Below are 457583 nucleotides of genomic sequence, written 5' to 3' on the forward strand. Positions count from 1 at the left end.
GGTCCGGCCGGTGGCCGTGGCGGGTGCCGGTGCGGGGCCGTGCCGTGCGGGCCGGTCGTGAGGTGCCGCGGTTCCCGGCAGGGGCCGGGGCCGGGCTGTACGGACGGTGTCCGGCCGCCGGGCCCGCACGGTCGTGGAGGATCTCCGCCACGCGGACCGGCGTGCGCGCGCTACACGGACGGTGCCGAACCCAGCGCCCGTCCGCCGGCTCCCGCCGGCCGCGCGGCCAGCCGGGGCAGTGCGTACGGCAGGCTGCCGTACCAGAGCCGGGCCGTCGCGTAGCCGAAGCCGAGGCAGACCACTCCGCCCACCGCGTCCAGCCAGAAGTGGTTGGCCGTGGCGACGATCACCACCAGGGTGACCACCGGATACAGCAGCCCCAGCACCCGCGCCCACGGCACCGACGCCAGCGCGCACACGGTCAGCCCGCACCACAGCGACCAGCCGATGTGCATCGACGGCATCGCCGCGTACTGGTTCGACATGTGCTTGAGGTCGCCGGAGGCCATCGAGCCCCAGGTGTGGTGTGCCATCACGGTGTCCACGAAGTGCCCGCCGCGCATCAACCGAGGCGGCGCGAGCGGAAACAGATAGTAACCGAGCAGTGCCACACCCGTGGTCGTGAACAGCACCAGCCGGGTCGCCGCGTACCGGCCGGGATGCCACCGGTACAGCCACACCAGCACTCCGAGCGTGATGACGAAGTGCAGCGTGGCGTAGTAGTAGTTCATTCCGATGATGAGCCAAGTCACCGAGTCGGCCGCGTGGTTGATCGTCTGCTCCACGCCGACGCCGAGCGCGTGCTCGGCCCGCCAGATCCAGTCCGCGTTGCGCAGCGCCGCCGTCCGCTGTTCCGGGACGGCGTTGCGCACCAGCGAGTACGTCCAGTAACTCACCGCGACCAGAAGGATCTCGAACCACAGCCGGGGCCGGCGACGGCGACGTGGCCGGCCGGCCGGACCCTGCCCGTTCTCGCCCGTGACGGCCCGCGGAGCGGCCACCTTCTCGCGACCGTCCGGCTCTGTCACGGTCGAGTCACTCATGGTCACAGAGTCTGCCAGAAAAGGATTCCCCGGCCGATCATCCCAAGGTTGGGTCCGCGGCGCACCTTCTGGGGCGTCCGCGGCGCCGCTACGAGGCGCGCGGCGCCGAGGCGGTCGAGCCGCGCACCACCAGCTCCGGCATGAACACGAACTCGCTGTGCGGCGCCGGGGTCCCGCCGATCTCCTCCAGCAGCGTGCGCACCGCCGCCTGCCCCATCGCCGGGACCGGCTTGCGGACCGTCGTCAGCGGCGGGTCGGTGAAGGCGATCAGCGGGGAGTCGTCGAAGCCGACCACGGACACGTCCCGGGGCACTTCGAGGCCCCGCTGCCGCGCCGTGCGTATCGCGCCCAGCGCCATCATGTCGCTGGCGCAGACCACCGCCGTGCAGCCCCGCTCGATCAGCGCCGCAGCCGCGGCCTGGCCGCCCTCCAGTGTGTACAGCGAGTGCTGGACCAGCTCGCTCTCCACGGTCTGCGCGGCGAGCCCCAACTGGTCCTGCATCGACCGGACGAAGCCCTCGATCTTGCGCTGCACGGGCACGAACCGCTTGGGCCCGAGGGCGAGCCCGATCCGGGTGTGCCCGAGCGAGACGAGGTGCGTCACCGCGAGCGTCATCGCCGCCCGGTCGTCGGGGGAGATGAACGGCGCCTGCACCTGCGGCGAGAACCCGTCCACCAGCACGAACGGCACGCCCTGCGCCCGCAGCCGCTCGTAGCGCTGCATGTCGGCGGTGGTGTCGGCGTGCAGCCCGGAGACGTAGATGATCCCGGCGACCCCGCGGTCCACCAGCATCTCGGTCAGCTCGTCCTCGGTCGACCCGCCGGGGGTCTGCGTGGCGAGCACCGGGGTGTAGCCCTGGCGGGTCAGCGCCTGGCCGATGACCTGGGCCAGGGCCGGGAATATCGGATTCTCCAGCTCCGGCGTGATCAGCCCGACCAGGCCCTCGCTGCGCTGGCGCAGCCGGACCGGGCGCTCGTAGCCCAGGACGTCCAGGGCGGCGAGCACGGATTGGCGGGTGGTGGCGGCGACGCCCGGTTTTCCGTTGAGGACCCGGCTGACGGTCGCTTCGCTCACCCCCGCCTGCGCAGCGATGTCGGCAAGCCGTGTGGTCACGCCACTGGACTGTACCGGTCGACCCCGCCCTTGCACACCGGCCGGACGCCGGGCGCGGACGGCCGGACGGCCCGCCGTGGGTTGCTGCCTCATCGCGGCTCCCTCGAGTCATGGTGGCAAGAGCTTGCAGAGTCTTGCACAAGTGCCCGTCGGCCGACGAACGGTTACGACCGGGTAACCATCGTGTTCCCTTGCACTTTTTTTCTGCAAGGTCTTTCGCAGCGCTTACATCGCTGTTACGTTCCCTGTCGCCCGGCCGCGGCAACGGCGCAGTCGGCAAGTCGCAGGGAGCGGGCGGGACCGTCCCCTGTACCACTCGGGCTTAACCCTCAAGGAGAACTCATGCGGCGTGGCATAGCGGCCTCCGCGCTGGTGGCGTCCCTCGCCCTGACGGCGACGGCGTGCGGCGGGAGCGACAGCGGGAAGTCGGACGGCCCGGTCACCATCACCTGGTGGGACACCTCCAACGCCACCAATGAGGCGCCGACGTACCAGGCCCTGGTCAAGCAGTTCGAGGCCGCGCACAAGGACGTCAAGGTCAAGTACGTCAACGTGCCCTTCGACCAGGCCCAGAACAAGTTCGACACCGCGGCCGGCGCCACCGGCGCCCCGGACGTGCTGCGCTCCGAGGTCGGCTGGACCCCGGCCTTCGCCAAGAAGGGCTTCTTCCTGCCGCTGGACGGCACCGAGGCCCTCGCCGACCAGGCCAAGTTCCAGCCCAGCCTGATCAAGCAGGCCCAGTACGACGGCAAGACCTACGGCGTGCCGCTGGTCACCGACACCCTCGCGCTGGTCTACAACAAGGCCCTCTTCCGGAAGGCCGGCATCACCGAGGCGCCCAAGACCTGGGACGAGCTGAAGGCCGACGCCGCGAAGATCAAGGACAAGGCCGGCGTCGACGGCTACTGGGGCTCCACCCAGGCCTACTACGCCCAGCCGTTCCTCTACGGCGAGGGCACCGACACCGTCGACGTCGCCGCCAAGAAGATCACCGTGAACTCGGCCGCCGCCAAGAAGGGCTACGGCACCTGGCAGAGCCTGTTCTCCGGCAAGGGCCTGCACAAGGCCGACACCACCGCCGACGCCTACGCCCACATCCAGGACGCGTTCGTCAACGGCAAGGTCGCCGCGATCATCCAGGGCCCCTGGGAGATCACCAACTTCTACAAGGGCTCGGCGTTCAAGGACAAGAACAACCTCGGCATCGCCACCGTCCCGGCCGGCTCCGCCGGCAAGGCGGGTGCCCCGACCGGCGGCCACAACCTGTCGGTCTACGCCGGCTCGGACAAGGCCCACCAGGAAGCGGCCCTGGAGTTCGTGAAGTTCATGACCTCCGCCGAGGCCCAGTCGACCGTGGCCCTGAAGAACTCCACCCTGCCCACCCGCTCCGACGCCTACACCGCGACGGTCAAGGCCGACCCGGGCATCGCCGGCTACCAGGGCGTCCTGGCCGCCGCCCAGCCCCGCCCGGCGCTGCCCGAGTACAGCTCCCTGTGGGTCCCGCTCGACACCGAGCTGGCCAAGGTCGGCGGCGGCAAGGAGTCGCTGGACAAGGGCCTGGGCAACGCCGAGCTGGCCATCTCCAAGCTGGTGGACGGCTTCGCCAAGTGAGCCCGCGTGGCCGCCGGGCCCTCCCGCCGTGAAGGAGGGAGAGGCCCGGCGGCCACCGCCCCGCGCCCAGCCCATCCCCTTGATCCTTTGAAGGTGTCGAACCATGACAGTCGCCATCGACCGCGCCACCGGCAAGCGCCGCGGTGACCGCGCGCCTCGTCCCGGGCTGGGGCAGCGCGTCCGCAACGGCCTCCAGAAGTACTGGTACGCCTACGCGATGATCGCTCCGGTGGTCGTCGTCCTCGGCGTCCTCGTCGGCTACCCGCTGGCGCGCGGTTTCTATCTGACCCTGACCGACGCCAACAGCCTCAATTCGGCGCGGACGATCGGCGTCAACCACATCGACGCCACCTATAAGTTCGTCGGCCTGGACAACTACCAGGACATCCTGTTCGGCCCGACGGCCTACGACCGGTTCTGGTCGCACTTCCTGTGGACCGTCTTCTGGACGGCCGCCTGCGTCGCCCTGCACTACTGCCTCGGGCTCGGCCTCGCGCTCATGCTCCACCAGAAGCTGCGCGGCCGTACCGTCTACCGGCTGCTGCTCGTCCTGCCCTGGGCCGTGCCGACCTTCGTCACCGTCTTCTCCTGGCGGATCATGCTCGCCGACTCCGGCGCGCTCAACCAGCTCCTCGGCAGCCTCCACCTGCCCCAGCCGGAGTGGCTGGAGGACACCTTCTGGCAGCGGTTCGCCGCGATCATGGTGAACACCTGGTGCGGTGTGCCGTTCATGATGCTCTCGCTGCTCGGCGGGCTGCAGTCCATCGACTCCACGCTCTACGAGGCCGCCGAGATGGACGGCGCGAGCGCCTGGCAGCGCTTCCGCCACGTCACCCTGCCCGGGCTGCGCGCGGTCAGCTCCACCGTGGTCCTGCTCGGCGTCATCTGGACCTTCAACCAGTTCGTCATCATCTTCCTGCTGTTCGGCAAGAACTCCGCCCCGGACGCCCAGATCCTCGTCACCTGGGCCTACCAGCTGGGCTTCGGCCAGCAGCCGCGCGACTTCGCCCAGTCCGCCGCCTACGGCGTGCTGCTGCTGTCGATCCTCACCGTCTTCACCTCCTTCTACTTCCGCTGGCTGAAGCGCAATGACCAGCTCGCCGTCTGACGCCGCAGGAGCCGCCGCCATGAGCACCACGACCCCGGACACCACCGAGACCGCGCCGGTCCCCGCCGCCGCGCCCGTCCGCCGCACCCGCCGGCGCGGCGAGCGCGGACCGCTCGGCACCGCCCTGCTGCACGGCGGCCTCGTCCTGGCCAGCCTGATCGCCCTCGCCCCGGTGGCCTGGCTGTGCTATCTGTCCCTCGGCCCGGACAAGGACGACTACCTCCACCCGGGCGGGATCGCGGGCAAGCTGACCTTCTCCAACTACGACTTCGTGCTCCGGCACACCGGCTTCTTCGACTGGTTCCGGTCGACGATGATCGTGGCCCTCGGCACCACCGTCATCGGTGTCCTCGTCGCCGCCACCACCGGCTACGCGGTCTCCCGGATGCGGTTTCCCGGCTACAAGCAGCTGATGTGGGTCCTGCTGCTCACCCAGGCCTTCCCGATCGCCATCCTGATCGTGCCGATGTACGAGATCTTCAGCGAACTCGGCCTCATCGACACCTACTGGGCGCTGATCGCCGTCAACTGCTCCACCGCCGTGCCGTACAGCGCCTGGCTGCTCAAGGGGTACTTCGACACCATCCCCTTCGAGATCGACGAGGCCGGACGCGTGGACGGGCTCACCCCCTTCGGCACCTTCTTCCGGCTGATCCTGCCGCTGGCCCGCCCGGGCCTGGCCGTCGCCGCGTTCTACACCTTCATCACCGCCGTCGGCGAGGTCGCCTTCGCGACGACCTTCCTGCTGGACGACTCCAAGTACACCTTCGCCGTCGGCCTGCAGACCTTCGTCAGCGAGCACGACGCGCAGTGGAACTACATGGCCGCCACCGCGGTGCTGATCGCGATACCGGTGACGGTGTTCTTCTACCTGGTGCAGAGGAACCTGGTCACCGGCCTCACCGCCGGCGGCACCAAGGGCTGACGCCCTCCACCGGACCCCACCACGCCCCCGTCACGTATCAAGGACGTCATGAGCCAGCAGCACTCCGCCGCACCGGCCCGCCGCCTCGTCACCGTCGCCGACCGCCGCGACTGGTGGCGGGACGCGGTCATCTACCAGGTCTACCCGCGCAGTTTCGCCGACGGCAACGGCGACGGCATGGGCGACCTGGCGGGCGTACGCTCCCGCCTGCCGTACCTGCGCGACCTCGGCGTCGACGCGGTGTGGCTCAGCCCCTTCTACGCCTCCCCGCAGGCCGACGCCGGCTACGACGTCGCCGACTACCGCGAGGTCGACCCGATGTTCGGCTCTCTGCTGGACGCCGACGCGCTGATCCGCGACGCCCACGCGCACGGCCTGCGCGTCATCGTGGACCTGGTCCCCAACCACTCCTCCGACCAGCACGAGTGGTTCAAGCGCGCCCTGGCCGAGGGCCCCGGCTCCCCGCTGCGCGAGCGCTACCACTTCCGCCCCGGCAAGGGAGAGAACGGCGAACTTCCGCCCAACGACTGGGAGTCCATCTTCGGCGGCCCGGCCTGGACGCGGGTGCCGGACGGCGAGTGGTACCTGCACCTGTTCGCTCCCGAGCAGCCCGACTTCAACTGGGAGCACCCGGCCGTCGGCGACGAGTTCCGCTCCATCCTGCGCTTCTGGCTGGACATGGGCGTGGACGGCTTCCGCATCGACGTCGCGCACGGCCTGGTCAAGGCCGAGGGCCTGCCCGACCTCGGCTCGCACGACCAGGTCAGACTGCTGGGCAACGACGTCATGCCGTTCTTCGACCAGGACGGCGTGCACGCCGTCTACCGCCAGTGGCGCCGCATCCTGGACGAGTACTCGGGCGAACGCATCTTCGTCGCCGAGGCGTGGACCCCGACCGTCGAGCGCACCGCCAACTACGTCCGCCCCGACGAACTCCACCAGGCGTTCAACTTCCAGTACCTGGCGACCGCCTGGGACGCGGAGGAGCTGCGGACGGTCATCGACCGCACGCTGGACGCGATGCGTCCGGTCGGCGCCCCGGCCACCTGGGTGCTGTCCAACCACGACGTCACCCGGCACGCCACCCGCTTCGCCAACCCGCCCGGCCTCGGCACCCAGATCCGCTCGGCCGGCGACCGCGAGCTGGGCCTGCGCCGCGCCCGCGCCGCCACCCTGCTGATGCTCGCCCTGCCCGGCTCGGCCTACCTCTACCAAGGCGAGGAACTGGGCCTTCCGGACGTCGTGGACCTGCCCGACGAGGTGCGCCAGGACCCGGCGTACTTCCGGGGCGCCGGTCAGGACGGCTTCCGCGACGGCTGCCGGGTGCCGATCCCGTGGACCCGTACGGGCTCCTCCTACGGCTTCGGCGGCGGCGGCAGCTGGCTGCCCCAGCCGCCGGCCTGGGCCGAGCTGAGCGTGGAGGCGCAGACCGGCGCGCCCGGCTCCACGCTGGAGCTGTACCGGGCGGCGCTGCGGACCCGCCGCGCGCACCCGGACCTGGGCGCGGGCGAGTCCGTGGAGTGGCTGCGCGCCCCCGAGGGCGTCCTCGCCTTCCGGCGCGGCGGGTTCGTGTGCGCGGCCAACACCACCGGAAAGTCCGTGACGGTCCCGTCCCACGGCCGTGTCCTGCTCTCCAGCGGCGAGGTGACCGAGGCGGACGGTGAGACGAAGGTCCCCGCCGACACCACCGTCTGGTGGACCACCGCCGACTGACACCCCGTCCGGAAGTTCTTGCATCAACCTCACCACGGCCCGCCGCCTTCCGTGCGGCGGGCCCCTGGCCTCCGCGTCACGCAAGCTTGCTGAAAGATTGCAGCAAGCGTCCGGCCGTCCCTGTCGCCTTCACCGTCGAAGGACTCCGCATGGCACGCAGCACGCTCCCCACGGCGGTCGCCCTCACCGCCGCCGCCTTGTTCGGCATGACCCCGGCCAGCGCCGAGGCCGCTCCGCCCGGCACCAAGGACGTCACCGCCGTCCTCTTCGAGTGGAACTACGCCTCCGTGGCCAAGGAGTGCACCACCGCGCTCGGCCCCGCCGGCTACGGATACGTCCAGGTCTCCCCGCCCGCCGAGCACATACAGGGCGCGCAGTGGTGGACGTCGTACCAGCCGGTGTCGTACCGGATCGCCGGCCGGCTCGGCGACCGCGCGGCGTTCCGGAACATGGTGGACACCTGCCACGCGGCCGGCGTGAAGGTCGTCGCCGACGCCGTCGTCAACCACATGGCGGCGGGTTCGGGCACCGGCACCGGCGGCTCGCCGTACACCAAGTACGACTACCCGGGCCTGTACTCCTCCTACGACGTCGACGACTGCACCGCCCAGGTGTCCGACTACTCCGACCGCTGGAACGTCCAGCACTGCGAACTCGTCGGCCTGGCCGACCTCGACACCGGCGAGGAGTACGTCCGCAAGACGATCGCCGGCTATCTGAACGACCTGCTGAGCCTCGGCGTGGACGGCTTCCGGATCGACGCGGCCAAGCACATCCCCGCCGCCGACCTGGCGAACGTCAAGAGCCGGCTGACCGACCCGTCCGTGTACTGGAAGCAGGAGGTCGTCCACGGCGCCGGCGAGGCCGTCCAGTCCGCCGAGTACACCGGCAACGGAGACGTCCAGGAGTTCCGCTACGCCTACGACCTCAAGCGCGTCTTCACCGGCGAGAAGCTCGCGTACCTGAAGAACTACGGCGAGGGCTGGGGCTATCTGAACAGCTCCGTCGCGGGCGTCTTCGTGGACAACCACGACACCGAACGCAACGGCAGCACGCTCAACTACAAGAGCGGCGCGAACTACACTTTGGCCAACGTCTTCATGCTGGCCTGGCCCTACGGCGCCCCCGACGTCAACTCCGGCTACGAGTGGTCGGACGCCGACGCCGGACCGCCGAACGGCGGCCGGGTCGACGCCTGCTGGCAGAACGGCTGGAAGTGCCAGCACGCCTGGCCGGAGATCAGGTCCATGGTGGCCTTCCGCAACGCGACCCGGGGCCAGGCGGTCACGAACTGGTGGGACAACGGCGGCAACTGGATCGCCTTCGGCCGCGGCACCAAGGGCTACGTGGCGATCAACCACGAGCAGAGCGGCATGACCCGCACCTACCAGACCTCCCTGCCCGCCGGTACGTACTGCGACGTCCAGCACAACACCCCGGTGACCGTGAACTCCAGCGGACAGTTCACCGCCACCCTGGGCCCGGACACCGCCCTGGCCCTGTACGCCGGCAAGCCGAGCTGCTGAGGAGTCACCCGCCGCGGTACCGAGACGGCCGCGCCGGCCGGGCGCCGTACCCGGCGGTGCGCGAGGACTAGGGTGAGGCCGTTGCCGTAGAACGGGAGTGCGCATGCCGCAGATCACAGTCGACTACTCCGACCTCATGGAGGACGCCTTCGATCGCGAGGGCTTCGCGCGGGCACTGCACGAGGCCGCCGTGGAGATCGCGGCGGCGAGGCCGGGAGGCTGCAAGACGCAGTTCCGGCCGAGCGCGCTCACGGCGTTCGGGTACGAGGAGCCCGGGGCGCGCGGGCACGCCGTCGTGCACGTGACGCTGGGGCTGCTCGCCGGACGCACCGACGAGACGAAGGCACGGCTGACGGAAGCGGCCCTGGAACTGCTCCGCAAGCACGTGACGGGCGGGGCGTTCACCCTGCACGCCTCCGCCGAGGTCCGGGACCTCGACCCGTCCTACCGCGGGTTCGAGAGCTAGGGCCTGTCTGACCATTCCCGTCTGCCGCGCGACGCCGTGCACGCACTCTCGCCGCACCGGCCCCGGACCCGAGTACGTCCGGTACGAGGGCCTGGAGCCGGCACGCCGAGAGCACGCACCTGACGCCGCGCGGCCGCCCTTTCGGGCGACGACGCGAACGGTCGGACAGGCCCTGGCCCGCTCAGGACCCGAGGGCGATGAGCCGGCCGGCCAGCTCCGCGAAGGGGCCGTCGGCCGGCTCGTCCTTCACCATGGAGCGCAGCAGCTCGGCCATGTCCGCGTCGTGGGCGGCGCTGACGGCGGCCAGCGCGGCGAAGTCGTGCACGAGCTGGACCTCCAGCTCGGCACGCGGCACCCGCCGGCCCTCCAGCCAGATCAGGGCCGTGGACTCCGCGAGCGAGATCCAGGAGCGGACCACCAGCTCCAGCCGCGGGGACGCCTCGGTCACGCCCAGGTGCGACAGGATCTGGTCATAGGCGGCCTGCCGTACGGAGTCGATGAGCGCGTTGGTCGCCGACGAGCCGACCGCCGGGCCGCCGCGCAGCAGCGCCGAGAAACCGGGGCCGTGCTCGTCCACGAAGTCGAAGTACCGCCCCATCACCCGCAGCAGCCGGGCGCCGAGCGGGCCCTCGCGCGGCTCGTCGAAGCGGCTCGCCAGATCATCCGACGCCCGCTTCAACGCGGCCTCGTACAGGCTGAGTTTGCCCGGGAAGTAGTGGTACACCAGTGGGCGCGAGATGCCCGCCGCCGTGGCTATCTCGTCGATGGAGACCTCGTCGGGCGAGCGTCGGCTGAACAGCTCCAGGGCGACGCCGATCAGCTGCTGCCGACGTTCCTCGACGCCCATCCTGCGGCGAACCCCGGTACTCATACGAACACCTTACCGAGCGGATTCGGCCGCCGGAGATCACATGTCGAGCACCAGCCGGCCGCTTCTGGCCCGGGACACGCAGATCAGCATCGAGTCGTGCCGTTCGGCGTCCGTCAGCAGCTCGTCCCGGTGCTCGACCTCGCCCTCCAGCACCGTCTGCCGACAGGTGCCGCAGAAGCCCTGCTCGCAGGAGTAGGCGGTGCCGGGCAGCTCCCGGCGTACGGCGGCCAGCACGCTGGAGCCGGCCGGGACCGCCACCGTCCGCCCGCTGCGGCGCAGTTCCACCTCGAACCCGCTGTCGCCGCCGGCCCCGGTGTGCGGCGCGAACCGCTCCAGGTGCAGGGTGGCGGCCGGAGGCAGTGCTTCGGCGACGGCCGCCATCAGGCCCTCGGGACCGCAGCAGTACACCGCCGTGCCCTCGGCCGTGTCCGCGAACAGCGCGGCCAGGTCCGGCCGGCCGTCCTCGTCCTCGGCGACGACCGTCAGCCGGTCGCCGGCGAGCCTCGCCACCTCCTCCAGGAACGGCATCGAGGCCCGTGTCCGCCCGCCGTACAGCAGCCGCCACTCGGCGCCGTCCGGCAGGGCCCGCAGCATGGGCAGGACCGGGGTGATGCCGATGCCGCCGGCGACGAAGACGTAGGCGGGCGCGGTGACCAGGGGAAAACGATTCCTGGGCCCCCGTACCTCCAGCTCCATGCCCTCGGCGAGCCGCTCGTGCACCTCGCGGGAACCGCCACGGCCGTCCGCCACGAGCCGGGCGGCGAGGGTGTAGGCGGAGGTGTCCCCCGGGTCCCCGCACAGCGAGTACTGCCGGACGAGCCCCGACGGCAGCACCAGGTCGACATGCGCGCCCGGCTCCCAGCGCGGCAGGTCGCGGCCCTCCAGACGCAGCCGTACGACCCCGTCGGCGACGGTCTCGTGCGCGGTGAGCAGCAGCCGCAGGGACCGCCGGCGAGGCCGGCCGGAGACGGGCGGGTCCAGGGCGGGCAGCGGCCACAGCGGCGAGACCCGCACCCGGCGGCGCAGGGCCCGCCGGGTGAGCAGGGCGGCGGCCGTGGCGCCCGCGACGATCGCGGCGGTGCGCGGCCCCGGCGTCACGCGGTCCTCCGCTCGGCCGCCCGGGCCGCGGGAGAGGCGGCCAGGTAGGCGAGGGCCTGCTCGGTGTCGCCTTCCTGCGAGGGGTGATAGGCGCGGCTCAGATAGCGGGGTATGGAGCGCAGCATGTCCCCGGTCCCGGGCAGCAGGCCCCGCCGGCCCCGGTCGTGGAAGTCCTTGAAGCCGGCCTTGCCGTCGGTGAGGAGCGGATCGTTCTCCATGAAGAACCGCGTCCCGCGCTGCCACAGGAACACCAGCGCCGTGAAGGCGGCGGCCCAGGTCCGGACCCGCCGGCGGTAGCTTCCGTCGAGGTGCGTGAACAGCTCGAAGGCGACCGAGCGGTGCTCCACCTCCTCCGCGCCGTGCCAGCGCAGCAGGTCCAGCATGGTCGGGTCGGCGCCGCGCCGGTCCAGCTCCCCGGCGTTCAGCACCCAGTTCCCGAGGAACGCCGTGTAGTGCTCGATGGCCGCGATCAGCGCGACCCGCTCCAGCAGCCACCACCGGCGCGGCCGGCCCGGCGGCAGGGTCCGGTCGCCGAGCAGCTTCTCGAAGAACCAGTCGACCTGCGCGGTGTACGGCGTCGGGTCGAGCCCCAGCTCCCGCAGGCGCGGCAGCACCCCGTCGTGCGCCTCGGAGTGCACGGCCTCCTGCCCGATGAAGCCGATCACGTCCTCGCGGAGCCGGTCGTCCCGGATCAGCGGCAGCGCCTGCTGGTACACCCGCACGAACCAGCGCTCCCCGGCGGGCAGCAGCAGGTGCAGCACATTGATGGTGTGCGTGGTGAAGGGATCTCCCGGCACCCAGTGCAGCGGTGTGCCGTCCCAGGAGAAGGACACGTCGCGTGCCTTGAGCGGCACCCGGGCCTGCGTATTAGACATGGCGTCAATGTACTGACGGGTAGCGCGGCTGAGAACCCCCCGCACCCCACTTGTCGACGCCGCCGCCGGCTAGCGCAGGCCGCTGATCTCCCGTCCGTCCGCCGACACGCCCTTCAGCTCGGCCCGCGCCCCCTGCTCGGCCCGCGCCACCAGCAGCGGTCCCGGCCCGGACGCGGTGACCCCGCCCGTCGCCTCGATCGACGCCGTGTCCTTGCCGCCCGCCGCCAGCAGGTACCAGTGCCCGCCCGCCGACTTCCACAGCACCCCGGCCAGCACCCGAGGATCACGCGGCCCGCAGGCCGGGACGTCCGTGCCCTTGGCGACGACGGCCCCGGCCGCCCCGCCCGGCGCCCGGAACTGGGCCAGCGCCGCCGTACCGTCGCCGCGCCAGGTCTCCGCCCGGGTGCACACCCAGGTACCGGCCCCACTGCCGTCGGGCAGCGGCTGCTCGGCGTACGCCCAGGCGTTCACGCTGCGGACGCCCGCCGCGCGCTCGGCCGCCAGCGAGCAGGCGAACGGCGCCCAGGTGCGCAGCCCCCGCGCACCGGACGCGTCCCCGGCCGCGCCGGGCCGGCCGGCCGTGAGCCGGGCCGGGACCAGTTCGCCGAGGTCGGTGCCCAGGTGTGTGCCGGAGGCGTCGGTCAGCTGGAGCACGGTCCACGAGGCGCAGTCGCCGGGCTGGACGACGGGGCTGGCCAGCGGCTCGGTCACGCCGTCGGCGAGGCCGAGCGGGATGGCGGCGGCGTCCGGCTTCGTCAGGTCCCGCCGCGCCGCCTTCGTCACCCAGGGAGCGGTCAGATAGCGGACGTTGCCGTCGGAGCGGCCCAGCACCAGCGCGCTCGCCCCGGGGCCCGTCGCGCCGTCGACCCGGGCGAAGTCCAGGGCCGCGCCCTGGGTGCCCTCCTTCGGCTCGGCGTAGCGGGCGACGCGCAGGCCGTCGTAGAGGAGCACCACCCGGGCGGCGTCGACCTCGCCCGCGTACAGCAGCTGCGGCGGGCCGGCCGGGCCGCCGGTCGGGGTGCCGGGAGTCGCCGAGACCCGGACGCTCCGGCCGGGGCGGGCCCACACGGCCAGGGCGCGGCGCAGCAGGTCCCGGTCGCCGGTGAGCGGGCCGCGCGCGGGCCACACGGAGAAGTCGGTGCGGTCCGCGGTCCGCCAGGCGGTCGGGGAGACGCGGGTCAGCCTGCCGGGGTCGAGGGCGGCCTCGGCGGCGGGGTTCCCGGCGTACGCGGGCGCGGCGGCGCCGTCGGGGCCCCAGCCGCCGCCCGGCAGGACCACCAGCGCGCCGCACACCGCGAGCGCGGCGGCGGCGGCGAGGGCGGCCTTGGCGTGCTGGCGGCGGCGCACCAGATCGGTGGGCCGGACCTGGAGCGTGCACGGGTCGAACTCGGGAGAGGAGAGCAGCCCCGGGTGCGCGGGCACTCCGTTGGCCGAGGCCAGCGCGCCGCCCGGGTCGGACACGCCGGCCGCCTTCAGCAGCTCGCGGACGTCCGCGTCGGGCAACTGCTCCAGCCCGCGCAGCACATAGGCGGCACGGGCCGGGGCGGACAGGGTGGCGAGCCGCTGGTCCAGGGCGAGCGCGTCGGCGCCGCCGGAGCGCGGGAACAGCTTCAGTCCCCACACCTGCGGCAGCGGGGCGAGGCGGGGCAGGCCCTTGCGGGGACGGGCCGCCGTCAGGGCCGCGCGCAGCACCCGCTCGCGCAGATACGCGTACTCGGGGTCGTCCCCCCGGCCCGCGCCCTGGGCCGGGATCAGGGACGGCTTCGTGCGGCCCCGGGGCAGGGCGCGCTGGGCGAGGGCGTGTGCGGTCAGCACGCGGCGGCCGCGGCCGAGGCCCGGGGGCAGCAGGAGATAGGCGAGCCGGACCAGCCGGGGGTAGTGCTCGACGAACGCGGCCTCGGCCTGCTCGGCGTCGACCGGGCCGGTACCGGCGGTTGGGGCGTGGCGCTGGGAGACATCCTGTGACTGCACGTCCGGAAGAACGAGCGAGCCGGAGGTCGGTCACCGCCGGGCGGCCGGTTCAGGCCTCCGCGTCGACCAGAGCGCGCGCGTAGTTGGCCATCGACCGCTGGTAGCGCGGCAGATGCGGGGCGAGCGCGCCGAGCACCAGGGACAGTCCCTCGCGGTCGCGGCCGAGACCGGACAGGCACAGGGCGAGTGTCGCCCGGACCGCGTCGTCCAACTCGTCGGACGGCGCGTTCAGTTCGGGAGTGAGCAGTTCGACGCCCGCCTCCGGGTGCCCGGTGTTCCGCAGCGAGCTGGACAGCTGGATCTTGGCCCGGCGGCCCTTGTAGCCGGCCAGGCCGCGGGCCAGCGCCTCCCGGTACAGCGGCACCGCCTTGTCGGAGTGCCCGGTCGAGTCCCAGGCGCACGCCTGCTCGAAGGGGCCGAGCGGGCTGTCGTCGGGCAGCTCGGCGACGAGGTCGTCGATCAGCGCGCGGAACTCGTGCGCGCGCTTTTCCGGATAGTCGTCGAAGGTGGCCCAGGCGGCGGTCACGCGGTCTTCCCAGTCTTGGTTCACCGCGCCACCTTCGCACGCGCGTGCCCCTCCGGTCACCGGATTTGAGCGCACCGGGCCCGGGAGCCGTATCCGAAGGGGCCGGGGCCTGCCCGGCACACCAGGACCGGAGGGACAGATGAGGGTGACGCGATGTGCGCCCGTCGTGGCGGTGCTGCTCGCGCTGGCGGGCTGCGGCTCGGACGGGGACACCGGCCGGCCGCCGCCCACCGCGACCGGCAGCCTGGAGCAGCTGGCCGCCGAGGTGCGGTGCGCGCCGGACGTGCAGACCGACGCCGACGAGATCCGCCAGGCCATCTGCCGCACCGGAAAAGGGCGGTTCGTCCTCGCCACGTTCGCCACCGACCGGGGCCAGCGCGAGTGGATCGACGACGCGAAGGACTACGGCGGCCACTACCTGGTCGGCCGCAAGTGGGTGGCCGTCGGCGACGACGGGGTGGTCAGGGCGTTGCGCGGCACGCTCGGCGGTGAGCTGGAGGCGGGCGCCGACCATCACGCGCACGGCGGCTGACGCGGCGCCGGGCAGGACGGAGGCCGGTGACGGTGGGGGTCGTCACCGGCCTTCGGTCAGCCGCCCGCGCCGGGGGTCACGCGCAGTTCTGACCGCGGTTGAGGCAGTCGGCGATTTTGCCGGCCAGCCCGTTCCGGGTGACGCTGATGAAGTCGTCGTGGTCCGTGGCCGGCTTGTGCAGCTGCTCGGGGAAGCCGTCCACCGCGTAGGCGTTCCGCACCTGGCCGTTGCGGATCACCGGTGGGGTGACGGCGTAGACGAGCCGCATGGTCAGCTGCGGGATCGCCTTGAAGCCGTTCGGGCAGACACCGCTGGCCGGGTCGGCGAAGGCCACGTGCGCGCGGTGGTTGGCGCTGTCGGTGTTCTGCCCGTCCCAGCAGCTCTGGAAGGCGAAGGAGCGCACCACCTTGCTGCCCTGCGGGCAGATCGGGTACTGCTCGGTGAGCTGCACCTTGTTCTCGAAGCCGGTGCAGCTCCAGTGCGCGTTGGCGTTGGCGAGGCCGTTGGTGGTGGTCTTGGCGTCACCGGTGATGATGCGCAGGAACCGGGGCATCGCGACGACCTTGGCCGCCGGGCTGCCCACGTACGTGATGTCGGCCTGGACCGGGGTCAGGATCCGGCCGGCGTTGCCCTCCTTGCCGCCGCCGTCGGCGTTCTGGTCGAAGTCCCGGGTGCCGTCCTGGACGCGGACCACCGGCCAGTAGTACGAGGACAGGTCGTCGCGGTTGCGGCAGCTGGTGCCGCCCTGGAGGAACGTCTGGTTGCTGGAGAAGGCGTTGACCTTCTGGTTGCCGACGTAGTCGTGCAGGTGGTGCGCGCCGTTGGTGACACCGGGCGCCACGATCACGTTGTCGGTGTTGTGGTTCTTGTTGGCGTTCACCCCGCAGCGGGTGGTGAACGTGCCGGTCGAGGCGTTGCCGGTCCGGCGGGGCCTGCCCTGGACGTTCGGCGCGACCTTGGTGATGTCCACGAAGTCGGCCGCGACGGGACCGTTGCCGGCCTGCCCGCCGATGCCGCCTCCCTGCTGACCGCCGTTCTGCTGCCCGCCGCCGTTCTGCTGCGCGCCGCCCGCGGTGGTCTGGTCGGCGCTGCGGGCCGTGCAGGAGGCGAGCTGCCTCAGCGCGTCGTCGAAGGAACCGCCGGCCCGCTGGATGCCGATCCGGATGCGGTCGATCGTCGCCGCCCGCTTCTCGCCGAGGGGCCCGACGATCGCGTTCCGCACGAAGCCGGGGTCCTTCGCCTGCGCGTCGCGGGTCGAGGCGAGCCGGGCGTACGCCTCGGTGATCTGCCGGTCCAGAGCGGCCAGTTCCGTCGCCACGCCCTGCCGGGCCGCGTTCGGCACGTTCGTCAGCTTCTGGCCGACGTCCGGGCAGGAGACGGTCACCACCTGCGCGGTCGCGGCCTTGGTCCGGCTGCCTCCCCACGTCCGGTGCTCCGACTCGTGCGCCGAGGCGTGGAAGTTGGCCCAGAGCAACCCGCCCCCGCCGAGCGCTAGGGCCGCCGATACGGCTATGGCCTTGACGGCCGGCGGCGTACGGCGTTTTCGTGTGTTGCGTCCCATGGAACTCCTCTGACTTCCTTGTGGGGCGGCATCGAGGCGCCCGACAGGAGTGAAGCGGCGCCCATCCATACGGACGCCGCCCCCAAGGTGTTCACTGCTCCCGCGCATTCACCCGTGGATGGGCGGAGCCGGCGGGTCAGCGGTCGCGGTCCAGATGGGCGAGCACCGCGAGGACGCGCCGGTTGTCGTCGTCGGAGACCTCCAGGCCGAGCTTGGCGAAGATGTTGGAGGTGTGCTTGGCGATCGCGCGTTCCGTCACCACCAGGTGCGCCGCGATGCCCGCGTTGGACCGGCCCTGGGCCATCAGCTCCAGCACCTCCCGCTCGCGCGGGGTGAGCCGGGCGAGCGGCCGGCCGGCGGCGGAGCGCCGGGTCAGCAACTGCCGGATCACCTGCGGGTCCATGGCCGTACCGCCCGCCGCCACCCGTCGTACGGCGTCCACGAACTGCGCCGCGTCGAACACCCGGTCCTTCAGCAGGTAACCGATCCCGCCGTCGCCGTCGGCGAGCAGCTCGCGCGCGTACAGCTGCTCCACGTGCTGGGAGAGCACCAGCACCGGCAGTCCGGGCCGGGCCCGGCGGGCGGCGAGCGCGCACTGCAGGCCCTCGTCGGTGTGCGTGGGCGGCAGGCGTACGTCCACCACGGCCACGTCCGGCGTCAACTCCTCCAAGGCCCTGGAGAGTTCCGGGCCGGACTCGACGGCCGCGGCGATCTCGAAGCCGTGCGCCTCGAGCATCCGCACCAGCCCGTCGCGCAGCAGGAACAGGTCTTCGGCTAGGACAACACGCACGGGATCTCCATGGTCACCATGGTGGGACCGCCCGCGGGGCTGCTGACGGCCAGGACTCCGTCGAATGTACCGAGCCGGCGCTCGATGCCCGCGAGCCCCGAGCCGGCCCGGACCACGGCCCCGCCCCGGCCGTCGTCGGTGACCATGAGCCGCAGCCGGCCGTCGGTGTGGTGCACATCGACGTGGACCCGGTCGGCGCCGGAGTGCTTGACGGCGTTGGTGAGGACCTCGTTGACCGCGAAGTAGGCGGCCGACTCCACCGGCGCCTCCGCCCGGCCGGACAGCTCCACGCTCACCTCGGCCGGCAGCGGCAGCCGCAGCGCCAACGCCCGTACCGCGTCGCCGAGTCCGCGCTCGGCGAGGACCGGCGGATGGATGCCGCGGACCAGGTCGCGCAGCTCCTCCAGGGCCTCGGCGGAGTTCCGGCGGGCCTGCGCGATCAGCTTCTTCGCCGCCGCCGGGTCCCGCTCGATCAGCGTCTCGACGGTCCCGAGGTCCATGCCCATGGCCACCAGCCGGGCCTGGGCGCCGTCGTGCAGGTCCCGTTCGATCCGGCGCAGCTCGGCGGCCGAGGTGTCCACCGCGTCCCGCCGGGTCTCGGTCAGCACCCGCACCCGCTCGGTGAGATCGCCGCGGCCACCGCCGAGGGCGGCCCGGGTGAGCCGGAAGTGCGCGGTGAGCAGCCCCGGGGTGAAACGGTGGGCGACCACCAGCAGCGCGGCGGCGAGGACGGCGGCGAGCAGCGCGGTCGCCTGCCCGGTGACCGGTACGAAGGCGTACCAGTAGGTGTCGCCCGGACCCTGTACGTACGCCCGCCACAGTCCGGCCGCCACCAGGAATCCCTGCACCGGGAAGAACAGCAGCACGGCCGGGAGCAGCGCGGTGACCAGGCCGGCGGTCATGTCGGTCAGCAGCCACCGGACATCCCGCCAGGTCTGCGGGTCCCCGAGCATGGTGACCGTGCGCGTCCACGGGCCCGCTCCCGGCGGAACGGGCCGGTAGACCACCAGGATCACCACCCCGCCCCACTCCGCGGCGAGCCCGCGCCGCGCCTCGGCGTACCTGCGTACCGCGCCGAGCACCGGGGGCACCAGGAACAGGCCGAGGCCGAGCGGGAGGAGTTCGAGGGATATGACGGTGAGGGCGAAGCACAGCACCGTCACCGGCGGCATCGCCAGGGCCAGCACCAGGCCCCGCACGGCGGCCAGCACTGCCTGCCGGGTGCGGCTGCGGAAGTCGTCCCGCTGGACGTCGGTGTTCATGGCGCCAGTCTGGCCGACCCCGCCGGGCCGGTCACGGGGCCGGACCCCACGTCAGGGGGTGGTGCCAGGTACACCCCCGGCCAGGCCCAGCACCTTCGCCTCCACCCGGGGGTCCAGGCCCGGGCGGCCGCGGTCCGAACGCCGCGGCCCGGTGCCGCCGAGCCCGCTCAGCCAGCGCCAGGTGTCCGCGACGGTCTCCTCCACCGGCCGGCACACCAGCCCGGTCGCCACCGCCCGTGACACGTCCGCGCGGTGCACGGCGTCGTGCATCTCGCCGCCCGGCGGCACCCACACCGGCAGCTCGGTCCACGGCTCGATCCCGGCGGCCAGGATCGCCTCCGGCTCGGTCCAGCGCAGCTCCGCGTCCGCGCCGGTCGCGGACACGCAGGCCCGGAGCAGCTCGCCCATGGTGGTGTGACCGGGCGGGCTCACCAGGTTGTACGGCCCGCCGAGCCCGCGCTCCAGCGCGCCGAGCAGCCAGCCGGCGAGGTCGCGGGCGTCGATGTACTGCAGGGGCAGCTCGCGCGGGCCGGGGGCCAGGACCGGGCCGCCGCGCGCGATCCGGGTCAGCCACCAGGGCAGCCGGCCCACGTTCTCGTACGGGCCGAGGATCAGCCCGGCCCGCACCAGCAGCGAGTCCGCCGCGCCGAAGGCGTCGACGGCGGCCAGTTCACCGCCGCGCTTGTCCGTCGCGTAGTCCCGCGCCCCGGCGTCGGCGGCGCCGTCGACCAGCGGGGCGTCCTCCGCCGCGCCGGGCGGCCAGGGCCAGACGTACACCGACCGGCTGGAGACGTACGCGTACCGCCCGGCCCGGCCGCGCAGCAGCCGGGCCGCCTCGCGCACGGCGCGCGGGGCGGCCGACCAGGTGTCCACCACGGCGTCCCAGCCGTCGCCCGGCCCGGCGGCACGGAGCGCGGCGAGACCGTCGGGCGCGGTGCGGTCACCGTGCAACGACCGTACTCCGGCCGGAGGTTGGTGCCGTCCGCGGTGGAAGACGGTCACCTCCCAGCCGCGTCCGAGCGCGGCCTCCGCCACGGCGCGTCCCACGAACTCCGTACCGCCCAGCACCAGAAGTCTCATGCCGGTGATCCTGCCCGGTCCGGGCCCGTGGGAGCGCGCGGCTCTGCCGAGGGCAGAAGGGTCAGCGGGCGGTCGGCGGGGTGTACTTGTAGCCGACCCGGCGCACGGTCTGGATGGCCTGGCGGTGGCCCTCGCCCAGCTTGCGGCGCAGCCGGGCGATGTGCACGTCCACGGTGCGGCCGTCGCCGACATGGCCGTAGCCCCACACCGTGGTGACCAGCTGGTCGCGGGTGTGCACCCGGTGCGGATGCGCCACCAGGTGCGCCAGCAGCTCGAACTCCAGGTAGGTCAGGTCCAGTTCGCGGCCGTCGACGCTGGCGGTGCGTCGCACGGGGTCGATCCGCACCAGCGGCTCGGTGCCGGGGTCCGCCTCGGCGCGCGCGGTCTCCGGCTCCGGCTGGCCGGGGACGGCGACCGGGAGGAACGGGGGCCGCTGGTCGGCGGGGACCAGCACCAGGTAGCCGACCATCGGCGGCTGGCCCGGCAGGGTGGGCAGGGTGTGCTGCGGCGCGGGCAGCCAGGTGGCGCCCGGCGGCAGGAAGTCCGCCACGTCGACCACCTCGTCCCGGTCGACGGCGCGCAGCCGGTGCCGGGTGCCGTTCGGGGCTGGAGCGGGGAGGGTGGCGGTGGAGAGGGAACGGGTGGTCGCCATGAGAGGTCAGCTCTTTCGCGCGAGGAGGTCGTCGGGAGATGCGGCGGACCCGATTCGTGGTCGGGCGTCACCGGCGGACGTACGTCGTTTCGCGCTGGCCGAAGGCCGGGGGTACGGCTTTAGAGGGCCCGCGCGTTCATCGCGGGGCGACACACACGGTCGAAGTCGTGGTGCTGACGGGAAGGCCAGAACGGCTGGAGGTCATAGCGACCCGTCGCGGTGATCTGCTGGATGCTGGCCATGCTCCCATTGAAGCAGAGCCGCGCCGCGGGCAGGAGTCTCCTCTCACAGCTTGGACGTTTCCTTGGTGCGCAATTGACGCGGAAACACCCTCGGAATCCGGCTTTCCGCGCTGGTCGGAGGGGTGGTGACGGGCCGGGGGCGGCCGGTGCGCCGTCTCACTCACCGGACAGCGGCGCCGGGCCGTGCGCGTGTGCCGGCGTTCCCGGCCGGTCTCCTCCGTGCCGGCGCACGGCATGCGGCGGGGGCGCCCGCCGTGATGGCGGGCGCCCCCGGGTGACGCGGGACGGATCAGACCTGGCCGGCCTTCTCCAGCGCGGCGCAGCAGGTGTCCACCAGCAGGCGGGTCACCACGTACGGGTCGACGTTGGCGTTCGGACGGCGGTCCTCGATGTAGCCCTTGCCGTCCTTCTCGACCTGCCACGGGATGCGCACCGAGGCACCCCGGTCGGAGACGCCGTAGGAGAACTCGTCCCAGGGGGCGGTCTCGTGCAGGCCGGTCAGGCGCTCGTCGATGCCGGCGCCGTAGTTCTTGACGTGGTCCAGCGGCTTGGAGCCCTCGCCGAGCGACTCGCAGGCGGTGATGATGGCGTCGTAGCCCTCGCGCATGGCCTTGGTGGAGAAGTTGGTGTGCGCGCCCGCGCCGTTCCAGTCGCCCTTGACCGGCTTGGGGTCCAGGGTCGCGGAGACACCGAAGTCCTCGGCGGTGCGGTACAGCAGCCAGCGGGCCACCCACAGCTGGTCGGAGACCTCCAGCGGGGCCAGCGGGCCGACCTGGAACTCCCACTGGCCGGGCATGACCTCGGCGTTGATGCCGGAGATGCCGAGGCCCGCCTTCAGGCAGTTGTCGAGGTGGGCCTCGACGACGTCCCGGCCGAAGATCTCGTCGGCGCCGACACCGCAGTAGTAGCCGCCCTGCGGCGCCGGGAAGCCGCCCTCGGGGAAGCCGAGCGGACGGGAGCCGTCGAAGAAGGTGTACTCCTGCTCGATGCCGAAGATGGGCTCCTGCGCGGCGAAGCGCTCGGCCACCTCGGCCAGCGCGGCCCGGGTGTTGGACGGGTGCGGGGTCAGGTCGGTGTCCAGCACCTCGCACAGCACCAGGATGTCGTCGCCGCCGCGGATCGGGTCCGGGCAGGTGAAGACCGGCTTGAGCACGCAGTCCGAGGAGTGGCCGGCGGCCTGGTTGGTGGAGGAGCCGTCGAAGCCCCACAGCGGCAGCGCGTCGAGACCGGCCGGGGCACCCGTGATGACCTTCGTCTTGGAACGGAGCTTGGCCGTCGGCGCGGTGCCGTCGATCCAGATGTACTCAGCCTTGAAGGTCACGGGGCCACATCCTTCGTGGGTGGGTCGGGCGTACCCGGCTGCGCGGGTGCCGCGGCGCTGCGGCACTGAGGCGCCGCTCGAACTGCGGGCAGCCTGTCAACAGGCCGTTTCCCGGCCATTGCCCGGATGTGAACCCCGTGTTACCTGATGCCTGTGTGCCGCGGCTCACGCGGTGAGGCGGAGCGGGCCCGGCCGCCCGGGTTGCGTACGACCGCGGGCCGCCGTGTACGGCGTCCCGGGCGCGACCGCGCCTTCCCGGCGGCCCTGGCGCGAGGCGGTGGTCAGCGCTTGGTGTGCGAGAGGGCCTCGCGTACGGCCTCCTCGCTGCGCGCCACCAGCGCCGTTCCGTCGTCCGCCGTGATGATCGGCCGCTGGATGAGCTTGGGGTGTCCGGCGAGCGCGGCGATCCAGCGGTCCCGGGCGCCCGCGTCGCGCGGCCACTCCTTGAGCCCCAGCTCCTTGGCCGCCGCCTCCTGGGTGCGCGTGATGTCCCACGGTTCGAGGCCCAGCCGGTCCAGTACGGCCCTGATCTCGTCCTCGCTCGGCACGTCCTCCAGATACCGCCGCACGGTGTACTCCGCCCCCTCGGCGTCGAGCAGGGTGAGCGCGCTACGGCACTTCGAGCAGGCGGGATTGATCCAGATCTCCATGGGCGACACGGTACGCGGTACCCGCTCTGTTCGAATTTCCGGCGTCCCGGCAGCCACGTCCCCACCATCCGTGACGCGGCGCCAACTTCCTGTGTGAGCTGCGGATTCCTTCACTTCGCGACCGGTCGATTGTCAGTGGCCGCCGGTAGAATTGAAGCAGTGTTCGAGACCGGGCGCCGGGGCCGCCGGCGACCGGTCTGACCGCGACAGGAGGATGCCTGTGCCCGCTGCCGCCCTCAAGCCGAAGCCGTTGCCGACCCAGTCCACCGCTCAGCACCCCGTGCTGTTCGACTCGCCCTACGCGCCGGAGGCGAAGCGACCGCTGCCGGCCGGACGGCCGCGCGAGTGGTACGTCACCCACAACCGGCGCCTGAAGGCCATGCGCCTCGCCATAGCCCTGCTCGACTCCGGGGTCTACCTGCCGGACCAGGCCCGCAACGAGACGATCCGCGGCACGGCCGAGCGGATCGGCATGCGTCCGCCCTCCGACACCACGTGCCACATGGTGCGGACGCTGATGCGTTACTCGCGGTGAGCCGCGCGCCGGGCGCCCTCGCGTCGGTGCGGGGCGCCCGGCACCTTCAGCGAAGGGGCGCTTCCGGGTACCCGTCCAGGCCCGCCAGCAGCCGTGTCACCAACTCCCACCGGTCTCCGGCGTGGTCGCGGAACCACAGGCCCAGGATGTGATCGGCGTCCGGGAGATCGAGGCGGGAGAACCGCGCGCGCTCCGACAGCGCCCGCTGTACGGCCTCCGTGACCACCCGCGGGACGACCGTGTCGTTGCCCGGCACCGCCAGCACCGCCCGGCCCGTGTACGAACGGAACACCTCCAGGGCGCGGGAGTCCCGCCAGCCGTCCGGCGTGCGGATCAGCTCCGAGAAGCGGCCGTCGCCGTGGCCGAACGGCACGTCCCAGGCGTTTGGCGCGTAGACGGCGGGCGCGCACAGACCCACGGCCGCGACCCGGCGCCCGTAGTGCTCCATGAGGTCCGCGACCGTCTGCCCGCTCATGCTGAAACCGATCACGATCAGCGGGTCGCCCGCCGGCGCGTGCGCGTCGAGCACCGCCACCGCCTGCTCGTACCGGCGGCGCAGGCTCAGCTCCGCGAGCGCGCCGGTGCTGTCGCCGTGCCCGGAGAAGTCGAAGGCGAGGGCGCGGCAGCCCTGGCCGGCGAAGTCGGCGAGGAACGGCAGCAGCCGTTCCTTGCTGCCGTTGCCCGCGCCGTGCAGCAGGACCGCCGTGGCCCGTCCGGCCGGACCGGCGACCGCCCCGCTGAGCCGTTCACCGTCGTACGCGTAAGCGAAAGTGGGGAGTTGGTCCATGCGGGCCATTTACTCACGGCGCCCTTCCGCGCCCGCGGGAGCCCCTCGGCGACCACCGCGGGGCGCGTGGAAAACGGGATGCGCCGGTGATCGTGCCCTCCCTAGGCTGTACGTACGGAGACGAACCAGACACGCTCCGCATCCCCTGCCGACTCACCCACGGAGGTCCGTCATGCGTGGCATTCTCGCGACCGGGACCGTCGTCCTGGTGATCCTCGGAATCGGAGACCATCTCTGGTGGCTCGCCGCCGTGGCGCTGCTGTACCTGTACGCGACGCACGGACGCGGCTCTCCGGGCGCGGCCCCGCCCGCGCCCGGCCCCGGTACGCCCGACAGCTACCGGGCGTACCGGGAGGGCCGGGACCGCCAGGCCCGCTGGGAGCGGCGCTACCGCCGGGAGCGGCCCTTCGAGGCCCGCCGGCAGGAGCGGGAGAAGGCGCGGTGAGCGGGGCCGCCGCCGGCCGTCACAGGCCGGGGGCGGCCCACACCGGGAACCAGCGGCCCAGGTCCGGCTCGACGGGCAGATCACCGTCGAGGGCCGCCTTCAGCCGCAGCTCCAGCGCGGTGTCCCGCCGCTCGGCGGCACCGGGCAGCGGGGCGAACGGATAGAAGGTGCCGCGCTTGTAGAGGTACACGAGCGCCAGCCGCCGCCCGGAGCCGTCCGTGAAGGAGACCAGCGAGCACAGCAGCTGCGGTCCGAAGCCGGCCGCCTCCAGCGAGCCGTTCACCGCGTGCAGGTCGGCCACGAGCTGCGGCAGCTGATCGGGGGAGCGGCGGGAGACCAGCCAGGAGTAGCCGTAGGCGTCCCGCAGCGGTTCCACCGGCGGGCCGGTGCGGTCGCTGTCCGCGTCCAGCAGTGCCCGTACCTCCGCGCAGAGCCGCTCGAAGGCCGCGCCCTCCACGGTGGCGAAGCATACCGCTCCGCTTCCCGTCGGCCCGAAACCGGCCGCCGCCTCCAGCGTCACCGCCGCCGACGGCAGCGCGAACAGCCGGTCGAGATCGGGCGCGACCGGCCGGGAGCGGCCCAGCAGAACGTCCAGCAACCGCACGCTCAGCCCCCTCCCACCCACCACCCACACCGACCCGGACCGGCTTCCCGCGTCCGGCGGGCCTGCCGTGTCCGGTCGGTTTCCCGCGTCCGGTGGGCCTGCCGTGTCCGGTCGGTTTCCCGCGTCCGGTGGGCCTGCCGTGTCCGGTCGGTTTCCCGCGTCCGGTGGGCCTGCTGTGTCCGGTCGGTTTCCCGCGTTCGGTGGGCCTGCTGTGTCCGGTCGGCCTGCCGCATCCGAGTGACCTGCTGTGTCCGGCCGGCGGCCCCTGTCGGGTGAGCGGCCCGTGTCCACTCGGCTTTCCGCGCCGGGGCGACCTCCCGCGTCCGGTGGGCCTGCCGTGTCCGGCCGACGGCCGTCGGGTTGGCGGCTCGTGTCCAGTCGGCCTTCCGCGTCTGGTCTGCCTTCCGCGTCCGGTTGGCGGCCGGCGTCGGGTCGACCTGGGTCCGGTCGGCGGCTTGTGTTCGCTCGTCCTTCCGCGTCCGGTCGGCCTGCCGCATCCGAGTGACCTGCCGTGTCCGGCCGGCGGCCCCTGTCGGGTGAGCGGCCCGTGTCCACTCGGCCTTCCGCGCCGGGGCGACCTCCCGCGTCCGGTCGGCCTGCCGCGTCCGGCGGCCCTGCCGTGTCCGGTGGGCCTGCCGCATCCGAGTGACCTGCCGTGTCCGGCCGGCGGCCCCTGTCGGGTGAGCGGCCCGTGTCCAGTCGGCCTTCCGCGCCGGGGCGACCTCCCGCGTCCGGTCGGCCTCCCCTGTCCGGTCCGCCTCCCGTGTCCGGCCGGCGGCCCGCGTCAGGCCGGCCGGACCCGTCTGTTCGGCCTCGGCCCGCCAGCGGGTTCCGCCTGGCCGGGTCTCGTTCGTCCGGTCGGCTTCCGCCCGTGGTCGGCTCGTTCTCATCGGTCAGCCCGCCTTGCCCGGGGCGGCCGTCTCGCCCAGCTCCACCGAGATGCGGCCCAGCTGATCCAGCCGCTGCCGCAGGGTGGGGTGGGTGGAGAAGAAGCGCTCGATGCCGGGCTCCCGGCCGGTCGCCGGGGTGAAGTAGAACGCGTTGAACGCCTGCGCCGTCCGCAGGTCCTTCGTCGGGATCCGCGCGATCTCGCCGGAGACCTTGGTGAGCGCCGCCGCCAGCGCCGAGGGCCGGCCGGTCAGCAGTGCCGCCGCGCGGTCGGCCGCCAGCTCGCGGTACCGGGACAGCGCCCGGATCAGCACGAAGCTGATCGCGTACACGGCCGCCGAGACGCCGATGACGGCGGCGAGGACGACGGCCGTGTTCTGGTCCCGTCGGCCCCCGCCGAAGATCTGCGAGTAGAGGGCGAACCGGACGACCAGGCCCGCGACCACGCCGAGGAAGGACGCCACCGTGATCACGGCGACGTCCTTGTGCGCGACGTGCGACAGCTCGTGCGCGAGCACGCCCTCCAGCTCGGCGGGCTCCAGCCGGCGGAGCAGTCCCGTGGTCACGCAGACCACGGCGTGATCCGGACCGCGCCCGGTCGCGAACGCGTTCGGCATGTCCATCCCGGACACCGCGACCACGGGCCTCGGCAGGTCCGCGATCGCGCACAGCCGGTCGACGACGGCGTGCAGCTCGGGATACTCCTCGCGGGTCACGGGCCGGCCGCGCATCGCGAACAGCGCGATCCGGTCGGAGAACCAGAACTGGGCCACGAACAGCGCCCCGACCAGGACGGCGACCAGCACCCAGGACCTCAGCAGCACGATCAGCGCCGCGACGAAGCCCACGTACAGCAGACCGAGCAGGAACAGCGTCAGGCCCATGCGCACGGTCAGCCGCCGATCACTTCGGAACCGGCTCCGCATCTCGCCTCACCCCGCAGTCAGGCACTCGCCCCGCCTGTCCAGTGTGCACCCGCCGCTGCCCGGTGGGCAGAGGGATCAGTAGGGGGAGCGCACCTGCGCGTACCCCAGCAGCACGATCACCGCGGCCACGCAGCCGAGCACCACGGCCGTCGACACCCACGACGACCGGCGCGGGCCCACCGGGTCCGGGTCCGCCCGGAAGGGCGCCGGCTCCGGCGGGTTCTCCTTCCAGCGGGCCGCGAGCATCCGGGCCCGGGCGGAGGGCTCCTTGTGCTCGGCCGAGTTCGCCCACGCGTGATCGAACTCGTGCTCCCAGTCGTCCTGTTCCGCCATCCCCGTACAACCTCTCTCGTCCGACACTCCGGAGGCATGATCCTCCGACAATAGGAAGTCTGGGAAGCCGGAAAGGTTGCACAGTCCGCGCAAGGCCGAGGCCCCGGCGCTCGCGGGGAGCGCCGGGGCCTCGGCTGTGGTGCGCGGGTCGATCACACGTCGAAGTAGAGCTCGAACTCGTGCGGGTGCGGGCGGAGCTGGAGGGGAGCGATCTCGTTGGTGCGCTTGAAGTCGATCCACGTCTCGATCAGGTCGGACGTGAACACGTCGCCCTGGAGGAGGAACTCGTGGTCGGCCTCCAGCGCGTCGAGGACGGCGTTCAGCGAGGTCGGGACCTGGGCGACGTTCGCGTGCTCCTCGGGAGCCAGCTCGTACAGGTCCTTGTCGATCGGCTCGGCCGGCTCGATCTTGTTCTTGATGCCGTCCAGGCCCGCGAGGAGCAGGGCCGAGAAGGCGAGGTAGGGGTTGCCGGAGGAGTCGGGCGCGCGGAACTCGACGCGCTTGGCCTTCGGGTTGGAGCCCGTGATCGGGATACGCATCGCGGCCGAGCGGTTGCGCTGCGAGTACACCAGGTTGATCGGCGCCTCGAAGCCCGGCACCAGACGGTGGTACGAGTTCACCGTCGGGTTGGTGAAGGCCAGCAGCGACGGAGCGTGCTTGAGGATGCCGCCGATGTAGTAGCGGGCCATGTCCGACAGGCCCGCGTAGCCCGCCTCGTCGTAGAACAGCGGGTCGCCGTTGCTCCACAGCGACTGGTGCACGTGCATGCCCGAGCCGTTGTCACCGAAGATCGGCTTCGGCATGAAGGTCGCGGTCTTGCCGTTGCGCCACGCCACGTTCTTCACGATGTACTTGAAGAGCTGGAGGTCGTCGGCGGCGGCCAGCAGCGTGTTGAACTTGTAGTTGATCTCCGCCTGGCCGGCGGTGCCCACCTCGTGGTGCTGGCGCTCGACCTTCAGGCCCTGCTTGTCCAGCTCCAGGGAGATCTCGGCGCGCAGGTCGGCGAAGTGGTCGACCGGCGGGACCGGGAAGTAACCGCCCTTGTAGCGGACCTTGTAACCGCGGTTGTTCTCCAGCGCGCCCGTGTTCCAGGCGCCGGCCTCGGAGTCGATGTGGTAGAAGGACTCGTTCGCCGAGGTGGCGAAGCGCACGCTGTCGAAGACGTAGAACTCGGCCTCGGGGCCGAAGTACGCGGTGTCGGCGATGCCCGTCGACGCCAGGTACGCCTCCGCCTTCTTCGCCACGTTGCGCGGGTCACGGGAGTACTGCTCGCCCGTGATCGGGTCGTGGATGAAGAAGTTGATGTTGAGGGTCTTGTCCCGGCGGAACGGGTCGACACGGGCCGTGGACAGATCGGCACGCAGAGCCATGTCGGACTCGTGGATGGCCTGGAAACCGCGGATCGACGATCCGTCGAAGGCCAGCTCCTCGTCCGGGTCGAACGCCTCAACGGGCACCGTGAAGTGCTGCATGACGCCCGGCAGGTCGCAGAAGCGGACGTCGACGAACTTGACGTCCTCGTCCGCGATGAACTTCTTGGCCTCGTCGGCGTTCTGGAACATCCAGCTCCTCCTACTCCCGACCGTCCTCGCCGGGGTGGTAGATCGTTCGTGCGGCCAGTGCGGTGGCACACGCTGGTCTCGACCCTAGGGATGGGTGATTTCTCAGGCGTGACCCGTTTGTTTCGCAGAAGTTAACCGGCCACATGTCCACCGTAGCCCCCGCACACCCCTGCGCGTAGTGTCCGAAACCGGGCGCAGTACCGTGGACGGGTGGACAACAGGCAGGCAATCGGATCGTGGCTCTCCGGCCCGCGCGCGGCCATGGAAGAGGCGGGCGCCGACTTCGGCTACCGGGGCGAGCAGCTCGGTCTGCCCGAGGACGGGCCGAACTCGATCGCACGGCCCGGACGGCGGCTCGGCGCGCTCGCCGTGGACTGGGCGCTGTGCGTCCTGATCGCATACGGCCTGATCACGCACGGCAACGGGGCGGTCACGAGCAACTGGGCGCTGGGCGTCTTCTTCGTGCTGAGCGCGCTCACCGTCGGCACGGTCGGCTGCACGCCCGGCAAGCGGCTCTTCGGCATCCGGGTCGTGGCCCTGAGCACCGGCACGGTCAGCCCGGGCCGAGCCCTGCTGCGCACGGCCCTGCTGTGCCTCGCGATCCCCGCGCTGGTCTGGGACCGCGACGGCCGCGGCCTGCACGACCGCCTCGCCCGGACGGTCGAAGTCCGCATCTGACGCGCGTGAGACCCGCCCGCGGCCAGGAAGGCCACCCGTGCCACGCGGCGCGGGCGACCTCCGGCGTCCCGTCTTCCATGCCTCACCCCCGCCGCAGCACCGCTCTCAGCGCCCGCCGCAGTTCCGCCTCCGGGTCCCGCGCGGCGCCGGCCGCGCGCCAGGCCACGAATCCGTCCGGGCGGACCAGGACCGCTCCGTCGGCCGTCGTGCCGTGCAGGGACGCCCAGTCGGTGCCGCCGCCGGGGCCCTCGCCGTCGTAGGCGAGGTCGGCGTCCGGGCCGGTGCCGATGCGGTACGCCCGCAGGCGTACGCCGTCCGCGTCCGCGACGCGCCGCGCGGCGGACTGCCAGGCCGCGCCGGCGGCCGAGCCGGCGTCGCTGAGGAGGACGAGCGAGCGTTCGTAGAGGTCGATCGTGGAGAGCCGCCGGTCCGCCCGGCGCAGCCACAGGTGCGGGGCCCGGCTGCCGGGGTCCGCGGTCAGCCGCACTTCGTCGGGTACGACCGGCTGGGCCGGGTCGGCGTCCAGGACGGCGCCCGCCGGATAGCGGTAGGCGAGGACCACCGGGAGGATGCCGCTGCGCGGACCGCCGCCGACGCCCGGGGTCGGGGCGAAACCGGGGTGGCTGTGCTCCACGGAGCGGGCCGAGGCGCGGGCGCTGGTGGCCAGCGCGACCGGCCGGCGCTCGGTGTCGTAGGTCTCCAGCAGGCCGGGGCCGGCCCAGCCGTCGAGCACGGCGGCCAGCTTCCAGGCCAGGTTGTGCGCGTCCTGGATGCCGGTGTTGGAGCCGAACGCGCCGGTCGGTGACATTTCGTGGGCCGAGTCCCCGGCGAGCAGCACCCGGCCGGCCGTGTACCGCTCGGCCACCCGTTCCGCCGCGCGCCAGGACGCCTTCCCGGTGATCTCGATGTCCAGGTCGGGCACCCCGACGGCCAGCCGGATGTGCCGCTGGAGCCGTTCCTCGGTGAACTCCTCCAGCCGCTCGCCGTGCTCCGGGTGCCAGGGCGCGTGGAAGACCCAGTGCTCCTTGTTGTCGACGGGCAGCAGCGCGCCGTCGGCCTCGGGGTTGGTGAGGTAGCAGCAGATGAAGTGCCGGTCGCCGACGGTCTCGGCCAGCAGCTTGGACCGGAAGGTGATGCTGACGTTGGCGAACAGGTCGCCGGGTCCGCTCTGCCCGATGCCGAGCCGGTGCCGCACCGGGCTGCGCGGGCCGTCGCAGGCCACCAGGTAGTCCGCGCGGACCCGGTACAGCTCGTCGCTGTCACGGTCCCGGACGAACGCCGTCACTCCTTCGGGGTCCTGGGAGAAGGACTCCAGCTCGTGGTGGTAGCGCAGGTCGCCGCCGAGCGCCCGGGCCCCCTTCAGCAGCACCGGCTCCAGGTCGTTCTGGCTGCACAGGCACCAGGTGGTGGGGCTGAACCTCGCGAGCCCGCCGCCCGGGTCGATGTGCCGGAACAGCCACTCGCCGGCGTCACCCACCAGGGTGGGGGTCTGCAGGATGCCGTGGTTGTCCGCGAGCAGCGAGGCCGCCGCCTTGATGTCCGGTTCGATGCCGGCCACCCGGAACAGCTCCATCGTGCGCAGGTTGTTGCCGCGGCCACGCGGGTGGATCGAGGTCCCGGAATGCCGCTCGACGAGCATGTGCGGTACGCCGAGACGGCCCAGGAACAGGGAGAGGGACAGGCCCACCAGGGAGCCGCCCACGACGAGGACGGGCACCCGGTGATCGGCTTTCTGCTGCATCAGGGCTCCAGAGGCAGGGTTCGGGATGCGGGGGCGCATTGGTGTTTGTGTGCCCTGTGGGACGGCTTTCGCGTGCGCAATCACCCGCGTGGTTCACGCGAGTCGCGCGACGCGGGGGAAGCGGCACAGGATCAAGAAGCGCTGACGTCGCGTCATTCGGCCGCCGGCGTCCGCCTCTGCCCCCGTGAAGGAGATGTGCGCAGCATGACCACCTTGTCGGAAAAGCCCTCGGCCCCGTCGACGCGCCAGGTGTCGAAGCGGGTCTCCCAGTCGGTGTTCGACGGCTCCCGCCTGCGGGTCGTCCTCCTCGTGGACGTCCACGACGGCGCCCAGCAGCAGTTCCTGGAGGCCTACGAACAGCTGTGCAACCAGGTGGCGCAGGTTCCCGGCCACGTCAGCGACCAGCTGTGCCAGTCCATCGAGAACCCCTCCCAATGGCTCATCACCAGCGAATGGGAGAGCGCCCCGCCGTTCCTCACCTGGGTCAACAGCGAGGAGCACGTGCGGATGGTGGAGCCGCTGCACAGCTGCGTCCGGGACACCCGGTCGCTGCGTTTCCACGTCGTCCGCGAGACCGGGGGAGGGGCCGGCGCCTCCGCCGCGCGCCGCCGCCTGCAGTCCTCCCCGCGGATCGGCGACGGCGTGATCCGGCACGCGCTCACCTTCACGGTCCGGCCCGGCAGCGAGCAGGAGGTGAAGCGGATCCTGGCGGGCTACGCCTCGCCCCGGGCCCGGGTCGACGAGACCACCCGGCTGTGCCGCACCTCCCTGTTCATGCACGGCAACCGGGTGGTGCGGGCCATCGAGGTGCGCGGCGACCTGCTCGCGGCGCTGCGCCATGTCGCCCGGCAGCCCGAGGTGCGGGCCGTGGAGGAGGCCATCAACCCCTATCTGGAGCAGGAGCGGGACCTGGACGACCAGGAGTCCGCGCGGGTGTTCTTCACCCGGGCGGCGCTGCCCGCCGTGCACCACGTCACCGCGGAGGAGCTGACCGAGGGCGAGCGGCTGGCCCGGTACTACCCGGCCCGGCCGGGCGACGGCATGCGGCTGGCGGAGCTGCTCGCCCAGCAGGACGAGGCGGCGGCGGACGACCCGGACAGCCCCGTCCTGCGCAGCACGATCTTCCAGCGCGACGACGTCGTGGTGCGGCTGCTCGACGTACGCCCCGGCCTCGGCGCCCGGGCCGCCTCGCCGGAGCCCGGGCACCCGGCCGCGCTGGAGGCCCTGCTGGACGGCGAGCCCGTCGCCATGGACCTCGTCACCGACCGCCGTTCGCCCGACGCCTGACCCCCGCAGGCCGGCCCAACCAACGGAGGAACACCGTGATCACACCCCTTCCGAAGATCGTGGACCTGAGCGAGATCGAGCCCAACACCCGGCGCGGCGGTGATCTGCGCGCCATGCTCACCCCCACGACGGTGGGCGCCACCAGCGGTTTCATGGGCGTGGCCATCGTCCGGCCCGGCGACCGCATCGGCGAGCACTACCACCCCTACTCCGAGGAGTTCGTCTACGTCCTGTGCGGGCAGCTGGAGGTGGACCTGGACGGCGAACCGCACCCGCTGCGGCCCGAGCAGGGCCTGATGATCCCGATCAACATGCGCCACCGGTTCCGCAACGTCGGCAACGTGGAGGCGCGGCTCGTCTTCCACCTGGGCCCGCTCGCCCCGCGGCCGGCCCTCGGCCACGTCGACACCGAGGAGACGGCCCGGCCCGTGGCCGCCGTCGCCGAGCCCGCCGGCCGGGAACAGGTCCGCTCATGACCCGGCGCGTGGCGGTCACCGGCATAGGCGTCGTCGCTCCGGGCGGGATCGGCGTACCGGCGTTCTGGGACCTGCTGGCCGAAGGCCGTACCGCGACGCGGGGCATCACGTTCTTCGACCCGACCGGGCTCAGGTCCCGGATCGCCGCCGAGTGCGACTTCGACCCGGCCGCGTACGGCCTGGACGCCGAGCAGGTCCAGGGGGCGGACCGGTACATACAGTTCGCGCTGGTCGCCGGCGAGGAGGCGGTCCGCGACTCCGGTCTCGACCTCGCCCGCGAGGACCCCTGGCGGGTCGGTGTCTCCCTGGGCACCGCCGTCGGCGGCACCACCCGCCTGGAGCACGATTACGTCCTGGTCAGCCATCGCGGGCAGCGCTGGGACGTCGACCACACCGAGGCCGAGCCGCAGCTGCACCGGGCGTTCTCCCCGAGCACCGTGGCCTCCGCCGTGGCGGAACGTTTCGGCGCACGGGGTCCGGTGCAGACCGTCTCCACCGGCTGCACCTCCGGCCTGGACGCCGTCGGCTACGCCTTCCACACCGTCCAGGAGGGCCGCGCCGACATATGCGTCGCCGGGGCCTCGGACTCCCCGATATCCCCGATCACCATGGCCTGCTTCGACGCGATCAAGGCCACCAGCCCGAACAACGACGACCCGGCGCACGCCTCCCGGCCCTTCGACAACAACCGTGACGGCTTCGTCATGGGCGAGGGCGGCGCGGTGCTCGTCCTGGAGGAGCTGGAACACGCCCGGGCCCGCGGTGCCCATGTGTACTGCGAGTTCGGCGGCTACGCCACCTTCGGCAACGCCTACCACATGACCGGCCTGACCAAGGAGGGCCTGGAGATGGCGCGGGCCATCGAGTCCGCCCTCGGCCAGGCGCGGCTCGACCCCACGGCGATCGACTACGTCAACGCGCACGGCTCCGGCACCCGGCAGAACGACCGCCACGAGACGGCGGCCGTGAAGCGGGCGCTCGGCCACCACGCCTACGACACCCCGATGAGCTCCATCAAATCCATGGTGGGGCACTCCCTCGGGGCGATCGGCGCCATCGAACTGGTCGCCTGTGTGCTGGCCCTCGCCAAGCAGGTCGTACCGCCGACCGCGAACTACGAGATCCCCGACCCGGAGTGCGACCTGGACTACGTCCCGCGTGTCGCCCGCGAACGGAAGCTGAGCAGCGTGCTGTCCGTGGGCAGCGGGTTCGGCGGATTCCAGTCCGCGGTGATCCTGACCCGGCCGAGGGAGTGAGGACACACGATGAGCGAACCGAAGGACCGGCAGGCGGCCATCACCGGCATCGGAGTGGTCGCGCCCAACGGCACCAGCACCGACACCTTCTGGAAGGCGACCCAGGAGGGCCTCAGCGTCCTCGACCGGGTCACCCGCGAGGGCTGCGAGCACCTTCCCCTGAAGGTGGCCGGTGAGGTCCGCGCCTTCGACCCGGCGGCCACCATCGAGGAGCGTTTCCTCGTCCAGACCGACCGGTTCACGCACTACGCCATGGCCGCGGCCGACTTCGCGCTGGACGACGCCCGGCTCGGACCGTCCGGCATCCCGGACGCGCCGTACTCGATCGGCGTGGTCACCGCCGCCGGATCCGGCGGCGGCGAGTTCGGCCAGCGCGAACTGCAGCGACTGTGGGGCAAGGGCAGCCGGTTCGTCGGGCCGTACCAGTCCATCGCCTGGTTCTACGCCGCGAGCACCGGCCAGGTCTCCATCCGCCGCGGCTTCAAGGGGCCGTGCTCGGTCGTCGCCTCCGACGAGGCCGGCGGCCTGGACGCCCTCGCCCACGCGGCCCGGGCGGTGCGCCGCGGCACCGACGTGATCGTGGCCGGCTCCACCGAGGCGCCGCTCGCGCCGTACTCGATGGTCTGCCAGCTCGGCTACGCGGAGCTGAGCCGCGAGACCGACCCCGCCCGGGCCTACCGGCCCTTCACCGACGGGGCGTGCGGATTCGTGCCGGCCGAGGGCGGCGCCATGCTCGTCGTCGAGGCGGCGGACACCGCCCGGGCCCGCGGCGCCGACGTCCGGGCCGTCGTCGCGGGCCACGGGGCCACCTTCACCGGAGCCTCCCGCTGGGCGGACTCCCGCGACGGACTCGCGCACGCCATCCGGCGGGCCCTGACGGAGGCCGGCTCGGCCCCCGAGGAGATCGACGTCGTCTTCGCCGACGCCCTCGGAGTACCGGAGGCCGACCGGGCCGAGGCGCTGGCGATCGTCGACGCCCTCGGCGCCCACGGCACCCGGGTCCCGGTGACCGCCCCCAAGACCGGGTTCGGCCGCGGCTACTGCGCGGCCCCGGTGCTGGACACCGCCGCGGCCGTGCTGGCAATGGAGTACGGCCTGATCCCGCCGACGCCGAACGTCTTCGACGTCTGCCACGACCTCGACCTCGTGACGGGCCGCGCCCGGCCCGCCGCACCGCGCACGGCACTGGTGCTCAGCCGCGGACTCATGGGGTCGAACTCGGCGCTGGTGCTGCGAGCCGGCACCAGGCAGTGAGCACAGCAAAGGAGGAAAGCGCATGCCGCAGATCACCGTGGAAGAACTCGCCGCGCTGATGAAGAAGGCCGCCGGGGTCACCGTCAGCCCGGAACAGCTGACCGAGAAGCCGGACACCGGTTTCGACGTCCTCGGAGTCGACTCGCTCGGCCTGCTCGGCATCGTCGGCGAGCTGGAGAACACCCACGGCACCCCGATGCCGGTCGACGCCGAACGCTGCAAGACGCCTCAGCAGTTCCTCAACCTCGTCAACACGACCCTGATGGCAGGAGCCTGACATGGCAGGACACACCCAGAACGAGATCACCATCGCCGCCCCGCTGGACCTGGTCTGGGACATGACCAACGACCTGGAGCGCTGGCCGCAGCTGTTCAGCGAGTACGCGTCGGTGGAGGTCCTCAAGCGGGAGGGCGCGAAGACCACGTTCCGGCTCACCATGCACCCGGACGAGAACGGCACCGTGTGGAGCTGGGTCTCCGAGCGGGAGCCGGACCGCGACTCCCTCACCGTCACGGCCCGCCGCGTGGAGACCGGCCCCTTCGCCCACATGCACATCCACTGGAGCTACGAGGAGGTCCCGGCCGGCACCCGGATGGTGTGGGTCCAGGACTTCGCGATGAAGCCGGACGCGCCGGTCGACGACGACTGGATGACCGACAACATCAACAAGAACTCCAAGGTCCAGCTGGCCCTCATCCGGGACAAGATCGAGAAGGCGGCGGCCGGACAGCGGCCCGCCCCGGCGCTGGCCGACTGAGCCGGACGACAGGAGACGACCGTGCACCAGGCCCTGATCGTCGCCCGGATGGCCCCGGGCTCCGCCCCGGACATCGCCAAGGTGTTCGCGGAGTCCGACCGCGGAGAGCTGCCGCACCTCGTCGGGGTGGTCCGGCGCAGCCTCTTCCAGTTCGGTGATGTGTACATGCACCTCATCGAGTCCGAACGCGAGCCCGGACCGGCCATCGCCAAGGTGACCTCGCACCCCGAGTTCAAGGAGGTCAGCGAGCGGCTGTCGGCGTACGTCAGCGCGTACGACCCCGAGACCTGGCGGTCCCCGAAGGACGCCATGGCCCAGCGCTTCTACGTCTGGCAGCGCGACACCGGAGTCTGACACCCTCGTCCGGAGCACCGGTGCCGGGCCCGCGTCCGACGCGGACCCGGCACCGGTGTGCCGTGGGGGAGTGCGCTCACGCGGGAACCGTGCAATCGAACGCGTGCAGGAAGGGGTTGACCGGCGCGATGCCGTCGACCTCCAGGCCCGCCGCCCGCAGCCGGCCGGTCATGCCGGCGGTGGTGTGCTTGGCCCCGCCGACGTTGAGCAGCAGCAGCAGGTCCATGGCGGTGCTGAACCGCATGGACGGCGTGTCGTCCACCAGGTTCTCGATCACGACGACCCGGGTGCCGGGGCCGCCGGCCTCGACCACGTTGCGCAGCAGCCGGGTGGTGGACTCGTCGTCCCACTCCAGGATGTTCTTGATGATGTAGACGTCGGCCTTGACCGGGACGGCCTCGCGGATGTCGCCCGGCACGATCCGCGTCCGGCCGGCCAGGTCGCCGCCCTCGCGCAGCCGCGGCAGGGCGTTGTCCACCACGCGCGGCAGGTCCAGCAGGTAGCCGCGCATGGCCGGGTACTTGTCGAGCAGGCTGGCCACCACGTGACCCTGGCCGCCGCCGAGGTCGGCGACCGAGGCGCTGCCGGACAGGTCGAGCAGCGCGGCGACCTCCCGGGCCGACTGCTCGCTGGAGCGGGTCATGGCCCGGTTGAAGACGTCGGCGGACTCCGGGGCGTCCTCGTTGAGGTACGCGAAGAACTCCTTGCCGTACAGGTCCTCCACGACGTTCCGGCCGGTGCGCACCGCCCGGTCCAGCCGGGGCCAGGCGTCCCAGGTCCAGGGCTCGGTGCACCACAGCGCGATGGCCCGCAGGCTGTTCGGGTCGTCCTCGCGCAGCAGCCGGGACATCTCGGTGTGGGCGAAGGTGCCGTCGGGCCGCTCGGCGAAGACGCCGTAGCAGGACAGTGCGCGCAGCAGCCGGCGCAGCGGCCCGGGCTCGGTGTGCACGGCCGCCGCCAGGCCCTGCACGGTCATCGGGGCGTCACCGAGGGCGTCGGCGACGCCGAGCCGGGCGGCGGCGCGGACGGCGGCGGCGCAGGCCGCCCCGAACACGAGTTCGCGCAGCCGCATCGACGGCGGCGGGGTCGGGGGTGCCCCGGGCTCCGGCGCGGTGGAGAGCGCGGGGGATGGTGCGGTCATGGGCCGCCTTCCTTCCTTGCGTGGGTCGGGTACGGCTGTCCGGTCAGCACAGGCCCGCGGGCCTGGAGGCGCGGCAGGTGTTGTGGTCGAAGGCGTTGCGGCTCTTCGCGGCCTCCTGGTTGACCAGGTCCGCCGGGGAGTTGGCCGACAGGTGGTTGCCGGTGATGCGGTTCTGCTCGCTGGCGGCGCCGACGAAGCTCTTGAACAGGACGATGCCGCCCGACAGCGGGGACTTGCCGGAGTGGCCGGTGACGGTGTTGCCGGAGATCAGGGCCTTCTCGGTGCCGGTGAGCACGATGCCGGAGCCCTGGAGGTAGGGCAGCCGGGCGGTCTTCGGGCAGTACTTGTTGTTCCGCTCGACCAGGTTGGCGCGCACGGTCAGCGCGCCCGCCCGGGGCTTGTTCTCGTCGCCCACGACGAACACACCGGCGCAGTTGCCGGTGACGTGGTTGCGCCGGACGGTGAGGTTGCGCAGCCGACGGACGGTGAGACCGATCCGGTTGCCCTCCAGCCGCGTGTGTTCGACCACCGTGCCCTTGCTGTCCTTGGCGCCCTGCTCGGCCTTGACGCTGTTGGCGAGGAACAGGCCGGCGTCGCCGTTGCGCCGGGCGGCGTCATGCCGGAAGACGCCCCGGGTGGAGTGCTCCTGGGCGATGCCCCACTGGCCGTTGTCGTCGGCGCTCACTCCGGTCACGGTCAGCCGGTCGGTGCCCATGGACCACAGGCCGACCTTGGCGAAGCCGGTCACCTGGAGATCGGCGACGGTGACGTCCCGCAGGGCCCTGTTCTTGCCGCCGACCACGCAGATGCCGTTGCCGGCCCCGGAACAGGTGGGGACGGCGCCCTTCGCGGGCGCCGCGGCCCTGGCCCCCGCGGGCGGCCGGATGACGGTGAGCGGGCCCATGCCCCGCAGGGTCAGCGCGGCGGTCCGCACGGTGACGCTCTCGTGGTAGGTGCCGGCCAGTACCAGCACGGTGTCGCCGGGCCGGGCGGCGTTCACCGCCTTCTGGATGGACTCGCCCGGATGCACCACGAGGGTTTGGTGGGCCGCCGACGCCGGAGCGGCGCCGGCGAACGCACCGACGAGGGCCGTGGCGCATGCGAGGTACGTAATATGGCGTTTTGTCACATTCCGAAGGCTAGGAGCCGATGAGCTGATTACCCGCCGGATGCTCCGTTCGGTGGCGTGTCAACGACAGACCCCGCACCCTCGGGGGGTGCGGGGCCTCGTCGATGGCGTACGGGGTGCGGTCAGCGTCCCCGGGGTCCGCCCTTGGGCAGCTTCATGCCCTTGGGCATGGGGCCCTTCGGCAGCGGCATGTTGCTCATCAGGTCGCCGAGCGCGCGCAGCCGGTCGTTGGTGGCGGTCACCTGGGGACCGGTCAGCACCCGCGGGAACTTCAGCAGGGTCGTGCGCAGCTTCTTCAGCTCGACCTGGCCCTCGCCGGTGCCCACGATCACGTCGTGCACCGGCACGTCCGCGACGATGCGGTTCATCTTCTTCTTCTCGGCGGCCAGCAGGCTCTTCACCCGGTTCGGGTTGCCCTCGGCGACCAGCACGATGCCGGCCTTGCCGACGGCCCGGTGCACCACGTCCTGGCTGCGGTTCATCGCCACCGCCGGAGTCGTCGTCCAGCCCCGGCCGATGTTGTCCAGCACGGCCGCGGCGGCGCCCGGCTGGCCCTCCATCTGGCCGAAGGCGGCTCGCTCGGCGCGGCGGCCGAACACGATGGCCATCGCCAGCAGGGCGATCAGCAGACCGAAGATGCCCAGGTAGACCGGGTGCCCGAGCAGGAAGCCGATCACGAGGAAGACACCGAGGACGCCGATGCCGACGGCCGCGAGTACAAGACCGATCTTCTTGTCGACCTTGCGGGTCATCTGGTACGTCAGGGCGATCTGCTTCAGTCGCCCGGCATTCGCGGCGTCCGCCGCGGTTTCCTTCCTCGCCATGCCACGAAGTCTACGTGCCCCCGGGAGTGCCGACGACGGCAGTGCCCGGCGGGCCCGCGTCGGGGCCGGGGGCGGGGCGTCAGGAGCGGCCGGCGGCCTGCTCCAGGAACCGCTGGGCCTCGACCCGGTCCTGGGCACGGCGGCGGTCCTCCAGGACGGAGGTCCAGGCGTTGCGGCGGGCGGTGCGCTGGCCGCCGCTCAGCAGCAGGGACTCGACGCGGCGGAGCGCGTCGGTGAAGGACGGGATGGCGGTGGCACGCACGGGTGCTGCCTGCATGAGCGGGATCCCCCCTCGAAGCGGTGGAGATAGGGGCATGACACCAAGGGTCACTGTCTGGTGTTACCAGGACGTGACCGACCGGTCAAACAGTCGTGAACCCCTCGGAGCGGGCGCCGGAACGCCGACGCGGCCCCGCCGCCGCCCTCATCAGCGAGGACGGCCGGGACCGCGTCGACTCGGCCGTTACCGGTCGGTAGCGATGTGTGCGGCGATTCACACGCGCGGGCTCACACCGCGGGTCTCACACCGCCTGGGCGGCGATGAACGCACCCCGCTTCTCGACGGCCATCTGGTACAGCCGTCCGGCGCGGTAGGAGGAGCGCACCAGCGGGCCGGACATCACACCGGAGAAGCCGATCTGCTCGGCCTCCTCCTTCAGCTCCACGAACTCCTGCGGCTTCACCCAGCGCTCCACCGGGTGGTGCCGGACGGACGGGCGCAGGTACTGGGTGATGGTGACCAGCTCGCAGCCCGCCTCGTGCAGCTGCCTCAGCGCCTCGCCGACCTCCTCGCGGGTCTCGCCCATGCCGAGGATCAGGTTCGACTTGGTGACCAGGCCGAAGTCACGGGCCTCGGTGATGACCTTCAGGGAGCGCTCGTAGCGGAAGCCGGGGCGGATCCGCTTGAAGATCCGGGGGACCGTCTCGACGTTGTGCGCGAAGACCTCGGGGCGGGAGTCGAACACCTCGGCCAGCTGCTCGGGGACGGCGTTGAAGTCCGGGGCGAGCAGCTCCACCTTCGTCCGGCCGTCCGCGCGGTCCGCCGTCTGGGCGTGGATCTGGCGCACGGTCTCGGCGTACAGCCAGGCGCCGCCGTCCGGCAGGTCGTCGCGGGCGACGCCGGTGATGGTGGCGTAGTTGAGGTCCATCGTGACCACGGACTCGCCCACGCGGCGCGGCTCGTCGCGGTCGAGCGCCTCGGGCTTGCCGGTGTCGATCTGGCAGAAGTCGCAGCGCCGGGTGCACTGGTCGCCGCCGATGAGGAAGGTCGCCTCGCGGTCCTCCCAGCACTCGTAGATGTTCGGGCAGCCGGCTTCCTGGCACACCGTGTGCAGGCCCTCGCTCTTCACGAGGTTCTGCATCTTCGTGTATTCGGGGCCCATTTTCGCCCGGGTCTTGATCCACTCGGGCTTGCGCTCGATGGGGGTCTGGCTGTTGCGGACCTCCAGGCGCAGCATCTTGCGTCCGTCCGGTGAGACTGCGGACACGTCGGCTCCCTGTGACTTCGATTCTTCGGCGTACACCAGGGTACGCCCGTGCTCATTGCGCCCTGCCGGTGAGACCAACCTCGCGACCACAGGGCACATTCCCGGCGCCGGTGATCAGGCGGAAGCCTTCTCGATCTCCCGGGGCTTGAGGTCCGCGTTCTCCAGGACGTCCCCGAGGTGCCTCTCCACGACCGGCACGACCTCCTCGATGGTGACGTCCCGGCCCAGCTCGCCCGCGAGGGAGGCCACGCCCGCGTCGCGGATGCCGCACGGGATGATCCGGTCGAACCACTTCATGTCCGGGTTCACGTTGAACGAGAAGCCGTGCATCGTGACGCCCTTGGCCACCCGGATGCCGATCTGCGCGATCTTGCGGTCCTCGCGCCGCTGGCCCGCGTTGGAGGGCGCGTACTCGGGGCCGTTGAGCCGGGGGTCGAACTCCTCGTCGGTCAGGCGCGGGTCGAAGTCCAGGGAGAGGCCCCCGAGCGCGGGCCGCCGCTCGACCGGGTCGCCGAGCACCCATACGCCGCTGCGGCCCTCGACCCGGGTGGTCTCCAGGCCGAACTCGGCGCAGGTGCGGATGAGCGCCTCCTCCAGCCGCCGCACGTGCGCGACCACGTCCACCGGGCGGGGCAGCTTCTGGATCGGGTAGCCCACCAGCTGGCCCGGGCCGTGCCAGGTGATCTTGCCGCCGCGGTCCACGTCGATGACCGGGGTGCCGTCCAGCGGGCGCTCGCTGTCCTCGGTGCGCCGGCCGGCCGTGTACACCGGGGGGTGTTCCAGGAGGATCACGGTGTCGGGGACCTCGTCGGCGAACCGGGCCGCGTGGATCCGGCGCTGCTCGTCCCAGGCCTCCTGGTAGTCGACGGCATCGGCACCGAATCCCCTGCGGACGAACCGCAACTCACTCACGGCAAGCGCCTCCCTCGGCGATGGGTGTGTCAGGCATGTATCGCGCCCACGCCACTGTACGTCCGACCCCCACAGGTCAGCTGTGCGGGCGTTCCTCACACGAACGGATGAATGAGCGGCGAAGTGTGTGATCGTCTGCTCACTCTCCGCTACATTCGCGCCGTTCGTGAGCCATAAGGGCTGCTCAAAGGCAATCCGGGCACGTCGACAGGCCCGGAAGGCAGGAGACCGCACCGCAGATGACGGACCGACCCGCGCAGCGCACCCCCAACCGCCAGCTCGCCGCGCTCATCGCAGAAGCGGGGTTCTCCAACGCGGGTCTGGCCCGTCGCGTCGATCAGCTCGGTCTGGAACACGGGCTGGACCTCAGATACGACAAGACGTCGGTCACCCGCTGGCTGCGCGGACAGCAGCCGCGCGGGACGACCCCGGCCCTGATCGCCGAGGTGTTCACCCGCCGGCTGGGCCGCCGGCTCACCGCCCAGGATCTCGGCCTGGACTCCTGTGCGCCGGTGTACGCCGGGCTGGAGTTCGCGGCCACCCCGGAGGAGGCCGTCGACATCGTCAGCGGCCTGTGGCGCAAGGACTCCGGCAGCCACGCCGAGCTGCGCAAGATCGCCTTCACCCCGGCAGGCCTGGTCGTGCCCAGCCGCGACTGGCTGATCGGCAAGCCCGACGACCGGGTGGCCCGCGAGCCGGGGCCCCGGGTGCCGCCGCAGGGCCGTCCCGGCGTGGCCAGGCCGCCGCTCCCGCTCGGGGCGGCGGCCGTGGCCCGGGCCCGCGCCGAACGCGCTCCCGGCCACCGGGTCACCGCCGGCGACATCGGCGCGCTGCGCTCGGTCGGCGAGCTGTTCCGCACCCTGGACGACCGGTTCGGCGGCGGCCACGCCCGGCAGGCACTCGTGCGCTACCTGGAACACGAGTGCGAGCCGATGCTCCGCGGCAGCTACGGCGAGCAGACCGGCCGCCGGCTGTTCGGCGCCGCCGCCGACCTGACCCGGCTCGCGGGCTGGACGTCGTACGACATCGCCGCGCACGGACTCGCCCAGCGCTACTTCGTGCAGGCCCTGCGGCTCGCCCAGGCCGCCGGCGACCGGGCCTACGGCTCCTACGTCCTGGTCACCATGAGCCGCCAGGCCGTCTACCTCGGCCACGGCAGGGAGGCCGTGCAGCTGACCCGGGTCGCCCAGCAGGGCGTGGGCAGCGGTGCTCCGCCCGTCGTCCAGGCGCTGCTGCACGCCTCCGAGGCGCGGGCGCACGCCGTCCTGGGCGAGATCCGGGCGTGCACCGCGGCGCAGATCCGGGCCGAGCGCGCGCTGGAGGCGGCCCGGCCCGGGGACGAGGTGCCGTACTGGGCCCGGTTCTTCGACGAGGCACAGCTCGCCGACGAGTTCGGGCACTGCCACCGCGACCTCCAGCAGTACCGTGCCGCCGCGCAGCACGCCGAGCGCGCGCTCCAGCTGCGGGCGCCGGTCCACGCCCGCAGCCGGCTGTTCTGCCGGGTCGTCCTCGCCACCGCGCGGCTCGGCCTCGGCGAACTCGACCAGGCGTGCGTGCTGGCGGCGGAGGCCGCCGGGCAGGCGGCGGAGATGCGGTCCGCTCGCGCGGTGGAGTACGTGAAGGACTTCGAACGCCGGCTGGAGCCGTACCGGGACGCGGCGCCGGTGCGCAGCTACCGGGAGAAGGTCGCGGCGCTGGGCTAGGGCCTGTCTGACCATTCCCGTCTGCCGCGCTTCGGGCGACGACGCGAATGGTCGGACAGGCCCTGGGGCCCGTCGCGTCTCACGCCGCCCTCGGCAGCGTCGGGGCCGGGTCCGCGCGGTGCATCGGGCCCGCCGCGCCCAGGTCCGCCAGGATGGCCGACGTCGCCCGGCGGGCGGAGCGCAGTGCGCCCTGCACGGTGCTGGTGTCGCGGTGGTCGCCGCAGACGTACAGGCCCGCCAGGAGGCGTACCGGACGGCGCGGGTCGTGCGGCGGACGCATGGCCGGGACCGCCTCGGGGGTGTGGTGCACGGCCAGCGTCTCCCAGCGGCGCGTGGAGGTGCCGTAGAGGCGGGAGAGGTGGATGCGGACGGCGGTGTCGACGCCCTCCGGCGGCGGGCCCAGCACGGTCGAGGAGATCAGCACCCGGCCGGCCGGGGCCCGGCCCGGGTCCACGGTGCTGAGCACCGCCGTGTGCGCCACCGGCCCGCCCCGGTCCGCGTCCAGCAGCAGCGAGGCGCCGGTCGCGAACGCCTCCGCGGGCTCGTCCGTGGTGTGGTGGACCACGGTCACCGGATGGAAGTCCGGCACCCGGAGCCCGGGCAGCAGCTCCGCCGCGGCCAGCGCGTCGGTGGCCAGCAGCACCGCCCGGCAGCGGATCTCGCCGTGCTCGGCGGTGGTCACCGAGGTCGTGGACACCGAGGTCACCCGCACCCCGGTGTGCACCGTGCCCGGCGGCAGCGTCCGGGCCAGCATCTGCGGCACCGTCTCCGCGCCGCCCTCCGGCACGCACAGCCGGCCGCTCGCGAAGGTGCGCAGCGCCAGGTCGGCGTACCGGCTGGACGTGGTCAGCTCCGGGTCGCACAGCAGCGCGGCCAGCAGCGGGCGCAGGAAGCCGTCGATGGTGCGCGCCGGCACCCCGCGCCGGGCCAGCGCCTGGGCGGCGGGCAGCTCGGGACGGGCGAGGACGCGCTCGACGGGGTCGCCGCGAGCCGGCCGAGCGCGGCGCCCAGCCGGGCCTGGTCCACCGCGCCGCCCACCGGCGCCGCGCCGACGCGGCCGGGCGTGACCGTCGTACCCCGGCCGGTCGCGGCCCGGGCCGCGGTGGCCCGGGCCGCCGTGGCCCTGGGCGGGCCGGCGAAGGCGCGCACCGCGTGGAGTGCGCCCCGTGCGCCCCGCGCGCTCCCGCCGACCGCCGGCGTGCCCGCGCGCTGGAGGCAGCCGTCGCGGTGCAGCAGCACGCCCGGCGCGAAGCGGCGCACGGCCAGCCCGGCCAGGCCCGGGGTCAGCCGCAGTTCGGGACAGGACGTGGACAGCAGCTGTCCGACGCGGTCGAGCCGGAAGCCGTCGACCTTCTCCGTCGACATGCGGCCGCCGACGTACGGGGCGGCCTCCAGGACCGTGGTGGTGACTCCGGCGCTGGTCAGCCGGTGGGCGGCGGAGAGGCCGGCGACGCCGGCCCCCACGATGACGACGTCCGCCTGGTACGCGGGCTCAAGCACGAGGCCCCTCCTGTGGTTACGCGGCCGGCGGAGGAGTCATGCCTCCGACTGGCGCCACGGATACCCGAGTTCGGATCGAGGTTAGGGCCGTGATCGGTCAGGAGGAGTCGCGCATCAACAGGGCACGGTCGCATGGAGGTCGCATACGGTCACTTTTGTGTGCCCTTGTTGTCAACCGGCTCACTACGCCGCGCGGATCGCGTCCTCGATGCCCGGGAACGCGAACCGGAAGCCCGACTCCAGCAGCCGCGTGGGCACCACCCGCTGACTGCCCAGCACATCCCCGGCCATCTCCCCGAGCACCGCCCGCAGCACGCCGGCGGGCACCGCGCACACCGCCGGCCGGCGCAGCACCCGGCCCATCGCCGCCGTGATCTCCCGGTTCGTCAGCGGCTGCGGGGCCGTCAGGTCGAACGGGCCGGACAGGTCCTCGCGGTCGATCAGATGCCGGATCGCGGCCACCTCGTCGTGCAGCGCGATGTACGACCAGTACTGCCGCCCGTCACCCAGCCGCCCGCCGAGACCCGCCCGGAACAGCGGGAACAGCCGCCCCCAGGCACCGCCGCCGCGGGCCACCACCAGACCGGTGCGCAGGAACACCGTCCGCACCCCGGCCTCCTCGGCGGGCGCCGCGGCCCCCTCCCACTCCACGCACAGCCGGGCCAGGAAGCCGTCTCCCGCGGGCGCGTCCTCGTCCACCACCCGCTCGCCGGTGTCGCCGTAGAAGCCGATCGCGCTGCCGTTCAGGAAGGCCCGGGGCGGTTTCGGCAGCGAGGCCACCGCCTCGGCGAGCGCGGCCGTGCCCAGCACCCGGCTGTCCCGCAGCACCCGCTTGTACTCCGGGGTCCAGCGCCGGTCGCCCACGCCGGCCGCCGCCAGATTGACCACCACCTCGCACCCGGCCAGCCCGGCCGCGTCGACCCGGCCCCGCTCCGGGTCCCAGCGGACCTCGTCCGGGCCCCGGGGCGCCCGGCGCACCAGCCGCACCACCTCGTGTCCGTCCGCGGTCAGGGACCGCACCAGAGCGCCGCCGATGAGACCGGACGCGCCGGCCACCGCGATACGTGAACGTTCCATGGCCCCCAGCATGACCCCACCCGGCCCCCGGAAACCCGCTGGACGCCCGGACCGCGCGTCGTAGGGTGATCGTCATGCCCGAGCCCTCCATACGCACCGCCCAGGCCGGCGACGAGGACGAACTCGCCGTCCTCGACCGGGCCACCTGGTCCACCCTGCACGCCGTCATGCCCCGCCCGCGGCCGCCGTACCCGCCCTTCTTCGACGACCGGCACCGCCCGGAGGACTTCCTCGTCGCCGAGGACGCCGAGGACGCCGGGGACGCCGAGAACGCCCAGAACGGGGACGCCCGGGCCGGCGGACGCCTCCTCGGCTACATCCGCCTCGCCCACCCCACTCCGCTCGCCGCCAACGCGCACGTCCTGCAGATCCAGGGGTTCGCCGTCGCCGAGGAGGCGCGCGGCCGGGGCGTCGGGCGGGCGCTGATCCGGGCCGCCGCGGACCGCGCGCGCGAACGCGGCGCCCGGCGCCTGACCCTGCGCGTGCTCGGGCACAACACTCCGGCCCGGGCGCTGTACGAGTCGGAGGGGTTCGCCGTGGAGGGCGTGCTGCCCGAGGAGTTCCTCGTCGACGGCCGCTACGTCGACGACGTGTGCATGGGCCGGTTCCTGTGACCCCGGGGCGCTAGGCGGCGACCAAGTCGCCCGTGTCCACCGGTGCCGTCGCCGTGGCCGCGCGCCGGGCGTCGCCCGTCACCTCGGCCGCCGTCAGCGCGTACCCCGTCCCGTCGTCCGAGGCGGACCGGGCGAAGACCATCCCGAGCACCCGGCCGTCCGGGGCCAGCAGCGGGGCGCCGGAGTCGCCCGGCCGGACCGTGGCCCGCAGCGTGTAGACCTCCCGGGTGACCGTGTGCTCGCTGTAGATGTCAGCGCCGATCGCCCGCACCCGGCTCGTGACCGTCGCCGCCCGCAGGTCCAGGCCCCCGTTCTGCGGATAGCCCGCCACCACCGCCGGGTCCCCGCGCCCGGCGTCCGGCGCGAACCGCAGCGCCGGGGCGCGCAGCCCGGGCACGTACAGCACCGCCACGTCCCGGCCCGGGTCGAAGAACACCACGCGGGCCGGGTACGACCGTCCGGTGCCGCCGACCCGTACGCCCGGGCGGTCGATGCCGGCCACCACGTGCGCGTTGGTCAGCACCCGCCGGGAGGCGAACACGAACCCGGTGCCCTCCCGGCCCTCGGCGCCCGCGGCCCCCTCGATCTTCACCGTGCTGTGCCGGGCCGCGTTCGACGCGGCCGGGCTGACGTCGTCGCCCGGCGGCCGGGCCACCCCGGCCGCCGGCCGGCTCCCGAACGGGTCGGACACCCGCGGCAGACCCGCCTCCACCAGCGCGGCCGTGGCCCGCGAGAACCAGGCCGGCGCGGTCCCGGGCATCCGCTGCTGCACCGCGCCCAGCAGCGCCGAGTCCCGGACCGCCGCCGACAGCGCCGGCGCGGGCGCCACGCTCAGCACACTCGCCGCCACCCAGGCCACCACCAGCACCGCGCCCCCGCTCGCCGCCGCGCCTCCGACGCCGTCCACGACCCGCAGCGGGCCCCGGTCCATCCGCGCGCGCAGCCGCCGCGCCGCCCGGCCCGCCAGCGCGCGCCCCAGCAGCGCCGGCCCCAGCACCGTCGCCGCCGCGAGCCCCGTCGCCGCCGTCGAACCCCGCGCCACCTGGCCCGCCGCCCACGGCAGCAGCCACACCCCGACGGCCGCGCCGCCCACGAACCCGGCCAGCGAGACACACCCGGCCACCAGCCCGCGCCGGTATCCCGACAGGGCGAAGCAGACGGTCACCACAGCGAGCAGCAGATCCAGCCGGTTCACGGGAACAGCCTTTCTCCAGGCCCCCGGATCCCCCTGCCGGGACGAGCGTTCCGCCAGGTGGCAGAGCGCGCGTCGCGGCTACGGCCCGGCGGCTTGACAGTGGCGTCATGCGTGTCCTGCGAAGAGCCCCGCGGGCCCCGGCACGGCCGGCCGCGGGGACCCCCTGTCCCGCGCGGCGGACACCCGGTGCGCTGCTGGTGCTGCTCGGCTGCCTGCCCGGGCTGCTCGCCGTCGGCGCGCTGGTCCTGTGCGCCCGAGGCGGCGAGGACGCCGCCGTCTCCCGCCCCGACCGTCCCGCCGCCGGTGCCCGGCCGCCCGTCGGACACCGGGCCGTCCGGCCGCGCATCGTGCCGCGCTCCGGCTGGCTGGACCGCGTCACCGGGCACGCCCAGCCGCCGCCGCGCTACGACGACAAGGTGGTCGCCGTCTTCCTGCACCACACCGACTCGCCCAACGGCTACGCCTGCGCCGACACGCCGCGCATCATCCGCGGCCTGTACGCGGGCCAGACCGGCGCCCGGCACTGGGACGACATCGGCTACAACTTCCTCGTCGACCGCTGCGGCACCATCTACGAGGGCCGCGCCGGAGGCATCGACCGGGCCGTCACCGGCGCCCACACCCAGGGCTTCAACCACCGCACCGCCGGCATCGCCGCGCTCGGCACCTTCACCGCCGGCGTGCCCGTGCCCCGCGCCATGACCGACGCCATCGCCGCCCTCGCGGCCTGGAAGCTCGGCCTCGCCGACATCGACCCGCGCGGCCGGGCCCGGCTGGTCTCCAGCAGCGGCCAGAGCCGCTACGGGACGGGCGCCACCGCCACCCTGCCCGCCCTCGCCGGCCACGACGCCGGATTCCGCACCAGCTGCCCCGGCGCGGCCCTCACCGCCCGCCTCCCGGCCATCCGGGAGCGGGCCGCCCTGCTCCAGGGCCGCCCGGCCACCACCGCCCACCGCCCGCACCTCACCCCGCGGCCCCGCACGTCCCACAGCCCGCCCGTTCCCCGTCCCACGGCCGTCTCCGGCACCGGCACGGGCACACGCCGGGCCGAGCCGACCGGAGCCGGGAAGCACGGGAAACGCCCCTGACGACAGGCGGCCCGGCCGGGCACGTGCCCTGCAGCCGTGCTCGGCCCCCGTGGCACCGGTAGCGGCGCGCGTCGGGCCACGTACGGCCCCGCACGACGTGGCCGTCATGTCCGCAGCCGTTCCCACAGCCGGGGGAAGCGCTCGGCGAGCACCCGGTCGTCCTCCAGGTCCGGCGGTGTGCCCTCCGGCTCGGCCGGCGGCGGGGCGAGGCCCAGGTCGGGCGCGACCGTGCCGGTCAGCTGCTCGTACGCCTCGTCCGCCGCGTAGCCCAGCTCCTCGCCGTCGCCGTCGATCTCCTCGTCGAACTCGCCCAGCAGCCCGGCCAGCGCGTCCGGGTCGTGCAGGGCCCCCTCGAAGACCTCCCGGCCCTGCCCGATCAGCCAGCACCGGAAGAAGTCGAACGCGTCGTCGCTGCACCCGTCCAGCAGCAGCCAGGCGGCTCCCCACAGGTCCCAGCGGTAGGCGCGGTTGTAGCGGGCCTCGAAGTGGCGGGCGAAGTCCAGGACCCGTTCCGGGTCCAGCGCGAGAAGCCGCTCCACGAGCAGGTCGGCCTGGTCCTCGGGGTCACCCCCGGCGGCCTCCCGGGTGGAGTCGATCAGCTCCCAGAACTCCGTCTCGTCCATCACGCCACCAGCATCGGGCCTGACCCGGTGGCACGCACCCGGAGTACGGCGGACTCGCTCAGCCGTCCCCGGCGTGGTACAGGGCGGCGGCGCGGGCCGCGTCCGCGGCGAACCGTTCGCGCAGCGCGGCCGGCGCCAGCACCTCGGCCTCCGGGCCGAGCGCGGTCAGCTGCTCGTACGCGACCTCCTCCGACTCCACCGGCAGCGTCACCGTCACCCGGCCCGCCGCGTCCGGCGCTCCCGGCTCCGCGAGGGCCGTCCGCGCGGCGAGCGGATCGACGGCGTGCGGCAGCCGGCGCACTCCCTCCGGGGAGAGCCGTACGACGACCTCGGCGCGCAGGATCGAGCGGGCGAACCGCTCGGCCTGCTCCGCCCAGAAACCGGGCAGATCGAACCCCGGATCGCGGTCGAAGCGTTCGTCCAGCGCGTCCACGGCGGTGAACCGGTCGATCCGGTACGTCCGGAAGGAACCGCCGCCGGCGACCCGCGCGCACAGGTACCAGACGCCGGCCTTCAGCACGAGCCCGTACGGCTCCAGCCGCCGCTCCACCGTGTCCTGGCCGCGCCGGTACCGGGCGAGGACCCGGCCGTCGTCCCACACCGCCTCGGCGAGCACCGGCAGCGGCGCGGGCGTCACCGGCTCCCGGAACCAGGCGGGCGCGTCCAGGTGGAAGCGCTGCGCGGCGGTGTCCGGGGCGTCCCGCAGCGAGGGCAGCAGGGCCGCCGACACCTTCAGCCGGGCCGCCGAGGCGGCGTCCTGGAGCCCCATCTCCCGCAGCGCCCCCGGCACCCCGCTCAGGAACAGCGCCTCGGCCTCGCCGCGGGCCAGCCCGGTCAGCCGCGTCCGGTACCCGCCGACCAGCCGGTACCCTCCGGCCCGCCCCCGGTCCGCGTACACCGGCACGCCCGCCTCCGACAGCGCCTGGGCGTCCCGCGTCACGGTCCGCTCCGACACCTCCAGCTCCCGGGCCAGTTCGGCGGCGGTCATGACCGGCCGTGACTGGAGGAGCAGAACCATCTTGATGAGCCGGGCCGCACGCATGCGCTCATGATGCCGAACGGCACCGACAGCGCGGGCCGCGCGGTAAAGACAAGCGCGGCGGACGGCAGGGCGCCCGCACCCCTCGCGGGGGCGCGCCCTGCCGTCCGCCGCGCCGGCGCTCGGCCGCGACGGTCCGGCCCGGCGGTGCCGGACCGTACCGTCACCGGCCGCCGGCCCTCTTACAGGCCGTACTTCTCCCGGGCCTCCTTGACGGCCGTCGCCTTGACCTCGCCGCGGCGGGCGAGCTGGGCGAGGGCGGCCACGACGATCGACTCGGCGTCGACGCCGAAGTGACGGCGGGCGGCCTCACGGGTGTCCGACAGACCGAAGCCGTCGGCGCCCAGCGAGGACCAGTCCTGCTCGACCCACTGCGCGATCTGGTCCGGTACCTGGCGCATGTAGTCCGACACCGCGAGGACCGGGCCCTCGGCGCCCTGGAGGGCCTGGCGGACGTACGGCACGCGGTCCTCGCCGCGCAGCAGCGCCGCGTCGGCCTCCAGCGCGTCCCGGCGCAGCTCGGTCCAGGAGGTCGCCGACCACACGTCCGCGGCCACGCCCCACTCCTCGGCCAGCAGCTTCTGCGCCTGCAGGGCCCAGTGGATCGCCGTACCCGAGCCCAGCAGCTGGATGCGCGGGGCGCCCGCCGCGACGGCGATGCCCGCCGACTCCGCCGTGTTGAAGCGGTACAGGCCCTTGACGATGGCCTCGTCGATGCCGAGGCCCTGCGGCTTGGCCGGCTGCGGCAGCGGCTCGTTGTAGACCGTCAGGTAGTAGAAGACGTTCTGGTCCTCGCCCGGCTTGGCCTCGCCGTACATCCGGCGCAGACCCTCACGGACGATCACCGCGATCTCGTAGGCGAACGCGGGGTCGTACGTCAGCGCGGCCGGGTTGGTCGCGGCGATCACCGGCGAGTGGCCGTCGGCGTGCTGCAGGCCCTCGCCCGTCAGGGTGGTGCGGCCCGCCGTCGCGCCGATGAGGAAGCCGCGGCCGAGCTGGTCGCCGAGCTGCCACATCTGGTCGGCCGTGCGCTGCCAGCCGAACATCGAGTAGAAGATGTAGAACGGGATCATCGCCTCGCCGTGCGTCGCGTACGACGTCGAAGCGGCGATGAAGTCGGCCATCGAACCGGCCTCGGTGATCCCCTCGTTGAGGATCTGGCCGTTCTCGGCCTCCTTGTAGTACATCAGCTGGTCGCGGTCGACCGGCTCGTACGTCTGGCCCTTGGGCGAGTAGATGCCGAGCGACGGGAAGAGGCTCTCCATGCCGAAGGTGCGCGCCTCGTCCGGGACGATCGGCACCCAGCGCTTGCCCGTCTCCTTGTCGCGGACCAGGTCCTTGATCAGGCGGACGAAGGCCATGGTGGTGGCCACGTTCTGGGAGCCGGAGCCCTTGTCGAAGGAGGCGAACGCCTTCTCGGCCGGGGCCGGCAGCGCGGGCAGGACGTGGGTGCGGCGGGCCGGGGCCGGGCCGCCGAGGGCCGCGCGGCGCTCCTGGAGGTAGCGCACCTCGGGGGCGTCGGCACCCGGGTGGCCGTAGGGCACCACGCCGTCGACGAAGTCGCTGTCCTTGATCGGCAGGCCGAGCCGGTCGCGCATCGCCTTGAACTCGTCCACCGTCAGCTTCTTCATCTGGTGGTTGGCGTTCTTCGACGCGAAGCCCTCGCCGAGGGTGTGGCCCTTGACCGTCTGGGCCAGGATCACGGTCGGCGCGCCCTTGTGCTCGACGGCGGCCTTGTAGGCGGCGTAGACCTTGCTCGCCTCGTGACCGCCGCGCGAGAGGTGGAAGCACTCGAGGATCTTGTCGTCGCTCAGCAGCTTGGCCATCTCGGCCAGCGCCGGGTCCGCGCCGAAGAAGTCCTGGCGGATGTAGGCGGCGTCGCGGGTCTGGTACGTCTGGACCTGCGCGTCCGGCACCTCGCGCAGCCGGCGGACCAGCGCGCCCGTGGTGTCGAGGGCGAACAGCTCGTCCCAGGCCGAACCCCACAGCGTCTTGACGACGTTCCAGCCGGCGCCGCGGAACTGGGCCTCCAGCTCCTGCACGATCTTGAAGTTGGCGCGGACCGGGCCGTCCAGGCGCTGGAGGTTGCAGTTGATGACGAAGGTGAGGTTGTCCAGCTCCTCACGGGCGGCCAGCGCGAGGGCGGCCGTCGACTCCGGCTCGTCCATCTCGCCGTCGCCGAGGAAGGCCCAGACGTGGGACGCGGAGACGTCCTTGATGCCGCGGTTGGTCAGGTAGCGGTTGAACCGCGCCTGGTAGATCGCCGACAGCGGGCCGAGGCCCATGGAGACCGTCGGGAACTCCCACAGCCAGGGCAGCCGGCGCGGGTGCGGGTAGGAGGGCAGGCCGTTGCCGCCGGCCTCCTGGCGGAAGTTGTCGAGGTGCGCCTCGTTCAGGCGGCCGTCGAGGAAGGCGCGGGCGTAGATGCCCGGGGAGGCGTGGCCCTGGATGTACAGCTGGTCGCCGGAACCGTCGCCCTCCTTGCCCTTGAAGAAGTGGTTGAAGCCGGTCTCGTACAGCCAGGCGGCGGAGGCGAAGGTCGCGATGTGGCCGCCGACGCCGTGCTTGCTGCCACGGGTCACCATGGCCGCCGCGTTCCAGCGGTTCCACGCGGTGATCCGGGCCTCCATCTCCGGGTCACCGGGCAGGGCCGGCTCCGCGGAGGTGGGGATGGTGTTGACGTAGTCCGTCTCGAGGAGCTTCGGCAGCGCGATGCCGCCCGCCTCGGCGCGCTCCAGCGTGCGGCGCATCAGGTACGCGGCGCGGTGCGGTCCGGCTTCCCTGGCCACGGCGTCCAGGGAGGCCTGCCATTCGGCGGTCTCCTCCGGGTCGCGGTCCGGGAGCTGGTCGAGCGCGCTCGGCTGGATGGCGTTGGGGTCGGTCATGTCGCCGCCTTCCTCAGTCGAAGGGGGTTCCCTCATCGTCAAGGGTTCGGGGGTGCCCTAGGTCTTTGGCAGGACAGGGCAGCGGACTTCGGTGGAAGTCCGTCGGCGACTGTAACCCTCTGATCGATGATCGATCAAAGGGTAGAGGGAGAAAAAGCCCCGATTCCGGGAAAGTAGGCACCCGGTGCCTTGGAAATGGGCACCCGGTGCCGCTTTTTGCAGGGGTTTTCGCAGGTGAGCGTGGGTGTGCTCGGCTGGGTCAGGCGCGCGGCGCGCAGCCCAGCACATGCGCCTTCACCAGTTCCGCGATCCGCGGATCACGGCGCTTGAACGCCTGCACCAGCTCCTCGTGCTCCTCCGCGTACGACTGCTGGACGGTGCCCAGCCAGCGGATCGACAGCGCCGTGAAGACCTCGATGCCCAGCCCTTCCCACGTGTGCAGCAGCACCGAGTTGTGCGCGGCGCGCACCAGCTCCCGGTGGAAGCCGACCGTGTGCCGCACCTGGGCCGTGCCGTCCGCCTCCCGGTCGGCCTCGTACAGGGCCGTGACGTGCGGTTCCAGCGCCGAGCAGTCCTCCGCGAGGCGCTCCGCCGCCAGCTCGGCGGCGATCGCCTCCAGCCCCGCCCGGACCGGGTAGCTCTCCTCCAGGTCGGCGGCGGACAGATTGCGGACGCGTACGCCCTTGTTCGGCGCCGACTCGATCAGCCGCAGCGACTCCAGCTCGCGCAGGGCCTCCCGCACCGGGGTCTGGCTGACCTCCAGTTCGGTCGCGATCCGCCGCTCCACGATCCGCTCGCCCGGCTGCCAGCGCCCGCTGACGATTCCCTCCACGATGTGCTCGCGGATCTGCTCGCGCAGCGAGTGGACGACGGGCGCGGTCATGACGGCTCCTTAGGGAGGGGCCGTCCTGCGGCCCCCGGGGGCTTTGACGTTTAGACAATACGGCTGGTTCGCGCCACGGGAAGGGCGTGCGGCGGCGCTTTGGCGCAGGTGAGACGAGCCTTACACGCTCCGCACCCGGACAAACACGAACACCCCGCCCGAAGAAAACTCCGGACGGGGTGTCGCATGGCCGTACTGCCGGTCAGGGCGTCAGAGGCCCAGCTCGACCTCGAACTCGCCCGCCTCCAGGATCGCCTTGACCGCCGTCAGGTAACGGGCCGCGTCGGCGCCGTCGACCAGGCGGTGGTCGTAGGAGAGGGTCAGGTAGGTCATGTCGCGGACGCCGATGACCGTGCCCTCCTCGGTCTCGATGACGGCCGGACGCTTGACCGTGGCACCGATGCCGAGGATCGCGACCTGGCCCGGCGGCACGATGATCGTGTCGAACAGCGCGCCGCGCGAACCGGTGTTGGAGATGGTGAAGGACGCGCCGGACAGCTCGTCCGGGGTGATCTTGTTGGCGCGGACCTTGCCCGCCAGCTCCGCCGTGGCCTTGGCGATGCCCGCGATGTTCAGGTCGCCGGCGTGCTTGATGACCGGGGTCATCAGGCCCTTCTCGGAGTCCACCGCGATACCGATGTTCTCGGTGTCGAAGTAGGTGATGGTCCCCTCGGCCTCGTTGATCTTGGCGTTGATGACCGGGTGGGCCTTCAGCGCCTGCGCGGCGGCCTTGACGAAGAACGGCATCGGGGAGAGCTTGACGCCCTCGCGGGCCGCGAAGGAGTCCTTCGCCCGGGCACGCAGCTTCATCAGACGGGTGACGTCGACCTCGACGACCGACGACAGCTGCGCCTGCTCGTGCAGCGCCTTGACCATGTTGTCGCCGATGACCTTGCGGATGCGGGGCATCTTGACGGTCTGGCCGCGCAGCGGGGAGACCTCCAGCGCCGGGGCCTTCTTCGCGGCGGCGGCCGGGGCGGCCGCGGCGGGAGCCGGGGCGGCGGTGGCGGCCTTCGCGGCCTCGGCGGCGGCGAGGACGTCCTGCTTGCGGATCCGGCCGCCGACGCCGGTGCCCTTGACGGTGGCCAGGTCGATGCCGTTCTCGGCGGCGAGCTTGCGCACCAGCGGGGTCACGTACGCGCCCTCGTCGGTCGCCTGGGTGGCGGTCGGCGAGGTCGGCGCGGTGGCCGGGGTGACCGGAGCCGGAGCCGGAGCCGGAGCCGGAGCGGCAGCGGCGGGCGCGGCCGGAGCGGCGGGCGCCGGGGCCGGGGCAGCGGCCGGGGCCGGGGCGGGCGCCGGAGCGGCGGCCGGAGCCGGAGCCGGAGCGGGCGCGGGAGCCGGGGCCGGAGCGGGCGCCGGGGCGGCCGGGGCGGCCTCGGCGGCGGGGGCCGGAGCGGCGCCCGGGGCACCGATGACGGCGAGCTTGGCGCCGACCTCGGCCGTCTCGTCCTCGCCGACCACGATCTCCAGCAGCACACCGGAGGCGGGGGCGGGGATCTCGGTGTCGACCTTGTCCGTGGAGACCTCGAGCAGCGGCTCGTCGGCCTCGACGGTCTCGCCGACCGACTTCAGCCAGCGGGTCACGGTGCCCTCGGTGACGGACTCGCCCAGCGCGGGCAGGACCACGTCGGTGCCCTCGGCGCCACCGGCCGGGGCGGCCTCGGCGGCGGGGGCCGGGGCAGCGGCCGGGGCCTCGGCGGCAGGGGTGGGGGCCGGCTCGGCGGCGGGGGCCTCGGCGGCCGGGGCGGCCTCGGCGGCCGGGGCCTCGGCGGCGGCGGGCGCACCCGAGCCGTCGTCGATGAGGGCCAGCTCGGCGCCGACCTCGACCGTCTCGTCCTCGGCCACCTTGATGGAGGCCAGGATGCCCGAGGCGGGGGCGGGGATCTCGGTGTCGACCTTGTCCGTCGAGACCTCGAGCAGCGGCTCGTCGGCCTCGACGCGCTCGCCCTCGGCCTTCAGCCAGCGGGTGACAGTGCCCTCGGTGACGCTCTCGCCGAGCGCCGGAAGGGTTACGGAAACCGCCATGGTTTCGGTTGCTCCTAACGAATTGCGGAAGTCTGTGGTCGTCGCGCCCGAAGACGGAAGGCGTCAGTCGTGCATGTGGAGGGGCTTGCCGGCCAGGGCCAGGTGGGCCTCGCCGAGCGCCTCGTTCTGCGTCGGGTGGGCGTGGATGAGCTGGGCCACCTCGGACGGCAGCGCCTCCCAGTTGTAGATCAGCTGCGCCTCGCCGACCTGCTCGCCCATGCGGTCGCCCACCATGTGGACGCCGACCACGGCACCGTCCTTGACCTGGACGAGCTTGATCTCGCCCGCGGTCTTCAGGATCCGGCTCTTGCCGTTGCCGCCGAGCGGGAACTTGATGGAGACGACCTTGTCCGCGCCGTAGACCTCCTTGGCCTTGGCCTCCGTGATGCCGACGGAGGCGACCTCCGGGTGGCAGTACGTCACCCGCGGAACACCGTCGTAGTCGATCGGAACGACCTTCAGGCCGGCCAGGCGCTCCGCCACCAGGATGCCCTCGGCGAAGCCGACGTGCGCGAGCTGGAGGGTCGGGACGAGGTCGCCGACGGCGGAGATGGTCGGGACGTTGGTGCGCATGTACTCGTCGACGAGGACGTAGCCGCGGTCCATCGCGACGCCCTGCTCCTCGTAACCGAGGCCCTGGGAGACCGGGCCGCGGCCGACGGCGACGAGCAGCAGCTCGGCCTCGAACTCCTTGCCGTCCGCCAGGGTGACCTTCACACCGTCCTGGGTGTACTCGGCCTTCTGGAAGAACGTGCCCAGGTTGAACTTGATGCCGCGCTTGCGGAAGGCGCGCTCGAGAAGCTTGGAGGAGTTCTCGTCCTCGACCGGGACGAGGTGCTTGAGGCCCTCGATGACCGTGACGTCGGCACCGAAGGACTTCCACGCCGAGGCGAACTCGACGCCGATGACACCGCCGCCGAGGATGATGGCGGACTTCGGCACGCGGTCCAGGACCAGGGCGTGGTCGGAGGAGATGATCCGGTTGCCGTCGATCTCCAGGCCCGGCAGGGACTTCGGCACGGAACCGGTCGCCAGCAGGATGTGGCGGCCCTGGACGCGCTGGCCGTTCACGTCGACGGAGGTGGGGGAGGAGAGCCGGCCCTCACCCTCGATGTACGTCACCTTGCGCGAGGAGATCAGACCCTGCAGACCCTTGTACAGGCCCGAGATGACCTCGTCCTTGTACTTGTGGACGGCCGGGACGTCGATGCCCTCGAAGGAGGCCTTGACGCCGAACTGCTCGCTCTCGCGGGCCTGGTCGGCGATCTCGCCCGCGTGGAGCAGGGCCTTGGTGGGGATGCAACCCTTGTGCAGGCAGGTGCCGCCGACCTTGTCCTTCTCGATCAGGGCGACGTCCAGGCCCAGCTGAGCCCCGCGCAGGGCCGCGGCGTAACCACCGCTACCACCGCCGAGGATCACTAGGTCGAAAACGGTGCTGGCGTCGTTCGCCACGTCACGTCCTCCATGCATGTGCGCCGTACGCCGGTCGGCGATGACCGGCAGGCGGCTGGTGTCCGGCCGCTTGATGCTTCGGCCCTTCGGTGGGGGCCCTGTCCTGCCGGGCTCCATCTTTGCACTTGTCGGACGGGATCGAGACGCCGGGCCGGTGTGTGAGACGTCCCACGTTCACCGGCGCCGAAGCGGCGCGGGGCCGTGTCCGGGGTGCGGCTCCGCCGCGCGGGCGCGGCCGGCCTCCACGCGGCGGAGCCGCCGGACGACGGATCGGCCCGGCCTCTCAGGCGGTCGTCAGCCCAGGTCACCCTCGGCCGTCAGCTCCGCCAGCCGGACCAGCGTCCGCACCGCGGACCCCGTGCCGCCCTTCGGGGTGTACCCGAACGGCCCGCCCTCGTTGAACGCCGGCCCGGCGATGTCCAGGTGCGCCCAGGTGATGCCCTCGCCCACGAACTCGCGCAGGAACAGGCCGGCCACCAGCCCGCCGCCCCAGCGCTCGCCCATGTTCGCGATGTCGGCCACCTGCGAGTCCATGCCCTTGCGCAGGTGCTCCGGCAGCGGCATCGGCCAGGCCGGCTCGCCGACCTCCTCGGCCGCCTCGTACACCGCGGAGCGGAACGCGTCGTCGTTGGCCATGACACCGAACGTCCGGCTGCCCAGCGCCAGCATCATCGCGCCGGTCAGCGTGGCGACGTCCACGATCGCGTCCGGGTTCTCCTGCGAGGCCGCCCACAGCGCGTCGGCGAGCACCAGCCGGCCCTCGGCGTCGGTGTTGAGCACCTCGACCGTCTTGCCGTTGTACATGCGCAGCACGTCGCCCGGGCGGACGGCGGAGCCGGACGGCATGTTCTCGGCCAGCGCCAGCCAGCCGGTGACGTCGACCTCCAGGCCGAGCCGGGCGGCGGCGACGACCGCGGCGAACACGGCGGCGGCGCCGCTCATGTCGCACTTCATCGTCTCGTTGTGCCCGGCCGGCTTCAGCGAGATGCCGCCCGAGTCGTAGGTGATGCCCTTGCCGACGAAGGCCAGGTGCTTGTCCGCCTTCGGGTGCTTGTACGACAGCTTCACCAGGCGCGGGGTGGCCGCCGAGCCGCCGCCGACGCCGAGGATGCCGCCGTAGCCGCCCTTGGCCAGGGCCTTGTCGTCGAGCACCTGCACCTTGATGCCGTGCTCCTTGGCCGCGCTCTGCGTGAGGGCGGCGAAGGCGGCGGGGGTGAGGTCGTTCGGCGGCATGTTGATCAGGTCGCGGGCGCGGTTCAGCTCCTCGCAGACCGCGACGGCGCGGGCCAGCGCGCCCTTGTGGGCGGCGTCGCGCGGCTTGCCGCCGAGCAGCGCGGCCTCGGCCAGCGGCGCCTTGCCGTTCTTGGCCCTGGCGTTCTTCGCGTCCTGGGCGCCGCCCTTGTAGGCGTCGAAGGAGTAGGCGCCGAGCAGGACGCCCTCGCCGATGGCGCCGAGCGCGCCGGGGCCGTCGACGGGCAGCGCGAACGCGGCCTTCCTGGACCCGGTCAGCGCGCGGGCGGCCACACCGGCGGCCTTGCGCAGCGCCTCGGCGTCGTAGCCGGCGTCGTCGCCCGCGGGCTCGGCGCCCAGGCCCACCGCCACCAGGAGCGGGGCCTTGAAGCCGGCCGGCGCGGGCAGCTTCGTCAGCTCGCCCTCGGCACCCGAGGCGCCGAGGGTCTCCAGGACGCCGGCCAGCTTGCCGTCGTACGCCTTGTCCACGGCCTCGGCGCCCGGCGCGACGACGGGCCCCTGGGCGCCCTTGGCGACACCGATCACGATCGCGTCGGCCCGCAGGCCGGGCGCCGCGGCGGTGCTGAGAGTCAGAGCAGTCACGGTGGTGAGTTCTCGCTTCCGATGTGAAGTTGCAGTGGCCGAAATGGGGTGGGTCGACCGGGCCCGAGAGCCGACCCTAGGTCCAGGCCTGGGTACAGGTGGCAACCGGGGCCTTCACCCTGTCGGCGAACACCCGGGACGAGACTACGCGCGTGGGTGTGTTCGCTCATTCCTTCGGATGTTCACCCGCGTGTGCCGCCGTGTCCACGGAGCGCTCCACGGACGGTTCCACGGCACGGCCCCGCGGCGGCTAGCGGCCGAGCGAGAACACGACGAGCGCGGTCGTCGCCGCCGTCTCCGCGAGCGCGCCGAACACGTCCCCGGTCACTCCGCCGAACCGGCGCACGCACCGCCGCAGCAGCGCTTCGGCGACCGCGACACCGGCGGCCACCGCGAGGGCGGTGCGCACGCCGTCGTACCCGCCGAGGCAGGCGCCCGCCGCCCCGGCCGCCACCGTCACGCCGGCCGCGGCGGCGGCGCGGCGGCCCGCGGCACCACCCCGGCCACCACCGCCCCGAGCCCCTCCGGCCGGGCGGCCGGCACCCCGGCGCGGGCGGCCAGGGTGAGCGCCAGCCGGGCCGCGACCGCCGACACCACGGCGGCGAGCGCGCCGCGCGCCCAGGAACCGCCGTAGAGCTGGGCCAGCACCGCCACCTGGGCCAGCAGCACCAGGACGAGGCCGAGCACTCCGAACGGCCCGATGTCCGACTGCTTCATGATCCGCAGCGCGTCCTCGGCGGGCTTGCCGCTGCCCAGCCCGTCGGCGGTGTCGGCCAGCCCGTCCAGGTGCAGCCCGCGGGTCAGCGCGGCGGGTACGGCGACCGAGGCGACGGCGGCGAGCAGCGGACCGGCGCCCAGGCGGAGCAGCAGCAGCCCGAGCCCGGCCGCGGCGGCGCCGACGACCAGCCCGGCCACCGGGGCGCACAGCATCCCGCCGCGCGCCGCCGCCCGGTCCCAGCGGCGCACCCGCACGGGCAGCACGGTGAGCGTCCCGAAGGCGAACCGCAGCCCGTCGGCGACGGAGGGCGGAGCGGGCGACGACGGAGAGGACGAGGAGGACGTGACCACCGCCGCAGGCTACCGACGCCCCGGCGCCGCGACGGCACCCGGGGGCCGGAGGGCCGGTGGCGGCCATGGAGGGCCGGGCCGGCGGGGGTTGTGTGTTCGAAGGGGCGTTCCGGGGCCTGTGGTGTTCCGGAGAGCACCGGGACGTGCGGGGCGGGGCAGGGAGCCGGCCGGTGGGGGTCAGGGACGGGCCGGGGGCGTGGTCGGGGGGTGTGCGGGCCAGGCGGGCGGCCAGCGAGGGGCGGCCGGGCGGTCCCGCAGCGCGGCCAGCAGGCACAGCAGGCCCACCACGGTGAGCGCGGCCAGGTGCTCCTTGCCCGCCAGGTTCTCCTTCAGCAGCACCTCGACGACCATCGCCAGGGTCACCGCGCCCGCCGTCGCGTAGGCGCCGTACCGCCAGCCCACGTACACCGCGAGTCCCACGACCGCCGCCGACGGGCCGGTGTCCACCACCTGCGCGTCGGTCCACGGCAGCCCGAACGGGGCGTGCGCGCCCAGGGTGACGCCGAGGCGCGCGTACAGGGTCCCGGCGAGCGTGGCGGCATACGCGATGGCCAGCGTCCGCCACCGGCCCAGGCACAGCTCGGCGATCCCGAACACCAGCAGGATCTGCGCCAGCGCACCCCACACCGGCAGGTCCGGCGCGGGCACGAACAGCGACAGCGGGGTGCGCAGCAGGGCCGCCCACAGCGGGTCGCCGGCCCGTACGGCACCCAGGTCCTGCACGAGCGGGTACCCCCACGGACGGTTCTGCGCGTACTGGAGGAACGCCGTCAGGCCCACCGCGGCCGTGGTCAGCGGCAGCGCCGGCGGCCGCCGCCGGCGCAGCGGAGCGCGCACGGCGGCGTACAGCGGGCCCCACTCGGCCCGGGCCCAGCGGGCGGGCGTTCCCTTCACGTGTCCCTCATCCCCGTACGGTCATCGGTGGGTGCGCGGCTGCCCGCGGCGCAGCCACCCGGTCGGTCCCGGGACCGCCAGGAACCCTTCCGCGCGGGCCGAGGCGAGGCCGATGCGCGGCAGGTCCGCGCTCTTCTCGAAGAGCAGGAAGCGCGGTTCCCAGGCGGGCCGGTACTTGGCGTTGGCGCGGTACAGCGACTCGATCTGCCACCAGCGGGAGAAGAAGCCGAGCAGTGACCGCCACAACCTCAGCACCGGTCCGGCCCCGAGGCGCGCGCCACGTTCGAAGACCGAGCGGAACATGGCGAAGTTGAGCGAGACCTGAGTGATCCCGATCTCGCGGGCGCGCCGCAGCAGCTCGATGACCATGAACTCCACCAGCCCGTTGTCGCAGTCCCGGTCCCGCCGCATCAGGTCCAGCGACAGCCCGTGCGGGCCCCACGGCACGAAGGACAGCAGCGCCCGCAGCCGTCCCCCGGCATCCGTGCACTCCAGCATCACGCACCGGCCGTCCCGGGGGTCTCCAAGCCGGCCCAGCGCCATGCTGAAGCCGCGCTCGGCCGCGCCGTCCCGCCAGTCCTCGGCGCGCTCGACGAGGTAGGCCATCTCGGGCGCCGGGATGTCCTCGTGGCGCCGGACGCGCACCCGGTACCCGGCCCGCCGCACCCGGTTGCACGCCTGCCGTACGGTGCGCATGGCCCGTCCCTCCAGCGTGAACCCGGCGACCTCCACGACCGCCTCGTCCCCCAGTTCCAGCGCGTCCAGGCCGTGCCGGGCGTAGACCGTCCCGGCCTCCTCGCTCGCGCCCATCACCGCCGGGATCCAGCCGTGCGCCCGCGCCTCGGCCAGCCACGGCACGATCGCCCCCGGCCACGCCTCCGGGTCGCCGAGCGGATCCCCGGACGCCAGGCTCACGCCGCCGACGACGCGGTAGGCGACGGCGGCCTTCCCGGTCGGCGACCACACCACGCTCTTCTCCCGGCGCAGCGCGAAGTAGCCGAGCGAGTCCCGCTCACCGTGCCGCTCCAGCAGTTCCCGCAGCCGTTTCTCGTCGTCCTCGGTGAGCGGGTCGACGGCCCGCCGGGAGCGGAAGGCGGCGTACAGCACGGCGAGCAGCAGCGCGGTGCTGAGCACGTTGACGGCCACGTTCGCCCAGTTGGGCGGGTCGATGCCGGGGAAGCGGGACTCCTCGGCCGCCACCGACACCAGCCGCAGGGTGCCGTAGTACCAGTGCTCCGGGAACGCCGGCCGGGCCGCGTCCGGCGCCTGGTCGGTGACCGTCACCAGCAGCCCGGCCAGCAGGCTCGCGGCCAGGCCGCCGCCGACGGCGACGGTCGCCGCCAGCCGCGGGTTGGACCGGTCGCCCGTGGCGTAGAACTCCCGGCGGCCGATGAGCAGCGCGGCCACGAAGGCGGCCGTCAGCGCCAGGGAGACCCAGTTCTGCGCGTGGCGCCGGGTCTCCGGGAAGGTCATGGCGCACACGAGCAGGGCCAGGAAGAGCCCGCTCAGCACCAGGTTCAGGATCCACGCGGCCCGCTTGCGGCGGCGCATGGTGACGGCCAGGAAGGCGGCGAAGACACCGGAGGCGAAGCCGGCCGTCAGCAGGTACGGCGTGAAGAAGTCGTCCTGGTTGTGCCGGCGCACGTCCTGGCCGAGCGAGACCCACACCGCGCCGAGGACGTTGACGAACGCGACGGTCCGCAGATACCAGACGGCGAACGCGGCGGCCCGCCGGGAAGCCCCGGCGGCCCACCGCACCCTCACTCGCCGTGTCACGGCAATTCGGGCATCCTCCATAACGGAGGATCATATGGGTGCGATCAGAGTAAATCGCACTTTTCACGCCATTCGCGGCATCAGTCCAGGAGCTGGTCCTTCTCCGCCGGCTCCTTCTCCGCCGGTCCCTCCTGCGCCGGTTCCTTCTCCGCCGGCTCCTTCTCGGGAAGCTCCGCGGCCAGCGCGGCGGCGGCCCGGACCAGCGGCAGCGCCAGCAGGGCGCCCACGCCCTCGCCGACCTTCACGCCCTGCTCCAGCAGCGGCTCCAGGGCCATCCGGTCCAGCGCCTTCGCCTGTCCCGGCTCGCCGCTGTCGTGCCCGGCCAGCCACCAGTCCGGCGCCCGGAAGGCGACCCGCTGGGCGACCAGCGCGCACGCGGCGGCCACGACCCCGTCGAGAATCACCGGCAGCCTGCGCACCGCGCACTGCAACAGGAACCCGGTCATCGCCGCGAGGTCCGCGCCGCCCACGGCCGCCAGCAGCCGGAGCTGGTCCCCGAGCACCGGCCGGGCCCGCCGGAGCCCGTCCCGGATCGCCGCGCACTTGCGCATCCACGCCAGGTCGTCGATGGCGAGTCCGCCGCGCCCGGTCACCACGGACGCGTCGGTGCCGCACAGCGCGGCGATCAGCACCGCCGCCGGCGTGGTCCCGCCCACGCTGACATCGCCGAGCACCACCAGATCGGTCCCCGAGTCGGCCTCCTCGTCGGCGACCGCGACCCCGGCCCGCAGCGCGGCCTCGGCTTCCTCCAGGGTGAGCGCGTCCTCGACGTCGATGCGGCCGCTGCCGCGCCGCACCCGGTGCCGTACGACATCCGGCGGGAAGGCGTCCGGCGGGCAGTCCACCGCCATGTCCACGACCCGCACCGGCACCTCCAGCCGGCGGGCGAGCACCGACACCGGGCTCGCGCCCTCCAGCACCGCCCGCACCAACTGCTCCGCGCCGCCCGCGGGCCGCGCGGAGACGCCCAGTCCGGCGACGCCGTGGTCGCCGGCGAAGAGCACCACCCGCGGTTGTCCGACCGGCCGCACCGGCACCTCGCCCCGCGCGGCGGCCAGCCACTCGCCCAGCTCGTCCAGGCGGCCCAGGGCCCCGGGCGGCACGATCCGGCGCTCCCGGAGGGCCTCGGCGTCACGGCGTACGCCCCCGTCCGGGCGCTCGATCAGATCGGTGAAGTCGTCCAGATTAAGGCTGCTCATTCGCCGAACAGTACCGCCCGCGCGCGAACGCGCCGGCGCCACATCGCCACCACACCACCACGATGTCTTTGCACCTCGGATCGGCATCCCATACGTTCCGCTTTGCCGCGGAATGTCGCACAGGGAGCCGCCCATGCCGACCTCGCCCCTCACCCCGCAGTTCACCACCCCGCACGACCCCTTCCAGGAACCCCGCCGCGAGGACTGCCCCTGGTGCGGCTCCCGGCGGCTGCGCACCCGGCTGCGCGCGCCCGACCCGCTGCGCCACCGGGGCGGCACGTTCACCCTCGACGCGTGCGGGGACTGCGGCCACGCCTTCCAGAACCCCCGGCTGAGCGCGGAGGGACTCGCCTTCTTCCACCGGGACTCCTACGAAAGACAGCTGGAGGAGTTCGCCGGCCGCATCCTGTCCGCCCGCGCGGTACGGCGCCGGCACCGGGCCGCCGCGTGGCGCCTGTCGCGGCTCGGCGAGCCGGAGAGCTGGCTGGACGTCGGCACCGGGCACGCCCGCTTCCCCGAGGCGGCGAAGGAGTTCTTCCCGTACACCAGCTTCGACGGACTCGACCCCACCGCCCGGGTCGAGCAGGCGCTGCTGGAAGGCCGGGTGGAGGAGGCGCACCGGGGCTATCTGACGACCCCCGGGATGGCGGCCCGGCTGCGCGCCCGCTACGACGTCGTCACGATGTTCCACCATCTGGAGCACGCCCCCGACCCGCGCGCCGAACTCCGCGCCGCGCTCACCGTGCTGCGGCCCGGCGGCCACCTGGTCGTCGAGGTCCCGGACCCGGCGTGCGTCTTCGCCGCGTTGCTGGGCCGGTGGTGGCTTCCCTACGGGCAGCCGCGCCGTCTGCACCTGGTGCCGCGGGCCAACCTGTGCGCGGAGCTGACCGGGCTGGGCTGCGCGGTCCTCGTCGTGGACCGCGGGGCCGCGCACATCCCCTACGACCTCTCGGCGGCCCTCGCCCTGTCCCTGGCCCACGCCCATCCGGCGCTCCACCTGGCCGCCACGCCGGCGCTGGCGCTGGCTTCGGCCCTGGACCACGCGGGCGCCCCGCTGTTGCGGCGGACCCGGTTCTCCAACGGGTACCGGGTGGTGGCACGCAAAGGCACGGGCGGGCGGAAGGGCACGGGCTAGTTCCGGTCCGTCGCCGGCCGCGGGTGCGCGGTGGCCGCCCGCGCCGGTCCCCGCGCCCCTTGCGGGCCGCCCCCGCTCACCCCCGTCACCCGCGCAGCACCAGCGCCTGTCCCGCCACCACCAGCACCACCTGTTCGCACTCGTTCGCGAACGCCGCGTTCAGGCGGCCCAGTTCGTCGCGGTAGCGGCGGCCGGAGGCGGTGGCGGGGACGATGCCCGAGCCGACCTCGTTGGAGACCGCGACCACCGTGCGCCGGGTGGAGCGCACCGCGTCGGTCAGCTCCCGCACCCGCTCCCGCAGCGACTTCTCACCTCCGCCCGCCCACTCCGCGTCGTCCCAGGCCCCCACGGAGTCCATCGCGTCCGCCAGCCACAGCGACAGACAGTCGACCAGCACCGGCGGCCCGTCGTCCGCGAGCAGCGGCACCAGGTCGGTCGTCTCCGCCGTACGCCACGACCCCGGCCGCCGCTCCCGGTGCGCGGCCACCCGCGCCGCCCACTCGCCGTCCCCGCCGCGCGTGCCGCCCGTCGCCACGTACAGCACGCCCGGGAACGCCTCCAGCCGCCGCTCCGCCTCCACCGACTTGCCCGAGCGGGCCCCGCCCAGCACCAGCGTCCGGCGCGGCACGTCCGGCACCTCCTCGTACGCCCCGACCACCAGCGTCGTACCGTCCGGCACCGCCCGCGCCCCGGCCGCCGCGAGCCGGCGCCGCAACTCCGCGCCGGCCGGCACTCCGTGGTCGAGGTGGACGGCGACGACGTCCGTCGTGGGGCCCGCCGAGCCGACCGCCCGGAGCCGGGCCAGCGCGTCCGGCCGGTTCACGACGTCCGCGAGGACCATGTCGTAGGACTGCGCGCCGGCCTGTTCCAGGCCGGCCGGCGCCCCGCCCGGCGGCAGGTACAGCAGCCGCTGCCCGTCCGGCCCGGTCACCGCGTACCCGGTGCCGCCCGCGTCCATCGCCACCGCCCGCACCCGATGCCCCGTCAGCAGCGCCAACTCCCGTCCGTCCGGCACCCGGCCGGGCTGCGGCAGCCCGGCCGGCACCTCCACCGCCGGGCCGTCGTGCGGATGCGACAGCAGCACCTGCCGTACGCCGCCCAGCGAATGCCCGGCGCGCGCGGCCGCGAACGCCGCGCCCGGCGTGAGGTCGAGCAGCAGCGCGCCGTCCACGAGCACCGCGGTCGCGGCCCGCGCGTCCGGCCCGAGCGCGGTCGCGCAGACGGCGCAGGAGCAGTCGGGCCGAGGCAGTCCCGCGGGGGCGCCGGTACCGAGCAGAGTGATGTTCACGGACCGATTTTCGCCTGTCCCGGTGGGTCTTGCGCTTCCGGCTAGGCTGCCAGCAGGTGTTGGATCAAAGGAGGCCTGTATGACGGCATGGACGTGGCGGTTCGAGAAGGCCGACGGGACGGAGGTCCAGCCCGCCGTCCGGCCCGAGGAGTTCACCACGCAGGGCGATGCCGAGTCCTGGGTCGGCGAGAACTGGAAGGCCTTGCTGGAGGGCGGGGCCGACCAGGTGCGGCTGTTCGAGGAGGGCACCGAGATCTACGGGCCGATGAGCCTGCGCGCCGACGCCTGACCGGACCGGCGCCCGCGGTGGGGAGAGGGCCTCCTCTCCTCACTGCTCGCCCAGCGTCACCTGGACCGTGTGCTCGTCGCCGTCGCGGAGGAAGGTCACCGGTGTCCGCCGGCCCGGCCGGGCCGCGGCCAGCGCCTCGGCGAGCGAGGTGATGCCGGTGATCCGGCGGCCGTCCAGCCTGGTGATGATGTCACCGGGCCCGAGGCCCGCCTTGTCGGCCGCGCCGCCCGCGCGGGCGCTGACCACCGCCACCCCGACCGGCTGGTAGCGGTCGTCGACGACGGTCCGCGCGGTGATGTCGAGGGCCGCCCGCCCGGAGTCGACGACCTTGCCCTCCTTGACGATCTGGTCGGCGACCGTCTTCACCATCGACGCCGGGATGGCGAACCCGATACCCGGCGCCGCGCCGCCGCCGAGGCTCTGGTCGACCGCGGCCAGCGTCGGGATGCCGATCACCCGCCCCTCCAGGTCGACCAGCGCGCCACCGCTGTTGCCGGGGTTGATCGCGGCCGAGGTCTGCACCATGTTCGCGATGGTCGCGCCCGTGCCGCCGCCCGAGTCGCCCTCGCTGACGGTCCGCCCGGTCGCCGAGACGATGCCCTGGGTCACGCTGGACGACAGTCCCAGCGGCGACCCCATGGCCAGCACGATCTGGCCCACCGCCACCTTCTCGGAGTCCCCGAGGACCGCCGGTTTCAGCCCGTCCGGCACCCGGTCCAGCCGGATCACGGCGAGGTCCTGCTCGGGATAGGAGTAGACCAGGCTCGCGGTGAGCGGCTCCTCGTTGTTGGCCGTGGTCACCTGGAACGTCTTCTCCGAGCCGACCACGTGCGCGTTGGTGACGATGTGCCCGTTGCCGTCGTACACCACTCCCGAGCCCAGGTCCCGGCTCGCCTGGATCTGCACGACCGACGGCAGCACCTCCTTGATGACCCGCAGGTACTGGCTCTGCAGGTCGCCCGCCGCCAGCGGCACGGCCGCCCCGGTGTCCGCCGGGCTGTCCCGTCCGGCCGGGACGGCGGGGGTGGTGCAGCCGGCGGCGAGGGCCGCGCAGCACACCAGCGCGGCGGCGCAGGCGGCCGTACGGGCCCGCGCGCGGATACGGGAAGCGTCCATGCCCCGAGTCTCACCGCACGGTGATCAGCCGTCCCGCGCGGTTGCCCCGAACGGGCTCAGCCGCGTACCCCGCACAGATGCAGCAGCGCCGCCACCCCGCGGTAGGGGTCCGTGCGCCCGGCCCGCTCCTCCACCGCGAGCAGCGTCGGAAGGTCCTGCGGGAGGGCCGCGTTGTGCGCCGCCGTGTCCGTGAACACCCGCACGCCGTACCAGGCCTGCAACGGGGCGGCGATCCCGGCGAGCGTGGCGGTCAGCGCGGACAGCCGGTCGGCGCGCACGTCCAGGTCCAGCCGGTTGCGGTAGGTGGTGGTGTCGAAGGCGGCCAGGGCGGCCGCCCAGTCACCGCCGAGGCCCGGCCGCATGGCGAGCGCGTCGCCGTTGCGGACCAGCAGGGAGAGGAGGCCGCCCGGGGCGAGCATCCGGGCCAGACCCGCCACCAGCGGGTCGGGGTCCTCCACGTACATCAGTACGGCGTGGCACAGCACCACGTCGAAGCCGCCCGGCAGGAAGTGCACCCCGGTGTCCCGGCCGTCGCCCTGCACCAGCCGCACCCGCTGCCGGATGCCCTCCGGCTCCCGGGCCAGCGCCGCGCGGGCGGCGGCGATCATCCTGGGGTCCCGTTCGACGCCGGTCACCTCGTGGCCGAGCCGGGCCAGCCGCAGCGCCTGCGCGCCCTGGCCCATCCCCACGTCGAGCACCCGCAGCCGCCGCCCGACCGGGAACCGCCCGGCTATCTGCTCGTCCAGCTGCCGGGTCACCAGCTCCTGGGAGACGAGGTCGCGCAGCCCGCCCAGCTCGTGCGGCCGGGCCGGGGAGGGGCCCCCGGTGAACGCGTCGGCGTTCAGGGCCGCTCTCCGCGCTTGACCCGGGGCTTGGGCAGGCGGAGCCGGCGCATCTGGAGGGACCGCATCAGCGCGTAGGCGACCGCGCCACGGGTGTTCTCGTCCGGGAAGCGCTCGGCGAGCCGCTTCCTCAGACGGAAGCCGCTGACCGCCGCGTCCAGCACGATCAGCACGATCACGATCAGCCACAGCAGCAGCGCGATGCTCTGGATCGCGCCGATCCGCACCACGCTCAGCACCAGGATGACCACGGCGAGCGGCAGGAAGAACTCCGCCACGTTGAACCGCGAGTCGACCCAGTCCCGGGCGAACCGGCGGACCGGGCCCTTGTCACGGGCGGGCAGATAGCGCTCGTCCCCGTTGGCGAGCGCCTGGCGCTGCCGTTCCAGGGCCTGCCGCCGTTCCTCGCGCTGGCGCTTCGCGGCCTCCTTGCGGTTCGTCGGCGTATGGGCGACGCTGCGGCGCTGGGTACGGGCCTCACTGCGCTTGGGAGTGGGCCTGCCCTTCGGGGCCTGCGGGTCACGGGGCTGCTTGGAGTCGGTCAGCGCCGCCTTGGCGGCGGGGGCCTTCTCTTCCTTGGCACGGCTACGGAACACAAATCCCAAGGGTAAGGGCTGTACCGGCATGGACCCCAGCCCGGCGGGGAACGATCCGGCAACGCCGGACGTCTGAAGGGGACGGAGGGGGACGCGGGGAGGGGATCACCTACTCCTTGCGCCGGAGCGGAGCTGTCCGCAGTCGTCCTCGGGGATGAGCGCATCACCCGGCGAACAGTGCGGTAATGGAGAGACAGGGCCCGTACTGTGGGTCTTGTCGCAGGATCGGTGAGCTGGAGTCCGTCAGAAGGGGGCGCGCGAAGCCCATGAGCGGTGTCATGAAGCGTATGGGGATGCTCTTCCGCGCGAAGGCGAACAAGGCCCTGGACCGGGCCGAGGACCCGCGCGAAACCCTCGATTACTCCTACCAGAAGCAGCTGGAGCTGCTGCAGAAGGTGCGGCGCGGCGTCGCCGACGTGGCGACCAGCCGCAAGCGCCTGGAGCTGCAGCTGGGCCAGCTCCGGCAGCAGTCCTCGAAGCTGGAGGAGCAGGGCCGCAAGGCGCTCGCGCTCGGCCGGGAGGACCTGGCCCGCGAGGCGCTGTCCCGCAAGGCCGCGCTCCAGGAGCAGGTCGGCGACCTCCAGTCGCAGCACGCCACCCTCCAGGGCGAGGAGGAGAAACTCACTCTCGCGGCCCAGCGCCTCCAGGCCAAGGTGGACGCCTTCCGCACGCGGAAGGAGACCATCAAGGCCACCTACACCGCCGCCCAGGCCCAGACCCGCATCGGCGAGGCGTTCTCCGGCATCTCCGAGGAGATGGGCGACGTCGGCCTCGCCATCCAGCGCGCCGAGGACAAGACCGCCCAGATGCAGGCCCGGGCCGGCGCCATCGACGAGCTGCTCGCCTCCGGCGCCCTGGACGACCCCTCCGGCATGCACAAGGACGACATCCAGGCCGAGCTGGACCGGCTCTCCGGTGGTACGGATGTAGAGCTGGAACTGCAGCGCATGAAGGCCGAGCTGGCCGGAGGCTCCCCGCAGCAGGCCATCGAGGGCGGCACCGGTCAGGGGCAGTCCCAGCAGCAGCCGCAGGACACCCCGCGTTTCGACAAGCAGTAGCCGGGCGCCGGGGCCCGAGCCGAGGAGGCCGACGTGATCGTACGGATCATGGGGGAGGGCCAGGTGAGGGTGGACGACGCCCACCTCGCCGAGCTGAACGGGCTGGACGACGAACTGCTCGACGAGATGGAGGGCGGCGACGCCGAGGGCTTCCGCCGCACGCTCGTCGCGCTGCTGGACGCCGTCCGCCGGTTGGGCACCCCGCTGCCGGACGCGGCGCTGGAGCCGTCCGACCTGATCCTGCCGTCGGACGACGCCACCCTGGAGGAGGTCCGCGCCCTGCTCGGCGACGACGGCCTCATCCCGGGCTGACCGCGGTCAGCTCACGGTGAACCACGTGGTGCGCGACTTCTGCCACTCCGGGTGGGCGAGGTCCTTCGCCTCGGTGCCGTCGCCGTACAGATCGGCGGCCCCGTCGTCCGTGATCAGCTGCACCCGCGCCCCGGCCGTGGCCGGATCGGGCACGGACACCACGGACTCCCAGCCGCCCGCGTCCGCCGTCGGCAGGTCCAGCACCTTCACCGGCTGGTGCCCGGCGGTCCCGTCCCAGGAGTACAGGGCGTAGGGGGCGCTGTTGTCCTCGGCGGCCCAGGACCCGGCGAGGATCAGATACCGGCCCGCCTCGTCGCGGCGCAGATCCCGGACCGACAGCCCGCCGAGGTCCAGCTCGACCGGCGTCCCGAACACCGCCTTGCCGCCGCGGGCCACCTGGTCCATGTTCGTCACCGGCACCAGCAGCGCCTTCCCGCCCGCCCGCGGCGGCACCAGCGGAGCGCGGAAGCCGACGTAGGCGGTGGTGGCGGAGCCCGGAGCGAACTCCAGACCCTCCACGTTGAAGCCGTCGGCCCGCTTCGGTTCCCGCCCGTCGGCGGTGGCGGCGGCGAAGCCGTACCGGTCGCCGTTCGCCTCGTCCCAGGCCACCAGGTCGTCGCGGAGCCGGTGCCCGGCGGTGCCGAACGTCAGCCGGGTGGCGGCGCCCGACCCGGACACGGTCGTGGTGAACACGGTGTTCCGGTCCGGCTTGTACTCGCCGTCCTTGTTGTTGCCCAGCGAACCCGTCCAGTAGACGGTGTTCCCGACCCGGGCCGCGCCCTCGATGTCGACCTCCTTGTCCGCGTCCAGCGCGCCGCCGAGGTCCCAGGTGCGCACCGGCGCGCCGGAGGCCGTGCCGTCGTACAGGCGCAGCGTGTTGTCCTCGTCGTTGGCGACGACGACGTACCCGCCGCCCACGTCCACGTCCACGGCCGCCGAGGCGTCCGCGGCGCCGGTGAGATAGCGGGCGTCGGCGCTGTGCCCGACCGCCGGTGAGGCCGCGTAGTGCAGGGTCGCGGTGGCCGTCCTGCCGCCGAGACCGGTCACCTTCAGCGTGAGGTCGGTGTAGCCCCGGGCGTGCGCGGTGACGGCGACGGCACGGCTGCCACCGGTGCCGGTGACCCGGACGTCGGCGGCGGCGGCCACGGTGCCCTCGCTGCTCCTGGTCGCGGTGACCGTCAGGGCGGAGGCGTCGGCGCCGCTCTGGGCGACGGTCACGGTGACGGTGGGATCGCCGGTGGCGCCGACGGCGCCGGACAGATACGCGGCCGACAGCTTGATCGTGGGCGTGCCGTAGGTGACGGCGTGCGCGGGCGCGGCGGCCGCGGCCAGCAGGGCGAGCGCGGCGGCGGACCAGAGTGGTGAGCGTGGGCGCACGGAAGACCTTTCCTCGACGGGCGGTGTCGAGGGGAAAGGCTGAGCGGGCCGGGCCAACGGGACCCGACGGCCGGCGGTCGGCCGGCCGACGGCACGCCCAACAGCGCGAGCCGCGCGCCCGGGTCGCCAGGACTTGTACCGCGTCCGCGGGTACTGGGCGTATTCGTCCCTGGCGAGGTACCCGCCGCCGTCGGCGTCGGCCTCCGCGAACTCCGGCGGGGCCCCGGGCAGGGGCACCTCCTCGGCCTGCTGCCGCGCCGGCCACCCGAACGGGGGACCCGGGGGTTTCCGGGCCGGGGCCGCGGTGCCGGAAGGGCGCCGTACTGTTCCTGCGTGAGCACTCTCGAACGCGCCCGGTGCGGCCTGAAGGCCCACCCCCTCGCCCTGGACGCCGCCCTGGCCGCGGGCGTCCTGGTGTGCATGGTCGCCGGCTCCTTCGCGGTGCCGAGGGACGGGCACGGCGTGACCTGGGGCGTGCACACCCCGGACACCCTGAGCCTGCTCCTCATGCTGATCGGCGCCGTGGCGCTGGTCCCGCGCCGCCGCCGGCCGCGCGCCGTCCTCGCCGTCACCGGCACGGTCTCCGTGGTCGAGTGCGTCACCGGCGACCCGCGCGCCCCGGTCGCGATGTCCGCCGTCGTCGCCCTGTACACCGTCGCCGCGACCACCGACCGCCCGACCACCTGGCGCCTCGGCCTGCTCACCATGACCGTGCTGACGGGCGCCGCCATGCTCGCCGGCCCGCTGCCCTGGTACGCCCAGGAGAACCTGGGCGTCCTCGCCTGGACCGGCATCGGCGCCACCGCCGGGGACGCCGTGCGCAGCCGCCGCGCCGTCGTGCAGGCCATCCGGGACCGCGCCGAACGCGCCGAACGCACCCGGGAGGAGGAGGCCCGCCGCCGGGTCGCCGAGGAGCGGCTGCGCATCGCCCGCGACCTGCACGACGTCGTCGCCCATCACATCGCCCTGGTGAACGTGCAGGCCGGCGTCGCCGCACACGTCATGGACAAGCGGCCCGACCAGGCCAAGGAAGCCCTGGCGCACGTGCGTGAGGCGGGCCGCAGCGCGCTGAACGAGCTGCGCGCCACCGTCGGACTGCTGCGCCAGTCCGACGACCCCGAGGCCCCCACCGAGCCCGCGCCCGGCCTCGGCCGGCTGGCGGAGCTGGCGGCCACCTTCCGCAGCGCCGGCCTGCCGGTGGAGGTCGCCTGCGCCGACCGGCCCGGCGAGCTGCCCGCCGCCGTGGACCTGGCCGCCTACCGGATCGTGCAGGAGGCGCTGACCAACGTGCGCAAGCACGCGGGCCCCGCGGCCCGGGCCGAGGTGAGCGTCGTGCGCGTCGGACCCCACCTGGAGGTCACCGTGCTGGACGACGGCGCGGGCGCCGTCCCGGGTACGCCCGGGGACGGCGGCGGGCACGGGCTGCTCGGCATGCGCGAGCGCGTCACCGCCCTCGGTGGCACCCTGGCCACCGGACCCCGCTACGGCGGCGGCTTCCGCGTCCATGCGATCCTTCCGGTCCACCCGACGACCGCCCAGGGGGAGCCCGTATGACCATCCGTGTCCTGCTCGCCGACGACCAGGCACTGCTGCGCAGCGCGTTCCGGGTGCTGGTCGACTCCGAGCCCGGCATGGAGGTGGTGGGCGAGGCATCCGACGGCGCGGAGGCGGTCCGGCTGGCCCGCGAGCACGTCCCCGACGTCGTCCTGATGGACATCCGGATGCCCGGCACCGACGGCCTCGCCGCCACCCGGCAGATCGGCGCCGACCCGGCGCTGGCCCAGGTCCGCGTGGTCATCCTGACCACTTTCGAGGTGGACGACTACGTGGTCCAGGCGCTGCGCGCCGGCGCGTCCGGCTTCCTCGGCAAGGGCAGCGAGCCGGAGGAACTGCTGACCGCCATCCGGGTCGCGGCCGGCGGGGAGGCCCTGCTCTCCCCGGCCGCCACCAAGGGCCTGATCGCCCGCTTCCTCGCCCAGGGCGACACCGGCCCGGGCCCCGACCCGGCCCGCGCCGAGCGGCTCGCCACCCTCACCGGACGGGAGCGGGAAGTCCTCGTCCAGGTCGCCGGCGGCCATCCCAACGACGAGATCGCCGAGCGCCTCGCGGTCAGCCCGCTGACGGTGAAGACGCACGTCAACCGGGCCATGGCCAAGCTGGGCGCGCGGGACCGGGCACAGCTCGTCGTCATCGCGTACGAGTCGGGACTGGTACGTCCGAGGACGGACTGATCTCCACCCGGGTGTACTGCGCGCGGAGTAGGGGCCCGGCGGGGAACGGGACCTGGGACCTACGGAACGGCCGTCCGGGATGGCCCAGGGTGGTGGAGACTCCTGCCGCTCCCGGATGAGAGAACCTGATCCATGTCCTGGCTGTCCCGCTTCAGCCTCGCGCAACGGGCCCTCGTCGGGCTCGTGTCGCTCGTCGCGCTCGCCTTCGGGCTGATCGCGATACCCCAGATCAAACAGCAGCTGCTGCCCACCATGGAACTGCCCATGGTGTCGGTGATCGCGCCGTACCAGGGCGCCTCGCCCGACGTGGTCGAGAAGCAGGTCGTCGAGCCCATCGAGGACAACCTCCAGGGCGTCGACGGCGTCACCGGCGTCACCTCCACCGCGAGCGAGGGCAACGCCGTGATCATGGCGTCCTTCGACTACGGCAACGACACCGAGCGGATCGTCGGCGACGTCCAGCAGGCCGTGAACCGGGCCCGCCACCAGCTCCCGGACGACGTCGACCCCCAGGTCGTCTCCGGGTCCACCGACGACATGCCGACCGTGGTCCTCGCCGTCACCTCCGACAAGGACCAGCAGGCGCTCGCGGACCAGCTCGACACCACGGTCGTACCGGTCCTGAAGGACATCGACGGCGTCGGCCGCGTGCAGATCACGGGCGTCCGCGACCGCCAGGTCACCGTCACCCCCGACGACGCGAAGCTCGCGCGCGCCGGTCTCACCGCCCCCGCCCTGGGCCAGGCCCTCCAGGCGGGCGGCGCGACCGTCCCGGCCGGCTCCTTCGACGAGGACGGCGCCAACCGCACCGTCCAGGTCGGCGGCGGCTTCACCTCGCTCAAGCAGATCGAGGACCTGATGGTCACCGGCGAGGGCGCGAAGCCGGTCCGCCTCGGCGACCTGGCCACCGTCGAGGAGCGGCCGGCCCCGGCCGACTCCCTCACCCGCACCGACGGCCGGCCCAGCCTCGCCGTCAACGTCACGATGGACCACGACGGCAGCGCGGTCTCCATCTCGAACGCGGTCAAGGACAAGCTGCCCGGCCTGCGCGCGGACCTCGGCTCCGGCGCGCGGCTCACAGTCGTCAGCGACCAGGGACCGGCCGTGTCCAAGTCCATCAAGGGCCTGACCACCGAGGGCGCGCTCGGCCTGCTCTTCGCGGTCCTGGTGATCCTCCTCTTCCTGGCGTCGGTCCGCTCGACGCTGGTCACCGCGGTCTCCATCCCGCTGTCCGTGGTCCTCGCCCTGCTCGTGCTGTGGACGCGCGGCCTGTCGCTGAACATGCTCACCCTCGGCGCCCTGACCATCGCCGTCGGCCGGGTCGTCGACGACTCGATCGTGGTCCTGGAGAACATCAAGCGGCACCTCGGCTACGGCGAGGAACGCAAGGAGGCCATCCTCGCCGCGGTGCGCGAGGTGGCCGGCGCGGTCACCTCCTCCACCCTCACCACGGTCGCCGTGTTCCTGCCGATCGGCCTGGTCGGCGGCATGGTGGGCGCTCTGTTCGGCTCGTTCAGCATCACCGTGACGGCGGCCCTGCTGGCCTCCCTGCTGGTGTCGCTGACGGTCGTGCCGGTGCTGTCGTACTGGTTCCTGCGCGCCCCCAAGGGCACCCCCGAGGACGCCGCCGAGGCCCGCCGCGGGGCCGAGGAGAAGGAGGCGAACAGCCGCCTCCAGCGCGCCTACGTCCCCGTGCTGCGGTTCGCGACCCGGCGCCGGCTGACCAGCGTGCTCATCGCGGTCGCCGTCCTGGCCGTCACCTTCGGCATGTCCGGCCTGCTGAAGACCAACTTCTTCGACCAGGGCGAGCAGGAGGTCCTCACGATCAAGCAGAAGCTGAAGCCCGGCACCAGCCTCGCGGCCACCGACGCCGGGGCCCGGCGGGTGGAGAAGCTGCTGGCGTCCACCGAGGGAGTGAAGGACTACCAGGTCACCGTCGGCTCCTCCGGCTTCATGGCGGCCTTCGGCGGCGGCACCGACACCAACCAGGCGTCGTACCAGGTGATGCTGGAGGACTCCGCGTCCTACGACGAGGTGCGGCAGCACCTGGAGGACGGGCTGAAGAAGCTCGACGGCGTCGGTTCGACCACCGTGTCGGCCGGTGACGGCTTCGGCAGCCAGGACCTGAGCGTGGTGGTCAAGGCGTCCGACCCGAAGGCGCTGCGGACGGCGGCGGAGCGGGTCCGCGCCACGGTCGCCGGCCTCGACGACGTCACCGACGTCACCAGCGACCTCGCGCAGAGCGTGCCGCGGATCTCGGTGCGGGCCGGCGCCAAGGCGGCGGCGGCCGGGTTCGACGACCAGAAGCTCGGCGCGGCGGTGGCGCAGGCGGTGCGCGGGACGACGGCCGGCAAGGCGGTCCTGGACGACACCGAGCGGGACATCGTCGTACGGTCCGCCAAGCCCGCGACCACGCTGGCCGAGCTGAGGAACCTGCGCCTCGGCCCGGTGCGGCTCGGCGACATCGCCACGGTGGAGCAGGTGGCCGGCCCGGTGTCCATGACCCGCATCGACGGGCAGCGCGCGGCCACCGTCACCGCCCGGCCGACCGGCGACAACACGGGCGCGATCAGCGGCAGGCTCCAGTCGAGGATCAAGGCGCTGAAGCTTCCGGCGGGCGCCACGGCCGAGATCGGCGGTGTCTCCTCCGACCAGGACGACGCGTTCAAGAACCTGGGCCTGGCCATGCTGGCGGCCATCGCGATCGTGTTCATGCTGCTGGTCGCGACGTTCCGCTCGCTCGTCCAGCCGCTGATCCTGCTGGTCTCCATCCCCTTCGCGGCGACCGGCGCGATCGGCCTGCTGGTGGCCACCGGCACCCCGATGGGCGTGCCCGCGATGATCGGCATGCTGATGCTGATCGGCATCGTGGTGACCAACGCGATCGTGCTGATCGACCTGATCAACCAGTACCGGGCACAGGGCTACGGCGTGGTGGAAGCCGTGGTCGAGGGCGGCCGGCACCGGCTCCGTCCGATCCTGATGACGGCGCTGGCGACGATCTTCGCCCTGCTCCCGATGGCCCTCGGCGTCACCGGCGAAGGCGGCGTCATCGCCCAGCCGCTCGCCGTGGTCGTCATCGGCGGCCTGATCACCTCCACCCTGCTGACGCTCCTGCTGGTACCGACGCTCTACGCGATGCTGGAACTGCGCAAGGAGCGCCGCGCGAGGAAGCGGGCGGCGAAGCGGGAGCCGAGCGCCGAACCGGCGCCGGAACCGGCTCGCGGCTGACCGCGAAGGAAGGGGGCCGCACCACCGGGTGCGGCCCCCTTCCCATGCCGGAGCGGCCGGAAACTACGGCAGCGCCAGCATCCGCTCCAGCGCGAGCTTGGCGAACGCCTCCGTCTCCTTGTCGACCTCGATCCGGTTGACCAGGTTGCCCTCGGCCAGGGACTCCAGCGTCCAGACCAGGTGGGGCAGGTCGATGCGGTTCATGGTCGAGCAGAAGCAGACCGTGCGGTCGAGGAAGACGATCTCCTTGCCCTCGGGCGCGAAACGGTTCGCCAGCCGGCGCACGAGGTTCAGCTCGGTGCCGATGGCCCACTTGGAACCGGCCGGGGCGGCTTCCAGGGCCTTGATGATGTACTCGGTCGAGCCGACGTAGTCCGCCGCCGCCACGACCTCGTGCCGGCACTCCGGGTGCACCAGGACGTTCACGCCGGGGATGCGGGCGCGCACGTCGTTCACCGACTCCAGGCTGAAGCGGCCGTGCACGGAGCAGTGGCCGCGCCACAGGATCATCTTCGCGGCCCGCAGCTCGTCCGGGGTGAGGCCGCCGTTCGGCTTGTGCGGGTTGTAGACCACGCAGTCGTCCAGGGACATCCCCATGTCCCGGACGGCGGTGTTGCGGCCCAGGTGCTGGTCCGGCAGGAAGAGGACCTTCTCGCCCTGCTCGAACGCCCAGTCCAAGGCCCGCTTGGCGTTGGAGGAGGTGCAGATGGTGCCGCCGTGCTTGCCGGTGAACGCCTTGATGTCGGCGGAGGAGTTCATGTACGAGACGGGCACGACCTGCTCGGCGATCCCGGCCTCGGTCAGCACGTCCCAGCACTCGGCGACCTGCTCGGCCGTCGCCATGTCGGCCATGGAGCAGCCGGCGGCCAGGTCGGGCAGGACCACCTTCTGGTCCTCGGACGTCAGGATGTCCGCCGACTCGGCCATGAAGTGCACACCGCAGAAGACGATGTACTCGGCCTCCGGGCGCGCGGCGGCGTCCCGGGCCAGCTTGAAGGAGTCGCCCGTGACATCGGCGAACTGGATGACCTCGTCACGCTGGTAGTGGTGGCCGAGCACGAAGACCTTGTCGCCGAGCTTCTCCTTGGCCGCGCGGGCGCGCTCGACCAGGTCGGGGTCGGACGGCGACGGCAGGTCACCGGGACACTCGACGCCCCGCTCGCTCTTCGGGTCGGCCTCACGGCCGAGCAGCAGCAGGGCGAGCGGACTCGGCTGCACGTCGAGCTCCGGGGTCTGGGCGGTGGTCACGACACGCACCCTTTCTACTTTTCGTCTAACTGACGCTATCTATCATAACTGGTTCACGTCACTTTGACGACGGCGATAACGTCGATGTGACGTGAATCCCGTCGGGCCCTCTCTCCGGGCCGCTGTCCCCTCGACGGGCCGTGTGCGAGCATGAGGAAGCAACACGAAAACGCGACCACGCGAATGCCCGGCCCGGAATGAATCCGCGGAAGCGCCGGTTGCACTGGTCGGCAAGCAGTCTCCGTACAACCCGGGAGAGATGTAGATGTCCGTATCGGACGAGACCACCACCGTCACCGACGGCATCATCCTGACCGACGCCGCCGCGGCCAAGGTCAAGGCCCTGCTCGACCAGGAAGGCCGCGACGACCTCGCGCTGCGTGTCGCCGTCCAGCCCGGCGGCTGCTCCGGCCTGCGCTACCAGCTCTTCTTCGACGAGCGTTCGCTCGACGGCGACGTCGTGAAGGACTTCGGCGGGGTCAAGGTCGTCACGGACCGGATGAGCGCTCCGTACCTGGGCGGTGCCACCGTCGACTTCGTGGACACGATCGAGAAGCAGGGCTTCACGATCGACAACCCGAACGCGACCGGCTCCTGCGCCTGCGGCGACTCCTTCAGCTGAGTCGATCACCGGACGGTGAAGGCGGCGGTCCCCGCGAAGGGGGCCGCCGCCTTCGTCCGTCCCGGCCGGACCGCCGTCCGTCGTCCGCAGGTTCAGCGCGGCCGCGGCGGCGCGTCCGGCCGCGGCGCGCCCGGCTTCGCCTCCGGTACCGCCCGGCCGTCCGCGCCGGTCACCGTCCGCCCGTCCAGCGGCGCGTGGAGCGTCACGGTCTTCGCGTACTCCTTGGCGACCAGCACGCACACCCGGTCCGGCCACGGCGTCTCGGTGACGGTCACCGCCACCCGGTCGCCGCTCTCCCGCGCCGTCACCCGGTAGTCGGCGCACACCCCGCCGGAGAAGCCCACGCGCAGCGTCCGCCCGTCGGCCGTGTACCAGCGCACCGGCACGCTCGGACTCGTCCCGCCCGTCCCGGACGGCGCCGGCACGGGAGAGGCGGACCCGGCCCCGGACGCCGTCGCCAGGTACGCCGGGTCGACCGCCGGATACGTCACCGTGAACGCCTCGCCTCCGGCGGATGCCCGCGCCCGGAACAGCCAGGACGGCACCAGCGTCCGCCGCCCGCCCACGGAGTGCGCGGCCAGCCCGAACACCGCCTCGTCCACCGTCACCGTCCCCCGCGCCCCCGCGGACGTCCCGCACGGCCGCTCCAGCCGGTCCTTCGGCGGCACCGGACTCGCGCACCCGCCGATCCCCATCCGGTGGCCGCTCCCGGCCTTCCCGTTCAGCAGCTCCAGCGTCCGCGCCGCGCCCAGCACCGGATACGTCTCGCCCTTCACCGGCGCGGCCGACAGCCCGTGGCCGCCGGTCGGTTCGCCTCCGCGGCCGACGCTCACGCCGGTCGTCCAGCCGTAGGTGGGCAGTCCGCCCACCACCGGATCGGCGGTCACCATCCGCCGGGCGCCCACGACCCGGCTCGCGTCGGTCTTCGCGGCGCCCAGCCCGGCCGCCTCCAGCACCGGCGCCGCCGCCTTCCGCGCGTCGGCCGCGCTCACCGGATCACCGGCCGCAGCGCCCGGGTCCGGGGAGCAGACGGTCACCTTGCGGCAGTTGTCGGTGCCGGGCGCGTACCGGCTGTACGACCAGTCGCCCGGCGCGTCCCGGCGCACCGTCAGGACCGGCCCGAGACCGTCCCGGCCGCCGACCCGCCAGAACCGTCCCTCGGCCACCGGCGTCCCTTCCATGCCGAGCGCCTCCGCCAGCCGGGCCACCCGCTCCCGGCCGGCCCCCGCCCCCGGCGCGTACACCGGCGCCGCGCCGGGCCCGTCCGGCAGCTCGCCGGCGGCCACGTACCGGGTGCCGTACGGGTCCGGTTCGCCGGGCGCGATACCGCCGGTGCCGGTACCGGTGCCGGTCCAGTCGTCCAGGGGGAGCGGCGGGGGAGTGCGGTGCTCGGCGGGCGCCGCCGCGTCGTCCGTACGGCCGCCCGGGCCGCCGCCGGCCGCGAGGCAGGCCGCGCCGCCGCCGGCGAGCAGCACGGCGGCGGTGGCGAGACCGGCGGCGAGGGCGGTGGGACGGCGCCGCCTCCGCCGCGTCCCGCGCTCCTCCGGGCCGCCGGAGTGTTCAGGGTGCTCGGTGTTCACCGCGTCGCTCCTCGCTCGTCGTGCCCCGCGTTCCCTGCGCGGGGGACGGCGATGGGACGCGGGAGGGCGGCGCGCGGTTCCCGGGGACGCGGCCCGGTCAGTCGCCGTAGTCCGACATCGCGTCCAGCAGCCGGGCGGACCGCGCCGGGACGGACACCCCGTGGATGCGGGACGGGGACACCGGACGGGACGCGGCCCGCTGCGGGGCCGCCCAGTGCGGAGCCATCCGGGCGCAGTCGCCCCACAGGGGAGCGAGGCCGCCGCCGGGCTCGGCCGGGGCGGAGGAGGTGACCTCGAGGTTCGTCATGACCGCACCGTACGCACGGCGCGGGCCGCGAAGAAAGATCTACTATCGGGTAGTTTCGTCAGCTTCAGCGACGGCGGCCGAGCGGGTAGCGTGAACTGTCAACCCAGCCTCCCGCAGGAGAATCCCCGTCGTGCGCATCGCAGTCACCGGCTCCATCGCCACCGACCACCTCATGACCTTCCCCGGCCGCTTCGCCGACCAGTTCGTCGCGGACCGGCTGCACACGGTTTCGCTCTCCTTCCTGGTCGACAACCTCGACGTCCGCCGCGGAGGCGTCGCCGCCAACATCGCCTTCGGCATGGGCCAGCTCGGCACCCGGCCCGTCCTGGTCGGCGCCGCCGGCTTCGACTTCGACGAGTACCGTGCCTGGCTCGACCGCCACGGCGTGGACACCGAGTCGGTCCGCATCTCCGAGACCCTGCACACCGCCCGCTTCGTGTGCACCACCGACGCCGACCACAACCAGATCGGCTCCTTCTACACCGGCGCGATGAGCGAGGCCCGCCTCATCGAGCTGAAGACCGTCGCGGACCGCGTGGGCGGCCTGGACCTGGTCCTCATCGGCGCCGACGACCCCGAGGCGATGCTCCGCCACACCGAGGAGTGCCGCTCCCGGAACATCCCGTTCGCCGCCGACTTCTCCCAGCAGATCGCCCGGATGGAGGGCGAGGAGATCCGGATACTGCTGGACGGCGCGACCTACCTCTTCTCCAACGAGTACGAGAAGGGGCTCATCGAGTCCAAGACCGGCTGGAGCGATGCGGAGATCCTCTCCAGGGTCGGCCACCGGGTCACCACGCTCGGCTCGCGGGGCGTGCGCATCGAGCGGACCGGCGAGGACCCGATCGAGGTCGGCTGCCCGGAGGAGGACCGCAAGGCCGACCCCACGGGCGTCGGCGACGCCTTCCGCGCCGGGTTCCTGTCCGGGCTGGCCTGGGGCGTCTCGCTGGAGCGCGCGGCGCAGATCGGGTGCATGCTCGCCACGCTGGTCATCGAGACCGTGGGCACGCAGGAGTACCAGCTGCGGCGCACGCACTTCATGGAGCGGTTCGTGAAGGCGTACGGCGACGAGGCCGGCGAGGAGGTCCGGGCCCACCTGAGCTGAGGGCCGGCCGGGCGGGGTCTCAGCTCACCCGGCGGACCAGGTACGCCGTGCCCTGTTCCGCCGGCTCCTCGCCCACGTACTGCTGTCCCCGCATCTCGCACCACGCCGGGATGTCCAGCCGGGCCGCCTCGTCGTCCGAGAGGACCCGGACGAGGCCGCCCACCGGGACCTCGCCGAACACCTTCGCCAGTTCGATGACCGGGATCGGGCAGCGCTTGCCGAGCGAGTCGACGACCAGCTCCTCGGCCCGGACGGCCGTCACCGGGACCGGTGCGCCCAGCTTCTCCCGGACGCCCGCCACCGCCTGCGGCAGCACCCGGAGGAACCGCTCCACGTCCTCCTCGGCCGTCCCCGCCGGCAGGGACACCCGGACGTTGCCCTCGCTCAGCACGCCCATCGCCTTCAGCACATGGCTCGGCGTCAGCGTGCCGGACGTGCACGAGGAGCCGGAGGAGACCGAGAAGCCGGCCCGGTCCAGCTCGTGCAGCAGGGCCTCGCCGTCGACGTAGAGGCAGGAGAAGGTCACGATCCCGGGCAGCCGGCGCCCGGCGTCGCCGACCACCTCCACGTCCGGCACCAGCTCCGGCACCCGGTCCCGGATCCGCCGCGTCAGCTCCCCGAGCCGTGCCGCCTCCCGGTCCGCCTCGGCCCGCACCGCGCGCAGCGAGGCCACGGCCGCCACGACGGCCGGGATGTTCTCGAAACCGGGCGCCCGGCCCGACTCCCGCTCGTCCACCGGCCCTTGGGCGGCGTACCGCACGCCCTTGCGCACGACGAGCAGTCCCACGCCCGACGGCCCGCCCCACTTGTGCGCGCTGGCCGCCAGCAGCGACCAGTCGCCCTCCACCGGCCCCCACCCCAGCGACTGGGCGGCGTCCACCAGCAGCGGCACCCCGGCGGCCCGGCACACCTCGGCCACCTCGGCGACCGGCTGCACGGTGCCCACCTCGTGGTTGGCCGACTGCAGGCACGCCAGCGCGGTGTCCGCCCGGAGCGCCCGCGCGTACCCCGAAGGGTCGACGGCTCCCGTCCGGCTGACGGCCACCCGGGTGACGTCCCCGCCCTCCGCCTCGCACACTTCCGCCGAATGGAGGACGCAGGAGTGTTCGACGGCAGACACGATCAGGTGGCGCCCCACCCGTCGCCGCCCGGCCAACGCCCCCGCGATCCCCATGTGTACGGCCCGGGTCCCGGACGGGGTGAAGACCACCTCGTCGGCCCGGCAGCCCACGGCCTCCGCGGCCGCCTCCCGGGCCGCGTCCAGCAGCATCCGCGCCTTGCGCCCCTCCCGGTACAGCCGTGCGGGATCGGCCCATCCCTCATCCAAAGAGGCCAACAGCGCCTGACGGGCCACGGGATGGAGGGGAGTGGCGGAAGCAGCGTCAAAGTAGGCCATACGGCAACGCTAAACCGCCGGTCGGCCCGGTGTCTCCAAGGGGTGCGCCGCCGGGCGCGACCAGCCACAACGCACCCGCAGCCGCCAATCAAGCGAACCACCCCACCCAGTAGGCACCCCTCCTCGCGAACCCTCGGAGAGGGTGGGCTAGGGTTTGGTCCGCATAAACATCCAAACCCCTGCCCGACGCAGGGCGGCGACCGACCAGCGAGAAGGCCGCAGCCAACCGCGCGGGCGAGACTCTCGGGAAGGCGCTACGTGAGTCCCAACGGCTCCGACCGCTCGCCGCGGCGCCCGATGCGGCGGAAGCTGCTGCAGGCACTGACCGCGGGCCTGGTCCTGGCGACCGCAACCGGTTGCACATACAAGGACTTCCCCCGCCTTGGCATGCCCACCCCGACCACGGAAGAGGCTCCGCGGATCCTCTCCTTGTGGCAGGGCTCCTGGGCTGCCGCGCTCGCCGTCGGCGTGCTGGTGTGGGGCCTGATCCTGTGGAGTGCTTTCTTCCACCGGCGCAGCCGCACCAAGGTCGAGGTTCCTCCGCAGACCCGGTACAACATGCCGATCGAGGCCCTGTACACCGTGGTCCCGATCATCATCATCTCGGTGCTCTTCTACTTCACGGCCCGGGACGAGTCGAAGCTCCTGGACACCTCCAAGAAGCCCGACGTCACGGTCAACGTGGTCGGCTTCCAGTGGAGCTGGGGCTTCAACTACGTCGAGAACGTCCCCGGTTCCACCGGTGACGCCAAGACCGACAAGAACCTGGACGCCATCCCGGACCGGTTCAAGGACCAGTTCCCGGCGAACGCCGGCGGTGTCTACGACGTCGGTACGCCCGGCACGCGGAACCCGCAGACGAAGAACCCCGGTCCGACGCTCTGGCTCCCCAAGGGCAAGACGGTCCGCTTCGTCCTGACCTCGCGTGACGTCATCCACTCCTTCTGGGTGGTGCCGTTCCTCATGAAGCAGGACGTCATCCCGGGCCACACCAACGCCTTCCAGGTGACCCCCAACAAGGAGGGCACCTTCCTCGGCAAGTGTGCCGAGCTCTGCGGCGTCGACCACTCCCGGATGCTGTTCAACGTGAAGGTCGTCTCCCCCGAGCGGTACGAGCAGCACCTCAAGGACCTCGCCAAGAAGGGGCAGACCGGTTACATTCCCGCCGGCATCGCGCAGACGAGCCACGAGAAGAACCGGGAGACGAACAACCTGTGAGCATCCTCAACGAACCCCAGGGTGCCGCGGCAGCTGAAGGCTCGTACGCCGACGAGCTGCCGGTCAGGCGCAAGCAACCCGGCAATGTCGTGGTGAAGTGGCTGACGACCACCGACCACAAGACGATCGGCACGCTGTATCTGGCGACGTCGTTCGCGTTCTTCCTGATCGGCGGCGTGATGGCGCTCATCATGCGCGCCGAGCTGGCCCGGCCGGGCCTGCAGATCATGTCGAACGAGCAGTTCAACCAGGCGTTCACGATGCACGGCACGATCATGCTGCTGATGTTCGCGACGCCGCTGTTCGCCGGTTTCGCGAACTGGATCATGCCGCTGCAGATCGGCGCGCCCGACGTGGCGTTCCCGCGGCTGAACATGTTCGCCTACTGGCTCTACCTGTTCGGCTCGCTCATCGCGGTGGCCGGCTTCCTCACCCCGCAGGGCGCGGCCGACTTCGGCTGGTTCGCCTACTCCCCGCTGTCGGACGCGGTCCGCTCGCCGGGCGTCGGCGCCGACATGTGGATCATGGGTCTGGCCTTCTCCGGCTTCGGCACGATCCTCGGCTCGGTCAACTTCATCACCACGATCATCTGCATGCGCGCTCCGGGCATGACCATGTTCCGCATGCCGATCTTCGTGTGGAACGTGCTGCTGACCGGTGTCCTGGTCCTGCTGGCCTTCCCGGTGCTGGCCGCCGCGCTGTTCGCCCTGGAGGCGGACCGCAAGTTCGGCGCCCATGTCTTCGACGCGGCCAACGGCGGCGCGCTGCTGTGGCAACACCTCTTCTGGTTCTTCGGACACCCAGAGGTGTACATCATCGCCTTGCCGTTCTTCGGCATCATCTCCGAGGTCATCCCGGTGTTCTCCCGTAAGCCGATGTTCGGCTACATGGGCCTGATCGCCGCGACGATCGCGATCGCCGGTCTGTCCGTGACCGTGTGGGCCCACCACATGTACGTCACCGGCGGTGTGCTGCTGCCGTTCTTCTCCTTCATGACGTTCCTGATCGCCGTACCGACCGGTGTGAAGTTCTTCAACTGGATCGGCACGATGTGGAAGGGCTCGCTGTCCTTCGAGACACCGATGCTCTGGGCGACCGGCTTCCTGATCACCTTCACGTTCGGTGGTCTGACCGGTGTCATCCTCGCCTCGCCGCCGATGGACTTCCACGTCTCCGACTCGTACTTCGTGGTGGCCCACTTCCACTACGTGGTCTTCGGCACGGTCGTCTTCGCCATGTTCTCCGGCTTCCACTTCTGGTGGCCGAAGTGGACCGGCAAGATGCTGGACGAGCGCCTCGGCAAGATCACCTTCTGGACGCTGTTCATCGGCTTCCACGGCACCTTCCTGGTCCAGCACTGGCTGGGCGCCGAGGGCATGCCGCGCCGGTACGCCGACTACCTGAACGCCGACGGCTTCACCGCGCTGAACACGGTGTCGACCATCAGCTCCTTCCTGCTCGGCCTGTCGATCCTGCCGTTCCTCTACAACGTCTGGAAGACCGCCAAGTACGGCAAGAAGGTCGAGGTCGACGACCCGTGGGGCTACGGCCGCTCGCTGGAGTGGGCGACGTCCTGCCCGCCGCCCCGGCACAACTTCGTCACCCTGCCGCGGATCCGCAGCGAATCCCCGGCGTTCGACCTGCACCACCCCGAGATCGCCGCGCTCGAGCAGCTTGAGCACGCCGGTCACGGCACCGCCGTCGCGGGCAGCAAGGAGGCCGGCAAGTGAAGATCCAGGGTCGGATGTTCATCTGGCTGAGCGTCTTCATCCTGATCATGGCCATCGTGTATGGCGTGTGGTCGAAGGAGCCGGCCGGTACCACGGCACTCTTCCTGGCCTTCGGCCTGTCCGTCATGATCGGCTTCTACCTGGGCTTCACCGCCCGGCGGGTCGACGCGGGCGCCCAGGACGACAAGGAGGCCGACGTCGCGGACGACGCGGGCGAGCTGGGCTTCTTCAGCCCGCACAGCTGGCAGCCGCTCATGCTGGGCTTCGGCGGCGCGATCGCCTTCCTCAGCATCGCGGTCGGCTGGTGGCTGATCTACTTCTCCGCGCCGTTCATCCTGATCGGCCTGTTCGGCTGGGTGTTCGAGTACTACCACGGTGAGAACCGCACCCAGTAGGGCGCGCCGAAGCACCGGGAGCCCGGACCTTCCTGACGGAGGGTCCGGGCTCCGCTCGTTTGCCGGAGCATCGTTCGCTCGGATGAGTGACTCACCATGCCGGTAGTCTCTTTATCTCATAGCGTGATCATATGAACCACACTGCGCGGACCCGTACCGTCGTCGGCTGCACCCTGCTGGTGACCGCCCTCGGTGCGGGCGTCACCGCTTGCGGTTCGGACGGCAACCCCCTGTCGGCCAGGCCGTACGACGCAGCGGACCTGATCTCCTTCAACGGCCCCGCCGAAGCGGGCGGGCGGGCCGACCCCGACAAGCCCCTGGAGGTCACCGCCAACAGCGGTGACGGCCGGATCACGGACGTCACCGCCCGGGACTCCACAGGGCGCTATGTGACGGGCGAACTCGCCGCCGACGGCAGCCGCTGGCACAGCACCTCCCCGCTGGCCGCGGACGCCCACTACACGGTCACCGTGAGCACCGAGGACGACGACGGCGCGCCCGGCCGCAAGGTCCTCTCCTTCGACACCAGCAAGCCCGCCGGCAAGAAGCGCCTGGGCGTCGTCCTCGGGCCGGGCAGCGGCACCTACGGCGTCGGACAGCCCATCACGGCCCAGCTCGACCAGGGGATCAAGGACAAGGCGCAGCGCGCCGTCGTGGAGCGGGCCCTGAGAGTGGAGTCCGTGCCGGCCGTGCCGGGCTCCTGGTACTGGGTGAACGACAAGGAACTCCACTACCGTCCCAAGGACTACTGGCCGGCCCACACCACCGTCCGGGTGCGCAGCAACCTCAACGGCGTCCGGATCGGCGACCGGCTGTGGGGCGGGACGTCCACACCGCTGAAGATCACCACGGGGGACCGGGTCGAGGTCGTCACGGACGCCGCCGAGCACCAGCTGACGTACTACAAGAACGGCCAGCCAGTCGAGCAGATCCCGGTCACCACCGGCAAGCCCGGCTTCGAGACCCGCAACGGCGTCAAGGTCGTCCTGGAGAAGCAGTACTTCGTACGGATGCGCGGCACCACCGTCGGCATCGCCGAGGGCACCTCGGACTCCTACGACCTGCCGGTGTACTACGCCACCCGGGTCACCTGGTCGGGCGAGTACGTCCACGCCGCGCCCTGGTCCGTCGGCTCCCAGGGCTACGCGAACGTCAGCCACGGCTGCACGGGGATGAGCACGTCCAACGCCGAGTGGCTCTTCGACAACATCCGCGAGGGCGACATCGTCAGGGTCGTCAACTCCGAGGGCCAGACCATGGAGCCCTTCGGCAACGGCTTCGGCGACTGGAACGTCGACTGGAAGAAATGGCGCACGGGCAGTGCCCTCACCGACAAGACCCCGGACGGCCCCGCCCCGGCAGAGGCGGTACGCCTCCAGCCGAGAGCGGTGTAGCGGCGCCCCGGAAGGGGCGCGGGAGCGTGTCGGAGGTGCGGCTGCCGCCGCGTGGGCGCGGGAAGACCCCGCCGGCCCGCACCCGCGCACGATCCCCGCGCCCCGGGCCGGCCGGCGCCCACGGCCCGTCCTACGCGCCCACAAGCCTCTTCTGCCGCAGCAGGGAGGCCAGCGCGGAGGCGAACTCCACCGGGTCCACCGGCAGCGTCACAGCCGCGTCCGCACGGCTCCACGTGGCCAGCCACGCGTCCTGCGGCCGTCCCATGAGCAACAGCACCGGCGGGCAGCCGAACACCTCGTCCTTGATCTGCCGGCACATGCCCATGCCGCCCATCGGCACGGCCTCGCCGTCCAGCACGCAGACGTCGATGCCGCCCTTGTCCAGCTCCCGCAGCACCGCGTCCGGAGTCGCGCACTCCACGAACTCCACCAGGGGGACGTCCGGAGCGGGCCGGCGTCCGGCGGCCAGCCGTACTTGTTCGCGAGTGGTGGAGTCGTCGCTATAGACCAGCACCGTGGCGGTCGGCTGCATTGTTCCTCCGGGACGTCGGCGTCGTACGGACGGGACGGGCAGGGCCGTCTGGGCGGATGCTACTCCCCCGAACACCACGTCAGCACCGGTTCGGCGGGCGGCAACACTCCGAACGGCACCCCCCGGAGTGAGCGCGAGATAAGCGACCGACATAATGTCGGTCGTGGCGACAGCAACGACAGTAGAAACAGGGCACGCGCACCCGTCGGTCAACCGGCCGAACCTCACCAGCGTCGGAACCATCATCTGGCTGAGTTCCGAGCTGATGTTCTTCGCGGCCCTCTTCGCGATGTACTTCACCCTCCGGTCGGTGACCGGACCGGACCACTGGAAGGAGATGGCGCACGCGCTGAACGTGCCCTTCTCCGCGACGAACACCACGATCCTGGTGCTCTCCTCCCTCACCTGCCAGCTCGGTGTGTTCGCCGCCGAGCGCGGCGACGTGAAGAAGCTCCGTGGCTGGTTCATCCTCACCTTCATCATGGGTGCGATCTTCATCGGCGGTCAGATCTACGAGTACACCGAGCTGGTGAAGAAGGACGGCATCTCGCTGTCCTCGGACCCGTACGGCTCGGTGTTCTACCTGACCACCGGCTTCCACGGCCTGCACGTGACGGGCGGCCTCATCGCCTTCCTGCTGGTCCTCGGCCGTACCTACATGGCCAAGAGGTTCACTCACGAGCAGGCGACCGCCGCCATCGTCGTGTCCTACTACTGGCACTTCGTCGATGTCGTCTGGATCGGCCTCTTCGCCACGATCTACCTGATCAAGTAGCCGGGATCGTTCCGGCACATCCAGAAGCACCGACGCAGAAGATCCTGACACCGGGGTAATCCGTGAAAAAGCTCTCCGCACGACGACGCCATCCGCTGGCGGCGGTCGTCGTCCTACTCCTCGCGCTGGCGGCCACTGGGGGGCTGTACGCCGCGTTCGCACCCGCGGGCAAGGCGCAGGCCGATGAATCCTCCCAGTCCCTGACCATCAAGGAGGGCAAGAAGCTCTACGAGGTCGGCTGCGCCAGCTGCCACGGCACCGGTGGCCAGGGCTCATCCGACGGCCCGAGCCTCGTCGGCGTCGGCGCCGCGGCCGTCGACTTCCAGGTCGGCACCGGCCGTATGCCCGCCGCGACCTCGCAGGGCGCCCAGGTCCCGCGCAAGAAGCCCATCTACACGCAGGCCCAGATCGACCAGCTCGCCGCGTACGTCGCGTCGCTGGGCGCCGGCCCGAGCGTGCCCACCAAGCAGCAGTACGGCCCCGACGGCGCGGACATCGCCAAGGGCGGCGAGCTGTTCCGCACCAACTGCGCGCAGTGCCACAACTTCACCGGCAAGGGCGGTGCCCTGACCAGGGGCAAGTTCGCCCCGACGCTGGAGGGTGTCGCTCCGAAGCACATCTACGAGGCCATGCAGACCGGCCCGCAGAACATGCCGTCCTTCCCCGACACCACGATGTCGGAGAAGAACAAGAAGGACATCATCGCGTACCTGAACGCGGTCAACGGTGACAAGACGGAGAACCCGGGTGGTCTGGAGCTGGGCGGCCTCGGGCCGGTCAGCGAGGGCCTGTTCGGCTGGATCTTCGGCCTCGGCACGCTGATCGCGGTCGCCGTCTGGGTCGCCGCTCGGACCGCAAAGGCCAAGAAGTCATGAGTAGCCAAGACATTCCTGAAGAGAACCTGCCCGCTGAGCAGGACCACGCACACGGCGCGGTAGCGACCGCGGACGAGGAGAACCCGTTCGCGGACCCGGGTCTGCCGCCCCACGAGCACCGGATCCAGGACATCGACGAGCGGGCCGCGAAGCGGTCCGAGCGCGCGGTGGCGTTCCTGTTCACGGTGTCGATGCTGGCCACCATCGGCTTCATCGTCGCCTACCTGGCGATCCCGAACGACAAGTCGATCTTCGTCTTCCCGATCGGGCACCTGAGCGCGATGAACTTCGCGCTCGGCCTGACGCTGGGTGTGGCGCTGTTCTGCATCGGCGCGGGCGCGGTCCACTGGGCCCGCACGCTGATGTCGGACGTGGAGGTCGCCGACGACCGGCATCCGATCGAGGCGTCGCCGGAGGTCCGGGCGAAGGTCCACGCGGACTTCCGCCAGGGTGCCGCGGAGTCCGGCTTCGGCCGCCGCAAGCTGGTCCGCAACACCATGTTCGGCGCGATGGCGCTGGTGCCGCTCTCCGGCGTGATGCTGCTCGGCGGTCTGGGTCCGGCGCCGAAGACGAAGCTGCGGCACACGATGTGGGCCAAGGGCAAGCGCCTGGTCAACATGAACACCAACCAGCCGCTGCGTCCCGAGGACGTGGCCGTCGGCTCGCTGACCTTCGCCATGCCCGACGGTATGTCGGAGCACGACGAGGACTTCCAGAACGAGATTGCCAAGGCGGCCCTGATGATCGTCCGGCTCCAGCCGGCCGACATCAAGGACAAGCGCGAACTCGACTGGTCGCACCAGGGCATCGTCGCCTACTCGAAGATCTGCACCCACGTGGGCTGCCCGATCTCGCTGTACGAGCAGCAGACGCACCACGTGCTGTGCCCGTGCCACCAGTCCACCTTCGACCTCACCGACGGCGCCCGAGTGATCTTCGGCCCCGCCGGCCACGCTCTGCCGCAGCTGCGGATCGGCGTGGACAGTGAGGGTTACCTCCAGGCGCTCGGCGACTTCGAGGAGCCCGTCGGTCCTGCTTTCTGGGAGCGCGGATGAGTACTGCACCGAACGAAACGCCTTCATCCGCCGCCGCGGCGGGCCGCTCTCGCGGGAAGGCACCGGCCGGCGAGCGCGTCGCCGACTGGGCCGACGGCCGGCTCGGGATCTACTCCCTGGCCAAGGCCAACATGCGCAAAATCTTCCCCGACCACTGGTCGTTCATGCTGGGCGAAGTGTGCATGTACAGCTTCATCATCATCATCCTGACGGGTGTCTATCTGACGCTGTTCTTCCACCCGTCGATGAACGAGGTGGAGTACCACGGCAGCTACGTCCCGCTCCAGGGACAGCTGATGTCCGAGGCGTTCAACTCGACCCTGCACATCTCCTTCGACGTGCGCGGTGGTCTGCTCATCCGGCAGATCCACCACTGGGGCGCGGTGGTCTTCCTCGCCGGCATGTTCGTGCACATGATGCGCGTGTTCTTCACCGGCGCGTTCCGCAAGCCGCGTGAGGTCAACTGGCTGTTCGGCTTCCTGCTGTTCGTCCTCGGCATGTTCACCGGCTTCACCGGCTACTCGCTCCCGGACGACCTGCTCTCCGGCACCGGTGTCCGCATCGCCGAGGGTCTCGTGCTGTCGATGCCGATCGTCGGCACGTACATCTCGTTCTTCCTCTTCGGCGGCGAGTTCCCCGGTCACGACTTCGTGGCCCGGTTCTACTCGATCCACATCCTGCTGCTGCCGGGCATCATGCTGGGCCTGATGGTGGCCCACCTGATCCTGGTCTTCTACCACAAGCACACGCAGTTCGCGGGTCCCGGCAAGACCGAGAAGAACGTCGTCGGCATGCCGCTGCTGCCGGTCTACATGGCCAAGGCCGGAGGCTTCTTCTTCCTGGTCTTCGGTGTCCTCGCGATGCTGGCCGCGGTCGCGCAGATCAACCCGATCTGGGCGATGGGCCCCTACCGTCCGGACCAGGTGTCCACCGGCGCCCAGCCCGACTGGTACATGGGCTTCTCCGAGGGCTTCGTGCGAGTGATGCCGGGCTGGGAGATCAACGTCGCGGGCCACACGCTGGTCCTCGGTGTGCTCATCCCGCTGATCGTCTTCGGTCTGATGCTGGTCTCGATCGCGGTCTACCCGTTCATCGAGTCCTGGATCACCGGCGACAAGCGCGAGCACCACATCCTGGACCGTCCGCGCAACGCCCCGACGCGTACCGCTCTCGGCGTCGCCTGGCTGATGTTCTTCGCGGTGGCCATGCTGGGCGGCGGCAACGACCTGTGGGCGACGCACTTCCACCTGTCGGTCAACGCCGTCACCTACTTCGTCCGGGTCTTCCTGTTCGCCGGTCCGGTCCTCGCGTACATCGTCACCAAGCGGATCTGCCTCGGCCTCCAGCGCCGGGACCGCGAAAAGGTGCTGCACGGCCGCGAGACCGGCATCATCAAGCGGCTGCCGCACGGTGAGTTCATCGAGGTGCACGAGCCGCTCAGCCAGGAGCAGCTGCACACGCTCACCGCGCACGAGCAGTACGCCCCGGCCGAGATCGGCCCGGCGGTCGACGAGAACGGCGTCGAGCGCAAGCTGCCGGCCTCGCAGAAGCTGCGGGCCAAGCTGTCGCACGCCTACTACGGCGAGAACGCCCAGATCCCGAAGCCGAGGGTCGAGGAGTACAAGGAGATCACGAGCGGCCACGGCCACCACTGATCTGCCGTTACTGAACGCCACGAAGGCGGCCCCGCGGACCCGGTCCGCGGGGCCGCTCTTTTGTGTACGCGATGTGTCCGGGGTTATCTACCCGTTATCCAGCTGTCGCTGGATCGACGCTATGATCACACTGTCGTGATCTTGAGCCGGGGCCAGAAGCCCGCACGGGCCGCCCACGGCGTGATAATGGGGGAGACACTGATGGCAGATCCTGCCGAGCCCGAATTCTTCTTCGATCCGACCGATCCCGGTTTCCGTCGGAACCCCTACCCGGTCTACGCGAAGCTCCGCGACGAGCACCCCGTCCTGGCGGGCCCGCTCAACTCCTGGGTGGTCAGCCGCTACGAGGACGTCGAGGCCCTGCTGCGCGACCGCCGGCTCGGCAAGGACCTCGGAGGTACCCAGTTCTTCGCCCAGGTGGCCGGCGGTCCCGACGAGGAGCCGCCGCCGTTCCTGGGGCTCGGCCTGGACGGCTGGGACGCCAACCTCTTCCGGCTGCTGGACCCGCCGGACCACACCAAGCTGCGCAACCTCGTCGCCGCGCCGTTCACCCCCTCCGCGGTGGAGGCGCTGATCAAGTCGGTCACCGCGGTCGTGGACGACCTGCTGGCGGACCTGCCCGAGCGGTTCGACGTCATGGAGGTGCTGGCCTCCCAGCTGCCCGTGCGCGTGCTCGGCGACATGATGGGCATCAACCGCGAGGACCAGAAGCTCCTCGCCGCCTGGTCGACGGAGATCGCGCACATCCTGGAGCTGGGCGCCGCGCCGTCGGAGGACGTGGCGATCGCCTGCCAGCGCGCGGTGGCGCAGTGCACCGAGTACTTCGTCAAGGTGCTCCAGGAGCGCGAGGGCGGCGACGGCACCGACCTGATCACCGAGCTGACCCGGGCCGGCGAGACCATCGAGGGCCTGACGATCCACCAGATCGCCGCGGTGTGCGTGCTGCTCATCGTGCCGGGCCTGGACACCTTCGCCAACCTCATCGGCAACGCCGCGGTCATCCTGGCCGAGCACCCGGACGTGCTGGAGCGGCTCGCCGCCGACTCCTCCCTCGCGGACGACGTGCTGGACGAGGTGCTGCGCCTGGAGCCGCCCACGCACGCCTCCTGGCGTGTGGTCAACGAGCCGATCACCCTGCACGGCCGGACCATGGAGGCCGGTGCCGTGGTGCTGCTGATGCTGGCCGCGGCCAACCGGGACGAGCGGACCTTCGAGAACCCCGACACCCTGGCCCTCGGCGCGCACGGCCGCAAGCACCTGTCGTTCGGCCGCGGTATCCACTACTGCCTCGGCGACAACCTCTCCCGGCTGATGGCCAAGGAGGCGCTGATCGGGCTCGCCAAGCGCTGCGCCTCGATCAAGCCGGACGACGACGAGGTGGTGCTGAAGCCCGGCCTGTGGCTGCGCGGCCCGGCCCGGCTCCCCGTCACCACGACTCCCAGGGTTGGCTGACTGATGACCACGGAAACCTCCGGCAGTGCCGCGACGGAGCCGATCCTGCTCGAACTCGTCGACGAGGAGGGCCGCACGATCGGCGTCGCCGAGAAGCTCTCGGCGCACCAGGCGCCCGGTCATCTGCACCGCGCCTTCTCGGTCTTCCTGTTCGACACCGAGGGCCGCATGCTGCTCCAGCAGCGAGCCCTGACCAAATACCACTCGCCGGGCGTGTGGTCCAACACCTGCTGCGGTCATCCGTACCCGGACGAGCCCGCGCAGGAGGCGGCGGCCCGCCGGGTCGGCGAGGAGCTGGGCCTGCACGGCATCCCGCTCCAGCCGGCCGGCACCGTCACCTACGAGCACCCGGACGAGATCTCCGGCCTGGTCGAGAAGGAGTACAACCACCTCTTCGTCGGCCTGGTGCGGGACACCCCGCGACCGGACCCGTCCGAGATCCACGACTACCGGTTCGTGACCCCCGAGGAGCTGGCCGCGCTGCGCGCCGGGACCAGCTTCTCGGCCTGGTTCCCCACCGTCCTGGACGCGGCCCTGCCGGGCGTACGGCGTGTCGCGCCGGGCGGCGGCTGGTGAGCTGAACCCCGGCACACGAAAGAGCCGCTGCCGACGGGAGACCGTCGGCAGCGGCTCTTTCGCTGTCCGGTGTGCGGGCCTAGGCCAGAGCGCGCAGCACGCTGTCGTTGGCGTCGGTGTCGCCGACGGTGAGGCGGACGCCCTCGCCGGCGTAGACGCGGGCGTGGACGCCCTCGCCCTCCAGAGCGGCACGGATGTCCTCGGCCCGCTCCGGTTCGTCCAGCCACAGGAAGTTGGTGTGGCTCGGCAGCACCTTCCAGCCCCCGCGGGCCAGCCCGCCGGCAAGCCGCTCGCGCTCGCCGACGATGAGGGCGATCCGCTCCTCCAGTTCCGGCTGGGCGCGCAGGGAGGTCTCCACCGCGACCGCCGAGAGCGTGCTCAGGGCGTACGGAAGCTGGTACCGGCCGATCCTCGCGGCCCACTGAGGCGACGTCACGCCGTACCCGACGCGCATGTTGGCCAGCCCCCAGGCCTTGGAGAACGTGCGCAGCACCAGCAGGTTCGGGAACTCCCGCACCCAGCGCAGCGAGTCCGTACGGCCGGACGGGGCGACGAACTCGATGTACGCCTCGTCCAGGACCACCAGGACGTGCTCGGGGACCCGGCCGATGAACTCCTTCAGGTCATCCCCGGGGACCAGCTGGCCGGTCGGGTTGTGCGGGTTGCACACGATGACCGCGTCCGCGTCCTGGACCGCCTTCTCCAGGGCGTCGAGGTCCTGGTGCCCGCCCGGGAGCAGCGGCACCTCCAGGGCGCGGGCCCCGACCATGTCGGCGAGCAGGGGATAGGCGTCGAAGTTGCGCCACCCGTATGCCAGCCCCCCGCCGGCGGACACACTGGCCTGCAGCGCCTGGAGCGCCACGCCGACGGAACCCGCGCCGAGGACGACCTGCTCACCGGGCAGTCCCAGCCAGTCGGCGACGATCCCGCGCAGCCGCTCGGGATAGAACTCCGGGTACCGGTTGACCGCACCGGCGTGCCTGGCGATCTCGGCGGCGACGGAGTCGAGCGGCGGCAGCGGGTGTTCGTTGAGGGTGAGCCGATGCGGCTGGGGCATCAGCCGACGCCCACCGACGTGAGCAGGTCGCGCGCGTCCTGGAGCGTGGACTCGACGCCGAGTTCGTTGCCGTTCAGCGTCGGGGTGCCGAACTGCCGCTCCAGGGCCACGATGAATTCGACGACGCCCATCGAGTCCACGCCGGCGTCTTTGAACGACGCGCCCTCGAAAAGGCGGTCGGTGGACTGCGGGAACCGCTCGTCGAGCAGCGCCTTCAGGTTCTGGTCGATGGTGTTCATGATTCTCTTCTCTGTGGAGGGTGCCGTCAGTCGGCGATCACCGTGAGGCCGCCGGGCCAGGTGAGGAGCGCCGAGCCCCAGGTCAGACCGCCGCCGAAGCCGGTGAGGACCACCGACTCGCCCGCCCGCAGCCGCCCGTCGGCCGCACCCGCGGCGAGCGCGAGCGGGATGGAGGCGGCCACGGTGTTGCCGACCTGTTCGATGTTCTTCACGACGCGCTCGGCGGGCAGCCCGAGTTCCCGGGCGCAGGTGTCGAGGATCCTGACGTTCGCCTGGTGCGGGACCAGGTGGGCGACGTCCTCGGGGGCCAGCGCGGCGGCGTCCAGGACCTTGCGCACCGATCCGGTCATGTACCGCACGGCCCGGGTGAAGACCTGCGGGCCGTCCATGTGGAAGTACGCGTCGCCCGGTGCGGCCCCGGCACCGCTCAGCCGCTGCTCGGAGCCTCCGCCCGGCACCGTGATGAGGTCCACGCCCTCGCCGTCGCTGCCCAGGTCGAAGCCGAGGAGGGCTCCCTGCTCGGTCCGGTCGCCGGCGCGCAGCACGACCGCGCCGGCGCCGTCACCGAAGATCACCCGGGTGGTGCGGTCGCTCGGATCGAGGATGGTGGAGAAGGTGTCCGCGCCGACCACCAGGACGCTGTCCGCCATCTGTCCGGCGATCAGCCCCGCCGCGGTGGCCAGCGCGTACACGAAGCCCGTGCACACCGCGGCCACGTCGAAGGCGCCGGTCCCGGACAGCCCGAGCGCGGAGGCGACCACCGGGGCGGTCGCGGGGCAGGGACGGTCCGGGGTGCTCGTGGCGACGATGACGACGTCGACGCGGTCGGTGCCGGCCGACTTCAGCGCCCGGCGCGCCGCCTCGGTGGCGAGGTGCCCGGTGCTCATGCCCGGCGACGCGATGTGCCGCCGGGCGATGCCGGTGCGGGTCCGGATCCACTCGTCGGAGGTGTCCAGCTCCGAGGAGAGCATGTCGTTGGTGACCACCTGCGGCGGGAGCCAGGTGCCCAGGCCGCTCAGGATCGCCCCGCGGGTCATGCCTCGGTGCCCCGGTACGGCGGCCGGATGCGGTAACCGGCGCGGGTGGCCTGCTGGTTGGCCTTGCGGGCCCGGACGATGGCCTTGGCGGTGCGCGGGATCATCCGGCCCGAGACGAAGTCGAGGCCGCGCCGCGGGCTCTTGAAGAACGCGTAGTCGTCCTTGATCAGCTCCGGGAACATGGAGTCGTGCGTCTGGATGTCGGTCTCCATGAAGATCCGCGCCGTCGGGTGCAGCGTCTGCGGCCAGGAGCGGCCGGCGTCCAGGTGCCCCCGGGCGATGTCGATCTCGAACTGGATCAGCTCGCGCAGGGAGTCGCTGATGTAACCGCTGCCGATCTGGCGGTCGAGGTCCGCCCGGGTCAGGTTGAAGCGGGCGAGGTGGTCCAGCGGGAGGTACAGCCGGCCGAGGTCCAGGTCCTCACGGACGTCCCAGATGAAGTCCAGCAGCTGGAAGGCCGTGATGGTGTGCCGGCACAGCTCCTCGGCGTCCTCGCTCAGCGGCTCGAAGATCTGGTTGATCCAGATCGCGGGCAGCAGCGTGACCGTCTCCAGGAAGTCGTCCAGCTCCTCCTCGTTCGCGTACTCGTACGTCGTCAGGGCCTTGCGGTGGCCGTCGACGAACTCGGGCACGCGCAGGTAGGGCAGGTCCCAGGTGCGCAGGGTGTGGACCAGGGCGCGGGCCAGCGCGGCGTCCGTCTGCTCCGACAGCGACAGCGGCTGGTCGCTTCGCAGCTCCTCGCCCTTGGCGATGGCCAGGTAGGTGCGCTGCCACTCGTCCAGCCGGCGGGCCCGGACGTCGACGCTGAGGTTGATGTCGTCGGCCAGGTCGTCGATGTAGCAGACGAACGAGAAGAAGGTGTCGAAGTAGGGCCGCTTGGCCGGGTGCATCATGTAGCGGCCGAGGAAGCGGCCCCGGCCGATCTTGCGGAACAGCTGGGAGCTCGCGATGTAGTCGGCGCGCAGCCCGGAGTCCGTGATACCTGCGAGGTCCAGCTCTTGCACTGTCATGTGATTTCTTTCCGATGGGGTCCGCGCGTCCCCGCCGGCCCGCACGGCCGCGTGCGGCGGCGGGAGGTGTCGCGGGAACGCGCGGACGAAGGCGTACGGAGGGCGACGCGTCAGAGAGCGCTGCCGGTCATCTCGTACGAGACGGCGGCCTGTCGCTGCCTGGGCACCGACACGGTGGGGGCGTCGGCGGGCAGGAAGGAGGCGAAGGGCGGCTCCTCCTCCACGGTGAGCCGGAGTTCCAGGACCCCGGGCAGGTGCGCGTGGCGCCGGTACTCGTCCAGCTGCCGGGCCAGCTCGGCGGCGGTCCCGGCGCTCCCGACCCACAGCCGGTCCGGGCCGCCGAGACCGCGCGCCACCGTGCACACGTCGACGGGCGTGTAGTCCACGGCGGTGATCCGGGAGTCGAAGAACCGCTGCTGGCGCGTGGCGCACATGCCGTGCATGCCGTTGTTGAAGACGACGTAGAGGATGGGCAGCCCCAGCTCCACGGCGGTGTGCGCCTCCAGGCCGCTCATCAGGAACGCGCCGTCACCGCAGAACACCACGGTCCGGGTGCCCTCCGGCGAGCCCAGCTGCGCGCCGACCGCGGCACCGACGCTGTAGCCCATGCCGCCCATGCCCAGCGCGATGGTGGAGGAGGAGCCGGCCGGGACGCTCCCGTAGTGCATGGAGGCGACGGCGCAGTTGCCGGCGTCGTACAGCAGGTGCCCGTCGCGGGGCAGGTGGTCCTGGAGCAGCCGGACGGCCTCGCTCTGCAGCAGCGCGTCCTCGTCCGTCCGTCCGGTGCGGCCCGGGACGGGGACGGCGGGCCGGGCCACGAAGCGGGTCAGCTCGTAGCCGGTGACCGGCGGGGCCGTGAAGGGCCGCTCGGCGCGCAGCCGTTCCAGCAGCCGGAACACCTCGCCGATGTCCCCGCGGACCGTGGTGTCGGCGAGGCGGGAGCGCTCGATCTCACCGAGGTCGATGTTGACCGCGCCGGTGCGCGCCGGGTCCCAGTCGCCCAGCGCCCGCCGGGTCATCATGGCCAGTCCCGTGCCGACCAGGACCACGAAGTCCGACTTGGCCACGTACTCGGCCGCCGAGGGATGGCCGCCCTCGCCGACGACGCCCAGGTACAGGTCGCTGTCGTTCGGGAACTCGCCGCGCGCGCCCATGGTGGTCACCACCGGGATGCCGGTCCGCTCGGCGAAGACGCGCACCGCCTCCGGGTCGCAGGAACGGCGGTTGCCGTGACCGACCAGCAGCACCGGGGAACCGGCCTCGCGCAGCCGGGCGAAGAGGGCGGAGACGTCCTCCTCGGGCAGCGGTTCGGGCTCGATGAAGGCCCCGAGGTGGTCCGGCCAGTCGGCCGGGAGGTCGCCGACCTCGAGTTCGTAGGCGTCCCGGGGGAGCAGCAGGGCCACCGGGCCCTTGCGCCCGCTCAGGCAGGTGGTGATGGCGTCGCGCAGCAGGTCCCAGAAGCCCTCCGCGCCGGTGACCCGGACGGCCTTCTTGGTGATGGCCCGCAGCATCGCCAGACCGTCCACGGTCCGGCCGATTCCCGAGGCGTCCTGGAAGGAGCCCCGGCCGTCCAGTGCGGCCGGCGGCTGCCCGACCAGCGCGAGGACCGGCACCGACTCGGCGTGCGACTCCGCCAGCCCGGCCACCAGGTTCATCATCCCGCCGCCGGAGGTCGAACAGCACACCCCCAGCGTGCGGTGCACCCGGGCGCGGGCGTCCGCCATGAACGCCGCCCCGTCCTCCCGCTTCGCCAGCACCGACGTCAGACGGCCCTGACCGAGCCTTTCGATCGCATCGTGGACGTGCTCGATGTTCGCGCCACTGACTCCGAATACGTACCTGGTGTCCAGATCGCGCAGAACCGTGACCAAGGCATCGGCCAGCCGCATTAATCCCCCATGTGTGGCGTGTGCTTCGTCGTGGAGCTGAAGGGGGCGGCCGAGGCCGCCCCGCAGCGGGCTCAGGCCTTGTCGGCGCCGAAGCGGTGCTCCAGGATCCGCTTGAGGTTGCCCATCTCGATGCTGTGGCCGGCGTGGAAGACGGGCCAGATGTCACCGACCCAGACGCGGTCGGTGCGCGCCCGGCCCTCGGCGATGTAGTCCGGGACGTTCTCCGTCGCGCGGTCGTAGTACGGGTGCTTGCAGTTGGTCCACAGCACCACGGTGCCCGGCTTGTCGAGCACCTTCGACGAGTCGATGATGGTCATGTAGTAGCGCATCCACAGCTCGTGGCCCTGGTCCCAGGCGCACGGGTAGACCACGAGACCGTGCTCGGGGCCCTTCTGCGCCTCGGCGCGGATGTAGATGTCCGTGTTCGGCTGGATCATCTCGTCCGCGCGGTACAGACCGCCGCCGAGGTGCTTCATGTTGCGGATGCTGTACGTCCACTCCTCCAGGGAGCGGGCGTTGGCGGCGTACTCGAAGACGATGTCGTAGGGGACGTTGATGTGCTCGGCGAGGGAACAGTACTGACCGAAGATCTCGCTGTGGTCGTACGTCTCCTTCGTCCGGCTCTCCATGAGCTTCATCATGTCGTCCATGCCGGTGTTCTCGTTCCACACCAGGTCCAGGCCCTCGAGGTCGGACCGGTCCAGGACGTAGTTCTGAGCAAGACCGGACTCGTCGGGAACGCGCGCGGACATAGTTCTCCTCATGCAGTGGGTAAGGGAATGAACGAAAGGAAAGGAAAGGGAAGGAAGGAGGGGGAACGGGCAGGCGGGGGTGCCCGGGAAGGTCAGTTCCAGCGCCAGACCATGGAACCGACGAGTTCTCCGCCGTGCGAGAAGGTCGCGAACGCGATGAGATCGCCGGGCGAGATCATCTTCTTGTCGAGGGCGTCGGCGAAAGTCACCGGAAGAGTGCCCTGGAACATGTTGCCGTAGGTGCCGAGCGTGTCGTGCGCCCGGGAATCGTCGAATCCGCAGCGCTTGCGCCACTCGGCGACGTATTTCTCGTTCGGCTGGTGGGTGATCAGGAAGGCGATGTCCTTGTTCTCCACACCGGCCTTCTCCAGCGCGATGTCGACCGCCTGGGGAAGCTGCTCCATGGTGATGGTGTACAGACGCGCCAGCATGGACTGGTCGAACTTCACGGTGAGCGCACCGGAGCCCGCCGACCAGTAGGGGATCTCCATGCCGTCGACGGTGTCCGGCTCCACCTTGAGCGCTCCCCAGTTCTCCCCGAAGGCCTGCTCGTGGATGGAGAGGATGGTGGGCTCGCCGCCGGCCGTGACGAGGGTGGCGGACGCGCCGTCACCGAGCACCCGGGACTCGGGGGCCTGCTGGAACTCCTCGAGCCGGGAGACGAAGTTGGTGACCGTGACCACCGCGACCGTGCGGTACTGGCCCGAGTCGATGAAGGCCCGGGCGGTGTTGATGGAGGAGATCCAGGAGCAGCAGCCGTTGTCGACCTGCAGTACGGCCGCCTTGGTGGCGCCGACCGCGTACTGGATGGCCGTGCCGACACCGGGCGAGAAGGCGTCGTTCAGCTGGGAGGCGCAGATGATGAGATCAACGTCCTCGGCCTGTACGCCGTTTCGCTCCAGCAGCTTCTCAAGTGCCTTCGTGCCCAGCTGGGCTGACGTGTAGTCGGGCCAGGCGAAGCGCCGCTCGTGCACGCCCGCGAAGAACGCGTGGTCGCCGAGATCGCCGCCCTCGCTTGACAGCTCGCTGTTCCGGACCACCCGCTCCGGCATGAAATTAACCACGTCGACAATGCGAGTTTGTGACACGAATTTTTCCCCGTCTTTGTACTGATGCTGCCCGCGGAAATGCCGATCGGACATACGTCGGGGCCCCGAGAGAACAATGAAAGCTCGTTGACCGGCCCCGCTTCCCCCGTCGTGTGCGCAGGCGACGGAGGGGAATTCCCTTGCGCAGTGAGAACGAAAATCACCTTATGATCACGACGATAACGGAACGATACCGGCAAGGTAACCAGATGATAACGTTCGGTCAGCTGTTTGGCCGAATCCCGCCATATCGCAGCGAGTTGATGATCCGTCGGGTTGCGCGGTACGGCCGATTTACCGCAGTGGGCGGCTAAACGTGAGCTATCTAACGCCGATTCGCCGTTGGCCGGATTACGGGGTGGCGGAACGGGGGTCGGCCGGGCGGCGCCGGACCCGGTCGCAGGGCGGTTCGCGCGGCCCGCGCGGACCTGGCGGAGGACGGCCGGACGGGCGGTTCCGGCCCTCGTGTTCGAAACACCCCCGGCCGGAGTAATGGCCCGGCTATCCGGACAATCTGCGTAGTACGGTGTGAATACACCAAACCACGGCGGTCTGGAGCACTATGGGAAACCGGGACATGCCGGAAGGGCGCCCGCCTGCCGAGCAGCCCGCCGGCGCGGGTGTGCACGGTGCCGTCTTGGTGGCCGACGAGGAGAATCCGTTCGCGGACCCCGGACTGCCCCCGCACGAGCACCGGATCCAGGACATCGACGAGCGGGCCGCGAAGCGGTCCGAGCGCGCGGTGGCGCTGCTGTTCACGGTGTCGATGCTGGCCACCATCGGCTTCATCGTCGCCTACCTGGTCATCCCGAACGACAAGTCGATCTTCGTCTTCCCGATCGGGCACCTGAGCGCGATGAACTTCGCGCTCGGCCTGACGCTGGGCGTGGCGCTGTTCTGCATCGGCGCGGGCGCGGTCCACTGGGCCCGCACGCTGATGTCGGACGTGGAGATCGCCGACGACCGGCATCCGATCGAGGCGTCGCCGGAGGTCCGGGCGAAGGTCCACGCGGACTTCCGCCAGGGTGCCGCGGAGTCCGGCTTCGGCCGCCGCAAGCTGATCCGCACCACCATGTTCGGCGCGATGGCGCTGGTGCCGCTCTCCGGCGTGATGCTGCTCGGCGGACTCGGACCGGCACCGGGCACCACGCTGCGCCACACCCTGTGGGCCAAGGGCAAGCGGCTGGTCGACATGAACACCGACCAGCCGCTGCGTCCCGAGGACGTGGTCGTCGGCTCGCTGACCTTCGCCAAGCCCGACGGCCTGGCGGAACGCGCCGAGGACTTCCAGGACGAGATCGCCAAGGCGGCCCTGATGATCGTCCGGCTCCAGCCGGCCGACATCAAGGACAAGCGCGAACTCGACTGGTCGCACCAGGGCATCGTCGCCTACTCGAAGATCTGCACCCACGTGGGCTGCCCGATCTCGCTGTACGAACAGCAGACGCACCACGTGCTGTGCCCCTGCCACCAGTCCACCTTCGACCTCACCGACGGCGCCCGAGTGATCTTCGGCCCCGCCGGCCACGCCCTGCCGCAATTGCGCATCGGCGTGGACAGTGAGGGTTACCTCCAGGCGCTCGGCGACTTCGAGGAGCCCGTCGGTCCTGCTTTCTGGGAGCGCGGATGAGTACTGCACCGACCGAAAACCCTCGCCCCGGCGCGGCCGGCCGTCCTCGCGGGACGGCACCGGCCGGCGAGCGCCTGGCCGACTGGGCCGACGGGCGGCTGGGGCTCTACACCCTGGCCAAGGCCAACCTGCGCAAGATCTTCCCCGACCACTGGTCGTTCATGCTGGGCGAGATCTGCCTCTACTCCTTTCTGATCATCATCCTGACGGGTGTCTTCCTGACGCTGTTCTTCCATCCGTCGATGAACGAGGTGACGTACCACGGCAGCTACGTCCCGCTCCAGGGACAGCTGATGTCCGAGGCGTTCAGCTCGACCCTGCACCTCTCCTTCGACGTGCGCGGCGGCCTGCTCATGCGGCAGATCCACCACTGGGGCGCGGTCGTGTTCATCGCCGGGATGTTCGTGCACATGATGCGCGTGTTCTTCTCCGGCGCGTTCCGCAAGCCGCGTGAACTGAACTGGCTGTTCGGCTTCCTGCTGCTCGTCCTCGGCATGTTCACCGGCTTCACCGGCTACTCGCTCCCGGACGACCTGCTCTCCGGCACCGGTGTCCGCTTCATGGAGGGCGCGATCCTGTCCGTGCCGATCGTCGGCACGTACCTGTCGTTCTTCCTCTTCGGCGGCCAGTTCCCCGGCCACGAGTTCGTGGCCCGCTTCTACACCATCCACATCCTGCTGCTGCCGGGCATCATGCTGGGACTCGTGGTGGCCCACCTGATCCTGGTCTTCTACCACAAGCACACCCAGTTCACGGGCCCCGGCAAGACCGAGAAGAACGTCGTCGGCATGCCGCTGATGCCCGTCTACATGGCCAAGGCCGGAGGCTTCTTCTTCCTGGTCTTCGGCGTCCTCGCGGCCCTCGCCGCCGTCGCGCAGATCAACCCGATCTGGGCGATCGGCCCCTACCGTGCGGACCAGGTGTCCACCGGCGCCCAGCCCGACTGGTACATGGGCATGGCCGAGGGACTGATCCGCGCCATGCCGGGCTGGGAGATCCGCTTCTGGGGCCACACCCTCGTCATGGGCGTGTTCGTCCCGCTGGTCGTGTTCGGCCTGATGCTCGCGGCCATCGCGGTCTACCCGTTCGTCGAGGCGTGGATCACCGGGGACAGGCGCGAGCACCACATCCTGGACCGCCCGCGCAACGCGGCCACCCGCACCGCGTTCGGCGTCGCCTGGCTCACCGTGTACTTCGTGATGCTGATCGGCGGCGGCAACGACATCTTCGCCACCCACTTCCACCTGTCGATCAACGCCGTCACCTGGTTCGTCCGGATCGCCTACTTCGTCGGCCCGGTCATCGCCTTCCTCGTCACCAAGCGGATCTGCCTGGGTCTCCAGCGCCGGGACCGCGACAAGGTGCTGCACGGCCGCGAGACCGGCATCGTCAAGCGGCTCCCGCACGGCGAGTACATCGAGGTGCACGAACCGCTCAGCCAGGAGCAGCTGCACACGCTCACCTCGCACAAGCAGTACACGCCGGCCGAGATCGGCCCGACCGTCGACGAGAACGGCGTCGAGCGCAAGGTGCCGGCCTCGGAGAAGCTGCGCGTGAAACTGTCCCACGCCTACTACGGCGAGGAGAGCCAGATCCCCAAGCCGACCGTCGACGAGTACAAGGAGATCGCGAGCGGCCACGGCCACCACTGATCCCCGTCACGCCGAGGGGCCCCGTCCGGGTCGCGGACGGGGCCCCTCGGCGTGCGTCCGGCTGGATAGGGTGGGGACGACGAGCAGGCATCTGGACAAGGAGCGGCTGATGAGCGCTGTGACCCCCGCTGGAGGCGACACCGCGGCGGGCCGCTCCTGGCCCGTCCTGCTGAACGGTCTGCTGGAGGGCCGGGACCTGGCGGCCGACGACACCGCCTGGGCGATGGACAAGATCATGCGCGGTGAGGCGACCGACGCGCAGATCGCCGGGTTCGCCGTCGCGCTGCGCGCGAAGGGGCAGACGGTCGAGGAGATCACCGGCCTGGTCCGCACGATGTACCGGCACGCGAACGTGATCGAGGTGCCCGGCCGCACCGTCGACATCGTCGGCACCGGCGGCGACGGGGCCAAGACGGTGAACATCTCCACGATGGCCTCGCTCGTCGTCGCCGGCACGGGCGCGAAGGTCGTCAAACACGGCAACCGGGCCGCGTCCTCGGCGTCCGGCTCCTCCGACGTGCTGGAGAAGCTCGGCGTCAACCTCGACCTGACGCCCCGCCGGGTGGCCGAGGTCGCGGAGGAGGCCGGCATCACCTTCTGCTTCGCCGTGAAGTTCCATCCGGCGCTGCGCCATGTCGGTGCCGCGCGCGGGCAGTTGGGCATCCGCACGGTGTTCAACCTGCTCGGTCCGCTGACCAACCCGGCGCAGGTGCGGGCCCAGGCGGTCGGCGTGGCCGTCGCCCGCGAGGCCCCGATCGTCGCGGGCGTGCTCGCCGAACGCGGCAACTCCTCGCTGGTCTTCCGCGGCGACGACGGGCTGGACGAGCTGACCACGACGGCCACGTCCCGGGTCTGGGTGGTGCGCGACGGCAAGGCCGCCGAGGAGCCCTTCGACCCCCGGGACGTCGGCATCGACCTGGTCCCGGTGGAGGCCCTGCGCGGCGGCGACCCGGAGTACAACGCCCAGGTCGCGCGCAGGCTGCTGGACGGCGAGCGGGGCGCCGTACGGGACGCCGTGCTGCTGAACTCCGCGGCGGCGCTGGTGGCCCTGGACCCGACGGACGAGCCGCTCGCCGACCAGATCCGCGCGGGGCTCGTGAAGGCCGCCGAGTCCGTCGACTCCGGCGCGGCGGGCCGCGTGCTGGAGCGCTGGGTGGCGGCCAGCAACGCCTGACCCGGCGCGGCCGGGGACCGTCCCGCGATCCGGACACCGGGTTGCGGGACGGCGATCACTTCACGTACGTTCCTGTACCAGGTCATGAGTGACAGTCATGAGGCCCCGGCCGACTGTCCGGCAACCCTCCGTCCGTGGCGGGGTGCCCCGGGTGAAGACCAGGCCGTGGACAGCAAGGTCCACGGCAAGCGCGGATCCCTCGCACCACCAGGGATCCTGGTCGTCGAGGAGTCTTCCGTGAGCAAGCGAATGCGTTAGGGCCGCAGAGCCCCGCCTCCGCACACCCTTTTCCCTGCTTGTTTCCCTTCCTCGTATTCCTTCACGGGAGTCCGCCATGTCTGTCTCCACCGCTGCCGCCGACCAGTCGCTTTGCACCCCTCTGCCCGTTCTGGGGCGAGATGTCACCGTCCCGCTGGTCACCGGCGGAGAAGTCACCTACGCGGCCCTGGACTACGCGGCCAGCGCCCCCGCCCTCCAGCGCGTCTGGGACGACGTCGCCGCCTACGCCCCGTACTACGGCAGCGTCCACCGCGGGGCCGGCTACCTCTCCCAGCTCTCCACCGACCTGTTCGAGAACGCCCGCGGGACCGTCGCCGAGTTCCTCGACTGCCGGGCCGGCGACCAGGTGGTCTTCACCCGCTCCACCACCGACTCCCTGAACCTGCTGGCCCGGGTGGTCCCGGCCGGCTGCCAGGTCTTCGTCTTCGAGACCGAGCACCACGCCTCCCTGCTGCCCTGGCAGCACGCCGAGGTCACCTACCTCGACGCCCCGCGCACCCCCGGCCAGGCCGTGCAGATCCTGGAGCGGGCCCTCGCCGACCGCGACCCGTACGGCCCCGCCCTGGTCTGCGTCACCGGCGCCTCCAACGTCACCGGCGAGCTGTGGCCGGTGCGCGAACTGGCCGCCGCCGCGCACGCGCACGGCGCCCGGATCGTCCTGGACGCCGCCCAGCTCGCCCCGCACCACCCGGTGTCCGTCGCGGACCTCGACGTCGACTGGATCGCCTTCTCCGGCCACAAGCTGTACGCCCCCTTCGGCTCCGGCGTCCTCGCCGGCCGCGCCGACTGGCTCCGGGCGGCCGAGCCGTACCTCGCGGGCGGCGGCGCCAGCCGCCGGGTGACCCGGCGCGAGGACGGCGGGGTGGACGTCGAGTGGCACGAGAGCGCGGCCCGCCACGAGGCCGGCTCCCCGAACGTCATCGGCGCCTACGCCATCGCCTCCGCCTGCAAGGCCCTCGCCGAGGCCGGCTGGGACACCCTCGTCGCCCGCGAGCGGCACCTGATCGACAAGGTCCGCGCGGGCCTGGCCGAGGTTCCCGAGGTGCGGGTGCTGTCCCTGTTCGGCGACGACGCCCCGCGTGTCGGCGTCCTCTCCTTCGTCGTCCAGGGCTGGAACAGCTCCCACTTCGCCGCCGCGCTCTCCGCCGAGTACGGCATCGGCGTCCGCGACGGCCTCTTCTGCGCCCACCCGCTGGTGCGCACCCTGCTCGGCACCGACCCGGGGACCCAGGGCGAGTGCGGCGCACCGGAGGCGGCGCCCGGCGAGAAGTCCCTCAACGCCATCCGCGTCAGCTTCGGCGCGGGCACTCCCGACGAGCACGTGGAGCGCTTCGTGAACGCCGTCAGGGAACTGGTCCGGGACGGCGCGAAGTGGCGGTACCGCACGGAGGAGGGCCGCTGCGTGCCGGCGGTCTGAGAAGCCCTCCGAAGGAGCACGGGGCCGTACCGGTGAGCGCGGGGCCGTACCGGTACGGCCCCGTCGGCATGGCCGTGCCGGGACCTAGCTGTCCAGGCCGATCGCGAACGCGGCTTCCAGGTCGTGCTGGGAGTAGGTGCGGAACGCCACGTGCGTGTCCGTGGCCTGCACGCCGGGGATCTTGCTGATGCGGCCGGGGATGACCTCGGCGAGGTCCTCGTGCCGGGCGACCCGGACCATGGCGATCAGGTCGTAGGTGCCGGTGACCGAGAAGACCTCGCTCACGCTGTCCAGCGCGGCGATCCGCTCCGCGATCTCGGGGATCCGGTCCACGCTGGTCTTGATCAGAACGATCGCGGTGATCACGGTTGTCTCTCTCCCTCGGTGACCGGAGCCGGTGCGTCCTTCACTCTAGTGGTACGCCCGTAGCGCACCCACGCGTAGCCGAAGCCGAGGCCGAAGCCCACCAGGTGGGCGAGGTAGGCCACCCCCGGCCCGTCGGAGGCGCGCCCGGCCGCCAGCCACTGCAGGGCCGCCCAGCAGGGCAGCACCACCCAGGCCGGGAAGCGCAGCGGCAGGAAGAACAGGAACGGCAGCAGACTGGTCACCCGTGCGCGGGGGAACAGGTACAGAAAGGCTCCGAGGACCGCAGAGACCGCTCCGGAGGCGCCGACCAGCGACTGCCCGGAGGCGGCGTTGGCCACCGCGTAGCCGAGCAGGGCGCCGCAGCCGCAGCCGACGTAGAAGAGAGCGAACTCCACCCGGCCCATCCGTTCCTCGGTCATCGCTCCGAAGACGAAGAGGAAGAGCATGTTGCCGAGCAGGTGCACCCAGCTGCCGTGCACGAACAGCGCGGTGGCCGGGGTCAGCGCGGCCCCGGCCGGCCCGTCGAACAGCTCGGCCGGGACCACGCCCCAGCGCCGGAAGTACGCCCGCTGCGCGGCGAGCAGGGCGTCCCCCGTGCCGTACCCCGGCACCAGCCCGGAGGCCGGGCCGAGGACGAAGAGCACACAGCACAGGGCGATGAGGGCGTACGTCACCGGCGCCGAGGTGTCCCGGACCGCCCTGAAGGTCCTGCCGGCCGCCGTGCTCCTGGAGCTGATCATGACTACAGAGCATGACGTAACGGGACGCAACCCGACAGACCGCCTCGCCGCCGTGAACGGACGGGCGGCGAGCGCCCGGCAGGCCGTAGGGTTACGAGCCACACGCGTCGGGGAGCGGCGCGGACCGACCCGAGAAGGAAGCGAACCAGCGCGATGACGGTTCCCCTGCCGACCGCCACGACCCGGTGGCGCTGCGCCCTCTGCGGCAACCTCACCCGTTTCGACGTGACCCGCTCGTCGAAGGTCGTCGAGTACGTTCACCTCGATCTGGCCGGCGAGCCGACGGTGGAGGAGCGCGAGGTGGTCAGTGAGACCATCGAGTCGGTGCGCTGTCGCTGGTGCAACGCGGTGGACCAGGTGGAACTCGTGGACAGGCCGGGCGCCGGCTCCTGAGCGGAGCGGCCCCCGGAGAGGCTTCTTCCGGTATTGGGGTGTGTGACGGATGGTGGAGACCGCAGGCGGGGGGCCGGGCGACGGCACCGCCGAGGTGCTTGACCGTCCGCTGCCCGACGGCGTGCGCCGGCGGGTCGTGCAGATCGTCTCGGACGGCTTCGGCGGACTGACCCTGGCGGAGCTGCCCGCCCAGCTGAGGCAGTACGCCCGCTTCGCCCCGAATCGCCGGGCCAAGTTCGCCGGGAACGCGATGGCGGCGGCGCTGGAGACCGACGCGCTGTTCCGGCAGCGGATCGGCGAGCGGTTCCGTGAGGCCCAGTCGGAACTGGCCGCGGCCCTCGACTCCGGCTCCCCGCCCCCCGCCGCCGACCCGCTCGACGTGGCGGCGGCGGCCTATGTGCTGCGCCCGGCGGGCTGGGTGAAGCTGGTCACGGCGGCCGGCGAGGAGGCGCAGCGCGCGGACGCCGAGCGGGCCGACGAGGAGAACCGGGCCGAGCTGGAGCGGCTGCGCGCGGAGCTGGCGCAGGCCCGCGACCACACCCGCGCCGAGACCGAACGGCTGCGCGCGGAGCTGGAGACGGCCCGCAGGGAGGCGGAGTCGCTGCACCGCAAGCTGCGGGCCGCGCTCAGCGACGTCAAGCGGGGCGAGGCCGCGCTGCGCAAGGCGTACGGCGAGGTCGACGCCGCGCGCGCCGAGGCGCAGGCGCAGGTGTCGGCGGCGGAGAGCGAGTCCCGGCGGCTCAAGGGCCGCCTGGGCGAGGCCGAGGCGGCGCTGGAGGCCACCCGCCGGGCGGCCCGGGAGGGCCGGAGCGTGGAGGACATGCGGGTGCGGCTGCTGCTCGACACCCTGCTGGACGCCACCCAGGGGCTCAGGCGCGAGCTGGCCCTGCCGCCGGTCTCGGTGCGCCCGGCCGAGACGGTCGACGCGGTGGAGCCGGGCCGGATGACCCCGAAGGACATCGCGGCGCGCGCCCTGTCGGAGAACGACCCGGCCATTCTCGACCAGTTGCTGGCGCTGCCGCAGGTGCATCTGGTCGTCGACGGCTACAACGTGACCAAGACCGGTTATCCCCAGATGCCGCTGGAGAAGCAGCGGCTCAGGCTGCTGGGCCAGCTCTCGGCGCTCGCCGCGCAGACCGGGGCCGAGGTCACCTGTGTCTTCGACGGCGCCGAACTGGCCGCGCCGGTGCTGCTCGCGCCGCCGCGCGGGGTGCGGGTGCTGTTCTCCAAGCCGGGTGTCACCGCCGACGAGCTGATCCGGCAGCTGGTGCGCGCGGAGCCGCCGGGGCGTCCGGTCATCGTCGCCTCCACCGACCGGGAGGTCGCCGACGGGATCGCCAAGGCGGGAGCCCGGCCGGTCGCTTCCGCGGTGCTCCTGAAGCGGCTGTCCTGAACGCCCAACGGACGTAGCCGTTGCCCGAATTGGCGGCATTGTCAGGCGACGTAGGGTCAACCCGATCTCACTACCCGTGAGTTATGTGCAAAGAATGCACGGCCTGACGCGTTTTTTTGCTGTGAGGATTTGAACTGATCACAACTGGGTCACTAGGGTCTGGCTCGAACCTCCGAACGGGTGATCACTCTCAAGAAGGAGTTCTCCCTCCGTGGCGTCCCACCGTCGACCCAAGCAGCCGAGTCGCACCCGCGTGACCGTGCTGACCACCGCAGCCGCCGCTGCCGTCGCGCTCAGCGCGAACGCCGCCAACGCCGCCCCCAGCGAGAAGCTGAGCAAGGACGAGGTGAAGGCGAAGGTCGACAAGCTCTACGAGCAGGCCGAGCAGGCGACCGAGAAGTACAACGGCGCCAAGGAGAAGCAGCAGAAGCTGCAGAAGGAAATCTCCACCATCCAGGACAACGTCGCCCGCGGCCAGGAGGAGCTCAACAAGCTGCGCGACGGCCTCGGTTCGCTGGCCACCGCCCAGTACCGCTCCGGCGGCATCGACGCCTCGGTCCAGCTGTTCCTGTCCTCCGACCCGGACGACTACCTCGACAAGGCGTCCACGCTGGACCAGTTGAGCAGCCAGCAGGTCGACGCGCTGAAGAAGATCCAGGACAAGCAGCGCGAACTGGCCCAGGAGCGGGCCGAGGCCACCGAGAAGCTCAAGGACCTCTCCGCCACCCGCACCGAACTGGGCAACAAGAAGAAGGAAGTCCAGGGCAAGCTCGGCGAGGCCCAGCGGCTGCTGAACACCCTGACCGCCAAGGAGAAGCAGCAGCTCGCCGAGGAGGAGCAGAAGCGCGCCAAGGCAGGGCAGGAGCGCGCCAACCGCTCCACCGGCAGCGAGCGTCCCGACCTCGGCGACGCCCCGCCCGCCTCCGGCCGGGCCCAGGCGGCCTTCTCCGCCGCCCAGACCAGGCTCGGCTCGCCGTACGTCTACGGCGCCACCGGCCCGTCCTCCTTCGACTGCTCGGGCCTGACCTCCTGGGCCTACGCCCAGGCCGGCGTCTCCATCCCGCGCACCTCCGAGGCCCAGTCCCAGATCGGCACGAGGATCACCTCGGTCAACGATCTGAAGGTCGGCGACCTGGTCTTCTTCTTCAACGACCTGCACCACGTCGGCCTGTACGCGGGCAACGGCCAGGTCCTGCACGCCCCGCGCACCGGCACGGTCGTGCGGTACGAGTCCATGAGCACCATCGGCGGCCCGTTCATGTGGGGCGTCCGCGTCTGACATCCCGCGGCACACGGACACGGTGGCGCCCGAACGGGCGAATCACCGGAACCGGAACTGACCCCGTGCCCCGCCGCTGACCTGCGTCAGCGGCGGGGCGTCAGCATGTCTTGACGCCGAGGTCTTTGGTCCGGGCCCCCGCGCGCGGCTACTGTCTGCCGCGTTTCCCCGCCGCCGGGGCCTCCCCGTCCCCGGCGTCGGGGAGACGGTCCGACGTCCGCCAGCCAAAGGACTGCCGTGGGGTCCCATCGCCGCCTTGCCCTGTCCGGATTCGACCGGGGTGCCGCCGCCCTGTGCGTGCTGTCGGCCGCGCTCGGCGCCGTACCGGCACACGCCGCGCCCGGGGCCGGTGACCGCGCCGAGGTGGACCGGCTGTACGCGGAGGCCGAGAAGGCGACCCAGGCCTACGACAAGGCCGAGGAGCGCGCCGGTGAGCTGCGCCGGCGGCTCGGCGCCACCCAGGACCACCTGGCCCGGCAGCAGCAGCGCGTCAACGACCTGCGCGAACAGCTCGGTTCGCTGGCCGGCGCCCAGTACCGGTCCGGCGGCATCGACCCGGCCGTCGCCCTGCTGTTCTCCGCCGAGCCCGAGGAGTACCTGGAGAAGGCGGCCACGCTCGACCGCATCGGCGCCCGGCAGGCCGGACGCCTCACGGAGCTGCGGGCCGTGCTGCGCGAACTCGCCCAGGAGCGCGCGGAGGCCGCCGGGACCCTCGCCGAACTGGAGCGCAGCCGCCGGGCCGTGGCCGCCCACAAGCGGACCGTGGAACGCAAGCTCGCCCGGGCCCGGCAGCTGCTCAAGGCCATGCCCGCCCGGGAACGCGCCGCCTACGACCGGGCCTCCCGCGGCACCCGCGCGGACCTGCCCGTCCCGGCCGCCGCCGCCGACGGCCGGGCCGCCGCCGCCCTGGCCGCCGCCCGCACCGCCCTCGGCCGCCCCTATGTGTGGGGCGCCAACGGCCCCGCCGGCTTCGACTGTTCGGGCCTGACGCAGTGGGCGTACGCGCACGCCGGCATCCAGCTGCCGCGCACCTCCCAGGAGCAGCGCTTCGCCGGCCGCCGGGTCCCGCTCTCCCAGGCCCGCCCCGGCGACCTGGTCGTCTACCGCTCCGACGCCAGCCACGTGGCGCTGTACGCGGGCCACGGCCAGGTCATCCACGCCCCCTATCCCGGCGCTCCGGTGCGCTACGACCCGGTCGGCATGATGCCGGTCTCCTCGGTCACCCGGCCCTGACCGCGCCGCGCGCCGTACGATCGGCGAATGGCTGGTCGCGGGCGGACGTGGAGCATCGGAGCCGTAGGGCTCGCTCTGCTGCTGCCGCTCACCGGGTGCGACGGGCAGCGGACGGGCGATCCGGTGCGCACCGAGGTGCAGCGGATGCTCGACCGGCGCTCGGCCGCCGTGCTCGGTCACGACGAGCGGGCGTACGGCGAGACGGGCACCCGCAACCAGTACACCCGGCTGCGCGCCCTGCCGCTGGCCTCCTTCGGCTACCGGGTCACCGCCGTGCGCCGCACCGCCTCCGGCGCCACCGCCGACGCCGAACTGAGCTACCGCATCGCCGGTTACGACAAGGCCCCGGTCGACGCCCGCCGCACCCTCAGCCTGGGCCGCACCGCCGACGGCCACTGGTACGTCACCGCGGAACGGCCCGCCCGCCAGGCCGGGCAGGAGTTGTGGGACCAGGGCACGGTGAGCGCCGTGGCGGGCGGCCACAGCCTGGTGCTCGGCACCGCCGACCCGGCCGCCCTGTCCGGCTTCGCCCGGCTCGCCGACCGGGCGGTCCCGGCCGTCTCCGGGGCGTGGGGCACGCGCTGGAGCCGCCGGGTCGTCGTCCTCGTCCCGAAGTCGCTGGCGGGCATGGCGGCCCTCCTCGGCGCGCCGGCCGATGACTACCGGGGCATCGCGGCGGTCACCACGGGCGAGGCGGGCGGCTCGGGCCGGGCGCCGGCGGACCGGGTGGTGATCAACCCGGAGGCGTACGCGCTGCTCGGCGACGCCGGCCGGCAGATCGTCCTCACCCATGAGACGGCCCACGTGGCCACCCGGGCGGACACCACGGCCGCCACCCCGCTGTGGCTGTCGGAGGGCTACGCCGACTGGATCGGCTACCTCGGCACCGGCCGCGCTCCGGCCGAGGCCGCTCCCGAACTCGCCCGGGCCGTCCGGGAGGGCGAGACGCCCGAGGCGCTGCCCACCGACAAGGACTTCGGCTTCACCAGCGACCCCGTGAAGCTGGCACGGGCCTACGAGAGCGGCTGGCTGGCCTGCCGGATGATCGCCGAGAAGTGGGGCGCGGCCCGGCTCGGCGCCTTCTACCGGGCCGTCGGCGCCCACGGCGAACGGACGGGCGCGGTCGAGGAGGCGCTGCGCACGGTGCTCGGCACGACGGCGCGGGATTTCACCGCCGACTGGCACGCCTACGTCACGTCCCGCCTCCGCTGACAGAGCCGGTCCGGTGGCCGCCGTTCCGTTCGCCGTCCCTGTCGCCGGGCCGGGCCCCGGGTCAGGAGGAGACCCGGGCCCGCGTGGTGCGGGCCGGCCGAGGCGGGAACGGGGCGGCCGGTCCGGGCGGGACGGTCGCGCGCCACAGCCGGCGGGCGGCGGTGAGCGTGGCCGCGACCAGCAGGCCGTTGCGCAGCACCAGCAGCGTGACACCGTAGCCGTCGCTCAGCACCACGTGCGAGAAGCCGAGCGGGAACTCCAGGACCGTCAGGAACGACGCCGCTACGACCATCAGCGCGGGCGGCCCCATCCGGGTCGCCCGGTGCGTCAGGCAGACGGCGGCCAGGCCCACCAGCCACACCAGGTACTGCGGGCTGATCACCCGGCTGGTCACCGTGAACAGCAGCACCGCCGTCAGGGCCGCGTCGGCGAGGGCGGGCCCCTCCAGGCGCCTCGCGCGCAGCCGCCACAGCAGCAGCCAGCCGAACGCGGCCCCGGTCAGCGCCAGCGCGGCCGTGCTCACCACGTTCACCCACGGGCCCAGGAACTCGATCGAGCCGTAGTTCAGCAGCACCTCGCCCCGCCAGCCGAAGTGCCGGGCCACATGGAAGACCAGGGCGCCCAGCGACTCCACCTCGGTGCCCCGGTCCCGCTGGAAGGTCAGGAACGCGAAGGCGCCCGGCATCGACACCGTGAACAGCAGCGCGACGCCCGCCCCGGTCACCGCCGCCGACACCCACGCCCGCCGCCCGGCGGCGCCGACCAGCAGCAGCGCCGGCCACACCTTCACCAGCGCCCCGAGCGCCGCCAGCGCGCCCAGCGCCCGCGGGTGCCGGGCCCCCGCCAGCAGCGCCGCCACGGCCACCGCGGTCACCATCAGGTCGTAGCGCGCGTACACCGTCGGCCCGAGCAGCGGTACGCCCGCCACCCACACCCACGCCCCGCGCGCGGACCGGCCGGACCGCCGGCCCGCGTACAGCAGCAGCGCCAGCACCACGGCGTCGCACAGGCACGCCAGCACGAAGAAGGCGTGCGCGTACGACAGGAAGGGCAGGGCGGCGGGGGAGAGGATCGCGAGGGCGGCGGCGGGCGGGTACTGCCAGGTCACGTCGTCCAGCGGAAACGTTCCTTGGCGCAGCACCTCGTACCAGCCGCGGTAGATCACCGACACGTCCGAGGTGACGTCCGGGCCCGGGAAGACGTACACCCGGAACACGAACAGCAGCAGCGCCGCGCGGCCGGCGCCCCAGACCGCGAGCGGCCACCACGGGGACCGTCCGGCACCCTTCGTCTCCACGTGATCCCCTGCCGTTCGAATCCGTTTCGAGCGACCATGATGTCCCGGGAGCCGGTGCGCGTGCCACAGACTCGGCCGCGTCCGGCCGGGGACGGCCCGTTCGGTAGGGTCGGCGGCGATGCGAAAGACCCTGATCGTCACCAACGACTTCCCGCCCCGGCCGGGCGGCATCCAGGCCTTCCTGCACAACATGGCCCTGCGCCTGGACCCGGACCGGCTGGTCGTCTACGCCTCCACCTGGAAGCGCGGCCGGGAGGGCGCGGAGGCCACCGCCGCCTTCGACGCCGAGCAGCCCTTCACCGTCGTCCGCGACCGCGCCACCATGCTGCTGCCGACCCCGGGGGCCACCCGGCGGGCGGCCGGGCTGCTGCGCGAGCACGGCTGCACCGCGGTGTGGTTCGGCGCGGCGGCCCCGCTCGGCCTCATGGCGCCCGCGCTGCGCGGGGCCGGCGCCGAGCGGCTGGTGGCCACCACCCACGGACACGAGGCCGGCTGGGCCCAGCTGCCCGCCGCCCGGCGGCTGCTGCGCCGGATCGGACAGTCCACGGACACGCTCACCTACCTCGGCGAGTACACCCGCTCCCGGATCGCCGCCGCCCTCACCCCGGATGCCGCCGCGCGGATGGTGCGACTGCCGCCGGGGGTCGACGAGAAGACCTTCCATCCCGGCTCCGGCGGCGACGAGGTCCGCGCGCGGCTCGGCCTCGCCGACCGGCCGGTCGTGGTCTGCGTCTCCCGGCTGGTGCCGCGCAAGGGGCAGGACACCCTGATCCGGGCCATGCCGCGGATCCTCGCCGCCGAACCGGACACCGCCTTGCTGATCGTCGGCGGCGGTCCCTACGAACGGGACCTGCGCCGCCTCGCCGAGGAGACCGGCGTGGCCGGCTCGGTCCGCTTCACCGGCGCCGTGCCCTGGTCGGAGCTGCCCGCGCACTACGGCGCCGGCGACGTGTTCGCCATGCCCTGCCGCACCCGGCGCGGCGGCCTGGACGTGGAGGGCCTCGGCATCGTCTACCTGGAGGCCTCCGCGACCGGACTGCCGGTCGTCGCGGGCGACTCGGGCGGCGCGCCCGACGCGGTCCTGGACGGCGAGACCGGCTGGGTGGTCAGGGGCGGCGAGCCCGCCGAGACCGCCGACCGCGTCGTGACCCTCCTCCAGGACCCCGGGCTGCGACGGCGGATGGGCGAGCGGGGCCGCCGGTGGGTGGAGGAGAAGTGGCGCTGGGACCTGCTGGCGGAGAACTTGAGGACACTGCTGGAGTGAAGCGCTCCGCGCGCCTCACTTGGCGTAGATCGCCTCGATCTCGGCCGCGTAGTCCTTCGCCACCACGTTCCGCTTCAGCTTCAGCGACGGCGTCAGGTGCCCCGACTCCTCCGAGAACTGGGCGGACAGCACCCGGAACTTGCGCACCGACTCCGCCTTGGACACCGCGGCGTTGCCGTCGTCCACGGCCGCCTGGATCGCCGCGAGCAGGTCCGGGTCGTCCTTCAGGGACGCCGCCGTGGAGCCCGCCGGCTTGCCGTGCTCGGCGGCCCAACGGCCCAGGAACTCCTCGTCGACGGTGACCAGCGCGCCCACGAACGGCCGCCCGTCGCCCACCACCATGCACTCCGCGACCAGCGCGTGCGCCCGGATCCGGTCCTCGATCACGGCCGGCGCCACGTTCTTGCCGCCCGCCGTGACGATGATCTCCTTCTTCCGGCCGGTGATCCGCAGATAGCCGTCCTCGTCCAGGGTGCCGATGTCACCGGTGTGGAACCAGCCGTCGGCCAGCGCCTCCGCCGTGGCGCCCGGGTTGTTCCAGTACTCCTTGAACAGGTGCTCGCCGTGCAGCAGCACCTCGCCGTCGTCCGCGATCCGCACCACCGAGCCGGGCAGCGGCTGCCCGACCGTGCCGATCTTCTGCCGGTCCCACGGGTTGAACGCGGTCGCCGCACAGGACTCGGTCAGGCCGTACCCCTCCAGCACCGTGAAGCCGATGCCCCGGAAGAAGTGGCCGAGCCGCTCGCCGAGCGGGGCCCCGCCGGAGATGGCGTACTCGCCCCGGCCGCCGAGGACCGCGCGCAGCTTGCCGTAGACCAGCTTGTCGAAGAGCTTGTGCCGGAGCTTCAGGCCGAGCGACGGTCCGGAGGCGGTGTCCAGCGCCTTGCTGTAGGCGATCGCGGTGTCCGCCGCCCTGTCGAAGATCTTCCCCTTGCCGTCCGCCTGCGCCTTGGCGCGCGCCGCGTTGTACACCTTCTCGAAGACCCGCGGCACACCGAGGATCAGCGTAGGCCGGAACGCGGCGAGTTCGTCGGTGAGGTTCTTGATGTCCGGGACGCAGCCGAGCTTGATCGGCGCCATCATCGGCGCCACCTGCACCAGCCGCCCGAAGACATGGGCGAGGGGCAGGAAGAGCAGCACGGAGCACTCGCCGGTGCGGAACAGCGGACGCAGCCGCTCCACCACGTTCCCGCACTCGGCGAAGAAGCTGCGGTGGGTCAGCACACAGCCCTTCGGCCGCCCGGTGGTGCCGCTCGTGTACACGATGGTCGCCGGGTCGTCGGCCCGGGCGAGCGAGCCGCGCTCCTCCACCGTCTCGTCGGACACGCCCTGTCCGAGCCGGCCCAGCTCCGCCACGCCCCCGGCCTCGATCTGCCAGACGTGCTTCAGCGCGGGCAGCGACTCGCGCACCGACTCCACGGCCGCCGCGTGATTGTCCAGCTCCACCACGCAGGCCGTCGCGCCCGAGTCGGACAGGATCCAGCGCACCTGCTCCGGGGAACTCGTCTCGTACACCGGCACGGTGACGGCGCCCGCGCTCCAGATCGCGAAGTCCAGCAGCGTCCACTCGTAGCGGGTCCGGGACATCAGGCCCACCCGGTCGCCCGGCTGCACCCCGGCGGCGATCAGACCCTTGGCGGCGGTGCGCACCTCGGCCAGGAACTCCCGTGCGGTCACGTCCTGCCAGACACCGTCCGACTTGCGGGCGATGACGGCGACGTCGGGGTGCTGCGCGGCGTTTCTGCGAACGATATCGGTCAGATTTCCGTCCGCGGGGACCTCGTACAAAGCCGGAAGGCTGAACTCGCGCAAGACTGCTGCTCCTCATAGGGCGCCGGCGCCACGACATTGTGCGATGCGACGGTGCGGTCCAAGGCTCGGGCAGGTGCTCGGGTACTTCGGTGGCTGAAAACCTGAGCACGACTGGACTGCCCGGACGTTACCCGCCGGTATGGCGTCTACGACAGGGGGTCCCGGCGAGATGTTCGCTGCGTCACACACGCGGGCGTTCCTTCGCGCACAGTAGTCCACGGCCCAACCGACCGGCGAGTAACCGCAGGCCGGACCGGCACTGTTCACGTACACCCCACACGCCTACCCTTGATCACCATGGCTTCCACACGCACCGGCAACCGGCGGACCCGGGTCCATGTGGTCAGCGATGTGCACGGCAACGCCCGTGACCTGGCCCGGGCCGGTGACGGCGCCGACGCCCTCGTCTGCCTGGGCGACCTCGTCCTCTTCCTCGACTACGCCGACCACTCGCGCGGCATCTTCCCCGACCTGTTCGGCAAGGAGAACGCCGACCGCATCGTCGAGCTGCGCACCGCCCGCCGGTTCGCCGAGGCCCGCGCGTTCGGCGCCCGGCTGTGGGCCGGCATCGGCACCGACCGGGCCGCCGCCATCGAGAAGGCGGTGCGCCGGCAGTACGACGAGCTGTTCGCCGCGTTCCCCACCCCGACGTACGCCACCTACGGCAATGTCGACATGCCGCAGCTCTGGCAGGAGTACGCCCGGCCCGGCACCACGGTCCTCGACGGCCAGCGGGTGGAGATCGGCGGGTGGACCTTCGGCTTCGTCGGCGGCGGCCTGCGCACCCCGATGCGCACTCCGTACGAGATCGACGACGAGGAGTACGCGGCGAAGATCGAGGCCGTCGGCGAGGTCGACGTGCTGTGCACCCACATCCCGCCGGAGGTGCCCGAACTGGTCTACGACACCGTGGCCCGCCGCTTCGAACGGGGCAGCCGGGCCCTGCTGGACGCCATCCGCCGCACCCGGCCCCGGTACGCGCTTTTCGGCCATGTGCACCAGCCGCTCGCGCGCCGGATGCGGATCGGCGCCACCGAGTGCGTGAACGTGGGGCACTTCGCCGGCTCCGGCACCCCCTGGGTGCTTCAGTGGTGAGGCACGTCAGGTGGGGTGAAGGCGGCAGGTCGGCGGCGCGGTAGCCTTCACGCTGCACACACGTGCGCGGCCCGGCGCACAGACGACCTCTCCCACACGGCGCGCATCCGGAGGAGCCACGGCGATGGCGGAACACACCAGTTCGAGCATCACGATCGAGGCGGCTCCCGCCGACGTCATGGCGGTGATCGCCGACTTCGCGCGCTACCCGGACTGGACCGGCGAGGTGAAGGAGGCCGAGGTCCTCTCCGCCGACGAGCACGGCCGCGCCGAGCAGGTCCGCCTCGTCATGGACGCCGGCGCCATCAAGGACGACCAGACCCTCGCCTACACCTGGCACGGCGGCCACGAGGTCTCCTGGAGCCTGGTGAAGTCCCAGATGCTCCGCTCCCTGGACGGCTCCTACCTGCTGAAGCCGGCCGGCGCGAACGCCACCGAGGTCACCTACCGGCTCACCGTCGACGTCAAGATCCCCATGCTGGGCATGATCAAGCGCAAGGCGGAGAAGGTCGTCATCGACCGCGCGCTGGCGGGCCTGAAGGAGCGGGTCGAGTCGCTGGGGAAGTAGCCTCCCGGAGTCCCGGCGAAGGAGCCTTGCCGAGTTCCCGGGAAGGGCGCCGCACCGGCCCGCCCGCGCGCACGGCGGTACGGTTCAGCCTCATGCGCACCCTCCTGATCACGGGCCCGGGCGGCAGCGGCCGGACCACCGTCGCCGCGGCCACCGCGCTCGCCTCCGCCCGTGCGGGCCACCGCACCCTCCTGCTGAGCGCCGACCGCACCGACACCCCGGGCGCGGCACTGGGCACCCCGACGGGACCGGCCCCGGTCGAGGCCGCGCCGCGCCTGACCGTCTGGCGTCCGGACGCCACGGAGGGCTTCCGGCGGGACCTCACCGCCTTCCAGACCCGCGCCGAGAGCGTCCTCGACCTGCTCGGTGCCGCCCGCCTCGACGCCGAGGAGGTCACCCCGCTGCCCGGCGCCGAGGAACTGTCCTTCCTGCGCGCCCTGCGGGACGCGGCCCTCTCCGACCGCCACGACCTGCTCGTCGTCGACCTCCCGCCGCTCCCGCGCGCCCTTGCCCTGCTCGGCCTGCCCGAGGAGCTGCGCCGCTATCTGCGCCGCCTGCTGCCGCCCGAACGGCAGGCCGCCCGCGCCCTGCGCCCGGTCCTCGGCCGGCTGGCCGGCGTCCCCATGCCCGCCGAGTGGCTGTACGAGACGGCGGCCCGCTGGGACGTCGAACTGGCCGCCGTCGAAGCCGTCCTCGCCGACCGGGACACCGCCGTCCGCCTGGTCGCCGAGCCCGGCCCGGCCGGCGCCGACGCCCTGCGCACCGCCTCCCTCGGCCTCGCCCTGCGCGGCCTGGGCACCGAGGCACTGATCGCCAACCGCGTCCTGCCCGAGACCGCCTCCGGCGACTGGCTCTGCGGGCTGATCGCCCAGCAGCACAAGACGCTCGCCGAGTGGCGGGAGCCCTACGACGTCCACCTCGTCCCGCACCTCGGCCGCGACCCGCAGGGCGGCGACGACCTCGCCGCGCTCGCCGTGCCCGCCGTCGATCCGGCGTCCGCACCGGTCGAGTGGCCCGTCACCGACCGGATCGCCGAGGACGGCGTGCTCGTCTGGCACCTGCCGCTGCCCGGCGCGATACGGGACGAACTCGACCTCGTCCGGCGCGGCGACGAACTCCTGATCACCACGGGCCCCTTCCGCCGGATCGTTCCGCTGCCCTCCGCGCTGCGCCGCTGCACCGTCGCCGGCGCCGGACTGCGGGACGGCGAGCTGCGCATCCGGTTCGCCCCGGACCCCGGCCTGTGGCCCGCCGGCGGACGGTGAACAGGGCACGGCCGTTCGGGTAACGTCGTAAAGGCGAACCGTAGTCAGGAGTCCGCCATGAGCGAAGAGCGCCCCGCATCCCAGCCGCCGCCGGAGCGGGCGACCGACGCCGACGCCTGGGCCACGGCCTGTGCCGAGGACCTCGCCGCCGAGCAGGCCCGCCGCCGCACCGAGCACGGCCCGCCCCCGGGCTCGGCCGCCGAGGAGCTGAAGAAGCTGGTCGACGCGGTCGCCGACAAGCTCTCCGGCCTGCAGGCGCCGCTGCTCGGCGGCCTCGCCGGACCGGCCGCCCAGCAGGCCGTGCGCCAGGTCGTCCAGCAGGCCAAGGCCGCCGTGGAACCCGTCATAGAGCGCAACCCCGATGTCTTCGATCACCTCGCCGCGGCCGGCGGGGAACTGCTCGCCGCCTACCGCTCCGCCGTCCAGGGCCAGGAGCGGCGCTGGACCGCGCGCACGTCCGACCCCGCGTCCGACCGGCCGGACCGGGACGACGGCGGCGCGGGCGCCGGCCCGGGGGAGCGCATCGACCTGGACTGACGCCCTGCCCCGGCGGGGCCTCGGGTACGGTTGGCCGTAGCGGGGCTCGACCGAAACTGAGGGATTCATGGGACTCACCATCGGCGTCGACATCGGCGGCACGAAGATCGCGGCCGGCGTGGTCGACGAGGAAGGCAACATCCTCTCGACCTTCAAGGTGCCGACCCCCACCACACCCGAGGCCATCGTGGACGCCATCGCCTCGGCGGTGGAGGGCGCGCGGGCCGGGCACGAGATCGTCGGCGTGGGCATCGGCGCGGCCGGTTACGTCAACCGCCAGCGCTCCACGGTGTACTTCGCGCCGAACATCGACTGGCGCAACGAACCGCTCAAGGAAAAGGTCGAGGCCCGCACGGACCTGCCGGTCGTGGTCGAGAACGACGCCAACGCCGCCGCCTGGGGCGAGTACAGGTTCGGCGCGGGCAAGGGCCACCGCAACGTCATCTGCATCACGCTCGGCACCGGCCTCGGCGGCGGCATCATCATCGGCAACAAGCTGCGCCGCGGCCACTTCGGCGTGGCCGCGGAATTCGGCCACATCCGGATGGTCCCGGACGGCCTGCTGTGCGGCTGCGGCTCGCAGGGCTGCTGGGAGCAGTACGCCTCCGGCCGCGCCCTGGTCCGCTACGCCAAGCAGCGCGCCAACGCCACCCCCGAGCGCGCCGAGGTCCTCCTCGCGCTCGGCGACGGCACTCCCGACGGCATCGAGGGCAAGCACATCTCCATGGCCGCCCGGCAGGGCTGCCCGGTCGCCGTCGACTCCTACCGCGAGCTGGCCCGCTGGGCCGGCGCCGGCCTCGCCGACCTGGCCTCGCTCTTCGACCCGTCCGCGTTCATCGTCGGCGGCGGCCTCTCCGACGAGGGCGACCTGGTCCTCGACCCGATCCGCAAGTCGTACAAGCGCTGGCTGGTGGGCGGCAACTGGCGCCCGGTGGCCGACGTGATCGCCGCCCAGCTCGGCAACAAGGCCGGCATGGTGGGCGCGGCGGACCTGGCCCGGGAGCCCGACCCCGTCATGTGACGAACCGCCCACGCCGAGGGGCGCGGGGAGCGGTGCGACCAGCCACGACACCGGTGGTCGCCCGCTCGCCGCGCCCCTCCGCCGTGGGCGTACATTGATCCACATGGCGCTGCTCCCCAACTCCGCAACAGAGCCCGACGGTTCGGCCACCCTCCGCGTCCTGAGTTACAACATCCGCTCGATGCGCGATGACACCACCGCGCTCGCCCGGGTGATCACCGCCTGCGCCCCCGACCTCGTCCTCCTCCAGGAGGCGCCCCGCTTCTTCCGCTGGCGCAAGAAGCTGGCGCGGCTCGCGGCGGCCTCCGGCCAGGTCGTCCTCACCGGGGGCGCCACGGCCGCGGGCCCGGCCGTCCTGTGCGGACTGCGCGCCACCGTCGAGCGCACGGAGGACCTGCTGCTGCCCCTCACACCGGGCCTGCACCGGCGCGGCTTCGCCACGGCGGTGGTCCGCTTCGGCGCCGCCCGCCTCGGGGTGCTCAGCTGCCATCTGTCCCTCCAGCAGGACGAGCGCTACGAGCAGGGCGGGATGCTCCTGGACCGGCTCGCCGCCCTGGGCGTGGAGCACGCCGTCGCCGGCGGCGACCTGAACGAAGGACCCGACGGCCGCACCTTCCGCCGCCTGGCCGCCGGCCTCCGGGACTGCCGTACGGCCGCGCCCTGGGGCGGCGAGTTCACCTCCACCCCCGCCGACCCGCACCAGCGCATCGACGCGATCTTCGCGACCAAGGGCATCGAGGTGCTGGGCTGCGGGGTGCCCCTGGACCAGCCGGGCGTGCGCGAGGCGGACCTGCGGGCGGCCTCGGACCACCTCCCGGTGCTGGCCGCCCTCCGCGTCCCGGCGGCGTAGGCCCTCAGACGACCGCCCCGCGGCCGGGGTCGTCGTCCTCCTCGTCGTCCGTCCGCATCCGCGCCACCAGCGTCACGAAGCCGCCGAGGAAGCCGCCGATGCCGAGGGTCGTCAGCCACCAGGTCATCTGCCAGCCGAGCAGCACCGCCAGCAGCAGCAGGACGGGCCCGCCGAGCACACCCAGCCAGGCGAACCGGGCGGTGGTGTCGGCGGTCGGCAGCGGCGGCGGTTCCGGCGGGACGAAGTGGCCCTCGTCGTCCTCGTCGAAGTCGTCGTCGGACGGCTCGGCCACCGCGTAGTCGCGCGGGCCGACCCGCGGGCCGACGCCGGGCGCGAAGGACACCGAGGCGCCCAGCGGACGCGGAGGCGGCTCCTCGCCCCCGGCGTCCTTGCCGGTGTCCGGCGCGGCGTTCTTCTCCAGCAGCGCCAGGTCCTCCACCGGCTTGAACGGCCGGGCGCCGGGCGGGTCCGGCGGCTCGTCGCCGTACCCGGCGACGATGGCCCGCCAGGCGGCGTCCTCGTCGAACGGCACTTCCTGCCGGTCCGGCTCGCGGACCTCCTGGCCGTCGCGGGCCTCGCGGGCCTCGCGGGCCTCCTGGCCCTCGCGGTCCTCACGGCCGTCACGGTCGGAGTCGTGCTCAGCCAACTGCGGCCGTCCCTTCCTTGCCGACACCGGGTGCGAGCCGGCCGATGAAGTCGAGGCTCTCCTCGAAGATCCGGTCCGCGTCCACGTCCAACGTCGCCACGTGGTAGCTGTGTTCCAGCACGATCTCCGTGACGTCCCGCGACGACACCCGGCTGAGCACCCGCGCCGAGTCGGCCGCCGGTACGACATGGTCCTCGGCGCTGCGCAGCAGCAGCAGCGGCTGGGTGACCTGGGGCAGCTCGGCGTCCACCCGGCGCAGCAGGTGCCGCAGCGAGTGCGCCGCGTGCAGCGGCACCCGGTCGTAGCCCAGCTCCGCCGCGTCCCGCTTGGCGATGTCGCTGGCGATGCCCTTCGTCGAGCGCACCAGGTGCCGGGCCACCGGAAGGGCGTACGCCGACAGGCCGTGCACCTTGTTCGCCGGGTTCACCACCACCGCGCCCGCGACCCGCGCGCCGTGCCGGGCCGCGAGCCGCAGGGCCAGCGCCCCGCCCATCGACAGCCCCGCCACGAACACCCGGGAGCAGCGGGCGGAGAGCACGCGCAGCTCGCGGTCCACCTCCGCGTACCAGTCCTGCCAGGTGGTGAGCTGCATGTCGGTCCAGCGGGTGCCGTGGCCGGGCAGCAGCGGCAGGGACACGGACAGGCCACGGGCCGCGTGGTGCTCCGCCCAGGGGCGCAGCGACTGGGGCGAGCCGGTGAAGCCATGACAGAACAGAACGCCCACCTCACCGCCCTCGTGGCGGTACGGCTCGGCTCCGGGGAGAACTGGCATGTGCTTCACCGTACGCGACCGCACGGACACCGACCAGGGTCGTCGGGCTCATTGACGGTACTCCGGGTTAAGGTCTTGCCGACGGAAACAGGAGGCACACGGGTGTTGTACGGCACGATGAAGGTCGCCATCGGCGGGCCGCTCAAGGTCGCCTTCAGGCCCTGGGTGGAGGGTCTGGAGAACATCCCGGCCACCGGTCCCGCCATCCTGGCGAGCAACCACCTGTCCTTCTCGGACTCGTTCTTCCTGCCGGCGGTGCTGGACCGCAAGGTCACGTTCATCGCCAAGGCCGAGTACTTCACCACCCCGGGTGTGAAGGGACGGCTCACCGCGGCCTTCTTCAAGGGCGTGGGCCAGCTCCCGGTGGACCGCTCCGGGGCGCGCGGCGCCGGTGAGGCGGCCGTCCGCAGCGGCATCGAGGTGCTGGAGCGCGGCGAGCTGTTCGGCATCTATCCGGAGGGCACCCGCTCGCCCGACGGGCGGCTGTACCGGGGCAAGCCCGGCGGCCTCGCCCGGGTGGCGCTGGCCACCGGCGCGCCCGTCATCCCGGTCGCCATGATCGACACGGAGAAGATCCAGCCGCCCGGCCAGGTCGTGCCGAAGCTGATGCGGCCCGGCATCCGGATCGGCAAGCCGCTGGACTTCGGCCGCTACCAGGGCATGGAGCACGACCGGTTCGTGCTGCGCGCCCTGACCGACGAGGTCATGTACGAGATCATGAAGCTGTCCGGCCAGGAGTACGTCGACATGTACGCCACCGCCGCCAAACGGCAGATAGCCGACGCGGCCAAGGCCGCGAAGGCGGCGAAGGAGGCGGAGAAGGCGGGGAAGAGGCAGGCCGAGCAGTAGCCGGGGGAATCGGGGGGTTTCGGGGGCATGCCCAAGCGGGAACGCGTCATGCGGATGTCGGTCGAGCTGCCGCTCTGGCGGGCACTCGCCGGCTACCGCGTCCTGACCATGCTGTACGCCATCGGTCTGTGCGCCACCGCGTACGACCAGTTCGCGCGGCCCTGGATCGCGGTGGCCTACTACGCCGTCCTGGTCGTGTGGACCCTCGCGACCCTGCCCCGGGTGTCCGGCGCGGCGCGCTGCACCGGGCGCTTCCTGGCCGCCGACCTGGCCATCGCCCTCGCCGGCATCCTGCTCACCCCGTTCGCCGACAGCCACCAGCGGATCGCGGGCGGCGGCCCCACGCTGCCGTCGATCTGGACCGCCGGCGCGGTGCTGGCCTTCGCCGTCAAGGGCGGCTGGCGCTGGGCGGCCCTCGCCTCCACGGCCGTGGCCGCCGTGAACCTGGTCGAGCGCGGCCGCCCCGCCCGGGACACCGTGCACAACGTGATCCTGGTCTGGGTGGCGGCCATCGCCATCGGCTACGTCGTGGAGGTGGCCCGCGCCTCCGAGCGCACCCTCGCCCGCGCGCTGGAGATCGAGGCCGCCACCCGGGAGCGGGAGCGGCTGGCCCGGGACATCCACGACGGCGTGCTCCAGGTGCTGGCCATGGTGAAGCGCCGGGGCGCGGCCCTGGGCGGCGAGGCGGCCGAGCTGGGCCGGCTGGCCGGGGAGCAGGAGGTGGCCCTGCGCACGCTGGTGTCGGGCGGCCTGGTCCCGGTCTCCCGGGTCTCGGAGGACCTGGCGGAGGGCGCCGTCGTGCGCGCGGTGGAGGAACCGGACGACGACGGCCCGCTCGATCTGCGCGCCCTGTTCGCGCCGTACGCGGGCGCCCGGGTCAGCCTGGCCGAGCCCGGCGCACCGGTGCCGCTGCCGCCCGGCGCGGCCCGCGAGGTGGCCGCCGCGGTCGGGGCCGCCCTGGACAACGTACGGGCGCACGCCGGCGACGGGGCCCGGGCCTGGATCCTGGTGGAGGACGAGCCGGACGAGATCGTCGTCACCGTCCGGGACGACGGCCCCGGCATCCCCGAGGGCCGGCTCGCGCAGGCCGAGGGCGAGGGCCGGCTCGGGGTGGCCCTGTCGATCCGGGGCCGGCTGCGCGACCTCGGCGGCGGCGCCCGGATCTACTCCGTGCCCGGGCAGGGCACGGAGGTCGAACTGAAGGTACCCAAGGGCGCCGTGCGGGCGCGGGGACAGAAGGCGGAACGGTGATGACGCAGCGGCAGGACCCGATCAAGGTCATGGTGGTCGACGACCACCCCATGTGGCGGGACGCGGTCGCCCGGGACCTTTCCGAGTCCGGTTTCGAGGTGGTCGCCACCGCCGGCGACGGCGAACAGGCGGTCCGCCGCGCCAGGGCCGCCGCCCCGGACGTGCTGGTGCTGGACCTCAACCTGCCGGCGAAGCCCGGCGTCCAGGTGTGCAAGGAACTGGTCGGCCACAACCCGGCGTTGCGGGTCCTGGTGCTGTCGGCGAGCGGCGAGCACGCGGACGTGCTGGAGGCCGTGAAGTCCGGTGCGACCGGCTATCTGCTGAAGTCCGCCTCCACCGAGGAGCTGCTGGACGCGGTGCGCCGCACCGCCGTCGGCGACCCGGTGTTCACCCCGGGCCTGGCCGGGCTGGTTCTCGGCGAGTACCGGCGGCTGGCCGCCGAGCCCGCGCCCGCCGCCGACGCCGGCCGGCCGGGCGCGCCCCGGCTGACCGACCGCGAGACGGAGGTGCTGCGGCTGGTGGCGAAGGGCCTGAGCTACAAGCAGATCGCCGAACGCCTCGTCATCTCCCACCGCACGGTGCAGAACCACGTCCAGAACACCCTCGGCAAGCTCCAGCTGCACAACCGCGTGGAGCTGGTCCGGTACGCCATAGAGCGCGGACTCGACGGGGAATAGGGCGCACGGGGCGTATCCGCCGTACGCCCCGGAATCACCCTTCTCGCCTATCCCGGTGTGACCTGAATCACCATTAACGTGACCAGGCGTCAGGTAACCGCGGTGAAGGGACATTTCCATGCGGGTCGCAGTACTGACCGGAGGCGGCGACTGCCCCGGGCTCAATGCCGTCATCCGGGGCATCGTCCGCAAGGGCGCGCAGGAGTACGGCCATGACTTCGTCGGCTTCCGGGACGGCTGGCGCGGTCCCCTGGAGAACGACACCGTCCGTCTCGACATCCCCGCCGTGCGCGGCATCCTGCCCCGCGGCGGGACCATCCTCGGCTCCTCCCGGACCAATCCGCTCAAGGTGCGCGACGGCATCCGCAGGATCAAGGACAATCTGGCCAAGCAGGAGATCCAGGCGCTCGTCGCGATCGGCGGCGAGGACACCCTCGGGGTCGCGGCACGGCTGTACGACGAGTACGGCGTGCCCTGCGTCGGCGTGCCGAAGACCATCGACAACGACCTGTCCGCCACCGACTACACCTTCGGCTTCGACACCGCCGTCAACATCGCCACCGAGGCCATCGACCGGCTGCACACCACCGCCGAGTCCCACATGCGGGTGCTGGTGGTGGAGGTGATGGGCCGGCACGCCGGCTGGATCGCGCTGCACTCGGGCCTCGCCGGCGGCGCCAACGTCATCCTCATCCCCGAGCAGCGCTTCGACGTCGACCAGGTCTGCGACTGGGTGACCTCCCGGTTCCAGGCGTCCTACGCGCCGATCGTCGTCATCGCCGAGGGCGCCATGCCGAAGGACGGCGAGGTGGTGCTCAAGGACGACTCGCGGGACTCCTTCGGGCACGTCCGGCTGTCCGGCGTGGGCGAGTGGCTGGGCAGGGAGATCGAGAAGCGCACCGGCAAGGAGGCGCGCACCACGGTCCTCGGGCACGTCCAGCGCGGCGGCACGCCCAGCGCCTTCGACCGCTGGCTCGCCACCCGCTTCGGCCTGCACGCCATCGACTGCGTGCACGAGGGGGACTTCGGACGCATGGTCGCCCTGCGCGGCACCGACATCGTCCGCGTCCCCCTCACCGAGGCCACGGCCCGGCTGAAGACCGTCGACCCGGAGCTGTACCAGGAGGCCGGCGTCTTCTTCGGCTGACGGCCGCCGGCCGGACCACCCGGGCTACACGGTCGTGCGGCGCAGGCCGCCCACCAGCTCCCGCACGACCGCGGCCCCGTTCAGCGTCAGCACCGACTCCGGGTGGAACTGCACTCCGGCGAAGCCCGGCCCGCGCAGGGCGTGCACCTCGCCGTCGGCCGCCCGGCTCACCTCCACGCCGCGCGCGGCCAGCTCCCGGGCCGCCTCCTCGTCGCAGCGCGCGACGAAGCTGTTGTAGAAGCCGACGGTCTCGCTCCGCCCGAACAGGTCGATCACCGTCTGCGCCCCCTGGTACGGCACCCGCTTGCGCACGATGTCCAGGCCCAGCTCCGCCGCGATCAGCTCGTGCCCGAGACAGACGCCGAGCACTCCGTGCCGGTGGACCCCGACGATCTCGGCGACGAGGTCCCGCAGGAACCGCATTTTGCGGTCGGCGGGGTCGCGCGGGTCACCGGGGCCGGGACCGAGGACGACCGGGCCCTCGTGGCCGAGCACCGCCGCCCGCAGTCCGGCCTCGTCCCAGCGCCGGACCGTCACGTCGAGCCCGTCCGAGCGCAGGACGTGCGCCAGCATCGCGGTGAAGGTGTCCTCGCCGTCCACCACGAGGGCGTGGCCCGTGAGCACGTCCGCGTGCTCCTGCATCCGCAGCCAGAACGGCGCGAGCCCGGCCCGCCGCCCGTCCAGCGCGGCCCGCACCCGCGCGTCGTCGGCCAGCCGGGGCCGCTCCCGCTCCGCGTGCGGCCGGGCCGGCCACACGCCGAGGGCCGCCAGCACGCCCGCCGCCTTCGCGTGCGTCTCGGCGACCTCGCCGGCCGGGTCGGACCCGCGCACCAGCGTCGCCCCGACCGGCACCCGCAGCCGGCCGTCGGCGCCGATGTCGGCGGTACGGATCAGGATGGGCGAGTCGAGCGTCTGCGCGCCCCCGGCGTCCCGCCCGAGCAGGGCCAGCGCACCCGCGTAGTACCCGCGCCCGCCGGGCTCGTAGCGCTCGATGACCCGGCAGGCGTTCTGCACCGGCGACCCGGTCACCGTCGCCGCGAACATGGTCTGGCGCAGCACCTCCCGCGCGTCCAGCGAGGACTTCCCGCGCAGCTCGTACTCGGTGTGCGCGAGGTGTGCCATCTCCTTCAGGCGCGGGCCGACGACGACCCCGCCCATGTCGCCGACGGTGCACATCATCTTCAGTTCCTCGTCGACGACCATGGACAGCTCCTCGGTCTCCTTGGCGTCGCCGAGGAACGTCAGCAGATCCTCCGGGGTGGGGCCGCCGGCCGGATAGCGGTACGTCCCGCTGATCGGGTTCATGACGACCGTCCCGCCGTTCATCCGCACGTGCACCTCGGGGCTCGCGCCCACCAGCGTCCGCTCCCCGGTGTGCACGACGAACGTCCAGTACGCCCCGCGCTCGCCCGCCAGCAGCCGCCGGAACAGCGCGAGCGCGTCCGCGCGCCCGAAGCCGGGGATCCTCCCCTCGAAGGTGCGCCGGATCACGAAGTTCGCGCCCTCGCCCCGGCCGATCTCGTCGCGCAGCACCCGGCCGACGATCTCGCCGTACTCCTCGTCGGCCACGTCGAAGCCGCCGCCCTCGACCCGCACCTCGTGCGCGGGCAGCCCGGCGAGGGCCTCGTCCAGCTCCAGCGTGTGCGTCTCCTCGGGGGTGAGCACCAGCAGCGGGGTGCCGTCGTCGCGGACGTCGAAGCCGCGCTCGGCCAGCTGCCGGAACGGCACCAGGGCGAGCCCTTCGTCCGGCAGGCCGGCCAGCCGGTCCCGCCGGGTCACCGGGCCGATCAGCACCTCCACCAGCCGCTCGTCGCGGCCCGGGGTGCGGCGGCGGAGCAGGGCGAAGGGGCGGTCGTCGTGCAGGAGCCGAGCCAGGTCCATGGGTTCCTCGTTCCGTTGCTGTGTCGGTGAGGAACGGCCCCGGATACGCCGAAGGCCGCCCCTCGGGCGGCCTTCGCGAAGTCGTCGTACGCGCGCGAATCAGTGGGCCGCCGGAGAAGCGGTCCACCACCAGTTCTGGATCGACGGCGCGAACATGCCGGGAACCCTACCGCACCCACCGGCCGTCCACCGTGCCGTCACGCCGTCTCACCCTTCGAGCCAGGAGGAAAATCCCTTGGCGCGACCCCGTAATGTTTACGGGGTGACCGTGAACGCTAAGACCAGCCCGAGCGCTGGCAACACCTGGCGAGACCTGCCCGCGGCGCAGCAGCCCGAGTACCCCGACCCCGAGGCTCTGCGCGCAGTGATCGCGGACCTCGAGTCGTATCCGCCGCTCGTCTTCGCGGGCGAGTGCGACCAGCTGCGCGCCCGCATGGCGGCCGTCGCCAAGGGAGAGGCGTTCCTCCTCCAGGGCGGCGACTGCGCCGAGGCGTTCGACGGGGTGTCCGCCGACCAGATCCGCAACAAGCTGAAGACGCTGCTCCAGATGGGCGCCGTCCTGACCTACGCGGCCTCCGTGCCGGTGGTGAAGGTGGGCCGCATCGCCGGGCAGTACTCCAAGCCGCGCTCCAAGCCGACCGAGACCCGTGACGGGGTGACGCTGCCGACCTACCGGGGCGACTCCGTCAACGGCTTCGACTTCACCGAGGCCAGCCGCGTCCCGGACCCGGAGCGGCTGAAGCGCATGTACCACGCGTCGGCGTCCACGCTGAACCTGGTACGCGCCTTCACCACCGGCGGCTACGCCGACCTGCGCCAGGTGCACGCCTGGAACCAGGACTTCGTGCGCACCTCGCCGTCGGGCCAGCGCTACGAGCAGCTAGCGCGCGAGATCGACAACGCGCTGCACTTCATGCGGGCCTGCGGCGCGGACCCGGAGGAGTTCAAGACCGTCGAGTTCTACTCCTCGCACGAGGCGCTGCTGCTGGACTACGAGTCCGCGCTCACCCGCGTCGACTCGCGCACCGGGCAGCTGTACGACGTCTCGGCGCACATGGTGTGGATCGGCGAGCGCACCCGGCAGCTGGACCACGCGCACATCGAGTTCGCCTCGCGGATCCGCAACCCGATCGGCATCAAGCTCGGCCCCACCACCACGGCCGAGGAGGCGCTGCGGTACATCGAGCGCCTCGACCCCGAGCGGGAGCCGGGCCGGCTGACCTTCATCGTCCGGATGGGCGCCGACAAGATCCGCGACAAGCTCCCCGAGCTGGTCGAGAAGGTCACGGCGTCCGGCGCGACGGTGGCCTGGGTGACCGACCCGATGCACGGCAACACCTTCGAGGCGGCCTCCGGGCACAAGACCCGCCGCTTCGACGACGTGCTCGACGAGGTCAAGGGCTTCTTCGAGGTCCACAAGGCGCTCGGCACCCACCCGGGCGGCATCCATGTGGAGCTGACCGGCGACGACGTCACCGAGTGCGTGGGCGGCGGCGACGAGATCTTCGTGGACGACCTGCACCAGCGCTACGAGACGGCCTGCGACCCCCGGCTGAACCGCAGCCAGTCGCTGGACCTGGCGTTCCTCGTGGCGGAGATGTACCGGGACCAGTGACCGGCGGCCGATGAGCCATCCTGGGGCGCGGATCACACCGGATCCGCGCCCCACCCGCTTTTCCGGGCGCCGGGGCATGGGTAAGGTTAGGTTTGCCTCACCGGAACGGGGAGAGCACCGAACAGCGAACCCCTCGGGGAGGTGAACCCGCGTGTACGTCTGCAGTTGCTTCGGCATCACCGAGGACCAGGTCAAGCAGCACGCGGAGAACGGCGCCTGCACCCCGCGCCAGATCGCCTCCGCCTGCAAGGCCGGCACCGACTGCGGCGGCTGCGTCCGGCGCATCCAGGCCCTGCTCGGCCGCGGTGCCTGCCCGCGCCGGGAGCTGATCGAGCAGCACGCCCCGGCCCTCGCGCGACTGGACGACGCGGCCTAACCGGCCGTGCCCGGGCCGGAGGAGTCCGGCTGGCTCTGCTCGACGACGGTCGACAGATAGAGCGCCTCGCCCAGCTTGTCCACCAGCTCCAGCTGGGTGTCCAGGTAGTCGATGTGGTGCTCCTCGTCGGCGAGGATCGCCTCGAAGACGTTGGCCGACGTGATGTCGTCCTTCTCCCGCATCAGCTGCACGCCCCGGCGCAGCCGGTCGATGGCCTCGATCTCGACCTGCCGGTCGGCCTGGAACATCTCGGTCACCGTCTGTCCGACCCGCACGTGGAACAGCCGCTGGTAGTTGGGCAGCCCGTCGAGGAGCAGGATGCGGTCGGTGAGGATCTCGGCGTGCCGCATCTCGTCGAACGACTCGGCCCGGGTGTACCGGGCGAGCTTGGTCCAGCCCTTGTGGTCCTGGAGCTTGGCGTGCAGGAAGTACTGGTTGATCGCGGTCAGCTCGGCGGTCAGCTGTTCGTTCAGTAGTTCGATGACCTCGGGGTCGCCTTGCATGCTGTGGACTCCTTCCGGGTGGGCCGGGCCGATAGGGCCGCATGATTGCACCGGCGAGGAAGATCGTCCAGTAAGTGCGTACTTAGTAAGTTCGCACTGAGTTGTAGGCAATTGTCCCATTCAGGGGTGGGTGGTCAGGGCAGTGCCCGGGGTCTGTCAGGATGGATACATGGGTCATCCGGTGGAGCGAGAGTCTGGGGCAGCGGCAGGGTCCGAGCTTCCGCCGGGTCAGCGGCTCCAGCGGGGCTGGCCGGTCACGCACTACGGGCCCGTGCCGAAGTTCCGGCCCGAACGCTGGGAGTTCCGGGTCTTCGGTGCCACCGCCGACGGCGGCAAGCACACCTGGACCCACGAGGAGTTCACGGCCCTGCCGTACACCACCGTGGTGGCCGATCTGCACTGCGTGACGAAGTACAGCATGCTCGGCGCGGAGTGGGGCGGGGTCCCGGCGAGCGCCGTCCTCGGCCTCGCGCCGCCGGCGCCGGACGTCACCCATGTGATGGTCTGGGCGGAGTACGGCTTCAGCTCGAACCTGCGCCTCGCGGACTTCTGCTCCGAGCGGACCATCTTCGCCACCCACAAGGACGGCGAGCTGCTCACCGCCGAGCACGGCTTCCCGGTCCGCCTGATCGTTCCCCATCTGTACGCCTGGAAGGGCCCGAAGTGGGTCCGGGGCGTGGAGTACATGACCGCCGACCGCCGCGGCTTCTGGGAGGAGCGCGGCTACCACAACATCGGCGACCCCTGGAAGGAGCAGCGCTACTCCTACCAGGAAGAGCCCGGGGACGGCCCCGAGCTCTGAGTCCTGGTGTCCGCGCGGCTCAGTGGTGGTACTGGTGCACCACCGCGTGGCCCTTGCCCCGGCCGATCGTCCACTTGTTGACCGGCGTGGTCACCACGAAGGCGATCACCAGCGAGACGGCGAGCGAGACCCAGAACAGCGCGTCGCCCAGCATGGCGTCCATCGCCGACGGCCAGACCAGGATCACCCCGTTGTCGATCAGCTCCATCACCGCGATGGACAGCGTGTCCGCCGCCAGCGCCACCCGGAAGGCCGTACGGAGGTCGACACCGGCCCGCAGTACCCCGCGCAGGGTGAGCGAGTAGCCGAAGAAGAAGGCCAGCACGATCGCGAGCAGCATGGTCGGCAGATTGCCCCAGCCGAGTGCCGTGCCGAGGATCATGCCCAGCACCTCGCCGACGGCGCACCCGGTCAGGCAGTGCAGGGTGGCCTGGGCGGCCGTGGACCAGGTGGCGGCGGGAGCGTGGTGGTGCCCGTGCTCGCCGTGGTGGTGTCCGTGTCCGGCGTGCTCGCCGTGCCGGTGTTCGTGTCCGGCCTGTGCCTCGTGCCGCATGACTGCCCCCATGTCAGGTAGTGGTTCCCGCACTCGGCAGGAATCATATACCCCCCAGGGGTATTCCGTCAGTCGTGGCGAAGTTTCTTCAGCCGCTCCACGTCCGCCGCGTGCCCCTCCTTGCCGCCCGGTGTCTCGATGACCAGCGGAACGCCCTCCGTCGCCGGGTGGGTCATGAGCGCCCGGAAGGGGTCCTCGCCGATGTGGCCGGCGCCGATGTTCGCGTGCCGGTCCTTGTGCGCGCCCACCACGTCCTTGGAGTCGTTGGCGTGGATCAGCTTCAGCCGGCCGGCGCCGACGGTCTCCACCAGCAGGTCCAGCGTCCGGTGCATCCCGCTCGGCCCGGTCAGGTCGTGCCCGGCGGCGAAGACGTGGCAGGTGTCCAGGCACACGCCGAGCTTCGGGTGGGAGTCCAGGGCCTCGAAGTACGGCCCGAGGTCCCAGGTGCGCGAGCACAGCGAGGCGCCCTGCCCGGCCGTCGACTCCAGCAGCAGGAAGGGATCGTCGTCGTGGGTCAGCTCGTCCAGCAGCGGCAGCAGGTGCTCGCGCACCTGCTTCAGCGCCACCTCCCGGGCCCGGCCGCCGGTCGCGCTGCCGGTGTGCACCACCACACCGAGCGCGCCGATCTCCCGCCCGCGCCGCAGCGAGTGCCGCAGCGACTCCACCGACCGCTCCACGGTCGCCTCGGTGTGCGAGCCGAAGTTGATCAGGTACGGCGCGTGCACATAGGCCGGGATCGACTCCTCGGCGCACGCCTGCCGGAACGCCTCGTCCTGCCGCGGATTGCCGGCGGGCGTGGCCCAGCCGCGCGGGTTGGCGACGAAGACCTGCACGGTCTCCGCCTTCAGGTCGCGGGCGTAGGACAGCCCGACGGAGTGCAGGCCGCCGGCCACGGGGACATGGCTGCCGACGGGGTTGCGGGGGAGGGGGGACTGAACGGGACTCACCCGTTCAGGGTGTCACGTCCGTCCCCGCCCCCGGACCGCGCTCCGCGGTGAGACCGGTCACCGGATGGTGATCTTGATGGTGGAGCCCTTGGGCGCCGTGTCGCCGCCGTCCACCGACTGCTTCTTCACGGTGTCGCCGAACAGCCCGAGCAGCCCGCGGTCCTCGTCCACGTCGAAGCCCGCGTCCTCCAGCGCCTCGTGGGCGTCGTCCACGCTGTCGCCGACCACGTCCGGGACCTCGACCATCTCCGGCCCCTTGGACAGCGTCAGCGTCACCGTGTCGCCCTCGGCGGCCTCGCCGCCCTCGTCCGGGCTCTGCGCGGCGACGGTGTCCTCGTCGAACTCGGAGGAGTGGATCCGCTCGGCGGCGACCCTCACCTTCAGCCCGGCGTCCGCCAGCTCCTCCCGCGCGCTGTCCAGGTCGTCGCCGGTGACGTCCGGCACGTCGACCGGGCCGCCCTTGCTGACGGTCAGCGCGATGGCCGAGCCCGCGTGCCGCTTCGTGCCCGCGTCCGGCGTCGTACGGACCACCGACCCTCTCGGCACGTCCTCGCTGAACTCGCGGGTGACCATGCCCGGCTCCAGGCCGTCCGCCTTCAGCCGCGCCCGCGCCTTCGCCAGGGACTGCCCCTCCACGTTCGGCACGTTCACCGTCTCCGGGCCGAGCGACACGGTCAGCGTGACCTTGCCGTGGTCCCGTATCCGGGCGCCGGGCGCCGGGTCGGAGCCGATCACCGTGCCCCGGTCGACGGTGTCGCTGTAGGCCCGCTTGACCTGGCCGACGTCCAGCCCGGCCGACTCCAGCCGGTCCCGGGCCTGCGCCTCGGTCTTCGCCAGCAGCGGCGGCACCTCGGTGAACTGGCCCGAGTTGATGTACCAGACCCCGGCGCCCACGCCGAGCACCAGCAGCACGGCCACGACCAGCGCCAGCACCGTGCGCGGGGGCCGCGCCAGGCGCCGGCGGGGCGGCACGGGCGGGGCCTGCAGCCGGGCGGTGAGGCCGGCGCCGTCCGCGCCGGGGCCCGCGGAGGCGTCCTCGTCGGCCGGCCGGGGCCGCGGCACGGTCAGCGCGCGCGGGATCACGCTCGTACGGTCCTCGGCGTTGTCGTGCCCGGCGGTCAGCGCCTGCGGCGGCAGCGCGTCCAGCTGCTCGTCGGTCAGCGTCAGCCGGGCCGCGCGCGTCAGGGCGAGCAGCGCCACCGCGTCCTCGGGGCGCGGCTCCGGGGTGCGCGCGGTGGCCGACGCCACCAGCTCGTCCAGCGCGCCGGGCAGGCCCGGCACCAGCGCGGAGGGCGGGGGCACGTCGGCGTGCAGGTGCTGGTAGAGCACCTGGGCCGGGGACTGTCCGGAGAACGGCTTCGCGCCGGTCAGCATCTCGTACAGGACCACCCCGCACGCGTACACGTCGACGCGCGGGTCGGTGGTGCCGTTCTCGATCTGCTCGGGCGCGAGGTAGGAGACGGTGCCGAGCACGGCGCCCGTCGTGCTGGTCACCGTGTCCACGGAGCGCACCAGCCCGAAGTCGGCCACCTTGACCCGGCCGTCGTCGCCGATCAGCACGTTCTCCGGCTTCATGTCCCGGTGCACGAACCCGGCCCGGTGCGCGGCGCCGAGCGCGGCGAGTACCGGCTCCAGGATGTCCAGCGCGGCCCGCGGCTGCACGGCCCCGCGCTCGCGCAGCACGTCCCGCAGGGTGCAGCCGGCGATGTACTCCATCGCCAGATAGACGTACGACCCGTCGGTGCCCTGGTCGAAGACCTGCACCACGTTCGGGTGGTCCAGCCGGGCGACCGACTTGGCCTCCCGGATGAACCGCTCGACGAAGGCCCCGTCGGCCGCGAGCGCCGGGTGCATCACCTTCAGCGCGAGCACACGGTCCAGGCGGGTGTCCAGGGCCCGGTAGACCGTGGCCATCCCGCCCGCCGCGATCCGCGCGTCGACGCGGTACCGGCCGTCGAGCACCTGCCCGACGAGGGGGTCCTGAAGGGTCGTATCCACGCAGGCGAGTCTACGAGGACCGACCGGCGGACCCGCCCGCCCGTCGCGGACCGCACCGGTACTGAAGCCGACCTGTGACGCGACACACGCGAGCGACGGGGGTCGCGGCACCGGTCAGAACGCGGGGCGCTCCGGGTCCAGCACCGCCAGGCCCTGCGTCGGGGAGGACGCCTCGGCGAGATACCTGCGCGGGATCCGCCCCGCCAGCCGGGCCAGCCGGCCCCCCTCCACGGCGTGCCGCATCGCCGCCGCCATCAGCTCCGGCTCCTGCGCCCGGGTCACCGCCGACGCCAGCATCACCCCCGCACACCCCAGCTCCATCGCCAGCGCCGCGTCGGACGCCGTCCCGGCCCCCGCGTCCAGGATCACCGGCACGCTCGCGTGCTCCACGATCAGCTGGAAGTTGTGCGGGTTGCGGATCCCGAGCCCCGACCCGATCGGCGAGCCCAGCGGCATGACGGCCGCGCACCCCACGTCCTGGAGCCGGCGCGCGAGCACCGGGTCGTCGTTGGTGTACGGCAGCACCGTGAACCCGTCGTCGACCAGCGTCTCCGCCGCCTCCAGCGTCTCCACCGGGTCCGGCAGCAGGGTCCGCTCGTCGGCGATGACCTCCAGCTTGACCAGGTTCGTGCCCAGCGCCTCCCGGGCCAGCCGCGCGGTCAGCACCGCCTCCCCGGCGGTGAAGCAGCCCGCCGTGTTCGGCAGCACCCGGATGCCGAGCTTCTCCAGCACCGACAGCACCGAGCCGTGCACGGAAGCGTCCACCCGGCGCATCGCGACGGTCGTCAGCTCCGTACCGGAGGCGACCAGCGCGCGTTCCAGCACCTCCAGGCTGGGTGCCCCGCCCGTGCCCATGATCAGCCGGGAGGAGAGGGTCAGGTCCCCGAGGACCAGCGCGTCGTCGGCCATGGCTCAGCCTCCCTGTACGGCGGTGAGGACCTCGACGCGGTCGCCCTCGGCGAGCGCGGTCGTCGCCCACCGGGTGCGCGGGACGACGGTCTCGTTGACGGCGGCGGCCACCCCGCGCGGCGCCTCCGTGAGGGTGCCGACCAGCGCGTCCAGCGCGGTGCCGGGAGCGACGCGGCGGGGTTCGCCGTTGACGGAGATGGTGACGGAGTTGCTCATACGGGCTGCTCCAGCTGTTCCGTGGGTGCGGCGCCGAAGCGCCGGGGAGTGAACGGACGTGCCTCTTCCGGAAGCTCGCCGGTGACCAGGGTGTGCGCCAGTACGTCCCCGGTGACCGGAGTGAGCAGCACCCCGTTGCGGTAGTGCCCGGTGGCCAGCAGCAGTCCGGCCAGGGCGGACGGGCCGAGCAGCGGCGCGTTGTCCGGGGAGCCGGGGCGCAGTCCGGCCCGGGTCTCGGTGAGCGGCAGCTCGGTGATGCCGGGCACCAGCTCGTGGGCGTCGCGCAGCAGCTCGTACACGCCGCCGGCGGTGACCGTGGTGTCCCAGCCCAGCTCCTCGCTGGTGGCGCCGACGACCAGCTCGCCGTTCTCCCGGGGCACCAGGTAGACCTGGCCGCCGCGCACCACGGCCCGCACGGTCCGGCTCAGGAACGGTGCGTACCGGGGCGGCACGGTCAGCCGCAGCACCTGCCCCTTGACCGGCCGCACCGGAGGCAGCGCCTCGGCCGGCACGCCCGCGAGGCAGCCGCTCAGGCTGCCCGCCGCGAGCACCACCTGCCCCGCGTGGAGCGCGGTCCCGTCGGCCGTGGTGACTCCGGCGGCCCGGTCCCCGGCCACGTCCAGGCGCTCGGCCCGGACGCGGTGGAACGCCACACCGGACCGCTCGCAGGCGACGACCAGGGCCGCGGCCAGCCGGCGCGGATCGATCTGGTGGTCGCCGTCGACCCGCAGCCCGCCGCGCACCCCCGGCGCGAGCATCGGCTCCAGACGCCGGCACTCCCGCCCGGTCAGCCACTCCGACTCCAGGCCGTGGCGCTGCTGGAGGGCGTGCAGTTCGCGCAGGTGGGCGCGGTCGTCGGCGTCCAGCGCGACGGCGAGGGTGCCGCAGCGGCGGTAGCCGAGGTCGTGGCCGGTCAGCTCGGTCAGCTCGGCCGCGAACTGCGGATAGCGGTGCGCGGACGCCAGGTTCAGGCCGAGCAGGGTCTCCTCGCCGTAGTGCAGCTCGGTGACCGCGGCCAGCATCCCGGCCGCCACCCGGGCGGCCCCGCCCCCGGGTCCGGGGTCCACGACGGCCGTGGCGAGCCCGCGCTGCGCGGCACGCCAGGCCGTGACCAGGCCGATGATCCCGCCCCCGATGACGAGGACGTCGGACGTACGTGACGACATGGGCGGTAAGCCCCTCCCTTCGCCGGCATGACCCGGATCAGGTTCGTACGGTCGGAGGCCGCGAGCCTCCCTCTCAGCCCGGTCGTCCGGGCTCCCGCGAGTGCTTGTACGGTGGCCACCCTAGCCCGCCGTCCTCCTCACCCGTAAGGGAGCCCCGTTTCATGGCCCGTTCGCTCGACGGACTGTTCTTCGCCCCCGTGTCGGACCAGGCCCCGGGCCAGGTGGGCACCCGCACCCGGTTCGCCTACCACGAGAAGGACGGCGAGATCTGGGCCGACTACGCGGGCGGCGATGTCGTGCGCGGCCATCTGGTCGGCACCCGTGAGGGGGACCGGCTGGACTTCCGGTACGTGCAGCTCAGGACCGACGGGACGACCGCCTCCGGGCACTGCGTGTCCATGGTCGAGGAACTGGCGGACGGGCGGCTGCGGCTGGCGGAGACCTGGGAGTGGGAGTCCGCGCCGGGCCGTGGCACCAGCGTTGTGGAGCAGGTCACCGAGCACACCCGCTGACTGACGTTCCGTCATGTGTCTAAGGTGATCGCGTGAGCGAGCAGACACCGCACGAGGGCACGGCACAGGAGCGGCGCGTGGTCGTCGTCGGCGCGGGCATGGCCGGGGTGCAGACCGCGGTCGCCCTGCGGGAACAGGGCTTCAAGGGCCCGGTGACCGTCATCGGCGCCGAACCGCACCAGCCGTACGACCGGCCGCCGCTGTCGAAGGCGGTGCTGCTCGGCACGGCCGAGGGCTCCGCCTTCGACGTGGACTTCGAGTCCCTCGGCGTCGAACTGCGGCTCGGCTGCGAGGTGCGCGCCCTCAGGCCCGCCGCGCGCGAGCTGGACACCGAGCACGGCGTGGTGACCTACGACGTGTTGGTCCTCGCCACCGGCGCCGAACCGGTCACGCTGCCCGGCGCCGAGGGCGTGCCCGGCGTGCACCTGCTGCGCACCCTCGACGACGCCGCACGGCTGCGCCCCGTGCTCGCCCGGCAGCACGACATCGTGGTCGTGGGCGCCGGCTGGATCGGCGCCGAGTTCGCCACCGCCGCCCGCGAGGCCGGCTGCGCGGTCACCGTCGTGGAGGCCGCCGACCACCCGCTGGCCGGCGCCCTGCCCGCCGAGGTCACCGCGCCCATGGCCGGCTGGTACGCCGACGCGGGCATCGCGCTGCGCACCCGCGCGCGCGTGGACCGCGTCGAGCCCGGCGCGGTGCTGCTCGCCGACGGCACCCGGCTGCCCGCGGGCGCCGTCGTCGTCGGCATCGGCGCCCGCCCCGCCACCGCCTGGCTGGCCGGCTCCGGCGTCGGGCTGGGCGCGCACGGCGAGGTTCTCGCCGACGACCGGCTGCGCACCTCGGTACCGGATGTGTACGCCGTCGGCGACTGCGCGTCCTTCCCCTCGGCCCGCTACGGCGAACGGCTCCTGGTGCACCACTGGGACAACGCCCTGCAGGGCCCGCGCACGGTCGCCGCGGACATCCTCGGCGAGACCCCGGCGGTCTACGACCCGGTGCCCTACTTCTGGTCGGAGCAGTTCGGCCGGTTCGTGCAGTACGCCGGCCACCACACCGCGGCCGACCGCCCGGTGTGGCGCGGCGACCCGGCGGGCCCGTCCTGGACGGTGTGCTGGCTCGGCGAGGGCCGCCTGGTCGCCCTGCTGGCCGTGGGCCGCCCGCGCGACCTGGCCCAGGGCCGCCGCCTGATCGAGGCGGGCCGGATCATGGACGCCGAGGCGCTGGCGGACCCGTCCCGGCCGCTGAAGAACGCCACCGCCGACTGACGGCGTCACGGGGTCGCGGGGGCCCGACCAGCCACGACGGCGCCGCGGACGGCCGACGACCTTTCGCGACCGCACCCGCCGAGCGCCTACCCTAGGTGCTGTGACCGAGATTGACGCAAAGATCGATGCTCTCGTCCCCGCCTGGCTCACCCTCCCCGACATCGCCGAGATGCTCGGCGTCGAGGTGACGCGCGTCCGGCAGCTGGTCAAGGAGGGCCAGCTCATCGCCGTACGCCGGGGTGAGAACAGGGCGCTGCACGTGCCCGCCGCCTTCATCGACGGGGACAAGGTGGTCAAGGGCCTGTCCGGGACGCTGACGCTCCTGCGGGACGACGGCTTCACGGTCGAAGAGATGATCGAGTGGCTCTTCACCCCCGACCCGTCCCTGCCCGGCACTCCCGCGCAGGCCCTGAGCGAGAATCGCGGCACGGAGGTGAAGCGCCGCGCCCAGGCGCTCGCCGTCTGAGCGACCCGCACCCGGCGCGGTGTGCGGGCCGCCCGCCCGCACACCGCCACCGGCGGCCGACCGTGCCCGGACACCGGCCCGGGGCCGCCAGACCGGACACCGGCCCGGGCGCCACGCCGGACACCGGCACGGGGCGCCATGCCGAACGCCGGCACCAGGCACACCACGCCGAACACCGGCGCCTGGCACAGCGCCGTATACCGGCGCACCAAGCACCACGCCGCACACCGGCACCACCAAGCACCACGCCGTAAGCCGACGGCACCAGGCACCACGCCGCACACCGCCGGCGCCGAGCACCACGCCGTACGCCCGCGGCGCCGAGCACCACGCCGCGCACCGCACCGCACCGCCGAAAACCGCCACGGACACCGACCACGGGGGGACCCACGCATGTCCGACACCGCCCGCGCCGCGCTCGCCGACGCCCGCCTGTACCTCTGCACGGACGCCCGCAAGCGCCAGGGCGACCTGCCCGAGTTCCTGGACGCGGTGCTGGCCGGCGGCGTCGACATCGTGCAGCTGCGCGACAAGGGCATGGAGGCCGCCGAGGAACTGGAGCACCTGGCGGTCTTCGCCGACGCTTGCGCCCGGCACGGCAAGCTGCTCGCGGTCAACGACCGGGCCGACGTCGCCCACGCGGCCCGCGCCGGGGTGCTGCACCTCGGCCAGGGCGACCTGCCGGTCCCCGCGGCCCGCGCGATCCTCGGCGACGGGGTGCTGATCGGCCGCTCCACGCACGCCGAGGACGAGGCCGCCGCGGCCGCCGTCCAGGACGGCGTGGACTACTTCTGCACCGGCCCGTGCTGGCCCACCCCCACCAAGCCCGGCCGCCACGCCCCGGGCCTCGGCCTGGTCCGCTACGCGGCGGGCCTGCGCACCGACCGCCCCTGGTTCGCCATCGGCGGCATCGACCTGGGCAACCTGGACCAGGTGCTGGACGCCGGCGCCCGCCGGGTGGTCGTGGTCCGCGCGATCACCGGGGCGGACGACCCCGGCGCGGCGGCGGCGGAGTTCGCCGGGCGGCTGCGGCAGGCGTAGCACCCCGGCGGACCGCCGACGTCCGGGATCATGTCCAAGGGATGGACAGCGGCCCGACAATTCGGGCAATTTCCGAGGTCCGGTTGGGGGACCGTCCGCCCCTGGCTAACCTGCCCGTATGGCCCTCGGAACCCCGTCCACCAGGACTGATCGCGCACGCACCGTGAGCGATATGCTCGCCGCCGGCAAGACGACGTACTCGTTCGAGTTCTCCGCGCCGAAGACTCCCAAGGGTGAGCGGAACTTGTGGAGCGCGCTCCGGCGGGTCGAGGCGGTCGCTCCCGACTTCGTCTCCGTGACCTACGGCGCCGGCGGCTCCACCCGCGCGGGCACGGTCAAGGAGACCCAGCAGATCGTCGCCGACACGACGCTGACCCCGGTCGCCCACCTCACCGCGGTCGACCACTCCATCGCCGAGCTGCGCAACATCATCGGCCAGTACGCGGACGCCGGGATCCGCAACATGCTCGCCGTGCGCGGCGACCCGCCCGGCGACCCGATGGGCGAGTGGGTGCCGCACCCCCGGGGCCTGACCTACGCCGCCGAACTCGTCCGGCTCATCAAGGAGTCGGGCGACTTCTGCGTGGGCGTCGCCGCGTTCCCGGAGATGCACCCGCGCTCGGCGGACTGGGACACCGACGTGGCGCGCTTCGTGGACAAGTGCCGCGCGGGCGCCGACTACGCCATCACACAGATGTTCTTCCAGCCCGAGTCCTACCTCCGGCTGCGCGACCGCGTGGTGGCCGCCGGGTGTGACACACCGGTCATCCCGGAGATCCTGCCGGTCACGAGCGTGAAAATGCTGGAGCGGCTGCCGAAGCTCAGTAACGCCTTTGTCCCGGACGCCCTGAAAGAGCGGATCCTGACGGCGAAGGACGATCCGGCGGCGGTACGCTCCATCGGTATCGAGTTCGCCACGGAGTTCTGCGCTCGGCTGCTGGCCGAGGGAGTGCCCGGACTGCACTTCATCACGCTGAACAACTCCACGGCGACCCTGGAGATCTACGAGAACCTGGGCCTGCACCACCCCCCGCGGGCCTAGACCGGCCGCACCGCGATAGGACACACTGCGTAGCGGTCACGGGGAGTAGCGGGCACTGGGAGAGGGGCGTACATGGGCTGGACGGTCCTCTACATCGCGTTCGGCGGCGTCGCGCTGTGGTTGCTGGGCGAGGTGCTGCTGCAGTACAAGGCGCGGCTGCGCTGGCGGCTCCTGGCCTTCGCCGGCTTCCTCGGCGTCGTGATCGGTGTGCTGTTGCCCTCCGTGATCGTGATCGCGCTGGGCGCGATCGCCTTCGCGGTCGGCCAGACCTTCGTCACGCTGTCGTTCCGCCGCGGCTTCGCCTCCGGCTGGGCGGTCCGCCGGCCCGGCCCGCAGGCCGGCGGCGCCAGCAAGCGCCGTCGCGGCCGCGCCGACCGCAAGGACCCGGCCCCCGCGTCCCCCGGAGTCCCCGACACGTCCGGCATCGCCCCGGAGCCCTACGACTCCGCCCAGGCGCCCGGCGGCTTCGACGACGACTACGACCGCGACGACGTCTTCACCCCGGCCGCCACCCGTCCGGCCGAGCCCACCGCCGCCGAGTCCACCGCCGTCCACGCACCCCAGTCCGCCGGGAACACCGGCGGCTACGGCGCCTACGACGACCCCGCCTACCCGGCCCCCGACCCGCAGGCCCCCGTCTACTACCCCGGCTACGGCCAGCAGGACTACGGCTACGACCCCGCGGCCGGACAGCAGGGGTACGCCAACTACTCCGACCCCTACATCGGCAGCCGGCCCTACGCCTCCTACGACCAGGGCTACACCGAGCAGTACGGACAGCAGCCGGGCTACGCCCAGGACCCGTACGCCCCCGCCGGTCACGCCGAGACCCCGCCCGGCGGGGTGTGGGTGCCGCAGCAGCGCAGCGACGACAGCCACGGCGGCGAACTCCCGCCGGAGCAGCCGTACCCGCGGCAGCCGGACGGGGCCGGCTACGACGAGCAGTACCGCTTCTGAGCCGCCCGGCCGGGCGTCACTGGGAGCCGCGGAACCGCGGCCCCTCCACGATCAGCCCGGCCACCAGGGCGCCCGACATGCCGGCGTGCGCCAGTCCGCCGCCCGGGTGGGCCCAGCCGCCGGCCCGGTACAGCCCCGGCAGCCGCGTGGTGTTCGCCGGATGCAGGAAGCGTCCCCGGCCGGCGGCGAGCGCGGGCGCGGGCACGGACCCGGCGCGGGCGCCCGTCTCCTCCTCGGTGGCGCCCGGCGTCCGCACCTCGTGCCACAGCAGCCGGTCCCGCAGGCCCGGTATCGCCCGCCCGGCGGCCTCCAGCAGCAGGTCCGTGTACCGGGCGACCACGCGCGCGTCGTCCCAGGCGGCCCGCGTCGGCACCACGGCGGACAGCACCGCCGACTCGTGCCCGTCGTCCGGCCGCAGCGCCGGATCGCCGGGACGCAGCACGGTCACCGTCGGCGACGGCGGTTCGTCACCGCCCGGCGAGGCCAGGAAGTCCCACTCCCGCTCCGGGTCCGCCGGATGCACGACCGTGCGGTGCGCGGCACCGGACTCCGGGGCGCCGCGCAGGGCGAGCAGCACGGTGAACCGGCCGGGCGGCGCGGCCTCGGGATCGGCCCGCACCTCGTCCTCGCCGTCCAGCGGACGGTCCGTCAGTGCCCGCAGCCGCGCCGGATGGACGTCGGCCACGACATGGTCCGCCTCCGCCACCGCGCCTCCGGCCAGCTCCACGCCCGCCGCCCGGCCGTCCTTCTCCACGATCCGGGTGACCTCGGCGCCGAAGACGAACTCCACCCGCCGCTTCAGGCACCGCTCGTACACCGCGCGCGCCAGCTCCCGGATGCCGCCGCGCACATACCAGGTGCCGAAGGCGTGCTCCATGTACGCCAGCACCGCCGCGCTCGCCGGAGCGGTCCGCGGGTCCAGGCCGTGGGCGAGCGCATGACTGGTCAGCAGGGCCGACAGACGCTCGTCCCGCAGCTCCCAGGCGCCGACCTCGGCCAGTGTCGCGGCCCGGCGCGTGCGCAGCAGCCGCTTGTGCGGCACCGCCGGATACGGCTCCTTCTCGGCCAGCACCCGCCAGTTCGGCCACAGCGGCTCTTCCAGCAGCGGCCGGCGGGTGCGGTCCCACGCCTCGCGGGCCCGCACCAGGAACTCGCCCCAGCGCTCGCCCGCGCCCGCTCCCAGCGCCTCGTCCAGGGCCGCGACGACCCCCGCGCGCGTGGCGTTGGCCAGCGCCACCTCGCTGCCGTCCGCGAAGACGTGCCGCGACGACGGGTCGACCTGGACCAGCTCGACGCAGTCCTCCAGCGGCTCCTTGCCGGTCTTCACGAACAGGTCGCGGTAGACCGCGGGCAGCGTGAGCAGTCCCGGGCCCGTGTCGAAGCCGAAGCCGTCCCGCTCGAACCGGCGCACCGCACCGCCGTACGTCTCCGTACGCTCGTACACCACCACCCGGTGGCCCGCGACGGCCAGCCGGGCGGCGGCCGCCATCGCGCCCGTCCCGGCGCCGATCACCGCAATCCGTGCCATGCCCGCGACTTTATCGACCGCCACCGACAATCCGGCCGCCGGGCGGCCCCGGCGCAGGTCAGCGGGGTCGTGAGGAGGCCCGTCGCGCCTCGCGCCCACGGGCCCGGCGGCGCAGGAAACGACGGATGCGCGAGAACAGGAACACCAGCGCCAGCAGCCCGCCGGCCAGCAGGACGCCGGCGATCACCGCGGCCGCCACCGGATGGAACACCGCGAACGCCAGCACGCCCCCGGCCCCGAGGTCCTCGGCCACGCTCAGCACGATGTTGCTGAACGGCTCGGGCGAGGCGTTGACCGCCATCCGCGTCCCCGCCTTGACGGCATGGCTGGCCAGCGCGGTGGAGCCGCCGAGCAGCCCGGCCGCCACGTCGGACACCGACCCGCTCTGCCCGGCGAGCAGCGCCCCCACCCAGGCCCCGGCGAGCGGACGGACCACCGTGTGCACGGAGTCCCACAGCGAGTCCACGTACGGGATCTTGTCGGCGACGGCCTCGCACAGGAACAGCACGCCCGCGACGATCAGCACCTCCGGGCGCTGCAATGTCTGCGGCACGTCCGCGCCGATCCCCGTCACGCCGAACAGGCCGAGCAGCAGCACCACCGCGTAGGCGTTGACACCGCTGGCCCAGCCGCTGGTGAAGACCAGAGGGAGTACGGACACGGAGGCGATCGTAGCCAGTCGGCGGGCCGGCGGCCTGGGCACGCGGGCGGAGGTCTGAGTACACGTACTCAGACCGCCGGATGAGTACCCGTGCGGATGGGGCGCCGGCCGCCGGGACGGGAGAGTGGAGGCACGGCAGGGGGACGGCCCGGCACCGCCGACACGGGGCGGCGGAGCGGGGCCCGGACCGTCGCCGCTCCTTCCGCCGATCCGTCGGCGGAAGCGAGACGGGGGCCTCGGGGGACGATCGCCACGGGGGCCGGACAGGGGGAGCCCGTACGGGGGAGTACGGGGGGATCACGGGGGAGACGGGAAGGCGCCGGACCGGCAACGGTCCGGCGCCTTCTCTTTCCGCCCTCCTCGGCCCCGCGGCATCCGCTGGGAACCGGATGCCTCAGATCCGGCCGCTGACCCGCCCCTGGAGCAGCCGGGACAGGGCCGCGTGGACGTCGTCAAGGGACCGCTCCGGCTGGAAGGACTTCCAGTCCAGCGCGGCCACCAGCACCATGCCGACCAGCGCCGCCGCCGTCAGCGGCACATCGATCTCGTCGCTGAACTCGCCGGCCGCCACGCCCTCGCGCAGCACCCCCTCCACCACCGCGACCGCCTGCTGCCGCACCACCATCAAGGTGGACTGCCAGGCCCGGTTGGTGCGCCACAGCTCCGCCACGTACAGCTGGGTGAAGGCCGGATAGCGGTCGATGAAGACCAGTCCCGCGCGGACCATCGCGTCCAGCGCGTCCACCTTGCCGCCCCCGGCGCGCGCCGTCCCCTCGGCGGCCTCCTTCAAGGACGCGGTGAGCAGGCCGACACCGTGCCGCAGCAGTTCCTCGAAGAGCACGGACTTGCTGGCGAAGTTGTAGTAGACCGTGCCCTTGGCGACCCCGGCCCGCTCGGCGATCTCGTCCACCGTGGTCGCGGAGAAGCCCTGCTCGGCGATGAGCGTGACGGCCGCCTCGTAGAGCTTCTGCCGGGTGGCCTCGCGGCGCGTGCTCCCGCCGGCCCTAACGCTGGTGCTTTCCATGGCCCCGATTCTCACAGGTGCCCTCGCCCGGCGGTGAAAGCCCAGCTCGGAACGGATTGTCAGTGGCATAGCTCACGATGGGTACATACGGCATTCGTGCCGTCACCCAGACGACAGGAGGTTCGTCATGGCCCACTCGTCCGCAGCCGCCGCCCGCCGGCGCCGCGCCACCGGCCCTGCCCCCTCACTGACCGGCCCGGCGAGCGACGTGCACCCCGTGCTCCGCCGGGCCACGGCCCCGCCCGCCGCTCTCGACCTGCTCGCCAAGGCCCGGGCCGGACTGGAGGAGGCCACGCTCCTGGACACCCCGAACGAGCGGTACGCCACGGCCCACCTCGCCGCCCTGCGCACCGCCGCCGCCGTGCTCGCGGCCCGCGGCCGGCCCGAGACCTCCCCGCGCCGCCGGGCCCGCATCCGCAGCGCCTGGGAGGTGCTGCCCGAGATCGCGCCGGAGCTGACCGAGTGGAGCGCGCTGTTCGCCTCCGGCGCCGCGCGCCGCGCCCGCGCCGAGGCGGGCATCCGGGGCGCGGCCGGCCGGCGGGACGCCGACGACCTGATACGCGACGTGGCGATGTTCCTGCGCATCGTCGAGCGGATGCTCCACCTCCATCCGGTCCTGCCCCAGCCCCGCCAGGACGCCGACGCACCAGGGCGGACGCCGACGCGATGACCTGCCGCGGGGCCGGAGGCAATAGGGTGGAGTCGCCTGAAGCCCGCAGACCCGCCGAGGAGTCAACTGCCGTGTCGGACCCGTCGCGCCCCCGCGCCTCCCTGCGTACCGCCGTGGTCTGGGACGTCCTGCGGGACGCCCTCGACCGCCGGGTCAAGGCCACGGGCCGGGACTCGCTGGACGTCCTCGACACTGGGGGCGGCAGCGGGAACTTCGCCGTGCCCCTCGCCCGCCTCGGCCACCGGGTCACCGTGGTCGACCCCAGCCCCAACGCCCTCTTCGCCCTGGAGCGCCGCGCCGCCGAGGCCGGCGTCGCCGACCGGGTCCGGGGCGTCCAGGGCGACGTGCACGGCCTGTTCGACGTGGTCGAGCGCGGCGGTCACGACGCCGTCCTGTGCCACGGCGTCCTGGAGTACGTGGACGACCCGGCCGAGGGCGTCCGCAACGCCGTCGCCGCGCTGCGCCCCGAGGGCGTCCTCAGCCTGCTCGCCGCCGGCCTCGGCGGCGCCGTGCTCGCCCGCGCCCTCGCCGGCCACTTCTCCGAGGCCCACCAGGCGCTCCAGGACCCCGACGGCCGCTGGGGCGGCGGCGACCCGATGCCCCGCCGGTTCACCGCCGAGCAGCTCACGGCGCTGGTCGAGGGCGCCGGCCTGCGGGTCGGCGCGGTGCACGGCGTGCGCGTCTTCGCCGACCTGGTGCCCGGCGTCCTGGTGGACACCGAGCCCGGTGCCGTGGACGCGCTGCTGAGGCTGGAGGCCGCGGCGGCCGAACTGCCCGCGTTCCACTCCGTCGCCACGCAGCTCCATGTGCTCGGCGAGACGCCGGGTGCCGCCGGAAGCTGAGTGCCATGGGGGCCTCGAGCGTCCTGAGCGCACCATCGGGAACAGCCGCTGATCAGCGCCTCGGCCGCGCATGGAGTACACCACAGGCCCCCCGATCGAGCGGTTTGCGCCGTATGATCGAGGTACACCGCTCGGCATGACGAGTCGGCCGCCGGGGAATGGAAGCCTCAGCGAGCCGGACGGCCATGACGGAATCCGGTTGGCCAATTGGCGTAGAGGGGCGGGTTTCACGGGGGCGATTCCCTGCCTATCCTGAAGGGACCCCCCGGGTCGCCCCGGCGACTGCACGATGAGGAGGACTCCGTGCCGCTCTCAGAGCACGAGCAGCGCATGCTCGAGCAGATGGAGCGAGCGTTGTACGCCGAAGATCCCAAGTTCGCGTCGGCGCTTGAGGGAAGTGGGCTGCGGACGTACACCCGTCGGCGGGTCTACCAGGCGGTCGCGGGTTTTCTCATCGGTATCGCGCTCCTCATGACCGGAATGGTCATGCAGCTGATCTGGGTCAGCGTGGTGGGTTTCCTCGTCATGTTGGGCTGCGCCGTGCTGGCCGTCACCGGCTGGCGCAAGACCCCGAAACCGGGCGAGCAGCCGCCGGCCGCCGGCCGTCGGCAGGTGCGGCCCAGACGCTCCATGATGGACCGCATCGAGCAGCGCTGGCAGCGCCGCCGGGACGAACAGGGCCGCTGACCCGGCAGACACACGTGAGGGGCGGCCACCGCGAGGTGGCCGCCCCTCAGCCGTGTCCTCGGCCCGCGGGCTCAGCTCTGCTGCCCGGACGGCCGGCGCAGCGCCGGCCGGGCCGCCACGGCCCGCGCCCGCAGCGCCGAGCAGCGGGCCGTCACCGCCCACCACGCCCGGACCGACGAGCGGGGCAGGAACAGTGCCCGCAGCCGCCTCCCGGCGCCCCCCACGCCGCCCAGCGCCTCGATCACCCGGCGCACGTCCTGCGCCGTGCCCGCCGCCGGCCGCGGCCGGGGCGCGTACAGCGCCTGTTCCACCGCGTCCGCCACCCGGTGCACCGCGGCCCCGGCCGCCGGGTCCAGCCGCCCGAGCCGGACGATCCGCTCGGCGGCCTTGCGCGGGGTCAGCGACTCGTCCGGCGTGACGCCGTGGTCCCAGGCGCTGTCCGCCAGCTCCTGCCAGGCGGCCAGGATGTGCGCCGCCGTGCCCTGCGCGGTCCGGGCATGCCCGCCCAGCCGCAGCGCGCGCATCCGCTGCCGCCACAGCAGCGGCGCCAGCAGCACCGCCAGGACCACCAGCGAACCCACCCCGATCAGCAGCCACGCCCACCAGTCCGTGCCGTCGTGGCCGTGGTGCGCGGCCACCGCCGCGGACGGGCTGTCGCAGGCCTCGAGCCGGCGCAGCCCGCCGGCGCAGCTCTCGCTCGGCGAGGCCGGCACCGACGGCGCCGAGGACGCGCCCCTGGACGGCAGCGCCTCCTCGGGCAGCGAACTGCCCGCGGTGTCCGACTGGGTGTACGACGGTGTGGTGCCCCGGGTCGGGGTCGGCTCGAACCGGGTCCAGCCCACGCCCTCGAAGTACAGCTCGGGCCAGGCGTGCGCGTCCCGCTGGTTGACCGCCACCGTGCCGTCGGCCTGCGGAGTGCCCGGCGCGAAGCCCACCGCCACCCGGGCCGGGATGCCCAGCGTCCGGGCCATCGCCGCCATCGCGAAGGAGAAGTGGACGCAGAAGCCCTGCTTCTTCTCCAGGAAGGTCGCGATGGCGCCCGACCCCCGGCCGACCTCCACCTGGGTGTCGTACTGGAAGCCTCCGGTGACGGCGAAGTAGTCCTGGAGCTTGACCGCCTCCTCGTAGTGACTGCGCGTGCCCTCGGTGATCTCCTTGGCGGTGCGGGCCACCACCTTCGGCAGCGAGGACGGCACCTTGGTGTACTCGTCCCGCAGGGCGGCCGGCGGCCGGGGCGCGGCGGCCAGCTGCTCCGCGGTCGGCTCCACGTCCAGGCTGGTCACCTGGTAGGTCTCGCCCCGCGTGGTCTGGCCGTGGTCGCCGACCAGGGTCATCCCGTCCGGCTCGTACCGCCACCGGCCGCTGATCTGCACCTTGCTCGGCGGATACGGCATCGGCAGCCAGTCCTGGGCGTAGGAGTCCGAGGCCGTGATCGTCGTCCGTATCGCGCCGCGCCGGACGTCGTCCTCCAGGCCGGCGGGTGCGGGCAGCCGGTCCGGTACGTCGACGACATGCCGCTGGGCCGGCTTCCAGGTGGTGCCGTCGAACTCGTCCAGGGAGACGATCCGCAGATACAGGTCGGAGAGGTCGTTGGTGCTGGTCCGCAGGGACAGCACCTGGCGGTCGTCGTCGGTGTTCAGGCTGTCGCGCAGCGACACCAGCGGGTTGACCGCCGAGATCGTGCCCCCGTCGCCGCCGCCCGCCCTCATGCCGTCGCGGGCGCTGTCCAGCAGGCCGCCGTCCAGCGAGGGCAGCGCGAGCGGCACGACCAGGGCCACGCCGAGCGCGACCGCGCCGATCCGGCGGCCGGTGCGCACCGGCGCCGGCGGACCCGCCTCCGGGGCGCCCGGCGCGCGGGCCGGGCCGCCGAAGACCCGGCCCCACTGGGCGAGCCGGTCCCGGCCCTCGGCGAGCAGCAGCATCAGATAGCCGGCCGCCGCCACCAGGAACCACAGCCAGTCGGCGCCGCCGTCGGACAGGCCCGCCGCCACCGAGTACAGCGCGAGCAGCGGCAGCCCGGCCGGGGCCGCGCTGCGGAACGTCACCGCGAGCGTGTCCACCAGCAGCCCGATCAGCAGCACACCGCCGATCAGCATCAGCCTGATGCCGTCGGTGACCGGCGCCGGTATCGCGTACCGGCTGATGTCGTCCGTGCCCTCGCCGAGCAGCTCGGCGAAGTACCGGAAGGTGTCCGGGCCCGGGATCAGCCCGGCGATCGCGTGCTGCCGGGCGCACACCAGGGTGAGCAGCACCAGGGTGACCAGGAGCTGCGCCGCCAGGGTCAGCGACCGGCCCAGCGGCACCCGCCGGGCCGCCGCGCCCACCCCGGTCTGCACGGCCACCAGCGGCACCAGTTGCAGCAGCCAGGTCGGCTTGGCGACCAGCGGCAGCAGCGCGCAGGACGCCATCAGCGTGGCCGCCGCCGCGCACAGCGCCAGTCGTGCCCGTCCGCTCATCCCCGTGCCTCCCCGCTCAGCGACGCCAGAGCCGAGCGCTCCCGGTCCGCCTGCCGCCACAGTCCGTCCAGCGCCGCGCCGCGCGGCACGCTCAGCGCCGTCCAGCCCGCCTCGCGCAGCAGCCGCAGCCGCTCCGTGTGCCGGTGGCCGGGCCGGGGCACGTCGGTCGCCTCCCGCGTCCAGGTGTCGGGGTCCAGCACGAAGGCGACGGCGCCGCCGCTGCGCCGGCTCATCTTGGCGACCGTGGTGGCCTGGTCCTCGTCCAGGTCGCCGAGGAAGGCGATCAGCAGCCCCTCGTTTCCGGCGCGCAGCACGTCGTAGGCGCGGGACAGGCCGGTGCCGTCGGAGTAGTCGATCACCGCGAGGGTGTCCAGCAGCAGGCCGGCCGCCTCCGCAACCTCCTGGCCGGAGCCCGCGAAGCCGTCGCCGCCCTCGCCCGGCACCGTGCTGCCGCCGTCGGTCAGCAGCCGTACCGAGAAGCCGCGCTCCAGCATGTGCGCGAGCACCGAGGCGGCGGCGGAGACGGCCCACTCGAAGGCCGAGTCCGGGCCCGCGCCCTCGTAGGCACCGCCGCGGGTGTCCAGCAGCACGGTGCACCGGGAGCGCCGGGGCTGCTCCTCGCGGCGCACCATCAGCTCGCCGTAGCGCGCGGTGGAGCGCCAGTGCACCCGGCGCAGGTCGTCGCCGTAGCGGTAGCCGCGCGGGATCACGTCGTCCTCGCCCGCGAGGGCCGGCGAGCGCTGCCGCCCGTCGCCGTACCCCTTGGCCTCGCCGGCGAAGCGGACCGGGGCCAGCGGCACCACGCGCGGGATGACCGTCAGGGTGTCCTGGGCCGAGAAGGACCGGGTCAGCTCGCACATGCCGAAGGGGTCCGTCAGCCGCAGCTGGAGCGGGCCCAGCGGATAGCGGCCGCGCAGGTCCGAGCGGACCCGGTAGGACACCTCGCGGTGGCCGCCCGGCTCCATCCGGTCCAGCACGAACCGGGGGCGCGGCCCGAGGACGTAGGGCACCCGGTCCTGGAGCATCAGCAGACCGGTGGGCAGCCGGGAGACGTTGTCCATGCGCAGATGGACCCGTGCCTCGCTGCCGGCCGGCACGCGCGCGGGAGCGAGCAGGCGGCTGCCGGCGACCCGGTGGCGCGTGCGGTACAGCACGGTGGCGCAGATCAGGGGCAGCACGGCGAGCAGCAGGCCGACCCGCAGCAGATCGCTCTGGCCCAGCAGGAACGCGCACACCGCGGCGGCGACGCCGGCCGCGAGGAAGGAACGGCCGCGGGTGGTCAGCCCCGCGAGGGCCGTGCGGACACCGCCCGGCTGCCCGCCGTCCGCCTCCGCCGGCCCGGTCCCCCCGAAGCTCATCACAGACTCCGCGGAGGCTGCTCGGGATAGGCCGGGATGGTCCGGCCGAGATCGCCGAGGCCGCCCGGCCGGCCGGGGCCCGCGGGCACCGGCGTGCGCTGGAGGATCTCCAGCACCACCTGCTCCGCCGTGCGCCGGTTGAGCTGGGCCTGCGCGGTGGGCAGCAGACGGTGGGCGAGGACGGCGCCGGCGAGCGCCTGCACGTCGTCCGGCAGCGCGTACTCCCGGCCGGCCAGGGCCGCGGTGGCCTTGGCCGCGCGCAGCAGGTGCAGCGTCGCGCGCGGGGAGGCGCCGAGCCTGAGGTCGGGGTGGGTGCGGGTGGCGGCGACCAGCTCGACCGCGTACCGCCGGACCGGCTCGGCGACGTGCACCCCGCGCACCGCCTCGACCAGCTTCACGATCTCGTGCGCGTGCGCCACCGGCTGGAGGTCCTCCAGCGGGCTGACCCCGCCGTGCACGTCGAGCATCCGCAGCTCGGCCTCCACGCTCGGGTAGCCGACGGAGACGCGGGCCATGAAGCGGTCGCGCTGGGCCTCGGGCAGCGGATAGGTGCCCTCCATCTCGACCGGGTTCTGGGTGGCCACCACCATGAAGGGGCTGGGCAGTTCGTACGTCTGCCCGTCGATGGTGACCTGCCGCTCCTCCATGGACTCCAGCAGCGCGGACTGGGTCTTGGGCGAGGCGCGGTTGATCTCGTCGCCGATCACGATCTGCGCGAAGATGGCGCCCGGCTTGAACTCGAAGTCCCGGCGCTGCTGGTCCCAGATCGACACGCCCGTGATGTCCGAGGGCAGCAGGTCCGGGGTGAACTGGATGCGCCGCACCGAGCAGTCGATGGACCGCGCCAGCGCCTTGGCGAGCATCGTCTTGCCCACTCCGGGGACGTCCTCGATCAGCAGGTGGCCCTCGGCGAGCAGCACGGTCAGCGCGAGCCGTACGACCTCGGGCTTCCCCTCGATCACGCCCTCCACCGAACCGCGCACCCGTTCCACCGTGGCGGTCACATCTGTGAGGCTCGCTCGATCGTCATAGGTCGTCACCCGGCCCTCCTCGGCCCGTTCTTTGCCGGGCCGACGCTGTCACTGCGCAACCGGCCCACCCCGAAACACGGGCACCACGCGGGAAAGGTTCCGCGTGCTGCCACCCCCGCATTCTTCCTGCCGTTACCGATTCGTGTCACCGCCTGTGGACAACTGCCCCGGCGATGCCGGTCATACGACTTGTTCGACCGCGTTTTCGACACGGTCGGCGGGACGCGTCCCGGGGCGGCCGGCCGGTACGTTCCGGGTCAGGCCGGGTCGACCTCGCGCAGCAGACCGGTGCGCACGTCGAAGACGAAACCGCGGACGTCGTCGGTGTGCAGCAGGAAGGGCGAGGTGCGCACCCGCTGCATGGACTGACGCACGTCCTGGTCGACGTCCCGGAAGGACTCCACCGCCCAGGCCGGCCGCTGCCCGACCTCCATCTCCAGCTCGGAGCGGAAGTCCTCGGTCAGGGCCTCCAGGCCGCAGTTGGTGTGGTGGATCAGCACGACGCTGCGGGTGCCGAGCTTGCGCTGGCTGATGGTCAGCGACCGGATCACGTCGTCGGTGACGACGCCGCCCGCGTTGCGGATGGTGTGACAGTCGCCGAGCTGGAGACCGAGGGCCTGGTGCAGGTCGAGCCGGGCGTCCATGCAGGCGACCACGGCGACGCGCAGAACGGGGCTGGCGTCCATGCCCGGATCGGTGAAGGCCTCGGCGTACTTGCGGTTGGCCGACACGAGGACGTCGGTCACACGGCCGCCGGCCGTTATGGCGCCTTCGGATCCAGTGGGTACCGCTGCGGAAGTCGTCATACCGCCGACGTTACTGGTCACGGGGTGTCCCGGCCCGCTGTGAGAGGGGACAAAGAAGGCCATCGCGGCTTGTTGTGAGCGAACCCACAGAGCGGGCGGAGGTCGGCCGAACGGGTGGGCCGGCGCGGATCGGGGTGCCCGCCGCGTCGCGGTGCGCGACGCGCAGGCCGGTTGATTGACCCGGGGACGGCGTGGACTAAAGTGACGCGAAAGCGGGGGACGAGTCTCTCCCCGCTGGTGAGACCCCCGGAGACCCCGGCACCGTCCGGACCCGTCTCCCCGCGCGCGCGGCGCGTACGTACGGCTCGGGGGACCGACGGTGCGTACGGCCCGCCGGAACTGAGAGGCCCCCTTGAGCCAGAGTCGACACGTCCCGGTGATGCTCCAGCGGTGCCTGGACCTGCTGGCGCCCGCCCTGGAGCGCCCCGGAGCGGTGGTCGTCGACTGCACCCTGGGCCTCGGCGGCCACAGCGAGGCGCTGCTGACCCGGTTCCCCGGCGCGCGGCTGATCGGCCTGGACCGGGACAGGGAGGCGCTGCGGCTGTCCGGCGAGCGGCTGGCGCCCTTCGGCGACCGCGCCACCCTGGTGCACGCCGTGTACGACGAGCTGCCCGACGTCCTCGACCGGCTCGGCACGGCGCGCGTGCAGGGCGTGCTGTTCGACCTCGGGGTGTCCTCCATGCAGCTCGACGAGGCCGGCCGCGGCTTCGCCTACGCGCAGGACGCGCCGCTGGACATGCGCATGGACCAGACGACCGGCATCAGCGCCGCCGAGGTCCTCAACACCTACCCGCCCGGCGAACTCGTCCGCATCCTGCGCGCGTACGGCGAGGAGAAGCAGGCCAAGCGGATCGTCGCGGCGGTCGTCCGGGAGCGCGAGAAGGAGCCGTTCAGCACCAGCGCGCGGCTCGTGGAACTGATCCGGGACGCCCTGCCGCAGGCCGCCAAGCGCACCGGTGGCAACCCGGCCAAGCGCACCTTCCAGGCGCTGCGCATCGAGGTCAACGGCGAGCTGTCCGTGCTGGAGCGGGCGGTCCCGGCGGCCGTGAAGGCGCTGGACGTCGGCGGACGCATCGCCGTGCTGTCGTACCACTCGCTTGAAGACCGGCTGGTGAAGCACGTGTTCGCGGCCGGGGCGGCCTCCACCGCGCCGCCCGGGCTGCCGGTCGTGCCCGAGCGGTACCAGCCGCGGCTCAAGCTGCTCACCCGTGGTGCCGAACTTCCCACCGAGGAGGAGATCGCCGAGAACCGCCGGGCCGCGCCGGCCAGGCTGCGCGGTGCCGAACGCATCAGGGAGGACGTGGAGTGAGCGAGACGGGTCGAAGGGTCTCCTTCGCGCACCGGGGGAGCGGCATCCCCGTACCGGGGGAGCGGTGAGCAGGGCACCCGCGCTGAAGGGGAGGGCCGCCCGGCTGGCCCGGCTCTTCCCGGCGGGCCGCGCCCAGGCGGCCCGCACCCCGTTCGTGCTCCTCGTCGTCGTGCTCCTCGGCGGCGGCCTCATCGGGCTGCTGGTGCTGAACTCCGCGCTCAGCGAAGGCTCGTTCGAACTCGCCGACCTGCAGAAGCGGACGAAGACCCTCACCGACGAGGAGCAGGCCCTCCAGCGGGACATCGACGCCTACTCGGCCCCCGACGCCCTCCAGCGGCGCGCCCGCGAACTCGGCATGGTCCCCGGCGGCGACCCCGCCTTCCTCGGCCCCGACGGCACCGTCAAGGGCGTCCCCGGCCCGGCACCCGGGACCGCGGCCCTCACCGGCCCGGCCGCCGCCCCCGGCACCACCGCCCTCTCCGGCCCGGCCGCCGCCCCGCAGACCCAGCTCCCACCCGGCGCCCCCGCCACCGTCCCGGCCCCCGCGCCGCCCCCCGCCGACCCGGCCCCCCGCGGCCCCGCCCGCCGTCCCCCCGTCCGTGTCCATCTTGACCCCCGGCAGGTGACGGAAGTGTCCGACAGGCAACCGCCGCGCCGTCGTGTGCCCGCGCCCGCCAAGCCGCCGCGCCCCAGGGGACCCGTCCGGCGGCAGCCCGGTCCCGGGGCGCGTCCGGTGCGCCGGCCCGGCGGGGCCCGGCCCATGCCGCCCGCCCCGCTCCGGCTCGGCAGCCCCCGGCCCCGGCTCCGCCTGGTCGGCCTCGCCCTGACGCTGGTGCTGCTCGTCTTCGTCGTACGGCTGCTCCAGGTGCAGGCCGTCGACGCGAGCGCGTACGCGGCACGCGCCGAGGAGAACCGGTACGTGGTGCACACCCTGGCCGCCGAGCGCGGCGAGATCACCGACCGCAGCGGCGTCGCCCTCGCCGTGAGCGAGGACGCGTATGACATCACGGCCGACCCGACCATGTTCGGCGCCAAGCAGCTGAAGATCACCGACGGGCCGGAGCGGGCCGCCGCGCTGCTCGCCCCGATCCTCGGCCAGGACCAGGCCGCGCTCGCCGGGAAACTGCGGCCCGCGAACAAGAACTCCCGCTACACCCGCCTGGCCACCCGGCAGACCCCGCAGGTCTGGAAGCAGATCAGGGACCTGAAGACCGCGCTCGCCAACAAGTCCGGCACCGACCACACCACCGTCAACGTGCTGGCCGGCGTCTTCGCGGACCCCAGCAGCCAGCGCGTGTACCCCAACGGCGACCTGGCCGCCGGGATACTGGGCTGGGTCAACGCCGACGGCAAGGGCGGCGGCGGCATCGAGCAGCAGCTCGACAAGCAGCTCACCGGCAAGGACGGCAAGGTCCGCTATGCCCAGGCCGGCGGACGCGAGGTGCCCACGGTCGGGTCGACGGAGACCCCCGCCGTGCCCGGCGCCGACGTCGAGCTGACCATCGACCGGGACATCCAGTGGGCCGCGCAGAACGCCATCAGCGAGCAGGTGCGCGCCTCCAGGGCCGACCGCGGCTACGTCATCGTCCAGGACACCCGCACCGGCCAGATCCTGGCCATGGCCAACTCGCCCGGCTTCGACCCCAACGACCTGTCGAAGGCCGACGGCGACGCCATGGGCAACGCGGCCCTCCAGGACGCCTACGAACCCGGCTCCACCGCCAAGGTGATGTCGATGGCGGCCGTGCTGGAGCGGAACGCCGCGACCCCCCTCACCCACGTCGTCGTGCCCAACCGGCTGCACCGCGGCGACCGGCTCTTCCAGGACGACATCGACCACGCCACCTGGTACCTCACGCTCAACGGCGTGCTCGCCAAGTCCAGCAACATCGGCACCATCCTGGCCACCGGCGAACTCGCCAAGAGCCAGCCCGAGGCCAACAAGATCCTCTATTCCTATCTGCGCAAGTTCGGCATCGGCGGCTACACCGGCCTCGGCTTCCCCGGCGAGACCCCCGGCATCCTCGCAGCGCCGCAGAAGTGGTCCACCTCGCAGCAGTACACGATCCCTTTCGGCCAGGGCTTCTCCATCAACGCCATGCAGGCCGCCTCCGTGTACTCGACCATCGCCAACGGCGGCGTCCGCGTGGAGCCGACCCTGGTGCGCGGTACCAAGGGCGCCGACGGGCGTTTCACCCCGGCGCCGAAGCCCAAGAAGACGCGGGTGGTCAGCGAGAAGACCGCCAAGAGCCTCGCCCGGATGCTGGAGTCGGTGGTCGACGACGAGCAGGGCACCGGCATCAAGGCCCGCATCCCCGGGTACCGGGTGGCGGGCAAGACCGGTACGGCCAACCGTGTGGATCCGGCCACCGGCCGCTACCGCGGCTACACCTCGTCCTTCGCCGGTTTCGCGCCCGCCGACAACCCGCGGATCACCGTCTACTGCGCCATCCAGAACGCCACCTCCGGCAACTACTTCGGCGGCCAGATCTGCGGTCCCATCTACAAGCAGGTGATGGAGTTCGCCCTCAAGACCCTCCAGGTCCCGCCGACCGGGGCGAAGCCCGCCAGCCTGCCCGTCGAGTACAAGCCCTGATCAGCACCCCACTGGTCAGCACGGAAACACCAGGAACGAACTCGTGACAACGATCACTCCCGACGCCGGGAACCACGAGGCCGACAGGCCCTCGCTTCGCTCCGGAGCCGGTACGCCCGGTACGCTCACCGCCGTGCCACACGCTGATCAGTCCCAAACCACCCAGAAGGGCGCTTCCGTGACATATCCGGGACCGCCGCGACCGGTTCAGGTCTCCGCCACACCCCTCGCGGAACTGGCCGATCAGCTGGGTACCGCCGCTCCGGACAGCGCCGCCGAGGTCACGGGGATCACCCACGACTCGCGCGCCGTCCGCCCCGGCGACCTGTACGCCGCCCTGCCGGGCGCCCGGCTGCACGGCGCCGACTTCGCCACCCAGGCCGCCGGCCTCGGCGCGGTCGCCGTGCTCACCGACGCCGACGGCGCCGGACGCGCCGCCGCCACCGGCCTGCCCGTCCTCGTCGTGGACGACCCGCGCGGCCGGATGGGCGAGCTGGCGGCCCGGATCTACGGCCGGCCCGGCCGCGATCTGCTCCAGATCGGCATCACCGGCACCTCCGGCAAGACCACCACCGCCTACCTGGTGGAGGGCGGCCTGCGGACCGCCCGCGCCACCGGTCTGGTGGGCACCGTCGAGACGCGCATCGGCGACGAGCGGATCAAGTCCGAGCGCACCACCCCCGAGGCCACCGACCTCCAGGCCCTGTTCGCCGTCATGCGCGAACGCGGCGTCGAGGCGGTCGCCATGGAGGTCTCCAGCCACGCCCTGGTCCTCGGCCGGGTCGACGGCTGCGTCTTCGACATCGCCGTCTTCACCAACCTCAGCCCGGAACACATGGAGTTCCACTCCGACATGGAGGACTACTTCCGGGCCAAGGCGCAGCTGTTCACACCGGAGCGCAGCAGGCTCGGCGTGGTCAACGCCGACGACGAGTACGGCCGCCGGCTCGCCGAGGAGGCGACCGTGCCGGTCGTCACCTACTCCGCCGAGGGCCACCCGGACGCCGACTGGCGCGCCCAGGGCGTCCAGATCGGCCCCATGGACTCGACGTTCACCGTCCTCGGCCCCGGCGGCGAGCGGATCCACGCCAGGTCGCCGATCGCCGGTCCCTTCAACGTGGCGAACACCCTCGCCGCCGTCGTCGCCCTCGCCGCCGCCGGCCTCGACCCGCAGACCGCCGCCGACGGCATCGCCGCCGTAGCCGGCGTACCGGGCCGCCTGGAGCGCGTCGACGCCGGGCAGCCCTACCTCGCCGTCGTCGACTACGCCCACAAGACGGACGCGGTCGAGTCGGTGCTCAAGGCGCTGCGCAAGGTCACCAAGGGCCGGCTGCACGTCGTCCTCGGCTGCGGCGGCGACCGCGACCGGACCAAGCGCGCCCCGATGGGCGCCGCCGCGGCCCGGCTCGCCGACACGGCCGTACTGACCTCCGACAACCCCCGTTCCGAGGACCCCCTCGCGATCCTCGCGACCATGCTCCAGGGCGCCGCCTCGGTGCCCGCGCACGAGCGCGGCGAGGTGCTCCTCTTCGAGGACCGGGCCGCCGCCGTCGCCGCCGCCGTGGGCCGCGCCCAGGCCGGCGACACGGTGCTGGTCGCGGGCAAGGGTCACGAGCAGGGCCAGGACATCGCCGGCGTGATCCGTCCCTTCGACGACCGCCAGGTGCTTCGCGAAGCTATCCAGAAGACCCAGGGATGAACTTGTGATCGCCCTCTCCCTCGCCGAGATCGCAGCAGTCGTCGGCGGGCAGACGCACGACATACCGGATCCGTCCGCGCAGGTCACGGGACCGGTCGTCCGGGACTCCCGGGAGGTGGTGCCCGGCAGCCTGTTCGCCGCCTTCGTCGGCGAGCGGGTGGACGGCCACGACTACGCCCGGCAGGTCGTCGAGGCCGGCGCGGTCGCCGTGCTGGCCACCCGGCCGGTCGGCGTCCCCGCCGTCGTGGTGGACGACGTCCAGAGCGCCCTCGGCGCCCTCGCCCGGCACGTCGTGGGCCGGCTCGGCACCACCCTCGTGGCCCTGACCGGCTCGGCCGGCAAGACCAGCACCAAGGACCTGATCGCCCAGGTGCTCGCGCGCAAGGCGCCGACGGTGTTCACGCCCGGCTCGCTCAACAACGAGATCGGGCTGCCGCTGACCGCCCTGTCCGCCACCGAGGAGACGCGGTTCCTCGTGCTGGAGATGGGCGCCCGGGGCATCGGGCACATCCGCTACCTCACCGGCCTCACCCCGCCGAGGATCGGCCTGGTGCTCAACGTCGGCTCCGCGCACATCGGCGAGTTCGGCGGACGCGAGCAGATCGCCCAGGCCAAGGGCGAACTGGTGGAGGCGCTGCCGCCGGCCGGCGAGGGCGGCGCGGCGATCCTCAACGCCGACGACCCGCTGGTGCGGGCCATGGCCTCCCGTACCAAGGCGAAGGTGGTCCTTTTCGGAGAGTCGGCCGAAGCGGACGTACGCGCCGAGAACGTACGACTCACGGACAGCGGACAGCCCGCCTTCAGGCTTCACACACCCTCCGGTGCAAGCGATGTGACGATGCGCCTGTACGGTGAGCACCACGTGTCGAACGCGCTCGCCGCGGCCGCCGTCGCCCATGAGCTGGGCATGTCCGCGGAAGAGATCGCCCTCGCGCTCTCCGAGGCGGGCTCCCTCTCCCGATGGCGCATGGAGGTCACCGAGCGCCCGGACGGCGTGACCATCGTCAACGACGCCTACAACGCCAACCCCGAGTCCATGCGGGCCGCCCTCAGGGCGCTCGCGGCCATGGGCAAGGGGCGCCGCACGTGGGCGGTGCTCGGCAAGATGGCCGAGCTGGGGGACGAGGCGCTCGCCGAGCACGACGCCGTCGGACGGCTCGCCGTCCGGCTCAACGTCAGCAAGCTCGTCGCCGTCGGGGGGATTGAGGCCTCCTGGCTGCAATTGGGCGCATATAACGAGGGTTCGTGGGGTGAGGAGTCGGTGCACGTGTCCGACGCACAGGCGGCGATCGACCTGTTGCGCAGCGAGTTGCGCCCGGGGGACGTCGTGCTCGTGAAGGCGTCCCGGTCGGTGGGGCTGGAGAGCGTCGCCCAGGCGCTCGTCGAGGCCGGTGCCGAGGGTGAGGTTGCCGCCCGATGATGAAGCAGATCCTGTTCTCGGGAGTCATTGGCCTCTTCCTGACGCTGGTCGGCACCCCGCTGCTGATCAAGCTGCTGGCCCGCAAGGGCTACGGCCAGTACATCCGTGACGACGGCCCGCGCGAGCACGCCAGCAAGCGCGGTACGCCGACCATGGGCGGTATCGCCTTCATCCTCGCGACCATCGCCGCGTACTTCCTGAGCAAGCTCATCACCGGCTACGCGCCGACCTACTCCGGTCTGCTGGTCCTCGGCCTGATGTTCGGCATGGGCCTGGTCGGCTTCCTCGACGACTACATCAAGATCGTCAAGCGGCGGTCGCTGGGTCTGCGGGCCAAGGCGAAGATGGCCGGCCAGCTGATCGTCGGCATCGCCTTCGCCGTGCTGTCGCTGCAGTTCTCCGACTCCCGCGGCAACACCCCGGCCTCCACCAAGCTGTCGTTCATCACCGACTTCGGCTGGTCGATCGGCCCGGTGCTGTTCGTCGTCTGGGCGCTGTTCATGATCCTCGCGATGTCGAACGGCGTGAACCTCACCGACGGTCTGGACGGTCTGGCCACCGGCGCCTCCGTGCTCGTCTTCGGCGCCTACACCTTCATCGGCGTCTGGCAGTTCCAGGAGTCCTGCGCCAACGCGCAGACCCTGACCAACCCGGGCGCCTGTTACGAGGTGCGCGACCCGCTCGACCTCGCGGTCGTCGCCTCCGCGCTGATGGGTGCCTGCCTCGGCTTCCTGTGGTGGAACACCTCGCCGGCGAAGATCTTCATGGGCGACACCGGCTCGCTCGCCCTCGGCGGTGTCCTCACCGGCCTGGCCATCCTCTCCCGCACGGAGCTGCTGGTGGCCATCATGGGCGGCCTGTTCGTCCTCATCACCATGTCGGTCGTCATCCAGGTCGGCTCCTTCCGGCTCACCGGCAAGCGCGTCTTCCGGATGGCACCGCTCCAGCACCACTTCGAACTCAAGGGCTGGTCCGAGGTCCTGGTGGTGGTCCGCTTCTGGATCATCCAAGGCATCTGTGTGATCGTCGGACTGGGCCTCTTCTACGCGGGATGGGCAGCGGACAAGTGACCTCCACCTCGGGGCCCTTCGACTTCCAGGGCAAGCACGTCACCGTCGCCGGGCTCGGTGTCTCCGGCGTCCCGGCGGCGAAGGCGCTGCACGCGCGCGGAGCCGTCGTCACGGTCGTCAACGACGGCGACGACGCCCGCGCGCGGGAACAGGCCGCGGAGCTGGAGGCGCTCGGCATCACCGTGCGCCTCGGCGACGGCGCCCTGCTGCCCGAGGGCACCGAGCTGATCGTCACCGCGCCCGGCTGGCAGCCCGGCAAGCCGCTGTTCCTCGCCGCCGAGAAGGCCGGTGTGCCGGTCTGGGGCGACGTGGAGCTGGCCTGGCGGCTGCGCGGCCCCGACGCGGCCCCCTGGCTCGCCGTCACGGGCACCAACGGCAAGACCACCACCGTGCAGATGCTCGCCTCCATCCTCAAGGCGGCGGGCCTGCGCACGGCCGCCGTCGGCAACATCGGCGTCTCCCTGCTGGACGCGGTCCTCGGCGACGAGGAGTACGACGTGCTCGCCGTGGAGCTGTCCAGCTACCAGCTGCACTGGGCGCCCTCGCTGCGCGCCCACTCGGCCGCCGTCCTCAACCTCGCGCCGGACCACCTGGACTGGCACGGCTCCATGGAGGCGTACGCGCGCGACAAGGGCCGCATCTACGAGGGCAACAAGGTCGCCTGCGTCTACAACGTCGCCGACAAGGCCACCGAGGACCTGGTGCGCGAGGCCGACGTCGAAGAGGGCTGCCGGGCCGTCGGGTTCACCCTCGGCACCCCGGGACCGTCCCAACTCGGCGTCGTGGACGGCATCCTGGTCGACCGCGCCTTCGTCGAGAACCGGCAGAAGAACGCGCAGGAGCTGGCCGAGGTCTCCGACATCCACCCGCCGGCCCCGCACAACATCGCCAACGCCCTTGCGGCGGCGGCCCTCGCACGCGCCTTCGGCGTGCCCGCCGGCGCCGTACGGGACGGTCTGCGGGCCTTCCGCCCGGACGCCCACCGCATCGCGCACGTGGCCGACATCGACGGGGTCGCGTACGTGGACGACTCCAAGGCCACCAACACCCATGCCGCCGAAGCCTCGTTGGCGGCATATGAACCGATCGTATGGATTGCGGGCGGACTGGCGAAGGGCGCCACCTTCGACGAACTGGTCGCCAAGTCGGCGAAACGGCTGCGCGGCGCCGTCCTGATCGGCGCCGACCGGGCCCTGATCCGCGACGCCCTCGCGCGACACGCGCCGGAAGTACCCGTGGTCGACCTCGACCGGACCGACACTGGGGCGATGCTCCAGGCGGTGACGGAGGCGAAGCGGCTGGCTCGGCCCGGCGACACGGTGCTGCTGGCCCCGGCCTGCGCCTCCATGGACATGTTCACCAACTACAACCAGCGCGGCGACGCGTTCGCGGCGGCGGTCCGCGAACTCGGCGCCTGAACCCGGCCGCCTGCCGGGCGGATCTTGGGAGGGACGCGTGGGACGGTCGACGTTCAGCGGAGGCACCGATGCCCGGTAGCCGCACCGGCCGGCCGCCCGTACAGCGGGCGTCCCGCCGTCCCGCCTCCCCCCGTATCCCGCGCGAGAACCCCGTACAGCGGTTCTACACCCGCGCGCGCAAGGCCTGGGACCGGCCGCTGACCGCCTACTACCTGATCCTCGGCGGCAGCGTGCTGATCACCGTGCTGGGCCTGGTGATGGTCTACTCGGCCTCCCAGATCACCGCGCTCCAGCTGTCGCTGCCCGGGTCCTACTTCTTCCGCAAGCAGTTCCTGGCCGCGCTCATCGGCGGCGCACTGCTGTTCGCCGCCTCCCGCATGCCGGTGAAACTGCACCGCGCGCTGGCCTACCCGATCCTCGCCGCCGCCGTCTTCCTGATGGCCCTGGTGCAGGTGCCCGGGATAGGGATGTCGGTCAACGGCAACCAGAACTGGATCTCCCTCGGCGGCTCCTTCCAGATCCAGCCCAGCGAGTTCGGCAAGCTCGCCCTGGTGCTGTGGGGCGCGGACCTGATCGCCCGCAAGCAGGAGAGGAGGCTGCTGGCCCAGTGGAAGCACATGCTGGTCCCCCTGGTCCCGGTCACCTTCCTGCTGCTCGGACTGATCATGCTGGGCGGCGACATGGGCACCGCGATCATCCTCACGGCGATCCTCTTCGGCCTGCTGTGGCTCGCCGGCGCGCCGACCCGGCTGTTCGCCGGGGTACTGTCGGTGGCCGGACTGATCGGGGTGCTCCTGATCAAGACCAGCCCCAACCGGATGGCCCGGCTCGCCTGCATCGGCGCCACCGAGCCCAAGAGCGGGGTCGCCGACTGCTGGCAGGCCGTGCACGGGATCTACGCGCTCGCCTCCGGCGGACTCTTCGGCTCCGGACTCGGTGCGAGTGTGGAAAAATGGGGCCAACTCCCGGAAGCCCACACGGACTTCATCTTCGCCGTCACCGGTGAGGAACTGGGTCTGGCCGGGACGCTGTCGGTGCTCGCCCTGTTCGCGGCTCTAGGCTATGCGGGTATCCGCGTGGCCGGACGCACGGAGGACCCCTTCGTGAGGTACGCCGCGGGAGGCGTGACCACCTGGATCACCGCCCAGGCGGTGATCAACATCGGTGCGGTGCTCGGCCTGCTGCCGATCGCCGGCGTCCCGCTCCCGCTGTTCTCCTACGGAGGGTCCGCCCTGCTGCCGACCATGTTCGCCATCGGGCTGCTGATCGCCTTCGCGCGCGACGAGCCCGCTGCGCGGGCAGCGCTTGCGATGCGGCAACCCCGCTTTGGTAAAAAGCGGGCGGGAGGCTCCGGTGCCGAGCGGGGGCCTCGGAGATGGAACACGATGCGACGGCGTGCCTCGGCGGCGCGTTCGTCCGGAGAGCGGTGAATTTCGGTGCATGTCGTACTCGCCGGTGGGGGGACCGCCGGCCACATCGAGCCCGCGCTCGCCCTCGCGGACGCCCTGCGCAGGCAGGACCCGACCGTGGGGATCACGGCCCTGGGCACGGAGCGCGGCCTGGAGACCCGGCTCGTCCCGGAGCGCGGCTATGAACTGGCACTGATCCCGGCGGTGCCGCTGCCCCGCAAGCCCACTCCCGAGCTGATCACCGTCCCGGGCCGGCTGCGCGGCACGATCAAGGCCGCGGAGCAGATCCTGGAGCGCACCAAGGCGGACGTCGTGGTCGGCTTCGGCGGCTATGTCGCGCTGCCCGGCTACCTGGCCGCCAAGCGCCTCGGGGTGCCCATCGTGATCCACGAGGCCAACGCCCGTCCCGGCCTGGCCAACAAGATCGGCTCGCGCTACGCGGCCCGGGTCGCCGTCTCCACCCCGGACAGCAAGCTGCGCGACGCCCGCTACATCGGCATCCCGCTGCGCCGCTCCATCGCCACGCTGGACCGCGCCGCCGTCCGTCCCGAGGCCCGCCACCGCTTCGGCCTCGACCCCAACCTGCCCACGCTGCTCGTCTCCGGCGGCTCGCAGGGCGCCCGGCGGCTGAACGAGGTGACGCAGACGGTCGCTCCCTGGCTCCAGCAGGCCGGTATCCAGATCCTGCACGCGGTCGGCCCGAAGAACGAACTGCCGCAGGTGCAGCAGATGCCGGGAATGCCCCCCTACATCCCGGTAAGTTACCTGGATCGGATGGACCTCGCGTACGCCGCGGCCGACATGATGCTCTGCCGCGCGGGCGCGATGACCGTGGCCGAACTCTCCGCCGTGGGCCTGCCGGCCGCGTACGTCCCGCTGCCCATCGGCAACGGCGAACAGCGGCTGAACGCCCAGCCGGTGGTGAAGGCCGGCGGCGGACTCCTCGTCGACGACGCGGAACTGACGCCCGAGTGGGTGCAGCAGCACGTGCTGCCCGTGCTCGCCGACCCGCACCGGCTGTACGAGATGTCCCGCTCGGCCAGCGAGTTCGGCCGCCGGGACGCCGACGAGCTGCTCGTCGGCATGGTGTACGAGGCGATCGCCTCGCGCCGTTAGGACCGTATGACGAAAGGCAGTGACGGTGGCCGGACCGACTACCGCCGAGCGCGGAGAACGCCAGCAGGGGTCGTCCGGTCCGCCGCCCGCCCGCGGCCCCGGTCGGCGCCTTCGTACGATCGTCATCCTGGCCGTGGTCGTCGTGCTGCTCGGGGCCGGTGGTGCCTGGGTGTTGTACGGCTCGCAGTGGCTGCGGGTGCGGCACGTCTCGGTGTCCGGCACGCTGGTGCTGACCCCGGCACAGGTCCGCGAGGCGGCGGACGCGCCCGTCGGAGCGCCGATGGCGTCCGTCGACACGGACGCCATCGCGGCCCGGATCCGCCGGAAACTGCCCCGGGTCGACACCGTGGACGTGGTGCGTTCCTGGCCCCGGGGAATCGACCTGAAAGTGAGCGAACGCACTCCGGTCCTACTGATCCGAAAGGGCCGGAACTTCGTCGAAGTCGACGACGAAGGTGTCCGTTTCGCGACGGTTCCGCAGGCGCCGAAAGGCGTTCCCGGCCTGGAATTGTCCGCCTCCCGGAAGGGTCCCGGCGCGGCCAGCCTGCGGCGGTTCGGCACCGGCCGGCTGGTGCGCGCGGCCGTCCGGGTCGCCGGCGACCTGCCCGCCCCCGTGGCGCGTACCGCCCGGACCGTCCGGGTGCGTTCCTACGACGCCGTCTCGGTCGAGTTGGGCGACGGCCGCACGGTGGCCTGGGGCAGCGACGAGCACGGCCGCGCGAAGGCACGGGCCCTCACGGCTCTCATGAAAGCAGCTCCGGGCGCACGGTACTTCGACGTCACCGTTCCCACCGCCCCTGCGTCATCAGGGAGTTGACGCACATCAGCCCAGGCCAGCCCCCTGGTTGGGCACCGCTACGGCTGATCACATAGGGTGAAAAGAAAAACGGGAGGTTCGGCGTGTTCGTTGAACGGGCGCCACTTGTCGACTTAGTGTCCTGTTCGGAAGACTCCAGGGAACAGACACACTGGTAACCCTAAACTTCAGGGTTAGGGTTCGGGTCGGCGCTACGGACCGTCCCATTCGGCATCCGTCGTCCCGGCGCGGGGCACCGCCCGGCGGCGACAACGTAATTCGAGGCGAGAGGCCTTCGACGTGGCAGCACCGCAGAACTACCTCGCAGTCATCAAGGTCATCGGTGTCGGCGGCGGTGGTGTCAATGCCATCAACCGGATGATCGAGGTCGGTCTCAAGGGCGTCGAGTTCATCGCCATCAACACCGACGCACAGGCGCTGTTGATGAGCGACGCCGACGTCAAGCTCGACGTCGGCCGCGAACTCACCCGCGGACTCGGCGCCGGAGCCAACCCGGCCGTCGGCCGCAAGGCCGCCGAGGACCACCGCGAGGAGATCGAGGAGGTCCTCAAGGGGGCCGACATGGTCTTCGTGACGGCCGGTGAAGGCGGCGGCACCGGCACCGGCGGCGCGCCCGTCGTGGCCAACATCGCGCGCTCGCTCGGCGCCCTCACCATCGGCGTGGTCACGCGCCCGTTCACCTTCGAGGGACGGCGCCGCGCGAACCAGGCCGAGGACGGCATCGCCGAACTGCGCGAAGAGGTCGACACCCTCATCGTCATCCCGAACGACCGGCTGCTGTCCATCTCGGACCGCCAGGTCTCGGTCCTGGACGCCTTCAAGTCCGCGGACCAGGTCCTGCTCTCCGGTGTTCAGGGCATCACCGACCTCATCACCACCCCCGGTCTGATCAACCTGGACTTCGCCGACGTGAAGTCGGTCATGTCCGAGGCCGGTTCGGCCCTCATGGGCATCGGCTCGGCCCGCGGCGACGACCGCGCGGTGGCCGCCGCCGAGATGGCGATCTCCTCGCCGCTGCTGGAGGCGTCCATCGACGGCGCCCGGGGCGTGCTGCTCTCCATCTCCGGCGGCTCCGACCTCGGCCTCTTCGAGATCAACGAGGCCGCTCAGCTGGTCAGCGAGGCCGCCCACCCCGAGGCCAACATCATCTTCGGCGCGGTCATCGACGACGCCCTCGGCGACGAGGTGCGGGTCACCGTGATCGCGGCCGGCTTCGACGGCGGCCAGCCGCCGGCCCGCCGGGAGAACGTCCTCGGCTCGGCTTCCGGTTCGGCCCCCGCCCGCCGCGAGGAGCCCGCCCCGGCCCGGCCGAGCGAGCCCAGCCGTCCGTCCTTCGGCTCGCTGGGCAGCGTCAAGCCGAAGGAGGAGCCGGAGCCGGCGCCCGAGCCGGTGCCGGACATCCCGGTCGCCCCGCCGGTGACCCCGGCGCCCCGGACCTACTCGGACAGCGCGGCCGAGGAGCTGGACGTCCCGGACTTCCTCAAGTGATAGGACGGCGCGAGAGCGTGAGCGGCGCGCACTTCGCCTTCACCGACCGGTGGGGCGGGGTGAGCGCCGCTCCGTATGAGGAGCTGAACCTCGGCGGAGCGGTCGGCGACACGCCCGAGGCGGTGCGCGGCAACCGCGAACTGGCGGCCAAGTCGCTCGGCCTGGACCCGGACGAGGTCGTCTGGATGAACCAGGTGCACGGCGCCGAAGTCGCCGTGGTGGACGAGCCGTGGGGCGGGAGGCCGGTGCCGGAGGTCGACGCGATCGTCACCGTCCGGCGCGGACTGGCCCTGGCCGTCCTCACCGCCGACTGCGTGCCGGTGCTGCTGGCCGACCCCGTCGCCGGGGTCGCCGCCGCGGCGCACGCCGGCCGGCCCGGCATGGTCAAGGGGGTCGTCCCCGCCGCCGTACGGGCCATGGTCGAACTCGGCGCCGAACCGGGCCGGATCGTCGCCCGCACCGGACCGGCCGTGTGCGGCCGGTGCTACGAGGTGCCGGAGGCGATGCGCGCCGAGGTGGCCGCCGTCGAGCCGGCGGCGCACGCCGAGACGAGCTGGGGCACTCCGGCGCTCGATGTGAGCGCCGGAGTGCACGCGCAGCTCGACCGGCTCGGGGTGTGCGACCGGGCGCGGACGCCGGTGTGCACGCTGGAGTCGGACGACCACTTCTCATACCGCCGCGACCGCACCACCGGGCGGCTCGCCGGCTATGTCTGGCTGGACTGATAGGACATGACGGACCGTAGGACCGAACTCGCCGCGAACCTGGCGAAGGTGGAGGAGCGCATCACCGCCGCGTGTGTGGCGGCGGGGCGCAAGCGGGAGGAGGTGACCCTGATCGTGGTCACCAAGACCCACCCGGCGAGCGATGTGCGCATCCTGTCGGAGCTAGGTGTGCGCCATGTCGCCGAGAACCGCGACCAGGAGGCGGGCCCGAAGGCCGCCGAGTGTGCGGACCTGTCGCTGAACTGGCACTTTGTCGGTCAGTTGCAGACCAACAAGGTGCGATCCGTGGTCGGTTACGCCGATGTCGTGCAGTCGGTCGACCGTTCCCGGCTCGTCGACGCGCTGTCGAAGGAGGCGGTGCGGGCGGAGCGCGAGGTGGGCTGTCTGCTCCAGGTCGCGCTCGACGCCGGGGCGAGCGCCCGCGGCGACCGCGGCGGAGTGGCCCCGGGCGGAATCGAAGAGTTGGCCGACCTCGTCGCCGACGCGCCCGGGCTGCGGCTCGACGGACTGATGACCGTCGCCCCGCTCACCGGGGAGTACGCGGGACGCGAACAGGCGGCGTTCGAGCGGCTCATGGATTTGTCGACCGACCTGCGCCGGGCTCATCCGGCTGCAACCATGGTGTCGGCAGGGATGAGCGCGGACCTCGAACAGGCCGTGGCCGCCGGGGCGACACATGTGCGCATTGGCACCGCGGTACTCGGAGTCCGCCCCAGGCTCGGGTAACGTCGCCAGGAAGTCGGACCACAGCAGAAAATATGGTCAATGCCCGTGAAATTGGGCACAACGACCACGTGGATCGCGGGCACTTGGCAGTCGTCAGCCGATCCACCACAGAGCGGAGGACTCAGAGCATGGCCGGCGCGATGCGCAAGATGGCGGTCTACCTCGGCCTCGTGGAGGACGATGGGTACGACGGCCGTGGATTCGACCCCGACGACGACTTCGAGCCCGAGTTGGACCCCGAGCCCGAGCGGGACCATCGACGGCACGAACCGTCACATCAGCCGCATGGTGCGCATTCGCCCCAAAGGGACGAAGAGGTGCGGATCGTGCAGCCCCCCGCGCCTCGCGAACCGGTTGCCCATTCGACTTCGCTCGCCGCGGAATCCGGACGCCCGGCGCGCATCGCGCCCGTGGCATCCATCACACAAGAACGTCAGTCCCTGGAGAAGAACGCGCCGGTGATCATGCCCAAGGTTGTGTCGGAACGAGAGCCTTACCGAATCACCACGCTTCACCCGCGGACCTACAACGAAGCCCGTACCATCGGGGAACACTTCCGTGAGGGCACCCCGGTGATCATGAATCTGACTGAGATGGATGACACAGACGCGAAGCGACTTGTCGACTTTGCGGCCGGTTTGGTGTTTGGTCTTCACGGCAGCATCGAGCGGGTGACGCAGAAGGTGTTCCTGTTGTCTCCTGCTAACGTCGATGTCACGGCGGAGGACAAGGCCCGCATCGCAGAGGGCGGGTTCTTCAACCAGAGCTGAGACGCAACGCAGGACCGAAGCACGGAAAAGCATGGACAGGGGAGAGGGAACCGCAGGGCATGAGCGTGTTCGCGCAGGTGATCTACATCGCGCTGATGGTGTTCCTCGTCGTGCTCATCTTCCGGCTCGTCATGGACTACGTCTTCCAGTTCGCCCGCTCGTGGCAACCCGGCAAGGCGATGGTGGTCGTTCTGGAGGCCACCTACACTGTCACCGATCCACCGCTGAAGCTTCTGCGGCGGTTCATCCCGCCGCTGCGTCTCGGGGGCGTGGCGCTCGACCTGTCCTTCTTCGTACTGATGATCATCGTCTACATTCTCATCTCCATCGCGCAGGGCTTCGTGAGATGAGGGTGGACGATCCGGTCTTGCCGACTGCCGATGACTACGTTGAGGTGAAGAGATGCCGTTGACCCCCGAGGACGTGCGGAACAAGCAGTTCACGACCGTCCGCCTCCGAGAAGGCTATGACGAGGACGAGGTCGATGCCTTCCTCGACGAGGTCGAAGCCGAACTGACCCGTCTGCTCCGCGAGAACGAGGACCTGCGCGCCAAGCTGGCCGCCGCGACGCGAGCCGCCGCGCAGAACCAGCAGAACGCGCGCAAGCCCCCGGAGCAGGAACAGCAGCAGCAACACCCCCAGCAGCAGCAACACCCTCAGCAGCAGGGCATGCGAGGTCCCGGCCAGCCGGTGCCCGCCGGGATATCGGGCCCGCCGCAGCAGCAGATGGGTGGCCCCATGGGTGGTCCGCCCCAGCTGCCGAGCGGTGCCCCGCAGCTGCCCGCCGGCCCCGGCGGTCAGGGTGGCCCGCAGGGTCCCGGCCCGATGGGCCAGGGTCCGATGGGTCAGGGCCCGATGGGCGGTCAGCCGCCCATGCAGCAGCAGATGGGCGGCCCGATGGGCGGTCCCATGGGTGGCCCCATGGGCGGTCCGATGGGCGGCCCCGGTCAGGCTCCCGGCGGCGACAGCGCCGCCCGTGTCCTCTCGCTGGCCCAGCAGACCGCCGACCAGGCGATCGCCGAGGCACGTTCCGAGGCCAACAAGATCGTCGGCGAGGCCCGCAGCCGCGCCGAGGGTCTGGAGCGTGACGCCCGTGCCAAGGCCGACGCCCTGGAGCGGGACGCGCAGGAGAAGCACCGCGTCGCCATGGGCTCCCTGGAGTCCGCGCGCGCCACGCTGGAGCGCAAGGTCGAGGACCTGCGCGGCTTCGAGCGCGAGTACCGCACGCGGCTGAAGTCGTACCTGGAGTCGCAGCTGCGTCAGCTGGAGACCCAGGCCGACGACTCGCTGGCGCCGCCGCGCACTCCGGCCGCCGCTTCGCTGCCGCCGTCCCCGGCGCCCTCGATGGCTCCGGCCGGCGCGAGTGCCCCGTCCTACGGCGGCAACCAGTCGATGGGCGGCTCGCAGGCCCCGTCCGGTCCGTCCTACGGCGGCGGCCAGCAGCAGATGACCCCGGCCATGACGCAGCCCATGGCCCCGGTCCGCCCGCAGGGACCGTCCTCGATGGGCCAGGCTCCCTCGCCGATGCGCGGGTTCCTGATCGACGAGGACGACAACTGAGCACCGGGCACGGTGTGTAGGACGCCTCAGGCGTCGGCAGCATTCAGGGCGCGGCCCCGGGTTACGATCCGGGGCCGCGCCCTTTTGCCTTGCGCCGTGGCCTCCGTACCCGCTCCCTCGCGCCGGGTCGCGGTCCGGGGAGTGCGTCTCCTCACGCCGGGTGCCATCTCGTGGGCGCTCTCTTTCGCGCGGTTGTGAGTCCGTGCGCCGGGCGCGTGGGGTCGTTTCGGTGGTGGTGTGGTGCAGGAGTGCGCGGGCGCATGGCAGCTGGTGACTAGTGCGCGGTGCGCGCGTGCGGCCAGACGGGCTTCCGGAAGCCGGTGGGCCGCGATGATCGTTTTCGGGTAGCCTTCGCTGCGCGCCGGGGTGCGTAGCGCAGACGGTCGTCGCGCCTCGATGGCATCTAGGAGGACGCCGGTTCGAATCCGGCCCGCCCCGGCGCGCCCGGTCGCTTCCCGCGACGCCGAAGGCCCGGCCCCCTCGCGGGGAGCCGGGCCTTCCGGGTGTCCGGTCGTTACGCCTTGCGCAGGCGGAACGTGAGCGACAGCCCCTCGTCGGTGAAGGGCTCGCCGTAGCCGCCGTCGGCCTCGCCCTGGGCGAAGTCGGTCGCGAGGACCTCGTCGGCGATCAGCCCGGAGTGCTCGGACAGGGCCGCGACGACCGCCGGGTCCGTGGAGGTCCAGCGCAGCGCGATCCGGTCGGCGACGTCCAGACCGCTGTTCTTGCGGGCCTCCTGGATCAGCCGGATCGCGTCCCGGGCCAGACCCGCCTGCCGCAGCTCCTCGGTGATCTCCAGGTCGAGCGCCACCGTGGCACCGGAGTCGGAGGCCACCGACCAGCCCTCGCGCGGGGTCTCCGTGATGATCACCTCGTCCGGGGCGAGGGTGACGGTCTCACCGTCGACCTCCACGGACGCCTGTCCTTCGCGCAGCGCGAGGGACAGCGCGGCGGCGTCGGCGCCCGCGATGGCCTTCGCCACGTCCTGCACCCGCTTGCCGAACCGCTTGCCCAGCGCCCGGAAGTTGGCCTTGGCGGTCGTGTCGACCAGGCTGCCGCCGACCTCGGACAGCGACGCCAGGGACGAGACGTTCAGCTCCTCGGTGATCTGCGTGTGCAGCTCCCGGTCCAGGGACTCGAAGCCGGTCGCCGCGATCAGCGCGCGGGACAGCGGCTGGCGGGTCTTGACGCCGGACTCCGCGCGCGTGGCACGGCCCAGCTCCACCAGCCGGCGGACCAGCACCATCTGCCGGGACAGCTCCGGGTCGATCACCGAGAGGTCGGCCTCGGGCCAGGCGGCCAGGTGCACGGACTCCGGCGCGCCCGGCGTGACCGGGACGACGAGGTCCTGCCACACCCGCTCGGTGATGAACGGGGTGATCGGCGCCATCAGCTTGGTGACCGTCTCCAGCACCTCGTGCAGCGTGCGCAGCGCGGCCTTGTCGCCCTGCCAGAACCGGCGGCGCGAGCGGCGGACGTACCAGTTGGACAGGTCGTCGACGAACGCGGACAGCAGCTTGCCGGCGCGCTGGGTGTCGTACGCCTCCAGCGCCTGGGTCACCTGGTCGGTCAGCGCGTGCAGTTCGGACAGCAGCCAGCGGTCCAGCACCGGGCGCTCGGCCGGCGCCGGGTCCGCCGCGGACGGCGCCCAGTTCGACGTGCGTGCGTACAGCGCCTGGAAGGCGACCGTGTTCCAGTAGGTCAGCAGCGTCTTGCGGACGACCTCCTGGATGGTGCCGTGGCCGACGCGGCGCGCGGCCCACGGGGAGCCGCCGGCCGCCATGAACCAGCGGACCGCGTCCGCGCCGTGCTGGTCCATCAGCGGGATCGGCTGCAGGATGTTGCCCAGGTGCTTGGACATCTTGCGGCCGTCCTCGGCCAGGATGTGGCCGAGGCAGACGACGTTCTCGTACGACGACTTGTCGAAGACGAGCGTGCCGACGGCCATCAGCGTGTAGAACCAGCCGCGGGTCTGGTCGATGGCCTCGGAGATGAACTGCGCCGGGTAGCGGCTCTCGAACAGCTCCTTGTTCTTGTACGGGTAGCCCCACTGCGCGAACGGCATCGAGCCGGAGTCGTACCAGGCGTCGATGACCTCGGGCACGCGCGTGGCGGTCTTGCCGCAGCCGTCGTGCGGGCAGGCGAAGGTGACCTCGTCGATGTACGGCCGGTGCGGGTCGAGGCCGGACTGGTCGGTGCCGGACAGCTCGGTCAGCTCCGCGCGGGAGCCGACGCAGGTGAGGTGGTCGTCCTCGCAGCGCCAGATCGGCAGCGGGGTGCCCCAGTAGCGGTTGCGGGACAGCGCCCAGTCGATGTTGTTGTTCAGCCAGTCGCCGTAGCGGCCGTGCTTGACCGTCTCCGGGAACCAGTTGGTCTTCTCGTTCTCCTGGATGAGCCGGTCCTTGACCGCCGTCGTGCGGATGTACCAGGAGGGCTGCGCGTAGTAGAGCAGCGCGGTGTGGCAGCGCCAGCAGTGCGGGTAGCTGTGTTCGTAGGGCAGGTGCCGGAAGAGGAGGCCGCGCTGCGACAGGTCCTCGGTGAGCTTTTCGTCCGCCTTCTTGAAGAAGACGCCGCCGACCAGCGGGACGTCCTCGGCGAAGGTGCCGTCCTGGCGGACGGGGTTCACCAGCGGCAGGCCGTAGGCGCGGCAGGTGCGGAGGTCGTCCTCGCCGAAGGCCGGGGACTGGTGGACCAGACCGGTGCCGTCCTCGGTGGTGACGTAGTCGGCGTTCACCACGAAGTGCGCGGGCTCCGGGAACTCCACCAGCTCGAACGGGCGCTGGTACGTCCAGCGCTCCATCTCGGCGCCGGTGAAGGTCTGGCCCGTGCTCTCCCAGCCCTCGCCGAGCGCCTTGGCGAGCAGCGGCTCGGCCACGACGAGCCTCTCCTCGCCGTCGGTCGCGACGACGTAGGTGACCTCGGGGTGCGCGGCGACCGCCGTGTTCGACACCAGCGTCCACGGGGTCGTCGTCCACACCAGGAGCGCGGCCTGGCCGGCGAGCGGGCCGGAGGTGAGCGGGAAGCGGACGTACACGGACGGGTCGACGACCGTCTCGTAGCCCTGCGCCAGCTCGTGGTCGGACAGGCCGGTGCCGCAGCGCGGGCACCACGGGGCGACGCGGTGGTCCTGGACCAGCAGACCCTTGCCGTGGATCTCCTTCAGCGACCACCACACGGACTCCACGTATTCGGGGTCCATCGTGCGGTAGGCGTCGTCCAGGTCGACCCAGTAGCCCATGCGGGTGGTCAGCTCGGCGAAGGCGTCGGTGTGCCGGGTCACGGACTCGCGGCACTTGGCGTTGAAATCGGCGATGCCGTACGCCTCGATGTCCTGCTTGCCGGAGAAGCCCAGCTCCTTCTCGACGGCCAGCTCCACGGGCAGACCGTGGCAGTCCCAGCCGGCCTTGCGGGCCACGTGGTAGCCGCGCATGGTGCGGAAGCGGGGGAAGACGTCCTTGAAGACGCGCGCCTCGATGTGGTGGGCGCCGGGCATGCCGTTGGCGGTGGGCGGGCCCTCGTAGAACACCCACTCCGGGCGGCCCTCGGACTGCTCCAGGCTCTTGGCGAAGATCTTCTGCTCGTGCCAGAAGTCGAGCACGGCGTGCTCAAGAGCGGGCAGGTCGACCTGTGCGGGCACCTGGCGGTACGTCGGCGCTGTCATCTGCGAGCATCCTCCAACGGACTTGCTGCCTTCCGTCGGAGGGACGAGAGCCTTCGATCCTGTGTACGCCGTGTGCGGCGCGCTCCCGCGGTACCACCCTCCTTGGCTCCCCGGCACGCCGTACGCGCCGGTGAGCCCCCTCATTGGGGCGCGAAGCCGGTTCTACTCGCCGTCGCCCTCGGGCTGCGGCTTTCTTCCGGCGGCTCCGGGGTGATCTTCACGTCGCGCTCGCCCCCGGGCTCACACCGTCCCCGGGTCGCTCATGGCTGCGTACGCCGCTACTCGTCCCCATCCACGCTTCTCGCTCCGCCCAGTGTACGGCGCCGCGCGGACAGCGGCGGACCGGTTTTCCCGGGGCGGGGGCGGACGGCCGGTGACCGGGCCGCGTGACCCGAATGGCGAGGGGGCGGGCGGCCGGGGCCCGGCGGGCCGGGCGCGGCGGATTACCCGGCGGGGAGCTGGGCACAACGGATGCAGGCCCGTGGCTCCGGGGGTGCGGGCGGGCGAGTCGGGCGGTGTGCCCCGTTGCCGCGGGACTCGAGTCGATTTATCGTCCCAGCACGATTCACCGGAAAGATCACAATATGTGAAGGGGCCGCGGCCATGGTGGCGAAGAAGACCGCCGTACAGCAGCCGGCGACCGGAAAGACCGGCGCGCGGTCTGCCGCCGGGAAGACGGCCCCGGACACGACGGCCGTCACCGAGAAGACGGCCGCCGCCACGAAGACGGCCGTTGCCAAGAAGTCGGCGGCAAGGAAGAAGAAAGCCGTCGCGGCGAAGACGGCGGTCGGCAAGAAGGCGGCGGTCGGCAGGAAAGGAGCGGCGGCCACGGCGGCCACGAAGAAGACGGCCGGGAAGAAGACGGCCGGGAAGAAGACGGCCGGGAAGAAGGCGGCCGTGAAGAAGACGGCCGTGAAGACGGCGGTTGTCGCGGGGACGGCCGCGGACAGGACCGTCGCCGAGAAGACCGCCGCTCCCGGGGAGGCCGCCACCGGGAAGGCCGCGGCGCGGGAGGCGGCGGCGCACACGAGCACGGCCAAGAAAGCGGGCGCGGCGCGGGCCGCGGAGCAGACGGGAGCCACGACGGTGGTTGCGAAGAACACTCCTGGCACGGCCACGGCGGAACAGACCGCCGTTCCCAAGGCGCGGGCAGGCGCGGTGGAGCCCGGCGAACTGGCCGTGCGTCCCGGCGAGGACCCCTGGAGCCCGGAGGAGGCCGGTGAGGCGCGCGCGGAGCTCCAGTCCGAGCTGGAGCGGCTGCGGGAGGAGATCAGCTCCTTGGAGGCGTCCCTGGTCGGCCTGATGCGGGACTCCGGGGACGGCGCCGGCGACGACCAGGCCGACACCGGCACCAAGAACATCACGCGCGAGCACGAACTGGCGCTGGCCGGCAACGCGCGCGAGATGCTCAGCCAGACCGAGCGCGCCCTGGAACGGCTGGACGCGGGCACCTACGGTCTGTGCGAGAACTGCGGCAACCCCATCGGCAAGGCGCGCATGCAGGCGTTCCCCAGGGCGACGCTGTGCGTGGAGTGCAAACAGAAGCAGGAACGCCGCTCCTGAGGGCGCCCGGCCGTGCCGTAGTCTCGTGCCCAGTCAGGCACCTAGGTTGAGGGACTCACGTGGCAGAGGCGGAGCGCATCATCGGTACGCCGGACACCCCGGACGACGATCACCAGCAGACGGAGCCGGCCGGAGCCCCCGCCGGCTCCGCGTCCGGCGAGGCCAGTGGCTCCGAGGAGGCCGGCGCGGACCAGCGGCCGGCCCGCGCGGCGCGCCAGGCCGGCCGGGCGCGCCGGATCGCCGTGCTGTTCGCGGTGGCCGCCTTCGCGTACGCCCTCGACCTGATCAGCAAGATGCTCGTCGTCTCCCGGCTGGAGGGCCGCGCGCCGATCCGGGTCGTCGGCGACCTGCTGGAACTGCACGTCATCCGCAACCCCGGCGCCGCCTTCAGCTTCGGCGCGGCCTTCACCGTGATCTTCTCGCTGATCGCCGCGATCGTGATCGTGGTGATCATCCGGCTGGCCCGCAAGCTGCACAGCTTCCCCTGGGCGGTCGCCCTCGGCCTGCTGCTCGGCGGCGCGCTCGGCAACCTCACCGACCGGATCTTCCGCTCGCCCGGCGTCTTCGAGGGCGCGGTGGTGGACTTCATCGCGCCCAAGGGGTTCGCGGTGTTCAACCTCGCCGACTCGGCCATCGTGTGCGGCGGCATCCTGATCGTGGTGCTGTCCTTCTACGGCCTGGACCCGGACGGCACCGTCCACAAGGACTGAGGCCGGGGCCGGGACGGGGAGGTTTTCCACAGGCTCGTTCGGTGTGCCGCGGCCCGTCCGGCATACTCGACGGGTGAGCACGATTCCCGAGATCCGCACCCTGCCCGTGCCCGACGGCCTGGAGGGCGAGCGCGTCGACGCCGCCATCTCCCGCATGTTCGGCTTCTCCCGCACGAAGGCGGCGGAGCTGGCCGCGGCCGGCAAGGTCCAGGTCGACGGCGCGGTGGTCGGCAAGTCCGAGCGGGTGCACGGCGGTGCCTGGCTGGAGGTCGAGATGCCGCAGGCGCCCGCACCGGTCCAGCTGGTCGCCGAGCCGGTCGAGGGCATGGAGATCGTGCACGACGACGACGACGTGGTCGTGATCGTCAAGCCGGTCGGCGTGGCCGCGCACCCGTCGCCGGGCTGGTCCGGCCCGACCGTCATCGGCGGCCTCGCCGCCGCCGGGTACCGGATCTCCACCTCCGGCGCAGCCGAGCGCCAGGGCATCGTGCACCGCCTGGACGTAGGCACCTCGGGCCTGATGGTGGTCGCCAAGTCCGAGTACGCGTACACCTCGCTCAAGCGCCAGTTCAAGGAGCGCACGGTCGACAAGCGCTACCACACGCTGGTCCAGGGCCACCCGGACCCGACGAGCGGCACCATCGACGCCCCCATCGGCCGCCACCCGAACCACGACTACAAGTGGGCGGTCACGGCCGACGGCAAGCCCTCCGTGACGCACTACGACCTCGTCGAGGCCTTCCGCGCCGCCTCCCTGCTGGACGTGAAGCTGGAGACGGGCCGCACCCACCAGATCCGCGTCCACATGGCCGCCCACCGCCACCCGTGCGTCGGCGACCTCACCTACGGCGCCGACCCGACCCTCGCCAAGCGGCTGCACCTGACCCGCCAGTGGCTGCACGCCGTCCGCCTCGGCTTCGAGCACCCCGGCGACGGCCGCTGGGTGGAGTTCGCGAGCGACTATCCCGAGGACCTCCAGAAGGCCCTCGACCAGGTCCGGGAGGAGACATGGGCGTGAGCCCGCGGTACACCGTCCGGGTCGCCGAGGACCCCGTGGACCGCGAGGCCTGCTTCGCGGTCCGCAAGGAGGTCTTCGTGGCCGAACAGGGCGTCGCGGAGGACATCGAGTACGACGCCTACGACGTGGTGGCCGTGCACGTGCTGGCGGTCCGCGAGGACGGGCTGCCGCTGGGCACCGGACGGCTGCTGCACGGTGACGCGGCGGCGGCCAAGACCGGCGGGGACGCGTCGGTCGGCTCGCTGGGCCGGCTCGCCGTCACCCGGGCGGCACGCGGGCTCGGCGTCGGCGCGGCCCTGGTGCGCGCCATCGAGGAGGCGGCACGCGCGCGGGGCCTCACGGCGGTCGACCTGCACGCGCAGACCCAGGCCCTGGGTTTCTACGAACGCCTGGGCTACGCGGCGTACGGCCCGGAGTTCCCGGACGCCGGCATACCCCACCGGGCGATGCGCCGGTCCCTGTAGGACACGGCGGCCCGAGCCGCGCCCGGGCCCCGGCGGGACGTCGACCCGGCCGGGCGTCGTGCGGTAACCGCAGGTGGCGATGGCAGACTGGGACCTTGCCGTGTGATCGTCAACCCCCGGAGCGCCGTCCGTGGACCAGCTGGCTCTGTTGTTCGTACTGCTGCTCGGGGCCCTGGTGAGCGTCCCGGTGGGAGACCGGCTGGGGGTGCCGGCGCCGGTGCTGATGACCCTGTTCGGCGGGGTCCTGGCGGTGGCCGACTTCGTCCCCAACGTCGACATCCCGCCCGAGCTGATCCTGCCGGCCCTGCTGCCGCCGCTGCTGTACGCCGCCGTCCGCCGCACCTCCTGGCGGCAGTTCGCGGCCAACGTCCGCCCGATCTTCCTGCTGGCCGTCGCCCTGGTGTTCGTCACGATGGTGTCCGTGGCGTTCGTCGCGCACCAGATCGTGCCCGGACTGCCGTTCGCCGCCGCCGTCGCGCTCGGCGCGCTCATCGCCCCGCCCGACCCCGTCGCCGCGACCAGCGTCGCCGGACAGCTGGGGCTGCCGCGCCGGCTGGTGTCGATCCTGGAGGGCGAGGGGCTGTTCAACGACGTCACGGCCATCGTCCTGTACCACGTGGCGATCGCCGCCGCCGTCAGCGGCAGCTTCTCGCCGTGGCAGGCCGGGCTGGACCTGGTGCTGTCCGCCGTCGTCGCGGTGGCCGTGGGCCTGGCGCTGGGCTGGGGCGCGAACAAGCTGATGGACCTGCTGGGCGATCCGACGCTGCAGATCGGCATGACCCTGCTGGTGCCGTACGCCTCCTACGTGCTCGCCGAGAGGCTGCACGGCTCCGGGGTGCTCGCCGTGCTCACCACGGCCCTCTTCCTCGCCGAGTACGCCACCGACGCCGACGACGTGATGACCCGGCTCGCCGGGCACACCTTCTGGGACATCATCGACACCCTCGTCACGGGCGTCGCCTTCGGGCTCATCGGACTGGAGCTGCACAACGCCATCCACACCGCCCAGGGCCGCTGGGGCCAGATGCTCGGCTGGGCCGCGGCCGTCGTGGGCGTGGTCGTCGTGGTACGGCTGCTGTGGCTGCTGCCGGCGACCTGGCTGACCAAACGCCTGCACGCCCGCCGGGACTACGACGAGGAGATCCCGGTGAGCTGGCGGGAGACCGTCGTGATGTGGTGGGCCGGGATGCGCGGGGTGGCCTCGGTGGCGCTGGCGCTGGCCGTGCCGCTGCGGACCGACGACGGCAGCCCCTTCCCCGACCGGGACGAGATCGTCTTCATCGCCTTCGGGGTGATCGTCGCCACGCTGGTGGTGCAGGGGCTGACCCTGCCCTGGCTGGTGCGGCGGCTCGGGGTGCGGGCCGACTCCGCGCGGGAGAAGGAGTTCGAGAAGGACCTGGCGGTGCGGGCCGCGAAGGCGGCGAAGCGCCGGCTGCGGGAGATCGAGCAGGTGGAGGAACTGCCCGAGGAGCTGTCCGAGCAGATGCTGCGGCGCGCCTTCGAGATCGGCATCCGGATCAGCCCGGACATGGGGGAGGAGGAGCGGCGCGAGGCGCAGCTCCAGCGGGTCAAACGGATCAAGCGGGTGCGGCGCATCCAGAACGAGATGCTGAGCGCCGCGCGGCACGAGGTGCTGGCCGCGCGGAGCGAGCCCGGCGCGGACCCGGAGATCGTGGACCGGGTGCTGCGCCATCTCGACGTACGCAGTCTGCGCTGACGTCCGCTCAGCCGCGGCCGGGCCCCGGGAACGTGTAGGCCTTGCGGAAGGCGGTGCCGTCGGGAGAGGGCGCCTGGTGCGGCGGGAGGAACGCGTTGGCGGTGTTCACCCGGGGCAGCGCGTAGGGGTGTTCCTCGGCCAGCCAGGTGATCATCTGCTCGCGGACCGCGACCCGGACCGTCCAGATGTCGTCCGCGTCCTTCGCCGTCACCAGGGCCCGCACCTGGATGGTGTTCGGCGTGCTGTCCGTCATCTGGAGGCTGTAGGCGCGGCCGTCCCAGGCCGGGCACGCGCGCAGGATGTCCCGTAGCTTCTCGCGCATCGCCTCCATCGGCGCGCCGTGGTCCAGGTGCCAGTAGACGATCCCGGTCATCTGCGGGGTGCCCCGGGACCAGTTCTCGAACGGCCTGGAGGTGAAGTACGACACCGGCATGGTGATCCGGCGCTCGTCCCAGGTCCGCACCGTCAGGAAGGTCAGGGTGATCTCCTCGACCGTGCCCCACTCGCCGTCCACCACCACCGTGTCGCCGATCCGGACCATGTCACCGAAGGCTATCTGCAGCCCGGCGAACAGGTTCGACAGCGTCGACTGGGCGGCGACACCGGCCACGATGCCGAGGACACCGGCGGAGGCCAGCAGGGACGCGCCGGCCGCGCGCATCGCCGGGAACGTCAGCAGCATCGCCGCCACGGCGACCACCCCGACGATCGCCGACACCACCCGCATGATCAGCGTCACCTGGGTGCGCACCCGGCGGACCCGGGCCGGGTCGTGGTGGGCGCGCGCGTAACGGGTGTACGTCGACTCGACTATGGCCGCCGCGATCCGGATCACCAGCCAGGCCGCTGCCCCGATCAGCACCAGGGTCAGCGTCCGGCCGACGCCGACGCGGTGTTCCTGGAGCAGTTCGGCCTCGTCGTAGGTGCCTCTGAGCACGGCCGCGCACAGCACCATCTGGTAGGGCACGCGGCCGCGCCGCAGCAGGTCCCACAGCGGGGTGTCGCCACGGCTTCCGTCGGCCTTGCGTAGCAGCAGGTCCGTGGCCCAGCCGACCAGCACGGTCAGCACCACGGCACCGCCGACCACGATCACGGGTCGGAGTACGATCTCCATGCCTCCGAACGTAACCGGCTTCGGCAGGTCATGAACATGTGTCTTCGTCACACGCCTGGGTAGGCCCGCGCTACGGCCCCGCCGGACCCGGCTGGCACCATGGCCTCATGAACATCATGCTCTTTCACTCGACCTACGGGCTCAGGCCCGCGGTGCGCGAGGCCGCGGACCGGCTGCGCGCGGCGGGCCACGAGGTGTGGACGCCGGACCTCTTCGAGGGCCGCACGTTCGGCACCGTCGAGGAGGGCATGGAGTTCAACGAGGCGATCGGCAAGGAGGAGCTGCTGAAGCGGGCCGTGCTCGCGGCGGCGCCGTACTCCGAGCGCGGGCTGGTCTACGCCGGGTTCTCGCTCGGCGCCTCCGTCGCCCAGACCCTCGCCCTCGGCGACGACAAGGCGCGCGGACTGCTGCTCCTGCACGGCACGTCGGACATCGCGCCGAACGCGCGGGCGGACGGGCTGCCGGTGCAGCTGCACGTGGCCGAGCCCGACCCGTTCGAGTCGGACGACTGGCTGAGCGCCTGGTATCTGCAGATGGGCCGGACCGGCGCCGACGTGGAGGTCTACCGGTACGCCGGGGCCGGCCACCTCTACACCGACCCCGGGCTGCCGGACTACGACGCCGAGGCCGCCGAGGCCACCTGGCGGGTGGCGCTCGGCTTCCTGGACACGCCGGCGTGAGGGATCACACCGGGTCGTAGGTCCGCTCGACCTTCTGCGTGCCGCTGCGGGTGCGGTAGGAGCGCGCCCAGGTGGAGCGGGCGCCCGGGTCGGTGCGGTCGGACAGGACGTAGTAGTCCATCTGCGCCCGCTCGGCGGTGATGTCCAGCACGCCGTAGCCGTGCCGGTCGGTGTCCACCCAGTGGACGTGCCGGTTGGCGGCCTTGATGACCGGGGCGGCGACCGCGGAGACGGTGCCCTCGGGCACCTTGACGATGTCGTCCAGGTTGTCGGAGGTCACCGAGGTCACCACGAACTCGGTGGCCGCCGACGGCGACAGCGGGTAGGTCCCCGCGTCCACCGGCACGTCGTTGGCCCACGCCATGTGGATGTCACCGGTCAGGAACACGGTGTTGGTGACGGCGTTCGCGCGCAGGTGGGCCAGGAGTTCGCGGCGGTCGTCGGTGTAGCCGTCCCACTGGTCGGTGTTGAGGGCGATGCCCTCCTGCGGCAGGCCGAGCAGCTTGGCGAGCGGCTTGAGCAGGTCGGCGGAGAGCGAGCCGATGGCGAACGGCGAGATCATCACCGAGTTGCCGACCAGCCGCCACCTGGTGTCGGAGGTCTTCAGGCCGGCCTTGAGCCAGTCGAGCTGGGCGCGGCCGGTGAGCGTGCGGTCCGGGTCGTCCACCGAGCCGCTGGCCGTGGAGGCCTGCTGGGAGCGGAAGGAGCGCAGGTCCAGCAGGGACAGGTCGGCGAGCCTGCCGAAGCGCAGCCGCCGGTAGGTGGTGCCGGCGAGGGCCGGGCGGACCGGCATCCACTCGAAGTAGGCCTGCTTGGCGGCGGCCTGACGCGCCGCCCAGGTGCCCTCGGCGCCCTCGGTGTGGTTGACCGCGCCGCCGGGCCAGGCGTTGTCGGCGAACTCGTGGTCGTCCCAGATCGCGATGACCGGTGCCTTCAGGTGCAGTGCCTGGAGGTCGGGGTCGGTCTTGTACTTCGCGTGCCGGATCCGGTAGTCGGCGAGGGTGAGGATCTCGTTCGCCGGAGCGTGCGGGCGGACGACCTTGCCCCGGGCGCCGTACTCGCCGGACCGGTACTCGTATATGTAGTCGCCCAGGTGCAGCCAGGCGTCCAGGTCGGCACGCGCGGCGAGATGGCGGTAGGCGGAGAAGTACCCGGCCTCCCAGTTGGCGCAGGAGACCACGCCGAAGCGCAGGGAGGCGACGTCCGCGTCCGCCGCCGGCGCGGTGCGGGTGCGCGCCACCGGTGAGTCCGTGCCGCCGGCGGAGAAGCGGAACCAGTAGTCCGTGGCCGGGGCGAGACCGCGGACGTCGGCCTTGACGGTGTGGTCGGAGGCGGCCGTGGCGGTGACAGAGCCCTTGGCGACGACGTCCGTCAGCGCCTTGTCGCGGGCGACGACCCAGCCGACCTCGGTGTCCGGGCCGAGCCCGGAGCCGGGTATCGCCTCCGGGACCGGGGTCACCCGGGTCCACAGCAGCACTCCGTCGGGCAGCGGGTCGCCGGAGGCGACGCCGTGCAGGAAGGCGGGGGCGCCGGTGGCGGCGCGGGCCGGCAGGGCGGCGGCCAGCGGGCCGGCCAGCACGGCGGACGCCGCCGCGGCCTTGACGACCGTACGGCGGCGGGGCGCAAGCGAGCCGGGGTCCTGTGCGGCCCCGGCTGATCTGTATCGACTGGTCACGACCGATCAGGTTACTGATCGGTATGCGCCCAGGCGGGCGAACTCGCAAAAGTTCGCCCGCGGTTCGGCGTGTCGTCGTCAGCCCTTGAGGGCCGCCTCCAGCGCGGTGTCGAACTCCTCGACGGTCATCGGCGCGTTCTTGCCGTCGGCGCCCGTCAGGGTCTTGCCGTCCATCTTCAGCGTCGGTGTGCCCTCGATGCCGTCCTTGTCGAAGACCTTGGACTCCTCCAGCGCCCACCGGTCGAAGGTGCCGTCCTTGACGTCCTTCTGGAACTTCGCGTTGCCCTTCAGGGCGGGGACCGTGTCGGCGATCTCGATCAGGTAGGAGTCGTCCTTCAGCTTGTCGTCGGTCTCCTTCGGGTGCCACTTCTTGGAGTACAGCGCCGTCTTGTACTCCAGGAACGCCTCGGGGCTCACGTTCAGCGCCGCGCCCAGGGCGCTCAGCGCGTTCTTCGAGCCCTCGCCGCTCAGTCCCTTGTCGAGGAAGGTGGCACCGACGAACTGGATCCGGAACTTGCCGGCGTCGAGGTCCTTCCTGACGGTCGGGCCGACCGCCTGCTCGAAGGTGGCGCAGACCGGGCAGCGCGGGTCCTCGTACATCACCAGCGTCTTCTTGGCGGTGCTCTTGCCGAGCAGGACCGTCGTGCCGTCCTTGCCGGAGGTGTTCGCCGGCTTGACCAGCTTGGCGTCCTTCGCCGACTCCCAGTAGGCGGGCTTGTTGGCCTGGACGACGGCGTAGCCGATGCCGCCGGCCGCGGCCAGCACGGCGACGACCGAGCCGGCCACGATCAGCTGCCGCCTGACCTTGTCGCGCTTGGCCTGCCGCTCGCGCTCCTGGCGCAGCCGCTCCCGGGCCGCCGTCTTCGCCGCCTGGCTGTTCCGCTTGCTCATAGTGGGGATCTCCCTGGGGGGACGCGCGCATGCCGTACGCGCGATGGGTGTGGGGACTGGGGTGCTCGGGTGCGGTCCGCCGCGCGGGAGCCGTGGCTCAGGCGAGGGCGGAGCGGGAGCACGGTGGTCCCCGCCGTCCCAGGGAGTGCACGAGGAGGAGATCGCGGGCGGCGGCGCGGCGCGGGGCCGGACGGGGCGGCCGGCGGGCGGGCAGCGGCCGTACGGCGACCGCGGCCACCGCCAGCAGCAGCGGCCGGAAGGTGGTGGCGGCGACCGCCCGCACCAGCTGGGCCAGCGCCCGCTCGCCCCGGCGCAGCCAGGCCGCGGCGAGCAGGCCCAGGCCGACGTGCGCGGCCAGCAGCAGCCAGGCGTCGCCCGGACCGGCGTGCGCGAACAGCTCTCCCGCGCGGTCGGAGCCACCGGCCATCCGGGCCAGCGGAGAGCCCACCGGGCCCTCGCACAGCACGTCCAGGCCGACCGCGCGCAGCGGGCCGGCGACCGGGCCGCCCGCGCGGCCGTAGCAGGCGTGCTGGCCGGTGGTGAACACCGTGTCGGCGGCCAGCTCCAGCGGGATCAGCAGGGCCGCGATCCGGCCGAAGCCGCGCTCGCGCCCCGCCAGCCCGTACGCCGCGGCGAACACTCCGGCGGCGACCGCGGCCACGGTCGCCGGCGGCAGCGGGGCACGGGACAGCAGCACGTGCGACGCGGTGCCGAGCGTCACGACGAAGGCCGTGAACAGCGCCGCGCGCACGGCTCTGAGCTGGGTCCCGGATATGTCCATAGCGAAAGGAGAGTGTGTCACGTCCGTGAGTAAGGGACCCCTAAAGGATGCCTGTGAATCCGCGGCGGCTACAGCCCCGGAATCCGGCCGTTGCGGAACAGGTCCACGAAGATCTGGTGGTCGGCACGCGCGCGTGCGCCGTAGCCGTGCGCGAAGTCCGCCAGCAGGGGCGCGAAGCCCTCCTCGTCCGCCGCGATCGCGGCGTCGATGGCCCGCTCGGTGGAGAACGGCACCAGGGACTCGCCGGAGGTGTCGTCCGCCGCCGCGTGCATGGCGGCCGTGGCCCGGCCGAGGTCGGCGACGACGGCCGCGATCTCCTCCGGGTCGTCGATGTCGCCCCAGTCCAGGTCCACCGCGTACGGCGAGACCTCGGCGACCAGCTGGCCCGCGCCGTCCAGCTCGGTCCAGCCCAGCCACGGGTCGGCGTGCGCCTGGAGGGCGCGCTGGGAGATCACCGTGCGGTGGCCCTCGTGCCGGAAGTACTCCGCGACCACCGGATCCGTGATGTGCCGCGAGACGGCCGGCGTCTGCGCCTGCTTGATGTAGATCACCACATCGTTCTCCAGGGCGTCGCTGTGGCCCTCCAGGAGGATGTTGTACGACGGCAGCCCCGCCGAGCCGATGCCGATGCCCCGGCGGCCCACCACGTCCTTGACCCGGTAGGAGTCCGGGCGGGCCAGGGAGGAGTCCGGCAGGGTCTCCAGATAGCCGTCGAAGGCCGCCAGGACCTTGTAGCGGGTGGCCGCGTCCAGCTCGATGGAGCCGCCGCCCGGGGCGAAGCGGCGCTCGAAGTCGCGGATCTCGGTCATCGACTCCAGCAGCCCGAACCGGGTCATGGCCCGGGCGTCACGCAGCGCGTCCAGCAGCGGACCCTGCGCGGTGTCCAGCGTGAACGGCGGCACCTCGTCCCGCTTGGCGCCCGTGGCCAGGGCGTGGATCCGCTCGCGGTAGGCGTGCGCGTAGACGGTCACCAGTTCGGTGATCTGCGCGTCGCTGAGCGCCTTCGCGTACCCGATCAGCGCGACGGACGCCGCGAAGCGCTTGAGGTCCCAGGTGAACGGGCCGACGTAGGCCTCGTCGAAGTCGTTGACGTTGAAGACCAGCCGGCCGTTCGAATCCATGTACGTGCCGAAGTTCTCCGCGTGCAGGTCGCCGTGGATCCACACGCGGGAGGTGCGCTCGTCCAGGTACGGACCGCCGCGCTTGTCGGCGTCGAGGTCGTGGTAGAAGAGGCACGCCGTGCCCCGGTAGAACGCGAAGGCGGAGGCGGCCATCTTCCGGAATTTCACCCGGAACGCGGCCGGGTCGGCGGCCAGGAGCCGGCCGAAGGCGGTGTCGAAGACGGCGAGGATCTCCTCGCCGCGCTGCTCCTCGTCGAGCTGGGGGACCGACATCGCGGGGTGCCTCCTGGTGCATGTGTACGACAGCGTTTCTGCCGTCTCCAACGCACGACGGTACGCGCAGGTGCCCGGCGGCTGTCAGAGCGGAGGCATAGACTTCGACGCTGACCCCAGAACTGTCCGCCAGACCGTCGCCCAGTGTTTCCCCGGAGGCTCAACCGTGTCGAAGCCGCCCTTCACGCACCTGCACGTCCACACCCAGTACTCGCTGCTGGACGGTGCCGCGCGGCTGAAGGACATGTTCAACGCCTGCAATGAGATGGGCATGACGCACATCGCCATGTCCGACCACGGCAACCTGCACGGTGCGTACGACTTCTTCCACTCCGCGAAGAAGGCCGGAATCACCCCGATCATCGGGATCGAGGCCTATGTCGCCCCCGAGTCCCGGCGCAACAAGCGCAAGATCCTCTGGGGTCAGCCGCACCAGAAGCGGGACGACATCTCCGGTTCCGGCGGTTACACCCACAAGACGATGTGGGCGGTGAACAAGACCGGCCTGCACAACCTCTTCCGGCTCTCCTCCGACGCCTACGCCGAGGGCTGGCTGCAGAAGTGGCCCCGGATGGACAAGGAGACCATCGCCAAGTGGTCCGAGGGCATCGTCGCCTCCACCGGCTGTCCTTCCGGCGAGGTGCAGACCCGGCTGCGCCTCGGCCACTTCGACGAGGCCCTGAAGGCCGCCGCCGAGTACCAGGACATCTTCGGCAAGGACAAGTACTTCCTGGAGCTGATGGACCACGGCATCGAGATCGAGCGCCGGGTCCGCGACGGCCTGCTGGAGATCGGCAAGAAGCTCGGCATCCCTCCGCTGGTCACCAACGACTCGCACTACACCTACGCGCACGAGGCGGGCGCCCACGACGCCCTGCTGTGCATCCAGACCGGCAAGAACCTCTCCGACCCCGACCGCTTCAAGTTCGACGGCACCGGCTACTACCTGAAGTCCACGGACGAGATGTACGCCATCGACTCCTCGGACGCCTGGCAGGAGGGCTGCGCCAACACGCTCCTCGTCGCCGAGATGGTGGACACCGACGGCATGTTCGAGAAGCGCGACCTCATGCCCAAGTTCGACATCCCCGAGGGCTACACCGAGGTCACCTGGTTCAAGGAGGAGGTCCGCCGCGGCATGGAGCGCCGCTTCCCGGGCGGCATCCCCGAGGACCGCCAGAAGCAGGCCGAGTACGAGATGGACACCATCATCTCGATGGGCTTCCCCGGTTACTTCCTCGTGGTCGCCGACTTCATCATGTGGGCCAAGAAGCAGGGCATCGCGGTCGGCCCCGGCCGGGGCTCCGCCGCGGGCTCGATCGTGGCCTACGCGCTCGGCATCACCGACCTCGACCCGATCCCGCACGGCCTGATCTTCGAGCGGTTCCTCAACCCCGAGCGCATCTCGATGCCCGATGTCGACATCGACTTCGACGAGCGCCGCCGCGTCGAGGTGATCCGGTACGTGACCGAGAAGTACGGCGCCGACAAGGTCGCCATGATCGGTACCTACGGCACCATCAAGGCCAAGAACGCGATCAAGGACTCCGCGCGCGTGCTGGGCTACCCGTACGCGATGGGCGACCGCATCACCAAGGCCATGCCCGCCGACGTCCTCGGCAAGGGCATCCCGCTGTCCGGCATCACCGACCCCGCCCACCCGCGCTACAGCGAGGCCGGCGAGGTCCGCGCGATGTACGAGAACGAGCCGGACGTGAAGAAGGTCATCGACACCGCGCGCGGTGTGGAGGGCCTGGTCCGGCAGATGGGCGTGCACGCCGCCGGCGTGATCATGTCCAGCGAGACCATCACCGAGCACGTCCCGGTGTGGGTGAGGCACACCGACGGCGTGACCATCACCCAGTGGGACTACCCGAGCTGTGAGTCGCTCGGCCTGCTGAAGATGGACTTCCTGGGCCTGCGCAACCTCACGATCATGGACGACGCGGTCAAGATGGTGAAGGCCAACAAGGGCCTCGACATCGACCTGCTGTCCCTGCCGCTGGACGACCCCACGACCTTCGAACTGCTCCAGCGCGGCGACACCCTCGGCGTCTTCCAGTTCGACGGGGGCCCCATGCGCTCCCTGCTCCGGCTGATGAAGCCGGACAACTTCGAGGACATCTCCGCCGTCTCGGCCCTGTACCGGCCGGGTCCGATGGGCATGAACTCGCACACGAACTACGCGCTGCGCAAGAACGGGCAGCAGGAGATCACGCCGATCCACCCGGAGCTGGAGGCGCCGCTCAAGGAGGTCCTGGACGTCACCTACGGCCTGATCGTCTACCAGGAGCAGGTGCAGAAGGCCGCCCAGATCATCGCCGGCTACTCGCTCGGCGAGGCCGACATCCTCCGCCGCGTGATGGGCAAGAAGAAGCCGGAGGAGCTGGAGAAGAACTTCGTCATCTTCCAGGCCGGCGCCCGCAAGAACGGCTACAGCGACGAGGCCATCCAGGCACTGTGGGACGTGCTGGTCCCGTTCGCCGGCTACGCGTTCAACAAGGCCCACTCGGCCGCGTACGGCCTGGTGTCGTACTGGACGGCGTACCTGAAGGCGAACCACCCCGCCGAGTACATGGCCGCCCTGCTCACCTCCGTCAAGGACGACAAGGACAAGTCGGCGGTCTATCTCAACGAGTGCCGCCGCATGGGCATCCGGGTGCTCCCGCCGAACGTCAACGAGTCGGAGGCGAACTTCGCCGCCCAGGGCGACGAGGTGATCCTCTTCGGCCTGTCCGCCGTCCGCAACGTCGGCACCAACGTCGTCGAGTCGATCATCAAGTGCCGCAAGGCGAAGGGGAAGTACACCTCCTTCCCCGACTACCTCGACAAGGTCGAGGCGGTGGTCTGCAACAAGCGCACCACCGAATCGCTGATCAAGGCCGGCGCCTTCGACTCCATGGGCCACACCCGCAAGGGGCTCATGGCGCAGTACGAGCCGATGATCGACAACGTGGTCGCGGTCAAGCGCAAGGAGGCCGAGGGCCAGTTCGACCTCTTCGGCGGCATGGGCGAGGAGACCAGCAGCGAGCCCGGCTTCGGGCTGGACGTGGAGTTCTCCGCCGACGAGTGGGACAAGACCTATCTGCTCGCCCAGGAGCGGGAGATGCTCGGTCTGTACGTCTCCGACCACCCTCTCTTCGGCCTGGAGCACGTCCTCGCCGACAAGGCCGACGCGGGCATCTCCCAGCTCACCGGCGGCGAGCACGCCGACGGCGCGGTGGTCACCATCGGCGGCATCATCTCCGGCCTCCAGCGCAAGATGACCAAGCAGGGCAACGCCTGGGCCATCGCCACCGTGGAGGACCTCGCCGGCTCCATCGAGTGCATGTTCTTCCCGGCCACCTACCAGCTCGTGTCGACCCAACTCGTCGAGGACGCCGTGGTGTTCGTCAAGGGCCGGCTCGACAAGCGGGAGGACGTGCCCCGGCTCGTCGCCATGGAGCTGATGGTCCCGGACCTGTCCAACGTGGGGGCCAACGCGCCCGTGGTGCTGACCATCCCGGCGGTCAAGGTGACCCCGCCGATGGTCAGCCGCCTCGGCGAGATCCTCAGCCACCACAAGGGCGACAGCGAGGTCCGGATCATGCTCCAGGGCCCGCGCAAGACCACCGTGCTGCGCCTGGACCGGCACCGGGTCAAGCCGGACCCGGCCCTCTACGGCGACCTGAAGGTGCTCCTCGGCCCGTCCTGCCTGGCCGGCTGAGGCCCGCGCCGGAAGAGCGGCGGTGGACGCGGCAGGAAAAGGGGCGCACCCGTCACGGGTGCGCCCCTCATATCCACCGGGCTCCGATCGCCCTTCAGTTGTGGCCGAAGCTCTTCTGCTTCTTGCGCGCGCCCTCCGCCGGGCCGCCCTGGATGTGGGACACCGCGGAGTCGTGCTCCTCCGCCGCGGGCCGCTGCGGGTGCTCGCTCTGCTGTGCGCGGTTCTTCGGGCCGGCCGGCTTGCGGTTCTTGTTCTTGGCCATGGTGATGCCTCCTGTGGGGGATCTAGGGGCCAGGGCCGGGACCAGATTCACATACGCTGACATCAGGCGCATGTCGGATAATTACCGTCTGTGACAGGGCGGGTGGGCGGACGAGAACCGGAAACGCCACGCCGAAGATCGAGTTCGGGCCGTTAAGCTCCGCGCGGTCGGGCAGACTCGAAGCAAGTCCGAAGCAAAGCCTCCCGGGAAGAGGGTGAGTCGCGTGGACCGCTGCATCGTCCTGGTGGACGCCGGGTACCTGCTGGGCGCCGCCGCCAGCCTCCTCGCGGGTGAGCCCTCGCGGTCCCGGATCACCGTCGACCACACCGCGCTGATCCATGCGCTGCGCGAACGCGCGGAGTCCGACACCGAGCGCCCCCTGCTGCGCATCTACTGGTTCGACGGCGCCCCCGACCGGGTTCCCCAGCCGGAGCACCGCCGGCTGCGCGTGATGCCCCGGGTCACCGTCCGGCTGGGCGCCCTGACCCGCAGCGACGGACGCTGGGCGCAGAAGGGCGTGGACGCCGCCATGCACGCCGAACTGACCGAACTGGCCCGCAACCGCGCCTGTTCCGACGTCGTCCTGGTCACCGGCGACGGCGATCTGCTGCCCGGCATGATGGCCGCCAAGGAGCACGGCGTCGCCGTCCACCTGTGGGCCGTGCAGGCCGCCGACGGCGACTACAACCAGTCCGAGGACCTGGTCGCCGAGGCCGACGAGCGGCGGGTGCTGGACCGCGCCTGGATCACCCAGGCCATCCGCGCCAAGGAGCTGACCGGCGTCTGCCCCCCGCCGCCCGCGCCCCGCCCCGAGATCGCCGCGATCCTCTCCGCGCCCCTGCCCGAGTCCGCTCCCACGGAGGCCGACCGGCCCGCCGAGCAGCCCGCGCACCCCCCGGCCGCCACGGTGGCGCAGAACGGCGCTCCCGAACGGGTTCCCGCCGCCAAGGGCGTCCCGACCCCCAAGGACCTGGCCGCGCTGCGCGCACCCGGCGCGCAGCCCGCGCAGCACCCGGCGACCGCCACCCTGCGCTGGTCCTCCGACAAGGGCTGGGTCGACCGGCCGGGCGTGGCCGCCGAGCCCCCCGAGGCCGCCTCCCTGCCGACCCTGGCCCAGCTCACCACCGCCGAACAGCGGTGGGCCGACCGGGAGGAGGACATCACCACCGTCGGCGGCGACCCGTACGAGGTGGGACAGGTCTTCGCCCGCCGCTGGATCTCCCGGCTCGGCGACCAGAGCCACTTGCAGCGGCTGTCGCAGATGTACCCGCGCATCCCGCACCGGATCGACGGCGAGCTGCTGCGCTACGCGGCCCGGTTCGGGCTGCTCGCGCACAAGGACGACCAGATCGACGAACACGACCGTTACGCCATTCGGGCGGGGTTCTGGCGCGAGTTCGACATCCCGGCCGCGGCGGAACAGCACGCGCCCGCCGCGGACTGAGTCCGCGGAGCCGCCCCCAAAGGCGAGTAAAGCGCCCCGACCCCGTAGTCTCGTCCCTTGTGATGACGCGCGCGGGAGAGGCACTCGGGTACGACGCGGTCGTACGCGTGCGCGGACTCGGTAAGACCTATCCGGCGGTCCGGGGCCGGCGGGGCACGCCGGGCACCCCTCAGGTGCGGGCCACCGACGGGGTGGAGCTGGACGTGCGGTGCGGCGAGGTGTTCGGGCTGCTCGGCCCGAACGGCGCCGGCAAGTCCACTCTCGTACGGCAGCTCACCGGGCTGCTGCGGCCGGACACGGGCAGCGTCGAGATCCTCGGCCACGACATCGTCCGGCACCCCGAGCGGGCCGCCCGGCTCCTCGCCTACCTCGGCCAGGAGTCCAGCGCCCTGGACGAGCTGTCCGTCTCCCTCGCCGTCGAGACCACCGGACGCCTGCGCGGCCTGGACGTACGGCGGGCGCGGGCCGAACGGGACGCCGTGCTGGAGGAGCTGGGCCTGACCCCGATCGCCGGCCGGGCGCTGAAGAAGCTGTCCGGCGGGCAGCGGCGGCTCGCCTGCTTCGCCGCCGCCCTGGTGGGCCGGCGTCCGCTGCTCGTGCTGGACGAGCCGACCACCGGCATGGACCCGGTCGCCCGGCGCGCGGTGTGGGCGGCCGTGGACCGGCGGCGGGCCGAGCACGGCACGACCGTGCTGCTGGTCACCCACAACGTCATCGAGGCCGAGACGGTGCTGGACCGGGTCGCCGTGCTCGACCGGGGCCGGGTCATCGCCTGCGACACCCCGGCCGGGCTCAAGGCGCGGGTCGCCGGCGAGGTGCGGGTGGAGCTGGTGTGGCGGGAGCGGGCGCCGCTGGAGGTGCCCGAGGTGGCCGTGCTGCGCGAGCGGGCGGCGGAGTCCGGCCGGCGCTGGACGCTGCGGCTCGCGCCCGAGGAGGCCCGCGCCGTCGTCGCCACGGTGACCGGCGGGGCCGCCTTCGCCGCCCTGGACGACTTCACGCTCGCCACGCCCAGCCTGGAGGACGTCTATCTGGCGCTGGGCGGGGCGGCCCGGCAGGGACTGGTGAGGGCGTGAGCGACCGGGCCCCGCAGCGCGTAAGGGTCTGTGCCGCCGCCGTAGGGAAGAGGAGCAGCTCGTCGTGAGTGTCGTACCCGCCGAGGTTCTGCCCGGCGGCCCCCGGGCCGTACCGGAGCCGGCGCCCGGCGCGGCCGTGCTCGGGCCGCGTGCGCGGCTGTGGCCGTCGCTGGTGGCCGTCTACCGGGCGCAGCTGTCCCGGGCCCGGGTGGCACGGATCCCGCTGTTGTTCGTGGCGACCTTCCAGTCCGTCGGCATCACCGTGATGATGCGCGGGGTGGTCGACAGCGGCCACGAGGCCCAGTCCGTGGTGGCCGGGTCGGCGGTGCTGGTCGTCGCCTATGTGGCGCTGAACCTGCTGTCGCAGTACTTCGGGCAGCTGCGGGCCAGCGGCGGACTCGACCACTACGCCACGCTGCCGGTGCCGCCGGCGGCGGTGGTGCTGGGCGCGGCGGCGGCCTACGCCTCCTTCACCGTGCCGGGCACCCTGCTCACCGCCGTCTTCGGCTGTGTGCTCTTCGGGCTGCCGCTGACCAACCTGTGGGTCCTGCTGGCCGTCGTCCCGCTCGCCGGGGCCGCGCTGGCCGGCCTCGGCGCCGCCTGCGGGCTGCTCGCGCCCCGGCCGGAGCTGGCCACGCTGCTCGGCCAGCTGGGCATGTCGGCGGCGCTGCTGCTGGGCGTGCTGCCGGCCGACCGGATGCCCCAGGCGATCCGGCTGGCCCGCGATCTGCTGCCCTCGACCTACGGCGTGGAGGCGTACGCGCGGACCTTCGGGGACCATCCGGACTGGGCGCTGGTCCTGCTTGACCTGGGTGTGTGCGCGGGCGTCGGCGTCGTCTCGCTGGCCGTGGCGACCCGGGCCTACCGCAGGGCCGCCGTCCGGTGACGCGGCGCACAGCGCGACCTGGCACGATGGCAGGGTGACCGCACCGTTGACTCCACCGCCGCACGACGACTCCGCGCACCAGGTCTGGCAGACCCCGCCCCCCGCGGGACACGGGCGGGCACAGGACGGTCCCGGGCTGCGGACGGAGCTGCGGGAGGCGGCCGTGCTCACGGTGGCGCTGGCGCTCGCCGGAGTGCTGCTGGGACTGCTGTGGTGGTGGCTGGCGCCGCAGGTGCCGCTGGTCGGCGACGTGCTGGACAAGAACTGGGTCGTCTACCTGAAGGACAGCGAGGGCGAGCAGGCCGTCGGGGTCGACGGAACGTTCACTCTGCTGGGGCTCGGCTTCGGACTCGTCAGCGCGCTCGCCGTCTTCCTGCTGCGCCGGCGCGGCGGAGTGCCCCTCGTGGTCGCGCTCGGACTCGGGAGCCTGCTGGGGTCCCTGCTGGCCTGGCGGCTCGGGATCCGGCTGGGCCCCGACGCGGACGTGCTGGCGCACGCCCGGGCCGTCGGCAAGGGCGTGACGTTCTCGGCGCCGCTGAAGCTGTCGGCGAAGGGCGCGCTGCTGGCCTGGCCGCTCGCCGCGCTCCTCGCCCACCTGGGCCTCACCGGCCTGTTCGGTCCCCGGGACCCCGAGACGCCGTAGCGGCGCGGCCGGTCAGTTCTTCCCGATCGGCGCCAGGACCGCGTCCGTCAGCTCGGCCAGGTCCTTCGGGGCCAGTTCGACCTCCAGGCCCCGGCGGCCCGCCGAGACACAGATCGTGGGATGGGCCCCGGCCGAGTCGTCGAGGACCGTGCGGAGCTTCTTGCGCTGGCCGAGCGGGGAGATGCCGCCGCGGACATAGCCCGTGGTGCGCTCGGCGAGCGCCGGGTCGGCCATCGCCGCCCGCTTGCCGCCCACAGCCGCCGCCAGGGCCTTGAGGTCCAGCGAGCCGGCCACCGGGACCACGCCGACCACCAGCGAGCCGTCCACGTCGGCCACCAGCGTCTTGAAGACCCGGTCGGGGGAGACGCCCATGGCCTCGGCCGCCTCCTCGCCGTAGGACGGGTGGGAGGGGTCGTGGTCGTAGGCGTGGACGGTGAAGTCCACGCCCGCCGCCGTCAGGGCCACCGTCGCGGGCGTGCCTCCGGACTGCTGCTGCTTCTTCGGCTTCTTCGCCATCCTCGTTCTTCCCGGTCCCTCAGTTCAGGCTCGTCGGCGTCCGCGTCAGCTCGAACGCGGGCAGCGACGGCAGGCTGCGGATGATCGACGTCTCCGCGCGCAGGAGCCTCAGCTCGTCCCGCAGCCGGGAGGCGGCGTCCGGCGCCTGGAGCAGCCGCTGCTTGGTCGGCGTGTCGTGCACCATGGCCGCGGCCACCAGGTACGACACCACGCCCGGGTCGTCCGGCAGCTCCGTGCCGCCGGACAGCGAGCGTTCCCGGGCGCCCGCCAGCCGCTTCTGGTAGCGGCGGAAGGAGCGCAGGACGTCCTCGGCCAGCGCGCCGGCCTCGTCCCCGGGCTCCTCCGCCAGCTCCTCCAGCTCCGCGGTCAGATACGGGCCCGAGGCGTCCACGGACAGCAGCCGCACCCGGGTCGTACCGGTCGCCAGCACCTCGAAGGTGCCGCCGGACCGTTCCCGGATCGTCGCCGCGTCGGCCACACAGCCCACGCCGTGGAAGGCCCGCAGCGGGTCGGCGCCGAAGCCGGCGGCCGGGCCCCGCTCGGGCTGCGCCGTGGGATCGGGCATGCCCGGGGCGCTCGGCGCGACCTCGTGGCCGTCCCGGATGGCGACGACGGCGAACCGGCGCGGCTCGTCCTCGGGGGTCTTCAGCAGATCGCGCATCATGGCGCGATACCGCTCCTCGAAGACGTTCAGCGGCAGCACGAGACCCGGGAAAAGCACCGAGTTCAGCGGAAAGAGCGGCAGACGGGCGGTGGTCACGGCGCCCCAGCCTAGTGGTCCGCGGCGCGGACGTGTCCGCCGTGGCCGCCACCGGGCTCCGGCGGCGCCTCCAGCAGCCCGGCCAGGACGGTCCGCGGAGCCGCCGTCTCCAGGTGCTCGCGCAGCCGCAGGAAGTGGCCGAGCGGGTCCTCGGAGAACCGGTCCCAGGGGAACGACGTGGCGTACGGGCCGATCAGTGGGAGCTGGCCGCGGGCGTCCTCGAAGCGCTCCAGGCGCAGCAGGAGGTACAGCAGTTTGTTGCGGACCTCGGCCGGCGCCGGATCGGCCGCCGGCAGGCGCGCGGACAGCGCCATCGCCCGGTCGGCCGCCGCGTCCAGCCGGGCGCGCGGCACCGTCGCGCCGCAGCCGTCGGTCAGATAGCCGAAGGCCGCGCGTGCGGGCAGCGCCTGCACCAGCGAGTCGGCCGGGGCGTCCTGCGCGGCCCGGTCGGCGAAGTCGAAGCACTCGCGGTGCGAGCCGTGCCAGGACGCGGCCAGATAGCGCAGGGCGGCCACATGGCAGCCGTAGTGGTGCGGGGCGCGCCGGACGGCCGCCTCCCACAGCTCCTCGAAGTAGCGGTGTCCGGCCCGGGTGCCGCGCGCGTGGTCGAGCGCGATCCGCCAGGGCACCGGGTCGCGGTCGTCGGCGCGGGCGGCGGCGGTGATCAGCGGGCTGACCTCGCGCAGCACCTCCGCCCGGGCCGGCGAGGGCCAGGCGCGGTCCACCGCCAGCTGGGCCCCGACCAGCAGCGCTCCGGCGTCCTCGGGGTCGGCGGCGCGCCACTCCTCGTACCACTCCGGGCGCGAGCGGGCGAAGCCGGCCAGGCGGCGGGCGTACCGGTCCCGGTGCTCCCAGTCGGCCGTGGCGCGGGTCTCGGCGAGCAGGCCGGCGGCGACGGCGTACTCGCCCCGGCCGGCCGCGACCAGCGCGGGCGAGAGGCGGTCGTCGGGCGCGTCGAGCACGGCCTCGTCCCCGGCCGGTGGCCGGTGGGCCGGGCGCGCGGGACGTTTGGTCATCCGGCGGGTGGGGCGGATGAACGAGGGCAGCAGAGCCATGGTGCCGACCATTGAAAGTCCGCAGGTCGGGGCGGCGCCAGAGGGACAAGGCAAGTCGTGGAAGGTTGTACGGCCGACGGTAAAGGTGCAGTAAAGGGTGAATGTGCGCCTTGTGTGGAAGTGGTGAGGTTGTGCGGATGTGGTGAGAGTGACGGTGCTTTCCGGAGCGGCACAGCCGGCCGGTCCCGTCAGCTCCGCCGCAGCAACCGGGTCGCGCCCGCAGCCACCGTGGTCGCCAGGACCCAGCCGACGAGGACCATCACCGTCGACAGCCACTGCCAGCCGCCGCGCAGCTGCCACTGCCCGACCTGGCCGAGGTCGATCACCGGCAGCAGCAGGTCCAGCGTGAACAGCGCCGGGCTCCACGTGGGATGCCCGCCGGAACCCATCGGCGGATGGTCGGCGTGCGCGAACGCCAGCGTGCCCGCCGCCCACAGCACCGCCATCCACACCGCGGCCCGCCCCGGACGGTAGCCGTAGGCCACCGTCCAGTCCTGGGCGAAACCCCAGACCTTGGCCGCCGGCGGCAGCGTCTCGCGCCGCCGGCGCTGCTTGGCGAGCAGCACCTCGCGCGCGTCCTCGTCCTCCCCGGCGGAGCGCAGCACCGACGCCAGCCGCTCGTACGGCTCCGGGGCGTACTCGGCGGTGGCCGCCGCCACCCAGTCCAGGCGCCGGGCCAGCGGGAACGGGCCCTTCGGCACCAGGTTCTCGTAGGCGAAGCCGCCCATGTGCAGACTGCCCGCCTCCGGCCAGCTGCTCGCGCGGTCCACCAGGTTCACCACCCGCGCGCCCGACAGCAGCACCTTGCCGCGCTGCGGCTTGTCCCCGAGGAAGCGCAGCTCCGGCGTCTGCACCCGGCGCAGCGACAGCTCCTGGTCGTCGGTGAGGGAGAACCGGGCCCGCTCCAGGTCGACGGCGTCCCCGAACCGCCCGTCGTCCAGCCGCACCCCGCCCCGGCACTCGAACCGCTGGATGCGCGTGCCGCGCGCGGGCGTGGTGCCGCTCAGCGCCGGGCTGCCCACTCCGGCCGGGGTCAGATAGAGGGTGCGCTCGACCGTGAGCTGAGGGGCGTTCAGGGCGAACCGGGCGTAGGGGTTGGCCAGTCTCGCGCCGCGGAAGCTGAGCGAGCCGCCGACCTGGGCGCCGCGCAGGCTCAGCTCGCCGTGCGACTCCAGCAGCTCCGCCTGGAGGTCCTGGCCGACGGTCATGCCGTCCGCCGCGATCGACCGTCCGCCGCGGTCGCGGTACACGATCGCCTGGTTGAGCAGCAGGTCGGTGCCGATGTGCGCGTCGGTCAGCCGGACGCCGTTCTGGAACCGGCAGCGCGGCAGATGCAGATCGCCCTCCGTGTGCACCCGGGCCGCCTCCAGCCGCGGCGCCGCGCAGTCCACCAGGCGCACGGTCGTGAACCGGGCCTCGGGCAGCCGGACCTCCTGGTCGAAGCGGCAGCCCGTCAGCTCCACGTACGGCGTGACCTGGCCACCGGCCAGATCCAGCACCCCGGTGATCCGTACGCCGACGAGCTTCAGCGCGGACACCCGGCCGGCCAGCGCCGGCGGGCCGTCCAGCAGCAGCCAGCACACGATGCGGGCGCGCACGGTCCGCTCCGGGCCCCAGGGATGCCCGCCGTGCGGATCGTCCGCGGCGAGGTCCCCGCTGCTCAGGTCGTACACGCTGCCGTTGCGGAAGGCCAGCCACATGCCCGCCTCGGCCGCGGTCAGGTCGTCCGGCAGATCCCCGGCGGCGATGCGGAGGCCGGCTCCCTCGGTCACCGTTCCCCCCTCTCCGTGCCATGGGTTTCGTACAGCCGTTCATGCCCGGTCCGTGACCTGTCGAACACCGCACGTGAAGGCGATCTTCCGGGTTCCGGCCACGCTCTGTACCAGCCATTGACCCAGGAAGAGCCGGCCTCCGGGCCGCGACGGACCGGTTCCCGGTCCCGGCGCACCCGGACGCGGTCCAGGGCGCGCCGGCCATTGGCCCATGCTCTGTATCAGCCACTGATACGCGCGGACGACTCCCTGCGGCGGTCTGAGAGAATTGGGACTGTGATTTCCCGAATCGATCTGCGCGGCGACGCCCTTCCCGAGGGCCCCGCCCTGCGCGACCTGCTGCCCCGAGCCGACTTCGACGTTCAGGCCGCCCTGGAGAAGGTGCGTCCGATCTGCGAGGCCGTGCATCATCGTGGCGACGCGGCGCTGATCGACTTCGCCGAGAAGTTCGACGGAGTACGGCTGGAAACCGTCCGTGTCCCGGCCCAGGCGCTCACCGACGCGCTCGCCGCCCTCGACCCGGCCGTCCGCGCCGCCCTGGAGGAGTCCATCCGCCGGGCCCGGCTGGTCCACCGCGCCCAGCGCCGTACGACCCACACCACCCAGGTCGTCCCGGGCGGCTCGGTCACCGAGAAGTGGGTGCCGGTCGAGCGGGTCGGGCTGTACGCGCCCGGCGGCCGCTCGGTGTACCCGTCCTCCGTGGTGATGAACGTGGTGCCCGCGCAGGAGGCCGGTGTCGAGTCCATCGCGCTCGCCTCCCCGGCCCAGGCCGCGTTCGGCGGCCTGCCGCACCCGACGATCCTCGCCGCCTGCGCCCTGCTCGGCGTGGACGAGGTCTACGCCGCGGGCGGCGCCACCGCCGTCGCGATGTTCGCGTACGGCACCGAGTCCTGCCCGCCCGCGAACATGGTCACCGGCCCGGGCAACATCTGGGTCGCCGCCGCCAAGCGCTACTTCACCGGCAAGATCGGCATCGACGCCGAGGCCGGCCCGACCGAGATCGCGATCCTCGCCGACGACACCGCCGACCCGGTGCACGTGGCCGCCGACCTGATCAGCCAGGCCGAGCACGACCCGCTCGCGGCCGCCGTCCTGGTCACCGACTCCGCCGCGCTGGCGGACGCGGTGGAGAAGGAGCTGGCGCCGCAGGTCGCGGCCACCAAGCACGTCGAGGACCGGATCGTGCCCGCGCTGGAGGGCCGGCAGTCCGCGATCGTCCTCGTGGACGGCATCGAGGAGGGCCTGAAGGTGGTCGACGCCTACGGCGCCGAGCACCTGGAGATCCAGACGGCCGACGCCGCCGCGGTCGCCGACCGGGTCCGCAACGCGGGCGCGATCTTCATCGGTCCCTGGGCCCCCGTCTCCCTCGGCGACTACGCGGCCGGGTCCAACCACGTCCTGCCCACCGGCGGCTGCGCCTGCCACTCCTCGGGCCTGTCCGTCCAGTCCTTCCTGCGCGGCATCCACATCGTGGACTACACCCGGGACGCGCTCGCCGAGGTCGCCCACCACGTGGTGACGCTGGCGGAGGCGGAGGACCTGCCCGCGCACGGCGCGGCGGTCAAGGCGAGGTTCGGCTGGAAGGTACCCGAGAGCAAGTGACAGGCAACCCCTCTGTGTCCCGCTGGGACGAGCTGCCCATCCGTGACGAGCTGCGCGGCAAGTCCCCCTACGGCGCGCCCCAGCTGGACGTGCCCGTACGGCTGAACACCAACGAGAACCCCTACCCGCTGCCCGAGCCGCTGGTCGAGCGGATCGCGGAGCGGGTGCGCGAGGCCGCCCGCGACCTGAACCGCTACCCGGACCGGGACGCGGTCCGGCTGCGCACCGAGCTGGCCGCGTATCTGACGAAGTCCGGCGGACATCCCCTCGGCACCGAGAACGTCTGGGCCGCCAACGGCTCCAACGAGGTCATCCAGCAGCTGCTGCAGACCTTCGGCGGGCCGGGCCGCACGGCCCTCGGCTTCGAGCCGTCGTACTCGATGCACGCGCTCATCGCGCGCGGCACCGGCACCGGCTGGATCTCCGGTCCCCGCGGCGAGGACTTCACCATCGACCTCGCCGCCGCCGAGCGCGCCATCGCCGAGCACCGGCCGGACGTCGTCTTCGTCACCACCCCCAACAACCCCACCGGCAACGCGGTCCCGCGGGAGACGGTCCTCGCGCTGTACGAGGCGGCGCAGGCGGCCAAGCCGTCCATGGTGATCGTGGACGAGGCGTACATCGAGTTCAGCCACGGCGCCTCGCTGCTGCCGCTGCTGGAGGGCCGCCCGCACCTGGTGGTCTCCCGCACGATGTCCAAGGCGTTCGGCGCCGCCGGCCTGCGCCTCGGCTACCTGGCCGCGCACCCGGCCGTCGTGGACGCCGTCCAGCTGGTCCGGCTGCCGTACCACCTGTCGGCCATCACCCAGGCGACCGCCCTGGCCGCGCTGGAGCACACAGACACCCTGCTCGGCTACGTCGAGCAGCTCAAGGCCGAGCGGGACCGGCTGGTCGCCGAGCTGCGCGCGATCGGCTACGAGGTCACCGCGTCCGACGCGAACTTCGTGCAGTTCGGCCGGTTCGCCGACGCCCACGCAGTCTGGCGGAAGATCCTCGACCGGGGCGTGCTGGTCCGGGACAACGGCGTGCCGGGGTGGCTGCGGGTGACCGCCGGCACCCCCAAGGAGAACGACGCGTTCCTCGACGCGGTACGGGAAGTGAAGAAGGAGCTGGGTTCATGAGCCGCGTTGGACGCGTGGAGCGCACCACCAAGGAGACGTCGGTGCTGGTCGAGATAGACCTCGACGGCACCGGCCGGACCGACATCGCCACCGGCGTCGGCTTCTACGACCACATGCTCGACCAGCTCGGCCGGCACGGACTGTTCGACCTGACCGTGAAGACCGACGGCGACCTGCACATCGACTCCCACCACACCATCGAGGACACCGCCCTCGCGCTGGGCGCCGCCTTCAAGAAGGCCCTCGGCGACAAGGTGGGCATCTACCGCTTCGGCAACTGCACGGTCCCGCTGGACGAGTCCCTCGCCCAGGTCACCGTCGACCTGTCCGGCCGTCCCTACCTCGTGCACACCGAGCCCGAGAACATGGCGCCCATGATCGGCGCGTACGACACCACGATGACCCGGCACATCCTGGAGTCCTTCGTCGCCCAGGCGCAGATCGCGCTGCACGTGCACGTGCCCTACGGCCGCAACGCGCACCACATCGTGGAGTGCCAGTTCAAGGCGCTGGCCCGGGCCCTCAGGTACGCCTCCGAGCGTGACCCGCGCGCGGCCGGCATCCTCCCGTCGACGAAGGGCGCGCTGTAACCCATGACCGGTCTGTCGACCCTTCTGATCGTCGTCGGCCTCTTCCTGGTCGGCGGCATCATCTCCTTCGTCAAGCAGAAGATGCCCACCAGCCTGATCGTGCTGCTCTCGATCGGCGCGGCCCTCTGCCTGGTGGCGGGCGTCATGCGGCTGGAGGTGTGGAATTGAGCACCAAGAAGGTCGTCGTCTTCGACTACGGCTTCGGCAACGTCCGCTCCGCCGAACGCGCCCTCGCGCGTGTGGGCGCCGACGTCGAGATCACCCGTGACTTCGACCGGGCGATGAACGCCGACGGGCTGCTGGTGCCCGGCGTCGGCGCGTTCGCCGCCTGTATGAAGGGCCTGCGCGACGCGCGCGGCGACTGGATCGTGGACCGCCGGCTGTCCGGCGGGCGTCCGGTCATGGGCATCTGCGTCGGCATGCAGATCCTGTTCGCGCGCGGCATCGAGCACGGCGTGGAGGCGGAGGGCCTGGAGGAGTGGCCCGGCACGGTCGAGCCGCTCCAGGCCGACGTGGTGCCCCACATGGGCTGGAACACCGTGGACGCCCCGGCCGGCTCGGAGCTGTTCGCGGGCCTGGACCCCGACGCCCGCTTCTACTTCGTGCACTCCTACGCCGTCCACGACTGGTCCCTTCAGGCCCACAACCCGGTGATCGAGGCCCCGAAGGTCACCTGGTCCACGCACGGCAAGCCGTTCGTGGCGGCGGTGGAGAACGGCGCCCTGTGGGCCACCCAGTTCCACCCCGAGAAGTCCGGCGACGCCGGAGCCCAGCTCCTCACCAACTGGATCGGAACCCTGTAGACCATGGCCAAGCTCGAACTGCTTCCCGCCGTCGACGTCCGTGACGGCCAGGCCGTCCGCCTCGTGCACGGCGAGTCCGGCACCGAGACCTCCTACGGCTCCCCGCTGGAGGCCGCCCTCGCCTGGCAGCGCGCCGGCGCGGAGTGGCTGCACCTGGTCGACCTGGACGCCGCGTTCGGCACGGGGGACAACCGCGCGCTGATCGCCGAGGTCGCCGGGGCGATGGACATCAAGGTGGAGCTGTCCGGCGGCATCCGCGACGACGACACCCTCGCCGCCGCCCTCGCCACCGGTTGCACCCGGGTGAACCTCGGCACGGCCGCGCTGGAGACCCCCGAGTGGGTCGCCCGGGTCATCGCCGAGCACGGCGACAAGATCGCCGTCGGCCTGGACGTCCGCGGCACCACCCTGCGCGGCCGGGGCTGGACCCGCGACGGCGGCGACCTCTACGAGACGCTGGACCGCCTGGACAAGGAGGGCTGCGCCCGCTACGTCGTCACCGACATCGCCAAGGACGGCACGCTCCAGGGCCCGAACCTGGAGCTGCTGCGGAACGTGTGCGCGGCGACCGACCGCCCGGTGGTCGCCTCCGGCGGCGTCTCCTCGCTGGACGACCTGCGCGCCCTCGCCGGCCTGGTGCCCCTCGGTGTCGAGGGCGCCATCGTAGGGAAGGCGCTGTACGCGAAGGCGTTCACCCTGGAAGAGGCCTTGGAGGCTGTGTCGTCATGACGTCCGAAGCCGTGCGGCGTGTGAGAAGCGAAAGTCCCTGGGAAGAGTCCTTCGGTTCCGCACGCGCCGTGGCGGCGGGCGACCGGGTGCTGGTGGCGGGCACGACGTCCTTCAAGGGCACCGTGCTCTACGGCGAGGCCGACCCGTACGAACAGGCCAAGGTGGCCTTCACCAGCGCCCTGGAGGCGATCGCGGAGTTCGGCCTCGGCATCGAGTCCGTGATCCGTACGCGGATGTACCTGACCCATGCGCGGGACGTGGAAGCCGCCGGCCGGGCCCACCAGGAGCTGTTCGGCTCCGTGCGCCCGGTCTCGACCCTGCTGGTCGTCCAGGGCTTCGTCGACCCGCGCATCCTGGTCGAAGTGGAACTAGAAGCATTCAGAGGAGCCTGAGCAGTCATGACCCTGGCGGTCCGAGTCATCCCCTGCCTGGACGTGGACAACGGCCGGGTCGTCAAGGGCGTGAACTTCCAGAACCTGCGCGACGCCGGTGATCCCGTCGAGATGGCCAAGGTGTACGACGCCGAGGGCGCCGACGAACTGACGTTCCTGGACATCACCGCGTCCTCCGGCGACCGGGAGACGACCTACGACGTGGTGCGCCGCACCGCCGAGCAGGTGTTCATCCCGCTGACGGTCGGCGGCGGTGTGCGTACCGCCGAGGACGTGGACAAGCTGCTGCGCGCGGGCGCCGACAAGGTGGGCGTGAACACCGCCGCGATCGCCCGCCCCGACCTGATCCGCGAGATCGCGGAGCGGTTCGGCCGCCAGGTGCTGGTCCTGTCGGTGGACGCCCGCCGCACCCCCGAGGGCACCTTCGAGGTCACCACCCACGGCGGCCGGCGCGGCGCCGGGCTCGACGCGGTGGAGTGGGCGCACCGGGCGGCGGAGCTGGGGGCGGGGGAGATCCTGCTGAACTCGATGGACGCGGACGGCACGAAGGACGGCTACGACCTGGAGCTGATCACCGCCGTCCGCAGGCACGTCACCGTCCCCGTGATCGCCTCCGGCGGCGCCGGCAGGCTCGCCGACTTCCCGCCGGCCATCGAAGCGGGCGCCGACGCGGTCCTGGCCGCGTCGGTCTTCCACTTCGGCGACCTCCGCATCGCCGACGTGAAACAGACACTCCGCGAGGCGGGCCACCCCGTCAGGTAACGAGACCACAGACCCCAGCAGCCCCAGCAGCCCCGGCCGTTCGGCCGGGGCCTGCGCGAACTGGTCCGGCACGGCCCGGCTGAAGGGGCCGAGGCACGCAGCGCGGGTCGGCTCGACCGGCGGTGAGCCGCAGCAGCACGTGGCCGCCGGCGACGGTGAGGGGCGGGAGCATGTCGCGGTGCACGTGTACGGCTTTCCGTTCCGCCTCTGAAACCCGTCGTCGCCTCCGCGCCCGAGAGGACAGTCCCTCCGTGACCGCCACGCTCATACCGCCCGCGTCCGTGCGGGCCCACCGCGATCCCAACGTGCTGCGCTGGCTCGGTGCGTACACCTCCTCGATGCTCGGCGACAACGTCTACTACCTCGCGCTGTCCTGGGCCGCCGTACAGGCCGGCACCCCCGCGCAGGCCGGGCTCGTGATGTCCGCGAGCGCGCTGCCCCGGGCCGTGCTGATGCTCGGCGGAGGCGTGATCGCCGACCGGCTGGGCCCGAAGCGGGTCGTGATCGGCAGCGACGCCGTGCGCTGCGCCGCCGTCCTCGCCGTGGCCGCGCTGCTCTTCCTCACCCACCCCGGCCTGTGGCCCCTCGCCCTGCTCGCGTGCGTCTTCGGCACCGTCGACGCTGTGTTCATGCCGGCCGTGGGCGCCCTCCCGGCCCGGATCACCGGCCACGACCAGCTCGCCCGCGTCCAGGGCCTGCGCGGCCTCGCCATCCGCGCCGCGAGCGTCGTCGGCGCCCCGCTCGGCGGCCTCGGCGTGGCCCTCGGCGGCGCCCCGGCGGCCTTCGCCCTCGCCGGAGCGCTCATCGCGCTGTCACTGCCGCTGCTGCTGTCCGTCCGCGTACGGGACCTGCCCGCCGGCGCCGAGCGCGGCGCCACCGCCTGGAGCGACCTGAGGGCCGGACTGCGTCACGTCCGCCGGCACCGGGTCCTCGGACCCCTCATGATCGCCATCGCGCTCGGCGACCTCGGCTTCGTCGGCCCGCTGAACGTCGGCCTGACCCTGCTCGCCGACCACCGCGGCTGGGGCGCCGCGGGCATGGGCTGGATACTGGCCGGCTTCGGCGCCGGCGCGGCCGCCGCCTCCCTGCTGCTCGCCGCCCGCGGCCGGCTGCCCCGCGCCGGACTGCTCACCGGATGCGCGTGCGCCGCGGGTTCCGTGGCCGTCGGCGCCCTCGCCTTCGTCCCCGGCCTGGCCGCAGCCGTCGGCACCGCCCTGCTCGTCGGTCTGCTCACCGGACTCAGCGGAGCGCTGTGCGGCGCGCTGCTCCAGACCCAGGCCGACCCCGCCTACCTGGGCCGCGTCACCGCCGTCTCCAGCCTCGTCAGCCTCGGCCTCACCCCGCTGAGCATGCCCTTCGCCGCCGCCGCGACCGGCGCCTTCGGACTCGGCCCGGTCTACGCCGTCAGCGCCGCCGTCTGCGGACTCGGCGGCCTCGTCTTCCTCGCCGTACCGGCCCTGCGCCGCGCGGAACTCCCCGGCTGACGGACCCGCTCAGATGCCCAGCTGCTTCGACTCGTGCAGCCGGTCGATCGCGTCCCCGTCCCCGTCCAGCTCCACCCGGGCCGCGCTCTGCCGCCCGAAGGCGAACATCAGCAGCTCCGACGGCTCACCGGTCACCGTGACCACCGGCGTCCCCCGGTGCGCCACCACCGTCTGCCCGTCCGGGCGGCGCAGCACCAGACCCGTCGGCGCGCCCTTCCCCAGCAGCCGCGCGGCCCGCTCCAGCCGCGACCACAGCGTGTCCTGGAACACCGGGTCCAGCTCGCGCCGGGTCCAGTCCGGCTGGGCGCGGCGGACGTCCTCGGTGTGGACGTAGAACTCGATGACGTTGGCCGCCTCGTCGACCTGCTTGAGCTGGAACGGCGAGAACCGCGGCGGCCCGCTGCGGATCAGCCGGATCAGCTCCTCGTACGGCTTCGCGGTGTACTCGGCCATCACCTTCTCCAGGCGCGGCGCGAGCTGCCTGACCAGTGTGCCGCCCGCCGCGTCCGGGCGGCGCTCGCGCACGATCACGTGCGCGGCCAGGTCCCGCGTCCGCCAGCCCGCGCAGAGGGTCTCGGCGTCCGGACCGACGGTTTCCAGGAGGTCGGCGAGCAACAGCCGTTCCCGCTTGGCGAAGGTCGACATGGGGCCAGCCTACGACCAGGTGATCGCCGCGCCCACCCGTCAGCCCCGGACGGGCCCGTGCCGAGCCCGGTGACCATCCCATGGACGCGCCGGGCCCGTTGTCGGTGCGGCGCGGCACAATGGCACGCATGACCAGTACGACCGGCAGCCCCCGGCCCAGCAGCCTCGACCCGGAGATCGCCGCGCGGCTCAAGCGCAGCGCCGACGGACTCGTCCCCGCCATCGCCCAGCAGTACGACACCGGCGAGGTGCTCATGCTCGGCTGGATGGACGACGAGGCACTGCACCGCACGCTGACCACCGGCCGCTGCACCTACTGGTCGCGCAGCCGTCAGGAGTACTGGGTCAAGGGCGACACCTCCGGCCACGTCCAGCGGGTCAAGTCGGTCGCCCTGGACTGCGACGGCGACACCCTGCTGGTCAAGGTCGACCAGGTGGGCGCCGCCTGCCACACCGGCGCGCGCACCTGCTTCGACGAGGACGTGCTCCTGACGGACGCGGATTCCGCCGCTCCGGCATCCGCTCAGTAAGGTCAGCCGCCATGGATCTCGAGACCTTCCGCAAGCTGGCCGGCGACCGGCGCGTCATCCCGGTCACCCGCAAGCTCCTCGCCGACGGCGACACGCCGGTCGCGCTCTACCGCAAGCTCGCCGCCGAACGCTCCGGCACCTTCCTGCTGGAGTCCGCGGAGAACGGCCGCTCCTGGTCCCGGTACTCCTTCGTCGGGGTCCGCAGCGCCGCCACGCTCACCGCCCGGGACGGGCAGGCCCACTGGATCGGCACCCCGCCCGTCGGCGTCCCCACGGACGGCGACCCCCTCGCCGCCCTGCGCGCCACCCTCCAGACCCTGCACACCCCGCACCAGGAGGGCCTGCCGCCCTTCACCGGCGGCATGGTCGGCTATCTGGGCTACGACATCGTCCGCCGCCTGGAGAAGATCGGCCCCGGCGAGCACGACGAGCTGCGGCTGCCCGAGCTGACCATGCTGTTGACCAGCGACCTCGCCGTGATGGACCACTGGGAGGGCTCGGTCCTGCTGATCGCCAACGCGATCAACCACAACGACCTGGACACCGGCGTCGACGAGGCGTACGCGGACGCCGTGGCCCGCCTGGACGCCATGGAGGCCGACCTCTCCCGCCCGGTCGCCCAGCCCCCGGCCCACCTGCCGCCCTCCGAACTGCCCGAGTACACCGCCCGCTGGGGCGGCCCCGACTACCAGCGGGCCGTGGAGGACATCAAGGAGCGCATCCGCGCGGGCGAGGCCTTCCAGGTCGTACCCTCCCAGCGCTTCGAGACCCCGTGCACGGCCGGCGCCCTGGACGTCTACCGCGTGCTGCGGGCCACCAACCCCTCGCCGTACATGTACCTCTTCCGGCTCGACGGCTTCGACATCGTCGGCTCCTCTCCGGAGGCGCTGGTGAAGGTCGAGGACGGGCGCGCGATGGTCCACCCCATCGCCGGCACCCGGCACCGCGGGGCCACCCCCCAGGAGGACCAGGCGCTCGCCGAGGAACTGCTCGCCGACCCCAAGGAGCGCGCCGAGCACCTGATGCTGGTCGACCTCGGACGCAACGACCTCGGCCGGGTCTGCGAGCCCGGCTCGGTCGAGGTGGTCGACTTCATGTCCGTCGAGCGCTACTCGCACGTGATGCACATCGTCTCCACCGTCACCGGCAAGGTCGCCCCCGGCCGCACCGCCTTCGACGTGCTCACCGCCTGCTTCCCGGCCGGCACCCTGTCCGGCGCCCCCAAGCCCCGCGCGATGCAGATCATCGACGAACTGGAGCCGTCCCGGCGCGGCCTGTACGGCGGCTGCGTCGGCTATCTGGACTTCGCCGGCGACTCCGACACCGCGATCGCCATCCGCACGGCGCTGCTGCGCGACGGCACGGCGTACGTCCAGGCCGGCGCGGGCGTCGTCGCCGACTCCGACCCGGCCGCCGAGGACCAGGAGTGCCGCAACAAGGCGGCGGCGGTGCTGCGGGCGGTGCACACGGCGAACCGCCTCGGGCGCCAGGGCGCTTCTCATGGCAACCCCGGGTGACGGTCCGCCGGGGGTTCAGGCGATAGTGGAGTACGTGACTGCCGTACCTCACCCTCGTCCCGAAGCCGCCGCACCCGCCCGGTCCGGCCGGCGGAGCCTCGCCGCGGCCCTGCTGTTCGGCGCCCTCGGCGCGGCCGTGGCGCTGCTCGCGACCCGGCAGCGCTGGGCGGACGGCACCGCGACGGTGGCCGGCGGCGCGTTCCCGCTTTCGGCCAAGGGCAGCGACGTCACCGGCGTCCCCGCGGCCCTCGCCATAGTGGGCCTCGCCGCGCTCGTCGCGGTCTTCGCCGTCCGCCGGGCCGGCCGCCTCCTCGTCTCCGGACTGCTCGCGCTGTCCGGCGCCGGCATCGTCGCCGCGGCCCTGGCGGCCGTCTCCGACGGCTCCGCGCTGGACGAGCGGGCCGCCGAGGTCAGCGGCGACAGCTCCGCCACGGTCCACGCGCTCACCCACACCGGCTGGCCGTACGTCGCGGCCGCCGGCGGGCTGCTGATCCTGCTCGCCGGCCTGCTCGCCCTGCGCTACGGCCGCCTGTGGCCCGCGATGTCCGGCCGCTACGAACGCGGCGCCGCCCGCCCCCGGCGCACCGCCCGCCCCGCCGACCCGGAGCGGCCCGAGGAGATCTGGAAGGCCCTGGACCGGGGCGAGGACCCGACCGGCGCCTGAGCGGTCACGGCCGGTCCCGCGGTGTGGCGAACCAGACGCCACCCCCGCGTCCGGCGCGCGCGCGGCTACGCGACAATGGACGGCGAGCGTACGACGCGTAGGTACGACACGTACATGAGCAACACGAGGAGCAAGTCATGGCGGGCAGCAGCCACGGCCACGGTCACACCCCGGCCGCCTGGACCGGAAGCATCATCGCCTTCATCGGTTTCTGCGTCGCGGGCGCCTTCATGGTGATGGCCCAGCCCGTCGGTTTCTGGGCCGGTATGGTGCTCACGGTCCTCGGCGGCGTGGTCGGCGGCATCATGCGCGCCATGGGCCTCGGCCAGCCGAAGCAGAACCACGCCGTGCAGCGGACGGCCGCCACGCCCGAGCCGGCCACCGCGGGCCACTGAGCCCACGCCTCGCCGACAGGCGGTCCGGCATCGGTCAGATGCGGACCGCCTTTCGCGTTCCCGGCGGGCGGGGCCGCACCGGGCGGGGCAGAATGCCCGCGTGAACGCTGACAGCCGCGCGGTCCCGTCGGACCCGCCCCGCGGCGCCCCGCGCCCCACGCCGCCCCTCGGCCCCACGCCGTCCTTCGGCGCCCCGGGCCCGGCGCCGGCTTCCGTGTCCCTCCGGCGGCGGCTCGCCGGGCCCGCCGCGGTGTTCGCGGCCGCGGCCGGGGCCTTCGGGTACGTCGGCGCGGTCGACCCGAACGAACCCGGCCACTACCCCGTCTGCCCCCTGTACCTGCTCACCGGCCTGTACTGCCCGGGCTGCGGCGGCCTGCGCAGCGCGCACGCGCTCGTCCACGGCGATCTGCTCACCGCACTGCGCGACAACGCCGCTGCCGTGGCCGCCTACCTGGGCTGCGCCGTACTGTGGATGGTCTGGACGGTGCGCGCCGCGCGCGGCCGCCCGCTACGGACCGGCCTCGGTCCCGCACGGCTGTGGACCGCCGTCGTCCTGCTGCTGGCGTTCACCGCCGTGCGGAACCTGCCGTTCGGCGGCTGGCTCCGCCCGTGACGCGCCCTGGACGGACGTCCACGGAGTGGGACCGCCGTCAACCGGATGCGAAGCCACCGCACCGCTGCGGATACCATCGCATTGACCACGGCTTTCGGAAGCCGAAGGAACCACCGTCTGGAAGGGGGCCGCTCGCGTGAGTGTGCTCGACGAGATCATCGACGGAGTCCGTGCCGACCTCGCCGAGCGGCAGGCACGCGTCAGCCTCGACGAGCTCAAGGAGCGCGCGGCCAAGGCCCCCGCCGCCAAGGACGGGGTGGCCGCGCTCAAGGGCGACGGCGTCAAGGTGATCTGCGAGGTCAAGCGCTCCAGCCCCTCCAAGGGCGCGCTGGCCGCCATCGCCGACCCGGCCGCACTCGCCGCGGACTACGAGGCGGGCGGCGCGTCCGTCATCTCCGTCCTCACCGAACAGCGCCGCTTCGGCGGCTCGCTCGCCGACCTGGAGGCCGTCCGCGCCCGCGTGGACATCCCGGTGCTGCGCAAGGACTTCATCGTCACCTCGTACCAGCTGTGGGAGGCCCGCGCGTACGGCGCCGACCTCGCGCTGCTGATCGTGGCCGCCCTGGACCAGCCGGCCCTGGAGTCGCTGATCGAGCGCGCGGTGTCCATCGGCCTGACCCCCCTCGTCGAGGTCCACGACGAGGACGAGGTCGAGCGCGCGGTGGACGCGGGCGCCAAGATCATCGGCGTCAACGCGCGCAACCTGAAGACGCTGGAGGTCGACCGCGGCACGTTCGAGCGGGTCGCTCCGGAGATCCCCGACACCCTCGTGAAGGTGGCCGAGTCCGGCGTGCGCGGCCCGCACGACCTGATCGCCTACGCCAACGCCGGCGCCGACGCCGTCCTGGTCGGCGAGTCCCTGGTCACCGGCCGCGACCCGAAGGCGGCGGTGGCCGACCTGGTGGCGGCGGGCGAACATCCGGCACTGCGCCACGGCCGCGGCTGAATCCCGCTAGGCTGGGCGCCGATGACCACGCACACCCTGCCGTCCCGGGACCCGTACGCCCGCCTCGCGCGCGGCTGCCGGCCCCGTGGCTGCCGTGCCCCGGCCCGCCGGGTGCACGGCCGCAGGGTGAGGTATGTCATCGGTGACGAACCCGGGCAGGTGAACGGGCGTCGATGGCACCGCGCCCCTTAGGGGCGCGGGGAACTGCGCGAGAAGCCGCATACGGCACGCAGCCGACAGACGACCCGAGCCCCCACGGCGATCAGTTTTTCCCACAAAACTCACCGTGAGGTATCCGCATGCCCAGCGAGTTCTTCATCCCCGACCCGGAGGGTCAGGTCCCCACGCCCGAAGGCTACTTCGGCGCGTTCGGCGGCAAGTTCATCCCGGAGGCCCTCGTCGCCGCCGTGGACGAGGTCGCCGTCGAGTACGACAAGGCCAAGCACGACCCCGAGTTCGCCCGCGAACTCGACGACCTGCTGGTCCACTACACCGGCCGCCCGTCGGCGCTCACCGAGGTCCCCCGCTTCGCCGAACACGCCGGCGGCGCCCGTGTGTTCCTCAAGCGCGAGGACCTCAACCACACCGGCTCGCACAAGATCAACAACGTGCTCGGCCAGGCCCTGCTCACCAAGCGCATGGGCAAGACCCGGGTCATCGCCGAGACCGGGGCCGGCCAGCACGGCGTCGCGACGGCCACCGCCTGCGCGCTGTTCGGCCTGGACTGCACCATCTACATGGGCGAGGTCGACACCCTGCGGCAGGCCCTGAACGTGGCCCGGATGCGCATGCTCGGTGCCGAGGTCGTCGCCGTGAAGTCCGGCAGCCGCACCCTGAAGGACGCCATCAACGAGGCGTTCCGGGACTGGGTCGCCAACGTCGACCACACCCACTACCTGTTCGGCACGGTCGCCGGACCGCATCCCTTCCCGGCCATGGTCCGCGACTTCCACCGGGTCATCGGCGTCGAGGCCCGCCGCCAGCTGCTGGAGCGCGCCGGGCGCCTGCCGGACGCGGCCGTCGCCTGCGTCGGCGGCGGCTCCAACGCCATCGGCCTCTTCCACGCCTTCATCCCCGACGAGGGCGTCCGCCTGATCGGCTGCGAGCCGGCCGGCCACGGCGTCGAGACCGGCGAGCACGCGGCCACCCTCACCGCCGGCGAACCCGGCATCCTGCACGGCTCCCGCTCCTACGTCCTCCAGGACGACGAGGGCCAGATCACCGAGCCGTACTCCATCTCGGCCGGCCTGGACTACCCGGGCATCGGCCCGGAGCACTCCTACCTGAAGGACTCCGGCCGCGGCGAATACCGCGCGGTCACCGACGACGCGGCCATGCGGGCACTGCGCCTGCTGTCGCGCACCGAGGGCATCATCCCGGCCATCGAGAGCGCCCACGCCCTGGCCGGCGCCCTGGAGGTCGGCCGGGAACTGGGCCCCGACGGCCTGATCGTCGTGAACCTGTCCGGCCGCGGCGACAAGGACATGGACACCGCCGCGCGCTACTTCGGCCTGTACGACACCGACGCCGAGGTCGCGGCCGACGCCGCCGACACCGCCGAGATCGAGGGGGACGCCAAGTGAGCGGGAACATCCGGCTGCTGTCGGACACCCTCGCGGGCGCCAAGGCCGAGGGCCGCTCCGCGCTCATCGCCTACCTCCCGGCCGGGTTCCCGACCGTGGACGGCGGCATCGACGCGATCAAGGCCGCCCTGGACGGCGGCGCGGACGTGGTCGAGGTCGGCCTGCCGCACAGCGACCCGGTCCTGGACGGCCCGGTCATCCAGACCGCCGACGACATCGCCCTGCGCGGCGGTGTGCGGATCGCCGACGTCATGCGCACGGTCCGGGAGGCGTACCAGGCCACCGGCAAGCCGATCCTGGTCATGACGTACTGGAACCCCATCGACCGCTACGGCGTCGAGCGCTTCACCGCCGAGCTGGCCGAGGCGGGCGGCGCCGGCTGCATCCTGCCCGACCTGCCCGTGCAGGAGTCGGCGCTCTGGCGCGAGCACGCCGAGAAGCACGGCCTGGCGACGATCTTCGTCGTGGCGCCGAGCAGCAAGGACGCGCGGCTCGTCGAGATCACCGCCGCGGGCAGCGGCTTCGTCTACGCCGCCTCCCTCATGGGTGTCACCGGCACCCGCGAGTCCGTCGGCGAGCAGGCCCAGGACCTGGTCCGGCGCACCCGCGCGACCGGCACCGGCCTGCCCGTCTGCGTCGGCCTCGGCGTCTCCAACCGGGCCCAGGCCGCCGAGGTCGCCGGCTTCGCCGACGGCGTGATCGTCGGCTCGGCGTTCGTGAAGCGGATGCTGGACGCGCCGGACGAGGCCGCCGGCCTCGCGGCGGTCCGCGAGCTGGCCGGGGACCTGGCGAAGGGCGTGCGCGGACAGGCGTGACGCACGGGCGCGAGGGACCGCGATGTCCCGTATCGCGTGATTCGGTCACTCGAACGGGTGGACCTCGGACCGGGGAGGCGCGCTGCGCCTCCCCGGTTCGTTCTGGTGGTGTGAGCGAGAAGAACCGTGACGGAAAGCGCACCGCCCGGGAGCGGCTGGCGGTCGAGCGCGAGAAGCAGAGGGCCGCGGACAAGCGGCGGCGGGCGCTGATCGTGGGCGCGAGCGTCGTCTGCGTCCTGGGCCTGGCGGCGGTGGCCGGCGTCGTCGCCGCGAACGCCGGCAAGGACAAGAGCACCGACGCGGGCCCGACCGTGGCCCCTTCCGGCGCGCGGGGCAAGGACAGCCTCGCGATCCCGGTCGGCAAGGACGGCGCCAGGTCGACGCTCACCGTCTGGGAGGACTTCCGCTGCCCGGCCTGCCAGGCCTTCGAGGTGGCGTACCGGCCGACGCTCCACGAACTCACCGACGCCGGCAAGCTCAGAGTCGAATACCACCTGGTCCGGCTGATCGACGGCAATCTCGGCGGCACCGGCTCGCTGCGCGCCGCCAACGCCGCGGCCTGCGCCCAGGACGCCGGAAAGTTCCGTGACTACCACGACGTGCTGTTCGCGAACCAGCCCAAGGAGACCGACGACGCCTTCGCGGACAACGACAAGCTGACCGGGCTGGCCGGCAAGGTCGAGGGCCTGGACACGCCCGCCTTCCGCGCGTGCGTGAAGAACGGCACCCACGACAGCTGGGTGGACAAGTCCCACCAGGCCTTCAAGTCCGGCGACTTCGGCGGCACGCCGACGGTGCTGCTCGACGGCAGGAACATCTACCAGGACCGCACGATGACCCCGGCCAAGCTCAAGCAGATGGTGGAGGCGGCCGACCGGGGGTGAGCGTTCTGCCCGCCCCCGTTATGGACCCGTAGCCGGGCTGCTTGCCGTCCCCACGGCCCGGCACGGTAGCGTCGGATCTGCCATGAACCTTGCCTACATCCCCAGCCCGTCGCACGGGGTGCTGTACCTCGGCCCCATCCCGCTGCGCGGCTACGCCATCTGCATCATCATCGGCGTCTTCGTTGCCGTCTGGTTCGGCAACAAGCGCTGGATCGCCCGCGGCGGGCAGTCCGGCACGGTCGCCGACATCGCCGTCTGGGCCGTACCGTTCGGCCTGGTCGGCGGCCGGCTCTACCACGTGATCACGGACTACGAGCTGTACTTCAGCGAGGGCCGTGACTGGGTGGACGCCTTCAAGGTGTGGGAGGGCGGCCTGGGCATCTGGGGCGCCATCGCGCTCGGCGCGCTCGGCGCGTGGATCGGCGCGCGGCGCCGGGGCATCCCGATGCCCGCCTACGCCGACGCCGTGGCGCCCGGCATCGCGTTCGCGCAGGCCATCGGCCGCTGGGGCAACTGGTTCAACCAGGAGCTGTACGGCCGGGAGACCCACGTCCCCTGGGCGCTGCACATCACCTCCGCCGAGGGCGGCCGGGTGCCGGGGTACTACCACCCGACGTTCCTCTACGAATCCCTGTGGTGCGTCGGCGTCGGCCTGCTGGTGATCTGGGCCGACCGCCGCTTCAAGCTGGGGCATGGCCGGGCGTTCGCCCTGTACGTCGCCGCGTACTGCGCGGGCCGCGGCTGGATCGAATACCTGCGCGTGGACGACGCCCACCACATCCTGGGCCTCCGCCTCAACGTCTGGACCGCCCTGATCGTCTTCCTGCTGGCGGTGGCGTACATCGTGGTGTCGGGGAGGAAGCGGCCGGGCCGGGAGGCCGTGGTCGAACCCGCGGCCGTCTCCGGCGGTCCGGCCGGGGACACGGAGGGCGTCGCCGAGGACGAGGCGGTCAAGACCGGGACCACCGAGGAGTCGGCGGAGCAGTCGCCGAAGGACGAGGCGGAGTCGGCCAAGAAGGTCTGACCGCCGGTTCCACGACGCCGAGGGCGCCCGGAGTGTTCCGGGCGCCCTCGGCGTGTTCCGGCTGTGGGGCCGGGCGGGTCCGGGCCGGCGTGCTCGCCCGTGGGCGGGTGCTCAGGTGCTGTAGCGGGCCTCGATCTCCGGGCGGTACGGCATCGACGCGGACGCCCCTTCCCGCTGGACGGAGATCGAGGCCGCGGCGGCGGCCCAGGTCAGGGCCTCGCGCACCGGTTTCTCCTCGGCGAGGGCCACGGCGAGGGTGCCGACGAAGGTGTCGCCCGCTCCGGTGGAGTCGACGGCGGTCACGCGGGGCGCGGGGACCACGAGCGGCTCGGTGCCCCGGGCCAGATACAGGCAGCCCGCCGCGCCCAGGGTGACGACGACCTCCGGCACCGGCTCCAGCAGGGCCGCCGCCGCCTCGCGCGGGTCGGCGCGGCCGGTCAGGGTGACCGCCTCGTACTCGTTGGGCACCAGCAGGTCGACGGCGCGCAGCAGCTCGGGCGGCAGCGGCCGGACCGGGGACGGGGTGAGCACCGTACGCACGCCGTGCCGGCGGGCCGCCTGTGCGCCCGCGACGACCGCCGCGAGCGGGATCTCCAGTTGCAGCAGCAGCGCGTCGGCGGTGGCGATCAGTCCCTCGTCACCGGGGGAGAGGTGGTCGACGGTGCCGTTGGCGCCGGGGATGACGACGATCGCGTTGCCGCCCTCGGCGTCCACCACGATGTGCGCGGTGCCGGACGGGCCCTCCACCGTGCGCAGGAAGTCGGTGTCCACGCCGGAGTGTTCGAGGGTGTCGCGCAGCCGGGCGCCGTGGGCGTCGGTGCCGACCGCGCCGATCATCGAGACGGTCGCGCCGGCGCGGGCCGCTGCGATGGCCTGATTGGCGCCCTTGCCGCCGGGCACCGTACGGAACTCCCGCCCGGTCACGGTCTCCCCGCGCCGGGGTGCCCGGTCGACGTAGGTGACGAGGTCCATGTTGGTGCTGCCGAGGACCGCGATATGGGTCATGAGCGGGTCGCCTCCAGGTGGGTGAGGTGGGCGAGGGTGTCGAAGCCGGTGCCGTCGAACTCGGCGAGGGCGCTGGCGAGCCGGTTCTTCAGCGGGGCCCGCCAGCGGTCGGGGAGCGCGCCGGGGGCGCCGGCGAGCAGCCCGGCGATGCCGCCGGCACTCGCGCCGGCGGAGCCCGTGGCCCAGCCGCCGGACACGGCACGGCAGACGGAGCCGGAGAAGTCGCCGTCCGCATGCGTGAGCGCGGCGGCGACCAGCGCGGTGACGGGGACGGCGTGGGCCCGGTGGTGGGTGGTCGCGTAGCGGGCGTGGAGGTCGTCCACGACGTCCTCGAAGTCCTCGCTGCGGCGGGCCAGCGCGACGGCGTGGTCGACGGCCGCCGCCAGCCGCGAGCGGGGCGGGACCACCGCGCGGCCGGCCCGCAGACAGGCGTGGACGTCGTGGGTGCCCGGGGCGGCGGTGGCGATGGCGGCGGCGGTGAACATCGCGGCGTAGACACCGTTGGCGGTGTGGGTGAGGACCGCGTCCCGGTGCGCCTGCTCGGCGGCGGCGGCCGGGTCGCCGGGGTTGGTCCAGCCGTGCACGTCGGCGCGGACCAGCGCGCCGGTCCACTCGCGGAACGGGTTGCGGTGGCGGGCGGTGTGCGGGGGCTCGATGCCGCAGAGCAGATTGCGGCAGGCGAGGCGCTCGGCGGCGCGGGTGCGGCCGGGCGCGAGCGTGTCGAGCCAGAGCCGGGCCACGTCGTCGGTGGAGAAGCGGCGTCCGTGGCGCCGCAGCAGCAGGAGGTTGAGGAGCAGGTGGTCGAGGTCGGCGTCCTCGGGCATGCCGTCGATGTTCTCGGCGAGGCAGGTGGCGGCGGAGCGGCGGTCCCAGGGATGGGCGGCGAGCAGGCCGGCGGGGACGCCTTTGGCGGTGAAGTAGCCGGTGAGCGGCCGGTTTCCGGCCGCCTCGGCGAGGGCGCGGATGCCGTCGAGGCCGAGCTGCCCGACGGGTCTGCCGAGGAGGCGGCCGACGGCCCGGCCGAGCCAGGCGGCTTCGAGGGCGCGGGGGTGCGGAGCGGCGGGGGAGCGGCGGGCGGGCCAGTCGGGGCACAGGGACTTCAGGCGGGCCAGGTCGGTCGGCTCGTCCTCGGCGAAGCGGCCGGGCAGGTCGGCGAGTTCGTCGAGCAGGTCCTCCGCCAGCAGGCGCAGATAGCGGGAGACGCCGGGTGCGCGGGCGTCCGCCCGCTCCGCCGCCTCCGGGCCGCCGGCCGCCCGCCAGCGCGCCTCCACCGCCTTGGGCTCACGCCCGTCCAGCCGGGCCTGGCGCAGTTCGTGGACCAGCAGATCCTCCGGCTGGACCCAGGTCAGACGGAGCACGGGCGGCCTCCGCGCGCGGTGCGCACCCGCTCGTGCGCGTCGAGGCGGTCGCGGGCGCGGGCGGGGCCGGCGAGCGCACCGGGACCGGGACCACTGCTTTGTTCTGCTGTGGGCGTCATGCCCCGAATCATCCCTCCTGTGGCGGGTCGCGCGGGGCCCTTTGCGGATGTGTCCCACGGGAGGGTGCCGAGGAGCCCCGGGATCTTGCTTAGCTCAGCCTTTCCTTGCTGGCGGAGGGTGAGCCGGCGGCGTAAGTTTGGTCCTGTCGAAAAGTAGAACTCGTCCAAAGTTAGCTTTGGCTAAGCTTTCCTGGGGGCCCGCATGGCGATCATCGAAACCGAGGCCGCGCTGCACGAAGCGCACCGCGACAACCACACCCACCGTGATGTCAACGGGGGATGGCTGCGGCCCGCCGTCTTCGGCGCCATGGACGGCCTGGTCTCCAACCTCGCCCTGATGACGGGCGTGGCCGGCGGCTCGGTGAGCCCGCACACCATTGTCATCACCGGCCTCGCCGGTCTCGCGGCCGGTGCCTTCTCCATGGCGGCCGGCGAGTACACCTCGGTCGCCTCGCAGCGTGAACTGGTCGAGGCCGAGCTGGATGTCGAACGCCGTGAGCTGCGCCGGCACCCGCAGGACGAGGAGGCGGAGCTGGCCGCGCTGTACGTCGCCCGCGGCGTCGAGCCGGAGCTGGCCCGGCAGGTCGCCCGGCAGCTGTCCAGCGATCCCGAGCAGGCCCTGGAGATCCACGCCCGCGAGGAGCTGGGCATCGACCCCGGCGACCTGCCCTCCCCGCTGGTCGCCGCCGTGTCCTCGTTCGGCTCCTTCGCCCTCGGCGCCCTGCTGCCCGTCCTGCCGTTCCTGCTCGGCGCGACCGCGCTGTGGCCCGCCGTGCTGCTCGCTCTCGCGGGGCTCTTCGCCTGCGGTGCCGTCGTGGCCAAGGTGACCGCGCGGGCCTGGTGGTTCAGCGGTCTGCGGCAGCTCGCGCTGGGCGGCGCGGCGGCCGGTGTGACGTACGCCCTGGGCAGTCTGTTCGGAACGGCCGTAGGATAGGTCGACCGGTACTTATGCGATGGGCCGCATAAGTACCCGTTACTCACTGGTTTCGACTGCTTTACCACGGGGCATGAGCCGTAAGCGCTGTGGGCAATGACGCCTGCCGCGCGCTCGCGGGGCGGGCGATGAAGCCCTCCCCGGCCCCCTCGGGCCGCCGGACGCCGATCCGACCGATCCTGTCCGTCACGGTCCCCCCACAGCGTCGCCGTCACCGCACGGCACCCGCCGTCCTCGCACGGCACGGCGCCGCCACCGCGCGGCATTCGCCGCGTTCGCGCGGCACCTCCGCCGCCACCGCGGCGTCCGCATGCTGGAACGAAGTATCCGGTTCCCGGGAACCGCTCCATCATGTAACCTGCACGAAATTTTGATCTCACCGTAGATCTCACGCAGAGGGCCAACGTCGTCCCTCGGCACCTGCCACATGCCATATGACGACGACGGGAGAGCCGATGCGTACGCCGCGCCAGCCGTCCCAGCACTCCACGAACGGCCGAAACTGGTCGTTCATGGATGCTCGCCCTGCTGCGCAGGGTATGTACGACCCCCGCAACGAACACGACGCCTGCGGCGTCGGTTTCGTCGCCACCCTCACCGGCGAGGCCTCCCACACCCTGGTCGAGCAGGCACTCACCGTCCTGCGCAACCTGGAGCACCGCGGCGCCACCGGCTCCGAGCCGGACTCCGGCGACGGCGCGGGCATCCTCTCCCAGGTGCCGGACGCCTTCCTCCGTGAGGTGGCCGGATTCGACCTTCCCGCGGCCGGTTCCTATGCGGTAGGCATCGCCTTCCTGCCGGAGGAGGGCGCCGAGGACGCCGTCTCGCATATCGAGACGATCGCCGCCGAGGAGGGCCTGACCGTCCTCGGCTGGCGCGCGGTCCCGGTCGCCCCGGAGCTGCTGGGCGCCACCGCCCGCTCCACCATGCCGGTGTTCCGGCAGGTGTTCGTCACCGACGGCGCCAGCGAGGGCATCGCCCTGGACCGCAAGGCGTTCGGCCTGCGCAAGCGCGCCGAGCGCGAGGCCGGGGTCTACTTCCCCTCGCTGTCCGCGCGGACCATCGTCTACAAGGGCATGCTGACCACCGGCCAGCTCGAACCCTTCTTCCCGGACCTGTCCGACCGCCGCTTCGCCTCCGCGATCGCGCTCGTGCACTCCCGGTTCTCCACGAACACCTTCCCGTCGTGGCCGCTGGCACACCCGTACCGGTTCGTCGCGCACAACGGTGAGATCAACACCGTCAAGGGCAACCGCAACTGGATGGTGGCCCGCGAGTCCCAGCTGGTCTCCGACCTGTTCGGCCCGCAGGACAAGCTGGACCGCCTCTTCCCGGTCTGCACCCCGGACGCCTCCGACTCCGCCTCCTTCGACGAGGTCCTGGAGCTGCTGCACCTCGGCGGCCGTTCGCTGCCGCACTCGGTGCTGATGATGATCCCGGAGGCGTGGGAGAACCACGTCTCCATGGACCCGGCCCGGCGCGCGTTCTACCAGTACCACTCCACGATGATGGAGCCCTGGGACGGCCCCGCCTGCGTCACCTTCACCGACGGCACCCAGGTCGGCGCCGTGCTCGACCGCAACGGCCTGCGCCCCGGCCGCTACTGGGTCACCGAGGACGGCCTCGTCGTCCTCGGCTCCGAGGTCGGCGTCCTCGACATCGACCCGGCCAAGGTCGTCCGCAAGGGCCGCCTCCAGCCCGGCCGGATGTTCCTCGTCGACACCGCCGAGCACCGCATCATCGAGGACGACGAGATCAAGGCGTCCCTCGCGGCCGAGAAGCCCTACGCCGAGTGGGTGGAGGCCGGCGAGATCGAGCTGAGCGACCTGCCCGAGCGCGAGCACATCGTCCACACCCACGCCTCGGTCACCCGCCGCCAGCAGACCTTCGGCTACACCGAGGAAGAGCTGCGCGTCATCCTCGCCCCGATGGCCCGCACCGCCGCCGAGCCGATCGGCTCCATGGGCACGGACTCGCCGATCGCGGCCCTGTCCGAGCGCCCGCGGCTGCTCTTCGACTACTTCACCCAGCTGTTCGCGCAGGTCACCAACCCGCCGCTGGACGCGATCCGCGAGGAGCTGGTCACCTCCCTGCGCAGCTCGCTCGGCCCGCAGGGCAACCTGCTGGAGCCGACCGCCGCCTCCTGCCGGTCCGTCGTCCTGCCCTTCCCGGTGATCGACAACGACGAGCTGGCCAAGCTCATCCACATCAACGCCGACGGCGACATGCCCGGCTTCAAGGCCGGCACGCTCTCCGGCCTGTACCGGGTCTCCGGCGGCGGCGACGCCCTCGCCGCCCGCATCGAGGAGATCTGCGCCGAGGCCGACGCCGCCATCGAGAACGGCGCCCGGCTGATCGTCCTGTCCGACCGCCACTCCGACGCCGAGCACGCGCCGATCCCGTCGCTGCTGCTCACCGCGGCCGTCCACCACCACCTCATCCGCACCAAGCAGCGCACCCACGTGGGCCTGCTGGTCGAGGCCGGCGACGTCCGCGAGGTCCACCACGTCGCCCTGCTCATCGGCTACGGCGCCGCCGCCGTCAACCCGTACCTGGCGATGGAGTCGGTGGAGGACCTGCTGCGCGCGGGCACGTTCCTCAACGGCCTCGAGCCCGAGCAGGCCATCAAGAACCTGATCTACGCCCTCGGCAAGGGCGTGCTGAAGGTCATGTCCAAGATGGGCATCTCCACCGTCGCCTCCTACCGCGGCGCCCAGGTCTTCGAGGCCGTCGGCCTGGACGAGGGCTTCGTGACGAAGTACTTCAACGGCACCGCCACCAAGATCGGCGGCGTCGGCATCGACGTCATCGCCCGGGAGGTCGCCGCCCGCCACGCCAAGGCCTACCCGGCCTCCGGCATCGCCCCGGCGCACCGCGCGCTGGACATCGGCGGCGAGTACCAGTGGCGCCGCGAGGGCGAACCGCACCTGTTCGACCCGGACACGGTCTTCCGCCTCCAGCACTCCACGCGGACCGGCCGCTACGACATCTTCAAGAAGTACACCTCCCGGGTGAACGAGCAGTCCGAGCGCCTGATGACGCTGCGCGGCCTGTTCGGCTTCAAGTCCGGCCGCGCGCCGATCCCGGTCGACGAGGTCGAGCCGGTGAGCGAGATCGTCAAGCGGTTCTCCACCGGCGCCATGTCGTACGGCTCCATCTCCAAGGAGGCGCACGAGACCCTCGCCATCGCCATGAACCAGCTGGGCGGCAAGTCCAACACCGGTGAGGGCGGCGAGGACGCGGAGCGCCTGTACGACCCCGCGCGGCGCAGTGCCATCAAGCAGGTCGCCTCCGGCCGCTTCGGCGTGACCTCCGAGTACCTGGTCAACGCGGACGACATCCAGATCAAGATGGCCCAGGGCGCCAAGCCCGGCGAAGGCGGCCAGCTGCCCGGCCACAAGGTCTACCCGTGGGTCGCCAGGACCCGGCACTCGACGCCGGGCGTCGGCCTGATCTCCCCGCCGCCGCACCACGACATCTACTCCATCGAGGACCTGGCCCAGCTGATCCACGACCTGAAGAACGCGAACCCGCGGGCGCGGGTCCACGTGAAGCTGGTCTCCGAGGTCGGCGTCGGCACGGTCGCGGCCGGTGTGTCCAAGGCGCACGCGGACGTGGTGCTGATCTCCGGCCACGACGGCGGCACCGGCGCCTCCCCGCTGACCTCCCTCAAGCACGCGGGCGGTCCCTGGGAGCTGGGTCTGGCCGAGACGCAGCAGACGCTGCTGCTGAACGGGCTGCGCGACCGGATCGTCGTCCAGACCGACGGCCAGCTGAAGACCGGCCGGGACGTGGTCATCGCCGCCCTGCTCGGCGCCGAGGAGTTCGGGTTCGCGACCGCCCCGCTCGTCGTCTCCGGCTGCGTGATGATGCGCGTGTGCCACCTGGACACCTGTCCGGTCGGCATCGCCACCCAGAACCCGGTGCTGCGCGACCGCTTCGCCGGCAAGGCCGAGTACGTGGTGAACTTCTTCAAGTTCATCGCCGAGGAGGTCCGCGAACTGCTGGCCGAGCTGGGCTTCCGCTCCATCGAGGAGGCCGTCGGCCACGCCGAGGTGCTGGACGTCGAGCGCGCGGTCGGCCACTGGAAGGCGCAGGGCCTGGACCTGGAGCCGCTGTTCCACGTGCCGGACCTGCCCGAGGGCGCCGTTCGCCACCAGATCGCCGCCCAGGACCACGGCCTGGAGAAGGCCCTGGACAACGAGCTGATCAAGCTCGCCGCCGACGCCCTGGCCGCGGACGACGCGACCGAGGCCCAGCCGGTGCGCGCGCAGGTCGCCATCCGCAACATCAACCGCACGGTCGGCACCATGCTCGGCCACGAGGTGACGAAGAAGTTCGGCGGGGCGGGCCTGCCCGACGACACCATCGACATCACCTTCACCGGCTCCGCCGGCCAGTCCTTCGGCGCGTTCCTGCCGCGCGGCGTCACGCTGCGCCTGGAGGGCGACGCCAACGACTACGTCGGCAAGGGCCTGTCCGGCGGCCGGATCGTCGTCCGCCCGGACCGGGCCGCCGACCACCTCGCCGAGTACTCGACCATCGCGGGCAACACCATCGCCTACGGCGCCACCGCCGGCGAGCTGTTCCTGCGCGGCCGCACCGGTGAGCGGTTCTGCGTCCGCAACTCCGGCGCGCTGGTCGTCTCCGAGGGCGTGGGCGACCACGGCTGCGAGTACATGACCGGCGGTCACGCGGTCGTCCTCGGCCCGACCGGCCGCAACTTCGCGGCCGGTATGTCCGGCGGCATCGCCTACGTCGTCGACCTCGACCGCGACAACGTCAACGCCGGCAACGCCGGTGCGATCGAGGCGCTGGACGAGACGGACAAGCAGTGGCTGCACGACGTGGTGCGCCGCCACGCCGAGGAGACCGGCTCGACCGTCGCCGCGAAGCTGCTGGCCGACTGGGAGACGGCCGCGGAGCGCTTCAGCAAGATCATCCCCAGCACGTACAAGGCAGTGCTCGCCGCCAAGGACGCCGCCGAGCGAGCCGGTCTCTCCGAGACCGAGATCACCGAGAAGATGATGGAGGCGGCGATCAATGGCTGACCCGAAGGGCTTCCTGAACCACGGCCGTGAGGTCGCCCCGACCCGCCCCGTCGCCGAGCGGGTCAAGGACTGGAACGAGGTCTACGTCCCCGGCTCCCTGCTGCCGATCATCAGCAAGCAGGCCAGCCGCTGCATGGACTGCGGCATCCCGTTCTGCCACAACGGCTGTCCGCTGGGGAACCTGATCCCCGAGTGGAACGACTACGCCTACCGCGAGGACTGGGCCGCCGCCTCCGAGCGGCTGCACGCGACCAACAACTTCCCGGAGTTCACCGGCCGCCTCTGCCCGGCCCCGTGCGAGTCGGCGTGCGTGCTGGGCATCAACCAGCCGCCGGTCACCATCAAGAACGTCGAGGTCTCGATCATCGACAAGGCGTGGGAGACCGGTGACGTCGCGCCGCAGATCCCCGAGCGCCTGTCCGGCAAGACGGTCGCGGTCATCGGCTCGGGCCCGGCGGGACTCGCCGCCGCCCAGCAGCTGACCCGGGCCGGCCACACGGTCGCCGTCTACGAGCGCGCCGACCGCGTCGGCGGCCTGCTGCGGTACGGCATCCCCGAGTTCAAGATGGAGAAGCGGCACATCAACCGCCGTATCGAGCAGATGCGCGCGGAGGGCACCCGGTTCCGTACCGGTGTGGAGATCGGCCGCGACATCAAGGCGACCGACCTGAAGAAGCGGTACGACGCGATCGTGATCGCCGCCGGCGCCACGACCGCCCGCGACCTGCCCGTTCCCGGCCGGGAGCTGAAGGGCGTCTACCAGGCCATGGATTACCTGCCCCTGGCCAACAAGGTGCAGGAGGGCGACTACGTGGTGGCGCCCATCTCGGCCGAGGGCAAGCACGTCGTCGTCATCGGCGGCGGCGACACCGGCGCGGACTGCGTCGGCACCGCCCACCGGCAGGGCGCGGCCTCCGTCACCCAGCTGGAGATCATGCCGCGTCCGGGCGACGAGCGGCACCCGGTCAACCAGCCCTGGCCGACCTTCCCGATGCTCTACAAGGTCACCTCGGCCCACGAGGAGGGCGGCGAGCGGGTCTACTCCGTCTCCACCACCCACTTCGAGGGCGACGAGGACGGCAACGTCCAGTGGCTGCACCTCACCGAGGTGGAGTTCATCGACGGCAAGCTGACGCCGAAGCCCGGCACCGAGCGGAAGATCCCGGCCCAGCTGGTCACCCTCGCCATGGGCTTCACCGGCACCGACCGGGAGAACGGCCTGGTCGAGCAGTTTGGTCTGGACCTCGACGCACGGGGTAACATCGCCCGCGACGCCGACTTCCAGACCAACGTGCCGGGTGTGTTCGTCGCCGGTGACGCCGGCCGCGGCCAGTCCCTGATCGTCTGGGCGATCGCGGAGGGCCGCTCGGCCGCCCGCGGAGTCGACCGCTACCTGACCGGGGCCAGCGAACTGCCGGCCCCGATCCGCCCGACGGACCGCGCCCTGGCGGTCTGACGCGCGACCCACCGGACCCGAGAGGTCCGCAAAGACGTTACGTACAAAGGCGTACGGAACACAGACGGCGCCTGCCCGCCTGTCCCCGACCGGACACTGGGCAGGCGTCGTTGCATGTCCGCCCGGCCCGCACGCCTCCGCGTCGATCCGCTCGAACCGCTCCGGAGGGCTACGTGTCGCACTCCAGCACCGTCCGGCACAGCCCGCAACGGGCTCGCACCCGTCCCCGCACCGGCACCCCGACCCGCTGGTGGCAGACGGGACAGGGGAAGGAGACCCGGAGCCGGCCGGCGGGATCGGCGGCGAAGGCGTACGGAGCGGCCGGCGGGCCGTCCCAGGCGTGCCGGCGGTCGCGGGCGTAGCGGCGGCGGACCGCCCAGCCGGCGGCGGCCAGCGGCGGCTGCCGCCCGTCCCGGCGGGCCCGGTCCCTGCCCTGGGCGTAGGCGGTGCACGCCTGCCGGCTGGTGAACCACGGCGACGGGTCCTCGCCGAACAGCAGCGCGCGCTTGGCCAGGACGTACCCGAACTCCTCCGGGGTGAGGTAGCCCAGCTTCCGGGAGGCGACCGCGTCCTCCCGGTAGGCGTCCAGCAGCAGCCAGCCCGCGCCCAGGTACGTCGTCGCCGTGTCCGTCAGGATCTCGTTCTCCGCCGTCGTGGGGAAGGCGAGACCCAGGCGGTGCAGATAGACGTGCGCCACCTCGTGGGCGAGGGCCGCGCCGATGCCGGCGCGGTGGGCGCGGAACCGGTCGTTCAGCTCCACGAAGTACTCGGGGCCCGCCGCCGGTTCGACGTTCGCCGCGTGGGTCATCTCCCGGAAGCCGACGATCAGCCGCGCGTCCGGCAACCGGAAGTGCCGCACGATCTCCCGGGCCACCCGCTGCGCGCCCAGATGCAGGTCGTCGGTGTCGCGGAACGCCACGTCGGCCGGGGCCACGCTGACCGAGAACGTCTCGATGGTGTCGCGCGACAGCCGCCGGTACAGCGCGGTGACGGCGGCCCGCACCGTCTCCAGATGCGGGTAACCGTGCTCGACCGGTCCGCCGTCACCCACGTCGGCACCCCTCGAAGCCGCCGGGACCCCTCTCCACTGTAGGCAAACACCGGCGGCCCTCACACCGGCAGCAAGCGCGGCGCCCCAGCGTCCGGATCACCTTCGTCCAGGTCCAGTACCCACACCTCGTTCCCGCCCTCCCGCAGCACCGGTCCGGGTACGTACAGCGTCCGCTGCGGGCCCGCCGACCAGTAACGGCCCAGGTTGAAGCCGTTGACCCAGACGAACCCGCGGGTCCGGCCGGGCAGCTCCAGGCGCGCGTCCCCGGCCCCCCGGACCGTGACCGAGCCCCGGTACAGCCCGGGCGCGTGCCTGCCGGGCGGCGGGCCGAAGGGCACCGCGGCCACGCCGTCGGCGAACGCGTCCAGGTCGAGCCCGCGCGCGCCCACCCCGTGCAGATACTGCCGCTCGTGCAGGACGCCGCCGGTGATGCCCTTCGGCTCGCCCAGCCGGGGCCCGTAGCTCACCCGTCCCAAGGACTCCACCCACAGCTCCACGCGCGCGTGCCCCGCGACCGGCTCCGGCAGCCGCGGCTCCTCCTCCGTGAGCACCCCGGCCCGCTCCCCGTCGACGTACACCACGGCGAGGTCGCGCAGCCCGCGCACCTCCATTGGGTACGGCCGGCGCGGGCCGGGCACCTCGACCTCGTAGCGGACCAGGCCCCGGGTGATCCCCAACTCCTCGAACGTCGGCGGCACCGGCGTGACCGTCCGCGGACCGCCCAGCGCCCCGAGGACCCCGGCGAGCGGCGCCCAGCCGGTGAGCGCGGCCTCGGCCGGGGCGGCCAGCACGGCGGGCCGCGGCGGCAGCGCGGGCAGCGGGCCCGGCCGGTACCCGGCCAGCACCTCGCGGAAGCGCCAGAACTTCTCCGTGGGACGGCCGTACTCGTCCACCGGCGCGTCGTAGTCGTAGGAGGTCACATCCGGCTCCAGCCGGCCATCGTGCAGAACGCCGCCCCGGTTGGCCCCCGCCCAGCCCCCGAAACTCGTCCCGCCGTGCGCCATGTAGAGGTTCACCGACGCCCCGCACTCCAGGATCTCCCGCAGCACCCCGGCGGCCTCGGCGGCATCCCGTACGGCGTGCTCGCCGGCCCAGTGGTCGAACCAGCCGCACCAGAACTCCATGCACATCAGCGGGCCCGTGGCGCGGTGGCGGCGCAGCGCGTCGAACGCCACGCGCGCGCGGGAGCCGAAATTCACCGTGGCGAGCACCCCGGGCAGCGAGCCCCCGGTCAGCATGTGGTCCTCCGGACCGTCCGACGTGCACAGCGCGGCGGTGACCCCCTCGGCGCGCAGCAGACCGGCCAGCTCCTCCAGATAGCCGCTGTCGCTGCCGTAGCTGCCGTACTCGTTCTCCACCTGGACCATGACCACCGGGCCGCCCCGGCCGAGCCGGCGGGGCGCGACCTCGCGCAGCAGCCGGCCGAACCACGCCCGGACGCGGGCCATGTAGCGCTCGTCACGCGTACGCGCGCGCGTGCCCACCTCGCCCGTCAGCCAGGCGGGCAGCCCGCCGTTCTCCCACTCGGCGCAGATGTACGGGCCCGGCCGCACGATCGCCCACATGCCCGCCGCGCCGACCGCGTCCAGGAACCGGCCGACCGCCCCCACGTCCCGGAATTCCCCCGGCCGCGGCTCGTGCAGATTCCACGGCACGTACGTCTCCACGCAGTTCAGTCCCATCGCCCGCAGCATGGCCAGCCGGTGCCCCCACTGCGCCTCGTGCACCCGGAAGTAGTGCAGCGCCCCGGACAGCAGCCGCACCGGCCGCCCGTCCAGCAGGAACCCCGCCTCCGCCACCGTCAACCCGCTCAAGCGTCCTCCCCGCCGCGATCCCGTCCGTCCGCGCCAGCCTCGCCCCCTACCGGCACCCGGCGCCATGGACGAAGATCGGCGCTGCTTGGACAAAACCGCGCCGCACGGCACGCCGGGAGGAGCACCGATGTACCGGACCTGGATGCGGTTCTTCACCCCCGGCCCCGCCCACCGCCGCCTCGGCCTGGTCTGCCTCGGCGTCGGCCTCCAGCACGGCGCGCTGCCCACGGTCGGCCCGCGCACCCTCGACCACCACGTGGCCGTGGTGATCAGCTCCGGCGGCGGCTGGTACCAGGGTGCCGACGGCCGCCGGACGACCGTCACCGCACCCGCCCTGCTCTGGCTCACCCCCGGTGTGCCCCACCACTACGCGCCCGATGCGGACACCGGCTGGGACGAGGGCTTCGTGGACTTCGCCGGCCCCGCCACCGCCGCCTACCGCGACCTCGGCTACATCGAACCCGACCGGCCCGTCGTCCCGCTCGCCGACGCCGCCGGCCCCCGCACGGTCATCGCCCGCATCGCCCGCGCCGCCCGCCCCGGCAACCCCCTCCTCGACGCCGAGACCGGCGCCGCCGTCCACGAACTCCTCGTCGCCCTGCGCCGCGCCCGCGCCGACCTCGCCCCCGACGGCGACCGGGTGCTCACCGCCCTGGCCCGGGACGCCTGCACCCCGATGACCGTCGCCGACCACGCCGCCCGGCACGGCATGACCACCGCCGAACTGCGCGGCGCCGTCCGCCGGGCCGCCGGCTGCAGCCCGAAGGACTACCTGCTCGGCATCCGCCTCGGCCGGGCCAAGGAACTCCTCGCCGCCACCGACCTGCCCGTCGCCGCCGTCGCCCGCCGCGTCGGCTACGACGACCCCGCCTACTTCTCCCGGCTGTTCACCCGGCGCGTCGGCCTCGCCCCCGTGCGCTTCCGCGCCCAGCAGGGCCGTACCGTGCCCGGCGGCTGGAGCGACCGCGTCCCCGACCCCGGCGATCCGCCGCTGATCCAGTCCTCGGACACCCCGTGGACGCGCCCGGCACAGCGCATAGGGTTGGCGCCCATGACCACCAGCAACACCGGCCCCGGTGCGACGGACCCCGAGGTCCGCCAGGAACTGGAGCGGCTGCGCGACAGCATCGACAACATCGACGCGGCCGTCGTCCACATGCTCGCCGAACGTTTCAAGGCCACCCAGCAGGTGGGCCGGCTCAAGGCGCTGCACCAATTGCCGCCCGCCGACCCCGCCCGCGAGGCCCGGCAGATCGCCCGGCTGCGCCGCCTCGCCGAGAACGCCAAACTCGACCCGGCCTTCGCCGAGAAGTTCCTCAACTTCATCATCGCTGAAGTCATCAGGCACCACGAGCGGATCGCCGAGGACAGCCAGGCCGGACAGCCGGCGCACGACGCCCCGGCGGGCGACTGACCGGTCGCCGCACCGGGCACCGGGGCGGCGACCGGACCGGGCGCGCACGGAGGACGACGGCGATGTACCCCTCCGCCTCTGTGCGCTGCCCGCCCCATCAGGCAGCATGGCCCCCATGTCCGTACTCACGCGTGATGAAGCGCAGCTCCGAGCAGAGATCCTCGACGTCCACCGGTACACGGTCGAACTCGACCTGACCACCGGTGACGAGACCTTCGACTCCCGCACCGCGATCCGGTTCACCGCCCGGTCCGACGGGGACACGTTCGTCGAGCTCAAGCCCGCCGAGCTGCACAGCGTCACGCTCGACGGACAACCGCTCGACCCGGAGTCGCTGACCGGGAACCGGCTGCCGCTGAAGAACCTCGCCGCCGGCGAGCACGAGCTGCGCGTCCACGCCGCCATGCGCTACTCCCGCACCGGCGAGGGCATGCACCGCTTCACCGACCCCAGCGACGGCGAGACGTACGTCTACACCCAGCTGTTCATGGACGACGTCCAGCGGGTCTTCGCCGCCTTCGACCAGCCCGACCTGAAGGCCGTCTTCGACGTCTGCGTCAAGGCGCCCGAAGACTGGACCGTCCTCGCCAACGGCGTCACCAACCGCCGCGCCGACGGCGTCTGGCAGGCCGCGCCCACCCCGCTGATCTCCACCTACCTGGTCGCCGTCGCCGCCGGCCCGTGGCACTCGGTGCGCACCGAACACCGCGGCCTGCCCTTCGGCATCCACTGCCGCCGCTCCCTCGCCCCCCACCTCGACACCGACGCCGACGAGATCCTCACCATCACGCGCGCGTGCTTCGACCGCTACCACGAGAAGTTCGAGGAGCCCTACCCCTTCGACTCCTACGACCAGGCGTTCGTCCCCGAGTTCAACGCCGGCGCCATGGAGAACCCGGGCCTGGTCACCTTCCGCGACGAGTTCGTCTACCGCTCCGCCGTCACCGACACCGAGCGGCAGACCCGCGCCATGGTCATCGCCCACGAGATGGCCCACATGTGGTTCGGCGACCTCGTCACCCTCAAGTGGTGGGACGACATCTGGCTGAACGAGTCCTTCGCCGAGTACATGGGCTACCAGACCACCGCCGAGGCCACCCGGTTCACCGGCCCCTGGACCGAGTTCGCCGTCACCCGCAAGGCCTGGGGCTACGACGCCGACCAGCGGCCCACCACCCACCCGGTCGCCCCCGACAACGTGCCCGACACGGCCTCCGCCCTGCTCAACTTCGACGGCATCTCCTACGCCAAGGGCGCCTCCGCGCTGCGCCAGCTCGCCGCCTGGCTCGGCGAGAAGGACTTCCTCGCCGGCATCAACACCCACTTCGCCCGGCACAAGTTCGCCAACGCCACCCTCGCCGACTTCATCGACTCCCTCTCCTCGGCCACCGACCGCGACGTCCACGCCTGGGCCGACAGCTGGCTGCGCACCACCGGCGTCGACACCCTCACCCCGGCCGTCACCGCCGCCGACGGCACCTGCGCGCTCACCGTCGACCGCACCGGCAGCCGGCCGCACCGCCTCGGCGCCGGTCTGTACGACCGCGACATCGCCGACGAGGGCCGTCTGGTGCTGCGCGAGCGCATCGACCTCGACATCCCGCGGGCCGCCCCGCAGCCCATCGGCAAGCGCCCCGCCCTGGTCCTCCTCAACGACGGCGACATCACCTACGCCAAGATCCGCTTCGACACCGCCTCGTTCGAGACCCTGCGCACCGGCCTGTCCGGACTGCCCGACCCGCTCACCCGCGCGGTCGTCTGGAACGCCCTCCGCGACGCCGTACGCGACGGCGAACTCCCGCCCGCCGCCTATCTGGAGACGGCCCGCGCCCACCTGCCCCGGGAAACCGACCTGGCCGTCGCCCAGGGCGTCCTCGCCTTCGCCGCCGGCCAGCTCGCCGAGCAGTACCTCGCCCCGGCCGACCGCCCGGCCGCCCTGGCCACCCTCACCTCCCTCTGCCGCGACCTGCTGCGCCGCACCGAGGACGGCGACCACCCCGGCCTGCGGCTGATCGCCGTACGCCACCTGATCGACGTGGCCGCCCACGCCGAGCCCATCGCCACCTGGCTCGCCGACGACACCGTGCCCGGCGGACCGGAACTCGACCAGGAACTGCGCTGGCGCATCCTCGCCCGGCTCGCCGTCCTCGGCGCCACCGACGAGGCCGCCATCGCCGCCGAACTGGCCGGCGACCCGAGCGCCACCGGCCAGGAGGGCGCCGCCCGCTGCCGCGCCGCACTGCCCGACCCCGAGGCCAAGCGCGCCGCCTGGGAGGCGATGTTCGCCGGCGACGACCTGTCCAACTACCTCTTCACCGCCACCGCCCAGGGCTTCTGGCAGCCCGAACAGGCCGAGCTGGTCCGCCCGTACATCCCGCGCTTCTACGCCGACGTGGCCGCCGTCGCCGCCCGCCGCGGCCCCGCCATCGCCGTCGCCGCCGGCCGCTGGTGCTTCCCCGCCCACGCCGTCGACGCCGAGAACCTGCGGCTCGGCGAGGAGTGCCTGCGCGCCGGCGACCTCACCCCGGCGCTGCGCCGCACCCTCGCCGACCGCCTGGACGACCTCGCCCGCGCCCTGCGCGTCCGCGGCGTGCGCACCGCGGAGTAGGCAGGCGTACGTCCGGCGACGTAGGGCGCGGCTGGTCCCTGCCGACGATGCGGTGGACGCACCGGACTTCCTAGGCTCGGGCGGTCAGTGACCGACCGAGCCCTGGAGGCAGCACGTGATCGCAGTGACCGGAGCGACCGGCAACGTAGGCCGCGCCCTCGTCGACCGACTCCTCGCCGCGGGACAGCCCGTCCGGGCGCTGACCCGGGACCCGCGGCGGGCCGCCCTGCCCGCACGGGCCGAGGTGGTGGAGCTGCGCCCGGACGATCCCGCCGCCCTGTTCACCGGGGCCACGAAACTCTTCCTGTACGCGCAGGCCGTCACCGCCCCACTGCTGGCGGCGGCCCGCGAACACGGCGTACGCCACGCCGTCCTGCTCTCCAGCGGCATCGTCAAGGAGGGCGCCGACGAGACCCACCCCATCCACGTCATGCACGCCACCGCCGAGCAGCACATCCGCGACAGCGGGCTCGCCTGGACCTTCCTGCGGCCCAACGCCTTCGCCACCAACGCGCTCCAGTACGTCCCGCAGATCCGCGCGGGCGGCGACACCGTCCGCGGCGTCTACGCCGAAGGGCTGTCCGCGCCCATCCACGAGGACGACATCGCCGCCGTGGCCGAGCGCGTCCTGCTCGACGACGGCCACGAGGGCGCCGTGCACCGGCTGACCGGACCCGCGGCGATCAGCAACGCCGGCCAGGTCGCCGCCATCGGCGACGCACTCGGCAGGAAGCTGGCGTTCGCGGAGGTGGACCCGGCCGAGGCCGGCCCGGAACTGTTCCCGTACGTACCGCCGCAGATGCTCGACAGGCTGCTGGAGACCGTCGCGGAGACCGTCGGCGTCCCCCCGGAGATCACCGGCACCGTGGCAGAGATCACCGGTACCCCGGCCCGCGCCTTCGACCGCTGGGCCCGGGACCACACCGCCGACTTCCGCGCCTGACCGACCGTCCCCGACCACCCCTCCCGGCACAGCAGTACACACTTTCGGGTTCCGTTCGCCGGGCTTTCGGGACACAGGGCTCTCTTGCGGTACAAGCTGGCACTCCACCCACACGCCACCCGCCCGGGCCCGGCAGGCCCGCCCGGCGTTCCCGTGCCCCGCAGGAGAGCCCATGACCGCAGAAGCGGCCCTGAGCGCGCCACCGCTCGCCTCCGGCCCCGGCGGCCCCGAGGCCCTGCGGCCCCTCCTCGCCACCGTGCTCGACGCGCTCGCCGCCGGCGCCGCCGAGCGCGGCGGCCCGCTGCCCGCCGGCGGCCCCGGCGCCGTCACCGCACGCGTCACCGCCGCCCTCGGCGACCCCCTGCCGGACACCGGCGACCCCGACGCCCTGCACACCCTCGTGCGCGCCCTCGCCGCGGGCGCCGCCGACCCCGCCGACCCGCTGTGCGCCGCCCACCTGCACTGCCCGCCGCTCGCCGTCGCCACCGCCGCCGACCTCGCCGCCAGCGCCCTCAACCCCTCCCTGGACTCCTGGGACCAGGCCCCGGCCGCCTCCGCGCTGGAAGCCGCGGTCACCCGCGCCCTCGCCCGCGCGGCCGGCCTCGCCGACGCCCTCGTCACCACCGGCGGCACCGAGTCCAACCAACTCGCCCTGCTGCTCGCCCGCGAGGCGCACGGCAGCGCGCTACGCCTCGTCTGCTGCGCCGGCGCCCACCACTCGCTGCCCCGCGCCGCCTGGCTGCTCGGCCTGCCCGCCCCGGTCGTCCTCCCCGCACCCCGCGGCATCCTCGACCCGGCCGCCCTCGCCGAAACCCTCACCGCGCTCCCCGGTCCGCTGCTGGTCGCCGCCACCGCCGGCACCACCGACGCCGGCCTCGTCGACCCGCTGCCCGAGATCGCCGCCCTGTGCGCCGCCCACGGCGCCCGCCTGCACATCGACGCGGCCTACGGCGGCGGCCTGCTCTTCAGCGACCGGCACCGCGGCCTCCTCACCGGACTCGACGCCGCCGACACCGTCACCCTCGACCTGCACAAACTCGGCTGGCAACCGGCCGCCGCCGGCCTCCTCGCCCTCGCCCGCCCCGACGAACTCGCCACCCTCCACCAGCGCGCGGACTATCTGAACGCCGCCGACGACACCGACGCCGGACTCCCCGACCTGCTCGGCCGCTCCCCGCGCACCACCCGCCGCCCCGACATCCTGAAGATCGCCGTCACCCTGCGGACCCTGGGCCGCGCCGGCCTCGGCGCCCTGACCGACCAGGTCTGCGCCCGCGCCCGCGAACTCGCCGGCCTGATCGACACCCACCCCGGCTTCGAGCTGTACGGCCACCCCGTCATCAGCACCGTCCTGTTCCGCCCCGCCGAAGCCACCGACGACGCCGTGGCCGCCGTCCGCCGCAGCCTCCTGCACGAAGGCCGGGCCGTGCTCGGCCGGGCCCGGCTCGCCGGCCGGCTCTGGCTCAAGGCCACCGTCCTCAACCCCCGGACCCGGCCGGACGACCTGGCCCGCCTGCTCGCACTCGTCGAAGGAAGCACCCCCGGATGACCCACCCCCCACGCCACGCGCCGGCCTCCCCACGCGACCTCGTCGGCATCGGCATCGGCCCCTGCAACCTCTCCCTCGCCGCCCTCGCCCACCCGCTCGCCGAACTCGACGCCGTCTTCTACGAACAACGCCCCGGATTCGACTGGCACCCCGGACTGCTCATCGAGGGCGCCACCCTCCAGGTGCCGTTCCTCGCCGACCTCGTCACCCTCGCCGACCCCACCAGCCCCTGGAGCTTCCTCAGCTACCTCAGGAACCGCGAACGCCTCTTCCCGTTCTACTTCGCCGAGCACTTCCACATCCAGCGCGCCGAGTACGACGCCTACTGCCGCTGGGTCGCCCAGCAACTCCCCGGCCTGCGCTTCGGCCACCAGGTCGACGCCGTCCGCTGGAACCCCGAACGGGACGTCTTCGAAGTCGACTTCACCCAGCTCGGCACCGACGGCGAGGCCGAGGCCCTGGGCCGCACCTACACCCGCAACATCGTCCTCGGCATCGGCACCGCCCCCTACGTCCCCGACCCCCTCCAGCCCCTGGTGGAAACCCCCGGCGTGCCCGTCCTGCACGCCGCCGACTACCTCGACCACCGCGACACCGTCCTCGCCGCCGGACACGTCACCGTCGTCGGCTCCGGACAGTCCGGCGCCGAGGTCTTCCTCGACCTCCTGCGGCACCGCCCGGCCGGCCGGGAGGGACTGCACTGGATCGGCCGTACCGAGGCGTTCGCCCCCATGGAGTACTCCAAACTCGGGCTGGAACACTTCACACCCGACTACACCCGCTACTTCCACGCACTCGCCGAACCCGTCCGCGACCGCCTCGTCACCGCCCAGTGGCAGCTGTACAAGGGCATCGACGCCGGCACCCTCGCCGCCATCCACGACGAGCTGTACCGGCGCACCCTGCGCGGCGGCTGGCCCGACGCCGTCCTCACCCCCGGCGTCCGCGTCCGCACCGCCGGCCGCATCGCCACCACCAGGATCGAACTGCACCTGGAACACCTCCAGCAGGGCAGCCGCTGCCGGCTCGCCACCGACGCCGTCGTCCTCGCCACCGGCTACCGCGAACGCCCCCTCGGCCGCCTCCTCGCCGGACTCGATCCCTACGTCCGCCGCGACAGCAGCGAACGCCCGCGCGTCGACGAGGAGTTCCGCCTCGTCCTGGACCCCTCGGTCACCGGATCGGTCTACGTCCAGAACGCCGAACTGCACACCCACGGCGTCGGCGCCCCCGACCTCGGCCTCGCCGCCTGGCGCAGCGCCACCATCCTCAACTCGCTCACCGGAAAGGAGACCTATCCCCTCCCCACCCGAACCGCCTTCACCTCCTTCGGACTCGAAGACCCGGCGGACCGGGTGCCACAGGCCAGGCAACCGGGGCGGCTCACGCCACTCGTCGACGGGCCGTGACCGGCCGGACCGGAACAAGCACCCGCGCGACGGCGTTGGTGCCGGTCATGACCACGACCTGGATCGCCGCGCACCGCGCCCCCGTCATCGGCCCCGACGAGACCATCCGCATCTTCGAACCACGCGGCTTCACCGACCAGACCCTCAGGCAGTCCCTGCGCCTGGCCGGAGGAGGTGAGGCAGTACGGATCACCCTCAGCAACCGCTACGGCAACGAGCCCGTCGAGATCGGCGGAGCACACCTCGCCACCCGCACCACCGGCCACGGCATCGACCCCGCCACCGGTGTCACCCTCACCTTCGACGGCGCCCCGGCCGTCAAGATCCCGGCCGGCGGAGAACTCGTCAGCGACCCCGTCGAGCGCCTCGTCACCGCCGGGCAGGAACTCACCGTCACCCTCTACCTGCCCGGCGACACCGGCCTGACCACCTACTCACTGGTGCCCTACGACACCGGCCACGCCGCCCCCGGCGACCAGCTCACCGCCGAGCGCCTGCGGGACGCCGAGGAGGTGCCCACCGGCCACTTCGGCATCGGCGCCGACGTCCGCGCCCCCGAGGGCACCCGGATCGCCGTCGCCTTCGGCGACTCCTGGATCGAGGGCATGGCCACCACACCCGGCCTCGACAACAGCTTCCCGGCCCAGCTCGGCCGCCGCCTCACCCGGGGCTGGATCGTCCGCCAGGGCATCTCCGGCAACCGGCTGCTCACCGACGAGGTCGGCACACACCTGCTCGCCCGCGTCGACCGCGACGTCCTCGCCGTCCCCGGCGTCAGCCACGTCCTGATCCACATCGGCCTCAACGACCTCGGCGTACCCGGCCAGCGCGCCTACCCCGAACCGGCCGCCATCCCCACCGCCGCCGACCTCGTCACCGGACTCACCACGCTCGCCGAACGCCTGCGCGCCGCCGGCCTCACCGCCCTCGCCTCCACCATCGGCCCGTACCGGGGCACGGTCTACGAGGGCTACGACACCGAAGCCGGCCAGGCCGTACGACGCGAGGTCAACGCCTGGCTGCGCGGCGGCACCCACCCCTTCCACGCGGTCGTGGACGTCGCCGCCGCCGTCGCCGACCCGGCCGCACCCGAGCGCATCCGCCCGGAGTTCGACAGCGGCGACGGCCTGCACGTCAACGACGCCGGCGCCAAGGCCATCGCCGACGCCGTCGACCTGTCCCTGCTGGACCTGTAGATGGAGGACGCCTAGAACACCGGCGTGCCGCCGCGCACCAGCCGCCAGTCCGCCGACGCGAAGTCCTTCGGGTCCAGCACGCCCTTCGCGGTCACCCACTCCGCGATCCGGGTGCGGATCTCCGTCGACTCCGCCCACAGCTCCTTGGCCGTGGCGACATGCGGGAAGGCACCGCCGCCATTGGCGCGGTAGTTGTTCACCGCGAGCACGAACTGCCGGTCGTCGTCCAGCGCGGCCCCCTGGAAGGTCAGGTTCCTGATCCGCGAACCGGCCGGCTGGGCGATGTCGATGTCGTACGACAGACCCGACACATAGTCGTAGTTGTAGTCCGGACGCCCGCCGGCGTTGGTCAGCTTCTCCACGTCGACCGCGGCACCGGGGGCCGTCTGGACGTAGTACTCCGCCGAGTACTCCAGGTACGCGCGGACCTGGGCACCCGTCAGCAACTTGGCGACCAGCGTGTTGTCGTAGACGTACAGGCTCGACAGGTCCCGGATCGTCACATCGCCGGCCGGGATCTGCGAGGTCCGGGAGAACGGCGAGGCCTGGGCGATCACCGGCAGCGAGGCGTACTCGGTGCCGGCCAGCGCCGCCTTGACCACGTCCTCCTGGACCTTGGTGATCAGGTCGATGATCGGGGCGTCCTTGTAGCGGGCCTCGACCGTCGTCAGCGTGGCGGTCGCACGGCCGACGACCTGGTTGACGTACGCGACGACCTTCTTGTGCTGGTCGGCGAGCAGCCGGGTGATCTCCGGGTCGTCGGCGACGGTGGCGGAGTCGCGCAGGGACGCGGAGACCGACTCGACCTCCCAGCGGCCCTTGCGGAACACCAGCTCGATGTCGAAGAGAGTGAGCCGCTCGGCGTAGCACAGCGGCTCGGACAGGACGACGGTCCTGCCGGTCTTCTCGTTGACGACCTTCAGCTCCGGGATCTCCACGTGCGCGTGACCCACCAGGATCGCGTCGATCCCCGGAACCTTCCGGGCCACCTCGGCCGCCGCGTTCTCCAGGTACGGCACCTGGTCCCCGTACGAGGAGGTGCCCGAGGTGCCCGAGTGCGCCGAGACCACGACCACGTCGGCGCCCATGGACCTCAGCTTCGGCACCCACTTCGCGGCCTGCTCCTCCAGCCCCGGGAACGCCAGCTTCCCCTGGACGTAGGCCTTGTCCCAGATCGCGATCCCCGGATTGGTCAGGCCCAGGACGGCGACCTTGACCGGCTTGGCACCGGGCACGTGGAAGGTCTTCATGAAGTACGGCGGGAAGGCCGGCCGCAGCGTCCTCGCGTCCACCGCGTTGGCGCCGAGCAGCGGGAAGTCCAGCTGGTCCTCGAACTTCCGCAGCGTCTCGATGCCGTAGTTGAACTCGTGGTTGCCGAGGGCCGCCGCGTCGTACCCGATCGCGTTCATCGCCCGCGCCATCGGATGCACCGGGCCGCCCTTGGCGGTGATCGGGTCGACCTTCGCGTAGTAGTAGGTCAGCGGGGTGCCCTGGATGGTGTCACCGGCGTCCAGCAGCAGGGTGTTGCGGCGGCCCTTCTCCGCGCGCACCTGCTTCACCAGGGTGGCGACACGGGCGAGGCCCATCGCGTTGCCCGCCTTGTCGGAGTACTCCGCGTCCTTGAAGTAGTCCCAGTTGAAGACGTGACCGTGCAGGTCGGTGGTGCCCATGACGGTCAGCGAGTGCCGCTTCTCGGGGTGTCCGGGGCGGCCGGGGCCGTGCTCCTGCGCCGCCTCGGCCGCCGGGGCCGCCGCCGCACCGGCGATCGCCACTCCCGCTCCGGTGGCGGCGGACTTCTTCAGGAACTTCCGGCGGTTCAACGGCATTTCTCGGTCTCCTCGGCGATGTGGACAACGCGCGTAGATTCTGACCTGAGCATGACTTGCGGCAACAGGTCCGGAAGGTTGCGATCTGGTGACCTGTTCACCGGCCACGCTCATCGGAGCGGCCTCCCGCACAGTTAAACCCTTGTCAAAAACCCTTCGCCCAAAGTCTGTTGAGTAGTCACACGCCGCCAATTCTCTACCCGCCGGTAAGCCCTAGGCTCGACTCATGCGCCGAGCGAAGATCGTCTGTACATTGGGGCCCGCCACCGACTCGTACGACCAGATCAAGGCACTGGTCGAGGCCGGAATGGACGTCGCCCGGTTCAACCTCAGCCACGGCACGCACGCCGAACACGAGGAGCGCTACCGGCGGGTGCGCAAGGCGGCCGACGAAACCGGCCGCAGCGTCGGCATCCTCGCCGACCTTCAGGGCCCGAAGATCCGGCTCGGCCGCTTCGCCGAAGGACCGGTACTCCTTGAACGCGGCGACGCCTTCACCATCACCGTCGAGGACGGCGTCGAAGGCGACCGCCACCGGTGCGGCACCACCTACGCCGGCCTCGCCGCCGACGTCACCCCCGGCGAACGCGTCCTCGTCGACGACGGCAAGGTCTGCCTGGAGGTCACCGAGGTCGACGGCCCCCGCGTACACACCCGCGTGATCGAAGGCGGCGTCGTCTCCGACCACAAGGGACTGAACCTCCCCGGCGTGGCCGTCTCCGTCCCCGCCCTGTCCAAGAAGGACGAGGACGATCTGCGCTGGGCGCTGCGCACCGGCTTCGACGTGGTCGCCCTCTCCTTCGTCCGCAGCGGCGACGACGCCCGCGACGTGCACCGGATCATGGCCGAGGAAGGCCGCCGGCTCCCGGTCATCGCCAAGATCGAGAAGCCGCAGGCCGTGCGGAACCTCGACGGCATCGTGGCCGCCTTCGACGGGCTGATGGTCGCGCGCGGCGACCTCGGCGTGGAGATGCCGCTGGAGCAGGTACCGATGGTGCAGAAGCGCGCCATCACGCTCGCCCGGCGCAACGCCAAACCGGTCATCGTCGCCACCCAGATGCTGGAGTCGATGATCGAGAACTCCCGGCCCACCCGCGCCGAGGCCTCCGACGTGGCCAACGCGGTCCTGGACGGCACGGACGCGGTGATGCTCTCCGGCGAGACCAGCGTCGGCAAGTACCCGATCGAGACCGTGCGCACCATGGCGAAGATCGTCACGGCGGCCGAGGAGGACATGCTGGCCAAGGGGCTGCCGCCGCTCGCCGAACGGAGCAAGCCGCGCACCCAGGGCGGCGCGGTCGCCCGGGCCGCCGCCGACATGGGCGACTTCCTCGGCGCGAGGTTCCTGGTCGCGTTCACCCAGTCCGGGGACACCGCCCGCCGGCTCTCCCGCTACCGCTCGCCGATTCCGCTGCTCGCCTTCACCCCCGAGCCGGCCACCCGCTCCCAGCTCAGCCTGACCTGGGGCGCCGAGACCTTCCTCGGCCCGCACGTGGACTCCACGGACGCCATGGTCGACCAGGTCGACGAGCTGCTGCTGAAGTACGGCCGCTGCCGGAAGGGCGACGTCGTCGTGATCACCGCCGGCTCCCCGCCCGGCGTCTCCGGCTCGACCAACATGGTCCGGGTCCACCACATCGGCGAGGACGACAGCCCGAAGTGACGCCCGGGGCCCCTGCTCAGTGCCTGGGGCCCACGTGGGTGTCCATGAGGGCCGCGGAGGCCCTGCGGGCGACGGAGACGCTGAACGGGTCGTCGCCCCGGGCCAGGACGGTCCACTCGACGCCGACCAGGGCGAGGGCGTCGGTGAAGAGCCCGCGGATGTCGTCCGACCTGTCGGAGAAGAAGTAGCGCGGATACTCGTACCGCTTGCGCTCCCCGGCGACCGTGCGGGTCGTCCGGTTGGTGACGCGGCAGTCGTCGGAGTGGATGAGACCGCGCATGAAGTCCCGGGGATGGGCAGCTACGACGGCTTGCTGCCAGGGTTCGAGGATGATGGAGCGCTCATGCATCTTGCCCGTGCCATGATCGATGCATGCGGACACTCTGAGTGAGTGATCCCGTCGGCACACGGCAAAAAGCGGAGAATCACGCGAACGTGAGTCTCCGCTTCGGATTGTGCCGGGTGCGGGATTCGAACCCGCAAGCCCTTTCAGGCAGAGGTGTTTGAGACCTCCGTGTATGCCGTTCCACCAACCCGGCAGGCACAGCGGAGAGTGTACCGGGTCATCGTACGCCGCCGCCGCTAGGTAGGCTCTTGAGAAGCAGTACCTGCCTGCCCTGGACCAAGGAGCCTCAGTGACCGCCCCCGAGTCGCCCCAGCCCGTAGACGTGACCGACGACGACAAGTCGCACGTGCCTCCGCTGACGACCCGTGTCGTCATCGCCGAGGACGAGGCCCTGATCCGGCTCGACCTCAAAGAGATGCTGGAGGAGGAGGGGTACACCGTCGTCGGCGAGGCCGGAGACGGTGAGGAGGCCGTCGAGCTGGCCCGCGAGCACAAGCCCGACCTGGTCATCCTCGACGTGAAGATGCCCAAGCTCGACGGCATCTCCGCGGCCGAGAAGATCGCCGAGGAGTCCATCGCGCCCGTCCTGATGCTCACCGCCTTCTCCCAGCGCGACCTGGTCGAGCGCGCCCGGGACGCCGGTGCCATGGCCTACCTGGTCAAGCCCTTCAGCAAGAGCGACGTCGTCCCGGCGATCGAGATGGCCGTCTCGCGGTTCGCGGAGCTGAAGCAGCTGGAGCAGGAGGTCGCCGACCTCAGCCAGCGGCTGGAGACCCGCAAGCTGGTCGACCGGGCGAAGTCCATCCTCCAGACCGAGTACGGCCTGACCGAGCCGGCCGCGTTCCGCTGGATCCAGAAGACCTCCATGGACCGCCGCATGTCGATGCAGCAGGTCGCCGAGGCGGTCATCGCGGACAGCGAGGAGAAGAAGGCGGCCAAGAAGGGCTGAGCGCCCCCGGTACGGCACGGCCCGCGCCCCTGAACAGGCGGCGCGGGCCTCGTCGCGTTGCCCGGGCGGTCGGAAGGGGCGCGGCCTCAGTAGCCGGGGGCCGTGGGCGTCCCCGCGTCCGGGCGTCGCGGGAGGGCCGGGTCAGCTCGCGGTCGGCCCGGCGGAGGGCTCGGGTCAGCTCGCGGTCGGCCCGGCGGAGGGCTCGGGTCAGCCCGCGGTCGGCCCGGCGGAGGGCTCGTCGCCCGGGCGGGCGTCCCGGAGCAGGCAGGTCAGGCGGGCGGAGCAGACCCGGCGGCCCTGCTCGTCGCTGATCACTATCTCGTACGTCGCCGTCGACCGGCCCCGGTGCACCGGCGTCGCCACGCCCGTCACCAGGCCCGAGCGGACCCCGCGGTGATGGGTGCAGTTCAGGTCCACACCGACCGCGATCTTCGAGACGCCTCCGTGCAGCATGGAACCGACCGAGCCCAGGGTCTCCGCCAGCACCGCGGAGGCGCCGCCGTGCAGCAGGCCGTACGGCTGGGTGTTGCCCTCCACCGGCATGGTCCCGACCACCCTGTCCGCCGAGGCCTCCAGGATCTGCACGCCCATGCGCGTGCCCAGATGCCCGGCCGAGAACAGGGCGGGCAGGTCCACACCGAGCGCCGCGTACTCGTCGATGACCTGCTGCGGGAACTTCGCTTGCTGCTGCTCACCCATGGGCCCGGCTCCGTCCGTCGTCCACCACTCTGCTCGCTGAGCGAACGCTCACTCGGCCGCCGATTGTTCCAGACGGTCGTCCGCGTCCCCGGAGCGGGCTTCGAGACGTACGACGACGGACTTGCTGGCCGGGGTGTTGCTGGTGTCGGCGGTGGCGTCCAGCGGCACCAGCACGTTCGTCTCGGGGTAGTACGCCGCCGCGCATCCCCGGGCCGTCGGATACGGCACCACCCGGAAGCCGGGCGCCCGCCGTTCCACTCCGTCCTGCCACTCGCTGACCAGGTCGACATACGTTCCCTCGGCGAACCCGAGCGCACGCGCGTCCTCGGGATGCACCAGCACCACCCGGCGTCCGCCCTTGATGCCCCGGTAACGGTCGTCCAGTCCGTAGATCGTGGTGTTGTACTGGTCGTGCGAGCGCAGGGTCTGCAGCAGCAGCCGGCCCTCGGGCAGCGCCGGGTACTCCACCGGCGCGGCTGTGAAGTTGGCCTTGCCCGTGGCGGTCGGGAAGCGGCGTTCGTCGCGCGGTGCGTGCGGCAGCGCGAAGCCGCCGGGCCGGGCCACGCGCGCGTTGAAGTCCTCGAAACCGGGGATCACGCGCGCGATGCGGTCCCGGATCGCGCCGTAGTCCTCTGCGAACTCCTCCCACGGCACGACACTGCGCTCGCCGAGCACCCGGCGCGCCAGGCCGCAGACGATGGCCGGCTCGGACCTCAGGTGCGGACTGGCGGGGGCCAGGCGCCCGCGTGAGGCGTGCACCATGCCCATGGAGTCCTCGACGGTGACGAATTGCTCGCCGCCGGCCCGCACGTCCCGCTCGGTCCGGCCGAGCGTGGGCAGGATCAGTGCCCGGGCGCCCGTGACCACGTGCGAGCGGTTCAGCTTGGTCGACACGTGCACGGTCAGCCGCGCCCGGCGCATCGCCGCCTCGGTGACGTCGGTGTCGGGGGAGGCGGACACGAAGTTGCCGCCCATGGCGAAGAAGACCTTCGCCGTGCCGTCGCGCAGCGCGCGGATGGCCCGGACGACGTCGAGGCCGTGCTCGCGCGGCGGTGCGAACCCGAACTCCTGCTCCAAAGCGTCCAGGAAGGCGGGAGCGGGCCGTTCGAAGATGCCCATGGTGCGGTCGCCCTGGACGTTGCTGTGTCCGCGCACCGGGCACACGCCCGCGCCCGGGCGGCCGATGTTGCCGCGCAGCAGCAGGAAGTTGACCACTTCCCGGATGGTGGGGACGGAGTGCTTGTGCTGGGTGAGGCCCATGGCCCAGCACACGATCGTCCGCTGGGAGGCCAGGACCATGCCGAGGGCCCGCTCGATCTCCGCGCGGGTGAGGCCGGTAGCGGTCAGCGTCTCGTCCCAGTCGGCGGCGCGCGCGATGGCCGCGAACTCCTCGAAACCGTGGGTGTGCTCGCGGACGAACTCCTCGTCGACCGCGCCCTTCGTCTCCAGGATCAGCTTGTTCAGGAGCCGGAAGAGGGCCTGGTCGCCGCCGATGCGGATCTGCAGGAACAGGTCGGTGAGGGCGGCGCCGCGGAGCATGCCCTGCGGGGTCTGCGGGTTCTTGAAGCGCTCCAGGCCGGCTTCGGGCAGCGGGTTGACGCTGATGATCTTCGCGCCGTTCGCCTTGGCCTTCTCCAGCGCGGAGAGCATGCGCGGGTGGTTCGTGCCCGGGTTCTGGCCCGCCACGATGATCAGATCGGCCTGGTACAGATCTTCCAGCAGGACGCTGCCCTTGCCGATGCCGATGGTCTCGCCGAGTGCCGATCCGGACGACTCGTGGCACATGTTCGAGCAGTCGGGCAGGTTGTTCGTGCCCAGCTCGCGCGCGAAGAGCTGGTACAGGAACGCGGCCTCGTTGCTGGTGCGGCCCGAGGTGTAGAAGACGGCCTCGTTCGGGGAGCCGAGGGCGGTGATCTCCTCGGCGATGATGTCGAAGGCCCGCTCCCAGGAGACCGGCTCGTAGTGCGTGCCGCCCTCGGGGAGGTACACGGGGTGGGTGAGCCGGCCCTGCTGGCCCAGCCAGTAGCCGCTGCGGCCGGACAGGTCGGCGACGGAGTGCGCGGCGAAGAACTCCGGGGTGACCCGGCGCAGCGTGGCCTCCTCGGCGACCGCCTTGGCGCCGTTCTCGCAGAACTCGGCCGCGTGCCGGTGCTCCGGCTCCGGCCAGGCGCAGCCCGGGCAGTCGAAGCCGTCCTTCTGGTTCACGCGCAGCAGCGTGAGAGCGGTGCGCTTCACGCCCATCTGCCGCTGGGCGACGCGCAGGGTGTGCCCGATGGCCGGCAGCCCCGCCGCCGCGTGCTTCGGCTCCGCGACCTGCGGCGCGTCCTGGACCGGATCACCCTTCGGCGGCTTCGTCGCCATCGCGCGCTCCCCTTCGACTGCGTATGAGAAGTACCGCCGACGATCCTCCCACGGGGGACTGACATCGATACCGGCCGGGCGCGCGAAGGCAGTGGCCATTGCTTACGCCCATGTGTGTCTTGCACCGCTCTTTACCGACGGAGCGGTGACGAGCGGCCTGTCTCCTGCGCGCTGGGGCGGTGACCGGTTGGTCGTCGCGTGCGCGCGGTGGTCGGCGACCGGCCGGCCGGCTCCTCTTGTCGGGGCGGTGGCCGGCTGTTTGTCTCGCGGGTGTCGTGGTCGGTGGCCGGCCGCCCGGCTCGTCCTGCCGGGCGGTGCTCGGCCGCTCGTCTTGTGCGTGCCGGGGGCGGCGGCCGGCCGGCCGGTCGGTTCGTCGTTCTGCCAGGACGGTGGCCGGTCGCGCGGCTCGTCCGCCGAGGGGGTGATCGGCCGCTCGTACCCTTCCGGCCGGAGCGGCCGTCGGGCCGCTCAGCGCTGTGGCGCCGGTCCGCTCACCGGCCCGTTCGTCGTGTGCGTGGTCACACCCGTCGCGGGCGGACGGTCCGGGTTGTCGGTGGCTCGTGGCAGGATCGGTGACGTGGCAGAGACAGCACCGAAGCAGACCGACAAGACCCCCGGCGGCACCCGTCCCCGGCTGATGCTCATGGACGGGCACTCGCTGGCCTACCGCGCGTTCTTCGCGCTGCCCGCGGAGAACTTCACGACCGCGACCGGCCAGCCGACGAACGCGATCTACGGCTTCGCGTCGATGCTGGCCAACACCCTGCGTGACGAGGCGCCCACGCACTTCGCGGCGGCCTTCGACGTCTCCCGCAAGACCTGGCGCTCCGAGCGGTTCACGGAGTACAAGGCGAACCGCTCCAAGACCCCGGACGAGTTCAAGGGCCAGGTCGAGCTGATCGGCGAGCTGCTCGACGCGATGCACGCCCCGCGCTTCGCCGTCGAGGGGTACGAGGCGGACGACATCATCGCCACCCTCGCCACGCAGGCCGAGGCCGAGGGCTTCGAGGTGCTGATCGTCACCGGCGACCGCGACTCGTTCCAGCTGGTCACCGAGAACATCACCGTGCTGTACCCGACGAAGGGCGTCTCGGAGCTGACCCGGTTCACTCCGGAGAAGGTTTTCGAGAAGTACGGCTTGACGCCCGCCCAGTATCCGGACTTCGCGGCCCTGCGCGGCGACCCGTCCGACAACCTCCCCGGCATCCCCGGCGTCGGCGAGAAGACCGCCGCGAAGTGGATCAACCAGTTCGGCTCCTTCGCCGAGCTGGTCGAGCGCGTCGAGGAGGTCAAGGGCAAGGCGGGCCAGAACCTCCGGGAGCACCTGGAGTCCGTCAAGCTCAACCGCGTCCTCACCGAGCTGGAGCGGCAGGTCGAGCTGCCCAAGGCGGTCGCCGACCTGGAGCGGACCCCGTACGACCGCAAGGCCGTGTCGATGGTCCTGGACACCCTGGAGATCCGCAACCCGTCGCTGCGCGAGCGCCTCTTCGCCGTCGACCCCGGTACGGAGGAGACCGAGACCGCCCCGGTCACCGCCGACGGCGTCGAGATCGACGGCACGATCCTGCGCACCGGCGAGCTGGCCCCCTGGCTCGCCGAGCACGGCGCCGGGCCGCTGGGCGTCGCCACCGTCGGCACCTGGGCGCTGGGCACCGGCTCGGTCGCCGAGGTCGCGCTGGCCGCGGCCGGGGGAGCGGCGGCCTGGTTCGACCCGGCCGAGCTGGACGAGGCCGACGAGAACGCGTTCGCCGCCTGGCTGGCCGACGCGGAGCGGCCCAAGGTGCTCCACGACGCCAAGGGCGCCATGCGCGTCTTCGCCGAGCACGGCTGGCGCGTCGAGGGCGTCGGCATGGACACCGCGCTCGCCGCGTACCTGGTCAAGCCGGGCCGCCGCTCCTTCGACCTGGACGCGCTGTCCCTGGAGTACCTGCACCGCGAGCTGGCCCCCGCCGCCGCGGCCGAAGGCCAGCTGGCCTTCGGCGCGGACGAGGGCGCCGAGGCGGAGGCGTTGATGATCCAGGCCCGCGCGGTGCTGGACCTCGGCGAGGCGTTCGAGGAACGGCTGGCGGAGGTCGGCGCGGCGGACCTGCTCCGGGACGTGGAGCTGCCCACGTCCGTGCTGCTCGCCCGCATGGAGCGGCACGGCATCGCGGCCGACCGGGCGCACCTGGAAGCGATGGAGCAGATGTTCGCGGGCGCGGTGCAGCAGGCCGTGAAGGAGGCGCACGCGGCGGCCGGCCGCGAGTTCAACCTCGGCTCGCCCAAGCAGCTCCAGGAGGTCCTCTTCGGGGAGCTGGCGCTGCCGAAGACGAAGAAGACCAAGACCGGCTACACCACCGACGCCGACGCCCTGGCCTGGCTCGCCGCCCAGACCGACAACGAACTGCCGGTGATCATGCTCCGCCACCGTGAGCAGGCGAAGCTCCGGGTGACCGTCGAGGGTCTGATCAAGACCATCGCGGGCGACGGCCGTATCCACACCACGTTCAACCAGACGGTGGCCGCGACCGGACGCCTGTCCTCCACGGACCCGAACCTGCAGAACATCCCCGTGCGCACCGACGAGGGCCGGGCGATCCGCCGGGGCTTCGTGGTCGGCGAGGGCTTCGAGTCGCTGATGACCGCGGACTACAGCCAGATCGAGCTGCGCGTGATGGCCCACCTGTCCGAGGACGAGGGCCTGATCCGGGCGTTCACCTCCGGTGAGGACCTGCACACCACGGCCGCGTCCCAGGTGTTCGGGGTCGAGCCGGGTGCGGTGGACGCGGAGATGCGCCGCAAGATCAAGGCGATGTCGTACGGCCTCGCCTACGGCCTGTCCGCGTTCGGCCTCTCCCAGCAGCTGAACATCGACGCGGGTGAGGCCCGCGCCCTGATGGACGCCTACTTCGAACGGTTCGGCGGGGTGCGGGACTATCTGCGCCGTGCGGTCGACGAGGCGCGCGCCACGGGCTACACGGCGACGCTGTTCGGCCGCCGCCGCTATCTGCCGGATCTCAACAGCGACAACCGCCAGCGCCGCGAGGCGGCCGAGCGCATGGCCCTCAACGCGCCCATCCAGGGCACGGCGGCGGACATCGTGAAGATCGCCATGCTGAAGGTGGACGGCGCGCTGCGGGCGGCGGACCTGAAATCCCGCATGCTGCTCCAGGTCCACGACGAAATCGTCCTGGAGATCGCCCCCGGCGAACGAGCGGCCGTGGAGGCGCTCGTGCGCCGCGAGATGGCGAACGCCGTCGACCTGAGGGCTCCGCTGGACGTGTCGGTCGGCGTCGGCCCGGACTGGGAATCAGCGGCCCACTGATCGGCAGGCGGCGGAGAACCGGCTCATGGGCGGGGCACCGGCACTTTGGTCCGGGCCACCTCTCCGCCGCCGCACCGCACCCAGCTCAGGGTGTTGCCGAAGGGCCAGCGCGTTGCGGAGCAACGCGCTGGCAACGCACCGGCCGCCGAGCCCGTGACCGGCCGGGATCACGGCGCGAGCGGCGGCACCTCCCGTGCAACAGACGGTCTTCGCTGCCGCGCTTCCGGATCCCGGACCGCAACACCCTCGCCTTCATCCATTCTGGTCCCACCGTCCGCGATCGGCCGGAAGGGTGCCAAGTCCCGTCGTACGACGGCGGGTTGGATGAAGGGAGCACACGGTGGACCGCCCTCTGCTGTCACTGAGATCGACCTTGGTCTTTCTGCTCGCCCTGCTCACCGGCGCGGTGACCGGCGGGTTGACGGTCGTCGCCGGCGAAGGCACCGCGCGCGGCCTGCTCGCCGGCCTTGCCTGCGCCGGCGTGGCCGTGCCGTTCTTCGACCGTCTCATCGCCGCCGAGGACAGCGCCGGCCGGCCGGCGGCCCGCGTGGCCGCCGGTGCGGCCGAGAGGGAGAGCGATGGGTGAGCTGCGGCCGCTGGGGGACGACCTCAACCAGGCCTCCCGGGCCTTGGCGGAGGCGTTGCGCGAGCTGTTCGAGAGCCTCCACGTGTCCGTCCGCCGGTACGCGGCCCGCCGCCGGCTCGACCCGGGCACGGTCTCGCGCTATCTGAACGGCACCCGGTTACCGCCCTGGCAGGTGATCAGCGACCTCTTCACCGATGTCGCCGAGCACCGGGGGACCGCGGTCACCACCGAGGCCATCGAGCTGGTCCGGGGCCTGTACGGATCGGCCGTGGACGCCGCCTCGTCGCCCAAGCACGCGGTGGAGCTCCTGGAGCGGCAACTGGCCGACGCCGACCACGTCTCGCGGCGGTCCAGCGTCCGCGGCGACGTCCTGGGCGACGCGCTGCTGGACCGGACGCAGCGCATCGCCGACCTGGAGACGCGGCTCAACCAGTTGGAGGCCGACCGCATCGCGGAGCGGAAACGGGCGGACGAGTTCGCCAAGGCGCATCCGGATGTCTACGGCCTCATCCAGGAACGCGACACGCTCCGGGGGGAAGTCGAGCGCCTCGGCGCGGCCCTGTGGGAGGCCCAGGCCCAGCGCGCCGCGGCGGAGGACCGCTGCACGCTGCTCGAACGCCAGCTGGACGCCGTCGAGCAGACCGCGAAGGCGGTGCTGCCGGCGGGACGGCAGGGCATGCCCAGGATCCTCGTCGTCGATGACCAGCCGGACAACCTGCTGGCGATGACCGCGGTCCTGGCGACGCTCGAACAGGAACTCGTCACCGTCTCCTCCGGCCGGGAGGCCCTCAAGGCCCTGCTCGACCACGACGACTTCGCCGTCATCATCATGGACGTGCAGATGCCGGAGATGGACGGCTACGAGACGTGCGCCCACATCAAACGCCGCCCCAGGACGAGGGACGTGCCCATCATCTTCCTGACCGCGATGGGCACCGGATCCGAACACTCCGCCCGCGGCTACGCGGCCGGCGCCGTCGACTACATCAGCAAGCCGTTCGACCCGTGGGCCCTGCGCGCCAAGGTCGCCGTGTTCACCTCCATCTACCTGGAGCGACACGGTCACTAGCACCGGCCCCGGCCCCTGGTCCGGCCCCCTCGCCGCGCGCCGGAGCGTTCCGCCCGTGCCCCGGTAACCGGCCAAACCCCCAAAGGGCCCCGTCACTCTCGTGGCCCCCGTCAGAACGCCCACCACCGCCCGCAGCCGCAACACTGCGGGCATGGGTATACGCATGCTCCACCGCCGGACGCCCGAGGCAGCCGCCGGGGCCTGGGCGGCTGTCGCCTCGGCGCAGGCCGTGCCCGCCGCGCCGGTCCCGGCCCTCGCGGCCGACGCAAGCACCGCCCGCGTCCCGGCCGACCCGGTCGCGACCGTCCGCGGCGTCACCAGACGCCTCGGCCGCGCTCTCACCACCCGCCCCGCCCGCCTCCCCGACTGGCGCCAGTGGACCGACCTGGCCCGTGGCTATCTCGCCCTGGCCCTCACCCTGATCCCGAGATCCCGCCCCCGGCGCGAAATCACGGTCTTCGTGGCGTCCCTCACCGAGCGGCCGGCCACTCCCGGCCCGCACCGGCCGCCTCGCCGTGATCCCCGTGACGCCCGTGATCCCCGGGACCGGCGGCCGGACGCCGGAGCCTGACCCCCACGGCGTACACCAGCAGCCCCAGCACCACCCCGGCGCCCGCCCCGAAGCACAGGGCGGGCACCAGCTCCCACGGCCGCACGCCCGTACCGCCCCGCTCCCGCCAGAGCACCGTCCGCCGCACCGCTCCCGCCAGCGCGCAGCCGCCGATCACCGCGAGCGCCCGCCACCGGTCCCGTACGGACAGCGCCGGCACCCCCGCCGGCACCCCGCCGGGCACCCGTCGTAGCGCCCGGACCACGAACACCACGATCAGCACCGCGCCCGCCGCCGACGACCCGTACTGCAACCAGGTGTACAGCGGCACGCCCGCCGGACGGTCCCGTCCGACCGCCGGGACCAGCCGCGTACCCCACCGGTCGTGATGGGTGAACGCGTCCCACACCACATGGGTCAGCGCGCCGAGCACCGCGGAGCAGTACCACCGGGCCGCCGCCGCGACCCGCACGCGCGCGCGTGGCCTCCCGCGGCGCAGCAGGGCCGCCGGCCGGCCCTGCCACGCCCGCGGCAGCAGCGCGAGCAACGGCTCCCGGACCAGCAGCCACAGCCCCGCCAGCGCCCAGGCGAGCGGCACATCGACCGTGACGACCCCGGCGAACGCGTGCGTGACCGCGCCCGCCTCCATCCCGCCCGGCAGGACATCGGCCGCGTAGTAGGGCACATCGGGCGCGTAGGAGCCCGCCACGAGCACCGCGGGCACCAGACGGCCCCGGCCGCTGCCGTCCCGGCGGACCGCGGGCAGCACGGCCGCCGCATGGCTGAGCGTGAACGGCACCAGGAGCCTCCAGGGCGTACGACGGCACCCGCCTCGGACGCCGGGGTGCGGATCCGGCCAGTATGCGGGACGCCGTCCGAGGTCACGCGGGGCGGCGGCGGGTGGACGACCGGTGAATTCCGGGAGTCAACGGGTGCCCGTCCACAGCAAGTTGTCGTAGGGTCACCTGGGTCCCCCTGCCGGGCGCACGGTGACACACACGGCGCTCGGACGAATCTGCGGAACAGGGGCAACCAGAGCACCGGGTCAACCGTCACACCAGAGCGAGGCGGACAGCGACGGAGACGGACGCGCGGGCGTCCACGGGAGGGGTTCACTCTATGGCTGCGCATTTCGGCAGGCGGCTGCGCAAGGGGGCGGCGAGCACCGCCGTGGCCGCGGCGGCGGTCGCGGCACTCTCCGCGTCCCAGGCCCCGGGAGTGGCCGGCGAGGACAACAGACCCACGACGGCCGGCGCCACGACCTCCGCGCCGGACGGCGAAGGCAACGGCAACGCCACCGGCAACTCGCCGTACTTCACGGACCTCCCGCCGCTGAAGAGCCCCGAGCCCGGCCCCTCGGCGCCGGTCGGCACGCCGGTCTCCCGCGGTGACGGGGAGGCGGGCATCCCGGCGACGGTCCTCGACGCCTACAAGAAGGCCGCGGCCGAACTGCGCACCTCCAAGCCCGGCTGCAACATGCCCTGGCAACTGCTGGCCGCCATCGGCAACGTCGAGTCCGGGCACGCCCGCGGCGGGCAGGTCGACGCCGACGGCACCACGCTCCGGCGCATCCTGGGCCCGCAGCTCGACGGCAGGGGTTTCGCGAACATACCGGACACCGACGGCGGCGCGTACGACGGCAACAGCACCTACGACCAGGCCGTCGGACCGATGCAGTTCATCCCGTCCACCTGGGCCTGGGCCGGCCGCGACGGCAACGGCGACGGCAAGAAGGACCCGAACAACGTCTACGACGCCGCGCTCGCCGCGGGCCACTACCTGTGCCGCAACGACTGGGACCTGTCCCGTGAGGCGGACCTGCACGGCGCGATCCTCAGCTACAACAACTCCCAGGACTACCTGAACCTGGTCCTGAACTGGATGGAGTACTACCGCGAGGGCACCCACTCCGTCCCCGACGGCACCGGCGGCGTACCGGAGCACCGCAGCGACGACGGCTCCGAGGACCCGGCGTCCCCGCGGCCGACTGACCCGCCGACCACCGAGCCGGCCCCGAAGCCCCCGCACAAGCCCGGCGGCGGCCACGGGGGCGAGGACGGCAACGGCGGCGGCAACCAGACGCCCGGTCCCAAGCCCCCCACGCCGAAGCCGCCCGTCCCGCCGAAGCCCCCGGAGACGCCCACCGACCTCGTGGACCACCTGACGGGCACGGGCACCGGGAAACTCACCGCGATGGCCGGCGACGCCTTCGCCGAGCGGATCGGCGTGCGCGCCGAGACGAAGGTCGGCAAGTCCGTCGCCAAGGTCCGGATCAGGTTCACCCTCACCGGAGACACCGACGCCACCTTCGCCGGCGGCGAGACCGTCGCGACGGTCGCCACCGACGCCAAGGGCCTCGCGCAGGCCCCGCCGCTCCAGGCCGGCGAGAAGACCGGCGACTTCAAGGTCACCGCGGCCGTCGTGGGCCGCCAGGTCAAGGGCGTCGACTACACGGCGACCGTCACCGCGCGCGCCGCCGACACCCTGGCCCGCACCGGCGACATCCCGCTGGTCTGCACCGCGGGCGGCGAGTTCGCCCAGCAGGTGCAGGTGAAGGCGACGTACCAGGGTGCCGTCGCGGACAAGGTCGCGGCCACCGCCACGCTGGTCAAGTCGCCCCTCGACGCCACGGCGAACGACAAGGGCCCCTACTTCAAGGACGCGGCGGGCAAGCCCGTCCGCACCCTCACCGGCCTCCAGACGGACGCCAAGGGCCTGCTCACGCTGCCCAAGTTGTACGCCGACGACACCGCCGGCACCTTCCTGCTCCGCATCACCACCACGGGCGGCGCCACGCTCACCGTGGAACTGAAGGTCGAGGCCGCCGTCCCGGTGATTCCCGTGCCGGCCCCGTCCGCCACCTCGCAGAGCCCCGCCCCCGACCCGACCGCCTCCTCCTGAGCCACCGCCGCAGGGCGCCCTCCCCGGCCACCGGGAAGGGCGCCCTCGTTCGTGCGCGCGGCGCTGTTCTCGTCCCGCCCGCGCGTTGCCGCGGCACCGGACCTGATGGGCCGTCAGTACATCCCCTGGCCGAAGCGGTCACCGGGGCCGGAGGCCCGCGCCCGGCAGCCCCGGCCTCCCGCACCCCTCCGGCCCGCGGAGTCCGTGCCGGTCAGCGCCTGAGCCGCGCGTTGGTGTACCGGGTGGGCTCGGCGCTCGCCGGGTCCTCGGGCCACGGGTGCTTGGGATACCGGCCGCGCAGCTCCGCCCGTACGGCCCGGTAGCCGTCCCGCCAGAAGGAGGCGAGGTCGGCCGTGACGGCGGCGGGCCGCCCGGCCGGGGAGAGCAGGTGCACGAGCAGCGGCACGCCCGCCACGGACGGCGTCTCCCGCAGCCCGAACATCTCCTGGAGCTTGACGGCGAGCACCGGCCGCTCCGGGTCCCGGTAGTCGATCCGGATCCTGGACCCGCTCGGCACCGCGATCCGCTCGGGCGCCAGCTCCTCCAGCCGGGCCGCTTCCCCGCTCGCCCACGGCAGCAGCCGCGCGAGCGCCTGACCGGCGTCGATCCGGGCCAGGTCGGCCCGCCGCCGGGCCCGGCCCAGCTCCGGCTCCAGCCACTCGTCCACGCGCGCGTGCAGCGCGTCGTCCGACACGTCCGGCCACGGCTCCCCGAGGTGCGCCCGCAGGAACGCCAGCCGCTGCCGCAGCCCCCGCGCCTCCGGCGACCAGCGCAGCAGCCCGAGCCCGTCCTGAAGGAGCCCGTCGAGCAGGGCGGCGCGGACGAGGGCCGGATCGGCGTCCTTCAGAGGGCGTACGGCCAGCTCGACCGCCCCCAGCCGCTCGACGTGCCGGGCCACGACGTCCCCGCCGGCCCAGCACACCTCGTCCCGCTCACCGAGCAGCGCCCCGGCGGCGGCCCGCGCCACGTCCTCGTCCACGGCCGCGCCGAGCCGCACGCGCGCGTGCCCCGTCCCGGCGGGCCGGTCGGCGACGGCCACCACGATCCACGGAGCACCGCGCAGCGCCGACCCCTCGGCCGGTTCCGCCCGCGTCCCGGACACCGTGAGGTACGACCCGCCGTCGAGCCTGGCGACCCGCTCGGGAAACGCGAGAGCGGCGACCAGCCCGGCGAGCCGGTCGTCGGAGGTACCCGGCCCGACCCGGACGGCCCCGCCCCGCCCGGGCTGCCCGGCCGGGCCGGCCGAGACCGCGCGCAGCCGCCGTACCTCCGCGGCCCAGCGCGCGCCGTACGCGTCACCGCCGGCCCGGGCCCGCCGCAGCGCACCGGCCAGGTCGTCGCCGTACTCCCGGGGCACCTCCTCGGAGAGCAGCGCCACGACCGGGGCCCCGTCCCCGCCCGTGTCCAGCAGCGCCCGGCCCAGCCGGGGATGCACCCCGAGCCGGGCCAGCCGCCCACCGGTCCGCGTGGCCCGCCCTGCGGGGTCCACCGCTCCCACCGCCGTCAGCGCGGACCGCGCCGCCGCCATCGCCCCGCCCGGCGGCGCGTCCAGCAACGCCAGCCCGGAGGCGTCCGGATCGCCCCAGCAGGCCGCCTGAAGGGCGAACGAGGTCAGGTCGGCCACCTTGATCTCGGGCGCCGGAAAGGCCGGCAGACGGCCGTCCTCGGCCTCCGCCCAGCACCGGTACACCGTTCCCGGCGCCTCACGCCCGGCCCGCCCCGCCCGCTGCCGCCCCGCCGCCCGCGACGCCCGCACGGTGGTCAGCCCGCTCAGCCCGCGCGCGTGATCCACCCGCGGCTCCCGGGCCAGCCCCGAGTCGACCACCACCCGCACTCCGGGCACGGTCAGCGACGACTCGGCCACGGACGTCGCCAGCACCACCCGGCGCCGCTCCCCGGCCGACAGCACCGCGTCCTGCACCGCGGCCGGCGCCCGCCCGTGCACCTGGAGCACCTCGACCCCGCCCAGGTCTCCCAGCAGCCCCGCCACCCGCGCGATCTCGCCCACGCCGGGCAGGAAGCACAGCACGTCCCCGTCCCGCTCCGCCAGCGCCCGCCGCACCACCGACGCCACATGCGCCAGCAGCTCCGGATCCACCCGCATCCCGTGCGGCGGCCGCACCGGACGGACCGGCGGAGCCCACACCACCTCCACCGGATACGCCGTACCCGCCGCCTCGACCACCGGCGCCCCGCCGAGCAGCCGCGCCCACCCCTCGGCGTCCGTGGTCGCCGACGCGGCCACCAGCCGCAGCTCCGGGCGCAGCGCCTGCCGCACGTCCCACAGGAACGCGGCCGCCGTGTCCGCGTCCAGATGCCGCTCGTGACACTCGTCCAGGACCACCACGTCCACCCCGGCCAGCTCCTGGTCCCGCTGGAGCCGCTGGAGCAGGACACCGGTCGTGACGACCTCCACGCGCGTGTTCCGTCCCACGGCCCGCTCGCCGCGCACCGTGAAGCCGACGCTCTCGCCGGGCCGCTCGCCCAGCAGCCACGCCATCCGCCGGGCCGCCGCCCGCGCCGCGATCCGCCGCGGCTCGGCCACCACGACCCGCCGCGCGGGACCGCCTCCGACCAGCCCCGCGAGCACCAGCGGCACCAGTGTCGTCTTGCCGGTGCCGGGCGGCGCCACGAGGACGGCGGTCCCCTCACCCTCCAGCGCGTCGGTCAGGGCGGGCAGGGCGGAGCGCACGGGCAGCGCGTCCAGAGCGTCGTAACGGATCACGCCCCCAGTGTCGTACGACCGGAAACCGGGGCCGTACGACGGGGAACCAGAGACGCACGACGGGAAAACGGCCGCCCCGCGCGCGTGCGTCCACCCGGACCCGCGCGCACCCGCGGACGGTTTTCGGACGGCTTCAGTCCCGCTCGCACACGAAGATCGCCGTGCCCGGGATCAGATTCCCGCGCAGGGGCGACCAGCCGCCCCACTCCGCGGTGTTCCAGGCCGGCCACTCCGGCTCCACCAGGTCCACCAGCCGGAAGCCCGACGCCACGACGTCCCGCACCCGGTCGCCGAGCGTCCTGTGGTGCTCCACGTACACCGCGTGACCCCGCTCGTCCTGCTCCACGTACGGCGTGCGGTCGAAGTAGGACGCCGACACCGACAGGCCCTCCGGGCCCGGCTCGTCCGGGAACGCCCAGCGGATCGGGTGCGTCACCGAGAACACGAACCGTCCGCCCGGCCGCAGCACCCGGCGCACCTCGCGCAGCACCAGCCGCGGGTCGGCCACGAACGGCAGCGCCCCGTACGCGGAGCACGCCAGGTCGAAGGAGCCGTCCGCGAAGGGCAGCGCGCCGGCGTCGGCACACACCAGCGGCAGGGCCCCGCCGATCCGCAGCGCGTGCTGGAGCTGGCGGTGCGAGAGGTCCAGGGCCACCGGCCGCGCGCCCTGGGCGGCCAGCCAGCGCGCGCACTGGGCCGCGCCCGCGCCGATCTCCAGGATCGCCCTGCCCTTCAGCTCCGCCGGAGGGCCGAGCAGCTCGGCCTCCGCCTCGTCCAGGCCCTCCGGGCCCCACACGAAGCGGTCGTCGCCGAGGAAGCCGCCGTGCTCGCTCTGGTACTCGTCCGCGTTCCGGTCCCACCAGCCCCGGTTTGCCCGGCTGCTCTCCGTGACGCTCGCCTCACGCCGGGTCGCTTCCGGCTCGAACCCTTCGGACCGCTGAGGGTCGTACGCTTCCGGCTCTTGGATGATCGGCTCCCTCGTCGTACTCTTCCGTCCAGCCCGCCGGAGGGGACCGCGTGGGAGGGGTCCCACGGGTCCCGTGCGGGCTGTCGAGGTAATTCTTCTGCCGGGTTTGCGGCGATCCGCCCGGGGTGTCCGCCATCCTGCATTGACCCTGTCCGGCTGCCCCCGTATGCTACAAGTTGCGCTGCGGGCCTGCGCACCTCAGACGTAGCAGGCTGCGCTCGCATCTGTTGTATGTCCCCTCGGTTGTCGAGGCGCCATCACCAGTAATGGTGAGGCGCTTCCTTGGCTGTCCGGCTTCTGCAGAGCGAAACGGGCTCCCGGCGTAAGCAGTACCTACGACTTCAATGTCCGTACCGGAGCCCTTTCCCACATGACGAGCAGCACCGAGACCACCGCCACCACCCCGCAGGTAGCGGTCAACGACATCGGTAACGAGGAAGCATTCCTCGCAGCGATCGACGAGACGATCAAGTACTTCAACGACGGCGACATCGTCGACGGCGTCATCGTGAAGGTCGACCGGGACGAGGTCCTGCTCGACATCGGTTACAAGACCGAAGGTGTCATCCCGAGCCGCGAGCTCTCGATCAAGCACGACGTCGACCCGAACGAGGTCGTGGCGGTCGGCGACGAGATCGAGGCCCTGGTCCTCCAGAAGGAGGACAAGGAAGGCCGCCTGATCCTCTCGAAGAAGCGCGCCCAGTACGAGCGTGCCTGGGGCACCATCGAGAAGATCAAGGAAGAGGACGGGATCGTCACCGGTACCGTCATCGAGGTCGTCAAGGGTGGTCTCATCCTCGACATCGGCCTCCGTGGCTTCCTGCCGGCCTCCCTGGTCGAGATGCGCCGTGTCCGCGACCTCCAGCCGTACGTCGGCAAGGAGCTCGAGGCCAAGATCATCGAGCTGGACAAGAACCGCAACAACGTGGTCCTGTCCCGCCGTGCCTGGCTGGAGCAGACCCAGTCCGAGGTCCGCCAGACGTTCCTCACGACCCTCCAGAAGGGTCAGGTCCGCTCCGGTGTGGTCTCCTCGATCGTCAACTTCGGTGCCTTCGTGGACCTGGGTGGCGTCGACGGTCTGGTCCACGTCTCCGAGCTGTCCTGGAAGCACATCGACCACCCCTCCGAGGTTGTCGAGGTCGGCCAGGAGGTCACCGTCGAGGTCCTCGACGTCGACATGGACCGCGAGCGCGTCTCCCTGTCGCTGAAGGCGACCCAGGAAGACCCGTGGCAGCAGTTCGCCCGCACCCACCAGATCGGCCAGGTCGTGCCCGGCAAGGTCACGAAGCTGGTGCCGTTCGGTGCGTTCGTCCGCGTGGACGAGGGCATCGAGGGTCTGGTCCACATCTCCGAGCTGGCCGAGCGCCACGTGGAGATCCCGGAGCAGGTCGTCCAGGTCAACGACGAGATCTTCGTCAAGGTCATCGACATCGACCTCGAGCGTCGCCGCATCAGCCTCTCGCTGAAGCAGGCCAACGAGTCCTTCGGTGCCGACCCGGCCTCGGTCGAGTTCGACCCGACCCTGTACGGCATGGCCGCGTCGTACGACGACCAGGGCAACTACATCTACCCCGAGGGCTTCGACCCCGAGACCAACGACTGGCTCGAGGGCTACGAGAAGCAGCGCGAGGAGTGGGAGCGCCAGTACGCCGAGGCGCAGTCCCGCTTCGAGCAGCACCAGCAGCAGGTCATCAAGTCCCGCGAGGCCGACGCCGCCGCGGAGGCCGAGGGCGGCGAGGCCGCGGCTCCGGCCGCGACCGGCGGTGGCTCGTACTCCTCCGAGGGCGCCGACACCTCCGGTGCGCTGGCCTCGGACGAGGCGCTGGCCGCGCTGCGCGAGAAGCTGGCCGGCGGCCAGAGCTGATCGCTGCCGCTGAGGCTTAGCCGATAGTTGCCGCTGAGGGGCCGTACCTTTCGAGGTGCGGCCCCTCCGCGTTCCTCAAGGCGTCACCTGGACGTTGGTCAGGCCGTTGCCGTCCGTCACCGTGTTGGTGCTGTAGACGGTGGTCCGGCAGGTGGCGCTGTAGTTGGTGACGTCGATCGCCAGGCGGTTCGCACCGGTCGCGCCCGTCAATGTCGACTTGTTGCCCTTGAAGACCGTGCCGCAGCCCCAGCCTGGCTGCTGGGTGTGGGTCTGGTAGCCGTCGTTGGTGGTGGCGGTGCCGGTGTTGTCCTGGACGAGCACGTCGTTGCCCTTCACGTCGACCCAGGAATCGTCGTAGTTGGCGCCGGTCAGGCCGCTGCCGTCGAAGGTGTTGCCGATGATCCGCGCGCCGGTCGTGCCCTCCTTGATGTCGACGTTCTCCCCGCCCACGTCCGGGCCGATCGTGTTGTTCAGGACCCGCACGCGATCGCTCCGGTCGGACAATGTGTTCGCGGTGCCCACATACACGCCCTCGCCCATGCCCCGGCCGTCGTTCCCGGTGTCGTAGATCCTCGAGTTCTCGATCACGCCGTCCGTGCTGGAGTTGCGGAAGTGCACGCCCTCCATGTCCAGGCCGTGCACCGTGACACCGTCCACGACGACACCCTCGGCCGCGTCGATCACGATGCCCTTCTGGCCGCCGGTCACGGTCAGGCCGCCGACCGTCCAGTAGGAGGCGCCGTTCAGGTGCAGCCCGTAACCGCCGCCGGCGGTGAGCACGGCGCCCCGGGAGCCGGTCAGGGTGATGCGGGCGGCGGCCGTGGCCGGGACGGTCGCCTTGAAGTTGCCGGTGTACGTGCCGTCCGCCAGGTGGATCGTGTCGCCGGGCCGGGCGGCGGCGAGCGCGGTCTTCAGCTGGGCGGAGGTCGCGACCTCGACGGTCGCGGCGGCCGAGGCCGAGGCGGGTCCGGTGGCGGTCAGGGCCAGGCCGCCGGTGGCGAGGACGGTGGCGAGCAGAGAGGTGAGCGGTATGCGTATGCGCATCGGAGTGCCTTCCCGTCTTTCCCATACATGAACGATGATCGTCATCGTGAACTCGACGCCTGGAAGGTACGGACCAGGTGACGGGTCGTCAAGATGTCCCGCAAGGGATCGCAGGCGAACGGCGTGTGGCGGGAATTCCGCTGTTCCGGGGCGCGTTGTCCATGGGGAACACGAGGAGGAGCGGTCACAGTGCTTGATCCGCAGGGTTTGTACGCATGGGAGCCGAAGGGCCTCGCCGTGGTGGACATGGCGCTCGCCCAGGAGTCGGCCGGCCTTGTCATGCTCTACCACTTCGACGGATACATCGACGCGGGCGAGACCGGCGACCAGATCGTCGACCGGCTGCTCGACTCACTGCCCCACCAGCTCGTGGCCCGGTTCGACCACGACCGGCTCGTGGACTACCGGGCCCGCAGGCCCCTGCTGACCTTCAAGCGGGACCGCTGGACCGACTACGAGACCCCGGCCATCGAGGTCCACCTCGTCCAGGACACCACCGGTGCCCCGTTCCTGCTGCTGTCCGGACCCGAACCGGACGTGGAGTGGGAGCGGTTCGCGGCGGCGGTGCGACAGATCGTGGAACGGCTCGGCGTGCGCCTGTCCGTGAACTTCCACGGCATCCCCATGGGCGTCCCGCACACCCGCCCGGTGGGCCTGACCCCGCACGGCAACCGCACCGACCTGGTCCCCGGTCACCGCAGCCCCTTCGACGAGGCACAGGTGCCCGGCAGTGCCGAGTCCCTGGTCGAGTACCGCCTCATGGAGGCCGGCCACGACGTCCTGGGCGTCGCCGCGCACGTCCCGCACTACATCGCCCGCTCCCCGTACCCGGACGCGGCGCTGACCGTCCTGGAGGCCGTCACGGCCGCCACCGGGCTGGTGCTGCCCGGCGTGGCCCACGCGCTGCGCACGGACGCGCACCGCACGCAGACCGAGATCGACCGGCAGATCCGGGAGGGCGACGAGGAACTGACCGCGCTCGTCCAGGGCCTCGAGCACCAGTACGACGCGGCGGCGGGCGCCGAGACCCGGGGCAACATGCTGGCCGAGCCGGTGGACATTCCGTCGGCGGACGAGATCGGGCGGGAGTTCGAGCGGTTCCTGGCGGAGCGGGAGGGCGACAACTGAGGCGGGGGAGCGGGCGCCGTCGGCCCGCACCTGCCGTACCGGCCCTCCGGGGGAGCGTCTAGGCTTCCGCTCATGCTGACAGTGGGCCTGACCGGCGGGATCGGCGCCGGCAAGAGCGAGGTGTCGCGGCTGCTCGTGGAGCACGGGGCCGTCCTGATCGACTCGGACCGCATCGCCCGCGAAGTCGTCGCGCCCGGCACCCCCGGCCTCGCCGCCGTGGCCGACGCCTTCGGTCCGGACGTCCTGGCCGCCGACGGCAGCCTGGACCGGCCCCGGCTCGGCTCCATCGTCTTCGCCGACCCCGAGAAGCTGGCCGTCCTCAACTCGATCGTGCATCCTCTGGTGCGCGACCGCTCCCGCGAGCTGGAGAGCGCCGTGCCCGAGGACGCCGTGGTGGTCCACGACGTACCCCTGCTCACCGAGAACGGTCTCGCGCCGCTCTACGACGTCGTGATCGTCGTGGACGCGAGCCCCGAGACCCAGCTCGAGCGGCTGGTACGGCTGCGCGGGATGACCGAGGCGGACGCACGCGCGCGGATGGCCGCGCAGGCGACGCGCGAACAGCGCCGGAAGATCGCGGACATCGTCATCGACAACGACGTGCCTCTGGACGCGCTGCGGGAGCGGGTCGCCGAGGTGTGGGGCGGCCTCGCCCGCCGGGCGCGGCACGGCGCCGCCGGCGCGGAATAGCCGAGCGCTTCGGGGCGTTGAACCGCTGGAGCAAGGGAAGGACTCAGCCGTGCCCGAGACCAGCGGTTCCACCGGACGTACTCCGGAAACGCATGTCATCGACTTCCGTGCCGCCGAGCAACTGCTCAACGCGCGGGACCCGCGGGGCGCGGTGAAGCTGCTCGACGGAGTCATCGCCGCGTACCCCGAGAACACCGCGGCCCGTCTGCTGCGTGCGCGGGCCTTCTTCGCCGCGGCGCAACTGCGCCCGGCCGAACTCGAGTTCACCATCGTGCTGGAACGCGAACCGGACAACGCGTTCGCGCACTTCGCCCTGGCCCGCACCTATGAGCGCCAGGGCCGGCCCGACCAGGCCAAGCGCCACTTCCGGCTGGCGGCCGCGCTGGACCCCAACCCGCAGTACCTGAAAGCGGCACGCTTCGACGCGTGAGGGGTCGGGTCGCCGGGGCGGTGCGGGCGCTGGTTGGCGGCGGCTGCGGGGCGCGGCCGGTGAGGGGGCTGCGGCGACCCGCTCATGGATGCCGGTGCCTGGGCGGCCCCTTGTACGGCGGGCCGTCCTCCGGCGGCGGGTACGGCGGTATGTCACGGCCCGGTTGGTAGTGCGGGCCCTGCCGGATGTGCCGCAGGACGACGGCCAGGTCCACGGTGGCCACCAGCCACAGCGCCCCGCACGCCGCCGCCCAGCCCGGCCGCCCGGCCAGCGCGAAGGCCGCCGTGCCGAGGGCCGCCCAGCCCAGCCCCCACACGCTCAGCCAGAACCGTGCCCGCAGAGCACTGCGCGCGGTCGCCGGTTCACTGCCCGTACGCATCGGACCATCACTTCCTCCTCGCAACGTACTCTTCGCCGACGCGGGGAGGCAACGCTCGGCGGGGCGGCGTACGGGAGCGCCGGGAGGGCCGGCGGAGGGGGGCCTGGGTAGCTCGGACGAGTGAACTGGGGGCGGAGGGGAACGGGCGTGCGGCGTGGGGCGTTGTCCGGGCATGAGGATCGAGACGCGTGAGGGATACGAGGGCACGGGACCGGGGGTGATCACCCCGGACGGCTGCGCGGTCGAGGTGTACGCACGGCTGCCGGTGGGAGACGAGCCCGACATCATCGCCGCCGCGGTGCCGGCCGGGGCGCACATCCTGGAGCTGGGCAGCGGCGTCGGCCGCGTCACCCACCCCCTGCTGGAACGCGGCTTCACGGTCACGGCCGTGGACGAGTCCGCCGCCATGCTGGCCCGGGTCCGCGGGGCACGCACGATATGCGGCCCCATCGAAACCCTCGACCTGGGCGAGAAGTTCGACGTGGTGATGCTCGCGTCGTTCCTGGTGCACGCCGGTGACGAGGAGGTGCGCAGGGGCCTGCTGCGCACCTGCGTCCGGCACGTGGCGCGGGACGGCTGCGTGCTCGTCCAGCGGGAGGGCGCGGACCATCACACCGACGTGCCCAGGGAGCGGGTCGATCCGAGCGGCTTCACGGTCCGGATCGCCTCGGTGGAGCCGGCCGGCGAGGGAGTCGACTCGGTCCGCGCGGAGTACGTCTTCCCCGACGCCGTGTGGACCCAGACCTTCCTGTCCAGGCCCCTGACGAAGGAGCAGTTCGAGTCGGCGCTGGCGGAGGCGGGACTGGAAGTGGACACCTATCTGACGCCGGACGGGATGTGGGTGCGGGCGGTGCCGGTGGGATGACCGGGGCCGGACCCGGCCGGCCTGTGGGCGGCCCTTTCTCGCGTCCGCCCGGCCGCGCGGCAGAGCGATGAGTTCCGGGCCCTCGGCCGGTCTACCTGGTGAAAGCAATCAGGACCGCTTCACCAGGAGACCACCATGTCGCAGACCACCGCTCCCGCCGGCTCCCGCTCCACGGCGTCCGCGTCCTCCGCCCGCTCCCGTACGGGTCGCGCGCGTGGGGCCCGGGTCGCGCTGCGGGTCGTGCAGGTGCTGCTGGCCCTGTTCTTCGGCCTCGCGAGCGCCCTGCCCAAGCTCATAGCGCACCCGACGGCCGTCGAGTCCTTCGACAGAATCGGCTGGGGCGACGGGGCCATGTACGCCATCGGCGCGCTCGAACTGGCCGGCGCGGTCGCGCTGTTGATCCCGGCACTGCAGTCCCTGTCGGCGATCGCCCTCGGCGCGCTCATGGTGGGAGCGTTCCTCGTACAGCTCACCGCGTTCGACGGCCGGAACGCGGCGACCCCGCTGATCCTGATCGTCCCCCTCGCCCTGATCGCCTGGACCCGCCGCTCCCACACGACGGCCCTGCTGCGCCCGCTGAACCGCCGGTGACGCGACCGCGGCCGGCTGACCGGCCGTAGCGGGGAAGCGGGCGGCCGTAGCGGACACGTGGCCGTGGGCTCAGGTCGTGCCGCTGCTGTCCGGGGTGCCGGGCACCGTGCTGGTGCTGCTGCCGGTGCCGGTGCCGGTCAGCCGGTGCCGCGGCGTCCGCCACGGCCGCCCGATCCGCCGGTACCCCTGCGACCACCCGCGCCCGACCCGCCAGGACCGCCCGAGCCACCCCGGCCGCCGGAGCCGCCCTGGCCTCCAGGCCCGCCCGGGTTGCCGAAGCCGGCGGAGGGGCCGGAGCCGGCGAGACCGGCGTAGCCGCCGGAGCTGCCGAGTGCGAGGCCGCGGAGGCGTTCGAGTTCGCGGCGGTCGCGCTTGGTGGGGCGGCCGGCGCCCGGGTCGCGGAGACCGGCGGGGGCGACGGCCTCGCGGGGCGGAGGCGGAGGAGAGTTGTCGATGTAGCACTGCGCGGCCACCGGCGCCCCGACCCGCTTGCGGATCAGGCGCTTGACGATCACGACCCGTTCCCGGCCCTCCTGCCGCACCCGTACCTCGTCGCCGACGCGCACCGAGTACGCGGGCTTCACCCGCTCGCCGTTCACCCGCACATGCCCGCCCCGGCAGGCGGCGGCACCCAGGGAGCGGGTCTTGATCAGGCGGACGGCCCAGATCCAGCTGTCGACGCGGACGGTCTCGCCGCCCGCGGGCCCGGCGGCCTCGGCGGCGGCCACCGCGGCGGCGATCCTGGGATCGAGCGGCTGTCCGGCGGGGCCGGGCCCCGCCGCGTCCGGCGCGCCCGGCCCCTCGCCGGTTCCACGGTCCACGCTCTCGTCCGCATCCTCGGAAGCCATGCCCCGACCTTAACGCGCCAAGGGCACGGAGCCGGAAGCGTTTTCCCGGCCGCCACCCGGGCACCCGCGCACCCCGGCCCACCCCGGCCCACGCACCCATCCCCGACTTACGGTGACCGCATGGACAACACCAGCGCCCTCGCCCGGCTGGACCGCCGTGTCGCCGGGTGCCGGGCCTGTCCCCGGCTGGTCGAGTGGCGGGAGGAGGTGGCCCGCACGAAGCGGGCCGCGTTCGCCGACTGGACGTACTGGGGGCGGCCGGTGCCCGGGTTCGGTCCCGCCGACGCCCGGCTGGCGATCATCGGGCTGGCCCCCGCCGCGCACGGCGGCAACCGCACCGGCCGGATGTTCACCGGCGACCGCTCCGGAGACGTGCTCTACCAGGCGCTGTACGACGTCGGGCTCGCCTCCCGGCCCACCTCCGTCAGCGCCGACGACGGCCTGGAGCTGTACGGCGTACGGGTCACCGCGCCCGTGCACTGCGCGCCGCCCGCCAACAAGCCGACGCCCGAAGAGCGCGACACCTGCCGGCCCTGGCTCGTGCAGGAGCTGACGCTGCTCCGGCCGACGCTGAAGGCCGCCGTCGTCCTCGGCGCCTTCGGCTGGCAGGCCGCGCTGCCCGCGTTCGCGCAGGCCGGCTGGACGGTGCCGCGCCCCCGTCCGGCCTTCGCGCACGGCACCCGGGTCGCGCTGGACGGCCTGGACCTCTTCGGCTGCTTCCACGTCAGCCAGCGCAACACCTTCACCGGCCGGCTCACCGCCGAGATGCTGCGGGAGGTGCTGCGCACGGCGGCGGACGCGGCCGGACTGCCGTGAGGAACCGGCACGGCCCCGCTCACCCCTCCACACCGGACCCGGCCGATCGCCCGCTTCAGGGACGCCAGTCGTAGCGGACGTCCGGTTCCCGCTCCTCGTTGCGGCTGCCGTCGGTGAAGTCCACGGCGGTGAAGCCGTGCCGTTCGTAGAAGCGGTGGGCGGGCTTGTTCGCCTGGAACGTCCAGAGGGTGAGCCCGTCCGGGCTGCGTTCCTTGGCCAGCGCGACGAACCGGTCCCCGATGCCCCGCCCGCGCCACTCGGGGTCCAGATACAGCTGGTCCAGCGTCTCCCCGTCCAGCACCATCAGCCCGACCACACCGGCCCCGGCCGCCTCCGCCACCCAGGTCTCCCGCGACGGCACCACGACCTCCCGGAAGTAGTACCGCACCTCGTCGTCGGTGTGCGGGCGGACGACGTCCGGCAGCGCGGTGTGGAAGGACCGCAAGTAGACATCGGCTACGGCACGGGCGTCGGCCGCCACCGCACGGCGCAGCACCACCGCGTCCGCCGCCGGCTCCGGCACCACGGCCGTGGCCGTGATCTCCACGAGCTGGCCGGGGTATCCGAGGCAGGACACGCCGAGCAGCGTGGAGGAGTGCGGGCCCGCGCTCAGTCCCGAGGACTCCACGACCCGCCACACCGCGGACAGCGCCGCGGTGTCGCCGACCACGTACACGTCCGTCACCAGCACATGCTCCAGACCGCTGCCGACGGCCCGCAGCTGCTCGCGCAGGTTGGCGAGCACCTGCTCGGCCTGGCGCACCGGATCCCCCGGGCCCACCAGCTCCCCGTCGGCGGTCAGCGGCACGGCCCCGGCGAGGAACGCGAGCTTCGTGCCGGCCTCGACGACCGAGGCGTGCGCGTAGGCGGGCGGGGGGAACAGGGTGGGGACGGTCACACGCCGGATCACGGAAGCGGCTCCTGAAGGGGGTGGGCGGACGAGCTTCCCGATGATCCGGTCCGCTCGGTGCCGCCCGCATCCGAATTACCGGCGCCGAGGAGACCGCCGGGCGTTGCGTTCATAAAGAAAACGGCCGTCGCCGCAGGTTTCACACCGGCGAAACGTGAGCGTTCCGTTCGCGAGGGGAACGCGATCTACTCTGGAACCACCTCCACCGGCCACCGTCGTCCGAAGGCCCACCCTCGCCCTCGTATGAACAGGAGCCCCGTGTCCCGGCCCGCCGTGCCCGCCGTACCCCCCTGGCTCGCCCACGCCTTCCGCGCCCAGCGCGAACCCGTCCCCTGGAGCGCGGTGTGCCGGGGCGCCCTCGCCGCCGGGCCCGCGCTGCTCGCCGGGATGCTCCTCGGCCGGACGGCGCTCGGGGTGCTCGCCGCCATCGCCGCGATGCTCGTCGGCATCAACGACCGGCCGGGCGGCCGGCGCGCCTCGGTGCGCCGGCTCGGCGTACCCGCGCTGGCCGGAGCGGCCGGACTGCTCGTGGGCACGTACGCCGGGCACGGGCTGGCCGCCGTACCGCTGACCCTGGCGCTCACCGCGCTGGGTCTGGCCGCCGGCGGCATCAGCGCCGTCGGGCCCGTGGCCTCCGCCGCCGGGACCCAGCTGCTCGTCGCCGCCGCCGTCGGCGCCGGGACGCCGGCGGCCGACCCCGGCTGGCAGGGCGCCCTCGCCTTCCTCGCCGGAGCCGGCTGGCTGATCGTGCTGCGGCTCGTCCTGCCCACCCCCGGCTCGCTCGCCGGGGACTTCCGGTTCGACGGGGAGCGGGCCGCGGTCGCCGGTGTGTACGACGCGATCGCCGCGCTCGTCGAGGCCGTGGGCGGCGAGCACGCCACCGCCCGGCGGGCCGCGCTCACCGCCGCGCTCGACCACGCCCAGGACGCCCTCGCAGGACCCCGGCTGCGCGGGCACGCCGGCTCCGCGGCCGAACGCCGGCTGCACGCGCGGTTCGCGGCGGCGCTGCCCCTCGCCGAGGCCGCCACCGCCCTGTGCTGGGCCGGGGAGCCGGTGCCGGCGCGGGCGGCGCAGGGGCCCCGGCGGCTCGCCGCGGCCGTCCGCCGCGACGCCGGCCCCGGCCCGCTGCCCGCTCCGCACCCGACCCGCGCCCGGCTCGGCGCCGCCGAGGAAGCCCCCGCGCTCCCCGCCCTGCGCGCCCTGGACGACGCCCTGCTGCGCGCCGCCGAAGCCTTCGACCGGGGCGACGGCGCCCACCGCGGACTGCTCGGGCGGCGCCGCGGCCCACGGCACGCGCTGCGGGCGGCGCTGGGCGCCGGCGGGCGCGAGTACGGCCTGCGCGTCGCCCTGTGCTTCGGCGCCAGCGCCGGCATCGCCCAGGCCCTGCACCACGCCCGCTGGTACGGGCAGCACGCGCACTGGTACTGGCTGCCCGCCACCGCCGTCTTCCTCGTCAAGCCCGACCTCGGCCCGCTCGCGTCACGGGTGCTGTGCCGGGCCGCCGGTACGGTGCTCGGCGCCCTGGTCTTCGCCGGCCTGGCCGAGCTGCTGCCCCGCCCGGCCGGGCTGATCGCGCTGGTGGCGGTGTGCGGGGCGGTCATACCGGTCGCCACCCGGCACTTCGCGGCGCTCACCGCCGTCGTGACCGTCCTCGTCCTCGCCCTGGTCATGGCCGGTGGCGAACCGCAGGCCTCGCTCAGCCGGATCGGCGAGACCCTGCTGGCCTGCGCGCTGGTCCTGGTGGTGGGGCACCTGCCGATGCCGGGGAAGCGGGGCGGCGGAGTGCGCGACCGGCTCGCGGCGGCCGGCGGCGCGGCCCACGCCTACCTGCGGCACGTCCTGGGCGACCCCGGGGACGGGCACACGGTCGAGCCGGGGGTGCGTGCCGGGCGGTGGGCGCTGCCCGGTGAGCCGCGGAAGGAGCGGTGGGCGCGGCCGGGGCGGTCCGGGGCCGGTGCCGAGCGGCGCGTCTCGTCCGACGGGCCCGGGGACCGTGCCGAGCGGTGGGCGCTGCGCCGGGAGGCCTACCGGACCCTCGCCGAGGCGCGGACCGCCATCGCGGTCGCCGGCGCCGAACTGCCCGCCCTCGCCCGGCACACCGCCGGCACGGACGCCGTCGCCGAGGCGCTCGAACGGCTCGTGGACACCACCACGGCCTGCGCCGTGCACCTCGACGACACCGGGCGGCTCACCCCTCGGCACATCCGCCGGCTGCGGGAGGCGCTGGGGGAGCTGGAGCGGCTGGGGCAGCGGGGCGTACGGATGCCGCTGCCGGCCGCCGCGTAGCCGCACCGGGCCGTCGCCGCCGGGACCCGGACCCGTCGCGGCCGCGGCAAGCCGCCGTAGCCGTACCGGGGCCGTCGTGCCGTACCGGGCCGCCGTGGCCGCACCAAACCGCCGTAGCCGTACCGAGAATTCCCCGTCGGCGCAACGACGGACCCGTACGTTGGTCCCATGAATGACGTGGGGACCCCGGGCGGCTCTCCCGCCGACCTCGTCGTCACCGGCTGTGCCGTCCTGGTGCACGACGACGCGGAACGGATCGGATTCCGCGAGGACGCCGCGATCGTCGTCCGCGACCGGCTGATCGACGCGGTCACCACGGCCGCCGCCGCGCGGGACGTGCCGGCCGTGACGCGGATCGAGGCACACGGACAGATCGCGCTGCCCGGTCTGGTCAACTGCCATACGCACGCCCCGATGGTGGCCCTGCGCGGGCTCGCCGAGGACCTGCCGACGGAGGAGTGGTTCAACGACGTCGTCTGGCCCGTCGAGACCAACCTCACCGAGCGGGACGTGGCACTGGGCGCGCGGCTGGCCTGCGCCGAGATGATCCGGGGCGGGGTGACCTGCTTCGCCGACCACTACTTCCACATGGACACGGTCGCCGACGTCGTCGCCGAGTGCGGACTGCGCGCGCACCTCGGCGAGGTGTACTTCTCCGGCCAGGGGCCCCGGGGCCGGGAGGCGTCCCTGGACTTCGCGCTCCGCCGGCGCGGCACCGCCGAGGGCCGTATCACCACCGCCCTCGCCCCGCACGCCCCCTACACCGTCACCGACGGCGACCTCGCCGCCACCGCCGAACTCGCCCGCGCCCACGGTCTGCCCGTCCACATCCACGCCGCCGAGAACCGCGACCAGACCGACACCAGCCTCGCCCGGCACGGCCGCACCCCCATCGAGGTCCTCGACCGCGCCGGCCTGCTCGGCATCGACCTGCTCATCGCCCACGGCACCGGCATCCTGGGGCGGGACCTGCCGCTGCTGGAACGCACGGGCGGCCGTACGGCGGTGGCCACCGCCCCCCGCGGCTATCTGAAGTTCGCCTGGCCCACCACCACTCCGGTACGGGCCCTGCGCGCGGCCGGCGTCCCCGTCGGCCTCGCCACGGACGGCGCCGCCTCCAACAACTCCCTCGACGTGTGGGAGGCCATGGCGCTGACGTCCCTGATCCAGAAGTCCGCCGAGGGCGACCCGCGCTGGCTGACCGCCCGCCAGGCCTTGCACCACGCCACCTCGCAGAGTGCCCGCGCGGTCGGCCTGGGAGACCGGATCGGCTCCCTCGCGCCCGGCCGGTGCGCCGATCTCGTCCTCGTCGACCTCACCGGCCCGCACACCCAGCCGGTCCACGACCTCGCCGCCACCCTGGTGCACAGTGCCCGCGCGGCCGACGTCCGTACGACGATCGTCGACGGCCGCGTCCTGATGCGGGACCGTGTCCTGCTCACCCTCGACGTGGAAGACGTCGTACGGGAGTTGACGGACCGGCTGCCCGGACTGACCGCGCGCGGCCACGGACGGCGCATCCAGCGGTACGACACCTGACCCGGCCGTCCACCGGAACGCGGCGGTCATCGGGGCCCGCCGAGACTGGCCGAAAAACTCCCCCTCCGTCGCGATGAGTTCCGCGCCCGCCGACGGTCAGCACCCCGAACGGACCGTCGGACAGGAGGGCTGGGATGTCGTTTCCGGAGATCGTCTCGCGCGAGCGGTGGCGCGCGGCGCGCGAGGAGTTGCGGCGCAAGGAGGACGCGGTCAGGCGGGCGCGCGAGGCCCTGGACGCCGAGCGCCGGAAGCTGCCCATGGTCGAGGTCGACCCGGAGTACGTCTTCGAGGGCGGCGACGGCAAGGCCACCCTCCTCGACCTCTTCGAGGGCCGGGCCCAACTCGTCGTCCAGCACTTCATGTTCGCGCCGGAGTGGGAGACCGGCTGCCCGTGCTGCGCGGCCTTCCTGGACCAGATCGGCCACCTCGCCCACCTGCGCGCCCGGAACACCGCCTTCGCGGCCGTCTCCCGGGCGCCGTTCACCCGGATCCTGCCGTTCAAGGCGCGGATGGGCTGGGCGGTGCCGTGGTACTCCTCGGCGCACAGCGACTTCAACCGTGACTTCCAGGCCACCGTCGAAGCGGACGGCGAACCGGTCGAACGCCCGGGCGTCAGCTGCTTCCTGCGCGACCACGACCGGGTCTTCCACACCTACTCGCTGTACGACGACGGGCTGGACGTGCTGGGCACCACCGCGGCCCTGCTCGACCTCACCGCGCTCGGCCGCGACCCCGCCGGCAGCGACCGGCTGCGGCTGCACGACGAGTACGACTTCTGACGACTCCCGGCGGGCGTACCGGGGCCGCTACCCGGCGTGCGGTCCGTGTCGGCAGGTGAACGGATCCTCACGGTCCGCGCCGAACCGGTGTCGGCTAGGTCTCAGTACCGTCACCGGGCGAGGCGTTCCCCTCTCCAGGGCGTTGACTCCTTACACGTACGACGTTTCTGGAGGTGCGAGATGGTGAACGGGCGAACCGTGCTCGAATGCTTTCCCGCCGGTGGTCCGCGCGGCTCCTGGCCCGCGGAGGAGTTCGCCCACGCACGACGGATGGAGGGCCTGCCCGCCGAGGTCGTCATGGACCTCGCGACGGACACCTTCCTGGTGATCGTGCGCGGTGGCGGGACGATCGAGTGAGCCGGTCGGGCGGGGCGGGGGAGAAGTACGGGGCGTGAGGAGGTGCGCGGGGGCGCCTGGGTGTACGGGGGCTTCGCGGGGCGTGCGCGGCGCAGGAAAGGCGTGCGGGGTTACGCCGATGCCGCCCGCGACCAGTCCGGAGCCGTACCCGTCACCCGGCACAGGGCCAGGTACAGCGGGATCGGCGGGGTGTACGGGACCGTGCCCGCCGGGTGGTGGATCAGCCGGGCGGAGCCGGTGACCAGGGCACCCGCCGTGTAGCGGGCCGGAGAGGGCCAGGGCAGGGCGTAGTCGGAGTCCGACGGCACGATCCACCACCACTGGGAGCCGTCGGTGTACACGCAGCCCACCCGCGGCAGCAGGGGCGCGACGAGCGGGCCGAGGCGGTCGGGCACGGCCACGGCGTCACAGCCGAGCGGCGCGGTCATGCCGTCCGGCAGCGGCAGCCGGTGGCCCGGTCGCGGTTCCGGGCCCGGCCGCCGGCGTTGCAGCCGGATGAGCGTGTCCAGGCCGAGGGCGTTCTCCTGGCCGTCACCGATACCGCGACCGGGTCCGGCGGCGGCCGTCACGGCCGCTCCCGGTGACGGCGCTGTTCGGGCGCGCGGTACGGCCGCTGCTCCGGCGCCGTGTGGGGCCGTCGCTCGGTGGGGGCGGGGCCACCGTCGCGGTGCTCGGGGAGCGAGGGATCGCGGTGCCGTCCCGCCTCCCGGTCCGCCGTGGCCTGCTGGTCCTCGCCGGAGTCGTCCGGGCGGCCCGGCTTGGGGCGGGCGCCCCAGCCCAGGTCGGCGCGCGGTTCGGCCGGATCCCCGGCGGTATCGGCGGTGCGGGGCAGTTCGGCCCAGACCAGCAGGCCGGGGCCGTGCTCCTGGGCGCCCCAGGCCCGGCACAGCGCGTCGACGAGAAGCAACCCCCTCCCGTGCTCCTCGTCGGGTCGCTGCGGGGACGGGTGGGGCTCGCCAGGAGCACAGCCCTCGTCTTGGACGGCTATGCGGAGCATGTCGTCGTGGTCGTGCAGCTCGCACACGACGCGGCTGCTCGCGGTGTGCACGATGGCGTTGGTGACCAGCTCGGAGACGACCAGGGCCGCGCTGTCACAGGTGTCCGCGCAGACCGACCAGCCGGACAGCCGGGCCTGGGTCAGACGTCTCGCCCGGGCGACGGAACCGGGGTGGGCGGCCAGCTCGAAGCGGAACCTGCGGCCGGTCGCGCCTCCCTGGAGGGACGCCCCCTCCACCAGGCCCGAACCGGCTCGCGCGGGGATACCCCCCTCGGCGCCACGACCGGCACGGCCGGCGGCGTCTGTTCCTAAAGGCGCGGACGGAATCACGTCTGCCACTATCGCCGCGGCGCGGACACTTGGCAAGAGTCACTCTGAAAAATGCAGAGTGTTGTGGACTCTGTCAGGGAGCGTGGCACACTGCTCGCAACAGCACCTCGCGCGGCGCCAATTGGAGTCGTCGGAGACCGGACCCGGTCTTCGAATGAACTTTCGAGTGGCGCCGCAGGGCTGTCGGGAAACTTTCGGTGGAGGCTTACGGTGGAGGTGGGAGCGTGAGCGAACCGCGGTCCGCGCCGACGGTGGGCCAGGTGGTCCTCGGCCGGCGCCTGCAGGACCTGCGGGAACGCGCCGGGCTGAAGCGCGAGGAGGCCGCCCGGGTCCTCCACGTCGCCCCCGCCACCGTCCGCCGCATGGAGACGGCGGAGGTCGCCCTCAAGATCCCGTATCTGCAACTGCTGCTGAAGGCCTACGGCGTCCCCGACGACGAGGCCGACGTCTTCGTCCGGCTGGCCGAGGAGGCGAACCGGCCCGGCTGGTGGCAGCGGTTCCACGACATCCTGCCGGGCTGGTTCTCGATGTACGTCAGCCTGGAGGGCGCGGCCGCCCTCATCCGCTCCTACGAGCCGCACTTCGTCCCCGGCCTGCTCCAGACCGAGGACTACGCGCGCGGCGTGCTGAAGTCCGGCGCCATCGGCCAGACCAGCCCGGACGACATCGAACGCCATGTCGCCCTGCGCATGCAGCGCCAGGAGTTGCTGACCCGGTCCGACGCCCCCCGCTTCTGGGCGGTGATGGACGAGACCGCGCTGCGCCGTCCGGTCGGCGGCCCCGAGGTGATGCGCGCGCAGATCGACAAGTTGCTCGAGGCCACGGAGTCGGCCCATGTGACGCTCCAGGTCGCCCCGTTCGCCAACGGGCCGCACCCGGGGACGTACGGGCCCTTCGTGCTGTTCCGATTCGCCATGCCCGAACTGCCGGACATGGTCTACAGCGAGTACCTGACCGGCGCCGTCTATCTGGACGCGCGCACCGAGGTGGCGACCCACCTGGAGGTCATGGACCGCATGGCGGCGCAGGCCGCTACGGCACAACGCACGAAGGAGATCCTCCGGGATCTCCGCAAGGAGCTGTGAATGGACCGCATCACGCCCCGCGGACGCGTCTACAACGGCATGCCCGCGCGGGAGTTGGGCAGCGAGGGGTGGCACAAGCCCTGGAGCGGCGGCAACGGCGGGAACTGCCTGGAGGCGATGAAGCTCGCCGACGGCCGGATCGCCGTGCGCCAGTCGACCGATCCGGACGGGCCGGCGCTGATCTACACCATGGACGAGATGACCGCGTTCATAGAGGGCGCCAAGGCGGGGGTGGCCGACTTCCTGCTGTCCTGAACGCACCGGCGGCCCGGCCCGGTACCCCGTCGAAGTCTCCGGACACCTGGCTCGACTCGCCTGTCATGACCCCGACTTGTCCGTAGTCCGCGACCGGCACGCCACAGCCCGCCACGCGGAGTCCGCCCGCCTCCTCGCCGGCCTGGTCCTGATCACCGCAGGTCTCCTCCGCCGCGGGCGCGCCGCCCGGGAGTACGGGACTCATCCCGGCGCAAGCACCTCGCACAGCGCCTCCAGCGCCGCCCCGTAAGCGTGCTCGGCCGGGGTCGCGTACCCCACCACCAGACCGTCGCCGGCCGTCGTCGGGGCGTCCGGATGGCGGAACGCGGCGAGGCCGTCGAGGGCGACGCCCCGCCGCTCGGCGGCCTCCAGCACCGGCCCTTCCGCGCCGGGCGGCAGCCGCAGCACCGCGTGCAGCCCCGCCGCGATGCCCGTCACCTCGATGTGCGGCGCCCGCTCGGCCAGCGCGCCGACGAGGCGGTCCCGCCGGCGCCGGTACCGCTGCCGCATCCGCCGCACATGACGGTCGTACGACCCGCCGGCCACGAAGTCCGCGAGCGCCAACTGGTCCGGCACGCTCGCCCATCCCTCCCGCTCGCCCTTCGCCGCCAGCACCGGCTCCACGTACCGCTCGGGCAGGACCATCCAGCCGAGCCGCAGCGCCGGCGACAGGCTCTTGCTGACCGACCCGATGTGGATCACCCGCTCCGGATCGAGACCCTGGAGCGCGCCGACGGGCCGGCGGTCGTAGCGGAACTCGCCGTCGTAGTCGTCCTCCAGCACCACCGCGTCCCGCGCGCGAGCCCAGTCGATCACCGCCGACCGCCGCTCCGGACGCAGCGGTCCGCCGGTCGGGAACTGGTGCGCGGGCGTCAGCAGCACCGCCCGCTCACGCCCGAGCGCCGCCACCCGCGCCCCGTGCTCGTCCAGCGGCAGCGGTACGGTGCGCACGCCGGCCGCCGCGAGCAGGTCCCGGTGGAAGCCGAGACCGTACGCCTCCACGCCCAGCGGACCGCGCAGCACCGCGCCTCCGGCCGGTCCGCCCGGCGTGTCCCGGCCGAAGAGAAGCCGCAGCGCGTGCGCGAAACCCGAGCAGATCACGATCCGGTCCGGCTCGGCGCGCACCCCGCGCGCGCGTGCCAGGTACTCCGCCAGCGTCTCCCGCAGCTCCCGGCGACCGGCGGGATCGCCCGGCCCGAACGCCTCGCTCGGCGCCGCCTGGAGGGCCCGCCGGTACGAGGCCGACCACGCCGCGCGCGGAAAGGCCGACGCGTCCGGTGTGCCCTGCCGCAGATCGTGCCGCGGGCCCCGCGCGCGTGACGGCGCGTGCGCCGGCGCACGCACGGCCCGGCGCGGCGGTCGCGCCCGCTCGGCGACCCGGGTACCGGAACCCTGCCGGGCGGTCAGCCAGCCCTCCGCGACCAGTTCCGCGTACGCGTCGGCCACCGTGTTGCGGGCCACGCCCAGGTCCACGGCGAGCGACCGGTACGGCGGCAGCCGGGTGCCCGGGGCCAGCCGGCCACCGCGCACCGCATCCCGCAGCGCCCGGGTCAGCGCGGCCCGCCGGCCACCCGGCCCGGACAGCTCCAGATGCAGGTCGACGCCGATCCGCTCCGCCGAATTGACCCACGATTCCGCCATGGAAATGCACCCTACAACCGGTCTTTCCGCCTCCTACGGTGGAGCACATGACGACGGACACGCACACCACCACCAGCACCTTCGACCCCACCGCCGGGATCGCCGCCGCCGAGGCCGCCCGCACCCGCCTGGACTTCGCGAAGGCCGCGCCCGAGGTCAACCGCGCGATCATCCGCCTCGACGCCGCCGCCCGCGCGGGCCTCGACCCGGCCCTGGTCGAACTGATCCAGATCCGCGCCTCCCATCTCAACCACTGCGCCTACTGCCTGCACATGCACACCAACGACGCCCGCAAGGCCGGCGAGAGCGAGGACCGGCTCCACCTGGTCGCCGTCTGGCGCGAGGCCCGGCACTTCTTCACCCCGAAGGAGCAGGCCGCGCTGGCCCTCACCGAGGCGGTGACCCTGATCGCCGACGGCGGCGTCCCGGACGCCGTCTACGCCGAGGCCGCAGCCCACTTCGAGGACAGTGAACTGGCCCGGGTCCTGTCCCTGATCCTCACCATCAACACGTGGAACCGCGTGGCCCTGGCCACGCAGAAGACGGCGGGCACGGACGAACGCACCGGCTGACGCGGCGGGGCGTGCGCCCTGCGGGATGGTGCCGGCGGGCCTGCCGGCCGGGCGGCCGTGGGGCCAGGACGCGGCCGGGGGCGCCGCCGATCAGACGGTCATCGGCCGGTCCGTGGGCGCGATCGGGGCCGGGAGCCGGGAACTTCCCGTCAGATAGCGGTCCACGGCCGCCGCGACCGCCCGGCCCTCCGCTATCGCCCACACGATCAGCGACTGCCCGCGTGCCGCGTCGCCCGCGGCGAACACACCGGGGACACCGGTCGCGAAACCGTCGTCCCGGGCGAGCGTGCCGCGCGGCCCCAGCGCCAGCCCCAGCTGCTCGATCAGCCCGTCGCGCCGGTCCGGTCCGGAGAATCCCAGGGCGAGCAGCACCAGGTCGGCCGGGAGCGCCCGCCCGGTGCCCGGCCGCGGAAGCCGCCGCTCGTCGACCTCCACCAGGTGCAGGGCCCGCACATTCCCCCTCTCGTCTCCCGTGAAGCAGAGCGTGGACGCCGCGAACAGCCGTGCGTCCGCGTCCGCCGCGGGCGCAGTCCGCAGCTCCCGCGCCTCCTCGTGCGCGGCCGACAGCCGGTAGATCTTCGGATAGGTCGGCCACGGCTCGCTGTCCTCGTCGCGTTCCGCACCCGGCTGGGCGTAGATGTCCAGCTGCGTGACGGACGCGGCGCCCTCGCGCACCGCCGTGCCCAGACAGTCCGCCCCGGTGTCTCCGCCGCCGACGATCACCACGTGCTTGCCGGCGGCCGACAACGGCGAGACCTCCAGATCCCCCTCGCACACCCGGTTCGCCAGCGGCAGATACTCCATCGCCTGGTGTATCCCGCGCAACTCCCGCCCCGGCACCGGAAGTTCCCGCCACGCGGTGGCTCCCGTGGCGATCACCACCGCGTCGTACCGGCTCCGCAGCTCCTCCGCCGGGACATCCCGGCCGACCGTCGTAGAGGTACGGAACTTCGTCCCCTCGGCCAGCATCTGCCCGACCCGCCGCTCCAGATGCCGCTTCTCCATCTTGAACTCGGGGATGCCGTACCGCATCAGCCCGCCGATCCGGTCGTCCTTCTCGTACACCGCGACCGTGTGCCCGGCCCGGGTCAGCTGCTGCGCCGCGGCCAGCCCGGTGGGCCCGGAACCGATGACGGCGACCGTCCTCCCGGAGAGCCGCTCGGGCGGCCGGGCCGGGGTGAAGCCCTCCTCCCACGCCCGGTCGGCGATCGCGCACTCCACGTTCTTGATGGTGACGGCCGGCTGGTTGATCGCCAGCACACACCCCGCCTCGCACGGCGCCGGGCACAACCGGCCGGTGAACTCGGGGAAGTTGTTGGTGGCATGCAGCCGGTCGCTCGCGGCCCGCCAGTCCTCCCGCGCGACCAGGTCGTTCCACTCGGGGATGAGGTTCCCGAGCGGACAGGCGTGGTGGCAGAACGGGATGCCGCAGTCCATGCAGCGGTCGGCCTGCTCGCTGATGATCGGCAGCAGCGCTCCGGGGACGTACACCTCGTCCCAGTCCCGCGCCCTCTCCTCGACGGGCCGTCGCGGCCACTCCTGGCGCGGTGTGGTCATGAACCCCTTGGGATCGGCCATGGCGTCTTCCTCGCGTACGGGGCACCACAGGCGCCGGGTGTACGAAGGTCCGTGCGTCGTCGGGCAGCACTCCTGCGGCCACGATACGTCCCCGGAGGCGCCCGCGCAGAGCGGCGGACAGCGCTTTCTGCACCGCCCGGCCGACGAACACGACCAGCGGAACGGGCCGCACGACGGCTACGGCGATCCCTCCCGTCACCACGCCACCCTCCCCGCGAGACAGAACCCGCTTCCTCACCGCTCCCTCCGCAGCTCGCACCCTCACCGACCTCGGCCTCCCACCGCCTCGCGCAACACGCTCCGCACACAGCCGGCCCGATCCGGTGCCGTCCCCCGGCACCCGTCATCGGCAACTGGCCCTACGACGTCCCCGCCTGCCGTACGCCCGCCGAGGCCGTGGAGATCGCCGCCTCCTCGGGCACCACTCCCTTCGGCCAGTGTCCGCCCGACCGTGCCGCGTCCGACCCGCCCGCCGTCCCGCACCGACCTGTGCGCCGCGATCACCCGGACCCGCTCGGCGCGACAACCGGGGCACAGCCGGCGGATCTCCGCCGCGACCACTGCCGTGAACCGCCCGTCGCCCGACAGGTGCCCGGTCCCGGACGGTCTCGTCGGGCCGCCGGGCCACCCGGCATCATGGGGGCCGTGCGACTCGAAGCGATCACCTGGGACCGGTTGGCCGAGCGGCTCGCCGACCGGCTGGCCGACGCGGCGCCGGCCGACGGAGGGGCCTGGCCGCGCGTCGGTATCGACGGCGCCCCGGCCGCTCGGCCGGAAGACCTCGCCACGCGTGTCGGCGAAGCGCTGCGCGTACGCGGCCGTCCCTCCCTCGTCATCGGCACCGAGGGCTTCCTGCGCCCGGCCTCGCTGCGCCTGGAGCACGGCCGGCGGGACGCCGAGTCGTACTACAGCGGCTGGTTCGACACGGGCGCCCTGTGGCGGGAGGTCTTCGGCCCGCTCGATCCCGGGGGCAGCGGGCGGATCCTGCCCGACCTGTGGGACCCGGTCACCGACCGGGCCACCCGCAGCCCCTACGTCCACCTCCCGCCCGGCGGGATCCTGCTGCTCCACGGCCCCCTCCTGCTGCGTCACTGGTTTCCCTTCGATCTGACCGTGCATCTCCTCCTCTCCGCGGGCGCCCTGCGCCGCCGTACCGCCGAGGCCGACCACTGGACCCTCCCCGCCTTCGAGCGCTACGAGGCCGAAGCCGATCCGGCCGGCACGGCGGACGTCCTGGTCCGCGCCGACGACCCGCGCCACCCCGCGTGGAGCGGCTGATCCGAGCGTGGCGTTCCCGGATTCACCCTGATGATCCAGTCAGCCCTTTTATATGCGCGCGCATGCAACTAGGGTGCTGTCATGACGACCCCACCCGCTGCCCCCGTCACCTTCGACGACTCCCTCCGCGCCCTGCTGGACGGCAAGAACTTCGCCAGCGTCGCCACGCTCGGCCCCGACGGTGCCCCGCAGAACTCCGTGGTCTGGATCAAACGCGAGGGCGACAGCGTGCTCTTCTCGTCCGTCGAACGCCGCCAGAAGGTGCGCAACCTCCGCCGCGACCCGCGGATCAGCCTCTCCGTCTTCGACCTGGCGAACCCCTACCACTCGGCCGAGATCAGAGGCGTCGCCGAGATCCTGCCGGACGAGGAGAAACAGCTCCCGCGCGAGCTGTCCCACAAGTACCTCGGCATCGACCCGCCGGCCGAGAAGGACGACGAGATCCGAGTGATCGTCAGGCTCGTCCCGCGGAAGATCGTGTCCTTCTCGGCCTGACCGGGCGGCCGGCGCCGGGCCCGGGCGGCCGGGAGGGCCTGCCCGCCGCTCAGAGCCAGCCGTTGCGCCGGAAGCCCCGGTACAGCAGCAGGCAGCCCGCCGCCATCACGGCCATGACCAACGGATAGCCGAACCGCCAGCGCAGCTCCGGCATGTGGTCGAAGTTCATGCCGTACACCCCGCACACCATCGTCGGCACGGCGATCACCGCCGCCCAGGCCGTGATCTTCCGCATGTCCTCGTTCTGCGCGACGGTCACCTGCGCCAGGTGCGCCTGGAGAATGGAGTTGAGCAGTTCGTCGAACGCGGCGATCTGGTCCTTGGCCCGGATCAGATGGTCGAGCACATCCCGGAAGTACGTCTGTATCTCCGGGTCGACGACCCGCAGGGGCCGGGTCGCCAGATCCTCCACCGGGCGGCCCAGCGGCACCACCGCCCGTTTCAGCTCCAGCAGTTCACGCTTCATCTGGTAGATGCGGCCGGGGTCGAGCCGCGCGCCGTTCTCCGAGAACACCTCCGTCTCGACCTGGTCGATGTCGGCCTGCACCGCGTCCGTGACGTTCAGATATTCGTCCACCACATGGTCGGCGATCGCGTGCAGCACCGCCGCCGGCCCCTTGGCCAGCTGCCGCGGATCCGTCTCCAGCTCCTCGCGCAACGGGCCGAGCGAGCCGTGCCGGCCGTGCCGCACCGTGATCACGAAGTCCCTGCCGACGAACACCATGATCTCGCCGGTGTCCACCACCTCGCTGGTCGCCGTCAGCCGTTCGTGCTCCACATAGCAGACCGTCTTGAACACCGCGAAGAGCGTGTCCCCGTAGTGCTCCAGCTTCGGCCGCTGATGCGCCTCGACCGCGTCCTCCACCGCCAGCGGATGCAGGTCGAACAGCTCGGCGACCCCGGCGAACTCACGCTCCGTCGGCTCGTGCAGCCCGAGCCAGACGAAGCCCTCGCCGGTCTTGCGCACCAGCCGTACGGCGTCCTCCAGTTCGGCGCACCCGGAGACGCGCACGCCGTCCTGATACGTCACGCAGTTCACCACCGAGGAACCCAGGGGCGATCTGGCGGGATGGCTCAGGTCCACGCGCGGCCGGCGCCTGGCCAGCCGCGCCACCTTGCGCAGGCCGCCGACCCTGTCCAGCCCCGTGACCTTGCGCAGATTCCCTGCCATGGACATCTGGATCTCCTCGCGTGGATCTCCGAGCTCAACGCTCTTCGCGCCTTGCCCCGCAAGTCTGCCAGTCCCGGGCAAGGCGTGTGCGGGCCTGTGGGAACAGGGAGTTCCGCTTGGTTCCCGCCTGTGGACAACGGCCGGTCACCCCCGCCGGCCCGGGCGGCTGCGAGGATCGGCGGCATGACGCGATCCGACGGATATCTCCTGGACAACCGGCAGAACGAGGCGGGCCGGCGCTTCGACGCCCTCGCCACGCTCTTCGACCCGACGACCTTCCGGCACCTCGAAGCACTCGGCGCCGGACCGGGCCTGCGCTGCTGGGAAGTCGGGGCCGGCGGCACCTCCGTCGTGTCCTGGCTCGCCGAGAAGGCGGGGCCGGCCGGGCAGGTCGTCGCCACCGACATCGACACCTCCCGGCTCGCTGCCGCGGCCCGCCCGCCGGTGGAGGTACGCGTCCACGACGTCGGCGCCGACGAGCCGCCGGGGGAGGGCTTCGACCTGGTCCACGCCCGGCTCGTCCTCGTCCACGTACCCGACCGGGAACGGGCCCTGCGGTCGATGATCAAGTCCTTGCGGCCCGGCGGACGGCTGCTCGTCGAGGACGCCGACCCCGCCCTCCAGCCCCTGCTCTGCCCCGACGAGTCCGGCCCGGAGCAGCGGCTCGCCAACCGGCTGCGCCACGGCTTCCGCGAGCTGCTCGCCGACCGGGGCGCCGACCTGTCCTACGGCCGCAAGCTCCCTCGCCTGCTCCGCGAGGCCGGGCTGCACGGCGTGGCGGCCGACGCGTACTTCCCCGTGACCTCGCCCGCCTGCACCGCCCTGGAGGCCGCGACGGTCCGCCAGATCCGTGACCGGCTGGTCGCCGCGGGCCTCGCCACCGACGCGGAGATCGACCAGCACCTGGCCAACGTGGAGTCCGGCGCCATGGACCTGGCCACCGCCCCGATGATCTCGGCCTGGGGCCACAAGGCATAGCCACCCGCAGCAGGGAGGACGCACCCGGCGGGACCTTGTCCTAGCCTCCGCCGTCCCGGTGCGGTGGTCTGCCGCCGATCCGCCGGACCGCCTCCGCGCCCGCCCGGCAGCCCCGTGCCGCCGCCTCCTCCGGGTCCGCGCCCGCCAGGAGGGCGGCGAGGAACGCTCCGGTGAAGGCGTCACCCGCCCCCGTGGTGTCCCGGGGCGCCACCGGCAGGGCCGGGACCCGGGTCGGCACGGCGCCGCGCCGGGCCACCAGCGCCCCGTCCGCCCCGGCCTTGAGCACCACCAACGGCACGAGACGGCTCAGCTCGGCCGCCGCGTCCGCCGGATCCGGCAGCCCGGTCAGCAGGCACGCCTCGTCCCGGCTCGGCAGCAGCACCTCCAGCCCCCGCGCGAACGCCAAAAAGCGGTCCGCACCCAACTCGGCCAGGAAGCCGGCCGACGCCGGGTCCAGGCTGACCGGCACGCCGCGGGCGCGGGCCGCCGCGAGCGCCGTCGCGGCCAGCGCCCGGCTCGACTCCGTGAACAGCAGATAGCCCGACAGATGCAGCCGGCCCACTCCGTCGAGCAACGCGTCCGACCAGTCGGCGGGACCCAGCCGCAGGGACGCGCCGCTGTCCGTCAGGAACGTCCGCTCGGCCGCCGCTCCGCCGTCGACGAGGCAGATCACCGTCCCGGTCGCCGCCTGCGCGTCCACCACCAGCCGGGGCCGTACTCCGGCCGCGACCAGCTCCCGCTCGTGCCACGCCACGGAATCCGCGCCCACCCGTCCCAGCAGCCGTACGTCCGCCCCGCCCGTGTACGCCGCCCAGCAGGCCACGTTGGCGCCCGCGCCACCCGGCAGCGTCCGGATCACGGCGGCCGTGTCGGTGCCGGCCGCGAGCGGCCCCCGGTGCCGGGCCACCACGTCGGTGACCACGTCCCCGACGACCAGCAGCGCTCCGTTCCGCTCCGCGCTCACCCCCTGGCCCATGCCGTGGCGATCCGCGCCGCCAGCCGTACGTTGCCGCGCACCGCCGCGAGGTTGGCCCGCAGCGAGGCGCCGTCGGTGTGCCGGACCAGGTGGTCCAGGAGGAACGGTGTCACCGCCTGCCCGCTGACGCCCCGCTCCGCGCAGGCGCTCAGCGCCTCGGCGAGCACGTGCGCGTGCAGAGCGGGATCGAGCTGGTCCGCCTCCGGGACGGGACGGGCGACGATCAGCGCCGACTCCGGCGCGTCCAGCGCGTCCTGCGCGCGCATGACGGCGGCGACCTGCTCCGGGGTGTCCAGCGTCCAGTCGACGGGATGTCCCGAGTCCGCCAGATAGAAGCCCGGGAACCGGTCGGTGCCGTACCCGGCGACCGCCACGCCCAGCGTCTCCAGCCGCTGTAGCGTCGCCGGCACGTCCAGGATCGACTTCACGCCCGCGCACACCACCGTGATGCGGGTCCGCGCCAGCAGCCCCAGGTCGGCCGACTCGTCCTGGGTGACCGTCCATTCCCGGTGCACACCGCCCAGCCCGCCGGTGGCGAACACCCGGATGCCGGCCAGCGCGGCCAGCCGTGCCGTCGCCGACACGGTGGTCGCCCCGCTCACCCCCGCCGCCACGGCGAGCGGCAGGTCGCGGTGGCCCAGCTTGCGTATGTCCTCGTTCGCGACCCGTTCCAGCTCTTCCTCGCCCAGACCGACCCGGGGCCGCCCGTCGAGCACGGCGATCGTCGCGGGTACGGCGCCCTCCCGCCGTACCGCCTCCTCCAGTTCGAGCGCCACCTGGAGATTGCGCGGGCGGGGCAGGCCGTGCGCGATGATCGTGGATTCCAGAGCCACCACCGGCCGCCGCGCGCCGATCGCCTCCCGGACCTCTTCCGACACCACCAGCACCATGTGCCCGCCCTCCTGTCCGCCGGTCCTTCCTCATCTCTGGCGGGCGCGGGCCGCGGCTAAACGCTTGTGGACCGTGGGGGAGGCCAGCAGCCTGGGTCCTATGACGACAAACAGCACGCGTCTCGACCACGTGGTCCTGTGGGTGGCCGACCCGGTCGCCGCGGCCGCCTTCTACGAAACGGCCGTGGGCCTGGAACCGGTCGGGGTCACCGAGTACGCCGAGGGCAAGGTGTCCTTCCCTTCCGTGCGCGTCAACGAGGAGACACTCCTCGACCTCGCCCCGCACGGCCTCGCCGCACGCATGAGGATGCTGCCCGGCTCGGCCGGCAGCGCGGGCCACCCGGTCAACCACGTCTGCCTGGCCCTGCCGGCCGACGCCTTCGACGCCCTGCGCGCCCGCCTGGAGGACCACGGCGTCCCCGTGTCCGGCATCGACCCCGGTCTGTCGGGCGCCCGCGGCGACGCCACGCGCAGCTTCTACTTCAGCGACCCCGACGGCAACGTCTTCGAGGCCCGCCACTACGACTAGCCGGGTCCGGGACGGCGCCGCGGACGTCTTGCCGGCCCGCGCCGCCGACGCCGTGCGGCCCGGCCGGTCAGAACAGCGGCTCCGGCAGCACACCCTCCAGCGCGAGCAGTTTCCGCTTGGTCTCCAGCCCGCCGCCGAAACCGCCGATGCCGCCGTCGCTCTCCACCACCCGGTGGCACGGCACCACCACCGGCAGCGGGTTGGACCCCATCGCCACGCCCACCGCCTGCGCGCCGCCGGGCTGTCCGACCCGCCCCGCCAGATCGCCGTAGCCGACCACGTTGCCGTACGGCACACCGGACGCCAGCTCGCGCAGCACCTGCCGGTTGAACCCGGAGATCAGCGACCAGTCCAGCGGCAGGTCGAAGTCGTACCGCTCGCCCGCGAAATACGCCCGCAGCTGCCGTATCGCCTCCGCGAGCAGCGGAGAGTCCGGATCCTCCACGGGTCGTCCGCCCAGCCGGGCGGCCAGCCGCTCCAGCGCTCGGTCACGCACCGCGTCCGAGGCATGGAAGACCACGTTGACCAGGCCGTTCCTGGTCGCCGCCAGCATCAACGGGCCGATGTCCGTGCCGATGACGGCCCACACGACCCGCTGTTCGTCCTGTCCCAGGCTGTCCATACGCACACGCTACGGCCCGCCACTGACAACGCAGGCCCGTTCAGTCCGATCCGAGGGCCGCCCGCACCACATCCGGCTTGTTCGTGATGATCCCGTCGACCCCGTAACCGGCGACCCGGCGGGCGGTGGCCGCGTCGTCCACCGTCCAGGCGAACACTCCGAGCGGCTGGCCGTGCGGCCCGTGGAAGCCGTGCACCGCCGAGACGTACTCCCGGGTGAGCGACGCGTGCGCGGGGTTGACCAGGTCCGTGAAGCCCGCGAGCCGGTCCAGCTCCGTCACGGCGGGCGTGCCCAGACAGGCGGTGGTGACCGCCGGCTTCAGCTCGTGGACGGTCCGCACGCTGTCGGTGCCGAAACTCTGCACGATCAGCCGGTCCCGGTGCCGGCCGTCCAGCCAGCCCTCGTTGCCGAGGAGCTTCAGCGTCTGCTGTTCGATGCCCGGGTACAGCTCCGGATTCTTGATCTCCAGGAGCAGCTTCTCGTGGTTGTGCTCGACCCGGCGCATGTACTGCGTCAGCGTCGGCACACGCGCGCCCGCGTACACCGGGGAGAACCAGCGGCCCGCGTCCAGCCGGGCGATCTCCGCGGCGGTGAAGTCCCGGACCTTCCACGGGGCCCGGCCCGGGAAGACGTCCTCGACGTCGGTGGTGCGCTGGAGGCTGTCGTCGTGGAGGACCACCAGCTCCCCGTCCTTGGTGCGCTGGACGTCGTTCTCGACCCAGGAGAAACCCAGCTCGGCGGCCTTGTCGAGGGCGGCCAGCGTGTTCTCGGGCGCGTAGGCGGAGGCGCCCCGGTGGGCGATGACGGCGGGCGTGCCGGTGTCGCCCGCCCGGGCGTCGGAGCCGGGGCTCAGTAGGACCGCCGCCGTTCCCAGGGCCGCGGCGACCGCGCCGGCGACCACGCGCGCGTACATCCGTACTCCTCCCGTCCGGGGATACCGACAGCACCAGACTGACAGCGGGACGTCAACGGCACCCGGGCGCACGATGGCCACAAACCGAAGAGGGACGTTCCAACTCCGCACACCGGTGGCGCACATCTGCGGCAAGGGCGTGTTTCTTTGCCGGAAAGTCGTTCGACCATTCCGGTGGGAGTCATACTCTCTGCGACACCCTGACCGCCCGCGCGGTCCTGGGACGGGGGCACATTCAGGTATTCCGGGACGCAAGAAGGCGGAAGGGCAGCCGCGGATGCAAGGCACGATCGACGGATTCAGCTACGGGGCCGTCACCCCGTTGGTGGCCTATCTGATGGCCTGCCTCGGTGGTGCCCTCGGCCTGCGCTGCACCACACGGTCCCTGCTGGTCACACACTCCCGGCGGCCCGCCTGGCTGGCCCTCGGCTCCGCGGCGATCGGCTCCGGCATATGGACCATGCACTTCGTCGCCATGATGGGCTTCTCCATCAAGGAGGCGCCGATCCACTACGACAAGCCGATCACCTACGCGAGCCTCGGACTCGCCATCGTGATGGTCGGCGTCGGGATCTTCATCGTCGGCTACCGCGGCGCCACCGGCACCCCGCTGTTCACCGGCGGCACGATCACCGGCCTCGGCGTCGCCTCGATGCACTACCTCGGCATGGCGGGCGTCCGCTTCCACGGGCGGTTCACCTACAACACGCTCACCGTCGCGATCTCCGTCGTCATAGCGGTCGTCGCCGCCACCGCCGCCCTGTGGGCCGCCGGACAGGTGCGGGGCTTCCTGTGGAGCGTGGGCGCCAGCCTCGTCATGGGGCTCGCGGTCAGCGGCATGCACTACACCGGGATGGCGGCCGTCGGCGTCCATCTCGACGGCGCCTCCCACGCCGCCGGCGGCGGGTCGGCGGCGTCGGCGCTCGCACCGATGCTGATCGGCCCGCTCGCCTTCCTGCTCATCGCGGGTGTCGTCGTGGTCTTCGACCCGCTGATGGTCGTGGGCGGCCCCGACTGGACGCCCGTCGAACACAAACCGGGCGTCCCGGCCGCCGCCGTCGCCTCCCACGAGGTCGGCCACTCCGCCCTCCACCAGGAGCACGGGCCGGTCCACCGGACCGGGCACCACCGCACCCGCACCCCGCAGAACCGCTGACCGGGACCGGTTGTCAGTGCGGGGTCGTACGGTGGATGACATGCGGCCCGTTTCCCACATCGAACGCACGGTGGCGCCCTTCGAGGTCGTCAGTCCCTACCAGCCCAGTGGCGACCAGCCGGCGGCCATCGCCGACCTGGCCCGGCGCATCCAGGCCGGTGAGAAGGACGTCGTCCTGCTGGGCGCGACCGGCACCGGCAAGTCCGCCACCACGGCGTGGATGATCGAGAAGCTCCAGCGCCCCACCCTCGTGATGGCGCCGAACAAGACTTTGGCCGCCCAGCTCGCCAACGAGTTCCGCGAGCTGCTGCCCAACAACGCCGTCGAGTACTTCGTGTCGTACTACGACTACTACCAGCCCGAGGCGTACGTCCCCCAGTCGGACACCTACATCGAGAAGGACTCCTCGATCAACGAGGAGGTCGAGCGCCTGCGTCACTCGGCCACCAACTCGCTGCTCACCCGCCGCGACGTCGTCGTGGTCGCCTCGGTGTCCTGCATCTACGGCCTCGGTACGCCGCAGGAGTACGTGGACCGCATGGTCCCGCTCCGGGTCGGCGACGAGATCGACCGCGACGAGTTGCTGCGCCGCTTCGTGGACATCCAGTACACGCGCAACGACATGGCGTTCACCCGCGGCACCTTCCGGGTCCGCGGCGACACCATCGAGATCTTCCCGGTCTACGAGGAGCTGGCCGTCCGCATCGAGATGTTCGGCGACGAGATCGAGGCGCTGTCCACGCTCCACCCGCTCACCGGTGAGATCATCAGCGACGACCGGCAGCTCTACGTCTTCCCCGCCTCCCACTACGTCGCCGGCCCCGAGCGCATGGAGCGGGCCGTCAACGACATCGAGAAGGAGCTGGGGGAGCGTCTCGGCGAGCTGGAGAGGCAGGGAAAGCTGCTGGAGGCCCAGCGGCTGCGGATGCGCACCACGTACGACATCGAGATGCTCCGCCAGATCGGCTCGTGCTCCGGCGTGGAGAACTACTCGCTGCACTTCGACGGCCGTGCCCCCGGTTCCCCGCCCAACACCCTGCTGGACTACTTCCCGGACGACTTCCTGCTCGTCATCGACGAGTCGCACGTCACGGTCCCGCAGATCGGCGCGATGTACGAAGGCGACGCCTCCCGCAAGCGCACCCTGGTCGACCACGGCTTCCGCCTGCCCTCCGCCCTGGACAACCGCCCCCTGAAGTGGGAGGAGTTCCAGGAGCGCATCGGGCAGACCGTCTACCTCTCGGCCACCCCCGGTGCCTACGAACTGTCCCGCTCGGACGGCGTCGTGGAGCAGATCATCCGCCCGACCGGCCTGGTCGACCCGGAGGTCGTGGTCAAGCCCACCGAGGGCCAGATCGACGACCTGGTGCACGAGATCCGCAAGCGCACCGAGAAGGACGAGCGGGTCCTCGTCACCACGCTGACCAAGAAGATGGCCGAGGACCTCACCGACTACTTCCTGGAACTCGGCATCCAGGTGCGCTATCTGCACAGCGACGTCGACACCCTGCGCCGCATCGAGCTGCTGCGCGAACTGCGCGCCGGTGAGTACGACGTCCTGGTCGGCATCAACCTGCTCCGTGAGGGCCTGGACCTGCCCGAGGTGTCGCTGGTGGCGATCCTGGACGCCGACAAGGAGGGCTTCCTGCGCTCCGGCACCTCGTTGATCCAGACCATCGGCCGCGCGGCGCGCAACGTCTCCGGCCAGGTCCACATGTACGCCGACAAGATCACCCCGGCGATGGAGAAGGCCATCGACGAGACCAATCGCCGCCGGGAGAAGCAGATCGCCTACAACAAGGCCCGCGGCATCGATCCGCAGCCGCTGCGCAAGAAGATCAACGACATCGTGGCGCAGATCGCCCGCGAGGAGGTCGACACCGAACAGCTCCTCGGCTCCGGCTACCGCAAGACGAAGGACGGCAAGGGCGCGAAGGCCCCGGTTCCGTCGCTCGGCGACAAGGCGGCCAAGGCCGGCAAGGCCACGAAGGGCGCCAAGGGCAAGACGGTGCCCACCGACCGTCCGGCGGCCGAGCTGGCCGGGCAGATCGAGGAGATGACCGAGCGGATGCGCGCCGCCGCCGCGGAGCTGCAGTTCGAGGTCGCGGCCCGGCTGCGCGACGAGGTCTCCGAGATGAAGAAGGAACTGCGTCAGATGCGGGAGGCCGGCCTCGCCTGAGCCCCGCACCGCCGCCGACCTCGGCATTTTCGTGCCAAGTGTTGCAACACCGACACAAAGCGCGAGCCGGGGTCGGCGCTGTCGCCGGCCCCTGCGTAGGGTTCTGGACAACCGCGTCGCGCGACGGCCCGGCGCGGCAGCAGGGGACTGTCGAGAGGGGATTCAGCCGTGTCGGTCAACTTGTCCAAGGGTCAGGCCATCAGCCTGGAGAAGAACGACGGGGCCTCCCTGACCGCGGTCCGCATGGGGCTCGGCTGGCAGGCGGCGAAGCGGCGCGGCCTGTTCGGCTCCCGCACCCGCGAGATCGACCTGGACGCCTCGGCGGTCCTCTTCGCCGGCCAGGAGCCGCAGGACGTCGTCTTCTTCCGCCACCTGGTGAGCGACGACGGTTCGGTGCGCCACACCGGTGACAACCTCGTCGGCGGCGCCGGCCAGGGCGGTGACGACGAGGCGATCCTGGTGGACCTCCAGCGCGTCCCGGCCCGCATCGACCAGATCGTCTTCACGGTGAACTCCTTCACCGGCCAGACCTTCCAGGAGGTCCAGAACGCGTTCTGCCGCCTCGTGGACGAGACCAACGGCCAGGAACTCGCCCGCTACACCCTGGCCGGCGGCGGCGACCACACCGCCCAGATCATGGCCAAGGTGCACCGGGCGGGCTCCGGCTGGACGATGACCGCCCTCGGCGCCCCGGCTGACGGCCGCACCTTCCAGGACCTGATGCCGGCGATCCGCCCGCACCTGTGAGTACGGCGGCGGTGACCCACTGCCGCGGCACCCATGCCAAGCACTGGTAAAGGTCCCCTGAGCTGCGGACTTGGTATTTATTTTGCTTAGGCCTTTACCTTCTCTTGGTGATTGGGGTACTGTTTTCCGTACGGAGGGGAGTACTCCCTTTGCTGCGGCGCACCCGTCAATACGGACAAGTTCGAGTCCCGGGGCGCCGGCCCGTCACGGGCGGAAGAGACCTCCGGCAGCGACAACGCTGATGTCTTTGCCGTCACGCAATGCCGGAGGTGCAGTGGAAGTCTCCATGGGCCTGTGGGTCCTCACCATCGTGGGTCTCGCCGCTCTGATCGCGGTCGATTTCTTCATCGGCCGCAAGCCCCATGAGGTATCGGTCAAGGAAGCGGGCATCTGGACGGTCGTCTGGATCACCCTGGCCGGCCTCTTCGGCCTCGGCCTCCTCGTCTTCGGCGGCGGACAGCCGGCCGGCGAGTTCTTCGCGGGCTTCATCACCGAGAAGTCGCTGAGCGTCGACAACCTCTTCGTCTTCGTCCTCATCATGGCGAAGTTCGCGGTGCCCACCCGGTACCAGCAGCGCGTCCTGCTCGTCGGCGTCCTCATAGCCCTGGTCCTGCGGGCCGTCTTCATCGCCGCCGGGGCCGCGATCATCACCAGCTTCTCCTGGGTGTTCTACCTCTTCGGCGCCTTCCTGATCTGGACCGCCTGGAAGCTCATCCAGGAGGCCCGCGCGGAGGAGCATGACGAGGAGTACGAGGAGAACAAGCTCCTGAAGGCCGCGGAGCGCCGGTTCGGCGTGGCCGACCGGTACCACGACACCAAGCTGTGGATCCGGCAGAACGGCAAGCGCGTCATGACGCCGATGCTGGTCGTGATGCTGGCCATCGGCACCACGGACGTACTGTTCGCCCTGGACTCCATCCCCGCGATCTTCGGCCTGACCCAGGACCCGTACATCGTCTTCACCGCCAACGCCTTCGCCCTGATGGGTCTGCGCCAGCTGTACTTCCTCATCGGCGGACTGCTCAAGAAGCTGGTGCACCTGTCGTACGGGCTGTCGATCATCCTCGGCTTCATCGGCGTCAAGCTGGTGCTGCACGCCCTGCACGAGTCCGGTGTCCATGTCCCCGAGATCAGCATCCCGGTCTCGCTCGGCGTGATCTGCGTGGTCCTCGCCGTCACCACGGTCACCAGCCTCCTCGCCACCAGGAAGCAGGAGGCGCGGGCCGACGGCGAAGGCGCCCGGAAGAACCACGTCGACGTGTGACGGCCCCGCCGTCCCCCGACGGGGCCCGGTCCCACCGGCACCGGGCCCCGCACCGGAAAGGACGAGAAGTATCCGAAAAGAACGGAATGCGAATCCTGTACGCCTCTGCGACCATCACCGCATGATCACTCGGCTCCGGTCGCTCACCCGTCAATGGACGATCCTCCTGCCGGTGCTCGCGGTCGTCCTGCTGGCCCTCACCTGGGGCCGGGGCCTGCCCGGCCCCGCCGTCGCCCTGGTGACCGTGGTCCTCGCCGGCTCCGTCCTGGCGGCGGTCCACCACGCCGAGGTGGTCGCCCACCGGGTCGGCGAGCCCTTCGGCTCCCTGGTGCTCGCCATCGCCGTCACGATCATCGAGGTCGCTCTGATCGTCACCCTCATGGCCGACGGCGGCGACAAGAGTTCGACGCTGGCCCGGGACACCGTCTTCGCCGCCGTGATGATCACCTGCAACGGCATCGTCGGCATCAGCCTGCTCGTCGCCTCCCTGCGGCACGGCACGGCGCTCTTCAACCCCGAGGGCACCGGTGCGGCGCTGGCGACCGTCGCGACGCTGGCCACGCTCAGCCTGGTGCTGCCGACCTTCACCACCAGCAGGCCCGGACCCGAGTTCTCCACCGTCCAGCTGACCTTCGCCGCGCTGTCGTCACTGATCCTCTACGGCCTGTTCGTGACCACCCAGACCGTGCGGCACCGTGACTACTTCCTGCCCGTCACCCGGCAGGGCGCGACCGTCAGAGGCGACGACCACGCGGCGCCCCCGACCGCGCGCACCGCCCGGTTCAGCCTGGGCCTGCTCGGGCTGGCGCTGGTGGGCGTGGTCGGCCTGGCCAAGGGCGTGTCGCCCACGATCGAGTCGGGCGTGGCGGCGGCCGGACTGCCGCAGGCGGTGGTCGGCGTGATCATCGCCCTGCTCGTCCTGCTGCCCGAGACGATCGCCGCGCTGCGCGCCGCCCGCCGGGACCGGGTGCAGACCAGCCTCAACCTCGCGCACGGCTCCGCGATGGCCAGCATCGGCCTGACCATCCCGGCCGTGGCCCTGGCCTCCGTCTGGCTGTCCGGGCCGCTCGTCCTCGGCCTCGGCTCGACGCACATGCTGATGCTCGCGCTGACCGTGGTGGTCAGTTCCCTGACCGTGGTGCCCGGCCGGGCCACACCGCTCCAGGGCGGCGTCCACCTGGTGCTGTTCGCGGCGTACCTGGAACTGGCGGTCAACCCCTAGCGCCTGTCTGACCCTTCCCGTCTGCCGCGCGACGCCATGCACGCACTCTCGCCGCACCGGTCCCAGACCCGAGTACGTCCCGTACGAGGGCCTGGAGCCGGCATGCCGAGAGCACGCACCCGACGCCGCGCGGCCGCCCTTCGGGCGACGACGTGAATGGTCAGACAGGTCCTGGCAGCCGTCCCTCCGCGCGTGGTGCGCCGGTCAGCCCGTAACCGGTTCCACCGCCGCCACGGGCACCGGACGCGTCTCCGGCAGCAGTGCGAAGCACACCAAACTGATCAGCGCGATCCCCGTCAGATACGCGCCGACGCCCCACGGCACCGGTCCGCCCCGCTCCGCCAGCGCCGTGGCCACGATCGGGGTGAGGGCGCCGCCGAGAACCCCGCCGAGGTTGTAGCCCACGGCGGCGCCCGTGCACCGCACCCGCGGCTCGTACAACTCCGGCAGATAGGCGGCGACCACCGCGAACATGGTGACGAAGGCGAGCAGGGCGCCCAGGATGCCGAGGAACATCAGCAGCGGCTCCCCGGTCGCCAGCAGCGCGACCATCGGGAGCATCCACAGAGCAGAGGCCACGCATCCCGTCAGGCACATCGGCCGGCGCCCGAACCGGTCGGCGACCAGCGCCACGAGCGGCACGAGCGCGCCCTGAACGAGTACCGCGCCCATGACGCACGTCAGCATGACCGTACGGCTCACACCGAGCCGTTCCGTCGCATAGGCCAGCGACCAGGTCGTCACCGCGTAGAAGACCGCGTAACCCACCGCGAGCGCTCCGGCCGTCAGCAGCACCAGCCGCCCGTGATGCCGTACGACCTCGAAGAACGGCACGCGCGCGTGATCGTCGATCTCCAGGAAGCGGGGGCTCTCCGCGAGCGACGAGCGCAGCCACAGACCGGCCAGCGCCAGCGCCCCGGCCGCCCAGAACGGCACGCGCCAGCCCCAGCGCGCGAACTCCGCGTCGGACAGCGCCGCCGACAGCGCGAGCACCACTCCGTTGGCCAGCCCGAACCCGAGCGCCGGACCGACCTGCGGGAAGCTCGACCACAGGGCACGCCGCCCGGCCGGGGCGTGCTCGGCGGTCAGCAGCACCGCACCGCCCCACTCCCCGCCGAGCCCCAGTCCCTGCAGGAAGCGCAGAACGAGCAGCAGGACGGGCGCTGCGACGCCGATGGCGCCGTAGGACGGCACACAGCCGACCGCGACCGTGGCGAAACCGGTCAGCAGCAGCGAGCCGACGAGCACCGGCCGCCGCCCGCGCCGGTCCCCGAGATGCCCGAACAGCACCGAGCCCAGCGGTCTGGCGATGAACCCCACCCCGAACGTTGCGAAGGCCGCCAGCGTGCCCGCCAGAGGCGAGAACGTCGGGAAGAACAGCGGTCCGAGCACCAGGGCCGCCGCCGTGCCGTAGACGAAGAAGTCGTAGAACTCGATCGCCGTCCCGGCGAGCGAGGCGGCGGCGAGCCGCGGCATGGACGGCCTGTTGACAGCCTGTACATCACGCATGACGGATCAACTACCCACCGTGATCACGAGTTACGGGGGCGTGCGGAGGTGATCGCGGGGCCAGTGGTGCGCGCCGTGGAGACCGGCGTGCACGGCAGGCGGTCCGACCGGACCGGCGTGATAGACCGGTGTGACGAGCAGCGGTCGCAGACGCGCCGCCACGACGGACCGGAGGAACCGTGCCCCGTACCCTGGCCAACGCCCCGATCATGATCCTCAACGGGCCCAACCTGAACCTGCTCGGCCAGCGCCAGCCCGAGATCTACGGCAAGGAGACACTGGCCGACGTGGAGGCGCTGTGCGCCAAGGCGGCGGCCGCGTACGGCGGCACGGTGGACGCCCGGCAGTCCAACCACGAGGGCCAGCTGGTCGACTGGATCCACGAGGCGAGGCTCGGCCACTGCGGGATCGTCATCAACCCCGGTGCCTACTCGCACACCTCGGTCGCCATCCTGGACGCGCTCAACGCCTGCGACGGCATGCCCGTGCTGGAGGTGCACATCTCCAACATCCACCAGCGCGAGCCGTTCCGGCACCACTCGTACGTCTCGCGGCGCGCCGACGGCGTGATCGCCGGCTGCGGTGTGCAGGGCTATGTGTTCGGCGTGGAGCGCGTCGCGGCGCTGCTCGGGGCGGCGCGCGCGGACGCGTGAGCCCGCGCGCGGGACTACAGCCGGCCCGCCTCCACGATCCGGCGCAGAAAGCGCCGGGTGCGCTCGTGCCGCGGCTCGCCGAAGACCTGCTCGGCGCTGCCGTGCTCCAGCACGACCCCGCCGTCCAGGAAGCACACCTGGTCGGCGACGTCCCGCGCGAACCCCATCTCGTGCGTCGCCAGCACCATGGTCATGCCGTCCTCCTTCAGCCCGCGGACGACCTCCAGCACCTCGCCCACCAGTTCCGGGTCGAGCGCGGCCGTGATCTCGTCCAGCAGCAACAGCCGGGGCCGCACCGCCAGGGCCCGCACGATCGCCACCCGCTGCTGCTGGCCGCCGCTGAGCCGGTCCGGGTAGGCATCCGCCTTCCCGGCCAGGCCGAGGCGCTCCAGCAGCTCCCCGGCCCGCTCCTCGGCCTCCGCGCGGGCCACCCCGTGCACCCGGCGCGGCGCGAGCGTGATGTTGTCCAGGACGGTCATGTGCGGAAACAGGTTGTACGCCTGGAAGACGACGCCGATCCGGCGCCGTACCGCGTCCTGGTCCGCCCGCGGGTCGGTGATCTCCTCGCCGTCCAGCCAGATCGCGCCGTCGTCGATCTCCTCCAGGAGGTTGGCACAGCGCAGCAGCGTCGACTTGCCCGAGCCGGAGGCGCCGATCAGCGCGGTCACCGTGTGCGGCGCGACCTGAAGATCGATGTCCCGCAGGACGACCGAGCCGCCGAAGGTCTTGCGGACCGACTCCATCCGCAGGACGGGCGCGTTGCCGGCGGGCGTGCTCTCCAGCGTGCTCACAGCGATCCTTCCCGGGTGTTCACAGGGACCCTCCCTGCGCCCGCCGCCGGTCCGTCCGGGCCGTCACCCAGTCGGTGAACCGGGTCATCGGAATGGTCAGCGCGACGAACGCCAGCCCCGCGACGATGTACGGCGTGTAGTTCAGACTGCGGCCCACGATGATGTCGGCCGCCCGTACGGCGTCCACCGCGCCGCCGATGGAGACGAGACCGGTGTCCTTCTGCAGCGAGACCAGGTCGTTGAGCAGCGGCGGCACCTGGCGGCGCACCGCCTGCGGCAGGACGACGTGGCGCAGGGCCTGCCGGTTGGTCAGGCCCAGCGAACGGGCCGCCGCGCGCTGCGAGGGGTGGACGGAGTCGATGCCGGCCCGGAACACCTCCGCCACGTACGCCGAGTAGGTCAGCGTCAGCGCCGTGCCGCCGAGCACCACCGGATCGACCGTCACGCCCTGCAGCCGCAGCGCCGGCACGCCCAGGACGACGATCATCAGGTTGATGATCAGCGGCAGACCGCGGAAGAAGTCGGTGTAGGCCGCCGCCAGCACCCGCAGCGGGAAGAACACCGGGCCGCGCAGGGTCCGCGCGATGGCGATCAGCATGCCGAGGACCAGGACGGCGACGCCGCAGACCAGCAGCAGCCGGAGGTTCAGCCACAGCCCTTCGAGGATCTTCGGGAACGCCTCGCGCGCGTAGTGCGCGCTGAAGAAGGTCTCCTTGGTGCGCGGCCAGCCGGGAGCGCTGACGACGACCAGGTAGAGCAGCGCGGCCGTGACCAGGGTCGACAGGGCCGCGATCGCCGTGGCGCGGCGGGCCCGGGCGCGTCGGTGGCGGTCCCGCGCCAGGCGCCGTTCGGAGGGCACGTAGCCGTCGTCGCGGGGACCGCCCCCGGCCGGGCCACCGGTGTCGTCCGCCCCTTCCCGGGCCGGCTCGCCCTTGACGACCGTCACTTGAGCACCGGCGCGTCGACGGCGTCCGAGAGCCACTGCTTCTCGATCCCGGCCAGCGTGCCGTCCTCGCGCAGGGCGTCGACGGCGGCGGTCACGCACGAGGTCAGCGCGCTGCCCTTGTCCAGGACGAGCCCGAACTGCTCGGGCGTGCCGCCCTGGTGCTCGAACTGGCCGACGATCCTCGCGTTCGTGACCTCGGCCGCGGTGATGTAGAACGCGGTCGGCAGATCGGTGACGATGGCGTCGACCTGACCGTTCTTCAGCGCGGACTTGGCCTGGTCGTTCTTGGCGAAGACGGCCGCCTGCTCAGTCGGTTTCACCAGGTCGGTGATGTAGTCGAGGCTCGTGGTGCCCACCTGCGCGCCCAGCTTGAGCTTCCGCAGCCCGGCGATGTCCGTCGCCTCGGCCGCCTTGCCGCCCTTCAGCGCGATGACGGCCTGCCGCACGTCGTAGTAGCCGGAGGAGAAGTCCACGGCCTTCTTGCGCTCGTCACTGATCGACACCTGGTTGATGTCGAAGTCGAAGCTCTTCACCCCTGGCGCGAACGCCTTGTTGAACGGCACGCTCTGCCAGACGACGGCGCTCTTGTCGTAACCGAGCCGCTTGGCCACGGCATAGGCGACCGCCGACTCGAAGCCCTTGCCGCTGGCCGGCTTGTCGTCCTGGAACCAGGGCTCGTACGCCGGTTCGTCCGTCGCGATGGTCAGCTTCCCGGAGGTCTTCGTGGCGAGCCCGCCCTTGGCGCAGCTCTTCGCGGCCGGCCCGGACGGGGCGGCGGACGCCTTCTCCTCGGGCTGCGGCGCACAGCCGACAGCGGTGGCGAGCAGGGCTACGGTGGCGGCGGCGACCGCGCTGCGCAGGGTGCGAGGGGCAGGATGCATGGCGGGAGAGTGGCAGCGAACGCGGCATCTGTCCAGGTCACAGCGGTAGTTGTCCGCATAGTGGGAACGGGTGTTGCGGCTGTGTGAACACGGCCCGCGTCTTCACGCGGGCGTGGGTGATGCCTGGGCCGCCGGCCGAGGGCGGTGGGTTGGAGACCGGCGGCCCTACCCCTCAGGCGCTGTCGGCCTGCGCGGGCTGCTACCAGTGGACTGCGCGGAGCCGTTCTCCGGGAGTGCGCACGGGGGCTCGGTGTGTGCGAATGAATCACAGGGGGCGCGTGCGAGGGTGGTGCGCGCCGGGAGCATGTGTGGTGCGCGGTGCGCGCCCGGCGCGTGTACGGCCTGTGCGCCGGAGCACGGGTGTCTCCCGGCGGAGTGTCTGTTTGCCCGCGGTGTTCGTCAGAGCGCGCGAGCGGCGCCGTGCGGGCCAGCCGCGCGGCGCCGCTCCCGCTCACCACCCGCGCGCGTGCCACTCCGGCAGATGCGGCCGCTCCGCGCCCAGTGTCGTGTCGTTGCCGTGCCCCGGGTAGACCCAGGTCTCGTCCGCCAGCGCGCCGAAGATCTTCGTCTCCACGTCGTGGATCAGGCTGGCGAACGCCTTCGGGTCCTTGTGCGTGTTGCCGACACCGCCGGGGAAGAGGCAGTCGCCGGTGAAGACGTGCGGGTGGCCGTGCGGGTCGTCGTAGACCAGCGCGATCGAACCGGGCGTGTGCCCGACCAGATGGCGCGCGGTCAGCTCCACCCGGCCCACCCTGATCACATCGCCGTCGTCGACGAGGACGTCGGTGGGCACGGGGATGCCGGCGGCGTCTTCGCGGCCGGCGTAGGTACGCGCGCCCGTGGCCGCGACGACCTCGGCGAGGGCCTGCCAGTGATCACCGTGCCGGTGGGTGGTGACGACGGACGCGATGCCGTCGTCACCGATCATGCCGAGGAGCGCCGGCGCCTCGTTGGCGGCGTCGATCAGGAGCTGCTCGTCGGTGGCCCGGCAGCGCAGCAGATAGGCGTTATTGTCCATCGGGCCGACCGCGATCTTGGTGATCATCAGGTCTTTCAGCTCGTGCACATCCGCCGGTCCGCCGACCTTGACCTCTCCGGTGTACGTCATGTCGGCAGCCTATAGCGGACCGATCCCGGCGCACGCCCTCCCGGACGGGCCCGCGGACGGCCGCGGGCCGGTTCCTACAGCGGAGGCAGCTTCGGCAGCTCACCGCCGTCCACCGTCAGCGACGCGCCGTCGCGTCGCCCGGCGAGCCAGCCCAGCAGGTCCGCCGGCCGGCCGGTCACCGTGATACCGGGCGCTCCGGCCTCGCGTCCGGTGGTCCACGCGCGCGTGCCGTCCGTGAGGCGGACCGCCGGGACGTCGGGGTGCCCGGAGAACCGCTCCGCGAGGAAGCCGGTCTCCCGCTCCAGGAACTCGGCCGGCAGATCCTCCAGCTCGTACCCCGTCCCGAGGTCCACGTGGTGCAGCTCCACCTCCGCCCACCGGCGCAACGGCACCCGCGACGCGGAGTCGGTGACCCCGTTGCGCAGCTCCACCGTGCGCGTCCAGTCCGCCGGCGCGGCCCCGGCGTCCTGGAAGCGGGCCGCGCTCTCCCGGACGTCGGCGACCTGGACCTCGGCCGGGCGCGGGGCGCCCCGCTCGATGTCGGTGTCCCGCGCCTCGGCGCTCGCGTACATGGGGCGGCCCTCGAGGACGTTCACGAGCGCGTCCGCGTTCCGGGCGAGGTGGGTGAGGACGTGCCCGCGGCTCCAGCCCGGAAGCCGTGACGGCTCGGCGAGCGCGGCGTTGTCCAGTGCGGCGACCGCGGTGAGCAGCCGGTCGGTCGCCTCGCGTACACAGGCCAGGTCATGAGCGTGATCCATCATGGCGCCGACCCTAGCCGGGCCACACGTTCGGGTGAAGGTGACGAACCTCGCCCGTAAATCGAATGCGCGTGCTATATCGTCGATGGTGGCGTCGGGCATGCTGGGTAGCCGGGGATTGTTATGCAACCGGGCAATCCGACCGACGTTGTCAGTGGCTCCCCCTAGTCTGAAGAAGCACGGGGGCCCCGCCCCTGTCACTTCCCCCAAGAAAGGTGCGGACCGGCGTGGCCGACCGTCTCATCGTCCGTGGCGCGCGCGAGCACAATCTCAAGAATGTCTCGCTCGACCTGCCTCGTGACTCGCTCATCGTCTTCACGGGCCTGTCCGGGTCGGGCAAGTCCTCCCTGGCCTTCGACACGATCTTCGCGGAGGGCCAGCGCCGTTACGTGGAGTCGCTCTCCTCGTACGCACGGCAGTTCCTCGGGCAGATGGACAAGCCCGACGTCGACTTCATCGAGGGTCTCTCCCCGGCCGTCTCCATCGACCAGAAGTCGACCTCGCGCAACCCCCGCTCGACGGTCGGCACCATCACCGAGGTCTACGACTATCTGCGTCTGCTGTTCGCGCGCATCGGCAAGCCGCACTGCCCCGAGTGCGGCCGCCCGATCTCGCGCCAGTCGCCGCAGGCCATCGTGGACAAGGTCCTGGAACTGCCCGAGGGCAGCCGCTTCCAGGTGCTCTCCCCGCTGGTGCGCGAGCGCAAGGGCGAGTTCGTCGACCTCTTCGCCGACCTCCAGACCAAGGGCTACTCCCGCGCGCGGGTGGACGGCCAGACCGTCCAGCTGTCCGAACCGCCGGTCCTGAAGAAGCAGGAGAAGCACACCATCGAGGTGGTCGTGGACCGCCTCACGGTGAAGGACTCCGCCAAGCGGCGCCTCACCGACTCCGTGGAGACGGCCCTCGGCCTCTCCGGCGGCATGGTCGTGCTCGACTTCGTGGACCTCCCCGAGGACGACCCCGAGCGCGAGCGCATGTACTCGGAGCACCTGTACTGCCCGTACGACGACCTGTCCTTCGAGGAACTGGAGCCCCGCTCCTTCTCCTTCAACTCGCCCTTCGGCGCCTGCCCCGAGTGCACCGGCATCGGCACGCGCATGGAGGTCGACCCCGAGCTGATCGTCCCGGACCCGGACAAGTCCCTGGACGAGGGCGCCATCCACCCCTGGTCGCACGGCCACACCAAGGACTACTTCGGCCGACTCATCGGCGCCCTCGCGGACGCCCTCGGCTTCCGCACGGACATCCCCTTCGCGGGCCTGCCGCAGCGCGCCAGGAAGGCCCTGCTCCACGGCCACAAGACACAGATCGAGGTGCGCTACCGCAACCGGTACGGCCGGGAGCGGGTCTACACCACCCCGTTCGAGGGCGCGCTGCCCTTCGTCAAGCGCCGGCACAGCGAGGCCGAGAGCGACGCCAGCCGCGAGCGCTTCGAGGGCTATATGCGCGAGGTGCCCTGTCCCTCCTGCGAGGGCACGCGCCTGAAGCCGATCGTCCTCGCGGTCACGATCATGGGCAAGTCGATCGCCGAGGTCTCCGCGATGTCGATCAGCGACTGCGCGGACTTCCTGGGCGAACTGAAGCTGAGCGCCCGCGACAAGAAGATCGCCGAGCGGGTCCTGAAGGAGGTCAACGAGCGGCTGCGCTTCCTGGTCGACGTCGGCCTGGACTACCTCTCGCTCAACCGAGCGGCCGGGACCCTCTCCGGCGGCGAGGCCCAGCGCATCCGCCTGGCCACCCAGATCGGCTCCGGCCTCGTCGGCGTCCTGTACGTGCTGGACGAGCCGTCCATCGGCCTGCACCAGCGGGACAACCACCGGCTGATCGAGACCCTGGTCCGGCTGCGCGACATGGGCAACACGCTCATCGTCGTGGAGCACGACGAGGACACGATCAAGGTCGCCGACTGGATCGTGGACATCGGCCCCGGCGCCGGCGAGCACGGCGGCAAGGTGGTCCACAGCGGCTCCGTGAAGGAACTGCTCGACAACACCGAGTCGCAGACCGGCGCGTACCTCTCGGGCCGCAAGGCGATCCCGCTCCCCGACGTGCGCCGCCCGCGCGACCTGTCGCGGCAGCTCACCGTGCACGGCGCCCGCGAGAACAACCTGCGGGACATCGACGTGTCCTTCCCGCTGGGCGTGTTCACGGCCGTCACCGGCGTCTCCGGCTCCGGCAAGTCGACCCTGGTCAACGACATCCTGTACACGCACCTGGCCCGCGAGCTGAACGGCGCCCGGACCGTCCCCGGACGGCACACCCGCGTCGACGGCGACGACCTGGTCGACAAGGTGGTGCACGTCGACCAGTCGCCGATCGGCCGCACCCCGCGGTCCAACCCGGCGACGTACACCGGCGTCTTCGACCACATCCGCAAGCTGTTCGCCGAGACCACCGAGGCGAAGGTCCGGGGTTACCTGCCCGGCCGCTTCTCCTTCAACGTCAAGGGCGGCCGCTGCGAGAACTGCGCGGGCGACGGCACGATCAAGATCGAGATGAACTTCCTCCCGGACGTCTACGTCCCGTGCGAGGTCTGCCACGGCGCCCGGTACAACCGGGAGACCCTGGAGGTCCACTACAAGGGCAAGTCCATCGCCGAGGTCCTGAACATGCCGATCGAGGAGGCCATGCACTTCTTCGAGGCGGTCCCGGCGATCTCCCGCCACCTGAGGACGCTGAACGACGTCGGGCTCGGCTATGTCCGCCTCGGCCAGTCCGCCACCACTCTCTCCGGTGGCGAGGCGCAGCGCGTCAAGCTCGCCAGCGAACTGCAGAAGCGATCCACCGGGCGCACGGTCTACGTCCTGGACGAGCCGACCACCGGTCTGCACTTCGAGGACATCAGCAAGCTGCTGACGGTCCTCGGCGGACTGGTCGACAAGGGCAACACGGTCATCGTCATCGAGCACAACCTCGACGTGATCAAGACCGCCGACTGGATCGTGGACATGGGCCCCGAGGGCGGTGCCGGAGGCGGCCTGGTGGTCGCCGAGGGCACGCCCGAGGAGGTCGCCGGGGTCCCGGCGAGCCACACGGGCAAGTTCTTGCGGGAGATCCTCGGCGACCGCATCAGCGACGCCCAGCAGGTCAAGGCACCGCGCGGCGGCACGACCCGGAAGACGGCGGCGGCCAAGGCCCCCGCCAGGAAGACGGTGACGGCCAGGACCGACAGCGCCGCCGCCGAGTCCGGGGCCGACAGGGCCACGGCCAAGAAGGCCGCCACGACCAAGAAGGCCGCCTCGGCCGCGAAGAAGGCGACGCCCGCGAAGAAGACCACGCGGAAGCGCAGTTCCTGAGACAACCGGCCAAGTCCGGTCCGGTCCGGCCGGTCTGACGTCTCATCGGCAGCGGCGCCCCGCGGGAACTTCCCGCGGGGCGCCGCTCGTTCCGCCATCAGCCGGTCCGGCGGTCCGCCGGACTCCCGCACACGGCGGGCCCGGTCGCACCCTGTCACCAGCACAGGGAACGACAGACGCTCACGGCGCGGCCGGATCACCCAGTTCCGCCGCGTACGGCGGCTCGGCCCCCGCCCGCGAGCAGGTGATCGCCGCCGCCCGTGCCGCGAAGCGCAACAGCCGTGTCCAGCCCTCCGCCCCGAGGGCGGCGAGCGCTTCGGCGGACAGCGCGTCCCGGCCCGCCAGCCCGTGCAGCAAGGCCGCGTTCACCGTGTCGCCGGCGCCGATGGTGTCCACGACGTCGACCTTCTCGCCCGGCACGGAATGCTCCCCGCCGTCCCGGGTGAACACGGTCAGACCATCGCCGCCGCGCGTGATCACCACGGCCGCCGGTCCCGCGGCCAGCCACTCGCGCGGCGTGCCGCCGAGCCACTCCGCGTCCTCCTCCGACAGCTTCAGCAGCGTCACCGAGGGCAGCCAGCCGCGAAAACGCTCCCGGTAGGCGTCCGCGTCCGGGATCAGCCCCGCCCGGACATTGGGGTCGAGCGCGGTGAACAGCCCCTGTCCGGCGGCGGCCCGCATCAGCTCCTCGTAGGCGCTCGCCCCCGGTTCCAGCACGAGCGAGCAGGTACCGAAGGACACCGCGCGCGTCCCCGCCGGGAGTGCGGCGGGAGCGGAGAACAGACGGTCGGCGGTGCCGTCGACATAGAAGGAGTACGCGGCCGAGCCACCGGCGTCGATCGTGGCCACGGCGAGGGTCGTCGGTTCCGGGCCCCGCTGGACGCCGGACACGTCGACCCCGGCCCGCCGCAGCCCGTCGAGCAGGGCCTCCCCGAAGGCGTCGGACGACGTCCGGGAGCAGAAGGCGGTGGGGGAGCCGAGCCTGCCGAGGGCCACGGCGGTGTTGTACGGACCGCCGCCGAGCGCCGGCTTCAGGGCCGCGAGGGCACCCGGGCCCTGCGGTACCAGGTCGATCAGTGCCTCACCGGCGACGACGATCACGAGGCGGTTCCCTTCTCGGACAGCGGGGCGGTGCGGTGCGTCCGGCGGCTTCGGCGCGGCCCGGCTCCTGCGGGCACCGCGGGGGCGGGCGGCTGGACGCACCTCACCGCGCAGGCCCACCGTTCCCCGCAGGTCCGGCCACCCGGCCCTCGGTCGTCTTCCGGCCGGGACGCTATCCCATGACCCGGCCCGGCGTAAACGCTCACATGAGCGACCGCGTCCGCCGCCCCCGCCCCCGGGCCGCTCCCTCTGTCCCGGTATCGTGCGCTCCGCACACCCCTTGACCAGTGGAGTCCAGATGCCCGCCCGCTCCTCCGCGAGCCGTCGTACCGTCCTTCGAGGGGCCGCCGCGGCCCCGGTCGCCGGGCTCGGCCTGGCCGCGTGCTCCTCCTCGGACGGAGGCGGTTCGGCCTCTGCCGCCACCGAGTCCGTCGACCTCGGCAAGGAGAGCGAGGTCGCGAAGGGCGGGGCGAAGCTCTACCGGGATCACAACGTGGTGGTCAGCCGCGCCCGGGACGGCAGCCTCAAGGCGTACAGCACGATCTGCACGCACGCGGGGTGCCCCATCAACAAGCTGGAGGGCACGACCCTGGTCTGCCCCTGCCACGGCAGCCGGTTCGACGCCGTGACGGGCGAGGTGGTCCAGGCACCGGCCACCCAGCCGCTGACCGAGCTGGCGGTGAAGACCACCGGCGGCAGGATCGTCGCCGGCCCGGCGGACTGACCGGGACGCGGCCGGGGCCCGGCGGCGCGGTCGGCGTGGCCGACGCCTCCCGCACCGCCCGTCGTCCTACGACGGCCCGCCCCGTCCCGGCGGCGAAAGCGGTGGTGAACCCCTCACTCCCAGTCCCAGGCGATCCCCAGGATGCCCGGCCGGAGCCTCGGCTCGACCAGATGGGCGCTGTGGTGGGGACCGGACACGGACAGCTCCTGGCGGCCGGTGCGCGGGGCCGCCGCCGAGTGCTGGGAGAAGCGGTGGCAGCGCGCCGGCAGGGCCGCCGCGTCGAAGCGCACCTGGAGCGCGTACTGGCCGCCGGACGAGCCGCACCGGTGCAAATAGTCACGGGACGGCCCGGCCGTGCCGTCCTCCACGGCGTACCGGAAGAGGAAGGTGTCGCCTTGGCGCAGCCGGGTGCCGAAGAGCAGCTCGGCCACGAGGACGCCGGTGTCCCGGTCCCAGCGCAGGCGGCCGGTGCGGCAGTTCTCCAGGGCGCGCACGGCGACCCGGCGGGGGTCGCAGCCCGGGTCGCCGTGATGGACGGCGACGAAGCGGTCGACGCCGTCGCGGTGGGCGCGCACGATGTGGTGGGCCTCACGGCTCGCCAGTTCGCGCCGGGCGCCGATCCGGACGCATTCGTGGTGGCTCAGGGTGCGCAGTCCGCCGTCCGGGCACCAGTCCAGGCCGGTGGTGAGCCGGTCCAGGACGTCCGAGGCCTCGACGAGGGAGCGGTAGGAGCGGCCCGCCGGGCGGTCGTCGCCGCAGTGGCCGCCGGGCTCGGCGAGCAGCCGGATCAGCGACTCGTCCGGCAGCCGGAGGATCTCCTCCAGCGCCCGTACGGCCCGCAGCGACTCCGGGCGCTGAGGACGGCGGGCACCTTGTTGCCAGTAACTGAGGCTGGTGACGCCCACCTTGACCCCGTGGCGCGACAGATGGTGCTGCACCCGCTGGAGCGGCAGGCCGCGTGCGGCGATCGCGGCGCGCAGCGCCACGTGGAAGGGGCCGCCCCGCAGGACCGCGGCCAGTTCCGCGGCGGGGACGTCCGCGTGCTCTGTGGCGTGCCGCATGCCGAGGCGCCTTTCTGTGCGTGTCACTACGGCTGGTCACACCGCCTGCGCGGGTGTGCGGGGCCACCTCCGTGGGCATGGCGGACACCCGTGGCCGGGCACGCCGCGCCCGCACACATGGGTGCGCGGCCCCGATTCCCCCGCATTGAAGCGTGTTGACCATGGCCCGACAACACCTCGGCTCGGCCGTTCCGGACGACTGGCCGGACCTCACCGTCGGGCGGAGGCGGGAGCGGACCGGCAGGGGCCCGGAACGTGCCGTGATGAGCCCTTGTCCGGGGCCTGGCCGAAGAGCGGCCGGCGGCCGGCCGGCGGCGGGGCCCCGGCATCCCGCATGGCCGGAACCCGACCGCCGGATACGCCCGTGGCCGTGACACGCCCGCCCGGCGGCCCGCCGCCGGCCTCGGGACGCGAGCGCGGTCCGGGGGGAGGCCGCCGTATGAGCACGAGGGTTGTCCACAGGCCCGACGCGGTGTCGGTGCTCGCCAGTAGGGTGTGAGACATGGCCGATCCCTCCAGCTACCGCCCCAGGCCGGGTGAGATCCCGGACTCTCCGGGGGTGTACAGGTTCCGTGACGAGCACCGCCGGGTGATCTACGTCGGAAAGGCGAAGAGCCTGCGCCAGCGCCTGGCGAACTACTTCCAGGACCTGGCGAACCTGCACCCGCGCACCCGGACGATGGTGACCACCGCCGCGTCCGTGGAGTGGACCGTGGTGTCCACGGAGGTCGAGGCCCTTCAGCTGGAGTACTCCTGGATCAAGGAGTACGACCCCCGGTTCAACGTCAAGTACCGCGACGACAAGAGCTACCCGTACCTCGCGGTGACGATGAACGAGCAGTTTCCCCGCGTCCAGGTGATGCGCGGTCACAAGAAGAAGGGCGTCCGGTATTTCGGGCCGTACGCCCACGCCTGGGCCATCCGGGACACCGTCGACCTGCTGCTGCGGGTGTTCCCGGTGCGCACCTGCTCGGCCGGCGTCTTCAAGAACGCCACCCGCACCGGCCGGCCCTGCCTGCTCGGCTACATCGGCAAGTGCTCCGCGCCCTGCGTCGGCCGGATCGGCCCCGAGGACCACCGGGATCTGGCCGACGAGTTCTGCGACTTCATGGCGGGCCGGACCGGCACCTACCTCCGCCGCCTGGAGAAGCAGATGATGGAGGCGGCGGAGGAGATGGAGTACGAGCGGGCGGCCCGCCTGCGCGACGACATCGAGGCCCTGAAGAAGGCCATGGAGAAGAACGCGGTCGTCCTCGCCGACGCGACCGACGCCGACCTCGTCGCCGTCGCCGAGGACGAGCTGGAGGCGGCCGTGCAGATCTTCCACGTACGCGGCGGCCGGGTCCGCGGACAGCGCGGCTGGGTCACCGACAAGGTCGAGGACGTCACCACCGGCGCCCTGGTCGAGCACGCCCTCCAGCAGCTGTACGGCGAGGAGAGCGGGGACGCCGTCCCCAAGGAGGTGCTGGTCCCGGCCCTGCCCGAGCCGGTCGAGCCGGTCCAGGAGTGGCTGACCGGCCGCCGCGGGGCGAACGTGTCGCTGCGCATCCCGCAGCGCGGCGACAAGAAGGCGCTGATGGAGACCGTGCAGCGCAACGCCCAGCAGTCCCTCGCGCTGCACAAGACCAAGCGCGCCTCCGACCTGACCACCCGCTCGCGCGCGCTGGAGGAGATCGCCGAGGCCCTCGGCCTGGACAGCGCCCCGCTGCGGATCGAGTGCTACGACATCTCCCACCTCCAGGGCGACGACGTGGTGGCCTCCATGGTCGTCTTCGAGGACGGGCTGCAGCGCAAGAGCGAGTACCGCCGCTTCCAGATCAAGGGCTTCGCCGGCCAGGACGACGTCCGCTCCATGCACGAGGTGATCGGCCGCCGCTTCCGGCGCTACCTCGCCGAGAAGGAGCGGACGGGGGAGTGGGCCGACGGCTCCGACGTCCCGGACGCCGACGGCACCGGCGCCGGGAGCGTCGACGGCGCGCCCGCCGCCCCGGAGGTGATCACGGACTCCCTCAAGAACGACGACGGCCGGCCCCGGAAGTTCGCCTACCCGCCCCAGCTGGTGGTCGTCGACGGCGGTCAGCCGCAGGTCGCCGCGGCCCAGCGCGCCCTGGACGAGCTGGGCATCGACGACATCGCCGTCTGCGGTCTCGCCAAGCGCCTGGAGGAGGTCTGGGTGCCCGGCGAGGACGACCCGGTGGTCCTGCCCCGCACCAGCGAGGGCCTCTACCTGCTCCAGCGGGTGCGTGACGAGGCGCACCGCTTCGCGATCACCTACCAGCGCACCAAGCGCGCCAAGCGCTTCCGCGCGGGCCCGCTGGACGACGTCCCCGGCCTGGGAGAGACCCGCAAGCAGGCGCTCATCAAGCATTTCGGCTCGGTGAAGAAGCTGCGGTCCGCCACAATCGAGCAGATCCAGGAAGTGCCCGGGATAGGCCGGAAGACGGCGGAGACCATCGCCGTGGCCCTCGCCCAGGCGGCCCCGGCCGCACCCGCCGTGAACACGGCGACCGGAGAGATCATTGAGGACGAGGAACCCGGTACGACGGGAGGTTCCTCGGGGGAGCCCGTGACCGCGGGCGTCCCGGACGAACGACGGGGGCAGGAGACATGACGGAGCACGACGCACAGCCCATGGCACAGCGAGATCGGACGCACGGCGACCAGGGCGACCAGGGCGTCCGGCACGGCACCGGCCAGGGCCCGGCCCGGCCCGACGCCGGCCGGGAGACGGGCCACGACAACGGAGCACAGGTGAGTACGGGCAGCGAGACAGCCGGGGTCCCCGAGGCGGCCATCCCCGAGCTGGTGATCATTTCCGGCATGTCCGGAGCCGGCCGGTCCACGGCCGCCAAGTGTCTGGAGGACCTCGGCTGGTTCGTCGTGGACAACCTCCCGCCCGCCCTCATCCCCACCATGGTGGAGCTGGGCGCCCGCTCGCAGGGCAACGTGGCGCGGATCGCGGTGGTCGTGGACGTGCGCGGCCGGCGCTTCTTCGACAACCTCCGCGAGTCCCTCGCCGACCTGGACACCCGGGGCGTCACCCGGCGGATCGTCTTCCTGGAGTCCTCCGACGAGGCCCTGGTCCGCCGCTTCGAGTCGGTGCGCCGCCCGCACCCGCTCCAGGGCGACGGACGCATCGTGGACGGCATCGCCGCCGAACGCGAGCTGCTGCGCGAGCTGCGCGGCGACGCCGACCTGGTGATCGACACCTCCAGCCTGAACGTGCACGAGCTGCGCGCCAAGATGGACGCCCAGTTCGCCGGGGAGGAGGAGCCCGAGCTGCGGGCCACGGTGATGTCCTTCGGCTTCAAGTACGGCCTCCCGGTCGACGCCGACCTGGTCGCGGACATGCGATTCCTGCCCAACCCCCACTGGGTCCCGGAGCTGCGCCCCTACACCGGCCTCAACGAGGAGGTCGCGGCCTACGTCTTCAACCAGCCCGGCGCCAAGGAGTTCCTCGACCGGTACGCCGAACTGCTGCGGCTCATCGCCGCCGGGTACCGGCGCGAGGGCAAGCGGTACGTGACCATCGCCATCGGCTGTACCGGTGGCAAGCACCGCTCGGTCGCGATGTCGGAGAAGCTCGCCGCGCGGCTCGCGGCCGAGGGAGTGGAGACGGTGGTCGTGCACCGGGACATGGGACGGGAATGACGCAACGTACACCGCGGCTGGGCAGGCTGCGCCGGATGGTGCCCGAGGCACGCGCCGGCCGCCCGGTCGAGGCCCGCGGGGGCCGGCCCCGCCGGCGCGGCGCCCAGCCCAAGGTGGTCGCGCTCGGCGGCGGCATGGGCCTGTCCGCGTCGCTCGCCGCGCTGCGCCGGATCACCGGCGATCTCACCGCCGTCGTCACCGTGGCCGACGACGGCGGCTCCAGCGGCCGGCTCAGGGACGAGCTGGGCGTGCTGCCGCCCGGCGACCTGCGCAAGGCGCTGGCCGCGCTGTGCGGCGACGACGAGTGGGGCCAGACCTGGGCCCGGGTCATCCAGCACCGCTTCCAGTCCCAGGGCGATCTGCACGAGCACGCGGTCGGCAACCTGCTGATCGTCGCCCTGTGGGAGCAGCTCGGCGACCATGTGCAGGCCCTGGACCTGGTCGGCAAGCTGCTCGGCGCGCACGGCCGGGTGCTGCCCATGTCCGCCGTGCCGCTGGAGTTGCAGGCCCTGGTCAAGGGACACGACCCGGAGCGCCCGGACGACGTGGACACGGTGCGCGGACAGGCGACCGTCGCCCTGACGCCCGGCGAGGTGCAGTCGGTGCACCTCGTGCCCAACGACCCGCCCGCCGTCCCCGAGGCCGTGGCGGCGGTCCTGGACGCGGACTGGGTGGTGCTGGGCCCCGGCTCCTGGTTCTCCTCGGTCATCCCGCACCTGCTGGTGCCCGAGTTGCTGGACGCCCTCACCGAGACCAAGGCGCGCCGTGTGCTCTCCTTGAACCTCGCGCCGCAGCCGGGAGAAACCGAGGGCTTCTCCCCGCAGCGTCATTTGGAGGTTTTGGGGCGACACGCCCCTAAACTCGCCCTGGACGTGGTGCTGGCCGACGAGGCCGCCGTGCCCGACCGCGATTCGCTCACCGAGGCCGCCAAGCGGCTGGGAGCCGCGGTCGAGCTGGCGCCGGTGGCCCGGACCGACGGATCGCCCCGGCATGACCCGGAGCTGTTGGCCGCCGCGTACGACCGTATTTTTCGGATGCATGGAAGGATCGGCCCATGGCGATGACGGCAGCGGTGAAGGACGAGATCTCCCGGCTCCCCGTCACCCGGACCTGCTGCAGGAAAGCGGAGGTCTCCGCCATCCTGCGGTTCGCCGGCGGCCTCCACCTGGTGAGCGGGCGCATCGTGATCGAGGCCGAGCTGGACACCGCGATGGCGGCGCGCCGGCTCAAGCGGGACATCCTGGAGATCTTCGGCCACAGCTCCGAGCTGATCGTGATGGCCCCCGGCGGACTGCGCCGCGGCTCCCGGTACGTCGTACGGGTCGTCGCGGGCGGTGACCAGCTGGCCCGGCAGACCGGTCTGGTCGACGGACGGGGCCGGCCGATCCGCGGGCTGCCCCCGCAGGTGGTCTCCGGGGCCACCTGCGACGCGGAGGCGGCCTGGCGCGGGGCCTTCCTGGCGCACGGCTCGCTGACCGAACCCGGCCGCTCCTCCTCCCTGGAGGTGACCTGCCCGGGCCCGGAGGCGGCGCTCGCCCTGGTCGGTGCCGCCCGCCGGCTGTCCATCGCGGCGAAGGCCCGCGAGGTGCGCGGGGTGGACCGGGTGGTCGTCCGCGACGGCGACGCGATCGGCGCCCTGCTCACCCGGCTCGGCGCGCACGAGTCGGTGCTGGCCTGGGAGGAGCGCCGGATGCGCCGCGAGGTGCGGGCCACGGCCAACCGGCTCGCCAACTTCGACGACGCCAACCTGCGCCGCTCGGCCCGGGCCGCCGTGGCCGCCGGGGCCCGGGTCCAGCGCGCCCTGGAGATCCTCGGCGACGAGGTTCCCGAGCACCTCGCCGCCGCCGGACGGCTGCGCATGGAGCACAAGCAGGCCTCCCTGGAGGAGCTGGGTGCGCTCGCCGACCCGCCGCTGACGAAGGACGCCGTCGCGGGCCGTATCCGCCGTCTGCTGGCGATGGCCGACAAGCGCGCCGCCGACCTGGGCATCCCGGGCACGGAGGCCAACCTCACCGAGGAACTGGCCGACAACCTGGCCGGCTGAGCCGGACGGAGCGTCAACTCGCCGGTGCCGTCGTCCGCCCGTCCGGGTGGTCGGCACCGGCGTTCGCGTGTCCATGAGGCGCCCTTGACTCGATCATCGAGTGCCATGAGCCTGGCAGCCTGTTCGCCGCTGGTGCGGACCACCTGTTGGGGGGTTCATGAGACACAGAGCGAGATCGATCCTCGCTGTCGGCGCGCTGATGATCGGCGGAGCGAGCCTCACACCCACGGCCCAGGCACGGAGCGACGGCCCGGCACCCACCGGACCGGACGAGGTCGGGGTCTACCGCGCGGAGGTCACGAAGCAGCAGGTACCCCTGCTGCTGAAGGCCGGTCAGGACGGCCACGAACTCGGTGAGCCGGCGGCCGGCGGCGGCAGGACCCGGGTCGAGGTCTACCTCACCGGCAAGCAGGCCGCCCGGCTGCGCGGGCAGGGCGTCACCCTCACCGAGCACACCCTCTCCTCCCGGGCGCAGGCCCGGGTGGAGGACGCGGCGCAAGGCGTGTTCCGCCCGTACAGCGGAAAGGGCGGCCTCAAGGAGGAGATCCTCCGCACCGCCCGGGAACACCCCGGCCTCACCAAGGTCGAGTCCATCGGGAAGACCGTCGACGGCCAGGACATCCTCGCGCTCAAGATGACCAGGAACGCGCGGACGTCGCGGGACGGCTCCAAGCCGGCCGTGCTCTACATGTCCAACCAGCACGCGCGCGAGTGGATCACGCCGGAGATGACCCGCCGGCTGATGCACCACTACCTGGACCACTACACGAGCGACCGGCGCGTCAGGAGCATCGTCGACTCGACCGAGCTGTGGTTCGTCCTCTCGGCCAACCCCGACGGCTACGACTACACCTTCAAGGACCCCAGCACCCGCCTGTGGCGCAAGAACCTGCGCGACGTCGACGGCGACGGCGCCATCGGCGTGGGCGACGGCGTCGACCTCAACCGCAACTTCGCCTACAAGTGGGGTTACGACAACGAGGGCTCGTCGCCCGACCCCACCAGCCAGACCTACCGCGGCGCGAGCCCCGGCTCCGAGCCCGAGACCAGGGCCCTGGACGCCCTGGAGAAGCGGGTCGGCTTCCGCTACGGCATCAACTACCACTCCGCCGCCGAACTCCTGCTCTACGGCGTGGGCTGGCAGGTGGCCACGCCGACGCCCGACGACGTCCTCTACCGGGCACTGGCCGGCACCCCGGACGACTCCGCCGTTCCCGGCTACCGTCCGCAGGTCTCCTCGGAGCTGTACACCACCAACGGCGAGGCGGACGGCCACGCGTCGAACGTCAACGGAATGGCCATGTTCACCCCGGAGATGTCGACGTGTCAGACCGCGTCGGACAGCGACCCGGACGACGCCTGGAACCGCGGCGACTGCCGGTCGTCCTTCACCTTCCCCGACGACGAGAAGCTGATCCGGCGCGAGTTCGCCAAGAACGTCCCGTTCGCGCTCTCCGTCGCCGAGACCGCGGCGCACCCCGACCGGCCGGCCTCCGCCGTCGGCCTGGACGCCGCCGACTTCACCCCGGCCTCGTTCACCACGTCGTACTCCCGGGGCGCGGACCAGGAGGTCGCGGTCGTCGCCCGCAAGGCGCTCCGGGACAAGGAGCTGAGGTACCGCGTCAACGGCGGCCGCACCCTCGACCAGGCGCTCAGGCCCTGGAAGGGCGGCGAGGTCTACGGCGGCGAGGACGACCTCTACTTCGACGAGTACCGCGCCAAGGTGCGGGACGGCGAGCCGGGCGACCGGGTCGAGGTGTGGTTCACCGGTGAGACCAGGAGCGGACGGAAGGTCTCCGGCCCGCACTTCACCTACACCGTCGCGCGGCGGCCGGCCGCCGACACGCTGGTGGTCGCCGAGGAGGGCACCGCAGCCGGCCAGGCCCGGGCCTACGCGGACGCGGTCCGGGCCGCCGGGCACCGGGCCGTCGTCTGGGACGTGGCCACCCAGGGCGCTCCGGACCCGCTCGGCGTGCTGAAGCACTTCCGGACGGTCGTGCACTACTCCGGCCCGGGCGGCCCCGGCAACGCCACCCAGCTGCGGCTGCGCGCCTACCTCAACGAGGGCGGCAGGCTGATCGAGGCCGGCGAGCGGGCCGGCGGCAGTGTCGACCTCGGCGACGGCACCCTGTCCGACGACTTCAGCCAGTACTACCTGGGCGCCTACAGCCGTACGCCGGCCAAGGGAGCCACCGGCTTCACCGGCTCCGGCGCGCTCGCCGGCGCCGCCGGACCCCTCGGCGACGCGCCCGGCAACCCGCTCGACGCGGCGGGCGCCTACGGCGTCACCTCCGAGGAACTGCCGGCCACCGCGTTCCCGCAGTTCGCAAGCGCGGGCGCGGGCGCGTTCAGCGGAACCACCAACCCCTACGGGCCGTACGCGGGCGCCTTCATGGCCGCCGCCGTGCACACCGACAACGCCTACAAGCGGCTCACCCGCACCCTCGACCTCACCGGAGTCGTCGCCGCCGACCGGCCGGCCCTGAGCGCCCGGCTGCTGTGGGACACCGAACCCGGCTACGACCACGTGGTGGTGGAGGCGCACACCGTGGGCGCCGACGACTGGACCACGCTGCCGGAGGCCTCGGGAGCCACCCGGACGACCGTGCCGGACGAGTGCGGCGCCCTGACCGCCGAGCACCCCTGGCTGAAGCACTATCTGACGCCGTCCGGTACCACCTGCGCCGCGACCGGTTCCAGCGGCGCCTGGAACAGCCTCTCCGGCACCTCCGCCGGCTGGCAGCGGGTGGCCTTCGACCTGAGCGCGTACGCCGGGAAGTCCGTCGAGGTCTCGATCGGCTACATCACCGACACCGGCACCGGCGGCCGGGGCGTCCTCGCCGACGACGCCTCGCTGGTCGTCGGCGGCGCGGCGCGGGAGACCGAGGGCTTCGAGTCGTCCCTGGGCGCCTGGCGGGCGGCCGGGCCGCCGGCGGGCAGTGCGCCGGTCCGCAAGGACTGGGCCCGCACCGGGGCCCTGTTCCGGACGTACGCGGCGGTCACCACGGACGACACCGTGCTGCTCGGTTTCGGTCTGGAACAGATGGTCTCGGCGGCCGACCGGGCGGCGCTGCTGAGGAAGGCGTTCGCCGCGCTGGACAGGTGAGCGCAGGCCCCTCTCAACGGTGCGCGGACGAGCCGTTCATCAAGTGAGCCGACCCGCTCACGAACGAGTGAAAATGACGTGAGAGGTGCCCGGCATTCCATACCAAATGCGGGTGATTCAGCCGTCGATCCGGGGCGGTCCGTACCTCTACTGGCCGGTACGGACCGCCTGCCCGTGTATGGGTTGTCTCGATGTCACCCAGGGGGCCTCAGAGAGGTAGGGTCGGGGGTGGTCGGGGACATCCCAAACAGAGCTCGCCGGCACCGCATAGCCGGCGTACCAACGAGGAGATCGGTTCGTGACGATCCGCGTAGGCATCAACGGCTTCGGCCGCATCGGTCGTAACTACTTCCGCGCGCTGCTGGAGCAGGGAGCGGACATCGAGGTTGTGGCTGTCAACGACCTGGGTGACACCGCGACCACCGCCCACCTGCTGAAGTACGACACGATCCTGGGCCGCCTCAAGCAGGAGGTCACCCACACCGCCGACACGATCACCGTCGACGGCCACACCATCAAGGTGCTCTCCGAGCGCAACCCGGCCGACATCCCGTGGGGCGAGCTGGGTGTCGACATCGTCATCGAGTCCACCGGCATCTTCACCAAGCGCGAGGACGCCGCCAAGCACCTCGCCGGTGGCGCCAAGAAGGTCCTCATCTCGGCTCCGGCCAAGGACGAGGACATCACCATCGTCATGGGCGTCAACCAGGACAAGTACGACCCGGCGCAGCACAACGTCATCTCCAACGCCTCCTGCACCACCAACTGTGTGGCGCCGATGGCCAAGGTCCTCGACGAGAACTTCGGCATCGTCAAGGGCCTGATGACGACGGTGCACGCGTACACGAACGACCAGCGCATCCTGGACTTCCCGCACAAGGACCTGCGCCGCGCCCGTGCCGCCGCCGAGAACATCATCCCGACCACCACCGGTGCCGCCAAGGCCACCGCCCTGGTCCTGCCCCACCTCAAGGGCAAGCTGGACGGCATGGCCATGCGCGTCCCGGTCCCGACCGGCTCGGTCACCGACCTGGTCGTGGAGCTGAGCCGCGAGGTCACCAAGGAAGAGGTCAACGCCGCCTTCCAGAAGGCCGCCGAGGGCGAGCTGAAGGGCCTCCTCGACTACACCGAGGACCCGATCGTCTCCTCCGACATCGTCAACGCCCCGGCGTCCTGCACCTTCGACTCCTCCCTGACCATGGTCCAGGAGGGCAAGAACGTGAAGGTCATCGGTTGGTACGACAACGAGTGGGGCTACTCCAACCGCCTCGTGGACCTCACGGTCTTCGTCGGCAACCAGCTCTGATCGCAAACCGCAGGACCCCGAAGTGAGAGCAGGGCTCGGGCAGCGCACCGTCGCGCTGTCCGGGCCCTGCTCTCACGTACCGACCCCGCCCTTTTACGATCAGGTGCACACGAGCCCTCCTCAGGAGACCACCCCATGAAGACGATCGACGAACTTCTCGCCGACGGCGTGAGCGGCAAGCGGGTCTTCGTCCGCGCCGACCTCAACGTGCCGCTGGCCGACGGGACCATCACCGACGACGGCCGCATCCGCGCCGTCCTGCCCACCGTCAAGGCCCTCGCGGACGCGGGCGCCAAGGTGGTCGTCGCCTCGCACCTGGGCCGCCCCAAGGGCGCCCCGGACCCCGCCTTCTCGCTGCTGCCCGCGGCCGAGCGCCTCGGCGAACTGCTCGGCGCCCCGGTCGCCTTCGCCGAGGACACCGTCGGCCCCGCCGCCCACGACGCCGTCGACGGCCTCCAGCCGGGCCAGGTCGCGGTCATCGAGAACCTGCGTTTCAACCCCGGCGAGACGTCCAAGGACGACACGGAGCGAGGGGAGTTCGCCGACCGGCTCGCCGCCCTCGCCGACGTCTACGTGAGCGACGGCTTCGGCGCCGTCCACCGCAAGCACGCCTCCGTCTTCGACCTCCCGGCCCGGCTGCCGCACTACGCCGGCCACCTGATCGCCACCGAGGTCGGCGTCCTGAAGCAGCTCACCGAGGACGTCAAGCGGCCGTACGCGGTCGTGCTCGGCGGCGCCAAGGTGTCCGACAAGCTGGGCGTCATCGACCACCTGCTGGAGAAGGCCGACCGCATCCTCGTCGGCGGCGGCATGGCCTACACCTTCCTCAAGGCCCAGGGCCACGAGGTCGGCATCTCCCTGCTCCAGGAGGACCAGATCCCGGCGGTCAAGGAGTACCTGAAGCGCGCCGAGGAGCGCGGTGTGGAGTTCGTCCTCCCCGTCGACGTCCTCGTCTCGCCCGAATTCCCGGACCTGAAGACCAAGGCCCCGACCAACCCCACCACGGTCGCCGCGACCGCCATCCCGGCCGACCAGGAGGGCCTGGACATCGGTCCGGAGACCCGCACGCTGTACGCTTCGAAGCTCGCCGACGCCGCGACCGTCTTCTGGAACGGTCCCATGGGCGTCTTCGAGCACCCCGACTACGCCGAGGGCACCAAGGCGGTCGCCCACGCCCTCGTCGACTCCGACGGTTTCACCGTCGTCGGCGGCGGTGACTCCGCCGCGGCCGTGCGCACGCTCGGCTTCGACGAGAAGGCATTCGGCCACATCTCGACCGGTGGCGGCGCCTCCCTCGAATACCTCGAGGGCAAGACGCTCCCCGGCCTCGCCGCACTGGAGGACTGACCTCGATGAGCACGCGCACGCCGCTGATGGCGGGCAACTGGAAGATGAACCTCAACCACCTCGAGGCCATCGCACACGTCCAGAAGCTCGCCTTCGCCCTGGCCGACAAGGACTACGAGGCCGTAGAGGTCGCCGTCCTGCCGCCCTTCACCGACCTGCGCTCCGTGCAGACCCTGGTCGACGGCGACAAGCTCAAGATCAAGTACGGCGCCCAGGACATCTCCCAGCACGACTCCGGCGCCTACACCGGCGAGATCTCCGGCTCCATGCTGGCCAAGCTGAAGTGCACCTACGTGGCGATCGGCCACTCCGAGCGCCGGCAGTACCACCACGAGACCGACGAGCTGGTCAACGCCAAGGTCAAGGCCGCCTACAAGCACGGCCTCACCCCGATCCTGTGCGTCGGCGAGGAGCTGGACGTCCGCGAGGCGGGCAACCACGTCGCCCACACCCTCGCCCAGGTCGAGGGCGGCCTCAAGGACCTCCCGGCCGAGCAGGCCGAGACCGTCGTGATCGCCTACGAGCCCGTGTGGGCCATCGGCACCGGCAAGGTCTGCGGCGCCGAGGACGCCCAGGAGGTCTGCGCCGCGATCCGCGCCAAGATCGCCGAGCTGTACTCCCAGGACGTGGCCGACAAGGTCCGCATCCAGTACGGCGGCTCCGTGAAGTCGGGCAACTGCGCCGAGATCATGGCCCAGCCCGACATCGACGGCGCCCTGGTCGGCGGCGCCTCGCTGGACGCCGACGAGTTCGTCAAGATCGTGCGCTTCCGCGATCAGTGACGCCGGGCCGTGAGTAGGCGGTAGCGGCGATACGTCGTACTCTTGCGGGGGCACAGCCGAGGCGCTGTGCCCCCGTCGTCCATCCGAATCCGAGGAAGTTGGTCCAGCCGTGGTTTTGGGGTTCTCGATCGCCCTGATCGTCTTCAGCCTGCTGCTGATGCTGCTGGTGCTGATGCACAAGGGGAAGGGCGGCGGCCTGTCCGACATGTTCGGCGGCGGCATGCAGTCCTCCGTCGGCGGTTCCTCGGTCGCCGAGCGCAACCTCGACCGGATCACCATCGTGATCGGCCTGCTCTGGTTCGCGTGCATCATCGTCCTCGGCCTCGTCATGAAGTCGAACAACTGACACGCGACCGCGCGAACCGGCCGTACGACCGGTCCGCACCGCGTATTTCCCACGCAAAGCCCCATGTTGGGTACGCGCCTGTGAGCGCGGCCTATCATGGGGCTTGCGTCTTGGTGTGGGGGCCGGTAACTCCAATCACTGGACGCGCGTTGGGCCTTACGTAGACTGAGGCGCTCGCGGCGAAGTGAAACGCCGACTAGCTTCGCGGCACCATCACGCAGGGAGTTACGACCGTGGCAAGTGGCAACGCGATCCGAGGAAGCCGGGTCGGGGCGGGGCCGATGGGCGAGGCCGAGCGCGGCGAGTCCGCGCCGCGTCTGCGCATCTCCTTCTGGTGCTCCAACGGGCACGAGACGCAGCCCAGCTTCGCCAGCGACGCGCAGGTTCCCGACACCTGGGACTGTCCCCGCTGCGGCTTCCCGGCCGGCCAGGACCGGGACAACCCGCCGGCCCCGCCGCGCACCGAGCCCTACAAGACGCACCTCGCGTACGTACGCGAGCGGCGCAGCGACGCGGACGGCGAGGCGATCCTCGCCGAGGCGCTCGCCAAACTGCGCGGCGAAATCTAGGACTTCTCACCGGCCGGGTGCCCGCGGGCGCCCGGCCGGAGCCCGTCCGCGCCCCACGTGACGCCGACCGGTTGTCAGTGGCGCCCTCTACGGTTCTCGTTACGGCGTGAACCGACGGGGGAGTTGCGACGATGGCCAAGACGGGGGACGAGCGGGCGCCGGCATGGCGCGGGGGCTTCGGACGGCTGTGGAGCGCAGCCGTGCTCTCCAGCTTCGGTGACGCGCTGCGCACGGCAGCGTTGCCGTTGCTCGCCGCCTCGCTGACCGGCCGACCTCTGCTCATCGCCGCCGTGGTCGCCTGCGGTTACCTGCCCTGGATCGTCTTCGGCCTGCTCGGCGGGGCCGTCGCCGACCGTGTGGACCAGCGCCGTGCGATGTGGACGGTGGACGCGGTGCGCGGGCTGCTCATGGCGTCCTTCGCGGTGGCCGTCGCCCTGGGACACGCCTCGATCGCCTTGCTGATCGCGCTCGCCTTCACGCTGACCACCCTTCAGACCCTGTTCGACAACGCGGCCACGGCCCTGCTGCCGGCGCTGGTGGAACCGGACGCCCTCGGCAGCGCCAACGCCCGGCTGATGTCCGGTCAGAAGATCACCGGTGGTCTGCTGGGAGCGCCCGCCGTGCCGATTCTGATGGCCGCGGGGACATCCGTTCCCTTCGCGGCCGACGCGGCCACCTTCCTCGTCGCCGCCGCCCTGGTCGCCTCCTTGCGGCCCGCCGTGCCCGACCGCTCGCCGGGACCGGCGGGCGGCACCCTGCGCCGGGAGATCGCCGACGGGCTGCGCGTCCTGTGGCACGACCGGCCGCTGCGCGGGCTGTGCGCCGCGACGGCGCTGTGCAACGTCGGCATGGGAGCCCTGATCGCCACCTTGGTCGTGCTGGTGACCGGGTGGCTGGGCGCGGGCAGCGGCGGCTACGCGGCGGCGGCCACCGCGTACACGGTCGGCGGCCTGGCCGGAGGAGTGGCGAACCGGCGGATCACGGCCGGGCTCGGCCCGTTGCGCGCGGTGCTGCTCGCCGGCGCCGTGCAGACCGCAGCCCTCGTCGTCATGGGTACGGTGCGCAGCCTGCCCGCCTTGGTGGCCGCCCTCGCCGTCTTCGGGTTCATGGGCATGCTGTGGAACGTCAACACCACCACCCTGATGCAGCAACGCACGCCCGCCGGCCTGCTCGGCCGGGTCGGATCGGCCTTCCGGACCCTGGCCGTCGCGGGAGTCCCGCCGGGCGCGATCCTCGGCGGTGCCGCGGCCACGGCCTGGGGTCCCAACACGCCCGCTCTGCTCACGGCCGTCTTCTTCGTCCTGTCCGTCACCGCGCTGATACCGCTGCGCAAGCGGGACATACGTGTGGTGGTGCCGGACGACCACTCGCGCCGTGCGGTGATCAATTAGGTTGGAACCGGCAGTGGGACAGGTCGCAGGAAAGAAGGCTGAAGTCGACATGAACGCAGACGGCCGTACCAGGCTCCACCAGACGCCCGAGTGGGCCGCCCTCGCCGAGCACCGCGAGGAGCTGGCGGACACCCGGCTGAGGGAACTGTTCGCCGCCGACCCCGGACGCGGCACCGGGTACACGCTCCGGGTCGGCGACCTGTACATCGACTACTCCAAGCACCTGGTCACCGACGACACCCTGCGGCTGCTGCGCCAGCTGGCCGCGGCGACGGACGTCTTCGGACTGCGGGACGCCATGTTCCGCGGCGAGAAGATCAACGTCACCGAGGACCGGGCGGTGCTGCACACCGCGCTGCGCGCCCCGCGGGACGCCGTGATCGAGGTCGACGGCGAGAACGTCGTGCCCAAGGTGCACGCGGTGCTGGACAAGATGGCGCACTTCGCCGACCGGGTCCGCTCCGGCGAGTGGACCGGACACACCGGCAAGCGCATCAAGAACGTGGTCAACGTCGGTATCGGCGGCTCCGACCTCGGCCCCGCGATGGCCTACGAGGTGCTGCGCAGCTTCGCCGACCGCGACCTCACGGTCCGCTTCGTCTCCAACGTGGACGGGGCCGACCTGCACGAGGCGATCCGCGACCTGGACCCGGCGCAGACCCTGTTCATCATCGCGTCCAAGACGTTCACGACGATCGAGACCATCACCAACGCCACCTCGGCGCGCCAGTGGCTGCTGGCCGCGCTCGGCGACGAGAAGGCCGTGGCGAAGCACTTCGTGGCGCTGTCCACGAACGCCGGTAAGGTCGCCGACTTCGGCATCGACACGGACAACATGTTCGAGTTCTGGGACTGGGTCGGCGGGCGGTACTCGTACGACTCCGCGATCGGCCTGTCCCTGATGATCGCGATCGGGCCGGACCGGTTCCGGGAGATGCTCGACGGCTTCCGGCTGATGGACGAGCACTTCCGCACCGCGCCCGCCGAGGCCAACGCGCCGCTGCTGCTGGGTCTGCTGGGCATCTGGTACGGCAACTTCCACGACGCGCAGTCCCACGCGGTGCTGCCGTACTCGCACTACCTGTCGAAGTTCACCGCCTACCTCCAGCAGCTGGACATGGAGTCCAACGGCAAGTACGTCTCCCGTGACGGCGAGCGGGTGGACTGGCAGACCGGGCCGGTGGTGTGGGGCACGCCCGGCACCAACGGGCAGCACGCCTACTACCAGTTGATCCACCAGGGCACCAAGCTGATCCCGGCGGACTTCATCGGCTTCGCCGAGCCGGTCGCCGAGCTGAGCGGTGAACTCAAGGCCCAGCACGACCTGTTGATGGCCAACTTCTTCGCCCAGACCCAGGCGCTCGCCTTCGGCAAGACGGCCGAGGAGGTCCGCGCCGAGGGCGTCGCCGAGGAACTGGTCCCGCACAAGACCTTCCCGGGCGACCGGCCCACCACGACGATCCTGGCCCGTGAGCTGACCCCGTCCGTGCTCGGCCAGCTGATCGCCCTCTACGAACACAAGGTGTTCGTCCAGGGCGCGGTGTGGAACATCGACTCCTTCGACCAGTGGGGCGTGGAGCTGGGCAAGGTCCTCGCCAAGCGCGTCGAACCCGCGCTCACCGAGGGCGCCGAGGTCCCCGGTCTCGACGCGTCCACGAAGGCGCTGGTGGCCCGGTACCGGGAACTGCGCGGCCGGAGCTGAGAACAGCGGCCCGGGAAAAGCGGACGGCGGAGGCCCCGGCCCCCGCCGTCCGTCGTTCCCGCCCGTGTCTCAGGGCGACGCCGGCGGATACAGCGACCGCGGCAGCTGCGAGGCCGCGGCGGAGTCCAGCAGCCACAGGGTGCGCCGGGTGCCGTACGCGCCCGCCGCCGGGGCCTGGATCTCGCCCGCGCCGGACAGGGCGATGGCCGCGGCCTCCGCCTTGTCCTCGCCGGCCGCGAGGAGCCAGACCTCGCGGGCCGCGCGGATCGCGGGGAGGGTCAGGGTGATCCGGGTCGGCGGGGGCTTGGGCGCGCCGTGCACGCCGACCACCGTGCGCTCGGTCTCCCGTACGGCCGGCAGCTCCGGGAAGAGCGAGGCCACGTGGGTGTCCGGGCCGACGCCCAGCATCAGGACGTCGAAGGCGGGCACCGCGCCGTGGTTCTCCGGCCCGGCCGCCTTCGCCAGCTCCGCCGCGTACGCCTCGGCCGCCGCCTCGACGTCCGTGCCGTGGGGGCCGTCGGAGGCGGGCATGGCGTGCACGCGCTCCGGGTCCAGCGGGACGGAGTCCAGCAGGGCCTCGCGGGCCTGCGTGACATTGCGCTCGGGGTCGCCCTCGGGGAGGTAGCGCTCGTCGCCCCACCACAGGTCCAGCCGGCCCCAGTCGACGGCGTCCCGGGCGGGCGCCGCCGCCAGCGCGGCCAGCAGGCCGTTGCCGTTGCGGCCGCCGGTGAGGACCACGGACGCGGTGCCCCGGGAGGCCTGCGCGTCCACGATCTTCGTGATCAGGCGGGCCGCGGCGGCCTGCGCCATCAGCTCCTTGTCGTGGTGGACGACCAGCTGCGGTGTGCTCACTTCGCCGCCGCCTTCCTCGCCGGTGCCTTCTTCGCGGTCTTGGCCGCCGCCTTCTTCGCGGGGGCCTTGGCCGCCTCCTCCACCGGCTCCGGTTCGGCAGCGGCCTCCGGAGCGGCGGCCTCGGGAGCGGTGTCCGGCTCGGCGTCCGGTTCGGCCGCGGCCCCGGTGGCCTGCTGGGGCACCGTGGTCAGCCGCTCCACGCCGTAGCGCAGCGCCGACGCGTAGGTGTCGTCCGGGTCCAGCCGGCGCAGCTCCTCCGCGATCAGCTCGGCGGTGTCCCGCCGCTTCAGCGCCACCGCGCGGGCCGGCTGGCCCTCGATGGCCAGCGTGGCCAGCGAACCGTCCGCGCGGTCCAGCGTGATCGGGCCCCGGCTGGTGTCCAGACGGACGGCCGTGAGTCCCGGGCCGGCGGACAGGGAGCGACGGACGGGGACGTCCAGCCGGTCCGCGAGCCACATCGCCAGCAGCTCACAGCTCGGATTGAACTCCTCGCCCTCCACCTCGACGCCGCGCACCTCGCAGTCGACCTGGTCCAGGGCCGCCGCCAGCATCGAGCGCCACGGCGTGATCCGGGTCCAGGACAGGTCGGTGTCGCCGGGCGTGTAGGCGGCGGCGCGGGCGGACAGCTCCCGCACCGGCTGCTCGGCGGCGTAGCTGTCGGTGACCCGGCGCTGGGCGAGCGCGCCCAGCGGGTCCTTCGCCGGGTCGAGCGGCGCGTTCACCGGCCACCACACGACGACCGGGGCGTCCGGCAGCAGCAGCGGCAGGACCACCGAGTCGGCGTGCTCGACGACCTCGCCGTACAGCCGCAGGACCACCGTCTCGCCGGTGCCCGCGTCCGCGCCCACCCGCACCTCGGCGTCCAGCCGCGAGGCGGTGCGGTCGCGCGGGCCGCGGGAGACCCGCTTGACGACGACGAGCGTGCGCGAGGGGTGCTCGCGCGAGGCGTCGTTGGCGGCCTTCAGGGCGTCGTAGGCGTTCTCCTCGTCGGTGACGATGACGAGGGTGAGGACCATGCCGACGGCGGGTGTGCCGATGGCGCGGCGGCCCCGCACGAGCGCCTTGTTGATCTCTCCGGCGGTGGTGTCGGTCAGATCTATCTTCATGGCCGGCGCCAGCTCCGTCCGTCTCGTGCGAGCATCTCGTCCGCTTCCACCGGACCCCAGGTGCCCGACTTGTACTGCGCGGGCCTGCCGTGCTTGTCCCAGTGCTCCTCGATCGGGTCGAGGATCTTCCAGGAGAGCTCGACCTCCTCCGTGCGCGGGAAGAGGTTGGCGTCGCCGAGCAGCACGTCCAGGATCAGCCGTTCGTACGCCTCCGGGCTGGACTCCGTGAACGACTCGCCGTAGGCGAAGTCCATGGACACGTCCCGGATCTCCATCGAGGTGCCCGGGACCTTGGAGCCGAAGCGGACCGTGACGCCCTCGTCCGGCTGGACGCGGATGACGATCGCGTTCTGGCCCAGTTCCTCCGTCGCCGTGGTGTCGAACGGGGAGTGCGGGGCCCGCTGGAAGACCACCGCGATCTCGGTGACCCGGCGGCCCAGCCGCTTGCCGGTGCGCAGGTAGAAGGGGACGCCCGCCCAGCGGCGGTTGTCGATCTCCAGCTTGACCGCGGCGTAGGTGTCGGTCTTCGACTTCGGGTCGATGCCCTCCTCTTCGAGGTAGCCGATGACCTTCTCGCCACCCTGCCAGCCCGCCGCGTACTGCCCGCGCACGGTGTTGGCGCCCAGGTCCTTCGGCAGCCGGACGGCGCCGAGCACCTTCTCCTTCTCCGCGGCCAGCGCGTCCGCGTCGAAGGAGGCGGGCTCCTCCATGGCGGTGAGCGCCATCAGCTGGAGCAGGTGGTTCTGGATGACGTCGCGGGCGGCGCCGATGCCGTCGTAGTAGCCGGCCCGGCCGCCGATGCCGATGTCCTCGGCCATGGTGATCTGGACGTGGTCCACGAAGGACCGGTTCCAGATCGGCTCGAACATGGTGTTGGCGAAGCGCAGCGCCAGGATGTTCTGGACGGTCTCCTTGCCGAGGTAGTGGTCGATCCGGAACACCTGGTCCGGCTCGAACACCTCGTGCACGACCTTGTTGAGTTCCTCGGCGGACTCCAGGTCGTGCCCGAACGGCTTCTCGATGACCGCGCGGCGCCAGGAGCCGCTGCTCTGGTCGGCCAGGCCGTGCTTCTTCAGCTGCTGGATGACCACCGGGAAGGAGCGCGGCGGCACGGACAGGTAGAAGGCGAAGTTGCCGCCCGTGCCCTGTGCCTTGTCCAGCTCCTCGATGGTGGCGCGCAGCCGCTCGAAGGCCTCGTCGTCGTCGAAGGTGCCCTGGACGAAGCGCATCCCCTGGATGAGCTGCTGCCAGACCTCCTCGCGGAAGGGTGTGCGGGAGTGCTCCTTGACGGCGTCGTGCACGACCTGGGCGAAGTCCTCGTGCTCCCAGTCGCGGCGGGCGAAGCCCACCAGGGAGAAGCCCGGCGGCAGCAGACCCCGGTTGGCGAGGTCGTACACCGCGGGCATCAGCTTCTTGCGGGACAGGTCGCCCGTGACACCGAAGATGACCAGGCCCGACGGCCCCGCGATGCGCGGGAGCCGCCGGTCGGCCGAGTCACGAAGCGGGTTCGCTCCGGAACCGGAAACGGGTGTCAACTCAGCCCTCCGAAGGGGCCAGGCGCTCGAGCTCCGCCTGGGTCGACTTGAGCAGGTCGTTCCAGGACGCCTCGAACTTGTCGACGCCCTCGTCCTCCAGCACCTGCACGACGTCGTCGTAGGCGATCCCGAGCCGCTCCAGCGCGTCGAGGTCGGCGCGCGCCTGCTCGTAGGTGCCGCTGATGGTGTCGCCGGTGATCTCACCGTGGTCGTCGGTGGCCTCCAAGGTGGCCTCCGGCATGGTGTTGACTGTGTTCGGCGCGACCAGCTCGGTGACGTACAGGGTGTCCGAGTACGCCGGGTCCTTCACGCCGGTCGACGCCCACAGCGGACGCTGCTTGTTGGCGCCGGCGCTCTCCAGCGCCGTCCAGCGGTCGGAGGAGAAGACCTCCTCGTACGCCTGGTAGGCCAGGCGGGCGTTGGCGAGGGCGGCCTTGCCGCGCAGCCCCTTGGCCTCGTCGGTGCCGATCCCGTCCAGCCGCTTGTCGATCTCGGTGTCCACGCGGGAGACGAAGAAGGACGCCACGGAGTGGATCTTCGACAGGTCGAGACCCCGCTCCTTCGCCTTCTCCAGGCCGGTGAGGTACGCGTCCATGACGGCCCGGTAGCGCTCCAGCGAGAAGATCAGCGTGACGTTGACGCTGATGCCGAGGCCGATCACCTCGGCGATCGCCGGCAGACCCGCCTGGGTGGCCGGGATCTTGATCAGGGTGTTGGGACGGTCGACGAGCCAGGCCAGCTGCTTGGCCTCGGCGACGGTCGCCTTGGTGTGGTGGGCCAGGCGCGGGTCGACCTCGATGGAGACCCGGCCGTCCTGGCCGCCGGTGGCGTCGAAGACCGGGCGCAGGATGTCGGCGGCGTCGCGGACGTCCGCCGTGGTGATCATGCGGATGGCCTCTTCGACGGTGACCTTGCGGGCGGCCAGGTCGGACAGCTGCTGGTCGTAGCCGTCGCCCTGGGAGATCGCCTTCTGGAAGATCGTCGGATTGGTGGTGACGCCCACGACGTGCTGCTGGTCGATCAGCTCGGCGAGGTTGCCGGACGTGATCCGCTTGCGCGACAGGTCGTCCAGCCAGATCGCGACGCCTTCGTCGGAGAGGCGCTTGAGTGCGTCTGTCATGGAATTACATCTCCTACGTGTCGTATATGAGCGTCAGCGCTGAGCGTCGGCGAGGGATTCCCGCGCCTTGGCGGCCACGTTCTCGGCGGTGAAGCCGAACTCGCGGAAGAGCAGCTTGCCGTCCGCGGAGGCACCGAAGTGCTCCAGGGACACGATGCGGCCGGCGTCCCCCACGTACTTGTGCCAGGTGAGCCCGATGCCCGCCTCCACGGCGACGCGGGCCTTCACGGACGGCGGCAGCACGGAGTCCCGGTACCCCTGGTCCTGCTGCTCGAACCACTCGACGGACGGCATCGAGACGACACGCGTGGGAACGCCGTCGGCCTGCAGCTGCTCACGCGCCTCCACGGCCACGTGCACCTCGGAACCGGTGGCGATCAGGATGACCTGCGGCTCGCCGCCGTCGGCCTCGAACAGGACGTAGCCGCCCTTGGCCGCGTCCTCGTTCGGCTCGTACGCCGGCACGCCCTGGCGGGTGAGCGCGAGGCCGTGCGGCTGGCCCTTGCCGAACTCCTTGGTCCAGCGGCCCAGGATCTCGCGCCAGGCGATGGCGGTCTCGTTGGCGTCGGCCGGGCGGACGATGTTCAGGCCCGGGATGGCGCGCAGCGAGGCCAGGTGCTCGACCGGCTGGTGGGTGGGGCCGTCCTCGCCGAGGCCGATGGAGTCGTGCGTCCACACGAACGTCACCGGCAGGTGCATGAGGGCCGACAGGCGCACGGCGTTGCGCATGTAGTCGGAGAAGACGAGGAAGGTGCCGCCGTAGACACGGGTGTTGCCGTGCAGGGCGATGCCGTTCAGCTCGGCGCCCATGGAGTGCTCGCGGATGCCGAAGTGGATGGTGCGGCCGTACGGGTCGGCCTCCGGCAGCGGGTTGCCCGCGGGCAGGAACGAGCTGTCCTTGTCGATGGTGGTGTTGTTCGACCCGGCGAGGTCGGCGGAGCCGCCCCACAGCTCGGGGATCACCGCGCCGAGCGCCTGGAGCACCTTGCCGGACGCGGCACGCGTGGCCACGCTCTTGCCGGGCTCGAAGACCGGGAGCTTCTCCTCCCAGCCGGCGGGCAGCTCGCCCTTGCCGATCCGGTCGAACTCGGCGGCCCGCTCCGGGTTGGCCTCGCGCCAGACCTGGAGGGACTTCTCCCACTCGGCCTTCGCCTCGGCACCGCGCTCCAGCGCCTTGCGGGTGTGGGAGATGACCTCGTCGGCGACCTCGAAGCTCTGCTCCGGGTCGAAGCCGAGGACGCGCTTGGTGGCCGCGACCTCGTCGTCGCCCAGCGCCGAGCCGTGCGCGGCCTCGGTGTTCTGCGCGTTCGGGGCCGGCCAGGCGATGATCGAGCGCATCGCGATGAAGGACGGCCGGTCGGTGACCCGCTTGGCCTCCTGGATCGCGGCGAAGATCGCCGCCGGGTCCAGGTCGCCGTTCTCCTGGGCCTCCACCCGCTGCACGTGCCAGCCGTAGGCCTCGTACCGCTTGACGGTGTCCTCCGAGACGGCCGTCTCGGTGTCGCCCTCGATCGAGATGTGGTTGTCGTCCCACAGCAGGACCAGGTTGCCCAGCTTCTGGTGGCCGGCCAGCGAGGACGCCTCGGCGGCGATGCCCTCCTGGAGGCAGCCGTCACCGGCGATGCAGTAGACGAAGTGGTCGAAGGGGGACTCGCCGGCCGGCGCCTCCGGGTCGAACAGACCGCGTTCGTAACGGGCGGCCATCGCCATGCCCACCGCGTTGGCCACACCCTGGCCCAGCGGGCCGGTGGTGGTCTCCACACCCTTGGTGTGCCCGTACTCCGGGTGGCCCGGGGTCTTCGAACCCCACGTCCGGAAGGCCTTCAGGTCGTCCAGCTCCAGGCCGAAGCCGGCCAGGTAGAGCTGGGTGTAGAGGGTCAGGGACGAGTGGCCGGCGGACAGCACGAAGCGGTCGCGCCCGACCCACTCCGGGTCGGCCGGGTCGTGCCGCATCACCTTCTGGAAGAGGGTGTAGGCGGCGGGGGCCAGGCTCATCGCCGTACCGGGATGGCCGTTGCCGACCTTCTGTACGGCGTCTGCGGCCAGGACACGGGCGGTGTCCACGGCCCGCTGGTCCAGCTCGGTCCACTCAAGGTCTGTGGTGGTCGGCTTGGTGCTCACCCTGGGTCAGGGCTCCTCTCCACATGTCGGTCGCCGGTCGTCGGGCATGCGCCCCACCCGGCCGCCGACGGGCTTGTCGCCCGACGGCCGTTGTCGAGCCTACCCCCGTGAGGACGTGCGTTTTTTCGAGTGTTTCCAGACTGACGGGAGTCGCCGGGATCCGCCTCCCGACTGGGCGGAACGGCATTCGGCACATGAATAAGGAGCCGCTCATCTGACCGCTCAGGAGAGCTTTCCCGCGCACGGAGGATCACGCCTTTCCGGACGGGTCCGAGCGGGTCCGCGCACGTGTGTACGGAGGGCCCCGCCAACACGACCCCACCCCCGCGAAGGCCGGGGTATGGGCAACGTCTAAAGTGGCGTGGTACGCGCGAGCCTCGACCCGGAGTGTCCGGCGGGGAGGCTCGCTGGGATGTCTCTGTCAGGGGTGTGCGTGACGGCCGTCGAATCCCGTCCTGGGGGTCCCTCCCAGGCCCTCAAGGCCCTGGGGGAGGGTGCACTCGGTGATGCGAGCCAGGGCCCGGTTCACCGGTCGTTCGGGGCCCGTGTCAAGGCGTTCGTGGCGCTGACCAAGCCGCGGATCATCGAGTTGCTGCTCATCACCACCGTTCCGGTGATGTTCCTGGCGCAGCAGGGTGTGCCCGACCTGAAGCTGGTCCTGCTCACCTGCCTCGGCGGCTATCTGTCGGCGGGCGGCGCCAACGCGCTCAACATGTACATCGACCGGGACATCGACGCCCTGATGGACCGCACCTCGCAGCGTCCGCTGGTGACCGGGATGGTCAGCCCGCGCGAGTGCATGGCGTTCGGCATCTCCCTGGCGGTCGTCTCGACGCTGCTGTTCGGGCTCACCGTCAACTGGCTGAGCGCCTGGCTGTCACTCGGGGCGCTCCTCTTCTACGTCGTCGTCTACACGATGATCCTCAAGCGGCGCACGTCGCAGAACATCGTGTGGGGCGGCATCGCGGGCTGCATGCCGGTGCTGATCGGCTGGTCGTCCGTCACGAACTCGCTGTCGTGGGCGCCGGTCATCCTCTTCCTCGTCATGTTCTTCTGGACTCCGCCGCACTACTGGCCGCTGTCCATGAAGGTCAGGGAGGACTACGCGCGCGTCGGCGTGCCGATGCTGCCGGTCATCGCCTCCAACAAGGTCGTCGCCCGGCAGATCGTCATCTACAGCTGGGTGATGGTCGTCGTCTCCCTGCTGCTGACGCCGCTCGGCTACACCGGCTGGTTCTACACGGCCGTCGCGCTCGCGGCGGGCGGCTGGTGGCTGTGGGAGGCGCACGCGCTGCAGAACCGTGCCAAGGCCGAGGCCACCGGCACGAAGCTGAAGGAGATGCGGCTCTTCCACTGGTCCATCACCTATGTGTCGCTGCTGTTCGTGGCGGTCGCGGTGGACCCCTTCCTGCGCTGACCCGCACCGGGCGTACGTCACAGCGCCCTGCTCTCGCCAGTCGATCTACCGGTGAGTAGCATCCTGGGCATGGCAGACACGCAGCAGGTTGACGCGAGGGCCGAGCGCACGGTGTCCCGGCTCGCCCACCGGATCGGTGCCTTCGCCAAGGCGCACGGCGGCGCGGAGGGCCAGGTGGCCCACATCGGCGAACGCGGCGCCCGCATCGTCCTCGTCGGCGAGGACGGCGGCTGGGGCGACCTGGTGGCCCCGACGTACGCCATCGCCGAGCAGGCGGTGGCCAAGTCCGGCATCACGGTCCACGAGTCCTTCGACGGCGAGTTCGCGGCGAAGGTGACCACGGGGCCGTACGAGTGGAAGCGGATGGCCGGCATCCAGCTGGGCGGCTGACCGCCGCCTCCGCCGTCGTACGGCTTTTCCGCGGGGCCCCGCGCGCCCGGGCTGTGGGTGGTCTCGTGCCGGCGGGTCCGGGGCGCGCGGTTTGAGTGACCGTGGTTCTCACGGACCCTGTGCTGCCACGGCTGCCGCAGAGCCGGTCGCCCCGCGTCGACCGCTCCGCCCGGTGCCGCTCACCGGCTCCGCCCGGTCCGCCGTCGGCCCTGGCACGTGCCTGGTCCCGCCGTACGGCTCACGTCTCGGCCGTCGTACGGCCTTTCCGCGGGGCCCCGCGCGCCGGGCTGTGGGTGGTCTCGTGCCGGCGGGTCCGGGGCGCGCGGTTTGAGTGACCGTGGTTCTCACGGACCCTGTGCTGCCACGGCTGCCGCAGAGCCGGTCGCCCCGCGTCGACCGCTCCGCCCGGTGCCGCTCACCGGCTCCGCCCGGTCCGCCGTCGGCCCCGGCACGTGCCTGGTCCCGCCGTACGGCTGTCCGTGCCGTCCATCGAGCCGAAGCCAGGGTGTGCCGCACGGCCGCGCTCCCTGCGCCAAGGTCGCCGTGGACGACGCGCGCCGGTGTACAGGCCCCGCCGGGCTGCCGAGACTGGGCGGATGACGACCGCATCCCTGCTCGACGGATTCCTGGACGCCCTGCTGCCGCTGCGGCCCCGCGCCGTCTGGGCGCACGGTTCCCTGGCCGGCGGCGACTACCAGGAGGGGCGCAGCGACCTGGACCTCATCGCCGTACTGCCCGGTCCGCTCGGCCCGCGGCAGGCCTGGCGGGTCGCGGCCCTGCACGCCAGGCTGCGCCACCGGCCCCTCGCGGCGAAGCTGCACTGCGGCTATCTCACCCCGGCCGCCCTGGACGACCCGGACCGTCCGCACCTGACCTGGGCGCACGGCGGGCTGCTGCGCCGCCCGGTCACCCCGGTCACCCGGCGCGAGCTGCACGACTTCGGCCGGGTGCTGTACGGGGAGCCGCCGGCCGGGCTGCTGCCGCCGGTTTTGGAGGGCCGGCTGCGCGACTTCGTGGTGCGCGACCAGCGCGATTTCTGGCGGCCGGCGGTGGACAAGGCACGGCTGTGGCGGCAGGACGTCTGGGTCGACCTGGGCCTGCTGACGTACGCCCGGGCCACCGTGACCCTGCGCGACGGCCGGCTGATCTCGAAACGGGAGGCCCTGGCCGAGCTGCCGGCCCTCGGCGCGCCCGCCGATGTCGTCGCGGACATCGCCCGCCGGCGCTACGAGGACCCCGCCCCCGCCCCCGCCGGTCAGGACTGGCTCACCCGGCGCGCCGGCGCGGCCCGGGCGTTCCTCGGCCCGGCGATCGACGCCCTGGTCGCGGGCGCCGGCTGACCCGGGCGCGTACCGAGGGGTGCGGGCGGCTCAGGCGCGGGAGCCGACCGCCACCTCGGCCGGGGACGCCGGCAGGTCCAGCGGCTCCTCCGGGCGTTCCCGCAGCGCCAGCAGCACCCGCAGCACCCAGATCCACATCACGGTGGAGCCGAGCATGTGGGCGGCCACCAGGGCCTCCGGGAGGTGGGTGAAGTACTGGACGTAGCCGATGGCGCCCTGGCACAGCAGGACCACGAACAGCTCCCGGGTGCGCGCCAGCGGTGCCTTCGGCGCGTCGACGGCCTTGAGCACGAACCACAGCGCGAACGTCAGCGTCACCACGATCCAGGCGAGCACCGCGTGCAGCTTGGAGACGTTCTCCCAGTCGATCGGGATGCGCTCGACCTCGCTGGAGTCTCCGGCGTGCGGTCCCGCCCCGGTCACCACCGTGCCGACCGCGATGAGCAGCGCGGACGCGGCCACCAGGAACCACACCAGCTGCGCCACCGCCTTGCCGACCAGCGGACGCGGCGCCGCGTCGCCCTCCCGGGTGCGCTGCCACATCACCGTGGCGATGGCGATCAGGGCCGTGGAGAGCAGGAAGTGCGCGGCGACCGTGTACGGGTTGAGGCCGACCAGGACGACGATGCCGCCGAGCACCGCGTTGCCCATGACGACCCAGAACTGGGCCCAGCCGAGCCGGGTCAGGCCGCGGCGCCACGGCTTCTCGGAACGGGCGGCGATGATCGCCCAGCCGACGGCGGCGCACAGCACGTACGTCAGCATGCGGTTGCCGAACTCGATGATCCCGTGGAAGCCCATGGCCCGGGTGGTGGTCAGCGAGTCGTCGGTGCAGGTGGGCCAGGTCGGGCAGCCGAGGCCCGAGCCGGTCAGGCGGACGGCGCCGCCGGTGACCACGATGACCACCGACATGACGAGTGCGGCGAGGGCCGCCCGCCGGACGGTCCGTGGGTCCGGGGTCCAGCGGTCGGCGATGAACGCGAGCGGATTGCGCAGGGCGGCTTCGACGTCGGCGCGGTTCAGCGTAGGCACGCACACCATCGTAGGCCGCCGCTTGTGCACGCGTTCACGAGGGTCACTCCCCCGGGGGTACGGCCGCTCGCGCGAGGGTCACTCCCAGCGGAAGAACCGTCCGGCCGCGGCCAGCCCGGCCACCGCCCACACGGCGAGGACGCCCAGGTCGCCCCACGGCATCCCGGCGCCGTGCTGGAGCACGTCCCGCAGGCCGTCGGAGAGGGCGGAGATGGGCAGCAGGCCGAGGAGCTGCTCGCCCGCCGGGCCGAACTTCTCCAGCGGCACGATCACCCCGCCGCCCACGAGCAGCAGCAGGAACACCAGGTTGGCGGCGGCCAGTGTCGCCTCCGCCTTCAGGGTGCCCGCCATCAGCAGGCCGAGCCCGGAGAAGGCGGCGGTGCCGACGACGAGCAGAGCCACGACGGCGGCCGGGTTGCCGTGCGGGGACCAGCCCAGCGCGAAGGCGATCACGGTCAGCAGGATGACCTGGAGAACCTCCGTGACCAGCACGGACACCGTCTTCGCGGTCATCAGGCCCCAGCGCGGCAGCGGCGAGGAGGCCAGCCGCTTGAGCACGCCGTAGCGGCGCTCGAAGCCCGTGGCGATGGCCTGCCCGGTGAACGCGGTCGACATCACGGCCAGGGCCAGCACGCCGGGGGCGAGGAAGTCGACCGCCTCGCCCTTGCCCGTGTCCACGATGTCGACCGAGCTGAAGAGCACCAGCAGCAGGGTCGGGATCACGACCGTCAGCAGCAGCTGCTCGCCGTTGCGCAGCAGCATCCTGGTCTCCAGCGCCGCCTGCGCCGCGATCATGCGGGGGAGCGGGGCGGCTCCGGGCCTCGGGGAATAGGTACCCGTGGTGGTCACGAGCGCAGCTCCTTGCCGGTCAGCTCCAGGAAGACGTCTTCCAGGGTGTGCCGCTCCACCGAGATCCGGTCGGGCATCACCCCGTGCTGGGCGCACCAGGAGGTCACCGTGGCCAGCAGCTGGGGGTCGACCTTGCCGGTCACCCGGTAGCCGCCCGGGGTCAGCTCGGCGGCCGCGCAGTCGGCCGGCAGCGCCTTGAGCAGCGAGCCGACGTCCAGGCCGGGGCGGCCGGTGAAGCGCAGGGTGTTCTCGGCGCCGCCCTTGCACAGCTCCTCCGGCGAGCCCTGGGCGATGACCCGGCCGCCGTCGATGATCGCCACGTCGTCGGCGAGCTGCTCGGCCTCGTCCATGTGGTGCGTGGTGAGGATCACCGAGACGCCGTCGGCGCGCAGGTCCCGCACCAGGTCCCAGGTGGCCCGGCGGGCCTGCGGGTCCAGGCCGGCGGTGGGCTCGTCCAGGAACACCAGTTCCGGGCGGCCCACGACGGCCATGGCGAGCGCGAGCCGCTGCTGCTGGCCGCCGGAGAGCCGGCGGTAGCTGGTGCGGCCGCAGGAGCCGAGGCCGAGGCGGTCGATCAGGGCGTCGACGTCGAGCGGGTGCGCGTGCAGCTTCGCCACGTGCCGGAGCATCTCGTCGGCGCGGGCGCCGGAGTACACACCGCCGGACTGGAGCATCACGCCGATGCGGGGCCGCAGCTCGGCGGCCTGCCGGACCGGGTCGAGGCCCAGGACGCGCACCGTGCCGGAATCCGGCTTCCGGTATCCCTCGCAGGTCTCCACCGTGGTCGTCTTCCCGGCCCCGTTCGGGCCGAGTACGGCGGTCACGCCCGGCCCGGCCACCAGGTCCAGGCCGTTCACCGCGGTCTTCGTGCCGTACCGCATCACCAGGGCCGTCACCTCGATGAGCGGGTGCGACGCGAAGCGTCTCCCGGAGGGGTCGTGACCGGGAGACGGGCGGGCGGGCTCACTTCGCATGGGGCCGAGTGTAGGGAGAGTGCGCGCGGTTCAGACGGGCGGGTGCGGGAAGTCCTCCTCGCGCGGGCGGTGCAGCGGCAGCCACCGCTCGGCGTAGGCCACGGCGTCCGCCAGCGGGAACAGCCGGGCGTCCGCGCCGCCGACCCGGCCGCGGACGACGGGCCGGTCCCGTTCGAAGTCGTGTCCCAGTTCGTCGAACCGGTCGGCGGTGACCGACACCTCGACCACCGTCTCCCAGCCGCCGCCGGGCGCGGGCCGGCCGACCCGCACGCGCGGCGCGGGGATGCGGTACTCGGCCAGGTGGAAGGCGGTGCAGGAGTCGTAGCCCGCGCCGAGCAGCAGCACCCGGGCGCCCTGCTTCTCCAGCTTCGCCAGCGGGCTGTCCGGGCCGAGCCGGCAGTCCGAGGCGTGGCCCTCGGTGATCTCCCGCGCGCGGGGGCCGAGCGCGGCGAAGGAGGTCTGGGGGTGGGCGCTGCGCAGGGCGCCGGGCCAGGTCCGCACGGTCTCGGGGATCACGCCGACGCCGAGCGAGGGGGTGACCAGCGGGTCGTACGGGGGCATGGTGGCGCGGATCCGGTCCCACCACTCCTCGGGCACCGGCGGGTTCTCCCATCCGGCGGGGTCGGACTGGTCGCCGGTCTGGGTCGGCACGACGAGCGTGCCCGAAGGGCCGAGCGCGTCGAGGAGGCCCTGGACGACCGCGACCGCGCCTCCGTTCACCCAGCCGAGCGAGCTGAGCGAGGAGTGCACGAGCAGGGTCTCGCCGGTCTCGACGCCCAGCAGGCGCAGAGCTGCGGCGAGGGCGTCCCGAGTGACGAGCGGGCCGGTCGGAGGGGGTGCGGGCATGGTCCGGGAGTCTTCCGGACCGGGCCTTGGGACGCCACTGAATTCGGCCGGGCGGCGTTTCGCGAGGATCGGCGGAAGATCGTTTGCGCAGGTCGGATTAGGTATGCCTAAGTGACGCAGGGCACCGCGTGATGATCGGGACGTCGCTTGTCAGGCTCCGCGGAATTACGCAACAATGGCGTTGTGAAAAACGTCGGCGAGGCTCGGGAGACCCCCACGGGGGCCCCTCAGGAGGAGCTAGCGACCGGTGAGCGCTCGACGCGCAACCGGGTCGCGCGCTCCATCCTGGACCACGGGCCGTCGACCGTCGCCGAACTCGCCGGCCGGCTGGGACTGACCCAGGCGGCCGTCCGGCGCCATCTGGACGCGCTGGTCGCCGACGAGGTCGTGGAGGCCCGCGAACAGCGGGTGTACGGCACGCGCACGCGTGGCCGCCCCGCCAAGGTCTTCGCGCTCACCGACTGCGGCCGGGACGCCTTCGACCAGTCGTACGACAAGCTCGCCGCGGACGCGCTGCGCTGGATCGCCGAGCGGGAGGGCGGCGCCGAGGCGATCGCCGCCTTCGCCCGCGCCCGGGTCGCCGCCCAGGCGGGCGCGTACCGCCGGGCGATCGAGGCCGCGGCCCCGGACAAGCGCGCCGAAGCGCTGGCCAAGGCCCTGAGCGCGGACGGGTACGCTGCTACGGCGCGCAGCGCACCGGTCGGCGAGCAGCTCTGCCAGCACCACTGCCCGGTCGCCCATGTCGCGGAACAGTTCCCGCAGCTGTGCGAGGCGGAGACGGAGATCTTCGCGGAGCTGCTGGGCACGCACGTCCAGCGGCTGGCGACCATCGCGCACGGCGACGGCGTCTGCACGACGTTCATCCCCAAGATTTCCACTGACGCACCTGCAAGCACGGCCGGGAGGAACCCCGCATGACTCTCCCCACGGAGACTGCCCACCCTGAGCTCGAGGGTCTGGGCAAGTACGAATACGGCTGGGCCGACTCGGACGTGGCCGGTGCCTCCGCCAGGCGCGGCCTGAGCGAGGAGGTCGTCCGCGACATCTCCGGCAAGAAGTCGGAGCCGGAGTGGATGACCAAGCTGCGTCTGAAGGGCCTGAAGCTCTTCGAGAAGAAGCCGATGCCGAACTGGGGCTCCGACCTCTCGGGCATCGACTTCGACAACATCAAGTACTTCGTGCGCTCCACGGAGAAGCAGGCGGAGTCCTGGGAGGACCTGCCCGAGGACATCAAGAACACCTACGACAAGCTGGGCATCCCGGAGGCCGAGAAGCAGCGCCTCGTCGCCGGTGTCGCCGCCCAGTACGAGTCGGAGGTCGTCTACCACCAGATCCGCGAGGACCTGGAGGAGCAGGGCGTCATCTTCCTCGACACCGACACCGCGCTGAAGGAGCACCCGGAGCTCTTCAAGGAGTACTTCGGCACGGTCATCCCGGCCGGCGACAACAAGTTCGCCGCGCTGAACACCGCCGTGTGGTCCGGCGGCTCCTTCATCTACGTGCCGAAGGGCGTGCACGTGGAGATCCCGCTCCAGGCCTACTTCCGCATCAACACGGAGAACATGGGCCAGTTCGAGCGGACCCTGATCATCGTCGACGAGGGTGCCTACGTGCACTACGTCGAGGGCTGCACGGCGCCGATCTACAAGTCGGACTCGCTGCACTCCGCGGTCGTCGAGATCATCGTCAAGAAGAACGCCCGCTGCCGTTACACGACCATCCAGAACTGGTCGAACAACGTCTACAACCTGGTCACCAAGCGCGCCGTCGCCTACGAGGGCGCGACGATGGAGTGGGTCGACGGCAACATCGGCTCCAAGGTGACGATGAAGTACCCGGCCGTCTACCTGATGGGCGAGCACGCCAAGGGCGAGACCCTGTCCATCGCCTTCGCGGGCGAGGGCCAGCACCAGGACGCGGGCGCCAAGATGGTCCACATGGCGCCGAACACGTCGTCCAACATCGTCTCCAAGTCGGTGGCGCGCGGCGGTGGCCGCACCTCCTACCGCGGCCTGATCGAGATCGGCGAGGGCGCCGCCGGCTCCAAGTCCAACGTGCTGTGCGACGCGCTGCTGGTCGACACCATCTCCCGGTCGGACACGTACCCGTACGTCGACGTCCGCGAGGACGACGTGTCCATGGGCCACGAGGCCACCGTCTCCAAGGTCTCCGAGGACCAGCTCTTCTACCTGATGAGCCGCGGTCTGTCCGAGGACGAGGCGATGGCGATGATCGTGCGCGGCTTCGTCGAGCCGATCGCCAAGGAACTGCCCATGGAGTACGCGCTGGAGCTCAACCGGCTGATCGAGCTGCAGATGGAGGGCGCGGTCGGCTGACCGCCGCCCCATCGCCAGCAGACGTCTTACCCAGGAAAGAGAGCACTACGACAGCCATGGCTGAGGCCCAGAACATCCCCGTGGGTTCCACCACCACGGGCTCCATCGCGGTCGCCGCGGAGTCGACCGTCGTCTCGCGCATGAGCGCGCCTCCGTCCTTCGACGTGGCGGACTTCCCGGTTCCGCACGGCCGTGAGGAGGAGTGGCGGTTCACCCCGCTGGAGCGGCTGCGCGGGCTGCACGACGGCACCGCGGCCGCCGGAGGCTCGGTCAAGACCGAGTTCTCCGCTCCCGACGGCGTCACCCTGGAGACCGTCGGCCGCGACGACGCCCGGCTCGGCAGGGCCGGCAAGCCGGTGGACCGGGTCGCGGCCCAGGCGTACTCCTCCTTCGAGCAGGCCACGATCGTCACCGTGCCGAAGGAGACCGTGCTGACCGAGCCGGTGCGCCTCGCCCTGCACGGCGAGGGCGGCGTGACCTACGGGCACACCGTGTTCGAACTCGGCGCCTTCGCCGAGGCCACGGTCGTCATCGACCACACCGGCGACACGGTCCGCGCCGCGAACGTGGAGTACGTCCTCGGTGACGGCGCCAAGCTGACCGTGGTCACCATCGTGGACTGGGACCACACCGCCGTGCACGTCGCCCAGCAGAGCGCCCTGGTGGGCCGGGACGCGAGCTTCAAGCACGTCCTCGTCACCTTCGGCGGCGACCTGGTGCGCATCCACCCGCGCGTGGAGTACGCCGGTCCCGGCGCCGAAGCCGAGCTGTTCGGCCTGTACTTCACCGACGCCGGCCAGCACCACGAGCACCGCCTGCTGGTCACGCACAACACGCCGCACTGCAAGTCGAACGTCGTCTACAAGGGCGCGCTCCAGGGCGACGCCGCGCACGCGGTCTGGATCGGCGACGTGCTCATCGAGGCCGAGGCCGAGGGCACGGACACCTACGAGATGAACCGCAACCTGGTCCTCACGGACGGCGCGCGTGTCGACTCGGTGCCCAACCTGGAGATCGAGACCGGCGAGATCGTCGGCGCGGGCCACGCCTCCGCCACCGGCCGCTTCGACGACGAGCAGCTCTTCTACCTGATGGCCCGCGGCATCCCGGAGCACGAGGCCCGCCGTCTGGTGGTCCGCGGCTTCTTCGCCGAGCTGGTCCAGCAGATCGGCGTCGCCGACATCGAGGAGCGGCTGCTCGCCAAGATCGAGCAAGAGCTGGAGGCTTCGGTCGCATGACGACCTTCGTACGCGTCTGCGGGCTGAGCGAGCTGGCGGAGGACACCCCGAAGCGGGTGGAGATCGACGGCACGCCGGTCTCGGTCGTGCGGACCGAGGGCGAGGTGTTCGCGATCCACGACATCTGCTCGCACGCGAACGTCTCGCTGTCGGAGGGCGAGGTCGACGACTGCCACCTCGAGTGCTGGCTGCACGGCTCGCGCTTCGACCTGCGGTCCGGCAAGCCCGACAGTCTTCCGGCGACGCGCCCCGTCCCCGTATACCCCGTAAAGATCGAAGGGGACGACGTTCTCGTCTCCCTCACCCAGGAGTCCTGAGGCACCCATGGCAACGCTTGAAATCCGAGACCTGCACGTCACCGTCGAGGCCGACAACGCCACGAAGGAGATCCTCAAGGGCGTCGACCTCACCGTGAAGCAGGGCGAGACGCACGCCATCATGGGCCCCAACGGCTCCGGCAAGTCGACCCTCGCCTACTCCCTCGCGGGTCACCCGAAGTACACGATCACCGGCGGCACCGTCACCCTGGACGGCGAGGACGTCCTGGAGATGTCCGTCGACGAGCGCGCCCGGGCCGGCCTGTTCCTGGCGATGCAGTACCCGGTCGAGGTGCCCGGCGTCTCCGTCTCCAACTTCCTGCGCACCTCCGCCACCGCCATCCGCGGCGAGGCCCCGAAGCTGCGCACCTGGGTGAAGGAGGTCAAGGAGGCCATGCAGCGCCTCAACATGGACCCCTCCTTCGCCGAGCGCAACGTCAACGAGGGCTTCTCCGGCGGTGAGAAGAAGCGCCACGAGATTCTCCAGCTGGAGCTGCTCAGGCCGAAGGTCGCCATCCTGGACGAGACGGACTCCGGCCTGGACGTCGACGCGCTCCGCATCGTCTCCGAAGGCGTCAACCGTGTCCGCGAGACCGGCGAGGTCGGCACCCTGCTGATCACGCACTACACGCGCATCCTGCGCTACATCAAGCCCGACCACGTCCACGTGTTCGCCGGCGGCCGCATCGTGGAGTCCGGCGGCCCCGAGCTGGCGGACAAGCTGGAGAACGAGGGCTACGAGGCATACGTGAAGGGTGGCGCATCCGCGTGACACAGCTGCCGGGCCTCCTCGACACCGAGGCGATCCGCAAGGACTTCCCCGTTCTGGACCGAGTCGTCCACGACGGCAGGAAGCTCGTGTACCTGGACAACGCGGCGACCAGTCAGAAGCCGCGCCAGGTGCTGGACGCCCTGAGCGAGTACTACGAGCGCTACAACGCCAACGTCCACCGCGGTGTGCATGTGCTCGCCGAGGAGGCCACGGCGCTGTACGAGGGCGCGCGCGACAAGGTCGCGGCGTTCGTCAACGCGCCGAGCCGCGACGAGGTGATCTTCACCAAGAACGCCTCCGAGTCGCTCAACCTCGTGGCGAACATGCTGGGCTGGGCCGACGAGCCCTACCGGGTGGACGCCGACACCGAGATCGTCATCACGGAGATGGAGCACCACTCCAACATCGTGCCGTGGCAGCTGCTGGCGCAGCGCACCGGCGCGAAGCTGAAGTGGTTCGGCCTCACGGACGACGGCCGGCTGGACCTGTCGAACATCGACGAGATCATCACGGAGAAGACGAAGATCGTCTCCTTCGTGCTGGTGTCGAACATCCTGGGCACGGTCAACCCGGTCGAGACGATCATCCGGCGCGCCCAGGAGGTCGGCGCGCTGGTGTGCATCGACGCCTCCCAGGCCGCCCCGCACATGCCGCTGGACGTGCAGGCGCTCCAGGCCGACTTCGTGGCCTTCACCGGTCACAAGATGTGCGGCCCGACCGGCATCGGCGTGCTGTGGGGCCGCCAGGAGCTGCTGGAGGACCTGCCTCCGTTCCTCGGCGGCGGCGAGATGATCGAGACCGTCTCGATGCACTCCTCCACCTACGCTCCGGCCCCGCACAAGTTCGAGGCGGGCACGCCGCCGATCGCCCAGGCGGTCGGGCTCGGCGCGGCGATCGACTACCTGAACGCGATCGGCATGGACAAGATCCTCGCCCATGAGCACGCGCTGACCGAGTACGCGGTGCGGCGCCTGGCGGAGGTCCCGGACCTGAGGATCATCGGCCCGACGACGGCCGAGGACCGCGGTGCGGCGATCTCCTTCACCCTCGGGGACATCCATCCGCACGACGTGGGCCAGGTGCTGGACGAGCAGGGCATCGCGGTCCGGGTCGGCCACCACTGTGCCCGTCCGGTCTGCCTCCGCTACGGAATTCCGGCGACCACCCGAGCGTCGTTCTATCTGTACTCCTCGCCGGCCGAGATCGACGCTCTGGTCGACGGCCTGGAGCACGTACGGAACTTCTTCGGCTGAGAGGCGTGCTGACAAGGTGAAGCTGGACTCGATGTACCAGGACGTCATCCTGGACCACTACAAGAACCCGCACGGGCGTGGTCTCAGGGACGGCGACGCCGAGGTGCACCATGTGAACCCGACGTGCGGCGACGAGATCACCCTGCGCGTGAAGTACGACGGCACGAAGATCGAGGACGTGTCGTACGAGGGCCAGGGCTGCTCCATCAGCCAGGCCAGCGCGTCGGTCCTCAACGATCTGCTGGTCGGCAAGGACCTGGCCGAGGCTCAGCGGATCCAGGAGACCTTCCTGGAGCTGATGCAGTCCAAGGGCAGGATCGAGCCCGACGACGCGATGGAGGAGGTCCTGGAGGACGCGGTCGCGTTCGCCGGGGTCTCCAAGTACCCCGCGCGGGTCAAGTGCGCCCTCCTGAGCTGGATGGCGTGGAAGGACGCGACGGCCCAGGCGCTGGGCGGCGCCGACGCCGAAAGGAAGACGGCATGACCGACACCGCTGAGATGAAGCCGGCATCGGAGGAGGAACTCCGCGAGGCCCTGATGGACGTGGTCGACCCCGAGCTGGGCATCGACGTCGTCAACCTCGGCCTGATCTACGGCATCCACGTCGACGACGCCAACATCGCGACCGTCGACATGACCCTCACCTCCGCGGCCTGCCCGCTGACGGACGTGATCGAGGACCAGGCGAAGTCCGCGACCGACGGCCTGGTCAACGAGCTGCGCATCAACTGGGTCTGGATGCCGCCGTGGGGCCCCGACAAGATCACCGACGACGGCCGGGAACAGCTCCGCGCCCTGGGCTTCAACGTCTGACCGCAGAGCGTGCGTGAGGCGGCGGCACCCCCTTGGGTGCCGCCGCTTTCGCGTGCCTGCGCGGATCCCGTTCTGTACGTTCGCACCCATGGGATATCTGCTGCTCGCCGGTGCCATCGCCGCCGAGGTCACCGCCACCACGGCGATGAAGTACAGCGAGGGATTCAGCCGGCTGTGGCCCTCGGTCGTGACCGCGCTGGGATATGTCGTGTCGTTCGCGCTGCTCGCGCAGACGCTGAAGACCGTGCAGATCGGCACCGCCTACGCCATCTGGTCCGGGGTCGGCACCGCGGCCATCGCCCTCCTGGGGCTGCTGCTGTTCGGCGAGGGGCTGACCCTGACCAAGGTCGGCGGGATCCTGCTGATCATCGGAGGCGTGGTGGTGCTGAACCTGGGCGGGGCGGCGCACTGATGCCGCGCCGTCACGATCCCGGCCGCCGCAGCGGATCATCGGCGCGGCGGTCCGCGTGATCGGGCGGGACGGCATCGCCGGGCTGAGCCACCGCGGCGTCGCCGCCGAGGCGGACGTGCCGCTCGGCTCCCTCACGTACCACTTCGCCACCCTGGAAGAGCTGCTGGTGGCCGCGTTGCGGCAGGCCGGCGAGCGCGGCGGCGTGGAGCTGGGATACGAGCTGTACCCGGCCGCGCTGCGCCGTCGGAGTACGCCCGCACCCTGCCGGCTCGGCTGATCCCCTGAACCCGCGCCCGGCACGTGAGACGCGGTTCGCCCTCACCACCCCGCCCACGTTAGGTTTTCCTCCATGACCGAGTCTGCAACCCGTACCACCGGCGCCGTCGCCGCCGGCCTCGCCACGATCGCCTCCGACGGCACCGTTCTCGACACCTGGTTCCCGGCCCCCGAGCTGGTGGCGGAGCCGGGACCGGCTGGCACCGAGCGGCTGACCGCCGAGCGGGCGGCGGAGCTGCTCGGCGGCGGCGCGACCGCGGCGACCGGCCCGGACACCCGCCGGGGCGTCGAGGTCGTCGCGGTCCGCACGGTCATCGCCTCGCTGGACGACAAGCCGGTCGACGCGCACGACGTCTACCTGCGCCTGCACCTGCTCAGCCACCGGCTCGTGAAGCCGCACGGCCTCAGCCTGGAGGGCCAGTTCGGCTTCCTCGCCAACGTCGCCTGGACCTCGCTCGGCCCGGTCGCCGTGGACGACATCGAGAAGGTGCGCCTGAACGCCCGCGCCGAGGGCCTGCACCTCCAGGTGACCTCGATCGACAAGTTCCCGCGCATGACGGACTACGTCGTCCCCAAGGGCGTGCGCATCGCCGACGCCGACCGGGTCCGCCTCGGCGCCCACCTCGCCGCGGGCACCACGGTCATGCACGAGGGCTTCGTCAACTTCAACGCCGGCACGCTCGGCACCTCCATGGTCGAGGGCCGCATCTCCGCGGGCGTCGTGGTCGGCGACGGCTCGGACATCGGCGGCGGTGCCTCCACCATGGGCACCCTGTCCGGCGGCGGCAACGTGGTCATCTCCATCGGCGAGCGCTGCCTGATCGGTGCCGAGGCGGGCATCGGCATCGCCCTCGGCGACGAGTGCGTGGTCGAGGCCGGCCTCTACATCACCGCCGGCACCCGCGTCACCATGCCCGACGGCCAGATCGTCAAGGCCCGCGAGCTGAACGGCGCCTCGAACATCCTCTTCCGCCGCAACTCGGTCACCGGCGCGGTCGAGGCCCGCCCGAACAACGCGGTCTGGGGCGGCCTGAACGACATCCTGCACAGCCACAACTGACGTCCCGTCATGCCAGGCGCGGCGCCCTCCACCACGCGGTGGAGGGCGCCGCGGCATGTGGCGGGAGGTTTCCGCGGACGGCAGGCATAGCGGGAGGCCGGTACACGCGTCAGGAGGGGTGCGGGGCCGGGACACCGGACACGGCCCGGGGGAAAGAGAAGGTGACGATGGATGCCCAGGCGCAGGAGAGTTTCCGCCGGTTCGTGGCCGGCAGGTCGTCCGCGCTGCTGAGGACGGCCGTCCTGCTGACCGGCGGCGACCGGCACGCGGCCGAGGACCTGCTGCAGAACGCGCTGGTCAAGGCCGCCGGGCGATGGCAGCGGATCGACGAGCCGGAGGCGTACGTCCGGAGGATCCTTTACCGGCAGCAGATCAGCCGCTGGCGGCTGAAGTGGCGGCGGCGCGAGGTCACGGTCGCCGACCCGCCGGAGCCCGGCCACGCCCCGGACGCCGCCGGCGCCGCCGAACTGCGGCTGGTCCTGCGCACGGCGCTGTCCCGGCTGACCGCCCGTCAGCGCACCGTGCTCGTGCTGCGCTATGTCGAGGACCTGCCGGAGGCCGAGGTGGCCCGCATCCTGGGCTGCTCGGTGGGCACCGTACGGTCCACCACCCACCGCTCGCTGGCCCGCCTGCGGGAGCTGGCGCCCGAGCTGGCGGCCGTCGACCCGGGGCCGGGCCGGCCGGCCCCCGGCTTCTCGCCCGTGGAGGTGCGCTCGTGAACGTCGAGGAACTCGTCCGGCAGGCGCTGCGGGAGCAGGCCGACGGGCAGCCGCCGGCCCCGGCCGGATTCGCCGACCGGGTGCTCGCCGCGCGCCGGCGCCGCCGCCTGCGCGCGCTGGCGTCCGCCGCCGTGGCCACCGCCGCCGTGGTGGCGGTGGCCGTGGGGGTGCCGCCGCGGGACTCCGGCCACCACGACGACGTACGGCCCGCCCGCGCCGTGGACGACGGCGGGGACCGGGCCCATCCGGACCAGTCGCCGCCGCGCGAGCTGATCGCGGCCGGGCGGACGGCGATGGCCGCCTACTACACCCAGCGGATCGTGCCGCGGAGCGGGAAGAGGGCGGTCGTCCGGCGGACGTACTGGCTGGCGGACCGGAAGACCGGCCGGTACGAGAAGGACGACCGGTGGTCGTTCGTCGCCGTGGCCCCGGGGCTGCGGACGGCCGCCGTGCTGGAACGGACGCTGCCGGCCCGCCGGATCGGACTGCTCGACCTCGCGACGGGGGAGGTCGAGCGGTGGATCCCGGTCGCGCACGCAGTCGCCGGACTCGCCTTCTCGTGCGACGGCCGCAGGCTGGTCGCCACCACCTACAGCCAGAGTCCCGACCAGGTCACCGAGGTCACCGGCGAGGGGGCCGGCGGGACCGGCCGGGGGCCGTGGTGGGGGGCTCGGGTCCGCACCGGCTTCCAGGTCCTGGACGTGGCCTCCGGGCAGGGTGCCTGGCGGTCCGTGCCGCCCGGCCCGCACGACTTCAACCGCGAGGACTTCGCCTTCGGCCGCGCCGGAAACCTGGTGTACTCGCGGCTGGTCGGCGAGCGCGACGGCATGCAGCAGTTCTACGACCTCGCCGGCCGGAAGACCGATCCGCCGGCGAACGAGCGCCATCTGCGTTCCGACGTCGGCGCCCGGCTGTCCCCGGACGGCCGGCTCGCCGCCTGGGGCCTGGTCGCGGAGCCGCACGGCACGTCGTACTCCGCGATCCGCGATCCGCTGACCGGCGAGGAGGTCGCCCGGGCGCGCGGCGCGCAGCTGCTCGCCTGGGCGGACGACCGGCGGCTCATCGCCTGGGAGCGGGACCCGCACCGGGAGGAGTACCGCGACCGGCTGGTGCTGGTGACGGTCGGGGGCAAGGACGTCGTCCCGCTCAGCGGCTACCGCGCGCCGGACGCCGAGTACCCCACGCGGGCCTGGATCCCGGTGTTCGCCGAGCGGTGATCATCCCGCCCGCAGCGTCTCGTACCGGGCCAGCAGCCCGTCGGCCGTCTCCCGGCCGGCGGGCAGCAGCGGGGCGCGGACCGGACCGGCGGGCAGCCCGAGGCGGCCCAGCAGCGCCTTCGCGGTGACCGTGCCGGGCAGGCCCGCGCCCGTCATCGCCTCGGTCAACGGCGTGACGGCGAGCTGGAGTCGCCGCGCCCGCGCGGTGTCACCGGCGTCGAAGGCGGCCGGGATCGCGGCGATGTGCGCCGGTACGGCGTTCGCGACCGTGCTGACACAGCCCGCGGCGCCGACCGCGTACAGCGCCAGCACGTGTTCGTCGCAGCCCGCGTAGTACGCCAACCCGGTCTCGGCCAGCACCTTCTGGGTGCCGAGGAAGTCGTAGGAGCAGTCCTTGACGGCCGCGATCCGCGGGTGCTCCGCGAGCCGGATCAGCGTCTCCGGCTCGATCCGGGTGCCGGTGCGGCCCGGGATGTCGTACAGCATCAGCGGCAGCTCGCTCGCGTCGGCGACCGCGCGGAAGTGCGCGGCCACGGCCTCCTGCGGGGGCCGGCTGTAGTACGGCGTCACCACCAGCACGCCGTCCGCGCCCGCCTTGGCGGCGGCGAGGGCCAGCTCCACCGTGTGCCGGGTGTCGGCCGAGCCCACGCCCGCGACCAGCGCCGCCCGGTCGCCGACCGCCTCCCGCACGGCCGCGACCAGCCGGGTCTTCTCCTCGTCGGTGGTGGTGGGCGACTCGCCCGTGGTGCCGTTCAGGACCAGGCCGTCACAGCCCTGTGCCACCAGGTGCGCGGCCAGCCGCTGTGCGCCGTCCGGGTCGAGCGCGCCCGCCCCGGTGAACGGCGTGATCATCGCGCAGAGGGTGCGGCCGAAGGGCGGGGGCTTGCGGGTGCTCGTCATGGGAGTAGTGTCGGCGGCACATCGGTGAAGCACTACTTAATTCTTCTACGGCACATTGGTAAGCAGTGCTGAGAGGTCGGCTGCGGCTCCGCTGTGCCCGGCGGGTGCGGGTTGGCGGCCGGCACCGGGGCCGGCGTGCCCGAACCAGACGCTCGCGTAGCCCTGTTGCGGATGCATCTCGACTGGCGCGGCACCAACCCGGCCACCCCGGCGAGCCCGGGGCCGCAGGCGGCGGGCAGGGGTGAGGGGCCGCGCTGCGGGTACCCGGCCGGGAACGCGATCAGGGAAAGGGCAGACCGATGAGGCACAGGAACCCGCGCGGCTCGGGCGCCAAGGGCCCCGACGAGCTGCGCCGGCAGATCGAACAGACCCGGGGCCGGCTCGGCGGCACCGTCGGCCGGCTGAGGGGCCGCGCCGAATCTGACCGGCCGGGCCCGGACGCGGGCCGCGGACCTGAGGGACAAGGCCGGCGCCATGACCGTACAACTGCGCTCCGGCGCCGCCCACGCGGGACACGGAGCCCAGGACCGGACGGCCAGGGCCGGACACCTGGTGCAGGACCGGGCGGCCAGGGCGGGACACCTCGTGCAGGACCGGGCCGCCAAGGCGGGCGGCCGGGTGCAGGAAGGCGCGGCCAGGGCCGGCCGCCTGGTGCAGGAGCGGGCCGGGCACGGCGGGCACCTGCTGCGGGACCGGACGGCGCACGCCGGGCACACCGCGCGGCACGACCTGCGGCTGCCGCGACCGGTGCGCGGGACCGTGCGCGCCGCGCTGCGCCACCCCCGGCCGGCGATGCTCGCCGGCGCGCGGTCGGTGCCGCCCTCGTCGGCGCGGCCGTGGTCTGGCGCCGGGTCGACCGCGGCGGCCGGTGAGCCGCTGACACGGGCGCAGCCGCAGCACCTGCGGGTCGTGGTCGCTGATCTGGTCGTGGAACTCCGAGTTGATGTGCACGCTGTCGTAGTCGAAGTCACCGCCGCGGCGGATCGCCGGGCTGATCAGGATCTGGTCCAGGACCTGCTGGTTGCCCTGGTAGTCATAGGTGTAGCGCTCGCTCCTCGGCAGGGACTTGATCGCCGACCACAGCGCGCCGTCGTCCTCCAGGATCTTCGTGGTGCCGGAGAACTCGAAGTCGTTCATGTCGCCGAGCGCGATCACGTCCGCGTTCTTCTGCGCGGCCAGAATGTCCTTGACGAACGCGTTCACCGCGGTCGCCTGGGCGTGCCGCTGGATCTCCGAGCCGCGCACCGGGGGCTGGTACTGCGAGGTCAGAGCCTGGTCGCCGCCCTTGGAGTTCAGGTGGTTGGCGATCACGAACACGGTCTTGCCGCGGAAGACGAACTCGCCCGCGAGCGGCTTGCGGCTGTTGCTCCACGCCGCGTTCGCCGGGTCGATCCGGCCCGGCGACACCGTCAGCCGCGCCTTGCCGTGCACCTTGGCGACCCCGACCGCGGTGGTCGAGTCGCCGCCCGCGCGGTCCGTGAAGGAGACCCGCTCGGGGTTGAACAGGAACACCTGGCGGATGTTGCCGCCGGGCTCGCCGCCGTCCTGGCCGTCGACCGGGTTGACCGAACGCCAGTCGTACACCGGGCCGCCCGCCGCGGCGATGGCGTCGATCAGCTTGGTGACGGTGCGGTCCGCGTCGACCGTGCCGTCGTTCGTGGCGCCGTTGTTGTCCTGGATCTCCTCCAGGGACACGATGTCGGGGGACTGGAGGTGGCGCACGATCGCGGCGGCGTGCTGCTCGAAGGTGGCGTCCGACGGGTCGAGGTTCTCCACGTTGTACGTCGCCACCGCCAGCTCGCGGCCCGACTGCCGCCGCGTCGTCTCGCGCTCCAGGCCGCCGCTCCGCAGCGTGCCGAGGTCGCTCGCGACCAGCGTGTAACCGCCGTACTGGTTGAAGTCCAGCGGGCCGGTCGTCGTACCGGAGAGGGTGTCGCCGACGTCCGCCTTCGGGAAGTCGGCGGTGGAGCCCAGCGACTGGATCTGGAGCCGGCCGGTGTTCTGGGAGTCGTAGGAGCCGTAGACCGTGCCGCCGCGGCGGCTGCGGTGCTCCCACGGCTTCACCGTGACCCACAGCTCGCTGTGCGCGTCGGTCGCGGTGACCACGCGGGCGTCGGCGACCTGGACGTTCATGCCCTCCAGGGACTCGTAGTAGTCCAAGGCGTACGCCGACGGGTCCAGGGTGAGGCCGTTGACCGAGCCGGCCGCGGCGGTGTCGCCCTCGGGCGCGTACGCGTCCGGCACCGCGTCCTCGTCGATCACGGCCGGCGCCGGGACCGCGTTGCCGGTGGAGACGGTGGTGACCTGAGGCTTGGTGATCTCCGTCAGCGACTGGTTGCCGGAGGAGGCGCCGCCCGGGACGTACTCGGAGACCGTGCCCGTCACCGTCACCGCGTCGCCGACCGCGACCTTCGGCGTGGAGCTGGTGAAGACGAAGACACCCTCGCTGGTGGCCGGGTCGTCGTCCGGCGCCGCGTCCTGGAGCCAGAAGCCCCGGGAGGAGCCGTAGGCGCGCGTGGCCGTGACGATGCCGGGCACGTCCGTCACCTTCTGGCCGGCGTACGGCGATATCCGGGTCGTGCCCTGGATGTCGTGGACGCGCACCGAGTCGGCGTGCGCGGGGGAGGTGAGGACGACGGCGGACGCCGCGCCGCAGACGGCGGCGACGGTGAGCGCGGCGAGGCGCGCGGAAGACCTGCTCGGCAAGGGATTTCCTCCGGGACGTGCGTGGGCGCCGGGACGAGGACGGAACGGAAGACCGTGTGGGGCGCGTGGCCCTGTGTGACACGCGTAGAGCCGAGTGAACAGTTGTCCCCCTGCTTCTACGCGCGTCAATCTCCTGCCTGGCCCGGGAGTTGTCAAGGTTTCGGCCATGTACGCCTCCTTGCGCGGAGATGAACCGGGCGGCATGGGTGGAAATCCGTCTAGGCTGAGCGGCTGAGCCCGTTTCACGCTCCGAGGAGATCCAGCCGATGTCAGACAGCTCCCCCCTGCCGCCCGCGCGGCTGCACCCCGAAGCGGAGCTGGCGCGTGCCGCACTGTCCACCCCCTTGCTGTCCCGGGCCGCCCGCCTCGCCCGCTGGGCCGGGCCGGACACCCGGGTGGACGCCGGCGGCTCGCTGGCCGAGGAGCAGCTGCCGGCCGCCGCCGGGCTGCTCGGCCTGACCGGGGACGACGCCGCCGCCCACGCCGGTGAGGCCTGGCGGGTCGCCGTGGACGCGGGCCTGGTCGAGATCGTGGACGAGGCGGCCGGGACCGTCCGCACGGGGGAGAACCTGGCGCTGCTCACCGGCTCCCCGCGGGATGTGCTCGCGGTGTGGCTCACCGCGCTGGAGACCGTCGTCGCCGACGCGGCCGTCCCCGACCTGGACGACCTGGCCGACGCGATGGACGACGACGGCAAGGTCGATTTCTCGTCACTCGGCTGGGACCCGCGGGCCGAGGCGGACTTCCTGGACGGCGTCCTCGGCAACCTCTATCTGCTGACCGTCGGTGAGGACGGCCCCGACGAGGTCCCCGTCCCGCTGCCCGCCCTCGCCGCGTCGATGCTCGTGCCCGACGGCATGGGCGAGCCCACCAACGACGTCCTGGAACAGGTCTCCGACGCGATGATGCGGCTCGACGACCAGTTCCGCGCGCTGGAGCCGGCCGGACTCGTCGCCTACCAACCGGTGGACGAGGCGCTGATGGCCGACGCCGAGGAGGAGCCCGCGGCGCCCGTGGACGAGACCGACGTCTCCCGCTACGGCGTGGTCCGGCTCACCCCGCTCGGCGTGTACGGACTGCGGGCCCGGCTGCTGGAGGCCGGGTTCGAGGCGCCGGCCGTGGGCGACCTGGCCGACCAGGGCGCGGACGCGCTGCTCGACGGCACCGCCCGGTTCGGGCAGTCCGCCGCCCGCGCCGAGACCGAGCAGTGGCTCGCCCGCCGCGAACCGCTCGCCGGGGCCCGGGAGCTGCTGGCGGCGGCGCGCGGCACGGACGCCGGGGGCCCGCTGCGCCGGCTGCGCTGCCAGCAGGCGCTGTCGCTGGTGGGTGCCGAGGCCGAACCCGCGCTGCGGGAGGTGCTGGACGACCCCGAGCTGGGCGGGCTGGCCCGGGTGTGGCTGAGCGAGCGGGGCGCCGCGGGGGTGCCGGCGCCCTCCCAGGAGCTGGTGTTCTGGCTGACCGTCGACACGCTGGCCGCGCAGCTGGCGGCCGAGGGCAACTCCGAGGAACTGCGCGCGCTGGTGGAGGGGCTGGCCGCCCAGCACAGCGGGTTCTTCGCGGCGGCCTGGCGGGTGGACCACCCCGCCACCGCCGAGGTGCTGGACGCGATGGGCCGGCTGCACCCGGACAAGAAGGTGGCCAAGGAGGCCCGCAAGGCGGCGTTCAAGGCGCGGTCGCAACACGCGGGGTGAGCGCGGAGCGGGAGTGGTGACGGGCGCGGGCGGCCGGCGGGCCGCCGGTGCCCCGGGGCCATGGACCGTCGGCGTCCGGGCCGTGGGCCGCCGGTGCCCCGGACCCGGCCGGCGCACGCACCCGGCGTCAGGGCGCCGCGCCCCGGCCGGCTCTCCGGCGGGGCGGCGGTACCGGGAGCCTGGTCCGGCGTCCGGAGTCCGGCCGCCGGGCGTGGCGGGCCGGTCGGGCGGTTCCCCGCGCTCCTCAGGGACGCTGTCCGCCGTACCGGTTCCGATCCGGGCCGTGGTCCTGTACGTGGTCATGGGCTGTCGCATACGCATTCATGGAACAGGCGCCGCAGTGGTGGTCCGGCGTTCAACTCCTGTTCACGGATGGGCGGGAGCGTGGCGCCGAACCGAGGCCCCCCACCCTCCACGACACCGCAACCGTCGTCACAGGAGACACCATGTCGCTCACCCGCAGGGACTTCGCCAGGACATCCGCGCTCACCGGAGCCGGAGTCGCCCTGGCGGGCAGCGTCGGCGCCCTCGCCACCGCGCCGAACGCCCTTGCCGCCACGGAGACCGAGAGCGGCGAAGCCCTCTCGGCGCACGGGGGCCACCACGGCGCCGGCTACGGCCCGCTGCTCCCCGACCCGGACGGCATCCTCGCCCTGCCGGCCGGCTTCCGCTACGAGATCATCACCTACAGCGGCCGGACCCGCCTGGAGTCCGGCGAGTTCACCCCGTCCAACCACGACGGCACCGCCACCTTCGAGGGCCGGCGCGGCACCACCCTGCTCGTCAACAACCACGAGCTGGCCGGCGCCCGCGCCCAGTGGCCGCACCCGGTGCCGCTCACCGAGGGCCTGGTCTACGACCCGGCCGCGGCCGGCGGCTGCACGGTGGTCGAGGTCCGCCGGGGCGGCGAGGTCGCCGAATGGGTGGGCATCGCCGGCACCGCCACCAACTGCGCGGGCGGCAGCACCCCGTGGGGCACCTGGCTGACCTGCGAGGAGACCGAGGACAAGGCCGGGAAGAACGGTTTCACCAAGGACCACGGCTACGTCTTCGAGGTCGACCCGGAGGACCGCCGGGCCAACCGCGACCCCAAGCCGGTCAAGGCGTTCGGCCGCTACGCCCACGAGGCGGTCGTCATCGACCCCAGGCGGGGCCACGCCTATCTCACCGAGGACGCCTCCGGTCCCAACGGCCTGTTCTACCGCTGGGTCCCGCCGACCGGCTTCCGGCACGGCCGCGGCCGGCTGCGCACCCTCGCCGACGACGCGGGCACGCTCCAGGCGTTCAAGTGCTTCGACTCCGGCGGCCGGTTCGTGGACGACCTGTCCCGCGCCACGAGGACCGGCACCGTGTACGGCGTGGACTGGGTGGACGTCCCGGACCGGGACGCCCGGACCGTCTCGGTGCGCAAGCAGTTCACCGAGGGCCAGGTCACCCGCGCCCGCAAGCTGGAAGGCATGTGGTGGGCCGACGGCGGTGTCTACGTCGTCTCCTCCTTCGCCCGCCAGGAGAGCCCGGTCCAGCACGACGGCCAGGTCTGGTTCTACGACCCCAAGCGGCGCACCCTGACGCTGAAGGTGCTGCTCGGGGTGAACCCGGACCCGGCCGTCGACGGCGCCTTCGACGGCCCCGACAACATCACCGTCTCCCCTTACGGGGGCCTGGTCATCGCCGAGGACGGCGAGGGCGTCCAGCACCTGTTCGGCGCCACCGAGAGCGGCCGTACCTACCCGATCGCCCGCAACGAGCTGAACATCGGCACCGCGGAGGAGCCGGAGTACAGCGAGTTCACCGGCGTCACCTTCTCGCCCGACGGCCGGACCCTGTTCGCCAACATCCAGACGCCCGGCATCATGCTGGCCATCACCGGGCCCTGGAAGCGGCAGCGACGCTGATCCCTCGGGCTCGGGAGTCTTGGCCGTCGGCCTCGTACCGGGACAGGACGCGACCAGGGCCGTCGCGGACTTCTCGGATCGTTGAACGCCCGCTTCACCCACGGGAGTTCCGGCGTCCGCCGGTCAGTACCGTGGCCGCCACCAGCAGCGCGGTCAGCGTGAGCAGGGTGCCGGCGGCGAAGGCGTGGGCGGCGCCGTGGGTGAGGACGGCGTCCGGCGAGCCGGTGGTGTGCCGGGTCGCCGTGCCGTACGCCGTGACCAGGACGGACAGTCCGACGGTGCCGCCCAGCCACTGGAGGGTCTGCAGCAGGCCGGAGGCGGCGCCGGCCTGCCGCGGGGTCACGGCGGACAGGATCGTCGCGGTGAGCGGCATGAAGCTCAGGCCCATGCCCAGGCCGATCAGGGCCAGCGGGCCGAGCAGTCCGGCCGCGTAGCCGTCGCCGGGCGCCAGCAGGGCCAGCCGGCCGGTGCCGAGCGTGGCCAGGGACAGGCCGGTCAGCAGCACCGGTCTGGTGCCGAACCGGGCCAGCAGCCGGGGCACCAGCCGCACGGTCGTGAACATCACCAGGGTCAGCGGCAGGAAGGCGAAGCCCGCGCGCAACGGGCTGTAGCGCAGCACCTGCTGGGCGAACAGGGTGAGGAAGTAGAAGGCGCCGAACATGCCCGCGGGCAGCAGCAGGATGCTCGCGTACCCGCCGGCCCGGTCCCGGTCGGCGAACAGGGACAGCGGCAGCACGGGCTGGTCCGCCCGGGACTCCAGCAGCAGGAAGCCGGCGAGCAGGACGGCCGCGGCGGTGAAGCCGGCCAGCGCCCCGGGGTCGCTCCAGCGGCTCTCCGACACCCGGATGAACGCGTACACCAGCGAGGTCGTGCCGGCCGTTCCGGTGAGCGCCCCCGGCAGGTCGAGCCGGCCGGCGTGGCGCCCGGTCTCGGGGACGAAGCGGGGCAGCGCGAGGGCCAGCGCCAGACCGAGGGGGACGTTGATCAGCAGCGCCCAGCGCCAGGACGCCCACGAGGTGAGCATCCCGCCGAGGACCAGCCCGGCGGAACCGCCGATGCCGGCCATGGAGGAGTAGACGCTGAGCGCGCGGTGCCGGGGCGGGCCGTCGGGGAAGCCGGTGGTGATGAGGGCCAGGGTGCTCGGGGCGATCAGTGCGGCACCGACACCCTGGAGCGCCCGGGCGGCCAGCAGCAGGCCGCTGTCGGTGGCGAGGCCGCCGAGCAGGGACGACAGCGCGAACAGCAGGACACCGGCGGTCAGGGTGCGGCGGCGGCCGAGGAGGTCGCCGACCCGTCCGCCGAGCAGCAGCAGGCCGCCGAAGGCGAGGGTGTAGGCGTTGAGCACCCAGGACAGGCCGGTGGGGCTGAAGCCGAGGCCCCGCCGGATGTCCGGCAGCGCGACGTTGACGACGGTGGAGTCGACGCCGACCATCAAGTAGGCGGTGACGATGACGAGAAGGGTGGTGCCGAGGCGCGCGGGTGGCGCGGCGGCCGGTGCGGAGGCGGTGGCGGACGACGGTGCCGGTGTGGACGGGGTGGACATGCGGTCTCCCGGTCTGGGGTCCCCGGGCGCGCGGCTGCACGCGGGCAGGGACGAGCTGCCCACGGAGTACTACGGCGGTAAGCGGGGACTGTCTCCGTTTGGTGCTCGATAAGATACGGAGATGGTCCCCGGTTGGCAAGGAGTGAGTGGATGACGCAGGCCAGGCCCATGCGCGCGGACGCTCGGCGCAACTACGAGCGGTTGCTGAAGGTGGCGGCGGAGGCCTTCGCCGAGCATGGAGAGAACGCGTCACTCGACGACATCGCCAAGCGGGCGGGGGTCGGTTCGGGCACGCTCTACCGGCACTTCCCGACCCGGCAGGCGCTGCTGGAGGCGGCGTACGTGGACCGGATCGAGGCGCTCGGGGCGCGGGCCGACGAGCTGGCGAAGCGGCTGCCCGCGGGTGAGGCGCTCGCGGAGTGGCTGTACGAACTGGCCGTCGGCACGATCCAGGTGCGCGGAATGAAGGCGCTGCTCGGGTCGGCGGTGACGGACGGCGGCGCGGCGGCGCTGACGACGTGCGGCAACGTGGTGAAGGGGGCCGTGGCGCGGTTGGTGCTGGCGGCGCAGGCGGAGGGCGCGCTGCGCGAGGATGTGGAGCCGATCGAGGTGCTGCGGCTGGCGCACGGGGTGGCTTCGGCGGCGGAGCTGGCGGGGGCGGGTGAGACGGAGATCCGCCGCTATCTGGGTTTGCTGGAGCAGGGACTGCGGGGCGCCGGGGGGACGGGCCGCCACTGACCGGCCGAGCGCCCCTGCGCGACGAGGCTCGGGAGAGGCGCGACTGCCGGTGGCGCTGCCAGGGGCCTGGCGGCGGCGGGACGGGGTGCCGCCGCCGTCGGGCGGGCCGGGGTTACAGGGCCTTCGCGGCCGGGTCGACCATGTTGCGTACCGTGCGGGCCTTGACGAAGTCGCCCATCGCCGTCATGTCCCACTCGCCGGAGAACTGGCGGATGAGCTTGGCCATCATGACGCCCGTGCGGGGCTCCGCGGCGGTGAGGTCGAAGCGGACGAGTTCCTCGCCGCTGGCCGCGTCGATCAGGCGGCAGTACGCCTTGGCGACCTCCGTGAACTTCTGGCCGGAGAAGGAGTTCACGGTGAAGACCAGGCCGGTGACCTCCTGGGGCAGCCGGCCGAGGTCGACCGTGATGACCTCGTCGTCGCCGCCGCCCTCGCCGGTCAGATTGTCACCGGAGTGCCGGATCGCGCCGTTGAGGATGACCAGGTTGCCGAAGTAGCAGCTGTCGATGTGGTTGCGCTGCGGGCCGTAGGCGATGACCGAGGCGTCGAGGTCGATGTCCTTGCCCCGGAACGCCGGTTCCCAGCCGAGGCCCATCCGGACCTGGGACAGCATCGGCCGGCCGCCCTTGACCAGGGACACCGTCTGGTTCTTCTGGAGGCTGACCCGGCCCTTGTCCAGGTTGATCTTCCCGGCGCCCGGCACCGGGGCGGGCGGCGGGGCCACCGGCTGCGGCGGGACGTCCGGGGCGGCGGCCGGCTGCGGCGGGGCCACGGGGGCGGCCGGAGCCGGCGCGGCCGCGGCCGGTTCCTCCACCGTCACACCGAAGTCGGTCGCGATGCCCGCGAGCCCGTCGGCGTACCCCTGGCCGACCGCCCGCGCCTTCCACTGGCCGCCCCGGCGGTAGATCTCGACGATCACCAGCGCGGTCTCGGTGCCGAGCCGCGGCGGCGTGAACGTCGCCAGCACGGCCCCGCCGTCCGCGTCCCGGATCGTGGCCGTCGGCTCGATGCCCTGGAAGGTCTGGCCGGCCGCGTCCGGGCTGGCGGTGACGACGATCTTCTCGATCTGGGGCGGGACGGCGGCGGTGTCCACCGTGACCGCGTCCGGAGCCGTGCCGCCGCCCGAGCGGTAGGTCACGCCGGGACCGCTCGGCTGGTTGTAGAAGATGAAGTCGTCGTCGGAACGCACCTTGCCGTCGCCGGTGAGCAGCAGGCCCGACACGTCGAGCCGCACCGGGGCGGAGACGTCCACCGTCACGCGCGCGGTCGGCAGAGGGATGTTCGAGCCTGGGGTCATAGCTGTCATGCCGGGTGAACGAACGACACCGCTTTACCGTTCCCTTACCGGCCGGAACCCGCCGAACGGACTACGGCACCACCACGATCTTCCGTCCCACGCCCGCCGCGAACTGCTCCAGCGCCTGCGGGTAGCGCTCCAGCGGGACGCGGTCGCTGATGAACACCTCCGGGTCCAGCACCCCGTTCGCGAACAGCTCCGCCGCCCGTTCGAAGCTGTGCAGCACGGCCATGGAACCGGTGATCGTGATCTCCTGGTTGTAGATCCGGTACGGGTCGATGGTCACGCGGGCCGCGTAGTCCGCCACGCCGAACTGGAGGAACGTGCCCGCCTTCGCCACCCGGTCCAGGCCGTCCTGGATCGCCGCCGCGTTGCCGGTCGCGTCCACGACCACGTCCCAGCCCCGCGGCCGGTCCAGTTCGTCCGCGCTGCCCGCCGCGGCGGAGACGCCGAGCCGGCGGGCGGTCTCCAGGCGGGCCGGGTTCACGTCGACCACGTCCACGCTCGCCGCGCCGGTCCGCTTGGCCAGCTCCAGCATCATCAGGCCCATCGTCCCGGAGCCGTAGATCAGCACGTGCGCGCCGAGGCGGGCGCGGAGCACGTCGTAGCCGCGTACCGCGCAGGACAGGGGCTCCACCAGGGCCGCGTCCTCGGTGCGCACGTGCTCGGGCAGCCGTACGCAGTTCGCGACGGGGGCGACGGCGTACCGGGCCGCGCCGCCCGCCGTCGTCACGCCGATCGCCGCCCAGCGTTCGCAGAGATTGTTGTGGCCCGTACGGCAGTAGCGGCACTCGTGGCAGTACAGGGAGGGATCGACCGCGACCCGGTCGCCGGCCGCCACCTCCGTGACCCGGGTGCCGACCGCGACCACCTCGCCGGCGAACTCGTGCCCCGGCACGATCGGCAGCTTCGGCGCGAACTCGCCCTGGAGGATGTGCAGGTCCGTGCCGCACAGGCCGCAGGCGGCGACCTCGACGACGACCTCGCGCGGCCCCGGCGTGGGGTCGGGGACCTCGGTGACGACGGCGCGGCCCACGGACTCGATGACGGCGGCCTTCATTTCACGGCTCCCAACGACAGGCCCTGGACCAGCTTGTCCTGGGCGGCGAACCCCGCGGCGAGCACCGGCAGGGAGATGACGAGCGACGCGGCGCACACCTTCGCCAGGAACAGGCCCTGGCTGGTGATGAAGCCGGTCAGGAAGACGGGGGCGGTCTCGGCGACCACGCCCGTCAGGACCCGGGCGAAGAGCAGTTCGTTCCAGCTGAAGATGAAGCAGATCAGGGCCGTGGCGGCGATGCCGGGCAGGGCGATGGGGGCCACCACGCGGGTGAGGACGACCGGGAGGCGGGCGCCGTCCACCCGGGCCGCCTCGATGACCGCGACCGGCACCTCGGCGAGGAAGGACTGCATCATCCACACCGCGATCGGCAGGTTCATCGAGGTGTAGAGGACGACCAGCAGCCAGATGTTGTCGAGCAGGCCGGCGTTCCTGGCGAAGAGGTACAGGGGCAGCAGGCCCGCCACCGCCGGCAGCATCTTCGTCGACAGGAAGAAGAACAGCACGTCCGTCCACTTCCGCACCGGCCGGATGGACAGCGCGTAGGCGGCCGGAAGGGCGAGCAGCAGGACGAGGAGCGTGGAGGCGACCGAGGCCACCGCGGAGTTGGCCAGCGCGGGCCAGGGGCTCGCCCCGCCGCCGCTGCCGAAGAACTCGCGGTAGCCGTCCAGGGTCAGGGCGGCGGTGAAGGACGGCGGGTTCGTCGCCGCGTCCGTCTCCGAGTGGAAGGACGTCAGCGCCATCCAGGCGATGGGCAGGAAGAACACGATCCCGGCGAGCCAGGCCAGCAGGCCCGGACCGTGGCGCCGTAGGGCCCTCATGCGCGGGACACCTCCTCGCGGAACAGGGACGACACCACGCGCAGCGCGAACGTGGCGATGACGAGGGAACCGATGACGACGAGGACGCCCGCGGCGGAGGCGAGCCCGTTCTCGTGGGCCTGGTAGAAGCTCTGGTACACGGTGTAGGGCAGGTTGGCGGTGCCGAGGCCGCCGGAGGTGATCGTGAACACCGCGTCGAAGTTCTGCACGATGTAGATCGAGCCCAGCAGGGCGCCGAGTTCGAGGTAGCGGCGCAGATGCGGCAGTGTGAGGTGGACGAAGATCTGCCAGTCGCCCGCGCCGTCCACCCGGGCCGCCTCGATCTGCTGCTGGTCCCGGCTCTGCAGTCCGGCCAGCAGGATCAGCATCATGAACGGCGTCCACTGCCACACCAGGGAGGCCTCGACGGCGAGCAGCGGCGTGCGGGACACCCAGTCCGGCTGTGGGCCGCCCACATAGTGCGACAACCCGTTCAAGAGGCCGTATTCGGGGTTGTAGAGCACATGCTTCCAGAGCAGGGCCGCGGCCACCGGCACCACCAGGAACGGCGCGATGAGCAGGGTGCGCACGATGCCCCGGCCGCGGAACCTGCGGTCCAGCAGCAGCGCCAGCACCAGTCCCAGAACCAGGCTGGCCAGCACCACCGCCGCGGTGAGCAGCACGGTCGTCCACACCGAGTGGCGCAGGTCCGCGTCGGTCAGCACCTGGCGGTAGTTGTCCAGGCCGGTGAAGCGGCGCGCCTTCGGATAGAGGGCGTTCCAGTCGAAGAACGAGATCACCAGCGTGGCCACGAACGGCAGCTGGGTCACGGCGATCAGGAAGACGAGGGCCGGCAGCAGCGGAGCCCGGGTGGCCCAGGCGCGCAGCCGGGCGGAGGGCCGGCGCGCGGCGCGCGCCGGGGTGCGGGTCAGGGGAGCGGTCGTCGCGGTCATCGTCCCTCGTACTCCTCGGAGATCCGTTCGGCGAGCCGCTGGGACTTGCGCAGGGCCGAGGCGACGGACTGGCGTCCGGCGATGGCCGCGCTGATCTCCTGGGAGACCTTGGTGCCCAGATCGGTGAACTCGGGGATGCCGACGAACTGGATGCCGGGCGCGGGGCGCGGCTGGACGCCGGGGTCGTTCGGGCGGCTGCTCTCGATGGCCTTCCTGGTCATCTCCTGGAAGGCGGCGGCGGAGGCGCGGTAGTCGGCGTCGGCGTACGTCGAGGCCCGTTTGCCCGCGGGGACGTTCGCCCAGCCGCTGGTCTCGCCGACCAGCCGTTCGTAGCCCTTGCCGGACGCCCAGGACACGAACTTCCAGGCCTTGTCCGGGTTGCGGGAGGAGTGCTGGATGCCCCAGGCCCAGGTGTAGAGCCAGCCGGAGGACTCGGTGCGCTCCACGGGCGCGGGCGCGTAGCCGAGCCTGCCGCGGACCGGGGAGCCCTTCGCCTCCAGCAGGCCGGCCGCGGAGGTGGCGTCGTACCACATGGCGGTCTTGCCCTGGGTCATGTTGTTCAGGCACTCGGCGAAGCCGGACTGGGCGGCGCCGGACTCGCCGTGCCGGCGGACCAGGCCGACGTAGAACTTGGTCGCCTTCTCGAAGGCGGGGGAGTCGAGCCGGGCCGTCCAGTCCTTGTCGAACCAGGTGCCCCCGAAGGTGTTCACGACGGTGGTGAGCGGTGCCATCAGCTCGCCCCAGCCGGGCAGTCCGCGCAGGCAGATGCCCCGCATGCCGGGCCGGGCGCCGTCCGCCTTCGCGGCCAGGTCGGCGACCTGCCGCCAGGTGGGGCGGGCGGGCATCGTCAGGCCCTTCGCGGCGAACACGTCCTTGCGGTACATGAGGAAGGACGACTCGCCGTAGAAGGGCTGCCCGTACAGCTTGCCGTCGGTGCCGGTGAGGGCCTCGCGCATGGGCCGCAGGATGTCGGGTTGGTCGTACGACGGGTCCTTCGCCACGTAGGAGTCCAGCGCGTGCAGCCAGCCGTTGCGGGCGTAGATCGGTATCTCGTAGTTGGACAGGGTGGCCACGTCGTACTGGCCGGCCTGGTTGGCGAAGTCCTGGCTGATCTTGTCGCGGACGTCGTTCTCCGGCAGGACCGTGAAGTTGACCTTGATGCCGGTGTCCCGGGTGAAGTGGGCGGCGGTCAGCTTCCGCAACTCGGTCATCTGCGGGTTGTTGACCATCAGGACGTTGATGGCGTCGCCGCCGGAACCGGACCCGCCCGCACCGGCCCAGCAGCCGGACAGCAGCGGGGCGAGCAGCGTCCCGGCGGCGGCCGCGGCGAGCGCGGCTCGCGGCCTCCGTCGGCTCGGGGTACGCATGGATCGCTCCTGGAGATATGGGGAGATAAGGGGCGTCGAAGGGTGTGCCGGGGCTCTGGAGGGAGGAAGGGCGGGCCGGGTGGTCAGACCCGGATGACCTGGGGACCCAGCAGGGAGTAGCGGTGGGCCTCGGCGGACGGCAGGAGGGTGCTGGTCACGATGGCCTCCAGCGTGCCGACCTCCGCGAAGCGGCAGAAGCTGACCGCGCCGAACTTGCTGTGCACGCCCGCGAAGACCGTGCGGCGGGCGGCCCGCACGGCCTGCGCCTTCACCTCGCTGACCGCCGGGTCGGGGGTGGTCAGGCCGTACTCGCGGGAAATGCCGTTGGCCCCGATGTAGGCGAGGTCGATCACGAAGCCGGCCAGCATCTTCGTCGTCCAGTGGTCGACGGTGGCCAGCGTGCCCGGACGGACCCGGCCGCCGAGCAGCAGCACGGACACCTGGTCGGCCTCCGCGAGGGCGCCCGCGACCGGCAGGGAGGCGGTGACGACGGTCAGCGGGCGGTCCCGGGGCAGTGCCTCGGCGATGAGCCGCGGCGTGAAGCCCTCGTCGACGAAGACCGTCTCGGCCTCCCCGAGCAGCCCGGCCGCCGCGGTGGCGATCCGGCGCTTCTCGGGCACCCGGCTGGTGGCGCGGAAGGCCAGCGTCGTCTCGAAGCCGGCGCTCTCCACCGGATAGGCGCCGCCGTGGGTGCGGCGGACCAGGCCGTGGTCCTCCAGCGCGCGCAGGTCGCGCCGGATGGTCTCCTTGGCCACGCCGAGTTCGGCGGCGAGGGCGGTGACGTCGACCGAGCCGGCGGCGCGTGCGACGCGCACGATCTCCCGTCGGCGTGCCTCCGCGGTCCAGGCGTCCATGTCGTCACCCGCTTCCCTGGGGAACTGCCCGTTCGGGCCCATGGGGGAAGTTCTACCGTCGGTGCGCGGCGCTGACCAGGTCTGTCGCGGGCCCGATCCTGCCCGTTCGGGCCCGCTTCGCACGGGGCGTGCCCGCGGCGGACCTGCGCGGCCGTCCGGCGCGGGGTGGGTTCGGGCACGGCGGATGCCCGGATACGGCGGCGGGCGGGCCCGTTCGGTGCCCGCCCGCGCGCGTGGACGTTCGTTTCCGGCCGCCGGTGAGTCACCCGGGGGCCGGCCGGGGTTCAGTATGGCCAGATCGGCGGGTCGTTCACGAAGTGCCCGCCCAGGTGGCTGTGGGCCGGGTTCCCGGGGTCGAGTTCGCCCTGCTCGGCGATCAGCTTCGGCGCGTACGGCTCGGAGTCGTCCCGGGGTTCGTAGCCGAGCGCCCGCGCGCTGCTCAGGTCCCACCACAGGCGGGTGTTGGCGGAGGAGCCGTAGACCACCGTGTGGCCGACCTCCTCGGCGGTCAGGGCCGCGTGGAAGAGGCGGGCGCCGTCGGCGGGGCTCATCCACACCGAGAGCATGCGCACGCTGGTGGGCTCGGGGAAGCAGGAGCCGATGCGCACGGAGACGGTCTCCAGGCCGTGCTTGTCCCAGTAGAACTGGGCCAGGTCCTCGCCGAAGGACTTCGACAGGCCGTAGAAGGTGTCCGGACGGCGCGGGGTGTCGACGGGGATCAGCGGCTCGCCCGCGCGCGGGGCCGGGGTGAAGCCGACGGCGTGGTTGGAGGAGGCGAAGACGATCCGCCGCACGCCTTCCTCGCGCGCGGCCTCGTACAGGTTGTACGTGCCCTCGATGTTCGACCTGAGGATCTTCTCGAAAGGCGCCTCCAGGGAGATGCCCGCGAGGTGCAGGACGGCGTCCACGCCCCGCACCGCCTCGCGCAGCGCGTCCTTGTCGGCGAGGTCGGCGGTGACGGCGTCCGGCTCGCCGTCGACGGGCCGGACGTCGAACAGGCGCAGCGTGTAGCCGTACTCCGGCAGCAAAGACCGCATCAGGGTGCCGAGCCCGCCGGCGGCGCCGGTGAGCAGGACGGTGCGGGGAGCGGGCATCCTTCGATCTCCTTGGTGTCCGGGAGCCGGTGTCCTCAACGGCCGCATGCATGGACAGGATTCACAAGCGTGGACACGCTAGGGAGCGGCGCCGTATCTCGTCAAGTGTGCCCCGCCAGGGGGAAATCCGCTGCTCCGTTGCCCGTTCTCCGGCTTGACCCGCCACAATTGCGGCCCTTAGCGTGACGATGTTCAGAAATATAGACACTGATCAGAAGCATGCACCGACAGGGAGCGCCTGTGACGCCAGCCCCTCTCGCCGCCCGGCTCCGCGATCCGCGCGGGCCGCTCTTCTTCCCCGTCACGGCCTACGGCCCCGACGGCTCACTCGACCTCGACGTCTACCGCGCCCATGTGCGCCGGGGCGTCGAGGACGGAGCCGCCGCCGTCTTCGCCGCGTGCGGCACCGGGGAGTTCCACGCGCTGCTGCCGGAGGAGTTCGAGGCCTGCGTCCGCGCGGCCGTCGAGGCCGCCGGCGGGCGCGTCCCGGTCGTCGCGGGCGCCGGGTACGGCACCGCCCTCGCCGTCCGCTACGCCCGCCTCGCCGAGAGCGCGGGCGCCGACGGCCTCCTCGCCATGCCGCCGTACCTGGTGCACGCCGGCCAGGAGGGCCTGCTGCGGCACTACCGGGAGGTCGCCGCGGCCACCGCCCTGCCCGTCGTCGTCTACCAGCGCGACAACGCGGTCCTCACCCCGCAGACCGTCGTCGCGCTCGCCCGCACCGACGGCGTCATCGGCCTCAAGGACGGCCTCGGCGACCTCGACCTGATGCAGCGCCTCGTCAGCGCCGTGCGCACCGAGGTCCCCGGCGACTTCCTGTACTTCAACGGCCTGCCCACCGCCGAGCAGACCCAGCTCGCCTACCGCGCGCTCGGCATCACCCTGTACTCCTCCGCGGTGTTCTGCTTCGCGCCGGAGATCGCCCTCGCCTTCCACCGCGCCCTGCGCACCGGCGACGAGCCGCTCGCGCACCGCCTCCTGGACGGCTTCTACGGCCCGTTCGCCGACCTGCGCGCCCGCGGCCGCGGCTACGCCGTCTCCCTGGTCAAGGCGGGCGTACGGCTGCGCGGACTGGACGTCGGCGAGGTCCGGCCCCCGCTGCACGAACCGGCCGAGGACCACGTCAAGCAGCTCGCCGGGCTGATCGAGCGCGGTCGGGCACTGCTGGAGGAGGACGCGTGAGGGCCTCGGCGTTCGTCTATCCCTGGGACGTCAACGGCGACCCGGAGGCGCCCGCGCGCATCGCCGGGCTCGGCGTCGAGCAGGTCACCCTCGCCGCCGCCTACCACTCCACCCGCGCGCTGACCCCGCGCCACCCCAGGCGCCGCGTCGTCACCGCCGAGTACGCGGCCGTCCTCTACCCGCCCGGCGACCGCTGGGCGGGCCGCGGCCTGCGCCCCTACCCGGCCGGCCGCTGGGCGCCCGGCAACGCCTACGCCGAGGCCGCCGGCGCCCTCGCCGCGGCCGGCCTGGAGGTGCACACCTGGGTCGTCCTCGCCCACAACTCGCGGATGGGCGCCGAACACCCCGACACCTCCGTCGTCAACGCCTACGGCGACCGCTACCCGTGGGCACCCTGCATCGCCCAGCCCGGCACGCGCGCGTACCTGACCGACCTGGCCGCCGAGGCCGCCGTACGCCCCGGCGCGCACGGCACCGAACTGGAGTCGCTCGGCTGGTACGGGCTCCAGCACCTGCACGCCCACGACAAGACGGCCGGCGTGGCCCTCGCGGAGGCCGGCCAGTACCTGATGTCGCTGTGCTTCTGCCCGTCCTGCCGGGACGGCTACGGCGGCCTCGGCCTGGACGCCGACGCGCTGGCCGCCGCCGTGCGCGAGGCGCTGGAACCGCTGTGGCGGGGCGCGGCCGACGACACCGGCTGGCCGGCGGTGGAGAAGCTGCTCGGCGAGGAGACGGCGGCGGCCACCCGCGCGTGGCGGGACACCACCGCCCGCACCCTCCAGGAGGAGGCCGTCGCCGCCGTGCGCGCCGCCGCGCCCCAAGGCTTCCGGGTGCTGCTGCACGCCGACCCGGTCTCCTACCACTGCGGGGCCAACGCGGGCGTCGACCCCGCCCACGTCCTGTCCGTGGCCGACGGCGTCGTGGTGCCCTGCACCGGCGGCACGGCCCTGCTCGCGCCGTTCGCCGCCGAGGCCCGCGAGGGGACGGTGCTGGCCGCCAACCTCACCGTCGTCAGCGGCATGGGCGGCAGCCCCGGCACGCTCGCGGCGGACGCGGCCCGCGCGCGTGCCGGGGGCGCGACCGAACTGCGGCTGTACCACGCCGGGCTGGCCTCGGACGAGGACCTGGCGGCGGTGCGGGCCGGGCTGTCGGCTCTTTGAGGGCGGGACGGGCCTGACTGCCCGGGTCGCCGTGGTGACGGGGGCGGGTCCGGCTCCTCGTGGCGCCGGGGGTGGTGGGGTGGGAGCGGCCGTTTCACGTGAGGCCGGACGGGGACTTTGCCGTGGCGGCCGCTCGCCGGCGCAGCGGAACGGCCGTCGCCAGCAGGGCCAGCCGCGTCGCGGTTCCGCAGCACGCGGAACACGGTCGGAGAGGTCGTCATGCCGGCCCATCGTGGGCCTAAGGCACCGGGACGGGGATCGGGAGGATGCCCGAGGCCGGGGGGCGGGGACGCGGGCGTTCGTAAGGCCCCCGCCGCCCGCCTTCCCGGCGCAGCGGTGTCAGTGGGTCAGAACCCCTTGACCCGCCACTCCTGCGAGTCGTTGCCGGTCTTCGACCACAGGGTCAGATAGGTGCCGTCGTCCAGCGAGTCCCCCTTGGGCGTGACGGCCTTGCCGAGGCGGTTGGTCACGGCGCCCCCGTCCTGCTTGAACAGCTGTGACGCGTTGCCGTTGCAGGTCCACAGGGTCAGTACGGCGCCGTTGGTGTCCTCCGCGTCGCCTTGCGGGGTCAGGCACTTGCCGCTCGCCTTGTGGACGAGACGGCCGTTCTGGAAGGCCCACCGCTGGCTCTCGGACCCGATGCAGTGCCATACCGTGACGATGGTTCCGTTGGCGGTGCCGTCGCCCTTGGGCGTCGCACACGTGAACCCGGGCTTGGTGAAGTTGGACATCCACCCCCAGCCGTCGACCGCCGCCCCGGCGGACGGGTTGATGGAGAACACCACACGCTTGGGCCCCACCCCATACGGGGGGTCTTTGTCCGCGAGGGCTTCGTTGAGGCCCCACAGACGCCCGGCGTTCGGGTCCCAGGAGAGACTCTCGGTCAGCCCCGGCGCCTGCGTGAGCACGTGCGTCGTTTCGCCCTCCGCCGCCACGTGGATGCACGAGTAGCCCGAGTGCCAGGACGACGGACAATCGCCGCTCAGGTAGAAGTGCGTGCCGTCGGTGGCGGCGCCCTGCACCTTGAGGACCGGGTCGGCGTAGTAACCGCGGGAGAACGAATTCACCTTGGCGGGAAGCTGGGTGCCCAGTTGCGCCAGCGGCCAGCGGACGATGCGTGCCGCGGGGTTGTCACCGATGCTCTCCACGGAGACCAGGCTGGACGTCGACCGGTCGACGCTCAGGCTGCTCAGGCACAGCACGTCCTTGGCCGGGCCGCAGGTCCGCACGCCCGCGCCGAACGGCTGGGGGTCGGTGTCGGCGACGGCGCCGGGCTTGGTCGTGTAGCGGGCCAGCAGTGGCAGGGCCCACCTGTGCCAGCGGGCGGAGGTGCGCCCTCCGCTCATTCCGGTGTCGGCACCGCCCGTATCGCTCGTGTCATTCATGCTCCACAGGTGGCTGAGGTCGTACACCTGCAGTTCCACGCCGTTGGCCACGAAGAGCCGGTTGCCGTACCAGGCGATCCCGTCCGCGTGCGACTTGTAGGACAGCTTCTTGAAGTTGCCCTGCACCGGTTCCACCAGCGCCACGTGCCCGTACGTCACCTGGTCACCGGTCGACTGGGTGATCGAGATCCGGGTGTACTGCTCGTTCGGATCATTGGTAGCGTGATCGAACTTGCCGTAGTACCACGAGGCGATGTACAGGTGCCGCCCCTGGTACAGGCCGTCCGCGTAGGCGTCGTGCGAGCCGGTGAACCCCTGCGGCATCCAGCCGCCATCCGCAACGTCGTACCTGGAAGTGTCGTCGTCGCGGTCCCAGCAGAAGCCGTCGTAGGCCAGCGCGCCGTTGAGCCCGGTGCCGTGGCACAAGTGGGCGATGCCGGTGCGGGAGCCCAGGACGTCGGTGACGGCCGCCCTCGCGACACCGGCCGACTCCGCCGACTCGATCAGGGGCTGCTTGTCGCCGTCGACGCGCGTCAGGGTGAAGTCGGCGTCGAAGGACGTCAACTGGGAGGCCGCCTGGGCGGGCTGCGCGGGAAGCAGCAGACCGGCGGCCAGGGTCGCGCCGGCCACGGGGGTCAGGACACGCCGTAGGTGTTCGAACAATCTTTTCACGGCGGATAACTCAATCACGCCGTGGCCGGGAGAGCCCCGGCATTTTGGCCAAGGCCCCGGCCGCGGGCGTCACGGCTTCCCGTCCGGCCGCGGATCGCGGGGCGGCCGGTCCTCCGCTCTCCCGGCGGCCCCGTCAGTCCAGGATCGTCGCGAGGCCGCGGTGGCGGAGGTCGGCCAGCGCGTTGCGCATGGCCTCGATCTGCTCGGGGGAGTGGCCGGTCCAGTCCGTCAGCTCCGACACGACGCGCACGGGCTCGCGTGTGCGGTAGGAACGGGTCGGGTTGCCCGGGAACTTCTTGTCGGTGACGTTCGGGTCGTCCTCCAGAGCGCCGGTCGGCTCCACCACGTAGATCCGGCCCGGCCCGTCGCCGGCCGCCAGCTCGGCGCCCCAGGCCGCGGCGTCCAGCGTCTCGGAGACGTAGACGTGACGGGACGTGCGCCCTTCCTCGTAGTTGGACGCGTACCCGGGGGTCAGCACGTCCCCCGGAGCGAGATCCGCCTTCGTGCCGTGCAGGTAGATCCCCGCCTCGTACACCTGGAAAGGGACAGGGGTGCTGGTCATGGGGGTGCTCCTCGGGGCCGGGCTTGGGAGGACAGGGAACCACGGCAGGCAGCGGAATCACCCAATCCGGAGCGGAGTTCACGCCGCGCTCGCGTGGAACGGAACTCCCGGCACCGCAACTTCCTCTGTCCGAAGCATTGACGAAACTTGCGGCCCCTCCTACCTTCAACGCGTCGTACTTCGTACGTCATATATGAGACGCGATATGTGAGATCCGAGAGGGCCGCATGACCTCTGTGCCCACGCCGATCCCGTCCCGCACGCAATACGTGCTGGACGCGATCAAACACCGCATCCTCACCGGGCAGCTGACGCCCGGTCAGGCACTGGTCGAGACGGAGCTGGCCGCGCAGTTCGGAGTGTCCAAGACCCCGGTGCGCGAGGCGCTGAAGACCCTCGCCGGAACCGGCCTGGTCGTGATGAGCCAGTACAAGGGCGTCACGGTGCGCATGGTGGACGCGGACATGGCGCGCGAGGTGTACGACGTACGGCTGCTGCTGGAGCCGGAGGCGCTGCGCCGGGCCGTGACCAAGGGTGCCTCCCTCGACGCCGCCCGCTCCGCGCTGGCCCGCGCCGACGACGCCACCGACACCGCCGAACGCTCCCTGGCCAACCGGGAGTTCCACCGTGCCCTGTACCTCCCGTGCGGCAATCCACTGCTCGCCCGGATGCTGGACCAGGTCCGCGACCAGGCCGCCCTCGTCTCCGCCGTCGCCTGGGCCACCGACCCCTCCTGGGAGCGGGAGGCCGCCGAGCACCGGGAGATCCTGCGGCTCGCCCTGGACGGCGACGCGGACGGGGCCGCGGGCGCCCTGCACGCCCACATCGCGTCCTTCGTCCACCGGGCGTTCCCCGAGCCCCTTTCCACGGAAGGCGAGCAATGAGCAGCGTGACCTTCGAGGCCCAGCGGGCGGCCCTGGCCGACGTGGTGGCCATCCCGGTGACCCCCTTCGCCGCGGACGGCTCCGTCGACACCGCCACCCACCGGGCGCTGCTGCGTCGCCTGCTCGACGGCGGCATCACCACCCTCACCCCGAACGGCAACACCGGCGAGTTCTACGCCCTCGCCCCCGAGGAGCGTCGGCTGGTCACCGAGACGACCGTGGCCGAGGCCGGCGACCGCGCCGTGATCCTGGCCGGCGTGGGCCACGACCTGCCCACCGCGATCACCTCCGCCCGGCACGCCCGCGACCTCGGCGCCGGCATGGTCATGGTCCACCAGCCGGTGCACCCCTACGTGTCCGCGGCCGGCTGGGTCGACTACCACCGCGCCATCGCCGAGGCCGTCCCCGAGCTGGGCGTCGTGCCGTACATCCGCAACGCGCAGCTGCCCGGCGCCCGGCTCGCCGAACTCGCCGGCCACTGCCCGAACGTCATCGGCGTGAAGTACGCCGTCCCGGACGCCGCCCGGTTCGCGGCCTTCGCCCGCGACGCCGGCCTGGACCGCTTCGTGTGGGTGGCCGGACTCGCCGAGCCCTACGCGCCCTCCTACTTCTCCGCGGGCGCCACCGGCTTCACCTCCGGCCTCGTCAACGTCGCCCCGGCCGTCTCCCGGAACATGCTGGACGCCCTGCGTGCCGGCGACTACCCGGCCGCCATGAAGGTCTGGGAGCAGATCCGCCGCTTCGAGGAGCTGCGCGCCGAACAGGGCAACGCCAACAACGTCACCGTCGTCAAGGAGGCCCTCGCCGCGCTCGGCCTGTGCCGTCGGGACGTCCGCCCGCCCAGCAGGCCGCTGCCCGAGGACGAGCGCGCCGAGGTCGCCGCCATCGCCGCCGGATGGTCCATATGAACGCAACCCCCAAGCGGCCCGAGGAACTGCGCAGCCACCAGTGGTACGGCACCGACGGGCTGCGGTCCTTCAGCCACCGCGCCCGCACCCGCCAGCTCGGCTATCTGCCCGAGGAGCACCTGGGCAAGCCGGTCATCGCCATCCTCAACACCTGGTCCGACATCAACCCCTGCCACGTCCACCTGCGCGACCGCGCCCAGGCCGTCAAGCGCGGCGTGTGGCAGGCGGGCGGCTTCCCGCTGGAGTTCCCGGTCTCCACGCTCAGCGAGACCTTCCAGAAGCCGACCCCCATGCTCTACCGCAACCTGCTCGCCATGGAGACCGAGGAGCTGCTGCGCTCCTACCCGGTCGACGGAGCGGTGCTCATGGGCGGCTGCGACAAGTCGACGCCCGCGCTGCTGATGGGCGCGGCCTCCGCCGACCTGCCCGCCGTGTTCGTGCCGGCCGGCCCGATGCTCCCGGGCCACTGGCGCGGCGAGGTCCTCGGCTCCGGCACCGACATGTGGAAGTACTGGGACGACAAGCGGGCCGGCCTCATCGGCGACTGCGAACTGGCCGAGCTGGAGAGCGGCCTGGCCCGCTCGCCCGGCCACTGCATGACGATGGGCACGGCGTCCACGCTCACCGCCGCCGCCGAGGCGCTCGGGGTGACCGTGCCGGGCGCGTCCAGCATCCCGGCGGTGGACTCCGGGCACGACCGGATGGCGGCGAAGGCGGGCATGACGGCCGTGGACCTCGTCCACCGGGACCGCAGGCTGTCCGGCATCCTCACCCGGGAGGCCTTCGAGGACGCCGTCACCACCGTGCTCGGCCTCGGCGGCTCCACCAACGCGGTGATCCACCTCATCGCCATGGCCGGCCGGGCCGGCGTCCGGCTGACCCTGGACGACTTCGACCGCATCGCCCGCACCGTCCCGGTCCTCGCCAACGTCCGCCCCGGCGGACGGAAGTACCTGATGGAGGACTTCCACTTCGCCGGCGGTCTGCCCGGTTTCCTCTCCCGGATCACCGACCTGCTCCACCTGGAGAGGCCGACGGTGTCCCACGACACCCTGCGCGAGCAGCTCCGCGGCGCGCGGGTCCACGACGACGACGTCATCCGCACCCGGGACAACCCGGTCGCGAGCGAGGGCGGTGTCGCCGTGCTGCGCGGCAACCTCTGCCCGGACGGCGCGGTCATCAAGCACATCGCCGCCGAGCCGCGGCTGCTCAGGCACACCGGCCCGGCCGTCGTCTTCGACGACTACAGGACCATGCAGCGCACCATCAACGACCCCGCGCTCGGCATCACCGCCGACAGCGTCCTGGTGCTGCGCAACGCCGGCCCCAAGGGCGGCCCGGGCATGCCCGAGTACGGCATGCTGCCGATCCCGGACCACCTGCTGAAGCAGGGCGTGCGGGACATGGTCCGGATCTCCGACGCCCGGATGAGCGGCACGAGTTACGGCGCGTGCGTGCTGCACGTGGCCCCCGAGTCCTACGTCGGCGGCCCGCTGGCCCTGGTGCGCACCGGGGACCTCGTCACGCTCGACGTCGAGGCGCGCACGCTGCGGCTCGACGTGGACGACGAGGAGCTGGCGCGCCGCAGGGCCGAGTGGACACCGCCGCCCGTGCGCTACGAACGCGGCTACGGCGCGCTCTACAGCGAGCAGATCACCCAGGCGGACACCGGCTGCGACTTCGAGTTCCTCGCCCGGCCCGGCACGGTGCAGGACCCCTACGCCGGCTGAACCGCCCTCGACCGCGCCCCGAGACGGTCGAGATCTCGAACATTGATCGGAAAGCGCTTCACCGAGAACGGAGAACAGTCATGGCCCAAGCCGCAGCCGTGGCGAAGCCGCCCGCGCCACCCCGGCGGCGCCGTGCCTCCGCGACCCCGCGCAGGCTGCCGTATCTGCTGATCGCCCCGGCGGCCCTGCTGATGCTGGGATTCATCGCCTACCCGGTGCTCAGTGTCTTCTACTACAGCCTGCAGAACTACAACCCCACCAAGCCCTGGCGGAACGGCTTCGCCGGCCTGGACAACTTCACCCAGGCCTTCTCCCACGACCCGCAGTTCTGGGACACGCTGACCTTCAGCGCCAAGTGGGTCGTGGTGGAAGTCGGGTTGCAGCTGCTGTGCGGTCTCGCCCTGGCGCTCATCGTCAACCAGACCTTCGTCGGCCGGGCCGTGGGCCGCGCGCTCGTCTTCTCGCCCTGGGCCGTCTCCGGTGTGCTGACCTCGGCCATCTGGGTGCTGCTCTACAACTCCCAGACCGGCATCAGCCGTTACCTCGCCGACGCGGGCCTCGGCTCGTACGGCACCAGCTGGCTGTCGGACACCTCCACGGTGTTCCCGGCGGCGGTGGTCGCCGACCTGTGGCGCGGGGTGCCGTTCTTCGCGATCCTCATCCTCGCCGACCTCCAGTCCGTCTCCAAGGACCTGTACGAGGCCGCCGAGGTCGACGGGGCGAGCCGGCTCAAGCAGTTCTGGCACATCACCCTGCCCCACCTGAAGGACGCCATCGTCCTGTCCACGCTGCTGCGCGCGGTGTGGGAGTTCAACAACGTCGACCTGCTCTACACCCTGACCGGCGGCGGCCCGGCCGGCGAGACCACCACCCTGCCGCTGTACATCGCCAACACATCCGTCGACGCCCACAACTTCGGCTACGCCTCCGCCCTCACCACGGTGGCGTTCGTGATCCTGCTCTTCTGCTCGATCGTCTATCTGCGGCTGAGCAAGTTCGGAGGCGAGTCCAGGTGATCACCGAGATCGCTCCCGCTCCCGACCGCGTGGCGGCCGAGCCCGCCCGGCCCGGAGGCAAGCGCCGCGCCTGGGACGAGGTCCCGCGCTGGCAGATCTACGTCCCGCTCTCCATCTACCTGCTGTTCACCCTGATCCCCTTCTACTGGATCCTGCTCTTCGCGCTCCGCCCGGCCGGCTCCACCTCCCTGGTGCCCTGGCCGATGACCTTCGAGCACTTCGAGAAGGTGTGGACCGAGCGCAGCTTCGGCACCTACTTCACCAACAGCGTCTACGTCGGCCTCGCCACCCTGGTGCTGACCACCGTCGTCGCCCTGGCCGGCGGCTACGCGCTGGCCCGCTTCGACTTCCGGCTCAAGCGCGGCTTCATGCTGGCGCTGCTGTGCTCGCAGTTCGTGCCGGGCGCGCTGCTGCTGGTCCCGCTGTTCCAGATCTTCGCCAACCTGCGGATGATCAACTCCCTGGGCAGCGTGGTCCTCGCCGAGACCGTCTTCCAGCTGCCGCTGTCGATGATCCTGATCAGCGGGTTCATCCGGAACGTGCCCTACTCCCTGGAGGAGGCCGCCTGGGTGGACGGCTGCAACCGCCTGACCGGCTTCCGGATCGTGGTGCTGCCGCTGCTGCGGCCCGGCCTGATCGCCGTCGGCTCCTTCGCCTTCGTGCACGCCTGGAACCACTTCCTGTTCGCCCTGATGTTCCTCTCCGACCAGGGCAAGCAGACCATCCCCGTCGGCCTCAACACCCTGATGAGCGCCGACAGCGTCGACCTGGGCGCCCTGGCGGCGGGCGGCATCATCGCGGCCGTGCCGGTGGTGATCGTGTTCGCCTTCATCCAGAAGTGGCTGATCACCGGCTTCAGCGCGGGGGCGGTGAAGGGATGAGACCGCGGCACCCGATCCCGGCGGCGGCCCCGGCCGGCCTGTTCCGCCTGCCCGCGCACGCCGGCACGGCCCGCGCCACCGGCCGGGACGTCCTCGCCGCCGGCGACGGCTGGGCGGCGTACGGCACCGGCACCGCCGCAGGCGCGGCGGCCGGCGACGCGCACGTGCCCACGGTGACCGACCGCGCCGGACTCGTCCGCGCCCCGGCCCACGTGGAGGCCGCCGACCCGGTCAAGAGCCGGAACGGCAGCGCGCCGCACGCGAGCGGCACCCTGCGGGGGCCCTCCCGGACGGAGTCCGGGGGAGGCTGTCCGGTCGGCCCGCTCGCCATCCACAACGCCTACGACTTTGGCAGCGAGCGGGACCTGACGGCGGACGCCGGCCGGACGCCCGTCCCGCGCGGGAGGACCGACAGCGCGGCGGCGGCCGACCGGGCCGTGGCGCGCGGCGCGGGCGCGGGGAGGACCGCGTGAGTGTTCCCGTCGTCCTCGCGGGCGCCCGCGGCCACGGCCGCTGGCACCTGGACAACATCCGCGCACTCCAGGCCCGGGGCGTGGTGCGGCTCGCCGGGATCTGCGAACTGACCCCGCTCACCGGCGCCGAGATCCCCGACGGCCTGGGCGCACCGGAGCAGTCCGCCGACCTCGGGGCGCTCCTGGATGCCACCGGCGCGCGGATCGCCGTGATCTGCACGCCCATCCCGACCCACACCGAGCTGGCGCTCACCGCCGCCGCGCGGGGCGCGCACCTGCTGCTGGAGAAGCCGCCCGCGCCCTCCTACGCCGAGTTCCGCCGCATGGCCGACGGGGTCGCCGAGGCAGGCGTGGCCTGCCAGATCGGCTTCCAGTCGCTCGGCTCGCACGCGGTGCCGGCGATCCGGCGCCTGATCGCCGAGGGCGCCATCGGGCGGATCGCCGGGGTCGGCGCCGCCGGGGCCTGGGCCCGGGACGAGGCCTACTACCGGCGGGCCGCCTGGGCCGGCCGGCGGCGGCTGAACGGCGCCGACGTGGTCGACGGGGTCCTCACCAACCCCCTCGCGCACGCCGTCGCCACCGCTCTCGCCCTGCTCGGCACCACCCGCGCCGAGGACGTCACCGGCATCGAGACCGAACTGCTGCGCGCCAACGCCATCGAGTCCGACGACACCTCCTGCGTCCGCGTGCACACCCCGCGCGGACCGGTCACGGTCGCCGCGACCCTGTGCGCCGAGCACCCCGGGGAGCCGTATGTGCTGGTGCACGGCGACGCCGGCCGGATCACCTTCTGGTACAAGCAGGACCGGGTGCTGCTCCAGCGCACCGGGCACGGACCGGAGGAGACCGAGTACGGCCGCACGGACCTGCTGGAGAACCTGGCCGGCCACCTGGAGCACGGCACCGGGCTGCTGGTCCCGCCCGAGGACACCGGCGCCTTCATGCGGGTCGTCGAGGCCATCCGCACCGCCCCCGACCCGGCGCCGCTGCCGGACACCGCCTGGCGGCTGCTGCCGGACGAACGGCGCCGGATCGTGCCCGGCGTGGACGGCCTGGTCGCGGCGGCGGCCGACACCCTCGCCCTCTACTCCGAACTGGGCGCCTCCTGGGCCCTGCCGAACGAGGTGAGCACCTGATGACAGCCCACGACAACCCGGTCCTGCGGGTCGCCGGCCGCCCGGTCGGCCGCTATGTCACCCGGCCCGAACTGCCCGACCGGCTCGCCCCGCGCCCCTATCTGCACCCCGTCACCACCCTGGCCGGCACGCCGGTCACCGAGCTGAGCCCCGCCGACCACCTACACCACCTCGGCGTCGGTGTCGCCGTTCCCGACGTCGAGGGGCACAACTTCTGGGGCGGCCGGACCTTCGTGCGCGACCAGGGCCCGACCGAGCTGGACAACCACGGCGCCCAGCGGCACACCGGCTTCCAGCTCCGCGACCCCGACGGCTTCGTGGAGGAGCTGCGCTGGGTCGCCGCCGGCACCGAGCTGCTGCGCGAGCGCCGCACGGTCGCGGCCACCGGGCTCACCGGCGCCGCCTGGGCGCTGGACTTCACCTTCTCCCTCACCAACGTCACGCCCGGCCCGCTGTCCCTCGGCAGCCCCGCCACCAACGGCCGGCCCGGCGCGGCCTACGGCGGCTTCTTCTGGCGGGCCCGCAAGGAGTCCCGGCCCCCTAAGGTCTTCACCGCCGACCGCGCGGGCGAGGCGGCGGCGCACGGCGCCCGCGCCGACTGGCTCGCGCTGGCCGGCGCCGGCTGGACGCTGGCGTTCGCCGGGGCCACCGAGGACACCCGCCGCGACCCCTGGTTCGTCCGGGCCGCCGAGTATCCCGGCGTGGGCTCCTCGCTGGCACACACCGAGCGGCTGACCGTCGCGCCCGGCGAGACCGTCGTCCGCCGGATCGTCACCGTCGTCGCCGACGGCCGCCCGGCCCGCGACGAGGTGGCCGCCCTGGTCCGCAAGGCGGTGGCCCAGTGACCGCGACCTACCGCAACCCGGTGCTGAACGCCGACTGGTCCGACCCGGACGTGGTCCGCGTCGGCGACGACTTCTACCTCACCGCCTCCAGCTTCGGCCGCGCCCCCGGACTGCCCCTGCTGCACTCCCGCAACCTGGTCGACTGGACCCTCGTCGGCCACGCCCTCGAACGCCTCGAACCGGAGGAGGAGTTCGCCCGGCCCCGGCACGACTGCGGCGTCTGGGCTCCCTCCATCCGGCACCACGACGACCGCTTCTGGATCTTCTGGGGCGACCCCGACCAGGGCATCTTCCAGGTCAACGCGCCCGAGATCAGGGGCCCGTGGACCCGGCCGCACCTGGTCAAGGCGGGCAAGGGCCTGATCGACCCGTGCCCGCTGTGGGACGACGAGAGCGGCGAGGCCTACCTCGTGCACGCCTGGGCCAAGTCCCGCTCCGGCGTCAAGAACCGCCTCACCGGCCACCGGATGCACCCCGACGCCACCTCGCTGCTCGACGAGGGCAGGATCATCGTCGACGGCGACCGCATCCCCGGCTGGTTCACCCTGGAAGGGCCCAAGCTCTACCGGCACGACGGCTGGTTCTGGATCTTCGCCCCCGCCGGCGGAGTGGAGACCGGCTGGCAGGGAGCGTTCCGCTCGCGCGGGTTCTTCGGCCCGTACGAGGAGCGGATCGTGCTGGAGCAGAAGGACACCGACGTCAACGGCCCCCACCAGGGCGCCTGGGTGCGCACCGCGGCCGGCGAGGACTGGTTCCTGCACTTCCAGCAGCGCGGCCCCTACGGCAGGGTGGTCCACCTCCAGCCGATGCGCTGGGAGGACGGGGACGCCTCCCGTTCGAGCGAAGCCGGGAGCGGGGGAGGCTGGCCGGTCCTCGGCGACGAGGGCGCTCCCGTCGCCGTGCACCGGCGGCCCGCGCTGCCGCCGCAGCCGCCCGCCGCGCCCGCCACCGACGACGACTTCCCCGGCGGCCGCTACGGCCGGCAGTGGCAGTGGACGGCCAACCCCGGCGACGGCTGGGCCACCCAGCACTCCGGGGACGGCCTGCGGCTCGCCTGCGTCCGCTCGGCCGACGCCCACGACCCGCGGAGACTGCCGAACGTCCTCACCCAGCGGCTGCCCGGGCTGCCCGCCGCGGCCGAGGTCACGCTGCGGCTGGACGCCACCGAGCCGGGCGCCCGCGCGGGCCTCGTGGTGCTCGGGGACGCCTTCTCCTGGATCGGACTGGAGCGCGGGGCCGACGGCACGGTCCGGCTCGTGCACCGGTTCGGGGAGGCGGTCGCGGAGAAGGAGCGCGACGCCGGAGTGCCGTGCGCCGCGCCCGAGGGCCGGGCACGGCTGCGGATCGAGGCCGGGCCCGGGGCGCGCTGCCGGTTCTCCTACGACGTCGGGGACGGCTTGCGCCCTTCCGGCCCGGTCTTCGCCGCCACGCCCTGGCGCTGGGTCGGCGCCCTGTTCGGCCTGTTCGCCGTCGCGCCCGAGGGGCCCGGACACGCGGGCTCGGCGACCTTCACCCGGTTCCGGATCACGCCCCTGTAGTTCCTGAGAAAAGCAGCCCTGTTGGGAGCCGCAATGACGCACATCCCTGGCAAGCGCTTGCCCCGGCCGGGCACCGTCCTGGCCACCGTGACCGCCCTCGTCGCCACCTTCGCCCTCGGCCTGGCGGGCCGGGCCGGAGCCGCGGAGCCGACGGCGGCCGCCGCCCCGGCGCGGGCCTCCGGTCCGGCGGCCGGACCCTTCGACGACCGGCCGCACGGCTTCGCCGCACTGGCCGGCGGCACCACCGGCGGCGCCGGCGGCCGGGTCGTCACCGTCACCGACCAGGCGTCCCTCGCCCGCTACGCGTCGGCCCCGGAGCCGTACGTCATCCGGGTGGCCGGATCGATCGCGGTGGAGCCCTTCGGCTCGGACATCGCGGTCGCCTCGGACAAGACCATCGTCGGCGTCGGCGGCACCGGCGAGATCGTCCACGGCGAACTGCACCTGAACCCCGGCACGCACAACGTCGTCATCCGCAACCTGACGATCCGGGACTCCTACGTCGAGGGCGACTGGGACGGCAAGACCACCGACTTCGACGCCATCCAGATGGACGGCGCCGACCACGTCTGGATCGACCACAACCGCCTCACGCACATGGGTGACGGGCTGCTCGACATCCGCAAGGACAGCCAGTACATCACCGTCTCCTGGAACCGGTTCACGCACCACAACAAGGCGCTCGGCATCGGCTGGACGAACAACGTGCGCACCCAGATCACCATCGACCACAACTGGTTCTCCGGCACCAAGCAGCGCAACCCGTCCGCCGACAACTGCGCCTACGCGCACCTGTACAACAACTACCTGTCGGACCAGGTGGCCGACGGCGACCCGGTGTGGACGTACGGCAACTGGTCGCGCGGGCGGACGAAGATGGTCATCGAGAACAGCTACTACGACGGTGTCCGCCACCCCTACCAGGCCGACGCCACGGCCGAACTGGTGCAGCGCGGCTCGATCCTGAGGAACACCGGCGGACGCACCGACGAGCACGGCGCCGCCTTCGACCCGCACGCCTTCTACGACTACCGGCCGGACCCGGCCGCCGCCGTTCCCGCGCTGGTCAAGCGCTTCTCCGGCCCGCAGCAGCGGATCGGCACCGTGCTGCGCGTACCGGGCGACCACCCGACCGTGCAGTCCGCGGTGGACGCCGTGCCCGACGGCAACGACGTGCCGGTGACCATCGCGATCGCGCCCGGCACCTACCGCGAGAAGGTGTACATCCCGGCGTCCAAGCCCCGCATCACGCTGCTGGGCACCGGACGCGACCGGTCCGGCACCGTCATCGTGTACGACACTCCCGCCGAGTACGGCGGCTCCACCGGCAGCGCCACCGTCCGCGTCGCCGCGAACGACGTCACCGCCCGGCACCTGACCTTCGCCAACGACTTCGACGAGGCCGCCGTGGAACTGAAGGGCGAGCAGGCGCTGGCGATGAAGACGACCGGCGACCGGATCGTCTTCGACGACACCGCGTTCCTGGGCAACCAGGACACCCTGATGACCGACAGCCCCACGTTGACCACGACCAGCCGGGTGTACCTCCGCGACGCGTACATCGAGGGCGACGTCGATTTCGTCTACGGGCGTGCCACGACCGTCATCGAGCGGTCGGTGATCCGGGCGCTGAACCGGGGCTCCGCCACCGACAACGGCTACATCACCGCCGCCTCGACCTGGAAGGGCAACCCCTACGGGTTCCTGATCACCGACTCCGGAATCGTCAGCGACGCGCCCGCCGGGACCGTGCACCTCGGCCGGCCCTGGCACCCGGGCGGCGAGCCGGACGCGGTCGGCCAGGTGCTGATCCGTAACACCCGGCTGCCCGCCGCGATCAAGTCCGCGCCGTGGACCGACATGGGCGGTTTCTCCTGGCGGGACGCCCGGTTCGCCGAGTACCGCACCTACGGCCCCGGCGCCGCGGTCACCGCCGGCCGGCCGCGGCTGAACGACGCGGACGCGGCGTCGTACACCGTCGCCGACTACCTGCGCGGCACGGACGGCTGGGCGCCGTTCGCCCGCCGCTGACCCGCCGCCGGCCTCACCACCCACCCCCACGACCTCATGTCCCCGCCCGATCCAGCAGAAGAGAGCCGACCAATGACAAGCAGCATCCGCACCCGCAGAAGCAGGCGCGCCGCCCTGGCCGTGGCCCTGGGCTCCGTCCTCGCGCTGACCGCCACCGCCTGCGGTGACGACGGCAGCGGCAGCGCGGGACAGAAGGGGAACGAGGGGTCCGGCAAGGGCGAGATCACCTTCTGGGACAACAACGGCGGGGTCCGCACCGACATCTGGAAGCAGATCATCGCCGACTTCGAGCACAAGTACCCCGACATCAAGGTCAAGTACGTCGGCATCCCCGCCGCGAGCGTGCAGTCCAAGTACGACACCGCCATCCAGGGCGGCGGCCTGCCGGACGTCGGCGGCGTCGGCACCGCGATGCTGGCCGAGGTCGCCGCGCAGGGCGCGCTGGAGCCGCTGGACCAGCGGCTCTCCTCCAGTCCGCTCGGCGGCAAGCTCAACGCCAAGTTCCTGGAGAGCGTCAAGGCGGCCGGCGGGGACGGCAAGACGTACACCGTGCCGACGTCCGCGAACAACGGCACGCTGTGGTACCGGACCGACCTGTTCGGCGCGGCGAAGCTGGAGCCGCCGACCACCTGGACGAAGTTCTACAAGGCCGCCGACAAACTCACCGACAAGGACGAGAACGCCTTCGGGTACACCATCCGCGGCGGTGAGGGCTCCATCGCCCAGGCCCTGGACGCCATGTACGGGCAGAGCGGGATCACGTCCTTCTGGAACGGCGACAAGACCACCGTCAACGACCCGAAGAACGTGGCCGCGCTGGAGAAGTACACCGGGCTGTACAAGAAGGACACTCCGGCCGCCGACGTCAACAACGACTTCACCAAGATGGTCGCCCAGTGGGACTCGGGCACGATCGGGATGCTCAGCCACAACCTGGGCTCCTACACCGACCACGAGAAGGCGCTGAAGGGCAAGTTCCGGGGCATTCCCAGCCCGACCCTGGACGACGGGACGCGGGTGCAGGTGTCCAACCCGGTCGACGGGCTCGCCCTGTTCAAGTCCGGCAGGAACAAGGCCGCCGCCTGGAAGTTCATCGAGTTCGCCGCCTCGCACGAGTCCAACAGCAAGTGGAACGAGTCGGCCGGGTCGGTGCCGGCCAACACGGAGGCGGCGGGGGACGCCTGGGTGCGGGCGAACGAGCCGACGAAGCTGGCGGCCGAGGCGCTGGACGGGGCCGGCACGAAGATCGTTCAGCTGCCGTACTACCTGCCCGACTGGAACACCGTCTCCAAGGCCGACAACGAGCCGAACTTCCAGAAGGTGCTGCTCGGCAAGATGAGCGCGAAGCAATTCCTGGACCTGCTGGCCGACCAGCTGAACAAGGCCCAGGAGGACTGGAAGAAGAACCACTGAGTCCGGAACACCGCGGTCGTGGGGGACTGCGGGCCCGTCGTGGCCGGCCGCGCAGTTCCCCGCGCCCCGCACCCTTTCCCCGCGTCCGAAAGGTACTGATCGTGTCCCTCACGCGCAGACAGGTCACGGCCACCGCGCTCGCCGCCGTCCCCCTTGCCCGGCGTTCGCCGAAAGGCGCCCGCCGTCTCCACATCGCCGGTGACTCGACGGCCGCACAGAAATACGCCGACGCCGCTCCCGAGACCGGCTGGGGCATGGCGCTGCCCTTCTTCCTCCGCAAGGAGCTGGAGGTCGCCAACCACGCGGTGAACGGCCGGAGTTCGAAGAGCTTCGTCGACGAGGGCCGGCTGGACGCACTGCTCGCCGAGATCCGGCACGGGGATCTGCTGATCGTCCAGTTCGGGCACAACGACGAGAAGGCCACCGATCCCGCCCGGTACACCGAGCCGTGGACCTCGTACCAGCGGTATCTGCGGCTGTACGTCGACGGGGCCCGCGCGCGTGGTGCCCGGCCCGTCCTCGCCACCTCCGTGGAGCGCCGCAGGTTCGACGCCGCCGGCACCGCCCTGCCCACCCACGGCGACTACCCGGCGGCCGTGCGGGCGCTCGCCGAGGAGGAGAAGGTCGCGCTGCTCGACATCGAGGCGCTGTCGCTCGCGCTGTGGCAGCGGCTCGGGCCCAAGGAGACGAAGACCTACTTCAACTGGACCGCCACCGAGCAGGACAACACGCACTTCAACCCGCCGGGCGCCATCGCCGTGGCGCGGCTCGTGGCACGGGAGCTGCTGCGCACCCGGGTGCTGGCCCGGTCCGACCTCCGCCGGCTGGACGAGGACGTCCCGGCGTCCTGGATCACCTGGCCGCCCGCTCCCGCGTCCTGACCCGTCCCCGTCGGGCCACCGGGCCACCGGCTTCCGAGCCGCCACCGAGTCACCGAGTCCTCTAGGAGAGCCGCACAGTGCGTACCCAGAAATGTCATGGACGGGTCATGAGTGCCCTGGTGGGCGCCACCGCCCTCGTCCTCGCCGTCACCGGCACCGCGTCCGCGCACCCCGCCCGCCACGCCGCACCCGACCGGCAGACGCTGCCCGCCGGGGACGGCTGGGCCGCCTACGGCACCGGGACGACCGGCGGGGCCGCCGCCGATCCCGCGCACGTGTACACCGTCAGCACCTGGGAGCAGTTCAAGGCCGCCCTCGCCGACGGCGGCAGCGCGCCGAAGATCGTCCGGGTCAAGGGCACCCTCGACGCCGACGGGCCCGGCTGCGACACGTTCGCGGTGCCCGGCTACGACTTCGACGCCTATCTGAAGACCTACGACCCGGCGGTGTGGGGCCGCGCCAAGACCCTCGACGCCGAGCCCGACGGCAGTCCCGAGGGCCTGCGCCGCGCCTCGGCCGCCCGCCAGGACGCCTTCATCAAGGCGGCCGTCCCCGCCAACACCACCATCGTCGGCATCGGCCGCGACGCCGGGTTCAAGGGCGCCAGCCTCCAGATCAAGGGCGTCGACAACGTCATCGTGCGCAACCTGGCCTTCGAGAGCCCCCTCGACTGCTTCCCGCAGTGGGACCCGACCGACACCGCCGACGGCAACTGGAACTCCGAGTACGACAGCGCCGTGGTGTACGGCTCGACCCATGTGTGGATGGACCACGACACCTTCACCGACGGCGACCACCCGGACAGCACCCTGCCGTCGTACTACGGCCGCCTCTACCAGCAGCACGACGGCGAGCTGGACGTCGTCAAGGGCGCCGACTACGTCACCGCGTCCTGGAACGTCTTCGAGGACCACGACAAGACGATCCTCATCGGCAACAGCGACAGCGCGGCCACCGCCGCCGTCGACCGCGGGCACCTGAAGGTCACCTTCCACCACAACCTGTTCCGGAACCTGGTCGAGCGGGCGCCGCGCGTCCGCTTCGGGCAGGTGGACTCGTACAACAACCACTTCGTCGCGGGCGACGGCTACTCCTACACCTACGGCATCGGCATGGAGTCCCAGCTCGTCGCCGAGCACAACGCGTTCACCCTGCCGGACGGCGCCCGGGCCGGCGCGGTGCTGAAGAAGTGGAAGGACGCCCCGGTCACCGCCGCCGACAACTACGTCAACGGCCGGCCGGTGGATCTCCTCGCCGTCCACAACGCGGACGTGCCCGGCGAGATCCTGCGGTCCGGGGCCGGGTGGACGCCGAGCCTGCGCACCAGGGTGGACCGGCCGTCGGCCGTTCCCGGCATCGTCGGCCACCACGCGGGCGCCGGACGCCTGCGCTGACCCGTGCGGCCGGGGCGCGACACCGCCCCGGCCGCCCGATGAGGGAGGACTTCCATGCCCCTGTCCCGACGGGGTCTGCTCACCGCGAGCACCGCGGCCGCCGCGCTCGCCCTGACTTCCGCCCCCGCACACGCCCGTCCCCGCCCGTTCGGCCGCTACGGCTCCCCGGCCCGCCGCCTCACCCCGGGCACCCTGTACGTCGACCCGCACGGCCGCGGCGACTTCGCCTCCGTCCAGGCCGCGGTCACCGCCGCCACCGGCGGCGGCCGGACCCTGGTCATCGCCCCGGGCACCTACCGCGAGACGGTCGCCGTCGACCCCGGCCGTACGGAGATGACCTGGATCGGCGCCACCGGGGACCCGCGGGACGTGGTGATCGTCCACGACAACGCCGCCGGCACCCCCAAGCCCGGCGGCGGCACCCACGGCACCACCGGTTCGGCGACGGCCACCGTCCAGGCCGACGGCTTCACCGCCCGCTGGATCACCTTCGCCAACGACTGGCTGCGCGCCGACCACCCCGGCACCACCGGCACCCAGGCCGTCGCCCTCAAGGCGCAGGGCGACCGGAGCGCCTTCTGGCACTGCCGCTTCCTCGGCCACCAGGACACCCTGTACGCCGACTCACCGGCCCTGTCCGTCTTCGCCCGGCAGTACTACGCCCACTGCTACGCCGAGGGAGACGTCGACTTCGTCTTCGGACGGGCCGCCGCCGTGTTCGAGCACTGCCGCTTCCGCACCCTGAACCGCACGGACCTGGCCGCCGCGCCCTACGGCTTCGTCTTCGCGCCCTCCACCGCCGCCGCCAACCCGCACGGCTTCCTGGTCACCCGGAGCCGCATCACCAGCGAGGCCCCGGACGCCTTCTACAAGCTGGCCCGCCCCTGGGTCCCCAGCTCCGACCCCACCGCCCGCCCGATGCTCACCGTCCGCGACACCTGGCTCGGCCCCGGCATCGACGCGGCCACCCCCTACACGGACATGGCGGCGGCCCACCCCTGGCAGGAGCAGCGGTTCGCCGAGTACCGCACCACCGGCCCCGGAGCGGTCGTCACCGTCCCGGAGAACCGGCCCCGGCTGACCGACGCGCAGGCCGCGTCGGCGACCAGGGCGGCCTGGCTCGGCGACTGGACGCCGTGGGCGGAGCGCTGACGCCGAGCCGCACGGCACGGCCACCGGGGCAGACGGGAATTGCCAGACAGGCTTCAGGAGGGCTCGTGCGGGGCGAAGTCGCCGGTCACCGCGTAGGCGTGGCCGTCGGCGGTCCCCGTCATGACGTAGCCGTCGTCCTTCGCGTCCCGCCCTCCGCGGGCATGGTCGTACTGCCCGGCGAACACCCACTCGCCCGCCGGCACCGTACGTCCCCGCCTCAGCGTCCACGTGTAGACGACGAACCCGTCCTTCTCCGCGACGCTCAGGGCGAAGTCCGCCTCGGGCAGCGAGCGCCAGGCGCCCGTGGAGGTCACCCCGCCGGTCTGCGCGATCCTCAGCTCCACCGTGAGCGACGTGAGCCTTTCCGACGTCTTCAGGGTCAGATTGCTCTGCGCCCAGAAGTCGTTGCTGTGCGGGTCGACCGAGCCGTCCGACCACAGGGGGCCGCTGCGCTCGGCGCGGGCCGTCGGCGGCCCGTTGGAGGCGGTGGCCTCCGGGGTGGCGGAGGCGGACGAGGAAGGCGAGGAGGACGGCGTCCGGGACGGCTCGCCGGCGGTGCCCGTGGGCGTCGGGCCGGCCGTGCGGACGGGCGGTGCCGGGGCCGTGGTGCGCTCCGGGGACGCGCTGGGCGCCGGCGGGACGGCCACCGTCCGGCGGGCCGGCGGCTCGTCCTTCACCGCGGACGCCACCGCGTAGCCGCCGACCGCGAGCACTCCGGCCACCGCGGCCGTCGCGGAGACCACCCGGAACCAGCCCACCACCGGCGGGCGCACGGCCCGGTGGCCGGGGCGGGACGGCTCGGCCATGCCGCGCTCCACCCGGGCCAGGATGCGCGCGCGGTCCGGTTCATGGGCCCCGGCCGCCTCGTGCAGCCGGGCGCGCAGCTCGTCGTGCACGTCCTGCCGCCTCATCGGTTCCTTCCTCCGCTCTCCCCGCCCCGGGCCGCCATCACCGCGTGCACCCGCCGCGGGTCGCCCTGCGGGCCGAGCAGCCGCTGGAGTTCGGCCATGCCCTTGGACGTCTGGCTCTTAACCGTACCCACCGAGATCCCGAGCGCGAGCGCGGTGTCCTTCTCCGACAGGTCGAACGCGTGCCGGAGCACCACGCACGCCCGCTTCCGGAACGGCAGCCTGCGCAGCGCCCCCTGGACGTCCACCACGCCGGCGACGTCCGGGTTCTCGGTGCGTTCCTCGGCGCGCGGCCAGAACAGCGCGATCCGCCGCCGCTCGCGCACGGCGCCGCGGATCCGGGTACGGGCCAGGTTGGCGACCACGCCTCGCGCGTACGCCACCGGATGGTCGGCCGCGCGCACCCGGTCCCAGCGGTGCCACAGGGCCAGCAGGGCGTCCGCCGCCAGATCGTCGGCGGCGTCCGGCTCGCCGGTCAACAGGTGGGCGAGGCGGGCGAGTTCGGCGTAGTGCCGTTCGAAGAAGGCATGGAACTCCACGGAGGCTGCGTCGTCGACGACTGTGCCCACGGGTGACCTCTTCTCGATACGCGCTCTGGAGGTGAGTGTCATGTGAATGACATGCGGGGAGTCCAGGGAGGCCCGGACGGAGATCCGGAAGCGTAGCAGTGATCGTTTAGGCGTTTTCGTACGGGGGGTCGGACAGCGTATGGCTGACCGAACCCGTTGAGAGAACACGGAAACGACCCGAAGAGGGTTCGAAAGGAGAGGAAAGAAGAGGCGATCCCGGACGGGACCGGGGGAGTGCGTGGCGCCCCGTTTCCTGCCGGGGCGCCACGGCGGGGCTACTTCAGCGCCGCCCGCATCATGGCCCGGGCCACCGGCGCCGCCAGGCCGTTGCCGCTCACCTCGGAGCGGGCCGCGTCGGACTGCTCCACCATCACCGCGACGGCCACTTCCTTGCCGTTGCCGTCCGACTTGCCGTACGAGGTGAACCACGCGTACGGCGTCTTGCTGTTGTTCTCACCGTGCTGCGCGGTGCCGGTCTTGCCGCCGACGGTCACCCCGTCGATCAGCGCGTTGGTGCCGGTACCGTCCTTCACCACCGTCACCATCGCCGACTGAAGCTGCTCGGCGGTGGTGGAGCTGATGATCTCCGAGGTGCCGGTGTCGTCGTCGTAGTCCTTCAGCACGTCGCCGCCGCTGTCGGTGATCCGCGCGACCATGTGCGGCGACACCAGCTTGCCGCCGTTGGCGATGGCCGCCGAGACCATGGCCATCTGGAGCGGGGTCGCCGTGACGTCGAACTGGCCGATGCCGGACAGGGCCGTCTGCGCCTTGTCCATGTCGGAGGGGTAGACGCTCGGGTAGGCGCGCACCGGCACGTCCTGCTCCGCGTCGTTGAAGCCGAACTTCTCGGCCATGTCCCTGACCTTCTCCTGCCCCAGCTCGACGGCCATGTGACCGAAGACGTTGTTGCACGAGTAGCGCAGGGCGACCCGGATGGAGGCGTTCTTGCACGGCGCCGACTTGCTCTCGTTGTTCAGCGGGAGCACCGTGCCCGGCATGATGTACGGATCGGGACTGTCCGTGGTTTCGTCCACGTTCTTGTACAACCCGGTCTCCAGCGCGGCGGCGGCGACGACCAGCTTGAACGTCGAGCCGGGCGGCAGTGGCTGGCGCAGCGCGCGGTTGGTGAGCGGCTTCTCCTTGTCCGCGTTGAGCGCCTTCCACGCCGTGCCCGCGGTGCTCGCGTCGGTGAGCGCGGAGGGGTCGTAGGACGGCGTCGAGACCACGGCGAGGATCTTCCCGGTCTTCGGGTCGATCGCGACGGCCCCGCCCTTCTTGCCGCCCAGCGCGCGATAGCCCGCCTTCTGCACGGCCGGATCGATCGTCGTGATGACGTCGCCCGGGTCGGCGCGCTCCCCGGTGACGGTGTCCATCACGGTCTTGAGCTGGTTGTCCGTGCCGTTGAGCAGGTCCTTGTAGATGCCCTCCAGCTGGGTGGGGGCGTAGGCCTGCGAGGCATAGCCCGTCACCGGGGCGTACAGCTCGCCGTTCGTGTACGTCCGCTTGTACGCGAGGTCGCTTCCCTTCGTCCGCGCGGAGCCGGTGATCGCGTCCCCGGCCACGATGATGTTCCCCAGGGGACGCGAGTACGTCGCGATCACGTTCCGCCGGTTGTCGTTGTCGTCCGCGAGGGCCTGACCGTCGTAGAACTGGAGCCACGTCGCCCTGACCAGCAGGGCGAGCACGAGCAGCAGCGTGAAGACGGACGCCCGCCTGATCGTCTTGTTCATCCCGCTCGGAAGACGAGCGGACCGGGGGCGATCGTTCCCGTACGACCCGTTTTTTCATCCGGCCTTCAGGAAACGGCCCGGCTCCGTGCCCGGGAAGGGACGGCCCCGGCCTTCAGGACGCCGCCGCTCCGGGCCGGTCCGCGGCGCCCTGAAGGACGAGGACGACCTCCTCGATCTCCGCGCCCCGTCCGTTCGCGAACCCGCGCGCCCGGGCCGCCTCGCGGAACCCGCACTTCTCCAGCACGCGCAGCGACCCCGCGTTGTCCGCCGCCGCGCGTGCGTACAGCGGCCGTTCGGGGACCTCGGCGAGCAGGGCCCGCAGCGCGGCCGTCGCCACGCCCCGGCCCCAGTACGCGCGGTCGATCCAGTACGTCACCTCGCGCTCGCCGGCCGCTCCGTACACCGCCGCGTTGCCCGCCACCGCCCCGTCGGCCAGGACCGTGCGCAGCACGGCGCAGGTGGCGCGCAGCCGCCGCCAGTAGGCCGCGAAGTCCTCCGGGCGGGAGGGGCCCTCCGGGCCGAACGCGGCCATCCGGAGGGCCTCCGGGTCGGTCATCTGGCGGTGGAACACCGGCACGTCACTGTCCCGGACGGCGCGCAGCGCGATCTCCATACGACCGAGCCTACGGCTCCCGGCTCAGAGCCGGCGGGTCGCCAGCGTCAGCCGGTCCCGCGCGTCGAACAGCGCGTCCTTGACCATCTGCTCGTGGGCCGGGGTCAGCCGGGCCACCGGGACCGAGCAGCTGATGGCGTCCCGCGCGGGCGTGCGGTACGGGATGGCCACGCCGAAGCAGCGCAGGCCCAGCGTGTTCTCCTCGCGGTCGACGGCGAAGCCCTGCTCCCGGACCTGGCGCAGCTCCTCGATCAGCCGCTCCCGGTCGGTGATGGTGTGCTCGGTGAGCGCCGGCAGCGTCTGAGGCAGCAGCTTGCGCACCTGCTCGTCGGTGTAGGTGGCGAGGATCGCCTTGCCGAGGGAGGTGGAGTGGGCGGGCAGCCGGCGGCCGACCCGGGTGAAGGGCCGCAGGTAGTGCTGGGACTGGCGGGTGGCCAGATAGACCACGTTGGTGCCGTCGAGCCGGGCCAGGTGGATGGTCTCCGTGGTGTCGTCGGAGAGCCGGTCCAAAGTGGGCCGGGCGGCGGCCACCACCTCGTCGCCGTCGATGTAGGAGGTGCCCACGAGCAGCGCCCGCACCCCGATGCCGTACCGCGTGCCCGTGGCGTCCGTCTCCACCCAGCCCAGCTCCACCAGCGTGCGCAGCAGCATGTAGAGGCTGGACTTGGGATAACCCACGGCCTCCTGGACGGCCGCGAGGGAGTGCATACCGGGCCGGCCGGCGAAGTACTCGAGCAGTTCCACGGTCCGTACCGCGGACTTGACCTGCGCCCCGCCCCCTGTGTCGCCTGCCGTCATCGCCCTTGACCCCTTCGTTCGACGAGGACCTGAGATATATAGTCTCCGAGCAGCGTTCATCATCAGAGACGGCGTTCAGTATATCGAACGCAGCCGAGGGGTGACGCGCATGGTTCGGGATAGTGCGGCCTTTTTGGGAGGGACCCGCGGTGGCAGCAGCACCAGTCTGGAGTGTCGACCCGCGCACCGGGAAGCAGCGTGAACAGGTTGCGGCCGAGGCCACAGCCCAGGAGGTCGACGCGGCGGTCCGCGCGGCACAGGCGGCGCGCGAGGCGCTCGCCGACCGCGCGGTCCGCGCCGCCTTCCTGCGCTCGGCCGCCGCGGGCCTGGAGGCGGCCCGGGACGGCCTGGTCGAGACCGCCGACGCCGAGACCGCCCTCGGCCAGGTCCGGCTGACCGGCGAACTCGCCCGGACGGCGTACCAGTTGCGGGCCTTCGCGGACATCGTCGACGAAGGCGCCTTCCTCGACGTCGTCATCGACCACCCCGACGACACCGCGACCCCGCCCGTGCCCGACCTGCGCCGCTACAAGGTGCCGCTCGGCGTCGTCGCCGTCTACTCGGCCTCCAACTTCCCCTTCGCCTTCTCCGTCGCCGGCGGCGACACCGCGAGCGCGCTCGCCGCGGGCTGCCCGGTCGTGGTCAAGGCCCACCCCGACCACCCGGCGCTGTCCGAGCGGGTCGCCGGGGTGCTGCGCGAGGCCGCCGCCGCGCACGGCATCCCCGAGGGTGTCGTCGGCCTGGTGCACGGCTTCGAGGCGGGCCTCGAACTGATCAGGCACCCGCTGGTCGCCGCCGCCGGCTTCACCGGCTCGATCCGCGGCGGCCGGGCGCTGTTCGACGCCGCCGCCGCGCGTCCGGTGCCGATCCCGTTCCACGGCGAACTCGGCTCGCTGAACCCGGTCCTGGTGACCGAGGCCGCCGCGGCCGAGCGGGCCGAGGAGATCGGCGGCGGGCTCGCCGGGTCGATGACCCTCGGCGTCGGCCAGTTCTGCGTCAAGCCCGGCCTGGTGCTGGTGCCCTCCGGCGCGGGCGGCGACCAACTGGTGAAGGCCCTGGCCGACGCCGTCGCCGGCACCGACGCCGGGGTGCTGCTCGACCACCGCATGCGGGACAACTTCGTCGCCGGGGTGGCCGAACGCGCCCAGCTGCCGGACGTGGACGCGCCCGTCACCCCGGGCGAGGGCGGCGAGCACACGGTCAGCGCGGGCTTCCTCACCGTGCCGGCGGCCAAGCTGGCGGAGGAGGGCGACCACGACGTGCTCCTGGAGGAGTGCTTCGGGCCGGTCACCGTGGTGGCCCGCTACACCGACGAGCAGGAGGCCAAGACCGTCCTGTCCCGGCTGCCGGGCAACCTCACCGCGACGGTCCAGCTCTCCGCGCAGGAGGCCGCGGGCCAGGGCCGGGGGCCGGAGCTGCTCGCCGAGCTGACCCCGCTGGCCGGACGCGTGCTGGTCAACGGCTGGCCGACCGGGGTCGCCGTGGCACCGGCCCAGCACCACGGCGGTCCCTACCCGGCGACCACCTCCACCTCGACGTCCGTGGGCGGCACCGCCATCGAGCGGTGGCTGCGGCCGGTCGCCTACCAGAACGCGCCGGAGGCCCTGCTGCCGGCCGAGCTGAAGGACGACAACCCCCTCGGCCTGCCCCGCCGCTTCAACGGGCGGCTGGAGCGGTAACCGGCCCGCTCTGCTGGTCGGACGGTTGGCCGGCGTGGTGACCCGTCCGCCCCCGCCGCTTCCACGGGCGGCTGGAGCGGTCACCCGCCGGCAGCCGAGCAGGAACGTCAGGGCGAGCGGGGCCGCCGCCATCGGCCGGGCCGCCCGCGGCCCGGCGGCGAAACCGCCGGCCGCCAGGGCGCCGAACACAGCGACGCCGGGCCCGCCGGAGATCTGCCGGGCCGCGTCGAGCGCCCCGGCGGCCGGCCCCGCCCGCACGGCGTCCGTCATCACCGTGGCGAGCGCCGGGACGGCCGGCGCGACACCGGCCGCCCTCGGCACCGCCGGCACGGCCACCCCGGCGGCCGGTGTCCCCGCGTCCACGGCGAACAGGCCCGCCGGTCCCACCACGTGGCCGGCATCCCGCCCGCCACCGGGCCGGCGAGGCGGGCGTGGACACCGTGACGTCGATGGCGTACGCGCGCGGCCGGAGCGCCGGTACGGGAATGCGGAGGGCTGCTTGAACGTTCATGTTCCCGGCCCGTGGAGATCCCCCGTGGCCGTACGACCTTGAAGAGAGCCGAAGACATGCGCGTCGAGATCTGGAGCGACATCGCCTGCCCGTGGTGCTACGTGGGCAAGGCCCGCTTCGAGAAGGCGCTGAATGCCTTCCCGCACCGCGACGAGGTCGAGGTGGTGCACCGCTCCTTCGAGCTGGACCCGGGCCGCGCCAAGGACGATGTCCAGCCGGTGATCACCATGCTGACCAGGAAGTACGGCATGAGCGAGGCCCAGGCCCAGGCCGGCGAGGACAACCTCGGCGCCCAGGCCGCCGCCGAGGGCCTGGACTACCGCACCCGGGACCGCGACCACGGCAACACCTTCGACATGCACCGCCTGCTGCACTTCGCCAAGGAGCACGGCCGGCAGGACGCGCTGATCCAGCTCCTGTACCGGGCCAACTTCGCCGAGGAGCGGTCCGTCTTCACCGAGGGCGACGCGCGCCTGGTGGAGCTGGCCGCCGAGGCCGGACTCGACGCCGAGGCCGCCCGCGCCGTCCTCGCCGACCCGGACGCCTACGCCGACGAGGTCCGCGCCGACGAGGACGAGGCCGCCCGGCTCGGCGCCACCGGCGTGCCGTTCTTCGTCCTCGACCGCAAGTACGGCGTCTCCGGCGCCCAGCCCGCCGAGGTCTTCACCCAGGCGCTGACCCAGGCCTGGGGCGAGCGCCCCGCGCTGCGGCTGGTCGGCGGGGGCGACAGCGACGCCTGCGGTCCCGACGGCTGCGCGGTTCCGCAGCACGGCTGAGAAACCGCAGGTGAGGGCCGACGTATAAGCGCGCCTAAGGGCCGCCACGCGAACATCGGCAATGGACGGGGAGTTCCGGGCGTCGCAGAGTGGTCCCATGCAGACCACGGAGACGTTCGACCGCCTCGTCCGCGCCGAGTTCCGCCCTCGGGGCACCTATCTCAACACCGCGAGCAACGGCCTGCTGCCGGCCCGCGCCGTCGCCGCCCTCCAGGAGGCGGCACTGCTGCGGGCCGAGGGCCGGCCGCTGACCCCGCTGTACGAGGACGTGGAGGCGAGCCGGGCCGCGTTCGCCCGGCTCGCCGGGGTGCCGGCCGGCCGGGTCGCGGCCGGCGCCTCCGTCGCCGCGCACACCGGTGTGATCGCCGCCGCGCTGCCCGCGGGTGCCGAAGTCCTCACCGCCGAAGGCGATTTCACGTCCGTGCTCAACCCGTTCCACGTCCGCGGCGACCTCAAGATCCGCACGGTCCCGCTGGAGCGGATCGCCGAGTCCGTCCGGCCGGGCACCGCGCTCGTCGCGGTCAGCGCCGTGCAGTCCGCCGACGGCCGGCTCGCCGACCTGCCCGCCCTGCGCGAGGCCGCCCGCGCCCACGGCGCCCGCACCTACGTCGACTTCTCCCAGGCCGCCGGCTGGCTGCCCGTCGAGGCGGACGCCTACGACTTCACCGCGAGCGTCGCCTTCAAGTGGCTGCTGGGCCCGCACGGCGCCGCCTTCCTCACCGTCCCCGAGGACTTCGGCGGACTCACGCCGGTGCTCGCGGGCTGGGTCGCGGCCGAGCGTCCGTGGGACAGCTGCTACGGCCCGGTCGCCGAACTCGCCCAGTCGGCCCGGCGGTTCGACCTCACCCACGCCCTGTTCACCTTCGCCGGACTGCGCCGCTCCCTCGAACTCGTCGAGGAACTGGGCGTGTCCGCGATCCACGCCCACGACACCGCGCTCGCCGACCGGTTCCGCGCGGGGCTCGCCCGCCTCGGCCACGAACCGGTCCCGGCCCCGGGCTCGGCGATCGTCTCGGTGCCCGGACTGGGCGCCCGGCAGCGGGAGCTGAGCGAGGCGGGCATCGAGGTCTCCGACCGCGCGGGCAACCTGCGCGCGGCCTTCCACCTCTACAACACGGCCGAGGACGTGGACCGCCTGCTGGAGAGGCTGTCCGGCTGACACGGCCGGGCCGGGACCCCCGTCCCACACGGGAGGTCCCGGCCCGGTGTCCGGGGCGGCTACCGCACCGGCGTGAAGTCCCGGGCGCCGATGAACTCCGGCCGGCGCACCGGGGCCGCGAACGGCTCGACCGCCGTGTTCTCCACGCTGTTGAACACGATGAAGACGTTGCTGCGCGGGAACGGCGTGATGTTGTCGCCGGAGCCGTGCATGGCGTTGCAGTCGAACCAGGTCGCCGAGCCGGCCTTGCCGGTGAACAGCCTGATGCCGTACTCGCCCGCCAGCGAGGTCAGCGCCTCGTCGGACGGGGTGCCCGCGTCCTGCATCTGGAGGGACTTCTTGTAGTTGTCCTTCGGCGTGGCACCGGCGCAGCCGAGGAACGTCCGGTGCGAACCCGGCATGATCATCAGGCCGCCGTTGGTGTCGTGATTCTCGGTCAGCGCGATGGAGACGGACACCGTGCGCATGTTCGGCAGGCCGTCCTCGGCGTGCCAGGTCTCGAAGTCCGAGTGCCAGTAGAAGCCGCTCGCGCCGAAGCCCGGCTTGACGTTGATCCGGGACTGGTGGACGTACACGTCCGAGCCGAGGATCTGGCGGGCGCGGCCCACCACTCGCGGGTCGCGCACCAGGTTCGCGAACACCTCGCTGATCCGGTGGACCTCGAAGACCGAGCGGATCTCCTTCGACTTCGGCTCCACGATGGAGCGCTCGTCGGCGCGGATCGCCGGGTCGGAGACCAGCCGGTCCAGCTCGCGCTTGCAGACCTCGACCTCGTCCGGACCGATCAGCTCGTCGACGGCGAGGAAGCCGTCGCGCTCGTACGCCTGGAGGTCGGCGGTCGCGATCGGGCCCGGGGTGTCCGGGGCGCCCCAGACGACGGGGTCCTGGCGGGGGACGGTCACCTCGGTGGTGCCGCGGGTCGGGTAGAGATCCCTCACGGTGGCGGTGGTCATGGTCCTCACACCTCCTCGGGCTCGGTGAGCAGGGGGTAGACGCCGTTCTCGTCGTGGTCCTCCCGGCCGGTGACCGGCGGGTTGAACACGCAGATGCAGTGGAAGTCCTCCTTGACGCGCAGCGTGTGCCGCTCGTGCCCGTCGAGGAGGTACATGGTGCCGGGCGTGATGGTGTACGTCTTCCCGGTCTCCTGGTCGGTGAGTTCGGCCTCGCCCCGGGTGCAGACGACGGCCTCGATGTGGTTGGCGTACCACATCGACGTCTCGGTCCCGGCGTACAGAATCGTTTCGTGCAGGGAGAAGCCGACCCGCTCCCGGGCCAGGACGATCCGCTTGCTCTCCCAGGTGCCCGACGCCGCCTTCACATGACGGTCGGTGCCCTCGATCTCCTTGAACGATCGGACGATCACGGTGGTGCTCTTCCTCCTTGCCCGGCCCGTGCCAGGCGGTCTCCAGGCGGTTCTCGGTTCTCAGGCGGTTTCTAGGCGGTTTCGCGGACGGAGCGGGCGAGGACGCTCAGGCCCTCGTCCAGCTCCTCGGGGGTCACGGTGAGCGCGGGCAGCAGCTTGACGACCTCGCCCTGCGGGCCGGACGTCTCGATCAGCAGCCCCAGTTCGAAGGCGCGCCGGGCGACCCGCGCGGCCCGGTCCTTCTCGTGGAACTCCAGGCCCCAGACGAGGCCGCGCCCGCGGTACTCCTTGACGTCCGCGAGGTTCTCCTCGGTGATGGAGACCAGGGCCCGCTCGACCTGCTCACCGCGGGCGCGGGTCTGCTTCTCCATGGCCGAGCCGTCGGTCCAGTACGTCTCCAGGGCGGCGGTGGCGGTGACGAACGCCGGGTTGTTGCCGCGGAAGGTGCCGTTGTGCTCGCCCGGCTCCCAGACGTCCAGCTCCGGCCGGAACAGGCACAGCGACATCGGCAGGCCGTAGCCGCTGATCGACTTGGAGACGGTGACGATGTCCGGGGTGATGCCCGCCTCCTCGAAGGAGAAGAAGGCGCCGGTGCGGCCGCAGCCCATCTGGATGTCGTCGACGATCAGCAGCATGTCCTGCCGCTCGCACAGCTCCTTCAGCGCGCGCAGCCACTCGGGCCGCGCGACGTTGATGCCGCCCTCGCCCTGCACGGTCTCCACGATCACCGCGGCGGGCTTGTCCAGTCCGGAGCCCTGGTCCTGGAGCAGCCGCTCGAACCACAGGAAGTCCGGCACCGTGCCGTCGAAGTAGTTGTCGAACGGCATCGGCGTGCCGTGCACCAGCGGGATGCCGGCGCCGGCCCGCTTGAAGGCGTTGCCGGTGACGGCGAGCGAGCCCAGCGACATGCCGTGGAAGGCGTTGGTGAACGACACGACCGCCTCGCGGCCCTTCACCTTCCTGGCCAGCTTCAGCGCGGACTCCACCGCGTTGGTGCCCGTCGGCCCCGGGAACATCACCTTGTACGGCAGGTCGCGCGGGCGCAGCACCAGGTCCTGGAAGGTGCGCAGGAAGGTCCGCTTGGCCGTGGTCGACATGTCCAGGCCGTGCGTGACGCCGTCCCGTTCCAGATAGTCGAGCAGCGCCCGTTTCAGTACCGGGTTGTTGTGGCCGTAGTTGAGTGATCCGGCACCGGCGAAGAAGTCGAGGTAGGCGTGGCCGTCCTCGTCGTACATCCGGCTGCCCTGGGCCCGGTCGAAGACGGCGGGCCAGCCGCGGCAGTAGCTGCGTACCTCGGATTCGAGGGTCTCGAACACGCTCAGGTCGGGCTGGGTGATGGTCACGGTGAAACGCTCCTCACAGGGCGGTGGACTCGGTCAGCGGGCCGATGCGGTACAGGACTTCGGGGTCGTGCGAGCCGCCCGGGAACAGGTCGGCGGGGAACAGCACCTCGCGGGTGACCCGTGCGCCGTGCCGCTCGGCGAACGAGGTGAACAGGCGCTCGGAGGCGGTGTTGCCGGGGGTGATGGTGGTCTCCAGCTCGGTGATGCCGTGCTCGGCGGCGAGCCGCGCGGTCAGTGCGTCCAGCAGCCTCCCGGCGATGCCGTGGCCCCGGTGCGCGGAGTCGACGGCCACCTGCCAGACGAGCAGGGTGCGGGGACGGCCGGGCCGCAGGTATCCGGTGACGAAGCCGACCGGCTCCCCGTCCGCACCACGGGCCACCACCGAGGTGCCGGCGAAGTCCCGGCACCACAGCAGATAGCTGTAGGACGAGTTCAGATCGAGGGTTTTCGAGTCCTTGGCGATACGCCAGAGCGCGGCCCCGTCGCGGGCCGCCGGATGGTCGATGAGCAGGTCTGCGGGTGCGGCGGTCATGCGGCACGAATTTAGCGAGGTGAATTCGAAAATGCACGGGAGTCGAGGCGAGGTCTCTGTGACGCCGGGGACTAATGTCCGTAATGTCCCTGGGAAAAACGGGACGAATCACCTTTGCTGTGGAACGTGTCACAGCCTGAAATGCCCCGGAAACTCACTGGAAAAGTTGCCCGTTTAGCTCTGCAAAAAGCGGGCAGAAGAAGACGGGAAGCTACCGTCCGGAGAATTTGCGGGAATTGTGAAATTGAAATGGAGTGGGTTTCGATAACGTCCGGGCATAAAAAAGTTCCCGGGAGCGGAGCCCCCGGGAACCGCGACCGACGGCTAACGCCAGGCGTTCTCCACGGCCCGGCGGGCGGCGGCCGGATCGACCGGCACGCCCAGCTCCGCGAGCGCCGCGCCCAGCGCCGCCAGCGAACCCTGCACCGCGCCCGGCGTCGCGTCCCGGCCGTAGTGGTTGACCCGGATCATCTCCTTGGCCAGCGCCCCGCCCCCGGCCGCCAGCGGCAGCGCGGGATCGCTCTCCAGGGCCCGCGCCACCAGGTCCGACGCCGCCACGCCGGAGGGCGCCCGCAGCGTCGTGGCGACCGGCGCCGCGTCCCGCTCCTCGTACACATACGGCTCCAGGCCCCCGCCCAGCGCCAGCGCGCCGTCCCGCGCGGCCCGCGCCGCGCGCCGGTGCCGCGCCATCACCGTCTCCAGCCCCTCCGACTCGATCCGCTCCAGGCACGCCTGGAGCGCCAGCATCTCCAGCTGGGCCGGCGCGTGCGGCAGCGCCTTGCGGCCGGCGTCGATCCAGCGCTCCTTCCAGTCCAGCAGGGACAGATAGGAGCGGCGCGGGGCGTTCGGGTTGGCGGCCATCCGGGCCCACGCCCGCTCGCTCACCGAGATCGCCGACACGCCCGCCGGACCGCCCATCGCCTTCTGCGCCCCGATCACGCACAGGTCCACGCCCCACACGTCCGGCAGCACCGGCTCCGCGCCCACGGACGCCACCGCGTCCAGATAGAAAAGGGCGCCCTGCTCCCGCACCGCCTCGCCGATCTCCGCGACCGGGTTGGTGTTGCCGGTCGCCGCCTCGGCGTGCACCAGCGACACGAAGTCGATCTCCGGGTGCTCGGCGAACGCCTCCCGGATCCGTCCGGCGGTCACCGCCGTGTGGAAGGGGACGGCGAGGTCGTGCACGGTGGCACCGGCGTCCCGCAGCCAGTCGCCGAAGGTCTGCCCGTACGGACCGGTGATCACGTTCAGCGCCACCGTGCCCGGGCCGGCCGCCGCGCGGATCGCGCCCTCCAGGGGCAGCAGCGCCTCGCCCTGGGTGATCAGGACGTCCTGCCGGGTGTCCAGCAGCCGGGCCACGCCGTCCTCGATGGCGGCGAAGCGCTCGGCACCGAGCGGGGGCAGGTCGAGGAAGGGATGGGTCACGGCGTGCTCTCTCTTCATACGCGGAAGTCGATTCTCTCGATCTTAGGTGCAGCGGCTCCGTTACCATGGGTTTGATTTGAGGGGCTCAAACTTTTCCTTATAATCGGAACCCATTGTTCCCCTACCGGGAGATTCCCCCCATGACAACGCTCCTCGGACGCCGGACCCGCGCTCTGGCAGCCATCACCGTGACGGCCGGGCTCGCGCTCGTGGCCGGCTGCTCCTCGGACGACGGCGGGGGAAGCGGCAAGACCACCGTCAAGGGCGTCCACCTGGCCAAGGCCGGCCGGCTGACCACCTGCACCCACCTTCCGTACCCGCCGTTCCAGTCGGAGATCGACGGCAAGGTGCAGGGCTTCGACGTCGCCCTGATCGACCTCGTCGCCAAGGACCTCGGTGTCGAGCAGAAGATCCTCGACACGCCCTTCGAGAACTTCAAGACCGGCGCCTTCCTGAACTCCGGCGAGTGCGACCTGGCCGCCGCCGGCATGACCATCACCGACGAGCGCAAGAAGAACGTCGACTTCTCCGACCCGTACTTCGAGGCGACCCAGGCCGTCCTCGTCGCCAAGGACAGCGGCCTCACCTCGCTCGCCGACGTCAAGGCCAAGGGCAAGAAGCTCGGCGCCCAGGCGCAGACCACGGGCGAGGACTACGTGAAGGGCAAGGGCTACGACCCGATCTCCTTCGAGTCCTCCGACGCCGTCCTCAACGGTCTGCGCACCGGCCAGGTCAAGGCCGTCGTCATCGACTACCCGGTCGTCCAGGGCTGGCTGAAGGACAAGGCCAACGCGGACCAGTTCAAGGTCGTCGACAACCTCAAGACCGGCGAGCAGTACGGCTTCACCGTCAAGAAGGGCAACACGGCGCTGCGCGACGCCATCAACAAGGCGCTGGGGCAGGCCAAGGCCGACGGCACCTACAAGAAGATCTACGAGAAGTGGATCGGCCCGTACGAGGCGTCCGTCGCCTCTCCCGCCGCCTCATGACCGACACGGACACACCCCTCCAGCCGAAGAAGAAGGGACTGACCCGGCGGCAGAAGCGCGCTTTGTCGCGAGGCGCGCAGTACGCCGTCTTCGCCGCCGCCGTGATCGCCTTCGCGGCCACGGCCGACTGGGGCCGGCTGAAGAACCAGTTCGCCCAGGCCGACATCGCGCGGCAGATGTTCCCGGACGTCATCACGCTGGCGCTGAAGAACACCGTGCTGTACACGCTGTCCGGCTTCGTCGTCGGGCTGGTCCTCGGCATGGTCATCGCGCTGATGCGGCTGTCCTCCGTGGGCCCCTACCGCTGGCTGGCGAGCGTCTACATCGAGATCTTCCGCGGCCTGCCCGCCCTGCTGATCTTCATCTTCGTCGGCGTGGCCGTTCCGCTCGCGTTCCCGGGCACGGAGATCCCCGGCGGCACCTACGGCAAGGTCGCCCTCGCGCTCGGCCTGGTCTCGGCCGCCTACATGGCCGAGACCATCCGCGCCGGCATCCAGGCCGTGCCCAAGGGACAGCTGGAGGCGGCCCGTTCGCTCGGCTTCTCGCCGGCGAAGGCCATGGTCTCGATCATCATCCCGCAGGCGTTCCGGATCATCCTGCCGCCGCTCACCAACGAACTCGTCCTGCTGTTCAAGGACTCCTCGCTGGTGCTGTTCCTCGGGGTCACCCTGGAGGAACGGGAACTGTCCAAGTTCGGCCGGGACCTGGCCAGTACGACCGCCAACTCCACGCCGATCCTGGTCGCGGGCCTGTGCTACCTGCTGGTCACCGTCCCGCTCAGCTTCGTCGTCCGCCGCATGGAGACCAAGGCCCAGGAGGCGATCCGGTGACCCGCCCCGAGATCGAGGTCCGCGGACTGCACAAGTCCTTCGGCGACAACGAGGTGCTGCGCGGCATCGACCTGGAGATCGGCCAGGGCGAGGTCGTCTGCGTCATCGGCCCCTCCGGCTCCGGCAAGTCGACGCTGCTGCGCTGCGTGAACCTGCTGGAGGAGCCCACCAAGGGCCAGGTCTTCGTCGGCGGCACCGAGGTGACCGACCCCGACGTCGACATCGACGCCGTACGCCGCCGTATCGGCATGGTCTTCCAGCAGTTCAACCTCTTCCCGCACCTGAGCGTCACCGAGAACCTCACGCTGCCCCAGCGCCGGGTCCTTCGGCGGGACAAGGCGACCGCCGCGCGGATCGCCGCCGAGAACCTGGCCCGGGTCGGCCTCGCCGAGAAGGCGGACGCCTACCCGGCCTCGCTCTCCGGCGGCCAGCAGCAGCGCGTCGCCATCGCCCGCGCGCTCGCCATGGGCCCCGAGGTGATGCTCTTCGACGAGCCGACCTCCGCGCTCGACCCCGAGCTGGTCGGCGACGTCCTCGCCGTCATGCGCATGCTCGCCCGGGAGGGCATGACGATGATGGTCGTCACCCACGAGATGTCCTTCGCCCGCGAGGTCGCCGACCGGGTCGTCTTCATGGACGGCGGAGTGATCGTCGAGGACGGCAGCCCCGAGCGGGTCATCGGAGACCCGGGCCACGAACGCACCCGGCACTTCCTGTCCCGGCTGCTGGACCCGGCGATGGCCGAGGTGGAGGAGGACACCTCCGGCCGGGTGGGCGGGTCCGAGCCGTAGGCCGTTAGGGTGCGGTGCATGAGCGATGGCGCCGTGCTGCAGGTGAAGGGACGCGTCCTGGCCGGTCCGGACGACGTCCGGGACGAGCTGTGGGTGGTCGGGGGCCGGATCTCCTACGACCGCCCCGCCGGAGCCCGGGACGTGCGGACCGTCACCGGCTGGGCCCTGCCCGGCCTGGTCGACGCGCACTGCCACGTCGGCCTGGACGCGCACGGCCCCGTCGACGCCGAGACCGCCGAGAAGCAGGCGCTCACCGACCGGGACGCGGGCACCCTGCTGATCCGGGACGCCGGCTCGCCCTCCGACACCCGCTGGATCGACGACCGCGCCGACCTGCCGAAGATCATCCGGGCGGGCCGGCACATCGCCCGCACCCGCCGCTACATCCGCAACTACGCCTGGGAGATCGAACCGGACGACCTGGTCGCCCACGTCGCCCGGGAGGCCCGGCGCGGCGACGGCTGGGTCAAGCTGGTCGGCGACTGGATCGACCGCGACCTCGGCGACCTCGCGCCCTGCTGGCCCCGCGAGGCGGTGGAAGCGGCCATCGCCGAGGCCCACCGGCTCGGCGCCCGGGTCACCGCGCACTGTTTCGCCGAGAGTTCGCTGCGCGACCTGGTCGAGGCGGGCATCGACTGCGTCGAGCACGCGACCGGGCTGAGCGAGGACCTGATCCCGCTGTTCGCCGAGCGGGGCGTCGCCATCGTGCCCACCCTCGTCAACATCGGCACCTTCCCGAAGCTCGCGCAGGACGGCGAGCGGAAGTTCCCGCGCTGGTCCGCCCATATGCGCCGGCTGCACGAACGGCGTTACGACACCGTGCGCGGCGCCTACGACGCAGGCATCCCGGTCTACGTCGGCACGGACGCCGGCGGCTCGCTGGCCCACGGTCTGGTCGCCGAGGAGGTCGCCGAACTGGTCACCGCCGGCATCCCGCCCGTCGAGGCGCTGTCGGCGACGGCCTGGGGCGCCCGCGCCTGGCTCGGCCGGCCCGGACTGGAGGAGGGCGCGCCCGCCGACCTGGTGGTGTACGAGACCGATCCGCGGGCCGACGTACGGGTGCTGGCGGCGCCGCGCCGGGTGGTGCTGAACGGGCGGGTCGTCGAGTAGACGAGCGTCTGATTCGAATCGCCGTGCGGGGTATTCACGTTCGGGTGAAGTAGCCCTGGAACGCTGACCGTTCACCCACACCGGGGACAAGGTTGACGGGTCCCAAGCAATTCCTTCTGGGGGTCCCACCGCCTTGAACAGCAACAACTTCCGCATGCCCGCACGCCGTCCGCTCGCCCTCGCGACGGCCGCCCTCCTCACCGCGGCGCCCGTGGTCCTGGGCGCGGGCAGCGCGCACGCGACCACCGGCCACGGCCGCGCCTCCGCCGTCGTGCTGCGCACCGCGCTCGACGTGTCCCTGCTGAACAAGACCGTGAACGTCCCGCTCGCGGTCTCCCTCGACGAGGTCCGGGCACCGCGCAGCGCGGACCGCACGGCGCTGTCCGCCCGGCTCGACGGCGTCGACGGCGGCAGGCCGTTCACCGTGCTCGGCGCGGACGTCGCCGAGTCGAAGGCCACGGTCACCGCCCGGCGCGCCGAGGGCTCGGTCAACGTCGCCCACGCCCGGCTGCACGTCCCCGGGCTGCCGCTGCTGTCCCTGATCGAGGCCGACGCGATCACCGCGAAGGCCACCTGCGCGGCCGGTGAGGCGCCCACCGCCGCCGCGAACGTCCTCGGCACCGTCACCGTCCTCGGCACCCGCGTCACCCTGACCGCCGGCGGCCCCGCCGAGGTGAAGGTGCCCGGCGTCGGCGAGGTCCGCCTCGACCTGTCCCGCCACACCACGACGACCCGGACGGCCGCCGCGACCGCCCTCGAACTCAAGGTCTCCGTCAACCCCTTGAAGCTCAATGTCGCCGAGGTCGAGGGCACGCTCACCCTGGCCGAGGCCACCTGCGAGTCCCCGACGGCCCCGCCCGCCACCGAGCCGGCCGCGAGCCACGACCCGGCCGCCGGCCCCCGCCCCCAGGGCGCCCCGTCGGAAGCCGACCTCGCGGAAACGGGCGGCAACCCGGCGACCCCGTACCTCGCGGGCGGCGCCCTGGCGTTGCTCCTGGCGGGCGGAGGAGCGCTGACCCTGGCCCGCCGCAGGAGGCGCTGACGGCCCCGGGGGCCTCACCGGCCCCCGGGCCGCTTTCCGGCCGGTGACCCGCGCTCGGTCAGGGAGCCGGCTCGACGGGGGAGAGGAGCGCGGCCGAGAGGGCCCTCAGGAAGGCGTTCACCGTCGTGCGGTCGCGTACGGCCAGGCGGATCCAGTTCTCGTCCAGGCCCGGGAAGGTGTCGCCGCGGCGGACCGCGTAGCCGAGGGCGCGGAGGCGGTGGCGGACCGCGGATGCGTTCGGGACGCGGGCCAGGACGAAGGGGCCATGTGCCGGCTGCACCACCCGTACGCCGTGGACCGCGAGCGCGGTCAGGCCGGACACCAGGTGTGCCCGGTCGCCCGCGACGCGGTGGGCCGCGTGGCCCGCCTCGGCCAGGGCCCGGGAGGTCACGCAGGCCCGCGCCGCGGCCAGGGCCGGGGTGGACACCGGCCACAGCGGCTGCGCCCGCTCCAGTTCCGCGATGATCTCCGGAGGAGCGAGCACATAGCCGATGCGCAGGCCGGCCAGGCCCCAGGTCTTGGTCAGGCTGCGCAGGACGACGAGCCCGGGGACGTCCGTGCGGCCGGCCAGGGCCTCCCGCTCGCCCGGCACCGCGTCCATGAACGCCTCGTCCACCACCAGCGTCCGGCCGGGACGGGCGAGCCCGGCGATCGTCCGCGCCGGGTGCAGGACCGACGTCGGGTTGGTCGGGTTGCCGATCACCACCAGGTCGGCGTCCTCAGGGACGGCCGCCGGGTCCAGCCGGAACCCGTCCCGCTCCCGCAGCAGCACCCGGTCCACACGGTGCCCGGCGTCCCGCAGCGCCGCCTCCGGCTCCGTGAACTGCGGATGCACGACCACCGGCCGGCGTACCTCCAGCGCGCGCGCCAGCAGCACGAACGCCTCCGCGGCACCCGCCGTCAGCAGCACCCGCTCCACCGGCAGCCCGTGCCGCTCCGCCACCGCCGCCCGCGCGGCCCGCCCGTCCGGGTAGGCCGCGAGGGCGGACAGCGAGCCGGCGATCTCGTCCCGCAGCCACGGCGGGGGCGTGTCCGCCCGGACGTTGACGGCGAGGTCGACCAGCCCGGCCCCGTCGTCCCGGACCTCGGCGTCCCCGTGGTGCCGCAGATCGTGCCCCGACCCGCCGCTCGGCTCAGTGCGCATGGCTGTGCGAGTGCCCCCCGTGATGGTGGTGCCCGTGGTGGTGGCCGTCGTCGTCCGGGTGGAAGTGCGGCTGCTGCGGCAGCCCCACCTTGTCCTCGAACCCCGGCAGCGCGATCCGGTACACGCACGAGTCGCAGTTCATCCGCAGGTCGCCCTTGACGGCCTCCTCGTACCGCTCCCACACCAGGTCCAGCAACTCCGGCTCGGGCCCGATGACATCCGCCGACCGCACGTTCGCCTCGGGGTGCGCGGCGGCCCACTCCTCGGTCTGCTGCCGCACCCGGTCCGGCAGGATGCCGGTGAACAGGAAGTACGGCAGGACGACGATCCGCCGCGCGCCCAGCGCCGCGCACCGGTCCAGTCCGCTCGGCACGTCCGGCGCCGCCAGCGACACGAACGCCGTCTCCACCCCGGCGTACCCCCGGCCCTCCCACAGCAGCCGCGCCGCCTTGAACACCTCGGCGTTGGCGTCGGGATCGGTGGAGCCGCGCCCCACCAGCAGCACCGTCACGTCCGCGCGGTCCGCACCGTCCAGCACCTCGTCCAGCCGCCGCTCCAGCACGCTCAGCAGCGCCGGGTGCGGGCCCAGCGGACGGCCGTACGTGTACGAGACGCCCGGGTGCCGCTCCTTCTCGCGGGCCAGCGCGGCCGGGATGTCGCCCTTGGCGTGCCCGGCGGACACCAGCATCAGCGGCACCGCGGCGAACCGCCGCACCCCCTGCCCGACCAGTTCGGCGACGGCCTCGCCGAGCGGCGGCGGGGACAGCTCGATGAAGCCGCCCGCGACGGGCAGATCGGGATGGCGGCGCCCCAGTTCCCGGACGAAGTCGCGAAACGCCTCGGCACCGGCGTCGTCACGGGTGCCGTGGCCGGCGATGAGCAGGGCGGGCGGGGTGGTCACGAGGTCTCCTCGGAGTGTGAAACGGGGTGGTACAGCAGGGCGTTGAGCGCGGCGGACGCGACCGCCGACCCGCCCTTCTCGGACACGTTGCTCACGGCCGGCAGTCCGCTCTCGCGCAACGCGGCCTTGGACTCGACCGCGCCGACGAAGCCGACGGGCAGCCCGATGACGAGTGCCGGGGCGGCGTCCAGGGTCAGCAGCTCCTCCAGCGCGGTCGGCGCGTTGCCGATCACCCAGAGGGCACCGGGACCGACCTGCTCGTACGCGAGCCGGATCGCGTGCGCCGACCGGGTCAGACCCGGCCCGGCCACGGCGTCCCTCAGCCGGCAGACGGTCTCCCGCCGGGTGATCCCGGCGGCCACCATCTCGACGTCCACGACCACCGGCGCCCCGGCGTGCAGCGCGGCGTGCGCCCGCACCAGGTCGTCCTCGGCCATGACGAGATCGGTCGCGTACTCCAGGTCGGCGGCGGAGTGGACGACCCGCTCCACCACCGCCCGGGTCAGCGGCGGGAAGTGCGAGGTGTCCAGGCGGGCGCGCAGCCGCCGGTAGGACTCCACCTCGATCGGATGGACGACGCGGTTCACTTCGGCTCCTCCTGCCAGCGGTAGCCGCGCGGGGTCACCATGCGGCCCGCGATGATCCGGGTGGCCGTGTTGCCGACGGTGACGACCGTCATCATGTCGACCGTCGCCGGGTCCAGCGCGGCCAGCGTGGTGACCCGGCTCGACTCGTCCGGCCGGGACGCGTTGCGCACGACTCCGACCGGCGTCGCCGGCTCCCGGTGCGCGGCGAGGATGCCGAGTGCCTTGGGCAGCTGCCAGTCGCGGCCCCTGGAGCGCGGGTTGTAGAAGGTGACGACGAGGTCCGCCTCGGCCGCCGCCCGCACCCGGCGTTCGATGACCTCCCACGGCGTGTGCAGGTCGGAAAGGCTGATGGACACATGGTCGTGGCCCAGCGGCGCGCCCAGGATCGCGCCGGCGGCCAGCGCGGCCGTCACCCCGGGCACCCCGACCACGTCGATGTCGTCCGACGCCTCGGCGAGCGCCGGGGAGGCCATGGCGTACACGCCCGCGTCCCCGCTGCCGATCAGCGCCACCGCGTGTCCCTCGCGGGCCTGGGCGACCGCCGTCCGCGCCCGCTCCTCCTCCGCGCCGAGACCCGACTGGAGCACCCGGGTGCCGGGCCGCAGCAGATCGCGGATCTGGTCCACGTACTGGTCCAGCCCGACCAGCACCGACGCCCGCCGCAGCTCGGCCGCCGCGCGCGGGGTGAGCAGGTCCCGGGCGCCCGGCCCGAGCCCGACCACCGCGAGCCGCCCGCGCGCCGGACGCCGTACCACCGCACAGGTCGCCATCGCGGGCCGCGCGTCCGACTTCCGCTTGGGCACGAGGAGTTCGCCGCCGCGCAACAGGGCGGCGGCCTCCGCCACCGACGGCGTGCCGACGGCCGCGAGCGGCGCCTCGGACGGATGGGGCACCTCCACGCCCGCCAGCTCCCCGGCGGAGTACGTCACCAGCGGCACCCCGAACCGCTCGGCCGCGGCCACGATGCCCGGCTCCGCCGCCTTGGCGTCCACGGTGGCCAGCTCGGCGACCGACCGCGCGGAGAGCCCCGCCTCCCGCAGCGCCGCCTCCACCAGCCCGACGACCTCCTCGGCCGGCGCGCCCTTCGACGCCCCGACCCCGACCACCAGCGACGGCGGACGCAGCAGCACCTCCCGCTCGCCCGGTACGACATCCCGGTCGGTGACCCGGATCGTGTACGCCCCCTCGGGCGCGAGGGGCAGCGGCGGCAGCGGCCACGCCACCTCCGCCGCCAGCGCGACCGGCTCCCCGTCCAGCAGCGCCCGGGACACCGCCGCCACCGCACCCTCGTACGGCAGCCCCAGCGTGTCCAGACCGGGCAGCCCGACGGCGTCCGTCGCCGTCGTCACCACCGGCTCCGCGCCCAGCAACGCGCCCACCTCGCGGGCGAGTTCGTTGGCGCCGCCGCCGTGCCCGCCGAGCAGCGACACCGCGAACCGGCCGCCTTCGTCCACGCACACCACACCCGGGTCGGCCGCCTTGCCGGCCAGCAGCGGCGCGAGCAGCCGCACCACCGCGCCCGTCGCCAGGAAGCACACCAGCTGCTCGCACTCGGCGAACGCGGCCCGTACCGCCTCCTTGACGGGACCCTCGTACACCCGCGTGCGGTCCGGCCAGGCCGCGGCCAGCCGGTCCCGCGCCGCCGTCCCCGCCGCGGTGGCGGAAATCAGGCCGATCACTGGTCAACTCCTTCACTAGACACCGGGGTTCTCACGCCCCACAGCAAAAACACCGGGTTGGTGGCCGCCAGCCGGGTCACGTCTCCCGGCAGCGGCGCCAGACGCGAGGACTGCAGGAGCACCCCGTCGCAGGCGAACCCGGCCGCCGTCAGCGCCGCGCGTGCCGCCGGCACCCGGTCCAGCGCGGCCATCGCCACGACGACCGTCCGCCGCGCCCGCCGCGCGCACGCGGCCACGACATCCGGCAGCTCCCGGCCCCCGCCGCCGACGAACACCGCGTCCGGATCGTCCGCCAGCCCCGCCAGCGCCTCCGGCGCCGCACCGTGCACCACGTCCACCTCGACGCCGTGGGCGCGCGCGTTGGCCCGGACCCGCCGGGCCCCGTCGGCCGCCTTCTCCACGGCGACGACCGCCGCGCCGAGCCGCGCGCACTCCACCGCGACCGACCCCGACCCGGCGCCCACGTCCCACACCAGGTCACCGAGGCGCGGCCCGAGCCGGGCCAGTGCCAGCGCCCGCACCTCGAACTTGGTGATCATCGAGTCGCGGTGCGCGAACGCGTCCTCCTCCAGCGCCCACCGCTCCGGCGCCCCGGGCACTCCCGCGACCGTCCGCACCGCGCCGAGCGCCCGCGCCTCGTCCAGGCACAGCACCACGCTCACCGCCGCGCCCCAGTCCCGGCCCGCCGCCTCGGCCGCCGTCACCCGCTCCACGCGCTCGCGCTCGGGATCGCCGAGGGCGCTCGCCACGACCAGCACCCGGTCGCCGGGCAGCGCCGCGCCCAGCTCGGCCGGGCCGGCCCCCGGACCGGTCAGCACCGCCACCTTCGGCCGCGCCCGGCACACGTTCACCGCCGTCCGCAGCTCCCGGCCGTGCGCGCTCACCACCACCGCGTCGTCCCAGGGCAGGCCGATCCGGGCGAACGCCGTCGCCACCGACGACACCCCCGGACGCACGTCCAGCACTCCCGCACCGAACCGCTCCGCCAGCGCCCGCACGATCCCGAAGAACCCCGGGTCCCCGGAGGCCAGCACCACGACCGGCAGCTCCTTGCCGACGTACTCCGCGACGGTGTCCAGCGCGGGCGCCAGCGGCCCGAGCACCACCCGGCGGATTCCCTCGGGCAGCCCCGCGGCGTCCAGGTGCCGCCGCCCGCCGACCACCAGCGCGGCCCCGGCGAGCACGTCCGGGTCGGCCGGCGTCCCGGTTCCCGTGCCGACGACCGTGATCAACTCTTCGCCCTCTGCTCCCGCAGGGCCCGCCGCGCCTCGGGATCGGCCTTGCGGTAACCGTGGAAGTGGCCCGGGTGGTACAGGTGCGAGCGGGTGCCGTGCGCGTCCAGCGCCGGGCCGACCAGGAACAGCGTGTGCTTCCAGAGCTTGTGCTCCTTGACCGTCTCCTCCAGCGTGCCGATCGTGCACCGCACGACCAGCTCCTCCGGCCAGGTCGCCTGGTAGGCGATCACCACCGGGGTGGACGTGGGGTAGCCGCCCTCCAGCAGCTCCCGCACCAGCTGCCCGCTGCGCGCCGCCGACAGGAAGACGGCCATGGTGGTGCCGTGCCGGGCGAACTCGCGCACCTCCTCGCCGGGCGGCATCGGCGTCTTGCCGCCGCCCAGCCGGGTCAGCACCACGGACTGCGCGACCTCCGGGATCGTCAGCTCCCGCTGCGCGAGCGCGGCCACCGCGGAGAACGAGGACACGCCCGGCACGACCTCGGTCGCGATGCCGATCTCCTGACAGCGGTCCAGCTGCTCCTGCGTGCCGCCCCACAGCGCCGGGTCGCCGGAGTGGATCCGGGCCACCTTCAGCCCCTCCTCGAACGCACGTCGGTACACCGCGACGACGTCCTCCAGCGACATGGCCGCCGAGTCCAGGATCTCGGCGCCCTCGCGCGCGTGGTCGAGGACCTCCGCCTGGACCAGGCTCGCGGCCCAGATCACGACGTCGGCCTCGGCGATGGCCCGCGCGGCACGGAACGTCAGCAGATCGGCGGCGCCGGGGCCGGCACCGACGAAGGTCACCTTGCCGGTGGTGGCATCGGCCATGGAAATCGGTCCTCTCCTACGAGTACTGCGGTGAATGCCGTCGGACGTGCGGGAACACGGGTGAATCCGATAGCAAGGGCGTATGGCGGTCTTCGTCGCGCTCGGCGCGTTCCTGATGACGCTGGCCGGCGGCTGGACGGCACAGCGCGTGACCGACCGCCGCCATCTGGTGCTGGGCCTGGCCGGCGGGCTGATGCTCGGCGTGGTCGGCCTGGACCTGCTGCCGGAGGCGCTGAGGGCCGCGGGCACCGAGATCCACGGCGTCCCGGCCGCGCTCCTGCTGTTCGTGGCCGGCTTCCTCCTCGCCCATCTGGTGGAACGCCTGCTGGCGGCCCGCCGCGCCGCCCACGGAGGCGTCGAGCACCACCACCGCAGCCCCGAGGTGGGACTGACGGCGGCGGCGGCGATGGTGGGGCACAGCCTGATGGACGGCGTGGCGATCGGCGCGTCCTTCCAGGTGGGCGGCGGCATGGCCACCGCGGTGGCGCTCGCCGTCATCGCCCACGACTTCGCGGACGGCTTCAACACCTTCACGCTCACCCGCCTGTACGGCAACGCCCGCCGCAAGGCCTTCGCCATGCTCTTCGCGGACGCCGCCGCACCCGTCGCCGGGGCCGCCGCGTCCTCGTTCCTCACCGTCCCGGAAGACGTCCTCGGCGGCTATCTCGGCCTGTTCGGCGGCGTCCTGCTCTACCTCGCCGCGGCCGAGATCCTCCCCGAGGCCCACCACGAGCACCCGGCCCGCTCGACCCTGCTGTGCACGGTCGCGGGCGCCGCGTTCATCTGGCTGGTGGTGGGCGTCACCGGATGACCCGGACGGTCTCACAGCTTCCCGCCCCGGCCGCCGTCCCGCCGCGGAGGCGCGATCAGCGTCGACAGGTACGGCAGCGGCGACCCGTCCAGCTCGGCGGCCGGCCGCACCGACTCCTCCGGCAGCCCCAGCGCCGACCCCCACACGGCGTCCGCGAGCCGCCCGGTCTGCGCCAGCGCCTCGGCGACCTCGCCGGCCTGCCGCCCGAACTTGTACGCCACCACCGTGCCCGGCCCGGCCAGCGCCTCCTTCAGCACCGCCGAACCGGCCGTCACCGGCACCAGGGTCAGCGGCTCGGTGCCCTCCGTCAGCACCGCGCCGGACCGCGCCGCGAGATCCTGCATCGCGGTGATCCCGGGCACCGTCTCCACGGCCACACCGGGCACCAGCTCCAGGATGGTCTGCGCCAGATAGGTGAACGTCGAGTACACGTTCGGGTCGCCGATGGTGGCGAACGCGACGGACGCGTGCGCCTCCAGCAGCTCCGCGACCCGCCGTCCGGCCGCGTCCCAGGCCGCCTCCCGGCGCGCCCGGTCGCTCCGCTCGTTCAGCGCGAACACCACCCGCACGATCTTCTCCGCCGGCACGTAGTGCGCCACGGTCGCCTCGGCCCGGCCCCGCTCGCCGGTGTCCATGACGGGTACGACGACGACAGCGGCCTCCCGCAGCGCGTTGACCCCCTTGACGGTCACCAGCTCCGGGTCACCGGGACCGACCCCGACTCCGACCAGCCTGCTGCTCATGACGTCCGGCACCTCTCCACGAACCGACGGGCCACACCGGGCGCGGACGCCCAGTGCGTGTGCAGATAACTCGCGTGCACGCCCTGCTGTACGAAACCTTCGACCCGCCGGACCGGGGCCGTGACCCCCCAGGCGGGAGCGGCACCGGCGCCCGGCTCCACGACCGTGCGGTGGAACTCGTGCCCGCGCATCCGCGTCCCGGCCGCCGCCAGCGCGCTGTCGCCGACGGCCACGGCGTCCCGGTAGCCGAGGGTCAGCCGCTCGCTCATGCGCGCGGTGGCGTCCAGCACACCGCACATCGGCCGGCCGTCCAGCTCCCGGCAGAGGTAGAGGAGTCCGGCGCACTCGGCGGCCACGGGAGCACGGGAGCGGGCCAGGCGGGCCACGGCCTCGCGCAACGGCTCGTTGGCCGACAGCTCGGCGGCGTACACCTCGGGAAAACCGCCGCCGACGACCAGCCCGGCCGTTCCCTCGGGCAGTCGCTCGTCCCGCAGGGGATCGAAGGTGACGACCTCGGCTCCGGCGGCGGCGAGCAGCTCGGTGTGCTCGGCGTAGGAGAAGGTGAAGGCGGGACCGCCGGCCACGGCGACCACCGCACGCTTCCCCGTCGTGCCGACGGGCGGTTCCCAGGCGGCGGCCGGCAGCGGTCCGGCACCGCTCGCCAGCCGTGACAGGGCATCGAGATCGCATCCCCGCTCGACCTGCGCGGCCATCGCCGCGACCGCGTCCAGCGCGTCGGCCCGTCGCTCGGCGACCGGGACCAGCCCCAGATGCCGGGACGGCGTGTCCACCTGCGGAACCCGCCGCAGCACACCCAGGACCGGCACCCCGGTCGACTCCAGCGCCTCCCGCAGCAGCGACTCGTGCCGGTCGGAACCCACCTTGTTCAGGATCACGCCTCCGAGGCGCACCTCGGGGTCCCAGGAGGCGAACCCGTGCACCAGCGCCGCCACCGACCGCGACTGCGCGGACGCGTCGACCACCAGCACCACCGGCGCCCGCAGCAGCTTGGCCACGTGCGCGGTGGACGCCAGCTCGCCCTGCCCGGCGGCCCCGTCGTACAGCCCCATCACACCCTCGACCACGGCCAGGTCGCACCCCCGCGACCCGTGCAGGAACAGCGGGGCGATCAGCTCCGGCCCGCACAGGTACGCGTCCAGGTTGCGCCCCGTACGCCCGGTCGCAAGGGCGTGGTACCCCGGGTCGATGTAGTCCGGCCCGACCTTGTGCGGGGACACGGCGAGCCCCCGCGCGGCGAACGCGGCCATCAGCCCCGTGGCGACGGTGGTCTTGCCGCTGCCCGAGGAAGGCGCGGCGATGACCAGCCGGGGTACCGGCGATGTCACCACTCGATGCCCTTCTGGCCTTTCTGCCCCACGTCCATGGGGTGCTTGACCTTGGACATGTCGGTGACGAGATCGGCGAGGTCCACCAGCTTCTCCGGCGCGTTCCGACCGGTGATCACCACATGCTGCGTACCGGGCCGGCCGCGCAGCACCTCGACCACCTCGTCGGTGTCCACCCAGCCCCAGTGCATCGGGTACGCGAACTCGTCCAGCACGTACAGCCGGTACGTCTCGGCGGCCAGGTCCCGCTTGACCTGCTCCCAGCCCTCGCGGGCCTTCTCCTCGTTGTCCATCTGGGCGTCGCGCTGGACCCACGACCAGCCCTCGCCCATCTTGTGCCAGTCGACCGTGCCGCCCTCGCCGGAGGCACCGAGCACGCGCAGCGCGTTCTCCTCGCCGACCTTCCACTTCGCCGACTTGACGAACTGGAACACCCCGATGGGCCACCCCTGGTTCCAGGCGCGCAGCGCGAGCCCGAACGCGGCGGTGGACTTGCCCTTGCCGACGCCCGTGTGCACCACGACCAGCGGACGGTTGCGGCGCTGACGCGTCGTCAGTCCGTCGTCCGGAACGACACTCGGCTGTCCCTGCGGCATTACGCGGCCCTCCTGCCCTGAATTCCCTTCACCAGCCCGGCGATCGAGTCCGCCCGCAGCTCGTCCAGCGTCACCGCCGTACCGCCCAGCTCATCCGCGAGCTGCCCGGCGAGCCCCAGCCGCACCGGCCCCGACTCGCAGTCCACCACCACCGAGGCGACCTCCTCGGCCGTCAGCAGCCGCGCCGCCCGCCCGGCGAGCGCCACCGGCTCGGGCCCGCCGGTGGCCCGCCCGTCGGTCACCACGACCACCAGCGGCCGCCGCGCCGGGTCCCGCAGCCGCTCCACGCGCAGCACCTCGTGCGCCTTCAGCAGCCCGGCGGCCAGCGGCGTACGGCCGCCGGTCGGCAGCGACTCCAGCCGCGCGGCGGCGGCGTCCACGGACGAGGTGGGCGGCAGGGCGACATCCGCCGAGGTGCCCCGGAAGGTCACCAGTCCCACCTTGTCCCGCCGCTGGTAGGCGTCCAGCAGCAGCGACAGCACGGCGCCCTTCACGGCGCTCATCCGCTGCCGCGCGGCCATCGACCCGGAGGCGTCCACGACGAACAGCACGAGGTTGCCCTCACGCCCTTCGCGCGTCGCCTGCCGCAGATCGTCCCGGCGCACGACCAGCCCCGGCCCCGACCGTCCCCGCGCCCGCTGGTGCGGCGCGGCGGCCTGCACGGTGGCCGCCAGATGCAGCTTGGTCAGCGCGCCCCGGGGCCGGCGGGCCCCGGTGGTCCGGCCGTGCTCGGTGCGCGCCCGGGACCGCCGCCCGGCGGCGCCCTCCCCGATGCCGGGGACGGTCAGCGCCCTGGTGCGGAAGGGTTCGGCGGCCCGCGCGGCCGGCTGCTCGCCGGCGCCGGACGCCTGCGGCTGTCCGTCCTCACCGGCCTCCGGCTGCGCGGTCTCGCCCCCGTCGCCCTGCGGTCCGCCGTCCGGCGCCGGCTGCCCACCGCCGCCACCGGGGCCGTCGGGGTCGGGCTCGTCGTCGCCCTCGTCCCCGGCGTACTGCTCCAGCGTCTCGTCCAGCTTGTCCTCGTCCAGGCCCGGCGCGTCGAACGGGTTGCGCCGCCGCCGGTGCGGCAGCGCGAGCAGCGCGGCCTGCCGCACGTCCTCGGCGAGGACGTCGGTCCGTCCGGCCCACGCGGCCAGCGCGGTCGCGGTCCGCGCCATCACGATGTCGGCGCGCATGCCGTCCACCTCGAAGGCGGCGCAGGTGGCCGCGATCTGCCGCAGCGCCCCGTCACCCAGCCGCACCTGCGGCAGCAGCTCCCGCGCGGCGACGATCCGCTGCCTTACGGCTGCCTCTTCCTGCGCCCACTTCGCGGCGAAGGCGGCGGGGTCGTCGTCGTAGGCGAGCCGGCGCCGCACGACCTCCACCCGCTGGTCCGGCTCCCGCGAGGCGGCGACCTCCACGGTGAGCCCGAACCGGTCGAGCAACTGCGGCCGCAATTCGCCTTCTTCGGGATTCATGGTCCCGACGAGCAGGAACTTCGCGGCATGCCGCACGGAGACGCCTTCGCGCTCGACGTACGAGGCGCCCATCGCCGCCGCGTCCAGCAGCAGGTCGACCAGGTGGTCGTGCAGCAGGTTCACCTCGTCGACATAGAGGATGCCCCGGTGCGCGTCGGCCAGCAGCCCCGGCTCGAAGGCCTTCACGCCCTCCGCGAGCGCCCGCTCGATGTCCAGCGCGCCGACCAGCCGGTCCTCGGAGGCGCCGACGGGCAGCTCGACCATCCGCGCGGCCCGCTCGGCGCCGGTGCCGGCCTCGTGCGGGCCGTCCGGGCACTCGGGGTCCGGAGCGGCCGGGTCGCAGGAGAACCGGCACCCGGGCACCACGGCCACGGCCGGCAGCAGCGCCGACAGCGCCCGCACCGCAGTCGACTTGGCGGTGCCTTTCTCGCCGCGCACCAGCACACCGCCGACCGCCGGCGACACGGCGTTCAGCAGCAGCGCGAGCCGCAGATCGTCCTGACCGACAACGGCCGTGAAAGGAAAGGGGGTTGTCACTGGTCGCCCTCCAAGTCGCCTTCGAGCTCCAGGTAGGTGGCGCGCAGCCGCTCCAGCGTGTCCGCGTCCGGCTCCGCCCACAGACCACGGTCCGCCGCCTCCAGCAGCCGCTCGGTGATGCCGCGCAGCGCCCACGGGTTGGACTTCTTCATGAACTCCCGGTTCTCCGGGTCGAAGACGTATTCCGCGCTGAGCTTCTCGTACATCCAGTCGTCCACCACGCCCGCCGTGGCGTCGTAGCCGAACAGGTAGTCCACGGTCGCCGCCATCTCGAAGGCGCCCTTGTAGCCGTGCCGGCGCATGGCCGCCATCCACCGGGGATTGACCACCCGCGCGCGGAAGACCCGGTGCGTCTCCTCGCCCAGCGTGCGGGTCTTCACCTGGTCCGGCACGGCCGAATCACCCACGTACGCCTCGGGGCTGGAGCCCGTCAGGTGCCGGACCATGGCGACCATGCCGCCGTGGTACTGGAAGTAGTCGTCGGCGTCGACCAGGTCGTGCTCACGTGTGTCGACGTTCTTCGCCGCCACCGCGATCCGCCGGAACGCCGTCTCCATGTCCCCGCGCGCCGCCCGGCCGTCGAGCCCGCGCCCGTAGGCGTAGCCGCCCCACACCGCGTACACCTCGGCCAGGTCCGCGTCGCTGCGCCAGTTGCGGGCGTCGATCAGCGGCAGCAGGCCCGCGCCGTACGCGCCCGGCTTGGAGCCGAAGACACGGGCCGTGGCGCGGCGCCGGTCGCCGTGCCCGGCGGTGTCCTCGTCCACGTGCGCCCGCACGTAGTTGGCCTCGGCAGGCTCCTCGAGCTCCGCCACCGCCCGGACCGCGTCGTCGATCAGCCCGACCACGTGCGGGAACGCGTCCCGGAAGAACCCGGAGATGCGGACCGTGACGTCGATGCGGGGCCGTCCCAGCTCCGCCAGGGGGACCACCTCGAAGCCGGTCACCCGGCGCGAGGCCTCGTCCCACACCGGGCGGCAGCCCAGCAGCGCCAGGATCTCGGCGATGTCGTCGCCCTGGGTGCGCATCGCGGACGTGCCCCACACGGTGAGGCCCACGGACTTCGGGTACGCGCCGGTGTCGCTCAGATACCGCTGCACCAGCGAGTCCGCCAGCGACTGCCCGACCTCCCAGCTCAGCCGTGACGGGATGGCCTTGGGGTCGACCGAGTAGAAGTTGCGGCCCGTCGGCAGGACGTTCACCAGGCCGCGCGTCGGCGACCCGGACGGGCCCGCCGGGACGTAACCGCCGTCCAGGGCCCGCAGGATGTGCCCGATCTCGTCGGTGGTCCGCGCCAGCCGCGGTACGACCTCGTCGCACGCGAACTCCACCACGGCGACGGCGCCCGGCAGTTCGGCGCCGAGCACGCCCCGCAGGACGGCCGGGACCACCGTACGGTCCCACGCCCGGGCCTCCATGCCCTCCGCGATCCGCCGGCACAGTTGCTCCAGCAGGTCGATGGCGTCGGCGGCCGACCGGGCCGGGCCCTCCACCAGGTCCGTCAGCTCCGCCGGCACCTTGACCGGGGCGCCCGGCTCGGCCAGCAGTTCCTTCTCCTCCAGCCCGAAATGGGCCGCCAGCGAGGCCCGCAGACCGGGCAGGGCGTTGGCCTGCCCGCCCCACACCTGCGAGGCGCGCAGCACCGCCAGCACGAGGTTCACGCGCGGTTCGCCGACCGGTCCGCCGCCCAGGATGTGCAGGCCGTCACGGATCTGCACGTCCTTGATCTCGCACAGGTAGCCGTCGATGTGCATGACGAACTCGTCGAACGCGTCGTCCTCCGGCTGCTCGTCCACGTGCAGGTCGTGGTGCAGCTCCGCCGCCTTGACCAGCGTCCAGATCTGCGCGCGGACGGCCGGGGCCTTCGCCGGGTCCAGGTCGCTGACCAGCGCGTACTCGTCGAGGAGCTGTTCCAGCTTGGCGAGGTCGCCGTAGGTGTCCGCGCGGGCCATCGGCGGCACCAGGTGGTCGACCACGGTGGCGTGCCCGCGCCGCTTGGCCTGGGTGCCCTCGCCGGGGTCGTTCACGATGAACGGGTAGATCAGCGGCAGTTCGCCGAGGACGGCGTCCGGGGCGCAGCCGCGGGACAGCCCGAGGCCCTTGCCCGGCAGCCACTCCATCGTGCCGTGCTTGCCCATGTGCACGATCGCGTCGGCGCCGAAGCTGTTCTCCAGCCAGCGGTAGGCCGCCATGTAGTGGTGCGAGGGCGGCATGTCGGGGTCGTGGTAGATCGCGATCGGGTTCTCGCCGAAGCCGCGCGGCGGCTGGATCATGACGACGACGTTCCCGTACTGCAGACAGGCCAGCACGATGTCGTCGCCGTCCACGTAGAGGCCGCCCGGCGGCTCGCCCCACGCCTCGGTCATCGCGTCCCGCAGCCGCGGGTCCAGCTTCTCGAACCACGCCCGGTAGTCGGCCAGCGGCACCCGCGCGGGCGCGGAGGCCAGCTGTTCCTCGGTCAGCCACTCCACGTCGTGGCCGCCGGCCTCGATGAGCCGGTGGATCAGCTCGTCGCCGCCGGAGGGGTATTCGGTCAGCGCGTACCCGGCGTCGCGGAGCGCGTCGAGCACCCGGACGGCGGACGCGGGAGTGTCCAGGCCGACCGCGTTGCCGACCCGGGAGTGCTTGGTCGGGTAGGCGGTGAAGACGAGCGCGACCTTCTTCTCGGCGTTCGGCTTGTGCCTCAGCCGGGCGTGCCGGACGGCGATGCCGGCGACCCGGGCGGCCCGCTCGGGGTCGGCGGCGTACACCGGGACCTCGTCGGGGCCCTGCTCCTTGAAGGAGAACGGGACGGTGATCAGCCGGCCGTCGAACTCCGGGATGGCGACCTGCATCGCCGCGTCCATGGGGGACAGGGCGGCGTCGGACTCCTCCCACGCGGCGCGCGAGGAGGTGAGGCACAGACCTTGCAGGACGGGGACGTTCAGGTCGGCGAGCGCGCCGATGTCCCACGACTCCTCGTCGCCGCCGGCGGAGGCCTGCGAGGCGTGCGTGCCGCCGGCCGCGAGGACGGTGGCCACCAGCGCGTCGGCCCGGCCCAGCAGCTCGTACAGCGCGGGGTCCGCGTCGCGCAGCGAACCGCAGTACACGGGCAGGGCGTTGGCGCCGGCCGCCTCGACGGCCTCGCACAGGGTGTCCACGAAGGCGGTGTTGCCGCTGAGTTCGTGGGCCCGGTAGAACAACACGCCCACCGTGGGGCGGTCCTCCCGGGTCTCGTAGGCGCCGTGCACGCCGAACTCGGGCATGCGGTGCGGCTCTTCGAAGCCCTCACCGGTCAGCAGCACGGTGTCCGACAGGAACCGGGACAGCTCCAGCAGGTTCGCCGGGCCGCCCTCGACCAGGTATTTCAGCGCCTCCGCGACCACACCGGCGGGCACCGAGGACTCGGCCATCAGCTCGGCGTCCGGTACGGCCTCGCCGCCCAGCAGGACGGTCGGGACGCCGGACGCCTTCAGCACGGCCAGCCCGTCCTCCCAGGCCCGCTTGCCGCCCAGCAGCCGTACGACGGCCAGGTCCGCGCCCTCGATCAGGGCCGGCAGCTCCTCGGCGACGTCGACCCGGGTCGGATTGCCGATACGGTAACCGGCGCCGGAGGCCCGGGCCGCCAGCAGATCCGTGTCGGCGGTCGACAACAACAACACTGTGCTCATGCGGGCGCTCCCGGTGGGATGAAAGGCAGTCCTTGCGGCGCGCCGGACTCGATGAGCCGCCACAGCGCGTCCGTGTCCGCGTGCTGTTCGATCAGGTCGCCGAGCCGGTCGAGCTGCTCCTCGCGCAGCGCGGCGAAGGAGGTGTCCGGCGCGGGTACGAAGCGGCGGCCCGCGGCGGCGGCCACCTCGCGCAGGAAGGCCCGCCGGAAGCCGTCCGACTCCAGTGAGCCGTGCCAGTGGGTGCCCCAGGTCTGGCCGACGCGGCAGCCGTCGAGGAAGGGTTCGCCGCCCTCGACCGTGGCCACGCCGTGGTGGATCTCGTAGCCGTCGACGCGCTCGCCGAGGGCCTGCCCGCCGGGCCGGGTGAGGGTCTTCTCGCGGGCGAACCGCACGCGCACGGGCAGGAGCCCGAGCCCGTCGACGTGGCCCTGGCGGCTCTCGACCTCGTCCTCGATGTGCGTGCCGAGGATCTGGAAGCCGCCGCAGATGCCGAGGACGGGGCGGTGCTCGGCGGCCCGGCGCAGGAGTGCGTCCGCCAGCCCGCGTTCTCGCAGCCACTGGAGCGCCCGCACGGTGCCGCGGGTGCCGGGGACCACCACGAGGTCGGCGTCGGCCAGTTCCTCGGGCCGGTCCACGAACCGCACGACGACGCCCGGTTCGGCCGCCAGCGCGTCCACGTCGGTGAAGTTGGACATCAGCGGGATCGCGCACACGGCGACCCGGAGCACGTCCGCGCCGACCGGGGGAGTGACGGCGGACTCGCGGACGGTGCCGCGCAGGGAGACGCGCAGTCCGTCCTCCTCGTCGATGCCGAGTCCGTGCCGGAAGGGCAGCACGCCGTACGTCCGCCGTCCGGTGAGGCCGCGCAGCATGTCCAGGCCGGGCTCCAGCAGGCCGACATCGCCGCGGAACTTGTTCACCAGGAAACCGGCGACGAGTTCCTGGTCCTCGCTCGAGAGCAGGGCGAGCGTGCCGAAGAAGGACGCGAAGACGCCCCCGCGGTCGATGTCGCCGACCACCAGCACCGGCAGCCGCGCGCCGCGCGCGATGCCCATGTTGACGATGTCGGTCCGCCGCAGGTTGATCTCGGCCGGGCTGCCCGCCCCCTCGCAGATCACCGCGTCATACGTGCCCCGCAGTTCGGCCAGGCAGTCCAGCACGGTGCCCAGCAGCCGCTGCTGGCGTCCGCCGTGGTAGCCGCGCGCGCTCAGCTCGCCCACCGGCTTGCCGAGCAGCACGACCTGGCTGATCTGCTCGCCGCCGGGCTTGAGCAGCACCGGGTTCATCAGCGCGGTCGGCTCGATCCGGCAGGCCTGGGCCTGCATGGCCTGGGCCCGGCCGATCTCCGCGCCCTCCCGGGTCACGAACGAGTTCAGGGACATGTTCTGCGCCTTGAACGGCGCCACCTTCACGCCCTGGCGGACCAGCCACCGGCAGATCCCGGCCGTCACGACGCTCTTGCCGGCGTCCGAGGTGGTGCCGGCCACGAGGAGGCCACCGTTCACTTCCCACGTCCTTTCACCAGTGCGCGTGCGGCGAGCGTGGTGCCGAGGGCGAGCAGGCCGACGCGGCGGGAGAGCCGTACGGCCCGGTCGATGTCGGTGACCCGGACCGCGCGTCCGGTGCCGCCGTTGAGCACGGGCCGGTGCTCGACCCGGCCGCCGTAGGAGAGCGTTCCGCCCAGGCGCACGCCGAGGGCGCCCGCGAAGGCGGCCTCCACGGGACCGGCGTTGGGGCTCGGGTGCCTGCCCGCGTCGGCCTTCCAGGTGCGCAGGGCGCCGCGCGGGTCGGGTCCGGCGACGGCGGCGAGGACGGCGGTCAGCCGGGCGCCCGGCCAGCCGGCGACGTCGTCGAGGCGGGCGGAGGCCCAGCCGTAGCGGCGGTGGCGGGGCGACTTGTGGCCCACCATGGCGTCCAGGGTGTTGACGGCCCGGAACCCGAGCAGTCCCGGCACCCCGGCCACGGCTCCCCAGACCAGGGCGCCGACCACGGCGTCGGAGGTGTTCTCGGCGACCGACTCGACGACGGCCCGGGCGATCCCGTCGGCGTCCAGCGCCTGCGGGTCGCGGCCGCAGAGATGCGGCAGCCGGGCGCGGGCGGCGTCGACGTCTCCCGCCGCCAGGGCGCGTCCGACGGTGCGGGCCTCGCGGCCGAGCGTGGTGCCGCCGATGACGGCCCAGGTGGCGGCGGCGGTCAGCGCGACGGAGGCGGTACGGCAGGGGCGTACGGCGCGGGTGGCCAGCGCGCCCAGCGCGACGGCGCCACCGGCGCACACGGCGGTGTGCAGGGCGCCCCAGCCGCGGTGGTCGTGCCACAAGGCGCCTTCCACGGCCGTGGCCGCGCGGCCGAACGCGGCGACCGGGTGCCCGCGGCGGGGATCGCCGAGGAGCAGGTCGCCGAGGACGCCGGCGGCGGCGCCGTACGCGTATGTGCGATCGGCACCCATCGGCTCAGCCGGCCGTGGGCACAGGGGCGTTCCCGGTATGGGTCATACGGCAGCCGAGCATGGCGATTCATGTCCTCACTCAGGGTGTCCACGCCCTGGTTCGACGGATTCCGGCGGCGAGAGTTCCTGGCTCCCGGGGAGTTCTTCCCCGGTGACAGTGGCGGGACCGCGCCGGATTCGCACCGGCTTCCTCTTCTGCCGCCGTACATGGCCTGGGCAGTCCACCACGTGCCCGGAAGGGCCGTCAACTTGCCTTTGACCTGGGATGCCCGACTGTGCTGAGGCCCACATCGCCGGGGCGCCGGGCGGGCCCGACGGGACCGCTCCGGCATGCGTCCGCCCCGCCGGCTCCGGCGGACGGGCCGGTCGGCGGGGCGGGTCGCGGGGATCGGGGACGGGCGGTCAGCCCTTGCCCACGATCAGGTAGATGCCGTAGGCCACGGCCGCCGCGCAGGCCGCGAAGCAGGCGTAGGCGCCGGTGACGGCGAGCGCGGCGGAGCCGCCCTGGGCCGCGGCCCGCTCGCGGCGGGACAGGCCGTTGATGCCGAGGGTGAACAGGGCCACCAGGCCCACCGTGAACACCACGCTGGTGCCCAGAACGGAGCCGAGGGCCGCCCAGTCGATCTTCATGGGGATGCTTCCTTCAGTAACCGTGCGGGCGGGGTCAGACCGTGGCGGCCGGCGGAACGGCGGCGGGGGCCGGCTCGGTGGCCGGGGCGGGGATCGTGGCGGTCAGGTTCGCCGTCGTCAGTTCTCCGCCGACCGGGACCGTCAGGCCGTCGGTGATCTGACCGGCGGGCGGCGGGGTCACCGCGGCGATGGCGGCGGTGACGACACCGGCCGGCTCGCCGGTCTCCTCGACCACGTTGGTGTGGTCGACGACCTCGCGGCGGGAGATCTTCCAGATCGCGGCGCTCGCGGCGACCAGGAAGACGGCGACGGCGGCGGTGCCCCAGTCACCGAGGTCGGTGACGGACTCGGCGCCCGCGCCGACCAGCGCGGCGGCCGGCAGGGTGAGCACCCAGGCGACGGCCATGCGGGTCGCGGTGGACCAGCGGACCACGCCGCCCTTGCGGCCGAGGCCCGCGCCCATCACCGAGCCGGAGACGACGTGGGTGGTGGACAGGGAGAAGCCGAGGTGGGAGGAGGCCAGGATGGCGGTCGCGGCGCCGGTCTGGGCGGCGAAGCCCTGGCGCGGCTCCAGGTCGGTCAGGCCCTTGCCCATGGTGCGGATGATGCGCCAGCCGCCGATGTAGGTGCCGAGCGCGATGGCCAGGCCGGCGGAGAGGATCACCCAGGTGGGAGGGTTGGAGCCGGGGGCGAGGGAGCCGCCCGCGATCAGGGCCAGGGTGATGATGCCCATCGTCTTCTGGGCGTCGTTGGTGCCGTGCGCGAGGGAGACCAGGCCGGCGGAGGCGATCTGGCCGGCGCGGTAGCCCTTGCGGCTCGCCTCGGTGCCGGCGGTGCCGCCGACGCCGTAGGAGAGCCGGGTGGCCAGGAACGAGGCGAGGCCCGCCACGACCGGCGCGGCGACGGCCGGCAGCAGCACCTTGGTGACCAGGACGCCGCCGTGGACGGCGTCGAAGCCGGCGGAGGCGACGGTGGCGCCGACCAGGCCGCCCATCAGGGCGTGCGAGGAACTGGAGGGCAGGCCCACCAGCCAGGTCAGCAGGTTCCAGAGGATCGCGCCGACCAGGGCGGCGAAGATGACCTCGGGACGGATGCCGGTCTCGTCGACGAGACCCTTGGAGATCGTGTTCGCGACCTCCACGGAGAGGAAGGCGCCCGCAAGATTGAGGGCGGCGGACATGGTCACCGCGATCTTGGGCTTCAGGGCGCCTGTGGAGATGGTGGTGGCCATCGCGTTCGCGGTGTCGTGGAAACCGTTCGTGAAATCGAACGCGAGAGCGGTTACCACCACTATCGCGAGGATCAGCGAGAAGCTTTCCATTTACCCAGGCAATCGTTCGAGGTCGTTGGCTGGACGAACGTAGGCAACCTGAGTGAACGGAAGATGAACTGGGACGGGCGTGGTGGTGTCGGTAATGCCATGCCGGAGTCGTGTTTCGCGCCGCCGGGCCGGGCGCCCCTTGGCTACCGGGTCCGCGCGAAGATCCGCAGCCGGTCCAGGGTGCCGTTGAAGAGATCCTGGTCACCCGGCAGCGTGCCCGTCGTGCGGTACTGCCAGAACGTCCAGTACCGCCAGCCGCCGGGCAGCGTCCCCGGCCGTGCCGCGCCGTGCCGGGCGATCCACAGCGGGTGGTCCTTGGAGAAGGCGCGGCTGTTGCCGGTGCACAGTTTCCACCACTGGGTCGTCGTGTAGATCACCGGGCGGCGGCCCGTCCGGCGCCGGGTCTCGTCGCTGAACGAACGGATCCAGCCGACCATGCCCTTCTTGCTCAGCCCGTAGCACCTGCGCCGCGCGTTGTACGGGTTGTACTCGATGTCGAGCGCCGGCGGCAGCGTCCAGCCGTCCGCCCGCCAGCCGCCGCCGTGTTGCACGAAGTACGCGGCCTGCTTGGCGCCGGAGGACCGGTCCGGGAGGGCGAAGTGGTACGCGCCCCGGATCAGCCCCGCCTTGCGGGCGCCGGAGTACTGCCCGGCGAAGTAGGGGTTGCGGTAGCCCGTGGACTCGGTCGCCTTGACGTAGGCGAACCGCGCGCCCTTCTTCCGGGCGGCCGGCCAGTCCACGGTCCGCTGGTGGGACGACACGTCGTGGCCCTTGGGCGGCTTGGCCGCGGCGGTCGCGGGGCCGGTGAGGGCGAGGACCGCCGCCACGGCCGCCGCCAGGACGCTCGCGCGGCGACGGGCAAGGGTGGGTACACGGGCCATGCGGCTCCCCCGGGGATGGCGGTCGACGGGCGCGCCGGGCCTCGGGAGCGGCGGCGGCCGTGGGGTGGGCAGGAGGCAGTCATTCAAGGTCCGCCGCTCACCGAAGTGGCGTCGATTTAAGGCGTTTCACCCCTAATTCCGCCCATTCGGCCCCACGGCTCCCGGCCCGGAACCACCGCCCCGCCCGCTCCCCGCACCGCCCCGGCGGCTGGCAGGATCACCGCATGGCTGAACCGCGACGGAACGTGGAAGACGGGCGACCGGACGAACGGCGGGACACGGGGCCGGCCGGGGTGGAGGGGGCCGGGCCGGGCGATGAGGCGGCCGGGGCGGGGCAGGACGTGGCGCGGCTCTGGGACGAGGTGGTCGCCACGGCGCGGCGGACCGTCCTCGACGGACTGGTGGTCGGCACCTCCGGCAACGTCTCCGCCCGCGTCGGCGACCTGGTGCTGGTCACCCCCTCCGGCGTGCCCTACGACCGGCTCACCCCGGCCGACCTCACCGGCGTCGACCTCACCGGCCGCCAGGTGCTCGGCCGCCTCGTGCCGACCAGCGAGCTGCCCATGCACCTCGCCGTCTACCGCACCACCGACGCCCGCGCGGTCGTCCACACCCACGCCGTGCACGCCACCGCGGTCTCCACGCTCGTCCCCGAGCTGCCGCTGGTCCACTACATGGCCGCCGCCCTCGGCGGTCCCGTACGGGTCGCCCCCTACGCCGCCTACGGCACCGACGAACTGGCCGGGAACATGCTCCGCGCCCTCGACGGCCGCTCCGGCTGCCTGCTCCGGAACCACGGCACGGTCACCTACGGCGCCACCCTCGATCAGGCCTACGACCGCACCGCCCAGCTGGAGTGGATGTGCCGCCTGTGGCTGACGGCGTCGTCGGTGCCGGGCCTGAGCCCGTCCCTGCTGACCGAGGCACAACTCGCGGAGGCCGGGGAACTCTTGAAGGGATACGGCCAACGGAGGTGATCCCCTTGCCGAGCGGCAACCCGTCCCGCGCCCCGCGGACCGCACCCGCCCCGCCGGTACCCTACGTCCCGCCCGGTCGGCCCCGGCCGCTCCACCCGGCCCTGCCGGACCGTCTCACCGCACGCGCGCGGGCCCAGCCGGCACCGTCCGCGCCCGCGCGGACCGCGCCGGCCCTGCTCGGCCGCGTCCTGCCGGCCGCGCTGGCCCACCTCCGCCGGGCCTGGCCGCCTCCGCTCACCGCACTCCGCCGCGCCCTGCCGGACCGCTCCGCCCCGCTGCTCCCGCGTTCCTCACCCCGCCCCGCGCCTCCGCTGGCCGCCGTCCGCCGTCCCCCTGACACTGGAGCCGTGCGTACCGTCACCGCGACCGCCAGTGCGGTCACCGCCGCCCTGGCCGCCGGCACGGCCTCCGTGGTCGCCGGCCGGCTCGCCAGCGACGCCGCGCTGAAGGTGTCCGCGGGCCGTCCGCTGCCCACCGAGCCCCGGCTCACCGTGCACGGCACGGCCGCCGGCCGGATCACGCTCACCCGTGACCTGGCCGCCCTGCGCCCCGGTGTCTACGGCCTCGCCGGCGACGGCTCGCACGCGGTCGTCGGCGCCGTCCTGGAGGACACCCCGCACGCCGCCGACACCGTCGTACGGCGCCTGGAACGCGTCACCCACGGCACCTTCGCGCCCGGCGACGCCGCCTGGCTCACCCCCAACCTGTACGTCGGCACCCCCCGCGCCGCCCTCGGCCTGGACCACGCCGACGTCGACGTGCCCGGCGAACTCGGCACCCTGCCCGCCTGGTTCGTGCCCGGCGCCCGGGACACCTGGGTGATCGCCGTGCACGGCCTCGGCACCACCCGGGAGCACGCCCTGAACGTCATGGGCTTCCTGCACGCCCGCCGGCTGCCCGTCCTCGCCCTCGCCTACCGCGGCGACCCCGGCGCCCCCCGCCCGCCGGACCGGCTGAACCACCTCGGCGAGACGGAGTGGCGGGACGTCGAGGCGGCGATCCGCCACGCCGTCCACCACGGCGCCCGCCGCGTCGTCCTCCTCGGCTGGTCCACCGGCGCCACCATGGCCCTGCGCGCCGCCGAGCACTCCGCGGTCCGCGACCGCATCGCCGGGCTCGTCCTCGACTCCCCGGTGCTCGACTGGCAGGCCACGCTGCGCGCGCTGGCCCGGGCCCGCCACATCCCGCAGGCGCTGCTGCCACTGGCGGTGCGGGCCGCGCAGGGCCGGGCCGGACTGCGCGCCGACGGGCTCGCCCGGACCGCCGGCCCGGACCGGCTCCGGGTCCCCGCCCTGCTCGTGCACGGCCCCGACGACCGGGTCGCGCCCTGGGAGTACTCCCGCCGCCTCGCCCGGCGCCTGCCCGGCCTCGTCACCCTGCACACCGTCCCCGGCGCCCCGCACGCGGCGATGTGGAACGCGGACCCCGAGGAGTACGAGGAACGGCTGCGCCGGTTCCTCACCCCGCTGCTGTGACACCCCGGCGCCCGGGCCCGCCGGTGCCGGTGGCGGACATTCCGGTTACGGCCGCGGCGCCGGTCCGGCCACCGCCGTACGACTGGCTCGATCCCGCCCCTCCGGCCCGTCCCGGGCCCCGTGCGTTGGCCAGCCCCGTAGCCCGCCGTGACATTCCGTTTGGGTTTTCGGACCGTCAACCGGAAGACTGCACCCGTGACGTCCCGTATCCCGCGCGACTCCAGGCTCCGACTCGTCCGACCTCGGCCCCTGGCCGCCGCCCCCAGAGCTGTGAACCAGCGGCGCCCACGCCGCGCCGCGCCCCGGCCGCCCGAGGGCACGCCGGCCCCGGCCGAACTGGCCGGAATGGCCCGTGCCGGTCTGGCCGGCGCGGTCCGCGTCGCCCGCTGGGCCGACGCGGCCCTCGGCCCCGGCCGTGCCGGGGCCACCGCCGACGGCAAGGCCACCCTCTCCGACGCCACCGCCGAACGCGCCGCCGCCGACCTCGGCCTGAGCACCGCTCAGATCCGCGCCGACTGGGACACCGCCCGCCTCGCCGGACTCGTCGAGGTGCACGGCGACCGCGCCCGCCCCGGCTGGCGGCTGCGCGCCTGGGACCGCGACGACAGCGCCGTGCTGCGCGGCTGGGTCGCCCTCTTCGACGCCTGGTCGCTCGCCTCGCCCGAGCCCGAGGGGTACGAGCCCGCCGCCGTCGCCGAGGTCGTCTCGGCCATGCCGCAGGTGCTCTCCTTCCTCCAGCTGTCCGCCGGCCCGGTCCCGGTCGAGCAGCTGCTCGACCTGCTCCAGCAGCGGGTCACCGAGCTGCGCACCGAACGCTGCGAGGTCGCCTACGAACCCGGCACCGGACGGCCCGCCGGCTCCCCGGCCCCGGCCACACCCCCCGACGCCCCGCTCGCCCCGCTGCTCGACTGGGCGCTGCGGGCCCTCGCCTCGGTCGGCGCCCTCACCTACGGCGGCGGCCAGGCCACCCTCACCCCGCTGGGCAGCTGGGCGGTGTGGGTCAAGCTGGAGCAGATCTGCGTGGCCGCGCAGAGCCCCGCCGGCAACATCGAGCAGTCCGCCGAGGACATGCTGCGCGGCTGCGCCCAGCTGCGCCCCAACGCGGCCCGCGCCGAGTACCGCGCCTGGCTCGCCGCCCGCCCCGTCGGCGGCGCCGTCACCGAGCTGATCGACGCCGCCCGCGGCGACGACGCGCTGCTGCGCGGGCTGGCCTTCGAGGCGCTGCGCGTCGTCGGCGCGCCCGCCGAGCCCGACGTACGGGCCGTGGTGGACGAGCCGGCCCTGCGGCCGTACGCCCTGCTGTGGCTGGCCGAGCACGACGGCGTCGACCCGGAGGACGCCCACGAGGTGCTCACCCGCGAGGAGGCCACCTGGCTGTGGGTGGACACCGCCGCCGCCGTCGCCGACCACGGTGAGGCGCCGATGCTGGTCCGGCACCTGGAGTCCGCGGTGCAGCCCACCGTGCCCCAGCTGCTCGAAGAGGTCCGCGCCGTGGGCCATCCGCGCACCGTGCAGGTGCTGGTCGCGCTCGCCGCCGCGCACCCCGACCCGGCGCTGGCCAAGGCCGTGCGCCGGGCCGCGTTCCAGGTGCACACCGGGGGATGAGGCACGGCCGGGGCGGCTCAGGCCCCGGTCTCCGGGGCGTACGTCCCGAAGCTCCAGACGTTCCCCCCGGTGTCCCGGGCCAGGTACTCCCGGGCGCCGTAGTCCTGGTCCGCCGGGGCCATGAGGATCTCCACGCCGTGCGCCACGGCCCGCTCGTGGTGGGCGTCCACGTCGTCCACCACGACGTACACCCCGGCGGGCCCCGCGTCCTCCAGGACGGTGTCGAGGGGGCCGCCGCGGCCCTTGGAGCCGATCATCACCACGCCGCCGGCCTGGGCCAGCTCGGCGTGCAGGACCGTACCGTCCGCCGTCTCGTACACCGACAGCTCGGTGAAGCCGAGGCCCTCGGTGAGCTGCCTGATCGCCGCCTTCGCGTCCGCGTACCGCAGCGTGGGACAGACGCCCGGCCGTCCACCGCCCGTGCCCGTCATGCCGACCACTCCTTCGCGCACCGGTTCCGTCGTCCTCCGGCGGCCTTCGCACCGCACGCGTCTTCGCTTCCCACCCCGCACAACACCCGAAACCGTCCCATCCCCACCGGCCATCCCCCGACCGGGCGACTTCCCCCGCCCACCCCGTCCCGCCACCCCGCCCCACCCACCCGCCGTCACTACGCTGCGTCCGAGCCATGCCCAGGGGACAACGAAGGGGAAAAACGGTGCCCACCCCACCCCACCACCCACCCCCCGCCCCCGCCACCTCCCCGGCACCTGCTTCCGCCGCGTCCGATGCCCCGTCTTCCGACCGAGACCTCGTGTCCGCGCCCACCGCGCCCGCCGCGTCCCCGGCCCCGGACCCCGCCCCCACGCCGGCCGCGTCCCCGGCGCCGGCTTCCGCCCGCCAGCCCGCGCTGGCGCCAGCCGCGTCCGAAACCCCGTCGTCGGCCCCTGCCCTCATGTCCGCGCCCCGGATACCGGCCACCGACGACGCCCCCGCCCCACCCGCGCCTCAGGCCCCGGCTTCCGCCACCCGCCCCGGGCCCGCGCCCGCCGCGTCCGATACCCCGTCGTCGGCCCGTGACCGCGTGTCCGCGCCCACCGTGCCCCAGCCGGCGGCCGACGGCCCCACCTCCGCCCCACCCGCGCCTCAGGCCCCGGCTTCCGCCACCCGCCCCGCGCCTGCGCCTGCCGCGTCCGAGGCCCCGGCTTCGGCCCCTGACCTCGTGTCCGCGCCCACCGTTTCCCAGCCGGCGGCCTCCGGCCCCGCCCTCGCCCCAGCCCCGTCCCCGGCTTCCGACTCCCACCCCGCGCCTGCACCCGCCACCTCTCAGGCCCCACCTTCGGCCCCCGACCCGGCGCCTGCCGCGTCCCCGGCCCAGGCTTCCGCCACCCGCCCCGCGTCTGCGCCCGCCGCGTCCGATACCCCGTCGTCGGCCCCTGACCTCGTGTCCGCGCCCGCCGCCTCCCCGGCACCGGCCTCCACCCCCCGGCCCGCGCCCGCGCCCGCCGCGCCACCGACACCCCCCTCCCCTCAGCCCACACCCACCCCGCCCCCGGCATCCGTCTCGCCCCCGCCGCCCGCCACAGCCCCTGCGCCCCCACCGAGCCCCGCCTCCCACCCGCCGCATGCCGCCTTCTCCGCGCCCCCGCCGCGCCCCCGCTCCCACCCGGCGTACGCCGTCACCTCCGCGCCCCCGCCGCGCCACCACCGCCCCCTCGGCGCGTACCTCTGCCGGGCGCTCGGTCTGGTTGCGGGGTGCTGCCTTCTCGTCGTACTGCACCAGGGGCGGCCGCCGGCCTACGGGGACCGGCTCGTGGGGGCCGCGCAAGCGGACCGGACCTGGGTGCCCCGGGTGCGAGGGGCCGTCGTGGCCGGGTACGACACCCGCACCGGAGTTCCGCGCTGGCGGTACTCGCGCGCGGGCCACCGGCCCGTCGTCGCGCTGCCCGCGCGCGGGGAGGCGATCACGCTCTGGGACGACGGGCTGCTCACCGCCACCGACGGCCGTACCGTGCGCTGGCACCGGGCCCTGCCCGACGCGGCCGAGTGGCTCCCCGCCCACGGCGGCGCCGGCGTCCTGCGCCCCCTCGGCCACGGCATCCTCGCCGTCGTCACCCCGCACCGCGTCACCGCGTACCGCACCGCCGACGGCGATCTGCGCTGGACACTGCCCGCCCGCCGCGGCTGCGCGTTCCGCCCCGAGGGCGCGGTCCGGCGCGGTACGGCCCTGCTGCTCGCCCAGCCCTGCGCGGACACCGCCTGGACCGGCCAGCTCGTCGCCCTGGACGACCTCGGCCGCATCGCACCCGGCCGGACCCCGCTCGGCAACGATCCGCCCGGCCCGGGCCCCGGACACCAGGACGCAGGAAAACAGCTTGCACCGCCCCGTTAGACTGGGACCCATGGCCATTCTCCTCGCGCATTAGACGGCGGGAACGTCCTCAGCCGCCCACCCGCCAACCTCTGTACGCCCTGGAGTCTGTCCGTGATCTCCGCCTCCGGTATCGAGCTGCGCGCCGGTGCGCGCGTCCTCATCGAGAACGCCACCTTCCGTGTCGCCAAGGGCGACCGCATCGGCCTCGTCGGCCGCAACGGCGCAGGCAAGACCACCCTCACCAAGTGCCTGGCCGGCGAGGGCATCCCGGCCGCCGGCACGATCACCCGCTCCGGCGAGGTGGGCTACCTCCCGCAGGACCCCCGCACCGGCGACCTCGACGTCCTCGCCCGCGACCGCATCCTGTCCGCGCGCGGCCTCGACGCGCTGATCCGCAAGATGCGCGAGAACGAGGAGCGGATCGCCAACGGCAAGGGCTCCACGCGCGAGAAGGCCATGAAGCAGTACGAGCGCCAGGAGACGGAGTTCCTCACCAAGGGCGGGTACGCCGCCGAGGCCGAGGCCGCCACCATCGCCGCCGCGCTGAACCTGCCCGACCGGGTGCTCGGCCAGCCGCTGCACACGCTCTCCGGCGGTCAGCGCCGCCGTATCGAGCTGGCCCGGATCCTGTTCTCCGACGCCGACACCCTGCTCCTGGACGAGCCCACCAACCACCTCGACGCGGACTCGATCGTCTGGCTGCGGGACTACCTGAAGACCTACCGCGGCGGCTTCATCGTCATCTCCCACGACGTCGACCTGGTCGAGACGGTCGTGAACAAGGTGTTCTACCTGGACGCCAACCGCGCCCAGATCGACGTCTACAACATGGGCTGGAGGCTCTACCAGCAGCAGCGCGAGGCCGACGAGAAGCGCCGCAAGCGCGAGCGCGCCAACGCCGAGAAGAAGGCCGCCGCCCTGCATTCGCAGGCCGACAAGATGCGCGCCAAGGCCACCAAGACGGTCGCCGCGCAGAACATGGCCCGCCGCGCGGACAAGCTGCTCTCCGGCCTGGAGGCGGTCCGCCAGTCCGACAAGGTCGCCAAGCTCCGCTTCCCCGAGCCCGCGCCCTGCGGCAAGACCCCGCTGATGGCCGAGGGCCTGTCGAAGTCGTACGGCTCCCTGGAGATCTTCACCGACGTCGACCTGGCCATCGACAAGGGCTCCCGGGTCGTCATCCTCGGCCTCAACGGCGCCGGCAAGACCACCCTGCTGCGGCTGCTCGGCGGCGTGGAGCAGCCCGACACCGGCCAGGTCGTCCCGGGCCACGGCCTGAAGCTGGGCTACTACGCGCAGGAGCACGAGACCCTGGACCCCGACCGCACGGTCCTGGAGAACATGCGCTCGGCCGCTCCCGACATGGACCTGGTCGAGGTCCGCAAGGTGCTCGGCTCGTTCCTGTTCTCCGGCGACGACGTCGACAAGCCGGCCGGTGTCCTCTCCGGCGGCGAGAAGACCCGCCTGGCCCTCGCCACGCTCGTCGTCTCCTCGGCGAACGTGCTGCTCCTGGACGAGCCGACGAACAACCTCGACCCGGCCAGCCGCGAGGAGATCCTCGGCGCCCTGCGCACCTACAAGGGCGCGGTCGTCCTCGTCACCCACGACGAGGGCGCCGTCGAGGCGCTCCAGCCGGAGCGGATCATCCTGCTCCCGGACGGCGTCGAGGACCTGTGGGGCTCCGACTACGCGGACCTGGTCGCCCTGGCGTGATCGACGGGCCGGATCCCTGCGCATGGATCATTCGGCCGATCCGTGATCCCTCATCTGTGTGAGATCTCCTCGTATCGAGGTGTGTCGTACACGGATTTCGCGGCCGACCCCCCGACAGCCGGAGGGCCGGCCGTTCGGCGTTCCTGACCTGGTACTTCGCGAATCCGCCCGTACGGCCCTCCGGACCCCGCCCGCTGGAATTCCGCATTCCGCTTGTGGGGATCGCCTCCTGTCGTCACAACGATGTCCCACCGACCTTGCCGAATGGGTGGCCATCACGCCCGGGAGGGGTGATCATGAGGAGACCAGAGCGCACTTCCCATGAGGAGGCACGGGTGGCCGAGACTCTGAAGAAGGGCAGCCGGGTGACCGGCGCCGCGCGCGACAAGCTCGCGGCAGACCTGAAGAAGAAGTACGACTCCGGTGCGAGCATCCGGGCACTGGCCGAGGAGACCGGCCGCTCGTATGGCTTCGTGCACCGGATGCTCAGCGAGTCGGGTGTCACGCTCCGTGGGCGTGGCGGAGCGACCCGCGGCAAGAAGGCCGCTTCGTCCTGACTCCGGGCGGCCCATCGGCTTCGATGGTGGCCACCCGGTCGGCGGATCGACCGGCCGGGTGGTTACTGTGCAGTCACTTAGCTCTGCTCTGCTGACCGCACCCATCGGAGGCATCCCATGGCTTCGCCCGACCAGGACCTCGCTCCCGCACTCGACAAGGACGGGGTACGGCTCACCGTCGAGGACTCCCTCGCCACGGTGACGCTGACCAACCCGGCCAAGCGCAACGCGCAGACTCCCGCCCTGTGGCGGGCGCTCGCCGAGGCCGGCCGGCTGCTGCCGGGCTCCGTCCGGGTGGTCGTGCTGCGCGGCGAGGGCCAGTCCTTCTCCGCCGGGCTGGACCGCCGGATGTTCACCCCGGAGGGGCTCCCGGGCGAGCCGACCTTCATCGAACTCGCGCGCCGTGACGACGCCGGGCTCGACGCGACCATCGCCGAATACCAGGAGGCGTTCACCTGGTGGCGGCGGACCGACATCGTGTCCATCGCCGCCGTCCAGGGCCATGCCATCGGGGCCGGCTTCCAGCTCGCGCTCGGCTGCGACCTCAGGGTCGTCGCCGACGACGTGCAGTTCGCCATGCGCGAGACCAGCCTCGGCCTCGTCCCCGACCTGACCGGCACCCACCCGCTGGTCGGCCTCGTCGGGTACGCCCGCGCGCTGGAGATCTGCGCGACCGGGCGGTTCGTCGGTGCCGAGGAGGCCGTGGCGAGCGGGCTGGCCAACCTCGCCGTGCCCGCGGCCGAACTGGACGCGACGGCACGCGACCTGGCCGCGGCGCTGCTGGCCGCGCCCCGGGACGCTGTGGTGGAGACCAAGGCACTGCTGCGCGGCGCCGTCGACCGGACGTACGACGAGCAGCGCGCGGCCGAACGCGCCGCCCAGGCCCGCCGCCTGCGCGACCTGGCCGGCCTCGGCGAGTAGGCATCGGAGGAAAAGAACCACGGCAGGCGCGGTACGGCCCCGCGGGCGACCGCGTGCGTCCGCCGGGCCCTCCTCGCGGCCCGGCGGATCGGCGCACCGGCGTCACGGCACGCCGGTGCGCACCGGGGCCGCCGTCAGAAGCCGTGCCGCATGCCTCCGTCGACGGGCACCATGATCCCGGTCAGGTACGACGCGGCCGGAGACAGCAGGAACGCGGCCGTCCGGCCGAACTCCTCCGGCTGCCCGTAGCGGCGCAGCGGAATGCGCGAGGCGTTCGCGGTCCGGGTGGCCTCGGGGTCGGCGGACCGCGCGTCCAGCTCGCGGACGCGATCGGTGTCGATCCGGCCGGGCAGCACTCCCACCACCCGGATGCCGCGCGGCCCCAGCTCGTCGGCGAGCGACTTGGCGAACCCGGCGAGCCCCGGCCGCAGCCCGTTGGAGACCGTCAGCCCCGGGATCGGCTCGTACACCGACCCGGACAGCACGAAGGCGATCACCCCGCCCTCCGGCAGCTCGGCCGCCGCCGCGCGGGCCAGCCGCACCGCGCCGAGGAAGACGGACTCGAACGCGTCCCGCCACTGCTCGTCGGTGTTGTCGGCGACGAAACCGGGCGCCGGCCCGCCCACGCTGACCAGCACCCCGTGGAAGCCGCCGAAGCTCTCCCGGGCCGCCGCGATCAGCCGCTCGGGGGCGTCCGGGTCGGCGTTGTCCGCGGCGACGCCCACCGCGTTCGGGCCCAGGGCGGCGGCGGCCTCGGCGGCCCGCTGCCCGTCCCGGCCGCTGACGACCACCTTCGCCCCGTCCGCGACGAGTTCCCGCGCGGTGGCGTTGCCCAGTCCCCGGGTGGCTCCGGTGACGACGTACACCCGGTCCTTCAGTCCAAGATCCATGGCCCTATCCTGCCCCGTCCTCCCCGAAGAGCGTGAGCGCGGTGTTCACCAGGCCGATATGGCTGAACGCCTGCGGGAAGTTGCCGAGCTGGCAGCCGCCGAGCGGGTCGTACTCCTCGGCCAGCAGCCCGACGTCGTTGCACAGCCCCACCAGCCGGTCGAACAGCTCGCGGGCCTCGCGCGTCCGGCCGGTCAGGTGCAGGGCGTCGGCCAGCCAGAAGGAGCAGGCGAGGAACGCTCCCTCGCCGCTCGGCAGCCCGTCGATGACCGAGCCGTCGGTGTCGTAGCGGCGCAGGAAGCCGCCGTGCCCGAGGTCGTGGCGGATGGCGTCGACCGTGCCGACCACCCGGGGGTCGTCCGGCGGCAGGAAGCCCACGCGCGGGATGAGCAGCAGCGCGGCGTCCAGCTCCCGGGAGCCGTAGTACTGGGTGAAGGTGTTGCGCTCCGGGTCGAAGCCCTTCTCGCACACCTCCCGGTGGACCTCGTCGCGCAGCCGGCGCCAGCCCTCCAGATCGCCGCTCAGCTCCGGGTGCCGCTCCAGCGTTCCCACGGCCCGGTCGGCGGCCACCCACACCATCACCTTGGAGTGCACGAAGTGCCGCCGGCCGCCGCGCACCTCCCACAGGCCCTCGTCCGGCTGCCGCCACGCCGACTCCAGGAACTTCATCAGCGACCGCTGCATCGCCCACATGTGCGGCTTCGGGGACAGCCCCGAGGCGCGGGCCAGCGACAGGGAGTCCATCACCTCGCCGTACACGTCCAGCTGGAGCTGGTCGACGGCGCCGTTGCCGATGCGGACGGGGGCGGAGCCGGCGAAGCCGGGCAGCCAGGGCAGTTCCGTCTCCGGCAGCCGCCGCTCGCCCGCCACGCCGTACATGATCTGGAGGTCGGCCGGGTTGCCGGCGACCGCGCGCAGCAGCCAGTCCCGCCACGCCCCGGCCTCCTCCTGGTAGCCCGCGGTGAGCAGCGCGCCGAGGGTGAGGGTGGAGTCGCGCAGCCAGCAGTACCGGTAGTCCCAGTTGCGCACGCCGCCCGGGTTCTCGGGCAGCGAGGTGGTCGCCGCGGCGACGATCCCGCCGGTCGGGGCGTAGGTGAGGGCCTTGAGGGTGATGAGGGAGCGCACCACCGCCTCCCGGTACGGTCCGTCGTAACGGCACCGCCCGGCCCAGGCCCGCCAGTCGGCGACGCTGCTCTCCAGTGCCTCGTACGGGTCGATCAGCGGCGGCCGTCTCTCGTGCGAGGGGTGCCAGGTGAGCACGAACGCGACCCGCTCGCCCTCGGCGACGGTGAACCGCGAGTGGGTGCCGTACCGCTCGCCCCAGGTGCGCACGGCCGGCTCGGTGCGCAGCCAGGCGGAGTCCGGGCCGGCGACGGCCACCCGGTGGCCGTCCGCGCGCCGCACCCACGGCATGATCGAGCCGTAGTCGAAGCGCAGCCGCAGCGTGCTGCGGACGGTGACCCGGCCGCGGACGCCCTCCACGATCCGCACGACGTCGGGAGCGCGCTCGCGCTGCGGCATCAGGTCGGTGACGCGCACCGCGCCGTCCGCCGTCTCCCATTCGGTGTCCAGGACGAGGGTGCCCGGCCGGTAGGCGCGGCGGGTGCAGACGTCCGCTCCCTCGGGCGCGATCCGCCAGTGGCCGTGGTCCTCGTCGCCCAGCAGCCGGGCGAAACAGGCGCCGGAGTCGAAGCGCGGCAGGCACAGCCAGTCGATCGAGCCGTCCTTGCCGACCAGGGCCGCGGTCTGTTCGTCCCCGATGAGGGCGTAGTCGTCGATGCGCGCTTTCACGGGAACCGGTTTCCCGTCGGCCCGGCGGACCAACCAGCCGGTCCGCCGGGGGAGTGAGCCGGTCACGGGGCGGCGGAGGCGTGCCGTGACCGGGGAGGGACGGGGACGAGCCGTCGGCCGGGCGGTGCGGGAGCGCGCGGGCCGGCCGGGTGTCAGACCGGGGCCGGTTCGTTTTCCTCGGTGTGCCGTTCCGCCGCGGCTTCCTCCCGGTCGCGCAGCTCGCGCCGGACCAGGAACCACCAGCCGACCGGGACGGCCGCCGCGAACAGCCACCACTGGATCATGTACGCGTAGTTGAGCGGAGCGTCCTCGCTGCCCGGGTCGGAGATCTGCTCCGGGGAGCCGTCCTCGGCGCGGGGCGCGGTCTGCTGGATGTAGCCGCCGAGCACCCGCGCGTCCAGCCGCCGCGCCTCCTCGGCACTGCTGATCAGCATGATCTGCCGGTCGGGCAGGCCCTTGACGTTCTTGATGCCGCTCGCGGCGGTCGTCTCGTCGGCCATCAGCCGTCCGGTGACGGTGGTCCGCCCGGCCGGCGGCGCCGGTACCTTCGGGTAGTCGGTCTGCGCGCCGTTCGCGGGGATCCAGCCCCGGTTGACGAGCAGCACCTTGCCGTCGTCGAGGACGAGGGGGGTGAGGACGTGGAAACCGACCTCGCCGTCGGCGTTGGTACGGCGGCGGACCACGACCTCCTTCGAGGTGTCGAAGGTGCCGGTCGCGGTGACCGTGCGGTACTTCTCGGCGCGGGTCACCGTGTGCCCGGGAGAGGTCAGCCGCTCGACCGGGACCGGGTCGGCGTGCAGCGCGGCGGAGACCAGGTCGTTGCGGGCCGTGCGTTCCTCGTAGCGGTGCTGCTGCCAGAAGCCCAGCCTGATCATCGTCGGGATCAGCGCGATCGCGACGAGGGTGAGGATCACCCACTGGCGGGACAGCAGGAAGCGGTAGCGGTGCACCCCACGACGGTACCTCCGCGTCATGGGGTGCGTTCAGGCGGGTGCCGGGTCAGACCCGGTCCACGATGCCGGCCCTCCCCTCGGCCCGGGCGCAGTGCGCGCCGCAGAACCAGTGGCCCTCCGCCTCCACGCCCTGGCCGATGATCTGCACCCGGCAGTGCTCGCAGAGCGGGGCCATGCGGTGGATCGCACAGGAGAAGCAGTCGAAGACATGCACGGCGCCCTGCGCGTGCACCTCGAAGGTCATTCCGTAGTCGTTGCCGCAGACTTCGCATGTCGCCATGGGCCACAGGGTGAGCCGTCGCCGTCGCCCTCGGCGAGCCGGTGCCGGGTGAGTCGTGGGCCAATCACCCGTTCGTACGATGAACGAACCGCGCGCGGCCTCGGCCGTGGCTACCCGTCGGCGGGCTCCACGTCCCGGAGCAACTGCCCGAACGCGGCCTCGTCCACGATCGGCGTGCCGTACTGCCTGGCCTTGACCGTCTTCGACGTGCCCGAGTCCGGGTCGTTGGTCACCAGCAGACTGGTCAGCCGGGAGACGCTGCCGGCCACATGCAGCCCGGCCTCGGTGGCGCGGTCCTCCAGCAACTCGCGCTCCGTCGACGTATCACCCGAGAAGGCGACCCGCATGCCCTGTTTGAGCCTTTTGCCGTCTTCGTAGCGTCCCGGGTTGGGATAGGGGCATGCAGGCCTTTTGCGGGCGGGGCGCCAACCGGCCTGCCGATAGCCGCCGTAGCCGCCCGACGCCTGCCGGGGCACCGGCCGGTCCGACCACTCCGTCAGCGGCCGGCACTCCAGCAGCGGCAGCCGGACGCCGCCCGCCGCCGCGGCCCGCAGGCTGGGCCGGAACGCCTCCGCCAGCACCCGCGCGTCGTCCAGCGCGTGGTGCGCCCGCTGTTGTACGACCCCGAAGTGGGCCGCCAGCGACTCCAGCTTGAAGTTGGGCAGGGGCAGCCCCAGCTCCTTGGACAGCGCGATGGTGCACAGCCGCTGGCGCACCGGCGCCTCGCGCCGCACGCGCGCGTACTCCCGCGCGATCATCTGCCAGTCGAAGACGGCGTTGTGCGCCACCAGCACCCGGCCGTCCAGACGGGCGGCGAACTCCTCGGCCACGTCCGCGAACAGCGGCGCGCCGTCGAGCAGCTCGCTCGTCAGACCGTGTATCCACACGGGTCCCGGATCGCGCTCCGGGTTGACCAGCGTGTACCAGTGGTCCTCGACCTCGCCGCGCGCGTCCAGCCGGTACACGGCCGCCGAGATGATCCGGTCGTCCCGGGCCAGTCCGGTGGTCTCCACGTCAACGACCGCGTATCCCTTCGGATACGCGGCCGGCCACGAGGTGGCGGAGGGCGCTGCGGTCGCACGGTCTTCGAGCATGGTCACTGAGGATACGGGCCGCCACCGACAACGCCGTCCCCCAGGCCCGGCGCCCACGCCCCGGGCCCGCCCGCCCGCTCGGCCACCGCACACACGCGCGCGCCCGCGCGCCCGGTCGTCCCGTACCTACGCGCGCGTGCCCGCTCACCCGGCACCGCCGCGTCCGCCCGATTCCGGGACATCACGCCCGCCCGTACCGGGTTCCGGATGTCCGCCTGCTGTCCCGGTGGGTGACGGATCGTCAGAACGTTCCTCGGTGGAGCCGACGCGACCAGTCCGGCGTTCGTCCGGGGCGTCGGTCCGGGGCGGGTGGCAGCGGTCCGGGGCCGGCCGGCGGGGCGCGGCGGTGGACCGGTGGCGAGGGCGGGCATGGGCGGGGCGGCGCGGGAGCGTCGGTGCGGCGGCCGGGGCGCTGCCGGTGGGATCCTCCCTGCTGTGACGGAACCCACCCACGACGAGGCCCACGGCGGCGCGCTCGGCTCCCGGCTGAACTGGCTGCGGGCCGCCGTACTGGGCGCGAACGACGGCATCGTCTCCACCGCCGGCCTGGTCGTCGGCGTGGCCGGCGCCACCGGGAGCCGCGCCGCGCTGCTCACCGCCGGACTGGCCGGACTGCTCGCCGGCTCGATGTCCATGGCGGCCGGCGAATACGTCTCCGTCTCCACCCAGCGCGACTCCGAGATGGCCGCGCTGGCCGCGGAGCGACGGGAACTGCGCGACCAGCCGGAGGCCGAACTGCGGGAGCTGACCGAGCTGCTGGCCCGGCGCGGCCTGTCCGGGGACGTGGCCCGCGAGGCCGCCGAACAGCTCACCGCGCGGGACGCGCTGCGGGCCCACGCGCGCGTGGAGCTGGGCATCGACCCGGACGAGCTGACCAACCCCTGGCACGCGGCCTGGGCGAGCTTCCTGGCCTTCACCGTGGGCGCGCTGCTCCCGCTGCTGGCCATCGTGCTGCCACCGGCCGGCGCCCGGCTCCCGGTCACCGTGTGCTGCGTCCTCGCCGCCCTGGTCCTCACCGGGTGGAGCAGCGCCCGCCTCGGCGCGGCCCGCCCCTCGCGCGCGGTGGTGCGCAACGTGGCCGGCGGGGCACTGGCGATGGGCGTGACCTACGCGGCGGGCAGCCTGCTCGGCGCGGCCGGGGTCTGAGCGCCCGGGCCCCTGGCCGCGCGGGGCGCCGTGAGCAGGACGTACGGTGAAGTGCGCCCGCCACCCGTGGGCGCGCCGCACCGCCCCGCACGAGAAGGACCCCGTCATGCGCGCCACCACCATCCACGCCCCCTACGACATGCGCGTGGAGGACGTCCCCGACCCCGTGGTGCAGCTGCCCACCGACGCCGTCGTACGGGTGCTGCGCGCCTGCATCTGCGGCAGCGACCTGTGGGCCTACCGGGGCGAGGCCGCGCGGCAGCCGGGTCAGCGCATCGGGCACGAGTTCCTCGGCGTCGTGGAGGAGGCCGGCTCCGACGTGGGCACCGTCCGCCGCGGTGACCTGGTGGTGGCGCCCTTCATGTGGTCCGACGGCGTCTGCGACTACTGCCGCGAGGGCCTGACCACCTCCTGTGAGCACGGCGGCTTCTGGGGCTCGGTCGGCTACGACGGCGGCCAGGGCGAGGCCGTCCGCGTGCCGTTCGCCGACGGCACCCTCGTCCCGCTGCCCAAGGAGGCGGCCACGGACGACCACCTGCTGTCCGCCCTGCTGACCCTGTCCGACGTGCTCGGCACCGGCCACCACGCCGCCCTCGGCGCCGGCGCCCGGCCCGGGGCCACCGTCGCCGTCGTCGGGGACGGCGCGGTCGGGCTGTGCGCCGTCCTGGCCGCCAAGCGGCTCGGCGCCGAGCGGATCATCGCCCTGGGCCGGCACCAGGCGCGGACCGACATCGCGCGCCGGTTCGGCGCCACCGACGTCGTCGCCGAGCGCGGGGAGGCCGCCGTCGAGGCCGTCCGCGAACTGACCCGGGGCCGGGGCGCGCACGCCGTCGTGGAGGCGGTCGGCACCGAGCAGTCCATGCGGACGGCCGTCGGCATCACCCGCGACGGCGGCGCCATCGGCTTCGTGGGCGTGCCCCACGGCAGCGGCACCGGCCTGGACCTCGGCGTGATGTTCGACCGGAACATCGCCCTGCGCGGCGGTGTCGCCCCGGTCCGCGCCTACATCCCCGACCTGCTGCCCGACGTCCTCGACGGCACGATCGACCCCTCGCCGGTGTTCGACCTGACCGTCGACATCGAGGGCGTCCCGGCCGGCTACCGGGCGATGGACGAGCGCACGGCCCTGAAGGTGCTGGTCACCAACGGCCGGTGACCGCGCGCGTCATCCGGCGCCGGTGACCGGGGCGGCGGCCCAGCGGGCCGGGTCCGAGCCCCAGGGCACCGGGGGCCGGGCCCAGCCGGCGGGGCCGCCCGTGAAGGACACGGCCGGCCGGGCGTGCCGCAGCCGGCCCAGCGCGCTGCCGGTCTCGGCCAGCCAGGCCTCCGGCCCCGGATACGGCTGTCCCTCGGCCGGTTCCGGGCGGATCCCGCGGGTCAGCCAGTGCGCGGTCCGGGCCAGCGCGAGCCGCACCAGCCGGCTCCCGCCGTCGTACGACTGCTCGGTCAGCGCCCGCAGCACGGCCGCCGCCAGCAGATAGCCGGTGCCGTGGTCCAGGGCCTGCGCGGGCAGCGCGCCCGGCTCCCCGGCCGTGCCCTCGGTGACCGCGATGCCGGTGGCCACCTGCACCAGGCTGTCGAAGCCGCGCCGCGCGTGCCACGGCCCGTACGCGCCCCACGCCGACACCTGCGCCACGACCAGCCCGGGATGGCGTCCGGCCAGCGCCTCGGCGGACAGCCCGAACCGGTCCAGCGCGCCCGGCCGGTAGCCGGTGACCACGACGTCCGCCGTGCTCAGCAGGTCTTCGAGGACGTCCCGGCCGGTGCCCAGGTCCAGCCTGGCGGACCGCTTGCCGAAGCCCGTGTCGGCGTGCTGGTCCGGCAGTTCCGGCAGCCACGGGGCGTCCACGCGCAGCACGTCCGCGCCGAGCAGGCCGAGGGTGCGGGTGGCGACCGGACCCGCCAGGACCCGGGTCAGGTCCAGGACGCGCAGCCCGGCGGCGGGCAGCAGGGCGGCGGCGCCGGGATCGAGCGGCGGGAACACGCGCGGGGGCGCCGCGTCCGGCCACGCGCGCTCGACCAGCGGACGCGCGGCCACCTCGGCCGCCTGCCGGTGCGCCGCCCAGCCCTCGGGGGTGCGCAGGGCCACGGCGAGACCGCCCGCGGCGCCGACGGTCTCCTCCACCTCCAGGGCGGAGCGCCCGGCCAGGTGCCCGGCGACCCGGTCTGCCGAGGCGTCCTCGGGCAGTCCCAGCGCGCCGAGCAGCCGGGCCCGGTGGTGCGGGTAGTTGGCGTGGGTGCGCACCCAGCCGTCGGCCGTGCGCCAGAACCGGGACAGGGGCGCGAAGGAGACCGGCGCCCGGCCGTCGATCCGCAGCAGCCGCTCGCTGTGGAAGGCCGCCGCGACCGCGCCGTCGTCGATCCGGACCTCCGGGACCCCCGAGAGCCCGGCCCGGCGGGCCGCCAGCTCCGCCGCGGCCAGCGCGCAGGTGCCCACGCAGGCCCGGGCCAGCTCCCGCACGGGAAGACGCGCCGTGAGCACGCCCTCCCGGGGGACGGTCGTGAGCCGGGACAGCCGGGCGGGGTCGCCGCCCAGTGCGGACCACGCGTACGTGAGTGCAGTCATGACTGCACTATGCATTATTGATTCGATCAATCCATTGCATGGACCCCTGCACAGAACCCTGCGCAGAGGTCCCTATGACGCCTACCTGGTCACCGCGGCCAGCGCGTCCGCCACGCCCCAGCCGTAGAAGCCGTTGCGGTTCCTCGTCCCCTCGCACACCGCGTCCACCTTGCCGTCGCCGTCGATGTCGTACGGGTCCGTGCAGGGCGTGGCGGTGGCCTCCGCGTACAGCAGCGCCTTCACGACCGCCGCCGGGGCGTGTGGATGGGTTGACTTGATCAATGCGGCGACACCGGCGACGTGCGGGGTGGCCATGGACGTCCCGGCCATGTAGCCGTACTTGCCGCCCGGCAGCGTGCCCAGGATCAGGCCGCTGACCGCCGGGGGCTGCGGCGCCTGGAGGCGGTCGCCGCCGGGCGCGGCGATGTCCACCACGCCGAGACCGTGGTTGGAGAAGGACGACTTCAGACCCTTGGCGCCGGTCGCCGCGACCGTGACGACACCCGGCAGCTGGGTCGGTATGTCGAAGCACTCGTGCGGGTCGACCACGCGGTCCGAGGGGGTGCCGTCGTTCGGCGAGCCCTCGTCGGTGATCGCGTCGGAGGCGAGGTCGTAGTTCTCGTTGCCCGCCGCCGCGACGTTGACCGCGCCCTTGCGCTCCGCGTAGCGCGAGGCCCGGGTGATGGCGTCCACGAGCGCCTTCTGGTCGGGGTCGGCGGTGCAGTTGAAGTACCACGGGTCGGTGTAATAGCTGTTGTTGGTCACGTCGACGTGGTGCTCGGCCGCCCACACGAAGCCGCAGACCACGGCCTCGGTGTAGAAGAAGCCGTCCGGATTGCCCACCTTGATGCCGGCGACCTTCACCCCCGGTGCCACGCCCGTCATGCCCACGCCGTTCTTGGCCGCCGCGATCTCGCCCGCGACATGCGTGCCGTGCGGGCTCTCCGCCGCGCCCGGCCGCCAGGCGCCGTCCGTGGTGTCCGGCTTGCCCGACACGCAGTTGGCGGAGGCCGCGCGGTCGAAGTTGGGCGCGATGTCCGGGTGGGTGTCGTCGACACCCGTGTCGATGACGGCGACCGTGACGTCCGGGCTGCCCAGGGTCTTCTCGTGCGCCTTGTCCGCCTTGATGGCCGGCAGGTCCCACTGCAACGGCTCCAGCGGGTCCTGCCCGGCGGCGGCCCGGACGCCGGCGGCCTCGGCGGCGCTCAGCGCCTTCGGCGTGCCCACGTCGGTGGTGGACTGGGCGGGCAGCGGGCGGTTGCGCGTGGCACCCGCCGAGTCGACCCCGCGCACGGCGCGGATGCGCTGGGCGAAGCCGGGGTCCGCGGAGTGGACGACGATCACTCCGATCCGGTCGTAACTCGTCACCACCGTCCCGCCGTTGCGGACGATCGCCCGCCGCACCGACGCGACCGTGGAGCGGTCCGTCCCGGTGTTCACCACGTACGACAGGGTGGGGCCGTCCGCCGCCCGCGCCACCGGGACCGCCGTGTCCGCCGAGGGCGCCGCGGAGGCCGCCGACGGCAGGAGGCCGAGCGTGGCGGTCAGCGACAGCACGGCCGGTACGGCGAGCGCCAGTCGGCGTCTGGAGCGCAGATGAGCCATGGGATCTCCACATCATCCGGATACGGAACCACCCGGGACGCGGATGGCCGTCCGGGCAGGTACATGACGAGGCGGTACAGGGCCGAAGCTATCTCCCGGCGCTGATCTCCGAAAGAGCCAGGCGGACTTGAACCGCCGTCTGCGTGGCGCCGTGACCGTGGACGGGAGGCCCGAAAGGATCAGGCCCCCTACGGGAATCACCCGATGGAGCCGCTCGATGACTCGCTGTAATGTAATCCCGTATCCGTGAGGTCAGCAAGCGCACGTCCGTGACGCGAGGAGACTCCGTGGCCACCGAAACACCGCCACCCACTCAATCCCCAGCCCGCCTTCCCTCCACCGAGGAGTTCACCGAGGTGCAGCAGAGCGCGGAGTTCGGTGAACTGCGCCGCGCGCACCGCTCCTTCGCCTTCCCGCTGACGATCGCCTTCGCCGCCTGGTATCTGCTGTACGTCCTGCTGTCCAACTACGCGGGCGACTTCATGGGCACCAAGGTGGCCGGCCACATCAACGTCGCCCTCGTCCTGGGCCTCGCCCAGTTCCTCACCACGTTCCTCATCGCCTGGTGGTACGCCCGCCGCGCCGCCGCCAGGCTCGACCCCCGGGCCGAGGCCATCAAGTCCCGGATGGAGGGCGGAGCATGAGCGCCGTGACCCCCACGCTGCTGGCCGCCGGCGAGGCGAGCGAGCACCGGACGCTGATCATCACCCTGTTCGCGGTGTTCGTCGCCGCGACCCTCGTCATCACCGTCTGGGCGGGCCGGCAGACCAAGGACGCCGCCGACTTCTACGCGGGCGGACGCCAGTTCACCGGCTTCCAGAACGGCCTCGCCGTCTCCGGCGACTACATGTCCGCCGCGTCCTTCCTCGGCATCGCCGGCGCCATCGCCCTCTTCGGTTACGACGGCTTCCTGTACTCCATCGGCTTCCTCGTCGCCTGGCTCGTCGCCCTCCTCCTGGTCGCCGAACCCCTGCGCAACTCGGGCCGCTACACGATGGGCGACGTGCTGGCCTACCGGATGCGCCAGCGTCCCGTGCGCACCGCGGCCGGCACCTCCACCATCGTCGTGTCGATCTTCTACCTGCTGGCCCAGATGGCGGGCGCCGGCGTGCTGGTCTCCCTGCTCCTCGGCATCACCAGCGACGGCGGCAAGATCGGCATCGTCGCCCTGGTCGGCCTGCTGATGATCGTGTACGTCACCATCGGCGGCATGAAGGGCACCACCTGGGTGCAGATGGTCAAGGCGGTGCTGCTGATCGCCGGCGCCGTGCTGCTGACCGTCCTCGTCCTGCTGAAGTTCGACTTCAACATCTCCGAACTGCTCGGCAAGGCCGCCGACAACAGCGGCAAGGGCAGCGCCTTCCTGGAGCCCGGCCTCAAGTACGGCGCCACCGGCACCACCAAGCTGGACTTCCTCTCCCTCGGCATCGCCCTGGTCCTGGGCACCGCCGGCCTGCCGCACATCCTGATCCGCTTCTACACCGTCCCCACCGCCAAGGCCGCCCGCAAGTCCGTCCTCTGGGCGATCGGCCTGATCGGCGTCTTCTACCTGATGACCCTCGCCCTCGGCTTCGGCGCCGCCGCGCTGATCAAACCGGACGAGATCATCGCCTCCAACAAGGCGGGCAACACGGCGGCCCCTCTGCTGGCGCTCCACCTCGGCGGCGTCGATTCGAGCTGGGGAGCCATCCTGCTCGCCACCATCTCCGCGGTCGCCTTCGCCACGATCCTCGCGGTCGTCGCCGGACTGACCCTGGCCTCCTCGTCCTCGTTCGCGCACGACATCTACGCCAACGTCATCAAGAGGGGCCAGGCCACCGAGCAGCAGGAGGTGCGCGCGGCCCGCTGGGCGACCGTCGGCATCGGCGCGGTCTCCATCGTCCTCGGCGCCCTGGCCCGCGACCTGAACGTGGCCGGCCTGGTGGCCCTCGCCTTCGCGGTCGCCGCCTCCGCCAACCTGCCGACCATCCTCTACAGCCTGTTCTGGAAACGGTTCACCACCGCGGGCGCCCTGTGGTCGATCTACGGCGGCCTGGTCACCGCGGTCGGCCTGGTGCTGTTCTCCCCGGTGGTCTCGGGCAAGCAGACCTCGATGTTCCCCAGCGTCGACTTCCACTGGTTCCCGCTGGAGAACCCCGGCCTCATCTCCATCCCGGTCGGCTTTCTGCTCGGCGTGGTGGGCACCCTGCTGTCGAAGGAGAAGCCGGACGCCGGGAAGTACGCGGAACTGGAGGTCCGGTCCCTGACCGGCACCGGAGCCCACTGACGGCGGCGCGCGGGACGACCGCGTCGTTGGGGACTGTACGGTCCTACGACGCGGTCGCGCCGTTCCTCGTGCGATCGGGCCGCGCTCGATGTCGGCGAGGTCACGTACGCTCGCAGGTGACGGACGACGCAGGGGCGGCCGAGAATGAGTGACCGGGAGAGGGAGGGGCCCACGTGCTCATCGACACCTACGGCCGGGTGGCCACCGACCTGAGGGTCTCGCTGACCGACCGGTGCAATCTGCGCTGCACCTACTGCATGCCCGAGGAGGGCCTGCAGTGGCTGGCCAAGCCGGACCTGCTCACGGACGACGAGATCGTCCGCCTCATCGACATCGCGGTCCGCACGCTCGGCATCGAGGAGGTCCGCTTCACCGGCGGCGAGCCCCTGCTGCGCCCGGGCCTGGTCGGCATCGTGGAGCGCGTCGCGGCCCTCGCACCGCGCCCCCGGATGTCCCTGACCACCAACGGCATCGGCCTGGTCCGCACCGCGACCGCCCTGAAGGCGGCCGGCCTGGACCGGGTCAACGTCTCCCTGGACACCCTCCGCCCGGACGTCTTCAAGACCCTCACCCGCCGCGACCGCCACCAGGACGTCCTGGACGGCCTGGCGGCGGCCCGCGAGGCCGGCCTGACCCCGGTCAAGGTCAACTCGGTCCTGATGCCGGGCCTGAACGACGACGAGGCCCCGGACCTGCTCGCCTGGGCGGTCGAGCACGACTACGAACTGCGGTTCATCGAGCAGATGCCGCTGGACGCCCAGCACGGCTGGAAGCGCGAGGGCATGGTCACCGCCGGGGACATCCTCACCTCGCTGCGCACCCGCTTCGACCTCACCGCCGAGGGCGCCGACGCGCGCGGCTCGGCCCCCGCGGAGCGCTGGCTGGTGGACGGCGGCCCGCACCGCGTCGGCGTGATCGCCTCGGTGACCCGCCCGTTCTGCGCGGCCTGCGACCGCACCCGCCTCACCGCCGACGGCCAGGTACGCACCTGCCTGTTCGCCACCGAGGAGACCGACCTCCGCGCGGCCCTGCGCTCCGGCGCCCCGGACGAGGAGATCGCCCGCGTCTGGAAGCTGGCGATGTGGGGCAAGAAGGCCGGAGCGGGCCTGGACGACCCCTCCTTCGTCCAGCCCGACCGCCCCATGTCGGCCATCGGCGGCTAGGTGTGCTGTCCGGACAGCACACCTAGGCCGCCGTCCCGCTCCCGGGCCGGCCGGTCAGACAGCGGGCGCCGACGGCGAGCCAGGCCGACAGGGCGAGCCACGCCAGCAGCCGGCAGGGGACGGCCACGGCGTCGATCCGGTGCTCCCCGGCGAGCTGGGCGGTCGCGGTGGCGTACATGCCCAGCGGGAAGACCACGCACCAGAGCGTGGGCTCGTAGGCGAACGGGACGCGGTGCCGCAGATGGCGCCAGACGCCCGCGGCCACCAGCGGCGGGATCAGGACGGTCGCCCAGACCCACAGCGCGACGACCGTCCCCGCGAGCGGGCCGCGAACCGGCCCGGGCAGCAGCTCCTCGTGGACCAGGAGCCGGGCGCCCGCCAGCGTGCTGATGGCCGCGGCGCCCATGGTGACCCAGTAGCTGGGCAGTGCCTGGGCGGGCCGGGGCGGGTGGTGCCGCAGCCGCCGCACGACGAGCGCGAGCGTGCCCGCGTACAGCGGCAGACCGGCGCCCCACAGCAGAAGGGCGACGGCGAGCCCCCAACGCGTGGCGGCGAGGCTCGTCAGCGTGAGCACGATGGCCTGCAAACCGACGGTGGCCAGGAACCAGATGCCGTCGGCCCGGCGCCGGACCGGCTCCGGCCCGGCGTGCCGGAGCCGGGCGGTCGCGCGGACGAGCCCCGCCCACACGACGACCGCGACCGCCAGCAGGACGCAGCCCGCGATCCGGCCCGGGCCCTCGGCCAGCCGGGTCGCAAGCACCCCGCTGGCCGCGACGAGCGTGTAGTGCCCGAACAGGCGTCCGGGATCGCGCAGTTCGGCGCGCAGCGCGCCCCGGTGGACGGCGGCCTTGACGCCGGCCGCCGCCAGCAGCGGCAGATACAGCGCCGCCGCGACGCCGAACAGTATCCCGGACACCGCGTGGGCGCCGGCCTGACCGAGTGCCCGGGAGACGATGCCGGTGGCCATGACGGGAGCGAAACACGCCGGCGGCAGGTCCCGGCACCGGTCGGACAGCCGTGCCCCCATCAGCGGCGCGCGAGCGTGTCCCGGTCCTGGCGGCGGCGCGGCCGGCCCGGCCCGGGGTGTGCGGCGGGCGGCCGCTGCCGGGTGCCGTTGGAGCGGTAGACGATGTAGGGGCGGGTCAGATAGCCCAGCGGCGCGGTGAAGGCGTGCACGAGACGGCTGAACGGCAGCAGGGCGAACAGGGCCAGGGCCAGCAGCGCGTGCACCTGGTAGGCGAGCGGGGCGTGGGCCATGGCGGACACGTCGGGGTCCAGGGTGAACAGCGAGCGGAACCACACCGAGACGCCCACCCGGTAGTCGTAGGGATGGGGCCGCAGGGTGGTGGCCGTGGCGGTCAGCCCGGCCAGCAGGACGCAGACCAGGAGCGGGTAGACGGCGCGGTCGCTGCGGCTGGTGGCGGCCCGCACGGCGGGCACGCGCAGGCGGCGGTACAGCAGGACGGCCAGACCGGCGAGGGTGGCCAGGCCCGCCGTGCCGCCGACGAACAGCGCGTTGGCGTGGTACAGCCACTCGTGCACACGCACCCGCTCGGTGAACGGCTCGGGAACGAGCAGGCCGATGACGTGCCCGGCCGCCACGAACAGCAGCCCGTAGTGGAACAGCGGGCCGCCGACCGACAGCAGCCGGTGCTCGTGGAGCTGGCTGGAGCGCGTGGTGAAGCCGAACCGGTCGTAGCGGTAGCGCCAGGCGGTGCCGGTGACCAGCACGGCGAGGACGAGGTAGGGGAGTACGCCCCAGAGGGCGATGTGCAGGTGGTTCACCGGGAGGTCTCCTGGTGGGGGCCGTGGGGGGATCGTGGGAGGTAGGGCAGGAGGCCGACCGTCTCCGCGGGCGGACCGGTGCGGGCGAGCCGGAGGGCCGCCTCACGGCTCGGCGGCCGGGGGCCGGGCAGGGCCCGGCAGACCGCCTCGACGACGTCCTCGTAGGGGCTGCGGTAGGCGGCCAGGGCGAAGCGGAGCAGTTCCAGGGCGGGCCGGTGCCCGGTCAGCAGCGGTGTCCCGGCCTCGGGGACGCGGGCGGCGAACTCCAGCAGCAGGGGCAGGAAGTCGGGCAGTTCGTCCTCGGCGGGCTGCCAGCCGTGCTCCCGGTAGAGGGCCTTGAGACGGGCCAGCGCGGTGCCCCGCCTGCGGGTGTCCCCGTCGGTGTAGTACGTCAGGTAGAGGCAGCGCCGGCGGCTGCGGTCGAAGGTGGCGACGTACCGGGCGGCCAGCGCCAGCGGATCGGTGCCCTCGACCCGGGCGCAGAACCGCAGCAGCAGACCGGTCCGGTCCCCGGACGAGGACTCCAGGGCCGCGCGCACGGTGCTCAACCGGCCGGGCCAGTCCTGGTCCGGATAGCCGAGCAGCAGGGACGCGGCCTGGAGGACGACGGGACGGCTCACCGCGCGCCGCCCCGGCCGCGCGGGAACAGACCCTCGGGACGGCCCTTGCCGTTCCAGTTCAGCAGGTTGACCCTGCCGCGCAGCGACGCCCCGGCGTGCTCCGGCTCCGGCCCGGCGGCGAGCGGGGCGTGGAAGGCGTCCGCCGCGTACATGCCGACCCCGCCGTCGCCGTCCAGACTGCACCCGGCGTCGAGGTCGTCGGCGGGCAGGGTGCCGGTGTAGCTGGTCGGGATGACATAGCGCTCGTCGTACTTGGCCAGGGCCAGCAGCCGGTACAGGGCCTCGATGCCGGTGGCGTCCATGCCGACGGCGCGGGCGATGGCCGGGTCCCGCTCCTCACCGAGGTTCAGTCGGCGCATATGGGTGCGCATCGCGGCCAGCCGGCACAACGCCGCCTCCACCGGCGCCGGATCGCCGGCGGTGAACAGTTCGGCGAGGTAGGCCACGGGGATGCGCAGCGAGTCGATGGCGGCGAACAGCTTGGCCGGGTCCTCCCCGTCGTGCCCGGTCGCGGTGAGCGACTCCACCACCGGCGACAGCGGCGGGACGTACCAGACCATGGGCAGGGTGCGGAACTCCGGATGCAGGGGCAGCGCCACCCGGTAGGTGCTGATCAGGGCGTGCACGGGGGAGCGGCGGGCGGCGGTGACCCAGTCGTGCGGGATCCCGGCCTCCTCCGCGGCGCGCGCGACAGCGGGGTCGTGCGGGTCGAGGAAGCAGCCCAGCTGAGCCTCGTACAGATCCTGTTCGCGTTCCGTGGCGGCGGCCTCGCCGACCTTGTCGGCGTCGTAGAGGAGCACGCCGAGGTAGCGCAGCCGGCCCACACAGGTCTCGGAGCAGACGGTGGGCTGTCCCGCCTCGATGCGCGGGTAGCACAGGGTGCACTTCTCGGCCTTGCCGGTGGCGTGGTTGAAGTACACCTTCTTGTACGGGCAGCCGGACACGCACATGCGCCAGCCGCGGCAGCGGTCCTGGTCGACCAGGACGATGCCGTCCTCGACGCGCTTGTACAGGGCCCCGGACGGGCACACGGCCACGCAGGACGGGTTGAGGCAGTGCTCGCAGATGCGCGGCAGGTAGAACATGAACGCCTGCTCGTACTCCAGGCGCACCTGCTCGTTCATCTTCCGCAGCACCGGGTCCCCGGCCAGGTGCTCGGGCCCGCCGCCCAGGTCGTCGTCCCAGTTCGGGCCCCAGGTCACCCGGGTCGGGCGGCCGTCGGCCAGGGAGCGGGGCGGCGCGGTGGGGACGTCGTCGCCGAGCGGGGCGGAGATCAGGTTCTCGTAGTCGTACGTCCACGGCTCGTAGTAGTCGGACAGGGACGGAAGTTCGGGGTTGGCGAACAGCCGGGCCAGCCGGCGGGCCCGCCCTCCGCTGCGCGGCACCAGCCGCCCGTGCTTGAGCCGCCAGCCGCCCTTCCACCTGTCCTGGTCCTCGTAGCCGCGCGGATAGCCCTGGCCGGGGCGGGTCTCGACGTTGTTGAACCACGCGTACTCGGTGCCCGACCGGTTGGTCCACGTCTGCTTGCAGGTGACCGAGCAGGTGTGGCAGCCGATGCACTTGTCCAGGTTCATCACCATGGCGATCTGTGCCATGACGCGCATGTCAGTACTCCACGTTCTGTGTACGCCGCCGGATGACGGTGATCGCGTCGCGCTGATTACCGGTGGGGCCGTAGTAGTTGGGAGCGAACGAGAGCTGGGCGTGGCCGCCGATCAGGTGGGTCGGCTTGATCAGCAGCCGGGTCAGGGCGTTGTGCACTCCGCCGCGGCGCCCGGTGGCCTCCGACTTGGGGACGTTCACCAGGCGTTCCTGGACGTGGTACATGAACACCGTGCCGGTGGGCATGCGGTGCGAGACGACCGCCCGGGCCACGACCACGCCGTTGGCGTTGTGGGCCTCGATCCAGTCGTTGTCCGCGACACCGATCGCCTCGGCGTCGGTGACGCTCATCCAGACGACCGGGCCGCCGCGGGCGAGGGTCTGCATCAGCAGGTTCTCCTGGTACTCGGAGTGGATCGACCACTTCGAGTGCGGCGTGAGGTACCGGACCGTCACCGACCGCGCGCCGTCGCCGTCCGTCCGCGGCCCCTCTCCCAGCGCCGCCAGGTCCAACGGTGGACGGTAGACCGGCAGTTGCTCGCCGTACTCGGCGATCCAGGGGTGGTCCAGATAGAAGTGCTGGCGTCCGGTGAGGGTGTGCCAGGGCTTGAGGTGCTCGGTGTTCACGGTGAAGGGCGAGTAGCGGCGGTCCGGACCCTCCTTGCCCGACCACTCGAAGCTCGCACCGACCTGCACCGGCCGGGCCTGGGTGTCGGAGAACGTGATGCGCCGCTCGGCCACCGACGCGGCCAGCCCGGCCAGGCCCGCGCCCGGTCCGCACCGCTCGGCGAGCCGCTCGAACCCCTCGGCGGCCAGCCGGCCGTTGGTCGTGCCGGACAGGGCGAGGATCGCCTCGCACAGCTTGACGTCGGTGTCCAGCAGGGGCCGTCCGCGCACCGCCTCGGAGGTGCCGGTGCCGCAGCGCGCGGCGAGCCGGCGCACCTCGGGCCCGGGCCGCACGGTCACCCCCTTCACCGTCATCCCGTCCCGCTCGGCCAGCGGCCCCAGCGCGGCGATCTGGTCGCCGAGGGCGGTGTAGTCCCGCCGTACGAGGGTCAGGCGCGGAGCGGTGGGCCCGTCGGGCGGGGCCTCGTCGG

The 457583-nt window shown here is 72.7% G+C and carries 405 protein-coding genes, 1 tRNA gene, 9 pseudogenes and 3 riboswitches (1 of these 418 only partly in view); of the genes and pseudogenes, 229 read left to right on the top strand and 186 right to left on the bottom strand.

Going from position 1 to position 457583, the window contains the following annotated elements; translation table 11 throughout:
- Positions 1-170 precede the first annotated feature (170 nt).
- The gene (locus SCK26_RS26760) at positions 171-1043 is read right to left on the bottom strand and encodes a phosphatase PAP2 family protein (RefSeq protein ID WP_318203884.1); all 873 of its coding nucleotides are present in this window, start codon (positions 1041-1043) and stop codon (positions 171-173) included.
- An 88-nt stretch (positions 1044-1131) separates the two neighbouring features.
- The gene (locus SCK26_RS26765) at positions 1132-2157 is read right to left on the bottom strand and encodes a LacI family DNA-binding transcriptional regulator (RefSeq protein WP_318203885.1); all 1026 of its coding nucleotides are present in this window, start codon (positions 2155-2157) and stop codon (positions 1132-1134) included.
- A 342-nt stretch (positions 2158-2499) separates the two neighbouring features.
- On the opposite strand from SCK26_RS26765, the gene SCK26_RS26770 reads away from it, so the two are divergent.
- From SCK26_RS26770 to SCK26_RS26795, 6 genes are all read left to right on the top strand, one after another.
- A complete protein-coding gene (locus tag SCK26_RS26770; protein WP_318203886.1) occupies positions 2500-3768 on the top strand; it encodes an extracellular solute-binding protein in 1269 nt (422 codons plus the stop codon).
- A 103-nt stretch (positions 3769-3871) separates the two neighbouring features.
- Positions 3872-4876 (top strand): sugar ABC transporter permease, encoded by a 1005-nt coding sequence (locus SCK26_RS26775; protein WP_318203887.1) that lies wholly within the window; start codon positions 3872-3874, stop codon positions 4874-4876.
- Positions 4877-4895: 19 nt separating this feature from the next.
- Entirely contained in the window at positions 4896-5801 is a 906-nt protein-coding gene (locus SCK26_RS26780; protein ID WP_318203888.1) for a sugar ABC transporter permease, read from the top strand.
- A gap of 48 nt (positions 5802-5849) precedes the next feature.
- The gene (locus SCK26_RS26785) at positions 5850-7514 is read left to right on the top strand and encodes a glycoside hydrolase family 13 protein (protein WP_318203889.1); all 1665 of its coding nucleotides are present in this window, start codon (positions 5850-5852) and stop codon (positions 7512-7514) included.
- 149 nt (positions 7515-7663) lie between these two features.
- A complete protein-coding gene (locus SCK26_RS26790) occupies positions 7664-9040 on the top strand; it encodes an alpha-amylase family protein (protein WP_318203890.1) in 1377 nt (458 codons plus the stop codon).
- Positions 9041-9143: 103 nt separating this feature from the next.
- Complete coding sequence (locus tag SCK26_RS26795; protein WP_318203891.1) at positions 9144-9506, top strand: 5-carboxymethyl-2-hydroxymuconate Delta-isomerase; 363 nt, start codon at positions 9144-9146, stop codon at positions 9504-9506.
- Between the two features lie 181 nt (positions 9507-9687).
- Here SCK26_RS26795 and SCK26_RS26800 read toward each other — a convergent pair whose 3' ends face one another.
- The 5 genes from SCK26_RS26800 to SCK26_RS26820 form a co-directional block, all read right to left on the bottom strand.
- Complete coding sequence (locus SCK26_RS26800) at positions 9688-10377, bottom strand: TetR/AcrR family transcriptional regulator (RefSeq protein WP_318203892.1); 690 nt, start codon at positions 10375-10377, stop codon at positions 9688-9690.
- A 36-nt stretch (positions 10378-10413) separates the two neighbouring features.
- The gene (locus SCK26_RS26805; protein WP_318203893.1) at positions 10414-11475 is read right to left on the bottom strand and encodes a PDR/VanB family oxidoreductase; all 1062 of its coding nucleotides are present in this window, start codon (positions 11473-11475) and stop codon (positions 10414-10416) included.
- The gene (locus SCK26_RS26810) at positions 11472-12350 is read right to left on the bottom strand and encodes a metal-dependent hydrolase (RefSeq protein WP_318203894.1); all 879 of its coding nucleotides are present in this window, start codon (positions 12348-12350) and stop codon (positions 11472-11474) included. Before SCK26_RS26810 ends, SCK26_RS26805 begins: the two co-directional genes overlap by 4 nt.
- Positions 12351-12419: 69 nt before the next feature.
- On the bottom strand, positions 12420-14321 hold the full coding sequence (locus tag SCK26_RS26815; RefSeq protein WP_318203895.1) for a hypothetical protein: 1902 nt from the start codon (positions 14319-14321) through the stop codon (positions 12420-12422).
- Between the two features lie 49 nt (positions 14322-14370).
- On the bottom strand, positions 14371-14871 hold the full coding sequence (locus SCK26_RS26820) for a tetratricopeptide repeat protein (RefSeq protein ID WP_318203896.1): 501 nt from the start codon (positions 14869-14871) through the stop codon (positions 14371-14373).
- A 115-nt stretch (positions 14872-14986) separates the two neighbouring features.
- On the opposite strand from SCK26_RS26820, the gene SCK26_RS26825 reads away from it, so the two are divergent.
- Positions 14987-15379 carry a hypothetical protein gene (locus SCK26_RS26825; RefSeq protein ID WP_318203897.1) on the top strand — a complete coding sequence of 131 codons (393 nt, stop codon included), beginning with the start codon at positions 14987-14989 and terminating at the stop codon, positions 15377-15379.
- A gap of 76 nt (positions 15380-15455) precedes the next feature.
- Here the strand turns inward: SCK26_RS26825 and SCK26_RS26830 are convergent, their stop codons facing one another.
- The 7 genes from SCK26_RS26830 to SCK26_RS26860 all read right to left on the bottom strand — a co-directional run bounded on the left by SCK26_RS26830 (position 15456) and on the right by SCK26_RS26860 (position 22937).
- Positions 15456-16940 (bottom strand): DUF1996 domain-containing protein, encoded by a 1485-nt coding sequence (locus tag SCK26_RS26830; protein WP_318203898.1) that lies wholly within the window; start codon positions 16938-16940, stop codon positions 15456-15458.
- A gap of 136 nt (positions 16941-17076) precedes the next feature.
- On the bottom strand, positions 17077-17730 hold the full coding sequence (locus SCK26_RS26835; protein ID WP_318203899.1) for a response regulator transcription factor: 654 nt from the start codon (positions 17728-17730) through the stop codon (positions 17077-17079).
- Positions 17715-18992, bottom strand: a complete 1278-nt coding sequence (locus SCK26_RS26840) for a sensor histidine kinase (protein ID WP_318203900.1) — start codon at positions 18990-18992, stop codon at positions 17715-17717. Before SCK26_RS26840 ends, SCK26_RS26835 begins: the two co-directional genes overlap by 16 nt.
- Positions 18993-19043: 51 nt before the next feature.
- Entirely contained in the window at positions 19044-20072 is a 1029-nt protein-coding gene (locus tag SCK26_RS26845) for an NAD-dependent epimerase/dehydratase family protein (protein ID WP_318203901.1), read from the bottom strand.
- 61 nt (positions 20073-20133) lie between these two features.
- Positions 20134-20724: a winged helix-turn-helix domain-containing protein gene (locus SCK26_RS26850; RefSeq protein WP_318203902.1), complete on the bottom strand. Its 591-nt coding sequence runs from the start codon at positions 20722-20724 to the stop codon at positions 20134-20136.
- Between the two features lie 531 nt (positions 20725-21255).
- Positions 21256-22287 (bottom strand): glutamine synthetase, encoded by a 1032-nt coding sequence (gene glnII / locus SCK26_RS26855; RefSeq protein WP_318203903.1) that lies wholly within the window; start codon positions 22285-22287, stop codon positions 21256-21258.
- A 281-nt stretch (positions 22288-22568) separates the two neighbouring features.
- Positions 22569-22937 carry an arsenate reductase family protein gene (locus SCK26_RS26860; RefSeq protein ID WP_318203904.1) on the bottom strand — a complete coding sequence of 123 codons (369 nt, stop codon included), beginning with the start codon at positions 22935-22937 and terminating at the stop codon, positions 22569-22571.
- Positions 22938-23157: 220 nt separating this feature from the next.
- Here SCK26_RS26860 and SCK26_RS26865 point away from each other — a divergent pair, with 220 nt between their 5' ends.
- Positions 23158-23472, top strand: coding sequence for a hypothetical protein (locus SCK26_RS26865; RefSeq protein ID WP_318203905.1), 315 nt, complete (start codon positions 23158-23160; stop codon positions 23470-23472).
- Positions 23473-23518: 46 nt separating this feature from the next.
- On the opposite strand, the gene SCK26_RS26870 is transcribed toward SCK26_RS26865, so the two are convergent.
- Positions 23519-24259 carry an alpha/beta hydrolase gene (locus SCK26_RS26870; protein ID WP_318203906.1) on the bottom strand — a complete coding sequence of 247 codons (741 nt, stop codon included), beginning with the start codon at positions 24257-24259 and terminating at the stop codon, positions 23519-23521.
- 172 nt (positions 24260-24431) lie between these two features.
- Here SCK26_RS26870 and SCK26_RS26875 point away from each other — a divergent pair, with 172 nt between their 5' ends.
- Positions 24432-24704: a hypothetical protein gene (locus SCK26_RS26875; RefSeq protein WP_318203907.1), complete on the top strand. Its 273-nt coding sequence runs from the start codon at positions 24432-24434 to the stop codon at positions 24702-24704.
- A 19-nt stretch (positions 24705-24723) separates the two neighbouring features.
- On the opposite strand, the gene pspAB is transcribed toward SCK26_RS26875, so the two are convergent.
- The 4 genes from pspAB to glnA form a co-directional block, all read right to left on the bottom strand.
- On the bottom strand, positions 24724-25308 hold the full coding sequence (gene pspAB, locus SCK26_RS26880; RefSeq protein ID WP_318203908.1) for a PspA-associated protein PspAB: 585 nt from the start codon (positions 25306-25308) through the stop codon (positions 24724-24726).
- Positions 25309-26201: 893 nt separating this feature from the next.
- The gene (htpX, locus tag SCK26_RS26885) at positions 26202-27122 is read right to left on the bottom strand and encodes a zinc metalloprotease HtpX (protein ID WP_318203909.1); all 921 of its coding nucleotides are present in this window, start codon (positions 27120-27122) and stop codon (positions 26202-26204) included.
- Positions 27123-27197: 75 nt separating this feature from the next.
- Positions 27198-27455 carry a hypothetical protein gene (locus SCK26_RS26890; protein WP_318203910.1) on the bottom strand — a complete coding sequence of 86 codons (258 nt, stop codon included), beginning with the start codon at positions 27453-27455 and terminating at the stop codon, positions 27198-27200.
- A gap of 152 nt (positions 27456-27607) precedes the next feature.
- Entirely contained in the window at positions 27608-29017 is a 1410-nt protein-coding gene (gene glnA / locus SCK26_RS26895; RefSeq protein WP_189752547.1) for a type I glutamate--ammonia ligase, read from the bottom strand.
- 210 nt (positions 29018-29227) lie between these two features.
- On the opposite strand from glnA, the gene SCK26_RS26900 reads away from it, so the two are divergent.
- On the top strand, positions 29228-29695 hold the full coding sequence (locus SCK26_RS26900) for an RDD family protein (RefSeq protein WP_318203911.1): 468 nt from the start codon (positions 29228-29230) through the stop codon (positions 29693-29695).
- A gap of 82 nt (positions 29696-29777) precedes the next feature.
- On the opposite strand, the gene SCK26_RS26905 is transcribed toward SCK26_RS26900, so the two are convergent.
- Positions 29778-31436 (bottom strand): FAD-dependent monooxygenase, encoded by a 1659-nt coding sequence (locus SCK26_RS26905; protein ID WP_318203912.1) that lies wholly within the window; start codon positions 31434-31436, stop codon positions 29778-29780.
- 204 nt (positions 31437-31640) lie between these two features.
- On the opposite strand from SCK26_RS26905, the gene SCK26_RS26910 reads away from it, so the two are divergent.
- The 7 genes from SCK26_RS26910 to SCK26_RS26940 are packed head-to-tail and all read left to right on the top strand — an operon-like array spanning position 31641 to position 36821.
- A complete protein-coding gene (locus SCK26_RS26910; RefSeq protein ID WP_318203913.1) occupies positions 31641-32723 on the top strand; it encodes a SchA/CurD-like domain-containing protein in 1083 nt (360 codons plus the stop codon).
- 35 nt (positions 32724-32758) lie between these two features.
- Complete coding sequence (locus tag SCK26_RS26915; RefSeq protein ID WP_318203914.1) at positions 32759-33199, top strand: cupin domain-containing protein; 441 nt, start codon at positions 32759-32761, stop codon at positions 33197-33199.
- Positions 33196-34455, top strand: coding sequence for a beta-ketoacyl-[acyl-carrier-protein] synthase family protein (locus SCK26_RS26920; RefSeq protein WP_318203915.1), 1260 nt, complete (start codon positions 33196-33198; stop codon positions 34453-34455). Before SCK26_RS26915 ends, SCK26_RS26920 begins: the two co-directional genes overlap by 4 nt.
- Positions 34456-34464: 9 nt before the next feature.
- Positions 34465-35709, top strand: a complete 1245-nt coding sequence (locus tag SCK26_RS26925) for a ketosynthase chain-length factor (RefSeq protein WP_318203916.1) — start codon at positions 34465-34467, stop codon at positions 35707-35709.
- A gap of 22 nt (positions 35710-35731) precedes the next feature.
- Positions 35732-35986 carry an acyl carrier protein gene (locus tag SCK26_RS26930; RefSeq protein WP_318203917.1) on the top strand — a complete coding sequence of 85 codons (255 nt, stop codon included), beginning with the start codon at positions 35732-35734 and terminating at the stop codon, positions 35984-35986.
- 1 nt (position 35987) lies between these two features.
- Entirely contained in the window at positions 35988-36467 is a 480-nt protein-coding gene (locus SCK26_RS26935) for an SRPBCC family protein (protein ID WP_318203918.1), read from the top strand.
- Between the two features lie 21 nt (positions 36468-36488).
- The gene (locus SCK26_RS26940; RefSeq protein WP_318203919.1) at positions 36489-36821 is read left to right on the top strand and encodes a TcmI family type II polyketide cyclase; all 333 of its coding nucleotides are present in this window, start codon (positions 36489-36491) and stop codon (positions 36819-36821) included.
- A gap of 76 nt (positions 36822-36897) precedes the next feature.
- On the opposite strand, the gene SCK26_RS26945 is transcribed toward SCK26_RS26940, so the two are convergent.
- The 6 genes from SCK26_RS26945 to lipB all read right to left on the bottom strand — a co-directional run bounded on the left by SCK26_RS26945 (position 36898) and on the right by lipB (position 42314).
- Positions 36898-37893, bottom strand: coding sequence for a methyltransferase (locus SCK26_RS26945; RefSeq protein WP_318206098.1), 996 nt, complete (start codon positions 37891-37893; stop codon positions 36898-36900).
- A 112-nt stretch (positions 37894-38005) separates the two neighbouring features.
- A complete protein-coding gene (locus SCK26_RS26950) occupies positions 38006-39091 on the bottom strand; it encodes a nitrous oxide reductase family maturation protein NosD (protein WP_318203920.1) in 1086 nt (361 codons plus the stop codon).
- Positions 39092-39213: 122 nt separating this feature from the next.
- The gene (locus tag SCK26_RS26955; protein WP_318203921.1) at positions 39214-39915 is read right to left on the bottom strand and encodes a DUF4191 domain-containing protein; all 702 of its coding nucleotides are present in this window, start codon (positions 39913-39915) and stop codon (positions 39214-39216) included.
- Between the two features lie 79 nt (positions 39916-39994).
- Positions 39995-40192: a hypothetical protein gene (locus SCK26_RS26960; protein WP_318203922.1), complete on the bottom strand. Its 198-nt coding sequence runs from the start codon at positions 40190-40192 to the stop codon at positions 39995-39997.
- Positions 40193-40436: 244 nt separating this feature from the next.
- The gene (gene lipA / locus SCK26_RS26965; protein ID WP_318203923.1) at positions 40437-41402 is read right to left on the bottom strand and encodes a lipoyl synthase; all 966 of its coding nucleotides are present in this window, start codon (positions 41400-41402) and stop codon (positions 40437-40439) included.
- Positions 41403-41516: 114 nt separating this feature from the next.
- Complete coding sequence (gene lipB / locus SCK26_RS26970) at positions 41517-42314, bottom strand: lipoyl(octanoyl) transferase LipB (protein WP_318203924.1); 798 nt, start codon at positions 42312-42314, stop codon at positions 41517-41519.
- Between the two features lie 239 nt (positions 42315-42553).
- Between lipB and SCK26_RS26975 the strand changes: the two genes are divergently transcribed.
- A complete protein-coding gene (locus SCK26_RS26975; RefSeq protein ID WP_318203925.1) occupies positions 42554-44017 on the top strand; it encodes a regulator in 1464 nt (487 codons plus the stop codon).
- Positions 44018-44096: 79 nt separating this feature from the next.
- Here SCK26_RS26975 and SCK26_RS26980 read toward each other — a convergent pair.
- Both SCK26_RS26980 and SCK26_RS26985 read right to left on the bottom strand, forming a co-directional pair.
- A pseudogene (locus SCK26_RS26980) lies at positions 44097-45517 on the bottom strand (FAD-dependent oxidoreductase).
- 183 nt (positions 45518-45700) lie between these two features.
- The gene (locus SCK26_RS26985) at positions 45701-46594 is read right to left on the bottom strand and encodes a TIGR01777 family oxidoreductase (protein WP_318203926.1); all 894 of its coding nucleotides are present in this window, start codon (positions 46592-46594) and stop codon (positions 45701-45703) included.
- A gap of 74 nt (positions 46595-46668) precedes the next feature.
- On the opposite strand from SCK26_RS26985, the gene SCK26_RS26990 reads away from it, so the two are divergent.
- Entirely contained in the window at positions 46669-47208 is a 540-nt protein-coding gene (locus SCK26_RS26990; RefSeq protein ID WP_318203927.1) for a GNAT family N-acetyltransferase, read from the top strand.
- Between the two features lie 10 nt (positions 47209-47218).
- On the opposite strand, the gene SCK26_RS26995 is transcribed toward SCK26_RS26990, so the two are convergent.
- On the bottom strand, positions 47219-48403 hold the full coding sequence (locus tag SCK26_RS26995) for a MarP family serine protease (RefSeq protein WP_318203928.1): 1185 nt from the start codon (positions 48401-48403) through the stop codon (positions 47219-47221).
- A gap of 107 nt (positions 48404-48510) precedes the next feature.
- Between SCK26_RS26995 and SCK26_RS27000 the strand changes: the two are divergent.
- Positions 48511-49338 (top strand): annotated as a pseudogene (locus tag SCK26_RS27000) (peptidoglycan recognition protein); the annotation flags it as partial.
- Positions 49339-49595: 257 nt separating this feature from the next.
- Here the strand turns inward: SCK26_RS27000 and SCK26_RS27005 are convergent.
- The 11 genes and pseudogenes from SCK26_RS27005 to cobT form a co-directional block, all read right to left on the bottom strand.
- Positions 49596-50114, bottom strand: coding sequence for a DUF4240 domain-containing protein (locus SCK26_RS27005; RefSeq protein ID WP_318206100.1), 519 nt, complete (start codon positions 50112-50114; stop codon positions 49596-49598).
- A gap of 58 nt (positions 50115-50172) precedes the next feature.
- On the bottom strand, positions 50173-51156 hold the full coding sequence (locus tag SCK26_RS27010; protein WP_318203929.1) for a helix-turn-helix transcriptional regulator: 984 nt from the start codon (positions 51154-51156) through the stop codon (positions 50173-50175).
- A gap of 179 nt (positions 51157-51335) precedes the next feature.
- Positions 51336-54038, bottom strand: a complete 2703-nt coding sequence (aceE, locus tag SCK26_RS27015; protein WP_318203930.1) for a pyruvate dehydrogenase (acetyl-transferring), homodimeric type — start codon at positions 54036-54038, stop codon at positions 51336-51338.
- Positions 54039-54297: 259 nt separating this feature from the next.
- Positions 54298-54921 (bottom strand): GntR family transcriptional regulator, encoded by a 624-nt coding sequence (locus SCK26_RS27020; protein WP_318203931.1) that lies wholly within the window; start codon positions 54919-54921, stop codon positions 54298-54300.
- 210 nt (positions 54922-55131) lie between these two features.
- The gene (gene sucB / locus SCK26_RS27025) at positions 55132-56946 is read right to left on the bottom strand and encodes a 2-oxoglutarate dehydrogenase, E2 component, dihydrolipoamide succinyltransferase (RefSeq protein ID WP_318203932.1); all 1815 of its coding nucleotides are present in this window, start codon (positions 56944-56946) and stop codon (positions 55132-55134) included.
- 63 nt (positions 56947-57009) lie between these two features.
- Positions 57010-58398 carry a dihydrolipoyl dehydrogenase gene (gene lpdA, locus SCK26_RS27030; RefSeq protein WP_318203933.1) on the bottom strand — a complete coding sequence of 463 codons (1389 nt, stop codon included), beginning with the start codon at positions 58396-58398 and terminating at the stop codon, positions 57010-57012.
- Positions 58399-58692: 294 nt separating this feature from the next.
- Positions 58693-60231: a leucyl aminopeptidase gene (locus tag SCK26_RS27035; protein ID WP_318203934.1), complete on the bottom strand. Its 1539-nt coding sequence runs from the start codon at positions 60229-60231 to the stop codon at positions 58693-58695.
- A gap of 250 nt (positions 60232-60481) precedes the next feature.
- Positions 60482-61299: pseudogene (locus SCK26_RS27040) on the bottom strand (adenosylcobinamide-GDP ribazoletransferase).
- 177 nt (positions 61300-61476) lie between these two features.
- Complete coding sequence (locus SCK26_RS27045; RefSeq protein WP_318203935.1) at positions 61477-62193, bottom strand: hypothetical protein; 717 nt, start codon at positions 62191-62193, stop codon at positions 61477-61479.
- A 21-nt stretch (positions 62194-62214) separates the two neighbouring features.
- Positions 62215-63990 (bottom strand): phosphatidylglycerol lysyltransferase domain-containing protein, encoded by a 1776-nt coding sequence (locus tag SCK26_RS27050; RefSeq protein WP_318203936.1) that lies wholly within the window; start codon positions 63988-63990, stop codon positions 62215-62217.
- A gap of 59 nt (positions 63991-64049) precedes the next feature.
- Complete coding sequence (gene cobT / locus SCK26_RS27055) at positions 64050-65168, bottom strand: nicotinate-nucleotide--dimethylbenzimidazole phosphoribosyltransferase (protein WP_318203937.1); 1119 nt, start codon at positions 65166-65168, stop codon at positions 64050-64052.
- Positions 65169-65301: 133 nt separating this feature from the next.
- Between cobT and SCK26_RS27060 the strand changes: the two genes are divergently transcribed.
- Complete coding sequence (locus SCK26_RS27060; RefSeq protein WP_318203938.1) at positions 65302-66303, top strand: class I SAM-dependent methyltransferase; 1002 nt, start codon at positions 65302-65304, stop codon at positions 66301-66303.
- An 85-nt stretch (positions 66304-66388) separates the two neighbouring features.
- Here SCK26_RS27060 and SCK26_RS27065 read toward each other — a convergent pair whose 3' ends face one another.
- Positions 66389-67591 (bottom strand): bifunctional adenosylcobinamide kinase/adenosylcobinamide-phosphate guanylyltransferase, encoded by a 1203-nt coding sequence (locus tag SCK26_RS27065; RefSeq protein ID WP_318203939.1) that lies wholly within the window; start codon positions 67589-67591, stop codon positions 66389-66391.
- A 79-nt stretch (positions 67592-67670) separates the two neighbouring features.
- On the opposite strand from SCK26_RS27065, the gene SCK26_RS27070 reads away from it, so the two are divergent.
- A complete protein-coding gene (locus tag SCK26_RS27070; RefSeq protein WP_318203940.1) occupies positions 67671-67880 on the top strand; it encodes a hypothetical protein in 210 nt (69 codons plus the stop codon).
- Positions 67881-67919: 39 nt separating this feature from the next.
- Here SCK26_RS27070 and SCK26_RS27075 read toward each other — a convergent pair whose 3' ends face one another.
- From SCK26_RS27075 to SCK26_RS27085, 3 genes are all read right to left on the bottom strand, one after another.
- Entirely contained in the window at positions 67920-68996 is a 1077-nt protein-coding gene (locus tag SCK26_RS27075; RefSeq protein WP_318203941.1) for a S1C family serine protease, read from the bottom strand.
- 56 nt (positions 68997-69052) lie between these two features.
- Complete coding sequence (locus SCK26_RS27080; protein ID WP_318203942.1) at positions 69053-69754, bottom strand: class I SAM-dependent methyltransferase; 702 nt, start codon at positions 69752-69754, stop codon at positions 69053-69055.
- A gap of 83 nt (positions 69755-69837) precedes the next feature.
- A complete protein-coding gene (locus SCK26_RS27085; protein ID WP_318203943.1) occupies positions 69838-70464 on the bottom strand; it encodes a DUF3043 domain-containing protein in 627 nt (208 codons plus the stop codon).
- A 236-nt stretch (positions 70465-70700) separates the two neighbouring features.
- Here SCK26_RS27085 and SCK26_RS27090 point away from each other — a divergent pair, with 236 nt between their 5' ends.
- Together SCK26_RS27090 and pspAA are read left to right on the top strand one after the other, a co-directional pair.
- Positions 70701-71492 (top strand): PspA/IM30 family protein, encoded by a 792-nt coding sequence (locus SCK26_RS27090; protein WP_318203944.1) that lies wholly within the window; start codon positions 70701-70703, stop codon positions 71490-71492.
- Positions 71493-71525: 33 nt separating this feature from the next.
- Complete coding sequence (gene pspAA, locus SCK26_RS27095; RefSeq protein ID WP_318203945.1) at positions 71526-71804, top strand: PspA-associated protein PspAA; 279 nt, start codon at positions 71526-71528, stop codon at positions 71802-71804.
- A 6-nt stretch (positions 71805-71810) separates the two neighbouring features.
- Here the strand turns inward: pspAA and SCK26_RS27100 are convergent, their stop codons facing one another.
- On the bottom strand, positions 71811-73181 hold the full coding sequence (locus SCK26_RS27100; protein WP_318203946.1) for a hypothetical protein: 1371 nt from the start codon (positions 73179-73181) through the stop codon (positions 71811-71813).
- Positions 73182-73514: 333 nt separating this feature from the next.
- On the opposite strand from SCK26_RS27100, the gene SCK26_RS27105 reads away from it, so the two are divergent.
- The 3 genes from SCK26_RS27105 (at position 73515) to SCK26_RS27115 (ending at position 78643) form a co-directional block, all read left to right on the top strand.
- Positions 73515-74735: a sensor histidine kinase gene (locus SCK26_RS27105; protein ID WP_318203947.1), complete on the top strand. Its 1221-nt coding sequence runs from the start codon at positions 73515-73517 to the stop codon at positions 74733-74735.
- Positions 74732-75412 (top strand): response regulator transcription factor, encoded by a 681-nt coding sequence (locus SCK26_RS27110; protein ID WP_318203948.1) that lies wholly within the window; start codon positions 74732-74734, stop codon positions 75410-75412. The genes SCK26_RS27105 and SCK26_RS27110 overlap by 4 nt, the downstream gene beginning before the upstream one ends.
- A gap of 132 nt (positions 75413-75544) precedes the next feature.
- Positions 75545-78643, top strand: a complete 3099-nt coding sequence (locus tag SCK26_RS27115) for an efflux RND transporter permease subunit (protein WP_318203949.1) — start codon at positions 75545-75547, stop codon at positions 78641-78643.
- A 63-nt stretch (positions 78644-78706) separates the two neighbouring features.
- Here SCK26_RS27115 and nadA read toward each other — a convergent pair whose 3' ends face one another.
- Positions 78707-79891, bottom strand: coding sequence for a quinolinate synthase NadA (gene nadA / locus SCK26_RS27120; RefSeq protein WP_318203950.1), 1185 nt, complete (start codon positions 79889-79891; stop codon positions 78707-78709).
- 265 nt (positions 79892-80156) lie between these two features.
- On the opposite strand from nadA, the gene SCK26_RS27125 reads away from it, so the two are divergent.
- Positions 80157-80513: an iron-sulfur cluster assembly accessory protein gene (locus SCK26_RS27125; protein ID WP_030340884.1), complete on the top strand. Its 357-nt coding sequence runs from the start codon at positions 80157-80159 to the stop codon at positions 80511-80513.
- A 92-nt stretch (positions 80514-80605) separates the two neighbouring features.
- Here the strand turns inward: SCK26_RS27125 and SCK26_RS27130 are convergent, their stop codons facing one another.
- Together SCK26_RS27130 and SCK26_RS27135 are read right to left on the bottom strand one after the other, a co-directional pair.
- A complete protein-coding gene (locus SCK26_RS27130) occupies positions 80606-82093 on the bottom strand; it encodes a hypothetical protein (protein ID WP_318203951.1) in 1488 nt (495 codons plus the stop codon).
- Between the two features lie 97 nt (positions 82094-82190).
- Positions 82191-82400, bottom strand: coding sequence for a hypothetical protein (locus tag SCK26_RS27135; protein ID WP_318203952.1), 210 nt, complete (start codon positions 82398-82400; stop codon positions 82191-82193).
- 130 nt (positions 82401-82530) lie between these two features.
- Here SCK26_RS27135 and SCK26_RS27140 point away from each other — a divergent pair, with 130 nt between their 5' ends.
- Complete coding sequence (locus SCK26_RS27140; RefSeq protein WP_318203953.1) at positions 82531-83505, top strand: carbohydrate kinase family protein; 975 nt, start codon at positions 82531-82533, stop codon at positions 83503-83505.
- 19 nt (positions 83506-83524) lie between these two features.
- Here SCK26_RS27140 and SCK26_RS27145 read toward each other — a convergent pair whose 3' ends face one another.
- On the bottom strand, positions 83525-84901 hold the full coding sequence (locus SCK26_RS27145) for a cysteine desulfurase/sulfurtransferase TusA family protein (protein ID WP_318203954.1): 1377 nt from the start codon (positions 84899-84901) through the stop codon (positions 83525-83527).
- Positions 84902-85159: 258 nt separating this feature from the next.
- Between SCK26_RS27145 and coxB the strand changes: the two genes are divergently transcribed.
- The 4 genes from coxB to SCK26_RS27165 all read left to right on the top strand — a co-directional run bounded on the left by coxB (position 85160) and on the right by SCK26_RS27165 (position 89638).
- Complete coding sequence (coxB, locus tag SCK26_RS27150) at positions 85160-86119, top strand: cytochrome c oxidase subunit II (protein ID WP_318203955.1); 960 nt, start codon at positions 85160-85162, stop codon at positions 86117-86119.
- Positions 86116-87849, top strand: coding sequence for a cytochrome c oxidase subunit I (gene ctaD, locus SCK26_RS27155; RefSeq protein ID WP_318203956.1), 1734 nt, complete (start codon positions 86116-86118; stop codon positions 87847-87849). The genes coxB and ctaD overlap by 4 nt, the downstream gene beginning before the upstream one ends.
- A complete protein-coding gene (locus tag SCK26_RS27160; RefSeq protein ID WP_181792964.1) occupies positions 87846-88244 on the top strand; it encodes a cytochrome c oxidase subunit 4 in 399 nt (132 codons plus the stop codon). Before ctaD ends, SCK26_RS27160 begins: the two co-directional genes overlap by 4 nt.
- A 131-nt stretch (positions 88245-88375) precedes the next feature.
- Entirely contained in the window at positions 88376-89638 is a 1263-nt protein-coding gene (locus tag SCK26_RS27165) for a L,D-transpeptidase (protein WP_318203957.1), read from the top strand.
- A 130-nt stretch (positions 89639-89768) separates the two neighbouring features.
- Here SCK26_RS27165 and SCK26_RS27170 read toward each other — a convergent pair whose 3' ends face one another.
- Positions 89769-90170, bottom strand: coding sequence for a hypothetical protein (locus SCK26_RS27170; protein WP_318203958.1), 402 nt, complete (start codon positions 90168-90170; stop codon positions 89769-89771).
- Positions 90171-90324: 154 nt separating this feature from the next.
- Between SCK26_RS27170 and SCK26_RS27175 the strand changes: the two genes are divergently transcribed.
- The 6 genes from SCK26_RS27175 (at position 90325) to idi (ending at position 96558) form a co-directional block, all read left to right on the top strand.
- Positions 90325-90945 carry a heme-copper oxidase subunit III gene (locus SCK26_RS27175; protein WP_030616646.1) on the top strand — a complete coding sequence of 207 codons (621 nt, stop codon included), beginning with the start codon at positions 90325-90327 and terminating at the stop codon, positions 90943-90945.
- Positions 90946-91007: 62 nt separating this feature from the next.
- Positions 91008-91820, top strand: coding sequence for a c-type cytochrome (locus tag SCK26_RS27180; protein WP_318203959.1), 813 nt, complete (start codon positions 91008-91010; stop codon positions 91818-91820).
- Positions 91817-92875 (top strand): ubiquinol-cytochrome c reductase iron-sulfur subunit, encoded by a 1059-nt coding sequence (locus tag SCK26_RS27185; RefSeq protein WP_318203960.1) that lies wholly within the window; start codon positions 91817-91819, stop codon positions 92873-92875. Before SCK26_RS27180 ends, SCK26_RS27185 begins: the two co-directional genes overlap by 4 nt.
- Complete coding sequence (locus tag SCK26_RS27190; protein ID WP_318203961.1) at positions 92872-94530, top strand: cytochrome b; 1659 nt, start codon at positions 92872-92874, stop codon at positions 94528-94530. The genes SCK26_RS27185 and SCK26_RS27190 overlap by 4 nt, the downstream gene beginning before the upstream one ends.
- Before the next feature lie 201 nt (positions 94531-94731).
- Positions 94732-95982: a cytochrome P450 gene (locus SCK26_RS27195; RefSeq protein WP_318203962.1), complete on the top strand. Its 1251-nt coding sequence runs from the start codon at positions 94732-94734 to the stop codon at positions 95980-95982.
- 3 nt (positions 95983-95985) lie between these two features.
- Positions 95986-96558, top strand: coding sequence for an isopentenyl-diphosphate Delta-isomerase (gene idi / locus SCK26_RS27200; RefSeq protein WP_318203963.1), 573 nt, complete (start codon positions 95986-95988; stop codon positions 96556-96558).
- Between the two features lie 79 nt (positions 96559-96637).
- Here the strand turns inward: idi and SCK26_RS27205 are convergent, their stop codons facing one another.
- The 7 genes from SCK26_RS27205 to SCK26_RS27235 all read right to left on the bottom strand — a co-directional run bounded on the left by SCK26_RS27205 (position 96638) and on the right by SCK26_RS27235 (position 103606).
- The gene (locus SCK26_RS27205; protein WP_318203964.1) at positions 96638-97615 is read right to left on the bottom strand and encodes an aminotransferase class I/II-fold pyridoxal phosphate-dependent enzyme; all 978 of its coding nucleotides are present in this window, start codon (positions 97613-97615) and stop codon (positions 96638-96640) included.
- On the bottom strand, positions 97615-97854 hold the full coding sequence (locus tag SCK26_RS27210; protein WP_318203965.1) for an acyl carrier protein: 240 nt from the start codon (positions 97852-97854) through the stop codon (positions 97615-97617). Before SCK26_RS27210 ends, SCK26_RS27205 begins: the two co-directional genes overlap by 1 nt.
- 26 nt (positions 97855-97880) lie before the next feature.
- A complete protein-coding gene (locus tag SCK26_RS27215) occupies positions 97881-98891 on the bottom strand; it encodes a beta-ketoacyl-ACP synthase III (protein ID WP_318203966.1) in 1011 nt (336 codons plus the stop codon).
- Positions 98888-99901: a phytoene/squalene synthase family protein gene (locus SCK26_RS27220; protein ID WP_318203967.1), complete on the bottom strand. Its 1014-nt coding sequence runs from the start codon at positions 99899-99901 to the stop codon at positions 98888-98890. The genes SCK26_RS27215 and SCK26_RS27220 overlap by 4 nt, the downstream gene beginning before the upstream one ends.
- 110 nt (positions 99902-100011) lie before the next feature.
- Positions 100012-101790: a thiamine pyrophosphate-binding protein gene (locus SCK26_RS27225; protein WP_318203968.1), complete on the bottom strand. Its 1779-nt coding sequence runs from the start codon at positions 101788-101790 to the stop codon at positions 100012-100014.
- 71 nt (positions 101791-101861) lie between these two features.
- Entirely contained in the window at positions 101862-102542 is a 681-nt protein-coding gene (locus SCK26_RS27230; RefSeq protein WP_318203969.1) for a hypothetical protein, read from the bottom strand.
- A 92-nt stretch (positions 102543-102634) separates the two neighbouring features.
- Positions 102635-103606 carry a 3-oxoacyl-ACP synthase III family protein gene (locus SCK26_RS27235; RefSeq protein WP_318203970.1) on the bottom strand — a complete coding sequence of 324 codons (972 nt, stop codon included), beginning with the start codon at positions 103604-103606 and terminating at the stop codon, positions 102635-102637.
- Between the two features lie 586 nt (positions 103607-104192).
- Between SCK26_RS27235 and SCK26_RS27240 the strand changes: the two genes are divergently transcribed.
- The 4 genes from SCK26_RS27240 to SCK26_RS27255 all read left to right on the top strand — a co-directional run bounded on the left by SCK26_RS27240 (position 104193) and on the right by SCK26_RS27255 (position 109782).
- Positions 104193-105260, top strand: coding sequence for a ubiquinol-cytochrome c reductase iron-sulfur subunit (locus SCK26_RS27240; RefSeq protein WP_318203971.1), 1068 nt, complete (start codon positions 104193-104195; stop codon positions 105258-105260).
- Positions 105257-106912 carry a ubiquinol-cytochrome c reductase cytochrome b subunit gene (locus SCK26_RS27245; protein WP_318203972.1) on the top strand — a complete coding sequence of 552 codons (1656 nt, stop codon included), beginning with the start codon at positions 105257-105259 and terminating at the stop codon, positions 106910-106912. Before SCK26_RS27240 ends, SCK26_RS27245 begins: the two co-directional genes overlap by 4 nt.
- A 109-nt stretch (positions 106913-107021) precedes the next feature.
- The gene (trpD, locus tag SCK26_RS27250) at positions 107022-108086 is read left to right on the top strand and encodes an anthranilate phosphoribosyltransferase (RefSeq protein WP_318203973.1); all 1065 of its coding nucleotides are present in this window, start codon (positions 107022-107024) and stop codon (positions 108084-108086) included.
- Between the two features lie 80 nt (positions 108087-108166).
- Positions 108167-108283: riboswitch (SAM riboswitch) on the top strand.
- Positions 108284-108420: 137 nt separating this feature from the next.
- Entirely contained in the window at positions 108421-109782 is a 1362-nt protein-coding gene (locus SCK26_RS27255) for an aminotransferase class V-fold PLP-dependent enzyme (protein ID WP_318203974.1), read from the top strand.
- A gap of 84 nt (positions 109783-109866) precedes the next feature.
- Here SCK26_RS27255 and SCK26_RS27260 read toward each other — a convergent pair whose 3' ends face one another.
- Together SCK26_RS27260 and SCK26_RS27265 are read right to left on the bottom strand one after the other, a co-directional pair.
- Entirely contained in the window at positions 109867-110148 is a 282-nt protein-coding gene (locus tag SCK26_RS27260; RefSeq protein ID WP_318203975.1) for an Lrp/AsnC family transcriptional regulator, read from the bottom strand.
- Positions 110145-110888: a rhomboid family intramembrane serine protease gene (locus SCK26_RS27265; protein WP_318203976.1), complete on the bottom strand. Its 744-nt coding sequence runs from the start codon at positions 110886-110888 to the stop codon at positions 110145-110147. Before SCK26_RS27265 ends, SCK26_RS27260 begins: the two co-directional genes overlap by 4 nt.
- Before the next feature lie 153 nt (positions 110889-111041).
- Between SCK26_RS27265 and SCK26_RS27270 the strand changes: the two genes are divergently transcribed.
- The 5 genes from SCK26_RS27270 (at position 111042) to SCK26_RS27290 (ending at position 116398) form a co-directional block, all read left to right on the top strand.
- Positions 111042-111281, top strand: coding sequence for a hypothetical protein (locus tag SCK26_RS27270; protein WP_029382693.1), 240 nt, complete (start codon positions 111042-111044; stop codon positions 111279-111281).
- 49 nt (positions 111282-111330) lie between these two features.
- On the top strand, positions 111331-112674 hold the full coding sequence (locus SCK26_RS27275) for an NYN domain-containing protein (RefSeq protein ID WP_318203977.1): 1344 nt from the start codon (positions 111331-111333) through the stop codon (positions 112672-112674).
- 211 nt (positions 112675-112885) lie between these two features.
- On the top strand, positions 112886-113953 hold the full coding sequence (locus tag SCK26_RS27280; protein WP_318203978.1) for a C40 family peptidase: 1068 nt from the start codon (positions 112886-112888) through the stop codon (positions 113951-113953).
- Positions 113954-114190: 237 nt separating this feature from the next.
- Entirely contained in the window at positions 114191-115186 is a 996-nt protein-coding gene (locus tag SCK26_RS27285; RefSeq protein ID WP_318203979.1) for an NlpC/P60 family protein, read from the top strand.
- Between the two features lie 27 nt (positions 115187-115213).
- On the top strand, positions 115214-116398 hold the full coding sequence (locus tag SCK26_RS27290; RefSeq protein ID WP_318203980.1) for a hypothetical protein: 1185 nt from the start codon (positions 115214-115216) through the stop codon (positions 116396-116398).
- A 61-nt stretch (positions 116399-116459) separates the two neighbouring features.
- On the opposite strand, the gene SCK26_RS27295 is transcribed toward SCK26_RS27290, so the two are convergent.
- On the bottom strand, positions 116460-117695 hold the full coding sequence (locus SCK26_RS27295; RefSeq protein ID WP_318203981.1) for a glycosyltransferase 87 family protein: 1236 nt from the start codon (positions 117693-117695) through the stop codon (positions 116460-116462).
- Positions 117696-117813: 118 nt separating this feature from the next.
- Between SCK26_RS27295 and SCK26_RS27300 the strand changes: the two genes are divergently transcribed.
- Positions 117814-118959, top strand: coding sequence for a glycosyltransferase family 4 protein (locus SCK26_RS27300; RefSeq protein WP_318203982.1), 1146 nt, complete (start codon positions 117814-117816; stop codon positions 118957-118959).
- Between the two features lie 15 nt (positions 118960-118974).
- On the opposite strand, the gene SCK26_RS27305 is transcribed toward SCK26_RS27300, so the two are convergent.
- Positions 118975-120771 carry an AMP-dependent synthetase/ligase gene (locus SCK26_RS27305; RefSeq protein WP_318203983.1) on the bottom strand — a complete coding sequence of 599 codons (1797 nt, stop codon included), beginning with the start codon at positions 120769-120771 and terminating at the stop codon, positions 118975-118977.
- 297 nt (positions 120772-121068) lie between these two features.
- Between SCK26_RS27305 and SCK26_RS27310 the strand changes: the two genes are divergently transcribed.
- The 6 genes from SCK26_RS27310 (at position 121069) to SCK26_RS27335 (ending at position 126107) form a co-directional block, all read left to right on the top strand.
- Positions 121069-121866, top strand: a complete 798-nt coding sequence (locus tag SCK26_RS27310; RefSeq protein WP_318203984.1) for a metallophosphoesterase family protein — start codon at positions 121069-121071, stop codon at positions 121864-121866.
- A gap of 124 nt (positions 121867-121990) precedes the next feature.
- On the top strand, positions 121991-122434 hold the full coding sequence (locus tag SCK26_RS27315; protein WP_318203985.1) for an SRPBCC family protein: 444 nt from the start codon (positions 121991-121993) through the stop codon (positions 122432-122434).
- Between the two features lie 92 nt (positions 122435-122526).
- Positions 122527-123699, top strand: a complete 1173-nt coding sequence (locus SCK26_RS27320) for an ArsA family ATPase (protein WP_318203986.1) — start codon at positions 122527-122529, stop codon at positions 123697-123699.
- Between the two features lie 57 nt (positions 123700-123756).
- Positions 123757-124236, top strand: coding sequence for a DUF5304 domain-containing protein (locus SCK26_RS27325; RefSeq protein ID WP_318203987.1), 480 nt, complete (start codon positions 123757-123759; stop codon positions 124234-124236).
- A gap of 67 nt (positions 124237-124303) precedes the next feature.
- Positions 124304-125257: an ROK family glucokinase gene (locus SCK26_RS27330; RefSeq protein ID WP_318203988.1), complete on the top strand. Its 954-nt coding sequence runs from the start codon at positions 124304-124306 to the stop codon at positions 125255-125257.
- 103 nt (positions 125258-125360) lie between these two features.
- Positions 125361-126107: an endonuclease/exonuclease/phosphatase family protein gene (locus tag SCK26_RS27335; protein WP_318203989.1), complete on the top strand. Its 747-nt coding sequence runs from the start codon at positions 125361-125363 to the stop codon at positions 126105-126107.
- 4 nt (positions 126108-126111) lie between these two features.
- Here the strand turns inward: SCK26_RS27335 and SCK26_RS27340 are convergent, their stop codons facing one another.
- Together SCK26_RS27340 and SCK26_RS27345 are read right to left on the bottom strand one after the other, a co-directional pair.
- Complete coding sequence (locus SCK26_RS27340; RefSeq protein WP_318203990.1) at positions 126112-126753, bottom strand: hypothetical protein; 642 nt, start codon at positions 126751-126753, stop codon at positions 126112-126114.
- The gene (locus SCK26_RS27345; protein ID WP_318203991.1) at positions 126746-127525 is read right to left on the bottom strand and encodes an alpha/beta hydrolase; all 780 of its coding nucleotides are present in this window, start codon (positions 127523-127525) and stop codon (positions 126746-126748) included. Before SCK26_RS27345 ends, SCK26_RS27340 begins: the two co-directional genes overlap by 8 nt.
- Before the next feature lie 105 nt (positions 127526-127630).
- On the opposite strand from SCK26_RS27345, the gene SCK26_RS27350 reads away from it, so the two are divergent.
- From SCK26_RS27350 to SCK26_RS27365, 4 genes are all read left to right on the top strand, one after another.
- A complete protein-coding gene (locus SCK26_RS27350; protein ID WP_318206101.1) occupies positions 127631-128374 on the top strand; it encodes a lysophospholipid acyltransferase family protein in 744 nt (247 codons plus the stop codon).
- 27 nt (positions 128375-128401) lie between these two features.
- A complete protein-coding gene (gene macS / locus SCK26_RS27355) occupies positions 128402-129625 on the top strand; it encodes a MacS family sensor histidine kinase (protein ID WP_318203992.1) in 1224 nt (407 codons plus the stop codon).
- The gene (locus tag SCK26_RS27360; protein WP_318203993.1) at positions 129625-130302 is read left to right on the top strand and encodes a response regulator transcription factor; all 678 of its coding nucleotides are present in this window, start codon (positions 129625-129627) and stop codon (positions 130300-130302) included. Before macS ends, SCK26_RS27360 begins: the two co-directional genes overlap by 1 nt.
- A 118-nt stretch (positions 130303-130420) precedes the next feature.
- A complete protein-coding gene (locus SCK26_RS27365; protein ID WP_318203994.1) occupies positions 130421-131449 on the top strand; it encodes a 6-phosphofructokinase in 1029 nt (342 codons plus the stop codon).
- Between the two features lie 24 nt (positions 131450-131473).
- On the opposite strand, the gene SCK26_RS27370 is transcribed toward SCK26_RS27365, so the two are convergent.
- The gene (locus SCK26_RS27370; protein WP_318203995.1) at positions 131474-133330 is read right to left on the bottom strand and encodes an anthranilate synthase family protein; all 1857 of its coding nucleotides are present in this window, start codon (positions 133328-133330) and stop codon (positions 131474-131476) included.
- A gap of 99 nt (positions 133331-133429) precedes the next feature.
- On the bottom strand, positions 133430-133486 hold the full coding sequence (locus SCK26_RS38025; RefSeq protein ID WP_079060191.1) for a trp operon leader peptide: 57 nt from the start codon (positions 133484-133486) through the stop codon (positions 133430-133432).
- A gap of 106 nt (positions 133487-133592) precedes the next feature.
- Here SCK26_RS38025 and SCK26_RS27375 point away from each other — a divergent pair, with 106 nt between their 5' ends.
- Complete coding sequence (locus SCK26_RS27375; protein WP_318203996.1) at positions 133593-134945, top strand: class II 3-deoxy-7-phosphoheptulonate synthase; 1353 nt, start codon at positions 133593-133595, stop codon at positions 134943-134945.
- Positions 134946-135096: 151 nt separating this feature from the next.
- Positions 135097-135321, top strand: a complete 225-nt coding sequence (locus tag SCK26_RS27380) for a (2Fe-2S)-binding protein (protein WP_318203997.1) — start codon at positions 135097-135099, stop codon at positions 135319-135321.
- Here the strand turns inward: SCK26_RS27380 and bfr are convergent.
- Positions 135318-135824 carry a bacterioferritin gene (gene bfr, locus SCK26_RS27385; RefSeq protein WP_318203998.1) on the bottom strand — a complete coding sequence of 169 codons (507 nt, stop codon included), beginning with the start codon at positions 135822-135824 and terminating at the stop codon, positions 135318-135320. The two genes, SCK26_RS27380 and bfr, sit on opposite strands and share 4 nt — an antisense overlap.
- A gap of 169 nt (positions 135825-135993) precedes the next feature.
- Between bfr and SCK26_RS27390 the strand changes: the two genes are divergently transcribed.
- Positions 135994-136626, top strand: coding sequence for a sulfite oxidase-like oxidoreductase (locus SCK26_RS27390; RefSeq protein WP_318203999.1), 633 nt, complete (start codon positions 135994-135996; stop codon positions 136624-136626).
- Positions 136627-136645: 19 nt separating this feature from the next.
- On the opposite strand, the gene SCK26_RS27395 is transcribed toward SCK26_RS27390, so the two are convergent.
- The 6 genes from SCK26_RS27395 to thiO all read right to left on the bottom strand — a co-directional run bounded on the left by SCK26_RS27395 (position 136646) and on the right by thiO (position 142415).
- On the bottom strand, positions 136646-137179 hold the full coding sequence (locus SCK26_RS27395; protein ID WP_318206102.1) for a DUF4396 domain-containing protein: 534 nt from the start codon (positions 137177-137179) through the stop codon (positions 136646-136648).
- A 68-nt stretch (positions 137180-137247) separates the two neighbouring features.
- Complete coding sequence (locus tag SCK26_RS27400) at positions 137248-138126, bottom strand: deoxyribonuclease IV (protein WP_318204000.1); 879 nt, start codon at positions 138124-138126, stop codon at positions 137248-137250.
- A gap of 57 nt (positions 138127-138183) precedes the next feature.
- Positions 138184-140124 (bottom strand): Stk1 family PASTA domain-containing Ser/Thr kinase, encoded by a 1941-nt coding sequence (pknB, locus tag SCK26_RS27405; protein ID WP_318204001.1) that lies wholly within the window; start codon positions 140122-140124, stop codon positions 138184-138186.
- 114 nt (positions 140125-140238) lie between these two features.
- The gene (locus SCK26_RS27410; RefSeq protein WP_318204002.1) at positions 140239-141033 is read right to left on the bottom strand and encodes a thiazole synthase; all 795 of its coding nucleotides are present in this window, start codon (positions 141031-141033) and stop codon (positions 140239-140241) included.
- 3 nt (positions 141034-141036) lie between these two features.
- Positions 141037-141249, bottom strand: a complete 213-nt coding sequence (thiS, locus tag SCK26_RS27415) for a sulfur carrier protein ThiS (protein WP_318204003.1) — start codon at positions 141247-141249, stop codon at positions 141037-141039.
- Entirely contained in the window at positions 141246-142415 is a 1170-nt protein-coding gene (thiO, locus tag SCK26_RS27420; RefSeq protein WP_318204004.1) for a glycine oxidase ThiO, read from the bottom strand. The genes thiS and thiO overlap by 4 nt, the downstream gene beginning before the upstream one ends.
- A riboswitch (TPP riboswitch) is annotated at positions 142413-142523 on the bottom strand. It overlaps the preceding gene by 3 nt.
- A gap of 53 nt (positions 142524-142576) precedes the next feature.
- On the opposite strand from thiO, the gene SCK26_RS27425 reads away from it, so the two are divergent.
- From SCK26_RS27425 to SCK26_RS27450, 6 genes are all read left to right on the top strand, one after another.
- Positions 142577-142927, top strand: coding sequence for a hypothetical protein (locus SCK26_RS27425; protein ID WP_318204005.1), 351 nt, complete (start codon positions 142577-142579; stop codon positions 142925-142927).
- A 77-nt stretch (positions 142928-143004) separates the two neighbouring features.
- Entirely contained in the window at positions 143005-144192 is a 1188-nt protein-coding gene (locus SCK26_RS27430; RefSeq protein WP_318206103.1) for an FAD-dependent oxidoreductase, read from the top strand.
- 100 nt (positions 144193-144292) lie between these two features.
- On the top strand, positions 144293-144658 hold the full coding sequence (locus SCK26_RS27435; RefSeq protein WP_103782680.1) for an Rv2175c family DNA-binding protein: 366 nt from the start codon (positions 144293-144295) through the stop codon (positions 144656-144658).
- A gap of 393 nt (positions 144659-145051) precedes the next feature.
- Complete coding sequence (gene thiE, locus SCK26_RS27440; RefSeq protein WP_318204006.1) at positions 145052-145699, top strand: thiamine phosphate synthase; 648 nt, start codon at positions 145052-145054, stop codon at positions 145697-145699.
- Between the two features lie 118 nt (positions 145700-145817).
- On the top strand, positions 145818-146741 hold the full coding sequence (gene metF, locus SCK26_RS27445; protein WP_318204007.1) for a methylenetetrahydrofolate reductase [NAD(P)H]: 924 nt from the start codon (positions 145818-145820) through the stop codon (positions 146739-146741).
- Positions 146742-146813: 72 nt separating this feature from the next.
- Positions 146814-147698, top strand: coding sequence for a hypothetical protein (locus tag SCK26_RS27450; protein WP_318204008.1), 885 nt, complete (start codon positions 146814-146816; stop codon positions 147696-147698).
- A 16-nt stretch (positions 147699-147714) separates the two neighbouring features.
- Here the strand turns inward: SCK26_RS27450 and SCK26_RS27455 are convergent, their stop codons facing one another.
- From SCK26_RS27455 to SCK26_RS27465, 3 genes are all read right to left on the bottom strand, one after another.
- Positions 147715-149226, bottom strand: a complete 1512-nt coding sequence (locus SCK26_RS27455; RefSeq protein ID WP_318204009.1) for an NAD(P)/FAD-dependent oxidoreductase — start codon at positions 149224-149226, stop codon at positions 147715-147717.
- A 58-nt stretch (positions 149227-149284) separates the two neighbouring features.
- Entirely contained in the window at positions 149285-149887 is a 603-nt protein-coding gene (locus SCK26_RS27460; protein ID WP_318204010.1) for a DUF4126 domain-containing protein, read from the bottom strand.
- Between the two features lie 394 nt (positions 149888-150281).
- Entirely contained in the window at positions 150282-150911 is a 630-nt protein-coding gene (locus tag SCK26_RS27465) for a TetR/AcrR family transcriptional regulator (RefSeq protein WP_318204011.1), read from the bottom strand.
- A gap of 127 nt (positions 150912-151038) precedes the next feature.
- On the opposite strand from SCK26_RS27465, the gene SCK26_RS27470 reads away from it, so the two are divergent.
- From SCK26_RS27470 to SCK26_RS27480, 3 genes are all read left to right on the top strand, one after another.
- Complete coding sequence (locus tag SCK26_RS27470) at positions 151039-151581, top strand: SAV_6107 family HEPN domain-containing protein (protein WP_318204012.1); 543 nt, start codon at positions 151039-151041, stop codon at positions 151579-151581.
- Between the two features lie 71 nt (positions 151582-151652).
- Positions 151653-152423: a methyltransferase gene (locus tag SCK26_RS27475; RefSeq protein WP_318204013.1), complete on the top strand. Its 771-nt coding sequence runs from the start codon at positions 151653-151655 to the stop codon at positions 152421-152423.
- 303 nt (positions 152424-152726) lie between these two features.
- Complete coding sequence (locus SCK26_RS27480; RefSeq protein ID WP_318204014.1) at positions 152727-153110, top strand: DUF3040 domain-containing protein; 384 nt, start codon at positions 152727-152729, stop codon at positions 153108-153110.
- Between the two features lie 71 nt (positions 153111-153181).
- Here SCK26_RS27480 and SCK26_RS27485 read toward each other — a convergent pair whose 3' ends face one another.
- From SCK26_RS27485 to SCK26_RS27500, 4 genes are all read right to left on the bottom strand, one after another.
- Positions 153182-155566, bottom strand: a complete 2385-nt coding sequence (locus SCK26_RS27485) for a DUF3488 and transglutaminase-like domain-containing protein (RefSeq protein ID WP_318204015.1) — start codon at positions 155564-155566, stop codon at positions 153182-153184.
- Positions 155563-156924, bottom strand: a complete 1362-nt coding sequence (locus tag SCK26_RS27490; protein WP_318204016.1) for a DUF58 domain-containing protein — start codon at positions 156922-156924, stop codon at positions 155563-155565. The genes SCK26_RS27485 and SCK26_RS27490 overlap by 4 nt, the downstream gene beginning before the upstream one ends.
- Entirely contained in the window at positions 156924-157964 is a 1041-nt protein-coding gene (locus SCK26_RS27495; protein ID WP_318204017.1) for a MoxR family ATPase, read from the bottom strand. The genes SCK26_RS27490 and SCK26_RS27495 overlap by 1 nt, the downstream gene beginning before the upstream one ends.
- 248 nt (positions 157965-158212) lie before the next feature.
- Complete coding sequence (locus SCK26_RS27500) at positions 158213-158824, bottom strand: beta-class carbonic anhydrase (protein WP_412080786.1); 612 nt, start codon at positions 158822-158824, stop codon at positions 158213-158215.
- Between the two features lie 289 nt (positions 158825-159113).
- Here SCK26_RS27500 and rsmH point away from each other — a divergent pair, with 289 nt between their 5' ends.
- The 15 genes from rsmH (at position 159114) to SCK26_RS27575 (ending at position 176884) form a co-directional block, all read left to right on the top strand.
- Positions 159114-160070: a 16S rRNA (cytosine(1402)-N(4))-methyltransferase RsmH gene (gene rsmH, locus SCK26_RS27505; protein WP_318204019.1), complete on the top strand. Its 957-nt coding sequence runs from the start codon at positions 159114-159116 to the stop codon at positions 160068-160070.
- 631 nt (positions 160071-160701) lie between these two features.
- Positions 160702-162666: a penicillin-binding protein 2 gene (locus tag SCK26_RS27510; RefSeq protein WP_318206104.1), complete on the top strand. Its 1965-nt coding sequence runs from the start codon at positions 160702-160704 to the stop codon at positions 162664-162666.
- A 178-nt stretch (positions 162667-162844) separates the two neighbouring features.
- Positions 162845-164365: a UDP-N-acetylmuramoyl-L-alanyl-D-glutamate--2,6-diaminopimelate ligase gene (locus tag SCK26_RS27515; RefSeq protein ID WP_318204020.1), complete on the top strand. Its 1521-nt coding sequence runs from the start codon at positions 162845-162847 to the stop codon at positions 164363-164365.
- Between the two features lie 4 nt (positions 164366-164369).
- Positions 164370-165785, top strand: coding sequence for a UDP-N-acetylmuramoyl-tripeptide--D-alanyl-D-alanine ligase (locus tag SCK26_RS27520; RefSeq protein ID WP_318204021.1), 1416 nt, complete (start codon positions 164370-164372; stop codon positions 165783-165785).
- Positions 165785-166855: a phospho-N-acetylmuramoyl-pentapeptide-transferase gene (mraY, locus tag SCK26_RS27525; RefSeq protein WP_030605496.1), complete on the top strand. Its 1071-nt coding sequence runs from the start codon at positions 165785-165787 to the stop codon at positions 166853-166855. Before SCK26_RS27520 ends, mraY begins: the two co-directional genes overlap by 1 nt.
- Positions 166837-168273, top strand: a complete 1437-nt coding sequence (gene murD / locus SCK26_RS27530) for a UDP-N-acetylmuramoyl-L-alanine--D-glutamate ligase (protein WP_318204022.1) — start codon at positions 166837-166839, stop codon at positions 168271-168273. Before mraY ends, murD begins: the two co-directional genes overlap by 19 nt.
- Before the next feature lie 68 nt (positions 168274-168341).
- Entirely contained in the window at positions 168342-169703 is a 1362-nt protein-coding gene (ftsW, locus tag SCK26_RS27535) for a putative lipid II flippase FtsW (RefSeq protein WP_318204023.1), read from the top strand.
- 6 nt (positions 169704-169709) lie between these two features.
- A complete protein-coding gene (gene murG, locus SCK26_RS27540) occupies positions 169710-170798 on the top strand; it encodes an undecaprenyldiphospho-muramoylpentapeptide beta-N-acetylglucosaminyltransferase (protein WP_318204024.1) in 1089 nt (362 codons plus the stop codon).
- A 25-nt stretch (positions 170799-170823) separates the two neighbouring features.
- The gene (locus SCK26_RS27545) at positions 170824-171615 is read left to right on the top strand and encodes a cell division protein FtsQ/DivIB (protein ID WP_318204025.1); all 792 of its coding nucleotides are present in this window, start codon (positions 170824-170826) and stop codon (positions 171613-171615) included.
- A 279-nt stretch (positions 171616-171894) separates the two neighbouring features.
- Positions 171895-173103, top strand: a complete 1209-nt coding sequence (ftsZ, locus tag SCK26_RS27550) for a cell division protein FtsZ (protein ID WP_318204026.1) — start codon at positions 171895-171897, stop codon at positions 173101-173103.
- Complete coding sequence (pgeF, locus tag SCK26_RS27555; RefSeq protein WP_318204027.1) at positions 173100-173828, top strand: peptidoglycan editing factor PgeF; 729 nt, start codon at positions 173100-173102, stop codon at positions 173826-173828. The genes ftsZ and pgeF overlap by 4 nt, the downstream gene beginning before the upstream one ends.
- A gap of 6 nt (positions 173829-173834) precedes the next feature.
- A complete protein-coding gene (locus SCK26_RS27560; RefSeq protein WP_318204028.1) occupies positions 173835-174554 on the top strand; it encodes a YggS family pyridoxal phosphate-dependent enzyme in 720 nt (239 codons plus the stop codon).
- 128 nt (positions 174555-174682) lie between these two features.
- Positions 174683-175324: a cell division protein SepF gene (locus SCK26_RS27565; RefSeq protein WP_318204029.1), complete on the top strand. Its 642-nt coding sequence runs from the start codon at positions 174683-174685 to the stop codon at positions 175322-175324.
- 59 nt (positions 175325-175383) lie between these two features.
- Positions 175384-175674 carry a YggT family protein gene (locus SCK26_RS27570; protein WP_318204030.1) on the top strand — a complete coding sequence of 97 codons (291 nt, stop codon included), beginning with the start codon at positions 175384-175386 and terminating at the stop codon, positions 175672-175674.
- A gap of 52 nt (positions 175675-175726) precedes the next feature.
- Positions 175727-176884, top strand: coding sequence for a DivIVA domain-containing protein (locus SCK26_RS27575; RefSeq protein ID WP_318204031.1), 1158 nt, complete (start codon positions 175727-175729; stop codon positions 176882-176884).
- Positions 176885-177398: 514 nt separating this feature from the next.
- Here SCK26_RS27575 and ileS read toward each other — a convergent pair.
- Positions 177399-180542 (bottom strand): isoleucine--tRNA ligase, encoded by a 3144-nt coding sequence (gene ileS / locus SCK26_RS27580; protein ID WP_318204032.1) that lies wholly within the window; start codon positions 180540-180542, stop codon positions 177399-177401.
- Between the two features lie 603 nt (positions 180543-181145).
- Here ileS and SCK26_RS27585 point away from each other — a divergent pair.
- From SCK26_RS27585 to SCK26_RS27605, 5 genes are all read left to right on the top strand, one after another.
- A complete protein-coding gene (locus SCK26_RS27585) occupies positions 181146-182105 on the top strand; it encodes a TraR/DksA family transcriptional regulator (RefSeq protein WP_318204033.1) in 960 nt (319 codons plus the stop codon).
- Positions 182106-182164: 59 nt separating this feature from the next.
- On the top strand, positions 182165-182815 hold the full coding sequence (gene lspA, locus SCK26_RS27590; RefSeq protein ID WP_318204034.1) for a signal peptidase II: 651 nt from the start codon (positions 182165-182167) through the stop codon (positions 182813-182815).
- A gap of 73 nt (positions 182816-182888) precedes the next feature.
- Complete coding sequence (locus tag SCK26_RS27595) at positions 182889-183833, top strand: RluA family pseudouridine synthase (RefSeq protein WP_318204035.1); 945 nt, start codon at positions 182889-182891, stop codon at positions 183831-183833.
- Positions 183824-184297 carry a GNAT family N-acetyltransferase gene (locus SCK26_RS27600; protein WP_318204036.1) on the top strand — a complete coding sequence of 158 codons (474 nt, stop codon included), beginning with the start codon at positions 183824-183826 and terminating at the stop codon, positions 184295-184297. Before SCK26_RS27595 ends, SCK26_RS27600 begins: the two co-directional genes overlap by 10 nt.
- 130 nt (positions 184298-184427) lie before the next feature.
- Positions 184428-186014: a Na+/H+ antiporter gene (locus tag SCK26_RS27605; RefSeq protein ID WP_318204037.1), complete on the top strand. Its 1587-nt coding sequence runs from the start codon at positions 184428-184430 to the stop codon at positions 186012-186014.
- Between the two features lie 7 nt (positions 186015-186021).
- Here the strand turns inward: SCK26_RS27605 and SCK26_RS27610 are convergent, their stop codons facing one another.
- Positions 186022-187128: a mechanosensitive ion channel family protein gene (locus tag SCK26_RS27610; RefSeq protein WP_318204038.1), complete on the bottom strand. Its 1107-nt coding sequence runs from the start codon at positions 187126-187128 to the stop codon at positions 186022-186024.
- A 107-nt stretch (positions 187129-187235) separates the two neighbouring features.
- Between SCK26_RS27610 and SCK26_RS27615 the strand changes: the two genes are divergently transcribed.
- Complete coding sequence (locus SCK26_RS27615) at positions 187236-187808, top strand: dienelactone hydrolase family protein (RefSeq protein ID WP_318204039.1); 573 nt, start codon at positions 187236-187238, stop codon at positions 187806-187808.
- A gap of 4 nt (positions 187809-187812) precedes the next feature.
- Here SCK26_RS27615 and SCK26_RS27620 read toward each other — a convergent pair whose 3' ends face one another.
- The 4 genes from SCK26_RS27620 to SCK26_RS27635 all read right to left on the bottom strand — a co-directional run bounded on the left by SCK26_RS27620 (position 187813) and on the right by SCK26_RS27635 (position 192549).
- Positions 187813-189483 carry an alkaline phosphatase D family protein gene (locus SCK26_RS27620; protein ID WP_318204040.1) on the bottom strand — a complete coding sequence of 557 codons (1671 nt, stop codon included), beginning with the start codon at positions 189481-189483 and terminating at the stop codon, positions 187813-187815.
- 78 nt (positions 189484-189561) lie between these two features.
- A complete protein-coding gene (locus tag SCK26_RS27625; RefSeq protein ID WP_318204041.1) occupies positions 189562-190374 on the bottom strand; it encodes a DsbA family protein in 813 nt (270 codons plus the stop codon).
- A 97-nt stretch (positions 190375-190471) separates the two neighbouring features.
- Positions 190472-191155 carry a hypothetical protein gene (locus SCK26_RS27630; RefSeq protein ID WP_318204042.1) on the bottom strand — a complete coding sequence of 228 codons (684 nt, stop codon included), beginning with the start codon at positions 191153-191155 and terminating at the stop codon, positions 190472-190474.
- A 68-nt stretch (positions 191156-191223) separates the two neighbouring features.
- A complete protein-coding gene (locus SCK26_RS27635; RefSeq protein ID WP_318204043.1) occupies positions 191224-192549 on the bottom strand; it encodes a DUF2252 domain-containing protein in 1326 nt (441 codons plus the stop codon).
- A gap of 166 nt (positions 192550-192715) precedes the next feature.
- On the opposite strand from SCK26_RS27635, the gene dnaE reads away from it, so the two are divergent.
- Positions 192716-196255: a DNA polymerase III subunit alpha gene (dnaE, locus tag SCK26_RS27640; protein ID WP_318204044.1), complete on the top strand. Its 3540-nt coding sequence runs from the start codon at positions 192716-192718 to the stop codon at positions 196253-196255.
- Positions 196256-196349: 94 nt separating this feature from the next.
- Here dnaE and SCK26_RS27645 read toward each other — a convergent pair whose 3' ends face one another.
- Positions 196350-196517, bottom strand: a complete 168-nt coding sequence (locus tag SCK26_RS27645; protein WP_318204045.1) for a hypothetical protein — start codon at positions 196515-196517, stop codon at positions 196350-196352.
- Positions 196518-196740: 223 nt separating this feature from the next.
- Between SCK26_RS27645 and SCK26_RS27650 the strand changes: the two genes are divergently transcribed.
- From SCK26_RS27650 to SCK26_RS27665, 4 genes are all read left to right on the top strand, one after another.
- Entirely contained in the window at positions 196741-197961 is a 1221-nt protein-coding gene (locus SCK26_RS27650; RefSeq protein WP_318204046.1) for an NYN domain-containing protein, read from the top strand.
- Positions 197962-198023: 62 nt separating this feature from the next.
- Entirely contained in the window at positions 198024-199034 is a 1011-nt protein-coding gene (locus tag SCK26_RS27655; protein ID WP_318204047.1) for an ABC transporter ATP-binding protein, read from the top strand.
- A gap of 64 nt (positions 199035-199098) precedes the next feature.
- Positions 199099-199920 carry an ABC transporter permease gene (locus SCK26_RS27660; RefSeq protein ID WP_318204048.1) on the top strand — a complete coding sequence of 274 codons (822 nt, stop codon included), beginning with the start codon at positions 199099-199101 and terminating at the stop codon, positions 199918-199920.
- Positions 199921-199954: 34 nt separating this feature from the next.
- The gene (locus SCK26_RS27665) at positions 199955-200563 is read left to right on the top strand and encodes an AAA family ATPase (protein WP_318204049.1); all 609 of its coding nucleotides are present in this window, start codon (positions 199955-199957) and stop codon (positions 200561-200563) included.
- 12 nt (positions 200564-200575) lie between these two features.
- On the opposite strand, the gene ybaK is transcribed toward SCK26_RS27665, so the two are convergent.
- The 4 genes from ybaK to SCK26_RS27685 all read right to left on the bottom strand — a co-directional run bounded on the left by ybaK (position 200576) and on the right by SCK26_RS27685 (position 204666).
- Positions 200576-201079, bottom strand: a complete 504-nt coding sequence (ybaK, locus tag SCK26_RS27670) for a Cys-tRNA(Pro) deacylase (protein ID WP_318204050.1) — start codon at positions 201077-201079, stop codon at positions 200576-200578.
- A 19-nt stretch (positions 201080-201098) separates the two neighbouring features.
- Positions 201099-201839: an LON peptidase substrate-binding domain-containing protein gene (locus SCK26_RS27675; protein ID WP_318204051.1), complete on the bottom strand. Its 741-nt coding sequence runs from the start codon at positions 201837-201839 to the stop codon at positions 201099-201101.
- An 11-nt stretch (positions 201840-201850) separates the two neighbouring features.
- On the bottom strand, positions 201851-202894 hold the full coding sequence (locus tag SCK26_RS27680; RefSeq protein WP_412080787.1) for a hypothetical protein: 1044 nt from the start codon (positions 202892-202894) through the stop codon (positions 201851-201853).
- 188 nt (positions 202895-203082) lie between these two features.
- Complete coding sequence (locus SCK26_RS27685) at positions 203083-204666, bottom strand: oxidoreductase (protein WP_318204053.1); 1584 nt, start codon at positions 204664-204666, stop codon at positions 203083-203085.
- Positions 204667-204942: 276 nt separating this feature from the next.
- Between SCK26_RS27685 and hisD the strand changes: the two genes are divergently transcribed.
- From hisD to SCK26_RS27730, 9 genes are all read left to right on the top strand, one after another.
- Entirely contained in the window at positions 204943-206268 is a 1326-nt protein-coding gene (hisD, locus tag SCK26_RS27690) for a histidinol dehydrogenase (protein WP_318204054.1), read from the top strand.
- A gap of 14 nt (positions 206269-206282) precedes the next feature.
- Positions 206283-207389 carry a histidinol-phosphate transaminase gene (locus SCK26_RS27695; protein ID WP_318206105.1) on the top strand — a complete coding sequence of 369 codons (1107 nt, stop codon included), beginning with the start codon at positions 206283-206285 and terminating at the stop codon, positions 207387-207389.
- Positions 207386-207979, top strand: coding sequence for an imidazoleglycerol-phosphate dehydratase HisB (gene hisB, locus SCK26_RS27700; RefSeq protein WP_318204055.1), 594 nt, complete (start codon positions 207386-207388; stop codon positions 207977-207979). Before SCK26_RS27695 ends, hisB begins: the two co-directional genes overlap by 4 nt.
- 3 nt (positions 207980-207982) lie before the next feature.
- Positions 207983-208147, top strand: a complete 165-nt coding sequence (locus tag SCK26_RS27705) for a hypothetical protein (protein ID WP_030605407.1) — start codon at positions 207983-207985, stop codon at positions 208145-208147.
- Positions 208138-208782 carry an imidazole glycerol phosphate synthase subunit HisH gene (gene hisH, locus SCK26_RS27710; RefSeq protein WP_318204056.1) on the top strand — a complete coding sequence of 215 codons (645 nt, stop codon included), beginning with the start codon at positions 208138-208140 and terminating at the stop codon, positions 208780-208782. The genes SCK26_RS27705 and hisH overlap by 10 nt, the downstream gene beginning before the upstream one ends.
- 3 nt (positions 208783-208785) lie before the next feature.
- Positions 208786-209511 (top strand): bifunctional 1-(5-phosphoribosyl)-5-((5-phosphoribosylamino)methylideneamino)imidazole-4-carboxamide isomerase/phosphoribosylanthranilate isomerase PriA, encoded by a 726-nt coding sequence (gene priA, locus SCK26_RS27715; protein WP_318204057.1) that lies wholly within the window; start codon positions 208786-208788, stop codon positions 209509-209511.
- Positions 209508-209903, top strand: a complete 396-nt coding sequence (locus SCK26_RS27720) for a RidA family protein (protein ID WP_318204058.1) — start codon at positions 209508-209510, stop codon at positions 209901-209903. The genes priA and SCK26_RS27720 overlap by 4 nt, the downstream gene beginning before the upstream one ends.
- A gap of 6 nt (positions 209904-209909) precedes the next feature.
- The gene (gene hisF / locus SCK26_RS27725; RefSeq protein WP_318204059.1) at positions 209910-210665 is read left to right on the top strand and encodes an imidazole glycerol phosphate synthase subunit HisF; all 756 of its coding nucleotides are present in this window, start codon (positions 209910-209912) and stop codon (positions 210663-210665) included.
- Between the two features lie 251 nt (positions 210666-210916).
- Positions 210917-212149: an MFS transporter gene (locus SCK26_RS27730; RefSeq protein ID WP_318204060.1), complete on the top strand. Its 1233-nt coding sequence runs from the start codon at positions 210917-210919 to the stop codon at positions 212147-212149.
- Between the two features lie 9 nt (positions 212150-212158).
- Here SCK26_RS27730 and SCK26_RS27735 read toward each other — a convergent pair whose 3' ends face one another.
- Positions 212159-212794 carry a TIGR03085 family metal-binding protein gene (locus tag SCK26_RS27735; RefSeq protein WP_318204061.1) on the bottom strand — a complete coding sequence of 212 codons (636 nt, stop codon included), beginning with the start codon at positions 212792-212794 and terminating at the stop codon, positions 212159-212161.
- A 128-nt stretch (positions 212795-212922) separates the two neighbouring features.
- On the opposite strand from SCK26_RS27735, the gene hisI reads away from it, so the two are divergent.
- The 11 genes and pseudogenes from hisI to lgt all read left to right on the top strand — a co-directional run bounded on the left by hisI (position 212923) and on the right by lgt (position 221765).
- A complete protein-coding gene (hisI, locus tag SCK26_RS27740; RefSeq protein WP_318204062.1) occupies positions 212923-213324 on the top strand; it encodes a phosphoribosyl-AMP cyclohydrolase in 402 nt (133 codons plus the stop codon).
- 11 nt (positions 213325-213335) lie between these two features.
- On the top strand, positions 213336-214841 hold the full coding sequence (locus tag SCK26_RS27745) for an anthranilate synthase component I (protein WP_318204063.1): 1506 nt from the start codon (positions 213336-213338) through the stop codon (positions 214839-214841).
- Positions 214842-214866: 25 nt separating this feature from the next.
- Positions 214867-215505, top strand: a complete 639-nt coding sequence (locus SCK26_RS27750; protein WP_318204064.1) for a TIGR02234 family membrane protein — start codon at positions 214867-214869, stop codon at positions 215503-215505.
- 137 nt (positions 215506-215642) lie between these two features.
- Positions 215643-215900 (top strand): HGxxPAAW family protein, encoded by a 258-nt coding sequence (locus SCK26_RS27755; RefSeq protein ID WP_318204065.1) that lies wholly within the window; start codon positions 215643-215645, stop codon positions 215898-215900.
- Positions 215901-216114: 214 nt separating this feature from the next.
- Positions 216115-216513, top strand: a complete 399-nt coding sequence (locus SCK26_RS27760) for a DUF2752 domain-containing protein (protein WP_318206106.1) — start codon at positions 216115-216117, stop codon at positions 216511-216513.
- A gap of 136 nt (positions 216514-216649) precedes the next feature.
- The gene (trpC, locus tag SCK26_RS27765; protein WP_318204066.1) at positions 216650-217459 is read left to right on the top strand and encodes an indole-3-glycerol phosphate synthase TrpC; all 810 of its coding nucleotides are present in this window, start codon (positions 216650-216652) and stop codon (positions 217457-217459) included.
- A gap of 21 nt (positions 217460-217480) precedes the next feature.
- A pseudogene (trpM, locus tag SCK26_RS38030) lies at positions 217481-217642 on the top strand (tryptophan biosynthesis modulator TrpM); the annotation flags it as partial.
- 116 nt (positions 217643-217758) lie between these two features.
- Positions 217759-219042, top strand: a complete 1284-nt coding sequence (gene trpB / locus SCK26_RS27770) for a tryptophan synthase subunit beta (protein WP_318204067.1) — start codon at positions 217759-217761, stop codon at positions 219040-219042.
- Entirely contained in the window at positions 219039-219857 is an 819-nt protein-coding gene (gene trpA / locus SCK26_RS27775) for a tryptophan synthase subunit alpha (RefSeq protein WP_318204068.1), read from the top strand. The genes trpB and trpA overlap by 4 nt, the downstream gene beginning before the upstream one ends.
- A gap of 110 nt (positions 219858-219967) precedes the next feature.
- Positions 219968-220741, top strand: a complete 774-nt coding sequence (locus tag SCK26_RS27780; protein WP_318204069.1) for a DsbA family protein — start codon at positions 219968-219970, stop codon at positions 220739-220741.
- 82 nt (positions 220742-220823) lie between these two features.
- Positions 220824-221765 carry a prolipoprotein diacylglyceryl transferase gene (gene lgt, locus SCK26_RS27785; RefSeq protein WP_318204070.1) on the top strand — a complete coding sequence of 314 codons (942 nt, stop codon included), beginning with the start codon at positions 220824-220826 and terminating at the stop codon, positions 221763-221765.
- A gap of 111 nt (positions 221766-221876) precedes the next feature.
- Here the strand turns inward: lgt and rbsK are convergent, their stop codons facing one another.
- Genes rbsK through SCK26_RS27800 form a run of 3 tightly spaced genes read right to left on the bottom strand, consistent with a single transcriptional unit; the run spans position 221877 to position 224247 of the window.
- Positions 221877-222770 carry a ribokinase gene (rbsK, locus tag SCK26_RS27790; protein WP_318204071.1) on the bottom strand — a complete coding sequence of 298 codons (894 nt, stop codon included), beginning with the start codon at positions 222768-222770 and terminating at the stop codon, positions 221877-221879.
- Positions 222767-224128: an ADP-ribosylglycohydrolase family protein gene (locus SCK26_RS27795; RefSeq protein WP_318204072.1), complete on the bottom strand. Its 1362-nt coding sequence runs from the start codon at positions 224126-224128 to the stop codon at positions 222767-222769. The genes rbsK and SCK26_RS27795 overlap by 4 nt, the downstream gene beginning before the upstream one ends.
- On the bottom strand, positions 224116-224247 hold the full coding sequence (locus SCK26_RS27800; protein WP_318204073.1) for a hypothetical protein: 132 nt from the start codon (positions 224245-224247) through the stop codon (positions 224116-224118). Before SCK26_RS27800 ends, SCK26_RS27795 begins: the two co-directional genes overlap by 13 nt.
- Before the next feature lie 202 nt (positions 224248-224449).
- Here SCK26_RS27800 and SCK26_RS27805 point away from each other — a divergent pair, with 202 nt between their 5' ends.
- From SCK26_RS27805 to SCK26_RS27815, 3 genes are all read left to right on the top strand, one after another.
- Positions 224450-225181, top strand: a complete 732-nt coding sequence (locus tag SCK26_RS27805) for a VIT1/CCC1 transporter family protein (protein WP_318204074.1) — start codon at positions 224450-224452, stop codon at positions 225179-225181.
- A 539-nt stretch (positions 225182-225720) separates the two neighbouring features.
- Positions 225721-230232 (top strand): glutamate synthase large subunit, encoded by a 4512-nt coding sequence (gltB, locus tag SCK26_RS27810; protein WP_318206107.1) that lies wholly within the window; start codon positions 225721-225723, stop codon positions 230230-230232.
- On the top strand, positions 230225-231688 hold the full coding sequence (locus SCK26_RS27815; RefSeq protein WP_318204075.1) for a glutamate synthase subunit beta: 1464 nt from the start codon (positions 230225-230227) through the stop codon (positions 231686-231688). The genes gltB and SCK26_RS27815 overlap by 8 nt, the downstream gene beginning before the upstream one ends.
- A gap of 169 nt (positions 231689-231857) precedes the next feature.
- Here SCK26_RS27815 and SCK26_RS27820 read toward each other — a convergent pair whose 3' ends face one another.
- Positions 231858-232739 (bottom strand): hypothetical protein, encoded by an 882-nt coding sequence (locus tag SCK26_RS27820; RefSeq protein ID WP_318204076.1) that lies wholly within the window; start codon positions 232737-232739, stop codon positions 231858-231860.
- Positions 232740-232798: 59 nt separating this feature from the next.
- Positions 232799-234553 carry a glycoside hydrolase family 35 protein gene (locus SCK26_RS27825; protein WP_318204077.1) on the bottom strand — a complete coding sequence of 585 codons (1755 nt, stop codon included), beginning with the start codon at positions 234551-234553 and terminating at the stop codon, positions 232799-232801.
- 127 nt (positions 234554-234680) lie between these two features.
- Here SCK26_RS27825 and SCK26_RS27830 point away from each other — a divergent pair.
- The 7 genes and pseudogenes from SCK26_RS27830 to SCK26_RS27860 form a co-directional block, all read left to right on the top strand.
- Positions 234681-235553, top strand: a pseudogene (locus SCK26_RS27830) (helix-turn-helix domain-containing protein); the annotation flags it as partial.
- Between the two features lie 51 nt (positions 235554-235604).
- Complete coding sequence (locus tag SCK26_RS27835) at positions 235605-235967, top strand: chorismate mutase (protein ID WP_318206108.1); 363 nt, start codon at positions 235605-235607, stop codon at positions 235965-235967.
- A gap of 115 nt (positions 235968-236082) precedes the next feature.
- Positions 236083-238575 carry an aminopeptidase N gene (pepN, locus tag SCK26_RS27840; RefSeq protein WP_318204078.1) on the top strand — a complete coding sequence of 831 codons (2493 nt, stop codon included), beginning with the start codon at positions 236083-236085 and terminating at the stop codon, positions 238573-238575.
- 115 nt (positions 238576-238690) lie between these two features.
- Positions 238691-239518 (top strand): NAD(P)H-binding protein, encoded by an 828-nt coding sequence (locus tag SCK26_RS27845; RefSeq protein ID WP_318204079.1) that lies wholly within the window; start codon positions 238691-238693, stop codon positions 239516-239518.
- A 172-nt stretch (positions 239519-239690) separates the two neighbouring features.
- The gene (locus SCK26_RS27850; protein WP_318204080.1) at positions 239691-241067 is read left to right on the top strand and encodes a pyridoxal phosphate-dependent decarboxylase family protein; all 1377 of its coding nucleotides are present in this window, start codon (positions 239691-239693) and stop codon (positions 241065-241067) included.
- Positions 241064-242476, top strand: coding sequence for a lysine N(6)-hydroxylase/L-ornithine N(5)-oxygenase family protein (locus SCK26_RS27855; RefSeq protein WP_318204081.1), 1413 nt, complete (start codon positions 241064-241066; stop codon positions 242474-242476). Before SCK26_RS27850 ends, SCK26_RS27855 begins: the two co-directional genes overlap by 4 nt.
- Before the next feature lie 47 nt (positions 242477-242523).
- Complete coding sequence (locus SCK26_RS27860) at positions 242524-243672, top strand: GDSL-type esterase/lipase family protein (RefSeq protein WP_318204082.1); 1149 nt, start codon at positions 242524-242526, stop codon at positions 243670-243672.
- Positions 243673-243683: 11 nt separating this feature from the next.
- Here SCK26_RS27860 and SCK26_RS27865 read toward each other — a convergent pair whose 3' ends face one another.
- Entirely contained in the window at positions 243684-245498 is a 1815-nt protein-coding gene (locus tag SCK26_RS27865; RefSeq protein WP_318204083.1) for a bifunctional metallophosphatase/5'-nucleotidase, read from the bottom strand.
- A 226-nt stretch (positions 245499-245724) separates the two neighbouring features.
- Here SCK26_RS27865 and pyk point away from each other — a divergent pair, with 226 nt between their 5' ends.
- On the top strand, positions 245725-247161 hold the full coding sequence (pyk, locus tag SCK26_RS27870; RefSeq protein WP_318204084.1) for a pyruvate kinase: 1437 nt from the start codon (positions 245725-245727) through the stop codon (positions 247159-247161).
- Between the two features lie 16 nt (positions 247162-247177).
- On the opposite strand, the pseudogene SCK26_RS27875 reads toward pyk, so the two are convergent.
- Together SCK26_RS27875 and SCK26_RS27880 are read right to left on the bottom strand one after the other, a co-directional pair.
- Positions 247178-247525 (bottom strand): annotated as a pseudogene (locus tag SCK26_RS27875) (hypothetical protein); the annotation flags it as partial.
- A 92-nt stretch (positions 247526-247617) separates the two neighbouring features.
- Positions 247618-247700 (bottom strand) — tRNA-Leu (locus tag SCK26_RS27880).
- A gap of 96 nt (positions 247701-247796) precedes the next feature.
- On the opposite strand from SCK26_RS27880, the gene SCK26_RS27885 reads away from it, so the two are divergent.
- The gene (locus SCK26_RS27885; RefSeq protein ID WP_318204085.1) at positions 247797-248456 is read left to right on the top strand and encodes an ANTAR domain-containing response regulator; all 660 of its coding nucleotides are present in this window, start codon (positions 247797-247799) and stop codon (positions 248454-248456) included.
- A gap of 207 nt (positions 248457-248663) precedes the next feature.
- Here the strand turns inward: SCK26_RS27885 and SCK26_RS27890 are convergent, their stop codons facing one another.
- Both SCK26_RS27890 and SCK26_RS27895 read right to left on the bottom strand, forming a co-directional pair.
- On the bottom strand, positions 248664-249155 hold the full coding sequence (locus SCK26_RS27890; RefSeq protein ID WP_318204086.1) for a hotdog fold thioesterase: 492 nt from the start codon (positions 249153-249155) through the stop codon (positions 248664-248666).
- A gap of 48 nt (positions 249156-249203) precedes the next feature.
- Positions 249204-251516: an FdhF/YdeP family oxidoreductase gene (locus SCK26_RS27895; RefSeq protein ID WP_318204087.1), complete on the bottom strand. Its 2313-nt coding sequence runs from the start codon at positions 251514-251516 to the stop codon at positions 249204-249206.
- Positions 251517-252093: 577 nt separating this feature from the next.
- Here SCK26_RS27895 and polA point away from each other — a divergent pair.
- From polA to SCK26_RS27915, 4 genes are all read left to right on the top strand, one after another.
- The gene (polA, locus tag SCK26_RS27900) at positions 252094-254820 is read left to right on the top strand and encodes a DNA polymerase I (protein WP_318204088.1); all 2727 of its coding nucleotides are present in this window, start codon (positions 252094-252096) and stop codon (positions 254818-254820) included.
- Positions 254821-255160: 340 nt separating this feature from the next.
- Positions 255161-255406, top strand: a complete 246-nt coding sequence (locus SCK26_RS27905; protein WP_318204089.1) for a hypothetical protein — start codon at positions 255161-255163, stop codon at positions 255404-255406.
- On the top strand, positions 255399-256475 hold the full coding sequence (locus SCK26_RS27910) for a response regulator (protein ID WP_318204090.1): 1077 nt from the start codon (positions 255399-255401) through the stop codon (positions 256473-256475). The genes SCK26_RS27905 and SCK26_RS27910 overlap by 8 nt, the downstream gene beginning before the upstream one ends.
- A 151-nt stretch (positions 256476-256626) precedes the next feature.
- The gene (locus SCK26_RS27915) at positions 256627-257046 is read left to right on the top strand and encodes a hypothetical protein (protein ID WP_318204091.1); all 420 of its coding nucleotides are present in this window, start codon (positions 256627-256629) and stop codon (positions 257044-257046) included.
- Here SCK26_RS27915 and SCK26_RS27920 read toward each other — a convergent pair.
- A complete protein-coding gene (locus tag SCK26_RS27920; RefSeq protein WP_318204092.1) occupies positions 256946-257824 on the bottom strand; it encodes a DUF4184 family protein in 879 nt (292 codons plus the stop codon). The two genes, SCK26_RS27915 and SCK26_RS27920, sit on opposite strands and share 101 nt — an antisense overlap.
- Before the next feature lie 320 nt (positions 257825-258144).
- On the opposite strand from SCK26_RS27920, the gene SCK26_RS27925 reads away from it, so the two are divergent.
- The gene (locus SCK26_RS27925; RefSeq protein ID WP_318204093.1) at positions 258145-259926 is read left to right on the top strand and encodes a lytic transglycosylase domain-containing protein; all 1782 of its coding nucleotides are present in this window, start codon (positions 258145-258147) and stop codon (positions 259924-259926) included.
- A gap of 211 nt (positions 259927-260137) precedes the next feature.
- On the opposite strand, the gene hrpB is transcribed toward SCK26_RS27925, so the two are convergent.
- Together hrpB and SCK26_RS27935 are read right to left on the bottom strand one after the other, a co-directional pair.
- On the bottom strand, positions 260138-262651 hold the full coding sequence (gene hrpB / locus SCK26_RS27930; RefSeq protein ID WP_318204094.1) for an ATP-dependent helicase HrpB: 2514 nt from the start codon (positions 262649-262651) through the stop codon (positions 260138-260140).
- Between the two features lie 133 nt (positions 262652-262784).
- A complete protein-coding gene (locus SCK26_RS27935) occupies positions 262785-263621 on the bottom strand; it encodes a class I SAM-dependent methyltransferase (RefSeq protein ID WP_318206109.1) in 837 nt (278 codons plus the stop codon).
- A 367-nt stretch (positions 263622-263988) separates the two neighbouring features.
- On the opposite strand from SCK26_RS27935, the gene rpsA reads away from it, so the two are divergent.
- Entirely contained in the window at positions 263989-265482 is a 1494-nt protein-coding gene (gene rpsA / locus SCK26_RS27940) for a 30S ribosomal protein S1 (protein WP_318204095.1), read from the top strand.
- A gap of 75 nt (positions 265483-265557) precedes the next feature.
- On the opposite strand, the gene SCK26_RS27945 is transcribed toward rpsA, so the two are convergent.
- Positions 265558-266526, bottom strand: a complete 969-nt coding sequence (locus tag SCK26_RS27945; protein ID WP_318204096.1) for a right-handed parallel beta-helix repeat-containing protein — start codon at positions 266524-266526, stop codon at positions 265558-265560.
- A 189-nt stretch (positions 266527-266715) separates the two neighbouring features.
- On the opposite strand from SCK26_RS27945, the gene SCK26_RS27950 reads away from it, so the two are divergent.
- The 3 genes from SCK26_RS27950 (at position 266716) to SCK26_RS27960 (ending at position 268774) form a co-directional block, all read left to right on the top strand.
- A complete protein-coding gene (locus SCK26_RS27950) occupies positions 266716-267654 on the top strand; it encodes a PAC2 family protein (RefSeq protein WP_318204097.1) in 939 nt (312 codons plus the stop codon).
- Between the two features lie 72 nt (positions 267655-267726).
- The gene (gene coaE / locus SCK26_RS27955; RefSeq protein WP_318204098.1) at positions 267727-268344 is read left to right on the top strand and encodes a dephospho-CoA kinase; all 618 of its coding nucleotides are present in this window, start codon (positions 267727-267729) and stop codon (positions 268342-268344) included.
- A gap of 49 nt (positions 268345-268393) precedes the next feature.
- Positions 268394-268774 carry a tetratricopeptide repeat protein gene (locus SCK26_RS27960; protein ID WP_318204099.1) on the top strand — a complete coding sequence of 127 codons (381 nt, stop codon included), beginning with the start codon at positions 268394-268396 and terminating at the stop codon, positions 268772-268774.
- 82 nt (positions 268775-268856) lie between these two features.
- On the opposite strand, the gene SCK26_RS27965 is transcribed toward SCK26_RS27960, so the two are convergent.
- Positions 268857-269153, bottom strand: coding sequence for a DUF6343 family protein (locus SCK26_RS27965; RefSeq protein ID WP_318204100.1), 297 nt, complete (start codon positions 269151-269153; stop codon positions 268857-268859).
- A 172-nt stretch (positions 269154-269325) separates the two neighbouring features.
- On the opposite strand from SCK26_RS27965, the gene SCK26_RS27970 reads away from it, so the two are divergent.
- Both SCK26_RS27970 and SCK26_RS27975 read left to right on the top strand, forming a co-directional pair.
- Positions 269326-270018, top strand: coding sequence for a class I SAM-dependent methyltransferase (locus tag SCK26_RS27970; protein WP_318204101.1), 693 nt, complete (start codon positions 269326-269328; stop codon positions 270016-270018).
- A gap of 135 nt (positions 270019-270153) precedes the next feature.
- On the top strand, positions 270154-270609 hold the full coding sequence (locus SCK26_RS27975) for a DoxX family protein (RefSeq protein ID WP_318204102.1): 456 nt from the start codon (positions 270154-270156) through the stop codon (positions 270607-270609).
- Between the two features lie 137 nt (positions 270610-270746).
- Here SCK26_RS27975 and SCK26_RS27980 read toward each other — a convergent pair whose 3' ends face one another.
- Entirely contained in the window at positions 270747-271457 is a 711-nt protein-coding gene (locus tag SCK26_RS27980; protein ID WP_318204103.1) for an RNA-binding S4 domain-containing protein, read from the bottom strand.
- A 120-nt stretch (positions 271458-271577) separates the two neighbouring features.
- Here SCK26_RS27980 and SCK26_RS27985 point away from each other — a divergent pair, with 120 nt between their 5' ends.
- A complete protein-coding gene (locus SCK26_RS27985; protein ID WP_318204104.1) occupies positions 271578-272273 on the top strand; it encodes a uracil-DNA glycosylase in 696 nt (231 codons plus the stop codon).
- A gap of 55 nt (positions 272274-272328) precedes the next feature.
- On the opposite strand, the gene SCK26_RS27990 is transcribed toward SCK26_RS27985, so the two are convergent.
- Both SCK26_RS27990 and SCK26_RS27995 read right to left on the bottom strand, forming a co-directional pair.
- Positions 272329-272796 (bottom strand): GNAT family N-acetyltransferase, encoded by a 468-nt coding sequence (locus SCK26_RS27990; RefSeq protein ID WP_318206110.1) that lies wholly within the window; start codon positions 272794-272796, stop codon positions 272329-272331.
- 57 nt (positions 272797-272853) lie between these two features.
- Positions 272854-273183, bottom strand: a pseudogene (locus SCK26_RS27995) (RidA family protein); the annotation flags it as partial.
- Positions 273184-273426: 243 nt separating this feature from the next.
- Between SCK26_RS27995 and SCK26_RS28000 the strand changes: the two are divergent.
- The 4 genes from SCK26_RS28000 (at position 273427) to SCK26_RS28015 (ending at position 278144) form a co-directional block, all read left to right on the top strand.
- Positions 273427-275469, top strand: a complete 2043-nt coding sequence (locus SCK26_RS28000; protein ID WP_318204105.1) for an FUSC family protein — start codon at positions 273427-273429, stop codon at positions 275467-275469.
- 168 nt (positions 275470-275637) lie between these two features.
- The gene (locus tag SCK26_RS28005) at positions 275638-277008 is read left to right on the top strand and encodes an amidohydrolase (RefSeq protein WP_318204106.1); all 1371 of its coding nucleotides are present in this window, start codon (positions 275638-275640) and stop codon (positions 277006-277008) included.
- A gap of 134 nt (positions 277009-277142) precedes the next feature.
- Positions 277143-277787 (top strand): DUF899 domain-containing protein, encoded by a 645-nt coding sequence (locus tag SCK26_RS28010; protein ID WP_318204107.1) that lies wholly within the window; start codon positions 277143-277145, stop codon positions 277785-277787.
- Between the two features lie 180 nt (positions 277788-277967).
- Positions 277968-278144 (top strand): hypothetical protein, encoded by a 177-nt coding sequence (locus SCK26_RS28015; protein WP_318204108.1) that lies wholly within the window; start codon positions 277968-277970, stop codon positions 278142-278144.
- Positions 278145-278254: 110 nt separating this feature from the next.
- Here SCK26_RS28015 and SCK26_RS28020 read toward each other — a convergent pair whose 3' ends face one another.
- Positions 278255-278713, bottom strand: a complete 459-nt coding sequence (locus SCK26_RS28020; protein WP_318204109.1) for a hypothetical protein — start codon at positions 278711-278713, stop codon at positions 278255-278257.
- Positions 278710-279507 (bottom strand): ATP-binding protein, encoded by a 798-nt coding sequence (locus SCK26_RS28025; protein WP_412080788.1) that lies wholly within the window; start codon positions 279505-279507, stop codon positions 278710-278712. Before SCK26_RS28025 ends, SCK26_RS28020 begins: the two co-directional genes overlap by 4 nt.
- 188 nt (positions 279508-279695) lie before the next feature.
- On the opposite strand from SCK26_RS28025, the gene SCK26_RS28030 reads away from it, so the two are divergent.
- Positions 279696-280556 carry a helix-turn-helix transcriptional regulator gene (locus SCK26_RS28030; RefSeq protein WP_318204111.1) on the top strand — a complete coding sequence of 287 codons (861 nt, stop codon included), beginning with the start codon at positions 279696-279698 and terminating at the stop codon, positions 280554-280556.
- Complete coding sequence (locus SCK26_RS28035) at positions 280557-280811, top strand: DUF397 domain-containing protein (protein ID WP_030605199.1); 255 nt, start codon at positions 280557-280559, stop codon at positions 280809-280811. It begins immediately after the preceding gene.
- A 201-nt stretch (positions 280812-281012) separates the two neighbouring features.
- Here SCK26_RS28035 and SCK26_RS28040 read toward each other — a convergent pair whose 3' ends face one another.
- Positions 281013-282452, bottom strand: coding sequence for a PLP-dependent aminotransferase family protein (locus SCK26_RS28040; protein ID WP_318204112.1), 1440 nt, complete (start codon positions 282450-282452; stop codon positions 281013-281015).
- A gap of 47 nt (positions 282453-282499) precedes the next feature.
- Between SCK26_RS28040 and SCK26_RS28045 the strand changes: the two genes are divergently transcribed.
- Positions 282500-283024: a carboxymuconolactone decarboxylase family protein gene (locus SCK26_RS28045; RefSeq protein WP_318204113.1), complete on the top strand. Its 525-nt coding sequence runs from the start codon at positions 282500-282502 to the stop codon at positions 283022-283024.
- A gap of 90 nt (positions 283025-283114) precedes the next feature.
- Here SCK26_RS28045 and SCK26_RS28050 read toward each other — a convergent pair whose 3' ends face one another.
- A complete protein-coding gene (locus SCK26_RS28050) occupies positions 283115-284602 on the bottom strand; it encodes a glutamate synthase subunit beta (protein ID WP_318204114.1) in 1488 nt (495 codons plus the stop codon).
- Between the two features lie 645 nt (positions 284603-285247).
- On the opposite strand from SCK26_RS28050, the gene SCK26_RS28055 reads away from it, so the two are divergent.
- Positions 285248-285880, top strand: a complete 633-nt coding sequence (locus tag SCK26_RS28055; RefSeq protein WP_318204115.1) for a uridine kinase — start codon at positions 285248-285250, stop codon at positions 285878-285880.
- A gap of 81 nt (positions 285881-285961) precedes the next feature.
- Positions 285962-286375 carry a PPOX class F420-dependent oxidoreductase gene (locus tag SCK26_RS28060; RefSeq protein WP_318204116.1) on the top strand — a complete coding sequence of 138 codons (414 nt, stop codon included), beginning with the start codon at positions 285962-285964 and terminating at the stop codon, positions 286373-286375.
- Positions 286376-286424: 49 nt separating this feature from the next.
- Here SCK26_RS28060 and corA read toward each other — a convergent pair whose 3' ends face one another.
- Positions 286425-287552 carry a magnesium/cobalt transporter CorA gene (gene corA, locus SCK26_RS28065; protein ID WP_318204117.1) on the bottom strand — a complete coding sequence of 376 codons (1128 nt, stop codon included), beginning with the start codon at positions 287550-287552 and terminating at the stop codon, positions 286425-286427.
- A gap of 177 nt (positions 287553-287729) precedes the next feature.
- Here corA and SCK26_RS28070 point away from each other — a divergent pair, with 177 nt between their 5' ends.
- A complete protein-coding gene (locus tag SCK26_RS28070) occupies positions 287730-288524 on the top strand; it encodes a methyltransferase (protein ID WP_318204118.1) in 795 nt (264 codons plus the stop codon).
- Between the two features lie 40 nt (positions 288525-288564).
- Here the strand turns inward: SCK26_RS28070 and SCK26_RS28075 are convergent, their stop codons facing one another.
- Positions 288565-289500, bottom strand: coding sequence for a carbohydrate kinase family protein (locus SCK26_RS28075; protein ID WP_318204119.1), 936 nt, complete (start codon positions 289498-289500; stop codon positions 288565-288567).
- Positions 289485-290390 (bottom strand): pseudouridine-5'-phosphate glycosidase, encoded by a 906-nt coding sequence (locus SCK26_RS28080; RefSeq protein WP_318204120.1) that lies wholly within the window; start codon positions 290388-290390, stop codon positions 289485-289487. Before SCK26_RS28080 ends, SCK26_RS28075 begins: the two co-directional genes overlap by 16 nt.
- Positions 290391-290490: 100 nt before the next feature.
- On the opposite strand from SCK26_RS28080, the gene SCK26_RS28085 reads away from it, so the two are divergent.
- On the top strand, positions 290491-290919 hold the full coding sequence (locus tag SCK26_RS28085; protein WP_318204121.1) for a VOC family protein: 429 nt from the start codon (positions 290491-290493) through the stop codon (positions 290917-290919).
- Between the two features lie 67 nt (positions 290920-290986).
- Here SCK26_RS28085 and SCK26_RS28090 read toward each other — a convergent pair whose 3' ends face one another.
- Together SCK26_RS28090 and SCK26_RS28095 are read right to left on the bottom strand one after the other, a co-directional pair.
- A complete protein-coding gene (locus tag SCK26_RS28090) occupies positions 290987-291541 on the bottom strand; it encodes a methylated-DNA--[protein]-cysteine S-methyltransferase (protein ID WP_318204122.1) in 555 nt (184 codons plus the stop codon).
- Positions 291542-291581: 40 nt separating this feature from the next.
- Positions 291582-292454, bottom strand: coding sequence for a glycerophosphodiester phosphodiesterase (locus tag SCK26_RS28095; protein ID WP_318204123.1), 873 nt, complete (start codon positions 292452-292454; stop codon positions 291582-291584).
- Positions 292455-292731: 277 nt separating this feature from the next.
- Here SCK26_RS28095 and SCK26_RS28100 point away from each other — a divergent pair, with 277 nt between their 5' ends.
- The 5 genes from SCK26_RS28100 (at position 292732) to SCK26_RS28120 (ending at position 299022) form a co-directional block, all read left to right on the top strand.
- Complete coding sequence (locus tag SCK26_RS28100) at positions 292732-293610, top strand: MHYT domain-containing protein (protein ID WP_318204124.1); 879 nt, start codon at positions 292732-292734, stop codon at positions 293608-293610.
- 40 nt (positions 293611-293650) lie between these two features.
- The gene (gene uvrB, locus SCK26_RS28105; RefSeq protein ID WP_318204125.1) at positions 293651-295789 is read left to right on the top strand and encodes an excinuclease ABC subunit UvrB; all 2139 of its coding nucleotides are present in this window, start codon (positions 293651-293653) and stop codon (positions 295787-295789) included.
- Between the two features lie 168 nt (positions 295790-295957).
- Positions 295958-296536, top strand: a complete 579-nt coding sequence (locus SCK26_RS28110; RefSeq protein ID WP_318204126.1) for a TerD family protein — start codon at positions 295958-295960, stop codon at positions 296534-296536.
- Positions 296537-296810: 274 nt separating this feature from the next.
- A complete protein-coding gene (locus SCK26_RS28115) occupies positions 296811-297800 on the top strand; it encodes a TerC family protein (protein ID WP_318204127.1) in 990 nt (329 codons plus the stop codon).
- A 121-nt stretch (positions 297801-297921) separates the two neighbouring features.
- The gene (locus SCK26_RS28120; protein WP_318204128.1) at positions 297922-299022 is read left to right on the top strand and encodes an ionic transporter y4hA; all 1101 of its coding nucleotides are present in this window, start codon (positions 297922-297924) and stop codon (positions 299020-299022) included.
- Positions 299023-299226: 204 nt separating this feature from the next.
- Here the strand turns inward: SCK26_RS28120 and SCK26_RS28125 are convergent, their stop codons facing one another.
- Positions 299227-300498 carry an MFS transporter gene (locus SCK26_RS28125; protein ID WP_318206111.1) on the bottom strand — a complete coding sequence of 424 codons (1272 nt, stop codon included), beginning with the start codon at positions 300496-300498 and terminating at the stop codon, positions 299227-299229.
- A 212-nt stretch (positions 300499-300710) separates the two neighbouring features.
- Here SCK26_RS28125 and aroQ point away from each other — a divergent pair, with 212 nt between their 5' ends.
- Positions 300711-301184 (top strand): type II 3-dehydroquinate dehydratase, encoded by a 474-nt coding sequence (aroQ, locus tag SCK26_RS28130; RefSeq protein ID WP_318204129.1) that lies wholly within the window; start codon positions 300711-300713, stop codon positions 301182-301184.
- A 14-nt stretch (positions 301185-301198) separates the two neighbouring features.
- Here aroQ and SCK26_RS28135 read toward each other — a convergent pair whose 3' ends face one another.
- The 5 genes from SCK26_RS28135 to SCK26_RS28155 form a co-directional block, all read right to left on the bottom strand.
- Entirely contained in the window at positions 301199-301927 is a 729-nt protein-coding gene (locus SCK26_RS28135; protein ID WP_318206112.1) for an amino acid ABC transporter ATP-binding protein, read from the bottom strand.
- A gap of 67 nt (positions 301928-301994) precedes the next feature.
- The gene (locus SCK26_RS28140; RefSeq protein ID WP_318204130.1) at positions 301995-302921 is read right to left on the bottom strand and encodes an amino acid ABC transporter permease; all 927 of its coding nucleotides are present in this window, start codon (positions 302919-302921) and stop codon (positions 301995-301997) included.
- Positions 302918-303802, bottom strand: coding sequence for an ABC transporter substrate-binding protein (locus tag SCK26_RS28145; protein ID WP_318204131.1), 885 nt, complete (start codon positions 303800-303802; stop codon positions 302918-302920). The genes SCK26_RS28140 and SCK26_RS28145 overlap by 4 nt, the downstream gene beginning before the upstream one ends.
- Positions 303803-304253: 451 nt before the next feature.
- A complete protein-coding gene (locus SCK26_RS28150) occupies positions 304254-304910 on the bottom strand; it encodes an MBL fold metallo-hydrolase (RefSeq protein ID WP_318204132.1) in 657 nt (218 codons plus the stop codon).
- Positions 304911-304984: 74 nt separating this feature from the next.
- On the bottom strand, positions 304985-305671 hold the full coding sequence (locus SCK26_RS28155; RefSeq protein ID WP_318204133.1) for a maleylpyruvate isomerase family mycothiol-dependent enzyme: 687 nt from the start codon (positions 305669-305671) through the stop codon (positions 304985-304987).
- Positions 305672-305895: 224 nt separating this feature from the next.
- Here SCK26_RS28155 and uvrA point away from each other — a divergent pair, with 224 nt between their 5' ends.
- Positions 305896-308964, top strand: a complete 3069-nt coding sequence (uvrA, locus tag SCK26_RS28160) for an excinuclease ABC subunit UvrA (RefSeq protein ID WP_318204134.1) — start codon at positions 305896-305898, stop codon at positions 308962-308964.
- A 180-nt stretch (positions 308965-309144) separates the two neighbouring features.
- On the opposite strand, the gene SCK26_RS28165 is transcribed toward uvrA, so the two are convergent.
- Positions 309145-310065, bottom strand: coding sequence for a carbohydrate kinase (locus SCK26_RS28165; protein ID WP_318204135.1), 921 nt, complete (start codon positions 310063-310065; stop codon positions 309145-309147).
- A 298-nt stretch (positions 310066-310363) separates the two neighbouring features.
- On the opposite strand from SCK26_RS28165, the gene SCK26_RS28170 reads away from it, so the two are divergent.
- Positions 310364-310789 carry a Rieske (2Fe-2S) protein gene (locus tag SCK26_RS28170; protein WP_318204136.1) on the top strand — a complete coding sequence of 142 codons (426 nt, stop codon included), beginning with the start codon at positions 310364-310366 and terminating at the stop codon, positions 310787-310789.
- 113 nt (positions 310790-310902) lie between these two features.
- On the opposite strand, the gene SCK26_RS28175 is transcribed toward SCK26_RS28170, so the two are convergent.
- A complete protein-coding gene (locus tag SCK26_RS28175; protein WP_318204137.1) occupies positions 310903-311850 on the bottom strand; it encodes a hypothetical protein in 948 nt (315 codons plus the stop codon).
- A gap of 502 nt (positions 311851-312352) precedes the next feature.
- Between SCK26_RS28175 and uvrC the strand changes: the two genes are divergently transcribed.
- The 12 genes from uvrC to pgi all read left to right on the top strand — a co-directional run bounded on the left by uvrC (position 312353) and on the right by pgi (position 328094).
- Positions 312353-314461: an excinuclease ABC subunit UvrC gene (gene uvrC / locus SCK26_RS28180; RefSeq protein WP_318204138.1), complete on the top strand. Its 2109-nt coding sequence runs from the start codon at positions 312353-312355 to the stop codon at positions 314459-314461.
- A complete protein-coding gene (gene rapZ / locus SCK26_RS28185) occupies positions 314458-315501 on the top strand; it encodes an RNase adapter RapZ (RefSeq protein ID WP_318204139.1) in 1044 nt (347 codons plus the stop codon). The genes uvrC and rapZ overlap by 4 nt, the downstream gene beginning before the upstream one ends.
- The gene (locus SCK26_RS28190; RefSeq protein ID WP_318204140.1) at positions 315498-316565 is read left to right on the top strand and encodes a gluconeogenesis factor YvcK family protein; all 1068 of its coding nucleotides are present in this window, start codon (positions 315498-315500) and stop codon (positions 316563-316565) included. The genes rapZ and SCK26_RS28190 overlap by 4 nt, the downstream gene beginning before the upstream one ends.
- Positions 316556-317545, top strand: coding sequence for a DNA-binding protein WhiA (whiA, locus tag SCK26_RS28195; protein ID WP_014672011.1), 990 nt, complete (start codon positions 316556-316558; stop codon positions 317543-317545). The genes SCK26_RS28190 and whiA overlap by 10 nt, the downstream gene beginning before the upstream one ends.
- Positions 317546-317702: 157 nt before the next feature.
- The gene (locus SCK26_RS28200; RefSeq protein WP_318204141.1) at positions 317703-320651 is read left to right on the top strand and encodes a M14 family zinc carboxypeptidase; all 2949 of its coding nucleotides are present in this window, start codon (positions 317703-317705) and stop codon (positions 320649-320651) included.
- 298 nt (positions 320652-320949) lie between these two features.
- Complete coding sequence (gene gap, locus SCK26_RS28205; protein ID WP_318204142.1) at positions 320950-321957, top strand: type I glyceraldehyde-3-phosphate dehydrogenase; 1008 nt, start codon at positions 320950-320952, stop codon at positions 321955-321957.
- Between the two features lie 135 nt (positions 321958-322092).
- Complete coding sequence (locus SCK26_RS28210; RefSeq protein ID WP_318204143.1) at positions 322093-323304, top strand: phosphoglycerate kinase; 1212 nt, start codon at positions 322093-322095, stop codon at positions 323302-323304.
- A 5-nt stretch (positions 323305-323309) separates the two neighbouring features.
- Positions 323310-324086, top strand: a complete 777-nt coding sequence (tpiA, locus tag SCK26_RS28215; protein ID WP_318204144.1) for a triose-phosphate isomerase — start codon at positions 323310-323312, stop codon at positions 324084-324086.
- 109 nt (positions 324087-324195) lie between these two features.
- On the top strand, positions 324196-324432 hold the full coding sequence (gene secG / locus SCK26_RS28220) for a preprotein translocase subunit SecG (RefSeq protein WP_318204145.1): 237 nt from the start codon (positions 324196-324198) through the stop codon (positions 324430-324432).
- Positions 324433-324665: 233 nt separating this feature from the next.
- Positions 324666-325001 (top strand): RNA polymerase-binding protein RbpA, encoded by a 336-nt coding sequence (locus SCK26_RS28225; protein ID WP_010352468.1) that lies wholly within the window; start codon positions 324666-324668, stop codon positions 324999-325001.
- Between the two features lie 131 nt (positions 325002-325132).
- Positions 325133-326392 carry an MFS transporter gene (locus SCK26_RS28230; RefSeq protein ID WP_318204146.1) on the top strand — a complete coding sequence of 420 codons (1260 nt, stop codon included), beginning with the start codon at positions 325133-325135 and terminating at the stop codon, positions 326390-326392.
- 49 nt (positions 326393-326441) lie between these two features.
- Entirely contained in the window at positions 326442-328094 is a 1653-nt protein-coding gene (pgi, locus tag SCK26_RS28235; protein ID WP_318204147.1) for a glucose-6-phosphate isomerase, read from the top strand.
- Between the two features lie 69 nt (positions 328095-328163).
- On the opposite strand, the gene pgl is transcribed toward pgi, so the two are convergent.
- From pgl to tkt, 5 genes are read right to left on the bottom strand one after another with little or no spacing between them, the layout of a single operon-like run.
- Positions 328164-328946 carry a 6-phosphogluconolactonase gene (pgl, locus tag SCK26_RS28240; RefSeq protein WP_318204148.1) on the bottom strand — a complete coding sequence of 261 codons (783 nt, stop codon included), beginning with the start codon at positions 328944-328946 and terminating at the stop codon, positions 328164-328166.
- Positions 328943-330052 (bottom strand): glucose-6-phosphate dehydrogenase assembly protein OpcA, encoded by a 1110-nt coding sequence (opcA, locus tag SCK26_RS28245; protein WP_318204149.1) that lies wholly within the window; start codon positions 330050-330052, stop codon positions 328943-328945. Before opcA ends, pgl begins: the two co-directional genes overlap by 4 nt.
- Complete coding sequence (zwf, locus tag SCK26_RS28250) at positions 330049-331587, bottom strand: glucose-6-phosphate dehydrogenase (RefSeq protein ID WP_318204150.1); 1539 nt, start codon at positions 331585-331587, stop codon at positions 330049-330051. The genes opcA and zwf overlap by 4 nt, the downstream gene beginning before the upstream one ends.
- 1 nt (position 331588) lies before the next feature.
- Entirely contained in the window at positions 331589-332707 is a 1119-nt protein-coding gene (gene tal / locus SCK26_RS28255) for a transaldolase (protein WP_318204151.1), read from the bottom strand.
- 33 nt (positions 332708-332740) lie between these two features.
- The gene (tkt, locus tag SCK26_RS28260; RefSeq protein ID WP_318204152.1) at positions 332741-334828 is read right to left on the bottom strand and encodes a transketolase; all 2088 of its coding nucleotides are present in this window, start codon (positions 334826-334828) and stop codon (positions 332741-332743) included.
- Positions 334829-335255: 427 nt separating this feature from the next.
- On the opposite strand from tkt, the gene SCK26_RS28265 reads away from it, so the two are divergent.
- From SCK26_RS28265 to SCK26_RS28275, 3 genes are all read left to right on the top strand, one after another.
- Positions 335256-336245 (top strand): heme o synthase, encoded by a 990-nt coding sequence (locus SCK26_RS28265; RefSeq protein WP_412080868.1) that lies wholly within the window; start codon positions 335256-335258, stop codon positions 336243-336245.
- A gap of 69 nt (positions 336246-336314) precedes the next feature.
- The gene (locus SCK26_RS28270) at positions 336315-336635 is read left to right on the top strand and encodes a hypothetical protein (RefSeq protein WP_318204154.1); all 321 of its coding nucleotides are present in this window, start codon (positions 336315-336317) and stop codon (positions 336633-336635) included.
- 596 nt (positions 336636-337231) lie between these two features.
- A complete protein-coding gene (locus SCK26_RS28275) occupies positions 337232-337975 on the top strand; it encodes a nucleotidyltransferase domain-containing protein (protein WP_318204155.1) in 744 nt (247 codons plus the stop codon).
- 30 nt (positions 337976-338005) lie between these two features.
- Here the strand turns inward: SCK26_RS28275 and SCK26_RS28280 are convergent, their stop codons facing one another.
- The 4 genes from SCK26_RS28280 to SCK26_RS28295 form a co-directional block, all read right to left on the bottom strand.
- On the bottom strand, positions 338006-339016 hold the full coding sequence (locus SCK26_RS28280; protein WP_318204156.1) for a COX15/CtaA family protein: 1011 nt from the start codon (positions 339014-339016) through the stop codon (positions 338006-338008).
- Between the two features lie 69 nt (positions 339017-339085).
- Positions 339086-339802, bottom strand: a complete 717-nt coding sequence (locus tag SCK26_RS28285; protein ID WP_318206113.1) for an ABC transporter permease — start codon at positions 339800-339802, stop codon at positions 339086-339088.
- 50 nt (positions 339803-339852) lie between these two features.
- Complete coding sequence (locus tag SCK26_RS28290; RefSeq protein WP_412080789.1) at positions 339853-340830, bottom strand: ABC transporter ATP-binding protein; 978 nt, start codon at positions 340828-340830, stop codon at positions 339853-339855.
- 30 nt (positions 340831-340860) lie between these two features.
- Positions 340861-341676 carry an AAC(3) family N-acetyltransferase gene (locus SCK26_RS28295; RefSeq protein WP_318204157.1) on the bottom strand — a complete coding sequence of 272 codons (816 nt, stop codon included), beginning with the start codon at positions 341674-341676 and terminating at the stop codon, positions 340861-340863.
- Between the two features lie 183 nt (positions 341677-341859).
- Between SCK26_RS28295 and SCK26_RS28300 the strand changes: the two genes are divergently transcribed.
- The 13 genes and pseudogenes from SCK26_RS28300 (at position 341860) to SCK26_RS28360 (ending at position 352089) form a co-directional block, all read left to right on the top strand.
- Positions 341860-342594, top strand: a complete 735-nt coding sequence (locus SCK26_RS28300; RefSeq protein WP_318204158.1) for a helix-turn-helix transcriptional regulator — start codon at positions 341860-341862, stop codon at positions 342592-342594.
- Complete coding sequence (gene sufB, locus SCK26_RS28305; RefSeq protein WP_318204159.1) at positions 342591-344012, top strand: Fe-S cluster assembly protein SufB; 1422 nt, start codon at positions 342591-342593, stop codon at positions 344010-344012. The genes SCK26_RS28300 and sufB overlap by 4 nt, the downstream gene beginning before the upstream one ends.
- A gap of 56 nt (positions 344013-344068) precedes the next feature.
- Positions 344069-345250, top strand: coding sequence for a Fe-S cluster assembly protein SufD (sufD, locus tag SCK26_RS28310; RefSeq protein WP_318204160.1), 1182 nt, complete (start codon positions 344069-344071; stop codon positions 345248-345250).
- Positions 345247-345567, top strand: a complete 321-nt coding sequence (locus SCK26_RS28315) for a non-heme iron oxygenase ferredoxin subunit (protein WP_318204161.1) — start codon at positions 345247-345249, stop codon at positions 345565-345567. The genes sufD and SCK26_RS28315 overlap by 4 nt, the downstream gene beginning before the upstream one ends.
- A 7-nt stretch (positions 345568-345574) precedes the next feature.
- Positions 345575-346339, top strand: coding sequence for a Fe-S cluster assembly ATPase SufC (gene sufC, locus SCK26_RS28320; protein ID WP_318204162.1), 765 nt, complete (start codon positions 345575-345577; stop codon positions 346337-346339).
- Positions 346336-347592, top strand: a complete 1257-nt coding sequence (locus tag SCK26_RS28325; protein ID WP_318204163.1) for a cysteine desulfurase — start codon at positions 346336-346338, stop codon at positions 347590-347592. Before sufC ends, SCK26_RS28325 begins: the two co-directional genes overlap by 4 nt.
- A 16-nt stretch (positions 347593-347608) precedes the next feature.
- On the top strand, positions 347609-348076 hold the full coding sequence (gene sufU, locus SCK26_RS28330) for a Fe-S cluster assembly sulfur transfer protein SufU (RefSeq protein ID WP_318204164.1): 468 nt from the start codon (positions 347609-347611) through the stop codon (positions 348074-348076).
- Positions 348073-348405, top strand: coding sequence for a metal-sulfur cluster assembly factor (locus SCK26_RS28335; RefSeq protein ID WP_190018343.1), 333 nt, complete (start codon positions 348073-348075; stop codon positions 348403-348405). The genes sufU and SCK26_RS28335 overlap by 4 nt, the downstream gene beginning before the upstream one ends.
- Before the next feature lie 88 nt (positions 348406-348493).
- The gene (locus tag SCK26_RS28340) at positions 348494-348817 is read left to right on the top strand and encodes a multidrug efflux SMR transporter (RefSeq protein ID WP_318204165.1); all 324 of its coding nucleotides are present in this window, start codon (positions 348494-348496) and stop codon (positions 348815-348817) included.
- Positions 348817-349061, top strand: a pseudogene (locus SCK26_RS28345) (TetR/AcrR family transcriptional regulator); the annotation flags it as partial. The gene SCK26_RS28340 and the pseudogene SCK26_RS28345, both read left to right, overlap by 1 nt.
- Before the next feature lie 105 nt (positions 349062-349166).
- Positions 349167-350153: a 2,3,4,5-tetrahydropyridine-2,6-dicarboxylate N-succinyltransferase gene (gene dapD / locus SCK26_RS28350; protein WP_318204166.1), complete on the top strand. Its 987-nt coding sequence runs from the start codon at positions 349167-349169 to the stop codon at positions 350151-350153.
- 167 nt (positions 350154-350320) lie between these two features.
- A complete protein-coding gene (locus SCK26_RS28355) occupies positions 350321-350872 on the top strand; it encodes a SigE family RNA polymerase sigma factor (protein WP_318204167.1) in 552 nt (183 codons plus the stop codon).
- Positions 350869-352089, top strand: coding sequence for a WD40 repeat domain-containing protein (locus SCK26_RS28360; protein WP_318204168.1), 1221 nt, complete (start codon positions 350869-350871; stop codon positions 352087-352089). Before SCK26_RS28355 ends, SCK26_RS28360 begins: the two co-directional genes overlap by 4 nt.
- Here the strand turns inward: SCK26_RS28360 and dapA are convergent, their stop codons facing one another.
- Positions 352090-352989, bottom strand: a complete 900-nt coding sequence (dapA, locus tag SCK26_RS28365) for a 4-hydroxy-tetrahydrodipicolinate synthase (protein ID WP_318204169.1) — start codon at positions 352987-352989, stop codon at positions 352090-352092.
- Between the two features lie 299 nt (positions 352990-353288).
- Between dapA and SCK26_RS28370 the strand changes: the two genes are divergently transcribed.
- Complete coding sequence (locus tag SCK26_RS28370) at positions 353289-353861, top strand: DUF3618 domain-containing protein (RefSeq protein ID WP_318206115.1); 573 nt, start codon at positions 353289-353291, stop codon at positions 353859-353861.
- Between the two features lie 10 nt (positions 353862-353871).
- Here the strand turns inward: SCK26_RS28370 and SCK26_RS28375 are convergent.
- Positions 353872-355695, bottom strand: a pseudogene (locus SCK26_RS28375) (endonuclease/exonuclease/phosphatase family protein); the annotation flags it as partial.
- A 266-nt stretch (positions 355696-355961) separates the two neighbouring features.
- Here SCK26_RS28375 and SCK26_RS28380 point away from each other — a divergent pair.
- Entirely contained in the window at positions 355962-357386 is a 1425-nt protein-coding gene (locus SCK26_RS28380; protein ID WP_318204170.1) for a hypothetical protein, read from the top strand.
- A gap of 446 nt (positions 357387-357832) precedes the next feature.
- Positions 357833-359281 (top strand): alkaline phosphatase PhoX, encoded by a 1449-nt coding sequence (locus SCK26_RS28385; RefSeq protein WP_318204171.1) that lies wholly within the window; start codon positions 357833-357835, stop codon positions 359279-359281.
- A 94-nt stretch (positions 359282-359375) separates the two neighbouring features.
- Here SCK26_RS28385 and SCK26_RS28390 read toward each other — a convergent pair whose 3' ends face one another.
- The gene (locus SCK26_RS28390) at positions 359376-360824 is read right to left on the bottom strand and encodes an MFS transporter (RefSeq protein ID WP_318204172.1); all 1449 of its coding nucleotides are present in this window, start codon (positions 360822-360824) and stop codon (positions 359376-359378) included.
- 150 nt (positions 360825-360974) lie between these two features.
- Between SCK26_RS28390 and SCK26_RS28395 the strand changes: the two genes are divergently transcribed.
- Complete coding sequence (locus SCK26_RS28395) at positions 360975-361562, top strand: helix-turn-helix domain-containing protein (protein WP_318204173.1); 588 nt, start codon at positions 360975-360977, stop codon at positions 361560-361562.
- A gap of 112 nt (positions 361563-361674) precedes the next feature.
- Here SCK26_RS28395 and SCK26_RS28400 read toward each other — a convergent pair whose 3' ends face one another.
- The 7 genes from SCK26_RS28400 to SCK26_RS28430 all read right to left on the bottom strand — a co-directional run bounded on the left by SCK26_RS28400 (position 361675) and on the right by SCK26_RS28430 (position 368987).
- Positions 361675-362859 (bottom strand): TerD family protein, encoded by a 1185-nt coding sequence (locus SCK26_RS28400; RefSeq protein ID WP_318204174.1) that lies wholly within the window; start codon positions 362857-362859, stop codon positions 361675-361677.
- A 70-nt stretch (positions 362860-362929) separates the two neighbouring features.
- A complete protein-coding gene (locus tag SCK26_RS28405) occupies positions 362930-363919 on the bottom strand; it encodes a zinc-dependent alcohol dehydrogenase family protein (protein ID WP_318204175.1) in 990 nt (329 codons plus the stop codon).
- A complete protein-coding gene (locus SCK26_RS28410; RefSeq protein WP_318204176.1) occupies positions 363916-364740 on the bottom strand; it encodes a carbohydrate ABC transporter permease in 825 nt (274 codons plus the stop codon). The genes SCK26_RS28405 and SCK26_RS28410 overlap by 4 nt, the downstream gene beginning before the upstream one ends.
- On the bottom strand, positions 364737-365672 hold the full coding sequence (locus SCK26_RS28415; RefSeq protein WP_318204177.1) for a sugar ABC transporter permease: 936 nt from the start codon (positions 365670-365672) through the stop codon (positions 364737-364739). Before SCK26_RS28415 ends, SCK26_RS28410 begins: the two co-directional genes overlap by 4 nt.
- Positions 365669-367039, bottom strand: a complete 1371-nt coding sequence (locus SCK26_RS28420) for a sugar ABC transporter substrate-binding protein (protein WP_318204178.1) — start codon at positions 367037-367039, stop codon at positions 365669-365671. Before SCK26_RS28420 ends, SCK26_RS28415 begins: the two co-directional genes overlap by 4 nt.
- A gap of 83 nt (positions 367040-367122) precedes the next feature.
- On the bottom strand, positions 367123-367893 hold the full coding sequence (locus SCK26_RS28425; protein ID WP_318206116.1) for a DeoR/GlpR family DNA-binding transcription regulator: 771 nt from the start codon (positions 367891-367893) through the stop codon (positions 367123-367125).
- Positions 367894-368177: 284 nt separating this feature from the next.
- Positions 368178-368987: an NAD(P)-dependent oxidoreductase gene (locus SCK26_RS28430; protein ID WP_318204179.1), complete on the bottom strand. Its 810-nt coding sequence runs from the start codon at positions 368985-368987 to the stop codon at positions 368178-368180.
- A gap of 240 nt (positions 368988-369227) precedes the next feature.
- On the opposite strand from SCK26_RS28430, the gene SCK26_RS28435 reads away from it, so the two are divergent.
- Together SCK26_RS28435 and SCK26_RS28440 are read left to right on the top strand one after the other, a co-directional pair.
- Complete coding sequence (locus SCK26_RS28435; protein WP_318204180.1) at positions 369228-370169, top strand: 5-dehydro-4-deoxyglucarate dehydratase; 942 nt, start codon at positions 369228-369230, stop codon at positions 370167-370169.
- Positions 370166-371329 carry a hypothetical protein gene (locus tag SCK26_RS28440; protein WP_318204181.1) on the top strand — a complete coding sequence of 388 codons (1164 nt, stop codon included), beginning with the start codon at positions 370166-370168 and terminating at the stop codon, positions 371327-371329. The genes SCK26_RS28435 and SCK26_RS28440 overlap by 4 nt, the downstream gene beginning before the upstream one ends.
- A 347-nt stretch (positions 371330-371676) precedes the next feature.
- Here SCK26_RS28440 and SCK26_RS28445 read toward each other — a convergent pair whose 3' ends face one another.
- The gene (locus SCK26_RS28445) at positions 371677-373344 is read right to left on the bottom strand and encodes an RICIN domain-containing protein (RefSeq protein ID WP_318204182.1); all 1668 of its coding nucleotides are present in this window, start codon (positions 373342-373344) and stop codon (positions 371677-371679) included.
- 175 nt (positions 373345-373519) lie between these two features.
- The gene (arr, locus tag SCK26_RS28450; protein WP_318204183.1) at positions 373520-373948 is read right to left on the bottom strand and encodes an NAD(+)--rifampin ADP-ribosyltransferase; all 429 of its coding nucleotides are present in this window, start codon (positions 373946-373948) and stop codon (positions 373520-373522) included.
- Positions 373949-374175: 227 nt separating this feature from the next.
- Here arr and SCK26_RS28455 point away from each other — a divergent pair, with 227 nt between their 5' ends.
- The 14 genes from SCK26_RS28455 to SCK26_RS28520 all read left to right on the top strand — a co-directional run bounded on the left by SCK26_RS28455 (position 374176) and on the right by SCK26_RS28520 (position 390230).
- Entirely contained in the window at positions 374176-374832 is a 657-nt protein-coding gene (locus tag SCK26_RS28455; RefSeq protein ID WP_318204184.1) for a GntR family transcriptional regulator, read from the top strand.
- Positions 374829-375740: a dihydrodipicolinate synthase family protein gene (locus SCK26_RS28460; RefSeq protein WP_318204185.1), complete on the top strand. Its 912-nt coding sequence runs from the start codon at positions 374829-374831 to the stop codon at positions 375738-375740. Before SCK26_RS28455 ends, SCK26_RS28460 begins: the two co-directional genes overlap by 4 nt.
- A complete protein-coding gene (gene araD, locus SCK26_RS28465; RefSeq protein WP_412080790.1) occupies positions 375737-377470 on the top strand; it encodes an L-arabinonate dehydratase in 1734 nt (577 codons plus the stop codon). Before SCK26_RS28460 ends, araD begins: the two co-directional genes overlap by 4 nt.
- An 80-nt stretch (positions 377471-377550) precedes the next feature.
- A complete protein-coding gene (locus SCK26_RS28470) occupies positions 377551-378486 on the top strand; it encodes a carbohydrate ABC transporter permease (protein WP_318204187.1) in 936 nt (311 codons plus the stop codon).
- The gene (locus tag SCK26_RS28475; protein ID WP_318204188.1) at positions 378483-379367 is read left to right on the top strand and encodes a carbohydrate ABC transporter permease; all 885 of its coding nucleotides are present in this window, start codon (positions 378483-378485) and stop codon (positions 379365-379367) included. Before SCK26_RS28470 ends, SCK26_RS28475 begins: the two co-directional genes overlap by 4 nt.
- Positions 379364-379840 carry a hypothetical protein gene (locus SCK26_RS28480; RefSeq protein ID WP_318204189.1) on the top strand — a complete coding sequence of 159 codons (477 nt, stop codon included), beginning with the start codon at positions 379364-379366 and terminating at the stop codon, positions 379838-379840. Before SCK26_RS28475 ends, SCK26_RS28480 begins: the two co-directional genes overlap by 4 nt.
- Positions 379837-380976, top strand: a complete 1140-nt coding sequence (locus SCK26_RS28485) for a Gfo/Idh/MocA family oxidoreductase (RefSeq protein ID WP_318204190.1) — start codon at positions 379837-379839, stop codon at positions 380974-380976. The genes SCK26_RS28480 and SCK26_RS28485 overlap by 4 nt, the downstream gene beginning before the upstream one ends.
- Positions 380976-381821 carry a PmoA family protein gene (locus tag SCK26_RS28490; protein ID WP_318204191.1) on the top strand — a complete coding sequence of 282 codons (846 nt, stop codon included), beginning with the start codon at positions 380976-380978 and terminating at the stop codon, positions 381819-381821. The genes SCK26_RS28485 and SCK26_RS28490 overlap by 1 nt, the downstream gene beginning before the upstream one ends.
- On the top strand, positions 381818-383359 hold the full coding sequence (locus SCK26_RS28495; RefSeq protein ID WP_318204192.1) for a glycoside hydrolase 43 family protein: 1542 nt from the start codon (positions 381818-381820) through the stop codon (positions 383357-383359). Before SCK26_RS28490 ends, SCK26_RS28495 begins: the two co-directional genes overlap by 4 nt.
- Positions 383360-383392: 33 nt before the next feature.
- Positions 383393-385390, top strand: coding sequence for a pectinesterase family protein (locus SCK26_RS28500; RefSeq protein ID WP_318204193.1), 1998 nt, complete (start codon positions 383393-383395; stop codon positions 385388-385390).
- A 72-nt stretch (positions 385391-385462) separates the two neighbouring features.
- Positions 385463-386803 carry a sugar ABC transporter substrate-binding protein gene (locus tag SCK26_RS28505; protein WP_318204194.1) on the top strand — a complete coding sequence of 447 codons (1341 nt, stop codon included), beginning with the start codon at positions 385463-385465 and terminating at the stop codon, positions 386801-386803.
- A 101-nt stretch (positions 386804-386904) separates the two neighbouring features.
- Complete coding sequence (locus tag SCK26_RS28510) at positions 386905-387684, top strand: rhamnogalacturonan acetylesterase (RefSeq protein ID WP_318204195.1); 780 nt, start codon at positions 386905-386907, stop codon at positions 387682-387684.
- Positions 387685-387791: 107 nt separating this feature from the next.
- Entirely contained in the window at positions 387792-389078 is a 1287-nt protein-coding gene (locus SCK26_RS28515; RefSeq protein WP_318204196.1) for a pectate lyase, read from the top strand.
- 54 nt (positions 389079-389132) lie between these two features.
- A complete protein-coding gene (locus tag SCK26_RS28520) occupies positions 389133-390230 on the top strand; it encodes a pectinesterase family protein (RefSeq protein ID WP_318204197.1) in 1098 nt (365 codons plus the stop codon).
- Positions 390231-390283: 53 nt separating this feature from the next.
- On the opposite strand, the gene SCK26_RS28525 is transcribed toward SCK26_RS28520, so the two are convergent.
- From SCK26_RS28525 to SCK26_RS28545, 5 genes are all read right to left on the bottom strand, one after another.
- Positions 390284-391141, bottom strand: a complete 858-nt coding sequence (locus tag SCK26_RS28525; protein WP_318204198.1) for a hypothetical protein — start codon at positions 391139-391141, stop codon at positions 390284-390286.
- The gene (locus SCK26_RS28530) at positions 391138-391707 is read right to left on the bottom strand and encodes a SigE family RNA polymerase sigma factor (RefSeq protein WP_318204199.1); all 570 of its coding nucleotides are present in this window, start codon (positions 391705-391707) and stop codon (positions 391138-391140) included. Before SCK26_RS28530 ends, SCK26_RS28525 begins: the two co-directional genes overlap by 4 nt.
- A gap of 275 nt (positions 391708-391982) precedes the next feature.
- Entirely contained in the window at positions 391983-393437 is a 1455-nt protein-coding gene (locus tag SCK26_RS28535) for a peptidoglycan D,D-transpeptidase FtsI family protein (RefSeq protein WP_318204200.1), read from the bottom strand.
- Between the two features lie 112 nt (positions 393438-393549).
- A complete protein-coding gene (locus SCK26_RS28540) occupies positions 393550-394050 on the bottom strand; it encodes a GNAT family N-acetyltransferase (protein WP_318204201.1) in 501 nt (166 codons plus the stop codon).
- A gap of 24 nt (positions 394051-394074) precedes the next feature.
- A complete protein-coding gene (locus SCK26_RS28545; RefSeq protein ID WP_318204202.1) occupies positions 394075-394848 on the bottom strand; it encodes an IclR family transcriptional regulator in 774 nt (257 codons plus the stop codon).
- 149 nt (positions 394849-394997) lie between these two features.
- On the opposite strand from SCK26_RS28545, the gene SCK26_RS28550 reads away from it, so the two are divergent.
- The 3 genes from SCK26_RS28550 to SCK26_RS28560 all read left to right on the top strand — a co-directional run bounded on the left by SCK26_RS28550 (position 394998) and on the right by SCK26_RS28560 (position 398973).
- A complete protein-coding gene (locus SCK26_RS28550) occupies positions 394998-396527 on the top strand; it encodes an aldehyde dehydrogenase (NADP(+)) (protein WP_318204203.1) in 1530 nt (509 codons plus the stop codon).
- 567 nt (positions 396528-397094) lie between these two features.
- A complete protein-coding gene (locus tag SCK26_RS28555) occupies positions 397095-397814 on the top strand; it encodes a DsbA family oxidoreductase (RefSeq protein WP_318204204.1) in 720 nt (239 codons plus the stop codon).
- 97 nt (positions 397815-397911) lie between these two features.
- The gene (locus SCK26_RS28560; RefSeq protein WP_318204205.1) at positions 397912-398973 is read left to right on the top strand and encodes an aminotransferase class V-fold PLP-dependent enzyme; all 1062 of its coding nucleotides are present in this window, start codon (positions 397912-397914) and stop codon (positions 398971-398973) included.
- A gap of 59 nt (positions 398974-399032) precedes the next feature.
- On the opposite strand, the gene thpD is transcribed toward SCK26_RS28560, so the two are convergent.
- The 5 genes from thpD to SCK26_RS28585 form a co-directional block, all read right to left on the bottom strand.
- On the bottom strand, positions 399033-399926 hold the full coding sequence (gene thpD / locus SCK26_RS28565; protein ID WP_318204206.1) for an ectoine hydroxylase: 894 nt from the start codon (positions 399924-399926) through the stop codon (positions 399033-399035).
- Positions 399927-399931: 5 nt separating this feature from the next.
- Positions 399932-400336 (bottom strand): ectoine synthase, encoded by a 405-nt coding sequence (locus SCK26_RS28570; protein ID WP_318204207.1) that lies wholly within the window; start codon positions 400334-400336, stop codon positions 399932-399934.
- 71 nt (positions 400337-400407) lie between these two features.
- Positions 400408-401679, bottom strand: a complete 1272-nt coding sequence (gene ectB, locus SCK26_RS28575) for a diaminobutyrate--2-oxoglutarate transaminase (protein WP_318204208.1) — start codon at positions 401677-401679, stop codon at positions 400408-400410.
- Positions 401680-401692: 13 nt separating this feature from the next.
- Entirely contained in the window at positions 401693-402211 is a 519-nt protein-coding gene (gene ectA, locus SCK26_RS28580; protein ID WP_318204209.1) for a diaminobutyrate acetyltransferase, read from the bottom strand.
- A 324-nt stretch (positions 402212-402535) separates the two neighbouring features.
- Entirely contained in the window at positions 402536-403636 is a 1101-nt protein-coding gene (locus SCK26_RS28585) for a pyridoxal-phosphate-dependent aminotransferase family protein (RefSeq protein WP_318206117.1), read from the bottom strand.
- Between the two features lie 140 nt (positions 403637-403776).
- On the opposite strand from SCK26_RS28585, the gene SCK26_RS28590 reads away from it, so the two are divergent.
- From SCK26_RS28590 to SCK26_RS28610, 5 genes are all read left to right on the top strand, one after another.
- Positions 403777-404625, top strand: coding sequence for a transporter substrate-binding domain-containing protein (locus SCK26_RS28590; RefSeq protein WP_318204210.1), 849 nt, complete (start codon positions 403777-403779; stop codon positions 404623-404625).
- Positions 404622-405455 carry an amino acid ABC transporter permease gene (locus tag SCK26_RS28595; RefSeq protein ID WP_318204211.1) on the top strand — a complete coding sequence of 278 codons (834 nt, stop codon included), beginning with the start codon at positions 404622-404624 and terminating at the stop codon, positions 405453-405455. The genes SCK26_RS28590 and SCK26_RS28595 overlap by 4 nt, the downstream gene beginning before the upstream one ends.
- The gene (locus tag SCK26_RS28600; protein WP_318204212.1) at positions 405452-406246 is read left to right on the top strand and encodes an amino acid ABC transporter ATP-binding protein; all 795 of its coding nucleotides are present in this window, start codon (positions 405452-405454) and stop codon (positions 406244-406246) included. The genes SCK26_RS28595 and SCK26_RS28600 overlap by 4 nt, the downstream gene beginning before the upstream one ends.
- Positions 406247-406264: 18 nt before the next feature.
- A complete protein-coding gene (locus SCK26_RS28605; RefSeq protein WP_318204213.1) occupies positions 406265-407356 on the top strand; it encodes an amidohydrolase family protein in 1092 nt (363 codons plus the stop codon).
- 133 nt (positions 407357-407489) lie between these two features.
- A complete protein-coding gene (locus SCK26_RS28610; protein WP_318204214.1) occupies positions 407490-408398 on the top strand; it encodes an SCO1860 family LAETG-anchored protein in 909 nt (302 codons plus the stop codon).
- Positions 408399-408456: 58 nt separating this feature from the next.
- Here the strand turns inward: SCK26_RS28610 and cobC are convergent, their stop codons facing one another.
- Genes cobC through cobM form a run of 6 tightly spaced genes read right to left on the bottom strand, consistent with a single transcriptional unit; the run spans position 408457 to position 414756 of the window.
- Positions 408457-409542 carry an Rv2231c family pyridoxal phosphate-dependent protein CobC gene (cobC, locus tag SCK26_RS28615; RefSeq protein WP_318204215.1) on the bottom strand — a complete coding sequence of 362 codons (1086 nt, stop codon included), beginning with the start codon at positions 409540-409542 and terminating at the stop codon, positions 408457-408459.
- Positions 409532-410443: a sirohydrochlorin chelatase gene (locus tag SCK26_RS28620; RefSeq protein WP_318204216.1), complete on the bottom strand. Its 912-nt coding sequence runs from the start codon at positions 410441-410443 to the stop codon at positions 409532-409534. Before SCK26_RS28620 ends, cobC begins: the two co-directional genes overlap by 11 nt.
- Positions 410440-411030, bottom strand: coding sequence for a precorrin-8X methylmutase (locus tag SCK26_RS28625; protein ID WP_318204217.1), 591 nt, complete (start codon positions 411028-411030; stop codon positions 410440-410442). Before SCK26_RS28625 ends, SCK26_RS28620 begins: the two co-directional genes overlap by 4 nt.
- The gene (cobJ, locus tag SCK26_RS28630; RefSeq protein ID WP_318204218.1) at positions 411027-412709 is read right to left on the bottom strand and encodes a precorrin-3B C(17)-methyltransferase; all 1683 of its coding nucleotides are present in this window, start codon (positions 412707-412709) and stop codon (positions 411027-411029) included. The genes SCK26_RS28625 and cobJ overlap by 4 nt, the downstream gene beginning before the upstream one ends.
- Entirely contained in the window at positions 412706-413941 is a 1236-nt protein-coding gene (gene cbiE / locus SCK26_RS28635; protein ID WP_318204219.1) for a precorrin-6y C5,15-methyltransferase (decarboxylating) subunit CbiE, read from the bottom strand. The genes cobJ and cbiE overlap by 4 nt, the downstream gene beginning before the upstream one ends.
- Positions 413938-414756, bottom strand: coding sequence for a precorrin-4 C(11)-methyltransferase (cobM, locus tag SCK26_RS28640; RefSeq protein WP_318204220.1), 819 nt, complete (start codon positions 414754-414756; stop codon positions 413938-413940). The genes cbiE and cobM overlap by 4 nt, the downstream gene beginning before the upstream one ends.
- An 82-nt stretch (positions 414757-414838) precedes the next feature.
- Between cobM and SCK26_RS28645 the strand changes: the two genes are divergently transcribed.
- Positions 414839-415567 (top strand): ZIP family metal transporter, encoded by a 729-nt coding sequence (locus tag SCK26_RS28645; protein ID WP_318204221.1) that lies wholly within the window; start codon positions 414839-414841, stop codon positions 415565-415567.
- An 11-nt stretch (positions 415568-415578) separates the two neighbouring features.
- Here SCK26_RS28645 and cobI read toward each other — a convergent pair whose 3' ends face one another.
- The 10 genes from cobI to SCK26_RS28695 all read right to left on the bottom strand — a co-directional run bounded on the left by cobI (position 415579) and on the right by SCK26_RS28695 (position 429168).
- Positions 415579-416310: a precorrin-2 C(20)-methyltransferase gene (gene cobI / locus SCK26_RS28650; protein WP_318204222.1), complete on the bottom strand. Its 732-nt coding sequence runs from the start codon at positions 416308-416310 to the stop codon at positions 415579-415581.
- Positions 416307-417656 carry a cobyrinate a,c-diamide synthase gene (locus SCK26_RS28655; protein ID WP_318204223.1) on the bottom strand — a complete coding sequence of 450 codons (1350 nt, stop codon included), beginning with the start codon at positions 417654-417656 and terminating at the stop codon, positions 416307-416309. Before SCK26_RS28655 ends, cobI begins: the two co-directional genes overlap by 4 nt.
- Positions 417653-418252 (bottom strand): cob(I)yrinic acid a,c-diamide adenosyltransferase, encoded by a 600-nt coding sequence (gene cobO, locus SCK26_RS28660; RefSeq protein ID WP_184972356.1) that lies wholly within the window; start codon positions 418250-418252, stop codon positions 417653-417655. The genes SCK26_RS28655 and cobO overlap by 4 nt, the downstream gene beginning before the upstream one ends.
- Complete coding sequence (locus SCK26_RS28665) at positions 418252-420243, bottom strand: putative cobaltochelatase (protein WP_318204224.1); 1992 nt, start codon at positions 420241-420243, stop codon at positions 418252-418254. The genes cobO and SCK26_RS28665 overlap by 1 nt, the downstream gene beginning before the upstream one ends.
- Positions 420240-423890 carry a cobaltochelatase subunit CobN gene (cobN, locus tag SCK26_RS28670; RefSeq protein ID WP_318204225.1) on the bottom strand — a complete coding sequence of 1217 codons (3651 nt, stop codon included), beginning with the start codon at positions 423888-423890 and terminating at the stop codon, positions 420240-420242. The genes SCK26_RS28665 and cobN overlap by 4 nt, the downstream gene beginning before the upstream one ends.
- On the bottom strand, positions 423887-425395 hold the full coding sequence (locus SCK26_RS28675; RefSeq protein ID WP_318204226.1) for a cobyric acid synthase: 1509 nt from the start codon (positions 425393-425395) through the stop codon (positions 423887-423889). Before SCK26_RS28675 ends, cobN begins: the two co-directional genes overlap by 4 nt.
- On the bottom strand, positions 425392-426336 hold the full coding sequence (locus SCK26_RS28680) for a cobalamin biosynthesis protein (RefSeq protein WP_318204227.1): 945 nt from the start codon (positions 426334-426336) through the stop codon (positions 425392-425394). The genes SCK26_RS28675 and SCK26_RS28680 overlap by 4 nt, the downstream gene beginning before the upstream one ends.
- A gap of 97 nt (positions 426337-426433) precedes the next feature.
- A riboswitch (cobalamin riboswitch) is annotated at positions 426434-426577 on the bottom strand.
- 161 nt (positions 426578-426738) lie between these two features.
- Positions 426739-426966 carry a hypothetical protein gene (locus SCK26_RS28685; protein WP_318204228.1) on the bottom strand — a complete coding sequence of 76 codons (228 nt, stop codon included), beginning with the start codon at positions 426964-426966 and terminating at the stop codon, positions 426739-426741.
- Between the two features lie 34 nt (positions 426967-427000).
- Positions 427001-428287, bottom strand: coding sequence for an inorganic phosphate transporter (locus tag SCK26_RS28690; RefSeq protein WP_318204229.1), 1287 nt, complete (start codon positions 428285-428287; stop codon positions 427001-427003).
- A gap of 143 nt (positions 428288-428430) precedes the next feature.
- A complete protein-coding gene (locus SCK26_RS28695; protein ID WP_318204230.1) occupies positions 428431-429168 on the bottom strand; it encodes a lysozyme in 738 nt (245 codons plus the stop codon).
- A gap of 224 nt (positions 429169-429392) precedes the next feature.
- Between SCK26_RS28695 and SCK26_RS28700 the strand changes: the two genes are divergently transcribed.
- The 3 genes from SCK26_RS28700 (at position 429393) to SCK26_RS28710 (ending at position 433225) form a co-directional block, all read left to right on the top strand.
- On the top strand, positions 429393-430145 hold the full coding sequence (locus SCK26_RS28700; protein WP_318204231.1) for a class II aldolase/adducin family protein: 753 nt from the start codon (positions 429393-429395) through the stop codon (positions 430143-430145).
- Positions 430146-430492: 347 nt separating this feature from the next.
- Complete coding sequence (locus SCK26_RS28705) at positions 430493-431620, top strand: alpha/beta hydrolase (RefSeq protein WP_318204232.1); 1128 nt, start codon at positions 430493-430495, stop codon at positions 431618-431620.
- Between the two features lie 345 nt (positions 431621-431965).
- Complete coding sequence (locus tag SCK26_RS28710) at positions 431966-433225, top strand: hypothetical protein (protein ID WP_318204233.1); 1260 nt, start codon at positions 431966-431968, stop codon at positions 433223-433225.
- Positions 433226-433242: 17 nt separating this feature from the next.
- Here the strand turns inward: SCK26_RS28710 and SCK26_RS28715 are convergent, their stop codons facing one another.
- Positions 433243-433656 (bottom strand): VOC family protein, encoded by a 414-nt coding sequence (locus SCK26_RS28715; protein WP_318204234.1) that lies wholly within the window; start codon positions 433654-433656, stop codon positions 433243-433245.
- A gap of 1376 nt (positions 433657-435032) precedes the next feature.
- Between SCK26_RS28715 and SCK26_RS28720 the strand changes: the two genes are divergently transcribed.
- The 4 genes from SCK26_RS28720 (at position 435033) to SCK26_RS28735 (ending at position 438727) form a co-directional block, all read left to right on the top strand.
- Positions 435033-435557 carry a hypothetical protein gene (locus SCK26_RS28720; protein WP_318204235.1) on the top strand — a complete coding sequence of 175 codons (525 nt, stop codon included), beginning with the start codon at positions 435033-435035 and terminating at the stop codon, positions 435555-435557.
- Between the two features lie 93 nt (positions 435558-435650).
- Entirely contained in the window at positions 435651-437249 is a 1599-nt protein-coding gene (locus tag SCK26_RS28725; RefSeq protein WP_318204236.1) for an ABC-F family ATP-binding cassette domain-containing protein, read from the top strand.
- Between the two features lie 335 nt (positions 437250-437584).
- Positions 437585-437806 carry a helix-turn-helix domain-containing protein gene (locus tag SCK26_RS28730; RefSeq protein ID WP_004002281.1) on the top strand — a complete coding sequence of 74 codons (222 nt, stop codon included), beginning with the start codon at positions 437585-437587 and terminating at the stop codon, positions 437804-437806.
- A 117-nt stretch (positions 437807-437923) separates the two neighbouring features.
- Positions 437924-438727, top strand: coding sequence for an enoyl-CoA hydratase/isomerase family protein (locus SCK26_RS28735; protein WP_318204237.1), 804 nt, complete (start codon positions 437924-437926; stop codon positions 438725-438727).
- A gap of 134 nt (positions 438728-438861) precedes the next feature.
- Here the strand turns inward: SCK26_RS28735 and SCK26_RS28740 are convergent, their stop codons facing one another.
- The 5 genes from SCK26_RS28740 to SCK26_RS28760 all read right to left on the bottom strand — a co-directional run bounded on the left by SCK26_RS28740 (position 438862) and on the right by SCK26_RS28760 (position 443733).
- A complete protein-coding gene (locus SCK26_RS28740; protein ID WP_318204238.1) occupies positions 438862-439617 on the bottom strand; it encodes an SDR family oxidoreductase in 756 nt (251 codons plus the stop codon).
- A gap of 4 nt (positions 439618-439621) precedes the next feature.
- Entirely contained in the window at positions 439622-441406 is a 1785-nt protein-coding gene (locus SCK26_RS28745; RefSeq protein ID WP_318204239.1) for a glycoside hydrolase family 15 protein, read from the bottom strand.
- A gap of 152 nt (positions 441407-441558) precedes the next feature.
- Positions 441559-442380, bottom strand: a complete 822-nt coding sequence (locus tag SCK26_RS28750; RefSeq protein ID WP_318204240.1) for an SURF1 family protein — start codon at positions 442378-442380, stop codon at positions 441559-441561.
- A 25-nt stretch (positions 442381-442405) separates the two neighbouring features.
- On the bottom strand, positions 442406-442639 hold the full coding sequence (locus SCK26_RS28755) for a hypothetical protein (protein ID WP_318204241.1): 234 nt from the start codon (positions 442637-442639) through the stop codon (positions 442406-442408).
- Between the two features lie 110 nt (positions 442640-442749).
- Positions 442750-443733 carry a DEDDh family exonuclease gene (locus SCK26_RS28760; protein ID WP_318204242.1) on the bottom strand — a complete coding sequence of 328 codons (984 nt, stop codon included), beginning with the start codon at positions 443731-443733 and terminating at the stop codon, positions 442750-442752.
- A gap of 435 nt (positions 443734-444168) precedes the next feature.
- Between SCK26_RS28760 and SCK26_RS28765 the strand changes: the two genes are divergently transcribed.
- Both SCK26_RS28765 and SCK26_RS28770 read left to right on the top strand, forming a co-directional pair.
- On the top strand, positions 444169-444879 hold the full coding sequence (locus tag SCK26_RS28765) for a VIT family protein (protein WP_318204243.1): 711 nt from the start codon (positions 444169-444171) through the stop codon (positions 444877-444879).
- Positions 444880-444985: 106 nt separating this feature from the next.
- Positions 444986-446035, top strand: coding sequence for a zinc-dependent alcohol dehydrogenase family protein (locus SCK26_RS28770; protein WP_318204244.1), 1050 nt, complete (start codon positions 444986-444988; stop codon positions 446033-446035).
- Between the two features lie 9 nt (positions 446036-446044).
- Here the strand turns inward: SCK26_RS28770 and SCK26_RS28775 are convergent, their stop codons facing one another.
- Both SCK26_RS28775 and SCK26_RS28780 read right to left on the bottom strand, forming a co-directional pair.
- Positions 446045-447445, bottom strand: coding sequence for a CoA transferase (locus SCK26_RS28775; protein WP_318204245.1), 1401 nt, complete (start codon positions 447443-447445; stop codon positions 446045-446047).
- 81 nt (positions 447446-447526) lie between these two features.
- Entirely contained in the window at positions 447527-449050 is a 1524-nt protein-coding gene (locus SCK26_RS28780) for a S8 family peptidase (RefSeq protein WP_318204246.1), read from the bottom strand.
- 287 nt (positions 449051-449337) lie between these two features.
- Between SCK26_RS28780 and SCK26_RS28785 the strand changes: the two genes are divergently transcribed.
- From SCK26_RS28785 to moaA, 3 genes are all read left to right on the top strand, one after another.
- Entirely contained in the window at positions 449338-449694 is a 357-nt protein-coding gene (locus tag SCK26_RS28785) for a DUF485 domain-containing protein (protein WP_318204247.1), read from the top strand.
- Positions 449691-451316, top strand: coding sequence for a cation acetate symporter (locus SCK26_RS28790; protein WP_318204248.1), 1626 nt, complete (start codon positions 449691-449693; stop codon positions 451314-451316). The genes SCK26_RS28785 and SCK26_RS28790 overlap by 4 nt, the downstream gene beginning before the upstream one ends.
- Positions 451317-451489: 173 nt before the next feature.
- Positions 451490-452479 carry a GTP 3',8-cyclase MoaA gene (gene moaA / locus SCK26_RS28795; protein WP_318204249.1) on the top strand — a complete coding sequence of 330 codons (990 nt, stop codon included), beginning with the start codon at positions 451490-451492 and terminating at the stop codon, positions 452477-452479.
- 22 nt (positions 452480-452501) lie between these two features.
- Here moaA and SCK26_RS28800 read toward each other — a convergent pair whose 3' ends face one another.
- The 5 genes in view from SCK26_RS28800 to SCK26_RS28820 are tightly spaced (at most 1 nt apart) and all read right to left on the bottom strand, a layout consistent with a single transcriptional unit that may run on beyond the window.
- A complete protein-coding gene (locus SCK26_RS28800) occupies positions 452502-453506 on the bottom strand; it encodes a tellurite resistance/C4-dicarboxylate transporter family protein (RefSeq protein WP_318204250.1) in 1005 nt (334 codons plus the stop codon).
- The gene (gene narI / locus SCK26_RS28805) at positions 453506-454264 is read right to left on the bottom strand and encodes a respiratory nitrate reductase subunit gamma (RefSeq protein WP_318204251.1); all 759 of its coding nucleotides are present in this window, start codon (positions 454262-454264) and stop codon (positions 453506-453508) included. The genes SCK26_RS28800 and narI overlap by 1 nt, the downstream gene beginning before the upstream one ends.
- Complete coding sequence (narJ, locus tag SCK26_RS28810; RefSeq protein WP_318204252.1) at positions 454261-454884, bottom strand: nitrate reductase molybdenum cofactor assembly chaperone; 624 nt, start codon at positions 454882-454884, stop codon at positions 454261-454263. Before narJ ends, narI begins: the two co-directional genes overlap by 4 nt.
- Positions 454881-456488 (bottom strand): nitrate reductase subunit beta, encoded by a 1608-nt coding sequence (gene narH / locus SCK26_RS28815; protein ID WP_318204253.1) that lies wholly within the window; start codon positions 456486-456488, stop codon positions 454881-454883. Before narH ends, narJ begins: the two co-directional genes overlap by 4 nt.
- 1 nt (position 456489) lies before the next feature.
- Positions 456490-457583, bottom strand: partial view of a nitrate reductase subunit alpha gene (locus tag SCK26_RS28820; protein ID WP_318204254.1) — the 3' portion only. 2569 nt of this gene lie beyond the right edge of the window; the window shows 1094 of its 3663 coding nt (coding positions 2570-3663); the start codon falls outside the window, past its right edge — the gene reads right to left on this strand; its stop codon occupies positions 456490-456492.

It is taken from the genome of Streptomyces sp. SCL15-4 (assembly GCF_033366695.1).
Classification (GTDB): domain Bacteria; phylum Actinomycetota; class Actinomycetes; order Streptomycetales; family Streptomycetaceae; genus Streptomyces.

What these genes read in the sequence shown, in the direction of transcription:
- SCK26_RS27865 (WP_318204083.1), bottom strand. Translation starts at nt 245,498, where the DNA reads ATGCCGTTGAACCGCCGGAAGTTCCTGAAGAAGTCCGCCGCCACCGGA.
- SCK26_RS27300 (WP_318203982.1), top strand. Translation starts at nt 117,814, where the DNA reads ATGCGAAAGACCCTGATCGTCACCAACGACTTCCCGCCCCGGCCGGGC.
- SCK26_RS26780 (WP_318203888.1), top strand. Translation starts at nt 4,896, where the DNA reads ATGAGCACCACGACCCCGGACACCACCGAGACCGCGCCGGTCCCCGCC.
- SCK26_RS27485 (WP_318204015.1), bottom strand. Translation starts at nt 155,566, where the DNA reads ATGAGCGGACGGGCACGACTGGCGCTGTGCGCGGCGGCGGCCACGCTG.
- SCK26_RS28280 (WP_318204156.1), bottom strand. Translation starts at nt 339,016, where the DNA reads ATGGTGTGCGTGCCTACGCTGAACCGCGCCGACGTCGAAGCCGCCCTG.
- htpX (WP_318203909.1), bottom strand. Translation starts at nt 27,122, where the DNA reads ATGCGGAGCCGGTTCCGAAGTGATCGGCGGCTGACCGTGCGCATGGGC.
- SCK26_RS27230 (WP_318203969.1), bottom strand. Translation starts at nt 102,542, where the DNA reads ATGTCCGCGCGCGTTCCCGACGAGTCCGGTCTTGCTCAGAACTACGTC.
- SCK26_RS27110 (WP_318203948.1), top strand. Translation starts at nt 74,732, where the DNA reads ATGACCATCCGTGTCCTGCTCGCCGACGACCAGGCACTGCTGCGCAGC.
- SCK26_RS27575 (WP_318204031.1), top strand. Translation starts at nt 175,727, where the DNA reads ATGCCGTTGACCCCCGAGGACGTGCGGAACAAGCAGTTCACGACCGTC.
- SCK26_RS27185 (WP_318203960.1), top strand. Translation starts at nt 91,817, where the DNA reads ATGAGTAGCCAAGACATTCCTGAAGAGAACCTGCCCGCTGAGCAGGAC.
- murD (WP_318204022.1), top strand. Translation starts at nt 166,837, where the DNA reads ATGGGCAGCGGACAAGTGACCTCCACCTCGGGGCCCTTCGACTTCCAG.
- SCK26_RS28005 (WP_318204106.1), top strand. Translation starts at nt 275,638, where the DNA reads ATGAATGACGTGGGGACCCCGGGCGGCTCTCCCGCCGACCTCGTCGTC.
- SCK26_RS27115 (WP_318203949.1), top strand. Translation starts at nt 75,545, where the DNA reads ATGTCCTGGCTGTCCCGCTTCAGCCTCGCGCAACGGGCCCTCGTCGGG.
- SCK26_RS26775 (WP_318203887.1), top strand. Translation starts at nt 3,872, where the DNA reads ATGACAGTCGCCATCGACCGCGCCACCGGCAAGCGCCGCGGTGACCGC.
- SCK26_RS26930 (WP_318203917.1), top strand. Translation starts at nt 35,732, where the DNA reads ATGCCGCAGATCACCGTGGAAGAACTCGCCGCGCTGATGAAGAAGGCC.
- SCK26_RS27240 (WP_318203971.1), top strand. Translation starts at nt 104,193, where the DNA reads ATGGGAAACCGGGACATGCCGGAAGGGCGCCCGCCTGCCGAGCAGCCC.
- SCK26_RS28680 (WP_318204227.1), bottom strand. Translation starts at nt 426,336, where the DNA reads ATGGGTGCCGATCGCACATACGCGTACGGCGCCGCCGCCGGCGTCCTC.
- SCK26_RS28525 (WP_318204198.1), bottom strand. Translation starts at nt 391,141, where the DNA reads ATGAGGCGGCAGGACGTGCACGACGAGCTGCGCGCCCGGCTGCACGAG.
- SCK26_RS28035 (WP_030605199.1), top strand. Translation starts at nt 280,557, where the DNA reads ATGGACCGCATCACGCCCCGCGGACGCGTCTACAACGGCATGCCCGCG.
- SCK26_RS27635 (WP_318204043.1), bottom strand. Translation starts at nt 192,549, where the DNA reads ATGTCGGTCCCCCAGCTCGACGAGGAGCAGCGCGGCGAGGAGATCCTC.
- SCK26_RS28000 (WP_318204105.1), top strand. Translation starts at nt 273,427, where the DNA reads ATGAACAGGAGCCCCGTGTCCCGGCCCGCCGTGCCCGCCGTACCCCCC.
- SCK26_RS27850 (WP_318204080.1), top strand. Translation starts at nt 239,691, where the DNA reads ATGACCGCAGAAGCGGCCCTGAGCGCGCCACCGCTCGCCTCCGGCCCC.
- pyk (WP_318204084.1), top strand. Translation starts at nt 245,725, where the DNA reads ATGCGCCGAGCGAAGATCGTCTGTACATTGGGGCCCGCCACCGACTCG.
- SCK26_RS27395 (WP_318206102.1), bottom strand. Translation starts at nt 137,179, where the DNA reads ATGCGGCACGAGGCACAGGCCGGACACGAACACCGGCACGGCGAGCAC.
- SCK26_RS27210 (WP_318203965.1), bottom strand. Translation starts at nt 97,854, where the DNA reads ATGAACACCATCGACCAGAACCTGAAGGCGCTGCTCGACGAGCGGTTC.
- cobN (WP_318204225.1), bottom strand. Translation starts at nt 423,890, where the DNA reads ATGAGCACAGTGTTGTTGTTGTCGACCGCCGACACGGATCTGCTGGCG.
- SCK26_RS27625 (WP_318204041.1), bottom strand. Translation starts at nt 190,374, where the DNA reads ATGAGCAAGCGGAACAGCCAGGCGGCGAAGACGGCGGCCCGGGAGCGG.
- SCK26_RS28390 (WP_318204172.1), bottom strand. Translation starts at nt 360,824, where the DNA reads ATGTCCACCCCGTCCACACCGGCACCGTCGTCCGCCACCGCCTCCGCA.
- SCK26_RS27205 (WP_318203964.1), bottom strand. Translation starts at nt 97,615, where the DNA reads ATGCCCCAGCCGCATCGGCTCACCCTCAACGAACACCCGCTGCCGCCG.
- SCK26_RS27195 (WP_318203962.1), top strand. Translation starts at nt 94,732, where the DNA reads ATGGCAGATCCTGCCGAGCCCGAATTCTTCTTCGATCCGACCGATCCC.
- SCK26_RS26770 (WP_318203886.1), top strand. Translation starts at nt 2,500, where the DNA reads ATGCGGCGTGGCATAGCGGCCTCCGCGCTGGTGGCGTCCCTCGCCCTG.
- SCK26_RS28210 (WP_318204143.1), top strand. Translation starts at nt 322,093, where the DNA reads ATGAAGACGATCGACGAACTTCTCGCCGACGGCGTGAGCGGCAAGCGG.
- SCK26_RS26760 (WP_318203884.1), bottom strand. Translation starts at nt 1,043, where the DNA reads ATGAGTGACTCGACCGTGACAGAGCCGGACGGTCGCGAGAAGGTGGCC.
- SCK26_RS28500 (WP_318204193.1), top strand. Translation starts at nt 383,393, where the DNA reads ATGACGCACATCCCTGGCAAGCGCTTGCCCCGGCCGGGCACCGTCCTG.
- SCK26_RS26860 (WP_318203904.1), bottom strand. Translation starts at nt 22,937, where the DNA reads ATGGAGATCTGGATCAATCCCGCCTGCTCGAAGTGCCGTAGCGCGCTC.
- opcA (WP_318204149.1), bottom strand. Translation starts at nt 330,052, where the DNA reads ATGAAGATAGATCTGACCGACACCACCGCCGGAGAGATCAACAAGGCG.
- SCK26_RS27720 (WP_318204058.1), top strand. Translation starts at nt 209,508, where the DNA reads ATGACGTCCGAAGCCGTGCGGCGTGTGAGAAGCGAAAGTCCCTGGGAA.
- SCK26_RS27610 (WP_318204038.1), bottom strand. Translation starts at nt 187,128, where the DNA reads ATGGAGATCGTACTCCGACCCGTGATCGTGGTCGGCGGTGCCGTGGTG.
- SCK26_RS28340 (WP_318204165.1), top strand. Translation starts at nt 348,494, where the DNA reads ATGGGATATCTGCTGCTCGCCGGTGCCATCGCCGCCGAGGTCACCGCC.
- SCK26_RS28470 (WP_318204187.1), top strand. Translation starts at nt 377,551, where the DNA reads ATGGCCCAAGCCGCAGCCGTGGCGAAGCCGCCCGCGCCACCCCGGCGG.
- SCK26_RS26790 (WP_318203890.1), top strand. Translation starts at nt 7,664, where the DNA reads ATGGCACGCAGCACGCTCCCCACGGCGGTCGCCCTCACCGCCGCCGCC.
- SCK26_RS28135 (WP_318206112.1), bottom strand. Translation starts at nt 301,927, where the DNA reads ATGGAGTCGGTCCGCAAGACCTTCGGCGGCTCGGTCGTCCTGCGGGAC.
- SCK26_RS27135 (WP_318203952.1), bottom strand. Translation starts at nt 82,400, where the DNA reads ATGACGAACCTCGAGGTCACCTCCTCCGCCCCGGCCGAGCCCGGCGGC.
- tpiA (WP_318204144.1), top strand. Translation starts at nt 323,310, where the DNA reads ATGAGCACGCGCACGCCGCTGATGGCGGGCAACTGGAAGATGAACCTC.
- SCK26_RS26825 (WP_318203897.1), top strand. Translation starts at nt 14,987, where the DNA reads ATGAGGGTGACGCGATGTGCGCCCGTCGTGGCGGTGCTGCTCGCGCTG.
- SCK26_RS28315 (WP_318204161.1), top strand. Translation starts at nt 345,247, where the DNA reads ATGACGACCTTCGTACGCGTCTGCGGGCTGAGCGAGCTGGCGGAGGAC.
- SCK26_RS28395 (WP_318204173.1), top strand. Translation starts at nt 360,975, where the DNA reads ATGACGCAGGCCAGGCCCATGCGCGCGGACGCTCGGCGCAACTACGAG.
- SCK26_RS28285 (WP_318206113.1), bottom strand. Translation starts at nt 339,802, where the DNA reads ATGATCGCGGCGCAGGCGGCGCTGGAGACCAGGATGCTGCTGCGCAAC.
- SCK26_RS28545 (WP_318204202.1), bottom strand. Translation starts at nt 394,848, where the DNA reads ATGACGGCAGGCGACACAGGGGGCGGGGCGCAGGTCAAGTCCGCGGTA.
- SCK26_RS27680 (WP_412080787.1), bottom strand. Translation starts at nt 202,894, where the DNA reads ATGGCTCTGCTGCCCTCGTTCATCCGCCCCACCCGCCGGATGACCAAA.
- SCK26_RS28555 (WP_318204204.1), top strand. Translation starts at nt 397,095, where the DNA reads ATGCGCGTCGAGATCTGGAGCGACATCGCCTGCCCGTGGTGCTACGTG.
- SCK26_RS26785 (WP_318203889.1), top strand. Translation starts at nt 5,850, where the DNA reads ATGAGCCAGCAGCACTCCGCCGCACCGGCCCGCCGCCTCGTCACCGTC.
- SCK26_RS26810 (WP_318203894.1), bottom strand. Translation starts at nt 12,350, where the DNA reads ATGTCTAATACGCAGGCCCGGGTGCCGCTCAAGGCACGCGACGTGTCC.
- SCK26_RS28685 (WP_318204228.1), bottom strand. Translation starts at nt 426,966, where the DNA reads ATGAAGATCGACTGGGCGGCCCTCGGCTCCGTTCTGGGCACCAGCGTG.
- SCK26_RS27705 (WP_030605407.1), top strand. Translation starts at nt 207,983, where the DNA reads ATGACCGGTCTGTCGACCCTTCTGATCGTCGTCGGCCTCTTCCTGGTC.
- SCK26_RS27425 (WP_318204005.1), top strand. Translation starts at nt 142,577, where the DNA reads ATGGCCCGTTCGCTCGACGGACTGTTCTTCGCCCCCGTGTCGGACCAG.
- SCK26_RS28560 (WP_318204205.1), top strand. Translation starts at nt 397,912, where the DNA reads ATGCAGACCACGGAGACGTTCGACCGCCTCGTCCGCGCCGAGTTCCGC.
- SCK26_RS27125 (WP_030340884.1), top strand. Translation starts at nt 80,157, where the DNA reads ATGTCCGTATCGGACGAGACCACCACCGTCACCGACGGCATCATCCTG.
- SCK26_RS27570 (WP_318204030.1), top strand. Translation starts at nt 175,384, where the DNA reads ATGAGCGTGTTCGCGCAGGTGATCTACATCGCGCTGATGGTGTTCCTC.
- SCK26_RS28155 (WP_318204133.1), bottom strand. Translation starts at nt 305,671, where the DNA reads ATGATGGATCACGCTCATGACCTGGCCTGTGTACGCGAGGCGACCGAC.
- SCK26_RS27915 (WP_318204091.1), top strand. Translation starts at nt 256,627, where the DNA reads ATGGGTATACGCATGCTCCACCGCCGGACGCCCGAGGCAGCCGCCGGG.
- rbsK (WP_318204071.1), bottom strand. Translation starts at nt 222,770, where the DNA reads ATGACCCATATCGCGGTCCTCGGCAGCACCAACATGGACCTCGTCACC.
- SCK26_RS27910 (WP_318204090.1), top strand. Translation starts at nt 255,399, where the DNA reads ATGGGTGAGCTGCGGCCGCTGGGGGACGACCTCAACCAGGCCTCCCGG.
- macS (WP_318203992.1), top strand. Translation starts at nt 128,402, where the DNA reads ATGCCCAAGCGGGAACGCGTCATGCGGATGTCGGTCGAGCTGCCGCTC.
- SCK26_RS26840 (WP_318203900.1), bottom strand. Translation starts at nt 18,992, where the DNA reads ATGAACACCGACGTCCAGCGGGACGACTTCCGCAGCCGCACCCGGCAG.
- SCK26_RS27560 (WP_318204028.1), top strand. Translation starts at nt 173,835, where the DNA reads ATGACGGACCGTAGGACCGAACTCGCCGCGAACCTGGCGAAGGTGGAG.
- corA (WP_318204117.1), bottom strand. Translation starts at nt 287,552, where the DNA reads ATGTCCATGGCAGGGAATCTGCGCAAGGTCACGGGGCTGGACAGGGTC.
- SCK26_RS27970 (WP_318204101.1), top strand. Translation starts at nt 269,326, where the DNA reads ATGAGGATCGAGACGCGTGAGGGATACGAGGGCACGGGACCGGGGGTG.
- SCK26_RS28290 (WP_412080789.1), bottom strand. Translation starts at nt 340,830, where the DNA reads ATGCGAAGTGAGCCCGCCCGCCCGTCTCCCGGTCACGACCCCTCCGGG.
- SCK26_RS27645 (WP_318204045.1), bottom strand. Translation starts at nt 196,517, where the DNA reads ATGGCCAAGAACAAGAACCGCAAGCCGGCCGGCCCGAAGAACCGCGCA.
- lgt (WP_318204070.1), top strand. Translation starts at nt 220,824, where the DNA reads ATGAACCTTGCCTACATCCCCAGCCCGTCGCACGGGGTGCTGTACCTC.
- SCK26_RS27165 (WP_318203957.1), top strand. Translation starts at nt 88,376, where the DNA reads ATGAACCACACTGCGCGGACCCGTACCGTCGTCGGCTGCACCCTGCTG.
- SCK26_RS26845 (WP_318203901.1), bottom strand. Translation starts at nt 20,072, where the DNA reads ATGAGACTTCTGGTGCTGGGCGGTACGGAGTTCGTGGGACGCGCCGTG.
- ileS (WP_318204032.1), bottom strand. Translation starts at nt 180,542, where the DNA reads ATGACAGCGCCGACGTACCGCCAGGTGCCCGCACAGGTCGACCTGCCC.
- SCK26_RS28595 (WP_318204211.1), top strand. Translation starts at nt 404,622, where the DNA reads ATGACCGACACGGACACACCCCTCCAGCCGAAGAAGAAGGGACTGACC.
- SCK26_RS28520 (WP_318204197.1), top strand. Translation starts at nt 389,133, where the DNA reads ATGCCCCTGTCCCGACGGGGTCTGCTCACCGCGAGCACCGCGGCCGCC.
- SCK26_RS27500 (WP_412080786.1), bottom strand. Translation starts at nt 158,824, where the DNA reads ATGGCCTTCTTTGTCCCCTCTCACAGCGGGCCGGGACACCCCGTGACC.
- idi (WP_318203963.1), top strand. Translation starts at nt 95,986, where the DNA reads ATGACCACGGAAACCTCCGGCAGTGCCGCGACGGAGCCGATCCTGCTC.
- rapZ (WP_318204139.1), top strand. Translation starts at nt 314,458, where the DNA reads ATGACGGAGCACGACGCACAGCCCATGGCACAGCGAGATCGGACGCAC.
- SCK26_RS26870 (WP_318203906.1), bottom strand. Translation starts at nt 24,259, where the DNA reads ATGGACCAACTCCCCACTTTCGCTTACGCGTACGACGGTGAACGGCTC.
- gltB (WP_318206107.1), top strand. Translation starts at nt 225,721, where the DNA reads ATGTACGACCCCCGCAACGAACACGACGCCTGCGGCGTCGGTTTCGTC.
- tal (WP_318204151.1), bottom strand. Translation starts at nt 332,707, where the DNA reads ATGACAGACGCACTCAAGCGCCTCTCCGACGAAGGCGTCGCGATCTGG.
- SCK26_RS28170 (WP_318204136.1), top strand. Translation starts at nt 310,364, where the DNA reads ATGCCCGCCCGCTCCTCCGCGAGCCGTCGTACCGTCCTTCGAGGGGCC.
- SCK26_RS27735 (WP_318204061.1), bottom strand. Translation starts at nt 212,794, where the DNA reads ATGTCGACCTTCGCCAAGCGGGAACGGCTGTTGCTCGCCGACCTCCTG.
- SCK26_RS28605 (WP_318204213.1), top strand. Translation starts at nt 406,265, where the DNA reads ATGAGCGATGGCGCCGTGCTGCAGGTGAAGGGACGCGTCCTGGCCGGT.
- cobM (WP_318204220.1), bottom strand. Translation starts at nt 414,756, where the DNA reads ATGGCCGATGCCACCACCGGCAAGGTGACCTTCGTCGGTGCCGGCCCC.
- SCK26_RS27310 (WP_318203984.1), top strand. Translation starts at nt 121,069, where the DNA reads ATGGCTTCCACACGCACCGGCAACCGGCGGACCCGGGTCCATGTGGTC.
- SCK26_RS28015 (WP_318204108.1), top strand. Translation starts at nt 277,968, where the DNA reads ATGGTGAACGGGCGAACCGTGCTCGAATGCTTTCCCGCCGGTGGTCCG.
- hisF (WP_318204059.1), top strand. Translation starts at nt 209,910, where the DNA reads ATGACCCTGGCGGTCCGAGTCATCCCCTGCCTGGACGTGGACAACGGC.
- SCK26_RS28200 (WP_318204141.1), top strand. Translation starts at nt 317,703, where the DNA reads ATGAGACACAGAGCGAGATCGATCCTCGCTGTCGGCGCGCTGATGATC.
- SCK26_RS28790 (WP_318204248.1), top strand. Translation starts at nt 449,691, where the DNA reads ATGAGCGCCGTGACCCCCACGCTGCTGGCCGCCGGCGAGGCGAGCGAG.
- SCK26_RS28125 (WP_318206111.1), bottom strand. Translation starts at nt 300,498, where the DNA reads ATGCCGCGGCTCGCCGCCGCCTCGCTCGCCGGGACGGCGATCGAGTTC.
- SCK26_RS27175 (WP_030616646.1), top strand. Translation starts at nt 90,325, where the DNA reads ATGTCGGTCGTGGCGACAGCAACGACAGTAGAAACAGGGCACGCGCAC.
- SCK26_RS26960 (WP_318203922.1), bottom strand. Translation starts at nt 40,192, where the DNA reads ATGCAGGCAGCACCCGTGCGTGCCACCGCCATCCCGTCCTTCACCGAC.
- uvrC (WP_318204138.1), top strand. Translation starts at nt 312,353, where the DNA reads ATGGCCGATCCCTCCAGCTACCGCCCCAGGCCGGGTGAGATCCCGGAC.
- SCK26_RS28760 (WP_318204242.1), bottom strand. Translation starts at nt 443,733, where the DNA reads ATGCTCGAAGACCGTGCGACCGCAGCGCCCTCCGCCACCTCGTGGCCG.
- SCK26_RS26905 (WP_318203912.1), bottom strand. Translation starts at nt 31,436, where the DNA reads ATGCAGCAGAAAGCCGATCACCGGGTGCCCGTCCTCGTCGTGGGCGGC.
- SCK26_RS28355 (WP_318204167.1), top strand. Translation starts at nt 350,321, where the DNA reads ATGGATGCCCAGGCGCAGGAGAGTTTCCGCCGGTTCGTGGCCGGCAGG.
- sufC (WP_318204162.1), top strand. Translation starts at nt 345,575, where the DNA reads ATGGCAACGCTTGAAATCCGAGACCTGCACGTCACCGTCGAGGCCGAC.
- SCK26_RS28405 (WP_318204175.1), bottom strand. Translation starts at nt 363,919, where the DNA reads ATGAAGGCCGCCGTCATCGAGTCCGTGGGCCGCGCCGTCGTCACCGAG.
- SCK26_RS28775 (WP_318204245.1), bottom strand. Translation starts at nt 447,445, where the DNA reads ATGACTGCACTCACGTACGCGTGGTCCGCACTGGGCGGCGACCCCGCC.
- SCK26_RS27145 (WP_318203954.1), bottom strand. Translation starts at nt 84,901, where the DNA reads ATGGCCTACTTTGACGCTGCTTCCGCCACTCCCCTCCATCCCGTGGCC.
- SCK26_RS27090 (WP_318203944.1), top strand. Translation starts at nt 70,701, where the DNA reads ATGAGCGGTGTCATGAAGCGTATGGGGATGCTCTTCCGCGCGAAGGCG.
- hisB (WP_318204055.1), top strand. Translation starts at nt 207,386, where the DNA reads ATGAGCCGCGTTGGACGCGTGGAGCGCACCACCAAGGAGACGTCGGTG.
- whiA (WP_014672011.1), top strand. Translation starts at nt 316,556, where the DNA reads ATGGCGATGACGGCAGCGGTGAAGGACGAGATCTCCCGGCTCCCCGTC.
- SCK26_RS28430 (WP_318204179.1), bottom strand. Translation starts at nt 368,987, where the DNA reads ATGCCCGCTCCCCGCACCGTCCTGCTCACCGGCGCCGCCGGCGGGCTC.
- SCK26_RS28645 (WP_318204221.1), top strand. Translation starts at nt 414,839, where the DNA reads ATGGCGGTCTTCGTCGCGCTCGGCGCGTTCCTGATGACGCTGGCCGGC.
- SCK26_RS28590 (WP_318204210.1), top strand. Translation starts at nt 403,777, where the DNA reads ATGACAACGCTCCTCGGACGCCGGACCCGCGCTCTGGCAGCCATCACC.
- SCK26_RS26935 (WP_318203918.1), top strand. Translation starts at nt 35,988, where the DNA reads ATGGCAGGACACACCCAGAACGAGATCACCATCGCCGCCCCGCTGGAC.
- SCK26_RS26830 (WP_318203898.1), bottom strand. Translation starts at nt 16,940, where the DNA reads ATGGGACGCAACACACGAAAACGCCGTACGCCGCCGGCCGTCAAGGCC.
- SCK26_RS27215 (WP_318203966.1), bottom strand. Translation starts at nt 98,891, where the DNA reads ATGACCCGCGGGGCGATCCTGAGCGGCCTGGGCACCTGGCTCCCGCCG.
- SCK26_RS26920 (WP_318203915.1), top strand. Translation starts at nt 33,196, where the DNA reads ATGACCCGGCGCGTGGCGGTCACCGGCATAGGCGTCGTCGCTCCGGGC.
- SCK26_RS28150 (WP_318204132.1), bottom strand. Translation starts at nt 304,910, where the DNA reads ATGACGTACACCGGAGAGGTCAAGGTCGGCGGACCGGCGGATGTGCAC.
- SCK26_RS27965 (WP_318204100.1), bottom strand. Translation starts at nt 269,153, where the DNA reads ATGCGTACGGGCAGTGAACCGGCGACCGCGCGCAGTGCTCTGCGGGCA.
- SCK26_RS28515 (WP_318204196.1), top strand. Translation starts at nt 387,792, where the DNA reads ATGAGTGCCCTGGTGGGCGCCACCGCCCTCGTCCTCGCCGTCACCGGC.
- cobI (WP_318204222.1), bottom strand. Translation starts at nt 416,310, where the DNA reads ATGAGCAGCAGGCTGGTCGGAGTCGGGGTCGGTCCCGGTGACCCGGAG.
- SCK26_RS27815 (WP_318204075.1), top strand. Translation starts at nt 230,225, where the DNA reads ATGGCTGACCCGAAGGGCTTCCTGAACCACGGCCGTGAGGTCGCCCCG.
- SCK26_RS27330 (WP_318203988.1), top strand. Translation starts at nt 124,304, where the DNA reads ATGGGACTCACCATCGGCGTCGACATCGGCGGCACGAAGATCGCGGCC.
- SCK26_RS27005 (WP_318206100.1), bottom strand. Translation starts at nt 50,114, where the DNA reads ATGGACGAGACGGAGTTCTGGGAGCTGATCGACTCCACCCGGGAGGCC.
- SCK26_RS28770 (WP_318204244.1), top strand. Translation starts at nt 444,986, where the DNA reads ATGCGCGCCACCACCATCCACGCCCCCTACGACATGCGCGTGGAGGAC.
- SCK26_RS27335 (WP_318203989.1), top strand. Translation starts at nt 125,361, where the DNA reads ATGGCGCTGCTCCCCAACTCCGCAACAGAGCCCGACGGTTCGGCCACC.
- SCK26_RS28460 (WP_318204185.1), top strand. Translation starts at nt 374,829, where the DNA reads ATGAGCAGCGTGACCTTCGAGGCCCAGCGGGCGGCCCTGGCCGACGTG.
- SCK26_RS28080 (WP_318204120.1), bottom strand. Translation starts at nt 290,390, where the DNA reads ATGGTGCTGGTGGTGTCGGAAGAGGTCCGGGAGGCGATCGGCGCGCGG.
- SCK26_RS28050 (WP_318204114.1), bottom strand. Translation starts at nt 284,602, where the DNA reads ATGGCCGATCCCAAGGGGTTCATGACCACACCGCGCCAGGAGTGGCCG.
- aceE (WP_318203930.1), bottom strand. Translation starts at nt 54,038, where the DNA reads ATGACCGACCCCAACGCCATCCAGCCGAGCGCGCTCGACCAGCTCCCG.
- ybaK (WP_318204050.1), bottom strand. Translation starts at nt 201,079, where the DNA reads ATGGCGAAGAAGCCGAAGAAGCAGCAGCAGTCCGGAGGCACGCCCGCG.
- SCK26_RS27255 (WP_318203974.1), top strand. Translation starts at nt 108,421, where the DNA reads ATGTCTGTCTCCACCGCTGCCGCCGACCAGTCGCTTTGCACCCCTCTG.
- SCK26_RS27470 (WP_318204012.1), top strand. Translation starts at nt 151,039, where the DNA reads ATGGCCCACTCGTCCGCAGCCGCCGCCCGCCGGCGCCGCGCCACCGGC.
- thpD (WP_318204206.1), bottom strand. Translation starts at nt 399,926, where the DNA reads ATGACCACCGCCACCGTGAGGGATCTCTACCCGACCCGCGGCACCACC.
- arr (WP_318204183.1), bottom strand. Translation starts at nt 373,948, where the DNA reads ATGACCAGCACCCCTGTCCCTTTCCAGGTGTACGAGGCGGGGATCTAC.
- SCK26_RS28735 (WP_318204237.1), top strand. Translation starts at nt 437,924, where the DNA reads ATGGCTTCGCCCGACCAGGACCTCGCTCCCGCACTCGACAAGGACGGG.
- SCK26_RS27600 (WP_318204036.1), top strand. Translation starts at nt 183,824, where the DNA reads ATGGGCGTGAGCCCGCGGTACACCGTCCGGGTCGCCGAGGACCCCGTG.
- SCK26_RS28420 (WP_318204178.1), bottom strand. Translation starts at nt 367,039, where the DNA reads ATGCGTACCCCGAGCCGACGGAGGCCGCGAGCCGCGCTCGCCGCGGCC.
- SCK26_RS26795 (WP_318203891.1), top strand. Translation starts at nt 9,144, where the DNA reads ATGCCGCAGATCACAGTCGACTACTCCGACCTCATGGAGGACGCCTTC.
- SCK26_RS27075 (WP_318203941.1), bottom strand. Translation starts at nt 68,996, where the DNA reads ATGGACGCTTCCCGTATCCGCGCGCGGGCCCGTACGGCCGCCTGCGCC.
- SCK26_RS27315 (WP_318203985.1), top strand. Translation starts at nt 121,991, where the DNA reads ATGGCGGAACACACCAGTTCGAGCATCACGATCGAGGCGGCTCCCGCC.
- thiE (WP_318204006.1), top strand. Translation starts at nt 145,052, where the DNA reads ATGTCCGACACCGCCCGCGCCGCGCTCGCCGACGCCCGCCTGTACCTC.
- SCK26_RS28700 (WP_318204231.1), top strand. Translation starts at nt 429,393, where the DNA reads ATGGCTGAACCGCGACGGAACGTGGAAGACGGGCGACCGGACGAACGG.
- SCK26_RS28010 (WP_318204107.1), top strand. Translation starts at nt 277,143, where the DNA reads ATGTCGTTTCCGGAGATCGTCTCGCGCGAGCGGTGGCGCGCGGCGCGC.
- mraY (WP_030605496.1), top strand. Translation starts at nt 165,785, where the DNA reads ATGAAGCAGATCCTGTTCTCGGGAGTCATTGGCCTCTTCCTGACGCTG.
- SCK26_RS28275 (WP_318204155.1), top strand. Translation starts at nt 337,232, where the DNA reads ATGACGACCGCATCCCTGCTCGACGGATTCCTGGACGCCCTGCTGCCG.
- priA (WP_318204057.1), top strand. Translation starts at nt 208,786, where the DNA reads ATGGCCAAGCTCGAACTGCTTCCCGCCGTCGACGTCCGTGACGGCCAG.
- SCK26_RS27655 (WP_318204047.1), top strand. Translation starts at nt 198,024, where the DNA reads ATGACGCGCGCGGGAGAGGCACTCGGGTACGACGCGGTCGTACGCGTG.
- SCK26_RS28750 (WP_318204240.1), bottom strand. Translation starts at nt 442,380, where the DNA reads ATGACGCGGAGGTACCGTCGTGGGGTGCACCGCTACCGCTTCCTGCTG.
- SCK26_RS27890 (WP_318204086.1), bottom strand. Translation starts at nt 249,155, where the DNA reads ATGGGTGAGCAGCAGCAAGCGAAGTTCCCGCAGCAGGTCATCGACGAG.
- SCK26_RS27615 (WP_318204039.1), top strand. Translation starts at nt 187,236, where the DNA reads ATGAACATCATGCTCTTTCACTCGACCTACGGGCTCAGGCCCGCGGTG.
- SCK26_RS26990 (WP_318203927.1), top strand. Translation starts at nt 46,669, where the DNA reads ATGCCCGAGCCCTCCATACGCACCGCCCAGGCCGGCGACGAGGACGAA.
- thiO (WP_318204004.1), bottom strand. Translation starts at nt 142,415, where the DNA reads ATGTCGTCACGTACGTCCGACGTCCTCGTCATCGGGGGCGGGATCATC.
- SCK26_RS27275 (WP_318203977.1), top strand. Translation starts at nt 111,331, where the DNA reads ATGGTGGAGACCGCAGGCGGGGGGCCGGGCGACGGCACCGCCGAGGTG.
- SCK26_RS27975 (WP_318204102.1), top strand. Translation starts at nt 270,154, where the DNA reads ATGTCGCAGACCACCGCTCCCGCCGGCTCCCGCTCCACGGCGTCCGCG.
- SCK26_RS27465 (WP_318204011.1), bottom strand. Translation starts at nt 150,911, where the DNA reads ATGGAAAGCACCAGCGTTAGGGCCGGCGGGAGCACGCGCCGCGAGGCC.
- SCK26_RS27225 (WP_318203968.1), bottom strand. Translation starts at nt 101,790, where the DNA reads ATGCGGCTGGCCGATGCCTTGGTCACGGTTCTGCGCGATCTGGACACC.
- SCK26_RS28175 (WP_318204137.1), bottom strand. Translation starts at nt 311,850, where the DNA reads ATGCGGCACGCCACAGAGCACGCGGACGTCCCCGCCGCGGAACTGGCC.
- SCK26_RS26910 (WP_318203913.1), top strand. Translation starts at nt 31,641, where the DNA reads ATGACCACCTTGTCGGAAAAGCCCTCGGCCCCGTCGACGCGCCAGGTG.
- SCK26_RS27800 (WP_318204073.1), bottom strand. Translation starts at nt 224,247, where the DNA reads ATGACGCCCACAGCAGAACAAAGCAGTGGTCCCGGTCCCGGTGCGCTC.
- glnA (WP_189752547.1), bottom strand. Translation starts at nt 29,017, where the DNA reads ATGTTCCAGAACGCCGACGAGGCCAAGAAGTTCATCGCGGACGAGGAC.
- SCK26_RS28045 (WP_318204113.1), top strand. Translation starts at nt 282,500, where the DNA reads ATGACGACGGACACGCACACCACCACCAGCACCTTCGACCCCACCGCC.
- SCK26_RS28425 (WP_318206116.1), bottom strand. Translation starts at nt 367,893, where the DNA reads ATGGACGCCTGGACCGCGGAGGCACGCCGACGGGAGATCGTGCGCGTC.
- SCK26_RS27390 (WP_318203999.1), top strand. Translation starts at nt 135,994, where the DNA reads ATGGGTCATCCGGTGGAGCGAGAGTCTGGGGCAGCGGCAGGGTCCGAG.
- ftsW (WP_318204023.1), top strand. Translation starts at nt 168,342, where the DNA reads ATGCCCGGTAGCCGCACCGGCCGGCCGCCCGTACAGCGGGCGTCCCGC.
- sufD (WP_318204160.1), top strand. Translation starts at nt 344,069, where the DNA reads ATGGCTGAGGCCCAGAACATCCCCGTGGGTTCCACCACCACGGGCTCC.
- SCK26_RS26955 (WP_318203921.1), bottom strand. Translation starts at nt 39,915, where the DNA reads ATGGCGAGGAAGGAAACCGCGGCGGACGCCGCGAATGCCGGGCGACTG.
- SCK26_RS28060 (WP_318204116.1), top strand. Translation starts at nt 285,962, where the DNA reads ATGACGACCCCACCCGCTGCCCCCGTCACCTTCGACGACTCCCTCCGC.
- SCK26_RS27490 (WP_318204016.1), bottom strand. Translation starts at nt 156,924, where the DNA reads ATGAGCTTCGGGGGGACCGGGCCGGCGGAGGCGGACGGCGGGCAGCCG.
- SCK26_RS28385 (WP_318204171.1), top strand. Translation starts at nt 357,833, where the DNA reads ATGTCGCTCACCCGCAGGGACTTCGCCAGGACATCCGCGCTCACCGGA.
- SCK26_RS28455 (WP_318204184.1), top strand. Translation starts at nt 374,176, where the DNA reads ATGACCTCTGTGCCCACGCCGATCCCGTCCCGCACGCAATACGTGCTG.
- SCK26_RS28370 (WP_318206115.1), top strand. Translation starts at nt 353,289, where the DNA reads ATGAGGCACAGGAACCCGCGCGGCTCGGGCGCCAAGGGCCCCGACGAG.
- SCK26_RS27320 (WP_318203986.1), top strand. Translation starts at nt 122,527, where the DNA reads ATGCGCACCCTCCTGATCACGGGCCCGGGCGGCAGCGGCCGGACCACC.
- SCK26_RS28070 (WP_318204118.1), top strand. Translation starts at nt 287,730, where the DNA reads ATGACGCGATCCGACGGATATCTCCTGGACAACCGGCAGAACGAGGCG.
- SCK26_RS28715 (WP_318204234.1), bottom strand. Translation starts at nt 433,656, where the DNA reads ATGACGGGCACGGGCGGTGGACGGCCGGGCGTCTGTCCCACGCTGCGG.
- dapA (WP_318204169.1), bottom strand. Translation starts at nt 352,989, where the DNA reads ATGACGAGCACCCGCAAGCCCCCGCCCTTCGGCCGCACCCTCTGCGCG.
- SCK26_RS26975 (WP_318203925.1), top strand. Translation starts at nt 42,554, where the DNA reads ATGACGGACCGACCCGCGCAGCGCACCCCCAACCGCCAGCTCGCCGCG.
- araD (WP_412080790.1), top strand. Translation starts at nt 375,737, where the DNA reads ATGAACGCAACCCCCAAGCGGCCCGAGGAACTGCGCAGCCACCAGTGG.
- SCK26_RS27945 (WP_318204096.1), bottom strand. Translation starts at nt 266,526, where the DNA reads ATGCGCATACGCATACCGCTCACCTCTCTGCTCGCCACCGTCCTCGCC.
- SCK26_RS26890 (WP_318203910.1), bottom strand. Translation starts at nt 27,455, where the DNA reads ATGGCGGAACAGGACGACTGGGAGCACGAGTTCGATCACGCGTGGGCG.
- trpB (WP_318204067.1), top strand. Translation starts at nt 217,759, where the DNA reads ATGCCCAGCGAGTTCTTCATCCCCGACCCGGAGGGTCAGGTCCCCACG.
- SCK26_RS27925 (WP_318204093.1), top strand. Translation starts at nt 258,145, where the DNA reads ATGGCTGCGCATTTCGGCAGGCGGCTGCGCAAGGGGGCGGCGAGCACC.
- SCK26_RS28780 (WP_318204246.1), bottom strand. Translation starts at nt 449,050, where the DNA reads ATGGCTCATCTGCGCTCCAGACGCCGACTGGCGCTCGCCGTACCGGCC.
- SCK26_RS28480 (WP_318204189.1), top strand. Translation starts at nt 379,364, where the DNA reads ATGAGACCGCGGCACCCGATCCCGGCGGCGGCCCCGGCCGGCCTGTTC.
- SCK26_RS27050 (WP_318203936.1), bottom strand. Translation starts at nt 63,990, where the DNA reads ATGGAGGATGCCCGAATTGCCGTGACACGGCGAGTGAGGGTGCGGTGG.
- SCK26_RS27630 (WP_318204042.1), bottom strand. Translation starts at nt 191,155, where the DNA reads ATGGACATATCCGGGACCCAGCTCAGAGCCGTGCGCGCGGCGCTGTTC.
- SCK26_RS27860 (WP_318204082.1), top strand. Translation starts at nt 242,524, where the DNA reads ATGACCACGACCTGGATCGCCGCGCACCGCGCCCCCGTCATCGGCCCC.
- SCK26_RS28690 (WP_318204229.1), bottom strand. Translation starts at nt 428,287, where the DNA reads ATGGAAAGCTTCTCGCTGATCCTCGCGATAGTGGTGGTAACCGCTCTC.
- SCK26_RS27895 (WP_318204087.1), bottom strand. Translation starts at nt 251,516, where the DNA reads ATGGCGACGAAGCCGCCGAAGGGTGATCCGGTCCAGGACGCGCCGCAG.
- SCK26_RS27835 (WP_318206108.1), top strand. Translation starts at nt 235,605, where the DNA reads ATGACCACCAGCAACACCGGCCCCGGTGCGACGGACCCCGAGGTCCGC.
- SCK26_RS27070 (WP_318203940.1), top strand. Translation starts at nt 67,671, where the DNA reads ATGACGGCATGGACGTGGCGGTTCGAGAAGGCCGACGGGACGGAGGTC.
- SCK26_RS27170 (WP_318203958.1), bottom strand. Translation starts at nt 90,170, where the DNA reads ATGCAGCCGACCGCCACGGTGCTGGTCTATAGCGACGACTCCACCACT.
- SCK26_RS28800 (WP_318204250.1), bottom strand. Translation starts at nt 453,506, where the DNA reads ATGGGGGCACGGCTGTCCGACCGGTGCCGGGACCTGCCGCCGGCGTGT.
- SCK26_RS26800 (WP_318203892.1), bottom strand. Translation starts at nt 10,377, where the DNA reads ATGAGTACCGGGGTTCGCCGCAGGATGGGCGTCGAGGAACGTCGGCAG.
- rpsA (WP_318204095.1), top strand. Translation starts at nt 263,989, where the DNA reads ATGACGAGCAGCACCGAGACCACCGCCACCACCCCGCAGGTAGCGGTC.
- cobT (WP_318203937.1), bottom strand. Translation starts at nt 65,168, where the DNA reads ATGAGCAGCCTTAATCTGGACGACTTCACCGATCTGATCGAGCGCCCG.
- SCK26_RS28095 (WP_318204123.1), bottom strand. Translation starts at nt 292,454, where the DNA reads ATGTACGCGCGCGTGGTCGCCGGCGCGGTCGCCGCGGCCCTGGGAACG.
- SCK26_RS28120 (WP_318204128.1), top strand. Translation starts at nt 297,922, where the DNA reads ATGATCACTCGGCTCCGGTCGCTCACCCGTCAATGGACGATCCTCCTG.
- cobO (WP_184972356.1), bottom strand. Translation starts at nt 418,252, where the DNA reads ATGCCGCAGGGACAGCCGAGTGTCGTTCCGGACGACGGACTGACGACG.
- SCK26_RS27805 (WP_318204074.1), top strand. Translation starts at nt 224,450, where the DNA reads ATGGCGATCATCGAAACCGAGGCCGCGCTGCACGAAGCGCACCGCGAC.
- SCK26_RS28415 (WP_318204177.1), bottom strand. Translation starts at nt 365,672, where the DNA reads ATGACCGCGACGACCGCTCCCCTGACCCGCACCCCGGCGCGCGCCGCG.
- trpD (WP_318203973.1), top strand. Translation starts at nt 107,022, where the DNA reads ATGAGCGCTGTGACCCCCGCTGGAGGCGACACCGCGGCGGGCCGCTCC.
- SCK26_RS27345 (WP_318203991.1), bottom strand. Translation starts at nt 127,525, where the DNA reads ATGCCAGTTCTCCCCGGAGCCGAGCCGTACCGCCACGAGGGCGGTGAG.
- SCK26_RS26945 (WP_318206098.1), bottom strand. Translation starts at nt 37,893, where the DNA reads ATGCGGCTGCGCGAACTCGTGTTCGGGGCGGCCTGCGCCGCCGCCGTC.
- SCK26_RS27410 (WP_318204002.1), bottom strand. Translation starts at nt 141,033, where the DNA reads ATGGCCGACGACGCGCTGGTCCTCGGGGACCTGACCCTCTCCTCCCGG.
- SCK26_RS28040 (WP_318204112.1), bottom strand. Translation starts at nt 282,452, where the DNA reads ATGGCGGAATCGTGGGTCAATTCGGCGGAGCGGATCGGCGTCGACCTG.
- SCK26_RS28190 (WP_318204140.1), top strand. Translation starts at nt 315,498, where the DNA reads ATGACGCAACGTACACCGCGGCTGGGCAGGCTGCGCCGGATGGTGCCC.
- uvrB (WP_318204125.1), top strand. Translation starts at nt 293,651, where the DNA reads ATGCGGCCCGTTTCCCACATCGAACGCACGGTGGCGCCCTTCGAGGTC.
- SCK26_RS27855 (WP_318204081.1), top strand. Translation starts at nt 241,064, where the DNA reads ATGACCCACCCCCCACGCCACGCGCCGGCCTCCCCACGCGACCTCGTC.
- metF (WP_318204007.1), top strand. Translation starts at nt 145,818, where the DNA reads ATGGCCCTCGGAACCCCGTCCACCAGGACTGATCGCGCACGCACCGTG.
- SCK26_RS28380 (WP_318204170.1), top strand. Translation starts at nt 355,962, where the DNA reads ATGTCAGACAGCTCCCCCCTGCCGCCCGCGCGGCTGCACCCCGAAGCG.
- SCK26_RS26925 (WP_318203916.1), top strand. Translation starts at nt 34,465, where the DNA reads ATGAGCGAACCGAAGGACCGGCAGGCGGCCATCACCGGCATCGGAGTG.
- SCK26_RS27980 (WP_318204103.1), bottom strand. Translation starts at nt 271,457, where the DNA reads ATGGCTTCCGAGGATGCGGACGAGAGCGTGGACCGTGGAACCGGCGAG.
- ectA (WP_318204209.1), bottom strand. Translation starts at nt 402,211, where the DNA reads ATGACCGCCGCACCCGCAGACCTGCTCATCGACCATCCGGCGGCCCGC.
- SCK26_RS27265 (WP_318203976.1), bottom strand. Translation starts at nt 110,888, where the DNA reads ATGATCAGCTCCAGGAGCACGGCGGCCGGCAGGACCTTCAGGGCGGTC.
- thiS (WP_318204003.1), bottom strand. Translation starts at nt 141,249, where the DNA reads ATGAGCAACTCCGTCACCATCTCCGTCAACGGCGAACCCCGCCGCGTC.
- coaE (WP_318204098.1), top strand. Translation starts at nt 267,727, where the DNA reads ATGCTGACAGTGGGCCTGACCGGCGGGATCGGCGCCGGCAAGAGCGAG.
- SCK26_RS28540 (WP_318204201.1), bottom strand. Translation starts at nt 394,050, where the DNA reads ATGGAGATCGCGCTGCGCGCCGTCCGGGACAGTGACGTGCCGGTGTTC.
- SCK26_RS27325 (WP_318203987.1), top strand. Translation starts at nt 123,757, where the DNA reads ATGAGCGAAGAGCGCCCCGCATCCCAGCCGCCGCCGGAGCGGGCGACC.
- SCK26_RS27020 (WP_318203931.1), bottom strand. Translation starts at nt 54,921, where the DNA reads ATGACCGCGCCCGTCGTCCACTCGCTGCGCGAGCAGATCCGCGAGCAC.
- SCK26_RS28270 (WP_318204154.1), top strand. Translation starts at nt 336,315, where the DNA reads ATGGCAGACACGCAGCAGGTTGACGCGAGGGCCGAGCGCACGGTGTCC.
- hisI (WP_318204062.1), top strand. Translation starts at nt 212,923, where the DNA reads ATGACCAGTACGACCGGCAGCCCCCGGCCCAGCAGCCTCGACCCGGAG.
- SCK26_RS27190 (WP_318203961.1), top strand. Translation starts at nt 92,872, where the DNA reads ATGAGTACTGCACCGAACGAAACGCCTTCATCCGCCGCCGCGGCGGGC.
- SCK26_RS28410 (WP_318204176.1), bottom strand. Translation starts at nt 364,740, where the DNA reads ATGAGGGCCCTACGGCGCCACGGTCCGGGCCTGCTGGCCTGGCTCGCC.
- sufB (WP_318204159.1), top strand. Translation starts at nt 342,591, where the DNA reads ATGACTCTCCCCACGGAGACTGCCCACCCTGAGCTCGAGGGTCTGGGC.
- SCK26_RS28100 (WP_318204124.1), top strand. Translation starts at nt 292,732, where the DNA reads ATGCAAGGCACGATCGACGGATTCAGCTACGGGGCCGTCACCCCGTTG.
- SCK26_RS27060 (WP_318203938.1), top strand. Translation starts at nt 65,302, where the DNA reads ATGCCGACCTCGCCCCTCACCCCGCAGTTCACCACCCCGCACGACCCC.
- SCK26_RS27365 (WP_318203994.1), top strand. Translation starts at nt 130,421, where the DNA reads ATGCGGGTCGCAGTACTGACCGGAGGCGGCGACTGCCCCGGGCTCAAT.
- SCK26_RS27755 (WP_318204065.1), top strand. Translation starts at nt 215,643, where the DNA reads ATGGCGGGCAGCAGCCACGGCCACGGTCACACCCCGGCCGCCTGGACC.
- SCK26_RS28695 (WP_318204230.1), bottom strand. Translation starts at nt 429,168, where the DNA reads ATGGCCCGTGTACCCACCCTTGCCCGTCGCCGCGCGAGCGTCCTGGCG.
- SCK26_RS26875 (WP_318203907.1), top strand. Translation starts at nt 24,432, where the DNA reads ATGCGTGGCATTCTCGCGACCGGGACCGTCGTCCTGGTGATCCTCGGA.
- SCK26_RS27245 (WP_318203972.1), top strand. Translation starts at nt 105,257, where the DNA reads ATGAGTACTGCACCGACCGAAAACCCTCGCCCCGGCGCGGCCGGCCGT.
- SCK26_RS28535 (WP_318204200.1), bottom strand. Translation starts at nt 393,437, where the DNA reads ATGAACAAGACGATCAGGCGGGCGTCCGTCTTCACGCTGCTGCTCGTG.
- SCK26_RS27290 (WP_318203980.1), top strand. Translation starts at nt 115,214, where the DNA reads ATGGCTGGTCGCGGGCGGACGTGGAGCATCGGAGCCGTAGGGCTCGCT.
- dapD (WP_318204166.1), top strand. Translation starts at nt 349,167, where the DNA reads ATGACCGAGTCTGCAACCCGTACCACCGGCGCCGTCGCCGCCGGCCTC.
- SCK26_RS28505 (WP_318204194.1), top strand. Translation starts at nt 385,463, where the DNA reads ATGACAAGCAGCATCCGCACCCGCAGAAGCAGGCGCGCCGCCCTGGCC.
- SCK26_RS28335 (WP_190018343.1), top strand. Translation starts at nt 348,073, where the DNA reads ATGACCGACACCGCTGAGATGAAGCCGGCATCGGAGGAGGAACTCCGC.
- pgi (WP_318204147.1), top strand. Translation starts at nt 326,442, where the DNA reads ATGAACGCAGACGGCCGTACCAGGCTCCACCAGACGCCCGAGTGGGCC.
- SCK26_RS27585 (WP_318204033.1), top strand. Translation starts at nt 181,146, where the DNA reads ATGGTGGCGAAGAAGACCGCCGTACAGCAGCCGGCGACCGGAAAGACC.
- SCK26_RS28710 (WP_318204233.1), top strand. Translation starts at nt 431,966, where the DNA reads ATGGCCCGTGCCGGTCTGGCCGGCGCGGTCCGCGTCGCCCGCTGGGCC.
- SCK26_RS27270 (WP_029382693.1), top strand. Translation starts at nt 111,042, where the DNA reads ATGACGGTTCCCCTGCCGACCGCCACGACCCGGTGGCGCTGCGCCCTC.
- SCK26_RS28145 (WP_318204131.1), bottom strand. Translation starts at nt 303,802, where the DNA reads ATGCATCCTGCCCCTCGCACCCTGCGCAGCGCGGTCGCCGCCGCCACC.
- SCK26_RS28740 (WP_318204238.1), bottom strand. Translation starts at nt 439,617, where the DNA reads ATGGATCTTGGACTGAAGGACCGGGTGTACGTCGTCACCGGAGCCACC.
- SCK26_RS27455 (WP_318204009.1), bottom strand. Translation starts at nt 149,226, where the DNA reads ATGGCACGGATTGCGGTGATCGGCGCCGGGACGGGCGCGATGGCGGCC.
- SCK26_RS27220 (WP_318203967.1), bottom strand. Translation starts at nt 99,901, where the DNA reads ATGACAGTGCAAGAGCTGGACCTCGCAGGTATCACGGACTCCGGGCTG.
- SCK26_RS27360 (WP_318203993.1), top strand. Translation starts at nt 129,625, where the DNA reads ATGACGCAGCGGCAGGACCCGATCAAGGTCATGGTGGTCGACGACCAC.
- SCK26_RS28755 (WP_318204241.1), bottom strand. Translation starts at nt 442,639, where the DNA reads ATGGCGACATGCGAAGTCTGCGGCAACGACTACGGAATGACCTTCGAG.
- SCK26_RS27010 (WP_318203929.1), bottom strand. Translation starts at nt 51,156, where the DNA reads ATGCGTGCGGCCCGGCTCATCAAGATGGTTCTGCTCCTCCAGTCACGG.
- SCK26_RS27370 (WP_318203995.1), bottom strand. Translation starts at nt 133,330, where the DNA reads ATGGACCTGGCTCGGCTCCTGCACGACGACCGCCCCTTCGCCCTGCTC.
- SCK26_RS27565 (WP_318204029.1), top strand. Translation starts at nt 174,683, where the DNA reads ATGGCCGGCGCGATGCGCAAGATGGCGGTCTACCTCGGCCTCGTGGAG.
- SCK26_RS26985 (WP_318203926.1), bottom strand. Translation starts at nt 46,594, where the DNA reads ATGGAACGTTCACGTATCGCGGTGGCCGGCGCGTCCGGTCTCATCGGC.
- cobC (WP_318204215.1), bottom strand. Translation starts at nt 409,542, where the DNA reads ATGCGCACTGAGCCGAGCGGCGGGTCGGGGCACGATCTGCGGCACCAC.
- SCK26_RS27450 (WP_318204008.1), top strand. Translation starts at nt 146,814, where the DNA reads ATGGGCTGGACGGTCCTCTACATCGCGTTCGGCGGCGTCGCGCTGTGG.
- sucB (WP_318203932.1), bottom strand. Translation starts at nt 56,946, where the DNA reads ATGGCGGTTTCCGTAACCCTTCCGGCGCTCGGCGAGAGCGTCACCGAG.
- SCK26_RS27085 (WP_318203943.1), bottom strand. Translation starts at nt 70,464, where the DNA reads ATGCCGGTACAGCCCTTACCCTTGGGATTTGTGTTCCGTAGCCGTGCC.
- SCK26_RS28090 (WP_318204122.1), bottom strand. Translation starts at nt 291,541, where the DNA reads ATGGACAGCCTGGGACAGGACGAACAGCGGGTCGTGTGGGCCGTCATC.
- SCK26_RS28230 (WP_318204146.1), top strand. Translation starts at nt 325,133, where the DNA reads ATGGCCAAGACGGGGGACGAGCGGGCGCCGGCATGGCGCGGGGGCTTC.
- SCK26_RS26850 (WP_318203902.1), bottom strand. Translation starts at nt 20,724, where the DNA reads ATGGCGACCACCCGTTCCCTCTCCACCGCCACCCTCCCCGCTCCAGCC.
- SCK26_RS28490 (WP_318204191.1), top strand. Translation starts at nt 380,976, where the DNA reads ATGACAGCCCACGACAACCCGGTCCTGCGGGTCGCCGGCCGCCCGGTC.
- narH (WP_318204253.1), bottom strand. Translation starts at nt 456,488, where the DNA reads ATGCGCGTCATGGCACAGATCGCCATGGTGATGAACCTGGACAAGTGC.
- SCK26_RS28295 (WP_318204157.1), bottom strand. Translation starts at nt 341,676, where the DNA reads ATGCCCGCACCCCCTCCGACCGGCCCGCTCGTCACTCGGGACGCCCTC.
- pepN (WP_318204078.1), top strand. Translation starts at nt 236,083, where the DNA reads ATGTCCGTACTCACGCGTGATGAAGCGCAGCTCCGAGCAGAGATCCTC.
- SCK26_RS27985 (WP_318204104.1), top strand. Translation starts at nt 271,578, where the DNA reads ATGGACAACACCAGCGCCCTCGCCCGGCTGGACCGCCGTGTCGCCGGG.
- SCK26_RS27745 (WP_318204063.1), top strand. Translation starts at nt 213,336, where the DNA reads ATGGATCTCGAGACCTTCCGCAAGCTGGCCGGCGACCGGCGCGTCATC.
- SCK26_RS28085 (WP_318204121.1), top strand. Translation starts at nt 290,491, where the DNA reads ATGACGACAAACAGCACGCGTCTCGACCACGTGGTCCTGTGGGTGGCC.
- bfr (WP_318203998.1), bottom strand. Translation starts at nt 135,824, where the DNA reads ATGCAAGGCGACCCCGAGGTCATCGAACTACTGAACGAACAGCTGACC.
- SCK26_RS28075 (WP_318204119.1), bottom strand. Translation starts at nt 289,500, where the DNA reads ATGGGCCAGGGGGTGAGCGCGGAGCGGAACGGAGCGCTGCTGGTCGTC.
- SCK26_RS28400 (WP_318204174.1), bottom strand. Translation starts at nt 362,859, where the DNA reads ATGACCCCAGGCTCGAACATCCCTCTGCCGACCGCGCGCGTGACGGTG.